General features: G+C 72.5%; 395 protein-coding genes, 4 tRNA genes, 6 pseudogenes and 3 riboswitches (2 of these 408 running past the window's edge). Of the genes and pseudogenes, 256 read left to right on the top strand and 149 right to left on the bottom strand.

The genetic code is table 11. The features are described from left to right. A protein-coding gene (locus J5Y05_RS18030; RefSeq protein WP_210873637.1) for a S9 family peptidase crosses the window boundary here: on the bottom strand, positions 1 to 788 show its 5' portion. 1,354 nt of this gene lie to the left of the window's left edge; the window shows 788 of its 2,142 coding nt (coding positions 1-788); its start codon is at positions 786 to 788; its stop codon lies off the left edge, out of view. 201 nt (positions 789 to 989) lie between these two features. Here J5Y05_RS18030 and J5Y05_RS18025 point away from each other — a divergent pair, with 201 nt between their 5' ends. The 4 genes from J5Y05_RS18025 (at position 990) to J5Y05_RS18010 (ending at position 4,889) form a co-directional block, all read left to right on the top strand. Further along, on the top strand, positions 990 to 1,184 hold the full coding sequence (locus J5Y05_RS18025) for a hypothetical protein (RefSeq protein ID WP_210873635.1): 195 nt from the start codon (positions 990 to 992) through the stop codon (positions 1,182 to 1,184). Between the two features lie 175 nt (positions 1,185 to 1,359). Beyond that, positions 1,360 to 2,262 (top strand): N-acetyl-1-D-myo-inositol-2-amino-2-deoxy-alpha-D-glucopyranoside deacetylase, encoded by a 903-nt coding sequence (mshB, locus tag J5Y05_RS18020; protein WP_210873633.1) that lies wholly within the window; start codon positions 1,360 to 1,362, stop codon positions 2,260 to 2,262. Beyond that, positions 2,259 to 2,687: a DUF6113 family protein gene (locus J5Y05_RS18015; RefSeq protein WP_210873631.1), complete on the top strand. Its 429-nt coding sequence runs from the start codon at positions 2,259 to 2,261 to the stop codon at positions 2,685 to 2,687. The genes mshB and J5Y05_RS18015 overlap by 4 nt, the downstream gene beginning before the upstream one ends. Positions 2,688 to 2,843: 156 nt before the next feature. Continuing rightward, positions 2,844 to 4,889 (top strand): hypothetical protein, encoded by a 2,046-nt coding sequence (locus J5Y05_RS18010; protein WP_210873629.1) that lies wholly within the window; start codon positions 2,844 to 2,846, stop codon positions 4,887 to 4,889. A 65-nt stretch (positions 4,890 to 4,954) separates the two neighbouring features. On the opposite strand, the gene J5Y05_RS18005 is transcribed toward J5Y05_RS18010, so the two are convergent. After that, positions 4,955 to 5,809, bottom strand: a complete 855-nt coding sequence (locus J5Y05_RS18005) for a transglutaminase family protein (protein ID WP_210873627.1) — start codon at positions 5,807 to 5,809, stop codon at positions 4,955 to 4,957. 26 nt (positions 5,810 to 5,835) lie between these two features. Next, complete coding sequence (locus tag J5Y05_RS18000; protein ID WP_210873624.1) at positions 5,836 to 6,849, bottom strand: GNAT family N-acetyltransferase; 1,014 nt, start codon at positions 6,847 to 6,849, stop codon at positions 5,836 to 5,838. A gap of 140 nt (positions 6,850 to 6,989) precedes the next feature. Here J5Y05_RS18000 and fdxA point away from each other — a divergent pair, with 140 nt between their 5' ends. Further along, the gene (fdxA, locus tag J5Y05_RS17995) at positions 6,990 to 7,307 is read left to right on the top strand and encodes a ferredoxin (protein WP_005480604.1); all 318 of its coding nucleotides are present in this window, start codon (positions 6,990 to 6,992) and stop codon (positions 7,305 to 7,307) included. Between the two features lie 124 nt (positions 7,308 to 7,431). Further along, positions 7,432 to 8,526: a bifunctional succinyldiaminopimelate transaminase/glutamate-prephenate aminotransferase gene (locus tag J5Y05_RS17990; RefSeq protein WP_210873622.1), complete on the top strand. Its 1,095-nt coding sequence runs from the start codon at positions 7,432 to 7,434 to the stop codon at positions 8,524 to 8,526. A gap of 156 nt (positions 8,527 to 8,682) precedes the next feature. Here the strand turns inward: J5Y05_RS17990 and J5Y05_RS17985 are convergent, their stop codons facing one another. Together J5Y05_RS17985 and J5Y05_RS17980 are read right to left on the bottom strand one after the other, a co-directional pair. Continuing rightward, positions 8,683 to 9,012, bottom strand: coding sequence for an ATP-binding protein (locus J5Y05_RS17985; RefSeq protein ID WP_210873614.1), 330 nt, complete (start codon positions 9,010 to 9,012; stop codon positions 8,683 to 8,685). Positions 9,013 to 9,367: 355 nt separating this feature from the next. Beyond that, complete coding sequence (locus J5Y05_RS17980; RefSeq protein ID WP_210873612.1) at positions 9,368 to 10,528, bottom strand: VldE C-terminal domain-containing protein; 1,161 nt, start codon at positions 10,526 to 10,528, stop codon at positions 9,368 to 9,370. A gap of 104 nt (positions 10,529 to 10,632) precedes the next feature. On the opposite strand from J5Y05_RS17980, the gene dapE reads away from it, so the two are divergent. Then, positions 10,633 to 11,712 (top strand): succinyl-diaminopimelate desuccinylase, encoded by a 1,080-nt coding sequence (gene dapE / locus J5Y05_RS17975; RefSeq protein ID WP_210873610.1) that lies wholly within the window; start codon positions 10,633 to 10,635, stop codon positions 11,710 to 11,712. Positions 11,713 to 11,821: 109 nt separating this feature from the next. Then, on the top strand, positions 11,822 to 12,580 hold the full coding sequence (locus tag J5Y05_RS17970) for an LOG family protein (RefSeq protein ID WP_210873608.1): 759 nt from the start codon (positions 11,822 to 11,824) through the stop codon (positions 12,578 to 12,580). A gap of 74 nt (positions 12,581 to 12,654) precedes the next feature. Here the strand turns inward: J5Y05_RS17970 and folP are convergent, their stop codons facing one another. Then, positions 12,655 to 13,515, bottom strand: a complete 861-nt coding sequence (gene folP / locus J5Y05_RS17965; RefSeq protein ID WP_210873606.1) for a dihydropteroate synthase — start codon at positions 13,513 to 13,515, stop codon at positions 12,655 to 12,657. A 199-nt stretch (positions 13,516 to 13,714) separates the two neighbouring features. On the opposite strand from folP, the gene J5Y05_RS17960 reads away from it, so the two are divergent. Continuing rightward, on the top strand, positions 13,715 to 14,083 hold the full coding sequence (locus tag J5Y05_RS17960) for a DivIVA domain-containing protein (RefSeq protein ID WP_210873802.1): 369 nt from the start codon (positions 13,715 to 13,717) through the stop codon (positions 14,081 to 14,083). Next, entirely contained in the window at positions 14,080 to 14,664 is a 585-nt protein-coding gene (locus tag J5Y05_RS17955) for a DNA-3-methyladenine glycosylase I (RefSeq protein ID WP_210873604.1), read from the top strand. Before J5Y05_RS17960 ends, J5Y05_RS17955 begins: the two co-directional genes overlap by 4 nt. 58 nt (positions 14,665 to 14,722) lie before the next feature. On the opposite strand, the gene chcB is transcribed toward J5Y05_RS17955, so the two are convergent. After that, on the bottom strand, positions 14,723 to 15,526 hold the full coding sequence (chcB, locus tag J5Y05_RS17950) for a 2-cyclohexenylcarbonyl CoA isomerase (protein WP_210873596.1): 804 nt from the start codon (positions 15,524 to 15,526) through the stop codon (positions 14,723 to 14,725). Between the two features lie 404 nt (positions 15,527 to 15,930). Here chcB and J5Y05_RS17945 point away from each other — a divergent pair, with 404 nt between their 5' ends. After that, the gene (locus tag J5Y05_RS17945) at positions 15,931 to 16,098 is read left to right on the top strand and encodes a DUF3117 domain-containing protein (protein WP_003966491.1); all 168 of its coding nucleotides are present in this window, start codon (positions 15,931 to 15,933) and stop codon (positions 16,096 to 16,098) included. Between the two features lie 146 nt (positions 16,099 to 16,244). On the opposite strand, the gene J5Y05_RS17940 is transcribed toward J5Y05_RS17945, so the two are convergent. After that, on the bottom strand, positions 16,245 to 16,919 hold the full coding sequence (locus J5Y05_RS17940; protein ID WP_210873800.1) for an O-methyltransferase: 675 nt from the start codon (positions 16,917 to 16,919) through the stop codon (positions 16,245 to 16,247). 311 nt (positions 16,920 to 17,230) lie between these two features. On the opposite strand from J5Y05_RS17940, the gene sigE reads away from it, so the two are divergent. From sigE to J5Y05_RS17915, 5 genes are all read left to right on the top strand, one after another. Continuing rightward, positions 17,231 to 17,902: an RNA polymerase sigma factor SigE gene (sigE, locus tag J5Y05_RS17935; protein WP_210873594.1), complete on the top strand. Its 672-nt coding sequence runs from the start codon at positions 17,231 to 17,233 to the stop codon at positions 17,900 to 17,902. After that, a complete protein-coding gene (locus J5Y05_RS17930) occupies positions 17,899 to 18,930 on the top strand; it encodes a zf-HC2 domain-containing protein (RefSeq protein ID WP_210873592.1) in 1,032 nt (343 codons plus the stop codon). Before sigE ends, J5Y05_RS17930 begins: the two co-directional genes overlap by 4 nt. A 96-nt stretch (positions 18,931 to 19,026) precedes the next feature. Beyond that, the gene (locus tag J5Y05_RS17925) at positions 19,027 to 21,027 is read left to right on the top strand and encodes a S1C family serine protease (RefSeq protein ID WP_210873590.1); all 2,001 of its coding nucleotides are present in this window, start codon (positions 19,027 to 19,029) and stop codon (positions 21,025 to 21,027) included. Between the two features lie 81 nt (positions 21,028 to 21,108). Beyond that, entirely contained in the window at positions 21,109 to 21,561 is a 453-nt protein-coding gene (locus J5Y05_RS17920; RefSeq protein ID WP_210873588.1) for a sec-independent translocase, read from the top strand. A 243-nt stretch (positions 21,562 to 21,804) separates the two neighbouring features. Further along, entirely contained in the window at positions 21,805 to 22,476 is a 672-nt protein-coding gene (locus J5Y05_RS17915; protein WP_210873585.1) for a hypothetical protein, read from the top strand. A gap of 108 nt (positions 22,477 to 22,584) precedes the next feature. On the opposite strand, the gene J5Y05_RS17910 is transcribed toward J5Y05_RS17915, so the two are convergent. Genes J5Y05_RS17910 through J5Y05_RS17900 form a run of 3 tightly spaced genes read right to left on the bottom strand, consistent with a single transcriptional unit; the run spans position 22,585 to position 25,634 of the window. Continuing rightward, a complete protein-coding gene (locus J5Y05_RS17910) occupies positions 22,585 to 23,718 on the bottom strand; it encodes an Mrp/NBP35 family ATP-binding protein (RefSeq protein ID WP_210873583.1) in 1,134 nt (377 codons plus the stop codon). 43 nt (positions 23,719 to 23,761) lie between these two features. Then, entirely contained in the window at positions 23,762 to 24,361 is a 600-nt protein-coding gene (locus J5Y05_RS17905; RefSeq protein WP_247614818.1) for a DUF1003 domain-containing protein, read from the bottom strand. Beyond that, positions 24,351 to 25,634, bottom strand: a complete 1,284-nt coding sequence (locus J5Y05_RS17900) for a magnesium transporter MgtE N-terminal domain-containing protein (RefSeq protein ID WP_210873576.1) — start codon at positions 25,632 to 25,634, stop codon at positions 24,351 to 24,353. The genes J5Y05_RS17905 and J5Y05_RS17900 overlap by 11 nt, the downstream gene beginning before the upstream one ends. Positions 25,635 to 25,832: 198 nt before the next feature. On the opposite strand from J5Y05_RS17900, the gene J5Y05_RS17895 reads away from it, so the two are divergent. After that, positions 25,833 to 26,570, top strand: coding sequence for a hypothetical protein (locus J5Y05_RS17895; protein ID WP_210873574.1), 738 nt, complete (start codon positions 25,833 to 25,835; stop codon positions 26,568 to 26,570). Between the two features lie 60 nt (positions 26,571 to 26,630). Here J5Y05_RS17895 and J5Y05_RS17890 read toward each other — a convergent pair whose 3' ends face one another. Beyond that, positions 26,631 to 27,143, bottom strand: coding sequence for a hypothetical protein (locus J5Y05_RS17890; RefSeq protein ID WP_210873573.1), 513 nt, complete (start codon positions 27,141 to 27,143; stop codon positions 26,631 to 26,633). A 47-nt stretch (positions 27,144 to 27,190) separates the two neighbouring features. Continuing rightward, positions 27,191 to 28,303, bottom strand: a complete 1,113-nt coding sequence (locus tag J5Y05_RS17885; protein WP_210873571.1) for a magnesium and cobalt transport protein CorA — start codon at positions 28,301 to 28,303, stop codon at positions 27,191 to 27,193. 505 nt (positions 28,304 to 28,808) lie between these two features. Here J5Y05_RS17885 and J5Y05_RS17880 point away from each other — a divergent pair. From J5Y05_RS17880 to J5Y05_RS17865, 4 genes are all read left to right on the top strand, one after another. After that, positions 28,809 to 29,405, top strand: coding sequence for a suppressor of fused domain protein (locus tag J5Y05_RS17880; RefSeq protein ID WP_210873569.1), 597 nt, complete (start codon positions 28,809 to 28,811; stop codon positions 29,403 to 29,405). Positions 29,406 to 29,656: 251 nt separating this feature from the next. Continuing rightward, positions 29,657 to 30,298: a DUF6758 family protein gene (locus J5Y05_RS17875; protein WP_210873567.1), complete on the top strand. Its 642-nt coding sequence runs from the start codon at positions 29,657 to 29,659 to the stop codon at positions 30,296 to 30,298. A 166-nt stretch (positions 30,299 to 30,464) separates the two neighbouring features. Next, complete coding sequence (locus J5Y05_RS17870; RefSeq protein WP_210873566.1) at positions 30,465 to 31,322, top strand: PHP domain-containing protein; 858 nt, start codon at positions 30,465 to 30,467, stop codon at positions 31,320 to 31,322. A 164-nt stretch (positions 31,323 to 31,486) separates the two neighbouring features. After that, positions 31,487 to 32,092 carry a MarC family protein gene (locus J5Y05_RS17865; RefSeq protein WP_210873564.1) on the top strand — a complete coding sequence of 202 codons (606 nt, stop codon included), beginning with the start codon at positions 31,487 to 31,489 and terminating at the stop codon, positions 32,090 to 32,092. A 146-nt stretch (positions 32,093 to 32,238) separates the two neighbouring features. Here the strand turns inward: J5Y05_RS17865 and J5Y05_RS32765 are convergent, their stop codons facing one another. Beyond that, positions 32,239 to 32,391, bottom strand: a complete 153-nt coding sequence (locus J5Y05_RS32765; protein WP_078855784.1) for a DUF8834 family protein — start codon at positions 32,389 to 32,391, stop codon at positions 32,239 to 32,241. A gap of 242 nt (positions 32,392 to 32,633) precedes the next feature. On the opposite strand from J5Y05_RS32765, the gene J5Y05_RS17855 reads away from it, so the two are divergent. Continuing rightward, complete coding sequence (locus J5Y05_RS17855; RefSeq protein ID WP_210873562.1) at positions 32,634 to 33,530, top strand: NYN domain-containing protein; 897 nt, start codon at positions 32,634 to 32,636, stop codon at positions 33,528 to 33,530. Between the two features lie 108 nt (positions 33,531 to 33,638). Here J5Y05_RS17855 and J5Y05_RS17850 read toward each other — a convergent pair whose 3' ends face one another. Continuing rightward, positions 33,639 to 34,535 (bottom strand): alpha/beta fold hydrolase, encoded by an 897-nt coding sequence (locus J5Y05_RS17850; RefSeq protein ID WP_210873560.1) that lies wholly within the window; start codon positions 34,533 to 34,535, stop codon positions 33,639 to 33,641. Between the two features lie 106 nt (positions 34,536 to 34,641). Next, the gene (locus tag J5Y05_RS17845) at positions 34,642 to 37,146 is read right to left on the bottom strand and encodes a DEAD/DEAH box helicase (RefSeq protein ID WP_247614923.1); all 2,505 of its coding nucleotides are present in this window, start codon (positions 37,144 to 37,146) and stop codon (positions 34,642 to 34,644) included. 491 nt (positions 37,147 to 37,637) lie between these two features. Here J5Y05_RS17845 and J5Y05_RS17840 point away from each other — a divergent pair, with 491 nt between their 5' ends. Next, the gene (locus J5Y05_RS17840; RefSeq protein ID WP_210873549.1) at positions 37,638 to 38,384 is read left to right on the top strand and encodes a ferritin-like fold-containing protein; all 747 of its coding nucleotides are present in this window, start codon (positions 37,638 to 37,640) and stop codon (positions 38,382 to 38,384) included. Positions 38,385 to 38,557: 173 nt separating this feature from the next. Here J5Y05_RS17840 and J5Y05_RS17835 read toward each other — a convergent pair whose 3' ends face one another. The 4 genes from J5Y05_RS17835 to J5Y05_RS17820 all read right to left on the bottom strand — a co-directional run bounded on the left by J5Y05_RS17835 (position 38,558) and on the right by J5Y05_RS17820 (position 40,484). After that, a complete protein-coding gene (locus J5Y05_RS17835) occupies positions 38,558 to 38,827 on the bottom strand; it encodes a hypothetical protein (RefSeq protein WP_210873548.1) in 270 nt (89 codons plus the stop codon). 166 nt (positions 38,828 to 38,993) lie between these two features. Further along, the gene (locus tag J5Y05_RS17830; protein WP_200263159.1) at positions 38,994 to 39,221 is read right to left on the bottom strand and encodes a DUF3107 domain-containing protein; all 228 of its coding nucleotides are present in this window, start codon (positions 39,219 to 39,221) and stop codon (positions 38,994 to 38,996) included. A 187-nt stretch (positions 39,222 to 39,408) separates the two neighbouring features. After that, the gene (locus J5Y05_RS17825; protein ID WP_030419101.1) at positions 39,409 to 40,050 is read right to left on the bottom strand and encodes a TetR/AcrR family transcriptional regulator; all 642 of its coding nucleotides are present in this window, start codon (positions 40,048 to 40,050) and stop codon (positions 39,409 to 39,411) included. Positions 40,051 to 40,259: 209 nt separating this feature from the next. Continuing rightward, positions 40,260 to 40,484 (bottom strand): hypothetical protein, encoded by a 225-nt coding sequence (locus J5Y05_RS17820; RefSeq protein ID WP_210873546.1) that lies wholly within the window; start codon positions 40,482 to 40,484, stop codon positions 40,260 to 40,262. A 259-nt stretch (positions 40,485 to 40,743) separates the two neighbouring features. Here J5Y05_RS17820 and J5Y05_RS17815 point away from each other — a divergent pair, with 259 nt between their 5' ends. The 7 genes from J5Y05_RS17815 to moeZ all read left to right on the top strand — a co-directional run bounded on the left by J5Y05_RS17815 (position 40,744) and on the right by moeZ (position 50,514). Next, positions 40,744 to 41,766, top strand: coding sequence for an alpha/beta fold hydrolase (locus J5Y05_RS17815; RefSeq protein WP_210873544.1), 1,023 nt, complete (start codon positions 40,744 to 40,746; stop codon positions 41,764 to 41,766). 353 nt (positions 41,767 to 42,119) lie between these two features. Next, positions 42,120 to 43,688: a DUF3152 domain-containing protein gene (locus J5Y05_RS17810; protein ID WP_247614816.1), complete on the top strand. Its 1,569-nt coding sequence runs from the start codon at positions 42,120 to 42,122 to the stop codon at positions 43,686 to 43,688. Positions 43,689 to 43,900: 212 nt separating this feature from the next. After that, positions 43,901 to 45,613, top strand: coding sequence for a DUF3492 domain-containing protein (locus tag J5Y05_RS17805; RefSeq protein WP_210873542.1), 1,713 nt, complete (start codon positions 43,901 to 43,903; stop codon positions 45,611 to 45,613). 719 nt (positions 45,614 to 46,332) lie between these two features. Further along, entirely contained in the window at positions 46,333 to 47,376 is a 1,044-nt protein-coding gene (locus J5Y05_RS17800; protein ID WP_210873540.1) for a hypothetical protein, read from the top strand. A 100-nt stretch (positions 47,377 to 47,476) separates the two neighbouring features. Beyond that, a complete protein-coding gene (locus J5Y05_RS17795; RefSeq protein ID WP_210873538.1) occupies positions 47,477 to 48,535 on the top strand; it encodes an SDR family oxidoreductase in 1,059 nt (352 codons plus the stop codon). Next, positions 48,523 to 49,272: a spherulation-specific family 4 protein gene (locus J5Y05_RS17790; RefSeq protein WP_210873536.1), complete on the top strand. Its 750-nt coding sequence runs from the start codon at positions 48,523 to 48,525 to the stop codon at positions 49,270 to 49,272. The genes J5Y05_RS17795 and J5Y05_RS17790 overlap by 13 nt, the downstream gene beginning before the upstream one ends. A gap of 63 nt (positions 49,273 to 49,335) precedes the next feature. After that, a complete protein-coding gene (gene moeZ, locus J5Y05_RS17785) occupies positions 49,336 to 50,514 on the top strand; it encodes an adenylyltransferase/sulfurtransferase MoeZ (RefSeq protein WP_210873534.1) in 1,179 nt (392 codons plus the stop codon). Between the two features lie 83 nt (positions 50,515 to 50,597). Here the strand turns inward: moeZ and J5Y05_RS17780 are convergent, their stop codons facing one another. From J5Y05_RS17780 to J5Y05_RS17770, 3 genes are all read right to left on the bottom strand, one after another. Continuing rightward, positions 50,598 to 52,136 (bottom strand): alpha/beta hydrolase, encoded by a 1,539-nt coding sequence (locus J5Y05_RS17780; RefSeq protein ID WP_210873533.1) that lies wholly within the window; start codon positions 52,134 to 52,136, stop codon positions 50,598 to 50,600. 127 nt (positions 52,137 to 52,263) lie between these two features. After that, positions 52,264 to 53,811 carry an alpha/beta hydrolase gene (locus tag J5Y05_RS17775; protein WP_210873531.1) on the bottom strand — a complete coding sequence of 516 codons (1,548 nt, stop codon included), beginning with the start codon at positions 53,809 to 53,811 and terminating at the stop codon, positions 52,264 to 52,266. Between the two features lie 151 nt (positions 53,812 to 53,962). After that, a complete protein-coding gene (locus J5Y05_RS17770; protein ID WP_210873529.1) occupies positions 53,963 to 56,791 on the bottom strand; it encodes a lysylphosphatidylglycerol synthase transmembrane domain-containing protein in 2,829 nt (942 codons plus the stop codon). 185 nt (positions 56,792 to 56,976) lie between these two features. Here J5Y05_RS17770 and J5Y05_RS17765 point away from each other — a divergent pair, with 185 nt between their 5' ends. From J5Y05_RS17765 to nudC, 5 genes are all read left to right on the top strand, one after another. Then, positions 56,977 to 57,348, top strand: a complete 372-nt coding sequence (locus J5Y05_RS17765) for an MGMT family protein (protein ID WP_307853967.1) — start codon at positions 56,977 to 56,979, stop codon at positions 57,346 to 57,348. A 266-nt stretch (positions 57,349 to 57,614) separates the two neighbouring features. After that, the gene (locus J5Y05_RS17760) at positions 57,615 to 61,361 is read left to right on the top strand and encodes an ATP-dependent helicase (protein WP_210873525.1); all 3,747 of its coding nucleotides are present in this window, start codon (positions 57,615 to 57,617) and stop codon (positions 61,359 to 61,361) included. A 179-nt stretch (positions 61,362 to 61,540) separates the two neighbouring features. After that, the gene (locus J5Y05_RS17755; protein WP_210873523.1) at positions 61,541 to 65,146 is read left to right on the top strand and encodes an ATP-dependent helicase; all 3,606 of its coding nucleotides are present in this window, start codon (positions 61,541 to 61,543) and stop codon (positions 65,144 to 65,146) included. Positions 65,147 to 65,156: 10 nt separating this feature from the next. Then, complete coding sequence (locus J5Y05_RS17750; RefSeq protein ID WP_210873521.1) at positions 65,157 to 66,560, top strand: dipeptidase; 1,404 nt, start codon at positions 65,157 to 65,159, stop codon at positions 66,558 to 66,560. A gap of 167 nt (positions 66,561 to 66,727) precedes the next feature. Then, positions 66,728 to 67,672 (top strand): NAD(+) diphosphatase, encoded by a 945-nt coding sequence (gene nudC, locus J5Y05_RS17745; RefSeq protein ID WP_210873519.1) that lies wholly within the window; start codon positions 66,728 to 66,730, stop codon positions 67,670 to 67,672. A gap of 95 nt (positions 67,673 to 67,767) precedes the next feature. Here nudC and J5Y05_RS17740 read toward each other — a convergent pair whose 3' ends face one another. Next, positions 67,768 to 68,025 (bottom strand): mycoredoxin, encoded by a 258-nt coding sequence (locus J5Y05_RS17740; protein ID WP_030419118.1) that lies wholly within the window; start codon positions 68,023 to 68,025, stop codon positions 67,768 to 67,770. 310 nt (positions 68,026 to 68,335) lie between these two features. On the opposite strand from J5Y05_RS17740, the gene J5Y05_RS17735 reads away from it, so the two are divergent. The 4 genes from J5Y05_RS17735 to J5Y05_RS17720 all read left to right on the top strand — a co-directional run bounded on the left by J5Y05_RS17735 (position 68,336) and on the right by J5Y05_RS17720 (position 71,870). Next, positions 68,336 to 70,537, top strand: coding sequence for an ATP-dependent DNA helicase UvrD2 (locus J5Y05_RS17735; protein ID WP_307853966.1), 2,202 nt, complete (start codon positions 68,336 to 68,338; stop codon positions 70,535 to 70,537). A 166-nt stretch (positions 70,538 to 70,703) separates the two neighbouring features. Continuing rightward, positions 70,704 to 71,015: a hypothetical protein gene (locus J5Y05_RS17730; protein WP_210873517.1), complete on the top strand. Its 312-nt coding sequence runs from the start codon at positions 70,704 to 70,706 to the stop codon at positions 71,013 to 71,015. A 166-nt stretch (positions 71,016 to 71,181) separates the two neighbouring features. After that, positions 71,182 to 71,550: a WhiB family transcriptional regulator gene (locus J5Y05_RS17725; protein ID WP_210873515.1), complete on the top strand. Its 369-nt coding sequence runs from the start codon at positions 71,182 to 71,184 to the stop codon at positions 71,548 to 71,550. Beyond that, complete coding sequence (locus J5Y05_RS17720; RefSeq protein ID WP_210873513.1) at positions 71,547 to 71,870, top strand: putative WhiB-interacting protein; 324 nt, start codon at positions 71,547 to 71,549, stop codon at positions 71,868 to 71,870. Before J5Y05_RS17725 ends, J5Y05_RS17720 begins: the two co-directional genes overlap by 4 nt. A 108-nt stretch (positions 71,871 to 71,978) precedes the next feature. On the opposite strand, the gene J5Y05_RS17715 is transcribed toward J5Y05_RS17720, so the two are convergent. After that, a complete protein-coding gene (locus tag J5Y05_RS17715) occupies positions 71,979 to 73,355 on the bottom strand; it encodes an ABC1 kinase family protein (RefSeq protein WP_210873511.1) in 1,377 nt (458 codons plus the stop codon). Continuing rightward, on the bottom strand, positions 73,348 to 74,664 hold the full coding sequence (locus J5Y05_RS17710) for a TOMM precursor leader peptide-binding protein (protein ID WP_210873509.1): 1,317 nt from the start codon (positions 74,662 to 74,664) through the stop codon (positions 73,348 to 73,350). The genes J5Y05_RS17715 and J5Y05_RS17710 overlap by 8 nt, the downstream gene beginning before the upstream one ends. 396 nt (positions 74,665 to 75,060) lie before the next feature. Between J5Y05_RS17710 and J5Y05_RS17705 the strand changes: the two genes are divergently transcribed. The 4 genes from J5Y05_RS17705 (at position 75,061) to J5Y05_RS17690 (ending at position 79,017) form a co-directional block, all read left to right on the top strand. Further along, positions 75,061 to 75,657 carry a M48 metallopeptidase family protein gene (locus tag J5Y05_RS17705; protein ID WP_210873507.1) on the top strand — a complete coding sequence of 199 codons (597 nt, stop codon included), beginning with the start codon at positions 75,061 to 75,063 and terminating at the stop codon, positions 75,655 to 75,657. A gap of 162 nt (positions 75,658 to 75,819) precedes the next feature. Continuing rightward, positions 75,820 to 77,550: a TerD family protein gene (locus J5Y05_RS17700; RefSeq protein WP_210873505.1), complete on the top strand. Its 1,731-nt coding sequence runs from the start codon at positions 75,820 to 75,822 to the stop codon at positions 77,548 to 77,550. A gap of 13 nt (positions 77,551 to 77,563) precedes the next feature. Next, positions 77,564 to 78,244, top strand: coding sequence for an AIM24 family protein (locus tag J5Y05_RS17695; RefSeq protein ID WP_210873503.1), 681 nt, complete (start codon positions 77,564 to 77,566; stop codon positions 78,242 to 78,244). Between the two features lie 17 nt (positions 78,245 to 78,261). Further along, positions 78,262 to 79,017, top strand: coding sequence for an AIM24 family protein (locus J5Y05_RS17690; protein WP_210873502.1), 756 nt, complete (start codon positions 78,262 to 78,264; stop codon positions 79,015 to 79,017). 174 nt (positions 79,018 to 79,191) lie between these two features. On the opposite strand, the gene J5Y05_RS17685 is transcribed toward J5Y05_RS17690, so the two are convergent. Both J5Y05_RS17685 and J5Y05_RS17680 read right to left on the bottom strand, forming a co-directional pair. Beyond that, on the bottom strand, positions 79,192 to 79,707 hold the full coding sequence (locus J5Y05_RS17685; RefSeq protein WP_210873500.1) for an NUDIX hydrolase: 516 nt from the start codon (positions 79,705 to 79,707) through the stop codon (positions 79,192 to 79,194). Further along, a complete protein-coding gene (locus tag J5Y05_RS17680; protein WP_210873498.1) occupies positions 79,704 to 81,170 on the bottom strand; it encodes a zinc-dependent metalloprotease in 1,467 nt (488 codons plus the stop codon). The genes J5Y05_RS17685 and J5Y05_RS17680 overlap by 4 nt, the downstream gene beginning before the upstream one ends. Before the next feature lie 192 nt (positions 81,171 to 81,362). On the opposite strand from J5Y05_RS17680, the gene J5Y05_RS17675 reads away from it, so the two are divergent. From J5Y05_RS17675 to J5Y05_RS17660, 4 genes are all read left to right on the top strand, one after another. Then, complete coding sequence (locus tag J5Y05_RS17675; RefSeq protein ID WP_210873496.1) at positions 81,363 to 82,484, top strand: SDR family oxidoreductase; 1,122 nt, start codon at positions 81,363 to 81,365, stop codon at positions 82,482 to 82,484. 277 nt (positions 82,485 to 82,761) lie between these two features. Further along, positions 82,762 to 83,199 (top strand): molybdenum cofactor biosynthesis protein MoaE, encoded by a 438-nt coding sequence (locus tag J5Y05_RS17670; RefSeq protein WP_210873494.1) that lies wholly within the window; start codon positions 82,762 to 82,764, stop codon positions 83,197 to 83,199. Positions 83,200 to 83,332: 133 nt separating this feature from the next. Then, positions 83,333 to 83,497, top strand: a complete 165-nt coding sequence (locus J5Y05_RS17665; protein WP_199825518.1) for a hypothetical protein — start codon at positions 83,333 to 83,335, stop codon at positions 83,495 to 83,497. A gap of 52 nt (positions 83,498 to 83,549) precedes the next feature. After that, complete coding sequence (locus J5Y05_RS17660; protein WP_210873492.1) at positions 83,550 to 84,644, top strand: YlbL family protein; 1,095 nt, start codon at positions 83,550 to 83,552, stop codon at positions 84,642 to 84,644. A gap of 23 nt (positions 84,645 to 84,667) precedes the next feature. Here the strand turns inward: J5Y05_RS17660 and J5Y05_RS17655 are convergent, their stop codons facing one another. Then, a complete protein-coding gene (locus J5Y05_RS17655) occupies positions 84,668 to 85,210 on the bottom strand; it encodes a PPA1309 family protein (protein WP_210873470.1) in 543 nt (180 codons plus the stop codon). A gap of 166 nt (positions 85,211 to 85,376) precedes the next feature. On the opposite strand from J5Y05_RS17655, the gene J5Y05_RS17650 reads away from it, so the two are divergent. The 4 genes from J5Y05_RS17650 (at position 85,377) to J5Y05_RS17635 (ending at position 90,777) form a co-directional block, all read left to right on the top strand. Continuing rightward, positions 85,377 to 88,379, top strand: coding sequence for a UPF0182 family membrane protein (locus J5Y05_RS17650; RefSeq protein WP_210873794.1), 3,003 nt, complete (start codon positions 85,377 to 85,379; stop codon positions 88,377 to 88,379). A 63-nt stretch (positions 88,380 to 88,442) separates the two neighbouring features. Beyond that, a tRNA-Met gene (locus J5Y05_RS17645) sits at positions 88,443 to 88,516 on the top strand. Positions 88,517 to 88,754: 238 nt separating this feature from the next. Then, a complete protein-coding gene (locus J5Y05_RS17640) occupies positions 88,755 to 90,602 on the top strand; it encodes a tetratricopeptide repeat protein (RefSeq protein ID WP_247614813.1) in 1,848 nt (615 codons plus the stop codon). 101 nt (positions 90,603 to 90,703) lie between these two features. Beyond that, a tRNA-Met gene (locus tag J5Y05_RS17635) sits at positions 90,704 to 90,777 on the top strand. 174 nt (positions 90,778 to 90,951) lie between these two features. On the opposite strand, the gene J5Y05_RS17630 is transcribed toward J5Y05_RS17635, so the two are convergent. Beyond that, the gene (locus J5Y05_RS17630) at positions 90,952 to 91,368 is read right to left on the bottom strand and encodes a Fur family transcriptional regulator (protein WP_210873466.1); all 417 of its coding nucleotides are present in this window, start codon (positions 91,366 to 91,368) and stop codon (positions 90,952 to 90,954) included. Positions 91,369 to 91,510: 142 nt separating this feature from the next. Here J5Y05_RS17630 and J5Y05_RS17625 point away from each other — a divergent pair, with 142 nt between their 5' ends. Next, positions 91,511 to 92,962: a catalase gene (locus J5Y05_RS17625; RefSeq protein ID WP_210873464.1), complete on the top strand. Its 1,452-nt coding sequence runs from the start codon at positions 91,511 to 91,513 to the stop codon at positions 92,960 to 92,962. A gap of 118 nt (positions 92,963 to 93,080) precedes the next feature. On the opposite strand, the gene J5Y05_RS17620 is transcribed toward J5Y05_RS17625, so the two are convergent. Both J5Y05_RS17620 and hisN read right to left on the bottom strand, forming a co-directional pair. Then, positions 93,081 to 93,488 (bottom strand): CBS domain-containing protein, encoded by a 408-nt coding sequence (locus tag J5Y05_RS17620; RefSeq protein ID WP_210873462.1) that lies wholly within the window; start codon positions 93,486 to 93,488, stop codon positions 93,081 to 93,083. A 134-nt stretch (positions 93,489 to 93,622) separates the two neighbouring features. Further along, the gene (gene hisN / locus J5Y05_RS17615; protein WP_210873461.1) at positions 93,623 to 94,423 is read right to left on the bottom strand and encodes a histidinol-phosphatase; all 801 of its coding nucleotides are present in this window, start codon (positions 94,421 to 94,423) and stop codon (positions 93,623 to 93,625) included. Between the two features lie 143 nt (positions 94,424 to 94,566). Between hisN and J5Y05_RS17610 the strand changes: the two genes are divergently transcribed. Further along, positions 94,567 to 95,172, top strand: coding sequence for a TetR/AcrR family transcriptional regulator (locus tag J5Y05_RS17610; RefSeq protein WP_210873459.1), 606 nt, complete (start codon positions 94,567 to 94,569; stop codon positions 95,170 to 95,172). Between the two features lie 12 nt (positions 95,173 to 95,184). Here the strand turns inward: J5Y05_RS17610 and J5Y05_RS17605 are convergent, their stop codons facing one another. From J5Y05_RS17605 to J5Y05_RS17590, 4 genes are all read right to left on the bottom strand, one after another. Then, the gene (locus J5Y05_RS17605; RefSeq protein WP_210873457.1) at positions 95,185 to 95,508 is read right to left on the bottom strand and encodes a DMT family transporter; all 324 of its coding nucleotides are present in this window, start codon (positions 95,506 to 95,508) and stop codon (positions 95,185 to 95,187) included. A gap of 117 nt (positions 95,509 to 95,625) precedes the next feature. Further along, complete coding sequence (rsgA, locus tag J5Y05_RS17600; protein ID WP_210873455.1) at positions 95,626 to 96,636, bottom strand: ribosome small subunit-dependent GTPase A; 1,011 nt, start codon at positions 96,634 to 96,636, stop codon at positions 95,626 to 95,628. Positions 96,637 to 96,648: 12 nt separating this feature from the next. Beyond that, on the bottom strand, positions 96,649 to 97,965 hold the full coding sequence (gene aroA, locus J5Y05_RS17595; protein ID WP_210873453.1) for a 3-phosphoshikimate 1-carboxyvinyltransferase: 1,317 nt from the start codon (positions 97,963 to 97,965) through the stop codon (positions 96,649 to 96,651). A 198-nt stretch (positions 97,966 to 98,163) separates the two neighbouring features. Continuing rightward, on the bottom strand, positions 98,164 to 98,886 hold the full coding sequence (locus J5Y05_RS17590; protein WP_210873451.1) for a M50 family metallopeptidase: 723 nt from the start codon (positions 98,884 to 98,886) through the stop codon (positions 98,164 to 98,166). A 102-nt stretch (positions 98,887 to 98,988) separates the two neighbouring features. Between J5Y05_RS17590 and J5Y05_RS17585 the strand changes: the two genes are divergently transcribed. From J5Y05_RS17585 to J5Y05_RS17540, 10 genes are all read left to right on the top strand, one after another. Then, positions 98,989 to 99,804: an SOS response-associated peptidase gene (locus J5Y05_RS17585; RefSeq protein WP_210873449.1), complete on the top strand. Its 816-nt coding sequence runs from the start codon at positions 98,989 to 98,991 to the stop codon at positions 99,802 to 99,804. A 1-nt stretch (position 99,805) separates the two neighbouring features. Next, positions 99,806 to 100,453 (top strand): alpha/beta hydrolase family protein, encoded by a 648-nt coding sequence (locus tag J5Y05_RS17580; RefSeq protein WP_210873447.1) that lies wholly within the window; start codon positions 99,806 to 99,808, stop codon positions 100,451 to 100,453. Positions 100,454 to 100,760: 307 nt separating this feature from the next. After that, complete coding sequence (sigR, locus tag J5Y05_RS17575) at positions 100,761 to 101,444, top strand: RNA polymerase sigma factor SigR (protein ID WP_210873445.1); 684 nt, start codon at positions 100,761 to 100,763, stop codon at positions 101,442 to 101,444. Further along, positions 101,441 to 101,752: a mycothiol system anti-sigma-R factor gene (gene rsrA, locus J5Y05_RS17570; RefSeq protein WP_210873443.1), complete on the top strand. Its 312-nt coding sequence runs from the start codon at positions 101,441 to 101,443 to the stop codon at positions 101,750 to 101,752. The genes sigR and rsrA overlap by 4 nt, the downstream gene beginning before the upstream one ends. Before the next feature lie 168 nt (positions 101,753 to 101,920). After that, entirely contained in the window at positions 101,921 to 103,288 is a 1,368-nt protein-coding gene (locus J5Y05_RS17565) for an HD-GYP domain-containing protein (RefSeq protein WP_210873442.1), read from the top strand. A 508-nt stretch (positions 103,289 to 103,796) separates the two neighbouring features. Beyond that, positions 103,797 to 105,041: an HD-GYP domain-containing protein gene (locus J5Y05_RS17560; RefSeq protein ID WP_210873440.1), complete on the top strand. Its 1,245-nt coding sequence runs from the start codon at positions 103,797 to 103,799 to the stop codon at positions 105,039 to 105,041. A 114-nt stretch (positions 105,042 to 105,155) separates the two neighbouring features. Further along, positions 105,156 to 106,136, top strand: a complete 981-nt coding sequence (locus J5Y05_RS17555; RefSeq protein WP_210873438.1) for a tetratricopeptide repeat protein — start codon at positions 105,156 to 105,158, stop codon at positions 106,134 to 106,136. A gap of 172 nt (positions 106,137 to 106,308) precedes the next feature. Further along, positions 106,309 to 106,959: a peptide deformylase gene (gene def, locus J5Y05_RS17550; protein WP_210873436.1), complete on the top strand. Its 651-nt coding sequence runs from the start codon at positions 106,309 to 106,311 to the stop codon at positions 106,957 to 106,959. 276 nt (positions 106,960 to 107,235) lie between these two features. Further along, the gene (gene cyc1, locus J5Y05_RS17545; RefSeq protein WP_210873434.1) at positions 107,236 to 108,315 is read left to right on the top strand and encodes an epi-isozizaene synthase; all 1,080 of its coding nucleotides are present in this window, start codon (positions 107,236 to 107,238) and stop codon (positions 108,313 to 108,315) included. Beyond that, positions 108,312 to 109,688 carry a bifunctional albaflavenone monooxygenase/terpene synthase gene (locus tag J5Y05_RS17540; RefSeq protein ID WP_210873432.1) on the top strand — a complete coding sequence of 459 codons (1,377 nt, stop codon included), beginning with the start codon at positions 108,312 to 108,314 and terminating at the stop codon, positions 109,686 to 109,688. Before cyc1 ends, J5Y05_RS17540 begins: the two co-directional genes overlap by 4 nt. A gap of 80 nt (positions 109,689 to 109,768) precedes the next feature. Here J5Y05_RS17540 and J5Y05_RS17535 read toward each other — a convergent pair whose 3' ends face one another. From J5Y05_RS17535 to J5Y05_RS17515, 5 genes are all read right to left on the bottom strand, one after another. Next, positions 109,769 to 110,782 carry a ribonucleotide-diphosphate reductase subunit beta gene (locus J5Y05_RS17535; protein WP_210873430.1) on the bottom strand — a complete coding sequence of 338 codons (1,014 nt, stop codon included), beginning with the start codon at positions 110,780 to 110,782 and terminating at the stop codon, positions 109,769 to 109,771. Then, positions 110,782 to 113,139 carry a ribonucleoside-diphosphate reductase subunit alpha gene (locus J5Y05_RS17530; protein WP_210873428.1) on the bottom strand — a complete coding sequence of 786 codons (2,358 nt, stop codon included), beginning with the start codon at positions 113,137 to 113,139 and terminating at the stop codon, positions 110,782 to 110,784. The genes J5Y05_RS17535 and J5Y05_RS17530 overlap by 1 nt, the downstream gene beginning before the upstream one ends. Before the next feature lie 124 nt (positions 113,140 to 113,263). Then, a riboswitch (cobalamin riboswitch) is annotated at positions 113,264 to 113,395 on the bottom strand. Between the two features lie 363 nt (positions 113,396 to 113,758). Continuing rightward, positions 113,759 to 115,387 (bottom strand): monocarboxylate uptake permease MctP, encoded by a 1,629-nt coding sequence (gene mctP, locus J5Y05_RS17525; RefSeq protein ID WP_210873426.1) that lies wholly within the window; start codon positions 115,385 to 115,387, stop codon positions 113,759 to 113,761. Beyond that, positions 115,384 to 115,650, bottom strand: coding sequence for a DUF3311 domain-containing protein (locus J5Y05_RS17520; RefSeq protein WP_210873425.1), 267 nt, complete (start codon positions 115,648 to 115,650; stop codon positions 115,384 to 115,386). The genes mctP and J5Y05_RS17520 overlap by 4 nt, the downstream gene beginning before the upstream one ends. A 147-nt stretch (positions 115,651 to 115,797) precedes the next feature. After that, positions 115,798 to 116,562: a GntR family transcriptional regulator gene (locus J5Y05_RS17515; RefSeq protein WP_210873423.1), complete on the bottom strand. Its 765-nt coding sequence runs from the start codon at positions 116,560 to 116,562 to the stop codon at positions 115,798 to 115,800. 454 nt (positions 116,563 to 117,016) lie between these two features. Here J5Y05_RS17515 and J5Y05_RS17510 point away from each other — a divergent pair, with 454 nt between their 5' ends. The 4 genes from J5Y05_RS17510 to J5Y05_RS17495 all read left to right on the top strand — a co-directional run bounded on the left by J5Y05_RS17510 (position 117,017) and on the right by J5Y05_RS17495 (position 121,818). Next, the gene (locus J5Y05_RS17510) at positions 117,017 to 118,318 is read left to right on the top strand and encodes a sugar ABC transporter substrate-binding protein (protein WP_210873422.1); all 1,302 of its coding nucleotides are present in this window, start codon (positions 117,017 to 117,019) and stop codon (positions 118,316 to 118,318) included. Positions 118,319 to 118,454: 136 nt separating this feature from the next. Then, entirely contained in the window at positions 118,455 to 119,447 is a 993-nt protein-coding gene (locus tag J5Y05_RS17505) for a carbohydrate ABC transporter permease (RefSeq protein ID WP_210873420.1), read from the top strand. Then, the gene (locus J5Y05_RS17500) at positions 119,444 to 120,319 is read left to right on the top strand and encodes a carbohydrate ABC transporter permease (RefSeq protein ID WP_210873418.1); all 876 of its coding nucleotides are present in this window, start codon (positions 119,444 to 119,446) and stop codon (positions 120,317 to 120,319) included. The genes J5Y05_RS17505 and J5Y05_RS17500 overlap by 4 nt, the downstream gene beginning before the upstream one ends. Positions 120,320 to 120,327: 8 nt before the next feature. Beyond that, entirely contained in the window at positions 120,328 to 121,818 is a 1,491-nt protein-coding gene (locus tag J5Y05_RS17495) for a glycoside hydrolase family 3 protein (protein ID WP_210873416.1), read from the top strand. An 88-nt stretch (positions 121,819 to 121,906) separates the two neighbouring features. On the opposite strand, the gene nagB is transcribed toward J5Y05_RS17495, so the two are convergent. Beyond that, positions 121,907 to 122,692, bottom strand: a complete 786-nt coding sequence (gene nagB, locus J5Y05_RS17490; RefSeq protein WP_210873414.1) for a glucosamine-6-phosphate deaminase — start codon at positions 122,690 to 122,692, stop codon at positions 121,907 to 121,909. 713 nt (positions 122,693 to 123,405) lie between these two features. Between nagB and J5Y05_RS17485 the strand changes: the two genes are divergently transcribed. Continuing rightward, entirely contained in the window at positions 123,406 to 124,872 is a 1,467-nt protein-coding gene (locus J5Y05_RS17485; protein WP_210873412.1) for a sensor histidine kinase, read from the top strand. Between the two features lie 357 nt (positions 124,873 to 125,229). On the opposite strand, the gene J5Y05_RS17480 is transcribed toward J5Y05_RS17485, so the two are convergent. Both J5Y05_RS17480 and J5Y05_RS17475 read right to left on the bottom strand, forming a co-directional pair. After that, positions 125,230 to 125,487 carry a WhiB family transcriptional regulator gene (locus J5Y05_RS17480; protein WP_029383210.1) on the bottom strand — a complete coding sequence of 86 codons (258 nt, stop codon included), beginning with the start codon at positions 125,485 to 125,487 and terminating at the stop codon, positions 125,230 to 125,232. Positions 125,488 to 125,807: 320 nt separating this feature from the next. Then, positions 125,808 to 126,776, bottom strand: coding sequence for a diacylglycerol/lipid kinase family protein (locus tag J5Y05_RS17475; protein ID WP_210873410.1), 969 nt, complete (start codon positions 126,774 to 126,776; stop codon positions 125,808 to 125,810). Between the two features lie 119 nt (positions 126,777 to 126,895). On the opposite strand from J5Y05_RS17475, the gene J5Y05_RS17470 reads away from it, so the two are divergent. Then, positions 126,896 to 127,363 (top strand): hypothetical protein, encoded by a 468-nt coding sequence (locus J5Y05_RS17470; protein WP_210873408.1) that lies wholly within the window; start codon positions 126,896 to 126,898, stop codon positions 127,361 to 127,363. Between the two features lie 62 nt (positions 127,364 to 127,425). On the opposite strand, the gene J5Y05_RS17465 is transcribed toward J5Y05_RS17470, so the two are convergent. The 3 genes from J5Y05_RS17465 to J5Y05_RS17455 form a co-directional block, all read right to left on the bottom strand. After that, on the bottom strand, positions 127,426 to 128,553 hold the full coding sequence (locus J5Y05_RS17465; RefSeq protein ID WP_210873406.1) for an RNA polymerase sigma factor SigF: 1,128 nt from the start codon (positions 128,551 to 128,553) through the stop codon (positions 127,426 to 127,428). Then, positions 128,550 to 128,963: an ATP-binding protein gene (locus J5Y05_RS17460; RefSeq protein ID WP_003973726.1), complete on the bottom strand. Its 414-nt coding sequence runs from the start codon at positions 128,961 to 128,963 to the stop codon at positions 128,550 to 128,552. Before J5Y05_RS17460 ends, J5Y05_RS17465 begins: the two co-directional genes overlap by 4 nt. 250 nt (positions 128,964 to 129,213) lie before the next feature. After that, positions 129,214 to 129,474 (bottom strand): UBP-type zinc finger domain-containing protein, encoded by a 261-nt coding sequence (locus J5Y05_RS17455; RefSeq protein ID WP_210873404.1) that lies wholly within the window; start codon positions 129,472 to 129,474, stop codon positions 129,214 to 129,216. 392 nt (positions 129,475 to 129,866) lie between these two features. Between J5Y05_RS17455 and J5Y05_RS17450 the strand changes: the two genes are divergently transcribed. Further along, positions 129,867 to 131,462, top strand: coding sequence for a Na+/H+ antiporter (locus tag J5Y05_RS17450; protein WP_210873402.1), 1,596 nt, complete (start codon positions 129,867 to 129,869; stop codon positions 131,460 to 131,462). A 62-nt stretch (positions 131,463 to 131,524) separates the two neighbouring features. On the opposite strand, the gene J5Y05_RS17445 is transcribed toward J5Y05_RS17450, so the two are convergent. Beyond that, the gene (locus J5Y05_RS17445) at positions 131,525 to 132,442 is read right to left on the bottom strand and encodes a 1-aminocyclopropane-1-carboxylate deaminase/D-cysteine desulfhydrase (RefSeq protein ID WP_210873792.1); all 918 of its coding nucleotides are present in this window, start codon (positions 132,440 to 132,442) and stop codon (positions 131,525 to 131,527) included. Positions 132,443 to 132,756: 314 nt separating this feature from the next. Here J5Y05_RS17445 and J5Y05_RS17440 point away from each other — a divergent pair, with 314 nt between their 5' ends. From J5Y05_RS17440 to J5Y05_RS17420, 5 genes are all read left to right on the top strand, one after another. Next, positions 132,757 to 134,163, top strand: a complete 1,407-nt coding sequence (locus tag J5Y05_RS17440; protein WP_210873400.1) for a family 2B encapsulin nanocompartment shell protein — start codon at positions 132,757 to 132,759, stop codon at positions 134,161 to 134,163. An 85-nt stretch (positions 134,164 to 134,248) separates the two neighbouring features. Beyond that, positions 134,249 to 135,424 carry a family 2 encapsulin nanocompartment cargo protein polyprenyl transferase gene (locus J5Y05_RS17435; protein WP_210873398.1) on the top strand — a complete coding sequence of 392 codons (1,176 nt, stop codon included), beginning with the start codon at positions 134,249 to 134,251 and terminating at the stop codon, positions 135,422 to 135,424. Positions 135,425 to 135,788: 364 nt separating this feature from the next. Beyond that, positions 135,789 to 136,448, top strand: a complete 660-nt coding sequence (locus J5Y05_RS17430) for a GNAT family N-acetyltransferase (protein ID WP_210873397.1) — start codon at positions 135,789 to 135,791, stop codon at positions 136,446 to 136,448. After that, positions 136,445 to 137,266: a class I SAM-dependent methyltransferase gene (locus J5Y05_RS17425; protein WP_210873395.1), complete on the top strand. Its 822-nt coding sequence runs from the start codon at positions 136,445 to 136,447 to the stop codon at positions 137,264 to 137,266. The genes J5Y05_RS17430 and J5Y05_RS17425 overlap by 4 nt, the downstream gene beginning before the upstream one ends. Before the next feature lie 689 nt (positions 137,267 to 137,955). Further along, the gene (locus J5Y05_RS17420; protein WP_247614809.1) at positions 137,956 to 138,645 is read left to right on the top strand and encodes a hypothetical protein; all 690 of its coding nucleotides are present in this window, start codon (positions 137,956 to 137,958) and stop codon (positions 138,643 to 138,645) included. A 151-nt stretch (positions 138,646 to 138,796) separates the two neighbouring features. Here J5Y05_RS17420 and sodN read toward each other — a convergent pair whose 3' ends face one another. Continuing rightward, positions 138,797 to 139,192 (bottom strand): superoxide dismutase, Ni, encoded by a 396-nt coding sequence (gene sodN / locus J5Y05_RS17415; protein WP_030421021.1) that lies wholly within the window; start codon positions 139,190 to 139,192, stop codon positions 138,797 to 138,799. Positions 139,193 to 139,338: 146 nt separating this feature from the next. Here sodN and sodX point away from each other — a divergent pair, with 146 nt between their 5' ends. Then, complete coding sequence (gene sodX / locus J5Y05_RS17410; protein WP_210873392.1) at positions 139,339 to 139,773, top strand: nickel-type superoxide dismutase maturation protease; 435 nt, start codon at positions 139,339 to 139,341, stop codon at positions 139,771 to 139,773. Here sodX and J5Y05_RS17405 read toward each other — a convergent pair. Continuing rightward, the gene (locus J5Y05_RS17405; RefSeq protein ID WP_210873390.1) at positions 139,677 to 140,306 is read right to left on the bottom strand and encodes a CGNR zinc finger domain-containing protein; all 630 of its coding nucleotides are present in this window, start codon (positions 140,304 to 140,306) and stop codon (positions 139,677 to 139,679) included. The genes sodX and J5Y05_RS17405 overlap by 97 nt on opposite strands. Positions 140,307 to 140,405: 99 nt before the next feature. Between J5Y05_RS17405 and J5Y05_RS17400 the strand changes: the two genes are divergently transcribed. Next, complete coding sequence (locus J5Y05_RS17400) at positions 140,406 to 141,176, top strand: class I SAM-dependent methyltransferase (protein WP_210873388.1); 771 nt, start codon at positions 140,406 to 140,408, stop codon at positions 141,174 to 141,176. 73 nt (positions 141,177 to 141,249) lie between these two features. On the opposite strand, the gene J5Y05_RS17395 is transcribed toward J5Y05_RS17400, so the two are convergent. Genes J5Y05_RS17395 through J5Y05_RS17385 form a run of 3 tightly spaced genes read right to left on the bottom strand, consistent with a single transcriptional unit; the run spans position 141,250 to position 143,960 of the window. Further along, entirely contained in the window at positions 141,250 to 142,023 is a 774-nt protein-coding gene (locus tag J5Y05_RS17395) for an amino acid ABC transporter ATP-binding protein (protein ID WP_281730751.1), read from the bottom strand. Further along, positions 142,020 to 142,958: an amino acid ABC transporter permease gene (locus tag J5Y05_RS17390; protein ID WP_210873386.1), complete on the bottom strand. Its 939-nt coding sequence runs from the start codon at positions 142,956 to 142,958 to the stop codon at positions 142,020 to 142,022. Before J5Y05_RS17390 ends, J5Y05_RS17395 begins: the two co-directional genes overlap by 4 nt. A 36-nt stretch (positions 142,959 to 142,994) precedes the next feature. Next, a complete protein-coding gene (locus J5Y05_RS17385) occupies positions 142,995 to 143,960 on the bottom strand; it encodes an ABC transporter substrate-binding protein (protein WP_210873384.1) in 966 nt (321 codons plus the stop codon). A 620-nt stretch (positions 143,961 to 144,580) separates the two neighbouring features. On the opposite strand from J5Y05_RS17385, the gene J5Y05_RS17380 reads away from it, so the two are divergent. From J5Y05_RS17380 to J5Y05_RS17365, 4 genes are all read left to right on the top strand, one after another. Further along, complete coding sequence (locus tag J5Y05_RS17380) at positions 144,581 to 145,810, top strand: NAD(P)-dependent malic enzyme (RefSeq protein WP_210873382.1); 1,230 nt, start codon at positions 144,581 to 144,583, stop codon at positions 145,808 to 145,810. A gap of 273 nt (positions 145,811 to 146,083) precedes the next feature. Next, a complete protein-coding gene (locus tag J5Y05_RS17375) occupies positions 146,084 to 147,049 on the top strand; it encodes a zinc-binding dehydrogenase (protein ID WP_210873380.1) in 966 nt (321 codons plus the stop codon). Positions 147,050 to 147,266: 217 nt separating this feature from the next. Beyond that, complete coding sequence (locus J5Y05_RS17370) at positions 147,267 to 147,476, top strand: helix-turn-helix domain-containing protein (RefSeq protein WP_210873378.1); 210 nt, start codon at positions 147,267 to 147,269, stop codon at positions 147,474 to 147,476. Continuing rightward, positions 147,476 to 148,039: a Clp protease N-terminal domain-containing protein gene (locus tag J5Y05_RS17365; RefSeq protein WP_210873376.1), complete on the top strand. Its 564-nt coding sequence runs from the start codon at positions 147,476 to 147,478 to the stop codon at positions 148,037 to 148,039. Before J5Y05_RS17370 ends, J5Y05_RS17365 begins: the two co-directional genes overlap by 1 nt. Before the next feature lie 103 nt (positions 148,040 to 148,142). On the opposite strand, the gene J5Y05_RS17360 is transcribed toward J5Y05_RS17365, so the two are convergent. After that, on the bottom strand, positions 148,143 to 149,180 hold the full coding sequence (locus J5Y05_RS17360) for a PadR family transcriptional regulator (RefSeq protein WP_210873374.1): 1,038 nt from the start codon (positions 149,178 to 149,180) through the stop codon (positions 148,143 to 148,145). Position 149,181: 1 nt separating this feature from the next. Next, the gene (locus J5Y05_RS17355; protein WP_210873372.1) at positions 149,182 to 150,078 is read right to left on the bottom strand and encodes a DUF4097 family beta strand repeat-containing protein; all 897 of its coding nucleotides are present in this window, start codon (positions 150,076 to 150,078) and stop codon (positions 149,182 to 149,184) included. Between the two features lie 136 nt (positions 150,079 to 150,214). Here J5Y05_RS17355 and J5Y05_RS17350 point away from each other — a divergent pair, with 136 nt between their 5' ends. Further along, positions 150,215 to 151,180: a hypothetical protein gene (locus J5Y05_RS17350; RefSeq protein WP_247614808.1), complete on the top strand. Its 966-nt coding sequence runs from the start codon at positions 150,215 to 150,217 to the stop codon at positions 151,178 to 151,180. A 67-nt stretch (positions 151,181 to 151,247) separates the two neighbouring features. Here J5Y05_RS17350 and J5Y05_RS17345 read toward each other — a convergent pair whose 3' ends face one another. Further along, positions 151,248 to 151,427 carry a DUF6104 family protein gene (locus J5Y05_RS17345; protein WP_003992906.1) on the bottom strand — a complete coding sequence of 60 codons (180 nt, stop codon included), beginning with the start codon at positions 151,425 to 151,427 and terminating at the stop codon, positions 151,248 to 151,250. 212 nt (positions 151,428 to 151,639) lie between these two features. Here J5Y05_RS17345 and J5Y05_RS31900 point away from each other — a divergent pair, with 212 nt between their 5' ends. Genes J5Y05_RS31900 through J5Y05_RS17300 form a run of 9 tightly spaced genes read left to right on the top strand, consistent with a single transcriptional unit; the run spans position 151,640 to position 162,562 of the window. Then, entirely contained in the window at positions 151,640 to 152,203 is a 564-nt protein-coding gene (locus tag J5Y05_RS31900; protein ID WP_307853964.1) for an acetyl-CoA carboxylase biotin carboxyl carrier protein, read from the top strand. Further along, a complete protein-coding gene (locus J5Y05_RS17335) occupies positions 152,200 to 153,552 on the top strand; it encodes an acetyl-CoA carboxylase biotin carboxylase subunit (protein ID WP_210873371.1) in 1,353 nt (450 codons plus the stop codon). The genes J5Y05_RS31900 and J5Y05_RS17335 overlap by 4 nt, the downstream gene beginning before the upstream one ends. Further along, a complete protein-coding gene (locus J5Y05_RS17330; RefSeq protein WP_210873369.1) occupies positions 153,549 to 155,015 on the top strand; it encodes a hydroxymethylglutaryl-CoA lyase-like TIM-barrel protein in 1,467 nt (488 codons plus the stop codon). The genes J5Y05_RS17335 and J5Y05_RS17330 overlap by 4 nt, the downstream gene beginning before the upstream one ends. Then, positions 155,012 to 155,869: an HAD-IIA family hydrolase gene (locus tag J5Y05_RS17325; protein ID WP_210873367.1), complete on the top strand. Its 858-nt coding sequence runs from the start codon at positions 155,012 to 155,014 to the stop codon at positions 155,867 to 155,869. Before J5Y05_RS17330 ends, J5Y05_RS17325 begins: the two co-directional genes overlap by 4 nt. Continuing rightward, the gene (locus J5Y05_RS17320; protein WP_210873365.1) at positions 155,866 to 157,695 is read left to right on the top strand and encodes a PEP-utilizing enzyme; all 1,830 of its coding nucleotides are present in this window, start codon (positions 155,866 to 155,868) and stop codon (positions 157,693 to 157,695) included. Before J5Y05_RS17325 ends, J5Y05_RS17320 begins: the two co-directional genes overlap by 4 nt. Then, positions 157,692 to 158,837, top strand: a complete 1,146-nt coding sequence (locus tag J5Y05_RS17315; protein ID WP_210873363.1) for a PEP/pyruvate-binding domain-containing protein — start codon at positions 157,692 to 157,694, stop codon at positions 158,835 to 158,837. Before J5Y05_RS17320 ends, J5Y05_RS17315 begins: the two co-directional genes overlap by 4 nt. Further along, the gene (locus J5Y05_RS17310; RefSeq protein WP_210873361.1) at positions 158,824 to 160,821 is read left to right on the top strand and encodes an acetoacetate--CoA ligase; all 1,998 of its coding nucleotides are present in this window, start codon (positions 158,824 to 158,826) and stop codon (positions 160,819 to 160,821) included. Before J5Y05_RS17315 ends, J5Y05_RS17310 begins: the two co-directional genes overlap by 14 nt. Positions 160,822 to 160,868: 47 nt before the next feature. Further along, complete coding sequence (locus J5Y05_RS17305; protein ID WP_210873782.1) at positions 160,869 to 161,714, top strand: amidohydrolase family protein; 846 nt, start codon at positions 160,869 to 160,871, stop codon at positions 161,712 to 161,714. After that, positions 161,711 to 162,562 carry an IclR family transcriptional regulator gene (locus J5Y05_RS17300; RefSeq protein WP_210873359.1) on the top strand — a complete coding sequence of 284 codons (852 nt, stop codon included), beginning with the start codon at positions 161,711 to 161,713 and terminating at the stop codon, positions 162,560 to 162,562. The genes J5Y05_RS17305 and J5Y05_RS17300 overlap by 4 nt, the downstream gene beginning before the upstream one ends. A gap of 130 nt (positions 162,563 to 162,692) precedes the next feature. Here J5Y05_RS17300 and J5Y05_RS17295 read toward each other — a convergent pair whose 3' ends face one another. The 4 genes from J5Y05_RS17295 to J5Y05_RS17280 form a co-directional block, all read right to left on the bottom strand. Beyond that, positions 162,693 to 166,508 (bottom strand): multifunctional oxoglutarate decarboxylase/oxoglutarate dehydrogenase thiamine pyrophosphate-binding subunit/dihydrolipoyllysine-residue succinyltransferase subunit, encoded by a 3,816-nt coding sequence (locus tag J5Y05_RS17295; protein ID WP_210873358.1) that lies wholly within the window; start codon positions 166,506 to 166,508, stop codon positions 162,693 to 162,695. Positions 166,509 to 166,788: 280 nt separating this feature from the next. Then, positions 166,789 to 167,898, bottom strand: coding sequence for a HAMP domain-containing sensor histidine kinase (locus tag J5Y05_RS17290; protein ID WP_210873356.1), 1,110 nt, complete (start codon positions 167,896 to 167,898; stop codon positions 166,789 to 166,791). Further along, positions 167,895 to 168,632 (bottom strand): response regulator transcription factor, encoded by a 738-nt coding sequence (locus J5Y05_RS17285; protein WP_030421008.1) that lies wholly within the window; start codon positions 168,630 to 168,632, stop codon positions 167,895 to 167,897. The genes J5Y05_RS17290 and J5Y05_RS17285 overlap by 4 nt, the downstream gene beginning before the upstream one ends. A 112-nt stretch (positions 168,633 to 168,744) precedes the next feature. Next, positions 168,745 to 169,431: a spermidine synthase family protein gene (locus tag J5Y05_RS17280; protein WP_210873354.1), complete on the bottom strand. Its 687-nt coding sequence runs from the start codon at positions 169,429 to 169,431 to the stop codon at positions 168,745 to 168,747. A 277-nt stretch (positions 169,432 to 169,708) separates the two neighbouring features. Between J5Y05_RS17280 and lon the strand changes: the two genes are divergently transcribed. Then, positions 169,709 to 172,132: an endopeptidase La gene (gene lon / locus J5Y05_RS17275; protein WP_210873352.1), complete on the top strand. Its 2,424-nt coding sequence runs from the start codon at positions 169,709 to 169,711 to the stop codon at positions 172,130 to 172,132. A 276-nt stretch (positions 172,133 to 172,408) separates the two neighbouring features. Continuing rightward, complete coding sequence (locus J5Y05_RS17270) at positions 172,409 to 172,903, top strand: MarR family winged helix-turn-helix transcriptional regulator (RefSeq protein WP_210873350.1); 495 nt, start codon at positions 172,409 to 172,411, stop codon at positions 172,901 to 172,903. A 40-nt stretch (positions 172,904 to 172,943) separates the two neighbouring features. On the opposite strand, the gene J5Y05_RS17265 is transcribed toward J5Y05_RS17270, so the two are convergent. Next, positions 172,944 to 173,729, bottom strand: coding sequence for a protein phosphatase 2C domain-containing protein (locus J5Y05_RS17265; protein ID WP_210873348.1), 786 nt, complete (start codon positions 173,727 to 173,729; stop codon positions 172,944 to 172,946). 441 nt (positions 173,730 to 174,170) lie between these two features. Between J5Y05_RS17265 and J5Y05_RS17260 the strand changes: the two genes are divergently transcribed. Genes J5Y05_RS17260 through J5Y05_RS17240 form a run of 5 tightly spaced genes read left to right on the top strand, consistent with a single transcriptional unit; the run spans position 174,171 to position 180,277 of the window. Beyond that, complete coding sequence (locus tag J5Y05_RS17260) at positions 174,171 to 177,419, top strand: sensor histidine kinase (protein ID WP_210873346.1); 3,249 nt, start codon at positions 174,171 to 174,173, stop codon at positions 177,417 to 177,419. After that, positions 177,416 to 177,919: a roadblock/LC7 domain-containing protein gene (locus J5Y05_RS17255; protein WP_210873344.1), complete on the top strand. Its 504-nt coding sequence runs from the start codon at positions 177,416 to 177,418 to the stop codon at positions 177,917 to 177,919. The genes J5Y05_RS17260 and J5Y05_RS17255 overlap by 4 nt, the downstream gene beginning before the upstream one ends. Continuing rightward, positions 177,916 to 178,377, top strand: a complete 462-nt coding sequence (locus J5Y05_RS17250) for a DUF742 domain-containing protein (protein WP_210873342.1) — start codon at positions 177,916 to 177,918, stop codon at positions 178,375 to 178,377. The genes J5Y05_RS17255 and J5Y05_RS17250 overlap by 4 nt, the downstream gene beginning before the upstream one ends. Continuing rightward, positions 178,358 to 178,999, top strand: a complete 642-nt coding sequence (locus J5Y05_RS17245; protein ID WP_210873340.1) for a GTP-binding protein — start codon at positions 178,358 to 178,360, stop codon at positions 178,997 to 178,999. Before J5Y05_RS17250 ends, J5Y05_RS17245 begins: the two co-directional genes overlap by 20 nt. Positions 179,000 to 179,014: 15 nt before the next feature. Beyond that, positions 179,015 to 180,277: a styrene monooxygenase/indole monooxygenase family protein gene (locus tag J5Y05_RS17240; RefSeq protein ID WP_210873338.1), complete on the top strand. Its 1,263-nt coding sequence runs from the start codon at positions 179,015 to 179,017 to the stop codon at positions 180,275 to 180,277. On the opposite strand, the gene J5Y05_RS17235 is transcribed toward J5Y05_RS17240, so the two are convergent. The 9 genes from J5Y05_RS17235 to ligD all read right to left on the bottom strand — a co-directional run bounded on the left by J5Y05_RS17235 (position 180,241) and on the right by ligD (position 189,277). Beyond that, positions 180,241 to 181,389, bottom strand: coding sequence for a C40 family peptidase (locus J5Y05_RS17235; RefSeq protein ID WP_210873336.1), 1,149 nt, complete (start codon positions 181,387 to 181,389; stop codon positions 180,241 to 180,243). The two genes, J5Y05_RS17240 and J5Y05_RS17235, sit on opposite strands and share 37 nt — an antisense overlap. Before the next feature lie 103 nt (positions 181,390 to 181,492). Next, positions 181,493 to 181,801: a DUF8847 domain-containing protein gene (locus J5Y05_RS17230; RefSeq protein WP_210873780.1), complete on the bottom strand. Its 309-nt coding sequence runs from the start codon at positions 181,799 to 181,801 to the stop codon at positions 181,493 to 181,495. Positions 181,802 to 181,811: 10 nt separating this feature from the next. Continuing rightward, positions 181,812 to 182,465 (bottom strand): TetR/AcrR family transcriptional regulator, encoded by a 654-nt coding sequence (locus J5Y05_RS17225; protein WP_210873334.1) that lies wholly within the window; start codon positions 182,463 to 182,465, stop codon positions 181,812 to 181,814. A gap of 38 nt (positions 182,466 to 182,503) precedes the next feature. Then, the gene (locus J5Y05_RS17220) at positions 182,504 to 183,442 is read right to left on the bottom strand and encodes an AurF N-oxygenase family protein (protein WP_210873332.1); all 939 of its coding nucleotides are present in this window, start codon (positions 183,440 to 183,442) and stop codon (positions 182,504 to 182,506) included. Positions 183,443 to 183,619: 177 nt separating this feature from the next. Further along, complete coding sequence (locus J5Y05_RS17215; protein WP_210873330.1) at positions 183,620 to 185,077, bottom strand: penicillin-binding transpeptidase domain-containing protein; 1,458 nt, start codon at positions 185,075 to 185,077, stop codon at positions 183,620 to 183,622. After that, entirely contained in the window at positions 185,074 to 186,453 is a 1,380-nt protein-coding gene (locus tag J5Y05_RS17210) for an FtsW/RodA/SpoVE family cell cycle protein (protein WP_210873328.1), read from the bottom strand. Before J5Y05_RS17210 ends, J5Y05_RS17215 begins: the two co-directional genes overlap by 4 nt. Before the next feature lie 287 nt (positions 186,454 to 186,740). Next, entirely contained in the window at positions 186,741 to 187,391 is a 651-nt protein-coding gene (locus tag J5Y05_RS17205; RefSeq protein ID WP_210873326.1) for a DUF4232 domain-containing protein, read from the bottom strand. Between the two features lie 341 nt (positions 187,392 to 187,732). Then, on the bottom strand, positions 187,733 to 188,164 hold the full coding sequence (locus J5Y05_RS17200) for a protein-tyrosine phosphatase family protein (protein WP_247614895.1): 432 nt from the start codon (positions 188,162 to 188,164) through the stop codon (positions 187,733 to 187,735). Positions 188,165 to 188,395: 231 nt separating this feature from the next. Then, entirely contained in the window at positions 188,396 to 189,277 is an 882-nt protein-coding gene (gene ligD / locus J5Y05_RS17195) for a non-homologous end-joining DNA ligase (RefSeq protein WP_210873322.1), read from the bottom strand. Between the two features lie 65 nt (positions 189,278 to 189,342). Between ligD and ku the strand changes: the two genes are divergently transcribed. Continuing rightward, entirely contained in the window at positions 189,343 to 190,479 is a 1,137-nt protein-coding gene (gene ku / locus J5Y05_RS17190) for a non-homologous end joining protein Ku (RefSeq protein WP_210873320.1), read from the top strand. Between the two features lie 227 nt (positions 190,480 to 190,706). Here the strand turns inward: ku and J5Y05_RS17185 are convergent. The 10 genes and pseudogenes from J5Y05_RS17185 to J5Y05_RS17140 form a co-directional block, all read right to left on the bottom strand. Continuing rightward, positions 190,707 to 191,450: pseudogene (locus tag J5Y05_RS17185) on the bottom strand (DUF4142 domain-containing protein); the annotation flags it as partial. Between the two features lie 122 nt (positions 191,451 to 191,572). Next, a complete protein-coding gene (locus tag J5Y05_RS17180; RefSeq protein ID WP_210873316.1) occupies positions 191,573 to 192,004 on the bottom strand; it encodes a PPOX class F420-dependent oxidoreductase in 432 nt (143 codons plus the stop codon). Positions 192,005 to 192,289: 285 nt separating this feature from the next. Then, on the bottom strand, positions 192,290 to 193,156 hold the full coding sequence (locus J5Y05_RS17175; RefSeq protein ID WP_210873314.1) for a DUF3152 domain-containing protein: 867 nt from the start codon (positions 193,154 to 193,156) through the stop codon (positions 192,290 to 192,292). A gap of 236 nt (positions 193,157 to 193,392) precedes the next feature. After that, a complete protein-coding gene (locus J5Y05_RS17170; protein ID WP_210873312.1) occupies positions 193,393 to 193,725 on the bottom strand; it encodes a TcmI family type II polyketide cyclase in 333 nt (110 codons plus the stop codon). Between the two features lie 35 nt (positions 193,726 to 193,760). Further along, positions 193,761 to 194,240, bottom strand: a complete 480-nt coding sequence (locus tag J5Y05_RS17165; protein WP_210873310.1) for an SRPBCC family protein — start codon at positions 194,238 to 194,240, stop codon at positions 193,761 to 193,763. Between the two features lies 1 nt (position 194,241). Beyond that, positions 194,242 to 194,511, bottom strand: coding sequence for an acyl carrier protein (locus tag J5Y05_RS17160; RefSeq protein ID WP_210873309.1), 270 nt, complete (start codon positions 194,509 to 194,511; stop codon positions 194,242 to 194,244). A gap of 102 nt (positions 194,512 to 194,613) precedes the next feature. Continuing rightward, positions 194,614 to 195,849: a ketosynthase chain-length factor gene (locus J5Y05_RS17155; RefSeq protein ID WP_210873307.1), complete on the bottom strand. Its 1,236-nt coding sequence runs from the start codon at positions 195,847 to 195,849 to the stop codon at positions 194,614 to 194,616. Beyond that, positions 195,846 to 197,117, bottom strand: coding sequence for a beta-ketoacyl-[acyl-carrier-protein] synthase family protein (locus J5Y05_RS17150; RefSeq protein ID WP_210873305.1), 1,272 nt, complete (start codon positions 197,115 to 197,117; stop codon positions 195,846 to 195,848). Before J5Y05_RS17150 ends, J5Y05_RS17155 begins: the two co-directional genes overlap by 4 nt. After that, the gene (locus J5Y05_RS17145) at positions 197,114 to 197,584 is read right to left on the bottom strand and encodes a cupin domain-containing protein (RefSeq protein WP_210873303.1); all 471 of its coding nucleotides are present in this window, start codon (positions 197,582 to 197,584) and stop codon (positions 197,114 to 197,116) included. Before J5Y05_RS17145 ends, J5Y05_RS17150 begins: the two co-directional genes overlap by 4 nt. A gap of 91 nt (positions 197,585 to 197,675) precedes the next feature. After that, a complete protein-coding gene (locus J5Y05_RS17140) occupies positions 197,676 to 198,782 on the bottom strand; it encodes a SchA/CurD-like domain-containing protein (protein WP_372450496.1) in 1,107 nt (368 codons plus the stop codon). 663 nt (positions 198,783 to 199,445) lie between these two features. Between J5Y05_RS17140 and J5Y05_RS17135 the strand changes: the two genes are divergently transcribed. The 4 genes from J5Y05_RS17135 (at position 199,446) to J5Y05_RS17120 (ending at position 202,916) form a co-directional block, all read left to right on the top strand. Then, on the top strand, positions 199,446 to 201,125 hold the full coding sequence (locus tag J5Y05_RS17135; RefSeq protein WP_210873300.1) for an FAD-dependent oxidoreductase: 1,680 nt from the start codon (positions 199,446 to 199,448) through the stop codon (positions 201,123 to 201,125). A gap of 98 nt (positions 201,126 to 201,223) precedes the next feature. Beyond that, positions 201,224 to 201,643 carry a helix-turn-helix domain-containing protein gene (locus J5Y05_RS17130; protein ID WP_307853960.1) on the top strand — a complete coding sequence of 140 codons (420 nt, stop codon included), beginning with the start codon at positions 201,224 to 201,226 and terminating at the stop codon, positions 201,641 to 201,643. 10 nt (positions 201,644 to 201,653) lie between these two features. Beyond that, complete coding sequence (locus tag J5Y05_RS17125; protein WP_210873297.1) at positions 201,654 to 202,070, top strand: VOC family protein; 417 nt, start codon at positions 201,654 to 201,656, stop codon at positions 202,068 to 202,070. Positions 202,071 to 202,679: 609 nt separating this feature from the next. Then, positions 202,680 to 202,916 (top strand): hypothetical protein, encoded by a 237-nt coding sequence (locus J5Y05_RS17120; RefSeq protein WP_210873295.1) that lies wholly within the window; start codon positions 202,680 to 202,682, stop codon positions 202,914 to 202,916. A gap of 166 nt (positions 202,917 to 203,082) precedes the next feature. Here the strand turns inward: J5Y05_RS17120 and J5Y05_RS17115 are convergent, their stop codons facing one another. From J5Y05_RS17115 to J5Y05_RS17095, 5 genes and pseudogenes are all read right to left on the bottom strand, one after another. After that, the gene (locus J5Y05_RS17115; protein ID WP_210873293.1) at positions 203,083 to 203,484 is read right to left on the bottom strand and encodes a DNA-binding protein; all 402 of its coding nucleotides are present in this window, start codon (positions 203,482 to 203,484) and stop codon (positions 203,083 to 203,085) included. Continuing rightward, positions 203,481 to 203,729 (bottom strand): type II toxin-antitoxin system CcdA family antitoxin, encoded by a 249-nt coding sequence (locus J5Y05_RS17110; protein WP_210873291.1) that lies wholly within the window; start codon positions 203,727 to 203,729, stop codon positions 203,481 to 203,483. The genes J5Y05_RS17115 and J5Y05_RS17110 overlap by 4 nt, the downstream gene beginning before the upstream one ends. Positions 203,730 to 204,184: 455 nt before the next feature. Beyond that, positions 204,185 to 204,478, bottom strand: a pseudogene (locus J5Y05_RS17105) (helix-turn-helix domain-containing protein); the annotation flags it as partial. A 98-nt stretch (positions 204,479 to 204,576) separates the two neighbouring features. Further along, positions 204,577 to 205,241, bottom strand: a pseudogene (locus tag J5Y05_RS17100) (hypothetical protein). Positions 205,242 to 205,488: 247 nt separating this feature from the next. Beyond that, a tRNA-Ser gene (locus tag J5Y05_RS17095) sits at positions 205,489 to 205,549 on the bottom strand. A gap of 119 nt (positions 205,550 to 205,668) precedes the next feature. Between J5Y05_RS17095 and J5Y05_RS17090 the strand changes: the two genes are divergently transcribed. Next, entirely contained in the window at positions 205,669 to 206,598 is a 930-nt protein-coding gene (locus J5Y05_RS17090) for an aminoglycoside phosphotransferase family protein (protein ID WP_210873289.1), read from the top strand. A gap of 49 nt (positions 206,599 to 206,647) precedes the next feature. Here J5Y05_RS17090 and J5Y05_RS17085 read toward each other — a convergent pair whose 3' ends face one another. Further along, positions 206,648 to 208,021: an NsdA family TPR-like regulatory protein gene (locus tag J5Y05_RS17085; protein WP_504740152.1), complete on the bottom strand. Its 1,374-nt coding sequence runs from the start codon at positions 208,019 to 208,021 to the stop codon at positions 206,648 to 206,650. Between the two features lie 246 nt (positions 208,022 to 208,267). On the opposite strand from J5Y05_RS17085, the gene J5Y05_RS17080 reads away from it, so the two are divergent. The 5 genes from J5Y05_RS17080 (at position 208,268) to J5Y05_RS17060 (ending at position 211,960) form a co-directional block, all read left to right on the top strand. Continuing rightward, positions 208,268 to 208,828: a bifunctional DNA primase/polymerase gene (locus tag J5Y05_RS17080; RefSeq protein WP_307853959.1), complete on the top strand. Its 561-nt coding sequence runs from the start codon at positions 208,268 to 208,270 to the stop codon at positions 208,826 to 208,828. Next, positions 208,818 to 209,138 (top strand): hypothetical protein, encoded by a 321-nt coding sequence (locus tag J5Y05_RS17075; RefSeq protein ID WP_210873286.1) that lies wholly within the window; start codon positions 208,818 to 208,820, stop codon positions 209,136 to 209,138. The genes J5Y05_RS17080 and J5Y05_RS17075 overlap by 11 nt, the downstream gene beginning before the upstream one ends. Before the next feature lie 4 nt (positions 209,139 to 209,142). Further along, on the top strand, positions 209,143 to 209,463 hold the full coding sequence (locus J5Y05_RS17070) for a hypothetical protein (RefSeq protein ID WP_210873284.1): 321 nt from the start codon (positions 209,143 to 209,145) through the stop codon (positions 209,461 to 209,463). Between the two features lie 740 nt (positions 209,464 to 210,203). After that, complete coding sequence (locus tag J5Y05_RS17065; RefSeq protein WP_210873282.1) at positions 210,204 to 211,307, top strand: DUF262 domain-containing protein; 1,104 nt, start codon at positions 210,204 to 210,206, stop codon at positions 211,305 to 211,307. Next, positions 211,304 to 211,960, top strand: coding sequence for an MAE_28990/MAE_18760 family HEPN-like nuclease (locus J5Y05_RS17060; RefSeq protein WP_210873280.1), 657 nt, complete (start codon positions 211,304 to 211,306; stop codon positions 211,958 to 211,960). Before J5Y05_RS17065 ends, J5Y05_RS17060 begins: the two co-directional genes overlap by 4 nt. A 251-nt stretch (positions 211,961 to 212,211) precedes the next feature. Here the strand turns inward: J5Y05_RS17060 and J5Y05_RS17055 are convergent, their stop codons facing one another. Then, positions 212,212 to 212,952: a GntR family transcriptional regulator gene (locus J5Y05_RS17055; RefSeq protein ID WP_210873278.1), complete on the bottom strand. Its 741-nt coding sequence runs from the start codon at positions 212,950 to 212,952 to the stop codon at positions 212,212 to 212,214. A gap of 214 nt (positions 212,953 to 213,166) precedes the next feature. On the opposite strand from J5Y05_RS17055, the gene J5Y05_RS17050 reads away from it, so the two are divergent. The 8 genes and pseudogenes from J5Y05_RS17050 (at position 213,167) to J5Y05_RS17015 (ending at position 218,690) form a co-directional block, all read left to right on the top strand. Continuing rightward, the gene (locus J5Y05_RS17050; RefSeq protein ID WP_210873277.1) at positions 213,167 to 213,517 is read left to right on the top strand and encodes an SCO3933 family regulatory protein; all 351 of its coding nucleotides are present in this window, start codon (positions 213,167 to 213,169) and stop codon (positions 213,515 to 213,517) included. Then, the gene (locus J5Y05_RS17045) at positions 213,517 to 214,833 is read left to right on the top strand and encodes an FtsK/SpoIIIE domain-containing protein (protein WP_210873275.1); all 1,317 of its coding nucleotides are present in this window, start codon (positions 213,517 to 213,519) and stop codon (positions 214,831 to 214,833) included. Before J5Y05_RS17050 ends, J5Y05_RS17045 begins: the two co-directional genes overlap by 1 nt. A gap of 12 nt (positions 214,834 to 214,845) precedes the next feature. Continuing rightward, the gene (locus J5Y05_RS17040) at positions 214,846 to 215,040 is read left to right on the top strand and encodes a hypothetical protein (protein ID WP_210873273.1); all 195 of its coding nucleotides are present in this window, start codon (positions 214,846 to 214,848) and stop codon (positions 215,038 to 215,040) included. Positions 215,041 to 215,074: 34 nt separating this feature from the next. Continuing rightward, positions 215,075 to 215,365, top strand: coding sequence for a hypothetical protein (locus J5Y05_RS17035; RefSeq protein WP_210873271.1), 291 nt, complete (start codon positions 215,075 to 215,077; stop codon positions 215,363 to 215,365). A gap of 104 nt (positions 215,366 to 215,469) precedes the next feature. Further along, positions 215,470 to 215,598: a hypothetical protein gene (locus J5Y05_RS32285; protein ID WP_281730750.1), complete on the top strand. Its 129-nt coding sequence runs from the start codon at positions 215,470 to 215,472 to the stop codon at positions 215,596 to 215,598. Between the two features lie 137 nt (positions 215,599 to 215,735). After that, a complete protein-coding gene (locus tag J5Y05_RS17025; RefSeq protein WP_210873269.1) occupies positions 215,736 to 217,106 on the top strand; it encodes a replication initiator in 1,371 nt (456 codons plus the stop codon). Next, positions 217,096 to 217,308, top strand: coding sequence for a helix-turn-helix transcriptional regulator (locus tag J5Y05_RS17020; RefSeq protein ID WP_210873267.1), 213 nt, complete (start codon positions 217,096 to 217,098; stop codon positions 217,306 to 217,308). The genes J5Y05_RS17025 and J5Y05_RS17020 overlap by 11 nt, the downstream gene beginning before the upstream one ends. Next, positions 217,305 to 218,690: pseudogene (locus J5Y05_RS17015) on the top strand (tyrosine-type recombinase/integrase). The gene J5Y05_RS17020 and the pseudogene J5Y05_RS17015 overlap by 4 nt, the downstream one beginning before the upstream one ends. 258 nt (positions 218,691 to 218,948) lie before the next feature. Here the strand turns inward: J5Y05_RS17015 and J5Y05_RS17010 are convergent. Next, a tRNA-Arg gene (locus tag J5Y05_RS17010) sits at positions 218,949 to 219,020 on the bottom strand. 182 nt (positions 219,021 to 219,202) lie between these two features. Between J5Y05_RS17010 and J5Y05_RS17005 the strand changes: the two genes are divergently transcribed. From J5Y05_RS17005 to J5Y05_RS16885, 25 genes are all read left to right on the top strand, one after another. Next, on the top strand, positions 219,203 to 219,694 hold the full coding sequence (locus tag J5Y05_RS17005) for a response regulator (protein ID WP_307853958.1): 492 nt from the start codon (positions 219,203 to 219,205) through the stop codon (positions 219,692 to 219,694). A gap of 278 nt (positions 219,695 to 219,972) precedes the next feature. Beyond that, positions 219,973 to 221,091, top strand: coding sequence for an ArgS-related anticodon-binding protein NrtL (gene nrtL / locus J5Y05_RS17000; RefSeq protein WP_210873265.1), 1,119 nt, complete (start codon positions 219,973 to 219,975; stop codon positions 221,089 to 221,091). A 17-nt stretch (positions 221,092 to 221,108) separates the two neighbouring features. Further along, on the top strand, positions 221,109 to 222,500 hold the full coding sequence (gene lysA / locus J5Y05_RS16995; protein WP_210873262.1) for a diaminopimelate decarboxylase: 1,392 nt from the start codon (positions 221,109 to 221,111) through the stop codon (positions 222,498 to 222,500). A 169-nt stretch (positions 222,501 to 222,669) separates the two neighbouring features. Further along, positions 222,670 to 223,962, top strand: a complete 1,293-nt coding sequence (locus J5Y05_RS16990) for a homoserine dehydrogenase (RefSeq protein WP_210873260.1) — start codon at positions 222,670 to 222,672, stop codon at positions 223,960 to 223,962. A 6-nt stretch (positions 223,963 to 223,968) separates the two neighbouring features. Beyond that, on the top strand, positions 223,969 to 225,027 hold the full coding sequence (gene thrC / locus J5Y05_RS16985; RefSeq protein ID WP_210873258.1) for a threonine synthase: 1,059 nt from the start codon (positions 223,969 to 223,971) through the stop codon (positions 225,025 to 225,027). A gap of 410 nt (positions 225,028 to 225,437) precedes the next feature. Further along, positions 225,438 to 226,355, top strand: a complete 918-nt coding sequence (gene thrB / locus J5Y05_RS16980) for a homoserine kinase (RefSeq protein ID WP_210873256.1) — start codon at positions 225,438 to 225,440, stop codon at positions 226,353 to 226,355. 408 nt (positions 226,356 to 226,763) lie between these two features. Then, positions 226,764 to 228,893 carry a transcription termination factor Rho gene (gene rho / locus J5Y05_RS16975; RefSeq protein WP_210873254.1) on the top strand — a complete coding sequence of 710 codons (2,130 nt, stop codon included), beginning with the start codon at positions 226,764 to 226,766 and terminating at the stop codon, positions 228,891 to 228,893. A 361-nt stretch (positions 228,894 to 229,254) separates the two neighbouring features. Continuing rightward, positions 229,255 to 230,391, top strand: a complete 1,137-nt coding sequence (locus tag J5Y05_RS16970) for an LCP family protein (protein ID WP_210873252.1) — start codon at positions 229,255 to 229,257, stop codon at positions 230,389 to 230,391. A gap of 334 nt (positions 230,392 to 230,725) precedes the next feature. Further along, the gene (gene rpmE, locus J5Y05_RS16965; protein ID WP_210873250.1) at positions 230,726 to 230,950 is read left to right on the top strand and encodes a 50S ribosomal protein L31; all 225 of its coding nucleotides are present in this window, start codon (positions 230,726 to 230,728) and stop codon (positions 230,948 to 230,950) included. Positions 230,951 to 231,059: 109 nt separating this feature from the next. Further along, positions 231,060 to 232,136 carry a peptide chain release factor 1 gene (gene prfA / locus J5Y05_RS16960; protein ID WP_210873248.1) on the top strand — a complete coding sequence of 359 codons (1,077 nt, stop codon included), beginning with the start codon at positions 231,060 to 231,062 and terminating at the stop codon, positions 232,134 to 232,136. Between the two features lie 42 nt (positions 232,137 to 232,178). After that, entirely contained in the window at positions 232,179 to 233,024 is an 846-nt protein-coding gene (gene prmC, locus J5Y05_RS16955; RefSeq protein ID WP_210873246.1) for a peptide chain release factor N(5)-glutamine methyltransferase, read from the top strand. A 50-nt stretch (positions 233,025 to 233,074) separates the two neighbouring features. Beyond that, positions 233,075 to 233,722 carry an L-threonylcarbamoyladenylate synthase gene (locus J5Y05_RS16950; RefSeq protein WP_210873774.1) on the top strand — a complete coding sequence of 216 codons (648 nt, stop codon included), beginning with the start codon at positions 233,075 to 233,077 and terminating at the stop codon, positions 233,720 to 233,722. Beyond that, positions 233,719 to 234,396 carry an arsenate reductase/protein-tyrosine-phosphatase family protein gene (locus J5Y05_RS16945; RefSeq protein ID WP_210873243.1) on the top strand — a complete coding sequence of 226 codons (678 nt, stop codon included), beginning with the start codon at positions 233,719 to 233,721 and terminating at the stop codon, positions 234,394 to 234,396. The genes J5Y05_RS16950 and J5Y05_RS16945 overlap by 4 nt, the downstream gene beginning before the upstream one ends. 111 nt (positions 234,397 to 234,507) lie before the next feature. After that, on the top strand, positions 234,508 to 235,752 hold the full coding sequence (gene glyA, locus J5Y05_RS16940; protein WP_210873241.1) for a serine hydroxymethyltransferase: 1,245 nt from the start codon (positions 234,508 to 234,510) through the stop codon (positions 235,750 to 235,752). A 130-nt stretch (positions 235,753 to 235,882) separates the two neighbouring features. Further along, positions 235,883 to 237,250 (top strand): MraY family glycosyltransferase, encoded by a 1,368-nt coding sequence (locus J5Y05_RS16935; protein WP_210873239.1) that lies wholly within the window; start codon positions 235,883 to 235,885, stop codon positions 237,248 to 237,250. Between the two features lie 316 nt (positions 237,251 to 237,566). Then, a complete protein-coding gene (locus tag J5Y05_RS16930; protein ID WP_210873237.1) occupies positions 237,567 to 238,004 on the top strand; it encodes a Cg1360 family ATP-synthase-associated protein in 438 nt (145 codons plus the stop codon). 222 nt (positions 238,005 to 238,226) lie between these two features. Next, positions 238,227 to 239,048, top strand: coding sequence for a F0F1 ATP synthase subunit A (gene atpB, locus J5Y05_RS16925; RefSeq protein WP_210873235.1), 822 nt, complete (start codon positions 238,227 to 238,229; stop codon positions 239,046 to 239,048). A 70-nt stretch (positions 239,049 to 239,118) separates the two neighbouring features. Further along, positions 239,119 to 239,349: an ATP synthase F0 subunit C gene (atpE, locus tag J5Y05_RS16920; RefSeq protein ID WP_030420957.1), complete on the top strand. Its 231-nt coding sequence runs from the start codon at positions 239,119 to 239,121 to the stop codon at positions 239,347 to 239,349. Positions 239,350 to 239,393: 44 nt separating this feature from the next. Continuing rightward, positions 239,394 to 239,939 carry a F0F1 ATP synthase subunit B gene (locus J5Y05_RS16915; RefSeq protein ID WP_030420956.1) on the top strand — a complete coding sequence of 182 codons (546 nt, stop codon included), beginning with the start codon at positions 239,394 to 239,396 and terminating at the stop codon, positions 239,937 to 239,939. Between the two features lie 2 nt (positions 239,940 to 239,941). Then, positions 239,942 to 240,757, top strand: coding sequence for a F0F1 ATP synthase subunit delta (locus J5Y05_RS16910; protein WP_210873772.1), 816 nt, complete (start codon positions 239,942 to 239,944; stop codon positions 240,755 to 240,757). Positions 240,758 to 240,896: 139 nt separating this feature from the next. Next, positions 240,897 to 242,486 carry a F0F1 ATP synthase subunit alpha gene (atpA, locus tag J5Y05_RS16905; protein WP_210873233.1) on the top strand — a complete coding sequence of 530 codons (1,590 nt, stop codon included), beginning with the start codon at positions 240,897 to 240,899 and terminating at the stop codon, positions 242,484 to 242,486. Between the two features lie 21 nt (positions 242,487 to 242,507). Continuing rightward, on the top strand, positions 242,508 to 243,425 hold the full coding sequence (locus tag J5Y05_RS16900) for a F0F1 ATP synthase subunit gamma (RefSeq protein WP_210873231.1): 918 nt from the start codon (positions 242,508 to 242,510) through the stop codon (positions 243,423 to 243,425). After that, positions 243,425 to 244,861, top strand: coding sequence for a F0F1 ATP synthase subunit beta (atpD, locus tag J5Y05_RS16895; protein WP_210873229.1), 1,437 nt, complete (start codon positions 243,425 to 243,427; stop codon positions 244,859 to 244,861). The genes J5Y05_RS16900 and atpD overlap by 1 nt, the downstream gene beginning before the upstream one ends. A gap of 111 nt (positions 244,862 to 244,972) precedes the next feature. Beyond that, on the top strand, positions 244,973 to 245,347 hold the full coding sequence (locus J5Y05_RS16890; protein ID WP_210873227.1) for a F0F1 ATP synthase subunit epsilon: 375 nt from the start codon (positions 244,973 to 244,975) through the stop codon (positions 245,345 to 245,347). A gap of 129 nt (positions 245,348 to 245,476) precedes the next feature. Beyond that, positions 245,477 to 245,923, top strand: coding sequence for a DUF2550 domain-containing protein (locus tag J5Y05_RS16885; protein WP_030420950.1), 447 nt, complete (start codon positions 245,477 to 245,479; stop codon positions 245,921 to 245,923). Positions 245,924 to 246,014: 91 nt separating this feature from the next. Here J5Y05_RS16885 and J5Y05_RS16880 read toward each other — a convergent pair whose 3' ends face one another. The 3 genes from J5Y05_RS16880 to J5Y05_RS16870 all read right to left on the bottom strand — a co-directional run bounded on the left by J5Y05_RS16880 (position 246,015) and on the right by J5Y05_RS16870 (position 249,909). Further along, a complete protein-coding gene (locus tag J5Y05_RS16880) occupies positions 246,015 to 247,838 on the bottom strand; it encodes a glycoside hydrolase family 18 chitinase (protein WP_210873225.1) in 1,824 nt (607 codons plus the stop codon). A gap of 230 nt (positions 247,839 to 248,068) precedes the next feature. After that, the gene (locus J5Y05_RS16875; protein ID WP_210873223.1) at positions 248,069 to 248,710 is read right to left on the bottom strand and encodes a response regulator; all 642 of its coding nucleotides are present in this window, start codon (positions 248,708 to 248,710) and stop codon (positions 248,069 to 248,071) included. Further along, positions 248,707 to 249,909 carry a sensor histidine kinase gene (locus J5Y05_RS16870; RefSeq protein WP_210873221.1) on the bottom strand — a complete coding sequence of 401 codons (1,203 nt, stop codon included), beginning with the start codon at positions 249,907 to 249,909 and terminating at the stop codon, positions 248,707 to 248,709. The genes J5Y05_RS16875 and J5Y05_RS16870 overlap by 4 nt, the downstream gene beginning before the upstream one ends. Positions 249,910 to 250,062: 153 nt before the next feature. On the opposite strand from J5Y05_RS16870, the gene J5Y05_RS16865 reads away from it, so the two are divergent. Then, positions 250,063 to 250,647 (top strand): hypothetical protein, encoded by a 585-nt coding sequence (locus J5Y05_RS16865; RefSeq protein WP_210873219.1) that lies wholly within the window; start codon positions 250,063 to 250,065, stop codon positions 250,645 to 250,647. Between the two features lie 27 nt (positions 250,648 to 250,674). Here the strand turns inward: J5Y05_RS16865 and J5Y05_RS16860 are convergent, their stop codons facing one another. Further along, complete coding sequence (locus J5Y05_RS16860; RefSeq protein WP_210873217.1) at positions 250,675 to 251,247, bottom strand: cob(I)yrinic acid a,c-diamide adenosyltransferase; 573 nt, start codon at positions 251,245 to 251,247, stop codon at positions 250,675 to 250,677. Positions 251,248 to 251,680: 433 nt separating this feature from the next. Between J5Y05_RS16860 and J5Y05_RS16855 the strand changes: the two genes are divergently transcribed. From J5Y05_RS16855 to J5Y05_RS16845, 3 genes are all read left to right on the top strand, one after another. Then, positions 251,681 to 252,529 (top strand): 3-hydroxyacyl-CoA dehydrogenase family protein, encoded by an 849-nt coding sequence (locus tag J5Y05_RS16855; protein ID WP_210873215.1) that lies wholly within the window; start codon positions 251,681 to 251,683, stop codon positions 252,527 to 252,529. A 184-nt stretch (positions 252,530 to 252,713) separates the two neighbouring features. After that, on the top strand, positions 252,714 to 253,037 hold the full coding sequence (locus tag J5Y05_RS16850; RefSeq protein ID WP_210873213.1) for an STAS domain-containing protein: 324 nt from the start codon (positions 252,714 to 252,716) through the stop codon (positions 253,035 to 253,037). A gap of 321 nt (positions 253,038 to 253,358) precedes the next feature. Next, positions 253,359 to 255,974 carry an ATP-binding protein gene (locus J5Y05_RS16845; protein ID WP_210873211.1) on the top strand — a complete coding sequence of 872 codons (2,616 nt, stop codon included), beginning with the start codon at positions 253,359 to 253,361 and terminating at the stop codon, positions 255,972 to 255,974. Between the two features lie 109 nt (positions 255,975 to 256,083). Here the strand turns inward: J5Y05_RS16845 and nucS are convergent, their stop codons facing one another. Next, positions 256,084 to 256,755, bottom strand: coding sequence for an endonuclease NucS (nucS, locus tag J5Y05_RS16840; RefSeq protein WP_210873208.1), 672 nt, complete (start codon positions 256,753 to 256,755; stop codon positions 256,084 to 256,086). Positions 256,756 to 257,035: 280 nt separating this feature from the next. On the opposite strand from nucS, the gene J5Y05_RS16835 reads away from it, so the two are divergent. Beyond that, on the top strand, positions 257,036 to 257,428 hold the full coding sequence (locus J5Y05_RS16835; protein ID WP_210873206.1) for an SCO5389 family protein: 393 nt from the start codon (positions 257,036 to 257,038) through the stop codon (positions 257,426 to 257,428). Positions 257,429 to 257,622: 194 nt separating this feature from the next. Here the strand turns inward: J5Y05_RS16835 and J5Y05_RS16830 are convergent, their stop codons facing one another. Further along, positions 257,623 to 258,651, bottom strand: a complete 1,029-nt coding sequence (locus J5Y05_RS16830; RefSeq protein WP_210873204.1) for an LLM class flavin-dependent oxidoreductase — start codon at positions 258,649 to 258,651, stop codon at positions 257,623 to 257,625. Positions 258,652 to 258,915: 264 nt separating this feature from the next. Between J5Y05_RS16830 and J5Y05_RS16825 the strand changes: the two genes are divergently transcribed. Continuing rightward, entirely contained in the window at positions 258,916 to 259,248 is a 333-nt protein-coding gene (locus tag J5Y05_RS16825) for an Rv1322 family protein (protein ID WP_210873202.1), read from the top strand. Positions 259,249 to 259,256: 8 nt separating this feature from the next. On the opposite strand, the gene J5Y05_RS16820 is transcribed toward J5Y05_RS16825, so the two are convergent. The 7 genes from J5Y05_RS16820 to mce all read right to left on the bottom strand — a co-directional run bounded on the left by J5Y05_RS16820 (position 259,257) and on the right by mce (position 269,132). Beyond that, on the bottom strand, positions 259,257 to 260,108 hold the full coding sequence (locus tag J5Y05_RS16820; RefSeq protein ID WP_210873200.1) for an ABC-2 transporter permease: 852 nt from the start codon (positions 260,106 to 260,108) through the stop codon (positions 259,257 to 259,259). Beyond that, the gene (locus J5Y05_RS16815; protein ID WP_210873198.1) at positions 260,105 to 261,322 is read right to left on the bottom strand and encodes an ABC transporter ATP-binding protein; all 1,218 of its coding nucleotides are present in this window, start codon (positions 261,320 to 261,322) and stop codon (positions 260,105 to 260,107) included. The genes J5Y05_RS16820 and J5Y05_RS16815 overlap by 4 nt, the downstream gene beginning before the upstream one ends. 283 nt (positions 261,323 to 261,605) lie before the next feature. After that, on the bottom strand, positions 261,606 to 262,382 hold the full coding sequence (locus J5Y05_RS16810; protein WP_210873196.1) for an ABC transporter permease: 777 nt from the start codon (positions 262,380 to 262,382) through the stop codon (positions 261,606 to 261,608). Further along, complete coding sequence (locus J5Y05_RS16805) at positions 262,379 to 263,386, bottom strand: ATP-binding cassette domain-containing protein (protein ID WP_210873194.1); 1,008 nt, start codon at positions 263,384 to 263,386, stop codon at positions 262,379 to 262,381. The genes J5Y05_RS16810 and J5Y05_RS16805 overlap by 4 nt, the downstream gene beginning before the upstream one ends. 96 nt (positions 263,387 to 263,482) lie before the next feature. After that, the gene (locus J5Y05_RS16800; protein WP_210873192.1) at positions 263,483 to 264,418 is read right to left on the bottom strand and encodes a coiled-coil domain-containing protein; all 936 of its coding nucleotides are present in this window, start codon (positions 264,416 to 264,418) and stop codon (positions 263,483 to 263,485) included. Between the two features lie 192 nt (positions 264,419 to 264,610). Then, positions 264,611 to 268,459 carry a polarized growth protein Scy gene (gene scy / locus J5Y05_RS16795; protein WP_210873190.1) on the bottom strand — a complete coding sequence of 1,283 codons (3,849 nt, stop codon included), beginning with the start codon at positions 268,457 to 268,459 and terminating at the stop codon, positions 264,611 to 264,613. 232 nt (positions 268,460 to 268,691) lie between these two features. Continuing rightward, entirely contained in the window at positions 268,692 to 269,132 is a 441-nt protein-coding gene (gene mce, locus J5Y05_RS16790; RefSeq protein WP_210873187.1) for a methylmalonyl-CoA epimerase, read from the bottom strand. 149 nt (positions 269,133 to 269,281) lie between these two features. Here mce and J5Y05_RS16785 point away from each other — a divergent pair, with 149 nt between their 5' ends. After that, positions 269,282 to 270,487 (top strand): acetyl-CoA C-acetyltransferase, encoded by a 1,206-nt coding sequence (locus J5Y05_RS16785; protein WP_210873185.1) that lies wholly within the window; start codon positions 269,282 to 269,284, stop codon positions 270,485 to 270,487. 85 nt (positions 270,488 to 270,572) lie between these two features. Then, positions 270,573 to 271,529 carry a methylmalonyl Co-A mutase-associated GTPase MeaB gene (meaB, locus tag J5Y05_RS16780; protein WP_210873182.1) on the top strand — a complete coding sequence of 319 codons (957 nt, stop codon included), beginning with the start codon at positions 270,573 to 270,575 and terminating at the stop codon, positions 271,527 to 271,529. Positions 271,530 to 271,641: 112 nt separating this feature from the next. On the opposite strand, the gene J5Y05_RS16775 is transcribed toward meaB, so the two are convergent. Further along, positions 271,642 to 272,265 carry a PepSY domain-containing protein gene (locus J5Y05_RS16775; RefSeq protein ID WP_210873180.1) on the bottom strand — a complete coding sequence of 208 codons (624 nt, stop codon included), beginning with the start codon at positions 272,263 to 272,265 and terminating at the stop codon, positions 271,642 to 271,644. Between the two features lie 116 nt (positions 272,266 to 272,381). Here J5Y05_RS16775 and J5Y05_RS16770 point away from each other — a divergent pair, with 116 nt between their 5' ends. Together J5Y05_RS16770 and J5Y05_RS16765 are read left to right on the top strand one after the other, a co-directional pair. Next, positions 272,382 to 273,101 carry a response regulator transcription factor gene (locus J5Y05_RS16770; RefSeq protein ID WP_210873178.1) on the top strand — a complete coding sequence of 240 codons (720 nt, stop codon included), beginning with the start codon at positions 272,382 to 272,384 and terminating at the stop codon, positions 273,099 to 273,101. Further along, a complete protein-coding gene (locus J5Y05_RS16765) occupies positions 273,098 to 274,645 on the top strand; it encodes a sensor histidine kinase (protein WP_210873176.1) in 1,548 nt (515 codons plus the stop codon). Before J5Y05_RS16770 ends, J5Y05_RS16765 begins: the two co-directional genes overlap by 4 nt. A gap of 10 nt (positions 274,646 to 274,655) precedes the next feature. On the opposite strand, the gene J5Y05_RS16760 is transcribed toward J5Y05_RS16765, so the two are convergent. The 4 genes from J5Y05_RS16760 to J5Y05_RS16745 form a co-directional block, all read right to left on the bottom strand. Then, a complete protein-coding gene (locus tag J5Y05_RS16760) occupies positions 274,656 to 275,132 on the bottom strand; it encodes a MarR family winged helix-turn-helix transcriptional regulator (RefSeq protein WP_210873174.1) in 477 nt (158 codons plus the stop codon). Positions 275,133 to 275,339: 207 nt separating this feature from the next. Then, positions 275,340 to 276,029 (bottom strand): AIM24 family protein, encoded by a 690-nt coding sequence (locus tag J5Y05_RS16755; RefSeq protein ID WP_210873770.1) that lies wholly within the window; start codon positions 276,027 to 276,029, stop codon positions 275,340 to 275,342. A gap of 2 nt (positions 276,030 to 276,031) precedes the next feature. Next, positions 276,032 to 276,682 (bottom strand): AIM24 family protein, encoded by a 651-nt coding sequence (locus tag J5Y05_RS16750; RefSeq protein WP_210873172.1) that lies wholly within the window; start codon positions 276,680 to 276,682, stop codon positions 276,032 to 276,034. Position 276,683: 1 nt separating this feature from the next. Continuing rightward, positions 276,684 to 277,316 (bottom strand): AIM24 family protein, encoded by a 633-nt coding sequence (locus J5Y05_RS16745; RefSeq protein WP_210873768.1) that lies wholly within the window; start codon positions 277,314 to 277,316, stop codon positions 276,684 to 276,686. A gap of 174 nt (positions 277,317 to 277,490) precedes the next feature. Here J5Y05_RS16745 and J5Y05_RS16740 point away from each other — a divergent pair, with 174 nt between their 5' ends. The 6 genes from J5Y05_RS16740 (at position 277,491) to icmA (ending at position 281,441) form a co-directional block, all read left to right on the top strand. Then, positions 277,491 to 277,835, top strand: a complete 345-nt coding sequence (locus J5Y05_RS16740; RefSeq protein ID WP_210873169.1) for a DUF3817 domain-containing protein — start codon at positions 277,491 to 277,493, stop codon at positions 277,833 to 277,835. Continuing rightward, positions 277,832 to 278,125, top strand: coding sequence for an MTH1187 family thiamine-binding protein (locus tag J5Y05_RS16735; RefSeq protein WP_210873167.1), 294 nt, complete (start codon positions 277,832 to 277,834; stop codon positions 278,123 to 278,125). The genes J5Y05_RS16740 and J5Y05_RS16735 overlap by 4 nt, the downstream gene beginning before the upstream one ends. Before the next feature lie 73 nt (positions 278,126 to 278,198). Further along, complete coding sequence (locus J5Y05_RS16730) at positions 278,199 to 278,708, top strand: MarR family winged helix-turn-helix transcriptional regulator (RefSeq protein ID WP_210873165.1); 510 nt, start codon at positions 278,199 to 278,201, stop codon at positions 278,706 to 278,708. Positions 278,709 to 278,748: 40 nt separating this feature from the next. Continuing rightward, positions 278,749 to 279,222 (top strand): hypothetical protein, encoded by a 474-nt coding sequence (locus tag J5Y05_RS16725; protein ID WP_210873163.1) that lies wholly within the window; start codon positions 278,749 to 278,751, stop codon positions 279,220 to 279,222. Between the two features lie 76 nt (positions 279,223 to 279,298). Further along, a complete protein-coding gene (locus tag J5Y05_RS16720; RefSeq protein ID WP_210873161.1) occupies positions 279,299 to 279,637 on the top strand; it encodes a DUF3817 domain-containing protein in 339 nt (112 codons plus the stop codon). A 103-nt stretch (positions 279,638 to 279,740) separates the two neighbouring features. Next, positions 279,741 to 281,441, top strand: a complete 1,701-nt coding sequence (gene icmA, locus J5Y05_RS16715; protein ID WP_210873159.1) for a coenzyme B12-dependent isobutyryl-CoA mutase large subunit — start codon at positions 279,741 to 279,743, stop codon at positions 281,439 to 281,441. Positions 281,442 to 281,559: 118 nt separating this feature from the next. Here icmA and J5Y05_RS16710 read toward each other — a convergent pair whose 3' ends face one another. After that, on the bottom strand, positions 281,560 to 282,174 hold the full coding sequence (locus J5Y05_RS16710; protein WP_210873158.1) for a TetR/AcrR family transcriptional regulator: 615 nt from the start codon (positions 282,172 to 282,174) through the stop codon (positions 281,560 to 281,562). Positions 282,175 to 282,422: 248 nt separating this feature from the next. On the opposite strand from J5Y05_RS16710, the gene J5Y05_RS16705 reads away from it, so the two are divergent. The 4 genes from J5Y05_RS16705 (at position 282,423) to J5Y05_RS16690 (ending at position 286,852) form a co-directional block, all read left to right on the top strand. Next, a complete protein-coding gene (locus J5Y05_RS16705) occupies positions 282,423 to 283,400 on the top strand; it encodes a tetratricopeptide repeat protein (RefSeq protein ID WP_210873156.1) in 978 nt (325 codons plus the stop codon). A 638-nt stretch (positions 283,401 to 284,038) separates the two neighbouring features. After that, entirely contained in the window at positions 284,039 to 284,671 is a 633-nt protein-coding gene (locus tag J5Y05_RS16700; RefSeq protein WP_030421374.1) for a DUF6230 family protein, read from the top strand. 116 nt (positions 284,672 to 284,787) lie between these two features. Beyond that, positions 284,788 to 285,393: a DUF6114 domain-containing protein gene (locus J5Y05_RS16695; RefSeq protein WP_210873154.1), complete on the top strand. Its 606-nt coding sequence runs from the start codon at positions 284,788 to 284,790 to the stop codon at positions 285,391 to 285,393. Beyond that, the gene (locus J5Y05_RS16690) at positions 285,383 to 286,852 is read left to right on the top strand and encodes a hypothetical protein (protein WP_210873152.1); all 1,470 of its coding nucleotides are present in this window, start codon (positions 285,383 to 285,385) and stop codon (positions 286,850 to 286,852) included. Before J5Y05_RS16695 ends, J5Y05_RS16690 begins: the two co-directional genes overlap by 11 nt. An 84-nt stretch (positions 286,853 to 286,936) precedes the next feature. Here the strand turns inward: J5Y05_RS16690 and pyk are convergent, their stop codons facing one another. The 3 genes from pyk to pta form a co-directional block, all read right to left on the bottom strand. Further along, complete coding sequence (gene pyk, locus J5Y05_RS16685; RefSeq protein WP_210873150.1) at positions 286,937 to 288,367, bottom strand: pyruvate kinase; 1,431 nt, start codon at positions 288,365 to 288,367, stop codon at positions 286,937 to 286,939. A gap of 110 nt (positions 288,368 to 288,477) precedes the next feature. Beyond that, a complete protein-coding gene (locus J5Y05_RS16680; protein WP_210873147.1) occupies positions 288,478 to 289,689 on the bottom strand; it encodes an acetate kinase in 1,212 nt (403 codons plus the stop codon). Beyond that, a complete protein-coding gene (pta, locus tag J5Y05_RS16675) occupies positions 289,686 to 291,779 on the bottom strand; it encodes a phosphate acetyltransferase (protein WP_210873146.1) in 2,094 nt (697 codons plus the stop codon). The genes J5Y05_RS16680 and pta overlap by 4 nt, the downstream gene beginning before the upstream one ends. A 230-nt stretch (positions 291,780 to 292,009) precedes the next feature. On the opposite strand from pta, the gene J5Y05_RS16670 reads away from it, so the two are divergent. Then, positions 292,010 to 293,035 (top strand): ATP-dependent 6-phosphofructokinase, encoded by a 1,026-nt coding sequence (locus J5Y05_RS16670; protein ID WP_210873144.1) that lies wholly within the window; start codon positions 292,010 to 292,012, stop codon positions 293,033 to 293,035. Positions 293,036 to 293,476: 441 nt separating this feature from the next. Here the strand turns inward: J5Y05_RS16670 and J5Y05_RS16665 are convergent, their stop codons facing one another. Beyond that, positions 293,477 to 294,094: a response regulator gene (locus tag J5Y05_RS16665; RefSeq protein ID WP_247614876.1), complete on the bottom strand. Its 618-nt coding sequence runs from the start codon at positions 294,092 to 294,094 to the stop codon at positions 293,477 to 293,479. Positions 294,095 to 294,159: 65 nt separating this feature from the next. Further along, on the bottom strand, positions 294,160 to 295,830 hold the full coding sequence (locus J5Y05_RS16660) for a sensor histidine kinase (RefSeq protein ID WP_210873140.1): 1,671 nt from the start codon (positions 295,828 to 295,830) through the stop codon (positions 294,160 to 294,162). A gap of 151 nt (positions 295,831 to 295,981) precedes the next feature. On the opposite strand from J5Y05_RS16660, the gene J5Y05_RS16655 reads away from it, so the two are divergent. Then, complete coding sequence (locus J5Y05_RS16655) at positions 295,982 to 297,430, top strand: cation:dicarboxylate symporter family transporter (RefSeq protein WP_210873138.1); 1,449 nt, start codon at positions 295,982 to 295,984, stop codon at positions 297,428 to 297,430. Between the two features lie 213 nt (positions 297,431 to 297,643). Continuing rightward, the gene (locus J5Y05_RS16650; RefSeq protein WP_372450499.1) at positions 297,644 to 299,917 is read left to right on the top strand and encodes a HelD family protein; all 2,274 of its coding nucleotides are present in this window, start codon (positions 297,644 to 297,646) and stop codon (positions 299,915 to 299,917) included. Between the two features lie 170 nt (positions 299,918 to 300,087). Here J5Y05_RS16650 and J5Y05_RS16645 read toward each other — a convergent pair whose 3' ends face one another. From J5Y05_RS16645 to J5Y05_RS16635, 3 genes and pseudogenes are all read right to left on the bottom strand, one after another. After that, positions 300,088 to 301,512 carry a maltokinase N-terminal cap-like domain-containing protein gene (locus J5Y05_RS16645; protein ID WP_210873136.1) on the bottom strand — a complete coding sequence of 475 codons (1,425 nt, stop codon included), beginning with the start codon at positions 301,510 to 301,512 and terminating at the stop codon, positions 300,088 to 300,090. Positions 301,513 to 301,620: 108 nt separating this feature from the next. Beyond that, positions 301,621 to 303,321 carry a maltose alpha-D-glucosyltransferase gene (treS, locus tag J5Y05_RS16640; protein ID WP_210873134.1) on the bottom strand — a complete coding sequence of 567 codons (1,701 nt, stop codon included), beginning with the start codon at positions 303,319 to 303,321 and terminating at the stop codon, positions 301,621 to 301,623. Further along, positions 303,318 to 303,629: pseudogene (locus J5Y05_RS16635) on the bottom strand (alpha-1,4-glucan--maltose-1-phosphate maltosyltransferase); the annotation flags it as partial. The pseudogene J5Y05_RS16635 and the gene treS, both read right to left, overlap by 4 nt. Before the next feature lie 506 nt (positions 303,630 to 304,135). Here J5Y05_RS16635 and J5Y05_RS16630 point away from each other — a divergent pair. Then, the gene (locus J5Y05_RS16630; protein WP_210873132.1) at positions 304,136 to 306,754 is read left to right on the top strand and encodes a glycosyltransferase family 1 protein; all 2,619 of its coding nucleotides are present in this window, start codon (positions 304,136 to 304,138) and stop codon (positions 306,752 to 306,754) included. 25 nt (positions 306,755 to 306,779) lie between these two features. Here the strand turns inward: J5Y05_RS16630 and J5Y05_RS16625 are convergent, their stop codons facing one another. The 3 genes from J5Y05_RS16625 to J5Y05_RS16615 all read right to left on the bottom strand — a co-directional run bounded on the left by J5Y05_RS16625 (position 306,780) and on the right by J5Y05_RS16615 (position 309,342). Then, positions 306,780 to 307,289: a DUF1990 domain-containing protein gene (locus J5Y05_RS16625; protein ID WP_210873130.1), complete on the bottom strand. Its 510-nt coding sequence runs from the start codon at positions 307,287 to 307,289 to the stop codon at positions 306,780 to 306,782. Positions 307,290 to 307,357: 68 nt separating this feature from the next. After that, entirely contained in the window at positions 307,358 to 308,314 is a 957-nt protein-coding gene (locus J5Y05_RS16620) for an MBL fold metallo-hydrolase (protein WP_210873127.1), read from the bottom strand. A 65-nt stretch (positions 308,315 to 308,379) separates the two neighbouring features. Next, entirely contained in the window at positions 308,380 to 309,342 is a 963-nt protein-coding gene (locus tag J5Y05_RS16615) for a PDR/VanB family oxidoreductase (RefSeq protein ID WP_372450495.1), read from the bottom strand. 260 nt (positions 309,343 to 309,602) lie between these two features. On the opposite strand from J5Y05_RS16615, the gene J5Y05_RS16610 reads away from it, so the two are divergent. From J5Y05_RS16610 to J5Y05_RS16600, 3 genes are all read left to right on the top strand, one after another. Further along, a complete protein-coding gene (locus J5Y05_RS16610) occupies positions 309,603 to 310,148 on the top strand; it encodes a TetR/AcrR family transcriptional regulator (protein WP_210873125.1) in 546 nt (181 codons plus the stop codon). Between the two features lie 129 nt (positions 310,149 to 310,277). Then, positions 310,278 to 311,816, top strand: a complete 1,539-nt coding sequence (locus J5Y05_RS16605) for an MFS transporter (RefSeq protein ID WP_210873124.1) — start codon at positions 310,278 to 310,280, stop codon at positions 311,814 to 311,816. Beyond that, positions 311,813 to 312,751, top strand: a complete 939-nt coding sequence (locus tag J5Y05_RS16600) for a M56 family metallopeptidase (protein ID WP_210873122.1) — start codon at positions 311,813 to 311,815, stop codon at positions 312,749 to 312,751. The genes J5Y05_RS16605 and J5Y05_RS16600 overlap by 4 nt, the downstream gene beginning before the upstream one ends. A gap of 129 nt (positions 312,752 to 312,880) precedes the next feature. Here the strand turns inward: J5Y05_RS16600 and J5Y05_RS16595 are convergent, their stop codons facing one another. Both J5Y05_RS16595 and J5Y05_RS16590 read right to left on the bottom strand, forming a co-directional pair. Beyond that, the gene (locus tag J5Y05_RS16595; RefSeq protein WP_210873121.1) at positions 312,881 to 314,530 is read right to left on the bottom strand and encodes a M4 family metallopeptidase; all 1,650 of its coding nucleotides are present in this window, start codon (positions 314,528 to 314,530) and stop codon (positions 312,881 to 312,883) included. A gap of 866 nt (positions 314,531 to 315,396) precedes the next feature. Then, complete coding sequence (locus J5Y05_RS16590; RefSeq protein ID WP_504740154.1) at positions 315,397 to 316,740, bottom strand: NsdA family TPR-like regulatory protein; 1,344 nt, start codon at positions 316,738 to 316,740, stop codon at positions 315,397 to 315,399. A 284-nt stretch (positions 316,741 to 317,024) separates the two neighbouring features. Here J5Y05_RS16590 and J5Y05_RS16585 point away from each other — a divergent pair, with 284 nt between their 5' ends. The 8 genes from J5Y05_RS16585 to J5Y05_RS16550 all read left to right on the top strand — a co-directional run bounded on the left by J5Y05_RS16585 (position 317,025) and on the right by J5Y05_RS16550 (position 325,049). Continuing rightward, positions 317,025 to 318,182, top strand: coding sequence for an aspartate aminotransferase family protein (locus J5Y05_RS16585; RefSeq protein WP_210873117.1), 1,158 nt, complete (start codon positions 317,025 to 317,027; stop codon positions 318,180 to 318,182). Positions 318,183 to 318,314: 132 nt separating this feature from the next. After that, positions 318,315 to 319,061 (top strand): class I SAM-dependent methyltransferase, encoded by a 747-nt coding sequence (locus tag J5Y05_RS16580; RefSeq protein WP_210873115.1) that lies wholly within the window; start codon positions 318,315 to 318,317, stop codon positions 319,059 to 319,061. Beyond that, positions 319,061 to 320,431 carry a nucleotidyltransferase family protein gene (locus J5Y05_RS16575; protein ID WP_210873113.1) on the top strand — a complete coding sequence of 457 codons (1,371 nt, stop codon included), beginning with the start codon at positions 319,061 to 319,063 and terminating at the stop codon, positions 320,429 to 320,431. Before J5Y05_RS16580 ends, J5Y05_RS16575 begins: the two co-directional genes overlap by 1 nt. Then, positions 320,428 to 321,990 carry a protein kinase family protein gene (locus J5Y05_RS16570; protein ID WP_210873112.1) on the top strand — a complete coding sequence of 521 codons (1,563 nt, stop codon included), beginning with the start codon at positions 320,428 to 320,430 and terminating at the stop codon, positions 321,988 to 321,990. Before J5Y05_RS16575 ends, J5Y05_RS16570 begins: the two co-directional genes overlap by 4 nt. Before the next feature lie 11 nt (positions 321,991 to 322,001). Next, positions 322,002 to 322,976, top strand: coding sequence for a hypothetical protein (locus J5Y05_RS16565; RefSeq protein ID WP_210873110.1), 975 nt, complete (start codon positions 322,002 to 322,004; stop codon positions 322,974 to 322,976). Next, entirely contained in the window at positions 322,973 to 324,013 is a 1,041-nt protein-coding gene (locus J5Y05_RS16560) for a Gfo/Idh/MocA family protein (protein WP_210873108.1), read from the top strand. Before J5Y05_RS16565 ends, J5Y05_RS16560 begins: the two co-directional genes overlap by 4 nt. Next, complete coding sequence (locus J5Y05_RS16555; RefSeq protein ID WP_210873106.1) at positions 324,010 to 324,495, top strand: adenylyltransferase/cytidyltransferase family protein; 486 nt, start codon at positions 324,010 to 324,012, stop codon at positions 324,493 to 324,495. The genes J5Y05_RS16560 and J5Y05_RS16555 overlap by 4 nt, the downstream gene beginning before the upstream one ends. After that, positions 324,492 to 325,049: an NUDIX hydrolase gene (locus J5Y05_RS16550; protein WP_247614798.1), complete on the top strand. Its 558-nt coding sequence runs from the start codon at positions 324,492 to 324,494 to the stop codon at positions 325,047 to 325,049. The genes J5Y05_RS16555 and J5Y05_RS16550 overlap by 4 nt, the downstream gene beginning before the upstream one ends. Before the next feature lie 53 nt (positions 325,050 to 325,102). On the opposite strand, the gene J5Y05_RS16545 is transcribed toward J5Y05_RS16550, so the two are convergent. The 5 genes from J5Y05_RS16545 to J5Y05_RS16525 form a co-directional block, all read right to left on the bottom strand. Beyond that, a complete protein-coding gene (locus J5Y05_RS16545) occupies positions 325,103 to 325,657 on the bottom strand; it encodes a nucleotidyltransferase domain-containing protein (RefSeq protein WP_307853952.1) in 555 nt (184 codons plus the stop codon). A gap of 277 nt (positions 325,658 to 325,934) precedes the next feature. Continuing rightward, positions 325,935 to 327,746: an ABC transporter ATP-binding protein gene (locus J5Y05_RS16540; RefSeq protein WP_210873104.1), complete on the bottom strand. Its 1,812-nt coding sequence runs from the start codon at positions 327,744 to 327,746 to the stop codon at positions 325,935 to 325,937. After that, positions 327,743 to 329,455, bottom strand: a complete 1,713-nt coding sequence (locus J5Y05_RS16535; RefSeq protein ID WP_210873759.1) for an ABC transporter transmembrane domain-containing protein — start codon at positions 329,453 to 329,455, stop codon at positions 327,743 to 327,745. The genes J5Y05_RS16540 and J5Y05_RS16535 overlap by 4 nt, the downstream gene beginning before the upstream one ends. A gap of 35 nt (positions 329,456 to 329,490) precedes the next feature. After that, positions 329,491 to 331,350 (bottom strand): ABC transporter ATP-binding protein, encoded by a 1,860-nt coding sequence (locus J5Y05_RS16530; protein ID WP_210873102.1) that lies wholly within the window; start codon positions 331,348 to 331,350, stop codon positions 329,491 to 329,493. After that, positions 331,347 to 333,218 carry an ABC transporter ATP-binding protein gene (locus J5Y05_RS16525; protein ID WP_210873100.1) on the bottom strand — a complete coding sequence of 624 codons (1,872 nt, stop codon included), beginning with the start codon at positions 333,216 to 333,218 and terminating at the stop codon, positions 331,347 to 331,349. Before J5Y05_RS16525 ends, J5Y05_RS16530 begins: the two co-directional genes overlap by 4 nt. A 235-nt stretch (positions 333,219 to 333,453) precedes the next feature. On the opposite strand from J5Y05_RS16525, the gene J5Y05_RS16520 reads away from it, so the two are divergent. From J5Y05_RS16520 to J5Y05_RS16500, 5 genes are all read left to right on the top strand, one after another. Further along, positions 333,454 to 334,680 carry a L,D-transpeptidase gene (locus tag J5Y05_RS16520; protein WP_210873098.1) on the top strand — a complete coding sequence of 409 codons (1,227 nt, stop codon included), beginning with the start codon at positions 333,454 to 333,456 and terminating at the stop codon, positions 334,678 to 334,680. A 235-nt stretch (positions 334,681 to 334,915) separates the two neighbouring features. Then, the gene (locus tag J5Y05_RS16515; RefSeq protein ID WP_307853950.1) at positions 334,916 to 336,151 is read left to right on the top strand and encodes a L,D-transpeptidase; all 1,236 of its coding nucleotides are present in this window, start codon (positions 334,916 to 334,918) and stop codon (positions 336,149 to 336,151) included. Positions 336,152 to 336,306: 155 nt separating this feature from the next. After that, complete coding sequence (locus tag J5Y05_RS16510) at positions 336,307 to 337,074, top strand: enoyl-CoA hydratase/isomerase family protein (protein WP_210873094.1); 768 nt, start codon at positions 336,307 to 336,309, stop codon at positions 337,072 to 337,074. Positions 337,075 to 337,336: 262 nt separating this feature from the next. Next, complete coding sequence (locus J5Y05_RS16505) at positions 337,337 to 337,840, top strand: ATP-binding protein (protein WP_247614797.1); 504 nt, start codon at positions 337,337 to 337,339, stop codon at positions 337,838 to 337,840. A gap of 112 nt (positions 337,841 to 337,952) precedes the next feature. Beyond that, positions 337,953 to 338,588, top strand: a complete 636-nt coding sequence (locus tag J5Y05_RS16500; RefSeq protein ID WP_210873090.1) for an ADP-ribosyltransferase — start codon at positions 337,953 to 337,955, stop codon at positions 338,586 to 338,588. A 5-nt stretch (positions 338,589 to 338,593) separates the two neighbouring features. Here J5Y05_RS16500 and J5Y05_RS16495 read toward each other — a convergent pair whose 3' ends face one another. Next, entirely contained in the window at positions 338,594 to 339,151 is a 558-nt protein-coding gene (locus J5Y05_RS16495) for a glycoside hydrolase family 25 protein (RefSeq protein WP_210873088.1), read from the bottom strand. Positions 339,152 to 339,836: 685 nt separating this feature from the next. On the opposite strand from J5Y05_RS16495, the gene J5Y05_RS16490 reads away from it, so the two are divergent. The 3 genes from J5Y05_RS16490 to J5Y05_RS16480 all read left to right on the top strand — a co-directional run bounded on the left by J5Y05_RS16490 (position 339,837) and on the right by J5Y05_RS16480 (position 341,102). Then, positions 339,837 to 339,980 carry a hypothetical protein gene (locus J5Y05_RS16490; protein WP_210873806.1) on the top strand — a complete coding sequence of 48 codons (144 nt, stop codon included), beginning with the start codon at positions 339,837 to 339,839 and terminating at the stop codon, positions 339,978 to 339,980. A 104-nt stretch (positions 339,981 to 340,084) separates the two neighbouring features. Continuing rightward, entirely contained in the window at positions 340,085 to 340,369 is a 285-nt protein-coding gene (locus tag J5Y05_RS16485; protein WP_247614796.1) for a response regulator transcription factor, read from the top strand. Between the two features lie 217 nt (positions 340,370 to 340,586). Next, complete coding sequence (locus J5Y05_RS16480; RefSeq protein WP_210873084.1) at positions 340,587 to 341,102, top strand: hypothetical protein; 516 nt, start codon at positions 340,587 to 340,589, stop codon at positions 341,100 to 341,102. A 29-nt stretch (positions 341,103 to 341,131) separates the two neighbouring features. Here the strand turns inward: J5Y05_RS16480 and J5Y05_RS16475 are convergent, their stop codons facing one another. Then, positions 341,132 to 342,184, bottom strand: a complete 1,053-nt coding sequence (locus J5Y05_RS16475; RefSeq protein ID WP_210873082.1) for a helix-turn-helix transcriptional regulator — start codon at positions 342,182 to 342,184, stop codon at positions 341,132 to 341,134. Between the two features lie 754 nt (positions 342,185 to 342,938). Here J5Y05_RS16475 and J5Y05_RS16470 point away from each other — a divergent pair. The 8 genes from J5Y05_RS16470 (at position 342,939) to J5Y05_RS16435 (ending at position 350,132) form a co-directional block, all read left to right on the top strand. Continuing rightward, positions 342,939 to 344,321 (top strand): helix-turn-helix domain-containing protein, encoded by a 1,383-nt coding sequence (locus J5Y05_RS16470; protein WP_307853948.1) that lies wholly within the window; start codon positions 342,939 to 342,941, stop codon positions 344,319 to 344,321. An 85-nt stretch (positions 344,322 to 344,406) separates the two neighbouring features. Further along, a complete protein-coding gene (locus J5Y05_RS16465) occupies positions 344,407 to 344,571 on the top strand; it encodes a lysine biosynthesis protein LysW (RefSeq protein WP_073720752.1) in 165 nt (54 codons plus the stop codon). Beyond that, positions 344,568 to 345,434, top strand: a complete 867-nt coding sequence (locus J5Y05_RS16460; protein WP_210873080.1) for a RimK family alpha-L-glutamate ligase — start codon at positions 344,568 to 344,570, stop codon at positions 345,432 to 345,434. The genes J5Y05_RS16465 and J5Y05_RS16460 overlap by 4 nt, the downstream gene beginning before the upstream one ends. After that, a complete protein-coding gene (argC, locus tag J5Y05_RS16455; protein WP_210873078.1) occupies positions 345,422 to 346,453 on the top strand; it encodes an N-acetyl-gamma-glutamyl-phosphate reductase in 1,032 nt (343 codons plus the stop codon). The genes J5Y05_RS16460 and argC overlap by 13 nt, the downstream gene beginning before the upstream one ends. Before the next feature lie 19 nt (positions 346,454 to 346,472). After that, a complete protein-coding gene (locus J5Y05_RS16450) occupies positions 346,473 to 347,294 on the top strand; it encodes a [LysW]-aminoadipate kinase (protein WP_210873076.1) in 822 nt (273 codons plus the stop codon). After that, positions 347,291 to 348,355, top strand: coding sequence for a M20/M25/M40 family metallo-hydrolase (locus tag J5Y05_RS16445; protein WP_210873074.1), 1,065 nt, complete (start codon positions 347,291 to 347,293; stop codon positions 348,353 to 348,355). The genes J5Y05_RS16450 and J5Y05_RS16445 overlap by 4 nt, the downstream gene beginning before the upstream one ends. Next, complete coding sequence (locus J5Y05_RS16440) at positions 348,352 to 349,179, top strand: transketolase (RefSeq protein WP_210873072.1); 828 nt, start codon at positions 348,352 to 348,354, stop codon at positions 349,177 to 349,179. Before J5Y05_RS16445 ends, J5Y05_RS16440 begins: the two co-directional genes overlap by 4 nt. Continuing rightward, the gene (locus J5Y05_RS16435; protein WP_210873071.1) at positions 349,167 to 350,132 is read left to right on the top strand and encodes a transketolase family protein; all 966 of its coding nucleotides are present in this window, start codon (positions 349,167 to 349,169) and stop codon (positions 350,130 to 350,132) included. Before J5Y05_RS16440 ends, J5Y05_RS16435 begins: the two co-directional genes overlap by 13 nt. A gap of 107 nt (positions 350,133 to 350,239) precedes the next feature. On the opposite strand, the gene J5Y05_RS16430 is transcribed toward J5Y05_RS16435, so the two are convergent. Beyond that, positions 350,240 to 351,631, bottom strand: coding sequence for a DegT/DnrJ/EryC1/StrS family aminotransferase (locus J5Y05_RS16430; protein ID WP_210873069.1), 1,392 nt, complete (start codon positions 351,629 to 351,631; stop codon positions 350,240 to 350,242). Positions 351,632 to 351,871: 240 nt separating this feature from the next. On the opposite strand from J5Y05_RS16430, the gene J5Y05_RS16425 reads away from it, so the two are divergent. From J5Y05_RS16425 to J5Y05_RS16350, 16 genes are all read left to right on the top strand, one after another. Beyond that, complete coding sequence (locus J5Y05_RS16425) at positions 351,872 to 353,623, top strand: condensation domain-containing protein (RefSeq protein ID WP_307853947.1); 1,752 nt, start codon at positions 351,872 to 351,874, stop codon at positions 353,621 to 353,623. A 17-nt stretch (positions 353,624 to 353,640) separates the two neighbouring features. Beyond that, positions 353,641 to 361,578: a non-ribosomal peptide synthetase gene (locus tag J5Y05_RS16420; protein WP_210873065.1), complete on the top strand. Its 7,938-nt coding sequence runs from the start codon at positions 353,641 to 353,643 to the stop codon at positions 361,576 to 361,578. A 39-nt stretch (positions 361,579 to 361,617) separates the two neighbouring features. Beyond that, a complete protein-coding gene (locus J5Y05_RS16415; RefSeq protein WP_210873062.1) occupies positions 361,618 to 362,598 on the top strand; it encodes a helix-turn-helix transcriptional regulator in 981 nt (326 codons plus the stop codon). A gap of 112 nt (positions 362,599 to 362,710) precedes the next feature. Further along, positions 362,711 to 362,983 carry an MbtH family protein gene (locus J5Y05_RS16410; RefSeq protein ID WP_210873060.1) on the top strand — a complete coding sequence of 91 codons (273 nt, stop codon included), beginning with the start codon at positions 362,711 to 362,713 and terminating at the stop codon, positions 362,981 to 362,983. Then, positions 362,980 to 363,750: a thioesterase II family protein gene (locus tag J5Y05_RS16405; protein WP_210873058.1), complete on the top strand. Its 771-nt coding sequence runs from the start codon at positions 362,980 to 362,982 to the stop codon at positions 363,748 to 363,750. The genes J5Y05_RS16410 and J5Y05_RS16405 overlap by 4 nt, the downstream gene beginning before the upstream one ends. A 9-nt stretch (positions 363,751 to 363,759) precedes the next feature. Next, positions 363,760 to 367,728 (top strand): non-ribosomal peptide synthetase, encoded by a 3,969-nt coding sequence (locus J5Y05_RS16400; RefSeq protein WP_210873057.1) that lies wholly within the window; start codon positions 363,760 to 363,762, stop codon positions 367,726 to 367,728. Next, positions 367,725 to 369,014, top strand: a complete 1,290-nt coding sequence (locus J5Y05_RS16395; protein ID WP_210873055.1) for an MFS transporter — start codon at positions 367,725 to 367,727, stop codon at positions 369,012 to 369,014. Before J5Y05_RS16400 ends, J5Y05_RS16395 begins: the two co-directional genes overlap by 4 nt. A gap of 66 nt (positions 369,015 to 369,080) precedes the next feature. Then, positions 369,081 to 370,124 (top strand): aspartyl/asparaginyl beta-hydroxylase domain-containing protein, encoded by a 1,044-nt coding sequence (locus J5Y05_RS16390; protein ID WP_307853945.1) that lies wholly within the window; start codon positions 369,081 to 369,083, stop codon positions 370,122 to 370,124. 58 nt (positions 370,125 to 370,182) lie between these two features. After that, a complete protein-coding gene (locus J5Y05_RS16385) occupies positions 370,183 to 370,959 on the top strand; it encodes a 2OG-Fe dioxygenase family protein (RefSeq protein ID WP_210873051.1) in 777 nt (258 codons plus the stop codon). A gap of 410 nt (positions 370,960 to 371,369) precedes the next feature. Continuing rightward, a complete protein-coding gene (locus tag J5Y05_RS16380) occupies positions 371,370 to 372,956 on the top strand; it encodes an amino acid adenylation domain-containing protein (RefSeq protein WP_210873049.1) in 1,587 nt (528 codons plus the stop codon). 14 nt (positions 372,957 to 372,970) lie between these two features. Beyond that, positions 372,971 to 373,225 (top strand): acyl carrier protein, encoded by a 255-nt coding sequence (locus J5Y05_RS16375; protein ID WP_307853943.1) that lies wholly within the window; start codon positions 372,971 to 372,973, stop codon positions 373,223 to 373,225. Between the two features lie 116 nt (positions 373,226 to 373,341). Beyond that, positions 373,342 to 374,142, top strand: coding sequence for a phytanoyl-CoA dioxygenase family protein (locus tag J5Y05_RS16370; protein WP_210873045.1), 801 nt, complete (start codon positions 373,342 to 373,344; stop codon positions 374,140 to 374,142). Next, positions 374,139 to 375,656: an AMP-binding protein gene (locus J5Y05_RS16365; RefSeq protein ID WP_210873043.1), complete on the top strand. Its 1,518-nt coding sequence runs from the start codon at positions 374,139 to 374,141 to the stop codon at positions 375,654 to 375,656. The genes J5Y05_RS16370 and J5Y05_RS16365 overlap by 4 nt, the downstream gene beginning before the upstream one ends. Before the next feature lie 464 nt (positions 375,657 to 376,120). Then, entirely contained in the window at positions 376,121 to 376,435 is a 315-nt protein-coding gene (locus J5Y05_RS16360) for a phosphopantetheine-binding protein (RefSeq protein WP_210873041.1), read from the top strand. Further along, positions 376,432 to 377,682 carry a cytochrome P450 gene (locus J5Y05_RS16355; protein WP_210873039.1) on the top strand — a complete coding sequence of 417 codons (1,251 nt, stop codon included), beginning with the start codon at positions 376,432 to 376,434 and terminating at the stop codon, positions 377,680 to 377,682. The genes J5Y05_RS16360 and J5Y05_RS16355 overlap by 4 nt, the downstream gene beginning before the upstream one ends. Continuing rightward, positions 377,679 to 378,413, top strand: a complete 735-nt coding sequence (locus J5Y05_RS16350) for a thioesterase II family protein (protein ID WP_210873037.1) — start codon at positions 377,679 to 377,681, stop codon at positions 378,411 to 378,413. The genes J5Y05_RS16355 and J5Y05_RS16350 overlap by 4 nt, the downstream gene beginning before the upstream one ends. A gap of 389 nt (positions 378,414 to 378,802) precedes the next feature. Here the strand turns inward: J5Y05_RS16350 and J5Y05_RS16345 are convergent, their stop codons facing one another. The 4 genes from J5Y05_RS16345 to gcvT form a co-directional block, all read right to left on the bottom strand. Beyond that, positions 378,803 to 380,170: an L-serine ammonia-lyase gene (locus J5Y05_RS16345; protein ID WP_210873035.1), complete on the bottom strand. Its 1,368-nt coding sequence runs from the start codon at positions 380,168 to 380,170 to the stop codon at positions 378,803 to 378,805. 113 nt (positions 380,171 to 380,283) lie between these two features. Further along, entirely contained in the window at positions 380,284 to 381,540 is a 1,257-nt protein-coding gene (gene glyA, locus J5Y05_RS16340; protein WP_210873033.1) for a serine hydroxymethyltransferase, read from the bottom strand. 15 nt (positions 381,541 to 381,555) lie between these two features. After that, entirely contained in the window at positions 381,556 to 381,933 is a 378-nt protein-coding gene (gcvH, locus tag J5Y05_RS16335) for a glycine cleavage system protein GcvH (RefSeq protein WP_210873030.1), read from the bottom strand. A 121-nt stretch (positions 381,934 to 382,054) separates the two neighbouring features. Further along, complete coding sequence (gene gcvT, locus J5Y05_RS16330; RefSeq protein WP_210873028.1) at positions 382,055 to 383,173, bottom strand: glycine cleavage system aminomethyltransferase GcvT; 1,119 nt, start codon at positions 383,171 to 383,173, stop codon at positions 382,055 to 382,057. A gap of 73 nt (positions 383,174 to 383,246) precedes the next feature. Further along, positions 383,247 to 383,365, bottom strand: a riboswitch (glycine riboswitch). Continuing rightward, positions 383,366 to 383,459: riboswitch (glycine riboswitch) on the bottom strand. It lies immediately after the preceding riboswitch. 177 nt (positions 383,460 to 383,636) lie between these two features. Between gcvT and J5Y05_RS16325 the strand changes: the two genes are divergently transcribed. The 10 genes from J5Y05_RS16325 to J5Y05_RS16280 all read left to right on the top strand — a co-directional run bounded on the left by J5Y05_RS16325 (position 383,637) and on the right by J5Y05_RS16280 (position 394,468). Then, the gene (locus J5Y05_RS16325; RefSeq protein WP_210873027.1) at positions 383,637 to 384,320 is read left to right on the top strand and encodes an AAA family ATPase; all 684 of its coding nucleotides are present in this window, start codon (positions 383,637 to 383,639) and stop codon (positions 384,318 to 384,320) included. 76 nt (positions 384,321 to 384,396) lie between these two features. Further along, on the top strand, positions 384,397 to 385,188 hold the full coding sequence (locus tag J5Y05_RS16320; protein WP_210873025.1) for an enhanced serine sensitivity protein SseB: 792 nt from the start codon (positions 384,397 to 384,399) through the stop codon (positions 385,186 to 385,188). A gap of 115 nt (positions 385,189 to 385,303) precedes the next feature. Continuing rightward, positions 385,304 to 386,101: an enhanced serine sensitivity protein SseB C-terminal domain-containing protein gene (locus J5Y05_RS16315; protein ID WP_210873023.1), complete on the top strand. Its 798-nt coding sequence runs from the start codon at positions 385,304 to 385,306 to the stop codon at positions 386,099 to 386,101. Between the two features lie 327 nt (positions 386,102 to 386,428). Further along, the gene (locus tag J5Y05_RS16310; RefSeq protein WP_210873021.1) at positions 386,429 to 387,436 is read left to right on the top strand and encodes an ABC transporter permease; all 1,008 of its coding nucleotides are present in this window, start codon (positions 386,429 to 386,431) and stop codon (positions 387,434 to 387,436) included. A gap of 70 nt (positions 387,437 to 387,506) precedes the next feature. After that, complete coding sequence (locus J5Y05_RS16305; RefSeq protein ID WP_210873019.1) at positions 387,507 to 389,309, top strand: ABC transporter substrate-binding protein; 1,803 nt, start codon at positions 387,507 to 387,509, stop codon at positions 389,307 to 389,309. A 147-nt stretch (positions 389,310 to 389,456) separates the two neighbouring features. Then, complete coding sequence (locus J5Y05_RS16300) at positions 389,457 to 390,455, top strand: ABC transporter permease (RefSeq protein WP_210873016.1); 999 nt, start codon at positions 389,457 to 389,459, stop codon at positions 390,453 to 390,455. Next, a complete protein-coding gene (locus J5Y05_RS16295) occupies positions 390,452 to 391,549 on the top strand; it encodes an ABC transporter ATP-binding protein (protein ID WP_210873014.1) in 1,098 nt (365 codons plus the stop codon). Before J5Y05_RS16300 ends, J5Y05_RS16295 begins: the two co-directional genes overlap by 4 nt. Beyond that, positions 391,546 to 392,781, top strand: a complete 1,236-nt coding sequence (locus tag J5Y05_RS16290; protein WP_210873012.1) for an ABC transporter ATP-binding protein — start codon at positions 391,546 to 391,548, stop codon at positions 392,779 to 392,781. The genes J5Y05_RS16295 and J5Y05_RS16290 overlap by 4 nt, the downstream gene beginning before the upstream one ends. 73 nt (positions 392,782 to 392,854) lie before the next feature. Next, on the top strand, positions 392,855 to 393,520 hold the full coding sequence (locus tag J5Y05_RS16285) for a trimeric intracellular cation channel family protein (RefSeq protein ID WP_210873010.1): 666 nt from the start codon (positions 392,855 to 392,857) through the stop codon (positions 393,518 to 393,520). Between the two features lie 87 nt (positions 393,521 to 393,607). Next, entirely contained in the window at positions 393,608 to 394,468 is an 861-nt protein-coding gene (locus J5Y05_RS16280) for a thioesterase family protein (RefSeq protein WP_210873009.1), read from the top strand. 310 nt (positions 394,469 to 394,778) lie between these two features. Here J5Y05_RS16280 and J5Y05_RS16275 read toward each other — a convergent pair. Then, positions 394,779 to 395,324, bottom strand: a pseudogene (locus J5Y05_RS16275) (TetR family transcriptional regulator); the annotation flags it as partial. A gap of 285 nt (positions 395,325 to 395,609) precedes the next feature. Between J5Y05_RS16275 and J5Y05_RS16270 the strand changes: the two are divergent. Next, a complete protein-coding gene (locus J5Y05_RS16270) occupies positions 395,610 to 396,779 on the top strand; it encodes a cysteine desulfurase family protein (protein ID WP_210873007.1) in 1,170 nt (389 codons plus the stop codon). Positions 396,780 to 396,808: 29 nt separating this feature from the next. Here the strand turns inward: J5Y05_RS16270 and J5Y05_RS16265 are convergent, their stop codons facing one another. Further along, complete coding sequence (locus tag J5Y05_RS16265; RefSeq protein WP_210873005.1) at positions 396,809 to 397,543, bottom strand: N-acetylmuramoyl-L-alanine amidase; 735 nt, start codon at positions 397,541 to 397,543, stop codon at positions 396,809 to 396,811. Between the two features lie 60 nt (positions 397,544 to 397,603). Between J5Y05_RS16265 and mnmA the strand changes: the two genes are divergently transcribed. Continuing rightward, positions 397,604 to 398,734 (top strand): tRNA 2-thiouridine(34) synthase MnmA, encoded by a 1,131-nt coding sequence (mnmA, locus tag J5Y05_RS16260; protein WP_210873003.1) that lies wholly within the window; start codon positions 397,604 to 397,606, stop codon positions 398,732 to 398,734. 125 nt (positions 398,735 to 398,859) lie between these two features. On the opposite strand, the gene J5Y05_RS16255 is transcribed toward mnmA, so the two are convergent. Both J5Y05_RS16255 and J5Y05_RS16250 read right to left on the bottom strand, forming a co-directional pair. Further along, positions 398,860 to 399,642, bottom strand: coding sequence for an alpha/beta fold hydrolase (locus J5Y05_RS16255; protein ID WP_210873001.1), 783 nt, complete (start codon positions 399,640 to 399,642; stop codon positions 398,860 to 398,862). A 38-nt stretch (positions 399,643 to 399,680) separates the two neighbouring features. Further along, complete coding sequence (locus tag J5Y05_RS16250; protein ID WP_210872998.1) at positions 399,681 to 400,004, bottom strand: DUF427 domain-containing protein; 324 nt, start codon at positions 400,002 to 400,004, stop codon at positions 399,681 to 399,683. A gap of 89 nt (positions 400,005 to 400,093) precedes the next feature. Here J5Y05_RS16250 and J5Y05_RS16245 point away from each other — a divergent pair, with 89 nt between their 5' ends. The 15 genes from J5Y05_RS16245 (at position 400,094) to J5Y05_RS16175 (ending at position 418,915) form a co-directional block, all read left to right on the top strand. Then, on the top strand, positions 400,094 to 400,633 hold the full coding sequence (locus tag J5Y05_RS16245) for an LOG family protein (RefSeq protein WP_210872996.1): 540 nt from the start codon (positions 400,094 to 400,096) through the stop codon (positions 400,631 to 400,633). 18 nt (positions 400,634 to 400,651) lie between these two features. After that, positions 400,652 to 401,350 (top strand): SDR family oxidoreductase, encoded by a 699-nt coding sequence (locus tag J5Y05_RS16240; protein ID WP_210872994.1) that lies wholly within the window; start codon positions 400,652 to 400,654, stop codon positions 401,348 to 401,350. A 200-nt stretch (positions 401,351 to 401,550) separates the two neighbouring features. Then, positions 401,551 to 402,552, top strand: coding sequence for a methionine synthase (locus J5Y05_RS16235; RefSeq protein ID WP_210872992.1), 1,002 nt, complete (start codon positions 401,551 to 401,553; stop codon positions 402,550 to 402,552). Positions 402,553 to 402,567: 15 nt separating this feature from the next. Further along, positions 402,568 to 404,763, top strand: coding sequence for an NAD-dependent DNA ligase LigA (gene ligA / locus J5Y05_RS16230; RefSeq protein WP_210872990.1), 2,196 nt, complete (start codon positions 402,568 to 402,570; stop codon positions 404,761 to 404,763). Positions 404,764 to 405,022: 259 nt separating this feature from the next. Beyond that, positions 405,023 to 407,302 carry a putative bifunctional diguanylate cyclase/phosphodiesterase gene (locus J5Y05_RS16225; protein WP_210872988.1) on the top strand — a complete coding sequence of 760 codons (2,280 nt, stop codon included), beginning with the start codon at positions 405,023 to 405,025 and terminating at the stop codon, positions 407,300 to 407,302. 239 nt (positions 407,303 to 407,541) lie between these two features. Beyond that, on the top strand, positions 407,542 to 407,838 hold the full coding sequence (gatC, locus tag J5Y05_RS16220) for an Asp-tRNA(Asn)/Glu-tRNA(Gln) amidotransferase subunit GatC (RefSeq protein ID WP_210872986.1): 297 nt from the start codon (positions 407,542 to 407,544) through the stop codon (positions 407,836 to 407,838). A gap of 5 nt (positions 407,839 to 407,843) precedes the next feature. After that, on the top strand, positions 407,844 to 409,340 hold the full coding sequence (gatA, locus tag J5Y05_RS16215) for an Asp-tRNA(Asn)/Glu-tRNA(Gln) amidotransferase subunit GatA (protein WP_210872984.1): 1,497 nt from the start codon (positions 407,844 to 407,846) through the stop codon (positions 409,338 to 409,340). Next, positions 409,337 to 409,576, top strand: a complete 240-nt coding sequence (locus tag J5Y05_RS16210) for a hypothetical protein (RefSeq protein WP_210872982.1) — start codon at positions 409,337 to 409,339, stop codon at positions 409,574 to 409,576. Before gatA ends, J5Y05_RS16210 begins: the two co-directional genes overlap by 4 nt. Positions 409,577 to 409,592: 16 nt before the next feature. Further along, positions 409,593 to 411,104 carry an Asp-tRNA(Asn)/Glu-tRNA(Gln) amidotransferase subunit GatB gene (gatB, locus tag J5Y05_RS16205; RefSeq protein WP_210872980.1) on the top strand — a complete coding sequence of 504 codons (1,512 nt, stop codon included), beginning with the start codon at positions 409,593 to 409,595 and terminating at the stop codon, positions 411,102 to 411,104. A 240-nt stretch (positions 411,105 to 411,344) separates the two neighbouring features. Next, positions 411,345 to 413,591: an MMPL family transporter gene (locus tag J5Y05_RS16200; RefSeq protein ID WP_210872978.1), complete on the top strand. Its 2,247-nt coding sequence runs from the start codon at positions 411,345 to 411,347 to the stop codon at positions 413,589 to 413,591. Further along, on the top strand, positions 413,569 to 414,135 hold the full coding sequence (locus J5Y05_RS16195) for a GNAT family N-acetyltransferase (RefSeq protein WP_210872976.1): 567 nt from the start codon (positions 413,569 to 413,571) through the stop codon (positions 414,133 to 414,135). The genes J5Y05_RS16200 and J5Y05_RS16195 overlap by 23 nt, the downstream gene beginning before the upstream one ends. A gap of 35 nt (positions 414,136 to 414,170) precedes the next feature. Further along, positions 414,171 to 414,824 carry a hypothetical protein gene (locus J5Y05_RS16190; RefSeq protein ID WP_210872975.1) on the top strand — a complete coding sequence of 218 codons (654 nt, stop codon included), beginning with the start codon at positions 414,171 to 414,173 and terminating at the stop codon, positions 414,822 to 414,824. 339 nt (positions 414,825 to 415,163) lie between these two features. After that, the gene (locus tag J5Y05_RS16185; RefSeq protein ID WP_210872973.1) at positions 415,164 to 415,442 is read left to right on the top strand and encodes a hypothetical protein; all 279 of its coding nucleotides are present in this window, start codon (positions 415,164 to 415,166) and stop codon (positions 415,440 to 415,442) included. An 86-nt stretch (positions 415,443 to 415,528) separates the two neighbouring features. Then, positions 415,529 to 418,624, top strand: a complete 3,096-nt coding sequence (locus J5Y05_RS32275; RefSeq protein ID WP_210873757.1) for a helix-turn-helix transcriptional regulator — start codon at positions 415,529 to 415,531, stop codon at positions 418,622 to 418,624. A gap of 78 nt (positions 418,625 to 418,702) precedes the next feature. Then, positions 418,703 to 418,915 carry a DUF6191 domain-containing protein gene (locus J5Y05_RS16175; RefSeq protein ID WP_210872971.1) on the top strand — a complete coding sequence of 71 codons (213 nt, stop codon included), beginning with the start codon at positions 418,703 to 418,705 and terminating at the stop codon, positions 418,913 to 418,915. On the opposite strand, the gene J5Y05_RS16170 is transcribed toward J5Y05_RS16175, so the two are convergent. Both J5Y05_RS16170 and J5Y05_RS16165 read right to left on the bottom strand, forming a co-directional pair. Continuing rightward, positions 418,912 to 420,081, bottom strand: coding sequence for a PQQ-dependent sugar dehydrogenase (locus tag J5Y05_RS16170; protein WP_210872969.1), 1,170 nt, complete (start codon positions 420,079 to 420,081; stop codon positions 418,912 to 418,914). The two genes, J5Y05_RS16175 and J5Y05_RS16170, sit on opposite strands and share 4 nt — an antisense overlap. A 96-nt stretch (positions 420,082 to 420,177) precedes the next feature. Continuing rightward, positions 420,178 to 421,176, bottom strand: a complete 999-nt coding sequence (locus J5Y05_RS16165) for an aldo/keto reductase (RefSeq protein ID WP_210872967.1) — start codon at positions 421,174 to 421,176, stop codon at positions 420,178 to 420,180. A gap of 75 nt (positions 421,177 to 421,251) precedes the next feature. On the opposite strand from J5Y05_RS16165, the gene J5Y05_RS16160 reads away from it, so the two are divergent. The 6 genes from J5Y05_RS16160 (at position 421,252) to serA (ending at position 431,253) form a co-directional block, all read left to right on the top strand. Then, entirely contained in the window at positions 421,252 to 422,193 is a 942-nt protein-coding gene (locus J5Y05_RS16160; RefSeq protein ID WP_210872966.1) for a 2-hydroxyacid dehydrogenase, read from the top strand. Positions 422,194 to 422,608: 415 nt separating this feature from the next. After that, positions 422,609 to 425,578: a putative bifunctional diguanylate cyclase/phosphodiesterase gene (locus tag J5Y05_RS16155; protein ID WP_210873754.1), complete on the top strand. Its 2,970-nt coding sequence runs from the start codon at positions 422,609 to 422,611 to the stop codon at positions 425,576 to 425,578. A 244-nt stretch (positions 425,579 to 425,822) separates the two neighbouring features. Further along, a complete protein-coding gene (locus tag J5Y05_RS16150; RefSeq protein WP_210872962.1) occupies positions 425,823 to 427,670 on the top strand; it encodes an acetolactate synthase large subunit in 1,848 nt (615 codons plus the stop codon). A gap of 21 nt (positions 427,671 to 427,691) precedes the next feature. Beyond that, on the top strand, positions 427,692 to 428,216 hold the full coding sequence (gene ilvN, locus J5Y05_RS16145; RefSeq protein WP_030421667.1) for an acetolactate synthase small subunit: 525 nt from the start codon (positions 427,692 to 427,694) through the stop codon (positions 428,214 to 428,216). A 116-nt stretch (positions 428,217 to 428,332) separates the two neighbouring features. Beyond that, entirely contained in the window at positions 428,333 to 429,331 is a 999-nt protein-coding gene (ilvC, locus tag J5Y05_RS16140; protein WP_030421668.1) for a ketol-acid reductoisomerase, read from the top strand. Positions 429,332 to 429,663: 332 nt separating this feature from the next. After that, positions 429,664 to 431,253, top strand: a complete 1,590-nt coding sequence (serA, locus tag J5Y05_RS16135; RefSeq protein WP_210872960.1) for a phosphoglycerate dehydrogenase — start codon at positions 429,664 to 429,666, stop codon at positions 431,251 to 431,253. Between the two features lie 56 nt (positions 431,254 to 431,309). Here the strand turns inward: serA and J5Y05_RS16130 are convergent, their stop codons facing one another. Further along, positions 431,310 to 432,857 carry an MFS transporter gene (locus tag J5Y05_RS16130; RefSeq protein WP_210872958.1) on the bottom strand — a complete coding sequence of 516 codons (1,548 nt, stop codon included), beginning with the start codon at positions 432,855 to 432,857 and terminating at the stop codon, positions 431,310 to 431,312. A 97-nt stretch (positions 432,858 to 432,954) separates the two neighbouring features. On the opposite strand from J5Y05_RS16130, the gene J5Y05_RS16125 reads away from it, so the two are divergent. Next, complete coding sequence (locus tag J5Y05_RS16125) at positions 432,955 to 433,572, top strand: TetR/AcrR family transcriptional regulator (RefSeq protein WP_210872956.1); 618 nt, start codon at positions 432,955 to 432,957, stop codon at positions 433,570 to 433,572. 115 nt (positions 433,573 to 433,687) lie between these two features. On the opposite strand, the gene J5Y05_RS16120 is transcribed toward J5Y05_RS16125, so the two are convergent. Then, on the bottom strand, positions 433,688 to 434,920 hold the full coding sequence (locus tag J5Y05_RS16120; RefSeq protein ID WP_210872954.1) for a PucR family transcriptional regulator: 1,233 nt from the start codon (positions 434,918 to 434,920) through the stop codon (positions 433,688 to 433,690). A gap of 144 nt (positions 434,921 to 435,064) precedes the next feature. Here J5Y05_RS16120 and J5Y05_RS16115 point away from each other — a divergent pair, with 144 nt between their 5' ends. From J5Y05_RS16115 to J5Y05_RS16090, 7 genes are all read left to right on the top strand, one after another. Next, on the top strand, positions 435,065 to 435,991 hold the full coding sequence (locus tag J5Y05_RS16115; RefSeq protein ID WP_210872952.1) for a proline dehydrogenase family protein: 927 nt from the start codon (positions 435,065 to 435,067) through the stop codon (positions 435,989 to 435,991). Positions 435,992 to 436,040: 49 nt separating this feature from the next. Then, entirely contained in the window at positions 436,041 to 437,672 is a 1,632-nt protein-coding gene (gene pruA, locus J5Y05_RS16110) for an L-glutamate gamma-semialdehyde dehydrogenase (protein WP_210872950.1), read from the top strand. Positions 437,673 to 438,095: 423 nt separating this feature from the next. Continuing rightward, positions 438,096 to 438,227 (top strand): hypothetical protein, encoded by a 132-nt coding sequence (locus J5Y05_RS32270; protein WP_281730749.1) that lies wholly within the window; start codon positions 438,096 to 438,098, stop codon positions 438,225 to 438,227. An 87-nt stretch (positions 438,228 to 438,314) separates the two neighbouring features. Continuing rightward, positions 438,315 to 439,367, top strand: coding sequence for a 3-isopropylmalate dehydrogenase (locus J5Y05_RS16105; protein WP_210872948.1), 1,053 nt, complete (start codon positions 438,315 to 438,317; stop codon positions 439,365 to 439,367). A gap of 256 nt (positions 439,368 to 439,623) precedes the next feature. Further along, positions 439,624 to 440,712: a branched-chain amino acid aminotransferase gene (locus J5Y05_RS16100; RefSeq protein WP_210872947.1), complete on the top strand. Its 1,089-nt coding sequence runs from the start codon at positions 439,624 to 439,626 to the stop codon at positions 440,710 to 440,712. Between the two features lie 428 nt (positions 440,713 to 441,140). Continuing rightward, positions 441,141 to 442,745: a citramalate synthase gene (gene cimA / locus J5Y05_RS16095; RefSeq protein ID WP_210872945.1), complete on the top strand. Its 1,605-nt coding sequence runs from the start codon at positions 441,141 to 441,143 to the stop codon at positions 442,743 to 442,745. Positions 442,746 to 442,822: 77 nt separating this feature from the next. After that, positions 442,823 to 444,172, top strand: a complete 1,350-nt coding sequence (locus tag J5Y05_RS16090; RefSeq protein ID WP_210872943.1) for a hypothetical protein — start codon at positions 442,823 to 442,825, stop codon at positions 444,170 to 444,172. A 176-nt stretch (positions 444,173 to 444,348) separates the two neighbouring features. Here the strand turns inward: J5Y05_RS16090 and J5Y05_RS16085 are convergent, their stop codons facing one another. Then, positions 444,349 to 444,954 (bottom strand): YceI family protein, encoded by a 606-nt coding sequence (locus tag J5Y05_RS16085; protein WP_210872941.1) that lies wholly within the window; start codon positions 444,952 to 444,954, stop codon positions 444,349 to 444,351. 409 nt (positions 444,955 to 445,363) lie between these two features. On the opposite strand from J5Y05_RS16085, the gene J5Y05_RS16080 reads away from it, so the two are divergent. Next, positions 445,364 to 446,947, top strand: coding sequence for an acyl-CoA carboxylase subunit beta (locus tag J5Y05_RS16080; RefSeq protein ID WP_210872939.1), 1,584 nt, complete (start codon positions 445,364 to 445,366; stop codon positions 446,945 to 446,947). Between the two features lie 45 nt (positions 446,948 to 446,992). Continuing rightward, on the top strand, positions 446,993 to 447,187 hold the full coding sequence (locus J5Y05_RS16075; protein ID WP_210872937.1) for an acyl-CoA carboxylase epsilon subunit: 195 nt from the start codon (positions 446,993 to 446,995) through the stop codon (positions 447,185 to 447,187). Between the two features lie 154 nt (positions 447,188 to 447,341). Here the strand turns inward: J5Y05_RS16075 and J5Y05_RS16070 are convergent, their stop codons facing one another. From J5Y05_RS16070 to J5Y05_RS16035, 8 genes are all read right to left on the bottom strand, one after another. After that, positions 447,342 to 447,923: a GTP-binding protein gene (locus J5Y05_RS16070; protein WP_210872935.1), complete on the bottom strand. Its 582-nt coding sequence runs from the start codon at positions 447,921 to 447,923 to the stop codon at positions 447,342 to 447,344. Continuing rightward, complete coding sequence (locus tag J5Y05_RS16065; protein WP_210872934.1) at positions 447,904 to 448,473, bottom strand: DUF742 domain-containing protein; 570 nt, start codon at positions 448,471 to 448,473, stop codon at positions 447,904 to 447,906. The genes J5Y05_RS16070 and J5Y05_RS16065 overlap by 20 nt, the downstream gene beginning before the upstream one ends. A 94-nt stretch (positions 448,474 to 448,567) precedes the next feature. Next, positions 448,568 to 448,981 carry a roadblock/LC7 domain-containing protein gene (locus J5Y05_RS16060; RefSeq protein ID WP_004983065.1) on the bottom strand — a complete coding sequence of 138 codons (414 nt, stop codon included), beginning with the start codon at positions 448,979 to 448,981 and terminating at the stop codon, positions 448,568 to 448,570. A 10-nt stretch (positions 448,982 to 448,991) separates the two neighbouring features. Next, entirely contained in the window at positions 448,992 to 452,237 is a 3,246-nt protein-coding gene (locus tag J5Y05_RS16055; RefSeq protein ID WP_210872932.1) for a sensor histidine kinase, read from the bottom strand. 405 nt (positions 452,238 to 452,642) lie between these two features. Beyond that, complete coding sequence (locus J5Y05_RS16050; RefSeq protein ID WP_210872930.1) at positions 452,643 to 453,218, bottom strand: GTP-binding protein; 576 nt, start codon at positions 453,216 to 453,218, stop codon at positions 452,643 to 452,645. Continuing rightward, positions 453,199 to 453,597: a DUF742 domain-containing protein gene (locus J5Y05_RS16045; RefSeq protein ID WP_003997626.1), complete on the bottom strand. Its 399-nt coding sequence runs from the start codon at positions 453,595 to 453,597 to the stop codon at positions 453,199 to 453,201. The genes J5Y05_RS16050 and J5Y05_RS16045 overlap by 20 nt, the downstream gene beginning before the upstream one ends. 111 nt (positions 453,598 to 453,708) lie before the next feature. Further along, the gene (locus tag J5Y05_RS16040; RefSeq protein ID WP_018544706.1) at positions 453,709 to 454,122 is read right to left on the bottom strand and encodes a roadblock/LC7 domain-containing protein; all 414 of its coding nucleotides are present in this window, start codon (positions 454,120 to 454,122) and stop codon (positions 453,709 to 453,711) included. A 9-nt stretch (positions 454,123 to 454,131) separates the two neighbouring features. Beyond that, positions 454,132 to 457,854 carry a sensor histidine kinase gene (locus J5Y05_RS16035; protein ID WP_210872928.1) on the bottom strand — a complete coding sequence of 1,241 codons (3,723 nt, stop codon included), beginning with the start codon at positions 457,852 to 457,854 and terminating at the stop codon, positions 454,132 to 454,134. Positions 457,855 to 458,456: 602 nt separating this feature from the next. Between J5Y05_RS16035 and J5Y05_RS16030 the strand changes: the two genes are divergently transcribed. From J5Y05_RS16030 to J5Y05_RS16015, 4 genes are all read left to right on the top strand, one after another. Then, positions 458,457 to 458,642: a hypothetical protein gene (locus J5Y05_RS16030; RefSeq protein WP_210872926.1), complete on the top strand. Its 186-nt coding sequence runs from the start codon at positions 458,457 to 458,459 to the stop codon at positions 458,640 to 458,642. A gap of 129 nt (positions 458,643 to 458,771) precedes the next feature. Then, complete coding sequence (locus tag J5Y05_RS16025; RefSeq protein ID WP_210872923.1) at positions 458,772 to 459,548, top strand: fumarylacetoacetate hydrolase family protein; 777 nt, start codon at positions 458,772 to 458,774, stop codon at positions 459,546 to 459,548. Next, the gene (gltX, locus tag J5Y05_RS16020; protein ID WP_210872921.1) at positions 459,541 to 461,025 is read left to right on the top strand and encodes a glutamate--tRNA ligase; all 1,485 of its coding nucleotides are present in this window, start codon (positions 459,541 to 459,543) and stop codon (positions 461,023 to 461,025) included. Before J5Y05_RS16025 ends, gltX begins: the two co-directional genes overlap by 8 nt. A 118-nt stretch (positions 461,026 to 461,143) precedes the next feature. Then, a protein-coding gene (locus tag J5Y05_RS16015) for an HAD family hydrolase (RefSeq protein WP_210872919.1) crosses the window boundary here: on the top strand, positions 461,144 to 461,373 show its start. Its footprint extends 502 nt past the window's final position; 230 of the gene's 732 nt are visible here — the first part of the coding sequence; it begins with the start codon at positions 461,144 to 461,146; the stop codon falls past the right edge of the window.

Here is a 461,373-nt window from a genome sequence, read left to right as displayed (position 1 = left end):
CGCGCCCGGTCCCACAGGACCTCCGTACGCTCCCCGTCCAGCCCGATGAGGAACAGCCGTACGTCCGCGTTGGGGGTGCCCGCCGCCGGGTACGCCACCTGCTGCGGAGCGCGGTCGGGACGGGCCGGGTCGGAGATCCACCACCGCTGGACGGGGGTGTCGTCCACCCTTGCCACCAGCAGCCGGTCCGACTCCGGGGACCACCAGAAGCCCCGGCTGCGGCTCATCTCCTCGGCCGCGACGAACTCGGCGAGCCCGAACGTGACGCCCTCGCCGTCCGGTTCGGCCAGCGCCCGGTCGTCCTCGCCCTCGGCGCCCACCACCCGCAGGGCGCCCCGGGCGACATAGGCGATGTGCCGTCCGTCGGGAGCGGGCCGGGGGTCGACCACGGGGGAGGGAGTGCGCAGCTCACGGGCGGTGCCGGCACGCAGCTCGGCCGTGAAGAGCCGCCCCGACAGCGCGAAGGCGGCCAGCTCCACGGACCCGTCGGTGGCATAGCCGACGATGCCCGCGCCGCCCTCGCGGCTGCGTTCGCGCCGGGCCCGCTCCTCCGGGGAGAGGCGCTCCGCGGCGCCGCGCAGCAGGGTCGCCGGATCGGCCGCGGGGCGCTCGGTGCCGTCCGCGACGTCGAGGACCCACAGGGCCTGCGAGCGGTCCGTACCGGAGCCGGAACGCAGGAAGGCGACCCGTGAACCGTCGGGCGCCACGGTGAACGCCCGGGGCGTTCCGAGTGTGAACCGCTGGGTGCGGGCGTGCTGTCGGGGGAAGGTGCCGGACTCGGTCGTCATGCCCCGACCATATTGGCCATGCGCCCCCTTGTGCGGCCGTGCGCCGAGCGATGCGCGCGTACGGAAAGTTATGATCACTAGCGCATAGTGGGTATCAACCAGATGCCCGCTGTGTGGATTTATCTGCCCCCATGGTTCCGACTGTTCGACCCGACCGCGTCCGACCCCCCATGTCCCTGGGTTCTTTGGAGGTGAACCGCCGTGGCACTCTCGATTTCGGCGGTGGTGCTGCTGGCGATCATCGTCTTCCTGCTGATCAAGAAATCAGGACTGAAGGCCGGGCACGCGGTCGTCTGCATGCTGCTCGGCTTCTACCTGGCCTCCTCGACCGTCGCGCCCACGATCAGTGAGCTGACGACGAACATCGCGGGGATGATCGGCAACCTCAAGTTCTGACACCGGACCCCGTACGGTCGTCCGGCCCCGAGCCGCGCGGGCACCGCCGCGCCCCCGCGGCCCGGGGAGAGGGCACGGCGTCCGCTCCTCCCCGCCCCGCACCCGCGTACCCCGCCCGGTGCGGAGCGAGGGGACGGGCCCTCGCCCGGGGCAGGCGCCTCGTAGGCTGGTGCCCATGACGGAACCGCCCTCCCCCGACGTCCGGCCGGGGGCAGCCCCGCCCCGCCGTGCCCGGCGGCTGCTGCTGGTGCACGCGCACCCGGACGACGAGTCGATCAACAACGGCGTCACCATGGCCCGTTACGCGGCCGAGGGCGCCCACGTGACCCTGGTGACCTGCACCCTGGGCGAGCGGGGCGAGGTCATCCCGCCCGAGCTGGCCCACCTCGGCGGCGCCGCCCTCGGCGAACACCGGCTCGGCGAGCTGACCGCCGCGATGCGCGCCCTCGGCGTCGACGACTTCCGCCTCCTGGGCGGGCCGGGCCGGTACGCCGACTCCGGGATGATGGGCCTGCCCGACAACGACGACCCCGGCTGCCTCTGGCAGGCCGACGTCGACCAGGCCGCCGGCCTCCTCCTCGACGTCGTCCGCGAGGTCCGCCCGCAGGTCCTCGTCACCTACGACCCCGACGGCGGCTACGGCCACCCCGACCACATCCAGGCCCACCGCATCGCCATGCGCGCCGCGGAACTCGCCGCCGCGGAAGGCCACCCGATCGCGAAGGTCTACTGGAACCGCGTCCCCCGCTCCACCGCCGAGTCCGCCTTCGCCCGCCTGCGCGAGGAGCTGCCGGGCCTCCCCTTCGCCGAGGCGGCGGGCGTCCGGGACGTGCCCGGCGTCGTCGACGACGAGCGGATCACCACCGAGATCCGCGGCGAGGGCACCGCCCCGGCCGCCAAGGCCGCCGCGATGCGCGCCCACGCCACCCAGATCGAGGTCGCCGGGGAGTTCTTCGCCCTCTCCAACGAGCTGGCCCAGCCCCTCTTCACCACCGAGTACTACGAACTGGTGCGCGGCGAGCGCACCGGCGCCGGCCGCGAGGACGACCTCTTCGCCGGGATCGGGGAGACACCGTGAGCGAGCGCGACCGCCGCCCCGCGCCCACCCCGGCACTCGCCCAGCCGCTGCGCCTGCCCTCCGCCGGGCGGGCCCTGATCCACTTTGGGCTCCTTCTCCTCGGCGCGGTCACCGGCGTCGCCGGGGCGCTGGTGCAGCCGGGCTGGTTCCCCGGCGGGCTGCTGCTCGCGCTGGCCGCCGAGGCCGGCCTCTGCCTCGGCGCGGGCCGGGCCACCGGCAGCCGGGCGGGGGCCGCGGTGCCCGCCGTGGGCTGGGCCGTCGCCGTCATCCTGCTCACCACCAGCCGCCCGGAAGGCGACTTCCTCTTCGCCGCCGGCGCCGCCTCCTACGTCTTCCTCCTGGGCGGCCTCGCGGTGGCTGTGATGTGCGCCACCCTGGCGCCGGTACGGCAACCGGACGGCGACTCCGCCCGACTTGGGAAGTGACGTACCGGTTCGCCGGGGCGCGGGCGTGGGAGTCGGGTGCGGGTTTCCCCAGCGGCCCGGCGAGAGGGGCCGGAAGCGGCCAGTATGGTGGTGCGCGCCGCCGAGCCGCCCGCTTTCAGGTGTGATGGGCGGCGGAGCCAATCGGGAGAACCTGCCTTGAGTCGAGAAACTGACAGTCCATCCTCCGGGCCCCACGGGCGTGGCGGAGCCGCGTACCCTTCGGGCACTCCGCCCTACGGGACACCCACGGCTCCCGACGCCGGTCAGGACGCGGGCCGTTCGGCCAAGCGTCCGGAGGACCGCAAGACGGAGACGACGCTGACGACCCGTATCCGGATCAACATCCCCGGATCGCGGCCCATTCCGCCGGTCGTCGTGCGCAAGACCGTCGCCGACGCCGACGCGGCGGGCGGCGAGCCGGAGCAGGCCGAGCGGACCGCGCCGAGTCTCCCGGCGCCGCCCGTCCCGCAGGCTCCCGCCGAACCCGCGCAACCGGCCCCGCCCGCCGAGGAGAAGCCGACCAGCGACTGGTTCGCGCCCCGCAAGTCGGCTCCCGGCAAGGGTCCTCAAGGCGGCGGCTCCGCCAACGGCGCAGGTCAGCAGGGTGGTTCGGGCGCTCCGGGGGCCACCGGTTCCGGCTCCGCGGGCGCGGGCGGCACCTTGGGCGGCACGCGGCCGGGCAGCGGGAGCAGCCGCCCCGCCGGCGTGGTCGGCGGCATGAGCGTGACCGGCGGCGGCGCGCGGACCGGCTCCCCGAGCGGACCCGGCCTGTCCGGCGCGACCGGCGGACCCGTGGCTCCCGGGCACGGCGGCGGCACCGGCTCCTTCGACGTCACCGAGGCGCTGGCCGGCCCCTCGGCGGGCGCCGCGCGTCCGGGTGCCCCGGGCACCGGCGAACCGCGCCGCGACGACCCGTACTTCCCCGAGAACGGCCACGACACCCGGGACGCCTTCGGCGCCCCGCCGCGGCCGGGCGGTGAGGGCCCCGGCACCGGTTCCGTGCCGCGCGTCCCCGGCGCCGGGCTCAGCGACGACACCGCCGTCCTCACCCCGCAGCATCAGGCGGCCTCCGCGCAGCCCGGCCCCTTCGGCAACCCGGGCAACGTCTCCGGCGACACCCTCACCAGCGGCGTCCCCTTCGTCCCCGGCGACAAGGGCGTCTCGTACCAGGACCTGTTCCCGGACGAGCCCGCCACCGGCGGGCCCCCGAGGCCGCCCGCGCAGGCGCAGCCCGCGCCCGGCCCCGCCAAGCCCGCCAAGAAGGGCCGCAGCAAGCTCGCCCTGCTCGGCGTCGGCGTGTTCCTGGTCGGCGGCATCGCCTACGGCGCGGGCCTGCTGATGAACCGCTCCGACGTGCCCAAGGGCACCACCGTGCTCGGCGTCGACATCGGCGGCGGCACCCGCGACGACGCCGTCGAGAAGCTCGACTCCGCCTTCGGGGACCGCACCGGCAAGCCGCTCAAGCTCATCGTGGACGGGCAGACCGTCTCGCTCAAGCCCGACCAGGCGGGGCTCCAGTTCGACACCCAGGCCACCGCCAGCGCCGCCGCCCGCAGCGACTACAACCCGGTCTCCGTGATCGGCTCCCTCTTCGGCAACCAGCGCGTCGTCGAACCGTCGATGCCCGTCGACGAGGAGAAGCTGCAAGCCGCCCTGACCAGCGCGGCCGGCGGCGCCGGCTCGATGACCGAGGGCTCGATCCGCTTCGAGTCCGGCAAGGTCGTCCCGGTCTACGGCAAGGCGGGCAAAGGCATCGACGTCGCCGGGTCCGCCCAGGCGATCGAGCGCGCCTACCGCGCCCAGGTCGAGAGCGGCGCCTCCGACCCGGTGAAGGTCCCGACCACCGCCCGGCAGCCCACGGTCTCCGACGCCGAGGTCGACCGGATGGTGAAGGAGTTCGCCCAGCCCGCGATGTCCGGCCTCGTCACCGTGCAGTCCGACGCCACGCACACGATCGCCTTCAGCCCCGCCAACTCGCTGTGGAAGTTCCTCGGCGTCAAGGCGCAGAACGGCAAGCTGGTCGAGTACTACGACCAGGCCGCCCTCAAGGAGCTGTACGGCGACACCTTCGACGGCGTCCTGGTCAACCGCGCCACCGGCGAGAAGACCCCGGTCACCGTCCAGGACGTGATCAGCGCCCTGCGCCCGGCGCTCAAGAGCACCGACAACCGCGTCGGCGTCATCGACACCGACCCGAGCTGACCCACCGCGCCGAAGGGGGCGCCCGGCACACACGCCGGGCGCCCCCTTCGCCGTACCCGCCCGGCTCAGTTGAGCAGCGCCCGCGCGGCGCGCGCCTCCGCCCGTACGCCCTCGGCGGCCTCCTCGTCGACGGCGGCGGCCACCTCCGCGTACTCCTCCAGCTCCGCCGCCCCGGCGGCGAACTCGCCGCGCAGCACCAGCAGCCGGGCCCGCTCGTGGCGCAGCCGCGCCGGATGGGCGGGCAGCGCCAGGGCCAGGTCGACCGCCCACAGCGCCACGTCGGAGCGCTCCGGACGCGCCGCCGCCCAGGCCCGGACGTTGTTCAGGACGCGGGCGACGACGTCCAGCGGCGCCGCCGGTTCGAGCATCGCGGCACGGAGCGGCCCGCCGGTCGCCCCGGCCACCAGCGCGTGCGCGTCCTTCCCCGAGAGCACCCGGCCCCCGGCGAACGGATCGGCCAGCACCGGTTCCTCGGCGAGGCCGAAGCCGACGACGAAGTGACCGGGCAGCGCCACCCCGTACACCGGGGCGCCCGCCCGCCGGGCCACCTCCAGCCACACCACCGACAGCAGGATCGGCAGCCCCCGCCGGCGCCGCACCACCTCGTGCAGCAGCGACGACTCCAGCCGCCCGTAGTCCGCGGGCACGCCACCGAAGCCGTACCGCCCGCCCAGCAGCTCGCGCAGGGCCGCCGCCCAGGCGTGCGGGCCGCCCGGCCGGTAGGGCAGCTCACCGGCGAGCCGGTCCAGCTCCACCTGCGCGGCGTCGAGCCCCGCCTCGTCCAGCGTCCCGTCCGCCACCGCGCCCACCAGCAGGCACAGCACCGACAGATCGGGCCGCTCGGAGCGGGCCTCCTCGGCGAACCGGCGCCGCAGCTCCCCGGAGCGTTCCGGGGGCGGCGGCTGGGGGTGGTGGCGCATGGGCCCTCGCTGTCCTTCCACGGCGCTCAGCGCCGCCCCGCCCCGGCGTCGCGGGGCTCGCGGTAATGGTGGTACGCGTGGTGCGCGGCGAAGCCCAGCCCGGCGTAGAGCGCCCGCGCCGCCTCGTTGTCCGTCTCCACCTGGAGCCACGCCGCCGACGCGCCCTCGTCGAGCGCCCGCCCGGCGAGCGCGGCCAGTACCTCGGTGGCGAGCCCGCGGCGGCGCAGGGCCGGGTCCACCTCGACCGCCGAGAAGGACGCCCAGCGGCCGTCCACGACACACCGGCCGATCGCGGCCGGCGCCGCGCCCTCGCCGGGCAGCGACGCGAACCACACCGACGGTCCGCTGCCGAGCACCCGCAGCGCCACCTCGCTCAGCCCCTTGCGCTGGTACCGCCCCAGCCAGGCCGCGTCCGCCGTCCGGGAGAGCGACACGCCGGAGCCGTCGGCCCGGTCGGCGACCGGGGCGAGCGCGCCGGTCCACAGCTCGGCCGTCACCTCCCGCGTCCAGCCGCGCCGCTCCAGCTCCGCCGCGAGCATCTCCTGCGTGCCCTCGGCGCCGGACGCGGTCTGGAGGTGGGCGGGGAGCCCGCGCGCGCCGTACCAGCGCCGTACGGCGGCCAGCGCCTCGTCGAGGGGGAGGCCCGGATCGCCCAGCGGAAGCACCGAGTTGGCCCGCCGGGTGAAGCCCGCCGCGGCCCGCAGCTCCCAGTCGCCGAGCCGTTCGGCCTCGACCGGCCGCCAGGCACGCGCGGAGACCCGCGCCAGCTCCTCGTACGAGGCGGCGGGGCCGCGTCTGCGGGCCGGGGCGGGGGGCACCACCTTGCCCGCGACCAGGGAGGATTCGGCGATATGGACGACCTCACCACTCTTCCGTGTGATCAGCAGCACGCCATCGTCCCATGATGTGAGAACACCGAGTGTGTCGGTGAACTTCCCCTCGGTGGCGCCGGGCTCGCTCAGACGTCGCACGGAGACGCGTTTCCCCACGTCAGCAGCGGTGATACGGACCTCCAGACGCCCGGCGGCGGATATTTCCACTGGTCGGTTCACCCCTCCTGTTCGGATCATGCCTCGGAACGGAGATACTAGGGGCGGGCATCGACGACGCCGCGCTCCCGCGCGCCAGGCGGCGGAGCCTGAGGAGGCCCGCCAGCGCCCAATCGAGGAGGAACGACAGCGTGACCTACGTCATCGCGCAGCCTTGTGTCGACGTGAAGGACAAGGCGTGCATCGAGGAGTGCCCGGTCGACTGCATCTACGAGGGCCAGCGGTCCTTGTACATCCACCCGGACGAATGCGTCGACTGTGGTGCCTGTGAGCCGGTCTGCCCGGTCGAGGCGATCTTCTACGAGGACGACACTCCCGAGGAGTGGAAGGACTACTACAAGGCGAACGTCGAGTTCTTCGACGAGCTCGGCTCGCCCGGCGGCGCCAGCAAGCTGGGACTGATCGAGCGCGACCACCCCTTCGTCGCCGCGCTGCCGCCGCAGGCGTAACCCCCGCGAGCCCGGCCGCACGTCCGCGCCGCCTCGGTCCCGTACGGCCCGATCGTCCGATCGCCGCACGGGACCGAGGCGTTTGCCGTCCGGCGGCGTGTCCGCAGCAGAAAGTGAGCTCCCCGTGTCCGCAGTCTCCGACCGACTCCCCGATTTCCCCTGGGACCGGCTCGCGCCGTACAAGGCGACGGCCGCCGCCCACCCGGACGGCATCGTCGACCTCTCCGTCGGCACCCCCGTCGACCCGGTGCCCGAACAGGTCCAGAAGGCGCTGATCGCCGCGGCCGACTCGCCGGGCTACCCGACGGTGTGGGGCACCCCCGAGCTGCGCGACGCGATCACCGGCTGGGTGGGCCGCAGGCTGGGCGCCCGGGGCATCACCCACCGCCACGTGCTGCCCGTCGTCGGCTCCAAGGAACTCGTCGCCTGGCTCCCGACCCAGCTCGGCCTCGGCCCCGGCGACCGGGTCGCCTTCCCGCGCCTGGCCTACCCCACCTACGAGGTCGGCGCCCGCCTCGCCCGCGCGGGCTACGAGGCGTACGACGACCCGACCGAGCTGGACCCGGACGGTCTCAAGCTGCTGTGGCTCAACTCCCCGTCCAACCCGACGGGCCGGGTCCTCTCCAAGCCGGAGCTGACCCGGATCGTCGCCTGGGCCCGCAAGCACGGCGTCCTGGTCGTCTCCGACGAGTGCTACCTGGAGCTGGGCTGGGAGGCCGACCCGGTCTCCGTGCTGCACCCGGACGTCAGCGGCGGCTCCTGCGAGGGACTCGTCGCCGTCCACTCCCTCTCCAAGCGGTCCAACCTCGCGGGCTACCGCGCGGCCTTCCTCGCCGGCGACCCGGAGGTGCTCGGCCCGCTGCTGGAGATCCGCAAGCACGGCGGCATGATGACCCCGGCGCCGACCCAGGCGGCCGTGGTGGCGGCCCTCGGCGACGACGAGCACGTCCGCGTCCAGCGAGAGCGCTACGCCGCCCGCCGCGCCGCCCTGCGCGAGGCGCTGCTCGGCCACGGCTTCCGTATCGAGCACAGCGAGGCGAGCCTCTACCTGTGGGCGACACGCGGGGAATCCTGCTGGGAGACGGTGTCCCATCTGGCCGAACACGGCATCCTGGTGGCGCCCGGCGACTTCTACGGGCCGGCCGGCGCGAACTTCGTACGGGTCGCCTTCACCGCGACCGACGAGCGGGTCCGGGCGGCCGTCGACCGGCTGCGCTGAGGCGCCGGGACGGGCCGGGAGGCCGCCGCGCCGAGGTGTCGGGACCGGCCGGTGGCCCGCCGCGCCGAGGGCGCGTCCCCCGGCCGCGCGGGACGGCCGCGCACAGCACGACGGGGCCCGGGAGACCCCGGACCCCGTCGTCGCGTCCCGGCCGGGTCAGCCGAGCGGCAGCCCGTCCACCGGCAGGACGCCGGCCGCCGGCAGCCCGCCCTTCGCCGCACCGCCGACCAGGTCCCCGGCCGCCGGCGCCGCGCTGTCGACCACCGTGCCGCCGGCCTGGCCCGCGACCCCGGTGACGTTCTGGGCGGTGTCCTCGACGGTGCCGCCGACGTTCGCCGTGTCCAGCGCGGTCAGCCCGCCGAGGGACGGGGTGGCCGGCAGAGCGGGAGCCGCGCCGGCGGAGCCGGCCGCACCGACCCCGGCGGCGGCTCCGGCGGCGACGAGCAGCGCGGCACGGGCGATCCGGCGGGTCAGGGGGAGGGACATGATGCTCCTTCGACGGAGTGAACGGTGAGTGTTCCGCCCGCTCCCGGCGCGAGATCGACCGGGGTCGGACGCCGTGACTACCGCTCGACGAGGCCGAAGGTTGCGGCGGCCCGAGGTAAAGAGTTGGCAATGCGTCGCATTATCGGGTGCGCTGACAAGCGGGTGGGGCGCCCCCTTTCAGGGGGCGCGTGACCCCATGAGAGCCCTGCGTACGCGCCGTTTTCGCGCCCCCCGGGGTGACGGCGCGGCAACGCGCCCGGCCCGCTCCACCCGTGGGGGTGAAGACAACTCCCGCGAGTGAGAGGCCGTACGGCTGCCCGAACGCCCGCCGTGGGGGCCCGAAGGCCCCCGCTGCTCAGCGGGGCGCGGAGGTGATGCGGACCGCCCCCGGTCCCGGCTCCGCGCCCTGGGCGCCGCCGCCCGCCGCGGCCCGCCACTTGCTGTCGGTGTTCCCCGCGGTCCACACCCGGCCCGCGTAGGAGACCTGCTCGATGTGGAGCGCCGAGGCGTTGGCCACCGCCCAGTGCGCGAACTGCCAGCCGCGCTGCTCCGGCCGGTCCTCGCCGTCCCCGCCCCGAGTGCCGGTGCCGGGCGCCACCGGCACCGTGACGGTCCGCCCGGAGGAGCCCTTGGCGGCCTCCTCGGTCAGGGCCTCGTCCAGCGGGACCGGCTCGGCGGAGGCGGCGGGCGCGGACGTGCCGGCCGGCTTCTCCCCGGGCGCGTCGGAGGCGTCGGGGACGGCGGGGACGCCCGCGCCGTCGGGGGCCTGCGGGGCCGGGGTGCCGTCCGCCGGGGCGGCGGCCGGGCCGGTCGCCGCGCCCGTGGGCGACGGAGCCGTGCCGGCCACCGCGTCCGCCGGCCGGAGCACCGCGCGCCCGAAGTCCCGCACCAGCGCGGCGCGGACCGCGTCCGGGCCCTTGGTCCGGGTCGGCGCGGGCTGCCCCTGGCAGGTCAGCGTCGCCGCGGACCGCCCGGTCAGCGCGGCGGCCAGCAGCGTGGCGTCCGGCTCGTGCTTGGCGTACGCCTGCGGGAAGCCGCTGCGCTGCACGCGCTGCGCCGCCACGGTCAGCGGCAGGCGCGTGTACCCGGGCACCTCGACCAGGTGGTCGTAGAACATGCCCGCCGAGTACGCCGGGTCCATGATCTCCTCCGGCGTGCCCCAGCCCTGCGAGGGCCGTTGCTGGAAGAGGCCGACCGAGTCGCGGTCGCCGTAGTCGATGTTGCGCAGGGCGGACTCCTGCAAGGCGGTCGCCAGCGCGATGGTCACCGCGCGCTCGGGCAGGTTGCGGGCGGTGCCGACGGCGGTGATGGTCGCCGCGTTCACCGCCTGCTCGGGGGTGAACACGTAGGTCGCCCCGTCGTCGTCGCCCGAGACGACCTTGCAGCCGGGAACGCCCGCGCCACCGGTGACGTACTGCACCGCCAGGTAGCCGGCGACCGCGAGCAGGACCATGAAGGATGACCCGAAACGGAGAAGACGGCCCCGGCGTTTGCGGGTTGAGGACGGCTGAAGCACGCGTCCAAGGTACTGGAGAGTCACGGGGCCCAAGTGACGGGTACGACCAACGGGGCACCGGGCGGAGGGACCTCCGCCGGTTTCGCCGGGTTAGGGTCGAGACCATGGCCGATACCCCGCTTGACCTCACTCTGGACGCCGCGGAGCTGACCGCGCGCCTCGTCGACTTCCCGTCCGAGAGCGGCAGCGAGAAGCCCCTCGCGGACGCGATCGAGGGCGCCCTCGCCGCCCTGCCGCACCTGAGGGTCGACCGGTACGGCAACAACGTCGTCGCCCGCACGGACCTCGGCCGCGCCGAGCGCGTGATCCTGGCCGGCCACATCGACACCGTCCCCATCGCCGGCAACGTCCCCTCCAGGCTGGACGAGGACGGCGTGCTGTGGGGGTGCGGCACCTGCGACATGAAGGCGGGCGTCGCCGTCCAACTGCGGATCGCCGCCACCGTCCCGGCGCCCAACCGCGACCTGACCTTCGTCTTCTACGACAACGAGGAGGTCGCCGCCGAGCTGAACGGCCTGAGGCACGTGGCGCGGGCCCACCCCGAGTGGCTGGCCGGCGACTTCGCGGTGCTCCTCGAACCCTCCGACGGCGAGGTCGAGGGCGGCTGCCAGGGCACGCTGCGGGTGCTGCTGAAGACGGCGGGGGAGCGGGCCCACTCCGCGCGCTCCTGGATGGGCTCCAACGCCATCCACGCCGCCGCCCCCATCCTCGCCCGCCTCGCCGCCTACGAACCGCGCAGCCCGGTCGTCGACGGGCTGGAGTACCGCGAGGGCCTGAACGCCGTCGGCATCTCGGGCGGGGTCGCGGGCAACGTCATCCCCGACGAGTGCGTGGTCACCGTCAACTTCCGCTACGCCCCCGACCGCACCGAGGAGGAGGCCCTGGACCACGTCCGCGAGGTCTTCGAGGGGTGCGGCGTGACGGAGTTCGTCGTCGACGACCACAGCGGGGCGGCCCGGCCCGGACTGAACCACCCGGCCGCCGCCGCCTTCGTCGAGGCCGTGGGCGGCACCCCGCGGCCCAAGTACGGCTGGACCGACGTGTCCCGCTTCTCCGCGCTCGGCGTCCCGGCCGTCAACTACGGTCCCGGCAACCCCCACCTGGCGCACAAGCGCGACGAACGCGTCGAGACCGCCAAGATCCTGGCCGGCGAGGAGCGCCTGCGCTCCTGGCTCACCGCCTGACCGGCCGGCGTGTTTACCCGGCTGCGCGGCGGACATGCTGAGGTCCCCCGTACGTAACCCGCGTGGATCTACGCTGACCTGGAACAACCCGCACACGGAGGGAGCGCATATGGCGACAGGCAACCCGGAGGGCAAGAAGCAGCCACCGGACGAACAGCGCCTGGGTCCCGTCCTGCGGCGGCGCGGCCAGGTGCAGCGCAGCACCACGGATCAGCGCCTGCTGGACGAGCGCGCGCCGACGGACTGGGTCCACACCGACCCCTGGCGCGTCCTGCGCATCCAGTCGGAGTTCATCGAGGGCTTCGGCACGCTCGCCGAACTCCCGCCCGCCATCAGCGTGTTCGGCTCCGCCCGGACCGCGGTGGACGCACCGGAGTACGAGACCGGGGTGCGGCTCGGCCGCGGCCTGGTGGAGGCCGGTTTCGCGGTCATCACCGGCGGCGGCCCCGGCGTCATGGAGGCGGCCAACAAGGGCGCCCTCGAAGCGAAGGGCGTCTCCGTCGGGCTCGGCATCGAGCTGCCCTTCGAGCAGGGGCTCAACCCCTACGTCGACATCGGGCTGAACTTCCGGTACTTCTTCGTCCGCAAGATGATGTTCGTCAAGTACGCGCAGGGCTTCGTGGTCCTGCCCGGCGGGCTCGGCACCCTGGACGAACTCTTCGAGGCGCTCACCCTGGTGCAGACCCAGAAGGTGACCCGCTTCCCCATCGTCCTCTTCGGCGAGCAGTACTGGGGCGGACTGGTCGACTGGCTCCGCGACACCCTGGTCGCCCAGGGCAAGGCGGCGGAGAAGGACCTGCTCCTGTTCCACCTCACCGACGACGTGGAAGAGGCGGTCGCCCTCGTCTCCAAGGAAGCGGGCCGCTAGGCAGGGAGCGGGAGCACCGGCAGCACCGCCCGGCGGGCCGGGGACGCCCGTACAGGCGCCCCCGGCCCGGGGTCCTAGGCGAGCCCCCGGCGGGCCACCGCCGGGGCGCGGTGGCCCGCGATGGACGCCACCATCTCCAGCACCTGCCGGGTCTCCGCCACCTCGTGCACCCGGTACACCCGCGCCCCCAGCCACGCCGACACCGCCGTCGTCGCCAGCGTGCCGAGGAGCCGTTCCTTCACCGGCCGGTCCAGCGTCTCCCCGACGAAGTCCTTGTTCGACAGCGACACCAGCACCGGCCACCCGGTCTCCGCCATCTCCCCGAGCCGCCGCGTCGCCTCCAGGCTGTGCCGGGTGTTCTTCCCGAAGTCGTGCCCCGGGTCGATCATCACCGACTCCCGCGGCACCCCCAGCGCCACCGCCCGCTCGGCCAGCCCCACCGTGACCCGCAGGATGTCGGCCATCACGTCCTCGTACGCCACCCGGTGCGGACGCGTGCGCGGCAGCGCGCCCCCGGTGTGGGTGCACACCAGCCCCGCCCCGTACCGCGCGGCGACCTCCGCCAGCTTCGGGTCGGCGCCGCCCCACGCGTCGTTCAGCACGTCCGCGCCCGCCTCGCACACGGCCTCGCCGACCTCGTGCCGCCAGGTGTCCACGCTGATCACGGCGTCCGGAAAACGCCGCCGCACCTCCGCGACGAAGCCCACGGTGCGCCGCGCCTCCTCGCGCGCCGACACCTCCTCGCCGGGACCGGCCTTCACCCCGCCGATGTCGATGATCCCCGCGCCCTCGGCCACCGCCCGCTCCACGCGGGCCAGCGCCGGCTCGTCGAGGAAGGTCGCCCCCTGGTCGTAGAAAGAGTCCGGGGTCCGGTTCACGATCGCCATGATCACCGGCTCGTGCGCCGCGAATTCGCGCCTGCCCAGTCTGAGCATCCCCTGTGACATCTCCTCGCCCTACCGTTCTCACGTCCCGCTTTTCGACCGCGCGCGGCCCGACTGTCAGACTCGCATGGCACGATCGGACCCGGTACAACCGACTCCGATCCAACCAGCCGATGCGATCCACCCGCCGGTGCGGTCCATCCCACCCACGCGTTCGCACGCGCCCGATCCGGCCATGGGGGCCCCAGCGATGGTCATGTTCCTCTTCCTCGTCGTCGCGCTCACGGTCGTGGTCGCCGCGGTGACCCTCGCCGTGGTGAGCGGCGGCGACAGCGGACCGTTGCCCGAGGCCGCCCCCGAGCGGCTGCACGACGCCCTGCCCCCGGACCGGCCGGTGGCCCGCGGCGACGTGGAGCGGCTGCGCTTCCCCCTCGTCGTCCGTGGGTACCGCATGACCGACGTCGACGACGCCCTCGGCCGGCTCGGCGCCGAACTGGCCGAGCGCGACGCCCGCATCGCCGACCTGGAGTCCGCCCTCGCCGGGGCCCGCGCCGCCGGCGTGCCCGAGCGGGACGACCGGTCCGGAGCGCCCGGCCCGAGCGGCGGGGAGGAGCGGTGAGCGGCGGCGAGGCCGTCACCGGCCCCGACGGGGTGCCGCGCTGCCCCTGGGCGCTGTCCACCGCGGAGTACGTGACCTACCACGACGAGGAGTGGGGCCGCCCCGTCCACGGCGACGACGCCCTCTTCGAACGGCTCAGCCTGGAGGCGTTCCAGTCCGGGCTCTCCTGGATCACGATCCTGCGCCGCCGCCCCGGCTTCCGCGCCGCCTTCGCCGGCTTCTCCATCGCCCGGGTGGCCGCCTTCGGCGACGAGGACCGCGAGCGCCTGCTCGCCGACGCGGGCATCATCCGCAACCGCGCCAAGATCGACGCGACCCTCGCCAACGCCCGCGAGCTGGCCGGCTGGGACCCGGGCGAGCTGGACGCGCTGATCTGGTCCCACGCCCCCGACCCGGCGACCCGTCCCGTCCCCAAGAGCCTCGCCGACGTGGCCGCCGTCACCCCGGAGTCGACGGCGCTGTCCAAGGCCCTCAAGCGGCGCGGCCTGCGCTTCGTCGGCCCGACCACGGCCCACGCGCTGATGCAGGCATGCGGCCTGGTCGACGACCACCTCGCCGGCTGCGCGGCGCGGCGGGCCTGACCCCGGGCCGCGCGGCGCGTCCGAGGTCAGGCCCCGGGCCGCGCGGTGCGGCCGGGGCTCAGCGCCCGAGGTAGACCGGCTTCTCCTTGCGCACGAAGGCCCGCACGGCGATCGCGTGGTCCTCGGAGGTGCCCGCCCGGGTCTGGAGCTCGTCCTCCTTCTCCAGCGTCTCGCCGAGCGAGTGCGCCATCCCGTAGGCGATCGACTCCTTGAGCGCCGCGTACGCCACCGTCGGCCCCTGCGCGAGCGCCCGCGCCGTCCGCTCCGCCTCGGCGCGCAGCTCGGCGGCCGGCACCACCCGGGTGGCGATGCCCAGCTCGTACGCCTCCCGGGCGTCGATGGCGCGCGGGAAGAGCAGCAGGTCGGTGGCGCGGCCGGGGCCGACCACGCGGGGCAGCGTCCAGGAGACGCCGGAGTCGGCGGTGAGGGCGACCCCCGCGAAGGACGTGGTGAACTTCGCCGTGTCCGCGACGATCCGGACGTCCGCCGCGAGCGCGAAGCCGAGGCCGGCCCCGGCCGCCACCCCGTTCACCGCGACGACCACCGGCTTCGGGGCCTCCACCAGCGCCCGGACGATCGGGTTGTAGTGCTCGCGCACCGTGCTCATGGTGTCGCCGGAGCCCCGCTCCCGGTCGGCGGTGAGCAGCTCGACGTGCTCCTTGAGGTCCTGGCCGACGCAGAACGCCCGGTCCCCGGCCGCGGTCAGCAGCACCGCCCGCACGGCGTCGTCCGCCGCCGCGGACCGTACCGCCTCCCGGAGCGCGACCTTGGTCTCGACGTCCATCGCGTTCATCGCCTCGGGGCGGTTCAGCGTGATCGTCGCGAGCCCGTCGCTCACCTCGTAGAGCACGGTGTCGGCCATGACTGTCCCTCCGCGTCGCGGTCAGTGGACGTGGCGGGGGGCGGACGGAACGGTGCGCCGTACCCGCCGGTACGTCCGGGTCTGCTGCACAGCATGACGGAGATCACGGCCGCCGGGCCCGCGCCGGGATGTGACCTGCGTCAAAGAACGCGGGTGTGCGGACATTCGGCGGGAGTGGGCGCGAGCGCGCAGTATCGCAGTCACATCGCCGAATTGAGTGGTTTTGCTCGCGTGCGTTGCGCAAGCGATGCCGACTGATGTTGGTCATCGGGTCCAGGGATGCGGGATAATGGCCGGGAAGCAATGTGTTCGATGCCGGTGTCGTGCGTCCTCGGTCGGACCGCGCGTGCCCTTCAGGGGCCGTCGGCTGTGACGGTGAGCTGGTATCAGGAAGGGGAACGAGCATGGCGGCCATGAAGCCGCGGACGGGTGATGGCCCGCTCGAGGTGACCAAGGAGGGGCGGGGCATCGTCATGCGCGTTCCGCTCGAAGGCGGCGGTCGACTCGTCGTCGAGCTGACCCCCGACGAGGCCGACGCGCTCGGCGACGCCCTCAAGAAGGTCGTCGGCTGACGCGGACGGCCCTGCCCGTCGAATCGCCCCGGTGCCGCCTCGGTGCCGGGGTGATGCCATTCCCGGCAGTACCTGCATTCCCGCGCCCCGCGTGCCCCTCCCGTTTCCCACGGGGGACCACCGCGGTTCCGGCGCCCGCCGGTCGGCTACCGCTTCACCGCGCAGAGCAGTCCGTCGCCCACCGGCAGCAGGGACGGCACCAGCTCCTGGCTCTCGCGGACCGCGCGCAGCAGTTCCCGCAGCCGCAGCACCTCGGTGGGCTGCGGTCCGGAGCCGACCGTGCGGCCGGCGCCGAACACCCCTTCGAAGGCGACCAGACCTCCGGGGCGCAGCAGCCGCAACGATTCGTCGAGGTAGTCCAGGTACTCCAGCCGGTCACCGTCGCAGAAGACCAGGTCATAGCCCGCGTCGGCGAGCCGGGGCAGCACGTCCAGGGCCCGGCCGGGGATGAAGCGGGCCCGGTTGCTGGCGAAGCCCGCGGCCCGGAACGCCTGGCGCGCGAACTGCTGGTGCTCCGGCTCCGGGTCGACGGTGGTCAGCACCCCGTCGGGACGCATGCCGTGCAGGAGGTGAATCCCCGACACACCGCAGCCGGTGCCGATCTCCGCGACCGCCTTGGCGTCCACGGTGGCGGCGAGCAGTCCCAGCGCGGCGCCCGTGCCGGGCGTCACCGAGCGCAGGCCCGCCTCACGGGCCCGCTCGCGCGCCCAGTGCAGCGCGTCGTCCTCGGCGACATAGGCGTCGGCGAACGCCCAGCTCGTCTGCCGGTTGCCGGTAATGACCCTCTCCTGTCCCTGTCGTTGCCTCGGGCGTGACTGTATCCGTTGGGGTCGGGAACTCGCAGATGGGACCGGCCGTTCAACGGGCGAGGGGAATCGAGCGCCGAACGGCCGGGACGAGGACGGGGGTATCCGTGGACCAGGGCACAGCCCGCGCGGCGACGCACCCGCACGACCCGGACCAGCGCAGATCAAATTCTCGTAAAACCGCTTATCCGGAGCTAACGGGCGAGGTGGCTATGGTAGGGGCTCCACTGGACACCACCAGAGCCGACAGGGGAGGTGCGGCCGTACCCGTGGATCGCGGAGGAGTGCTACGGCGCATCCTCGGGTCGGCGGGCAGGCCGAAATCCGTGAACGACACCGCTGCTGACCACAGCCACGCCGCCCGTCCCGCCACGGGGCGAGTCCAGACCGCGACCTTCGCCGGCGACGCGGACACACACGCGTGGACTCCGCCCACCTGGGAGGAGATCGTCAGCACCCACAGCGGCCGCGTCTACCGCCTCGCCTACCGCCTCACGGGCAACCAGCACGACGCCGAGGACCTCACCCAGGAGGTCTTCGTCCGTGTCTTCCGCTCCCTGTCGACCTACACGCCGGGCACCTTCGAGGGCTGGCTGCACCGCATCACGACCAACCTCTTCCTGGACATGGTCCGCCGCAAGCAGCGCATCCGCTTCGACGCGCTCGGCGACGACGCGGCCGAGCGGCTGCCCAGCAGGGAGCCCAACCCGCAGCAGGTCTTCCACGACGCCCACTTCGACGCGGACGTCCAGCAGGCGCTGGACACCCTCGCGCCCGAGTTCCGCGCCGCCGTCGTCCTCTGCGACATCGAGGGACTGTCGTACGAGGAGATCGCCGCGACCCTCGGCGTCAAGCTCGGCACCGTGCGGTCCCGCATCCACCGGGGCCGCTCCCAGCTCCGCAAGGCCCTCGCCCACCGTTCTCCCCAGGCCCGCGCCGAACGCCGGTCCTTCATGGCCGGCGTTCCCGCACTGGGAGGAGGGGGCACGAGCGCGTGAGCGGGACACGTCCGAAACGCGAGGGGCAACTCGCGGAACAGCATCTGGGAGACCGACTCTCCGCCCTGGTGGACGGAGAGCTCGGTCATGACGCGCGTGAGCGGGTGCTCGCGCACGTGGCGACCTGCCCGAAGTGCAAGACCGAGCTGGACGCCCAGCGGCGGCTGAAGAGCGTCTTCGCCGAGACGGCCCCGCCCGGCCCCTCCGAGAGCTTCCTCGCCCGCCTCCAGGGCCTGCCCGGGGGTGATCCCGACGCCGGCGGACCGCCGGGCGGCGGCACGGGCTTCGCCGGACTGCCCGGCCGCCTCGGACCCGGCTCCGGTTCCGGCGTCTTCGGCACCGGCGGCGAGCAGCGCTTCGAGTTCGACTACGTCCCCGCGCGGCCCCACCCCGCCGCGCTGCCCGCGCCCGTCGCGGACCGGGGCTTCCGCATCGCCGACGTGAGCCGGCACGACTCCGACCGGTCCGCCTCGCGCGGGCTGCGGTTCGCCTTCGCCGCCGCCGGCGCGGTCTCGCTCGCCGCCATCGCCCTCGGCGGCGTCACCGTCGGCACCCCCGACACCACCGCCGAGGCCCGCGGCGGCTCCGGCAGCGGCAGCAATGTGACGCCCCTGCGCACCCAGGGCACGGCCGCCGCCGCCACCCCGGAGAACCAGCGCCGCCGCTCCACCACCCCGCTGCTCGGCCAGTCCCAGGGCCACCTCGGCTTCGGGGACGCCCCCGCGGCCCCCGTCGCACCCGCCGTCCCCACCTCGGCCTCCGCGCCCCTGCTGCCCGGGGTGCCCGCCCCGTCGGCCGACCCGCGCGCGCAGGCCGTCCACGCGCTGACCACCCCGGTGATGGCCGGCGCCGCCGCCATGTCCCCGTTGATACGCCCGCTGCGCACCGTGCCCCCGCTCTCCCTCTCGCCCTGGCCGACGGTGCCCGACGTGCGCCCGCCCGGCCTGCTCGCCGCCCCGGCCGCCGAGGCGGAAGCGTCCTCGCCGCCTCCGGCGTCCCCGGGTGTGACCGCGCGGCCGGCTCCCTGACCGCGGTTCGCGCGCCCGCCTCGGGAAACCTGATTGAATCCGGGAGGGCGCCAGAGCCCTGGGAGCCGACGAGCACGGCCTGCTGTGGGGGAGAACATGACCGAGGGGAAGCCCGCGAGGGCGAAATGGTGGAGCCGCCCTCGCCCGTCCGACGACCTGTCCGACGGCGACTACGCGCTGGCGGGCCCCGGGACGCCCGGCGCTGACGAGGGTGACTACGCGCTGCCCCGGCCCGAGACCGCGCCCGTCGCCCCCGGAGCCGCCGCCGGCCTCACGGGCGTCACGGACGGCACCCCGCCCCCCGCGCCCGTGGCCGAGCGCCCCCGCCCCCTGCACGACCCGGACCCCTACAGCACCCCGCCCTACGGCGAACCGGGCCCCTGGGCCCCCGCCCCGCCCGTCCAGCACCCCGCGACCGCCCCGGCCCACCCCGCAACCGCCCCGGCCCACCCCGCAACCGCCCCGGCACCCCCGCAGGCGGCCCCCTTCGCGCCCCCGGCCCCGATGACGCCCACGGCACCGCTCCCGGCCCCCGCGACGCCGCCCACGGCACCGCTCCCGGCCGACCCGGGCGCCACCCCGCCCGCGGGGGTGCCCTTCGCGCCGCCCTCGGCAGCCCCCGCCGACCCGCCCACGGGCTCCGCAGCCGGGGACCGAGCCCAGGACGACCGGCCGTACGACGACCGGCCCTTCGGCGAGGGGCTCCGCGACGACCGGCGGTACGACGACCGGCCCCACGGCGAGCGGCCCCAGGACAACGGGCCGTACGACGACCGGCCCTTCGGCGACCGGCACCAGGACAACGGGCCGTACGGCGACCCGCCCCACGGCGAGCGGCCCTACGAAGACCACCCCCACCCCGCCGCCCCGGCCCCCGCGCCCGCCCCCGACCCCTGGCAGCGCTACGACCCCTGGGCGCCCCCGGTCGCCGCCGAGCCCCTCCAGCAGACCGGCGCCGCCGTCCCCACCCGGGACCAGAGCCGCCGGCGCACCCGGACCACGCTCATCGCCGCCGCCCTGGCCATCGCCGTGGTCTCCGGCGTCGCCGGCGGTGTCGTCGGCGTCCACCTGGAGCGCGACGGCGGCATCGGCGCCGTCGAGCTGCCCCAGGCCGGCCGGGAACCGGACGGCCGCCCCGCCGACAGCGTCGCCGGCATCGCCGCCCGCGCCCTGCCCAGCGTCGTCACGCTGCACGTGCGCGGCAGCGACGCCTCGGGCACCGGCACCGGCTTCGTCCTCGACGGCCGCGGCCACATCCTCACCAACAACCACGTCGTGGAACCCGCCGGCACCGGCGGCGAGATCACCGTCACCTTCAACAGCGGGGACACCGCCGAGGCCACCGTCGTCGGCCGCGACAGCGGGTACGACCTGGCCGTGGTCCGCGTCCGGGGCGTCAAGGGCATGACCCCGCTGCCCCTCGGCAACTCCGACAACGTCCGGGTCGGCGACCCCGTCGTCGCCATCGGCGCCCCCTTCGACCTGGCCGGCACCGTCACCTCCGGCATCATCAGCGCCCGCGAGCGGCCCATCACGGCCGGCGGCGACAAGGGCGACGGCAGCGACGTCTCCTACGTCGACGCGCTCCAGACCGACGCCCCCATCAACCCCGGCAACTCCGGCGGCCCCCTCCTGGACGCGCGGGGCCGGGCCATCGGCATCAACTCCGCCATCCGCTCGGCCGACGGGGGCGGCAGCGAGTCGGACACCGGCCGCGCCGGCTCGATAGGACTCGGCTTCGCCATCCCGATCAACCAGGGCAAGCGCGTCGCCGAGGAGCTGATCAACACCGGCCGGGCCACCCACCCGGTCATCGGCATCACCCTCGACATGAGCTACTCCGGCGACGGCGCCCGCGTCTCCGCCGAGGGCAGCGACGGCGGCTCCCCGGTCACGGCGGGCGGCCCCGGCGCCGCGGCCGGCATCCGGTCCGGTGACGTGATCACCGAGGTCGACGGCCAGCGGGTGCACTCTGGCGAGGAACTCATCGTCAAGATCCGCGCCCACCGCCCCGGCGACCGGCTGGAGCTGACCCTGCTGCGCGACGGCGGCGAGACGAAGGTCTCCCTCGTGCTCGGTTCCTCCGGCGGGAGCTGACGTGGCCGCGCCGGGACGGTACCGGCCGACCGGGGTCGGCGGGTACCGTGGTGGCGGCCCGGACATCGCAAGGAGCTACAGGTGTTCAATGACATAGGACCGCTTGAGCTGGTCACGCTCGTCGTCCTCGCCGTGCTCATCTTCGGTCCGGACAAGCTGCCCAAGGTCATCCAGGACGTCGCGCGCACCATCCGGAAGATCCGGGAGTTCTCCGACAGCGCCAAGCAGGACATCCGGCAGGAGCTTGGCCCGGAGTTCAAGGACTTCGAGTTCGAGGACCTCAACCCCAAGACGTTCCTGCGCAAGCAACTGGAGAACGAGGACCTGGGGCTCAAGGAGATCCGCAACGGCTTCGACCTCAAGAAGGAGATGTCCGAGGTCGCCGACGCCGTCCACAGCCGCGACGCGGACCCCGCGCCCGCCGCCGGCGCCGCCTCCGCCCCGGGCTCCTCCGGCGGCCGGGTGGACATGACCAAGAAGCCCGCGGCCCCCGCCCGCGACGATCACCCGCCCTACGACGCGGACGCCACCTGACCCCGAGTCCCACCGCTGTGCGCCCCCGGCGCACGCCCCGGGCGCACGGGGGGCGTTTTGTACTCCGGACCGGTGGTGCCGCCCCCCGTCGGCGGATTCCCTGTACTCCACGCGCCCGCCTGCGCTCGCGGCGGCCCGTGCGGGTGTGGCTATGCTGCCCGAGTCGTTGTGCGGACCGGAGGAGTGCGCCCGAAGGGGGGCGGGCCGTTTCCGGCCCGCCGAGATCGAGGAGGCTCCGGGCACATGGAGACGACGAGTCGGGCCGTCGCGCGAGCGTCGGCCGCGGAGGGCGGACAACCCGGCCCTTCCGCCTGGCGTACGGTCGACGGTTACCTGCGCGCACCCTTCCCGTGGTACGGCCTCGACGAGGCGTTCACGGGACGGCGCTGGCTGATGCAGGTCGGCACCGCGGCCGACGGGACGGTGGAACACGGGGCGATCGGCCACGGCGACGAACCGTCCGTACGCAACGAACACGTGGCCGGTGACGACCAGGACGCCAAGGAGAAGTTCGCGGTCGTGGTGACCGTGGCCGCCAGTCCCGACCGGCGCAGCGCCGACGGCACGGGCCTGCTGGAGGCCACCTCCGTCTCCTCGGCGGCGTGGCTCGCCGGGGTGGGGCTGCTCTCCTTCACCTGGCCCGGCCAGATGGACCACACCCTGCGCGACGACTGGCTGGAGCAGCAGACCGAGACCGCCTGGTCGCTCGCCGACGACCTCGACGCGGCGGAGTGGTCGACGCTGTCCCTGCCGGTGGACGGGGTGCCGACGACCTTCCACTACCGCGAGTCGGCCTACGGCTGGGTACTGGCCGGCTCGGCCGGCAAGAGCGTCCACCTGGGCGCGTACGGCAGGGGCATGAGCGCCTACGGGCTCGCCTTCTCCGTGGTCAAGGACATCGCCGCCCACGCCTGAGCGGGCCGCGCCCGCGACGCCCACGGGCGGGCGGGCGTACGCCACGGGGCGCCGTCCCACGGACAGCGCCCCCTGGTCGTACCGACGGCATCCCGGCCGCGCCGGCGGTCAGAACTTGTTGCGCGGCGTGATCCCCAGCGACAGCCCCGACAGGCCGCGCTCCCGGTTGCCCAGCTTGTCCGCGATCGAGCGCAGCGCCTCGCCGGCCGGGGAGTCCGGGTCGGAGAGGACCACGGGCTTGCCCTCGTCGCCGCCCTCGCGCAGCCGGACGTCGATCGGGATCGAGCCGAGCACCGGCACCGTCGCCCCCGTGGTGCGGGTCAGCCCGTCGGCGACCGCCCGGCCGCCGCCCGTACCGAAGACGTCGACCATCTCGCCGCAGTGCGGGCAGGGCAGACCGGACATGTTCTCCACGACGCCGACGATCTTCTGGTGGGTCTGCACCGCGATGGCGCCGGCCCGCTCGGCCACCTCGGCCGCCGCCTGCTGGGGCGTCGTCACCACCAGGATCTCGGCGTTCGGCACGAGCTGCGCCACCGAGATCGCGATGTCGCCGGTGCCCGGCGGCAGGTCGAGCAGGAGGACGTCCAGGTCGCCCCAGTACACGTCCGCCAGGAACTGCTGGAGCGCGCGGTGCAGCATCGGCCCGCGCCACACCACCGGGGCGTTGCCGGGCGTGAACATGCCGATGGAGATGACCTTCACGCCGTGCGCCGACGGCGGCATGATCATGTTCTCGACCTGGGTGGGACGCCCGTCCGCGCCGAGCATGCGGGGCACCGAGTGGCCGTAGATGTCGGCGTCGACGACCCCGACCTTCAGCCCGTCCGCCGCCATCGCCGCCGCCAGGTTCACCGTCACCGAGGACTTGCCGACGCCGCCCTTGCCGGAGGCGACCGCGTAGACCCGGGTCAGGTTGCCGGGCTTGGCGAAGGGCACCTCGCGCTCGGCCTGCCCGCCGCGCAGCGCCTCGGCCAGCTCCCGGCGTTGCGTGTCGCTCATCACGTCGAGTTCGACGTCGACCCGGGTGACGCCCTCGACCCGCGAGACCGCCTCCGTCACACGCTGGGTGATCGTGTCCCGCATCGGACAGCCGGAGACCGTCAGGTACACACCGACCGCGACCGCTCCGTCCGCGCCGATCTCCACCGACTTGACCATCCCCAGCTCGGTGATGGGACGGTTGATCTCGGGGTCGTTCACCGTCGCCAGCGCCTCGCGCACCGCGTCTTCCGTAGCCATGATGACGATGGTACGGCGCCCACCACGGGGGGTGGGAAGCCCGTCACCGGTCGGTTTGGTCACCCGTGCCCGGACCGTGGGCCGGCGGCGCCCCGGAACCGCCGCGCGGGCCCTCGTGGCGCTCCTCCAGTTCGCGCAGCGCGTCCTGGAGCTCGGAGCGGATCCAGTCCCGGGTGGCGACCTCGCCGAGCCCCACGCGCAGGGCCGCGATCTCCCGGGTCAGGTACTCGGTGTCGGCGATCGACCGCTCGTTCTGCTTGCGGTCCTGCTCCAGGTTGACCCGGTCCCGGTCGTCCTGCCGGTTCTGCGCGAGCAGGATCAGCGGGGCCGCGTAGGACGCCTGGAGGGACAGGGCCAGGGTCAGGAAGATGAACGGGTACTGGTCGAACCGCAGACCGCTCGGCGCGGTCACGTTCCACACCACCCACAGGATGATGACGACCGTCATCCAGACGATGAACCGCCCGGTGCCCAGGAACCGCGCGATGCGCTCGGAGAGCCGGCCGAAGGCGTCCGGGTCCCACTCCGGCACGATCCGGCGGCGCGGCGGGCGGGGCTGGTCCAGCCGGAAGCGCGGGCGGGTGGTGGCCGTCGCCCCCGAGACCACGCGCTCGCGGGCCGCCGGCTCGCGCTCAGGCCCCATCCGGGCCCACCCCCTCGTCCAGGTGGTACTCGGTCTCCCGCCAGTCCTCCGGCAGCATGTGGTCCAGGACGTCGTCGACGGTGATCGCGCCCAGCAGCGACCCGGAGTCGTCCACGACGGGCGCCGCGACCATGTCGTACGTGGCGAAGAACCCGGCGACCACCGGCAGCGCGGCGTCCGGCGCCAGCGGTTGCAGGTCGTCGTCGAGCATCGAGCCGACCAGCGTGTACGGCGGATCGCGCAGCAGCCGCTGGAAGTGGACGGTGCCCAGGTACTTGCCGGTCGGCGTCTCCTCCGGCGGGCGGCACACGTAGACCTGCGCCGCGTGCGCCGGGGACAGGTCGGGGTTGCGGATGCGGGCCAGCGCGTCGGCGACGGTGGCGTCGGGGCGCAGCACGAGCGGCTCGGTCGTCATCAGACCGCCCGCCGTGTGCTCCTCGTACGACATCAGGCGCCGCATGTCGGCCGCGTCGGAGGGCTGCATCAGGTTCAGCAGCCGTTCCTTGTCCTCCTCCGGCAGCTCGCCCAGCAGGTCGGCGGCGTCGTCCGGGTCCATCGCCTCCAGGACGTCCGCCGCCCGCTCCTCCTCCAGCTTGCCGAGGATCTCGATCTGGTCGTCCTCCGGCAGCTCCTCCAGCACGTCGGCGAGCCGCTCGTCGTCGAGGGCGGCGGCGACCTCGGCCCGCCGCTTGGGGGAGAGGTGGTGCAGGACGTTGGCGAGGTCGGCGGGGCGGAGCTGCTCGAAGGTGGCGAGCAGGTTCTCGGCGCCCTGCCCGTGCTCCTCCAGCGAGAAGCCGGTCACCGCGGACCACTCGACGGTCAGCGTCTCGCCCCGGTTGCGGCGGAAGGCGCCGCCCTTGCGGCCCTTGCGGACGAAGACCCGGTCGATCTGCCACTCCCGGCGGGAGGGCTGCTGCCGCACCGCCAGGTCGAGCACGGTGACCTCCTCGCCGGTGTCCACCAGCGTCACCCGCCGGTCCAGCAGTTCGCCGAAGACCAGCCGCTCGGTGGGCCGCTGCTCGAAGCGCCGCACATTGAGCACGCCGGTGGTGATCACCTGGCCGGAGTCGATGCCGGTGACCCGGGTCATGGGCAGGAAGATGCGGCGCCGGGTGGCGAGTTCGACGACGAGTCCGAGCACCCGCGGGGGTTTGCGGCCGACGCGGAGCATGACCACCAGATCGCGCACGCGCCCCACCTGGTCGCCGTTGGGATCGAAGACGGCGGCACCGGAGAGGTGGGAGACGAAGATCCGGGGGGCGCCCGCTGCCATGGCGGCGGCTCCTTTGCGTCTGGGCTGTTGCGTACGGTGTTCCATTTCCGACATGCCCGCTCGGACGGCCTTCAGGCTAGCCCGTCCCGAAGAGCCCTGCCCTGGCAACCGGGTCCGGACGGACCGGCGTCGGGCGCCGCCACGGCCCCGGTACGCTGCCGTACGCCGCATGGCCCCGTCAGAAAGGCAGCCCCACCTGTGACTGTGACTCCCCGGCGCCGAATCCGCAGGGCCGCTCTCCTGGGCGCGCTGTGCGCCCTGGCCGTGACGGGGGCCGGGCTGACGGGCTGCCGGGCCGAGGACCCGGACGCGGGCACCAACGGCGTGGGGAAGCTCCCGGCCGCCGCCATCCACAGCAAGGCCCTCGCCGTGGCCGGCTCCGCCGGGGCGGTCCGCCTGCACGGGACCGTGGAGGCCGGCGGCAGCACCTACACTCTCGACATGCGGCTCACGGCGGACGGGGGCACCGGGTCGGTCGCCGGCGGGGGCACGACGTTCGGGCTGCTGCGCGTGGGCGACCAGCTCTACCTCAAGGCCGACGCCGGTTTCTGGAGCCACGACGGCGGGGACAAGGCAGCCGCCGCCAAGCTGGCCGACAAGTACGTGAAGGTGCCGCAGGGCGATCCGGCGTACCAGAAGTTCAGCGGCTTCACCGACAAGGACGACCTGCTGGAGGGGCTGCTCACGCTGCACGGCACGCTCGCCACCGACGGCCGGCACCAGCAGGGCGGGGTCCGCACCATCCGGGTCAGCGGCGACGGCGGCTCCGGCGGCTCGCTGGACGTCTCCCTGGAGGGCACGCCGTACCCGGTACGCCTGGTGCGGGCGGGCAGCGCGGGCACGCTCAGCTTCTCCGACTGGGACAAGGACGTCCCGGTCGAGGAGCCGGAGGCGGACGAGACCCTCGACTACGGCAAGCAGCTCCCGACCTCCTGAACGGGAGCGGGACGCGGGGGCCGGGCGGGAGCGGCGGCGGGGCGGGTACAGGGCCGTCCGCTAGCGCCGACGGCGCCGCTTGAACAGCAGCCGGGGCAGGGCCGCCGGAGCCGGTTCCCGGGTGGTCGCCGGGCTCGCCGGGGCGGGCTCCGCCAGCGAGCCGTCGGGCAGCGGCGCGAGTTCCCCGGTCGGCTCCAGGCGCAGCACCCGGCACTCGCGGGCCCAGCGGTCGGGCATGGCCTCGCCGTCGGTCGCGTTCAGCCGCTTGCCCTTGAGGTCGGCGACGGCCGCCTGCCAGGCGTCGGAACCGGGCGCCAGCTCCACCACCCGCGCCGTCCAGGTGACCAGGCGGCCCCCCTTGTCCTTGCTGCGCACGGTGACCTCGGCCGTGGTCCCGTCCGTCAGGGCGCGCAGCGGCTGCTCGCCGGGTCCGTCGCCGACCACGCAGGCGGCGCCCTCGTGCCAGACGTGCCACAGGGGGCGGGCGGGCACGCCGGGCGCCCGGACCCAGACGAGGCCGGACTTCTTGGTGGCCTCCTCGACGAGGGCCTGGTCGAGCAGCTCGGGTGTCATGCGGTCAGCCTAGAGGCCGCCGGATGGGACCGGGCCGTAGTGGGCGTTCAGAGCCAGCCGTTGCGCTTGAGCATGCGGTGGATGCCGAGGCAGATGCCCACCGTGATGCCGAGGACCAGCGGGTAGCCGTAGCGCCACTCGACCTCCGGCATGTGCTCGAAGTTCATCCCGTAGACACCGCACACCATCGTCGGCACGGCGATGATCGCGGCCCAGGAGGTGATCTTGCGCATGTCCTCGTTCTGCGCGACGGACGCCTGGGCGAGGTTGGCCTGGAGGATCGAGTTCAGCAGTTCGTCGAAGCCGATCACCTGCTCCTGCACCCGGGCCACGTGGTCGGCGACGTCCCGGAAGTACTTCTGGATCTCCGGGTCGATCAGCAGCATGGGCCGCTCGCTGAGGAGCTGCATGGGGCGCAGCAGCGGCGCCACCGCCCGCTTGAACTCCAGCACCTCGCGCTTGAGTTGGTAGATCCGTCCGGCGTCGGTGCCGCGCGGGGTGCCCCGCCGGTCCGGGGAGAAGACCTCGGTCTCGACCTCGTCGATGTCGTCCTGCACCGCGTCGGCGACCGCCATGTAACCGTCGACTATGTGGTCGGCGATGGCGTGCAGCACCGCCGAGGGGCCCTTGACCAGCAGCTCGGGGTCGTCCTGGAGCCGGTGGCGCAGCGCGCGCAGCGAACCCTGGCCGCCGTGGCGGACGGTGATGAAGAAGTCCCGTCCGGTGAAGCACATGACCTCGCCGGTCTCGACCACCTCGCTGTTGGTGGAGAGCTTGTCGTGGTCGAGGTAGTGGATGGTCTTGAAGACGGTGAAGAGGGAGTCGTCGTAGCGCTCCAGCTTGGGCCGCTGGTGGGCCCGGACGGCGTCCTCCACTGCCAGCGGGTGGAGCCCGAACTCCCGCGCGATACCGGCGAATTCGTCCTCGTTGGGCTCATGCAGGCCGATCCAGGCGAAGCCGCCGTCGCGGCGCACCTGGCGCATCGCCTCCTGCGGGCCGAGCGGTCCGGCCTGCTCGATGCGCCGGCCGTCCCGGTAGACGGCGCAGTCGACGACGGCGGAGACGGCCTGGGGGCACGGCACGGGGGCGTAGCCCTCGTCCTTGCGGGGTGAGACGCGTGAGGGGCGGACCGCGGCGCGCAGGTCTCGGATCATCGACATGGCAGGCTCCTTCGCGACGGGCAGCGAAGGGCGTCGGCGAGGGGTGGAACCACCCGGAATGAGGACGTCCTGGCCATGTGCGTGAGGCGCGTCCACAAAGCGGGGGGCACCGCACCGTCGCGGTGATCGGCTTCGCTGCTGATTCGTCTGCCGGTGCAGACGGGCAGATCAGGCAAAACGAGACGCAGTGCTCTTCCGCGTGAAGACGCGCAGGTGAACGAGGGCCCGCAGCGTGCCGGGGCCGGAAAGCTGGATCAGCGGCGGGAAGAGCGAGTGGTACTGCACGGTCGACTTCGGTCCATGCCAGCCCCACCTCCTCCGGCCGGTCCCCCGTGAGGGACGATCCATCCCCTGTTTGAAGGGGTTCCCCGTAGGGGAGTGTTCACAGCGTCGGGACGTGATCGCCGCGCTTTCGCGTGCTGCCCGACCGCCGGCTCAGAGTACCAGTCGCCCCGCGTGTCAAGGCGCCGCTTTGCCGTGTGCTGGTGAGTTCTATGCTCGCCGCATGGCTGATGTTCTTCCCCTGGCCGAGGCCCGGTTGCGCGGTGCGCTGGGTGAGCCGGACGCGCGCGCGGCGGTCACCTTCCTCGGCGCCGACCGCATCGAGGTGCTGCGCTTCCCGGGCGGCGGTCCCGAGGGCGACATCGTCCGCTACGCCACTCTCGGCATGTCCGCCCAGCCCATGACCGACCCCTCGGCCCTCGTCGCCGACCCGGTCCAGGGGCCCCGCGCCGAGCTGGTGCTCTCCGTGCGCACGGGGCGGGCCGACACCGACAAGGTGCTCCGTCCGCTGGCCGTGCTCGCCGCGTCCCCGCAGGTCGAGGGCGTGATCGTGGCGCCGGGCGCCTCGCTGGACACCGGCGGCGCGCTGTGGCCCGGCGCCCCGTTCACCTCGGTGCTGGTGGCCGAGCCGGGCGGCCTGGTGGAGGACCTGGAACTGGACCCGCCGATGGACCCCGTACGGTTCCTGCCCCTGCTGCCCATGACGCCGAACGAGGCCGCCTGGAAGCGGGTGCACGGGGCGCAGGCGCTGCGTGAGCGCTGGCTCTCCCACGGGACGGACCTGAGGGACCCGCTGCGCGCCTCGGTCCGGCTGGACTGAACGGCCGGGTCCCGCCGCCCGACCCGGCCCGGCCACCCGGGGCGCCGGGTGACCGATCTCACCAACAGGCGGGATTCCACGGTCTGTTGGGCGGGGCCGGCGCCCGTCCACGCCGGGCTCGGGCGGGGCCGGCGGTCGTGCCGGGCGGCTGATCGGTGGGGCGTACATCCTGTTCCGCGGGGGTGGGCGTCCCGGTTCGCGGCGGTGATCGTCCTTGACGTGGCGGGGCCGGGGGAGGACCGTGGGGCCTTATGAGGGGTGAACCCAGTTGCCCGAAGTGCGGTGGCCGGGTGCGGGCTCCCGGCCTCTTCTCGGACACCTGGCAGTGCGCCGTGCACGGGATTGTGCATCCTCTGCAGCCCGTCCTCCCGCCCAGCGTCGAGGCGCTCGGCGTGATCGTCCGCCGCACCGAGGTGCCGGTGTGGATGCCGTGGCCGCTGCCGGTCGGCTGGCTCTTCACCGGCGTCGTCTGCGCGGGCGACGACCGCAGCGGCGGCCGTGCCACCGCCGTCGCCTGCACCGGACCCGGCCCCCTCGGCGGCATGGGCGAGCTGATCCTCGTCGCCGAGGAACTGGGCGTGGGCCTCGGCGCGCGGTTCGCCGGCCTCGACGCCCCCGACCCGGGACCGTACCTGGACGTCGGCAAGCCGCCCCAGGCCAAGGTGCTCGCCGCCGGCCGCCCGACCCCGCTGTGGCACGTCTCCGACGCCCCGGACGACCGGGCGGTCTTCGCCGGGGAGGCCCTCGGGGTGTGGCTGTGGGCCGTCGTCTTCCCCGAGCAGACCGGCCTGCTGATGCACGACGAGCTGGTGCTGACCGACCTCCGGGACGCGGGCGCCGAGATCGAACTCGTGCCGTGCGGGGCGCTGTCGCCCCTGCTGCTGCGTCCGTAGGAAAGCGCGCTCCGAGGAGGGGGTTCCCGGGAGTCCGTGCGTACGGTCGGGGGGCCGCCTGCGACGTAGGGGGCGCTCGGCGCTTTCGGGTGTGACATCGAAGGCTGGGACTCCGGTTATCCTGTGGGTGTCCCTTTCCGTCCCGTCACCGCCTGGGAGTCGCGTCGTGCGCATCGATCTGCACACCCACTCCACCGCGTCCGACGGCACGGACACCCCGGCCGAGCTGGTGCGCAAGGCCGCCGCGGCCGGACTGGACGTCGTCGCGCTGACCGACCACGACACCACCCGCGGCCACGCCGAGGCCCGCGCCGCGCTGCCCGCGGGGCTCACCCTGGTCACCGGCGCCGAACTCTCCTGCCGGATCGACGGAGTCGGCGTGCACATGCTCGCCTACCTCTTCGACCCGGAGGAGCCCGAGCTGCTCGCCGAACGGGAGCTGGTCCGCGACGACCGGGTGCCGCGCGCCCGCGCCATGGTCCGCAGGCTCAACGAGCTGGGCGTCCCCGTCACCTGGGAGCAGGTCGCGCGGATCGCCGGCGACGGATCGGTCGGCCGTCCGCACGTGGCCTCCGCCCTCGTCGAACTCGGTGTCGTCCCCACGGTCGGCGACGCCTTCACCCAGGAGTGGCTGGCCGACGGCGGCCGGGCCGCGGTGGAGAAGCACGAGACCGACCCCTTCGAGGCGATCCGCCTGGTCAAGGGCGCCGGCGGGGTCACGGTGTTCGCCCATCCGGCCGCCGCCAAGCGGGGCCGCACGGTGCCCGAGAGCCTGATCGCGGACCTGGCCGCCGCCGGCCTCGACGGCATCGAGGTCGACCACATGGACCACGACGAGCCCACGCGCGCCCACCTGCGGGGCCTCGCCTCGGAGCTGGGGCTGCTGGTCACCGGGTCCAGCGACTACCACGGGAGCCGGAAGACCTGCCGGCTCGGCGAGTACACGACGGACCCCGAGGTCTACGGGGAGATCACGCGCCGGTCCTTCGGGGCGTTCCCCGTGCCGGGCGCCGGCGGAGTCTGACCCCGCCCGGACCCCGGACCCGGACCCCGGACCCGGCCCGCGCGACACCGGCGGCCCGTGCCGTCCGTCGCCCGCCGCCGGTCGCCCTCCCGTCGTCTTCCTCTGTTCCGTCCGTCCGCGCGCCGCGCGGCCGGTCCCCGTCATCGCAAGGCTCTCTCACGCTCATGTTCGACCTCGCCGTCTTCGGTTCCCTCTTCCTGACCCTCTTCGTGATCATGGACCCGCCCGGGATCACGCCGATCTTCCTCGCGCTGACCTCCGGACGGCCCGCCAAGGTGCAGAAGCGGATGGCCTTCCAGGCCGTCTGCGTGGCCGGCGGTGTGATCACCGTGTTCGGGCTGCTCGGCAACCAGATCCTGGACTACCTGCACGTCTCGGTGCCCGCGCTGATGATCGCGGGTGGGCTGCTGCTCCTGCTGATCGCCCTCGACCTGCTCACCGGCAAGACGGACGAGCCCAAGCAGACCAAGGACGTCAACGTGGCGCTGGTCCCGCTCGGCATGCCCCTGCTGGCCGGACCCGGCGCCATCGTGTCGGTGATCCTCGCGGTGCAGAAGGCCGGCAGCGTGAGCGCGCAGGTGTCGGTGTGGACGGCGATCCTCGCCATCCACGTGGTGCTGTGGCTCGTGATGCGCTATTCGCTCCTGATCATCCGCGTCATCAAGGACGGCGGCGTGGTCCTGGTGACCCGCCTCGCGGGCATGATGCTCTCCGCGATCGCCGTGCAGCAGATCATCAACGGCGTCACCCAGGTGATCCAGGGCGCCTGAGGGCCCGACCCGGCCGGCGGCCCTCCCCGGCCGTCGGACCTCCGGCTCCGGCCGGCGCACCTCCCGGCCGGGGAATCGACAGAGCCCCCGCACGGCACCGGTCGGTGTCGTACGAGGGCTCGCACTCTCTTCACGCGCGCCGCGCGCTACGAGGCCGGACTCTCGGCCGGACGGATCCACAGGCGCTGCCCTATGGCGGCGGCCTGTTGCACGATGCGGTTCACGGAGGCGGCGTCCACGATGGTGGTGTCCACGGGGGTCCCGTCCACGTCGTCGAGTCGCATGACTTCAAAGCGCATGGCCTCTCCCTTGATCTGATCATCCTCCTGAGGAGAACTACTGAGGTGTCCAGGGTCATCGGTGCCCTGGGTTCCACAGAAAAGAACGAACTGCACCATGCAAACATTCCCTAGGCTAAGGAAAATTTTCGAGCAGCTAACGATTGGCGGGATGTCGCCGAATCGTCGATCGATAGATGTCCGATGCAAGACTGACCGGGACCGGTTGTGTTCGCAGCGTGACCGCCGGGACAATAGAGACGATGAACGACGACCCCGGGTCCCTGAATGCCCGCATCGATCAGACCAACGAGCTGTTGCGGCGGATGCTCGCCGAGGTGGCGAAGACGCCCTCCACCCACGCGATCTTCGTCGACGCCGGGTACCTGTACGCGGCAGCGGGTCGGCTCGTGGCCGGGACCGAGGACCGCCGGGCCTTCGACCTCGACGCCGAGGGGCTGATCGAGGCGCTCATCGACAAGGCTCGCACGATCTTCGCCGACAGCCGGCTGCTGCGGGTCTACTGGTACGACGGCGCCCGGCGCCGCATCCACACCCTGGAGCAGCAGTCCATCGCCGAGCTGCCGGACGTCAAGGTCCGCCTCGGCAACCTGAACGCGAACAACCAGCAGAAGGGCGTCGACTCCCTCATCCGCTCCGACCTGGAGTCCCTCGCCCGGCACCGCGCCATCAGCGACGCGGCCCTGCTCGGCGGCGACGAGGACCTGGTCTCCGCCGTCGAGGCGGCCCAGGGGTACGGCGCCCGCGTCCACCTGTGGGGCATCGAGGCCCCCGAGGGCCAGAACCAGGCCGAGCCGCTGCTCTGGGAGGTCGACAGCCAGCGCACCTTCGACCTGGAGTTCTTCAAGCCGTACGTCTCCCGGCGCACCGCCCCGCCCTACGAGACGGCGGGCGCGACCCGGCCGTCACGGGAGGACGTCCGCTTCGTCGGCGCGCAGATCGCCGCGAAGTGGCTCGGGGCGCGGGGCCGCGAGGCGCTGGTCGAGCTGCTCCCCGGCCACCCCTACCTCCCCGGCTCCGTCGACCAGGACCTCCTGGTGGAGGCCGAGGGACTGCTCCAGTACTCGCTACGCGGCCAGGCCGACCTGCGCCGGGCCCTGCGCGACGGCTTCTGGGAGCACTTGCAGGCGCAGTACTAGCGCGGCGTACCAGCGCGGCACCTGCCAGGCGGACCGGGCGGGCCCGGGGCGCGGCCCCGTACCGTCGGCGCCGGCCGGGGTGGGCCCCGGCCGGGGGCCGCGCCCGGATCAGATGCCGGGGAAGTCGTCCGGTCGTTCCCCCGGCACGGTGTCCCAGAAGTCGGCCAGGGCGCGGGCGGTGGGCAGCGGCCGGTCCGTGTTGGGGGAGTGCTCGGCCCCGGCGACGACCGTGCGGTGCGCGCTCAGACGCCGGGCCATGTCGTCCAGCAGCGGCACGGGCCAGGTGTCGTCGCTCTCCCCGGACAGCACGTGGAAGGGCAGCGGCAGGGCCGCCAGCTCGGGAATCCGGTCCGGCTCCTCACACAACTGCCTTCCGGTGACGCGGAGTTGGGCGGGCGTGGTGCCCAGCCAGCGGTCCCGCAGCCGCTCCTGGTCGGCGGGCCCCCGGGCGGCTCCCTCGGCCTCCTCGGGCGGGCCCATGGCCCGCATGACCTTCCAGACCTCCTCCATCGTCAGGGTGTCGAGGGCGTCCCGCAGGAGCCGCACCCGCTGCCGCTGGGAGTCGGAGATCCGCGCCGGGCCGGAGGACACGAGCGTCAGGGACAGGAAGGGCGCCGGGTCGAGCAGTGCGGCGGCACGGGCGATCTGGCCGCCGAGGGAGTGCCCGAGCAGGTGCACCGGCACCGCGAGCGCCGTGACCTGGGCGAGTACGTCCCGGGCCAGCTCCTCCTGTGCGTAGGGGGCCTCGTCGTGCTCCGGGCCGGGGGACTCGTACTGGCCCCGCCCGTCCACGGCGACCGTGCGGTACCCGCGTGCCGCGAGGGGGCCGTGCAGCAGCGTGAAGTCCTCCTTGCTGCCGGTGAACCCGGGCAGCATCAGCACGGTCCCCCTCGGTTCGGTGCCGTCGGCCACGGGGGAGTCCACGGCGGCGAACTCGCCGCGCGGGGTGCACAGGCGGTAGGTGCGGGCCCCGGAGGGCGGGGTGAAGGAGGCGTTGGTGCTCACGGGCAGAGGCTATCCGCCGGGGGAGGGGCCGGGGAGGCGGGAACGCCGCCGGCCCGGTTCCGCGCGGGTGGCGGGACCGGGCCGACGGGGTGACGGGCGGTGCGGATCAGCTCTCGGCAGGCTCCGCGGGCTGCGCGGCGGCCGTGGCCGCCTTGCGGGTGCGACGCGCCTTCGGCTTCGCCTCGGCGGCGCCCTCCGCCTCGACGGGGGCCTCGGCGGAGGCGACCGTCTTGCGGGTGCGGCGCTTCGGCGCGGCCTCGGGCTCCTGCGCGACCTGCGCGGGGATGCCCGCGGCCTCGGCGGCGTCGGTGACCTCGGTGACCTCGGCGCTCGCGGCCTTGCGGGTGCGGCGGCGGGGCTTGGCCTCGGCGGCCTCGGCACTGTCCACGGCGGCTTCGGCCCGGGGGGCCTCGGCCTCGGCGGGCTGCGCGGCGGTCTTCTTGGCGGCCGTCTTGCGGGTCCGGCGCGGCTTGGCCTCGGCGGCCTCCGCCTCCGGCGCCACCTCGGCGGCGTCGGTGCCCTCGGCGCTCGCGGCCTTGCGGGTGCGGCGGCGGGGCTTGGCGTCGGCGCCCTCGGCACTGTCCACGGCGGCCTCGGCCGGGGAGACCTCGGCCTCGGCGGCCTTCTGCGCGGCCGTCTTGCGGGTGCGGCGCGGCTTGGTCTCCGCGGCCTCCGCCTCCGGCGCCGACTGGGCCGGGATGCCCGAGGCGTCGGCGGTGGCCTCCGCCTCGACGGCCTTCTTCGCCGCGGTCTTGCGGGTGCGGCGCGGCTTGGTCTCGGCCGCTTCGGACGGCGCGGACGGCTCTGCCACGGGGGCCTCGACGGCTCCCTCGGCGGTGTCGAGCGCGGTCTCGGCGGCGTCGGCGGCGTCGGCCGACTTGCGGGTGCGGCGGCGCGGCTTCTCGGCGGGGGCCTCGGCGGCGGGCGCCTCGACGGCCTCCGGCTCGGTCACCGGCGCGGTCGCCACGGGGGCGGTCTCCACCGGCGCGGTCTCCGCCGACTTGCGGGTGCGGCGGCGGCGCGGCCTGGTCTCGGCCTGCTCGGCCGACTCCGTCGCGGGGGTCTCGGTGACCACGGGGGACGAGAGATCCGTGCCCTCGGCCGTCGCCACCGCGGTGTGCGCGGCGTCGGCGGTCTCGGTCGCGGGCGTCTCGGCCGTCACCTGCCCGCGGGCCGGCTCCCCGTTACGGGTGCGGCGCCGGCGGCGCAGCGTGCGCGGGCCCTTCGCGGCCTCCGCGTCCGTGTCGGTGTCGGTGCTTCCGGCCGCGGGCGCCTCGGCGGGGGCCGCCCCCGCGTCCACCGGCTCCCCGCCGCGCATCCGGCGACGGCGGCGCGGCGTACGGGAGGACTGCTCACGGTCGGCGGAACGGGACTCGTCCCGGCCCCGGGGGCCACGGCCACCGCGTCCACCGCGGCCACCCGGCTCGCCCAGGTCCTCCAGCTCCTCCGCCGCCAGCCCGGCACGGGTGCGCTCCGAGCGGGGCAGCACGCCCTTGGTGCCCTCGGGGATGCCGAGGTCGGCGTAGAGGTGGGGGGAGGTGGAGTACGTCTCCGGCGGGTCGTTGAAGTCCAGCACCAGTGCCTTGTTGATGAGCTGCCAGCGCGGGATGTCGTCCCAGTCGACCAGGGTGATCGCCGTACCCTTCGCGCCCGCGCGGCCGGTCCGGCCCACCCGGTGCAGGTACGTCTTCTCCTCTTCCGGCGACTGGTAGTTGACGACGTGGGTCACACCCTCGACGTCGATGCCGCGGGCGGCGACGTCGGTGCAGACCAGCACGTCCACCTTGCCGTTGCGGAAGGCGCGCAGCGCCTGCTCGCGGGCGCCCTGCCCGAGGTCGCCGTGGACCGCGCCGGCGGCGAAACCGCGGCGCTGGAGTTGCTCGGCGATGTCGGCGGCCGTGCGCTTGGTGCGGCAGAAGATCATCGCCAGTCCGCGGCCGTCGGCCTGGAGGATGCGGGAGACCATCTCCGGCTTGTCCATGGAGTGCGCGCGGTAGACGAACTGCTTGATGTTGGCGACCGTCGCGCCCTCGTCGTCCGGCGCGGTGGCGCGGATGTGCGTGGGCTGCGACATGTAGCGGCGGGCCAGTCCGATGACCGCGCCCGGCATGGTCGCCGAGAACAGCATGGTCTGGCGCTTGGCCGGAAGCATCGTGACGATCTTCTCGACGTCGGGCAGGAAGCCCAGGTCGAGCATCTCGTCGGCCTCGTCGAGGACCAGGCACCTGACGTGCTTGAGGTCCAGCTTGCGCTGGCCGGCCAGGTCCAGGAGGCGGCCGGGGGTGCCGACGACCACGTCGACGCCCTTCTTCAGCGCCTCGACCTGCGGCTCGTAGGCCCGGCCGCCGTAGATCGCGATCACCCGCACGTTGCGGGCCTTGCCGGCGGTCAGGAGGTCGTTGGTGACCTGCTGGCACAGCTCGCGCGTGGGGACGACGACGAGCGCCTGCGGGGCGTCGGTGAGCGATTCGGGGGCGGCGCGGCCCGCCTCCACGTCGGCGGGGACGGTCACCCGCTCCAGGAGGGGGAGGCCGAAGCCCAGCGTCTTGCCGGTGCCGGTCTTGGCCTGGCCGATGACATCCGTGCCCGAGAGGGCGACGGGGAGCGTCATCTCCTGGATGGGGAAGGGGTGGACGATGCCGACGGCCTCAAGGGCCTCGGCGGTCTCGGGGAGGATTCCGAGGGAACGGAACGTCGTAGTCAGGGTGCTGCCTCTTCTGTGTGCGCGGTGCGAGGCGAGCGCGGGGGTCGTGGGCGACCGTGCCGGGGACGTCGGCTGCCATACGGGCGGGCCGTAGGACACGGGACCTCTGCCGACGCTCTAGCGCTCGAACCGCTGAGGGTCTCCCTCCGGGTCCGTACGCACCAATGCGTACGACGGGGAGGGCTGTCGGGTCGGAGCCGATCGGGCCACCGACCGGGCATCCTCATGCGTGCGGCCCGTCGACTAGGTCACGTACCCGTACGTCACATACTCGGCAGGCGCATTACCACCATACCCCGGATTCGCGCACATGCGAGGGGGGATGTGCGGACGTAGCCGTCGTCACACTGATCGGGCGGGGCCCTGGAGGGGGTGGCGGGCGGACTATTGTGCGCTCCATGACGAGCTCTGACAAGCCTGGCAACGCCGCGGACGCCGCGACCGCACCCACCACCATCGCCGCCCGCGACTGGGCGGCGGCCTCCGCCGACCCGCAGTACCGCGCCGCCGTCGTGGATCTGCTCGGCGCGCTCGCCTACGGCGAGCTGGCGGCGTTCGAGCGGCTCGCGGAGGACGCCAAGCTGGCCCCGACGCTGGCCGACAAGGCGGAGCTGGCGAAGATGGCGTCGGCGGAGTTCCACCACTTCGAGCGGCTGCGCGACCGGCTCGCCGAGGTCGGTGAGGAGCCGACGGCGGCGATGGAGCCCTTCGTCGCCGCCTACGACGGCTTCCACCGTCAGACGGACCCCTCGGACTGGCTGGAGGGCCTGGTCAAGGCGTACGTGGGCGACTCCATCGCCAGCGACTTCTACCGCGAGGTCGCCGCCCGTCTCGACTCCGACACCCGCGCCCTGGTGTTGGCGGTGCTGGACGACACCGGGCACGCGAGCTTCGCGGTGGAGAAGGTGCGCGCCGCCATCGAGGCCGAGCCGCGCGTGGGCGGGCGGCTGGCCCTGTGGGCGCGGCGGCTGATGGGCGAGGCCCTGTCGCAGTCGCAGCGGGTGGTCGCCGAGCGGGACGCGCTGTCGACGATGCTCGTGGGCGGTGTCGCGGACGGCTTCGACCTCGCCGAGGTGGGCAGGATGTTCTCCCGGATCACCGAGGCCCACACCAAGCGGATGGCGGCGCTGGGCCTCGCCGCCTGAGGCCCACGGAGTGGACGGGCAGGCTCGGAACGCGGAGCCGTACGGAGCCGTACGGGGCCGGTGGCCCGGGTCTGCCGGGAACGCACCGGGTCTGCCCGGAACGCGGCACCGGCCCGGCCGGGTCGGCCGGGAGCACGCGTGGCGTGGGCCGGACCGGTGCGGGCGGCTGCCGCTCAGGCGGTGGCCGACCGGTGCCGGAGCGCCCCCGCGGGCCGCAGCAGCAGCGACAGCGAGGCCACCGAGAAGGTCACCGCGCCTATCAGGACCGGCACCAGTCCGCCCGCGTCCAGCGCGGTGTGCGTGACGAAGGCCCCGAAGAGCGCCCCGGCGACACCCGTCGGCAGGACCAGGACGGGGGCCGGCAGGCGGTGCGGCAGGCGGCGGACGGCGGCCCAGGCCAGGGCGAGGCCGAGGAGCGTGGCGCTGAGTGCTTGCAGCAGCATGTCGGGGGTCCCTCCCACACGGTCGGCGTGCCCGAAACGGTCGTAGCCGTACTACCCGTGGCCCATGCGGCGCAATCCACCCCCTGAGGGTGACCCGCGGAGGGAGCGAACGGGGAGGGCCCGGCGGTCACCTGCCGCCGGGCCCTCCCCGTTCGCCGTCCTGCCGTCAGAGCGTGCCGAAGCCCACCTTGCGCGGGGACGGCTCGCCGATCTCGACGTACGCCAGACGGTCGGCGGGCACCAGGACCTTGCGGCCGTGCTCGTCCACGAGGCTCAGGAGCTGTGCCTTGCCCGCCAGCGCCTCGGCCACCACGCGCTCGACTTCCTCGGCACTCTGACCGCTCTCCAGAACGATCTCGCGGGGCGCGTGCTGCACGCCGATCTTGACCTCCACGGCTATGTCCCTCCGACGGTCAGTGAAGTGCGCGATCTTTCCGCGCCGTACCCGCACACACTAGCCCGGTGCGGGGGACCCGTACGCCGTGTCCGGGAACGCCAGGAGCGAACAGCCGGCCCGAGCCGACGCGCGAGGGCCGCCGCGCGCGCCCCGCGGGGCACCGGGGCGGCGGCCCTCGCGGACGTCAGTGCTGCTCGGTGCCGTGCATCGGGAAGCCGGCGATGCCCCGCCAGGCCAGCGAGGTCAGCAACTGGACCGCCTGGTCGCGCGGCACGCTGCGGTCGCTGTGCAGCCAGGAGCGGGCCACCACCTGCGCGAGGCCGCCCAGGCCGGAGGCGAGCAGCATCGACTCGGCCCGCGAGAGGCCGGTGTCCTCGGCGATCACGTCGCAGATCGCCTCGGCGCACTCGTTGGTGACCTTGTCGACGCGCTCGCGCACGGCGGGCTCGTTGGTCAGGTCCGATTCGAAGACCAGCCGGAAGGCGCCCCCGTCGTCCTCCACGTACGCGAAGTAGGCGTCCATCGTCGCGCGGACACGCTGCTTGTTGTCGGTCGTCGACGCGAGCGCGTGCCGTACCGACTGGATCAGCGCCTCGCAGTGCTGGTCGAGCAGGGCGAGGTAGAGGTCGAGCTTGCCCGGGAAGTGCTGGTAGAGCACCGGCTTGCTGACGCCGGCCCGCTCGGCGATGTCGTCCATCGCGGCGGCGTGGTAGCCCTGTGCCACGAACACTTCCTGCGCGGCGCCCAGGAGCTGGTTCCGCCGGGCTCGGCGGGGAAGGCGTGTGCCCCGCGGGCGTACCGCCTCTGTCTGCTCGATGGCTGTCACGCCGCCTCCCAAAGTCGTCCACGTGCGGTGTGCGCCGCGTCGCCATCGTACTTTTCGGTAACCGTGGTGTGCGCGGTGCGAGCGCAGAATTTCACGGACCGGACGGCGGCGAAAGGTGTGCAAGAGGTTTCAAAAGATCTCAGGCCGGGCATAAATCGGCCTCTTTCCTGTCAGGCGGCACCTTCCGGCCCCCGCGCGGGGAGCCCGCGTCAGCGGTAGTCGTCCTCGTCGTGGTGGACGACCCGGGCCTGTTCGGCCAGGTCGCCCTCGCTGGCCCGGTCCGGTTCCACGCCGGTCAGCGAGTCGTCGTGCTCCGGGGTGACGTCGGCGTACTGCTCGGCCGCGTCGGCGTCGGGCTCCTCGACGCCGATCTCGCCGGGCTCCTCGCTCTCGTCGTCGTCGAAGGTCTCGGGGTCGGTCGGATCGACGGTCATGCCGGGCTCCCTTCCTCCGGGCGTCCCTGGTGTACAGGGACCACCATGCGGGTGCCCCGCCCCGAGCGTAGGAGACACCCGAGGCGCACGCCACGCGTCGCCGGGTGAAGCCCTACGGGGCTCCGGGTGGTGTCTCGGGGACTTCCGGGAGAGGCTCCGGGGCCTCCCGGGGGGCGCTCGGTCTCCTCGTGGGGATACCTTCCCCCCTTGTGATGGCGAACACGTCAACCGGTGCGTGATCGTCTCGTAACATTGCCGCATGTCCTCGACCGAGCCGCCGTCCGTGCCGCCCGCCACCGTCCTGCCGAAGGTGGCGGCCGTCAGGGGCACGGAAGGCGAACGGCTCCGGCAGGCCCACCTGCCCGGCATCACCCTGACGCTCCGCTCGCGGCCCCCCGCGCGCGAGGGACTGCCGCCCGCGCTCTACGTGCACGGCCTCGGCGGCTCCTCGCAGAACTGGTCGGCGCTGATGCTCCTGCTCGACGGCCTCGTCGACGGCGAGGCCGTCGACCTGCCCGGCTTCGGCGAGTCCCCGCCGCCGGACGACGGCGACTACTCGGTGACGGGCCACGCCCGCGCCGTCATCCGCCACCTCGACGCGAGCCGGCGCGGACCCGTGCACCTCTTCGGCAACTCGCTCGGCGGCGCGATCGCCACGCGCGTGGCCGCCGTCCGGCCCGACCTCGTGCGGACACTGACCCTCGTCTCGCCGGCCCTGCCCGAGATCCGCGTCCAGCGCAGCGCCGTGCCGACCGGGCTGATGGCCGTCCCCGGTGTCGTCCCCCTGTTCTCCCGGCTCACCCGGGAGTGGACGGCGGAGCAACGCGTCCGCGGGGTGACCGCGCTGTGTTACGGCGATCCCGCGAGGGTGACCCCCGAGGGCTTCCGCAACGCCGTCGAGGAGATGGAACGGCGACTCCAACTCCCTTATTTCTGGGACGCGATGACGCGCTCCGCGCGCGGTATCGTCAATGCGTACACCGTCGGCGGGCAGCACGGACTGTGGCGACAGGCCGAACGGGTCCTCGCACCCACGTTGCTGGTCTACGGTGGACGCGACCAACTCGTCGGCCACCGCATGGCCCAGCGGGCCGCCCGCGCCTTCCGCGACTCGCGGCTGCTGACGCTGCCCGACGCGGGGCACGTGGCGATGATGGAGTATCCGGAGACCGTCGCCACGGCATTCCGCGAACTCCTCGCGGACACCGGGGAGTCGGCGGTCGACGAGAGGACCGAGGGGGCCGTCGAGGACGAGCCCGCCAACCAGAGCACAGGAGGCTGAGGCGCGACGTGGGACGCCACAGCCGTCGCGGGCCCGCTCCCCGGAGCGACAGCGCGGACGCCACCGCCGCGGGGGAGGGCCTGACCCGACGACCGGGCCGACGGCGCATGCCCGAGACGCCGGCGGGGGAGCAGGCGGCCCCGGCCGGCCCGATGCCGGACGCCGCCACACGCGAGTCGTACGCCGGGCAGCCGGGAGCGGTGCCGGGCACGTCGTTTGACGGGCCGTCGGGTGCGTCCGGTGTGTCCGGTGCGTCGCAGGGTGGTCGGCCGGGTGTGCCGGGCGCGCCGGGTGCCTCGCAGGCGGGCCGGCCCGGAGGGTTCCCGGCCGGTGCCGGACGCGGGGGCCCGCCGATGGACGGCACGCCTCCCCACGGCTTCCCGGGGGTCGCGGGCGATCCGTCGGGGCGCGGCTACCGGGGCGGGGCCGACGGCGGTCCTCCTCGTACGCCGGACGGCGGTCTTCCGCGTACGTCCGACGGTGGTGCTCCGCGTACGTCCGACGGTGGTGCTCCTCGTACGTCCGACGGTGGATTTTCCCGTACGCCCGACGGCGGCTTCACCCGTACCGATGGCGGTCTTCCCGGTACCGGTGGCGGGGCGCCCTTGGCGGGCGGTCCCCGGTTCCCCGGCGACACGCCCGCGCACGGCGTGCCGCGCGTGCGCGGGGGACACCCCGAACACCACGAGGCGGGCGGCGGCTGGGGCCGGCTGGGCGAGGCGCCCGGCGCCGGGCACGACACGCCGACGGCGCCGCGGACCGGCACCCCGGCGGGGCCCGGCGTGTCGCTCCCACGGCAGCGGCAGTCGCCGCCCGGCGGGCCGTCCCGGCAGGCCCCGGACGGAGCGCCGCAGGAGCGCCCGGACGGGACGCCGCGCCGGGCGCGTGCGGAGGGCCCGCGCCAGGAGTACCTGGACGCCTTCGGCGACGGCGACGATGTTTTCGCCGCCCGGCCCCCGCGCGGCACTTTCGACTCCGGGCACGGCGGCGGCCCCTTCATCGGCGACTGGAGCGACGCTCCCGCGGGCGCGGACCCGGAGGGCGCCGGCGGCGGTGACGGCGGGGCGGACGTCTCCGGTCCGGCGTGGCCCGCCGAGGACCCCCAGCCCGCCAAGGGCGCCAAGGGGCGGACCTTCACCGGCATCGCCGCGGCGGCGGTCACCACCGTGCTGGCGGTCGTCGTCGCGGGCCAGGTCACCGACGGCCAGGACGGCGAGGGCGTCCGCTCGCAGGCCGCCGCCGACGGGGCGCGCGAGGCCCAGGGCGCCTCCGCGCGTACCGACGGACGGGCGCTCCCCGTCACCCCCGAGACGGCGCCCCCGAGCTACGAGCAGCAGATGAGCACCCTCTACCCGCTCAGCGCCGACCTGGAGGGACCCGGCACCTTCGACGCCGTCACCGGGATCGACAAGGCACCCGGGACGGGGCGGAAGTACACCTACCGCGTCGACATCGAGCGCGGACTCGGCCTTGACGGGACCCTGTTCGCCGAGGCGGTGCAGAAGACGCTCAACGACGACCGCAGTTGGGCGCACAACGGAGCGCGCACCTTCGAGCGCATCCACTCCGGGAACCCCGACTTCGTCATCACTCTCGCCAGTCCCGGAACCACCGCCTTCTGGTGCGCCAAATCCGGACTGGACACCACCGAGGACAACGTCTCCTGCGACTCCGCCGCCACCTCCCGCGTGATGATCAACGCGTACCGGTGGGCGCAGGGCTCGGAGACCTACGGCGACAAGCACATCCACGCCTACCGGCAGATGCTGATCAACCACGAGATCGGCCACCGCATCGGCTACAACCACGTCACCTGCGACAAGGACGGCGACCTCGCGCCCGTCATGCAGCAGCAGACCAAGTTCCTCGACCACGACGGCATCCGCTGCCGGCCCAACCCCTGGGCGTACCCGGGCGGTTGAGCCAGGCATGGCCGAGGCGTCACGCCGTGTAGCTGCATGATCCCTTAGCGCGATCAAACGCGCTCCGCGCACGAAAGTTACGACCGTTCACCCCTTTTGGTGGTGCGACGGACAACCGTCCAGCGCGCCCCCGCCTTGTCCGCTTACGTTCGTCCCGCTGCGAGCCGCCGGGTCAACGGCGGCTCCCGAAACGGGAGATCGGGGGTGCGCGCGTGCGCATCGGACTGCTTACGGAGGGCGGCTATCCGTATGCGAGCGGTGAGGCCGGACTCTGGTGCGACCGGCTCGTACGCGGGCTCGAACAGCACGAGTTCGACGTCTACGCGCTCAGCCGCGGTGCCCAGCAGGAGAGCGAGGGCTGGGTCCCGCTGCCGCCGCAGGTGAGCCGGGTGCGCACCGCCCCGCTGTGGGACACCGAGGACGACGGGGTCGTGTACGGACGGCGCGCGCGCCGGCGCTTCGCCGACTCCTACGCCGAACTCGCCACCGCCCTGTGCGCCACCGGCTTCCAGGACCCCTCGGGCGGTCCCGGAGAGGCGTCCGGCACTGAGGCGGACCGTTTCGCCAGCGCGCTGTACGGTCTCGCCGAACTCGCCCGGGACGAGGGCGGCCTGCCCGCCGCGCTCCGCTCCGAGACCGCCGTACGCGCCCTGGAACGCGCCTGTCGCGCGCCCGGCGCCCAGCGCTTTGCCCGCGAGGCCCGCGTCCCCGACCTGCTCGCCGTCGCCGCGCGCCTCGAACACGCCCTGCGCCCCCTCTCCCTTGACTGGTACGAGGCCGACGGACTCGGCGACGTCGACCTCTGCCACGCGGCCTCCGGCGGCGCGGCGGTGCTGCCCGGACTGCTCGCCGCGCACTTCCACGGCGTGCCCCTGCTGGTCACCGAGTACGGCGTCCGGCTGCGGACGCACTACCTGCGCGAACCGGACTCCCCGGCCGCCCCCCGCGCCCTGCTGGCCGCCTTCCAGGGCCGGCTGGCCACCGAGACCTACCGCAGGGCCGCCCTGATCACCCCCGGCAACACCCACGCCCGCCGCTGGCAGGAGCGCTGCGGCGCCGAACGCCACAAGGTCCGCACGGTCCACCCCGGGATGGACGCGGCGCCCTTCGCCGAGGCGGCCGAGGCGCCGGAGTGCGCCGACCCGCACACCCTCGTCTGGGTCGGCGCCGTCGAGCCCGCCAAGGACCTGGTCTCGCTGCTGCACGCCTTCGCCGAGGTCCGCCGCGAGGAACCCGGCGCCCGCCTCCGCATCGTCGGCACCCCCGCGGGCCCCGAGGGCGCCGCCTACCTCGCCCACTGCCAGGGGCTCGCCGCCCAGCTCTTCCCCGACGAGGCCGACGGCCCGCACGCGGTCGGCGACAACCCCGTCTCCTTCGAGCAGACCGGCGGGCCGGAGCTGCCCACCCGCGCCGACGCCTACGCCGCCGGAGCCGTCGTCGTCCTCTCCAGCGTCGTCGAGGGGTTCCCGGCCGGGCTGGTGGAGGCCATGTTCTGCGCTCGCGCCACGGTCTCCACCGACGTCGGCGCCGTGGTCGAGGCCATCGGCGGCACCGGACTGGTCGTACCGCCACGCAACCCCCGGGCGCTCGCCGAGGCGTGCGTGGCCCTGCTGCGCGACCCGGAGCGCCGGGAGCGCCTGGGGGCCGCCGCGCGCGCCCGCGCACTGGAGCTGTTCACCGTCGAGCAGAACGTCACGGCGTTTCACGGCATCTACCTGGAGATCCTTTCGAGGACCCCGGTCCGCCACCCCGTCCCGGACGACCCCGGGGTGCCACTGCCCTTCGCCGTCCCCGCCGAGGCCCACGTCCCCGGCCGCTGGACCGACACCACCGCCCCCGCCGCGCCCCGGGGCGGCCCCGGCTGGGCGAAGGGCGCCCCCGTCCGGGCCACCGCGCCCGCCTCCGTCGGGGAGGGAGCGCGATGAGCGGCCCGGACCGTCCTCGACGCCCGCTCCCGCAGGGCCCCTGGCAGACACGACCGGACCACGACGAAGGCGGGACCGACACCTCCATGACCACCCCCTGGGGCACGGACCGTGCCGCCACCGCGCCGGCCGATCCCGACACGCCCGACGTGCCGGGCCGGGGCCCGAGTGCGGAAAGCGGCGTGCCGGGCGGGGGCCCGAGTGCGGAAAGCGGCGTGCCGGGCGGGGGCCCGAGTGCGGGTAACGGCGTGTCGGGCGTCCGGCTGCGCGGCGCCGGCGGCCTGTCGGGGATAGCCCCGCGCACCGGCGCCACCGGGTACGGAGAGCCGGCCGGGGCATCGCAGACACCCGGCCTCGGCAGGGAACCCGCACCGGCCGGGGAAGGACACCGCCGACAGCCCGGCGGCGCACCCGCCGGGACGACCTCACCGGGCGCCCGGCCGACGGGTCACGGTGGGGCGGCTTCGGTCGGAGACGTCCGGCCCGCCGGATTTGGTGAGGGGGCTTCCACTGTGGGCGCCGGGTCCTCCGGTCGTGGCGGGGCGGCTTTCGTCGGAGACGCCCGGCCCGCCGGTTCTGGCGAGGGGGCTTCCGCCGGGCGCATCCGGTCGGCCGGTCGTGGTGAGGGGGCCTCCGTCGGGGGCGCTCGGGCCGTCGCCCGTGGGCCGTGGCCCGCGCGGGCCGCCGCCCGTACCGCCGCGGACCCCGTCAAGTCCCTGATGCACCGCCACCGCGCCCTGTGCGAACGGGCCGTGGACCCCCTGGAGATCGCCGCCGGCCTGGAGGCGCACGGCGTCACCGACCGCACCGCCGCGCGCTTCCGGCACCGCGACGTCTTCTCCCTCGCGGAGGAGATGTACGCCCGCGTCCCCCGCGACACCGACACGCCCGAACCCCTGGCGGAGGCGCCCGACACGCCGTCGGGCGCGCGCTGGATCGCCCTTGGACTGCTGCCCGGCGTGCTGTGCGCCGCCACCGTGGCCGCCCTGCGCCTCACCGGGGGACGCGCCCAGGTCATCGCCGCCGCCGTCGGCGTCCTCGCCGTGGCCGTGGCACTGAGCGTGGTCCTGCGCCGGGGGCCGCTGCGCGCCGAGGCGCACGCCCCCGTCGGGCGGACCTGCTGGCTCCTCGCGTACGCCGTCTTCGGCGACGGACTGCTCCGCGCCGCCCTCGGCGGAGGCCCCGACGGCCTGCCCGACGGCACCGTCGCGGGCCCCTGGGGGATCGCCACCGCCCCGCTCCTCGCGCTCGCGCTGGCCTGCGCGCCCGCCGTCTGGATCGCCCACGTCCTCGCCACACGCGCCCGGCACAAGCTGGCCACGAGCCGCGGCCTCGCCGACTTCACCACCGCCCTGCGCCCCCTGCTGCTCGGTCTGGTCGCCCTCTTCCTCGTCGTCCTGGCGGCGCTGCTCACCCTGACCGGCACGGTCCTCGGCGAACCCCACGGCCTGCCCGAGGGCCTCACCCTGGGCGCGCTGCTGCTGCTCGCCCGGCTCCTGACCGTCCACGGCTTCGCCCACGCCCCCTCGCTCGTCCTCACCGCCGTCGCCGCCGCCGAGGCGACCGCCCTGGCCACCCTCTTCGCCGGCCGGCTCCCCGGCTGGGACGTCCTGGCCGTGCCGGTGGAGAGCCTCGTCGAACTGTGGGGCCCGGCCGCCGTACCGACCAGTGCCTGCGGCCTCGGCGCCCTGGTCCTCCTCGTCCACGCGACCCGCCGGCTGACCCGGGCCTCGGCCCACGCCCCCGCGGACCGGCCGCGATGACCCCGTGCCCCGCGACCGCCCACCCCGCCACCCCCGCCTCGAAGGAGACCCCCCAGATGACCCTCTCCCGACCCGACAGCCCTGTCCCGGGGGCAGCCCGATGAGAGTCCTGCTGATCGGTTCCACCGGGTACATCGGCCGCTTCGTCGCCGAACGCCTCCTCGCCGACCCCGCCGTGCAGCTCACCGCCCTCGGCCGCGGCGACGACGCCGACGTGCGCTTCGACCTCGCCACCGGCAGCCCCGGCGCACTGACCCGCTTCTTCGACGCCGTGCACCCCGGAGTCGTCGTCAACTGCGCCGGCGCCACCCGGGGCGGCGCCCGCGACCTCACCCGCCACAACACCGTCGCCGTCGCCACCATCTGCGAGGCCCTGCGCCGCAGCCGCTGCGGAGCCCGCCTGGTGCAGATCGGCTGCGGTTCGGAGTACGGGCCCAGCCAGCCCGGCTCCTCCACCGCCGAGGACGCCGTGCCCCGGCCCGGCGGCCCCTACGGCGTCAGCAAGCTCGCCGCGACCGAGCTGGTCCTCGGCTCCGGCCTGGACGCCGTGGTCCTGCGCGTCTTCTCACCCGCCGGTCCCGGCACCCCCGCCGGCTCCCCGCTCGGCCGGCTCGCCGAGGCCATGCGCCGCGCCATGCAGTCCGGCGACGGCGAACTGCGGCTCGGCGGCCTCGCCGCCCAGCGCGACTTCGTCGACGTCCGCGACGTGGCCCGCGCCGTCCACGCCGCCTCCCTCTCCGCCGCCCAGGGCGTCATCAACATCGGCTCCGGCCGCGCCGTCCGCCTGCGTGACGCCGCCACCACCCTCGCCCGCGTGGCCGGCTACGGCGGCGCCCTGCACGAACTCGACGCGCCCCCCGGCACCATGCGCCCCCTCATCGGCCACCCCCGCTCCGAGTCCGTCGGGCACCGCGTCGACGGCCTGGGACACCACCGGCCCGACCCGCTCGGCCACCACCGCCCGGACCCCCTCGGGCACCGCGACCACCGGGGCGACCCGGACCACGCCGCCCCGGTCGCCTACCCCTACCCCGACGGCTGCGGCGGCTGGCAGCAGGCCGATGTGCGCACCGCGCGCGACCGGCTCGGCTGGCGACCCCGTATCCACCTCGAAGAGTCCCTCGCCGATATCTGGATGGAGGCGGCATGCCGTATCTGACCAGCACGACCACGGGCACCGCGAGCACCGACGTCGGCACCGGCCTCGCCGTACCGGGCCTGGCCCACCCCCTCCTCGCCCCCGCCGAATGGGCCGGCCTCGCCAGCCCGGGGGCCCCGCTGCACTGGGTCGTCCTCGACATCGCCGACGGCCCCGGCACCCAGCCCGACCCGCACTGCCTGGAAGCGGCCGGACGTCTGCGCAACGCGGGCGTCCGGGTCCTGGGCCGCCTCGACGGCGCGTACGGGCAGCGGCCCTCCGGCGGCCTGGTCCTGGACGCCCGCCGGTACGCCGACTGGTATCTGGTCGACGGCTTCCTCCTCGACCACTGCCCCGCCGACCGGTCCCGGCTGCCCGAGGTGCGGCGCACCGTCGCCACCCTCCGCACCCTGCGCGACGATGCCCACATCGTCCTCGGCCACGGCACCCACCCGTACCCGGGCTATGCCGAGAGCGCCGACCAGATGGTCACCTTCTCCGGCGCCTGGAGCCACTACCGCTGGTCGCGGGCGGCCGAGTGGAGCGCCGACTATCCGCCCGAGCGCTTCTGCCACCTCGTGCACGGCGTCCCCCGCGGCCATCTGGAGGAGGCGCTGCGCATCGCCCGCTGGCAGGGCGCCGCGACGATCTACTTCACCGACCGCACCGATCGGGGCGGGTGGGCCGACCCCTGGGAGACCATGCCCGGGTACTGGGACGATATTGTCTCGCGCCTCGGGATGGGTGTCTCGGAATGAAAGAGGCCGTGGCAGTGTTACGCGGAGAACAACCGTCATGATTGACCGACCAACGGAGTCCCCGTGTCGCTGCCACCCCTGGTCGAGCCGGCCCCCGAGCTCACCGTAGACGAGGTCCGCAGGTACTCCCGCCACCTGATCATCCCCGACGTCGGGATGGACGGGCAGAAGCGGCTGAAGAACGCCAAGGTGCTCTTTGTGGGCGCCGGTGGCCTGGGTTCGCCGGGGCTGATGTACATGGCCGCGGCGGGTGTGGGCACCCTCGGGATCGTGGAGTTCGACGAGGTCGACGAGTCGAACCTGCAGCGTCAGGTCATCCACAGCCAGGCCGACATCGGCCGGCCGAAGGCCGAGTCCGCGCGGGACACGATCCAGGGCATCAACCCCTACGTGAAGGTGGTCCTGCACCAGGAGCGGCTTGAGGCCGACAACGTGAAGGACATCTTCGCCCAGTACGACCTGATCGTCGACGGCACGGACAACTTCGCCACCCGCTACCTGGTCAACGACGCCTGTGTGCTGCTGAACAAGCCCTACGTGTGGGGCTCGATCTACCGCTTCGACGGCCAGGCATCCGTCTTCTGGTCCGAGCACGGCCCCTGCTACCGGTGCCTCTACCCGGAGCCCCCGCCGCCCGGCATGGTCCCCTCCTGCGCCGAGGGCGGCGTGCTCGGCGTGCTCTGCGCGTCCATCGGCTCCATCCAGGCCAACGAGGCGATCAAGCTCCTCGCCGGCATCGGTGAGCCGCTGGTCGGCCGCCTGATGGTGTACGACGCCCTGGAGATGCAGTACCGCCAGGTCAAGGTGCGCAAGGACCCCGACTGCGCGGTCTGCGGCGAGAACCCGACCGTCACCGAGCTGATCGACTACGAGGCGTTCTGCGGCGTCGTCTCCGACGAGGCCCAGGAGGCCGCGGCCGGCTCCACGATCACTCCGAAGCAGCTCAAGGAGTGGATCGACGACGGCGAGGAGCTCGAACTGATCGACGTCCGCGAGCCCAACGAGTTCGAGATCGTCTCCATCCCGGGCGCCCGCCTGATCCCGAAGAACGAGTTCCTGATGGGGTCCGCGCTGGAGAGCCTGCCGCAGGACAAGAAGATCGTCTTGAACTGCAAGACGGGTGTCCGCAGTGCGGAAGTCCTGGCGGTCCTCAAGTCCGCCGGCTTCTCGGACGCCGTCCACGTGGGCGGCGGCGTGATCGGCTGGGTCAACCAGATCGAACCGGAGAAGCCCGTCTACTGAGCCGCTCCCGGCCCGACTACGGGCCCCGTGCTCCGGATGGCGGGGGCTTCGCGTGCCACAGGTGGCCGAAGCCCCCGCCTCCGTCATGAGCAGACGGTGCCGTCCTCGGGCACCGTGCCCTTCAGCAGGTAGTCGTCGATCGCGGAGTCGACGCAGTCGCTGCCGCTCCCGTACGCCCCGTGCCCCTCGCCCTTCCAGGTGAGCATCACCCCGACGTCCTGGCCCAGTTCGTCCGCCATCTTGCGGGCGCCCTCGTAAGGGGTGGCCGGGTCGCCGGTGTTGCCGACCACCAGGATCGGGTCCGCGCCGGGCGCGCTCACCTCCGGCGTCTCGTGCTGTCCCGGCACCGGCCAGTCGTGGCACCAGCCGGCGGTGTCCCAGCCGAGGAAGGCGCCGAACACCGGCGAGATCTCCTCGAACCTCGGCAGCAGCTTCCTGGTCTCCTCCAGGGTCGGCCGCTGCTTGGCGTCCAGGCACGATATGACGCGCTGGGAATGGGTCGTCGTGCCGTAGCTCCCCGCGTCGTCGCGCTCGTTGTACCCGTCGGCGAGCGCGAGCAGTTGCGAACCGTCGCCCTTCTCGGCCGCCTCCAGGGCGCTGGTCAGCACGGGCCAGCCGGCCTTGCTGTAGAGGGGCAGCACGATCCCGGTCAGGGCGAGCGTCTGCGTCAGCTTCCGCCCCGGGGAGGACGTGGGCAGCGGCTCGGCGTCCAGCCGGTCCAGCAACGCGGCGATCTTCCGGCTGCCGGCCGCCGGTTCCTGTCCGGTGGACTTGAGATAGCCGTCCAGAGCGCGCTGGAAGCCCCGCGTCTGGTTCTCCGCGTGGCCGATCGTGTCGGCGGTCGGGTCCACCACCGCGTCGAGGATCATCCGGCCGACCCGCTGCGGGAACAGGTGGGCGTAGACGCCGCCGAGCTCGGTGCCGTAGGAGATGCCGAAGTAGTGCATCGACTCGTCGCCCAGCACGTGCCGCATCAGGTCCATGTCGCGGGCGGTGTCCGTCGTCGAGACGTGGGCCATCAGGGGACCGGCGGACTTCTCGCAGCCCTTGCCGAAGTCCGCGGCGTCCTCCAGGAACGCCTGCTCCTCGGCCGGGGTGTCCGGTGTGCCGTCCACGGACTCGGCGGCCTCGATCAGCTTGTCGTCGCGGCAGCGGATGCCGTGGCTGGCGGCGACGCCCCGCGGGTCCCAGCTCACCAGGTCGTACCGCTGGTGCAGTGCCGAGGTGGTGTCCGCGTAGGACGGCATCATGGAGACGCCCGAGCCGCCGGGTCCGCCGAAGTTGAACAGCAGGGACCCGATGCGTCCGCTGCCGCGGGCCTGGGAGCGGATCAGGGCCAGGCCGATCGTCTCCCCGTCCGGCTCGGACCAGTCGAGCGGCACCTTGAGCGTGGAGCACCGCCAGTCCCGGCCGGGTGCGGGGGCGTCGTCGGTGGCCTCGCACCGTCGCCAGTCGAGCTTCTGCGCGGTCAGGGCCCGCGGCACTCCGGACGGTGCCACCGAGGGCCTGCCGCCGCTCGTCCCCCCGTCGCCGGCTTCGTCGCCGGCCGAGCCGCCGGTGCAGCCCGCCGTCAGCAGTGCGGCGGCGGCCGTCAGGGCCGTCCACCGTACGAGTCGTGCCATGTCTTTCCCCCCTCGCAAGCCGTCCGCGCCGTGCGGCGGATGGCGTTCATGCCATGGTAGGCGGATCTGCGGCGGCCCACGGTGGCCTGTGGATAACGCTCTGACCTGCTGTTTCGATGGTTTTTGATCAGGTGCAGACGGTGCCGGCGGCCGGGGTCTCGCCCTCGAGCAGATAGCCGTGCACGGCGTCGCGCACGCACCGGTTCCCGCTGTCGTAGGCGCCGTGCCCCTGGCCCTTGTAGGTGAGTTCGACGCCGACGCCCCGGCCGAGCGCCTTCGCCATCTTCGCCGCGCCCTCGTACGGGGTGGCCGGGTCGCCCGTGTTGCCGATGACCAGGATCGGCGGCGCTCCGGGCGCGCTGACGTCGGGGTGGTCGGCGGCCCCCGCCACCGGCCAGTCGGTGCAGCCGAGCAGGCCCCAGGCCAGGTAGTCGCCGAACACCGGGGACGCCGCGCGGAACCGGGGCAGCAGCCGCTCCACGTCCGCCGTGTCGTACCGGGGTTTGTCGTCGGCGCAGTTGATGGAGATGTTGGCCGCGGTGGCGTTGCTGTACTCGCCGTTCTCGCCGCGTCCGTTCATGGCGTCGGACAGGGCCATGAGGATGCTGCCGTCGCCGTCGTACGCCTGCTCCAGGCCCTCGGTGAGGTACTGCCAGAAGTCCTTCGAGTAGAGGGACTGCGCGATGCCCCCGGTGGCGGCGGTCTGGGTCAGCTCCCGGGGCGGGATGCCCGGGAGGGGACGGGCGTCCAGGTCCTTGAGCAGCCGCACGATGCGGTCCTCGACGTCCTGGGCGCTGTCGCCGAGGGGGCAGTCCTCGGTGGTGGAGACGCAGTTCCGCGCGAACTGGCCGAGCGCGAGCTGGAAGCCGCGGGCCTGCCCGAGCGAGCCCTCCTCCTCGGTCTGCGCCGGATCGACGACCGCGTCGAAGACGGCGCGGCCGACCTTCGTGGGGAACAGGTGGGCGTAGACACCGCCGAGTTCGGTGCCGTAGGAGATGCCGAAGTAGTGGAGCCTGTCGTCGCCGAGGACCTGGCGCATCAGGTCCATGTCGCGGGCCGCGTCGGTGGTGGCCACGTTCGGCAGCATCCGGCCGGAGTTCTTCTCGCAGGCCGCGTTGAACCTCTTGGTGCTGTCCAGCAACGCGGTGCGCTCGGCGGCGTCGTCGGGGGTCGCGTCCTGCTGGAAGTAGGCGTCGAGCTGCCGGTCGTTCTCGCAGCGCACGGGCGCGCTGCGGCCGACCCCGCGCGGATCGAAGCTGACGAGGTCGTAGCGGGTGCGGAGCTGCTCGTAGTCGGCGCCGAAGGCGGGCAGGGTGGTGACACCCGAGCCGCCGGGGCCGCCGAAGTTGAAGACGAGGGAGCCGATGCGCCGGTCGGCGGGGCCGCTGGACCGGGCCCGGATCAGCGCGAGGCCGATGGTGTCGCCCCGGGGGTGGTCCCAGTCGAGCGGCGCCCTCATCGTGGCGCACTGCCAGGCGCCGCCGTCCGGCAGCGGGGAGGGCGCGGGGCCACCCCCTTCGGCCGGGGAGGGGGCCGGGCACGCCTTCCAGTCGAGCTTCTGGGCCGTCGGGTCGCCGTGGGCAGGCGGATCGTCGGCGCAGCCCGCGAGCGAGGAGGCCAGCAGGACGGCGCCGGCGGTGAGGGCGGCGGCGCGCAGCCGGGAGGGGATCGGCATGTCCCCATCGTGCGGTCGCGCGGACGGGCCCGCTCGGGGCGGGAGTCCGTACGGGGGAGGCCGTACGAGTGCGGTACGCGCGCGGGGCGGGGGCCGACGCGCGGGGCGGGGCGGGTACGCGCGCGGGGCACCGGTTCCGCCCGGCACCGGGCTACAGGGCCTGCTTGCGGGAGAGGTGGTTGAAGGCCAGCCAGCCCGGGAGCACCGGCAGCCACAGCGTGAGCAGCCGGAACAGCAGCACCGCCGGCGCCGCCACCTCCTTGGGCAGTCCGACCGCGATGAGACCCACCGTCAGCGTCGCCTCGACCGCGCCCACACCGCCCGGCGTCGGCGCGGCGGAACCGAGCGCGTTGCCCGCGAGGAAGACCACGGCGACGCTCGCCAGGCTGATCGACGACGACTCGTCGCCGAAGGCCCGGATCGAGGCGTCCAGGCACATCACGAAGCACGCGGTGAGCAGCAGCATGCCGCCGATGCCGGTGACCAGCTTCTGCGGACGCTGGAGCACGTCCAGCATGCGCGGCACGACCCCGGCGAAGAGCGACCGCACGCGCGTGACGACGAATTTCCGCAGGAAGGGCACCGACGTCACCACGAGGACGAGCACCGCCACCGTCAACAGCCCGGCGATGACCGTCCGGGAGGGTGACAGCGACGGCGTTTTCTCGGTGCCGGTCAGATAGCCGAAGGAGAGCAGCATCAGGATGTGGCAGCCCAGTCCGAAGAGCTGCGACGCGCCGACACTCGCCACCGCGAGCCCGGGACGCACCCCGGCGCGTTGCAGGAACCGTGTGTTCAGCGCGACCCCGCCGACCGCCGCCGGGGCGACGATCTTCACGAACGACCCGGCCACCTGCGCCGCCACCGTCCGCACGAACGGCACCCGCTCGGGAACGAACCCCAGGAGGGCCATCGCGGCGGCGAAATAGGTGGCCGCCGAGAAGAGCACGGCCGCCGCGACCCACCCCCACTGGGCGTTCTCGATCAGCGCGCCGAACTCGATGTGGGTGAGCTGCGTCAGCAGGAAGTACGCGCCGATCGCGCCCGCGATGAAGCTGATCAGCGTGCGCGGACGCACCCGTTCCAGCCGGGCCGGCTCCACGGGCGCCTGGGGCCGGATACGGAGCACCGCGTGCCGGATCTGCGTCAGCAGGTCTTCCTCGCGCGCCCCGTCCATCGCCTCGTCCAGCGCCCGCTTCTCGGCCCGCTGCTCGGCGCGGACGGCCTTCTTGTCCGGCTTCCCGGTCGCGGCGGCCTCGTCGCCGGCCGCCTCCGTGCGGGCCAGCTTGGCCTGCCGGGACGCCTCCAGCACGGCTTCCCGCTCGCGCTCGGAGCGCTCCCTGGCCAGTCGGCGCAGCGTCGCGCGGGTGGAGCGGCTGAGGGCGATCGGCTGGAGCATCGGCAGGCAGTCCGCGACCGCGTCCGGGCCGAGGACGCCCACCGCGGAGGCGACCGCGCGTTCGGCGCCGACCCGCAGCCCGAGCGTCACGAGGAGCTGCGAGATGTCCATGCGCAGCAGCAGATCGCCCGCCGCGATCTCGCCGATGCGCAGATCGGTGATGATCACCGTGCCGGAACGATCCACCAGGATCGCGTCCCCCACCAGCCTGCGGTGGGCGATGCGCCGGGACTGGAGGGCGCGGACCTGTTCCCAGGTGTCGCGCAGCAGACCGTCGGTGATCTCCTCGTCCGGCAGCGAGTCGAGGGTGCGCCCGCCGGTGTGCTCGTAGACCAGCATCACCGCGTCGGGGCCCAGTTCGGACGTGGCGATCAGCTTGGGCGCGTTGGCGCCGGCCGCGATGGCCGCGTAGGCGAGCAGCGCCTCCTGCTCCAGGGCCTGCCGCAGGGACGGCAGGCTGCTGCGGGTGGCGAAGCCGCGCAGCGTCAGGTTGCGCCACGCCCGGTAGAAGAAGCCCTGTGCCTGTTGTTCCCGGTCCACCACCGTGACGTCCAGGGGACGGCCGTCCTCCAGGGTGACGAAATACCGCCGGCCGCGGTCCCCGGTCTCGGTGCTGTCCGCGGGCATCTCCTCGCGGGCGGCGGTCACCGGGTGGAAGCCGACGGTGCGCAGGCCCGCCATCAGGGTGCGCCCGGTGGGGCGGATGTTGGGGGAGCCGACCGCGTACAGCGTCCCGTAGGCCACGGTCCAGCCGATGAGGATCGTCAGGATGATCGAGAACGGGGTGGTGTAGCCCGTGACCAGCATCGAGAAGGCGTCCAGGAGCAGCACGATCCACAGCACCGCGCGCCAGCGGGGTCTGCGGGACATGCCGACGGCCGTCATGTAGGCGATCACGGGCGCCAGATAGCCGTGGACGGGATCGGTGAGCGCGTGCATGTCGCCCGGGGAGGGCTGCGTCAGCGCCTCCTGGATGGAGCCCGGGGCCCCCTTGGCGACCCACAGGTCGGTGGCGAGCGTCACCCCGTGCGCGAGGACCGCCGCGAGGACGCCGTCGGCGATGCGCAGCCCGTCGCGTTTGATCAGCCGCTCGATGGCGAAGGCGACGGGCACCAGGAGGATCGCGATGCTGGAGGCCAGACCCGCGATCTTGATGAGCAGGTCGGGTGCCTGGCCGGTGCCCTTGTTGATGTCCTGTTCGAGCCCGGAGGTGGTGCCGTGCGCGAAGGCGGCGACGGCGAGGAGCACGCCGACGGCGAGCACGCCCACCAGGAGCCGCATCAGGTCGGAGGGACGGTGCACGCGCGCGGGGAGCAGCGGTTCGTCACCCTCGACCTCGTCGATGTGGGTCACGTCTTCCGGGTCGGCGGCGGTAGCCGAACGGTGCCCGGCCGCGGGTTCGCCGGATCTCCCGGCCTTCCCCGCCCTTCCCCGGGCGTTCGGGCCGTTCGCGCCGTCCTCGACGTGAGCGCCGCTCGTGCCGCTCCCGCCCCGCGTGGCATCCGGGCCGGCGGTGTCCGGGCGTGGCGAGGCGTCAGCGGTGCCGTCGGCTCCCTCGGAGTGCGCACCCTGCTGTTTCATCGCCTCTTCTTGCTCTCGTATCACCGGTCACCGCCCGCACGATGGTGGCATGCCGCCTCGGCGTCCGGGCGCATCAGGGTGCCCGCGCGGGCGGCACAGTCTGCCCGAAGCCCCGCGTCCGGGGGAGGGAGACGGGCCGCCGGGAGCACCCCGGGTTGTCGGTGGGGTGGGGCAGGATGGGCCGGGTGAGCGAGCAGAGCCTTCCGGACGACGCCCCCGCGCTGCCCGAGTACGCCGAGCGGGTGCTCGACGTCGCCGAGCTGATCCCGCCGGGCCGCGTCATGACCTACGGGGACGTCGCCGAGTGGCTTCAGGAGGGAGGCCCCCGGCAGGTCGGGCGCGTGATGTCCCTCTACGGGGGAGGCGTGCCGTGGTGGCGCGTGGTCCGCGCCGACGGTGTCCTGCTCGCCGGCCACGAACGCGACGCCCTCGCCCACTACCGGGCGGAGGGCACCCCCCTGAGGGAGGCCGGCCCGGCGACGCGGGCCCGCATGCCGCGTCTCGACCTGAGACGGGCGCGGTGGGACGGGGGCGAGCACGCGCAGGGTCACACCTGACAGCTTCCGCCATCCGGCGGGCCGTGGTGGGGCCGGTGATCCGTACGAGGGAAACGGGGCACATCGGGCACGTCCGTGGCATGACGTACGTTCGTGGGGCGAGAGGCACGTGCGCCCGGAGCGACCCGGGGGATGAAGGGGAAGCCCTGCTTCCGCCCGGTCCGTCGGCGTAGCGTCGGCCGCGCGCGTGCCGCTCATCCCCGGGCCACCGCCGCACCCTCGGGACGGACGGCCCACCAGCACACCCACCAGGACCGGCGAACCACGTGAGCTCCTCTTCCTCCACCCGACAGCCGTCGCACCCCCAGGCGCGACGGGGGAGCCGTGGCGCCTACCGACTGGTTCGTACCCCTCCGGAGCGCAGGGACCCCCCTCGTCTGGACGCGGCCCAGCGCGCCGTGGTTGACCACCGTGGCGGGCCGCTGCTCGTTCTCGCCGGGCCCGGCACCGGCAAGACGACCACCCTCGTCGAGTCCGTCGCCGACCGGATCGCCCGGGGCGGCGACCCCGAACGCGTCCTGGTGCTGACCTTCAGCCGCAAGGCGGCGGTGGAACTGCGCGACCGGATGGCGTTGCGCATCGGGGCCGCGCGCGCCCCCCGGGCGACCACTTTTCACTCCTTCGGCTACGCCCTCGTCCGTTCCCACCAGGACAGCGATCTGTTCGCCGAGCCGCTGCGGCTGCTCTCCGGACCCGAGCAGGACGTGACCGTGCGCGAGCTGCTGGCCGGCCAGCGCGACCTGGAACGGCTCGGCCTCGCGCACGTGCGCTGGCCCGACGACCTGCGCGCCTGCCTGACCACGCGCGGGTTCGCCGACGAGGTGCGCGCGGTCCTCGCCCGCAGTCGCGAGCTGGGCCTCGCGCCGGACGCGCTGGCGGCCTTCGCCCGGAGCATCGGCCGCCCCGACTGGCACGCCGCCGCCGCCTTCCTCGCCGAGTACCTGGACGTGCTCGACCTCCAGGGCGTGCTCGACTACGCCGAACTGGTCCACCGCGCGGTGCTCCTCGCCCGCCGTCCCGAGGTCGCAGCCCGGCTGGCCGCCTGCTACGACGCGGTCTACGTCGACGAGTACCAGGACACCGACCCGGCCCAGGTGCGGCTGCTGCGCGCCCTGGCCGGCGGCGGACGCACCCTGGTCGCCTTCGGCGACCCCGACCAGTCGATCTACGCGTTCCGGGGCGCGGACGTCAACGGCATCCTGGAGTTCCCGCACGCCTTCCCGCGCGCGGACGGCCGTCCGGCGCCCGTCGAGGTCCTGCGCACCGCCCGCCGCTCCGGGGCCGGACTGCTCACCGCCACCCGGCTGCTCACCCAGCGGATGCCGCTGAACCGGCTCCCCGCCGACAAGGCGCGGGCCCACCGCGAGCTGACCCCGGTACGGGACGGCGGGCGCGTCGAGGTGTACACGTACCCGACGCCCGGTACGGAGCTGGACAACATCGCCGACATCCTGCGCCGCGCCCACCTGGAGGACGGTGTGCCGTGGAGCCGCATGGCGGTGCTGGTGCGCGCCGGCGGCCGGTCCATCCCGGCCGTCCGCCGTGCCCTCACCGCGGCCGGGGTGCCCCTGGACATCGACGGCGACGATCTGCCCCTGCGCCACGAACCGGCGGTGGCACCGCTGCTGACGGCCCTGCGGGCGGTGGCCGCGGCCGAGGCGGCGCGTTCCGGGGGTGGGCCGGGGTCCCGGGCCGGGGGAGTGGAGGACGGCGACACGCGCGGGGCGGATTCCGGCGGCACCGGGGGCGACACGCCCGAGGGCGGGAACGGCGACACGGGGGACGCCGAGCCCCCGGCCGACGCGCGTGTCGACGGCGGGGAGCGGTCGGGGCGGTCCGGGCGCGTCGCGGACCTCACGCTGCCTGAGCGGACCGTGTCCGAGCAGCCCGTATGCGAGCAGTCTGAGTCTGAGCAGTCTGAGTCTGAGCGGCCCGCATCCCACGAGTCCCACGAGTCCCACGAGTCCTCCGAGTCCCCCGAGCCCTCCGAGCCCGGCGACGGGCCGGGACACCCGGGGGCCGACGACGGCGGACCCGCCGAGCACGAGGACGACCCCGAGCGGGCCGAGCCCCCCGGGCCGGGCAACGACGCCGAGCGGGCCGAGCCCGCCGGGCAGGCCGACTGCTGGCTCGGCACCGAGACCGCGCTCACCCTGCTCACCTCCCCGCTCGCCGGCATGGACGCCGCCGACCTGCGCCGACTGGGCCGCGCCCTGCGCGAGGAGGAGCGCGCCGCAGGCAACGCCTTCCCCCCGCCCTCCGACGTCCTGCTCGCCCGCGCCCTGGCCGAGCCCGAGCGGCTCGCCGTGCACGACCCGGCGTACGCGCGCGGCGCCCAGCGGCTCGGCGCACTCCTCCGCAAGGCCCGGGAGCGGCTGGCGGGCGGCGGCAGCGCCGAGGAGGCCCTGTGGGACCTGTGGGACGGCACGCCCTGGCCCGGACGCCTGGAGCGGGCCTCCCGCAGGGGAGGCGCGGCGGGCCGCAACGCCGACCGTGACCTCGACGCCGTCTGCGCCCTCTTCGCGACCGCCGCCCGCGCGGAGGAGCGCACCGGCGGCCGGGGCGCGCTGAACTTCCTGGCGGAGATCGACGCCGAGGACATCGCCGCCGACACGCTCACCCGGCGTGCCGTACGCCCGGAAGCGGTCCGCCTGATGACCGCGCACCGCGCGAAGGGCCTGGAGTGGAGCCTCGTCGTCGTCGCCGGCGTCCAAGAAGGGCTCTGGCCGGACCTGCGCCGCCGCGGCTCCCTGCTGGAGGCCGACCGGATCGGCCGCGACGGCCTCGCCGAACCCCTCACCCCGGGAGCGCTGCTAGCCGAGGAACGCCGCCTGTTCTACGTGGCCGCCACGCGCGCGCGAGAACGCCTCGTCGTGACCGCCGTGAAGGCCCCGGCCGACGACGGCGACCAGCCCTCCCGCTTCCTGACCGAACTCGGCGTCACCCCGCACGACGTGACCGGACGCCCCCGGCGGCCCCTCGCGGTCGCCGCGCTCGTCGCCGAACTGCGCGCCACCACGGTCGACCCGCGTGTCTCCGAACCGCTGCGGCAGGCCGCCGCCCACCGCCTGGCCCGCCTCGCCGCCGTCGCCGACGAGGACGGACGCCCCCTGGTGCCGGCGGCCCACCCCCACCGCTGGTGGGGCATGTGGGACCCGACCGAGAGCAGGGTGCCGCTGCGCGACCGCGACCGGCCCGTCGCCCTCTCCGGCAGCGCCCTCGACCAACTGGCCAACACCTGCGCCCTCCAGTGGTTCCTCGGCCGCGAGGTGAAGGCCGACGCGCCCGCCACCGCCGCCCAGGGCTTCGGCAACGTGGTGCACGTCCTCGCCGACGAGGTCGCCTCCGGGCACACCGCCGCCGACCTCGACGTCCTCATGGAGCGCCTGGACTCGGTGTGGAACGCGCTCGCCTTCGACGCGCCGTGGAAGTCGGCGCAGGAGAAGGCCAACGCGCGCGTGGCGCTCGAACGCTTCCTGCGCTGGCACGTGCTGGACCGGACCGGACGCACCCCGGTGGCGAGCGAGCACGACTTCGACGTGACCCTCGGCGCCGGAGAGTACGAGGTGCGCATCCGGGGCCAGATGGACCGGGTCGAGGCGGACGGCGACGGCCGCGCCTACGTCGTCGACTTCAAGACGGGCAAACAGGCCCCCACCGCCGCCGAGGTGGCCCGCCACCCCCAGCTCGCCGTCTACCAGCTCGCCGTCCGCGAGGGCGCCGTCGACGAGGTCTTCGACGGAGTACGCCCCGAGCCGGGCGGCGCGGAACTCGTCCAGCTCCGGCAGGGCGCGGCCCGCAAGGACGGCGGCGAGACGCTGCCCAAGGTGCAGGGACAGGAACCGCTCGACGCGAGCGGGGACGGGGACGGCTGGGTCGGCGACCTGCTGGCCACGGCGGCCGGCAAGGTCCTGGACGAGCGGTTCACCCCCACCGAGGGACAGCACTGCACGCACTGTTCCTTCCGAGCCTCGTGCAGCGCCCGCCCGGAGGGACGGCACGTCGTGGACTAGGTGTACCGACCACGGGCGCCACCGGGAGCTGCCGTGCGCGCCCGGCCGGCCCGGCGCGGGCCGCCGCGCATCGGGCGCCGAGCACCGGGCGTCGCGCACCGGGCCCCGCGCACCGGGCGCCCGGCGTCCGGCGACCGCCCGTCCCGTCGTTGTCGGTGCCCGCGGATAGCCTCTGTGACATGCCCGCCCCCATCACCGATCCCGAGCAGCTCAAGGAGTTGCTCGGCATCCCCTTCACCCCGGAGCAGATGGCCTGCGTCGTCGCGCCGCCCGCCCCGCAGGTGATCGTGGCCGGGGCCGGTTCGGGCAAGACGACGGTGATGGCCGCCCGCGTCGTGTGGCTGGTCGGCACCGGACAGGTCGCCCCGGAACAGGTGCTCGGACTCACCTTCACCAACAAGGCCGCCGGCGAACTCGCCGAACGCGTCCGCAAGGCGCTCGTCCGGGCCGGCGTCACCGACCCCGACGTGATCGACCCGGACCATCCACCGGGCGAGCCGGTCATCTCCACGTACCACGCCTTCGCGGGCCGCCTGCTCACCGACCACGGGCTGCGCCTCGGGCTCGAACCCAGCTCCCGCCTGCTCGCCGACGCCACCCGCTACCAGCTCGCCGCCCGGGTCCTGCGCGAGGCCCCCGGTCCGTACCCGGCCCTCACCCGCTCCTTCGCCGACCTCGTCGCCGACCTCCTCGCGCTCGACGCCGAACTCTCCGAACACCTGGTCCGCCCCGAGGACCTGCGCGACTGGGACGCCGTCCTCCTGGACACCCTCCGGGACACCAAGCTCACCAACGCCGACCTGCGCAAGGTCCCCGAGGCCGCCGCGGCCCGCCGGGAACTCGCCGACCTCGTCATCCGCTACCGGGACGCCAAACGCGAACGCGACCTCCTCGACTTCGGCGACCAGATCGCCCTGTCCGCGCGGCTCGCCGGACTCGCCGAGGTCGGCCGGGTGCTGCGCGAGGAGTTCCGGGTGGTGCTGCTCGACGAGTACCAGGACACCTCGGTCGCCCAGCGCATCCTGCTGGCGGGCCTGTTCGGCGGCGGCACCGGCCACCCCGTGACCGCCGTCGGCGACCCCTGCCAGGCGATCTACGGCTGGCGCGGCGCCTCCGTCGCCAACCTCGACGACTTCCCCGAGCACTTCGCCCACGCCGACGGCCGCCCCGCCACCCGCCAGGCGCTCAGCGAGAACCGCCGCAGCGGCGGGCGCCTCCTCGACCTCGCCAACGGCCTCGCCGCACCCCTGCGCGCCATGCACGCGGGCGTTGAGGCCCTCCGGCCCGCCCCCGGCGCCGAACGGGACGGCGTGGTCCGCTGCGCCCTCCTGCACACCCACGCCGAGGAGATCGACTGGATCGCGGACTCCGTCGCCCACCACGTCCGCACCGGCACCCCGCCGGGGGAGATCGCCGTCCTGTGCCGCACCGCGACCGACTTCGCCGAGATCCAGGGCGCCCTGGTCGCGCGCGACGTCCCCGTGGAGGTCGTCGGCCTCTCCGGGCTGCTGCACCTGCCCGAGGTGGCCGACCTCGTCGCCGTCTGCGAAGTCCTCCAGGACCCCGGTGCCAACGCCTCCCTGGTCCGGCTGCTCACCGGCCCGCGCTGGCGCATCGGCCCGCGCGACCTCGCCCTCCTGGGGCGGCGGGCCCGGTTCCTCGTGGCCCACGCGCGCGTGGACGGCGAGGACGACCCCGACCGCCGGCTCGCCGCGGCCGTCGAGGGCGTCGACCCGTCCGAGGTGATATCCCTCGCGGACGCCCTCGACACCTTCCTGGACACGCCGCTGGACGGCACCGGCGAGGACGGACTGCCCTTCTCGCCGGAGGCCCGCGTCCGGTTCGCCCGGCTCGCCGCCGAACTGCGCGATCTGCGCCGCGCGCTGGCCGACCCGCTGATGGACGTCCTGCACCGGGTCCTCGCCGTGACCGGCCTGGAGGTCGAGCTGTCCGCCTCCCCGCACGCGCTGGCCGCCCGCCGCCGCGAGACCCTGTCGAACTTCCTGGACGTCGCCGCCTCCTTCGCAGCGAGCGACGGGCAGGCCACCCTGCTCGCCTTCCTCGGCTTCCTGCGCACCGCCGCGCAGTACGAGAAGGGCCTCGACAACGCGCTGCCGGGCGGCGAGAACACCGTCAAGGTGCTCACCGCGCACAAGTCGAAGGGCCTGGAGTGGGACATCGTGGCCGTCCCCGGTCTGGTCAGCGGCACTTTCCCCAGCGGACAGGGCCGGGAGAAGTGGACCGCCCAGGGCAAGGTGCTGCCGCACGCGCTGCGCGGCGACGCCGACACGCTGCCGGACGTGGACGCCTTCGACGCCAAGGGGCTGAAGGGCTTCCACGCCGCGATGAAGGAGCACCAGCACACCGAGGAACTCCGCCTCGGCTACGTCACCTTCACCCGGCCCCGCTCCCTGCTGCTCGGCTCCGGCCACTGGTGGGGGCCCAGCCAGAAGAAGCCCCGCGGCCCCTCCGACTTCCTCCGGGCCCTGCACGACCACTGCGCCGCCGGGCACGGCGAGATCGAGGTGTGGGCGGACAAACCCGCCGAGGACGAGGAGAACCCGGCCCTGGGACGCACCGACGCCGACCAGGTCTGGCCGCTGCCCCTGGACGAGGCGGCCCTCGTCCGGCGCCGCGCCGCAGCCGGCACGGTCCTCGCCCACCTCGACGCCCTCGCCGCCGCCGAGACCGGCCGCCCGGCCGCCGTGCACGACCCCGACGCCCACGACACCCCGGACTGGCCCCCGCCCCCGGAGGACGAGGAGGAGGAAGAGGCCGAGGAACCGGCCCCACCGGCTCACGGCGAGTACGGCGAGTACGGCGATCACGGTGAGTACGACGATCGTGACGAGTACGGCGATCACGGCGAGTACGTCGACTACGAAGCACCCCGCGCCGAAGACGACCCCGCCGCCTGGGACTCCTGGAGCACCGCCCGCCCCGCCGCCCCGGCACCCGGCGACCGCCGCCCCACCGTCCCGCACCAGGCGACGGCCCCGCCGTCGGACGAGCCCCCCGAGGCTCCCCGCCCGGACGGGCCGGCCGACCCCCGGCTCACCCCGGAGGAGGCCCGCACCGTCGCCTCCTGGGACCGTGACCTCGACGCCCTCACCGGTGAGCTGCTGCGCGCCCGCCGCACGGTCACCGCCGTGCCCCTGCCCGCCTCCCTCACCGCCTCCGAGCTGCTGCGGCTGGCCGCCGACCCGGACGGCTTCGCCCAGGAGCTGGCCCGCCCCATGCCCCGCCCGCCCCAGCCCGCCGCCCGCCGAGGCACCCGCTTCCACGCCTGGATCGAGGCCCGCTTCGAGGCCCTGACCCTGCCCCTGCTGGAACCGGAGGACCTGCCCGGCAACGACGCCGAGATCGCCGACGAACAGGACCTGGCCTTCCTCAAGGACGCCTTCGAACGCACCGAGTACGCGCGCCGCACCCCCTACCGGGTCGAGGCGCCCTTCCAGCTCGCGCTCGCCGGACGGGTCGTGCGCGGCCGGATCGACGCCGTGTACAAGGAGGGCGACGGTCCCGGGGCGACGTACGAGATCGTCGACTGGAAGACCGGCCGCGAGGGCGGCGCGGACCCGCTCCAGCTCGCCGTCTACCGCCTCGCCTGGTCCGAGCAAGTGCGCGTCCCCCTGGAATCGGTCACGGCGGCCTTCCTCCACGTCCGCACCGGCGAGGTCGTACGCCCCGCCGCACTGCCCGACCGGCAGGCCCTGGAGGAGCTGCTGGCGCCCGAGCCGCCCGGTGACGAACCGCACGCCGGGGCCGCCCCCGGAGGCCGATAGGCTCGTGAGCATGAGCCAGACCCCGGACAGCGCCGTCCGCGCGTACATCGAAGAGCACCGTTCGCTCTTCCTCGACCGCCTCGCCGCATGGCTGCGCATCCCCTCCGTGTCGGCCCAGCCGCACCACGCGGGCGATGTACGCCGCAGCGCCGACTGGCTCGCCGCCGAGCTCCGGGACACCGGTTTCCCGGCCGTCGAGGTCTGGCCCACCGAGGGCGCCCCCGCCGTCTACGCCGAGTGGCCCTCCGACGACCCCGAGGCGCCCACCGTCCTCGTCTACGGCCACCACGACGTGCAGCCCGCCGCCCGCGAGGACGGCTGGAACAGCGAGCCCTTCGAGCCGGTCGTTCGCGGGAACCGCCTCTACGCGCGCGGGGCGGCCGACGACAAAGGACAGGTGTTCTTCCACACCCTCGGCGTCCGCGCCCACCTCGCCGCGACCGGCCGCACCGCCCCGGCCGTCAACCTCAAGCTGCTCGTCGAGGGCGAGGAGGAGTCCGGCTCGCCGCACTTCCGCGCGCTCGTCGAGCAGCGGGCCGAGCGGCTCGCCGCCGACGCCGTGATCGTCTCCGACACGGGCATGTGGTCCGAGGACACCCCCACGGTCTGCACCGGCATGCGCGGCCTCGCCGAGTGCGAGATCCGGCTGTACGGACCCGACCAGGACATCCACTCCGGCTCCTTCGGCGGCGCGGTCCCCAACCCCGCCACGGCCGCCGCCCGCCTCGTCGCCGCCCTGCACGACGAGCACGCGCGCGTGGCGGTCCCCGGCTTCTACGACGGCGTGATCGAGCTGACCGACCGCGAACGCGAACTCTTCGCCGAGCTGCCCTTCGACGAGGAGGAGTGGCTGCGCACCGCCGCGTCGCGCGCCACCCACGGCGAGGCCGACCACACCACCCTGGAACGCGTCTGGGCCCGCCCCACCGCCGAGGTCAACGGCATCGGAGGCGGCTACCAGGGGCCGGGCAACAAGACGATCATCCCCTCCTCCGCCCTGGTGAAGCTCTCCTTCCGGCTGGTCGCGGGCCAGGACCCCGACCACGTCGAGAAGGCCGTCCGCGACTGGGCCGCCGGGCAGGTGCCCGCCGGCATCCGCTGCGAGATCGACTTCGGGGCGGCCACAAGGCCCTGCCTGACCCCGCTGGATCACCCGGCGCTGCGCTCCGTCGTCCGCGCCATGGAGCGCGCCTTCGGCACCCCGGTCCGCTTCACCCGCGAGGGCGGCTCCGGACCCGCCGCCGACCTCCAGGACGTGCTCGGGGCGCCGGTGCTCTTCCTCGGGGTCTCCGTCCCGTCCGACGGCTGGCACGCCCCGGACGAGAAGGTCGAACTGGACCTGCTCCTCAAGGGCGCCGAGACCTCCGCCTATCTGTGGAGCGACCTGGCCGAGCACTGGCGGTCCGCGCCCTGAACGGCTCAGGCCGCCCACCGGGGCCGGGGTCCCCGGTGGCCCGCCCGCGCGGCACACTGGAGGGCGGCCCCGCCACCGCGCCCGCCCGGACCCGGTCCACCACCGCCGTACGACCGCCGAACCGCCTGCCGAACCCAACCGTTGCCCCGGGGGAGTTGGAAGCACCCGTGACCACCTGGACCGACCACACCGCCGACCGACCCATCTCGCTCACCGCCCCGAGCGGCATCGACCGCGCCGTGCACCACCGGCTCGACGAGGGGTGGCTCGCCGCGGCGTGGAGTCACCCCACGACCCGCTGCTTCGTGGTCTCCGGCGGCCAGGTCCTCATCGACGAGACGCCGGACGGCCGCACCGAACTCGTCATGACCCCGTCCTTCGAGGCGCCGCTCACCGAGGCCCACCGCTACTTCCTGGGCACGGACGAGGACGGTGTCAGGTACTTCGCCCTGCAGAAGGACTCCCTGCCCGGCCGCATGGACCAGTCCGCCCGCCCGGCGGGGCTGCGCGAGGCCGGGCTGCTGCTCTCCCCGCACGACGCGGGCCTGATGGTCCACGCGGTCGCCCTGGAGAACTGGCAGCGGCTGCACCGTTTCTGCTCCCGCTGCGGCGAGCGCACCGTCATCGCCGCGGCGGGGCACATCCGCCGCTGCCCCGCCTGCGGCGCCGAGCACTACCCGCGCACCGACCCCGCCGTGATCATGGCGGTCACCGACGAGGACGACCGCATCCTGCTCGGCCGCCAGGTGCACTGGCCCGAGGGGCGCTTCTCGACGCTCGCCGGTTTCGTCGAGCCCGGTGAGTCCGTCGAGCAGTCGGTGCGCCGCGAGGTGCACGAGGAGGTCGGCATCACCGTCGGCCCGGTCGAGTACGTCGCCAGCCAGCCCTGGCCCTTCCCGTCCAGCCTCATGCTGGGCTTCATGGCGCGTGCCGTCTCCGCCGAGATCGAGGTCGACGGGGACGAGATCCACGAGGCCCGCTGGTTCTCCCGCGACGACCTGAGCGCCGCCTTCGCGTCCGGCGAGGTGCTGCCGCCCTACGGCATCTCGATCGCCGCCCGCCTGATCGAGCTGTGGTACGGCAAGCCCCTGCCGACCCGCAGCTTCGTGTAGACGCCCCCGGACGCGGCCCGGCCGGGCCGGACGCCCCCGGAAACAGCGCGGCCCCCTCCGGTACGTGACCGGAGGGGGCGCCGCGCGCGGGAGCGTCAGATCGCCAGGGCCTGCTTCACCTGGGCGAGGCTCGGGTTGGTCATGACGACCTCGTCGCCACCCGTGGAGGGGACCACCCGGAGCGTCGGCACCGTCTGGTTGCCCCCGTTCGCCTTCTCGACGAACGCGGCGGACTCCGGGTCGTGCTCGATGTTGATCTCGGTGTAGGCGATGCCCTCCCGGTCCATCTGGCTCTTCAGCCGACGGCAGTAGCCACACCACGTGGTGCTGTACATCGTCACAGTGCCCGGCATGTCTCTCGTGCTCCTTCGTCGGGTCGGCGGTTGCGTGCTCGCAGAGAGTGAACGTACGGCACGGCGCCGCCATTCCCGCGAGCGGTACGGGCCCGGCGGGAGGGCGGAGGGGCCTCGCAGGCCGGTCCGTGGGAGAGGGCCGAGGGGGAAGGCCAGTGGGAAAGGGCCGCGGAGCAAGTGCTGCGGGACAGGGCCGAGGGGCAGGGGCCCGTGGGAAGGACGGCAGGTCGTGGCCCTGCCGGTACGACCATCGGACCGTGCCTGTGGACAACCGGCGCACCCGTCCCACCCGACCTGGCAGCATGGCCGTGTGACAGCAGCAACGCACTCCACCCTCTTCCCGCAGGCACCGGACTCTGCCGACGCGGTGCTCGAAGGGCTCGACCCCGAACAGCGCGCCGTCGCCACGTCGCTGCGCGGTCCGGTGTGCGTGCTGGCGGGCGCCGGCACCGGCAAGACCCGGGCGATCACCCACCGCATCGCCTACGGGGTGCGCGCCGGCATCCTCCAGCCCTCCAGCGTGCTCGCCGTCACCTTCACCAACCGGGCCGCCGGGGAGATGCGCGGCCGGCTGCGCCAGCTCGGCGCCGCCGGCGTCCAGGCCCGCACCTTCCACTCGGCGGCCCTGCGCCAGCTCCAGTACTTCTGGCCGAAGGCGATCGGCGGCTCCCTGCCCCGGCTCGTCGACCGCAAGATCCAGCTCGTCGCCGACGCCGCCGCGGCCTGCCGCATCCGCCTCGACCGCGGTGAGCTGCGCGACGCCACCGCCGAGATCGAATGGTCCAAGGTCACCCAGACCGTCCCCGCCGACTACGTCCTCGCGGCGGCCAAGGCCGGTCGCGTGACCCCCCGCGACCCGGCGGAGACCGCCCAGCTCTACGCGGCCTACGAGGAGCTCAAGCGCGGCCGGGGCGTCATCGACTTCGAGGACGTGCTGCTGCTGACCGTGGCCGTCCTCCAGGACCGGCACGACGTCGCCGAGCAGGTCCGCTCCCAGTACCAGCACTTCGTCGTCGACGAGTACCAGGACGTCAGCCCCCTCCAGCAGCGCCTGCTGGAGCTGTGGCTCGGCGACCGCGACGACCTGTGCGTGGTCGGCGACGCCAGCCAGACCATCTACTCCTTCACCGGAGCCACCCCGGACCACCTGCTCGACTTCCGCAGCCGCCACCCCGGCGCCACCGTCGTCAAACTGGTCCGCGACTACCGCTCCACCCCCCAGGTCGTCCACCTCGCCAACGGACTGCTCGCCCAGGCCCACGGACGGGCCGCCGACCACCGTCTGGAACTGGTCTCCCAGCGCCCCCCGGGCCCCGAGCCCGCCTTCACCGAGTACGCCGACGAGCCCGCCGAGGCCGAGGGCACCGCCCGCCGCATCCGCGAACTCGTCGACGCCGGGGTCGCGCCCGCCGAGATCGCGGTCCTCTTCCGCACCAACTCCCAGTCCGAGACCTACGAACAGGCCCTCGCCGACGCCGGCGTGCCCTACCAGCTCCGGGGCGCCGAGCGGTTCTTCGACCGGCCCGAGGTGCGCAAGGCGGGCATCGCCCTGCGCGGCGCGGCCCGCTTCGGCGGCAACGACTCCCTCCTCGACGACGCCGTCGACCTGCCCTCCCAGGTGCGCGCCGTGCTGTCGGGGGAGGGGTGGACGCCCGAGCCCCCCGCCGGGTCCGGCGCGGTCCGGGAACGCTGGGAGTCGCTGGCCGCCCTGGTCCACCTCGCCCGGGACTTCGCCGCCGCCCGGCCCGGCGCCACCCTGGGCGACCTCGTCGCCGAGCTGGACGAGCGGGCCGGCGCCCAGCACGCCCCCACCGTCCAGGGCGTCACCCTCGCCTCCCTGCACTCCGCCAAGGGACTGGAGTGGGACGTCGTCTTCCTCGTGGGCGTCGCCGAGGGCATGATGCCGATCAGCTACGCCAAGACGGACGAGCAGATCGAGGAGGAGCGCCGCCTCCTCTACGTCGGGGTCACCCGCGCCCGGCAGATACTGCATCTCTCCTGGGCGCTCGCCCGCTCGCCCGGCGGACGGGCGAGCCGCCGCCCGAGCCGGTTCCTCAAGGGACTGCGCCCCGGCACGGCCACGGCGGGCGACCGCACCCCGGCCGGCGGCGGCTCGGGCGGAGTGGAGCGCGGCCACCGGACGGGCACCGTGGCCGAGGTGCCACGGCGCAGACAGCGGACACCGGCCCGCTGCCGGGTCTGCGGGCGCTCGCTCACCGACGCCGGCGAGATGAAGCTGATGCGCTGCGAGGACTGCCCCACCGACATGGACGAGGGCGTCTACGAGCGGCTGCGCGCCTGGCGCCAGATCCAGGCGGAGCGCAGCGGCCAGCCGGCGTTCTGCGTCTTCACCGACAAGACGCTGATGGCGATCGCCGAGTCCGTCCCGGACGACGAACGCGACCTGGCCCGGATTCCCGGAGTCGGAGCCCGCAAGCTGCAGCGTTACGGCGCCGACGTGCTGTCGATCTGCGCGGGCCGTGAGGTCGCCGGAGCGGACGGAGAGGACTGAGTCCAACTCGACGCGAAAATAGTTTGCGCATGCCCCGGGAATCCCCATAGGTTCTTGGTCACGGAGAAACGGTGGCCTTCCCGGAGGCCCTGTGCCCGTGTTGTACTTGTGTATCCGCGGACTGCTTCACCCCAGTCCCCCGAGACGCCGAGAGGAGGCGAGCCCAGTGATCAGCATCAACACCAGCACCATCGCCAAAATGGCCGATTGCCAGGCCGTCTCCCTGCGCGTGAGCGACGTCTCCCACCGGGGCACCGGTCTGTCCGGCATCGCCGTGCGCCCGGTCTCCCCCGTCGTGCTTTCGGGCCTCCCTGTCCGCGAGCGTGACGAGCGACCGACCACGGCGCTGGAAGCGGCTGAGGTGGCACAGGCCCAGGTCTATGCCTTCGCGGCGACCGGTGCCGGATTCCGCAAGCAGACGACGAACCACCAGATGTGGGCCTTCCGTGGGCCAGACCCCTGGAGTGATCCAGCCTGATTCGATCAGGCCGGCGCCTTCAGGGCCGCGGAACCCCACCCGGGAACCGCGGCCCTTCTGTTTTCCCCGGACAAGGAGAGCAGCACGAAGGAGCCTCGGGACAACAGAACCCGGTACCCCGCCACCCGGCCGACCGGCCGGAACGACCAGACGAGGAAGACCGACCGTGCAACTCGAAGCGCACGCCCCGTCCGTACCGCCTTCCGAAGCGATCCCCAAGCCCGGCCTCTCTAAGGACCCCATCTTGACCCCGCTCACCGCGCTGACCGCGCTCGACGACGCCATCGAGAACCTCGGCGTGCCCGTGCCCTGCCGTTCCTATGACCCCGAGGTCTTCTTCGCGGAGTCCCCGGCGGACGTGGAGTACGCCAAGTCCCTCTGCCGCACCTGCCCGTTGGTCGAGGCATGCCTCGCCGGCGCCAAGGAGCGGCGCGAGCCGTGGGGCGTCTGGGGCGGCGAGCTGTTCGTCCAGGGAGTCGTCGTCGCCCGGAAGCGGCCTCGTGGCCGCCCGCGCAAGAACCCGGTCACGGCATGAACATCACCGGAACGATCGACCGTCCCCTCACGCACGACCCCAAGAAGCAGGCCCCGATGAAGCCGTCGACCCCCGATCCCGCAGGCCCCGCGACCGAAGACATCACGACCAGCGGTGCGAAGGACTCGCGCCAGAACAGGACCCGCGAGATGCAACTCATCCCAGAAGCCCTCGCACGCGCGCATATGGACACGCGCCTGCGGGACGCCGAGCGGGAACGCCGGGCGCTGCGCCTGGCGACCGCCCGGCGGATGCAGCGCCGGGCCGAGCGCGCCTCGCTGCGTGCCCGGCGCGCGCTCGCCATGGCGGTCATGCAGTAACCGTCCCACCCGAAGCCGGTGCCCTCCCCGTGGCGGGAGGCGAGGCTCATCTCCCGGGGGCCGGTCCGTCCGAACGGACCGGCCCCCGCGGCGTGTCCGGGCCGGGCCTCAGACCTTCGCCGCGGGCTGCTCCGCCTCGTCGTCCGGGTCTTCCTCCGGAGCGAACCCGGTCAGCCACTCCTCCAGTTCGTCGCGCAGCCGCACCGTCGCGCCCAACTGGCACAGCACGCCGATGGTGCTCAGGGTCACCCGGTGGATCAGCAGGTAGGAGGGGGGCAGGTTGAGCTGCTTGGCGAGCTGGTAGGCGGGGGAGCGGGGGTCGGCGATGCGGGTGGCCTGCCCGCGCATCCAGCCGCGGGTGAACGTGAACGCGTCGGCGCGGGCCGGCTCGATGATCGGCAGCAGGTATTCGAGGACGGCGTCGGGGTCCAGCTCGATGGACTCCTTGACGAAGCCCTCCGCGCAGAGCCGCTCGTAGACCGCCTCGGCCTCGCCGTCCAGGGTCATCCGCAGGGACTCGCCGATGGGGGCGGGCAGTCCGCCCGGGAGCCGGTCGACCGTGCCGAAGTCGAGGACGCCGAGCCGCCAGTCGTCCTCCCCGAGCGGACCGCCGGGCAGCAGCCGGAAGTTGCCCGGGTGGGGGTCGGCGTGGAGCAGGCCGGTGCGGGCGGGGCCGGAGAAGAGGAAGTGGGCCAGGAGCTGTCCGGCCCGGTCGCGCTGCTCCTGCGTGCCGTCCGTGATGATCTCCGACAGGGGGACGCCGTCGATCCACTCGGTGATCAGGACCTGCTCGCACTGGTGGACCACGTCCGGGACGACGATGTCCGGATCGTCCGCGAACTCCTCGGCGTGGGATCGCTGGGCCTCGGCCTCCAGGTCGTAGTCGAGTTCCTCGGCGACGCGGTCCTTCAACTCCGTGATCAGCGGCTTGACGTCCATGCCGGGCATCAGGGGGCCCAGGAGCCGGGCGAAGCGGCTGAGCTGGTTCAGGTCCGACAGCAGGGCCTCGCCGGCGCCCGGGTACTGGACCTTGACCGCCACCTCGCGGCCGTCGTGCCAGATCGCCCGGTGCACCTGGCCGATCGAGGCCGCGGCGGCGGGCTTGTCCTCGAACTCCAGGAAGAGCCCGCGCCAGTCCTCGCCGAGCCGTTCCCCGAGCACCTTGTGCACCGTGCGGGTCGGCATCGGCGGTGCCGCCTCCTGCAGTTTGGTCAGCGCCGCCCGGTAGGGGCCAGCGACCTCCTCGGGCAGCGCGGACTCGAAGACGGACAGGGCCTGGCCGAACTTCATCGCGCCGCCCTTCAGCTCCCCGAGCACCTTGAAGAGCTGCTCCGCCGTGCGCTGCTGCAACTGCTGACCGACGATCTCCGCGGATTCGCCCACGATCCGCTTGCCGAGTCCCCAGGTCGCCCGCCCGGCGAAGCCGAGCGGGAGCGCGGCGAGCTTGGCGGTCCGGGTGACCGCCTTCCGGGGAAGATCAGACATGCGCCCTCCAAGTCCCAGCCGGCCGCGCCGTCCGTGCCACACGGCGTACTCTCGCCGACGGCCAGTGCTCCGTCATTGTCTCGCGCTCACCCCCCTCTTCGGAGGTGTGTTCCCGCTTACCTTTCCCGACGGGGCCGCGGCCGTGTCCCGCGGCCCCGATGTCGAGCCCTTCGGCCGCGCGGAATTCCCCGGCGGCGGTGCCGCCTTCCCCCGTCGCGCGGCTTGCCCCGGCGGCTCCGCACGGGCACGCCGGATGTCCGGGGACCGGGCGCGTCTGCCACTCAAGACCGGGCAGCGCGACCTCCCAGCGGGCACCGGCGCCGGACGGCGTCCGGCCGTCGAGGAAGGCCAGCGCGTGGGCCGCCGCCAGGCCGGCGACCGCGGTGGCCAGGGCGAGGTCGCAGGCCCGCACCTGCTGCTGCCCGCCCGAACGCCACTGGGCGACGAGCCGCGGCCAGAGCGGGTCCCGCTCCGCCCGGTCGGCCTGGAGGCACCCGGCGCAGCCCGTCTCCCCGGGCAGGACCAGCGGGCCGACGACACCCGTGCCCTCCACGACCCCCGCGTACAGGTGCGGGGTGCCCGAGGCCATGAGGGACGTGGCGCCGAGGGGATCGGGGGCGTGCACCGCGAGGTCGTCGCGCGGGGCGAGGACCACCAGGGAGAAGCCCGGCCCGTCGTCCTCGGGCGGCGTCGCGGTGCTCCGGCGTGGCGGCCGGGCGGGAGCCGCCCGGCGTACCGCCCGGCGGGCCGCCTCGTCCCGGCGGTCGCCGACCGCCTCGGCGGGCAGTCCGCCGGGGGCGACGTCCCACGGCTCGACGCAGCCGCCGTCGCGCACGTCGACCTCGCCGACGCCCGCGCCCGCCAGCACCGAGGCCAGCAGCGTCCCGACCCGGCCGGCGCCCCGTACGCGGACCCGCAGCGACGCGCGGGCGGCCAGGCGGTCGATCGCGTCGCCCGGCTCGGTCGTGGTCAGCGAGAGGGAGGCCAGGTCGGGGCGGAGGCGGTCGAGGACCTCGCCGCGCTCGCGCAGGGCATCGGCGGCCGGTCCGCCGCCCCGGGCGTCGTCGAGGAGGCCGGCCCGGGTCAGCCGCTCCAGCAGCCGGTCGACATGGCCGTCCGGCAGATCCATCCGGCGGCCCTCCTCGCGGAGCAGATCCGTCCCCCGGGTGCCGTTGAGCAGGTCGAGGAAACTGCCGGTCGCCCCGTCCAGCGGGCCGAGGGCCAGTGCGTGCGCCGGCGTCATGCCGAACTGCGCGGTGCTGAGGTCACGCCAGCCGCGCCTGAGCGCGGGCTTCACCATCGGATGCACAGCCGGTCCCCCGTGATCGTCGTATCTCCCCGCACAGGCGTGTGCGGCGATGGACATGCAGTTACGTCTCTGTCTCCGTGCGTCCGGCAGCGGTCCGGTCGTGACCGTGCCGGCGCATGCCAGCATGCCCGGACACGGTCGGCGGCGCGGAGAGTTGTCCACAGGTGGTGGGTGATGGTCGTACAAACATCCCGGAACGCGTCCCCCGCCGCCCTCGCCCCCGCCTCGGCCCCGCCTCGCCCCCGCTCACGCTCCGCCCCCGCCTCGCCCACGTCCCAACCCCGCCTCACCCGCCCCACCCGCCCCACCTGCCCGTCCCCGGCCCACCGTGCCGGATCGGGGGCGAACCGTGTGCGGAGCCGGGACTTCCCCGGGTGCAGCGGGTAACGTCGGGGCGTGTCCGCCGACCCACTGCACCGTGCCGGAACCTCCCGGCGCGCGCCGACGAATCCACCGCCGACCGGCCCGGAACCGGACGCCGTCGAGATCCGCAGGAGCACGCGCCGCCGCCGTACGGTCTCCGCCTACCGCGAGCGCGACCGCACCGTCGTGCTGATCCCCGCCCGGATGTCCGAGGCCGAGGAACGCCGCTGGGTACGGGTCATGCTCGACAAGCTGGCCGCCCAGGAGAGCCGGCGCGTCCTCGGCGACGCGGAGCTGGCCGAGCGCGCCGAGCGCCTGTCGGACCAGTACCTGGACGGCCGGGCGCGGCCCGCCTCCGTGCGCTGGGTCACCAACCAGAACACGCGCTGGGGCTCGTGCACCCCCGCCGAGGGGAGCATCCGCCTCTCGCACCGCCTCCAGGGGATGCCCGAGTACGTCGTCGACTACGTCCTCCTGCACGAGCTGGCGCACCTGCTCGTCCCCGGCCACGGACCCGGTTTCTGGCGGCTGCTGGAGGCGTACCCGCGCACCGAGCGCGCCCGGGGCTACCTGGAGGGGGTGGTGGCGGCCGACCGGCTTCCGCACCTCTCCGGAACGCGGGACGCGTAACCCGCGCCCGCGCGCGAGGAGGGCTCCGCGCCCCCACCGCGGCCTGTGCGGAACGTCCGGTCAGGGCTGTGTACCGGGTCTGTACCGACTTCGTCCGGTGTCGGAGTTTGCCGTTAGCCTGACGCGACGCACTCGCATTCGGATGGGGGACGGTCGTTACGCATGGCCAGGGAATTCCAACGCGGCCACAAGGCCAGGGTCAGTGACCTCACCGCGGGCACGGATCTGTACGTGGGCGTGCAGATCTCCGGTCCCGGACTGAGCTTCGACATCAGTTGCTTCGGGCTCGACGCCGACGAACGGCTCTCGGACGACCGGTACTTCGTCTTCTACAACCAGCCGGAGTCCCCCGAGGAGTCCCTCCGGCTCCTGGGTGCGCAGGCCGGCGACACCGAGTCCTTCCGGGTCACGCTCGACCGGGTCCCGCAGCAGATCCAGAAGCTGTCCTTCACGGCCACGATCGACGGCGACGGGCAGATGTCGCAGGCCGGCCCCGGTTACCTCCGGATCGTCGCCGGCGGCGAGGAGGTGGCGCGCTACCCCTTCGACGGCTCGGAGTTCTCCACCGAGCGGGCCGTGATGCTGGGCGACTTCTACCGGAAGGACGGGTGGCGGTTCGCCGCCGTCGGGCAGGGTTTCGACGGCGGACTGGAGGCGCTGCTGAAGAACTTCGGCGGCGAGGTCGCCGAGGAGGAGGAGGAGCCGCCGCAGCCCGAGCCGCAGCAGCCGCAGGCCGCCGCCGTCCCGGGCTTCGCCCCGCCCGCCCAGGCCGCCGCGCCCCCGGCCTTCGCCGCCCCGGCCCAGGTCCCCGCGCCGCCCGCCCCCGCCCCGGCGCCCTTCCCGCCGGCCTCGCCCGCCCCGCGGGGCTTCACGCCGCCGCCCGGACCCACCCCGTCCGCCGTACCCGACGTGCACGCCGCGCAGACGATCATCGCGCCGCTGCACACCCCGCCCGGCGGCTCCCCGCCTCCTCCTCCGCCCCCGCCGCCCGGCCTGCCCGGACAGCCGCCGCCCTACGGCCACGTCCCCGGCCAGGTGCCCCCGCCGCCCGGCTACGGTCAGCCGCCGTACGCCCCCGGCCCGCCGCCCGGCTACGGTCAGCCCCCGCACGCCCCCGGCCCGCCCCCCGGCTACGGTCAGCCGCCCCACGCGCCCGCCCCGCCGCCCGGCTACGGCCGGCCCGCACCCTACGGTGTCCCGCCGACCCCGCCCCCCGGCGCCGCCCCGCAGGGCACCGGCGTGGCCGCCGCGCTCCAGCGGTTCCGGGAGACCGGGACCGGCCACCGCTGGACGCTCCAGAACAGCAAGCTGGTCCGCGTCGACCTCGGCACCGCCGACCAGCCGGTCCTGGCCCGCCAGGGCAGCATGGTGCTCTACCAGGGCAAGGTCGACTTCGCCTACAAGGGCGCCGGATTCGCCGGACGGATCGTGGGCAATGCCACCGGCCAGGAGATGCAGCTCATGCGCTGCACCGGCAAGGGACAGGTCTTCCTCGCCGAGGAGGCCGCCATGCTGCACCCCATCGAGTTGCAGGGCGACGCGGTGTGCGTCTCCGCCGAGAACGTGCTCGCCTTCGACGAGAGCCTCCAGTACGAGGTCCGCCGCATCGAGGGGCACGGCATCCCGGGCGGCGCGCTGTTCACCATGCAGTTCCAGGGCACCGGCACGCTCGTCGTCAAGACGCGCGGCGTCCCCGTGGTGCTGCCGGTCACGCCGACCACCTTCGCCGACTGCAACGCGGTCGTCGCCTGGTCGGCCGCCGCCCAGGTGATCGTCTCCAGCCAGGTCCGCATGCGGCGCAACGCCTACCCCGGCGACACCGGCGAGAGCGTGAACCTCCAGTTCAGGGCGGCGCCCGGCAGCTTCGTCGTCGTCCAGCCGTACGAGATCTGAGGGAGCGCCCGACATGAATCAGCCGCTCGCGGGCTACGCCCCCGCACCCGTCACCGCCCGCATGGAGAACCACGGCGACCACATGCTGAAGGTCGCCATGCAGACCGGGAACGACCTCTACGCGCGCGTGGGCTCGATGGTCGCCTACGAAGGGTTCGTCCAGTACGAGCCCAGCCCCTCGGCCGTGCGCCAGATCGCCAAGGACTGGGTCACCGGCGAGGGAGCCCCCCTCATGAAGTGCACCGGCGACGGACTGCTCTACCTCGCCGACTACGGCGCGAACGTGGTCGTCGTCAACCTCGACGGCGACGGCATCTCCGTCAACGCCACCAATCTGCTCGCCTTCGACGCGCACCTGAGCTGGGGCGTGGAGCGGGTCAAGGGGCTCGCCAAGTTCGCCGGGCAGGGCCTGTGGAACACCAGGATCTCCGGACAGGGGTGGGTCGCGCTCACCTCCCGGGGCACGCCGATCGTCGTCGACTGCGGCGGCGGCGAGGACGAGACCTATGTCGACCCCGACGCGCTCGTCGCCTGGTCCCCGAACCTCCGGGTGAAGGGCAAGCGCAGCTTCAAGGCGCAGTCGCTGATCGGCCGCGGCAGCGGCGAGGCGTACCAGATGGCCTTCTCCGGTCAGGGCGTCGTCGTCGTCCAGCCCAGCGAGGACAGCACCGACCGCCTCCGGATCAGGGGCTGAGGGGGAGCCAGAACACCATGCAGAGCCCGATTTTCGCCTACAACGACCAGCAGACCCAGGAACGCTGGAGTCTCCAGAACAAGCACATGCTCCGCGTCGTCCTGGAGGGCCACGACGACGTGCTCGCCCGCAAGGGCACGATGGTCGCCTACCAGGGCCTCGTCGAGTTCGACGCGGAGTACCAGAGCGGCGGACAGGCGCGCACGCGCGCGTACACCGGTGAGGGCCTCGACCTGATGCGCTGCCACGGGCAGGGCACGGTCTACTTCGCCAACCTCGCCCAGTACGTGCACGTGATGGAGGTGGAGCAGGAGGGGCTGACCGTCGACAGCGCCTACGTCCTGGCCATGGACTCCTCGCTGCACCACGAGGTGATCGCCGTGGACAGCCAGTACGGCATCGCCGGCTCCGGCAAGTACCAGCTCAACATCACCGGCCACGGCCGGGTCGCCCTGATGACCTCGGGCGCCCCGCTGCTGATGCGGGTCACGCCCGATCGGTACGTCAACTGCGACGCCGACGCGATCGTCGCCTGGTCGACCTCGCTGCGCGTGCAGATGCAGGCGCAGACGCACTCCTCCGGGGTGTGGCGGCGGCGTGGCAGTACGGGCGAGGGCTGGGAGCTGAGCTTCATGGGCGAGGGTTTCGCCCTGATCCAGCCCAGCGAGCTGCTGCCGCCGCAGGACGCCCAGGTCGGGCCGGGCCTGGCCGCGCAGTACGGCTTCGGCGGGCAGGGCGCCCGTGGTCACAACCAGGGCAACGTCTGGAGCTGAGCCCCGGGCGTGGGTAAGGGGCGACCGCCAGGCGATCGCCCCTTACGATCGCCCCTTGCCCATCGAGTGTGTCCGCCCGCCGTCACCGGCCGCCCGGTCCGTTCGGCCACGGGGCACCACCCACCCCGGCCGACCAGGCTCGCCCGGCCGGCCCGGTTCACCGGCTCCCGTGGCTCAGACCCGCTCGCGGGCCGCCGCCACCAGGCGCACGACCGACTCGTCGGCCACGTCCGCGACCTCCCCGTACCGGTACCAGCGCAGGTCCAGGGACTCCTCGCTGATCGATTCCACGGCGTCGAAGGGGGCCACCGCCGCGTACTGGACGTCCAGGTGCCAGGCGCACGGCGTGTGGTGCCGGTCCAGCCGGACCGGGCCGCCGGGCACCAGGGCCAGCCCCTCGATGCCCGACTCCTCCCGCGCCTCGCGCAGGGCGGCCTGTGCCAGCGACCGGTCGCCGGGCTCGCAGTGGCCGCCCATCTGGAGCCACATGCGCAGCTTCCGGTGCAGGGTGAGCAGCACCCGCCCGCGTGAGGGGTCGATCACCAGGGCGCTCGCCGTGATGTGCCCCTCCCCGCAGGACTTCCACATGCCGTCGGGGTGCGCCGCGAGGTGATCCAGGTAGATCCGGCGCAGCTCGTCCTGGCCCTGGTGACCCTTGACCACCAGGGCCGCGTCCTCGTGGAGGCTCACTCCTCGCCGTCGCCCTCGCCCTGGTCCTTGCCGTCGCCCCGCGGGGTGTCCGTGCCGTCCGCGGACGCCTCCCCGCCCTCCTTCTTGCGGAGGTCGGGCTTGCCGGCCGCCTCGCCGAGCATCCGGTCCAGCTCGGAGAAGTCGAGCTGCTCGCGGTGGACGAAGCCGTCCGGGTCGTCCAGGTCGGTCGCCGTCGGCAGCATGTCCGGGTGGGCCCACAGCCCGTCCCGGCCGTCGACCCCGCGCGCGTCCGTGAGGGACGCCCACAGCCGGGAGGCGTCGCGCAGCCGGCGCGGGCGCAGCTCCAGGCCGATCAGCGTGGCGAAGGTCTGCTCCGCCGGCCCGCCCGAGGCACGACGGCGGCGCAGCGTCTCGCGCAGCGCGTCGGCGGAGGTCAGGCGCGGCTTGGCCGCCGTGTGGACCACCGCGTCCACCCAGCCCTCGACCAGCGCGAGCGCCGTCTCCAGGCGGGCCAGCGCCGCCTTCTGCTCCGGCGTGTCCTCCGGCTGGAACATGCCCTGCTGAAGGGCTTCCTGCAACTGCTCCGGGTTCTGCGGGTCGAACTGGCCGACGACGTCCTCCAGCTTCGCCGTGTCGACCTTGATCCCGCGCGCGTACCCCTCGACCGCGCCGAACAGGTGCGAGCGCAGCCACGGCACGTGGGCGAAGAGCCGCTGGTGGGCGGCCTCCCGCAGGGCGAGATACAGCCGCACCTCGTCCTGGGCGACCCCCAGGTCCTTGCCGAACGCCTCGATGTTCACCGGCAGCAGCGCGGCCTTGCCGGCCGGGCCGAGCGGCAGGCCCACGTCGGTCGAGCCGACGACCTCGCCGGCGAGCACGCCGACTGCCTGCCCGATCTGGGTGCCGAACATGGCACCGCCCATGGAGCGCATCATGCCGATCAGCGGGCCGGCCATGGCCTGCATCTCCTCCGGCAGGACGTCGCCCATGGCGTTGCCGACGCGCTCGGCCACCGGGTCGACCAGCTCCTGCCACGCGGGCAGGGTCGCCTCGACCCACTCCGCGCGGCTCCAGGCGAGGGCCGAGCCCGCCCCGGAGGGCAGCGCGGTCGCGTCGTCGAGCCACAGGTCGGCCAGGCGGACGGCCTCCTGGACGGCCTTGCGCTCGCTCGGACCGACGCTGGCGTCCTTGGTGCCGTCCGGGGTGCCCTGGGCGACCGTCTGGCGGGCGATCTGCTTGGCCATGTCCCAGTTCACCGGGCCGCCCTCGTACGAGAGCATCTGGCCGAGCTGCTGGAACGCGGCGCCCAGGTCGGTGGGGTTCATGGAACCGAACATCGCGGCGAACGGATTGTCCGCGCCGGGGCCGCCGGCACCGGCCGCGCCGAAACCGAACGGGTCGGCCGGTCCCTGACCACCGCCGCTCTGCTGGTCCTTCTTCTTGCCGTCGCCGTCGTCCGGCTCCTCCGGCGGAAGGCCGAATCCGAATGGGGTGTCACTCACGGGGTTCCTCGGCTGGTAGGGCCACCGGTTCTCGCCGGCGGCACGGCTGCCCGACTTCACCACCCAGCGTAGACACCCCGGGCGGTTCGGGCCTCGGTGCTTCGCCGACTGACGGCCTGCGGCAGGATGGATGCCACCTGGTACGTACGCGTCGCTCGCGCCCGTACTGAAGACAACCGCTGGAGACGCCCGGTGAGTTCCCCAGATCCGCAGGTTCGCGCAGCGCGAAACCAGTCAACCAGTTCCGAGCGCCCCGGCGCGCGCGGACCCGTCGTCGCGGTCACCGGTGCCGCCTCCGGCATCGGCGCGCTGCTCACCGCCCGCCTCGCCGCCTCCGAGGAGATCCGGCAGGTCGTGGCCATCGACGAGCGGCGCGGCGAGTGCGCCGAGGCCCGCTGGCAGATCCTGGACGTGCGGGACCCGGCCATCGCGGAGCGGCTGCGCGGCGTGGACGTGGTGGTGCACCTGGCGCTCGACCTGGACCTGGAGACCGACGCCGCGGCCCGCACCGCGTACAACGTCCGGGGGACCCAGACCGTGCTGACCGCCGCGGCGGCGGCCGGGGTGCGCCGGGTCGTGCTGTGCACGTCCGCCATGGTCTACGGGGCCCTGCCGGACAACGAGCTGCCGCTGTCGGAGGACGCCGAGCTGCGGGCCACCGCCGAGGCCACGGCCGTCGGGGACCTGCTGGAGATCGAGCGGCTGGCGCGGCGGGCGCCGCGGGCGCACCCGGGGCTCAATGTGACCGTCGTCCGCCCCGCGGTCCTGGTCGGTGGCGTGGACACCGCGCTGACCAGGTACTTCGAGTCGCCGCGGCTGCTCGTGGTGGCCGGATCGCGGCCCGCCTGGCAGTTCTGCCACGTGGACGACCTGTGCGGCGCCCTGGAGTACGCGGTCCTGGAGAAGGCCGACGGGGAGCTGGCCGTGGGGTGCGACGGGTGGCTGGAGCAGGAGGAGGTGGAGGAGCTGAGCGGCATCCGGCGGATGGAGCTGCCGTCGGCGGTCGCGCTGGGCGCCGCCGCCCGCCTGCACCGCATCGGGCTCACCCCCTCCCCGGCCGGTGACCTGGCCTACACGATGTATCCGTGGGTGGTGAGCGGCAGCCGGCTGCACGACGCCGGGTGGCGGCCGAAGTACACCAACGAGGAGGTGCTCGCCGAGCTGCTGGACGAGGTGGCCGGACGGCACACCGTCGCCGGGCGGCGGCTCGGGCGCAAGGACGCCACGGCGGCGGGCGCCGCGGGCGCGACGGTCGCGCTGCTGGGCGCGGCGGCCGTGGTGCGCCGGGCGCGGAAGGCGCGGCGCCGGATCTGAGCGGGCCCGCGCCCCTCACCCGGACGGGTACGACACGCCGTGCCCCCGGCCTGCCGTGCCGTCCGGTGCCCTGACGGCGTGTCCCGGCTGCTGCGCCGCCGCCCCCTCACGACACACGACACCCCGCCCCCCCGTACGACACGCCGCCCCCCATCCGCCCCGCCATCCCGGCGCCGCCCCGGGCGGGTCGCGGGCCCCGCCGTCGTCCTTCGGCGACCGGTCCCCGCCCGCCCGCACCCCTGTTCCCCCGCCCCCGGCCGTGGGGCACGATGGACGCATGGCATCCACCAGCGATCACCCCGTCAAGCTGCTCGGCATCCGGGACACGCCGCTCTCCGTGGACGAGGTCTTCCGGGCCGTCGGGGACGACGCGGCCGGAGGCACGGCGCTCTTCGTGGGCACCGTGCGGGACCACGACGGGGGCGCGGCCGTCACCCGGCTCGCCTACTCCGCGCACCCCAGTGCCGAGGCCGAGCTGCGGCGGGTCGCCGAGAAGATCGCCGCCGACCACTCCGTCCGGGCGCTCGCCGCCGTCCACCGGGTGGGGGACCTGGAGATCGGGGACCTCGCCGTGGTCGTCGCCGTGTCCTGCCCGCACCGGGCCGAGGCGTTCGCCGCCTGCCGGAAGCTGATCGACGACCTCAAGCACGAGGTGCCGATCTGGAAGCACCAGACCTTCCTCGACGGCACCGAGGAGTGGGTCGGCGCCTGCTGAACGCCGCCCGGCCGGCGGAGTCGTACTGCTCCGTCCGGTTGCGTAACCGGCCCCCTGGCGTGAGCGTTGTCACTGCGGATGGTTAATCTGCTGATCAGTCAGTCGCGGACGCTCGTGGGGTTGGGAGGTCGGCATGGCAGCGCTTGCCTGGTTGCTGATTCCGTTTGTGGCGGCTGTCGTCGCGGGTCTCTGGGGGAGCTGGGCCAACCGCACCCGCAAGGCGCGGGGTGACGGGCCCGAACTCGACGGATACGCCCGTTTCCGTGAGGCCATGGAGCGGTCCCGCACCGGTGTCTGAACGGGCCCTGCCCTGACGGTCCTCCGACAGTCTCGTCCCGTACTGTCGTTCCATGCCACGCCGCACGGCGACGATGCTCGCCTCCACCCTCATGCTGATCGCACTCCTGTGCGCGGGTGTGTTCTTTCCCGTGCCGTACGCGGAGATGTCCCCGGGACCGACGGTGAACACCCTCGGCGATCACGACGGTGAGCCGGTACTGCAGATCTCCGGGCGGGACACGTACGAGACGAGCGGGCACCTCAACATGACCACCGTGCGGGTCACCAGCGCCGGCTACCGGATGAACCTGGTGGAGGCCGTCTACGGCTGGTTCGCGCATGACAGCCGCGTGGTGCCGCACGACACGCTGTACCCGGACGGCAAGACGGAGGAAGAGGCCACCCAGGAGAACGCCGAGGAGTTCAGCCAGTCCCAGGAGAGCGCCAAGGTCGCCGCCCTGAAGGCGCTGGACATCCCGGTCCGCTCCTGGGTCGTCGTCTCCACCGTCCTCAAGGGCTCCCCGGCCGAGGGCCGGCTGCACGCGGGCGACGTGATCAAGGAGGTCGACGGGAAGAGCATCCAGGAGCCCGCCGACGTCGCCGATCTGGTGACCAGACACCGGCCGGGCGAGGACGTGGTGTTCACCGTCGTGCCCGCCAAGGAGCAGGCCGCCGCGGAGAAGGAGCGGCGCAGCCCGAAGGTCACCGAAAAAGTGACGATCACCACAAAGGCCGCCGACGACGGCGGGGAGAAGCGCGCCATCGTCGGGATCTCCGCCGGGACCGACCACACCTTCCCGTTCTCCATCGACATCAAGCTCGCCGACGTCGGCGGGCCCAGCGCCGGGCTCATGTTCGCCCTCGGCATCTACGACAAGCTCACCCCGGACAGCCTCACCGGGGGCAAGTTCGTCGCCGGCACCGGCACCATCGACGACGAGGGGAACGTCGGCCCGATCGGCGGCATCGGCATGAAGACCATCGCCGCCCGCGACAAGGGCGCCCGGTACTTCCTGACGCCCGCCGACAACTGCGCCGCCGCCGCCGAGGACACCCCCGAGGGACTGACCCTCGTGAAGGTGAAGACCCTCGACGACGCGCTCGGCGCCCTCGGCGACATCCGCGCGGGGAAGACCGCCGACGTACCCACCTGCGCGGCCGGCTGACGGACCGCGCACCGCGCGGCGGGCTACTCCTCGAAGGTCGCCGTCAGCGCCTGGGCCAGCCCCGGCACCAGTTCCGAGCCGGTGAGGACGTCCGTGGCGGAGTCCTTCTCCCGCAGCCGCAGCGCCGACTCGCGGACTCCGTCGCGCAGCACCGCGACCGTCATGCGGACCTCCTGGCGGTCCGGGTGCTCGGCGACCCAGCGGGCGAGCCCGTCCTCGTCCAGGTCCTGCGGCACCTGCGCCTCGGCGGACGGCGGCAGCATCAGGCGCTCCACCGTGAGGGCGCAGCCGGCCACCGCGTCGGGCCAGGCGATGGTGCCGAGGAACTCGTCCAGCGGCTGCCGCGCCGGGATCTCCTCCTGCTCGATGGGGGTGAGGCCGTCGGCGGCCGGCGCGTCCGGCAGGCCGAGACGGTCCGCGAGCGAGGGCTGGTCGGCCCGCAGCCGGGCGGTGTCGACGAGGGCGAAGAGGCGTGCGGGCTGGTCCCAGCCGAAGCCGGAGACGTACTCGTCGATCTCCAGCACGGCCCGGGTGAGGGGACTGGCTGCCATGGGGGTGTTGGACATGGTCACAATCCTGCCTCGTTCCCGGCCCGAATCGGGAACCGAGTAAACGATGAGTAAGTTGACATAGGTGTGGGCCCACGTTTCCGAGGGCGCACGGGGGGCCCGCGAACCCCGGGGGCCTGACGAGACAACAGCGAACTTCGAGGTGCGCACCTTGGCTTTCCAGATGCCGGACCGCGGCGGAGGCCCGACAGGGCCCCGGATGAGAGTGGGCCGCCCGTCCCGGCGTGTCCGGACCCTGCTGATGACACTTGGTGTCCTCGCCGTGCTCGGCATGGCGTTCACCATGTTCGCCGGGTTCTGGACGGACTGGCTCTGGTACCGCTCCGTCCACTACTCGTCGGTCTTCACGACGACCCTCTGGACGAAGATCGGGCTCTTCTTCGTCTTCGGGCTGCTCATGGCGCTCGCCGTCAGCCTCAACATCTGGCTGGCCCACCGGCTCCGGCCGCCGCTGAGCGCGATGTCGATGGAGCAGCAGAACCTGGACCGCTACCGGATGGGCATCGCCCCGTTCAAGAAGTGGCTGCTGCTCGGCATCACCGCCCTGGTGGGCCTGATCGCCGGCGCCTCCGCGGCCGGCCAGTGGCGTACCTGGCTGATGTGGGTCAACGGGGTGCCGTTCGGGCAGAAGGACCCCCAGTTCAAGCTGGACGTCGCCTTCTACGCCTTCGACCTGCCGTGGTACCGGTTCCTGCTGGGCTTCGGCTTCGCCACGGTGATCCTCTCCCTGATCGCCGCCGCCCTCACCCACTACCTCTACGGCGGACTGCGGGTCACCAGCCCCGGCGCGCGGGCCACCGCCGCGGCCACCGGCCACCTCTCGGTGCTGCTCGGCGTCTTCGTCGCCCTCAAGGCCGTCGCCTACTGGCTCGACCGGTACGGACTGGCGGTGAAGTCGAGCGACTTCAAGGCCACCGACAACTGGACCGGCCTGCGGTACGTGGACGCCAACGCCTACCTGCCCGCCAAGACGATCCTGTTCTGCATCGCCGTCATCTGCGCGCTGCTCTTCTTCGCCACCCTGTGGCGGCGCACCTGGCAGCTCCCCGTCATCGGCTTCGGCCTGATGGTGCTGTCGGCGATCCTCATCGGCGGCCTGTACCCGGCCCTCGTGCAGAAATTCCAGGTCCAGCCGAACGAGCAGGCCAAGGAAGCCCCGTACGTCGAGAAGAACCTCAAGGCGACGCGTGACGCCTACGGCATCGCGGGCACCCAGGTCACCGAGTACTCGGGCCGGAGCAACACCGAGGACAAGACCAAGCTGCGCGACGACGCCGACACCTCGGCGTCCATCCGCATCATGGACCCGAACATCGTCTCGCCGACCTTCCAGCAGCTCCAGCAGATGCGGAACTACTACGCGTTCCCGACCAATCTGGACGTGGACCGCTACAGCAAGGACGGCAAGGACCAGGACACCGTCATCGGCCTGCGGGAACTGAACCTGGCCGGTATCCCGAAGAAGAACTGGATCAACAACCACTTCCGCTACACCCATGGCTTCGGCGTGGTCGCGGCCAAGGGCACGGAGGTCGACTCCGAGGGCCGTCCGGTCTTCACCGAGTCCGACCTGCCGTCCGTGGGCGACCTCGGCAAGTACGAGCAGCGGATCTACTACGGCGAGAAGACCACCACGTACTCGATCGTCGGCGGCCCCCAGAAGGAGGTCGACTACTCCGACGACGCCGGTGAGAAGACCACCAGCTACAAGGGCGACGGCGGCGTGGACCTGTCCAGCCCCCTCAACCGGGCCGCCTACGCGCTGGCCTTCAGCGAGCCGCAGATCCTCTACTCCGGCGCCATCGGCGACGGGTCGAAGATCCTCTACAACCGCACGCCGAAGGAGCGCGTCGAGGCGGTCGCCCCGTGGCTGACCATCGACGGCGACGCCTACCCGGCCGTGGTGAACAACCGCATCCAGTGGATCGTCGACGCCTACACGACGACCAACGGCTACCCGTACGCGTCCCGGACGACGCTCGGCGACACGACGGCCGACTCGCTGACCGCGAACAACAACTCGCGCGCGGTGGTCGCCCAGCAGAACCAGGTCAACTACATCCGCAACTCGGTGAAGGCGACGGTCGACGCCTACACCGGCGAGGTCAAGCTGTACGAGTGGGACACCAAGGACCCCGTCCTCAAGACGTGGATGAAGGCGTTCCCCGGTTCGGTGAAGGCCAAGAGCGAGATCTCCGCGGACCTGATGGCGCACCTGCGCTACCCGCAGGACCTCTTCAAGGTCCAGCGCGAGCTGCTGACCCGCTACCACGTCAAGGACGCCACCACCTTCCTCAGCGGCAGTGAGGTGTGGCAGGTGCCGGACGACCCGACCAACAAGTCGGGCAACGCGGTGCCGCCGTACTACCTCAGCATGAGGATGCCGGACCAGAAGGAACAGGCGTTCTCGCTGACGACCACGTTCACGCCCAACGGGCGCGACAACCTCAGCGCGTTCATGGCCGTCGACGCCGAGGCCGGCACCGACGACTACGGCAAGATCAGAATCCTGAAGCTGCCGACGAGCACCACGGTGCCCGGACCCAAGCAGGTGCAGAGCCAGTTCAACTCCGAACAGGACATCGCCGAGTCCATCCGTCTCCTCAGGGGCGGCGACTCGGAGGTCGAGTACGGAAACCTGCTGACCGTCCCGCTCGACGGCGGACTCATGTACGTCGAACCGGTCTACGTGCGAGGCGGCGGCCTCAAGTACCCGCTGCTGCGCAAGGTCCTGGTGAGCTACGGAGGCAACACGGCCTTCGAGAACACCCTCGACGCGGCCCTGAACAAGATCTTCGGGGCGGAGGGCACGGTCTCCGAGCCGCCGGGTGACGACGAGGACACCACCGAGACGCCGTCGAACCCGACCGTCCAGAAGGCGCTGAACGACGCCCAGAAGGCATTCGACGCGGGCCAGAAGGCCCTGGAGAAGGGCGACTGGGCCGCCTACGGCGAGGCGCAGAAGGACCTGGAGGAGGCGCTCAAGCAGGCCGAGGAGGCCCAGGCCGAGGCCGCCCGCGGCGGTGAGGGCCAGAGCGACGGCAAGAGTGGCGAGAAGGCCGGCGACGGCAAGAACGCCTCCGACAAGTCCCCCTCCGGCAAACCGTCCTCCGACACCTCCGGGGACGGTGGGTCGGCGGCAGACGAGGAGAAGGCCGGCGGCTGACCCCGCCCGTCGGAGCAGGTCATAGCCCCACCCCGCGCCGTGATACGGTTGTGAACACAACGGCGCGGGGTGGAGCAGCTCGGTAGCTCGCTGGGCTCATAACCCAGAGGTCGCAGGTTCAAATCCTGTCCCCGCTACTCGCATCGTGAGCCTCGGCTCATGAGGAGAAGGGCCCGGATTCCTTACGGAATCCGGGCCCTTTCTCGTGTGCGGAGGGCTACATCCGGGCGAGTGACGGCCGCGCCGCCGACGGGAGTTGGGCGATCTGTGTTTGACTTGTCTCCCTGTGGGCATGTCGACAAAACGCTGAAGTGACCTCACTGGCTTCGGTATACCAGGTGTACCCGGGTTGCGGGTGGTGCGACGATGGACGTTATGGGGGACATGGCAACTCTGTTCGAGACAGGCCGTTTTGCGCAGCCGTCCGGTCGGGAGGAGACCGGCGACGAGGCACAGGAAGCCGCCGACGAGGCCGCCGAGGAAGTGCGCCGGCGCATCGCCGCCGAGGCCGGCGACGTCGAGGCGATGAGCGTCCTCGGTGCCCTGCTGCTGCGCCGCGGCGATCTCGACGGAGCCGAGTCCCACCTGCGCGCCGCCACCGCCGCCGGTGACCGCGCCGCCGCCAACAACCTCGGCGTCCTGCTGCACCAGCGCGGGTACGCCGAGGAGGCCGCCGGCTGGTGGCGCATCGCCGCCGTCGCCGGTTCCGCCGCCGCCGCCCACGCCCTCGGGCGGCACTTCCGCGAACGCGGCGACGAGCCCGCCGCCGAGTACTGGCTGCGCCAGTCCGCCGAACAGGGACACGTGCTCGGCGCCTACGCCCTCGCCGACCTGCTGGAACACCGCGCCGACAAGGCCGGCGCCGAACGCTGGATGCGGGCCGCCGCCGAACGCGGGCACCGCGAGGCCGCGTACCGGCTCGCCCGGATGCTGGACCGGCGGGCCGGACGCGACGGCGACCGGGGCGCGGGCCCCTGCCTGATCGGCGGGGCCGGCCGCGCCCCGGACACCGAGGAGGACGGCGGCTGCGAGCAGTGGTACCGGCAGGCCGCCGCGCGCGGACACCGGCGGGCCGCGCTGCACCTCGGCACCATCCTGGAGCGGCGGGGCGAGCTGAAGGAGGCCGGCCGCTGGTACCTGATCTCCGCCAAGGACGGCGAGCCGCGCGCCGCCTGCGCCCTGGGCTTCCTGCTGCGGGACGCCGGGGACACCGAGAACGCCGCCATGTGGTGGCTGCGCGCTGCCCAGGAGGGCGACGGCAACGCGGCCAACGCGCTGGGCGCGCTGCACGCCGAGCGCGGCGAGCCGCAGACCGCCGAGCGCTGGTACCGGGCGGCGATGGACGCGGGGGACGACAACGGCGCGTACAACCTCGGGCTGCTCTGCGCCGAGCAGGGCCGCACCGTCCAGGCCGAGCAGTGGTACCGGCGGGCCGCCTACGCCGGGCACCGCGAGGCCGCCAACGCGCTCGCCATCCTGCTGCTGCGCAGTGGCGACGAGACCGGCGCCGAGCCCTGGTTCTCCCGGGCCGCCGAGGCGGGCAGCGTCGACGCCGCCTTCAACCTCGGCATCCTGCACGCCGGGCGGCGCGAGGACACGGCGGCGCTGCGCTGGTACGAGCGGGCCGCCGCGGCCGGGCACACCGAGGCCGCGCTCCAGGTGGGCATGGCCCGGCTGCGCCGGGGCGACGAGCGGGGGGCCGAGCGCTTCCTGCGCTGCGCCGCGGGGGGCGGCAGCGCGGAGGCGGCGTACCGGCTGGCCACCCTGCTCGACGCGCGCCGCCCGCCGGCGCCCGCGCACGAGCTGGGCGAGCCGGCCCACCAGAAGACCGAGTGCGAGGAGTGGTACGAGCGGGCGGCCTCCCAGGGGCACCGCCGGGCCCAGGTGCGGGTCGGGATGCTGGCCGCGGCGCGCGGGGACGTCAGGGAGGCGGCCCGCTGGTACCGGGAGGCGGCCGAGGCGGGCTCCCGCAACGGCGCCTTCAACCTGGGGCTGCTGCTGGCCCGCGAGGGCAGCGAGCCCGAGGCCGTGGTGTGGTGGCGCCGGGCGGCCGAGGCGGGACACGGGCGGGCCGCGCTGCGGCTCGCGCTGGTCTCCGCCCGGCGCGGCGAGCTGGACGAGGGCCAGCAGTGGGCCGACCTGGCGGCGTCGCTGGGCCCGCGGGAGGTCGGCGAGCGCGCGGCCCGGCTGCGGGACGCCCTGCGCCAGGAGCTGTCCGCTTAGGTCAGGCGCACGGTCCGGCAGACCGCCGCGCCTGGGGCCGCTGTGCCGGGAGAGGCGATTTGCTTCTCGGTGACGGCGTGCCGTAACGTTGTGTTCATCGCCGCGGGGTGGAGCAGCTCGGTAGCTCGCTGGGCTCATAACCCAGAGGTCGCAGGTTCAAATCCTGTCCCCGCTACTGATGGCCGAGGGCCGGAATCCGACAGGGTTCCGGCCCTCGGCGCGTTTCCGGCGCCATGGGCGACACGCGGTCTCCACGGAGCACGCACGACACGGAGCACGCACGACACGGAGCACGCACGACACGGAGCCCCGGCACCCCGAAGGGTGCCGGGGCTCCGGTGCGGGCGGGTCAGGCCGAGGCGCAGTTCGGGCAGGTGCCCCGGTAGGTCACCTCGACGTCCGACACGGTGAAGCCGAAGCGCTCCGAGTCGGGCAGGTCGGCCAGCGGGTTGCCGGTGGGGTGCACGTCCCGGATCGCGCCGCACCGCGCGCACACCAGGTGGTGGTGCGGCTGGTGTGCGTTCGGGTCGTACCGCTTGGCGCGTTTGTCGGTCGCCACTTCCAGTACCTCGCCGAGCGAGACCAGCTCACCGAGCGTGTTGTACACGGTCGCCCGGGAGATCTCGGGCAGCTTGGCGACAGCCCGCGCGTGCACCTCGTCGGCCGTCAGATGGACGTGTTCGCCGTCGAGGACCTCGGCCACGACGCGCCGCTGCGCGGTCATGCGCCATCCGCGTCCGCGCAGCCGTTCCAGTAGGTCACTCATGAAGACCAGCCTAACAGCAGGGGGGACCAGGTCCCGAACCAGTGTGACTTTGGAGTGTTGCTTGACTTAGACATTGTCCATTGTAGGATTGGCATCGGCAGAAGCCAAGGGACAGGTTCGTGGATTGGCGCAGGAGGCGTACGTGACTGTGGGACCGCTGACGACCGAGGCCGGAGCTCCGGTAGCCGACAACCAGCAGAGTGAGACCGCCGGTATCGGCGGCCCGGTGCTCGTCCAGGACCAGCACCTGCTGGAGAAACTGGCGCACTTCAACCGTGAGCGCATCCCGGAGCGCGTGGTGCACGCCCGCGGCGCCGGCGCGTACGGCACCTTCACGGTGACCGCCGACGTCACCCGGTACACGCGGGCCAAGTTCCTCTCCGAGGTCGGCAAGGAGACGGAGACCTTCCTCCGCTTCTCCACCGTGGCGGGCAACCTGGGTGCGCCGGACGCCGTCCGCGACCCGCGCGGTTTCGCGCTGAAGTTCTACACCGAAGAGGGCAACTACGACCTCGTCGGCAACAACACCCCGGTGTTCTTCGTCAAGGACGCCATCAAGTTCCCCGACTTCATCCACACCCAGAAGCGCGACCCGTACACCGGCTCGCAGGAGGCGGACAACGTCTGGGACTTCTGGGGCCTGTCGCCCGAGGCCACCCACCAGGTGACCTGGCTCTTCGGCGACCGCGGCATCCCGGCGTCCTACCGCCACATGGACGGCTTCGGCTCGCACACCTACCAGTGGAGCAACGAGGCGGGCGAGGCGTTCTGGGTCAAGTACCACTTCAAGACGGACCAGGGCATCAAGTGCCTCACCGCGGAGGAGGCCGCCAAGCTCGCCGGTGAGGACCCCGACTCCCACCAGCGCGACCTGCGCGAGGCCATCGAGCGCGGCGACTTCCCGAGCTGGACCGTCGGCGTGCAGATCATGCCCGTCGCGGACGCGGCGACCTACCGCTTCAACCCGTTCGACCTCACCAAGGTGTGGCCGCACGCGGACTACCCGGTCATCGAGTTCGGCAAGCTCGAACTCAACCGCAACCCGGAGAACATCTTCGCCGAGGTCGAGCAGTCGATCTTCTCCCCGGCGCACTTCGTGCCCGGTATCGGCCCGTCCCCGGACAAGATGCTCCAGGGCCGCCTCTTCGCCTACGGCGACGCCCACCGCTACCGCGTCGGCGTCAACGCCGACCACCTGCCGGTGAACCGTCCGCACGCCACCGAGGCGCGCACCCACTCCCGTGACGGCTACCTGTACGACGGCCGCCACAAGGGCGCGAAGAACTACGAGCCGAACAGCTTCGGCGGTCCCTTCCAGACCGACCGTCCGCTGTGGGAGCCGGTCGCGGTCTCCGGTGTCACCGGCGACCACGTGGCCCCCTCGCACGCCGAGGACAACGACTTCGTCCAGGCGGGCAACCTGTACCGGCTGATGTCGGAGGCCGAGAAGGAGCGCCTTGTCTCCAACCTGGCCGGCGCCATCTCCGGCGTCTCGCGCGAGGACATCGCCGAGCGCGCCATCGGCAACTTCCGCCAGGCCGACGCCGACTTCGGCAAGCGGCTGGAGGCCGCGGTCCAGGCCCTGCGCGGCTGACGTCCGGCACTGACCGCTTGCCGCCAAGGCGGGCCGGACCCCCGGGAACGGGGGTCCGGCCCGTTCGCGTTCCCACCGCCGTACGCGCGTGGACGTACGCCGGGCACCGGGGCCCGGGTCAGGCGGAGACGGCCGGGCTGGCGCGGTTCCCGCGGGCCGGCGCCCAGCAGCGGATGATGTCGCGGACCGAGACCACGCCGACGGGCTCGTCGCGGTCCAGGACGATCAGGTGGCGGAAACCGCCGTGCGCCATCGCCCGCGCCGCCTCCTCCACCGTCCAGGTCGGCGTGGCGAACACGACGTCGGTGGTGGTGTGCGCGTGCGCGTGCTCGCCGTCCGGGTCCTGGCCCCGGCCGACGGAGTCGAGGATGTCCCGTTCGGTGAGGATGCCGATGCCCCCGGCGTCCGGGTCGTACACCACCGCCGCGCCGACCCGGCGCGAGGACATCAGCGTGGCGGCCTGGCGCAGGGTGTGGGCGGGACCGATGGTGAGGACGACCTTGCTCATGGCGTCACGGACGAGCATGGGGTGAGCCACCTCCTGCCGGAGATCAGAATCCGCGGACACCCGGGATTCACGAGTTCACAAGTGGGGGTTCCCCAGAGTGGCAGGTAAAGAGGGGCCCAACAAGGGGGCGCGTAGGGGGACGAAAGGGGCGCTCAGGAGCGTCGGCCGACGTACCCCAGCAGTTCGTCGTGGAGCAGTCCGTTCGACGCCGCCGCGTTGCCGCCGTGCGGGCCGGGCCGGCCGTCGAGGCCCGTGAAGGCGCCGCCCGCCTCCGTGACGATGATCGCGTTGGCGGCCATGTCCCACAGCGACAACTCGGGCTCGGCGCACAGGTCGACCGAGCCCTCGGCGACCATCATGTACGGCCAGAAGTCGCCGTACGCGCGCGTGCGCCACACCGAGCGGGACAGGTCGAGGAAGCCCTCCAACTGCCCCCGCTCCTCCCAGCCGCTCAGCGAGGAGTACGCGAACGAGGCGTCGGAGAGCCGCGACACGCTGGAGACGTGCAGCCGGGACGCCGAGGTCAGGCTGCGCCCGGAGAAGGCGCCGTGGTCCAGCGCGGCCCACCAGCGGCGGCCGAGCGCCGGGGCGGAGACCACACCGACGACCGGCCGGTAACCGCCCTCGGCGGCCTCCATCAGGGAGATGAGGGTGGCCCAGACGGGCACCCCGCGCACGTAGTTCTTGGTGCCGTCGATCGGGTCGATCACCCAGCGGCGCGGGCCGGTGCCCTCCACGCCGTACTCCTCGCCGAGGACGGCGTCGCGCGGCCGGGCGCGCTGGAGGTGGCCGCGGATCAGCTCCTCGGCGGCCTTGTCGGCCTCGGTGACCGGCGTCATGTCCGGCTTGGTCTCGACCTTCAGATCGAGGGCCTTGAAGCGCTCCATCGTCGTGGCGTCGGCGGCGTCCGCGAGGACATGGGCGAGACGGAGATCGTCGAGGTAGTCCGGCATGCCGTCACGGTATCGGCCGGAGGAGGGGCGGGGCCACCAGGGTCGGCCGACGCGGCGTGGCACGGGGGCCGCGGGGAGCCTTGACAGGGGTCCCGGGCGCGTCAAACCTGGGCGCACAGCCGCTCGGCCCGTCGGAGGCGCTGATGCCCGGAGCCCGGGAGTCCCTGCTCGACGCCGCGTCCGGGGCGTTGACCCGACGCCCCTGGTCCGCCGTGCGGATGGTGGAGGTGGCGGCGTCGGCCGGCGTGTCCCGGCAGACGCTGTACAACGAGTTCGGCAGCAAGGACGGCATCGCCCGCGCTCTCGTGCGCCGGGAGGCGGACGCCTACCTGGCCGGCGTCGACCGCGCCCTGTCCGGCGCCGGCGACACCCGCGAGAGGCTCACCGCCACCGCCCAGTGGACCCTGACCGCGGCCCGGGGCAGCGCGCTGGTGCGGGCGCTGCTCACCGGCTGCTGGGACGCCCGGCTGCCCTGCGTGACCCTGCGCCCCGTGCCGTCCTCCGCCCTGATGCCGGCGCAGCGGCGGGCCGACGGTCCGCTGCCCTCGCCCGGCGACCTCGTGGCCCTGGTCCGCGACCGGGCCGTGGCCGCGCTGTCCGGGCCCGGCGCCTCCCGCGCGGAGGCCGTCGACCTAGCCCGCGCGGCGGAACTGACGGCGCGGCTCGCCCTGTCCTGCGTCGCGGCGCCGCCCGAGGGCGGTGTGACGGAGCTGCTGCGGACCGCCCTGCCGCGGAACCTGACGCGGTGAGGGCGCCCGAACTCAGTGCGTCGAGCCCGAGAGTTGCAGGCCCACCACGCCGATGATGACCAGGCTGATCGAGACGATCTTCAGCGTGGAGACCAGGTCGCCAAGGAACACCATCCCGTAGATGGCGGTGCCCGCCGCGCCGATACCCGTCCACACCGCGTACGCCGGACCCACGTCCAGCTTCTTCAGCGAAAGCGTCAACAGGCCGAAACTGCCCAGCGCGAAGGCGCAGAAGGCGACGGTCGGCCAGAGCCGGGTGAAGCCGTGTGAGAGCTTGAGGCACACGGCGAAGCCGGTTTCGAGCACCCCGGCCACGATGACCAGCAGCCACGCCATCTGTCGTCCTCCCGTAACCCCGTACCGTGACCGCTTCGTCAGGTTTTACTCGGGCTTGCATCCGGCTTGGTGCGATTATGCACTTACCGGTACCGGGGCACGGCAAACCACGCGAGGTCAGTCGCCTTCCGTCCGCTCCCGCGTCGCCAGCAGCCGCCGCAGCGAGTACAGCCGCGCCGGGTCGGCGTGTCCCTCGGCGACCCACGCGTCCAGCGCGCACTCCGGTTCGTCGTGGCCGCACGCGCGCGGGCAGTCCGCCGTGCCCGGCACCAGATCGGGGAAAGCCTGGACGACCCGGGACGGGTCGACGTGGGCCAGGCCGAACGACCGTACGCCCGGGGTGTCGACGACCCAGCCGCCCCCGTCCGGCAGCGGCAGCGCCAGCGCCGAGGTCGTGGTGTGCCGGCCGCGCCCGGTGACGGCGTTGACCTTGCCCGTGCTGCGCCGCCGTTCCTCGGCCACCAGCGCGTTGACGAGGGTCGTCTTGCCGACGCCCGAGTGCCCGACGAAGGCGGTGACCTTGCCGTCCAGATGCTCGCGGACCAGCTCGGCGGCCTCCCCGTCCGCCAGCCCCTCGCGGCTGGTGACCACGTAGGGGATGTCCAAGGCGCCGTACAGCTCCAGGAGTTGTTCCGGCGGGGCGAGGTCCGACTTGGTCATCACCAGCAGCGGCGTCAGCCCGCCGTCGAAGGCCGCGACCAGGCAGCGGTCGATGAGCCGGGGGCGCGGCTCGGGGTCGGCGAGGGCGGTGACGATGGCGAGCTGGTCGGCGTTGGCGACGACGACGCGCTCGTAGGGGTCGTCGTCGTCCGCGGTGCGGCGCAGCACCGAGGTGCGCTCCTCGATGCGCACGATCCGCGCGAGCGTGTCCTTCCGCCCGGACAGGTCGCCGACCAGCGCCACCCGGTCGCCCACGACCGCGGCCTTGCGGCCCAGTTCGCGGGCCTTCATCGCCATCACGACCCGGTCCCCGACGAGGCAGGTCAGCCGGCCCCGGTCCACGGTGAGCACGAGCCCCTCGGAGGCGTCCTCGTGCTTGGGCCGCAGGTGCGTGCGCGGCCGGTTGCCCCTGCGGCTGGGCCGGGTGCGGATGTCGTCCTCGTCGGTGTGCTTGCCGTAGCGGCGCATGGCGAACCGTCCCTACGCCCCGAGCATCCCGGTCCACAGGTCGGGGAAGTCGGGCAGTGTCTTCGCGGTCGTCGCCACGTTCTCGATCTCCACGCCCGCGACCGCGAGGCCGATGACCGTGCCGGCGGTGGCCATGCGGTGGTCCTCGTAGGTGTGGAAGACGCCGCCGCGCAGGGGGCGCGGGCGGATGCGCAGCCCGTCGGCGGTCTCGGTGACGTCGCCGCCCAGCGCGTTGATCTCCTTGGTCAGCGCGGCCAGGCGGTCCGTCTCGTGCAGGCGCAGGTGGGCCACGCCGCGCAGGGTCGAGGGGGAGTCCGCGAGGGCGGCGACGGCCGCGATGCCGGGGGTCAGCTCGCCGACCTCGCTCAGGTCGACGTCGATGCCGTGCACGGTGCCCGTGCCGGTGAAGACCAGGCCCTGGTCGGTCAGTTCGCAGGAGCCGCCCATCTCCGTGAAGATCTCGCGGAGCCGGTCGCCGGGCTGGGTGGTGCGCAGCGGCCAGTCCGGGACGACGACCCTGCCGCCGGTCACCAGGGCCGCCGCGAGGAAGGGCTGCGCGTTGGAGAGGTCCGGCTCGATGGTCAGGTCGCGGCCGAGCAGCGCGCCCGGCGTGACCCGCCAGACGTCGGGCTCGCCGCCGGCCTCCGGCGTGTCCACCTGGGCGCCGGCCGAGCGCAGCATGTCGACGGTCATCCGGATGTGCGGCATCGAGGGCAGTGCCGAGCCGGTGTGGCGGACCTCGACGCCCTGGTTGAAGCGCGGGCCGGAGAGCAGCAGGGCGCTCACGAACTGTGAGGAGGAGGACGCGTCGACCTCGACCGGGCCGCCCTCCAGGGCGCCGCCGCCGTGCACGGTCATCGGCAGGGCGCCGCGCCCGTCGTCGTCGATGCGGGCGCCGAGGGCGCGCAGCGCGTCGATCACGCCGTGCAGGGGGCGCTCGTAGGAGCGGGGGTCGCCGTCGAAGCGGACGGGGCCGTCGGCGAGCGTGGTCACCGGCGGCAGGAAGCGCATCACCGTGCCGGCGTTGCCGACGTCGACGGTGGCCGGTCCGCGCAGCCCGGCCGGGATGACCCGCCAGAACTCGCCGGTGCCGTCCGGGCCGACGCCCTCCTCGATCTCGATGCCCAGCGTGCGCAGCGCCTCGGCCATCAGCAGGGTGTCGCGCGAGCGCAGCGGGCGGCGCAGCCAGCCGGGCTCGGATGCGAGGGCGGCCAGCACCAGTGCGCGGTTGGTGACCGATTTCGATCCCGGCACATGAACGGTGGCGTCGACGGCGCCGCTCGCGTGGGGAGCGGGCCAGAGGGCGGACTGCGCGGAATTCACGGACATGGGCCCCACTTTAGTGGCTCCCCACGAACGGAGATCTTGATCGAAGTTGGCGGAACCCGACCGAACCGCGAACACCTGGGATGTACTGCGCGGATACGCGTGAGCGTTCCCCTCTTTCGAGTGTGCTCGCCACGGGACCGCCGCCGTCCACCGGACGGGTTCGCCGAGGCCCTCGCGCGGGCGCTTTCGTGAGGCGTCTCACAGCTCCAGCAGCCATCGCCCGCCGCCGAGCAGCGAGCACAGCGACACCACGTGGAAGAGGAGGAACCACACCGCCGCCGGGGCGTGGGTCAGCCGGGCGAGCTGGTCCGCGTCCGAGTCGCCCGCGCCGCCCCGGGACCGCGCGATCTGGAGCTCGAACGCCGGCCGCACCCCGCCGAGCAGCAGGAACCACACCACCGCGTACGCGAACGCCGCCTGCACCTGCGGACCGGTCAGCCACGACACCAGGACGAAGGTGCCCCCGCTCACCAGCACCGTCAGCACCCCGTACGGATTGCGCACCATCACCAGCAGGGCCAGCAGCAGCCCCGTGGCCAGCCACAGCAGCAGCGTGATCCGGCCCGAGGCCAGCAGCGCGGCGCCGCCCAGCCCCAGCAGCGGGGGAGCGGTGTACCCGGCCACCGCGGTGAGGATCATGCCGATCCCGTGCGGTTTGCCCCGGCTGACCGTGAGGCCGCTGGTGTCGGTGTGCAGCGTGATCCCGGTCAGGGTGCGCCCGGTGAGCAGCGCCACGAGGCCGTGGCCGCCCTCGTGCGCGATGGTGATCGCGTTGCGGGCCACGCGCCAGCTCCCGCGCCAGGCGACGACGGCGACCGCGGCGGCCAGCGTCGCGATCACCACCCACAGGTCGGGGCCGGGCTGGGTGCCGGAGACCTCGTCCCAGAGGGTGGCGAGCGAGGCGGATGCGAGGTGGTCCATGGGAGGTGGGGGCTCCTCGGGTGCGCGGACGGGCGGATGCGGTGCCGGGTGCCTGTCGGAGCCGGTGGCCGGGACAGGGACGGGCCTGGCAGTGTGGCACGTATGTGCGGACGGTATGCGGCCAGTCGCGGACCCGAGGATCTCGCGGGAGTCTTCGGGATCGAGACCTGGGAGCCCGAGGAGACCCTGGAACCCGACTACAACGTGGCCCCGACCAAGGAGGTCTACGCGGTCCTGGAACGCCCCCTGAAGGGCAGCCCCGACCCGCGGCCCGCCCGGCAGTTGCGCCGGCTGCGCTGGGGGCTGGTGCCCTCCTGGTCCAGGACGCCCGAGGGCGCCGCCCGGATGATCAACGCCCGCGCGGAGACCGTCCACGAGAAGCCGTCCTACCGCCAGGCGTTCGCCACCCGCCGCTGCCTGCTCCCCGCCGACGGCTACTACGAGTGGGTCACCGGCCGCCAGGAGCGGGAACTGGAGGTCGAGGGGCGCCGCAAACGGCCCCGCAAGCAGCCCTACTTCGTCACCCCGGCCGACGGCTCGGTCTTCGCCATGGCCGGGCTGTACGAGTTCTGGCGGGACCCCACGCTGCCGGACGGCCACCCCCGGGCCTGGTGGGTGACGTGCGCGGTGATCACCACCGAGGCGGAGGACACCCCCCTCGCCGCCGCCCCGGCCGACGGGCCCGGCTCCCTCGCCGAGATCCACCCCCGGATGCCGCTGATGCTGACGCCCGACCGGTGGGACGACTGGCTCGACCCGGCCCGCACCGACCCCGGCGACCTGGCCGGACTGCTGATCCCGCCGCCCCCCGGGCTGCTGCGCGCCCACCCGGTCCCCACGGCCGTCAGCAACGTCCGCAACAACGGGCCGGAACTGCTCAAGGAGCTGGAGGCGCCGGAAGAGGGCACACTCTTCTGACGTGACGAACGCGACAGGCCGGACCACGCAGACCCTGGAGACCGACGCGGGCACCGCCCGCCTCACCTGGCACCGGGCCGACCGGCCCCGCCTCCTGCTGGCCCTGGGCCACGGCGCGGGCAGCGGCGTCGAGGCGCGCGACCTGCGGGCGCTGGCCGAGGCGCTGCCCGCCCACGGCGTCACCGTCGCCCTGGTGGAACAGCCCTGGAGGGTGGCCGGAAGGAGACTGGCGCCCGCGCCGAAGACCCTGGACACCGGCTGGCGCGGCATCTGGCCCGCCCTGGCCGCGACCGGAGTGCCGGTGATCTCCGGCGGGCGCAGCGCCGGGGCCCGGGTCGCCTGCCGCACCGCCGCCGAACTGGGCGCCCGCGCCGTCCTCGCGCTCGCCTTCCCGCTGCACCCGCCGGGCCGGCCCGAACGCTCCCGGGCCGGGGAACTGCTCGGCACCGGCGTGCCCACCCTCGTCGTGCAGGGTGCCCGGGACCCCTTCGGCCGCCCGGAGGAGTTCCCGGACGGAGCGCACCGCCTGGTCGCCGTCCCCTCCGCCGACCACGGCCTCGCCGTCCCCAAACGGGCCGGAACCGGCCAGGACGAGGCCCTCGCCCTCGTCACCGACGCCGTCGCCGCGTGGACCCGGTCACTGGCGTGACGCCCCGGGAATGTCCGGCGCCCCGGCACTGTTGTGCCGAATGTACCGAGCTGATATCAGCGCCGACGCCGTAGGAGAGGAAGTCCGCCGCATGGGTTCGACCTTCTGCCCACCCGTCCCGCAGTCCCCGGTGGACGGGTCGCTCCCGGCGGGAACCGAGAAGGGCGGGAGCAGCCGCTCCGGCCTCGACTGGACGGTGCTCCACGCGGCCCGGACCGCCCCCGTTCGAGCGGCGGGCGGACCGGATCGTCGTCTATCCTCCGATTCGAGTGGGACCGGTTCCGGCTCCACGACATCACTGGAGGAGGTGGGTCCGGTCACTGGGACCGACGCAGGGACCGAACACGGCCAGGCGGAGCAGCCCGAGGGCCGGGGCACGGGCGCGGAGTCGGCCGCGGAGCGCAGCGCGCGCTTCGAGCGGGACGCGCTCGAATTCCTCGACCAGATGTACTCGGCCGCGCTGCGCATGACGCGTAACCCTGCCGACGCGGAGGACCTGGTGCAGGAGACCTACGCCAAGGCGTACGCGTCCTTCCACCAGTTCCGCGAGGGCACCAACCTCAAGGCGTGGCTGTACCGGATTCTCACCAACACCTTCATCAACTCGTACCGCAAGAAGCAGCGCGAACCCCAGCGCAGCGCGGCCGAGGACATCGAGGACTGGCAGCTCGCGCGGGCCGAGTCGCACATGTCGACGGGGCTGCGCTCCGCCGAGTCGCAGGCGCTCGACCACCTGCCCGACTCGGACGTGAAGGAGGCCCTCCAGGCGATCCCGGAGGAGTTCCGGATCGCCGTGTACCTGGCCGACGTGGAGGGCTTTGCGTACAAGGAGATCGCGGACATCATGGGGACACCCATCGGTACGGTGATGTCCCGTCTGCACCGGGGCCGCCGTCAGCTCCGCGGGATGCTGGAGGACTACGCCCGCGACCGCGGACTGGTCCCGGCCGGCGCCGGAGAGTCGAACGAAGCGAAAGGCTCGGGGTCATGAGCTGCGGAGAGCCGCACGAGACGGATTGCAGCGAAATCCTCGATCATCTCTATGAGTTCCTCGACCGCGAGATGCCGGATTCCGACTGCGCGAAGTTCGAGCACCACTTCGAGGAGTGCTCGCCCTGCCTGGAGAAGTACGGGCTGGAGCAGGCCGTCAAGAAGCTGGTCAAGCGGTGCTGCGGCCAGGACGACGTGCCGGGCGACCTGCGCGCCAAGGTCATGGGCCGCATCGACCTGATCCGCTCGGGCCAGTCCGTGCCCGAGCACGACGTCACCGCCGCGCCGCCGGCTCCCCAGGAGTCCTGAGCCGGACCCCGGCCCCGCCGCGCCCCTCGCCCCCGGTACCCCGGGGGCCCGCGCGTCGCCTCCGGCGGGCCCATCACTCGTCCGTGCTAATCCGAGGCTTATCGGCCCACGCCACCCCCCTGCCGTCCTAGGCTCCGAGCCTGACAGACATGGCCGGGGGAGGGGCACATGGACGTGGTACCGGCACGGGCACGTGTCTACGTCGCCGGTGCCGTCCTCGCCGCCCTGCTCTGCCTCTGCCCGCTGCCCCTGGCCCACCCCCACGGGTGGGCCGTGCTGCTGCTCGCCGGGCTCTACGCGGGCGGCGAGCGGATCGCCCGCTCCCGCGCCGTCGGCACCTGCTACCCCATCCTGCTCACCGGCGCCTTCCTGCTGCCGCCGCCCGCCGCCGCCTTCGTGGCGCTGCCCGGCGCGCTGCTCGCCCCGGCGGAGTCCCCGGCCGGGCGGGACTCCCGGCTGCGCCGCGTCTGGCGGGCCGCGCAACTCGTCCTCGCCGTCCGCGCCGCCGCCCGGACCCACGACCTGCTCGGCGGTCAGGACGCCGTCCTCGGCCCCCGCTTCCCGTACGCGCTGCTGCCGGCCGGTGCCGCCGTCCTCGCCTTCTGCCTGGTGCTGACGCTCCTCGACGGCGGCATCCTCGCGCTGGCCGAGCGGGTCCCTGCCCGGCGGGCCTGGCGGGGGCACTTCCTCCGCTCGCTCGCCCCGATCACCGTGCACGGGCTCGCCGCGCTGATGATGGCCGTCCTGTGGCACAGCCCGTACGGTCCCGTCGCCGCGCTGCTGGTGCTGCCGCCGATGTGGGTCTCGTGGTGGGCCTTCGCCCAGTACGACCGGGAGCGCGCCGCCCACCAGGCCACCATCCGCGCCCTGGTGCAGGCCGTCGACCTCAAGGACGGCTACACCCGCGGCCACAGCGAGCGGGTCGGCCGCGCCTCGATGATGATCGCCCGCGAACTGGGCATGGACGCCGAGCGGGTCGAGACGCTCCGCTTCGCCGGCATCCTGCACGACGTGGGCAAGCTCGGCGTGCCGACCCGGCTGCTGCGCAAGGAGGGGCCGCTGACGCCCGAGGAGCGGCGCGTGATCGAACTGCACCCCGAGTACGGCCACGAGATGGTGCGCGGCATCCGCTTCCTGGGCGAGGCGCGCGCCGCCGTCCTCCACCACCACGAGCGCCTCGACGGCAGCGGCTACCCCTACGGGCTGGCCGGCGGCCAGATCCCCGAGTCGGCCCGGGTGGTCGCCGTCGCCGACGCCTTCGACGCGATGACCTCCACCCGCTCCTACCGCCGGGCCCGCCCGGTCTCCGCCGCCGTCGAGGAGCTCCAGCGGTGCGCGGGCTCGCAGTTCGACCCGCGCATGGTCGGCGCCCTCGTCCGCGCCCTGGGCAGCCACGGCTGGCAGCCCGCGGTCACCTCCGACGCGGTCACGCCCGCCGCCCCCGCCTCGTCCGCTCCCGTCACCGCCGTGCCCTCGCCGGAGGCCGGACAGGAGGACCCCGCCGCCCGCGACAGCGTCGGACGGGGCACCCGGTGACGCGGCCAGCCGCGCGTCCGGGTCCGACGGCGGCCGGGGAGGACCGGCGTCCGCCGGAGACCGCCCTACCGGGGGCGCACACGGCACACGCGCGGGCGCGGGAGCCGCATGCCGCGCTCTCCGGCGGCGCCGTGCTTCCCGGCCTCGCCGCGGGGCGCGATGTGCGGGCCGGGGGCCCTGGTGCCGTGGTGAGGCCCGCTGCTCCCGCCCGGCGGGGCTTACGGACCGCGGGCCCCGGAGCCGCCGTGCCCCCTGGCTCCCGGGCGGGGCGGAGGGCGCGGCACGTGCGCCTCGGCGCCCCCGTGTCCCCCGGCCCCTGCGGCGGGTGGAGGCGGGGCGCCGCGGGCCCTGGCGCCGCCGCGCCTACGGCCCCCGCCTCGGTGTCTTTCGCCGCGGTGCGCCCCTCCGCCCCCGCGCCCTCCGCCCCCGCCGGCAGGCGGTACGCCCCGGTCGCGGGTGCGGGGCAGGCCGGGGCTGTCGTGCCCTCGTCCCGGTGGGGTGCCCGGTGATGGCGCCCCGGACCCCCGCCGTGCTGGTCCTCACCCGTGCCTGTGCCGGCCTCACCGCCACCGTCTGCCTCGCCCGCGTGCTGTGGACCGGGGTGGCCGACCGGCCCGTCGCCCTCGCCTTCGGCCTCCTCGTCGCCCTCGGCGAACTCACCCGCCGCACCGGCGCCGAGACCCGCGAGACCGCCCCCCTCGCCGCCGCCGGGGCGCTCGCCTACGCGCTGCTCGGGGAGATCGGCGAGCAGCCCGCCCGGCACGGCGTCGCCCAGACCGTCGCCGTCGTGCTCGCCGCCTCCCTGCTCGGCAGCGTGCCCTACATCGCGCGCGGCAGCGGTCCCCTGCTCGACCAGCTCACCCGCCGCGTCCTCACCGTCACCTTCGCCGCCGTCTGCTTCCAGCCCCTCTCCCACCAGGGCGCCTTCCGCGACTGGGGCGGCCCCGGCCACGCCCTGCTGCTCATCGCCCTGCTCGCCCTCACCGCGCTCTGCGACGCCGTCCTCGCCGCCGCCCCCGCCCGCGCCCGCACCGGCTGGCCCCTCGGCCCGCTGCTCCGCGAGGAACTGCGCGGCATGGCCGGCATCACCTCCGCGGTCTGCGCGACCGGCGCCGTGATGGCGCTCGCGGTGGCCGTCGCCGGCCTGTGGGCGCTGCCCGTCCTCTCCGTCCCGCTGCTGCTCACCCAGCTCTCCTACCGGCGCTACGCCGCCGTCCGCGCCACCTACCGGCAGACCATCGCCTCGCTCGCCCGCGCCACCGAGATCGCCGGGTACACCCCGGCCGGGCACGCCCGGCGCGTCGCCGAACTCAGCGGGGCCGTCGGCCGCGAGCTGGGCCTGTCCGGGCCCGAGCTGACCGTCCTGGAGTACGCCGCCCTCATGCACGACATCGGACAGCTCAGCCTCGTCGACCCGGTCCCGGCCGGCGCCACCGCCGCGCTGCCGCTCGCCGAACAGCGGCGGATCGCGCTCCTCGGCGGCGCCGTCGTCCGCCAGACCGGCGTCGACGCCGCCGTCGCCGTGGTCGTCGAGCGGCAGGCCGACCCCTGCCGGGACCAGCCCCTTGCCGCGCGGATCATACGGGCGGTCAACGCCTACGAGGAGAAGGCCCGGGACTCCGGACCCGGCGGCAGCCTCACCGCCCTCGAAGAGCTGCGCCTGGCCGCCGCGGGCGACTACGCTCCGGAAGTCGTGGAAGCGCTGGCCCGGGTGCTCTCCCGAGGCAGCCTCACCGTGCCCGCCGAGGGATAACCCATGGGTAATGAGCGCCCCCGCGGCCGTACATGGTTTGATGCGCAGGAGAGGGTGTCCGGGGGCACGGGAAGGCACGGCCAGCCCACCGTACGGAACTGGCAGGCGGGAATCGTGAGGATCTTCGGCAAGGGACGGAACCGGCCCTCCGCCTCCTGGCGGCAGGCCACCGACCGGGCGTTCACGCTGATCGGCGACGGTCGCTACGAGGACGCGGGCGCGCTGCTGACGCGGGCCGCCGACCTGGAACCCTGGCTGTCGGAGTCGTGGTTCAACCTGGCCCTGCTGCACAAGTTCCGGCACGACTGGGAGCAGGCCCGCGCCGCCGGGCTGCGGGCCGTCGCCCTGCTCGACCGGGACCTCGGCGCTCCCGACTGGTGGAACGTCGGCATCGCCGCCACCGCCCTCCAGGACTGGCCGCTGGCCCGCCGCGCCTGGCAGGCGTACGGGCTGCGCACCCCCGGCGACGCCACCGACGCCGGCGAGCCCCTCGGCATGGACCTCGGCAGCGCCGCCGTACGCCTCTCCCCCGAAGGGGAGGCCGAGGTGGTGTGGGGCCGGCGGCTGGACCCCGCCCGGATCGAGGTCCTCTCCATCCCGCTGCCCTCCTCCGGACGGCGCTGGGGCGAGGTCGTCCTGCACGACGGGGTGCCGCACGGCGAACGCACCACCGCCGCCGGACACGCCTACCCCGTCTTCGACGAGATCGAGCTGTGGGCGCCCTCGCCCGTGCCCACCTGGGTGGTGCTCCTGGAGGCCGCCACCGAGGCCGACCGGGACGCCCTGGAACAGCTCGCCGCCGACGCCGGTTTCGCCGCCGAGGACTGGTCGTCCTCGGTCCGGCTGCTGTGCCGGATGTGCTCCGAGTCCCGGATGCCCTCCGACGAGGGCGACGGCGAGCACCTCGACCCGCACGACCACAGCGAGCCGGGCCACCCCGGCCCGCTCGGCCACCGCACCGACGGCCAGCTCTGGGTGCCGGAGCGCGAGTGCGGGGTGGCCGCCCCGGCCGCGCTGGTGCGCGGGCTGCTGGACGGCTGGGTCGCCGACAGCCCCGACTCCCGGGACTGGCGCGACCTCGAAGAGGTCTGCTGAGCCCACGGCGCCCGCCCACGAGGGCCCGCCGCCTCGTCGTACCCCGACGGAGCCGCCGCCTCGTCGTACCCCGCCGGAGCCGTCGACCGGACCGTGCCCCCGCCGGGGCCCGGCCCCGTACCCTGTATCCAGCATCGAAAAGGGTCACAGTTCAGGAAGGCGTTCGTCGGTCATGGCGCAGCAGGACACCGATCAGCAGCACGCGGGCGTGCTCCCCGTGGACGACGACGGCTATGTCGTCGACACCGACGACTGCGAGGAGCGGGAGGCCGCCTGGTGCGAGCGCGGCACCTCGCGCCCGATCACCGTGGTCGGCCACCCGGCCCTGCACAAGGAGTGCCAGGACGTCACCGACTTCGGCGAGGAGCTCCAGCAGCTCGTCGCCGACATGTTCGCCAGCCAGCGCACCGCCGAGGGCGTGGGCCTGGCCGCCAACCAGATCGGCGTCGACCGCAAGGTCTTCGTCTACGACTGCCCCGACGACGAGGGCGTCCGCCACGTCGGCGTGGTCTGCAACCCGAAGCTCGTCGAACTCCCCGCCGACCGGCGCCGCCTGGACGACAACAACGAGGGCTGCCTCTCGGTGCCGACCGCCTACGCGCCGCTCGCCCGCCCCGACTACGCCGAGGTGACCGGGCAGGACGAGAAGGGCAACCCGGTCAAGGTGCGCGGCACCGGCTACTTCGCCCGCTGCCTCCAGCACGAGACCGACCACCTCTACGGCCACCTCTACATCGACCGGCTCTCCAAGCGCGAACGCAAGGACGCGCTGCGGCAGATGGCCGAGAACGAGCCGCGCTACCCCGTGGTCGCCAACGGCTGAGACACCCGGGGCCCGGCCCCGCGCACGGCGCCTGTTCGGTATCGACCGAACGGGCGCCGTTCTTTTCTCCATCACCTGTTCGAACCGTGCCTCCCGCCCGGATTCCGAAGCTGCCACACACCAGGAGAAGTCCGGCACCGGGGGGTGGTGAATGAAGCAAATCCGTTCCCAGGACGGTCAGTTGTGGTGCTGAATGGGAAGTGCGGGGATACGCAACGGCGCACGCCCCGCTCAGTGGGAGGGGTGCGCCACCGGCGGCTGAGAGGGGTTCAGTTCGTGCATGCTTTCTCACACGGCACCACAGCGACACCGACCGCGGTACCACCACGGCTCGCACTCCCGGTGATCGAGGCGGAATTCCCCCGCCGGCTCCACCCGTATTGGCCCAGACTCCAGGAGAAGACGCGCACCTGGCTGCTGGAAAAGCGGCTCATGCCCGCCGACAAGGTCGAGGAGTATGCCGACGGGCTGCGCTACACCGATCTCATGGCGGGCTACTACCTGGGCGCCCCCGACGCGGTCCTCCAGGCGATAGCGGACTACAGCGCCTGGTTCTTCGTCTGGGACGACCGGCACGACCGCGACATCGTGCACGACCGCCCCGCCGCCTGGCGCCGGCTGCGCCGGAACCTGCACACGGCACTCGACTCCCCCGCAGACCACCTGCACCACCGGGACACGCTGGTCGCCGGGTTCGCCGACAGCGTGCTGCGGCTGTACGCCTTCCTCCCGCGGACCTGGAACGCCCGCTTCGCCCGGCATTTCCACGAGGTGATCGAGGCGTACGACCGCGAATTCCACAACCGTACCCACCACATCGTGCCCGGCGTCGAGGAATACCTCGCCCTGCGCCGGCTCACCTTCGCCCACTGGATATGGACCGACCTCCTGGAGCCCAGCGCGGGACGCGAACTCCCGGATTCCGTGAGGAAACACCCCGCATACCGTCGGGCCGCACTGCTCAGCCAGGAATTCGCCGCCTGGTACAACGACCTCTGTTCGCTTCCCAAGGAACTCGCCGGAAACGAGGTCCACAATCTCGGCATCAGTCTCGTCACGCATGAGGGACTGACCCTGGACGAAGCGATCGGTGAAGTCCGGCGGCGGATCGAGGAATGCATCTCCGCATTCCTCGACGCGGAACAGGACGTGATACGGCTCGCCGACACGCTCGCCGACGGAACCGTTCACGGAAAGGAACTGAGCGGCGTCGTGCGGACCCATGTGGCCAATATGCGGAACTGGTTCAGCTCCGTCTACTGGTTCCACCACGAGTCCGGCCGCTACCGGGTCGAGAACTGGGACGACCGGTCCACGCCCCCGTACGTCAACAACGAAACGGCAGGTGACGCATGACCGTCGAGTCCGTCGACCCCGGCACCACCGGGAGCCCGGTGCCGGAACTGCGCGAGCCGCCGGTGGCGGGCGGCGGCGTGCCGCTGCTCGGCCACGGCTGGCGGATGGCCCGCGACCCGCTGGCCTTCATGGCCCAACTGCGCGACCACGGCGACGTCGTCCGCATCAGGATCGGCCCGAAGACCGTGTACGCGGTCACCACCCCCGCGCTCACCGGCGCCCTCGCCCTCAGCCCCGACTACCACATCGCCGGCCCGCTGTGGGAGTCGCTGGAGGGGCTGCTCGGCAAGGAGGGCGTGGCGACCGCCAACGGCCCCCTCCACCGGCGCCAGCGGCGTACCATCCAGCCCGCCTTCAAACTGGACGCCATCCCCGCCTACGGGCCGATCATGGAGGAGGAGGCGCACGCGCTCACCGAGCGCTGGGCCTCGGGCCGGACCGTCGACTGCACCTCCGAGTCCTTCCGCGTCGCCGTGCGCGTCGCCGCCCGCTGCCTGCTGCGCGGCCAGTACATGGACGAGCGGGCCGAGCGGCTGTGCGTCTCCCTCGCCACCGTCTTCCGCGGGATGTACCGCCGGATGGTGGTCCCGCTGGGGCCGCTGTACCGGCTGCCGCTCCCCGCCAACCGGGAGTTCAACAGCGCCCTGGCCGACCTGCACCTGCTGGTCGACGAGATCGTCGCCGAGCGCCGCGCCTCCGGACGGCGGCCGGACGATTTGCTGACGGCATTGCTGGAGGCGAAGGACGACAATGGCGATCCGATCGGGGAACAGGAGATCCACGACCAGGTCGTCGCGATCCTCACCCCGGGAAGCGAGACCATCGCCTCCACGATCATGTGGCTGTTGCAGGCGCTCGCCGCACACCCCGAACAAGGCGACCGTATCCGCGACGAAGTCCTGGCGGTGACCGGCGGACGCCCCGTCGCATTCGAGGATGTCCGCAAGCTCACCCACACCAACAATGTCATCGTCGAGGCGATGCGTTTGCGTCCGGCCGTATGGGTATTGACCCGGCGGGCCGTGGTCGACACCGAACTCGGTGGCTATCGCATTCCAGCCGGTTCGGACATCATCTACAGTCCGTACGCGATCCAGCGCGATCCGAAGTCCTACGCGCGGCACCTGGAGTTCGACCCCGACCGGTGGCTTCCGGAACGCGTGACGGAGCTGCCGAAATACGCCATGCGGCCCTTCAGCGTCGGCAATCGCAAGTGCCCGAGCGACCACTTCTCGATGGCGCAGCTCACGCTGATCACCGCGGCGCTCGCCACCGCGTTCCGCTTCGAGCAGGTGGCCGGCTCGAACGACGCCGTCCGGGTGGGGATCACCCTGCGCCCCAACGACCTGCGGGTGCGGCCCGTGGCGCGGTGACCCGCCACGGCGTCGGCCCCCGGACCCGTGAGGGTGCCGGGGGCCGACGGCCGTCGCGGGGCCGGGCGCGGACGGGAGCCTCAGAACTCCTCGTCCAGGTCGACGGTGCCCTCCACCGCCACCTGGTAGGCGGACGGGCGGCGCTCGAAGAAGTTGGTCAGCTCCTGCACGCCCTGCAACTCCATGAAGGAGAACGGGTTCTCGGAGCCGTAGACCGGGGCGAAGCCGAGGCGGGTCAGGCGCTGGTCGGCGACGCACTCCAGGTACTGCCGCATCGACTCGGTGTTCATGCCGGGCAGGCCGTCACCGCACAGGTCGCGCGCGAACTGCAACTCGGCCTCGACGGCCTCCGCCAGCATGGCGGTGACCTGGCGGCCCAGCTCCTCGTCGAACAGCTCCGGCTCCTCCTTGCGCACCGTGTCCACCACGTCGAAGGCGAAGGACATGTGCATCGTCTCGTCCCGGAACACCCAGTTGGTGCCGGTGGCGAGCCCGTGCAGCAGACCGCGGCTGCGGAACCAGTAGACGTAGGCGAAGGCGCCGTAGAAGAACAGGCCCTCGATGCAGGCGGCGAAGCAGATGAGGTTGAGCAGGAAGCGGCGGCGGTCGGCCTCGTTCTCCAGCCGGTCCAGCTTCTCCACCGAGTCCATCCACTTGAAGCAGAACTCGGCCTTCTCCCGGATCGAGGGGATGCTCTCCACCGCGGCGAACGCGGCGGCGCGGTCCTCGGGATCGGGCAGGTAGGTGTCGAGCAGCGTCAGGTAGAACTGGACGTGCACGGCCTCCTCGAAGAGCTGGCGGGACAGGTACAGCCGCGCCTCGGGGGAGTTGATGTGCTTGTACAGCGTCAGCACCAGGTTGTTCGCCACGATCGAGTCACCGGTGGCGAAGAAGGCCACCAGGCGGCCGATCAGGTGCTGCTCGGAGGGGCTGAGCTTGGCGAGGTCGGTGACGTCCGAGTGGAGGTCGACCTCCTCCACGGTCCAGGTGTTCTTGATGGCGTCCCGGTAGCGCTCGTAGAAGTCCGGGTAGCGCATCGGGCGCAGCGTCAGCTCGAAGCCGGGGTCGAGCAGGTTCTTGGTCTGGCTGGTCATTACTGGCAGGCCTCGCAGGACTCGGGGTTTTCCAGGGAGCAGGCGACCGCCTCGGGGTCGGGCGTCGCCTGGACGGGGACGGTGGCGCGAGCGGCCCGCGCGATCCGGGTCGCGGGACGGGAGCGCAGGTAGTACGTGGTCTTCAGCCCCTGCTTCCAGGCGTACGCGTACATCGAGGAGAGCTTTCCGATGGTCGGCGTCTCCAGGAACAGGTTCAGCGACTGCGACTGGTCGAGGTACGGGGTGCGGGCGGCGGCCATGTCGATCAGGCCGCGCTGCGGGATCTCCCAGGCGGTGCGGTACAGGGCGCGCACCTCGTCGGGGACCCACGCGAAGCCCTGCACGGAGCCGTTGGCCTCCCGCAGCGCCTCACGGGTGCGGGCGTCCCAGACGCCGAGCCGCTTGAGGTCGTCCACCAGGTACGAGTTGACCTGGAGGAACTCGCCGGAGAGCGTCTCGCGCTTGAACAGGTTCGACACCTGCGGCTCGATGCACTCGTACACGCCCGCGATGGAGGCGATGGTGGCGGTGGGCGCGATCGCCAGCAGCAGCGAGTTGCGCAGTCCGGTACGGGCGACGCGCTCGCGCAGCGCCTCCCACCGCTTCGGCCAGGTGTGCTCCACGCCGTAGTGGTCCGGGTGCAGCACGCCCCGCGCGGTACGGGTCTTCTCCCAGGCCGGCAGCGGGCCGTTGCGCTCGGCGAGGTCCGCGGAGGTCTCGTACGCCGTGAGCATGATCCGCTCGGCGATCCGGGTGGAGAGGGCCTTCGCCTCGGGGGAGTCGAAGGGCAGGCGGAGCTGGAAGAAGACGTCCTGGAGGCCCATGGCGCCCAGGCCCACCGGGCGCCAGCGGGAGTTGGAGGCCGCCGCCTGCTCGGTCGGGTAGAAGTTGATGTCGACGACCCGGTCGAGGAAGGTGACCGCGGTGCGGACGGTGGCGTCCAGCCGCTCCCAGTCGATGTCGTCGCCGCTCACGAAGGCGCCCAGGTTGACCGAGCCCAGGTTGCAGACCGCCGTCTCCCCGTCGCTGGTGACCTCCAGGATCTCCGTGCAGAGGTTGGAGGAGTGGATGACGTGGCCCGGTTCGGCGGTCTGGTTGGCGGTGCGGTTGGAGGTGTCCTTGAAGGTCATCCAGCCGTTGCCGGTCTGCGCGAGGGTGCGCATCATGCGGCCGTACAGCTCGCGGGCCGGCAGCGTCTTGCGGGCGAGTCCGGCGGCCTCGGCCTTGCGGTAGGCCGCGTCGAACTCCTCGCCGTACAGGTCGGTCAGCTCGGGCACGTCCGAGGGCGAGAACAGCGACCAGGTGCCGTCGGCGTCGACCCGGCGCATGAACTCGTCCGGGACCCAGTGCGCGAGGTTCAGGTTGTGGGTGCGGCGGGCGTCCTCGCCGGTGTTGTCCCGCAGCTCCAGGAACTCCTCGATGTCGGAGTGCCAGGTCTCCAGGTAGACCGCCGCCGCGCCCTTGCGCCGGCCGCCCTGGTTGACGGCGGCGACCGAGGCGTCGAGCGTCTTCAGGAAGGGGACGATGCCGTTGGAGTGCCCGTTGGTGCCGCGGATCAGCGAACCCCGGGAGCGGACGCGGGAGTAGGCGAGGCCGATGCCGCCGGCGTGCTTGGAGAGGCGGGCGACCTGGAGGTAGCGCTCGTAGATGGAGTCCAGCTCGTCCTTGGGGGCGTCCAGGAGGTAGCAGGACGACATCTGGGCGTGCCGGGTGCCGGAGTTGAAGAGGGTGGGGGAGGAGGGCAGGTAGTCCAGCCGGCTCATCAGCCGGTAGAGGTCGGCGACCTCCGCCACCGAGCGGTCCGAGTCGTCCTCGGCGAGACCGGCGGCGACGCGCAGCATGAAGTGCTGGGGCGTCTCGACGACCTTGCGGGTGATCGGGTGCCGCAGCAGGTAGCGGCTGTGCAGGGTGCGCAGGCCGAAGTAGCCGAAGCGGTCGTCGGCGGCCGGGTCGACCAGCGCGTCCAGGCGCTCCGCGTGCAGTCGGACGAAGGCGGCGGTGCGGTCCGCGACCAGCCCCTCGCGGTGACCCGTGGCGACCGACTCGGTGAAGGAGGTGACGCCCTGGGAGGCGGCCTCGGCGCGGATGCCGATGGTGAGCAGCCGGGCGGCCAGCCGCGAGTAGACCGGGTCCTCCGAGATCAGCCCGGCCGCCGCCTCCGTGGCGAGGTCCCGCAGCTCCGCCTCGTCGGCCCGCGCGGACCGGCCGCGCAGCGCGGCGGCGGCGACCCGGCCGGGGTCGGCGCCGGGGAGGTCGGCGGTCAGCGCGGTCAGAGTCCGCAGCAGCGCGGCACCGGGTCCGTCGGGTTCCTCGGTCACCGGGATCGCTGAGGCCGGATCGGCTGGCGCGATGGTCACGTGGGGCACTCCCTCGCTCGGCACGGGGCCTGCGGAGGGCAGGCGGCGGTTCACGAGCGCACGGGGGCGTCGCGTCCACCGGCCCATTCCACGAGGCCCGGACGTCATGGCACCCTGGCCGGACGGCCGGGGCGCGCTGTCGGCAGGTCCTCGGACTCAAGCCTGTGCGGGCCACGCGAACACGCACAAGTACACCGTTGCGGGACAGTTCCGGATTCGCACCGGATTCCCCTGCGGCGACAGCGAGCACGAGCATACATCTTGTGTCAGGCTCCGGGAGCACCCCCAGATGTTGTGTCGGGCCGGTATCGGACGGGCGACTCGGAGTGAGTAGAGTGAGCCCCGGACACCGCCCCCCGGGACACCCCCCGGCCCGCCGGTGATCAGGCTTCGGGGCCCGGCCGACAGGCTTCCCACAGGCGCCTGAGGCGCCCGCCCGTACGCCGTCGGGGACCCCTCCGGACACGCCCGGGAGGCGCTCGGACCCGCCACCCGGTGCCCCGACACGCCGCTCCCGGCCCGGGACACGCCGGCCCCGGCCTCCCGACACGCCGCCGGACACGCCGACGGGCCGCCGGACACGCCCGGCGGCCCGTCGGCCCCGCCTTCCGTCCCGCGGTCAGCGTGTCGGTTCCGCCGTGACCGGCGCCGGCTCCGCCTCGACGCCGGGATCGCCCGCGTCGGCCGTGTAGTCGCCGGGACGCGTCTCGTCGACGCCCTCGGGGGCGCCCGCGGCCTTGAACAGGACCGTCGCCACCACGGTCACGAGGGCGTTGAGCACGAACGCGGTGAGCCCGATGTAGCCGATCTCACCGATGCCCGGGATCTCCTTCGCCGAGCCGCCGAAGTGCTTCTGCGTCGGCGAGGCCACCCCGTACGCGGCGACCGTGCCGTAGACCATGCCGACCGCCCAGCCGGCGAGGAGCGCCCAGCGGTGGAACCAGCGCGTGAACAGGCCGCCGACCAGCGCCGGGAAGGTCTGGAGGATCCAGATGCCGCCCAGGAGCTGGAAGTTGATGGCGACCGTCTTGTCCATGCCCAGCACGAAGACCAGCGCGCCCACCTTCACCAGCAGCGACACCACCTTGGAGACCCGCGTCTCCTGGTGCGGCGTGGCGTCCGGCCGGATGAAGTCCCGGTAGATGTTGCGGGTGAAGAGGTTGGCCGCGGCGATGGACATGATGGCCGCCGGGACCAGCGCGCCGATGCCGATCGCCGCGAAGGCCACGCCCGCGAACCAGTCGGGGAACATGTCCTCGAAGAGCTGCGGGATCGCCAGTTGCCCGTTGCTCACCTCGACCCCGGCCGCGATCGCCATGAAACCGAGCAGGGCCAGCAGGCCGAGCATCAGCGAGTACAGCGGCAGGATCGTGGTGTTGCGGCGGATCACGTCACGGCTGCGAGAGGAGAGCGTCGCGGTGATCGAGTGCGGGTACATGAAGAGCGCGAGCGCCGAGCCCAGCGCCAGCGTGGCGTAGGTCCACTGGCCCGCCTGGCCGGGCGCCAGCGCGCCCCGCGGTTTCCCGGTGGCCGGGTTGGTCTGCTCGAACGCCGCGCCCGCCTTGGCGAAGATGGCGTCGAAGCCGCCCAGTTTGATGGGGATGTAGATGATGGCCACCGCGATCACGAGGTAGATCAGCGTGTCCTTGACGAACGCGATCAGCGCGGGCGCCCGCAGCCCCGACGAGTAGGTGTACGCCGCCAGCACGCCGAAGGCGATCAGCAGCGGCAGGTCCTTGACGAACCAGTGGGTGTCCTCGCCGCCCCCGACGCCCATCACGTCCAGCACCGCCTGGATGCCGACGAGCTGGAGCGCGATGTAGGGCATCGTCGCCAGGATGCCGGTCACGGCCACGGCCAGCGACAGGCCCTTGGAGCCGAACCGGCCGCGCACGAAGTCCGAGGTCGTCACGTAGCCGTGCCGGTGGGAGACCGACCAGAGCCGGGGCAGGAAGGTGAAGATCAGCGGGTAGACCAGGATCGTGTACGGCACCGCGAAGAAGCCCGCCGCGCCCGCCGCGTAGATCGCCGCCGGCACGGCCACGAAGGTGTAGGCCGTGTACAGGTCGCCGCCGAGCAGGAACCAGGTGACCCAGGTGCCGAACGACCGGCCGCCCAGCCCCCATTCGTCGAGGCTGTGCTCGTTCGCGGCCCGCCGCCAGCGCGCGGCCACGAAGCCGAGGACGGTGACGAGCGCGAAGAAAAGGACGAAGACGACGAGCGCGACGACGTTCACCCCGCCGTTCACCGCCTACCACCGCCCGTGCGGGCACCCCGCGCGCGCTGGTCGCGCTGCCAGAGCCGGTACGCCGTCGCCGTCAGCGCCGTCGACAGGAGCACCCACGCCATCTGGTACCAGTAGAAGAACGGGATGCCGATGAAGGCCGGGTCCACCCTCGCGTAGGAGCCGACCCAGAGCATGGCGACGAACGGTGCGAGCAGGCAGAGACCGATGACGACACGCAGCGGTGTCACCGTCGGCGCGCGGTCAACGTGCGGGGGTTGTGGCATGCGGTGGGCTCCGTCCCCTAGTGATCACCTGGTGCGGTGCGCACGAAAATGTAGGTGACGGCCCCGGGGCAGCGGAAGACCACGTTCGGGTATTGGTGCGGACGGGCCGCGGACCGGCCGACGACGCTGCCGACCGGTCGAACTCCCTTAGTCCTGGGGGCGCTTGAGGCGCGCGACGAACTTGTAGCGATCGCCCCGGTACACCGACCGCACCCACTCCACGGGACGGCCGGAGCGGTCCAGCGAGTGCCGGGAGAGCATCAGCATCGGCAGCCCGACGTCGGTGCCGAGCAGCCCCGCCTCGCGCGGGGTGGCCAGCGAGGTCTCGATGGTCTCCTCGGCCTCGGCGAGGTGGACGTCGTACACCTCGGCGAGCGCCGTGTAGAGGGAGGTGTACTTCGCCAGGGAGCGGCGCAGGGCGGGGAAGTGCTTGGCGGACAGGTGGGTGGTCTCGATGGCCATCGGCTCCCCGTTGGCCATGCGCAGCCGCTCGATGCGCAGCACCCGGCCGCCGGCCGTGATGTCCAGCAGCCCGGCGAGCCGGTCGTCGGCGGTGATGTAGCCGATGTCCAGCAACTGCGAGGTGGGTTCGAGGCCCTGCGCCCGCATGTCCTCGGTGTACGAGGTGAGCTGGAGCGCCTGGGAGACCTTGGGCTTGGCGACGAAGGTGCCCTTGCCCTGGATGCGCTCCAGGCGGCCTTCGACGACCAGTTCCTGGAGCGCCTGGCGCACGGTGGTGCGCGAGGTGTCGAACTCCGCGGCGAGGGTGCGCTCGGGCGGGACCGGGGTGCCCGGCGCCTGGGTCCGGACCATGTCGAGCAGGTGTTTCTTCAGTCGGTAGTACTTGGGCACGCGCGCGGTACGGACGGTCGCCCCACCCTCGTTCTCCGCACTGCTGACGTCGGTGCTCATGGTCTGCCTTCCCGGCTCCGGGTCCCGAAACGACCGACGTCCCTCATCGGCCACGGTGCACATCGTGGCACGGCGGCGCACCGGGACGGTCCGGCACGCTCCGTGATCCCCTCTGTATACCCGCGCGCCCCCCGTTGGTCTAGTCCATATCACCGGCTTCCGGCCGCGTCCCGGGCGGGTGGCGAAGGTGCCCGCGAACGGTCCGCCGCGGGGGCTGACACGTGACCCCGGTCTGTCCGAACTGCCCCTTGGGGAATGAAAGGTCCCTGCATATCTCGGTCGCATCACGGACGCCCGGAGCGCGCCTGATCACCCTTGACAGCCCTATTGGTCTGGGCCAAGCTCCCCGTGCTGGTCTACACCATTGGTCCAGTCCCGGCCCCAGGAGCGGTACGCGTTCACGCTCGACCGCAGGGAGGCAGGGGGGTTTGTGGCATCCCTGAGGAGGTTTGGCGTGAAGCGCAAGCTGATAGCCGCGATCGGTATCGCGGGCATGATGGCGTCCATCGCGGCGTGCGGGGGCTCCGACGACAACGCGTCCGGACAGGACCCCAAGGACCGCAAGGGCGACCTCACCGTCTGGCTGATGGTGGACGCCCAGAGCAGTTGGCCGGAGCTGGTCAAACAGACCAACACCGACTTCAACGCGAAGTACCCCGGGGTCAAGGTCAACGTCCAGTACCAGCAGTGGGGCGACAAGACCAAGAAGCTCGACGCCGCCCTGTCCGGCGACAAGTTCCCCGACGTGGTCGAGCTGGGCAACACCGAGACGATGACCTACATCCTCAACGGTGCCCTCGGCGAGATCGACGCCAAGAAGTACGACAACTCCGACACGTGGATCGAGGGCCTCAAGGACACCTGCTCCTACGAGGGCAAGCTCTACTGCGTCCCGTACTACGCCGGCGCCCGCGTCGCCATCTACAACAAGGACATGTTCAAGGAAGGCACCGGTTCCGACCAGCTGCCGACCACCGAGGACGAGCTGTTCAAGGCGCTCGACAAGGTCCAGGAGAAGAACAAGAAGGACAACGCCTTCTCCTCGCTGTACCTGCCCGGCCGCTACTGGTACGCCGCCATGTCCTACGTCGCCGGGTACGGCGGCCAGATCGCCACCTACGACGAGGGCAGCAAGGAGTGGAAGGGCGCCCTCTCCACGCCGGAGGCGCAGAAGGGCATCCAGCACTTCGTCGACCTGGTCAAGAAGTACAACCACGGCGACCAGACGAAGGACGAGCAGGACCACGCCAACGTCATGGCCAACGAGAAGGCGGCCCTGCTCTACGGCAACGGCTGGGAGGCCGGCAGCGTCGTCGACTCCGAGAACAGCGGCAACCCGGCGCTGAAGGACAAGATCGCCACCGCGGGCATGCCCGGCCCGAACGGCAAGACCCTGCCCTCCTTCATCGGCGGCTCCGACCTCGCCACCATCTCCAAGTCCAAGAACCAGGACCTGGCGCAGGAGTGGATCTCCCTCTTCACCAGCGAGAAGGCCCAGGCCGCCCTCGTCGAGAAGGACATCCTCCCCAACAACACCAAGCAGCTCGAACCGCTGAAGAGCAAGCCGGAGACCGCCCCGATCGCCAACGCGGTCCCCGACGCCTGGTTCACCCCGATCGCCCCCGGCTGGGCCGCGATCGAGAAGAAGGAAACGCTCGAGATCATGCTGCTCGACATCCTCAAGGGCAAGTCGGTCGCCGACGCCACCAAGGCGGCCGACGCGGAGATCGACTCGCTGATCAACGAGGTCTCCTGACCGAGGCGCACCACCCTCGCAGACCTCCGGTGCCCGGTCCGGCCCCCGGCCGGACCGGGCCGGTGAGGCGGCCGGCGGCCCTCGGGCCGCCGGCCGCCCGCCCGACGCAGAACCCTTCGAACGGAAGGCCCGCACAGTGAGTGCCGCCGACATCAAGACAGCCGGCCCGGAGGTGTCCGTACCGCGGGCGCCCGACGGCGACGGGCCGGCGCCGTCCGCACCCCGGAAGAGCGGGTGGACCAACGGTCCACTCCTGCCCTACCTGCTGATCGCCCCGGCGGTCGTGGCCATCGCCGCGGTGTTCGTCTGGCCACTGATCAAGACCGTGATCATGTCCTTCCAGGACGTCGGCCGGCGCGAACTGTGGACCGGAGAGGCCGCCGACTGGGTGGGCTTCGAGCAGTTCACCAACATCCTCGGCGACGGCGAGTTCTACGACGTCGTCTGGCGCACCGTCCTGTTCATGGTCATCTGCGTCGCCGCCACCCTGGCCGCCGGCCTCTTCCTCGCCCACTCCATGCAGCGCATGTCCAAGGCCGTGCGCCTGCTGCTGACCGGCGCGCTCATCGCCGCCTGGTCCCTGCCGCTGCTCGTCGCCACCTCGATCTTCCGCTGGTTCGCCGACTCCGACTACGGCGTCGCCAACATGGTGCTGACCAAGTACCTGGGCTTCGACTTCCAGGGCCACAACTGGTGGCTCGACCCCAAGCAGGGCTTCCTCATGATCGGCGCCGTGGTGGTGTGGGGCGCGATCCCGTTCGTCGCCGTCACCCTCTACGCCGCGCTCACCCAGGTCCCCTCCGAACTGGAGGAGGCCGCGAAGCTCGACGGCGCCGGCCGGCTCGGCGTCTTCCGCTACGTGACCTGGCCGGTCATCAAGCCCGTCTTCCAGATGGTCGCCACGCTCTCCGTCATCTGGGACTTCAACGTCTTCGGCCAGGTCTTCCTGATGCGCGGCAACAAGCCCGAGAAGGAGTACAACCTGCTCGGCCTCTACTCCTACGAGAAGGCGTTCGAGTCCAACTCCTTCAGCCAGGGTGCCGCCATCGCCCTCATCACGGTGCTGCTCCTGTCCGGCGTGGCCGTCTACTACCTGCGCCAGTTGCTCAAGATCGGAGAGGTCGAGTGAGCATCACGACCGCCCCGCGCGCCACGGCGCCCGGCTACCGCCCCGACCGCAAGAAGCGCAGTCGGCACCTGTACAACGCCGTCGGAGTCGTCGCCTTCCTGGTGATGGCCTTCCCGGTCTACTGGCTCGTCGTCAGCTCCCTGCGCCCCAACGCGGAGATCCGCTCCTACGACCAGAAGCTCTGGCCGACCTCCCTGACCTTCGACAACTTCCGCCGGGCGATCGACGCGCCGAACTTCGGCAGCGCCATCCAGTCCAGCCTCATCATCTGCGTGACCGCCGTGCTCGGCGCGATGGTGCTCTCCACGATCGCCGCCTTCGCCATCGGACGCTTCCGCTTCCGCGGCCGCAAGCTCTTCATGATCGTGCTGCTCGTGGTGCAGCTCCTGCCGCCCACGGCCATGCTCATCCCCCTCTACATCCAGCTCAACGACCTCGGCGCGGTCAACGAGTACTGGGGCGTCATCGTCATCTACCTCGTCTCGACGCTGCCGTTCGCCACCTGGATGATCCGCGGCTTCGTGGTGAACATCCCCCTGGAGCTCGAAGAGGCCGCCATGGTCGACGGCTGCACCCGGATGGGCGCCTTCTGGCGCGTGGTCTTCCCGCTGCTCGCCCCCGGCCTCGCCGCCGCCTCGATCTTCTCCCTGATCAACGCGTGGAACGAGTACCTGCTCGCCTACATCGTGTTGCAGGACAACGACAAGTACACGCTCAACGTCTGGCTCATGAACTTCACCACCTCGCGCGGCACCGACTACGGGGCGCTCATGGCCGCCTCGACGCTGATCGCGATCCCGGTCGTCGCGTTCTTCATGATCGTCCAGAAGAAGATGGCCGCTGGCCTCACCTCCGGCGCAGTGAAGGGATAACGCCACCGATGACGACGCTCGCCAGCGGTACCGACACGCTCACCCGCGATGCGCTGACCGTCCTCCAGCCCGGCTTCGACGGCACCACCGCCCCCGACTGGCTGCTGCGCCGGCTGGGCGAGGGACTGGCCTCCGTCGGCCTGTTCGGGCGGAACATCGCCTCGCCCGAGCAACTGGCCGCGCTCACCGCGCGACTGCGCGCCGAACGCGAGGACGTGCTGGTCGCCATCGACGAGGAGGGCGGTGACGTCACCCGCCTGGAGGTCCGCGACGGCTCCTCCTTCCCCGGCAACCACGCCCTGGGCGCGGTGGACGACGTGGTCCTCACCCGGGAGGTCGCCGCCGAACTGGGCCGCCGCCTCGCGGCCTGCGGGGTCAACCTCAACTGGGCCCCGTCCGCCGACGTCAACTCCAACCCCGACAACCCGGTGATCGGCGTGCGCTCCTTCGGCGCCGACACCGACCTGGCGGCCCGCCACACCGCCGCCTACGTCACCGGGCTGCAGTCGGCGGGAGTGGCCGCCTGCACCAAGCACTTCCCCGGCCACGGCGACACCGCCGTCGACTCCCACCACGCGCTGCCCCGTATCGACGTGGACGCCGCCGTCCTCGCCGAGCGCGACCTGAGGCCCTTCCGCGCGGCCATCGCCGCGGGCAGCCGGGCCGTGATGAGCGCGCACATCCTGGTGCCCGCGCTCGACGCGGAGCGTCCGGCAACGTTGTCCCGCCGCATCCTGCTCGACCTGCTCCGCGGCGAACTCGGCTTCGACGGCCTGATCGTCACCGACGGCATGGAGATGCGGGCCATCGCGGACGCCTACGGCATCGAGCGCGGCAGCGTCCTGGCCATCGCGGCCGGCGCCGACGCCATCTGCGTGGGCGGCGGCCTCGCCGACGAGGAGACCGTCCGGCGGCTGTGCGACGCCCTGGTCGCCGCCGTGCGCTCCGGCGAACTGCCCGAGGAACGGCTCGCCGACGCGGCCCGGCGCGTGCGCGACCTCGCCGACTGGACCGCGCGGGCCGCGGCCGGCCGGGCGGACGCGGACGCCGGCGACCCGGAGGTGGGCCTGCGCGCCGCCCGCCGCGCCCTGCGCGTCACCGGCGCCGAGGGCTTCACCCCGCTGGCCGGGGCGCCCTACGTGGCCGCCTTCACGCCGGTCGCCAACATCGCGGTCGGTCACGAGACGCCCTGGGGCATCGCGGCGGAGCTGGGCCGGCTGGTCCCGGGCACGGAGACCGGCAGCTTCGCCGGGCCGGACGCCGGTCGCGAGGCGCTGGCGGCGGCCGGATCGCGCCGAGTGGTCGCCGTCGTCCGCGACGAGCACCGGCACCCGTGGATGGCCGAGGCCCTCGACGCCCTCCTGGCGGCCCGCCCCGACACCGTCGTGGTCGAGATGGGCGTCCCCCGGGCGGAGCCCCGCGGCGCGCTGCACGTGGCCACCCACGGCGCGGCCCGGGTGTGCGGCAGGGCGGCGGCGGAGGTCATCGCGGGGGTGTGACCCCCGTACGCCCGCGGCACGGCACAAGGCGCCGGTCCCCTCCGAGAGGGGGCCGGCGCCTTGTGCCGTACCGGGCGCGGGGCTCCGGTCAGATGCCCTGCCAGTCGGGCTTGTGCGCGAAGGAGTACCGGAAGTAGCCGGCGTACGCCAGCTTGCTCGCGGCGGCCTCGTCGACGACGACCGTGGCGTGCGGGTGCAGTTGCAGCGCGGAGGCCGGGCAGACGGCCGCCAGCGGGCCCTCCACGCTCGCGGCGACCGCCTCGGCCTTGGAGGCGCCGGTGGCCAGCAGCACCACGTGCCGGGCCTCCAGGATGGTGCCGACGCCCTGCGTGATCACGTGGTGCGGGACCTGCTCGACGTCGCCGTCGAAGAAGCGCGCGTTGTCGGCGCGGGTCTGCTCGGTCAGCGTCTTGATCCGGGTGCGCGAGGACAGCGAGGAGCAGGGCTCGTTGAACCCGATGTGCCCGTCGGTGCCGATGCCCAGGAGCTGGAAGTCCACGCCGCCGGCGGCCGCCAGGGCCTTCTCGTAGGACGCGCAGGCGCCCACCACGTCCTCGTCGGAGCCGTCGGGGCCGAGGAACGCGTCGGCGCCGAGCCCGAGCGGGTCCAGCACCTCGCGCCGGAGCACCGAGCGGTACGACTCCGGGTGGTCCACGGGCAGCCCGACGTACTCGTCGAGCTGCGCGATCCGCGCCTCGGAGACGTCCACGGCGCCCGAGCGCACCCGCGCCGCCAGCGCCTCGTACACCGGCAGCGGGGTCGAGCCGGTGGCCACCCCCAGCAGGGCGTCGGGCTTGCGCCTGAGCAGCCGCACCATGGCCTCGGCCACGAGTTCGCCGCCTGCCTTGGCGTCCGGAACGATGACAACTTCCACGCTGGCCTGCCGTTTCAAGAGAGGGACCCATCCGCTGCCCGGCCCCGGCGGTGCGGGTGCGGACCACGGATTCCGATGCCGTGCGTCCCGAGAGTAAAGGGCGCGAAGCGCACAGCCCGGAGGCGGGGACCTGAGGACGATGTGGTTTAGACCAATCTAACAGAGGAGACCCCGGGAACACCGGGCTCCGACACCCCGCGCGCGGGCGCCGCGGACGTCCCGCGCGGTCCCGCCCGGCCCCCTTTCCGGGCCGGGCGGGTTAGGCTTCTGCCGGACGCCCGGCCGCTTCGGCACCGGGCCCGAAGGCGGCACGGACAAAGAGCGTCCGCCGCATGGACACCCGTAGTGGTCTAGTCCACAATGGCCACGACGGCACGCACGCACACACCGCACACCGCACGCACGCTGGACGCCGGACTTCCGCCTTCCCCGCACAGGAGGGCGGACCGAGGAACCGCGGCTCTCTGCCCTGACTGCCCCGGTTCCTCACCCCTCGGCCGAACGGGACCGCACACCCCCGGCCGATGGTGCTCCGGGCTGCGGTGCCGGGAGGGTCGAGGGTCCCTCCCAGGCGCCGCGGCCCGCGGCTGATCCCGCCCCCGGGCCGTCTCCGCACCCCGGGCCGCCTCCTCACTGCCTGGCCGGAAACGGCCGCCGACCGGCCGGTTCCCGTCGCCGTCCGCGCCGGCGGGTACGCTCGGCCCGTGCCCTCCATGAACGAACTCGTAACCCAGCACACGCTCCTCGACGAATCCGACCTGGAGTGGCTGCACCTGCTGGTCTCGGAGTGGCAGCTCCTCTCCGACCTCTCCTTCGCCGACCTCGTCCTGTGGGTCCCCACCCGCGACGGCACCCGGTACGTCTCCGTCGCCCAGATGCGGCCCAACACCGGCCCCACCTCGTACCAGGACGACATGATCGGCCACCTCGTGCCGCGCGGCCGGCGCCCGCTGCTGGACGTCGCCCTGGACGAGGGCCGGATCGTGCGCGAGGGCGACCCGGAGTGGCGCGAGGAGGTCCCGGTCCGCGTCGAGTCCATCCCCGTGCGCCGCCAGGGACGCGTCCTCGGCGTCATCGCCCGCAACACCAACCTGCTCACCGTGCGCACCCCGAGCCGGCTGGAGCTGACGTACCTCCAGAGCGCCTCCGACCTCGCCCAGATGATCGCGGCCGGCGCCTTCCCGTTCGAGAACCAGCAGGTCGACATGGACGCCTCGCCGCGCGTCGGCGACGGCCTGATCCGGCTCGACGCGGACGGCATCGTCCAGTACGCCTCGCCCAACGCCCTCTCCGCGTACCACCGCCTCGGACTCGCCGCCGACCTGGTCGGACACCACCTGGGCGAGACCACGGCGGAACTCGCCCCGTCCCGGGCCCCGGTGGACGAGGCGCTCGCCAAGCTGGCCAGCGGCTGGGCGCCGCGCGAGTTCGAGGTCGAGGCGCGCGGCGGGGTGATCCAGTTCCGCGCCATCCCGCTCAAGCCCAAGGGGACGCGCATCGGTTCCCTGGTCCTGCTGCGCGACGTCACGGAGCTGCGCCGCCGCGAACGCGAGCTGATCACCAAGGACGCCACCATCCGGGAGATCCACCACCGGGTGAAGAACAACCTCCAGACCGTCGCGGCGCTGCTGCGGCTCCAGGCCCGCCGTATCGAGTCCGAGCGGGGGCGCGCGGCGCTGGAGGAGGCGGTGCGCCGGGTCGGCTCGATCGCCATCGTGCACGAGACGCTGTCTCAGAACCTGGACGAGAGGGTGGAGTTCGACGAGATCGCCGACCGGGTGGTCGCCATGGTGGCGGAGATCTCGCCGGGCAAGGTCACCGGTCGGCGCTCGGGACGCTTCGGCATCCTGGACGCCGAGGTGGCCACCCCGCTGTCGATGGTGCTGACCGAGGTGTTGCAGAACGCGCTGGAGCACGGCTTCCGCGAGGGCGACACCGGCACCGTCGAGGTCACCGCGGTCCGGGGCGGCACGAGCCGGGAGGCGCGGCTCCTCGTCACGGTCCAGGACGACGGGGTGGGCCTGCCCGCGGACTTCGACCCGCACCGCTCGGGCAACCTGGGGCTCCAGATCGTCCGCACCCTGGTGGAGGGGGAGTTGGGCGGCTCCTTCGACATGGTCCCGGCGCCGGACCGCGGCACCCAGGTGATCCTCGACATCCCGGTGCCGCCGCGGAAGTAGCGAGGCGGTGGCGCGGGGCCGTTCGTGACGGCCCTGGTATTCGGGCCGGCGCCGGTATTCGGGACAGCTCTCGTATTCGTGACGGCTCTTGTGTCCGTGACGGCTCTTGTATGCGTGTATGCGTGACGGCTTTTGTGTTCGTGACAGCCCTCGCCTCGTGAGAGGGAAAGCCCTCCGAACGAGCGAAAGGCCCCGGACCGGTGACGGTCCGAGGCCAGTGCTCGTGCGTTGGTGTCCCCCCTGCTCGGTGAGTCGAGCTCGGGAGCATCGGGGATACTGCGCGCTGCGGCTCGGGGGCGGGAGTTGCGTACTCGCTGTACGCGCCGCCAAGCTCAGGCTGTCAGCAGGGGTGGTTGGTCAGGCGGATGCCTGACGAGCCCGGTTGCGGGCGGCACGGCGCTTCATCGCGCGGCGCTCGTCCTCGCTGAGACCACCCCAGACGCCGGAGTCCTGACCGGACTCGAGCGCCCACTGCAGACACTGCTCGATCACCGGGCAGCGACGGCAGACGGCCTTGGCTTCCTCGATCTGCAGCAGCGCGGGACCGGTGTTGCCGATGGGGAAGAAGAGCTCGGGGTCTTCCTCGCGGCAAACGGCGCGGTGACGCCAGTCCATGGCTGCTACCTCTCCTTGATATTACGTGCTGGGTGCTTGTGAATGTGAACGCTTTCACGAATCCCTCAACAAGTGAAGGGCCTACCGCCAGATTCCCTGGCGTAGTCCTGTGGTTTGAAGAGGGGTTCCGGTGATCTGTGGGGGCCGGTGTTGCGGGCCCGTCCCGATCGCCACGTAGAGACTCGCAAACCTCAGCGGCGGATACAACCCCTTCCGGAAAGTTTTTTTTGATTCTTCGGTGTCGACTAGGTCACAGCCGTACTTCCATGGGGTGGACCCTGGCCTAAACGTTCGAGTGAAAGGACTTTCGCCGCTTCTGCTCACACAATCACACGCAGTGCACGGCGTACGCCTGTGAACGTCACGCTGGTACGCAGCCCCAGGTGGTCACCGTCCATCTGGAGGGGCAGTGGCACCTTCGAATGCAAGGTGAACTCGGTCAGATCGTGCAGGGACACCGCATGCCTGCCCCGGGGGCCGCGCTCGGGGGACGAAGTGAGCAACTGGGTGCCATACCGGGCAACCGCGGCCGTCGACAGGCGGCTGAGGCCGAAGAGGTCGAGCCCGGTATCGAACGAGGCTTTAGGTGACGCGTAGATCGGGCGATTGCCGAGAAACGTCCAGGGGCACGTGTTGGAGACTATGGAGAGCACCAGATCGTCGACCGGCTCCGCGCCGGGCCGCTCCAGTGTGATCATCCCCTGGCGGCGGTGCGGCTCGCCGAAGAGCTGACGCACCACCTGGCGCACGTACAGGGCGTGGGTGGACTTCCGGCCCTGTTCCCGGTGCTGCTCCACCCGGCCGACCACCCCGGCGTCGAAACCGAGCCCCGCGTTGAAGGTGAACCAGCGGCCCGGCACCGCCTCGTCGTCGGTGCCCGGGGTGCCGGAGGCCAGTCCCAGTCCGACGGTGCGCTCCCGGCCCTCGCGCAGCGCGTCCAGCAGGGCGCCGGTGGCCTCCACGGCGTGGTTGGGCAGGCCGAGGGCGCGGGCGAAGACGTTGGTCGATCCGCCGGGGACCACGGCGAGGCCGGGCAGCCGGTCCGGATCGGGGCCGGCGTGCAGCAGCCCGTTGACGACCTCGTTGACGGTGCCGTCGCCGCCGAGGGCGACCACGAGGTCGATGTCCTCGCCGCGCGCCGCCTGCCGGGCGAGGTCGCGCGCGTGGCCGCGGTACTCGGTGGTGACCGCCTCCAGCTTCATCTCGCTGGCGAGCGCGTGGATCAGCACATCGCGCGTACGCGCGCTCGTGGTGGTTGCCGCCGGGTTGACCACGAGAAGTGCACGCATGGGGTGCAGGGTACCTACTGGGTGGTACCCCGGCCCAGTCCGAGGGAGGGACCGAAGGGCCGGTGGGAGCCGGACGCGGGGGGCGGGGCCCGCCGTGGGGCGGGGGCTACCCTTCAGGGGTGAGCAGTGAGCAGACCCCCACCCCCGAAGCCGCCCCGGACACCGCGGGGACCGCCACCGGGACGGACGCCCGGCCCGGCCGGCTGACCGCCGCGGCGGCGCTCGCCGCGCTGGAGGGGCTCGCCCTCGTCGCGGGCGGCGCCTGGATGCTCGTCGGCGGCCTCGTCGGCCACCCCGACGACCGCACCTCGGCCCTCACCGGCGGCGTCACCCTGATCGTCCTCGCCCTGCTGCCGCTGCTCGCCGCCCGGGGCCTGCTCGCCCGGCGCGGCTGGAGCCGCGGACCCGCCGTCATCACGCAGATCATGGCGCTGCCGGTGGCCTACAGCCTGCTCCAGGCCGACAGCGTGGCCATCCCGGCCGGTATCGCCCTCGCCGTGGTGTCCGTCACCTCGCTGGTCCTGCTGCTGAACCCGGCGACGACCAAGGCGCTCGGCATCCGGGGCCCCGGCAACGCGGACAAGTGAGCGCCGCGGCTTCCCGCACCGGGGCCGCGTACCGGCCCGGGGCCCGGGGGAGCCGCGTGGCGCTACTCCTCGACCAGCAGTTTCTCCCGTAGCTGCGCCAGCGTGCGGGCGAGCAGCCGCGACACGTGCATCTGGGAGATGCCGACCTCCTGCGCGATCTGCGACTGGGTCATGTTGCCGAAGAAGCGCAGCAGCAGGATGCGCTTCTCGCGCGGCGGCAGGTCCTCCAGGAGCGGCTTGAGCGACTCCCGGTACTCGACCCCCTCCAGCGCCTCGTCCTCCGCGCCGAGGGTGTCCGCGACCGCCGGCGACTCGTCGTCGGTGTCGGGCACGTCCAGGGAGAGCGTGGAGTACGCGTTGGCGGACTCCAGACCCTCCAGGACCTCCTCCTCCGAGATCGCCAGCCGCTCGGCCAGCTCGTGCACGGTGGGGGAGCGGCCGTGCAACTGGGACAGCTCCGCGGTCGCCGTCGTCAGCGACAGCCGCAGCTCCTGGAGCCGGCGCGGGACGCGCACCGCCCAGCCCTTGTCCCGGAAGTGCCGCTTGATCTCGCCGACGACCGTCGGGGTGGCGTAGGTGGAGAACTCCACCCCGCGCTCCGGGTCGAAGCGGTCGACCGACTTGATCAGTCCGATGGTGGCGACCTGGGTGAGGTCGTCCAGGGGCTCGCCCCGGTTGCGGAAGCGGCGCGCGAGGTGCTCGACGAGCGGCAGGTGCATGCGGACGAGCTGGTTGCGCAGTTCCGCGTAGGCGGGGCTGTCCTTCTCCAGCGTGCGCAGCTCGGCGAAGAGCGCCCGCGCCCCGCTGCGGTCCTGCGGATCGTGCCGCGTGCCGGAGGTGGTGCGCGCCGTCGGCGCCGCGTCCCCGGAATGCCTCTCGTGCTCGCTCATCGTCCCGCCCGTCGCCCTTTCCCGAGCCCCCGCCTCCGCTCGGACCGGCCGGACGGGGCCGCCCCCGTCGTGCCCGCCCGCGGGCGTGCTCGGCACGGCAGCGTCCCCCGCCGGCCGTCCGCCAGCCGCTCCGACGGCCTCCGCGGAGGTCTCGTCCTCGGGATGCGGCCGGGCCTGCTCGGGGATGCCGTCGATGCCCTCCCCCATGCGCCGGGCCTCGTCCGGAGGGCGTGCGCCCCCGGCCGGAACCCCCCGTGTGCCGCGCTCTTCGTCCCGCACCGGCCCGTCCCCGTTCCTCACGTCGGCCCGGGTCCGGCGCCGCGCTGTTTGTAGAGGCTGATCGACACGGTCTTGTCCTCGTCCACGGCGGAGGAGACCTTGCCGGCGAGGGCGGACAGGACGGTCCAGGCGAAGGTGTCCCGGGACGGGGCGTGACCGTCCGTGGTCGGCGCCGAGACGGTGACCTCCAGCGAGTCGTCGACGAGGCGGAAGACGCAACTGAGCACCGAGCCGGGCACGGCCTGCTGGAGCAGGATCGCGCAGGCCTCGTCGACCGCGATGCGCAAATCCTCGATCTCGTCGAGGGTGAAGTCCAAACGCGCCGCGAGACCGGCCGTCGCCGTACGCAGCACCGACAGGTAGGCACCCGCGGCCGGCAGCCGGACTTCGACGAAGTCCTGGGTCGCGGGCTCGCCTGCGATCTGGGACACCCTCACCTCCAAGGTGGAACAAGCGCTACGGAACCGAGGGCCGCCCCCCGGGGTAACGCGATACGTGGTTCAGCGGTGACGTTATCGCGCTCCGAACGATCCTGTCCGCGAGACCCCAACCCCGTGCCGTCACTCATGGTAAACACATGTACACGCACAGTGGCTAGGGGTGTGGCCGGCCCAAATCGGAAGAGCGCGCGCCGCATTGACGTACCCAGCCCTCAGACGGTCGAACCGTCCCCGCCGGAGGTCACACGAGCACGTGGTCGACGAAGCACCAGCGCCAGCTCTCCCCGGGTTCGTGGGTGCGCATGACCGGGTGCCCGGTCTCCTCGAAGTGCGCGGTCGCGTGCCGCTGCGGCGAGGAGTCGCAGCAGCCGACGTGACCGCAGACCAGGCACAGCCGCAACTGCACCGGGTCCGTTCCCTCGGCCAGGCATTCCGGGCACGTCTCGGTCCGCGGCGCGGGTTCCGGGCGCGGCAGCGTGTCCGCGTGCGTGCACTGTTTCATGTTGGCCAGGTTACGACGGGTCCACGGGTGACCGCGCGGAAGCGGGAGCCGCCTGGGGTCGGCCGGGGCCGCCAGGGGTCGGCCGGGGGTCGGCCGGGGGAGTCGGCGGGGGTGTCCGCCGGGGGTCGGCCGGGGCGGCACGGACCGCGGGGGGCCGCCGGGGACCGCCGGACGGGCGAGATCCGGTGGCCGGGACGGGACGGGCCGGGCGGGCGCACGGGGCGGGCGGGGTGCGGAGGGCAGGATCGGCGGGGCGGGCGGGACTGGCGGGACGGGCAGGCCGGTAGGGCCGGTGAGACCGGCGGGACCGGTGAGGCGGGCAGGACCGGCAGGACCGACGACACGGGCACGGCCGGTGAGACCGGTACGACGGGCGAGGAGGGGCGAGGGCGATGGACGTGATGCCGCTGCTGTTGCTGGTGGCGGGCAGCGCGGCGGTCGCCGCGGCCGGCCGGCGCATCCCGGTGCCGGTACCGCTGCTCCTGGTCGCGACCGGGCTCGCGGTCAGCTACCTGCCGGGCGTGCCCCGCTACACCCTCGACCCGCACATCGTGCTCCCGCTGCTGCTGCCCCCGCTGCTGTACACGGCCGCCACCGACAGCTCCTACCTGGACCTGAGATCCCAGTTCCGGCCGGTCGCGCTGCTCTCCGTGGGGTACGTCCTGTTCGCCACCTTCGTGGTCGGCTGGGCCGCCTACCTGATCGTGCCCGGCCTCCCGCTGACCGCGGCGCTGGTCTTCGGCGCGGTGGTGGCGCCGCCGGACGCCGTCGCCGCCACGGCGGTCGCCCGCAGGGTGGGGCTGCCCTCCCGGATCACCACGATCCTCCAGGGCGAGTCCCTGGTGAACGACGCGACCGCGATCACCGCCTTCCGGGTGGCCCTCGCCGCCGCCGTGGGGGAGGGCGCCACCTGGGCCGGTGGGATCGAGGAGTTCCTGCTCGCGGCGATCGGCGGCGTCGTCGTCGGACTGGTGCTGATGGTGCCGATCCACTGGCTGCGCACCCACGTCACGGAGGCGCTGCCGCAGAACACCCTCTCCCTGCTGATCCCCTTCGTCGCCTACGCCGTCGCCGAGCAGGTGCACGCCTCCGGGGTGCTCGCCGTGGTCGTCGTCGCCCTGTACCTCGGCCACCGCGCGTGGGAGGTCGATTTCGCCACCCGCCTCCAGGAGGAGGCCGTGTGGAAGATGGTCGCCTTCGTCCTGGAGTCGGCCGTCTTCGCCCTGATCGGGCTCCAGCTCCCGGTGGTCCTCAAGGGGCTCGGCACCTACCACGGACCCGACGCCGCCTGGTACGCCGTCGTCCTCTTCCTGATCGTCGCCGTGGCCCGGTTCGTCTGGGTGTTTCCGGCCACCCTGGTGCCGAGACTGCTCTCCTCCCGTATCCGCGAACGGGAGGAGGACCCCGGCTGGAAGGGGCCCTTCGTCATCGGCTGGGCCGGGATGCGGGGCGTGGTCTCGCTCGCCATCGCCTTCTCCATCCCGCTCACCGTGCAGGGCGGCGGTCCCTTTCCCGAACGCAACCTCATCCTCTTCCTGACCTTCACCACCGTCATCGGCACCCTGGTCGTCCAGGGCGTGTCCCTGCCACCGCTGATCCGCCTGCTGAACTTCCCCGGCCGCGACGTCCAGGCCGAGACGCTTGCGGAGGCGAACGCCCAGGCGCAGGCGTCCCGGGCCGCCGAGGAGCGCCTGGACGACCTCCTCACCGACGAGCGCAACACCCTTCCCGGCCCGCTCGCCGACCGGCTGCGCTCGGTCATGGAGCGGCGCCGCAACGCCGTCTGGGAGCGGCTCGGGCAGACCAATCCGGTCACCGGGGAGTCCGCCGACGACACCTACCGGCGGCTGGCCGGCGAGATGATCAGCGCCGAGCGGGACGTCTTCGTGCGCCTGCGGGACGCCCGCTACATCGACGACGAGATGCTCAGGACGCTCCTGCGCCGCCTCGACCTGGAGGAGGCGGCGGCGTACCGCGAGGCGGGGTGAGGGAGGGCGTCCCAGGGGGCCGGGTGAGGGAGGGCGTCCCGGGGCGCCGTGGCGATCGCCGCTCAGGGAAAGGGGCGGCCCGTGACGACCGCCGCGAGCGACGTCCCGCGCGGGAAGGCGCCCTCGCGGGCCAGGGTGAGCAGTCCGAGGAGCATCTTGGCGACGTAGACGCGCTCCAGGGGCACCCCGTGGCGCCGTTCGAAGTCGTCGGCGAAGGCGCCGAGCGCCGGGGTGGTACGCGCGTAGCCGCCGCAGTGGAAACGGTCGTCCAGGCTCCACACGCCGCGCGGCCCGCCGAAGGCGTCCTCCTGGAGCCGCCGCACCTCGTCCCCCAGGAAGCCGCCCCGGAGCACGGGCATGCCGATCACCCGACCCCCGGAGAGCCCCGCGGCGAGCCCCGCGAGGGTACCCCCGGTGCCGCAGGCGAGGGCGGTGACGTCGGCGTGGCCCGACAGTTCCTCGCCGAGAGCCCGGCAGCCGCGGACGGCTGCGGCGTTGCTGCCGCCCTCCGGGACGACGAGGGCGTCCTGGGCGCCGGCGGCCCGCACCAGCGCCGCCAGCGTCTTCGGCTCGGCCTTGCGCCGGTAGGCGGCGCGGTCGGCGAAGTGCAGCCGCATGCCGTCGGCCGCGCAGCGGGCCAGCGAGGGGTTGAGCGGGCGGCCGGCCAGCTCGTGCCCGCGCACGATGCCGACGGTGGGCAGGCCGAGCAGCCGTCCGGCGGCGGCCGTGGCGCGCAGGTGGTTGGAGTAGGCCCCGCCGAAGGTGACCACCGGGCGGCCGTCGGCGGCGGCGAGGTTCGGGGCGAGTTTGCGCCACTTGTTGCCCACCAGCTCCGGGTGGACCAGGTCGTCCCGCTTCAGCAGCAGCCGTACGCCGTACCGCTCGAAACGCTCGTCCACGACCTCCTCCAGGGGGGAGGGCAGGCGGGGGCGCAGGGCGGCGAGGGGGCTGGGGGCGGCGGGCCCGGCGGCCGGGCCGATGGGGCCGCTGGGGCCAATGGGGCCGATGGGGCCGGAGGGGGTGCCGGGGGCGGTGCTGGGGGCGGTGCTGGGGCCGGCGGGGCTGCCGGGGTCGGCGGTGGTCACCACGCCATTGTCCGTCCGGTCCGCGACCACGAGCCACAGGAGGTCCGGCGGGCGGCCCGGGGTGGGTCAAATCCCCATCCCTGCCCCGCTCTTGGGCAATCCATTCCCGCTCATTCGGGTAATGGCGCCGACACGTTACGTGAGGAAGGCTGGGCCTCGCACATTGATGCCGGGCGCAGGCGTCCGGCATGACGGGAGGGCAATTCCATATGTCGGTAGGCGAAGAGGTCCGCACCGAGCAGTCCAGGCCGCAGCAGAGTCTCGGCACGGCGGCCGCGCGGAACCTGGCCACCACGACCAAGTCCGTACCTCAGATGCAGGAGATCAGCTCCCGCTGGCTCCTGCGCACGCTTCCCTGGGTGGACGTCCAGGGCGGCACGTACCGGGTCAACCGGCGCCTGTCCTTCGCCGTGGGCGACGGCCGGGTGACGTTCGTCAAGACCGGTGACCGCGTCGAGGTCATCCCCGCCGAGCTGGGCGAGCTGCCGGCCCTGCGGTCGTACGAGGACGAGGAAGTCCTCTCGGAAATCGCCCAGCGCTGCGAGCAGCGGGAGTTCGCCCCGGGCGAGGTGATCGCGTCGTTCGGCAGCCCGGCCGACGAGGTCTACCTGCTCGCGCACGGCCGCGTAGAGAAGGTCGGCACCGGCCCCTACGGCGGCGACGCCGTCCTCGGGGTCCTCGCCGACGGCGCCTACTTCGGCGATCAGGCCCTGCTCTCCAGCGACGCCATCTGGGAGTACACCGCCCGCTCGGCCACCGCGTGCACCGTGCTCGTCCTGCCCCGCCAGGAGGTCGAGCGGGTCGCGGAGCGCTCCGACACCCTGCGCGAGCACCTGCGCGGACGCCGCTCGATCCCCGCGCAGCGCACCAACAAGCACGGTGAGAAGGAGATCGACCTCGCCGCGGGCCACAGCGGCGAGCCGGACATCCCGCACACCTTCGTCGACTACGAGGCCCGCCCCCGCGAGTACGAACTGAGCGTCGCCCAGACCGTGCTGCGCATCCACTCGCGCGTGGCCGACCTCTACAACCAGCCGATGAACCAGACCGAGCAGCAGCTCCGGCTGACGGTCGAGGCGCTCAAGGAGCGCCAGGAGCACGAGCTGATCAACCACCGCGAGTTCGGCCTCCTGCACAACTGCGAGTACGACCAGCGCATCCAGCCGCACGACGGCGTGCCCGGCCCGGACGACATGGACGAACTGCTCAGCCGGCGGCGCGGCACCAAGATGTTCCTCGCCCACCCGCGCGCGATCGCCGCCTTCGGCCGCGAACTCAACAAGCGCGGACTCGTCCCCGAGACGATCGACATCGGCGGCAACCGCATCCCCACCTGGCGCGGCGTCCCGATCTACCCGTGCAACAAGATCCCGGTCACCGAGGCGCGCACCTCGTCGATCATCGCGCTGCGTACCGGCGAGGAGGACCAGGGCGTCATCGGCCTGCGCGCCACCGGCATCCCGGACGAGATCGAGCCCAGCCTGTCGGTGCGCTTCATGGGCATCAACGAGCAGGCGATCATCAAGTACCTGGTCACCGCCTACTACTCGGCCGCCGTCCTCGTTCCCGACGCCCTCGGCGTCCTGGAGAACGTCGAGATCGGCCGCTGGCGGTGACGACCGCCGCGCACGCCGTGTCCCCGCCCGTCAGGGCGGGTACACCCCGGGGGTACGCCCACGATCACAGGGGGGATGCGAGCCGATGACGGAGACCCGGCACGGAGCCGTCGGGACCGGGGACCCCGCGGGGACCCTCGACACACCGCCCCTCATCGGCGCCCAGCGCGACACGGAGCCCGGGACGCCCCCCGGCGCCGCGTTACCGGCGGTGCCCGAGCCGGGGGCGGCCGAGGGACAGGAGGCACAGGCCCTCCTGCGGCGCTCGCGGGAGTCGGTCGATCCCGAACTGCGTTCCGCGCTCGGGTCACTGCCCCCGGCGATGCGCCGGGTCGCGCTGTACCACTTCGGCTGGCGGCACGCGGACGGCACCCCGGCCGCGGGGAACGCCGGCAAGGCGATCCGGCCCGCGCTGGTCCTCGCCTCGGCCGCCGCCCTCGGCGGACCCGAGGCCCGCGCCGCCGCCGTCCGGGCGGCGGCGGCGGTGGAACTGGTCCACAACTTCACGCTGCTCCACGACGACGTGATGGACCGGGACACCACCCGCCGTCACCGGCCCACCGCCTGGACCGTGTTCGGCGACGCCGACGCGATCCTCGCCGGGGACGCCCTCCAGGCGCTGGCCCTGCGGCTGATCGCCGCCGACCCGCACCCGGCGTCCGCGGCGGCGGCGGTCCGGCTCGCGGACTGCGTCGTGGAACTCTGCGAAGGACAGCACGCGGACACCGCCATGGAGCTCCGCGCGCCGCACGAGGTCACCCTCGACGAGACGCTCGCCATGGCCGAGGCCAAGACCGGCGCGCTCCTGGGCTGCGCCTGTGCCCTCGGCGCGCTGTACGCGGGCGCCCCGGACGAGGACGTCGAGGCCCTGGACGCCTTCGGACGCCAGGCCGGGCTGGCCTTCCAGCTCATCGACGACGTGATCGGCATATGGGGGGACCCGGGCCACACCGGGAAGCCGGCCGGCGCGGACCTGGCCGCCCGCAAGAAGTCGCTGCCGGTGGTCGCCGCCCTCGCCTCCGGCACCCCGGAGGGCGCCGCCCTCGCCGCGCTGTACGCGGTGCCCTACGAGGAGGACAGGGAGGACCTGGAGAGCACCGCCCTGGCCGTGGAGCGGGCCGGCGGCCGGGACTGGGCGCAGGCCCAGGCGGCCGACCGGATGGCACGGGCCGTGCAGGAACTGGCCCGCGCCGTGCCGGCCCCGGAGGCGGCGGGGGGTCTGCTGGCCCTCGCCGAGTTCGTGACCCGGCGCAGCACCTGAGACCGGCCCCGCCCCGCAGGACCCCGGAGCCCGCGCCGGGCCGTACGGACCTGACCGACGTACGGACCGTGCCGCGGGCTCCGGCTTGGTGGGCCCCGCACTTCCCCACGGTGTGCGGGGCCCGCCCCCCTTTCCCCACCCGCTAGGCTGCAACTGCCGTATGGCTATTGCCAGTTGAGTCGGCAATGACGCGGCGCTGCACCGATACCGCGACGCGGCGCTGCACCGATACGGCGTTACGGCGTTACGGCGATGCGGCGATGCGGCGATGCGGCGATCCGCCGAAGCGGTGACACGGCGACACGGTGACGCGGGAACGCCTCGCGGGACGCGGAAACTCAGGATGCGGAAGGGCGGGCGGGAGATGGGTGTGGCGATCCGCAGGGCGGGGGAGGGCGACCGGGAGCGGGTCGTCCGGCTGCTGGACGAGGCGTTCCAGGACGATCCGGTGAGCAGTTGGGTCTTCCCGGACACCGGGTACCGCCGCCGGACCCACCACCGGCTCATGGCCGCCTTCACCGACGCCGTGCTCGCCGAGGGCCGGATCGACCTCACCGAGGACGGCACGGCCTGCGCGCTCTGGCTCTCCGTCCCGGCGGAGCCCCCGGCCACCGACCCCGACGAGGGACGGGACGACGGATCGGCCGGCGGACCCGACGACGCCCGCCGGGTCCGCGAGTACGTCGACCCGGACAACGCGCGCGTCGAGCAGATAGCCCGGCTCACCGAGGGCATCCACCCCGTCGGCCGCGCCCACGCCTACCTGTGGATGATCGGCGTGGCCCCCGGCCGCCAGGGCGAGGGGCTGGGCACCGCGTTGCTGGCCGCCGCCCTCGACCACTGCGACCGTGAGGGCCTCCCGGCCTACCTGGAGGCGAGCAGCCCCCGCAGCCGCGGCCTGTACGAACGTCTCGGCTTCACCCTCACGGGCACGCCCCTGGACCTGCCCGACGGCCCCCGCATGTGGCCCATGTGGCGCGAGCCGTCGGCCGCCCCGCGGTCCCCGGACGGGCTGACGGCATGACCGGCCCGTCCGCCGCGCACGAGGCCGCCGTCACCGACCGGGCCCGCCTGGTGGGCAGCGCCTACGACGGGGACCGCGACCTCGCCGCCCGCCAGGCCCTCTACCGGTGGCAGTCGCCCCGGTACGACCTGCCCGGCCTCGTCGCCGGGCGACTGCACGGCGTCCGCGGCCGGGTGGTCGACATCGGCTGCGGCAACGGCCTGTTCCTCAGGCGCCTCCGCCACGACCGCCCGGACCTGGACGTCGTGCTCGGCCTCGACCTCTCGCCCGGCATGCTCGCCGAAGTCCCCGGCCCGGTCGCCGTCGCGGACGCCACGCGGCTGCCGCTGGCCGCAGGGAGCGCCGGCGCCGCCCTCGCGGTGCACATGCTGTACCACGTGCCCGACATCCCGCGGGCCGTCCGCGAACTGGCCCGCGTCGTGGTCCGCGACGGGCTGGTGATCGCCTCCACCAACAGCGAGCGCGACAAGCCCGAACTCGACGATCTGTGGCAGCGCGCCGCCGGAGACGTCCTCGGCACCGGCCGCGGCCCGGCGCGCATCGCGGTCAGCGCCCGTTTCTCCCTGGAGAAGGCCCCGTCCCTCCTGGGGGCGGAGTTCGGCCACGTGGACACCGTCGACCTGCCCGCCACCATCACCGTCCGTGACCCCGAGCCCGTCATCGCCCACCTCGCCTCCTACCGGGCCTGGGCGGACCGGCACGAGGTCCCCTTCGACGCGGCCGTCGACCGGGCCCGCGCCCTGGCGGCCGACCACATCGCGCGGCACGGCTCGTACGAGATCACCAGCCGCGCCGGGCTCCTCGTCTGCCGCCGATGAGGCGGTGGGCGCGAGTGTCGTAGGCGCCGGCTGGATTCACGCCATGAACGACACCGAAATCGCCACCCACCTCGCCGGCCGCGCCCGCCGCCCCTACCCGGGCACCTGGCAGGACGCCCCGGTGTCGAGGCGTTCACCGCCTTCACCCACGCCTACGGGAAGGCCGCCGAGGAGGCCGCCCCCCCCGGGGGCCCGGACGAGGACGAAGAGGCCGCCGACGCCCTCACCGACGCCCTGCCGGCACGCTTCGCGGCCCTCGACGCCCCCGCGCCGTGGCCGAGGAGAACTCCTTCTGGCACACAGCCGCCGAAGAACTCGGCCACGGCATGGACGCGTGACACCGGGAAGGGCGGCTCCACGGTCCGGACCAGCCACCGAGGGACGAGTGGGACGCGTGCGGAGACGGTGAGAACCGGTACGTCGTGAACAGCGTCTCCCTGGACGTCACCACGGCCGACTGACCATCTCCGTCCGTGTCACGTCATCGAGGCCGGGAGGTACCGCGCGGTGCCTCCCGGCCTGTCCTTGCCCCTGTCCTTGTCCCTGTCCCGAGAGCGGTGTCCTCTGTTGAACGTTCGAACCCGTCCGCGTACCGGCCCGGCGGAGTCGACCGCCCCCAGCCGGACCGGGAGCGTCCTCTTCCGCCGCTACGCCTCCGCCCTCCGCCCGGCTCAGGAGGCCCGGTAGACATGCGAACGATGGTTGCCGAACGCCTGCCGAGCCCCGTCGTCGCGGGCCTGGCCCTGGTGGGCGTCGCCGCCGCGGTCCTGGTCGGCCACGACGGTCTGGACACCGTGGTCGGCTGCGGAATCCCCAGCGACGGCTACGCCTCCCAGACGGCGGAGGACTGGGTCACCGGCGCCGACCACGTCGTCGTGGCCCGGCCCACAGCCGAACAGGACACCAACCGCCGCGACTTCACCAAGGGCGCGATCCAGTACCAGACCGACCGCAAGGTCACCTTCCACACGGACAAGGTCCTGTGGTCCTCGCAGCGCCCCCGGCACTCCCTGGGCGAGGGCTTCGACATGGTGGCCGCCGGCTGGAACGTCTACCGGGACGGCGGCAAGCGCACCAAGAGAACGACCGCGGCGGCTCCCCGTCTGGAGCCCGGCCACACCTACCTCCTCGCCCTCCGCTGGTCCGACGACCAGTGGGTGGTACTCGGGGAGGGCGCCGCCGTCCCCTTCGACGACGCCACCGTCGGCCGAGGAGAGTGGTGCGGACGCACCCTGAGCGAAGACGACGTCGCCCGCGGCGAGCGCTTCTCCCTCCCCGACGACCAAAGCCTCGAAAAAACAGCGAACGGCCAAGGCGAACAGACCATCACCCGACAACTGCAACAAGCAGCCACCCCAACACGCACAAAATCTCCCTGACCACGAACGGCACCATAGGGGCCGGGTGCGCAGACGCGAAGAAGACCGCACCCGGCCCCCCAGGGTGCCGTGGTTGGCGGGCTGGGGGGCCGGGTGCGGGTGGGAGGCCGGGGGGTCGGGTGGACCGCCGGTCAAAGGGCCTGGGGCAAGATCAGGCCTTCTTGGTCTCCCAGAAGATCTTGTCGATCTGGGCGATGTAGTCCAGTGCCTTCTGGCCGGTGGCCGGGTCGGTCGAGCCCTTGGCGGCCGAGAGGGCCTTCAGGGTGTCGTTGACCAACTGGTGCAGCTCCGGGTACTTCTCGAAGTGCGGGGGCTTGAAGTAGTCGCTCCACAGCACCGAGACGTGGTGCTTGGCCAGCTCGGCGCGCTGCTCCTTGATGTCCGTGGCGCGCATCTGGAAGTGCGGGTCGTCGTTGCCGGCCATCTTCTCCTGGACGGCCTTCACCGACTCCGCCTCGATGCGGGCCTGGGCCGGGTCGTACACGCCGCAGGGCAGGTCGCAGTGGGCGCTGACCGTGACCTTGGGGGCAAACAGGCGGGAAAGCATGAAGCAATCCTTCCTCGTGATCGTCTTCTCAGGGGGGACATTACTCCCTGGGAGGCCCGATGAGGCGGGTGCCCCCGTGGGCTTAGGACAAAAGTCCGGGGTGAAACTGACACTGGTGGAGGACAGAACAGGGGAGGTGCCGGGTGATGCCGGAGCCGTCGCAGGAGGCCGAGCGGGTGTCGGGGCCGCTGCCGTTCGGGCCCGCCGAGGTGAGCGGGCCGTCGATGGTGCCCACGCTGCACCACGGCGATCTGCTCGTGGTGCACTGGGGAGCGAGGGTCCGTGCGGGTGACGTGGTCGTGCTGCGCCACCCCTTCCAGCAGGACCTGCTGGTCGTCAAACGCGCCGTCGAGCGGCGCGGGACCGGCTGGTGGGTGCTCGGGGACAACCCCTTCGCCGGCGGCGACAGCACCGACTACGGGGTCGTCCCCGGGGAACTGGTCCTCGGCCGGGTGCGGCTGCGCTACCGGCGCCGGCGGGCGGATCAGCGCTCGGCGCTGGCCACGGTCGGCTGGGCGCTCTCCGCGCTGCGGCCGGTGGCGGCCGACCGGTCCGCCTCCAGGCGTTTGCGGGCCCGGTAGGCGGCCACGTTGGCGCGGGTGGCGCAGCGGTCGGAGCAGTAGCGCCGGGAGCGGTTGGTGGAGGTGTCCAGGTAGGCGTTGCGGCAGGGCGGCGCCTCGCACAGGCCGAGGCGGTCGACGCCGTACTCGGTGAGGTGGAAGGCGAGGCCCATCGCGGCGATCGCGGCGAAGCCGGCGGTCGCGTTGGAGGGGTGGTCCGCGAGGTGCATATGCCACAGGGGGCGGCCGTCGTCGTCCCGGTAGTCGTGGCCGGAGATCTGCGGGCTCACCGGGAACTCCAGCAGCAGCGAGTTCAGCAGGTCCACGGCGAGAGTCTCGTCGCCGCCGTCCGCCGCCTCGAAGACCGCGCGCAGCCGTCCCCGGACCGACCGGAAGCGGGTGACGTCCGCCTCGGTGGCGCGGCGTCCCGCGGACTGGTTGGCGCCGAAGAGTCCGCGGACGGCGTCCACCGACGTCAGCGAGTCCTGCCCCCGGGCCGGCTCCTCGGTGTTGACGAGGCGTACGGCGTAATCCGAGTAATAGGCCAGTTCCACTTGTAGTCCTTACGACGGGGCTCTAGGGTCGTGCCTGCGGTCGGGTAATGGCTGATCGTGCTTACAGGGTATTACGTATGCGATGCGAGGGAGCCCCCGATGACGGACGCGGACACCACCACCGCCGGTACCGACTGGAACGCCTGGCAGGAGAGCTGGGACCGGCAGCAGGAGTGGTACATGCCGGACCGCGAGGAACGTTTCCGGATCATGCTCGACATGGTCGAGGCCCTGGTCGGCCCCGCCCCGCGCGTGCTCGACCTCGCCTGCGGCACCGGCACCATCACCGCCCGCCTCCTCGCCCGCCTCCCCGGCGCCACCAGCACCGGCGTGGACCTCGACCCCGCGCTCCTCGCCATCGCCGAGGGCACCTTCGCCGACGACGAGCGGGTCACCCTGGTCACCGCCGACCTCAAGGACCCCGACTGGACGCGGCGGCTGCCGCACGACACGTACGACGCCGTCCTCACCGCCACCGCCCTGCACTGGCTCCACGCCGAACCCCTCGCCGCTCTCTACGGCCACCTCGCCGCACTCGTCCGCGACGGCGGCGTCTTCATGAACGCCGACCGCACGATCGACGAGTCGACGCCCCGGATCAACGCCGCCGAGCGCGCCCAGCGCCACGCCCGGATGGAGGAGGCCCGCCGGGGCGGCGCCCTCGACTGGGCCGACTGGTGGCGGCTGGCCGCCGAGGACCCGGTGCTCGCCGGACCCACCGCCCGGCGCTTCGAGATCTACGGCGAACACGCCGACGGCGAGACGCCCCCGGCGGAGTGGCACGCGCGCGTGCTGCGCGAGAAGGGCTTCGGCGAGGCCCGTCCCGTCTGGTGCTCGCCCTCCGACACGCTGGTGCTGGCGGTGAAGTAGCCCGGTACGCGCGAGAAGGGGCGGTACGGACCGTTCCGTACCGCCCCTCCGTTGCCGGCCGCTCGCGCGGGCGTCAGAGCACCTTGGACAGGAACGCCTTGGTCCGCTCCTCCTTCGGGTCGGTCAGCACCTCGCGCGGGTCGCCCGCCTCGACGACCACGCCGCCGTCCATGAAGACCAGGCTGTCGCCCACCTCGCGGGCGAAACCCATCTCATGGGTGACGACGACCATCGTCATGCCGCTGCGGGCGAGGTCGCGCATGACGTCGAGGACGTCGCCGACCAGCTCCGGGTCGAGCGCCGAGGTGGGCTCGTCGAACAGCATCAGCTTCGGGTCCATCGCCAGCGCGCGGGCGATCGCCACCCGCTGCTGCTGGCCGCCGGAGAGCTGCGAGGGGTAGTTCCCCGCCTTGTCGGCCAGCCCCACCCGCTCCAGGAGCTGCATCGCGCGCTGCCACGCCGCCTGCCGCGGCACGCCCCTGACCTGGACCGGCGCCTCCATCACGTTCTCCACCGCGGTCTTGTGGGGGAACAGGTTGAAGCGCTGGAAGACCATGCCGATGTCCCGCCGCTTGAGCGCGACCTCGGTGTCCTTCAGCTCGTGGAGCCGGTCGCCCCTCTGCCGGTAGCCGACCAGCTCGCCGTCGACGTACAGCCGCCCGGCGTTGATCTTCTCCAGGTGGTTGATACAGCGCAGGAACGTCGACTTGCCGGAGCCGGAGGGGCCGATGAGGCAGAAGACCTCGCCGGACCTGACCTCCAGGTCGATGCCCTTGAGGACCTGCACCGCGCCGAAGGACTTGTGGACGCCCTCGGCCTTGACCATGGCGGGGGAGGACTGGGTCATGCCGCCACTCCCTTCGGACGGCGGGCGGGCAGGACCGCGGCCGAGAACCGCTGCCACGGCGTCGGCGGCAGGGAACGGCTGGAGCCGCGCGCGTAGTACCGCTCGATGTAGTACTGGCCGACGCTGAGCAGCGAGGTCATGATCAGGTACCAGGTGGCGGCCAGGAAGTACATCTCGACCGTCGAGCCGGCGTTCTGGCCGATGTCCTGCGAGTGCTTGAAGAGGTCGTAGAACTGCACCGCCGAGACGAGCGAGGTCGTCTTCAGCATGTTGATGACCTCGTTGCCGGTGGGCGGCACGATCACCCGCATGGCCTGCGGGATGACGATCCGGCGGAGCGTCTTCGCCTGGCTCATGCCGAGCGCGTGCGACGCCTCGGTCTGGCCCTCGTCGACCGAGAGCAGGCCGGCCCGGCAGATCTCCGCCATGTACGCGGCCTCGTTGAGGCCCAGGCCGAGCAGCGCCGTCAGCAGCGGCGTCATGAAGGAGGACCAGTAGTCCTTGTAGATCGGCCCCAGGTTGATGTACTCGAAGACCAGGCCCAGGTTGAACCAGACGAAGAGCTGGACCAGGACCGGGGTGCCGCGGAAGAACCAGATGTAGAACCAGGCGATGGACGAGGTCACCGGGTTCTTCGACAGGCGCATCACGGCGAGCAGGATGCCGCCGATGATGCCGATGAGCATCGACATCACCGTGAGCAGCAGGGTCTTCCAGACGCCCTCCAGGATGCGGTCGTCGAAGAAGTACTCGGGGATCGCGGCCCAGTTGATGTCACCTTGGGCGAAGGCGTAGACGACCGAGCCCAGGAGGAAGAGCGCGACGGCGGCGGAGACGTAGCGCCACGGGTGCCGGACCGGAACGGCCTTGATGGCCTCCGGTCCGGCGGGCGGCGTCACGTCGGGGCCTGTCGTCTTGTCGATGTCGACAGTCACGGAGAAGCCTTTCGGACGGAGTCGAACGGTGCCGGGTCAGGAGCCGCCGTTGATCTTCGCCTCGGTGATGGCGCCCTCCTCGACGCCCCACTTCTCGATGATCTTCTGGTACTCGCCGCTGTCGATGACGGCCTGGACGGCCGCTTGCAGCGCGTCGCGGAGCTGCGTGTTGTTCTTGGCGACCGCGATGCCGTAAGGACCCGCCTCGACCTGGTCGCCGACGATCTCGAAGTACGCGCCGCCGCCGGACTTCTTCACCGAGTACGCGGCGATCGGGAAGTCGGCGGAGACGACGTTCGCGCCCTTGGACCGCATCCGGGTCTCGGCCTCGGGGTTGGTCCCGAAGTCCTCGACCTTGAGGGTCTTCTTGCCGTCCTTCACGCACTTCTTCGCCTGTTCCCGGGCGAGGTCGTGGGAGAAGGTGTTGCGCTGGACCGCCATGGTCTTGCCACAGAGGTCGTCCCAGGTCTTGATCCCCTGGTCGTCGCCCTTGTTGGTGTAGAGCGAGACGCCCGCGGTGAAGTAGTCGACGAAGTCGACGCCCGCGCCGACCTTCTTGCCGGTGTCGGCGTCGATGCCCTCCTGGCGGTCCTTGGTGTCGGTCATCGCCGACATGGCGATGTCGTACCGCTTGGAGGCCAGGCCGCCGATGAGGGTGTCGAACGTGCCGTTCTGGAACTCGAACTTCACGCCGAGCTGCTTGCCCAGGGCTTCGGCGAGATCCGGGTCGATACCGACCGTCTTGCCGGAGTCGTCCTTGAATTCGACGGGGGCGTACGCGATGTCGGAGCCGACCTTGATGACGCCCTTGTCGCGGATGGCCTGGGGCAGCTTGTCGGCCAGCGGGGCCGCCGCGTCCGACTTGGCGGCGCCGTCGGAGCCGCCCTTTTCGGTCTGGTCTCCGCAGCCGGTGAGCAGCAGGGCGCCGGCGACCGCGATCGCGCCGACCGCGGCTAGCCGGGACTGCGCCGGGGTGGGACGACGGGTGATGCGTGCGGTCATGGTGGTTCCTCCGGCGGATGAGGGAGTAGCCGATGGGACGCGGCGCCGGCCGGGTGACCCGCCGACGCCGTGGAGCCGAGGTGAGTACACGCCTTCGAGTGCCGTCACCTCGTGTGATGACGGCATCTTGCCATTCGGACTCCGCCGTTCAGGGGGCCCGCCATGTCAAAATCGGATAACGGGTCACCCCCCGAACCGGATCAGGTCGGTACATCACGACCCAACGCTTCCGGGAACGCCGCGTTCCGGCCGGAAGATCTCCGGCGAACTCCGGTAAACGAGCATGCTTCGCGCGTACGAACGTCGTTGCAACGTTCGTTTTCGAGATCTGTCAAGAGGATGTGCGAGGTTGCCCGGTAGTGACGTTATGAGCCATGTCACCGGTGTGCGGAAACCGGGGTCCGGCATGTGAGCTTGCGCTGAACGGACTCGTCTCGGGGGCCGTCCGTCGGGTAAGAAGGTTCATTACACCCCTCATCAGGGGCTCAGGGTGCGTGTGCGGCGCACCCGTCGCGCCGGGAACCGTGTGCATCAACGGCCAAGGTCCCGCGCGGTGCCCGCTCGCTCCTCACCCGGAGCGGACAACCCTCAAACCATGAACATTTAAGGGGTAACAACAAGTGGCAGCGGAGATCGTCAATCCTCCCAGCGACAGCGACGTGCCGACGGAGCAGAAGGCGGGGGCGGAGCCCCTTGACGCCTTCGAGCCCGCGTTCGCCCTGCACCGCGGTGGCAAGATGGCCGTCCAGGCCACCGTGCCGGTCCGCGACCGGGACGACCTGTCGCTGGCGTACACGCCCGGCGTCGCGAAGGTGTGCAGCGCGATCGCCGAGCAGCCGGACCTCGTCCACGACTACACGTGGAAGTCGTCCGTGGTGGCCGTCGTCACCGACGGCACGGCCGTGCTCGGCCTCGGCGACATCGGCCCCGAAGCCTCCCTCCCGGTGATGGAGGGCAAGGCCATCCTCTTCAAGCAGTTCGGCGGGGTCGACGCGGTGCCGATCGCGCTCGCCTGCACGGACGCCGACGAGATCGTCGACACCGTGGTCCGGCTCGCTCCCTCGTTCGGCGGCGTCAACCTGGAGGACATCTCCGCGCCGCGCTGCTTCGAGGTCGAGCGCAAGCTCCAGGAGCGGCTGGACATCCCGGTCTTCCACGACGACCAGCACGGCACGGCGATCGTGACCCTGGCGGCGCTGCGCAACGCGGCGCGGCTGAGCGGGCGCTCGCTGGGCGAGCTGCGCGCGGTGATCTCCGGCGCGGGCGCGGCCGGCGTGGCCATCGCCCGGATGCTGGTGGGCGCCGGCATCGGCGACGTCGCGGTCACCGACCGCAAGGGCGTCGTCTCGGCGGACCGGGACGACCTCACCGAGGTCAAGCGGGAACTCGCCTCGTTCACCAACAAGGCGGGGCTGTCCGGCTCCCTGGAGGCGGCGCTCGACGGTGCCGACGTCTTCATCGGCGTCTCCGGCGGTACGGTGCCCGAGCCGGCGGTGGCCTCGATGGCCGAGGGCGCGTTCGTGTTCGCCATGGCCAACCCGAACCCCGAGGTGCACCCCGAGATCGCCCGGAAGTACGCGGCGGTCGTCGCCACGGGCCGCTCCGACTTCCCCAACCAGATCAACAACGTGCTGGCGTTCCCGGGGATCTTCGCGGGCGCGCTCCAGGTGCGGGCCTCCCGGATCACCGAGGGCATGAAGCTCGCCGCCGCGGAGGCGCTGGCCGGTGTGGTCGGCGACGACCTCGCCGCGGACTACGTCATCCCGTCCCCGTTCGACGAGCGCGTCGCCCCGGCCGTCACGGCCGCGGTGGCCGCCGCCGCCCGTGCGGAGGGCGTCGCCCGCCGCTGACGGCCCCGCCCCTGGCCGGCCGACGGCCCCGTCCGTGGAGGACGGGGCCGTCGTCGTGTGGCTGGTGTCGTGTGGGCCGGGGGCGGTGTGCCGGGTGGTGGGGGCCCGGGTGCGGGTGCGGGTGTCGGCGTGCCGGCCGGGTTCGGGTGGCCCGGGTGTGGGTGCCGGCGTGCCGGCCGGGTTCGGGTGGCCGGGGTGGGGTCCTGGCAAGAGGGTGTGTGTCACAGGGACGCGTGGTGTCGGACGGCGGGCCGGGACCCTATCGTCAGGTCCATGTTCGCTGTCTACGCCGCCAGAACCGACCGTGACCGGCCGCTCGACGGCCTGGAGACCGGGGAACGACCCGCCCCCGACGCGCCGCCCGGCTGGAGTGTCGTCGACGTCCGGGCCGCCTCCCTCAACCACCACGACCTGTGGTCCCTGCGCGGGGTCGGCCTCCCCGAGGAGCGGCTGCCGATGATCCTCGGCTGCGACGCGGCCGGTGTCGACGCGGACGGCAACGAGGTCGTCCTGCACTCGGTGATCGGCCAGACCGGTCACGGGGTCGGCCCCCGGGAGCCCCGGTCCATCCTGACCGAGCGGTACCAGGGCACCTTCGCCGAGCGGGTGGCCGTGCCGACCTGGAACATCCTGCCCAAGCCGAAGGAGCTGTCCTTCGAGGAGGCCGCCTGCCTGCCCACGGCCTGGCTGACGGCGTACCGGATGCTCTTCACCAACGCCGGGGTGCGGCCCGGAGACTCCGTGCTCGTGCAGGGCGCCGGGGGCGGGGTCGCCACGGCCGCCATCGTGCTGGGCCGGGCGGCGGGGCTGCGCGTCTTCGCCACCAGCCGGGACGAGGCGAAGCGGCGGCGGGCTCTGGAGCTGGGCGCGGTGGAGGCCCTCGAACCGGGCGCGCGGCTGCCGCAGCGGGTCGACGCCGTCATCGAGACCGTGGGCGCCGCCACCTGGTCCCACTCGGTGAAGTCGCTGCGGCCCGGCGGCACGCTGGTCATCTCCGGGGCCACCAGCGGCGACCGGCCCTCCCACGCCGAGCTGACCCGGATCTTCTTCCTCGAACTGCGTGTTGTCGGCTCCACGATGGGCACCAAGGACGAGCTGGAGGACCTGCTCTCCTTCTGCGCGGCCACCGGGGTCCGTCCCGTCGTCGACGAGGTACTGCCGATGGACCGGGCCCGCGAGGGCTTCGCGCGGATGGAGTCCGGGGAACTGTTCGGGAAGATCGTCCTCCGCGCCTCCTGAGCCCTGTCCCGCCCGGCCCCGCGCTTCTTTCCCTTCCTCTCCTTCTCCCCTTTTCTCTCATTTCCTCTCACTTTTCTCTCCTTTTTCCTCTCCTTCTGCTCTCCTTCGCTGATCACGGCGGGTCCGGTGTTCCGGGCCCGCCGTTCGCGTTGGGGCTGGAGACCGGGATGCGTCAATCCAGGTTGACACCCGGCTCATGTCAACCTATGTTGACACCATGACCGAAGCAACGGATCTCGCCGCGCGGGCGGGTGACCGTGACCCCCGGGTGGGGCTGCGGGCCGTCGCCGCGCTGCGCAGGCTGCTGGAGCAGCTTGAGGCGGTACAGGTACGTGGCGCCCGCGCCCAGGGCTGGTCGTGGCAGGAGATCGCCACGGAACTCGGCGTGAGCAGGCAGGCCGTGCACAAGAAGTACGGGAGGCAGTGATGTTCGAGAGGTTCACCAAGGACGCCCGCGCCGTGGTGCGGGACGCGGTCGAGCACGCCGGTACGGCCGGGGCGTCGTCGGTCGACGCCACGCACCTGCTGCTCGCCCTGCTCGACCGGAAGGGCAGCCGGGCCTCCTTCGCGCTCACCGCACTGGTCGCCGACGGCGACCGGGAGTCGGTACGGCGGGACCTGGAGGCGGCGCGGCGGCGGGCCGGACTGTCGCGGGCCGATACCGACGCCCTCGCCGCCCTCGGTATCGACGTGCCGGGGATCGTCGCCCGGGTCGAGGAGGCCCACGGCGTCGGCGCGATGTCCGGTGAGCGCAAGGACGGGCGGCGGGGCGGGCGGCCCGGCTTCGGACGGGACGCCAAGGAGGTGCTGGAGGAGACCCTGCGCATCGCCCTCGCCCGGCGCGAACGGAACCTCGGCGACGAACACATCCTCCTCGCCCTGACCGCCCGCCCCGGCGTACCGGCCGAGGTGCTGGCCGACCACGGGGTGACCCACGCGTCGCTGACCCGCGTCCTCGGCGAGGGCGGCGGCGGGCAGGCTTGCGCCTGACGGGGCGGCGGGCGAGGAGTCCGCGGAAGTGGGGGCTCGGTGGCACCCGACGCCCCGGCACCCGGCGGCACCTCTGGGGGTGTCGCCGGGTGCTTCCCGTTCGTCAGCTCTTCGGTGTGCGCAGGAGTGCTCCGAGGTGGGCCGCCGCCGTCGACAGATGGCCCCGGGCCTCGCGGAGCTGCTCGGGCGTGACGCCGTGGTCGCGGGCCGCGTCGCGGATGTCGTCGCGGAAGCGGTCCAGCAGCCGGTCCAGGTCGCGCGCCGGGTCGTTGGTGGACTCGGCCGTGTCCTCGTGCGACCAGGCCGGGACGTACTCCGCGGGGAACTCCGTGGGGGAGTGGGTGTACTCGGGCCGGGGAGCGGCCGGGTCCGCGGAGGGGCGGCCGAAGCCCCACTCCCTGCCGACCTCCTTCCCGAAGTCCTTGCCGAACTCGCCGACCTCCTTGGCCAGTTCGCTCAGCCCCTCGCGCAGTCCGGTGGGCCAGTCGCCCCGCGAGAAGTGGTCCTGCACCTGTTCCTGGACGTGCTGGGCGATGCGCCGCACCTCCTCCTGCGCCTGCGCGGTGGCCCGCTCCTGGGCCTCCTTGGCCTGGCGCCGGGCACGCTGGGCCTCCTCGCGGGCGCGGCGGCTCTCGTCCTTGGCGCGGCGGGCCTGCTCCTTCCACTCCTGCTTGACGCGCCGCATCTCCTCCTTCGCCGTCCGCCACGCCTCCTTCTCGGCGGTGTCCGCACCGGCGTCGGCTCCGGGACCCCGGCGGGCCTCGCCGGCCGCGGCGCGCATCTCCCGGCGCAGATCGCCCGCCGCGCCGCGGACGTCGGCCCGGATCTCGGCGGCCAGCTCGGCGACCGACTCCCGGATCTCCAGCTCCAGATCGGCCAGCTCACCGCTGCGGTCGGCCAGTTCGGCGCGGCCGGCGTCGGTGATCGAGTACACCTTTCGGCCGCCCTCGGTGGTGTGGGTGACCAGGCCCTCGGCCTCCAGCTTGGCCAGGCGCGGGTAGACCGTGCCGGCCGAGGGCGCGTACAGGCCCTGGAAGCGTTCCTCCAGGAGCCGGATCACTTCGTAGCCGTGGCGGGGGGCCTCGTCCAGCAGCTTGAGCAGGTAGAGGCGGAGGCGGCCGTGGGCGAAGACGGGCGGCATGTCAGAGCACCTTCTTGTCGGTCGGGCCGTCGGCCGTGCCGCCGGCCGGGGTGCCGACGCGGTCGTCGGCCGGGACGCCGTCGGGGCCGTCGTCGGCGGGCGGGCGGCGCAGCAGGGCGATCGAACCGGAGACCGTCGTGGCCTTCAGCCGGCCGCTGCCCGTGCCGAGCCGCCCGGTGATCCGCTTGGCGCCCCACTGGCCGGCCACGCGGAGGTCCTCGAAGGCGTTGGAGACCGATCCGCTCGCCGTGTTCGCTTCGACGTGGGCGTCGGCGGGCTGCGGCAGCCGGATGGCGATCTCGCCGGAGACGCTGGTCAGTCCGATGTCGGTGGCCCCGCAGCCCGGATCGAGGTCGGCGATCATGGAGCCGCTGACCGACTCCGCGCGGACGGAGGAGCCGGCCTCGACCACGGTCAGGTCGCCGGAGACGGAGTGGAAGCGGAGGTCGCCGGTAAGTGCCTGGGCCTCCACGTTCCCCGAGACGGTGTCGGCGCGGACCGGGCCGGAGAGGCCCACCAGCGTCGTGTCCCCGCTGACGCCCCGGACCTCGGCGGGCCCCTCGATGCCGGAGACCGTGGCCGCCGCGCCGACCACCCCCACCTCCACGCGGGTGCCGCAGGGCACGGCGAGGGAGACCACGGCGCTGCGCCGCCGCCCCCTGGGGTCGAGCCGGCTCAGGAGGTCCTTCCAGGTCAGGTCCTCGTAGGCCACGCTGAGGGTGCCGTCCCGGTGGGTCACGACGAGTGGCGGACCCTCCAGCTCGGTGACCTCCAGGCGTGCGGGACCCTCGTCCGTGCCCACGACGTTCACCGTCCCGCCGACGACGCGGACCCGGAGCGTGCTCACGGGTGCGTCGAAGGCGAGCTTTCCGGGCTCCGTGACGGACCACTCGGGCATGACGCAGACCTCCTCCTTGAACGCGGCATATCGCGTCCATCCCTTCTCACGATATATCGCGGTCCCGGGAAGTCAAGACACCCGTTCTGGTGATCAACGCTCGGCCGGGTGTACGGGATTGGCCTAGCTTGTGAGCATGTCGACGGAAGAGCCCCGCCCCGGCCGCTCCACCGGCCGCTCCAGCCGCCCCACCGGCCGCTCCAGTCGCCCCACCGGTCACACGTCCGGCCACTCGTCCGCCTCCCCGGCCGACCGCGCCGCGGCGAAGCCGCCCAACGCCGCCAACGCCGCCGACGCCGCCGCCGACGACGACGCGGGCGCGCTGCTGCTGTGCCGGGCGGAGCCGGAGGCGGTCGCCGCCGTCGCCCCGCTGCTCGGCGAGCCGATGCCGCTGGCCGCGGCCGGCCCCGGGTGGAGTGTCCTCGTACCGGAGGGCGGCCCCTGGCGGATCGGCGGCGAACCCGTCGACCGGGTCCTCACCGGCTGGGCCGTCGCGCTCGGGGTCGGCGCCCCCTGGCCGGTGCTCGCCCTGTGGTGGGACGCCGACCGTGCCGGGTTCGTGCTCGCCTCCGGCTTCCGCCGGCCGGTCGGTTACGTGTGGCTCGCCAACGGCATCCCGGCCGGGGAGGACGAGGCGATGCGCACCTTCGCCGCCCGCCTGGGCCTCGATCCGGTCCTGGACGTACAGGCGCTGGACCGGCTGACCGCGCCGGACCCGGAGGCCGACGCCCCGGCCCGGCTGCGCGGGCTGCTGGCCGTCCTCGGCCGCGCGGGGATCGCGCTGCCCGCCGCGCTGGCCCCCGGGGAGCCCGCGGACCGGCTCCGGGCGGCGGCCAAGGCCCTCGCCGGGGCCCGGCGGACCGGGGCGGCCCGTCCCTACGCGGTCGCCGACGTCGGGCCGATCGCCCCGTGGATGCCCTGGGTGGGCGGCCCGGGGGCCCGCGCGCTGGCCCTCGCCCAGGTGGTGGCGGGGCTGCCGCTCACGGCCTGGGGCGTACGGCGGCGCGGTGGCGGCTGGATCGCCGCCGGCCTTCTGCTCACCGCCCACGGCGCACTCGGCCTGGCCTACGGTCTCGTACCCCGGCGGCCCCCGCGGTCCTGACCGCCCGCCTCACGCTCACCGGTCCGGGAGCCTGGCCCCGGCGCAAGTGCCGCGCCGCCGACCGCCGTTACTCGTCGTCCTCGTCGTCGAGCCGGGCGAGCCAGGTCGCCAGGCGCTCCACCGGGACCTCGAAGTCCGGGTTGAGGTCGACGAAGGTGCGCAACTGCTCGGCGAGCCACTCGAAGGTGACCTCCTCCTCGCCGCGCCGCTTTTCCAGCTCCTCGATGCCGCGGTCGGTGAAGTACACGGGGTGCTCCGCAGGGGGGTAGGTGGGGTGTTCACGAACGGCCCCAGGCTATCCGGCGCCCGGCTCCGCGCGGGCCTCCGCCTGTCATGACCAGGCCAGTTTGCGTCAGGCGGAAAGTTGGACCAATGCATTGCGCTCCCCGCAATGTGTCTCCACGATGGTCTGCACATCACACGCAGCGTGTGACGTGGAGCACGAAAGGCGCGCGATTCGTGGACATTGACCTCGAGGAGCTTGCGGCGATCATCGAGCTGCTCGACAACACCGAGTTCACCCAGTTCCGCTTCGAGAAGGGGGACCTGCGGATCGCGGTCAGCCGGGGTGGCCTGCCGATCGACCCCGCCGCCCACGCGACACCCGCGCCGCCGGAGGCCACGGCCGCCCCGTCGGCCGCCCAGGCGCCGGCGGCGCCACCCGCACCGCCCACCCCCGCGCAAGCGGCACCCCCCGCACCCCCCGCACCCCGCACCCTCACCCCCACCGCCCCCACCCCGGGCCCGGCGGCCTTCGACGAGAGCCGGCTCGCCGCCGACGAGGTCGTCGTGCGCGCCCCGCTGCTCGGCACCCTCTACCGCTCCCCGAAGCCGGGGGAGCCGCCCTTCGTCGAGGTCGGCGACAGGGTGGAAGCGGACTCGGCGCTGTGCATCGTCGAGGTGATGAAGCTGATGAACTCCGTGACCGCGGGCGTGGCCGGTGAGGTCTCCCGGATTCTCGTCCCCGACGCCGAGCTGGTCGAGTTCGACCAGCCGCTCTTCGTCGTCCGGCGGCTGCCGTGACCCACCGGATCTTCATCGCCAACCGCGGCGAGATCGCCGTACGCGTCATCGAGGCGTGCGACCGGCTCGGCTTCGAGACGGTGCTCGGCGTCTCGCGGGCCGACACGGCGACGCTGGGCGCCCGGCGCGCGACCCGGACCGTCGTCCTCGGCGGCCCGCAGTCCCGGGACAGCTACCTCTCGGTCGACAGCGTGGTCCACGCGGCGATCGCCACCGGGTGCACGGCGCTCCACCCCGGCTACGGCTTCCTCTCCGAGCGCGCCGACCTCGCCCGCGCCTGCGCCGGCGACGGCATCGTCTTCATCGGTCCCTCCCCCGAGGCGCTGGAGGCGCTGGGCGACAAGCTGAGCGCCCGCGCCATGGCGACCCGCCTCGGCGTCCCGGTCTCGCCGGGCGGCACCGCCTCCTGTCTGGAGGAGGTCGAGCGGCTCGGCGCCGAGGTCGGCTTCCCGGTCCTGGTCAAGGCGGCCCACGGCGGCGGCGGACGCGGGATGAAGCTGGTCACCACGCCCGAGGGCCTGGCGGAGGCGTGGTCGCTGGCCTCGTCCGAGGCCGAGACCGCCTTCGGCGACGGCACCGTCTTCCTGGAGCGCTACGTCGCCGACGCCAAGCACATCGAGGTCCAGGTCCTCGGCGACCGGCACGGCCGGCAGGTCCACCTGGGCGAGCGGGAGTGCTCGGTGCAGTACCGGTACCAGAAGGTCGTCGAGGAGTCGCCGTGCGCCGTCCTCGACCAGCCCACCCGCGACGTGCTCACCACCAGCGCCCTCGCCATCGCCCGCGAACTGGAGTACGTCGGCCTGGGCACCGTGGAGTTCCTGTACGACGTGGCACGCCGCGAGGTCGCCTTCCTGGAGGTCAACCCCCGCCTTCAGGTCGAGCACCCGGTCACGGAGCAGGTGACCGGCATCGACCTCGTCCGTGAGCAGATCCTCGTCGCCCTCGGCGAACCGCTCTCGTTCGCCCAGGAGGACGTCACGGTCACCGGCCACGCCATCGAATGCCGTATCACCGCCCAGGACCCCGCCCGCGGACTGCTGCCCAGCCCCGGCCCGGTCACGCGCTGGCGTCCGCCGGTGGGCGGCGGCATCCGCCTGGACTCCCACATCTACCAGGGCTACGACTTCCCGCCCTACTACGACGCCCTGATGGCGAAGCTGATCGCCTGGGGCCCCGACCGCGACGCGGCCCGGACGCGCATGGAACAGGCGCTGGCCGGCTTCGGGATCGACGGCCTCGTCACCTCCCGCGACCTGCTCGCCCGGATCGTCGCCCACCCCGACTTCGCCGACGACTCGGTCACCACGCACTGGCTCGCCGACACGATCCTCACCAGGGAGACCGCATGAGCGACGTGAGCCTCGTCGACGTCACCATCCGCGACGGCAACCAGAGCCTGTGGGGGGCGGTCGGCATCACCCGGCGCATGGTCGAGGCCATGGCCCCCGACCTCGACCGGGTCGGCTACCGGGCGATCGAGGTGGCCAGCAGCACACTGCTCGCCACCTCCGTGCGCTTCCACCGGGAGGACCCCTGGGAGACGCTGCGGGCCGCCAAGCGGCTGATGCCCCGCACGCCCCTGGCGTTCCTGACCACGGGGAAACGATTCATCACCTTCTACCGCACCCCCGAGGCCCTCTTCGAACTCGCCTTCACCCTCCTGGTCCGCAACGGCGTCAGCCGGCTGTGGGTGGTCGACCCCATGCACGACATGGAGGGCGCCAAGCGGATGGCCGAGATGGCCAAGCGCGTCGGGTTCACCGACGTGGTCGCCGGGATCTGCTACACGACCAGCCCGGTCCACACCGACGACTACTACGCCGCCAAGATCGCCGAACTCGACGCGTGCGCCGCGATCGACAGCGTCTACCTGAAGGACCCCGCCGGCCTGCTCACCCCCGAGCGGCTGCGGTCGCTCCTGCCCCGCCTGCGGTCGGCCCTGGGCAGGCTGCGCCTGGACGAGATCCACAGCCACGCCACCACGGGACTCGCGCCGCTGACCCTCCTGACCGCCGCCGACCTGGGCATGACCACCCTGCACTGCGCCCTGCCGCCGCTGGCCAACGGCACCTCCCACCCGGCCGGCCCCCAGTTGGCCGCCAACCTGCGGGCCCGCGGGCACCGGGTCGACGTCGACGTCGAGGCGATGCGGCGGGCCTCGGCGTACCTCGGGCGGCAGGCGAGGACCAAGCGCCTGCCGGCCGGCGTGCCGCTGGAGTACGACGAGGCGTACTACCGCCACACCATCCCCGGCGGCGTCCAGTCGACGCTCGCCCGCCAACTGCGCGAACTGGGCCGCCCGGAGCTGTTCGACGCCGTCATCGAGGAGTCGGTCGGCGTCCGCCGCGACCTGGGCTGGCCGATCGTGATGACCCCGTTCGCCCAGTACATCGTCACCCAGGCGACCCTGAACGTGATCACGGGCGAGCGGTACCGGCAGATCGGCGACGAGGTCGTCGATCTGCTGCGCGGCGACTTCGGACCGCTGCCGGGCGAGGTCGACCAGAACCTCCTGGACAAGGCCCTGTCGACCCGGCGGGGCCGGCTCCCCGCCTCCGACGGCCGGGAGGAGGTGACCGTCGCCGACCTGCGGCGCCGCTTCGGCCAGGGCCTCGGCGAGGAGGAGCTGCTGCTGCGGGCGGTCATGCCCGGCGAGCAGGTCGACGCGATGGTCGCCGCGCGGCGGGACTCGCCGGTCGCCGTCCTCAAGGGGCTGCTGCGGACCGCGGGCGAGCGCCCCGGCCTGAGCCTCGCGGTCAGCAGCGGCACCACGAAGTTCACCCTCGAAAGAGCATCGGAGGCGGCCTCGTGACCTCACTGGAGCCGATACGCGGCTGGGTCCTGGACGTCGACGGCTGCCTGGTCCGCACCACCCGGGCCGGCGGGCGCGGCGGCACCGCGATCCCCGGGGCGGCGGAGCTGCTGAGGGCGGTCAAGGCCGCCGGACACCGCGTGATCGTGTGCACCAACGCCTCGGAGAAGGCCCCCGGCACCTACGCCGACCACCTGCGCGCGATCGGACTGCCGGTCGAGACCGACGCGTTCGTCACCGCCGGCAGCGCGACCGTCGAGCACATCCACGCCCACCACCCGGGCGCCCGCGTCCTCGCCGTCGGCGACGAGGGGATCACCGTGCCCCTGCGCGACCTCGGCATCACGGCGGCCTCGGCCGACGACCCCGTGCCCGCCGACGTGGTCGTGGTCGGCGCGGCCCCCTCGTACACCGCCGCCGGCCTCAGCGCCGCCGCCCTCGCGGTCGACGCGGGCGCGGCGTTCTACACCACCGTCGAGACCCCTTGGTTCCACGGCGGGCTCGGCCGGTCGCTGGCCGTCTCCGGAGCGATCGCGGCGAGCATCACCTGGGCCACCGGGAGCCGCCCGACGGTGGGCGGCAAGCCGTCCGCGGTCCTGGCCGGGTCACTGCTGCGGCGACTGGGGCTGCCGCCCGAGCAGGTCGCGGTCGTCGGCGACTCGCCGGCCGAGACCGGCCTCGCCCGCCACATGGGAGCACTGTCGGTGATGGTGCTCAGCGGCGCCGTCACCCCCGCCGGTCTCGCCGGCATGACCGGAGACGAACGGCCCGACCTCGTCTTCGACGACGTCGGGGAACTCCACCGCCACCTCGGGCTTTCCCACCACGAGTCACAGCAAGGAGTCGTGTCATGAGCGGAGAGGTTTCGCGCTTCCCCTTCTTCCACGAGACCCCGGCACCGGAGGGCGCCGAGGGCTGGGAGTCGATGTACCCCTACTACCTGCTCCCCCGCGAGGAGACCCGTGACTGGGAGGACTCCCGGCTCTGGTTCGCCGACACGATGCACTGGTCGCGCGGCGTCCACCCGTTCGACAGCATCGGCGCCGAGGCGGTCTACCTCGGCGCCGGCCAGAACAGCACCCGCATCTTCGTGCTGCCCACCTCGCTCGGCCTCGACGTCCGCGTCCAGAACGGCTACGTCTACATCGCCGGCATCCCGGTCACCGACCCCGCCGAGATCGAGCGGCGCGCGGCGCTCTTCCAGGAGCGGGCCGGCCACTACTACGCCAACTGGGACGAGCTGTATGCCCGGTGGAAGACCAAGGTGACCGAGGCGGTCGCCCGCATGAAGACGATCAGCTTCCCGCCGCTGGGCGAACTGGACCCGCCCGAGGTCGTCACCGAGGCCCGGGGCCGCTCGACCTCGTGGGACATCATCACCAACTACCACCGGCTCATCGACGAGTTCTTCCTCGTCTGGCAGTACCACTTCGAGTTCCTCAACCTCGGCTACGGCGGCTACATCGTCTTCTTCCAGTTCTGCAGACAGGCATTCCCGCAGATCACCGAGCAGGAGGTCGCCCGCCTGGTCGCCGGCATCGACGTCCTCGCCTTCCGGCCCGACGACGAACTGCGAGGGCTGGCCCGGCTCGCCGTCGACCTCGGACTCGTCGGCCTCCTGGCCGGCCCCGGCACGGCCGACGAGACGTTCGCCGCCCTCGCCGGGCACGAGAACGGACCGGAGTGGCTCCAGGCGTACGAGGCCGCCCGGGACCCGTGGTTCGACTACTTCGCGGAGTACGGCTTCACCCACGACCAGGACACCTGGAACTCCAACCCCGCCATCCCGCTCCAGGGCATCGCCCGGTACGCCGTCCGCATCCAGGCCGGCGAGGACATCACCCGCCCCGTCGAGCGGCTCGCCCGTGAACGCGACGAGATCGTCGCCGAGTACCGCGATCTGCTCAGCCCCGCGGAGCGGACCCAGTTCGACGAACTGCTCGGCCTGGCCCGCAAGGTGTTCCCCTTCATCGAGGAGCACAACATCTACGTGGAGCACTGGACCCACACCGTCTTCTGGCAGAAGGCGTGGGAACTGGGCGACTTCCTCGTCTCCGCCGGTTTCGCCGACGCGCGCGACGACGTCTTCTACCTCAACCGCTTCGAACTCGACCAGGTCCTCGCCGACATCGTGCAGTCCTGGGCGATCGGGGTGGAGATCCGCGGCAGGAAGAAGTGGGCCGACGTCATCGCCCGGCGCCGCCCGATCGTCGCCGCCCTCCAGGCCCGGACCGCCCCGCCCGCCTACGGCATCCCGCCGGAGGAGGTCACCGACCCCTTCGCGGTCATGAACTACGGCGTGACCACCGACCGGATCAAGGAGTGGCTGGGTGCCTCGGACGGCACCGCCTCGACGCTCACCGGCATCCCCGGCGGCCCCGGCGTCGCCGAGGGCCCCGTCCGGGTGCTGCGCACCGAGAAGGACCTCGCGCTGCTCCGGCCCGGCGAGATCCTGGTCGCCCCGATCACCGCCCCGTCCTGGGCCGCCGCCTTCTCGTCGGTCTCCGGGGTCGTCACCGACATCGGCGGCATGATGAGCCACGCCGCCATCGTGTGCCGCGAGTACGGCGTCCCGGCCGTGGTCGGCACGGGCTTCGCCACCGCCAACCTCAAGACCGGCCAGCGCGTCCGCGTCGACGGCGACACCGGCACCGTGACCGTACTGGAGGACCCCCGGTGAGCGCGCCCGTGATGACCCGCACCACCTTCACCCTGCCCTTCTCCGACCCGGGCTGCCTCGACGCCCGCGAGGTCGGCGGCAAGGGCAAGGGCCTGGCGGAGATGACCCAGGCGGGGCTGCCGGTCCCGCCGGGGTTCACGGTCTCCGCCGGCGCCTACCGGGAGTTCCTCGCCGCCGGGGACCTGCGTAAGAGACTCGCCGGGCTGCTCGCCCGGGTCGACCTCGGCGACGCCGGCTCGGTGGAGCGGGTCTCCGCCGAACTGGCGGAGCTGCTCGCCGCGCAGCCGCTGCCCGAGCACCTCGTGGACGAGATCTCGGCGGCCTACCGCGCCCTCTGCGGCCACCTCGGCGTGCCCGACCTCGCGGTCGCCGTACGGTCCAGCGCCACCGCCGAGGACTCCGCCGCCGACAGCTTCGCCGGCGAGTTCGAGACCTGGGTCGACATCACCGGCGTCGACGACGTCCTGATCCACGTCCACCGCTGCTACACCAGCGTGTTCGCGGGCCGCGTGCTGCGCTACGCCCTCGAACGCGGCATCGACCTGGCCGGCGTGGAGATGGCCGTGGTCGTCCAGAAGGTGGTCCGTGCCCGCGCCGCCGGCGTCATGTTCACCCTCGACCCGATCACCGGCGACCGCTCCCGCATCGTGCTGGAGTCCAGTTGGGGCCTCGGCCTGGCCGTCGTCGGCGGCGAGGTCACCCCCGACCGCTTCATCGTCGGCAAGGTCGGCCTCAGCCTGCGGGAGAAGGTGCTCGGCGCCAAGCGCGTCGAATACCGCGACGGCACCGGCGCGGTCCCGGTGGAGGAGCCGCGCCTGCGGGAGTTCTGCCTGAGCGACGAGGAGGCCCTCGCCCTCGCGGCGCTGGCCAAGACCGTCGAGAAGCGGCACCACGCCCCGCAGGACATCGAGTTCGCCGTCGACGAGGACCTCCCCGACGGAGAGAACCTGCTGCTCCTGCAATGCCGTCCCGAGACGGTGTGGAGCGGCAGACACCGCGCCCCGAAGTTCGAGCAGGGAGCGGGACTGATGTCCTGGATCACCGGCGGCATCCGTTCGGCCGCCGCCGCCGCCACCGACGCCGCCGGCCCCGAGACCGCGCCGGGACACACGCACGGGGAGGCGGGCCATGACCACGGCTGAGGATGCCACCATCACCCGCCCGGACCCGCCCCGCCTGCTCACCGAGCCGTCCGCCGACATCCGCGAGCACTCCCGGATCGGCCGCTATCTCGACTGGCTGGAACGGGAGCGAGGGCTCGTCTTCCCGACCTACGACGCCCTGTGGGAGTGGTCGGTGACCGACCTGGAGGCGTTCTGGGGCAGCATCTGGGAGTACTTCGAGGTCACCTCGTCCACCCCGTACGAACGGGTGCTCTCCTCCCGGGAGATGCCGGGGGCCACCTGGTTCGAGGGCGCCACCCTCAACCTGGCCGAGCACATGCTGCGCCACCACGACCTCGACGACGAGACGGCCGTCGTCGCCGTCTCCCAGACCCGCGCCGACGTGGAGCTGACCTTCGGCCAGGTGCGCGAGCGGGTACGGCGGGCCCAGGCCGGCCTGAAGGCGCTCGGCGTCGGGCGGGGCGACCGGGTCGCGGCGTACCTGCCCAACATCCCGGAGACGATGATCGCCTACCTGGCCACCGTCAGCCTCGGCGCGGTCTGGGCCAGTTGCGCCCCCGAGTTCGGCGCCACCGGGGTGCTGGACCGGTTCGGGCAGATCGAGCCGAAGGTGCTCCTCGTCGTCGACGGCTACGTGTACGGCGACAAGCGCGTCGACCGGGTCGCCGAGGTACGGGCGATCCGTGCCGGGCTGCCCTCGGTCGAGCACCTCGTGCACGTGCCCTACCTGGACCAGGCGATCGAGGAGGCGGTGACCTGGGAGGAACTGCTCGACCGGCCCCTCGACCCGGCGGAGCCGATGGCCTTCGAGGCGGTCCCCTTCGACCACCCCGTCTCGGTGCTGTTCACCTCCGGGACGACCGGCCGGCCCAAGCCCATCGTGCACGGCCACGGCGGCCTGCTGCTGGAGCACCTGAAGAACCACGCCCTGCACTGGGACCTCGGCACCGGCGACCGGCTGCTCTGGTTCACGACGACCGCGTGGATGATGTGGAACGCGCTCGTCTCGACCCTGCTGGTGCGCGCGAGCATCGTGATGATCGACGGCGACATCGCCCACCCCGACGTGGCCACGCAGTGGCGGCTGGCCGAACGGACGCGGCCGACCGTGATGGGCGTCAGCGCCGGCCTGCTCATGCGGTGCCGCCGGGAGGGACGGCGGCCGGCCGAGGAGTTCGACCTCGGCACGCTCCACCAGCTCGGCGTCGTCGGCAGCCCGCTGCCGCCGGAGGGGTACCGGTACGTGCACGAGCAGTTCGGCGACCGCGTCCTGCTCAACGTCGGCAGCGGCGGCACCGACGTCTGCTCCGGGATCGTGCAGGGCAGCCCGCTCCAGCCGGTCTGGCTCGGCGAGATGTCGGGCCGCAGCCTCGGGGTGGAGGCGTACGCCTTCGACGAGGACGGCAAGCCCGTCGTGGGCGAGCTGGGCGAACTGGTCATCACCGCGCCGATGCCGTCCATGCCGGTCGGCCTCTGGGGCGACGCCGACGGCAGCGGCTACCGTGCCGCGTACTTCGACGTCTACCCCGGCGTGTGGCGCCACGGCGACTGGGTCCGCTTCAGCGAGACCGGGAGCTGCGTCATCACCGGCCGCTCCGACGCGACCCTGAACCGCGGGGGAGTGCGCCTCGGCACCGCCGAGTACTACCGGGTCGTGGAGGCGATGCCCGAGATCGCCGACAGCCTCGTCGTCCACCTGGAAGGACCCGACGGCGGTCCGGGCCGACTGCTCCTCTTCGTCACCCTCGTCCCCGGGGCCGTCCTCGACGACGCGCTCCTCGGACGCGTCCGCGGCGCCATCCGCACCCAGCTCTCGCCGCGGCACACGCCCGACGAGATCGTGGCGGCCCCCGCCATCCCGCACACCCGCACCGGCAAGAAGCTGGAGCTGCCCATCAAGCGCATCCTGAGCGGCAGACCCGCCGAGGCGGTGCTCGATCCCGACGCCGTCGACGACGCCGGCGCGCTGGCCTTCTTCGCCACGAGGGGAGCGGGACGGTGACCCGGTACGAACCGCGCGTCGACGTCGACGCCATCACGGCGCTCGACATGCACGCCCACATCGAGACCGACGGCCACGGCCACTTCGCCCTCGACCAGGAACTGCTGGACGCCTCCGCCCAGTACTTCCGCGGCGACCAGGAACGCACCCCCACCCTGGAGCGGATCGCGGCCGTCTACCGCGAACTCCGCATGGCCGCCGTCGTCTTCACCGTCGACGCCACCACGTTCCTCGGCCGGCCCGCCCTGTCCAGCGAGGAGATCGCCGAGCGCTGCGCCGACCACGCCGACGTGCTCATCCCCTTCGGCTCCGTCGACCCCCACCACGGGCGGGAGGCGGTGAAACGGGCCCGGAACCTCGTCGAGGCGTACGGCGTACGGGGGTTCAAGTTCCACCCCAGTCTCCAGGCGTTCGACCCGTCCGACCGGGCCCACTACCCCCTGTGGGAGGCGCTGGAGGAACTCGGCGTCATCGCCCTCTTCCACACCGGGCAGACCGGCATCGGCGCCGGACTGCCCGGGGGGCGGGGCATCAAGCTCCGGTACTCCGACCCGATGCTGGTCGACGACGTCGCCGCCGACTTCCCGCGCCTGGACATCGTGCTCGCGCACCCGTCGGTCCCCTGGGTCGACTCGTCCCTCTCGATGGCCACCCACAAGGCCAACGTCCACCTCGACCTGTCGGGCTGGTCGCCGAAGTACTTCCCGCCCCAACTGGTCCGGCAGGCGAGGACGCTGCTCCAGGACAAGGTGCTCTTCGGCTCCGACCTGCCGGTGCTCATGCCCGGCCGGTGGCTCTCCGACTTCGGGAAGCTGGAGATCCCCGAGCCGGTCCGGCACAAGATCCTCAAGGGGAACGCCGTACGGCTCCTCGGCCTCGGGAGGACCCGATGAGCGAACCGCCCGCCCTGCCGCCGATCGAGTCGGTCGACCGCGCGCTGCGGTTGCTGACCATCCTCCACGACGGCACCGAGCTGAGCGCCACCGACGCCGCCCAGCGGCTGGGCGTCGTCGTGTCCACCGCCTACCGCCTGCTCTCGTCCCTGGTGTACCGGGGCTACGCGGTCCAGGGGCGCGACCGCCGCTACCGCCTCGGACCCGCCCTCGTCCCCGCGTCGGCGCGGCCCCTGACGGTCGGCTCCGTACGGGCCCTGGCGCACTCGTCCCTGGAGACCCTGCACGAGCGGACGAGCGAGACCGTCCAGCTCATGGTGCTCGAACGGCGCAGCATCCGCTTCGTCGACGGGATCGAGAGCGAGCACCCGCTGCGGGTCGGCGTCCGGACCGGCGAGAAGATGCCCGCCCACTGCTCGGCCGGCGGCAAGGCCCTCCTCGCCGCGATGAGCAACGCCGCCCTCGACCGCCTCTACCAGACGGGGCTGCCCCCGTGGCCCACCGCCAGGGTGAACGACCTGGCCACCCTGAAACGGCAGTTGGTCCGGGTACGGCAGCAGGGCTACGGCCGCAACGACGAGGAGACGGAACAGGGGGTGAGCGGCGTCGGGATGGCCGTCGGCGACATGCTCGGCCAGCCCGTCGCCGCGCTCACCGTCGCCGTCCCCTCCGCCCGCTTCACCCGCGACCACATCGACACCTGCCTCGCCGCGCTCGCCGACGTGGTGGCCGAGACCACCGAGCGCCTGCGCCGTACCGCCCCGCCCCCGTCACCGCGGACCGACCCCGGCACCGGCCCGACGGCGCCCGGCACCCCCTCCGCGGACGGCGGTCTCCCGACCCTGTAGCCACCGCGGGCGCGGGTGCCGTACGCCGGCGCGGCCCGCGTCCGTGGGGCCGCCCGCCCGGAAACGGCCGGGGCCCCGTTCCGGGCGGGTGGCTCGGAACGGGGCCCCGGCGGGCACTGGGCTCAGCGGCTCACGCCTCGAACACCTCGCGCACGAGCTGCTCCTGCTCGGCCTGGTGCCGCTTGGCGGAACCGACGGCCGGGGACGAGCCGTGCGGACGCGAGATGCGACGCAGGCGCTCGCCGTGCGGGACGTCGGCGCCGACCGCCAGGTCCAGGTGGTCGATCAGGTTGAGCGCGATGAACGGCCAGGCACCCTGGTTCGCCGGCTCCTCCTGGGCCCACAGGTACTTCTCGGCGTTCGGGTACTTGGCGATCTCCGCCTGGAGCTCGGCACCCGGCAGCGGGTACAGGCGCTCGATGCGGATGATCGCCGTGTCCGTCACGCCGCGCTTCTTCCGCTCGGCGTCGAGGTCGTAGTAGACCTTGCCGGCGGTGAAGACGACCTTGCGGACCGCGGCCGGGTCCACCGACTCGTCGCCGATGACCGGGCGGAACTGACCCGTCGTGAACTCCTCCGCCTTCGAGGCCGCCGCCTTCAGGCGCAGCATCGACTTCGGGGTGAAGACCACCAGCGGCTTGTGGTGCGGGTTGTGCACCTGCCAGCGCAGGAGGTGGAAGTAGTTCGACGGCAGGGTCGGCATGGCGACCGTCATGTTGTTCTGCGCGCAGAGCTGGAGGAAGCGCTCCGGGCGGGCGGACGAGTGGTCCGGGCCCTGGCCCTCGTAGCCGTGCGGCAGCAGCAGCACGACGCCGCTGGTCTGGTTCCACTTCTGCTCGGCCGAGGAGACGAACTCGTCCACGACGGTCTGCGCGCCGTTGACGAAGTCGCCGAACTGGGCCTCCCACATGACGAGCGCGTCCGGGCGGGCCAGCGAGTAGCCGTACTCGAAGCCCATCGCCGCGTACTCGGAGAGCAGCGAGTTGTAGACGTTCAGGCGGGCCTGGTCCTCGGACAGGTACAGCAGCGGCGTGTGGTCCTGGCCGGTGTTGCGGTCGATGATGACCGCGTGCCGCTGGCCGAAGGTGCCGCGCTGGGAGTCCTGGCCGGCCAGGCGGACCGGCACGCCCTCCAGCAGCAGGGAGCCGATGGCGAGGGTCTCGCCCATGCCCCAGTCGATGGTGCCGTCCTCGACCATCGCCGCCCGGCGCTGGAGCTGCGGGAGCAGCCGCGGGTGGACGGTGATGTGGTCGGGGACGTTGACCTGCGACTCGGCGATCCGCTTGACGACCTCGCTGCTGACCGCGGTGGTCACGGCGACCGGGAACTCGGCCTGCGGGTCGGTGGACTCCACCGAGGAGGGCTGCGAGGTGGCCTCGCGGACCTCGGTGAAGACCTTCTCCAGTTGCCCCTGGTAGTCCTGGAGCGCCTGCTCGGCCTCCTCCAGGGTGATGTCGCCGCGACCGATGAGGGACTCGGTGTACAGCTTGCGCACCGAGCGCTTCTTGTCGATCAGGTCGTACATCAGCGGCTGGGTGAAGGCCGGGTTGTCCGACTCGTTGTGACCGCGGCGGCGGTAGCAGATGAGGTCGATCACCACGTCCTTGTTGAACGCCTGGCGGAACTCGAAGGCGAGCCGCGCGACGCGCACGACGGCCTCCGGGTCGTCGCCGTTCACGTGGAAGATCGGGGCCTCGATCATCCGGGCCACGTCCGTCGCGTACATGGAGGAGCGCGAGGACTCGGGCGCGGCGGTGAAGCCGACCTGGTTGTTGATGACGATGTGGACGGTGCCGCCGGTGCGGTAGCCGCGGAGCTGGGACATGTTCAGGGTCTCGGCCACCACGCCCTGGCCCGCGAAGGCCGCGTCGCCGTGGATCGCCACCGGCAGGACGGTGAAGTCCGTGCCGCCCTTGTTGATGATGTCCTGCTTGGCGCGCGCGACGCCCTCCAGGACCGGGTCCACCGCCTCCAGGTGCGAGGGGTTGGCCACCAGCGAGACGCTGATCTGGTCGCCGTCCAGGCCGGTGAAGGTGCCCTCGGCGCCCAGGTGGTACTTGACGTCGCCGGAGCCGTGCATCGACTTCGGGTCGAGGTTGCCCTCGAACTCGCGGAAGATCTGCGCGTACGACTTGCCGACCACGTTGGCCAGCACGTTGAGCCGGCCGCGGTGGGCCATGCCGATGACGACCTCGTCCAGCCGGGACTCGGCGGCCGAGTCCAGCACGGCGTCCAGCAGCGGGATGACGGACTCGCCGCCCTCCAGGGAGAAACGCTTCTGGCCGACGTACTTGGTCTGGAGGAAGGTCTCGAACGCCTCGGCCGCGTTGAGGCGGCGCAGGATGCGGAGCTGCTCCTCGCGCTCCAGGCTGGAGTGCGAGCGCTCCACGCGGTCCTGGATCCACTTGCGCTGCTTCGGGTCCTGGATGTGCATGAACTCGATGCCGGTGGTGCGGCAGTACGAGTCGCGCAGCACGCCGAGGATGTCGCGCAGCTTCATCATCACCTTGCCGGCGAAACCGCCGACGGCGAACTCGCGCTCCAGGTCCCACAGGGTGAGGCCGTGTTCGGTGATGTCCAGGTCGGGGTGCTTGCGCTGCTGGTACTCCAGCGGGTCGGTGTCGGCCATGACGTGGCCGCGGACCCGGTAGGAGTGGATCAGCTCGAAGACGCGGGCGGCCTTGGTGACGTCGTCGTCGTGGCTGGCGTCGATGTCCTTGAGCCAGCGGACCGGCTCGTAGGGGATGCGCAGCGCCTCGAAGATCTCGTCGTAGAAGCCGTTCTCGCCGAGCAGGAGGTTGGCGACCTGGCGCAGGAACTCGCCGGAGGCGGCGCCCTGGATGACCCGGTGGTCGTAGGTCGACGTCAGGGTCATGACCTTCGAGATGCCGAGCTTGTTCAGGGTGTCCTGGCTGGTGCCCTGGAACTCCGCCGGGTAGTCCATGGAGCCGACGCCCATGATGACGGACTGGCCGGGCATCAGGCGCGGCACGGAGTGGACGGTGCCGAGGCCGCCGGGGTTGGTCAGGGAGACCGTGACGCCGGTGAAGTCGTCCATCGTCAGCTTGCCGTCGCGGGCGCGGCGGACGATGTCCTCGTAGGCCTGCCAGAACTCGAAGAAGTTCAGCGTCTCGGCCTTCTTGATGGCCGCGACGACGAGCTGGCGGTCGCCGTTGGGCTTGACGAGGTCGATGGCGAGGCCGAGGTTGACGTGCGCCGGCTTGACCAGCGTCGGCTTGCCGTCCTTCTCGCCGAAGGAGTGGTTCATCGCCGGCATGGCCTTGATGGCCTGCACCATCGCGTAGCCGATCAGGTGCGTGAAGGAGATCTTCCCGCCCCGGGCGCGCTTGAGGTGGTTGTTGATGACGATGCGGTTGTCGAAGAGCAGCTTCACCGGGACCGCGCGCACGGACGTGGCCGTGGGCAGCTCCAGCGAGGCGTTCATGTTCTTCACGACCGCGGCGGACGGACCGCGCAGCGTCACGAACTCGGGGCCCTCGGGCGCCGTGGCGGGCTCGGCCTTCGCCGGCGCCTTGGCGGCGGGCTTGGGGGCCGGCTTCGCGGCGGGCGCGGCGGGCGGTGCCGCCGGAGCGGCGGGTGCCGCGGGGGCGGGCTGCGCCGGCTTCACGGGGGCGGGCCGCGGCGGGGCCGCGGGTGCCGCGGCGGCCGGGGCGGGAGCCTGCGCCGGGGTGGCCGGCGCGGCCTGCCGTGCGCCGTCGGCGCCGGCGGTGGCGACGCCCGACGCGGCCTGGGCGGCTGCCGCCCCCGGCTTGTAGTCGGCGAAGAAGTCCCACCAGGCACGATCCACGGAGTTCGGGTCCTGGAGGTACTGCTGATAGATCTCGTCGACGAGCCACTCGTTGGCACCGAAAGCCGCCGCGGGGTTCTTCCCCGCTTGGTCGGTTTCGGTGGAGATGCTCGAGTTACTGGGGGACTGTGGCGACACGGCGAGAACCGCCCTCTTCCGCTTCACAAGATGGTGGACAGCGGAAATCAAGGCTACGCCTCCCCGGCCCCGAAGGTCAGGCCAGGCCGTTCATCGTCGCGTAAGTCACACCTCAGACCGCGTTTCGGTGCGGGAAATGGCGGGAAACAAGCGTGGTTCCCTTGCGCGGGGGAAGGCGAAAGCGCGGCCCGGCGCCCCGACGGCGCGGGCCTGGACCTGATCACACGTGTCCGCCAGCGCGAATGTTCGTGGATCTTGATGTTCCGCTGCGAACCCTACGTCAACCTGTTGAGGACGAGACTCCCGGAAGAGTGATGAGAATCCGGCAGCCCCGTTCGGATTCGGCCACACCGATCCGGCCGCCGTGCAGATCCACCGCCCAGCGCGCGATCGCCAGGCCCAGCCCGGTGCCGCCGTCGCTGCCCGGACCGTGCGGCCGGGATACCGACCCCCGGTTGAACCGCTCGAAGACCCGGCGCCACTCCGAGCGCGGGATGCCCGGACCCTCGTCCATGACCTCCAGTTCGAGCGACTCGGGCTGGGCCCCGCGCCGGGCCCGGACGGTCACCCGGCCGTGCGGCGGGCTGTGCTTCACGGCGTTGTCGATGAGGTTGGCCACCACCTGGTGGATGCGCTCGGGGTCCGCGTGCGCCGTCAGGTCGGAGGGGAAGACGTCCAGGGCCAGGTGCACGTCGGTGCGGGTGTGGCTGCCGGAACCGGAGGCGATGGCGGCGCGCGCCGAGGCCACCATGTTGGCCTCCTTCAGCACGCCCGACAGATAGGGCCACACCTCGAAGCGCCGCTTGCGCAGCGGGACGACGCCGTTGTCCAGCCGGGAGAGGTCGAGCAGCGTCTCCACCAGCCGGCCGAGCCGCTCCGTCTGGCGCAGCGCCGTCCGCATGGTCTCCGGATCGGCCTCCGTGACCCCGTCGACGATGTTCTCCAGCACCGCGCGCAGGCCCGCGATGGGCGTGCGCAGTTCGTGCGAGACGTTCGCCACCAGCTCCTTGCGCTGGAGGTCCTCGGCCTCCAGGTCGTCCGCCATCCGGTTGATGGTGACGGCGAGGTCGCCCAGTTCGTCACGGCGGTTCTCGTGCACCCGGCGGGTGTAGTCGCCGTGCGAGATGGACCGGGCCACCGCGTTCATCTCGTCCAGCGGCGCGGTCAGCGAGTGCGCCACGAACTGCGTGATCAGCAGCGTGGCGATCATCGAGAAGACCGTGATGAAGCGCAGCTCCGTCTTGGTGTGCACGGCGATCACCGAGAGACCGGTGGTGATCAGCACCGACGTGACGACCAGAGCGCCCAGCTTGGTCTTGATCGAGAACGGGCGTACGCCGCCCCAGGGTTCCCCGGGGCTCCTCCGTGCGGCCTCCCGCCCCCGGCTCATGGCGCCGGCGTCTCCAGGGCGTAGCCCACGCCGTGCACGGTACGGATGCGCTCGGCGCCGATCTTGCGGCGCAGCGCCTTGATGTGGCTGTCCACGGTGCGGGTGCCCGAGGCGTCCGCCCAGTCCCACACCTCGGCCAGCAACTGCTCCCGGGAGAGCACGGCACGCGGGGTGTTGGCCAGGCACACCAGCAGGTCGAACTCGGTCGGCGTCAGGTGGACGTCCTCGCCGCGCACCCGCACCCGGCGCTGGGCGTGGTCGATCTCCAGCTCGCCCAGGCGCAGGATGCCGCTGCGCGGCGTCGTCGCGGCCAGCGCCGCCCGCTCCACGCGGCGCAGCAGGACGTGGACCCGGGCCGCCAGCTCGCGCATGGAGAAGGGCTTGGTCATGTAGTCGTCGGCGCCGACGCCGAGCCCGACCAGCATGTCCGTCTCGTCGTCACGGGCCGTGAGCATCAGCACCGGCACCGGGCGCTGGGCCTGCACCCGACGGCACACCTCCAGGCCGTCGAAACCGGGCAGCATGATGTCGAGGATCAGCAGGTCGGGCTGCCACGCCTCGGCCGTGTCGACGGCGGACGGACCGTCACCCGCCGTTTGCACCAGGAAACCCTCGGCGCGCAGACGGGTCGCGATGGCGTCCACGATCGTCTGGTCGTCCTCGACCACGAGCACCCGGCGCTGAGCGCCCTGAGCCGTCGCCGTGCCGTTGTGGGAGGTGTGTGTCTGCTCCATCGCCCGCCCCTGAGGTGTGCTTTCCGGAATCCGTGGGGTGATCCCATGACTGCGTCCGACGCGGTCGAAGCCGCGCCAGGGAAGCAGCGTACGGGGAGTCACCGCGGCTTTTCTATCCAGGCCCGACGGCGAGGTGGACGACGTCCGGAACGCCCCGGGCAACGGGGATCTCTTCGGTACGCACCTGCCGGAACCCGGCATTACGCAAGGTTTCTTCGAAATCCGGGGAGGGTCGCGCCGACCATACGGCGAGCACCCCGCCCGGCCTCAACACCCGGGCGCAGTCGGCCAGTCCGGCCGGCGTGTACAGCCCGTCGTTGCCCTCCGTGACGGTCCAGTCGGGGCCGTTGTCGATATCGAGGCAGAGCGCGTCGTACGTGGCGCACGTCTCACGCAGGTGGTCCACCAGATCGGCCTCGACGATCTCCGCGCGCGGGTCGGCGAGGGCGGCCTCGGAGACGGCGGAGAGGGGTCCGCCGTGGTGCCAGTCGACGATGGCCCGCTCGCGCTCGACCACCGCGATGCGGCCCCAGCGGGGGTCGGCGGCGGCGTGTGCGAGCGAGAATCCGACACCGAGCCCGCCGATGAGCAGATGCGGCGCGCTCCTCGCGCCGAGCGCCTCGGCCGCCGCGTCGACGAGCCGCCGCTCCGAGCGTCCGTCGGAGGTGTCCATCAGGAAGCAGCCGTTGGCGATGATCTGGAGCAGTGCCCCGTGGCGGCGCAGGACGACCTCGCCGTGCGGGCCCTCACGGCGGTCCAGTACTTCGGGAGGCTCGTAGGAGTCGGAGGTGAAGGGCATCGCTCCATCCTGGCAGGGAATGGACGCCCCTCCACCGGTGCTCCTCATAGTCATACGGAATGGTCATACGGATTTGCCGGTCGGGTGGAGCGACTGATAGAGGCACCTCCACTTGGGGGGATCGGGAGGAACTCGGACCAAAGGCCCCGTAACGGGTTCCCGTGGGGTCCGGGCGGCCCGTGATCGCTGCCGGCGAACACCCTCCGGGCCCGGGAACAATCACCGCCTCTCGTGCATTGAGTCGGCATAACTCAACTTGACTGCCGAAGGGGAGATCATGGCTGCTGAGTCCACTGCCTTCACACCGCTCACCCTGCCCGTGCTGCCGGTCGACGACGACGTCGTGCTGCCCGGGATGGTCGTCCCCCTGGACCTGAGCGACGCCGAGGTGCGCGCCGCGGTGGAGGCCGCCCAGGCCGCCGCCCGGTCCGAGCCCGGGAAGCCCCGCGTCCTGCTGGTGCCGAGGGTCGACGGGACCTACGCCCACACCGGCGTCCTCGGCACGGTCGAGCAGGTGGGCCGCCTCGCCGACGGAGACCCGGGCGCCCTGGTCCGCGGCCGGCACCGGGTGCGCATCGGCGCCGGCACCACCGGCCCCGGCGCCGCCCTGTGGGTCGAGTCCACCCGGGTGGAGGAGGAACTGCCCGACCCCCTGCCCGGACACGCCGCCGAACTCGTCACCGAGTACAAGGCGCTCGCCACCGCCTGGCTGCGCAAGCGCGGCGCCTGGCAGGTGGTGGACCGCGTGCAGGCCATCGACGACGTCTCCGCGCTCGCCGACAACTCCGGCTACTCGCCCTTCCTCACCACCGGGCAGAAGATCGAACTGCTGGAGACCGCCGACCCGGTGGCCCGGCTGCGGCTCGCCACCCGGCACCTGCGCGACCACCTCGCCGAACAGGACGTCGCCGAGACCATCGCCAAGGACGTCCAGGAGGGCGTCGACAAGCAGCAGCGCGAGTTCCTGCTTCGCCGCCAGCTCGAAGCGGTCCGCAAGGAACTGCGCGAACTCGACGGCGACCCGGGCGGCGAGGAGTCCGACGACTACCGCACCCGCGTCGAGGCCGCCGACCTGCCCGAGACGGTCCGCGAGGCCGCGCTCAAGGAGGTCGACAAGCTGGAGCGCTCCTCCGACCAGTCCCCGGAGGGCTCCTGGATCAGGACCTGGCTCGACACCGTCCTGGAGATGCCGTGGAACGAGCGGACCGAGGACGCCTACGACATCCGCGGCGCCCGCGCGGTCCTCGACGCCGAGCACTTCGGGCTGGACGACGTCAAGGAGCGGATCACCGAGTACCTGGCCGTGCGCAAGCGGCGCGGCGACCGGGGCCTCGGCGTCGTCGGCGGGCGGCGCGGGGGCGCCGTCCTCGCCCTGGTCGGACCGCCCGGCGTCGGCAAGACCAGCCTCGGCGAGTCCGTGGCCCACGCCATGGGCCGTTCCTTCGTACGGGTCGCCCTCGGCGGCGTCCGCGACGAGGCGGAGATCCGCGGCCACCGGCGCACCTACGTCGGCGCCCTGCCCGGCCGGATCGTCCGGGCGGTCAAGGAGGCCGGCTCGATGAACCCGGTCGTCCTGCTCGACGAGATCGACAAGGTCGGCTCCGACTTCCGCGGCGACCCGGCCGCGGCCCTGCTCGAAGTCCTCGACCCGGCCCAGAACCACACGTTCCGGGACCACTACCTGGAGGTCGAGCTGGACCTCTCCGACGTGGTCTTCCTGGCCACCGCCAACGTCCTCGAAGCGATCCCGGAGGCCCTGCTCGACCGGATGGAGCTGGTCCGCCTGGACGGCTACACCGAGGACGAGAAGGTCGTCATCGCCCGCGACCACCTGCTCCCGCGCCAACTGGAGCGGGCCGGGCTGGCGGCCGACGAGGTGCGCATCGAGGAGGAGGCGCTGCGCAGGCTGGCGGGCGAGTACACGCGCGAGGCCGGCGTGCGCAACCTGGAGCGGTCCATCGCACGGCTGCTGCGCAAGGTGGCGGCCCAGCACGAACTGGGCGAGCGGGAGCTGCCGTTCACCGTCGCCGAGGGCGAGCTGCGCGCTCTGATCGGCCGGCCGCACCACGTGCCCGAGTCCGCCCAGGACCCGGCCGAGCGGCGCACCTCCGTGCCGGGCGTGGCCACCGGCCTCGCCGTCACCGGCGCCGGCGGCGACGTGCTCTTCGTGGAGGCGTCCCTCGCCGACCCGGAGACCGGGGCCGCGGGGCTGACGCTCACCGGTCAGCTCGGCGACGTGATGAAGGAGTCGGCGCAGATCGCGCTGAGCTTCCTGCGCAGCCACGGCGCCGAACTGGAGCTGCCGGTGGCCGACCTGAAGGACCGGGGCGCGCACATCCACTTCCCGGCGGGCGCGGTGCCCAAGGACGGTCCGAGCGCGGGCATCACCATGACCACCGCCCTCGCCTCGCTGCTCTCGGGCCGGCTGGTCCGCACCGACGTGGCGATGACCGGCGAGGTCTCGCTGACCGGGCGGGTGCTGCCGGTCGGCGGGGTGAAGCAGAAGCTGCTCGCGGCGCACCGGGCGGGCGTCACCACGGTGATCATCCCCAAGCGCAACGAGCCCGACCTGGACGACGTCCCCGCCGAGGTGCTGGACACCCTCGACGTGCACGCCGTCACGGACGTCCGCCAGGTCCTGGAGCTGGCGCTGGCGCCGGCCACGGACGGCGCGGTGCCGGAGGTTCCGGTCGCGGCGTGACGGACGCGGCCGGAAGGAGGCGAGGGCCCGGCCCCCGGAAGAGGGTACGGGCCCTCGTCGTACGGGCCCTCGTCGTACGGGCCGCCGCAGGCGGGGGCGCCCGGCGTCGGGGCGTACCGGGAGATCCACAGGGGGCCGCCGGGGCGAGCCGGCGGGGCCGCCGGCGGGTGCTCGCGGCTGCCGATGGCCCGAGCCTGCGAAATACTTGCCGAGCTGCGGCGATGGCCGCCGATGGCGGAGAGTTTCCGCCCCGGGAAAACGAGGCAAGGGACTGACGTGCGCGAAGTGGGGAACTGCGAGGGCCGCGAGGCCGGGTCCGAGGAGCCCGCCAACGGTGTGGACCAGCCCGGGTTCCTGGCGCTGGAACGGGAGTTGACGCTCCTGCTGCGCCGGGCGCGGGCCAGCCAGGGCGAGATGGCCCGGGAGGTCCACCCCGACCTGGAACCCTCGGCCTACGGGCTGCTGGTCCGGCTCGGCGAGTGCGGCGGCCAGCGCGCCACCGAGCTGGCCGCGTACATCGGCGTCGGCAAGGCGACGATGTCCCGTCAGCTCCGGGCCCTGGAGGAGCTGGGGCTCGTCGCCCGCGAACCCGACCCCGCCGACGGCCGCGCCTGGCTGGTCACGCTCACCCCGGAGGGCCGGGACCGGGTCGGCAGGGTGCGCGAGGCCCGCCGCGCCCGCTACGCCCGCCGGCTCGCCGACTGGGACCCGCGCGAGGTGACGGAACTGGCCCGCCTGCTCCACGAACTCAACCGCAGCGTGGGCCGCTGACCGGGCGTCCCGGCCGGGCGGTCCGCCGCCCGGCGCGCGCTCACAGCTCCGTGTAGACGACCGTCGCGTCGTCGTGCCGCTTGGCGCGGCCGAGGAACCTGCGGCCGGTGTCGGCGCGTTCGAGCCAGCGGACCCGGTCGACCAGGGCCCGCGCGCCTTCCTCGCGCACCACCGCGAGGCAGTCCGGCCAGTCGCCCTCCCGGAAGGTCTCCACCCAGCGCGTCGCCCCGTCCGTCAGCGCCGCCAGCGCCCGCACCTCCGACCGGCGCAGCACCCCCGCCACCGCCCGCCGGGCGACCGCCGGGTCGGCCGCGGCCGTGAAGAAGCCGCCCTCCTTGTTGCGATAGGTGCCGTCCACCACCGCCTCCGAGGCCAGCGCGCCGCGCGGCAGCTTCTCCAGCCGGTCGTCGAGCAGCGCCGTGACGGTGCCGTCCGGCGCCTCGACCAGCAGCGCGGAGTCCGAGAGCACCAGGTATTCGACCGCCGCCGGCGACCAGCGGGCCAGGACCACGGTGGCCTGCGGGGTCCGTGGGTGAGAAAGGTCACAGGTTTCCGCGTGGGCCGCGGAGGTACGGGCGAGGGCACGGGACAGGATGCCGGCGAGGGGAACATCCGGGAGTGAAACGGTCAGTTCGGTCAGCGCGCCACCGAGGCGCGCGGTGAACCAGGGCACGGAATGCAGACACCCCGTCCCGGTTCGCGGCGGTGTCACGCCGTCCAGCACGACGAGCGCGCCGCCCTGTCCCGAGGCCGGTAGCCCGACACTGGCGAAGTCCTCGTTGGGGCGGTCGGGGAGGCCGGGTTCGGAGACGATTTCCGTGCGCATCCGGCCAGTCTGCACGACCCCTTCACAGAGTCCGCAAAAGGTCGGCATCCGCCCCGCGATCGGCCCGGCCACCCGTGCGGGGCGCCGGATTTGGGACGGATTGCCGCGCTCCACGGACCGGTGGCGGCACATAGTGCCACCGCCCGCCGCAGACGTCCAACCGGCTCACGGAGCGGTACGGTCGCACGAGCCACCGGGAACTTGCTCACCAACTCCCCTCCGGGGTTCACTCCTTCGGGTGGCGGGTCAGGTGATGCGCGCCCACCGCCCACCCTCACTGGGAGGGTCGGGAACCGGTGGGGGGCCTGCCCTGCTCACGCGGTCTCCCCGCCCGACGCTCGGTCGGCGGCGGGGGAGCGGCCCGGAGCTGGGGAAAGGGTGCACGCGCCGGCCGGCCAGTTGACGGAGCGCCACCCGGGCCCACGGGTACACGAGTCAGGAATGCGAGCACCGGTGCAGAAGACGCGGCCTCGTCGTACAGGCAAGCAGACGGCTCCCGCGGGGAACGCGGAGCCGGCCCCCGGCACCACCGCCCCGGCGGCCCCCGTCGGCAAGGGCCGCCCCACCCGGGTACGCAACCGCCTCATCGTCGCCGTGGCGGTCGTCGCCGCGGCCGTCGCCGGCGCGGGGGCCCCCTCGGTGATCGCCGCCTCGGCGCAACTGCACGACACCCAGGAGCTGGTGACGCTCGCCGAGCGGACCCAGAACGCGCTGGCCCTCGCCCACGCCCTGGCCGACGAGCGCGACGAGGTCACCCCCTACATCGCGGCCGGCCGCCCCCGGTCCAAGGCCCCCTCCGAGCAGCGCGGCGCCCGCGTCGACCGGCAGGTCGAGGAGTTGCGCGCCGACAGCGGCACGCCCGCCTCCCTGCGCGAGGACCTGGACGCCATCGCCTCGCTGCGCCGCTCCGCCCTCACCGGCAAGAGCACCGCGCTGGAGGCGCACGAGGCGTACACCGAGGCGATCGGCGAACTCCACGCCCTCGCCGAGGAACTGGCCGAGCAGTCGCCGCCCCGCGCGGGCTCCGGCGCGTACGCCCTCGCCGAACTGGACACCGCCGTCCAGCAGGCCGCCGCCACCCGGGGTCTGCTCCTCGCCGCCTTCGGCGTGCCCAGCACCACCCAGACCGTCATCGACCCGATCACCGGCCTGCCCACCCAGTCCGTCGGCTCCACCGCCGAGGACACCGAGCGGCGCGACGCGCTCACCGCCGCCGCCCAGCAGGCCCGGGTCCGCTCCGACGCCGCGCTCGCCGGTTTCCGCGAGCGGGCCGCCGAGCCGGCCCGGCAGAGCTACGACACCACGGTCTCCGGACCCGAGGTCAACGCCGCCGAGAAGTACCTCGCGGCCCTCACCGACGAGCCGTCCCTCTCCGACGAGGACCTCGCCACCAGCGTCAAGAAGCTGGACGCCGCGCTCTCCGCCCGTATCGACGCCATGCGCGGCGCCGAGTCCGCCCTCTACGAGCGGCGCACCACCGCTCTGGAGACCCTGCGCGACGACGACGTCACCGCGCTGGAGATCCGCATCGCCGCCCTCGGCGCCGTCGTGCTGCTCGCGGTCGGCATCACCACCGCGCTGGCCCGCTCCCTCACCCGGCCGCTGTCGGTGCTGCGCCGAGGCTCGGCCCGGCTCGCCCAGGCGGAGGACCCGGCCGCCCAGGAGCCCATCGCCTTCACCGGCCGCAACGACGAGTTCGCCCAGGCCGTCCGCTCCGTCAACGCCCTGCACGCGCAGGCCGTCGCCCTCGCCGAGCGGGTCACCACCCTGGAGGCCGACCGCAAGCACCTGGTCGGCCAGCGCCAGAAGATGGCCGACGCCCGCGAGGAGCTGCGCACCGAACTCGCCGACTCCGCCGCCCGGCTGGACGTCGTGCGCAAGAGCATCGGCGGCACCTTCGTCAACCTCGCCCTGCGCACCCTCGGCCTGGTGGAGCGTCAGCTCGCCGTCATCGAGTCCCTGGAGGAGCGCGAGCAGGACCCGGACCGGCTCGCCACCCTCTTCAAGCTCGACCACTTCGCCACGGTCATGCGCCGGCACAGCGAGAACCTGCTCGTGCTGGCCGGCACCGAGCACGTCCAGCACAGCGCCGGACCGGTGCCGCTGGTCGACGTCGTCCGCGCCGCCGTCAGCGAGATCGAGCGGTACGAGCGGGTCCGCATCGCCGCGCTGCCGCCCCACGCGCACGTGGCCGGCTTCGCCGCCGACGACCTCTCGCACCTGCTCGCCGAGCTGATGGAGAACGCCACCTCCTTCTCCCCGCCGGACCTGCCCGTCGAGGTCTCCGGCTGGCTGCTGGAGAACGGCGAGGTGATGCTCTCCGTCCAGGACGAGGGCATCGGCATGACCACCGAGCGGCTCCAGCGCCTCAACGGCCGCCTCACCGACTTCGACCCGGAGGCGCCGTACGACCAGGAGGGCGAGGACGGTCTCGGCCTCGGCCTGTACGTGGTGGCCCGGCTCGCCCACCGGCACGGTGCGCGGGTACGGCTGCGGGAGCAGAAGCAGGGCGGTGTCGCCTCCGTCGTGGTCCTGCCGGAGGCGCTGCTCGCGCCCTCGCCCCCCGCCGCCGTCGCCCCCGCCGCCGCGCCCCCGGCCGACGGTGCCACCGTCGTGCTGCCCGGCGCCGACGCCGAGGCCAACTCCAACGTCCTGCACGGCCGTACCGAGTCCGACGCCGACCCGCTGGTCGCCTCGGCGGAGCGGGCCGTACGCCGGGAGGAGGCGGAGTCCGCCGACACCGCGACGGACGCCGACGCCGACGCCGACGCGGGCACCGACGCCGGGAGCGACGAGACGGCCGCCACCCCGGCCGCCCGCCCCGCCGACGAGTCCCCGGAGCCCGAGGCGCCCGCCGCCGAGGCCCCGGCCCCCGCCGCCGAGGCCCCCGCCCCGGCAAAGGCCCCCGCCCCGGCAAAGGCCCCCCGGCCCCCCGCCGCCCGGGACCTCCCCGACGACACGACGATGGCCCTCCTGCTCCCCGCGCCCTCCCCGGCACCGGACGACGAGCCGGCCCCGGCCGCGCGGACCCCCCGGGACGCGACCGCCCCCGAGGGCGACGCCCCCACGAGCGACGCCGCCCAGGCCGGCGCCCCGACGGCCGGCGCCCCCGACGCGGGCGGCGAACCGGCCCGCGAGCACGACCCGGAGCGCTCCCCGGCCACCGCCACCACCGTCACCGCGCCCGCGCCCGCACCCGACGGGACCGCGCCCGCCGAGGACGGCGCCCGCACCCGCACCGAGGCACCGGCCCCCGCCCGCGTGCCCGCCCAGGCGCAGGCCCCGGCGCCCGAGACCGAGACCACCACCCGGGAGACCACCGCGGCGGCCTCCGCCCCCGAGTCCCGCGGCTCCCGGCCCGACGGCCCCTACGCCATCGGCCCCGACGCCCACGAACGCACCCCGGACGAGGGCGCGGAACCGGACGACGATCCCGTCACCGACAAGGGACTGCCCAAGCGGACTCCGAAGATCAGCGCGCCCGCGGCGGCTCCCACGCCCCGCACGGGCTCCCTGGACGCCGAGTCGCTCCGCCGCCGTCTGGGCGGCTTCCGCCGGGGGGCGGAGGCCGGGCGGCGCGACGTCGAGGCGGAGATCGCCGACGAAACGGCCCAGAACCGGGCGCCGGACGCCGAGGCCGGCACGACCGAAGAAGCCATGGGGGGCACTGTCGAGGAGGCAAGCAGTTGACCGCTCCCAGTACCTTCGGACTGAGCAGTGAGGCCCGCAATCTCCACTGGCTGCTGACCAACCTGGTGGAGGAGGTGCCCGGCATCGTCTCGGTGGCGGTGGTCTCCTCCGACGGCCTGCTGCTGCTCTCCTCCGACCCGGACCGCAACGAGGAGGCCCGGACCAAAGAGACCGGAAAGCCCAGCGGACCGCGCGGCTCCGCGGCCGACCTCGCCACCGTCGTCTCCGGCGTGGGCAGCCTGACCGTCGGCGCGGCCCGGCTCATGGAGTACGGCAACGTCAAGCACACCATGGTCGCCATGGACGAGGGCAGCCTGTTCGTCATGTCCATCAGCGACGGCTCGCTGCTCGGCGTGCACGGCGCTGCGGACTGCGACATGAGCGTCATCGCGTACCACATGGCCCTCTTCGTCGGACGCGCCGGGCACGTCCTGACTCCCGAACTCCGCAGCGAGCTGCGCCAGTCCCTGGAGTCCGAGCCCACCGGGAGTGGCCGATGAGCAAGGGACCGAAAGACCGCAAACAGCTCCCCACCCGGGGCGCGGACCGCAAGCCCGCCCGCGTCCGCCCCTACTCGCTCACCGGCGGACGCACCCGCTTCGGCCACGTCCTGCTCGTCGAGACCTTCGTCGGCGCCACCGCGGGCACCGCGGCGCTCGAAGCCGCCGAGGAGCGCAAGGAACTGACCGGGGGAGACCCCGCCGCGCTCGGCGCCGGCCGGCTCAGCTCCCGGGTCATGCCCGAGATGCGGGCCATCGTCGAACTCTGCCGCCGGATGCGAACGGTGGCCGAGATCGCCGCGCTGCTGAAGATGCCGCTCGGCGTGGTCCGCGTGCTCATCAGCGATCTGGCGGACCAGGGAAAGATCCGTGTGTACGGCACGGGCACCGGACACGGCACCGGCCGTCCGGACCGCGCTCTGCTCGAAAGGGTGCTCAGTGGACTCCGTCGTCTCTGACGTCGCCGGCTCCGGCGGCTCCTCGTTCGTCGAGCCCGACGAGCCCGTGCGGCCCTGGCAGACCGACCGCACCCGGGCCCCGATCGCCACCAAGATCGTGGTCGCGGGCGGGTTCGGCGTCGGCAAGACCACGCTGGTCACCGCCGTCTCGGAGATCACGCCCCTGCAGACCGAGGCGCTGATGACCCAGGCGAGCGAGGAGACCGACGACCTCACCGCCACGCCGGGCAAGACCACCACCACCGTGGCCATGGACTTCGGCCGCATCACGCTCGACGACGACCTGGTGCTCTACCTGTTCGGCACCCCGGGCCAGCAGCGCTTCTGGTTCATGTGGGACGACCTGGTGCGCGGCGCCATCGGCGCCGTCGTCATGGCCGACACCCGCCGCCTGAAGGACTGCTTCCCCGCGCTCGACTACTTCGAGAGCTGCGGACTGCCGTACGTCGTCGCGGTCAACCACTTCGACGGGAGCGAGGTGTACGAGGTGGAGGACGTCCGCGAGGCCCTGACGATCCCGGCGCACATCCCAGTCATGATCATGGACGCGCGCCGCCGGATCTCGGCCATCGAGACCCTCCTGTCCCTCGTGGGCCACGCGCTCGACGAAACACCCGAGTAGGAGACGTAACCCCGCATGCGGAAGATACTCGTCGTCGGAGCCGGACAGTCCGGCCTCCAGCTCGCCCTCGGCCTCCAGTCGCACGGGTACGAGGTCACCCTGATGTCGAACCGGACGGCGGACGAGATCCGCACCGGCCGGGTCATGTCGACGCAGTGCATGTTCCACACCGCCCTCCAGCACGAGCGCGACCTCCAGCTCGACTTCTGGGAGTCCCAGGCCCCGAAGATCCGCGGACTCGGCATCTCGGTGGCGGTGCCCGGCTCCCACGACCCGGGCCCCTCGCAGCGCGCCATCGACTGGCTGGGCCGGCTCGACGGCTTCGCCCAGTCGGTCGACCAGCGGGTCAAGATGGCCGGCTGGATGGAGACCTTCGCCCAGCGCGGCGGCCAACTGGTCATCCACGGCGTGGCCGTCGGCGACCTGGACTACTTCTCCCGCGCCTACGACCTCGTCCTGATCGCCGCCGGCAAGGGCGAACTGGTCCAGATGTTCGGCCGGGACGCCTCCCGCTCCCCGTACTCCGCGCCGCAGCGCGCCCTCTCCGTCGCCTACGTGCACGGGATGGCGCCGCGCCCGGAGCACCCGGACACCGAGGCCGTCCGCTGCAACCTGGTGCCCGGTGTCGGCGAGATGTTCATCATGCCGACCGTCACCACCTCCGGCCGCGCCGACATCCTGTTCTGGGAGGGGATACCCGGCGGCCCGCTCGACGCCTTCAAGGACGTCAAGGACCCGGCGGAACACCTCTCCCTGACCCTGGAACTCATGGAGCGGTTCCTCCCCTGGGAGTACGCGCGGGCCACCAAGGTCGAGCTGACCGACGCCGGCGGCACCCTCGCCGGCCGCTACGCCCCCACCGTGCGCCGGCCGGTCGGCCGGCTGCCCGGCGGCGGAGCCGTCCTCGGCGTCGCCGACGTGGTCGTCGCCAACGACCCGATCACCGGCCAGGGCTCCAACTCCGCCTCCAAGTGCGCCGCCTCCTACCTCGCCTCCATCCTGGAACACGGCGACCGGCCGTTCGACGAGGCGTGGATGCAGCAGACCTTCGACCGCTACTGGGAGACGGCCCGGCACGTCACCAAGTGGACGAACACCATGCTGGCCCCGCCGCCCCCGCACCTCCTCGAACTCCTCGGCGCGGCCGGGCGGCACCAGCGGATCGCGGACCGCTTCGCCAACTGCTTCGACGACCCGTCCGACCTGGAGAACTTCTTCTTCGACCCGGACCGCAACGCGGCCTACCTCAAGGAGGTCGCCGAGGCCGCCGGCGCCTGAGCGGAGCCGTACCCCGCGTCGGAGCCGTCCGCCGCACCGGCGGGCAGCTCCGGCGGCGCGTACGCCCCGAGCGGCCGGGCGCCCGGATCGGGCCGTACGGCGCCCAGCACCGGGTTGGCCGCGATCGGCGACACCTTCACCCGGGCGCCCGGCCGCGGGGCCTGCACCACCAGCCCGTCGCCGAGGTAGAGCGCCACGTGGGTGGCCTCGGGGAAGTAGACGACGAGGTCGCCGGGGCGCAGCTCGCCGAGCGGGACGCGCTCCAGGCGGGCCCACTGCTCCTGGCTGGTCCGCGGGATCGGCGTGCCCGCCCGCTGCCACGCCCGCGCGGTCAGGCCCGAGCAGTCGTAGGACGCCGGGCCCTCCGCGCCCCACTCGTAGGGCTTGCCGAGCTGGTCCACCGCGAAGCGCACCGCCCGTTCGCCCTCGGCGGAGGGCGTGCCGCCGGTGCCGATCGCGCCGGAGGCGAGGAAGCGTTCCTGCGAGGCCCGCTCGCCCTCGCCCTCCAGGGCGGACAGGGCGGCGATCTGGTCGGGGCTGAGGGAGGCGAGGAGTTCCTCGACGGCGCCGAGCCGCCGCCGTACGCCGTCGCGCTGCTCCTTCTGCCGTTCGGCGAGGGCGGCCTCGGCGGCCAGCGCCTCGTGCGCCCGGCGGGCGAGCCCGTCGGCCCTGCGTTCCGCCCCGGTGACCCGGCCCACCGCCGTGGCCCGCTGCGCCGCCAGCCGGCCGATGACGTGTCCCTGGTCGAGGGCGCGGCGGGCGTCGGGGGCGAGCAGCAGCCCGAGGTAGGGGGAGAGTCCGGTGCCGCTCTCCCGGTACTGCGCGCGGGCGAGGCGTCCGGCCGCGCCGCGGCTGTCGCTCAGGGTACGGCGGCTGCGGGCGAGTTCGCCGTCGAGGCGCCGTACCTCGGCCTGGCGGCGGCGCAGCAGCTCGCGGGTGCCGTTGTACTCCTCGGTGGCCTTCTCGGCGTCCCGGTACAGCCGCTGAAGGTCCGTCAGCAGCTCGGCCGCGGAGCGCGCGGGCGCGGGCTCGGCCGCGGCGGGCAGGGGCGCGAGGGCGGCGCCGGCGGCCACCGCCGCGGCGCAGACCAGGCGCAGCAGTCTTCCTGACACGTCATCACCTCCCGTACGGGGCGGCCGGTCCGCTCCGCAGGGCGAGCATGGGGCGTGTCCGCGCGGTCCGCGCGCGGGGTGTGCGCGGTTCGGCGCAACCTCGTCACCCGTGGGTGGCGTCCGGCTTGCCGCCCGGCGCGGCGCCACCGCCGCCGCCCGGTTTCGACCAGGGCCACCTCGGGCGGGAGCGCGGGCCGCCCTCGGGGTCGTGGACGTACTTCCAGCGGGCGAAGCCGAGCCGGGGGCCGGTGCGCGGCTCGCGCCGGTAGACCAGCACCGTCGGGGGGCCGCCGTCCGGGTCGGGCACGGGGATGCGGTAGGTCTTCGGCGGGTGCCCGGTCATGCCGGTCAGCACGGGCAGCACCCGGCCGTCCATGGGGCCGCCCTCGAAGGGGGTGTCCTGGCTCTTCACCCGACCAGTGTCAGGCATCCGCCGCGAGCGTCCCGACCAGCGTGGCGGTCTGCGGGTCGCGGCGGGCGGTGACGGAGAGCACGGCGAGGAACTGCTCGACGAGCCAGTCCCGCAACTCGTCCACCGGCGGCTGCTTGCCCTCGTCGAGCCAGATCAGGGAGGCCGCCTCCACCGCGGTGATCCACATCCGGACGGTCATCCGCAGCCGGGGCCCGGGGTCGGCGACGTCCAGGTGGCGCATGATGTGGTCGGCGGCGGCCCGCCGCACGCCGTCCACGATCGCGGTGGTACGGGAGGTCTCGGCGACGCTGCCGCCGCGCAGCAGGGCGCTGAAGCCGGTGTCGTGCCCGTCGACGAAGGCGAGGTAGCGGTCGAGCGCCCGGGAGAGCCGGGTGAGCAGCGGGCCCTCGCGCGGTTCGTCGAAGCAGAGGCGCAGCTCGTCGGCGGCCGAGCGGAGCGCGGCCTCGTAGAGCTGCTGCTTGCCGCCGGGGAAGTAGCGGTAGACCAGCGGGCGGGAGACGCCTGCCTGCTCGGCCACGTCGTCGAGGGTGACCTCCTCGGGCGCCCGGTGGGCGAAGAGGGCGAGGGCGGCGTCGAGGAGCTGGTTGCGGCGCTCCTCGACGCCGAGCCGTCGGTAGGCGGGGGTGGCGGCCTGCGGGGTCATGCCCCGCAGGGTATCCGGTGCCCTTCGAGCCGCCCGGTCTAGGCCAGCAGCCCCGACGACTTCCACAGCCGGCGCCCGACGCCCCGCAGGACGCCGATGTCGTCGAGGAAGTCGGTGAGGCGCTTCGCCCCGGTCTGCATCACCTCGCGGCGGTGGCCGCTGGCCCTGGCCTGCGCCGTCGCCTCCCGCTTGTCCAGGCCGACGTTGGTGTAGACCTCGGGGTTGACGAAGGCGACGGAGAAGACGCGGGCGAACTCGCCGGAGGTGACCCGGGTGAACTCCCGGGACCACTTCGGGGCCGTCAGCATCTGGCGGCGCAGCTCCTCGCGGGCGTAGCGGACGTGGCGGGCCTCCTCCACCACGTGGATGCGCGTGACGCCCCGGATCAGCGGCTGGACCCGCTCGTCGGGGAAGGCCAGGCGCTGCATCCAGTCCAGCACCTCCTCGCCGAGGAGCGTGGCGGTGAAGGAGCCGGGGGTGGTGGAGACCGTCTTGAAGAGGCGCCCGAGCTGCTGGTGGAGCGGGCTCACCGGGTACCAGGGGGTGTCGCCGCGGGTGATCAGCCGGGCGAACATCTTCGAGTGGCGGCACTCGTCCTCGATCTCGGTGAGCGCGTAGCGCACGTGGGCGCTGGTCGCCGACTTGTCGTAGACGTGCCGCAGCAGGAGCTGCATGAGGATCAGCTCGAACCAGATGCCGAGCGAGGCGAGCGCGGCGGCCTCGTGCCGGGAGAGCAGGATGCGCTGCTCCTCGCCCATCCGCTTCCACAGGGGCGTGTCGTAGAGCGACACCAGCTCCGGCGGCCAGAACCACTTGCCCTCCTCGAAGGGCGCGTCCCAGTCCAGTTCCTTGTCGGGGTCGAACGAGTGCTTGGCGGAAGAGTCGAGCAGCCGTTCGGCCACCTGCTCCCGGTCCTTGAGCAGGCCGAGCGCGTCGCGCAGGCCGCCGAGCGCGTCGGCTTCCGTCAGGGTCGTCATGGCTGTCCCACCTCGTGTACGGCGGCGTCCGGAGCGGTGTCCGGATCGCGTCGGGTTACCCGCGGTCACTCACTGGTCTTATGAGACTGCCTGTCAGCAAGACCGTCAATCCCCCGCGCACGACTTGTCGACCGCGAGCGACCCCGGGCCGCGCCCCGCCGCCTCCGCCGCCCCCGCTCAGGAGCCGAGCACCGCCGCCATCACCGCCCGCGCGACCGGCGCCGCCAGCCCGCCCCCGCTGATCTCCCCCCGGTCCGCCGCCCTGCCCTCCACCACCACCGCCACGGCGACCCGCGGCTCCGCGTCCTGCCCGCCCCGCGCCCACGAGACGAACCAGGCGTACGGCGTACCGGAGTTGCCCACCCCGTGCTGCGCGGTCCCGGTCTTGCCGCCGACGACCGCGCCCGGGATCGCCGCGTTGGCGCCCGTGCCGTTCTCCACCACGCCCCGCATCAGCTCCGCCAGCCGCGCCGCGGTCGCCGGGCTCATCACCTCCCGCGCCGGGCTCGAACCGGACGTCGCCACCACCGCGCCGCCCGCCCGCACCGTCCGCTCCACCAGGTACGGCGTCCGCGCCTGCCCCCCGTTCGCCACCGCCGCCGCCACCATCGCCATCTGGAGCGGCGTGGCCCGCGTGTTGTACTGCCCGATCGACGACAGCCCGAGCTGCGCCCGGTCCACCGAGGTGTCGAAGGTGCTCCGCGCCACCGAGAACGGCACCCGCAGCCCGTCGTCGTTGAAGCCGAACGCCTCCGCCGTGGCCGCCATGTCCGCCACCCCCACGTCCACGCCGAGCTTGGCGAAGACCGTGTTGCAGGACCACTCGAACGCCTCCCGCAGCGAGGCGTCGCGGCACCCCTCCGACTCGTTGGTCAGCCGGGTCCGCGTCCCCGGCAGCGTGTACGGGTCCGGGGAGACGGTCGGCGCGTCCAGGTCGGAGACGACCCCCGCGTCCAGCGCCGCCGCCGCGGTCACCACCTTGAACGTCGACCCCGGCGGATAGGTCTGGCGCACCGCCCGGTTGAGCATCGGCTTGTCCGGATCGCCGGTCAGCCGCTCCCAGGCCCGCTTCACGGCGGCCCCGTTGCCGGACAGGTGCTGCGGGTCGTAGGACGGGGTGGACACCAGCGCGAGGACGCGGCCGGTCGCGGGCTCGATCGCCGCCACCGCCCCCTTGTGGCCGCCGAGCCCCTCGAACGCGGCCCGCTGCGCCCCGGCGTGGATCGTCGTCTCCACGCTGCCGCCGGCGTTGCCGAAGCCCGTCACGTCGTTCCACAGGGGAATCGGCGCGAGCGCCGGGTCGGCGCCGGAGAGCAGCCCGTCCTCCGCGTGCTCCAGCAGCGTGGTCCCGTACGCCTGCGAGGCGAAGCCGGTGACCGGCGCGTACAACGGCCCTTCGGTGTACGTCCGTTCGTACCGCAGGTGCTCCCCGGTGTCCCGGGAGCCGGTGACCGGCTCGCCGCCGACCCGGATGTCGCCGCGCGGCTGCCCGTAGCGGGCGATGTCCGGCCGTCGGTTGGCCGGGTTCCCGTCGAACTCGGGGCCCCGGACGAGCTGCACCCGGGCGGCGTTCACCACCAGCGCCACCAGCAGCAGGGCGCAGAAGACCGCCGCGTGCCGGATGTTGCGGGTCACGGCCGCGGCCCCTGGGGCGATGCGCCCTGGACGCGGGCCGCGTGGCTGATCCGGATCAGCAGGGCCACGATCGCCCAGTTGGTGACGACCGAGGAGCCGCCCTGGGCCAGGAACGGCATCGCCATGCCGGTCAGCGGGATCAGCCCCATCACCCCGCCCGCGATGACGAACACCTGGAGCGCCACCAGCGAGGACAGGCCGACCGCGAGCAGCCGGCCGAAGGGGTCGCGCACGGCGAGGCCCGCCCGCAGACCGCGCTCCACCAGCAGCCCGTAGAGCAGGAAGAGGGCGGTCAGGCCGAGGAAGCCCAGCTCCTCGCCGGCCGTGGCGAGGATGAAGTCGGACTTGGTGGCGAAGCCGATGAGCACCGAGTGGCCGAGGCCGAGCCCCGTCCCGGTCACCCCGCCCGCCGCGAAGGCGAACAGCGACTGGGCGAGCTGGTTGGGGCCGCGGCCGGCCTCGATGGAGGCGAAGGGGTGCAGCCAGTCCTCGACCCGGCTGTGCACGTGCGGTTCCAGCCACCCCACGGCGACCGCGCCCAGCGCGGCGAGCAGCAGGCCCACCGCGATCCAGCCGGTGCGGCCGGTGGCGACGTAGAGCAGGACGACGAAGAGGCCGAAGAAGAGCAGCGAGGTGCCGAGGTCGCGCTCCAGCACCAGGACGCCGACGCTGACCAGCCACACGGCGACGATCGGGCCGAGCACCCGCCCGGTCGGCACCTTCAGCCGCCACACCCGGCGCCCCGCGTACGCCAGCGCGCCGCGGTTCGCGGCCAGGTACGCGGCGAAGAAGACGGCGAGGAGCACCTTGGCGAACTCGCCGGGCTGGATGGAGAAGCCCGCGATCCGCAGCCAGATCCGGGCGCCGTTGACCGCCGGGAACAGGATCGGCAGCGTGAGCAGCACGAGGGCGGCGGCGACCGAGACGTACGCGTAGCGCTGGAGCACCCGGTGGTCGCGCAGCAGCAGCACGACGACGGTGAACAGCCCGACGCCCAGCGTCGACCACACCAGTTGGGTCGGGGCCGCGGCGTCGCGCGGGGTCTCCAGGTCGAGCCGGTAGATGAGCACCAGGCCGAGCCCGTTGAGCAGTACGCCGATCGGCAGCAGCAGCGGATCGGCGTACGGGGCGCGCAGCCGCACCGCCGCGTGGGCGAGCAGCGCCAGCACGCCGAGCCCGGCGCCGTACCCGGCGGCGCCCGGCGGCACGGAGCCCCGCACGGCGAGGCCGACGTTGCAGTAGCCGAAGACCGAGAGCAGGACGGCGAGGACGATGAGGGCGAGTTCGACACCGCGGCGCCGGGGGAGACGGGCGGCGGGCGGGGGCGCGTCGGCCGCCGCCACGGTGATCCCGGGTCCGGGACCGGTCTTGTTCATGCCCGGGACGCGGCCGTGGGACGGGGTCCCCCGTCCCTCACCACCGGCGCCCTCGCGGCCCCGGACCGCCGTACCGGGCGCCCCCGGCCACGCCGAGGACCCGGCCGGGCGCCCGCGGCGGGGCGGCGGGACGCGAGAGCAGCAGCGGCATGGGGACCTCCCGGGGGCCGGACGCCGGGCAGGCGGCCTGCCGGACACGACTGAGCGCCACCCTAAGAGCGCCCGCCCCGCCCCGCCCGCCCCACTGCTCCGTCCGGGGGAGGCCCGCTCGTCCTGGCCGAAGCGCCCTAGCTGAAGGGGACGGCGTCGGCCGGGACGGTGTGCCAGTTGGTGACGATGGGCTTGTCGACGGTGATGGTGCCGACCTTGAGGGAGACCGGGTTCGGGTCGTCCTGGCCGACGGCGACGATGATGTGCTCCAGTTCCTTGCCGTAGTCGTTGTTGGTGGTCTTCGGGTTCACCCCGGCGTAGGCGGTGGTGTTGCCGCTCAGCTTGATCTGGTCGCCGACGGACTGCTCGGCGGGGCCGGCCTCGGTGCCGTCGGAGCCGAAGGCCACGACCGGGAGTCCGGCGGGCAGGTAGCAGGTGATCCCGGACTTGGCCTTCGCCATGACGAGGATGTAGCCGCCGGCCTGGGTCTCGGAGCGGGTGCTCCAGGAGATGTCGTTGGCGCCGCAGACCTGCTCGACCGGCGCCCGCCCGCCGTCACCGGTGTCGGCACCCGAACCGGCCCCCTCACCCGTCCCCCCGGTCCCGTCGGTGTCCTTGGCGCCCTCGTCCTTCGCGCCGGAGCCCTTGCCGTCGCTCTGGCCGGAGGGGGCGGTCGACGAGGAGTCCTGCGCCGCGCCGGTGTCGCCGTCCTCGCAGGCGGTCATCAGCAGGGCGCCGCTGAGGACGGCGGCGGAGACGAGGAGGGCCTTGCGGCGGATGCTGGACATGAAATCCCCTTAGGTGACCGGTAGTTGAGACCGAAGCCGAGCGGCTTTCCGTAGGTCGCTCGACCACTATGACGGGGTCCGGACCCCCAGGGGTGCCCGCGTCGACGCACCCGGACAACGCTGTCACGGACCGGTGACACGGCGACAGGAGATGAGAGATCCCCCTCCGCTTCGCGCGGAGAAAACCGGGACAAAAGCCGGGACGAAAGCTGGGGCAGAAGCCGGGAGAAAAGCTGGAAGGAAAGCTGGAAGGAAAGCCCGGAGGGGGCCGGGAGGGGGCCGGGAGGGTCCCGTCCGTCGCGGACGCCCCTCGCGCCCGTGGGGTCGCGTCCGGCGCCGGGCTACTCGGCCAGTTCCTCCAGCAGCCGGGCGGTGGCCAGCCCGGCCCGCAGGTAGGCGGCGAACAGCTCGTTGTGCAGCGCCCAGGGCGAGCGGCGGGACCGGATCAGCCGGATCGCGTCCTCGGCGCTGCCGCCCCGGCGGATCAGCACCTGGGCGACGACCAGGCCGGAGCGGTTGTAGCCGTGGTAGCAGCGGACCAGCACCCGGCGCCCCTCCTCCAGGGCCTCGTCGGCGGCCTGCGCCAGCCGGATCACACCCGCGAGCTGGGTGCCGTCCAGCGGCCCGTCCGGGATCGGCCACACCTGGTGCCCCACGCCCGGGGCGGGACCGTGTCCGGGCAGCCGCAGCAGGCTCTGCACCAGGTCGAACTCGTCCCGCACCACGGCGAACTCCAGCCGCCCGGCCCGCCGCCGGAACTCGTGCCCGCCCATCCACAGCCCCGGCACGATCTCGCTCCAGGGGCTGCCCGGGGCCGGGACATCAGGACTCCTGCCAGGGGTACGCACCGGCACCTCCGCATCCGTGTCCGCCCGGCACCCGCCCGGCGGCCCACCTCGCGCACCGACGCCCAACTCCGTTCCACCGTAGCCCGGTTCCCGCCTCCGCAGCACCCCGTACGACCGGCCACAGGCCGGGGTCCCGGCGTCCTGCGACACCCCCGCTCAGGGCAGGGCGGCGGCCCGCTCCCGGTCCAGCAGCGGGGCCAGCAGGTCCCCGTGGTCCCGCACCCGGGCCAGGACGTCCTCCGTCCGGAAGACCAGTTCCCCGGGGCTCCGGCACGCCGCCACCTCCGCCCAGGTCACCGGCGTGGAGACGGCCGGCTCGGCGCGGGCCCGCACGGTGTAGGGGGCGGCCGTCGTCTTGCGGGCCGCGTTCTGGGACCAGTCGACGAAGACCTTCCCCGGCCGCAGGCTCCGGGTCATCCGGTGCACCACCCGCTCCGGAAGGGCCCGCTCCGCCGCCACGGCCAGCTCCTTCGCGTACTCGGTGACCCGCTGCGGCGACGACCCGCGCACCCCGGCCAGCAGGTGCAGCCCCTTCGCGCCGGAGGTCTTGGCGTACGCCTCGACGCCGTCCGCCGCCAGCCGCTCCCGCAGCCACAGCGCCACCTCGCAGCACTCCACGACGGTGGCCGGCGGGCCGGGGTCGAGGTCGAAGACGAGCCGGTCCGCCTCGTCGGGGGTGTCCGCGAGCCACTGGTGGGTGTGGAACTCGGTCACCAGGTTCGCCGCCCACATCAGGCTGGCCAGGTCCTGCACCAGCACCATCCGCGCCGGGCCCTCCGAACGGGCGACCCGCGTCGTGGTGACCCAGCCGGGCGTACCGGGCGGCACGTTCTTGGTGAAGAACAGCTCGCCGTCCGGCCCGTCCGGGTAGCGCAGGAAGGAGAGCGGGCGGTCGCGCAGGTGCGGCAGGAGCACCCCGGCGGCCGTCGCGTGGTAATGCAGCAGCTCGCCCTTGGTGAGGCCGGTCGCGGGGTACAGCACCTTGTCCAGATTGCTGAGGGCCACCCGCCGCCCCTCCACCTCCGTGATAGGCGCCATACCATGAGAATCTCACGGAACCGGGACAAAACGCCCTGTGGTGCGGGAAGGGAAAGGTGCTCCACGTGCGATCGATCTGGAACGGCGCCATCTCGTTCGGCCTGGTCAGCATCCCGATCAAGCTGGTCAACGCGACCGAGAGCCACACGATCTCCTTCCGCCAGATCCACACGGAGGACGGTGGCCGCATCCGGTACCGCAAGGTCTGCGAACTGGAGGACCGCGAGGTCACCCAGAGCGAGATCGGCAAGGCGTACGAGGACGCCGACGGCACCATGGTGCCCATCACCGACGAGGACCTCACCCACCTGCCCCTCCCCACGGCCCGGACCATCGAGATCGTCGCCTTCGTGCCGGGCGACCGCATCGACCCGCTCCAGATGGGCTCCGCGTACTACCTCGCCGCGAGCGGCGCCCCGGCCGCCAAGCCGTACACGCTGCTGCGCGAGGCGCTCAAACGGAGCAACCGCGTCGCCATCGCCAAGTTCGCCCTGCGCGGCCGGGAGCGCCTCGGCATGCTGCGGGTGGTCGGGGACGCCATCGCCATGCACGGGCTGCTCTGGCCGGACGAGGTCCGCGCGCCCGAGGGCGTCGCCCCGGAGACCGACGTCACCGTCCGCGACCAGGAGCTGGACCTCGCGGACGCCCTGATGGACACCCTCGGGGAGATCGACCTCGACGACCTGCACGACGAGTACCGGGAGGCGCTGGAGGAGGTCATCGCCGCCAAGGCGGCCGGCGAGGCACCCCCCGAGGCGCCCGAGCAGGCCCGGTCCGGCAAGGTGCTGGACCTGATGGCGGCCCTGGAGAACAGCGTCCGCGCGGCCCGCGAGTCCCGGGGCGAGGAGGGCGCGGGCGACGCCGAGGTGCACGCCCTGCCCGAGCGCGAGGAGCCCTCCGGGCGGGGGACCGGCGCGAAGAAGGCGTCCGGCGGCGGGAAGGTGGCGGCGAAGAAGACCGGGCCGGGCAAGGCGGAGCAGGGGAAGACCGGGCAGGGGAAGGCGGAGCCGAAGAAGCGGGCCGCGAAGAAGACCGCCGCCAAGTCCGCCACCGCCCAGTCGTCCACCCAGTCGTCCACCGCCAAGTCCGGCGCCGGCAAGGGCGGCGGCGGACGCAAGGCCGCGGCCGGGGGGACCGCGGCCAAGGAGTCCGGCACCAAGGCGCCCGCGAAGAAGACCGCCTCCCGGCGGCGCAGCGCCTGACGCCCGGGGGCGCGGTCAGGGCCAGGTCGGGGCCAGGTCCGGGCGCGGTCAGGGCCAGGTCCGGGCCGGTTCGGGGCGAGGTCAGGCCGTGGTCAAGGCGAGGTGACCGGCGCGGCGGGGTCGACGGGCGCCGCCGGGTCGACGGCGTCGACGGGGCCGGTGCCGGGGACGGCGGGGTCGAGCGGTGCTCCCACGGCCTCGGGCGCCTCGGCGGCGTCCGGCGCCTGCGGGGCCGAGGGGGCCGGCGAGGGGGTGGGCGCCGCGGTGTTGACGTTGAGGTCGGGCCGCTGCTTGAGCACGAGGGTCTGCTCGCCCGGCTGCGGCGGGGGCGGGGTCACCCGGTCCCGGGGGAGCTTGGCCGGGCCGGTCTGCCGGAAGGTGACCTCGTCGTAGCGGACCAGGCCGGTCTGCTCCAGGACGGTGATGTGGTCCAGGACGGTGTCGTTGGCGAGGTCGGCGAGCTGCCGCACCAGCGTGTTCTTGGTGCTGGCCCGGATCTTGGCGATCACCGAGAAGATCTGCCCGTGGGTGACGCGCATGATGTTGACGGCGGTCTCGTCGAACTCGGCGCCGCGCTTGGAGCTGATCGTCTTCACGAAGCCCTCCTGCTGCGGCGAGGCCCTGTTGGGCAGGGTGACGCCCAGTTCGGGGGCGATCTCCAGGCACATCGCGTCGAGTCCGGCGTGCCCGACGACCAGATGCCGGCCGGCCGTCTTCATCTCCTTCGTGGTGCCCCGTTCGATCGCCAGCTCCCCGAGCGGGTACTCCCAGAGCCCGGCGGCCCGCACCTTGACCACGAAGTCGCGGTCCGCCTCGGTGAGCGGCCCGTACTTGGTGCTGGCGATGACCCGGTCCTGGTCGCCGTCGGGCTGCTCGACACCGACGAGGGCCGGGAAGGCCAGCGCGGAGAGGGTCAGGGTCATCACCCCGAACAGGACGATGACTCCGATCCTGCTGCGGGACAGCCGCATGATGCCTCCAGGGGCGACGTGAGAGATCTCGTGCACGTACTCGTGCTCGGGGGAGTACGGAAACGGAGGCCGGATCGATCACCGTTTCCGTGTGATTCTCACGACGCCGGGGAAGCGGCCCCTCAGCCGATCGCCGAGCCGTACACGTGTTCGATGGTCAGGGTGAGCAGCACCCGGCGCTCGGAGACCATCGCCGCCCGGTACGCGTCCCAGTCGGGGTGCTCCCCGGCGGCGGCGCGGTAGTACGCCACCAGCGCCTCCACCTCCGGACCGTGCGGGTCGGTGCCCGGCCCGGTGAGGGTGACGGTGCCCTCGGCGGTGGCCCAGGAGCGGCCGTCCGGGGCGGTGACCTCCAGCGAGGCGCGCGGGTCCCGGCGCAGGTTGGCGGTCTTGGCCAGCCCCTCGCGGGTGGAGACGCGCAGCACGCCGGCGCCTTCGTCGTAGGCGGGCATGACGGGGGAGAGCTGCGGGCGGCCGTCGGACTTGATCGTCGCCAGTACGCCGAGGCGGGCGCCGGCCAGCAGGGAGCGGGGGTCGAAGCGGGGTGTCGTCATGCCGGGATCATCGCGCCGCGCCCGCCGGATGTCCCGGGGGCGGGCCGCGCGGGCCCGGATTTCACGCGCCGGGCGGCTCGACGGCGCGGCCGGTCCGGGGGCTCGGCGGGGGCCCGTCCGGCGGCTCGGCGGAGCGTGGGACCGGGGCCGCGGGTCCGGGGCGGGTGGCCGCCGTCGTACGGGTGCGCGGGTCCGGGGCGTGGATGGCCGCCGTCGTACGGGTGCGCCGGTCCGGGCGTGGGGTCGCCGCCGTCGTACGGGCGCACCGGTCCGGGGAGCGCCGGTTCACGGGACCGAGGGGCCGCCCAGGTACCGTCCGTCACGGTCGTACGGCCAGGCGTTGGCGACGCACCCCTGGAGCCCCTTGATCTGCTGCATCATCGCCGGGGCGGGCAGGCCCGGCCCCGGGCAGGTCTCGTGGCCGCGGCCGATGCGGTGGCCGACCTCGTGGTTGACGATCAGCGCCCGGTACTCGCCGATCGGGCCGTCGAACTCCGGGGAGCCCAGCACCCAGCGCTTGAGGTTCACCACGACGTCCTTGCCGACGCTGCAGTTCACCTCGCCCCGGGTGTTCAGCCCGGCCGCGCCGCAGATCTCGTCGACGGTGCCCGGCGTGGCGATCCGCACCACGAAGTCGTGCGGCCCCGAGCCGACCAGCCGGAACGCCTCGGTGCCGCCCCGCGTCCAGCCGCGCGGGTCGGCGAGGACGGCGGACACCTCGGCGGCGGCCTCCTCGGCCGGGATGTCGATGCCCTCCTCCACCAGCACCATGTACCGCCGCACCCGGGTCCCCGTACCCACGCTCGCGCCGTCGGCGTCCGCGGTGGTGAAGGTGCCGGGCCCGGTCTCGGGCACCGCGACGACCGGGGGAGAGGGCGAGGGGGAGGGCGGCGGCGGGGCCGTCGAGGGGGCCTTCGCGTCGGACGCCTTCGGACCCGCCGCCTCCGCGGCGCCCGCCGCCCCGCCGCCCGGGTCCCCGGCGCGCGTCTGCCGCCAGTACCCGGCGGCGGCGCCGGCCGCGACCAGCACGGCGCCGAGCGCCAGCCCGGCCAGGGCCGTACGCGCCGGCCGGCGCCTGCGGGCGGCGCGGGCCCGGCGTCCGCCGCCCGGCACGGCGCTCCGACGTGATCGGCGGGCTGGGGGTCGGCCCACGAGGCGCGTCCTCTCCGTTGGTCGGCGGGCGCGTGGGAGGACGGGGCCCGGCCGCCGCGGGCACGGCCCCACCCGCGCGCCGGTCTACCCCAAGATCCAACCCGAAGCCGAGGGCAAACCATGACCGTACGTCATGTGCCGCTTGTCACAAGCGAGTTGAGGCATCAGCCGGACGCGCGCCGGGGTCGCCCGGCAGCAGCCGTGCGACCCCGACGCGGTACGGGAGGCGGACGCCGTCAGCCGGCGGCGGACCGCTCCCAGCGGTAGAAGCGGCGGGCCATCGCGTCCTGTGGACTGCGCCAGGTCGCCGGGTCGTACGCCGAGACGTACGGCTCCAGCCGCTCGCTGACCTCACGGAACTCCGGATGGCCGGTCAGCCGGGCGATACGCGGCGCCGGGTCGTCCTCGCTCTCGATGAGATGCATGTACACATCACCGAAGGAGAAGAGGCTGCGCCCGGTCACCCCCACCAGGTCGGGCAGCTCACCGCGGTCGGACTCGGCGAACACCTTGGCGATGTCCGGCGCCGCACCGGGTGCCATCCGGGCGACGATCAGGGTGTGGTGCATGAGGAGGCCCTTCGTCGGAGTCGGTCGGCCCGCCGTCAGTCGGCGAACGCCGGGGCGGTCCGCCGCTCGCCCGCCGCCTGCTCGATCCGGTCCCGGATCAGCGCCATCTGCGTACGGGAGTTGCGGTTGATGTTCTCCGTCATCCCCGCGTCGTCCACGGGCGCGTCCCGCTTCATCGCGAAGTCCTGGACCCAGCGCATCCGGGTCCCCTGCGGGGTCTCGGCGTACTCCCAGACGATGTTCATGTACTGGAAGGGGCCGGTCTCGACCCGGTGGGCGCGCACGGTGCGGCTCGCGCGGTCGGCGGTGCGCTCGGAGACCCAGCTCCACACCCGGTCCTGTTCGTCCGGGTGCATGGTGAGCCGGAAGGTGACGCGGTCGCCGTCGCGCTCCAGCACGTCCACCGAGGCGTACTCGCTGAACAGCCGGGGCCAGTTGTCGACGTCGTTGGTCATCTCCCAGACCAGGTCCATCGGCGCGGCGATGGTGATCTCGTTGTCGGTGTGCCCTGCCATGTCACACTCCCGTCTTCAGGGCGCCGTTGACCAGCGCGAGGAAATCGGCGGGCGTCTTGCAGCGCTCGGCCTGCTCGGGCAGGCCCAGCCCGTACTGCTTCTCCAGCTCGGCCACGATGCCCAGCAGGCCGAGGGAGTCCAGGCCGAAGCTCTCGAATCCGGCGTCGGACTGCTGTCGCAGCGCGGCCGGGTCGACCTGCACCCCGGCGGTGCGCTTCATCAGCGCGGCCAGTTCCTCGACGCTCACCTGATAGTCCTTTGGGTTGCTCATGCGAGGCTGCTCCTTGGCTCGTTCGGTCGGCGCGCGCCGGCGGCGGCGCCTGGGGAGGACGCGCGGGGCGGCCGGCGTGGCCGCCCCGCGCGGTGGGGAAGGTCAGGCGCCCTTGCGCAGCACGAGCGCCGAGTTGCCGCCCATCAGGCCCCGGGAGAGGACCAGGGCGGTGCGCGGCTCGACGGCGCGGGCCCGGCCGGCCACCACGTCCAGGTCGTGGCAGAGGTCGAACACGTGCGGGGTCGGCGGGATCAGCCCGTGCTCCATGGAGAGCACCGCCGTCGCCACGTCCAGCACCGGCGCCGCGCAGTAGGCCCGCCCGGTCCCGGTCTTGGGCGCGGTGACCGGCACCCGCCGGGCGTGCGCCCCCAGCGCGTCGGTGAGCGCGAGCGCCTCGGCCCGGTCCGCCTCCGGCACCCCGAGGGCGTCCGCGAAGACCACGTCGATCTCCTCGGGCCGGCAGCCCGCCTCCGCCAGAGCGCCCTGGATCGCCCGCGCCAGCCCCGCCCGGGACTGTTCCCAGCGGGAGGCGCCGGTGAAGGTCGCCGCGTGCCCGGCCACCGTCGCCCGCGGCTCGGCCCCACGCTCCCGGGCCGCCGTCTCCTCCTCCACCACGAGCATCGCCCCGCCCTCGGCGGGCGCGAACCCGCAGGCGGCGGCGGTGAACGGACGGTAGGCGCGGTCCGGTTCGTCCGCCCGGCTCAGCTCCGGATACCCGAGCTGGCAGACGACCGAGTACGGGGCGAGCGGCGCCTCCGTCGCCCCGCAGACGACCCGCTCGGTGCCGCCGCGCACGGTCAGCGCCGCGTGCGCCAGCGCGTCCAGCCCGCCCGCCTCGTCGGCGGCCACGACTCCGCAGGGCCCCTTGAAGTCGTTGCGGATGGAGATCTGGCCGGTGCTGGCCGCGTAGAACCAGGCGATCGACTGGTACGGGCCCACGTACCGCGAGCCATGGCCCCACAGGTTCTGCAACTCCCGCTGCCCGAACTCGCCGCCCCCGGACCCGGCCGCGGTCACCACGCCCACGGAGTACGGCGACGCGATGTCGGCACGGCCGAACCGGGCGTCCTCCATGGCCAGTTGGGCGGCGGCCAGCGCGAAGTGCGTGAACCGGTCGGTCTGGACGAGGAACCGCTCCTCGATGGTCTCCACCGCGTCGAAGCCGCGCACCTCGCCCGCGACCCGCAGCGGCAGATGGCCGCAGCCCTCCCGGGTGACCGGACCGAGACTGCTGGTGCCGTCCGCGACCGCCTTCCAGAAGGTCTCGGCACCGACGCCGTGCGGGGACACCACGCCGAGACCGGTGACCACCGCACGGGGCCGACGTCCTGCGCTCATCGCCGTCCTCCTTCGCACCCGCTCAGCACGACCGCCGACTGGAAGCCGCCGAAACCGCTGCCCACCGACAGCACGTGCCGCAGCGCCCGCTCGCGTGCCTGGCGCGGCACGTAGTCGAGGTCGCACTCCGGGTCGGGCGTCTCGTAGTTGGCCGTCGGCGGCACCACCTGACGGTCCAACGCCAGGACGCACGCGGCCAGTTCGATGGAGCCGATGGCCCCCAGCGAATGGCCCACCATGGACTTGATCGAACTCATCGGGGTCGCGTACGCGTGCTCGCCCAGCGACCGTTTGACGGCCGCCGTCTCGTGCCGGTCGTTCTGCACCGTGCCCGAGCCGTGGGCGTTGACGTAGTCGACGGCGGTGCCGTCCAGGCGGGCCATGCCGAGCGCCGTGTCGATCGCCCGCGCCATCTCCAGGCCCTCCTTGGTGAGCCCGGTCATGTGGTAGGCGTTGCCGAAGGTCGCGTACCCGCTGATCTCGCAGTACACCTCGGCGCCGCGGGCCCGCGCGTGCTCCAGGTCCTCCAGGACCAGCACCGCCGCGCCCTCGCCCATGACGAAGCCGTTGCGGTCGGCGTCGAAGGGACGGGAGGCGTGCGCGGGGTCGTCGTTGTTCGGCGAGGTCGCCTTGATCGCGTCGAAGCAGGCCATGGTGATCGGCGAGATCGGCGAGTCGGAGGCGCCCGCGAGGCAGACGTCGACGCGGCCCTCGGCTATCGCGTGGAAGGCGTAACCCACCGCGTCCAGACCCGAGGTGCACCCCGTCGACACGGTCTGCACCGGCCCGTGCACCCCGAACTCCTCGGCCACCGCCGAGGCGAGCGTGGCGGGGGTGAAGGCCCGCTGGAGATGCGGTTCGGCCTGCCGGTCGTCGACGTCCCAGCGCGCGCCGCGCTCACTGACCAGCACGTAGTCGTGTTCCAGCCGGGTGGTGCCGCCGACCGCCGTGCCCAGCGTGGCGCCGGCCCGCCACGGGTCCAGCCGCGCCAGGTCCAGCTCCGCGTCGCGCACCGCCTGCGCGGCGGCCACCAGCGCGAACTGCACGTACCGGTCGCTGCGTTGGACCGTGGCGAGGTCCAGCCCGTGGTCGGACGGATCGAAGTCGCACTCGGCGGCGATCTGCGAACGCAGCCCGTCCGGGTCGAAGAGGGAGATCCGGCGCGTCGCCGTACGGCCCTCGGACAGCAGGCCCCAGAACTGCGGCACGCCGATCCCGCCCGGGGCGACGACGCCTATGCCGGTGACGGCGACCCGGCGCCGGTTCATGACACCGCCTCGGCCGCGGTGGCGGGCCGGCCGTCACCGGGGTGGGCGCACCCGTCGTGGTCGTGGACGAGACTGTTGCCCTGCGCGTCCTCCGTGTCGACGTGCCCCAGTTCGGGCCGCGGGGCCAGCGGGCCCAGGTGGAAGACCATCCGGGCCTCGACGTCACCGACGTTGCGGAAGCGGTGGCGCATGTCCTGCGGGATCAGCAGGCCCTGCCCGGCGGCCAGGGGGTGGGCCACGCCGTCCAGGTCCACTTCCAGCGCTCCGTCGGTGACGTACACGAACTCCTCGGAGTACGGGTGGTAGTGCTCGGCGATGCGCTCGCCGGGCTGCATGAGGGCCACGCCCATGAAACCGCTGGTCGACCCCGCGGTGGTGGGCGTCAGGAGGGCGCGGAGGTCGCCGCCGCGGCGGCGGTTGGGCGCGATGTCGCCGAGGGAGACGATGCGAACCTGCTGGTCTGTCATGTCGGTCACTCCGGGGGAGGCAGGGGGGACGGGGAGGGGCGTCTGCGGCGGACCGGCGGGCACGTCGGCGGGCCGGGCCGCGCCGCAGCGATCAGGAGCCGGCCGATCGCCGGTCGGTCAGGGGCGTCATCCGGGCGTACGCGAGCAGCCGGGCCGGCGCGTCCGCGTCGGTCAGCGGCCCGTCCACACCGGCGGCGGCCGTCTCCAGCAGCCGTCCGGCCTCGGGGACGCCGGCCAGGTCGTGCAGGCCCAGCACCGCCGCGGGCGCCGCGTCCGGGTCGCCGTCCACGTCGACGAGGCGGACGACCAGGTCGTCGCGGTGGAAGACGGTGGCCGCCAGCACCGGTCCGCGCGCGTCCCGCACGGCGGCGGCGTCCTGGCGGGCCAGCAGCCGGGCCAGCTCCGGACCGGCGCCGGGCCGGACCGGGTAGAGCAGCGCGCACCGCCGGGTCCGGTCGTCCACCGGGGCGCCCGACGCCACGTGGTGCACGGCCGGCATCGCCGCCAGCGTGAAGAACCGCCGCGCGGAGTGCGGGTCGTCCAGGTCGCGGCTCTGCTCCAGATACGGGTCGAGCGCCCGCTCGACCGCCCGCACCCCGGGCTGCCGGGCGACGTGGCGCAGCGCGGTCTGCAACTCGCCGCGCACCTCCACCGCCCGCACCACCCGGTTGCCGTGCAGGAACAGGGAGGTGCGCAGCAGCCGGGTGGAGTCGTCGACGTGCGCCTCGGGGGAGACGTAGTTCGACAGCAGCTCGGCCACCTTCGCCTCGCTGCCCGGCCGGACCGTGAAGGTCAGGGCGTGCCGGACGAGGTTGCCGCCGATCCGGGGGGAGCCGTTCGGCACCTCCAGGGTCGCCGGCTCGTCGGCGGGGCCGTCGCCCGAGGTCTCGCGCAGCACGCTGTACCGCAGCGAGCGGGTGTCGCGGACACAGTCCTGGAGCGGCTCGACCGTCTCCAGGTGCTCGGCGCTGTTCACCCAGGCGAGGAAGGGCGCCGCGCTCTCCCACTCGCTGGTCAGCAGCCACTGCGTCGGGTTCTCCAGGGACTGGCACAACTGGTCGCTGACGTGCCCCGCGACGGCGGCGACCCGGCCGCGGATGCGCTCGTAGGCGTTCAGGAACTCCTGCTGCATGCCGTCGTGGACGTCCAGCATCAGTACGACCCGCACGCGGGAGCCGTCGAAGGCGGACGTCGTCACACCGGACGCCGCGGCCTTCCCGGACGCCGGCGGGGAGCCCGCCGGCCCGGTATCCGCCGGGCCCGCGTCCCGGGAGCCCGGTTCCGCCGAAGCGCCCCGGACCGGGCGGGCGTCCGGCCCGGAGTCCGTCGGCGCGGTGTCCGTCGATACGACGGGAGAGACCGTCATCCGGCCCACCTCTTCTCAGGGGAAATCCTCGTGGACTGGGAGAGAGAACGGCCGTCGGGGCGCTCTCCACGCGGAGCGGGGGCGCCTCGGCCGCACAAGGACGATCGTGCGGCGTGCCCGCGGGCACCGCGAACCAGGCGTGTTAAGTGGGTGAAGCCTGAGCCGCCGTGGGCCTCACGGGGCATGAATGAGTTCTCGGCAGCAACCCGTCCCGGGACCGGCGCACTCCCACCGAACCGACGCCGCACCGGCACCGGTTCCGACGGACCCGGGCCACGGGACCCGGTCACGGGACCTGGGCACCCGGAAACCGGAGGGCGCCACCACCAGGCCCGGTCCGCCCTCCCCCCCCACCCCACGAAGACCTTTGAAGCCCCCGAAGCCCCCCGAAGCCCCCCGAAAACCCCCGAAGGTCCGCGCAGGCCCACAGAAGCCCGCACAACGGAGGCACGAGATGTACCAGACGCACGAGCCGCACGAGATGAGGGACGAACAATGAACGAAAGCGCCGCCCGACCGGAAACCGGGGTGCACCGCGTCCCCGTGCTCGTCGTCGGAGGTTCCCTGGTCGGGCTGTCGACCTCGGTGTTCCTGGGCCGCCTGGGCGTCCGCCACACCCTGGTGGAACGGCACACCGGCACCTCCATCCACCCCCGCGGACGCGGCAACAACGTCCGTACGATGGAGCTGTTCCGCGTCTCCGGCACCGAACCCGAGATCCGCCGGGCCGCCGCCACCCTCGCCGGCAACCACGGCATCCTCCAGACGCCCACCCTGGTCGGCGACGCGGGGGAGTGGCTGTTCCGCCAGATCGACGCGGGCGGCGCCATGGCCCGCCTCAGCCCGAGCAACTGGTGCCTGTGCAGCCAGAACGACCTGGAGCCCCAACTCCTGCGGCACGCGGACGAACTCGGCGGCGACCTGCGCTTCGCCACCGAACTACTCTCCTTCGAGGCCGACCCCGACGGCGTCACCGCCCTCGTCAAGAGCCGCGACACCGGCGAACACACCACGATCCGCGCCGACTACCTGGTCGCCGCCGACGGCCCCCGCAGCCCCGTCCGCGAACAACTCGGCATCGGCCAGAGCGGTCCCGGCGACCTCTTCCACAACATCAGCGTCACCTTCCGCTCCCGCCGCCTCGCCGACGTCGTCGGAGACCGCCGCTTCATCGTCTGCTACCTGACCACCCCCGACGCCGACGGCGCCCTGCTGCCCGTCGACAACCGGGAGAACTGGGTCTTCCACGCCCCCTGGCACCCCGAACAGGGCGAGACCCTGGAGGACTTCACCGACGAGCGGTGCGCCGACCACATCCGCCGCGCCGTCGGAGACGACGGTCTCGACATCGAGATCACCGGCCGCGCCCCCTGGCACGCCGCCCAGCGCGTCGCCCGCACCTACCGTTCCGGCCGGGTCTTCCTCGCCGGCGACTCGGCCCACGAGATGTCGCCCACCGGGGCGTTCGGCTCCAACACCGGCATCCAGGACGCCCACAACCTCGCCTGGAAACTCGCCGCCGTCCTCGACGGCTGGGCCGGCGACGGCCTCCTCGACAGCTACGACGCCGAACGCCGCCCGGTGGCCGAGGCGACCAGCGCCCGCGCCGCCGCCCGCTCGGCCGAACACAGCCACCCCGGCTTTGCCCCGCCCCCCACCCCGGGCGGCGGCGGCCCGCAGCGCGGCATCCTCAACGTCGCCCTCGGCTACCGCTACCCCCGGGGTGCCGTGGTCGGCGCCGACCCGGCCACGCCCGTCGTCCCCGAGGACCTCCGGCTCGGCGGCGCCCCCGGCAGCCGCGCACCCCACCTGTGGCTGCGCCGCGCCGATGCCCGCCTGTCCACCCTCGACCTGTACGAACGCTCCCTCGTCCTGCTCAGCGACGCCGCCGAGCCCTCCGGCTGGCACGAGGCGGCGACGCGCCTGGCCGAGGAGACGGGCGTGCCGCTGACGCCGTACCGCGTCGGCGCCGACGGCGCCCCGGAGGCCGACCTCACCGTGGAGGACGACGGCACGGGCACCGCCCAGGACTGGGCACGGGCGCACGGCGTCTCGCGCGGCGGCGCGGTGCTGGTCCGCCCCGACGGCTTCGTCGCCTGGCGCTCCCCGGGCCCGGCACCGGACCCGGAGCCGGTGCTGCGCCGGGTACTGGGGGAGGTGCTGTCCCACAGGTGAGACGTCGGCGCCGCTCCGGCAGGGGGCGGCGGGGTGACCGTATGCCCGCCGCTCCCGCCGCCGCCCCGCCGCTCCCGCCGGCGTGCGAAGGTGGAGGGGTGACCCTGGAGGACCTCGTCCGGCTGCGCCGGGCCCGCGACGCGATGGACCGCGACTACGCCGAGCCGCTCGACGTACCGGCGCTGGCCCGGATCGCCCTCATGTCCCCGGGCCACTTCTCCCGCAGCTTCCGCGCCGCCTTCGGGGAGACGCCGTACGGCTACCTCCTGACCCGGCGCATCGAACGGGCCAAGGCCCTGCTCAGACGGGGCGACCTCACGGTGACGGAGGTCTGTCACGCGGTCGGCTGCACCTCGCTCGGCTCCTTCAGCTCACGCTTCACCGAGCTGGTCGGGGAGAGCCCGAGCGCGTACCGGGCCCGAGGTCACGAGGCCGCCGCCGTCGTGCCGCCCTGCTACGCCAAGATCTACTCCCGACCGGTCAGGAACGGAGAAGCGAAAGCGGGCCGGCGTCCGTAGCGTGAACGCCATGGACATCAAATTCTCGCAGTGCTTCATCGCCGTCGACGACCACGACAAGGCTCTCGCCTTCTACCGGGACATCCTCGGCCTGGAGGTACGCAACGACGTCGGCTTCGAGAACATGCGCTGGGTGACGGTCGGCCCGCCGTCCCAGCCCGACGTGAACATCGTCCTGGAGCCCCCGCTGGCCGACCCGAACGCCTCGCCCGCCGACAAGCAGGCCATGGCGGAACTCCTCGCCAAGGGCCTGCTGCGCGGCGTCATCTTCACCACCGACGACTGCGACGCCACCTTCGAGCACATCCGCGCCGCGGGCGGCGACGTCCTCCAGGAACCCATGGACCAGCACTACGGCGTCCGCGACTGCGCCTTCCGCGACCCCGCAGGCAACATGATCCGCTTCAACCAGCCCCGCAAGCCCTGAGCCACCAGCCCACCAGACGACCAGCCCCGGCCATCGAAGACGAGAACCGTGACGGCGCCGGACGCGCCCTCGACGACACCGATCACCTCATGGATACCGCCCAGAGGGACGATCATCCGCGGCCTGGTCGTCACCTTCTGGTGCTCCCCTACGGGAGGGCCCACGGGGATGCCAGCATCGGGAACATCCTTCGTCACCGGGACGGTCACGCCGTCCTCATCGACCTCGACGGGATCCGCCCTCGCTCCCCGCGAGTGGGACCTGATCCAGACGGCGCCGTATAAGGACGGCTGTCGCCTTCGGCGTGGCCGGTACGGTAGCCCTGGCGCGGCCTTACCGCCCCGCAGGAACCCACAACCTGCTCTCGCCGGCCTACTCCGCAAGGTCACGCGCCGCGCTGCTCTGGCCGGAGGCGGGCGGCCGGCAGGCCGTGTGACGATAGCTCTGGGTCCAGCATGAACGGCCGTGCACGGGTCGGAAACTGAGACGGACAGAGGCAACATGCCTCGACCGGGTGACGTGCAGCAGGTTCGGCCTCAGTGACCGTCCAAGCGCCTCTATGGTGCGTTTCGCTCTTGCACACTCAGCTCAACGAGGAGTCGACGCAGCATGGCGACACCGCCTGATCAGCAGCCTGTACAGCCGTACGGACAGCCTCCGACAATCATCATCAACAACAACAACTCCGCTGCGGCATCTGCCGCAGCGGTCATCGGCGGGGTGGGGCTGAGGCGTCGACGTCAGTCGCTGTGGGCCCACTTTTGGCTGCTCATGCTCACCGCGGGCATCGGCAACGTCTTCTATGCGGTGCACGTGAGCCGCTGGAACCGCGATCGAGGTCTCTGACAGCCGGCAGGGCCCCTCCCGACGCGCCACTGCCGGGAAGAGCCCTGCCATGGCCTCTGGGAGCTGTACCCGACCGCTGTTGTTCGCTCTGCTGGGCACGGATGGGGCACGAGGGTAGCGGTGCAGCGGACTCTGCCAGGAAGTGTGCTCGGGGTAGGCCGGCGCGTCAGAGAGGGACGATGTGGACCTGGTTTCCGCAGAGTTTGGTCATGTCGTCCCTGTCTGAGGTCAGGAGGGCGACGGGTTTCGGCTGACGCAGGGCGACCTCGGCGACCGTGGCGTCGATGGCGTACTCGTGTCCGTGCAGCCCGGCGCCCTTGAGGAGTTCCGTTGCTGCTTTCGCCGCCTGTTCGGTGACCGGCTCCACCTTGACGCGGGACAGAGCCCAGTTCAGGCGAGACATGTTGGTACGGGAGTGGCTGACTTCCACGATGGTGTTCGCACCGATCACCAGGTCGGCTCCCATATCGTGGAAGACCTGCAGCATCGCGAGGAGCTTACGGTCCTGCGCGATCCAGGCGGAGAGCCCTTCCGAGTCCAGAACGACGGTTTCGACTCGCTCGCTCACGCGGCGTCCGCGCCCTTGGAGGTGCCGACGGAGCCGAAGATCTTCGCGCGGGCCTCGGCGAGCTCCTCGTCGCTGAAAGATCCGTGCTCCTCCTCGTGGCGGCGGAGATCGTCGCCCAGGAGCTGGTGCCGGATCTGGCGGGCTACGGCTTCCGCCACGTAGCCGGAGACGTTGTCCGTGAGCTTGCGGAGCTCCGCCACCTGATCGCTGGGAAGCGTGACGGTGATACGAGTCGTTGAGGACATACAGCAAGCATACTGGAGTATGCGAGATATCGCTGTGCGGCGCTTTGTGCTCGCGGGTGCAAGCGTCGGCTTCCTGATGCGTAAGCGAAAGGGCTGTGGTAGCTACCTCGAAGACACGACTTCGGCCCCGTGGGACAGGGAGGGACGTGTATCGATCCCGAGTCGACGCAGCGCGACGGTCCTTGTGCGTGACGGGTGGAGACGCGGAGGAAGCACTCGCGCTGTACCGGAGAGAGGCCGACGGGACGCGGTAGCGGACGCATGATGCCGCCCTGCACAAGCACCTGGGGAGACCGTCGGAGGCCCCCGCCCCGATGCGCCGCACCATGCACACGCACCACATCGGTTGCTCCTCGCACGCTCTTTCCGCTCGAATCCGGGCCTGATTCCCTGGTCGAGAAGGCACTTGGACTCGACCACGAGGTGGGGTATGGAGCGCGCGACCCAGAGGGCAGCAGTAGCGTCCCGTCCAGCAGTACGAACGCCTTTGTCGATGCCGTCCGGGCCGCATCGGCAAAGGCTCGGGGCGAGGGTGGCCGGGATCTCGATGGCCTCGGTGATGTACCGGTAGGCGGTGGTGGTTCCTGTGCCGAATCCGGCCGCGAGCTGGGCATACGGGTCGCCCTTGCACAGATGGGCGAGCGTGAGCAGGGCCTGCCGGCCGGGGCTCAGGCGTCGCCATCGAGTGCCGAGCTTCCGCCGGTGTTGGCGGAGCTGGACACGTTGATGCCCGACGGGTAGAAAAGCACACGAAGCCTCTGGTGGAGACGGATTTCTCGGTCGAAAACCCGTCCACCGGGAGGTTGGAAACGCTTATTGCGTCGGGGGCTTGTTATTGCTCTACGGCTCATCCCATCGAATAGCCGATCTTCGCAAGGTCTTCTGCGAGGTCAGCCAAGACGATTTCTGAGTTCAACGCGCGGACCACTTCTTCGGTCAGAGGACGCGAAGAGAAGACGTGACGAACGGCCTCCAGATCGACCGGGATCTCGTAGTGGTCCTCGGCCCACCGTTGGAACGCTTCCGGCGAGCGATCCACCAACAGTTGGAAGAGGTACCCGGCGCCGTCTGGATGTTCCGGTTCCTCGTCAGCGAAGTCGATCGCCCCTGTTTTCCAGCCGTCGTTGCCCCTCTCTCGCCACATACAAGCAGTGACCAGCGGTATCCCGTCCTCATCCGAGAACGCCGACTCTTCGACATACGGCCGGAAGACCTCAGGAACTCCATCGAGCACTCCGGGCAATGGCCCGTCCTCTGCATAGGACTCATAGGCGATTCGTGATCGAATCCCCGGACGTAGGCGCCAGCGGGCGAGAAAACGATCGAGTACTCGTTGCCCGATCCGTCACGCATCGAGGCCATTGACTCCTTCTCGGACCAGTGGTCGTCGAAGGAGTGGTAGCGGTCCTCCCACTCAGGGCTCAGGACTGCCTCCAGGATGGCCAGGGAGCGGCAGTGTTCACGGAGGACTGTCATCTCGGGCAGTTGCCGAGCAACGTCATGAACGGTCACTCGCTCATCCAAGCGCACGCCTCCGACACAGACGCGTCAGGCTCCTGCCCGGCGGGTGACTGTCGGACCAAACCTGAGAACTGCGGAAAGTGCGACTCACCTGCGGCAACGCTCCAAGATCCCGTCCACGTCTCGTCCGCAGACCCCGACATAGAGCCGCTTCGGGCGGCATACGCCTGCGCATACGCGAAGACCCCGGCCTCAGCGTTTTCGCTGGTGACGGGGTCTTGGGCACACTTACACGGTGTGCCCCCGGCAGGATTCGAACCTGCGCACACGGCTCCGGAGGCCGGGGGAGTGCGAGGGGCGCCGGGCGCGCTGACCTGCGGGGGAACGGTGCAGGAAAGCCGCTCCGCTCAAGATCATTACGTCCCTATTACGTGGGTGCCCTGTCGGGGGGGTGCGGCTGCGCCGTATCGTCGGAGGCATGATCTCGGGCAGTAGCGGGGGACCGTTCGGCGGCGGTACGGAGTTCACGGCGGAGGGCGTGGCCGTCGTCCTGCGCGAGGCGTGCGAGGCGGCCGGACTGGACGCGGTCGGGGCGGAGTTGCTGCGGCTGGGATCCAACGCGGTCTACCGACTGGCCTCCTTACCGATCATCGTCCGTATCGCCCGCGATCCCGCCGTCCTGCCGGAGATGGAACGGGCCGTGGCCGTGGCGCGCTGGTTGGAAACGGTCGACTTCCCCGCCACCCGAGTACCGTCCGATATCGCTCAACCCATCGTCGTCCGCGGCCTGGTCGTCACCTTCTGGGAGAGCGTCCAAGAGCGCGAGGAGTACGCGACGGTCGGCGAGCTGGCCGACCTGCTCCGCCGGCTGCACTGGCTGGAGGAACCCGAGTCGCTGGGCCTCCCGTACTTCGACCCCATGGCCAAGCTGTCCGCCTCGCTGAACGGCCTGGATGCCGTCTCCGAAGAAGACCGCTCCTTCCTGGAGGAACGGGCGGCGAGGCTCGGCAAGGAGTACGACCGGCTGGACTTCGTGCTCCCCTACGGGATGATCCACGGCGATGCCAGCATCGGGAACATCCTCCGTCACCGGGACGGTCACGCCGTCCTCATCGACCTCGACGGATTCGCCCTCGCTCCACGCGAGTGGGACCTGATCCAGACTCCGCTCTTCTACGACCGGTACGGCTGGCACACGGCAGCGGAGTACGCCGACTTCGTGTACCGGTACGGCTTCGACCTCATGAACTGGCCCGGCTACGAGACCTTGGCCGACCTCCGGGAACTGATGATGGTGGCGTGGCTCGGTCACCAAGTCGGCGTGAGTGAGCGCTCTGCGGCCGAGTTCACCCGACGGGTCCGGTCTCTGCGGACGGGAGAGGGGCGCAAGGAGTGGGGCCCCTTCTGAGGAGCGGCTGTCACTCCTGGCGTGACCGGTAGCTCTGGTGCGGCGCGACCTACCGCCCCGCAGCAACCCACAACCTGTTCTCGCCGGCCTGCTCCGCAAGGTTACGCGCTGCGCTGCTCTGGCCCGCTGCGCTCAGGTTCCGGCGGAACTCGGCAAGGTAGCTGACGCATCGCGCCGACTTGAGCTGCTCCCCGAGATCCAAAGCATCGAGTGCCACCCGGCACGCCTCCTCGACGTCCCCGGCCCGCAGATGGGCATCCGCCAAGACCATGGTCGCGAAGAAGTCGCTCCGTACGTGGCTGCCGCTCATGGCGTTCTCTGCGTGGACGACGGCTCGGCGGGCGCTGTTGACGTCCCGGAAGCAGTGGGCGGCCTCAGCGGCAAGCTCGGCGTCGTCAAAGTAGCTAATCCACTCCGGCTCGTCCTCGTTGTTCCGGCTTTCGAGGGCCTTGGTCGCCGCGCTCAGGGCGGCCTCGCAGGCAGCGACGTCACCAGTACGCGCGAGCGCGCGAGCCTCCATCGCGTGGAACTGCGCACGCAACGTCGGCGTGGCTACCGGAGAGATCCCCATGAGGGCGGCACGGGCGAGGGTGGCGGCCTGGGTGTACCGCCCCAGGAAGGTCGCCTGGTGGCTCATCGCGGAGAGGATGCTTCCCGCGAGCCGGCGGTCGTTGGCGTCCTGGGCGAGACGGAGGGCCTGGAGGAAATACCGCGGGGCGAGCCCGTGGTGACAGGCGTCGTAGGACATCCAACCGGCAAGGAGGGTCGCTTCCGCCACGGTGGAGAACAGGGCCCTGCCCACTTGCTCGGTGTACCGGCCTCGTAGAAGTGGGGCCACGTCGTTGCTGAGGTACTGGATCACCGCATGACGCGCGTGGTCTCCGCCGAACTGGTCGTCGAGCTGGGCGAACATGTCCGCCGTGGTCTTTATGGCTGCCACGTCGCCGAGACTGACTCGGGTGCCTTCGGTCCGCTGCCGGGGGACGCCGGGCTCGGGTGCGACCAGCCACCGCAGGGATGCCTCACTCCACGCCGGTTCGGAGGGCTCCGCCGTGAGCAACGGGTCGTACTGGTTGAGGTCGGCACGCCACAGTTGGCGCACCGTCTGGATGGCGTCGTCCGGGCTGGCGGGATACGCGGCATCAAGTAGGGCGCTGTCCTGAGGCTGGCTGTGGCTCAAGCCGAGTGCGGCGGCACTGGTGGTGAACGCGTCGCACAACAAAGGGCCGTAGAAGTCGTCCGGGGTGCTGTGGTCGTTCTCCCAACTCGCGATACGCCGCTTCACACTGGCGTCCGACGGAAGTTGGTGACCACGCTGGGCGGCAGCCTGACGTAACTCCCTGACCAACCGCGGCTGACTCCAGCCCCGGCCCGTGCGAGCTTCGCGTAAGCGGACACTGGTCGGCTTCAAGGCGGCCTTCACTCCTCGGGTGATGCCGGTGTGACGACTCGGGATTCCGTCACTGACTGTACGTGCTGGCCATCGCTTCGTGCAGGCAGTAACAGGGAACGTCTGCGAGGAACGGGGAGGACAGGGGGTGACGCGTCATGCCCGCCTGCGTCATCCCCCGTCACCTCTCGTCATCTGCCCAGGTCAAGGGTTGGTCCACGAATCTGGACGCACAGCGGCACCAGGGCCGCACCGTAGTCCTACTGAGGGTGAGACGACGTGCAGAGGATGACCAGGCGGGGCATCGAGTGGCTGTCTGCGGCGGCGGATGATCCGGCGGCGTGCCGGGAGATGTGGGCGGACGACCCGCGAACGCCCTGCCTGCTGGCAACCGGCCGCTTCTTCGACGTGGTGAGCGTGGAACAGCGCCTCGGACTCGAGATGTTCGACCGGCTCTCGCGCAGCGGCCTGCCGTTCGGACCCTCGGTCATCGACCGCAAGGCGCAGCGCGTCGGCTTCTTCCTCGGCTCGAAGAGCCGCGAGCCGTTCACGCACTACCTCGCACGAGAGACCTCCTCCCCGCCGGCCTACCGGTACCTCGGCCAAGGGTGTGCCGTCGTCGTGCCCGGCCTGATCTCGTTGTCCGGTGACCGCTACCAGTGGCTCCGCGCACCGATGCGCCGACCGGAGGCCAACCCGTTGCGACCGGTCGCCATGGCGACTGCGCTGGTGGCTTCCGCGGAACTCCTGGCGAGGCTCGACCGCTTCGACGAGCAGTACCCGACTCCGTACGCGGCAGTCGCTGCGCTCTCCGAGGAGCCGACCACCCATGCAGGGTGAGCCGACCAGCGGGCACGACGCTGCCACTTGGTCGCCCCTCGACAGCGACGGATGGTACGCGGCCCGCAACGCGACCACTGCACTACGAGACGCCCTCGTCCGCGCGGGCCTGGAGAAGGACTTCCCCTACCTGCGGGCGGACCTGAACGCCTTCGGACACGGTCTCGTCGAGCTGGGTCGAGTGTCCCCCGACACGGCTGAACGCCTCGCGGAACTCCTGCGCCTGGCGCTCGCAAGCGGCTTCCGGGTGAACCGTGAGGACCTTGGGCACACGCCGGCTGCTACCAACGAACACGAGGAAAGGGACTGACGTCATGACCGACCGGCGAGGAGTGGTGGCCCGGCGCGCGGAAGATCTCTCACCCGGTGTGCCGTACGTCCGCGGCTGGAACCGCGCCCGACGAAGCGCCGGCACTCTGGCCGATGAGCTGGTGCTACTCGGACTGGACACCGACTTCCCCGGTCTGGTCGCCGACGTGAACGTCTTCGGTGACGGCCTGGTACAACTCGGTACCGTTCGCCCTGAGGCAGCGGGACTACTGGCAAAGCTGATCACGGTAGGACTGGAAGCTGAGCGACGTGACACGGCAGCCGAACCCTCTACGACCACCCGGCGGGAAGCACCTGCGGCCTGAGCCGCTCCTCGGACGTATGTAGGCGCGATCCGAACGCAGCCCCGCGATCAGACGATCTGGCCCCTTGCGGCACTGTGCCCTGGCACTGCCTCAAGGGGCTCGTCGCAGTCCTGGCGCCCTTTGATACGTCCCTCGGCCTGCCGCTCGGCCGGGACCGGCGCCCCAGCGCCGCAGCCCGGACGAACGGCAGGCCGCAGGTATGCGTGACTACCGCATTAGGAGAGAGGCTGGGTGATCTGCGAGCTGAGCTGCGGCTTCGCCGGTCGAGGAAGCGAGGAGCTACTCGACCGCCCGGCACTGGTGTTGACCGTGACTGCCCCCTGCATCTGGCACGGTTGTGGCACGGACCTCAGCCGACGACAGTCAGCCACGACGGCGGGTGCGCCACCCGACCACGCGCGCGTATGCCTCGCTGCACCCCCACCGGTCTCAGCCGCGCTATCGGTTTGTCTCGTCGATCAGAGCCAGACGCGACGGCCGGCCCGATGAGAGTTAGGTGTTGGAGGCTCGCGGGCTAGCTAGGCAAGGTCAGTGGCGCCTTTTTCCTGGCATCGAGCGCTGTATGTGCGCCGCCCGACGACTGGAGCTGACGCCGACCCCCAGCCCCCGTCGGCCGCCCAGACCGCTCGCCTGAACACTCAGCAAGGGAGGGCATACCCCTTGACGGTGCTGGTGTTGGACGCGAAGGGGAACTTTGGTCATTCATGTCTGCGAGGCCAGCCCAATGCTAACATCGACGAATGACACTGGAATCTGAGCTCGCAGTCTATCGGCAGAGGATTACCACCGATTCTTATCCGATGTCGATCAGTGAAATCGCCAACCTCTACAAGGATGGCGAGATCGATATCCATCCGGAATTTCAGAGGATTTTTCGGTGGTCCGACCTTCAGCGCACTCAGCTAATCGAAAGCATCCTTCTGGGGATTCCACTTCCTAGTATATTTGTGGCCCAGAGTGAGAATGGCATCTGGGATGTGGTTGATGGCGTCCAGCGACTCTCCACCATCTTCCAGTTCATGGGAATCCTTCGAGACGAAGAAGACGATCTCGTGCCGCCGCTCGTATGCGGATCTGCTCCCTTTTTGTCCAGCCTGGAGGGAATGACGTATGAGCCGACGGAGGGGGCTAAAGGGGCATTGACCCGCCCGCAACAGCTTGATTTCAAGCGCTCACGCGTTGACATTAAAATCATCAAGCGGGAGAGTGATAAGCGCGCGAAGTACGACTTGTTCCAACGTCTGAACTCGTTGGGTAGCATTGCGACGCCGCAGGAGCTACGCAACTGTTTGCTGGTGAGCCTGAGTAGAACCCATTTCGATTGGCTTCAGGATATCGCATCCTCTGATGCTTTCCAGAGGGTGTTGAACCTTCCTGGCAGGCTGATTGACGAGCAGTATCATCTTGAATTGGCTCTCAGGTTCGTCACGCTGCGAAGGCTCCCTGAGCGGAGAATCTCATCCATTGGGAATATTGGTGACTTCCTCTCGGGGGAGATTCTTCCTTTCACTGAGAAGTCTTATTCCGAACTCCGCGGTGAACAAGAGGCATTTGAGTCTTGTTTCACCTTGCTAAACGCTGCGCTGGGGCCGGATGCAATGCGTAAGTGGAACCCTGATCGCGACCGTACCGAAGGCGCCTTCTCCTCTACAGCCTTCGAGGTTCTGGCTCTCGGGCTCGGCTTCTACTTGCCGCAAGGTGATTTCACGGTTGACCAGGTACGTGATGCTCGGCGAAGTTTGTGGAGTGACGCTCAGTTCTCTCCAGGTTTCGCCACTGGTATGAGGGCTGATCAGCGAATGAAGAAGACAATTCCTTATGGGCGTCAACTCTTCTCTGCGTGAGTGGGGCGGCCGCCTTGGATTCGTCAAAATTCGTCGAAGCAATCGATCGACAGTTGGCTCACAGGAAGGTGGAGCTGTCGAACCTGCTCCTTATGGTCAGAGAGGAGAATCCCGACCCTGCTCGGCTTAGCTGCTTTGCTCGGTCCGCCATCGTGCTCACCTATGCCCATTGGGAGGGATTTGTTAAGCAGGGCAGTGGTGCGTACGTCAAGTATATTAATGGTGCCAAAATAAAAGTCTCCGACTTGAAGTTTCCATTCCAGGCTGCCTATGTCTCTTCCGCCTTCAAGCGTGCTACCCAAAGCGGCAAGTCCCGCCATCTTGGTGAACTCTTGGAGGAGATCGATCGGCGGCGAGGGGAAATCTTCTCCATATCTCCCGATAGATGCGTGGACACAGAGAGTAATCTCTCATCCAAAGTGTTCATGGAGATCGTTCAAGGGGTCGGGCTGGACGTACTTCCACTGTACGAAATGCGCAGTGCCTTCATTGATCAACGGCTCGTTTACGCTCGAAATCAAGTGGCTCACGGGGAACTCGTAAGTTTTGACGCCTTGGATGTCGAGGATCGGGTCAAGGGTGCTCTTAAGCTCATCGACACCTATGCGGATCAGTTGAAGACCGCTGTGGTAGACGGAGCATTCATGCAGTAGCCCGTTTACCGTTTCGGCCCCGCAAATTAGGGCACGCAGTGCGGGTCAAAGGCCGGGTCCTCCACGGCTATCTCCTCGCCCTCACGTCAGGCCCAGGGGCGGCGTGCAGTCGTTATGCGGCGCCGTCCGGAGCGTGCGTCGGAGTGGGGCGGAGACAGGAGCGCAGGCCCGGCCGGGGGCCGGGCCTGCGCTCGGGGAGCGGAGCGAGCCGCCTTGATGACGTAGAGAAAATCTGAGCCAACTCGGCTGTGCTACAGCCGGAACGACAGTTCCAGCTCGTCGCCCGGAAGGTGGAACTCCTCTAGGGCGAGGGGCCTGTCAGGCTCTGTGAGGGTCACGCGGATGACGTGCAGCAGCGGAACTCCATCCGCGAGACGGAGGGCCTGGGCCTGGTCCGGGAGGGGCATGCGGGTGCGGACGTACTCCGTGAAGTGGAGTTCGTGGCCCAGGTCGGCAAGCGCTGCGTAGAGGTCCGGGGCCGGCGGCGGGGCCTCGTCCTCGTACTTGGTGTCGATCAGTACTGAGAACGGGATGTACGTCCGGTGGAGCTGGCGGAGGTGGCCGTGGTCTGCCGTCTGCAATGCGTCGTACGTGAACATGGGCTCGCCTGGCGGGATGCGGAGTAGGTCCGCGAGGGCAAGCGGGGCGTCGGTGCGGGTGGCTACCGGTGGCTCGGCGTCGGTCCAGCGGATGCCGTCGGCCTCGATGTACCGGCCGTCAGGTGCTCGGCGTACGCCCCGCGGGCGCGTGTGACTGGGCCGGCTGTGCGGAGAGCGGGCGAAGGTTCCGCGGCCCATGATGGCCTCGACGAGACCGGAAGCCCGTAGCTCACTCAAGCCCTGGCGGACCGTGGGGCGCGTCACGCCGAACTGTTTCGCCAACGCCTCCTCGGAGGGCAGGGGTTGGCCGGAGGGGAAGGTGCCGTCAAGGATGCCTTCGCGCAGGTAGTCGGCGATTTGCCGGTACTTCGGCTGCATGTTCTTCCGCGGCATGCGGGCCCTCCGTGGCCGTTCCTTCTGCTGCTGGCCGTCCGCGTGGATGGCTTGTCCACGTTCGTGGACGTGGACGCACAGCCTCTCTCATCACAAGGCGGTTGACAACCCGTACTACGGGTGGGCAGCCTTGTCTGGGTTACCCGTAGTACGGGTGGTCTAGCAATCCGAAGGATATCCTTTCGGGTGCCCAAGTGATGAGGAGAACCGAACTGTGGCAAGCCTTCCGATCGACACCGCGAAGTACACGGGGATCATCTGCGCAGTCCCCCCGGCGCCGCGGGTTGCCAACCGTGAGACCGGTCAGCTTCGCGTCGACCGTGAGACCGGCAAGACGGTGTACCAGGTCGGTCTCTGCCTGATGGCGGGGACATCGGCTGACGTCGTGAACGTGAGCGTGGCCGGTGAGCCGGCCGGTGTGCAGCTCGGCATGCCCGTGGCCGTGCGGGACCTGGTCGCCATGCCGTGGGAGAACGACGGGCGGCACGGGATCGCGTTCCGCGCGGCGGAGATCCGGCCCCTGAGCGCTCCCGTCACCTCGGCGAGCAAGGGGGCCGGGCAGTGATGAAACTGGCCTCCGCTACTTCGGTCGACGTGACGTGGCCGAGTTGGGTTCTGGTGGTGGCAGCCGTGCTGGTGCCGGGTCTGCTTCTGGCGGGCCCGGCCCTGCGCCGCCGCTATCCCGGTGCCTGGTGGTTGTTATGCGGCTTCCCGGCCGTGGCCCTCCGGGTCGTGCAGACCTGGCGGCCCCTGATGGCGGGCTGCGGGCTCGCCGTGAGCCGTCGGCCGGCGTTGACCGTGGTGTCCGGGCTCGTCGGCAAGGGGGCGCCTCCGCCTCAGCCGCGGGTGCCTCGCCGGGGGCTCATACGCCCGACCTCCGGCGGCTTCGTCCTGCTCGTGAGGCTGCTGCCGGGTCAAGTGCCAGAGCACTTCGTCAAAGCGGCCCCTGCCATGGCGGAGAGCTGGCAGGTGCACGCGGTGCGGGTGACCTCCTGGAAACCGGGGGTCGTACGAATCGTCGCGTCGGCGGTCGACCCGCTGGCCGACCCGCAGGTGCCGAAGCAGCGAGGGCCTGGCCATCTGTTCCGGGTGACCGTGGGTGCCCTGGAGACCGGGGCCGCGTGGGTGGTCGACCTGCGGCGCGTCCCTCACTGGCTGATCGTCGGGGCCACGCGCTCGGGAAAGTCGACGCTGATCAACGCCCTCGTGGCGGGCCTCGCGCCGCAGCCCGTCGCCCTGGTCGGCATCGACTGCAAGGGCGGCATGGAACTGTCCCTCTACGAGCCTCGGCTGTCCGCCCTCGCGACGAACCGAGAGCAAGCAGTGCGGCTGCTGACTGCCCTCGTTGACCTGACCCTCGACCGGATGTCCCTCTGCCGGGCGGCCCGCGTCCGGAACATCTGGGGTCTGCCCGACAAGGAACGCCCGGTCCCCGTCGTCGTGATCGTCGACGAGATCGCGGAACTCTTCCTCGTGGCCAGCCGGAACGAGAAGGACGAAGCGCACGCGGCCGGTACGGCGCTGATCCGGCTTGCCCAACTCGGTGCGGCGCTCGGGGTGTTCCTCGTCGTGGCCGGCCAACGTGTCGGCTCCGACCTCGGGCCCGGTGTCACGGCTCTGCGGGCGCAACTGGGCGGCCGGGTGTGCCACCGCGTGGCCGACCCCGGTACCGCAGAGATGGCGCTCGGCGACCTCAATCCCGACGCGCTGAAAGCGGCGCAGGCCATCGCTCCGGAGCAGGCCGGTACCGCCGTCCTCGCCTCCGGCGACGGCTGGGAGCGCGCCCGGTCCCACCTGATCACGGAAGCGGACGCGGAAACCGTGGCCGCCGAGTACGCGCACCTGACTCCCGTCCTGACCGAACTGCACGTCGAACCGTGAGAGGGGCTTGCCGTGCTGGTGTCCATGTCGGCCGTTCTGCTGCTCGGCCTGCCGATCTGGTTCCTCCTGCGCATCCGGTACCTCAGGTGGGCCGACGCGCTGCTCTGCGGAGCCTTCGGCTTCCTGCTCGCCCGGACCGTGGCAGCGCCCGTGGTTCAGGCCCTCCTCGACGGAGTGAACGGCTTCCTCGGCCAACTCCGCTTCTGACCACCCCACCAAACGACCGACAAGGGGACTCCCTGTGTCCAACCACGTCATCCGCTCCGGTGACCGAGCCGCCTTCCTGGCCGGCCTGCGGGAGCTGATCGACTTCCTGACCGCCCATCCGGACGTGGTCGTACCGCGTCACGCGTCCCTCGTCGTCCTGGTCGACGCCACCGACTCCGCAGCGCGCCTCGACGGCGTGCAGTCCGTCGCCGCTCCGCTCAGTGTGCCGGCGGAGGACATCGGCCGGGGCTACTTCGGCGCCCGCCGCGACTTCGGACCGATCTCGTACGGCGTCGTCGGGGTTCCTCCCGAGGAGCGGCAATGACCGCCCGTACGACGGGCTCCCGACGGGGCGCGAAGTCGCCAAACCCGACCCCGTCAGGAACCCACTCCATCCGCCACGTGAGCAGTGAAAGGAGCACTCACACTTTGTCCACCGCGCATCGTCCGCGCAAATCCCCGCCGCTCGCCTGCGACCTCAGGCAGCGTGACGCGCAGGTCCCGACCTGCGCCGGACGGGAACAGATCGTCCTCGTCGAACTCGACGGAACCGAGTAGTGGCTGTGCCCCGCGCACGCCGCCGCCCTCTGGCTCACTGACCCGACGCTACGCTTCAGCGCCAAGACACGGCCGGAGGGCATCTCGGCCGTGATGGGGCAGGCGTTCGGCGACGGCGGCAAAGGAAGTGGTCAGCGATGACCACAGCTCTTCCGCGGAGTGTCTCGGCGCTTGTCGCCAGAGCCTCGGACCCGGGTTTCGCCGCCTGGCGCCGGAACATCGTCCGCCTCGGCGGCTGCACCAACCCGATTCACCTGGTCGGCGCGGCCACCGTCTACGACACGACGACCGGTGCTGCTCTGCTCTCCTACGGATCGGATGCCTACGGCGGTCGCCTGCTCACCGCGTGCGGCAACCGGCGGGCGACGGTCTGCCCGACCTGCTCGGCCCTGTACCGGGCGGACACGTACCAACTCGTCCGGGCCGGGCTCGTCGGGGGCAAGAGCGTTCCCGAGGCGGTGAGCGGTCACCCGCGGGTGTTCGCCACGCTCACCGCCCCCTGCTTCGGATCGGTTCACACGCGCCGCGAGCGTGACGGGCGCGTGCCGCCCTGCCGGCCTCGGAGGGTGGATGACCACTGCCCGCACGGGACACCGGCCGGATGCCGGGAACGGCACCCGGCAGATGACCCCCGTCTCGGCGAACCACTCTGCCCGCGCTGCTACGACTACGTGGGGGCCGTCCTCTGGCATGCGTTCGCCGGTCGGCTCTGGCACCGGTTCGGTCTGGAGCTGAGGCGTGAGGTCGCCCGGCGGGCCGGCCTGACGCGTACGGAGTTCGGGGAGGTCGCCCGGCTCTCGTACGCGAAGGTCGCCGAGTATCAGCGGCGGGGCCTGGTCCACTTCCATGCAGTGATCCGCCTCGACGGCCCGGACGGACCCGACTCGCACCCGCCCGGCTGGGCCAAGGTGCCGCTCCTCGTCGACTCCGTGCGGGCTGTGGTCGGGAGGGTGCGGCTGACCGCTCCCGGCTCGGAGGTCGTCGGGCCGAGGGTCCTGTGCTTCGGCACGCAGGTTGACGTACGGCCGGTCACCTTGAACGGGCGGACAGCGGGGGAGCGGCCTGCCTCCGCGGCGGCCGTGGCGGGTTACATCGCCAAGTACGCCACCAAGGGTGCGGAGTCCGCCGGCGCCGTGGACGGCCGGATCCACCACGCACGGGACATGGTCATGCTTCCGGTACGCGCTCACGTGCTGCGCATGATCAGTACGTGTTGGTGGCTCGGCGGCCTGCCGGAGTTCGCCCCGCTCGGACTGCGGCGCTGGGCCCACATGCTCGGGTACGGCGGCCACTTCTCCACCAAGTCGTGCCGCTACTCGACCACGCTGACCGCCCTCCGGCAGGCCCGTGCCGACCATCGCGCGGAGCAGCAGCGGGACGCCTTCGGTCTGCCGGAGCGCTCCACGGTCACGGTCGGTCAGTGGCGTTACGCGGGGCGGGGCTACTCACCGGAAGCGGCGCTCCTGGCGGCCTCGGTACGGGAGAGCGGTGGTCGCCATGGCGCGTGACACCCGTACGAAGGCAACCGAACTGCTCACCGTGCGGCAGGTGCTCGACGAACTGGGCGGCATTTCCCGGCGCACCTTCTATCGCTGGCGGGAACTGCGGATCGCCCCGGCCTGTATCCGCCTTCCGAACGGCGAGCTGCGGGTCCGGCGTGACGTGCTCGACGAGTGGTTGGAGGAACGGGCGGAAGGGGCGGCGCCGTGAAGTCCTACAAGGCTTCCGTGTGGAAGCTCTAGGTCAACAAGACCACCAAGAAACCGACCTACCTGGTGCGCTGGGTGGTCGACGGCCAGCCCTTCAGCGAGTCGCACAAGACCAAGGCGCTGGCGGACCGCTTCCGCGCGAAGCTCGACCGGGCGCTAGACAAGGGCGAGCCGTTCGACACCGTGACCGGGCTGCCCGACTCCCTGCGGGGCGGTAAGGCGGCGCTGTCCTTCCTGGACCTGGCGATCAAGTACGTCGATGCTCGGTGGGCGGAGGCGTCTGCCAAGCAGCGGGACAGCATGACGGACGCCTTGGCGACGGTCGTTCCCGTCCTGGTCAAACCGGGACGGGGGCGGCCCGCTCCAGAGGTGCTGCGGCGGGCGCTGCGCTCGTACGTTCTGCCCGTGCCGCGCAGGGAGAGGGAGCGGCCGGAGGAGATCGCCTCTGCCGTGCGGTGGATCGAAAGGGCGTCGCTTCCGGTCGGAGAGCTGCAAGAGATCACCTGCGTACACGAGCTGATCGACGGATTGAGCCGGAGGCTGGACGGCAAGCCCGCGGCGACGCAGACCTACCGGCGTCGGCGGGCTGTCGTCTTCAACGCCCTGGAGTTCGCGGTGGAGCTGGAACACCTCACCTCCAACCCACTGAGCCGCGTCCGGCGCAAGCGGGGCAAGCGGGCGGTGCAGGAGGTCGACCGCCGGGTGGTGGTCAACCCGCGGCAGGCTCGGGAGCTGCTGACCGCGCTCACCTACGTGGGTGGCTACGAACGGGCCAGTGGCCGGCGGCTGCGGGCCTTCTTCGGGTGCCTGTACTACGCGGCCATACGGCCGGGGGAGGCATTTGGGCTTCGTCGCTCCGACTGCACACTTCCGGCACAGGGCTGGGGCCGTATCGAGCTGGCGGAGACCCGCCCCACGGCCGGGAAGGCGTGGACCGACTCCGGTGAGGCGCACGACCGGCGGGGTCTGAAGCAACGGGCCCAGGGAGAGGTACGCACCGTGCCGATTCCGCCCCCGCTCGTGAGGCTGCTCCGTGAGCACCTGGACGAGTTCGGCACGGCGGAGGACGGTCGGCTGTTCTCCAGCGAGCGGGGCAACGTGATCGCCGCGTCGTCGTACTCCCGCGCTTGGAAGCAGGCTCGGGAACTGGCGCTCGTCCCCGATCAGGTGTCCTCGGTCCTCGCGTTCCGGCCGTACGACCTCCGGCACGCGGGTGTCTCCCAGTGGCTCAACTCGGGTGTGCCCGCCCCGGAGGTCGCCGCGCGGGCCGGCCACTCCGTGGACGTGCTCCTGAAGATCTACGCCAAGTGCATCGACGGCCAGGAACAGGAGATGAACGACCGGATCATGCAAGGGCTGGGGGAGGACGACACCGAGAACTGAAGACAGCCCCACGACCGACGGGCCGGAAGTCCCGGAGAGATCCGGGGCTTCCGGCCCGTCCACGCATAGTCCACAGAGCTACGCTGAGGGTCTTCGGAACCCGTGCTGACCTGCTGCGGAGCCACTCAAGATCAACACGCTGTTGCAACGTGATCACTGGCTAACGGCTGCTTCCGGCGGTGTCCGACTGCGCATACGCGAAGACCCCGGCCTCAGCGTTTTCGCTGGTGACGGGGTCTTTGGGCACCTTGTGCAAGGTGCCCCCGGCAGGATTCGAACCTGCGCACACGGCTCCGGAGGCCGTTGCTCTATCCCCTGAGCTACGGGGGCGTGTCGGTCGCGGTGGTGTTGCTCGCGGCGACGGGTAGAACACTACCAGCTTCGCCGGGGTGGTCATGAACGGGTTTCCGTGCGTCGACGGGGGCGTCAGCGTCCTGGTTCGATGTCCCCCGCACGGGGTGGAAGTGGGGAAAACCCGGACGCGGTGGCCGGTGTCGACCTACTCTCGAGTTGTGCCAAGGGCGTCTGGCCGGATTCTCGTTGTGGACGACAACAAGGTCATCCGGCAGTTGATCAGGGTCAACCTCGAGCTTGAGGGCTTCGAGGTCGTGACCGCGGCCGATGGTGCCGAGTGTCTGGAAGTCGTCCATCAGGTGTGCCCCGATGCCGTGACGCTGGATGTCGTCATGCCCCGGCTCGACGGGATCGGTACCGCTGCCCGGCTCCGGGCCGACCCGCGCACCCGTGAGCTTCCGCTCGCCATCGTCAGTGCCTGTACCCAGTGTGAGGTGGACGCCGGTTTCGCCGCCGGCGCCGACGCCTTCCTGCCCAAGCCGTTCGAGCCCGCCGAACTGGTCGGTCTCGTACGGCAGTTGGTCGCGTGGAAGTCCCGCGGCGGGCGGAGGCCGACCGAAGGGGGTGGGGGAGCCGTGCGATATCGCCACGGTGGGTTCGGTGGGGTGGGGGAGAGTGGGTCCACCGCGCACGCCGAGCCCGCCGGTTGATCATCGGTGGTCAGTGGTGGTCAGTGGTGGTCAGTGGTGGTCAGTGGTGGTCAGTGGTGGTCAGGGGTGGTCAGGGGTGGCTAGCGGGGGCCATGGGTGGCTCTCGGTACGCCATGTGGTCATCCCGTGGTCGTCCCGTGGTGGTCGGGTGGTTCCGGTCGGGTCGGGGGGCTCGGTTTCGGGTGCGGGATGGGGGGCGTGAGGTTGTCGCGTCCACATCTCGGGATGTCTTCAAACCCGTTCGCCTACCCACCCCCCTCCTCGCCTACGCTTGAGCCGTGACCCCTGTCGAGCTCTCCCGCACCGTCCTCCACGCGGTGCGGCGTGCCGTCGACGCGGGGCAGCTCGCGGTGGGCGTTCCCGAGCGGGCCGTCGTCGCCCCGCCGGGCCCCGGGGGGTGTGGCGACTACGCCACCACCATCGCGCTCCAGCTCGCGCGGCCCGCCGGGCGCACTCCCCGGTACGTCGCCGAAGTGCTCCGGCCCTATCTCCTCGACGCCGATCACGTCGCCGACGTCGTCCTCACCGGGCCCGGGTTCCTCAACATCAGCCTCCACCGCACCGCCCCCGCCGACCTCGTCCGGCAGATCCTGGCCCTCGGCCCGCGCTACGGCCACCGCGACCACGACCCCACCGCCGGTCACGCCCCCACCCCGCGCCTGCACTGCGCCCCCGAGCCCCGCGCCCTCGTCGTCCTGGACGCCACCGCCCGCCTCCTGCGTTCCCAGGGCGCCGTCGTCCGCACGAGCTGCGACGCCCCGCCCGAGGCCGGCTGGAGCCAGGTGCTCGGCGTTCACGTGGACGCGGTCGGCCCGCCGCCCGAAGGCCCCGACGTCACCCTCGTCCGGCCCGTGCCGGCGGCCTCCGACGACCCCGCCCGCCTCAGCGGCCTCACCGGCCTCGGCCGTACCGCGGGGCGCTGGGCCCTGCTCCACCCCGCCCCCCACGACCGGCCCCACCTCGACGAAGAGCAGCGCCGCGAGCACCTCGTCCAGCACGAGCGCAACCCCCTCTTCCGGGTCCGTTACACCCACGCCCGCACCCGCGCCCTCGCCCGCAACGCCGCCGACCTGGGCTTCACCGCCGACCCGGACGCCCTCACCGCTCCGGCCCCCGGCCACAACACCAGCCCCATCAGCCCCACCCTCCTCACCCCCCTCGCCGACCACCCCCGTCTGCTCGCCGCAGCCGCCGCGCAGCGGGCGCCCGACCGGCTCGCCCGGCATCTCGTCACCGTCGCCGACGTCACGCTGCCGTTCCTGGCGACGGTGCTCCCGCGCGGCGCGGAGAAACCCTCGGCCGCCCACCGGACCCGGCTCGCGCTCGCCGAAGCCGCCGGGACGGTGCTGGCCGGCGGCCTGTCCCTGCTCGGCATCGACGCACCCGACCACCTCTGAAGAGAGCCACCGCAGCAATGAGCCGTTCCGCACACCCCGCCGGGCCCCGCCACGCCGACGTCCTGCCCGAGGGCCGCTCCGCCTTCCCGCCCGCCGACCTGAACGCCCTCGACCCCAAGGTCTGGGCGCAGACCGTCGGCCGGGACGAGGACGGCGCGGTCACCGTCGGCGGCATCCCCGTGACCCGGCTCGCCGAGGAGCACGGCACCCCCGCCTACGTGCTCGACGAGGCCGACTTCCGGGCCCGCGCCCGCGCCTGGCGGACCGCCTTCGGGCCCGACGCCGACGTGTTCTACGCGGGGAAGGCGTTCCTGTCCCGGGCGGTCGTGCGCTGGCTGGACGAGGAGGGGCTCAACCTCGACGTGTGCTCCGGCGGGGAACTCGCCACCGCGCTCTCCGCCGGGATGCCCGCCGAGCGCATCGCCCTGCACGGCAACAACAAGTCGCCCGAGGAGATCCGCCGGGCGGTCGAGGCCGGGGTCGGGCGGATCGTGCTCGACTCCTTCCAGGAGATCGTCCGTGTCGCCCACATCGCGCGGGAGCTGGGTGTGCGCCAGCGGGTCCAGATCCGCGTCACCGTCGGCGTCGAGGCCCACACCCACGAGTTCATCGCCACCGCCCACGAGGACCAGAAGTTCGGCATCCCGCTGGCCGGCGGGCAGGCCGCCGAGGCGGTGCGGCGCGCGCTCCAGCTCGACGGCATCGAGCTGATCGGCATCCACTCCCACATCGGCTCGCAGATCTTCGACATGTCCGGCTTCGAGGTCGCCGCCCACCGGGTCGTCGGCCTGCTCAAGGACGTCCGCGACGAGCACGGCGTCGAACTGCCCGAGATCGACCTCGGCGGCGGCCTCGGCATCGCGTACACCAGCGACGACGACCCGCGCGAGCCGCACGAGATCGCCAAGGCGCTCACCGAGATCGTCACCCGCGAGTGCGAGTCGGCCCGGCTGCGCGCGCCGCGGATCTCGGTCGAGCCCGGCCGCGCCATCGCCGGCCCCACCGCCTTCACGCTCTACGAGGTCGGCACCGTCAAGCCCCTCGACGGGCTGCGCACCTACGTCTCCGTCGACGGCGGCATGTCGGACAACATCCGCACCGCGCTCTACGACGCCGAGTACAGCGTCGCGCTGGCCTCCCGGGTCTCCGACGCCGAGCCGATGCTCGTGCGCGTGGTCGGCAAGCACTGCGAGAGCGGCGACATCGTGGTCAAGGACGCCTTCCTGCCGGCCGATCTGGCGCCGGGCGACCTCATCGCCGTACCCGCCACGGGGGCGTACTGCCGCTCCATGGCGAGCAACTACAACCACGTGCCGCGCCCGCCGGTCGTCGCGGTGCGCGACGGCGAGGCGCGGGTGATCGTCCGCCGCGAGACGGAGGAGGACCTCCTGCGCCTCGACGTCGGGTGAGCCGCGCGACGGGCGGCCCGGTGCGCGAGCGCCGGGCCGCTCCGCGCAGGATCTCCGCCCCCACCCCGGGAAATGAAATAAATGTCTCACGATCCGGACGAAAGGCCGAAAATCCCGTCCGTTGAGTGAGACTGGTCCAACCGCAGACGGTATGAGGAAACGAGGTCGGATGATGCGTACGCGTCCGCTGAAGGTGGCGCTGCTGGGCTGTGGAGTGGTCGGCTCAGAGGTGGCGCGCATCATGACGACGCACGCCGACGACCTCGCCGCCCGGATCGGCGCCCCCGTCGAGCTGGTCGGCGTCGCCGTGCGCAGGCCGGACAAGGTCCGCGAGGGCATCGACCCGGACCTCGTCACCACCGACGCCACCGCCCTGGTCAAGCGCGGCGACCTCGACGTCGTCGTCGAGGTCATCGGCGGCATCGAGCCCGCCCGCGCCCTCATCACCACCGCCTTCGAGCACGGTGCCTCCGTCGTCTCGGCCAACAAGGCGCTCATCGCCCAGGACGGCGCCGCCCTGCACGCGGCGGCCGACGAGCACGGCCGGGACCTCTACTACGAGGCCGCCGTGGCCGGCGCCATCCCGCTGATCCGCCCGCTGCGCGAGTCGCTCGCCGGCGACAAGGTCAACCGGGTGCTCGGCATCGTCAACGGCACCACCAACTTCATCCTCGACAAGATGGACTCCACCGGCGCCGGCTACCAGGAGGCGCTGGACGAGGCCACCGCGCTCGGGTACGCGGAGGCCGACCCGACCGCCGACGTCGAGGGCTTCGACGCCGCCGCCAAGGCCGCGATCCTCGCCGGGATCGCCTTCCACACCCGGGTCCGCCTCGACGACGTGCACCGCGAGGGCATGACCGAGGTCACCGCGGCGGACTTCGCCTCCGCCAAGGAGATGGGCTGCACCATCAAACTGCTCGCCATCTGCGAGCGGGCCGCGGACGGCGCCTCCGTCACCGCGCGCGTGCACCCGGCGATGATCCCGCTCGGCCACCCGCTGGCGGGCGTCCGCGGCGCCTACAACGCGGTGTTCGTCGAGTCCGACGCGGCCGGCCAGCTCATGTTCTACGGTCCCGGCGCCGGCGGCGCCCCGACCGCCTCCGCGGTCCTCGGCGACATCGTCGCCGTCTGCCGTAACCGGCTCAGCGGCGCGCGGGGCCCCGGCGAGTCCGCCTACGCGGCCCTGCCCGTCTCGCCGATGGGCGAGGTCGTCACGCGCTACCACATCAGCCTCGACGTCGCCGACAAGCCGGGCGTGCTCGCCCAGGTGGCGACCGTGTTCGCGGAGCACGGGGTCTCCATCGACACCGTCCGCCAGCAGGGCAAGGACGGCGAGGCATCCCTCGTCGTCATCACGCACCGCGCGTCCGACGCCGCCCTCGGCGGTACCGTCGAGGCGCTGCGCAAGCTCGACACCGTGCGGGGTGTCGCCAGCATCATGCGGGTTGAAGGAGAGTAACCAGCAATGACCCACCAGTGGCGCGGAATCATCGAGGAGTACCGGGACAGGCTGCCGGTCTCCGACAGCACGCCGGTCGTGACGCTCCGCGAGGGCGGCACGCCGCTCGTGCCCGCGCAGGTGCTCTCCGAGCGCACGGGCTGCGAGGTCCACCTCAAGGTGGAGGGCGCGAACCCGACCGGTTCCTTCAAGGACCGCGGGATGACCATGGCCATCAGCAAGGCCAAGGAGGAGGGCGCGCAGGCCGTCATCTGCGCCTCCACCGGCAACACCTCGGCCTCGGCCGCCGCGTACGGGGTGCGGGCCGGGATGGTCTCCGCCGTCCTGGTGCCCCAGGGCAAGATCGCGCTCGGCAAGATGGGCCAGGCCCTCGTGCACGGCGCGAAGATCCTCCAGGTCGACGGCAACTTCGACGACTGCCTCACGCTGGCCCGCGCGCTCAGCGACAACTACCCCGTGGCGCTGGTCAATTCGGTCAACCCGGTACGGATCGAGGGCCAGAAGACGGCCGCCTTCGAGATCGTGGACATGCTCGGCGACGCCCCCGACATCCACGTCCTGCCGGTGGGCAACGCGGGCAACATCACCGCGTACTGGAAGGGTTACAAGGAGTACGCCGCCGACGGGGTCTCCTCCAGGACGCCCCGCATGTGGGGCTTCCAGGCATCCGGCAGCGCCCCGATCGTGCGCGGCGAGGTGGTGAAGGACCCGTCGACCATCGCCACCGCCATCCGCATCGGCAACCCGGCCTCCTGGCAGTACGCGCTGGCCGCCCGGGACGAGTCCGGTGGCGCCATCGACGAGGTGACGGACCGTGAGATCCTGCGCGCCTACCGGCTGTTGGCCTCGCAGGAGGGCGTCTTCGTCGAGCCCGCCTCCGCCGCCTCGGTGGCCGGTCTGCTGAAGGCGGCCGAGCAGGGCAAGGTCGACCCGGGGCAGCGGATCGTGTGCACCGTCACCGGCAACGGGCTCAAGGACCCCGACTGGGCCGTCGCCGGCGCCCCGCAGCCGGTCACCGTGCCGGTCGACGCGGCTGCCGCCGCCGAGCGCCTCGGTCTCGGCTGAGCACCGGCCGCCCGCCCGTGGGGCGGCGCGCGCCCGCTCCCGGAGCGACGGCGGCGCCGTCCCACCGGCGTAAACGGTGCGATCGCGGCGCCGTCCCACCGGCGTAAACGGGCGTAAGTGCCGCTCACCCGGGAATGACCTTCACAGGGGGTGCACAGGGGGCTTGCGACACGCATCGTGCGCCTCCTGTGCGCCCTATGTCGCCACAGAACCTTCCTTCGATAGGCTGTACCGAACCCGCCCGCCGCATATGCCGCGGTACCGCGTCGTCTCCGCGGTCGCACAGCACGTGCGGGTGGCCCGGGAGGCCGCCCGTTCGGCAGGCAGCGGCGGCGCCCCCGGTTCTGTACGTCATCCCCTGTCATTCGACGATTTCGACCATCACGCAGCTCAAGGAGAGTCATCGAGAGATGGCCGGTCCAGCGTTCCGCGCCGCCGCCGTCCGGGTGCGCGTCCCCGCCACCAGCGCCAACCTCGGTCCGGGCTTCGACGCCCTCGGCCTGGCACTGGGCTTGTACGACGACGTGGTCGTCCGGGTGGCCGACTCCGGGCTGCACATCGACATCGCCGGTGAGGGCGGCGAGACACTGCCGCGCGACGAGAAACACCTGCTCGTCCGCACCCTGCGCACCGCCTTCGACCTGCTGGGCGGACAGCCGCGCGGACTGGAGATCGTCTGCGCCAACCGCATCCCGCACGGCCGCGGGCTGGGCTCCTCCTCCGCCGCCATCTGCGCCGGCATCGTCGCCGCGCGGGCGGTGACCATAGGCGCCGAGTCCCGCCTCGACGACGCCGCGATGCTGGACCTCGCCACCGAGATCGAGGGCCACCCGGACAACGTCGCGGCCTGTCTGCTGGGCGGGTTCACCGTCTCGTGGATGGATTCCGGCGCGGCGCGCGCGATCAGGATGGAGCCCGCCGATTCCATCGTTCCGGTGGTTTTCGTACCGGGGAAGCCGGTTCTGACGGAGACGGCGCGCGGTCTGCTGCCGCGCACCGTGCCGCACGTCGACGCCGCCGCCAACGCGGGCCGGGCCGCACTGCTCGTCGAGGCGCTGACCAGGCGCCCCGAACTGCTGCTGCCGGCCACCGAGGACCGTCTCCACCAGGAGTACCGGGCCCCGGCGATGCCGGAGAGCGCGGCGCTGGTGGAGCGGCTGCGCGCGGACGGCGTACCCGCGGTCATCTCGGGCGCCGGGCCGACGGTGATGGCACTGGCCGACGCCGACACGGCCGACAAGGTCGAGGCGCTGGCCGGCGAGGACTGGGCCGCGAACCGGCTGAGCCTGGACCAGCGCGGGGCCAGCGTGCTCCCGCTCGGGACCTGACACACGGTTGCCGGATGAGGAGAGGGGGAATGTTTGCTGTATCCGGTAGTGTTAACCTCAAGTCTGCACCCGACCCCACCATGGCGAGGTGCCTCGTGTCCCCGTCCGGGACAGACATTCTTCCGGAAGCCCCCCCGGCCGCCTCGTGCGGTGAACGCCGTACGCCACCAGTACGGCCGCCACGGACACCGAGCGGTTCCACGGGCACGCTTCGGAACCGGTGCGACCACGCCGCGTGACACCGATCCTGGGTGCCACGGCACGAGGTAGCGCCATCACCAGATATCTCTTCCGCCGTTCAGGCGGACCACCGCCCCGGCACGGTTCACACAGCAAGGACCGAAGCCGGACAGCACAACCGGTCGCCGAGCCAGACAGGCCGACGTCCGCTCCAGGGAAGGACCCTTCGTGAGCGACACCACCGATCTGATGGGCGCACGTGTCGAGGAGACCGCTGCCGCGCCCGCCACGGACGCTTCCGCGCCTGCCACCGGTGCCGGCTCCCGGCGGCGCCGCGGTACCGGCCTTGAGGGCATGGTGCTGGCCGAGCTGCAACAGGTCGCATCCGGCCTCGGTATCAGGGGCACCGCGCGTATGCGCAAGAGCCAGTTGATCGAGGTCATCAAGGAGGCGCAGGCCGCGGGGGGTGCCCCCGCCAAGGCGGCGCCCGCCGCCGACGAGGCCGGCGAGACCAAGCCGAAGCGTCGCACCACCTCCCGCACCCGTACGGGCGACGAGACGCCCGCCGCCGAGAAGGCCGACAAGGCCGAGAAGGCCGCCGACAAGCCGGCCAAGGCCGACGGTGCGGAGAAGGCCGCGAAGGCCGAGAAGAAGACCGACGACGCCGGCCGGCCGGCCGCGCAGCAGCAGATCGACATCCCCGGCCAGCCCTCGCCGAAGGCCACGGCCGCCGAGCAGCCGGCCGGCGACGACGCCCCGGCCGAGCGCCGCCGGCGCCGTGCCACCGCCGACGCGGGCAGCCCCTCCACCGCCACCGAGACGGCGGTCGCCGAGACCCGGACGGAGCCGAAGACGGAGACGTCCGGCCAGCAGCACTCCCAGCAGTCCCCGAGCCACCACGGCGACGCGGACGGCGGCGAGGGCCGCCGGCGCGACCGCGGCCGGGACCGTGGACGCGAGCGCGACCGCGACCGCCGCGGCAAGGGCGACGACCAGCAGCAGAGCCAGAGCGGCGGACCGCAGCGCCAGCAGCAGCAGGGCGGCGGTGGCCGTCAGGACCGCCAGGAGCGCCAGGACCGCCAGGAGCGTCAGGACCGTCAGCAGCACGACGACGGCTACGACGACGACGGCGGGCGCCGCGGGCGCCGCGGGCGCTACCGCGACCGCCGGGGCCGCCGCGGGCGCGACGAGGTCCAGGAGCCGCAGATCACCGAGGACGACGTCCTGATCCCGGTCGCGGGCATCCTCGACATCCTCGACAACTACGCCTTCATCCGCACCTCGGGCTACCTGCCCGGCCCGAACGACGTGTACGTCTCCCTCGCCCAGGTCCGCAAGAACGGCCTGCGCAAGGGCGACCACCTCACCGGAGCCGTGCGCCAGCCGAAGGAGGGCGAGCGCCGCGAGAAGTTCAACGCGCTGGTGCGCCTGGACTCCGTCAACGGCATGGCCCCCGAACACGGCCGCGGACGCCCGGAGTTCAACAAGCTGACGCCGCTGTACCCGCAGGACCGCCTCCGCCTGGAGACGGACCCGGGCGTGCTGACCACCCGGATCATCGACCTGGTCTCGCCCATCGGCAAGGGCCAGCGCGGTCTGATCGTGGCCCCGCCGAAGACCGGCAAGACCATGATCATGCAGGCGGTCGCCAACGCGATCACCCACAACAACCCCGAGTGCCACCTGATGGTCGTCCTCGTCGACGAGCGTCCGGAAGAGGTCACCGACATGCAGCGGTCGGTGAAGGGCGAGGTCATCTCCTCGACCTTCGACCGTCCCGCCGAGGACCACACCACGGTCGCCGAGCTCGCCATCGAGCGCGCCAAGCGGCTGGTGGAGCTGGGCCACGACGTCGTCGTGCTGCTCGACTCGATCACGCGTCTGGGCCGTGCGTACAACCTCGCCGCCCCGGCCTCCGGCCGCATCCTGTCCGGTGGTGTCGACTCGACCGCCCTGTACCCGCCGAAGCGCTTCTTCGGCGCGGCCCGCAACATCGAGGACGGCGGTTCGCTGACCATCCTCGCCACCGCCCTGGTGGACACCGGGTCCCGCATGGACGAGGTGATCTTCGAGGAGTTCAAGGGCACCGGCAACATGGAGCTCAAGCTCGACCGGAAGCTCGCCGACAAGCGCATCTTCCCGGCGGTGGACGTGGACGCGTCCGGCACCCGCAAGGAGGAGATCCTGCTCGGCAACGAGGAGCTGGCCGTCGTCTGGAAGCTGCGCCGGGTGCTGCACGCCCTCGACCAGCAGCAGGCGATCGAACTGCTCCTCGACAAGATGAAGCAGACCAAGTCGAACGTCGAGTTCCTGATGCAGATCCAGAAGACGACCCCGACGCCGGGCAACGGCGACTGAGTCCGGTCTTCCACGGCGAAAGGGCCGCTCCCGCAAGGGGGCGGCCCTTCGCGTCTCCCCGTACGGGCCTGTCTCCCTGTACGAGCCTGTCTCCCCGTACGGGCCCGCGTCACGGAGCGCGAACCCGCTGACACCTTCGGGTGAAGCGGGAGGGCGGCGCCGGGCCGTGCGCGGTCCCCGCGCCGTCACGCTCCGTGCCGGAGGGGCGGGCGAGGGTGACCGTCGGGTCCGGGCCGGCCCCCTTCCGCTTTCTCCGTCCGGCCGGTCGGGGGACGATAGGGCGAAACCGGTCGGAATCCGGCCGGACCGCGGCCGGCTCCGAGCGCAGGAGGCGGCCGACCGGACCAGAACCGAGGAGCGCATGTCCGCCGAGAGCACGCCACCGGAGCCCGGCATACCCCGCGACCCCCGCCCCGGCGGGCCGCGCCGACGCCGCGGCCCGCGACGCAAGGCGCTGCTCGTCACGGCCTGGATCGCGGCCGGCGTCCTGCTCCTCGGCGGCACCGGCGCGACGGTCCTGTACCTCAAGCTCAACGGCAACCTGCGCAGCGTCGACATCGACGCCATCCTCGGCGGCGACCGGCCGGAGAAGGGCGCCGGCGGCTCCCGGAACCTCCTCGTCCTCGGCTCCGACAGCCGCTCCGGCGGCAACCGCGAGCTGGGCGGCGGCCGGGACGACGGCACCTCCCGCTCCGACACGGCGATGGTCGTGCACCTCTACCGGGACCACCGCAGGGCCGCCGTGGTCTCCATCCCGCGCGACACCCTCGTCGACCGCCCCGAGTGCACCGGCCCCGACGGCCGCGACCACCCCGCCGCCACCGACGTGATGTTCAACTCCGCGTACGCCACCGGGGGCGCCGCCTGCGCCGTCAAGACCGTCGAGTCCCTGTCCGGGCTGCGCATGGACCACTACCTGGAGATCGACTTCAGCGGTTTCCAGCGGCTCGTCGACGCCCTCGGCGGCGTCCGGGTCACCACCGCCCGGGACATCCGGGACCCCGAGAGCCACCTCGACCTCACGGCCGGCACCCACACCCTCGACGGCCGGCAGGCCCTCGGCCTGGTCCGCACCCGGCACGGCGTCGGCGACGGCAGCGACCTCGGCCGCATCCAGCTCCAGCAGTCCTTCGTCAAGGCCCTGGCGGCCCAGGTCCAGGACGTCGGCCTGCTCGGCAACCCCAAGAAGCTCTACGACCTCGCCGACACCGCCACCAAGAGCGTGACCACCGACTCGGGCCTGGGCTCGGTCAACTCCCTGATGTCCTTCGCCGCCGGCCTCAGGGACGTCGACGCGGCCAGGCTGCGGATGGTCACCATGCCCGTCGTCTACGACCCCGCCGACGGCAACCGGGTCCTGGTCGAGAAGGCCAAGGCCCGGCAGGTGTGGGACGCGCTGAAGGACGACCGGGCCGTCCCGCCCGGCGCCGTCGAGGGCACCGCCGACGGCGAGGCCGACGGCGTGGTCGGCGGCCCGGAGGCCGGCACCGCCCCTTGACGAGGCCCACGCGGCCCCCTGACGAGGCCGGCACCGCCCCTTGACGCCCCTTGGCGGCCCCTGACGGCCGCCTCAGGCGCCCGCGAGGCCGCCGGGCGCCCGGGAAGCGCCACGGACCACGCCGGGGCGCCGCACGCCGGGCCGGAGCGCCGCACGCCGCGCGCGGGCGCCGTGCCCGCCCGCCACCGAAGCGCCGGCGCCCCGCGGAATACCGGGCCCCACCCCCCGGTTTTGGGAGAGGGCCCCAGTCCTGGCAGACTGGTCCGTCGGCTCCGGTTCACGCCTCCGCATCCCGCGGCAGCGACCCGGCGCCCTCTTGATCCAAGGAGACACCGTGAAGCGTGACATCCACCCCGAGTACGTCGAGACGCAGGTGAGCTGCACCTGTGGCGCGTCGTTCACGACCCGGAGCACCATCCCGTCCGGCACCGTGCGCGCCGAGGTCTGCTCCGAGTGCCACCCGTTCTACACGGGCAAGCAGAAGATCCTCGACACCGGTGGCCGCGTCGCCCGCTTCGAGGCCCGCTTCGGCAAGGCGTCCGCCGGCTCCAAGAAGTAGCGAGCCTCCAACCGCCGGTCCACGGCCGCGTCCCCCAGCCGGGGGGCCGCCGGGACCGGCGTTTTTGGTCGCCCGCCCTTCACCTTCGTACGCACCGCAGGAGCCCAAGATGTTCGAGGCCGTCGAGGAACTCGTCGCCGAACACGCCGACCTGGAGAAACGGCTCGCCGATCCGTCGGTCCACGCCGACCAGGCCAACGCGCGCAAGCTGAACAAGCGCTACGCCGAGCTGACCCCGATCGTCGCCACGTACCGCTCCTGGAGGCAGACGGGCGACGACCTCGGGACCGCACGCGAACTGGCCGCCGACGACCCGGACTTCGCCGCCGAGGTCAAGGAGCTGGAGCAGAGCGGCGAGGAGCTGACGGAGAAGCTCCGCCTGCTGCTCGTCCCCCGCGACCCCAGCGACGACAAGGACGTCATCCTGGAGATCAAGGCCGGGGCGGGCGGCGACGAATCCGCCCTCTTCGCCGGCGACCTGCTGCGCATGTACCTGCGCTACGCCGAGCGGGTCGGCTGGAAGACCGAGATCATCGACGCCACCGAGTCCGAGCTGGGCGGCTACAAGGACGTCCAGGTCGCCGTGAAGACCAAGGGCGGCCAGGGCGCCACCGAGCCCGGACAGGGCGTGTGGGCGCGGCTGAAGTACGAGGGCGGCGTGCACCGGGTGCAGCGCGTGCCCGCGACCGAGTCCCAGGGCCGCATCCACACCTCCGCCGCCGGTGTGCTGGTCACGCCCGAGGCCGAGGAGATCGACGTCGAGATCAACCCCAACGATCTGCGCATCGACGTCTACCGCTCCTCCGGACCCGGCGGCCAGTCCGTCAACACCACCGACTCCGCCGTGCGCATCACGCACCTGCCCACCGGGGTCGTCGCCTCCTGCCAGAACGAGAAGAGCCAGCTCCAGAACAAGGAGCAGGCGCTGCGCATCCTGCGTTCGAGGCTGCTCGCCGCGGCGCAGGAGGAGGCGGAGAGCAAGGCCGCCGACGCCCGCCGCAGCCAGGTCCGCACCGTCGACCGGTCCGAGAAGATCCGCACGTACAACTACCCGGAGAACCGGATCTCCGACCACCGCGTCGGCTTCAAGGCGTACAACCTGGACCAGGTCCTGGACGGCGATCTCGACGCCGTGATCCAGGCGTGCGTCGACGCGGACTCGGCGGCCAAGCTGGCAGCCGCATAACCTGCCCAGCACCGGAACACCGCTCAGCCCCGGAGGACCAGCGTGAACCTGCTGCTCGCGGAGGTGGCCCAGGCCACCCAGCGGCTGGCCGACGCAGGCGTGCCCTCGCCGCGCACCGACGCGGAGGAGCTCGCCGCGTATCTGCACGGCGTCAAGCGGGGTGAGCTGCACACCGTGCCGGACGCCGACTTCGACGCCCGGTACTGGGAGGTCGTCGCCCGCCGCGAGGCGCGCGAGCCGCTCCAGCACATCACCGGCCGCGCCTACTTCCGCTACCTGGAGCTCCAGGTCGGCCCCGGCGTCTTCGTCCCCCGTCCCGAGACCGAGTCCGTGGTCGGCTGGGCCATAGACGCGGTACGGGCCATGGACGTCGTCGAGCCCTGCATCGTCGACCTGTGCACCGGCTCGGGCGCCATCGCGCTCGCGCTCGCCCAGGAGGTCCCGCGCTCGCGGGTGCACGCCGTGGAGCTGTCCGAGGACGCCCTCGTGTGGACCCGCAAGAACATGGAGGGCTCCCGCGTCGACCTGCGCCAGGGCGACGCCCTGGCCGCCTTCCCGGACCTCGACGGCCAGGTCGACCTGGTGATCTCCAACCCGCCGTACATCCCGCTCACCGAGTGGGAGTACGTCGCCCCGGAGGCCCGGGACCACGATCCGCAGCTCGCGCTCTTCTCCGGCGAGGACGGCCTCGACCTCATCCGGGGCCTGGAACGCACCGCCCACCGCCTGCTGCGCCCCGGCGGGGTCGTCGTCGTCGAGCACGCCGACACCCAGGGCGGCCAGGTGCCGTGGATCTTCACCGAGGAGCGGGGGTGGGCCGACGCGGCCGACCACCCCGACCTCAACAACCGCCCGCGGTTCGCCACCGCCCGCAAGGCGCTGCCGTGAGCCCGCCCCAGACTTCGATCCCGCAGAACGTGTACGAGGAGGCCCGCCCGATGGCACGGCGATACGACACCAACGACGCGACCGACCGCCAGACCGGTCTGCGCGAGGCCGCGTCCGCCGTCCGCCGTGGCGAGCTGGTGGTCCTGCCGACGGACACCGTGTACGGCATCGGGGCCGACGCCTTCACCGGCGAGGCCGTCGCCGACCTGCTGGAGGCCAAGGGCCGGGGCCGCAACATGCCCACCCCCGTGCTCATCGGCTCCCCGAACACCCTGCACGGGCTGGTCACGGACTTCTCCGAGAAGGCGTGGGAGCTGGTCGACGCCTTCTGGCCGGGCGCGCTCACCCTCGTCGCCCGCCACCAGCCCTCCCTGCAGTGGGACCTCGGCGACACCCGCGGCACGGTCGCCGTACGGATGCCGCTGCACCCGGTCGCCATCGAACTGCTCACCGAGGTCGGCCCGATGGCCGTCTCCTCCGCCAACCTGACCGGGCACCCGGCGCCGGAGGACTGCGACGCCGCCCAGCGCATGCTCGGCGACGCCGTCTCCGTCTACCTCGACGGCGGCCCCACCCCCGGCAACGTGCCCTCCTCCATCGTCGACGTCTCGCGCGAGGTGCCGGTGCTGCTGCGCGCGGGCGCCCTGTCGGCGGAGGAGCTGCGCAAGGTGGTACCCGACCTCGAGGTGGCGAATTGACGGCCCCTGCGACGGGGCGTGGCATAGGCAACGGGGTACGTGTCGCGGAGGAGACGACGACGTTCGGCTTTCCGCGCGACAGCTTCCGCATCCTCCACGTCAGCACCGGCAACGTCTGCCGCTCGCCCATCACCGAGCGGCTGACCCGGCACTTCGTGGCGGAGCGGCTGGGCATCCTGGGCGGCGGGCTCATCGTGGAGAGCGCCGGCACCTGGGGCCACGAGGGCGCCCGCATGGAGGCCCACGCCGAGACCGTGCTCGCCGACTTCGGCGCGGACGCCGACGGCTTCACCGGGCGCGAGCTGCTGGACGAGCACGTGATCCGCGCCGACCTGGTGCTGACCGCGACCCGCGACCACCGCGCCCAGGTGATCTCCATGGGGCACTCGGCGGGACTGCGCACCTTCACCCTCAAAGAGTTCACCCGCCTGGTGAACGCCATCGACCCGGCCACCCTGCCGCCGCTGGACGACGGGCTGGTCACCCGCTCCCGCGCCCTGGTGCGCGCCGCCGCCGCCCTGCGCGGCTGGCTGCTGGCGCCCACGGCCGAGGCCGACGAGGTCCACGACCCCTACGGCGCCCCCCTGACCTTCTTCCGGTCCATCGGGGACGAGATACACCAGGCCCTGGACCCCGTGGTCACGGCGCTGACCGGCGTCCCCGCACACTCCTGAGCGCGCCCCCCCGCGCCGGGCGGCGGACGGCCGCGGCCGGTTCCCGGGCGCCCCGGGCCCGCCGGGCCTACGCTGGTCGTACGTCACCGTCGACGCAGCCCGGAGCGCACCATGCCGGTCACCCACACCCTCGCGGCCGATGCCGGCCTCCTGCGCCGGCAGGACCCCGAACTCGCCGACGTCCTGCTCGCCGAGGAACACCGGCAGTCGACGACCCTCCAGCTCACCGCCGCGGAGAACTTCGCCTCCCCGGCGGTGCTGGCCGCGCTCGGCTCCCCGCTCGCCAACAAGTACGCCGAGGGCTACCCCGGCGCCCGGCACCACGGCGGCTGCGAGATCGTCGACGCCGCCGAGCGGCTGGCGACGGACCGGGCCCGGGAGCTGTTCGGCGCCGAGCACGTCAACGTGCAGCCGCACTCCGGGTCCTCGGCCGTGCTGGCCGCCTACGCCGCCCTGCTGCGCCCCGGGGACACCGTCCTCGCCCTCTCCCTCGCCCACGGCGGCCACCTCACCCACGGCTCCCCGGCCAACTTCTCCGGCCGCTGGTTCGACTTCGTCGGCTACGGCGTCGACGCGGAGAGCGGCCTCGTCGACCACGACCAGGTGCGCGCCCTGGCCCGCGCCCACCGGCCCAAGGCGATCGTGTGCGGCTCCATCGCCTACCCGCGCCACCTCGACCACGCCTTCTTCCGCGAGGTCGCCGACGAGACGGGCGCCTACCTGATCGCGGACGCCGCCCACCCCATCGGGCTGGTCGCGGGCGGGGCGGCGCCCAGTCCGGTGCCGTACGCCGACGTGGTGTGCGCCACCACGCACAAGGTGCTGCGCGGACCGCGCGGCGGCATGATCCTGTGCGGGCGGGAACTGGCCGAGCGGGTGGACCGGGCCGTCTTCCCCTTCACCCAGGGCGGCGCGCAGATGCACACCATCGCCGCCAAGGCGGTCGCCTTCGGCGAGGCCCGCACGCCCGCCTTCGCCGTCTACGCCCACCGGGTCGTCGCCAACGCCCGCGTCCTCGCCGACCACCTCGCCGACGAGGGGCTGATCGTCACCACCGGGGGCACCGACACCCACCTGATCACCGCCGACCCGGGGCCGCTCGGCGTGGACGGGCGCACGGGCCGCCGGCTGCTGGCGGCGGCCGGGATGGTGCTGGACTGCTGTCCGCTGCCCCACGGGGAGGCCCGCGGGCTGCGGCTGGGCACCGCGGCGCTGACCACACAGGGCATGGGGGAGCAGGAGATGCGCACGGTGGGCGCGCTGCTCGCCGGGGTGCTGCGGGGCACCTCGGATGCGGCCGGGGCGCGCGAGGCGGTACGGGAACTGGCGGAGGTCCACCCGCCGTATCCGGGCTGACACGGGGCAGACGGAACCGGGTGGCCCGCCGTTCGTGCAACCATCGTCGCTACCCGGAAGTCCTCACACATATGCGTGCCTCGCTAGGGTGTGGGGCTGGGAATGGCCAGCGAGACCTGTGGGGAAGCCCGTGCGTGAATACCTGCTGACGCTCTGCGTCACGGCCGCGGTGACGTATCTGCTGACAGGGCCGGTACGGAAGTTCGCGATCGTGGCGGGGGCGATGCCGGAGATCCGGGCACGTGACGTGCACCGGGAACCCACTCCGCGGCTCGGCGGGATCGCGATGTTCATCGGGCTCTGCGCCGGGCTGCTGGTCGCCGACCACCTGCCCAACCTCAACGAGGTCTTCGAGAAGTCCAACGAGCCGCGGGCGCTGCTCTCCGGCGCCGCCCTGATCTGGCTGATCGGCGTGCTGGACGACAAGTTCGAGATCGACGCCCTGATCAAGCTGGGCGGGCAGATGATCGCGGCCGGCGTGATGGTGGTCCAGGGCCTGACCATCCTGTGGATTCCGGTGCCGGGCGTCGGCACGGTGGCGCTCACCCAGTGGCAGAGCACCCTGCTCACGGTGGCGCTGGTGGTGATCACCATCAACGCGGTCAACTTCGTGGACGGCCTCGACGGGCTGGCGTCCGGCATGGTGTGCATCGCGGCGGCGGCGTTCTTCATGTACGCCTACCGGGTCTGGTACTCGTACGGCATCGAGGCGGCGGCCCCGGCCTCGCTGTTCGCGGCGATCCTCATGGGCATGTGCCTCGGGTTCCTGCCGCACAACATGCACCCGGCGCGGATCTTCATGGGCGACTCCGGGTCGATGCTGATCGGGCTGGTGCTGGCGGCGGGCGCGATCTCGGTCACCGGCCAGGTCGACCCGGACGTGATGAACCTGTTCTCCGGTTCCGAGCGCAACACCGTGCACCAGATGGTGCCGGTCTACATCCCGCTGCTGATGCCGCTGACCATCATCGCCATCCCGGCCGCCGACCTGATCCTGGCGATCGTGCGGCGCACCTGGCGCGGGCAGTCGCCGTTCGCCGCCGACCGGGGGCATCTGCACCACCGGCTGCTGGAGGTCGGGCACTCGCACAGCCGCGCGGTGCTGATCATGTATTTCTGGGCGGCGTTGATCGCTTTCGGCGCCCTCGCCTACTCGGTCAACTCGGCGTCCATGTGGATCGTGCTGGGCGTGGTCTTCCTCAGCGCGGTCGGCCTGGTGCTGCTCCTGCTGCCGCGCTTCACGCCGCGCGCCCCGCGCTGGGCCGAGCGGTTCGTGCCGCCGCGCTACCGGCGCCGCAGGACCGCCGCCGTCGGGCAGGCCGCCGCCCTCGCGGGTGCCCCGGCGCCGGCCGTGGCGGAGGCCCTGGGCGCCTCAGGAGCCCCCCAGGAGGCGTCCGCCGCCCCCGTCCGGGCGGGTGCCGCCCAGGCCAACGGAGCGACCGCCCTGGGGGCCCGTACGCGCCTGCTGGACGAACGGCGGGCGGGCTCGTCGCGTTGACGGACGAACGGCCGAAGCCAAAGGGAGCATCCGGCCGCTGTGTTGTTCGATCATTGCCCCGTGAATACCGCCAATAACGGACATAATTCGCGGAATTACCCTCGGAATAGTGAATGGCCGTCAGGTGTGAGCGTGCGCACACCCGATGGGTAAAGACCTCATCAAATAGTTTGTGATACCGTTCACGAGTATCCCCGGACAGAGTCAAAGAGCCTGAAGACCACGGCCCTTTGGGGCCGAGGTTCCTCTCTCGACGCCGGGTCTACGCTCGTCCAGTGACGACACCCTGCCCCCAGTTATTTGCGGAGTTGCCGCCATGCCCTCCAGTGACGCCCGGATCCTCATCCAGGCTGCCGCGCCCACCGCTGCCGTAGGCGCGGTCGCCGTCGGAATCGGCGGCGCCCTCGAAGGCGGCCAGGGGGCGATCGGGGCGGGTATCGCAACCCTGCTCGTGCTCCTGCTCATGGGAGTCGGGCTGTATGCCCTCCAGCAGAGCGCCAAGGCCCTGCCCCACCTGTTCCAGGCGATGGGGCTGATGATGTACCTGGCCCAGATCCTGCTGATGTTCACCTTCCTCGCGCTGTTCAAGAACACGACGCTGTTCCACCCGCAGGTCTTCGCGCTGGCGCTCCTCGCCTCCACCCTGACCTGGGTCGGCGCACAGGCGCGCGCCACCGTGAAGGCCAAGATCCCTTACGTGGAGCCCGATTCGACGACGGGCGAGAAGAAGGAGACGCAGGGGCTCACGTCGTGAGGCGTAGGGCCGGGATAAGGGCGTGCGAGAGATCCTGCTATCGTCCGGTGCCAACTGCGGCATCGCGGGCGCGGGCATCCGATTCGAGGTCCGCCACCTCACGAGGCATGCCCCACTGTCGCCCCCACATCCGTAACACCAGTCCCGTGCCGATCCGTGGCTCCGTGCCGCGCCGACACCACGAGGTTGCCGAATCCATGCGTCACGCCGAAGGAGCCCGCGGTGAGTGCTGACCCGACGCGGGTGCTTGCCTTCGAGACCGACTGCCACATCTTCGCGGACTGTGGCTTCCCGTCTCCCGGGCTGCACTCGTTCCTGTTCGAGCCCCTCTGGGGCGATGGCGACAGCAACATCTACTTCAACAAGCCGATGCTGCTGGCCCTTCTCGGCTCGATCATCGTGGTCGGCTTCTTCTGGGCGGCCTTCGGACGGCCCAAGGTCGTCCCCGGCAAGCTGCAGATGGTCGCCGAGGCCGGCTACGACTTCATCCGCCGCGGCATCGTCTACGAGACCATGGGCAAGCGCGAGGGAGAGAAGTACGTCCCCCTGGTCGTCGCCCTGTTCTTCTTCGTCTGGATGATGAACATCTGGTCGATCGTCCCGGTCGCCCAGTTCCCCGTGACGTCGATCATCGCGTACCCGATGGTGCTCGCGCTGATCGTCTACGTCGTATGGGTCTCGCTGACCTTCAAGCGGCAGGGTTTCGTCGGCGCCTTCAAGAACTTCACCGGCTACGACAAGTCGCTCGGCGGGGCCCTGCCGGTCGTCATGCTGATCGAGGCCTTCTCGAACCTGCTGGTCCGCCCGTTCACCCACGCCGTCCGGCTCTTCGCCAACATGTTCGCGGGCCACATCCTGCTGGTGCTCTTCACCATCGCCAGTTGGTACCTGCTGAACGGCATCGGGATCGCCTACGCCGGCGTCTCGTTCATCATGGCCATCGTGATGACCGCCTTCGAGCTGTTCATCCAGGCCCTGCAGGCTTACGTCTTCGTCCTGCTGACCTGCACCTACATCCAGGGCGCGCTCTCCGAGCAGCACTGAGCAGCCCGCACCCGCCCCAGTCGTCCGGTGGCCCACCCCCACCGGCTCGTGAAGAAAAGGAAGAACTGGCATGTCCCAGACCCTCGCCGCCGTCACCGGCTCGATCGCTTCCATCGGCTACGGCATCGCCGCCTTCGGTCCCGGCATCGGCGTCGGCATCATCTTCGGTAAGGGCACCGAAGCCATCGCCCGCCAGCCCGAGGCGGCCGGCCTGATCCGCGCCAACCAGATCCTCGGCTTCGCCTTCTGTGAGGCGCTCGCGCTGATCGGTCTGGTCATGCCGTTCGTCTACGGCAAGTGATCAACTGATCCGCGACCGGCTCACTGGACGAAAGGCACCCTGACATGAGCCAACTGCTCAATCTCGCGGCCGAGGAGGCGCAGAACCCCCTCCTCCCGCCGGTTCCCGAGATCGTCGTCGGCCTGCTCGCCTTCGTCATCGTCTTCGGCTTCCTCGCCAAGAAGCTCCTCCCGAACATCAACAAGGTTCTGGAGGAGCGCCGGGAGGCGATCGAAGGCGGGATCGAAAAGGCCGAGGCCGCACAGACCGAGGCCCAGAGCGTGCTTGAGCAGTACAAGGCTCAGCTCGCCGAGGCCCGTCACGAGGCCGCGCGCCTGCGCCAGGAGGCACAGGAGCAGGGCGCCGCGCTCATCGCCGAGATGCGCGCGGAAGGCCAGCGGCAGCGTGAGGAGATCATCGCCGCCGGTCACACGCAGGTCGAGGCCGACCGCAAGGCCGCCTCGGCGGCGCTGCGCCAGGACATCGGCCGGCTCGCCACCGACCTGGCGGGCAAGCTCGTCGGCGAGTCCCTTGAGGACCACGCCCGGCAGAGCCGTGTGATCGACCGCTTCCTCGACGAGCTCGAGGAGAAGGCCGAGGCGGCTCGATGACCATGCACGGAGCGAGCCGCGAGGCTCTGGCCGCTGCGCGTGAGCGCCTGGACGCGCTGACGGACTCCACCTCCGTGGACGCCGCCGCACTCGCCGAGGAGCTGGCGGCCGTCACGGCGCTGCTCCAGCGCGAGGTCGGACTGCGCCGGGTCCTCACCGACCCGGCGCAGGCCGGCGAGGCCAAGGCCACGCTGGTGCAGCGCCTGCTCGGCGGCCAGGTCGGCGGCACCACGGCGGACCTGGTGTCCGGCATGGTGCGCTCCCGCTGGTCGCAGCCCCGCGACCTGGTGGACGGCCTGGAGGAGCTGGCGAACACCGCCGACCTCACCGCGGCGCAGCGGGCCGGCGCGCTCGACGGCGTCGAGGACGAGCTGTTCCGCTTCGGGCGGATCGTCGCCTCCGACACCGCACTGCGCGCGGCCCTGACCGACCAGGCCGCGACCACGTCGGCCAAGACGGAGCTGCTGCGCCGCCTGCTGGGCGGCCGGGCAGAGGCGGTCACGGAGCGTCTGGTGACGCGACTGGTGACCGCTCCGCGGGGACGTAGTCTTGAAGCGGGACTGGAATCCCTCGGCAAGCTCGCCGCGGACCGGCGCAACCGCATGGTCGCCGTCGTCACCTCGGCGGTGCCGCTGAGCGACGGCCAGAAGCAGCGCCTCGGCGCCGCTCTCGCCACGCTCTACGGCCGGCCGATGCACCTCAACCTGGACGTGGACCCCGGCGTCGTCGGAGGCATCCGGGTGCAGGTCGGGGACGAGGTCATCAACGGCTCTCTGGCCGACCGGCTCGACGACGCCGCCCGCCGCATGACGAGCTAGCAGTACAGCAACAGAAGACGTATACGACGGCCCTGGTTGGGCCGTGCAAGAGGATTCACCTCTCATTGGGGGGAGTCCCGACTCGTGGAATACCCCCCAAGTGAAACTTCGGGCCCAACAAGGAGAGCAGGGAACTCAGATGGCGGAGCTCACGATCCGGCCGGAGGAGATCCGGGATGCGCTGGAGAACTTCGTCCAGTCGTACAAGCCGGACGCGGCCTCGCGCGAGGAGGTCGGTACGGTCACCCTTGCCGGCGACGGCATCGCCAAGGTCGAGGGCCTGCCCTCGGCCATGGCCAACGAGCTGCTGAAGTTCGAGGACGGCACCCTCGGCCTCGCCCTCAACCTCGAGGAGCGCGAGATCGGTGCCATCGTCCTCGGTGAGTTCAGCGGCATCGAGGAGGGCCAGCCGGTGCAGCGCACCGGAGAGGTCCTGTCGGTCGCCGTGGGCGAGGGCTACCTCGGCCGCGTCGTCGACCCCCTCGGCAACCCGATCGACGGCCTCGGCGAGATCGAGACCGAGGGCCGCCGCGCCCTCGAACTGCAGGCCCCCACGGTCATGCAGCGCAAGTCGGTGCACGAGCCGATGGAGACGGGTTACAAGGCCGTCGACGCCATGACCCCGATCGGCCGCGGCCAGCGCCAGCTCATCATCGGCGACCGCCAGACGGGCAAGACCGCCCTGGCCGTCGACACGATCATCAACCAGCGTGACAACTGGCGCACCGGCGACCCGAGCAAGCAGGTCCGCTGCATCTACGTCGCCATCGGCCAGAAGGGCTCCACCATCGCGTCGGTCCGCCGCGCGCTGGAGGAGAACGGCGCGCTGGAGTACACGACCATCGTGGCCGCCCCGGCGTCCGACCCGGCCGGCTTCAAGTACCTGGCGCCGTACACCGGCTCGGCCATCGGCCAGCAGTGGATGTACAACGGCAAGCACGTCCTGATCATCTTCGACGACCTGTCGAAGCAGGCCGACGCCTACCGCGCCGTGTCGCTGCTGCTGCGTCGCCCGCCGGGCCGCGAGGCGTACCCGGGTGACGTCTTCTACCTGCACTCCCGTCTGCTGGAGCGCTGCGCCAAGCTCTCCGACGAGATGGGCGCCGGTTCGATGACCGGTCTGCCGATCGTCGAGACCAAGGCCAACGACGTCTCGGCGTTCATCCCGACCAACGTCATCTCCATCACCGACGGCCAGTGCTTCCTGGAGTCCGACCTGTTCAACGCCGGCCAGCGCCCGGCCCTGAACGTCGGTATCTCGGTCTCCCGCGTCGGTGGCTCCGCCCAGCACAAGGCCATGAAGCAGGTCTCCGGCCGGCTCCGCGTGGACCTGGCCCAGTTCCGCGAGCTGGAGGCGTTCGCCGCCTTCGGTTCCGACCTGGACGCCGCCTCGAAGGCCCAGCTCGAGCGCGGTCAGCGCATGGTCGAACTGCTGAAGCAGGACCAGTACCAGCCGATGGCCACCGAGGACCAGGTCGTCTCCGTCTGGGCCGGCACCACCGGCCGCATGGACGACGTCCCGGTCGCCGACGTCCGCCGCTTCGAGAAGGAGCTGCTGGAGTACCTGCACCGCAAGGAGCAGGGCCTCATGACCTCCATCAAGGAGGGCGGCAAGATGTCCGACGACACCCTCCAGGCCGCCGGCGAGGCGATCGCCGAGTTCAAGAAGCAGTTCGAGACGGGCGACGGCAAGCTGCTCGGCGAGGACGCTCCGGCCACCGCCAAGTGACGTAAGGAAGGGACCTGACTCATGGGAGCTCAGCTCCGGGTCTACAAGCGTCGCATCCGATCCGTCACCGCGACCAAGAAGATCACCAAGGCGATGGAGATGATCGCCGCCTCGCGCGTCGTCAAGGCGATGCGCAAGGTGTCGGCCTCCACGCCGTACGCGCAGGAGCTGACCCGCGCGGTCACGGCGGTCGGTTCCGGGTCCGACGTCAAGCACCCGCTGACGACGGAGGCGGAGAACCCGTCCCGCGCCGCGGTCCTGCTGCTCACCAGCGACCGCGGCCTGGCCGGCGCCTTCAACGCCAACGCGATCAAGGCGGCGGAGCAGCTCACCGCGCGCCTTGAGGCGGACGGCCGGGAGATCGACGTGTACGTCGTCGGCCGGCGCGGGCTCGCCCACTACAACTTCCGCGAGCGCACTGTCGCGGAGTCGTGGACCGGCTTCACCGACGAGCCGTCGTACGCCGACGCCAAGACGGTCGCCGGTCCGCTGATCGAGGCGCTGGAGAAGGACACCGAGGACGGCGGCGTGGACGAACTCCACATCGTCTACACGGAGTTCGTCTCGATGATGACGCAGACGGCGGTCGGTTCCCGGCTGCTGCCGCTGCGCCTCGACGAGGTGGCGAAGGAGGAGCAGCCGAAGGACGAGGTCCTTCCGCTGTACGACTTCGAGCCGTCGGCGGAGGACGTCCTCGACGCCCTCCTGCCGCGCTACGTGGAGAGCCGCATCTACAACGCGCTCCTCCAGTCGGCCGCTTCCAAGCACGCCGCCACGCGGCGCGCAATGAAGTCGGCCACCGACAACGCGGGTGAGCTGATCAACACGCTCTCCCGGCTTGCCAACGCGGCCCGCCAGGCCGAAATCACCCAGGAAATCAGCGAGATCGTCGGTGGCGCCAGCGCTCTGGCCGACGCGAACGCGGGGAGTGACAACTGATGACCACCACTGTTGAGACCGCGACGGCCACGGGCCGCGTCGCCCGGGTCATCGGCCCGGTCGTCGACGTGGAGTTCCCCGTCGACGCCATGCCGGAGATCTACAACGCCCTGCACGTCGAGGTCGCCGACCCGGCCAAGGAGGGTGAGCTGAAGACGCTGACCCTGGAGGTCGCCCAGCACCTCGGCGGCGGCCTGGTCCGCACCATCTCGATGCAGCCCACCGACGGTCTGGTCCGCCAGGCCGCGGTGGTCGACACGGGCTCGGCCATCTCGGTGCCGGTCGGCGACTTCACCAAGGGCAAGGTGTTCAACACCCTCGGTGAGGTGCTGAACGTCGACGCCGAGTACGACGGCGAGCGCTGGCCGATCCACCGCAAGGCGCCCAACTTCGACGAGCTCGAGTCGAAGACCGAGATGTTCGAGACCGGCGTCAAGGTCATCGACCTGCTGACCCCGTACGTCAAGGGCGGCAAGATCGGTCTGTTCGGCGGTGCCGGTGTCGGCAAGACGGTGCTCATCCAGGAGATGATCTACCGCGTCGCCAACAACCACGACGGTGTCTCCGTGTTCGCCGGTGTCGGCGAGCGCACCCGTGAGGGCAACGACCTCATCGACGAGATGAGCGAGTCCGGCGTCATCGACAAGACGGCGCTGGTCTTCGGCCAGATGGACGAGCCCCCGGGTACCCGTCTGCGCGTCGCGCTGGCCGGCCTGACCATGGCCGAGTACTTCCGCGACGTCCAGAAGCAGGACGTGCTGTTCTTCATCGACAACATCTTCCGCTTCACCCAGGCCGGTTCCGAGGTGTCGACCCTGCTCGGCCGCATGCCCTCCGCGGTGGGCTACCAGCCGAACCTGGCCGACGAGATGGGTCTCCTCCAGGAGCGCATCACCTCGACCCGCGGTCACTCGATCACCTCGATGCAGGCGATCTACGTCCCCGCGGACGACCTGACCGACCCGGCCCCGGCCACCACCTTCGCCCACCTCGACGCGACGACGGTGCTCTCCCGTCCGATCTCGGAGAAGGGCATCTACCCGGCCGTGGACCCGCTGGACTCCACGTCCCGCATCCTTGACCCGCGGTACATCGCGCTGGACCACTACAACGCGGCCATGCGCGTGAAGAACATCCTGCAGAAGTACAAGGACCTCCAGGACATCATCGCGATCCTCGGTATCGACGAGCTGGGCGAGGAGGACAAGCTCGTCGTCCACCGTGCCCGTCGCGTGGAGCGCTTCCTGTCCCAGAACACCCACGTCGCCAAGCAGTTCACCGGCGTGGACGGTTCGGACGTACCGCTGGAGGAGTCGATCGCGGCGTTCAACGCGATCTGCGACGGCGAGTACGACCACTTCCCGGAGCAGGCGTTCTTCATGTGCGGTGGTATCGAGGACCTGAAGAAGAACGCGAAGGAGCTGGGCGTCTCCTGAGCCACGCGCTCACCCGAGGGGGCGGGTGCGGTCCCGCCCCCTCGGTCACGCCCCTTAGAATCGACCCCAACACCCGGCAGTCCCGCCGGGTGGTGACCCGAGGAGCCACCCTTGGCTGCTGAGCTGCACGTCGAGCTCGTCGCCGCCGACCGCCAGGTCTGGTCCGGCGAGGCCACCCTGGTCGTCGCGCGCACCACGTCCGGCGACATCGGCGTCATGCCCGGTCACCAGCCGCTGCTCGGTGTGCTGGAATCGGGCCCCGTGACCATCCGTACGAGTGAAGGTGAGACGGTCGTCGCCGCGGTGCACGGCGGTTTCATCTCCTTCGCGGACAACAAGCTGTCGCTGCTGGCGGAGACCGCCGAACTCGCCGACGAGATCGACGCCAAGCGGATCGAGCAGGAATTGCAGCGCGCCAAGGCGGAGGGCGACGTGCACGCCGCCCGCCGCGCGGAGGTGCGACTGCGCACGGTGACGGCGAGCTGATCCAGCCGGCCGTGCGATGACGTCACTCAGCCGCGGCCGGTACCGGAGCAATCCGGTACCGGCCGCGGCTGAGGTGAATGCGGGTGTTTTTTCCGTTCCGTTACCTAGGAGACGAGGAGGTCGGTGCCGATGGTCCTCGCTCTGACCGTGTGCGGAATCGTCGTCGCCCTGGTGGTGACGGGGCTGTTCGTCTTCGGTCTGCGCCGCCGGCTGATCCAGCGCTCGGGGGGCACCTTCGACTGTTCCCTGCGCTGGGAGGCCCCCGAGGAGGGCGACGCCGGCGGCAAGGGCTGGGCCTACGGTGTGGCCCGCTACAACGGCGACCGGGTCGAGTGGTACCGCGTCTTCTCGTACTCCTTCCGGCCGCGCCGGGTGCTGGAGCGGTCCGCGATCGAGGTGGCGGGCCGCCGGGTACCCGACGGGGAGGAGGAGCTGGCGCTGCTCTCCGACGCGGTGATCCTCGCCTGTCTGCACCGGGGCGTCCGGCTCGAACTGGCGATGAGCGAGGACGCGCTGACCGGCTTCCTCGCCTGGCTGGAGGCAGCCCCTCCGGGCCAGCGGGTGAACGTGGCGTAGCGCGCCCGTGCGTGAAGGTCCCCCCGGACCGGAGTCCGGGGGGACCGGCTTACTTCCGTTCGCTTACTTCCGTTCGCTTACTTCCGTTCGCTTACTTCAGGCCGCTGTCGATGGCGCCGACCAGCTCGCCGCTCGCGGTGTCACCGCTGAACTCCCAGAAGAACGCGCCGCCCAGGCCCTGCTGCTTGGACCAGGCCATCTTGGACTTCACGGTGGCGGGGGTGTCGTAGGACCACCAGTTGGTGCCGCAGTGGGCGTAGGCCGTGCCGGCGATGGTGCCGGTGGCCGGGCAGGTGTTCTTGAGGACCTTGTAGTCCTCGATACCGGACTCGTAGGTGCCGGTCGCCGGGCCGGTCGCGGTGCCGCCCGGGGCGGCCTGGGTCACGCCGGTCCAGCCGCGGCCGTAGAAGCCGATGCCGAGCAGGAGCTTCTTGGCGGGCACGCCCTTGGACGTGAACTTGGCGATCGCGTCGGCCGAGGTGAAGCCGGACTGCGGGATGCCGGAGTACGAGGTCAGCGGCGAGTGGGGAGCGGTCGGGCCGTTCTTCTCCCAGGCGCCGAAGAAGTCGTACGTCATCACGTTGTACCAGTCGAGGTACTGGGCGGCGCCGCCGTAGTCGGCCGCGTCGATCTTGCCGCCGCTGGAGCCGTCCGCCGTGACGGCGGCGGTGACCAGGTCGTTGCCGAACTCGGCGCGCATGGCCTTCATCATCGCGGTGATGGTGTTCGGGCCGCTGGTGTCACAGGTCAGGCCGCAGGCGTTGGGGTACTCCCAGTCCAGGTCGATGCCGTCGAAGACGTCGGCCCAGCGCGGGTCCTCGACCAGGTCGCGGCAGGACTTGGCGAAGGCCGCCGGGTTCTTCACCGCGTCGGGGAAGCCACCGGACCAGGTCCAGCCGCCGAAGGAGTACAGCACCTTGATGTGCGGGTACTTGGCCTTGAGCTTGCGGAGCTGGTTGAAGTTGCCGCGCAGCGGCTGGTCCCAGGTGTCGGCGACGCCGTCGACGGACTGGTCGGCGGTGTACGCCTTCTCGTAGTCGGCGTAGGAGTCGCCGATGGTGCACTTGCCGCCCTGGACGTTGCCGAAGGCGTAGTTGATGTGCGTGATCTTCTCGGCGGAGCCGGAGGTGACCAGGTTCTTCACGTGGTAGTCGCGCCCGTAGACGCCCCAGTTGGTGAAGTAGCCGAGCTTGACCTTGCCGCCGCCGCCCGGGTTGCCGCCGTCGTCGCCGCCGGTGGTGCGCACGGAGACGGCGCCGCTGACCGGGCCGGTCTGGTCGGCGGTGTCGCGGGCCTGGACGGCGTAGGAGTAGTCGGTGCCCTTGGCCAGGCCGGTGTCGGTGTACGTGGTGCCGGTCACGGTGGCGACCTTGGCACCGTCGCGCAGCACGTCGTAGTTCTTGACGCCCTTGTCGTCGGTGGCGGCCGACCAGGTGAGCTTCACCGAGGTGTCGGTGATGTTCGAGGCGACCGGGGTGCCGGGGGCGGAGGGGGCCTCGTCGCCAGGGACGGAACCGCCGTCGCAGCTACCGCCGTTGATTTTGCAGCCGGAGGGGGAGCCGGGGCCGCTGCCGTTGAAGCCGAAGGAGACGGTGGCCCCGGGGGCCAGGGTGCCGTTCCAGCCGACGTTCTTGGCGGTCCAGTGGTCACCGGAGTTGGTGACCGTGGCGTCCCAGGCGGAGGTGACCTTGGTGCCCGAGGGGAAGTCCCACTCGACGGTCCAGGAGTCGATCGTGGTGGTGCCGGTGTTCTTCACCGTCCAGCTCGCGCCGAAGCCGGTGCCCCAGTCGGAGCTCTTGGTGAAGGTCGCCGTCGCGCTCGTCGCGGCCTGGGCGGGGCTGGCGAGCCCGACCAGACCGGCCAGGGGAAGGGCCAGGGTCGCGGCCAGCGCCGCGGCTCTGTGTCTGAAGCGCATCCTGCGCCTCCTCTTCGTCTGCGCCGCAGGGAGCTGCCGGCCGGCGCGAGAGCCGCGACCCCGCTCAGCCCTCCGGGCCCAGCGCGTTCGCGGTCTCGCCACCGTCGCGTCCCTCCGGCTGTGGGGATGTTGCTGTGGACATGACTGAGCCGCATGCCCGCAGTGCCGCGAGGATAGAAAGGTCTGGACCAGAGGTCAAGAGGTCTGGACCAGTGCGGGACGGAGGGTGACTAGACGTCCAACTCCCTGGCGAGCACGGCCGCTTGGACCCGGCTGCGCAGTCCCAGCTTGGCCAGCAGACGGCTGACGTGCGTCTTCACCGTGGCCTCCGCCATGTCCAGGCGCCCGCCGATCGCCGCGTTGGACAGTCCCTCGCCGAGGCAGGACAGCACCTCGCGCTCACGCCGCGTCAGCTCCCGCAGCACCGCGGGATCGGCGGCCGGACCCGGCGCCGGGCGCGCGGCGAACTCGGCGATCAGCCGCCGGGTGACGGCCGGGGCGACGACGCCCTCACCGGCCGCCACCGTGCGTACGGCGTCGATCAGCGCCGCGGCCTCGGTGTTCTTCAGCAGGAACCCGGCGGCCCCCGCCCGCAGCGCCCCGAACACGTACTCGTCCAGGTCGAAGGTGGTCAGCACCAGGACGTCCGCCAGCCCCTCGCCGACGACCAGCCGGGTCGCCGACACCCCGTCCAGCCGGGGCATCCGCACGTCCATCAGCACCACGTCCGGCCGCAGTTCGCGGGCGAGCGCCACCGCCCGCTCGCCGTCCGCGGCCTCCGCGACGACCTCGATGTCGGGGGCGCTGTCCAGGATGAGCACCAGTCCGGCGCGGACGGCCGACTGGTCCTCGACGACCAGGACGCGGATCACGGGAGGTCTCCTTCGGTGAGGGGGAGCACGGCGCGCACGGACCAGAGGGTGCCGCCCGGCGCCGGGAGAGGTCCGGCCGCGAAGGTGCCGTGCAGCAGCCCGGCCCGCTCCCGCATCCCGGTCAGTCCGGCCCCGGAACCGGGGGCGCGCGGGGCGCCGTCACCGGCGTAGGGGCTGGTCACCTCGACGCGCAGCGCGCCGTCCCGGCGGCGCAGCACCACCTCCACCCGGCCCGGCGAGGCGTGCTTGAGCGCGTTGGTGAGCGACTCCTGCACGATCCGGTACGCGGCCAGTCCGACCGGCGCCGGCAGTCCCTCGCCGTGGTCCGCCGTCAGGGCGACGTCCAGCCCGTTGGCGCGGGCGGCGCCGACCAGCGCGCCGAGCCCGTCCAGGGTGGGGGCGACCGGGTCCGCCTCGGGGGCCGCCGGTCCGGCGCCGCCGGGTTCGCGCAGGATGCCGATGAGCCGGCGCATCTCGGCCAGTCCCGCCACGCTGTTCTCCCGGATGACGCCGAGCGCCCGCCGGGTGGTCGCGGGTTCCTCGATGGAGAGGGCGGCGGTGGAGTGGATGGCGATCGCGGAGAGGTGGTTGGCGACCAGGTCGTGCAACTCGCGGGCCATCCGGGAGCGTTCCGCGGTCACCGCCTGGACCCGGTCCATCTCCGCGAGCAGCGCGGTCTGTTCGGCGCGCAGCGAGGCGGCCTCGGCGGCCTCCCGGTGGTTGCGCACGATCAGTCCGGTGGAGGCGGGCGTGAACGAGACGACGCCGACGAGGACGCCCACCAGGAGCGCCTCGGGCACCCGCCACACGGCGTACGGCACGACCGTCGCGGCCACCGTCAGCAGGGCGGTGATCCACGGGAGGCGGCGGGCCGGGCCGGGCGGGCCGTAGAGGACCGCGGAGTACATCAGGTCGGTGTACATCACCACCGTGGCCAGGCTGCCCTGGGTCGTCGTGTCCGCGGCGAGCGCCGCGGTGCCGACCAGCAGTCCGGTGCGCGGGGCGGTGCGGCGCAGCAGCTCGCAGCCGGCCGTCACGGCGAGCGGGACCAGCAGCGGCCAGGTGCCGGGGAGGAGCACGAGCGGCTCCGTGGAGCGCCGTACGCCCAGCCCGAGGGCGGCCAGGAGCAGGCCGCCGAGCAGTCCGGCGACCGCGGCGCACACGTCGAAGCGGTGCGGGCGGGGGAGTCGTACGGCCATGGCTTCCATCCAACACGGCCCCCGGGCGGTCCGCCTGCTGCCCCGGGAGGGTCGCGGGGTGCGACTTTCGATGTACCGGAAGGTCGTCACCGGCGACGACGTCCGGGCCCGGACGGCACGGGAGGCTGGAGGGGTGACCGAGGGGAGCCAACCGTGATCGTCGCGCTGATCATCGCCTGTGAGACCGGCTTCTGGGTGCTGCTGGCGGCCGGGCTGGCCTGCCGCTACCTGCTGCGGATGCCCCGCACGGGCCTGGCGCTGCTGCTGTGCGAGCCGCTGCTGGAGGTCGTGCTCCTGGTGGCCACCGCGCTGGACCTGCGCGCGGGTGCCGCACCGGACTGGGCGCACGGCCTCGCGGCGCTCTACATCGGCTACACCGTCGGCCACGGTCACCGCACCGTGCGCTGGCTCGACGGCCACGCCGCCCACCGGCTGGGCGGGCGGCCGAAGCCGGCCGGTCCGCCCCGTCACGGCCTGCCCCGCGCGCGCCACGAGGGCGTGGTCTGGCTCGGCACCCTGCTCGGCGCGGTCACGGCGACCGTGCTGCTGCGGGCCGCGATGTGGTACGTGGGCGATCCCGCCCGAACCGGCCCGCTGGAGAGCTGGCAGGCGATGGCCTGGAGGGTCACCCTGATCCACGGCCTGATCGCGCTGACCTACCTGGTCTTTCCGAAGAAGGCCCCCGCCGGGACGGCCCCGGCAGCCCGGGGCGGGGACGGTGAGGGCGCCCGCCGGTGACGGCCTCCGGGCCGGGCGGCGTCTGCCTCAGCGCTCCCCGCCGGGCACCCACAGCACGTCCCCGACCTCCTTGTTGGCGGTGCGGGCGAGGATGAAGAGCAGGTCCGACAGGCGGTTGAGGTACGTCGCCGTCAGCGGGTTCATCGTCTCGCCGTGCGCCTCCAGCGCCGCCCAGGTGGAGCGCTCCGCGCGCCGGACCACCGTGCACGCCTGGTGCAGCAGCGCCGCGCCCGGGGTGCCGCCGGGCAGGATGAAGGAGCGCAGCTTCTCCAGCTCGGCCAGGAAGCGGTCGCAGTCGGCCTCCAGCCTGTCGACGTAGAACTGCTCGACCCGCAGCGGCGGGTACGGCGGGTTCTCCGCCACCGGCGTGGACAGGTCCGCGCCCACGTCGAACAGGTCGTTCTGGACGCGGACGAGGACCTCGACGACCTCCTCGGGCAGCGCGCCGAGGGCGACGGCCGTGCCGATGACCGCGTTGGCCTCGTTGGCGTCGGCGTACGCGGAGATCCTGAGGTCGGTCTTCGGGACCCGGCTCATGTCCCCGAGGGCGGTGGTGCCCTGGTCGCCGGTCCGGGTGTAGATGCGCGTCAGCTTGACCATGGCCCCAGCGTAGTGGGCCCGCCCTCACCCCCTCACGGCGCCGAAGGCCCGCCCGCCGACGGTCACGGGGCCGTTCCTCGAACGCGGCTTCGACGCCGTGACCCTCGCGGAGGTCGCCGGAAGGTGCTCAACTACGCCGTACGCGGCGTGGAATGACACTCGCCGGTGTGATGTCCGTCATGTGAGACGTGACGCGCGTTACTAACCGGTCACACAGGGCCTCCCGCCCGCTAATGTCCGGCCGAGAGAGTAGATCCCTCCGCCGCCTCCCGTCCGCACGCCCACCGCGCCGCCCCGGTGTGCGCGGCCGTGCCGCGAAGGCGTTCCGGGCCCCGCCACCGCACGGGCCGGGCGCCGCCGGGAGCCGCGGTGCCGGCGTACGGAGCACGGGCGGCGACGGGGTCTCGGGAGCGCGCATCAGGGGAGTCGCACAGTGGCACGGAAGCTCGCCGTCATCGGAGCCGGTCTCATGGGGTCCGGCATCGCCCAGGTCTCCGCGCAGGCGGGCTGGGAGGTCGTCCTGCGGGACGTCACCGACGAGGCGCTCAGGCGCGGCACCGACGGCATCCGGGCCTCGTACGACAAGTTCGTCGCCAAGGGGAGGATGGAGGCCGCCGACGCCGAGGCCGCCCTCGCCCGCATCACCGCGACCACCGAGCTGGAGGCCGCCGCCGACGCGGACGTCGTCGTCGAGGCGGTCTTCGAGAAGCTGGAGGTCAAGCACGAGATCTTCCGCGCCCTCGACAAACTGGTGAAGGACGGGGCGATCCTCGCGTCCAACACCTCCGCCATCCCGATCACCAAGATCGCGGCCGTGACGGAGCGCCCGGAGGCGGTCGTCGGCACCCACTTCTTCTCGCCGGTGCCCATGATGGGCCTGTGCGAGCTGGTGCGCGGTTACAAGACCGGTGACGAAACCCTCGCCACCGCACGGGAGTTCGCCGAGTCGACCGGCAAGACCTGCATCGTCGTCAACCGCGACGTCGCCGGCTTCGTGACCACCCGTCTGATCTCGGCCCTCGTGGTCGAGGCCGCCAGGCTCTACGAGTCGGGCGTCGCCAGCGCCGAGGACATCGACCTCGCCTGCAAGCTGGGCTTCGGCCACGCCATGGGGCCGCTGGCCACCGCCGACCTGACGGGCGTGGACATCCTGCTGCACGCCACGAGCAACATCTACACCGAGTCCCAGGACGAGAAGTTCGCCCCGCCGGAGCTGATGCGCCGGATGGTGGACGCCGGTGACATCGGCCGCAAGAGCGGGCAGGGCTTCTACACCCACTGAGGCTCCCTTCGCCCCGGGGGACATCACACGGCGGGGTGAATTCGGTATCGGTTCGCTTACAGGCGGCAACCCTCGGTCGTTTCGGCCAGTCAGAGGGGGCGTCACCTGATATCGCCGAGAGAGCACCTCCAGCACCTCTCACTGACCACATCACGGAGCACGAAACGCACGCCGGGGAGCGCATATGCATATCAGGGGCGACCACGTCGAGCTGGTCGTCGGGGGCCGCCTCGACGTCCGCAGCGCGGCGGACGCCCGTACGGTCCTGCACACGGCCGTCGACGACGGAGTCGGCGACCTCGTGCTCGACCTGTCAGAACTGGACTCCTGGGACGCCACCGGACTCGGTGTGATCATGGGGGCCCACCGGCGGGCCGGCCGCTGCGGCCGGCGCCTGGTGCTGCGCGGCGTCCCGCCGCAGATGCAGCGCCTGCTGGTGGCCACCCGGCTCCACCGCATCCTGGCCATCGAGGGCGGCCTCGGCGTGGAGAGCCTGCCCCGAGTGTGACCCCCGCTCCGGTCGGCGCCACCGCGCCGAGGCCGGGGCGCCGCGGGCCGCGAGGGCGGGGCCGCGGGCCGGACGGATACGGACACCCTTCGGCGAAACGCCCCGACGCACGCAATCCCCACGAGACCATGACGTTGCGGTCCGGTCGGCACCCCGGGCTGTCGAAGACACCGAGCGACGGTTTAGGGTCTGGCTGCCCGCCGCCTTGCGAAACCCACTGGGCGGGCCCGGACCAGAGGCGACAGCGCGGAGTGCGGCACGGCCGGGAGGGTGGTCCCGACCGGGGGAACCGGCACACGACGCTTTTGGGGGCTTGGACCTATGGACCCGATCGACCGGGGACCCGAGGAGTACGGCCAGGGCGGCGACGGCCACACGCCGCGCCCCCGCCCGCCCAGGGACCCCCTCACCTCCGATTTCGGACAGCCGCCGGCGCTCGCCCGCACCGCGCGGCTGGTCTCCGGCGACCTCCTGCTCACCGTCAACCCCGTCGACGGCAGCGAGATCGAGGTCTGCCCGCCGGCCGACCTGCCGGTGGGCCCCGCCAAGCGCACCGCGGCCGAACGCGCCGCCGCCGCCCAGGCCGCCCGGCCGCCCGCCCCGCCGGGCCCCTCCCGGCCCGCGCTCTCCCTCCTGGCCCGCCAGGACGAACGCGAGCGCCTGGTACGGCTGCTCGCCCGAGGCCGCTCCGTCCGCCTCACCGGCCCGGCCGGCTCGGGCCGCACCAGCCTCCTCGACCTCGTCGCCGAGGACTGCGCCGACCTCGCCCCCGACGGCGTGGTCCGGCTCAGCGGCTTCCACCGCACCGCCGACGAACTGCTGTACGACCTCTTCCACGCCGTCCACCGCGCCCCGGACCACCGCCCCGGCCGGGACGAACTCCTCGGCCGGCTGCGGGAGACCGGCGCCGTCGTCGTCCTGGACGACGCCGAGATCGGCGGCACCGCCCTCGACGAACTGCTGGACGCCACCCCCGAGTGCGCCTTCCTCGTCGCCGCCACCCCCGACGTGCCCGGCCCCTCCGCCGACTCCGCCGTCGAGGAGGTCTTCCTCACCGGACTGGACCGCTCCGACAGCGTGGAACTGCTGGAGCGCGCCGCCGGACGCTCCCTGACCGAGGCCGAGTCCAACTGGGCCGGCGACCTCTGGTTCGAGTCCGAGGGACTGCCGCTGCGCTTCGTGCAGGCCGGTGCCCTGCTGCGCCGGCGCGACCGGCTGCGGGCCGACGCCGAGGCCGTCGACGAGTTCGGCGTCTTCGCCGACGCCCGGCCCGAGGCCCGCGCCGACGCCCTCACCGGACCCGGCGCCAGGCCCGACGAGGAGCCGGCCGGCGAGCCCGCCGAGGCCGACGAGACGCCGCTGCCCTCGCTCGGCGAGGCCGCCGCCCCCGCCCCGCTGCTCGCCTCCCGGCTCAGCGCCTCGGCCCGCGCCACGCTGGAGTTCGCCGTCGCGCTCGGCGGCGAGGTGCCCCACCAGGCCCACCTGCCCGCCCTGGTCGGCGACACCCACGCCGACGCCGCCCTCGGCGAGCTGGCCGACTGCGGACTGGTCTCGCCGGTCGGTCCCCGCTACCGCCTGGCCGCCGGTGTCCTCGCCCAACTGGAGAACGCCGGATACGCCGACGACCTCACGGCCCGCGCGCTGACCGCCGCCCGGCACTACGCCTGGTGGGCCGCGCACCCCTCGGTCACCCCGGAACGCGTCGCGGCCGAGGCCGACGCCGTGCTCGCCGCCCTCACCCCGCTGGTGCCGGAGACGGTGCCGCCCGCCGAGGGCGAGGAGAGCCCCGCCGTCCGGCTGGCCCGCGCCGCGGCGCCCGCCTTCGCCGCCGGACAGCACTGGGGCGCCTGGGAACGGGCGCTGCGCTCCGGCGCCGAGGCCGCCCGCCTCGCCGGAGACGTCGCCGAACAGGCGTACTTCCACCACGAACTGGGCGTCCTCGCGCTGTGCGAGGGACACCTCGACCGGGCCCGCGCCGAGCTGGAGGCGTCCATCGGGCTGCGCGGCGCCCTCTCCGACAAGCGCGGCGCCGTCGCGGGCCGCCGTGCCCTCGCCCTGGTCGCCGACCGCTCCGGGGACACCCCGGGCGCCGGCACCGGCACCGCCGTCCTCGGCGCCGCAGCCTTCCCGGGCTCGGCGGCGGACGAGGCGGTGACGCTGGCGCAGGAGCCGGTGCCGGCGCCGCCGGGCACGGCCGCGCCCTTCCCGCCGCTGCGGCCCTCCCCGTACTCCCCGGCGCTCGTCAGCCGCCAGGAGGGTGCCGAGGGGCCCGGCCACAAGACGCCGGGCGGCGGCATCAAGGGCTTCGCCCGCCGCAACCTGGTCGCCGCCGGGGCGGGCGCGCTGCTCGTCGCGGTCCTCGGCACCGTGGTGACCCTGGGCGCCACCTCCGACAACGACGTCGACCCGTCCGATCAGGTCGGCGTCAACCCGTCGGCCAGCCAGGGCATCGACGACGACCCGCTCGGCGCCGACCGGCCGGCCGAGGACGGCGACGGCGACCCCGGCGCCGGTCGCGCGAGCGGCGGTCCGTCCGAACCGGGCGCCGACGCCACCCTCACCTCCGGCGACCCCTCGCCGAGCGAGTCGGCCGAGCCCTCCGGCGAGGAGACCACCCCCGGCACCGGGGGAGAGGACGACGACGGGACCCCCGGCAGCACGCCGTCCCGGCCCTCCGGCAAGCCGTCCTCGTCCGCGCCGTCGTCGCCGAAGCCCACCCGGAGCGAGCCCTCCGACCCGGGCACGACGCCCACCGAGAGCGAGCCGCCCGGCCCCGGCACGCCCACCGAGACCGAGACGGAGCCGCCGCCGGAGACGTCGACGAGCGCGAGCGGCCCCGCCCCGAGCGGCGTGCCCGAGAGCGCGGGCGCCTCCGCCTCGCAGAGCGCCACCGCGAGCGAGGGCCCGCAGGACCCGGCCCCGGATCAGGTCATCTGAGGCACCGGGCACACCGGCGCCACGCGGGCTCCGCGGAGCCCGGGGACGGCGCGAGGGCCGGGTCCGCCGTACGGACCCGGCCCTCGCGCCGTGCGATCCCCGCGGTGTGTCAGAACAGCCGCAGCTTGTCGTCCTCGATGCCCCGCAGGGCGTCGTAGTCCAGCACCTGGCAGCCGATGCCGCGGTCGGTGGCGAGCACGCGGGCCTGCGGCTTGATCTCCTGCGCGGCGAAGACCCCGCGCACCGGGGCGAGATGGGGGTCGCGGTTGAGCAGGTCGAGGTAGCGCGTGAGCTGTTCCACGCCGTCGATCTCACCGCGCCGCTTGATCTCCACGGCGACGGTCCGCCCCTCGGCGTCCCGGCACAGGATGTCGACCGGCCCGATGGCGGTCGGGTACTCGCGCCGGATCAGCGTGTAGCCCTCGCCGAGGGTGTCGATGCGGTCGGCGAGCAGCTCCTGGAGGTGTGCTTCCACGCCGTCCTTGATCAGGCCCGGATCGACGCCGAGTTCGTGCGAGGAGTCGTGCAGAACCTCCTCCATCGTGATGATGAGCTTCTCGCCCGCCTTGTTGACGACGGTCCAGACGCCCGCTTCGTCCCCCGCGCCCTCCTTCAACGTGCACGGCGGCGACATCCAGTTGAGGGGCTTGTACGCCCGGTCGTCGGCATGGATCGAGACGCTGCCGTCCGCCTTGACCAGGATCAGCCGGGGTGCCGAGGGCAGATGTGCGGTGAGCCGCCCGGCGTAGTCGACGGAGCAGCGGGCAATGACGAGACGCATGGTCGGCAACGCTACTGGACACCCCCGCCCCGGCGCGATCCGCCTCCGCCGGGACCGGTTCCGGCGGCGTCCCACTTCTCCCATTGGCCCCATGATGCCCACTGGCCGATTGTGTGCCTACCCGATGGTCCCCATCTAGGCAATCTCCTGGTGCGGTTACGTTCGGCTGCTTACGGTAGTGAACGGGAGGTCGCGATACGTGTACGCAGCGTGTTCGACATCGCGCGCTCCCTTCACTGTCCGGCAACCCCTGCTGGTCGGGGGTGCGAGAGGAGAACTCATGTCGCTCGACGTCTCACCGGCCCTACTCGAACAGGCCGAGCGAGGCGAGGTCGACGAAGCAGACTTCGTCGACTGCGTCCGGACCTCCCTGCCCTTCGCGTGGGAGATGATTAGTTCCCTGGTGGCGCAGCTGAAGGTGGACGGCGGACAGTTCGCCGACAACCAGACGCCCCCGCCGGACGAGCACGCGCGCGGCCAACTGCTGCGCGCCCTGGCGAGTGACGCCATTCGCGGCGCGCTGCAACGGCACTTCGGTGTGCGGCTGGCCTTCCAGAACTGCCACCGGGTGGCGGTGTTCCCGTTGGACTCCTCCGTCGACGAGACGCTGGCCCGCTTCACCTCGGTGCGCAACCAGTTGCTGAACCAGTCGCCGGAGCTGCGGGACTGCTGACGCCCACGATCGCCCGCCCGCCGCTCGGTACGCCCAAGGCGCGACGCGTACCGGAGCGGCGGGCTCTCCGCCCCGGCCGCCCCCTCCGCCCGGTCCGCCCGGTCCGCACGGTCCGCCCCGTCCCTCCGGTCCGCCCGGTCCGCCCGGTTTCCCCGGTCCGGCGGGCCCGGTGGGCGGGTCCCGCCGGGGGCCGCTCAGCGCAGGTGAGGGAGGACCTCGGTGCCGAGCCGCCGGACGTTCTCCTCCGTGGCCGCGAGGTCCCCGGAGCCCTCGACGAGCAGGGCGAAGCGGGAGATGCCGGTGCGTTCACTGGTCGCGGCGAGCCGGTCGGCGCAGAGCCGGGGGGTGCCCACCGGGTGCAGCCCGCAGAGCAGTTCGGTGTACGCGTACGGGTCGCGCATCCGCCGGGCGCGGCCGTCCACCGTGACGTGGGCGCCCAGGCCCTGGCGCAGCCAGCCCGGCATCGCTTTGAGCAGCGTCTCGGCGGCGTCCGCGCGCCGGTCGGCGATCTGGCAGACGCCGGCCGAGACATGGGCCGCGCCGTCGATCTCCTCGCCGGGGCGTCCGGCCGCCCGCGCGTGGCGCCGCCACTCGGCGATCATCTCGGTCTTCTCCTCGTCCCCGACGTGCATGCCGAGCAGCATCGGCAGGCCCCGCTCGGCGGCCAGGCGCACGCTCGCCGGGGAGGTGCAGGCGACGACGACCTCGGGCCCCGCGGTCTCCGTCAGCGACTGGGAGGGGCGCGGCACGACCGGCACCTCGCGGAACCGGAAGCGGTCGCCCGCGGAGCCGACGGCCGGCTCGCGCAGCCAGCGCAGCAGCAGGTCGAGGGAGTCCGGGAACCCCTCCTCGTACGCCGCGAGGCCGGTGCCGAACACCTCCAGGTCGATCCAGGGGCCGCCCCGGCCCACGCCCAGCGAGAACCGGCCGCCGCTGGTGACGTGGAGCAGCGCCGCCTGCTCGCCGAGGGCGACGGGGTGGACGGTGGGCAGCACGCTCACCGCCGTGCCGACCCGGATGCGGCGGGTGCGGCCCAGCAGCAGCGCGGCCAGGGTGACGGCCGACGGACAGGTGCCGTACGGCACGAAGTGGTGCTCGGCCAGCCAGACCGTGTCGAGACCCGACTCCTCGGCGACCTCGGCCGAGCGGACCGCGCGGTGCAGCGCCTCTCCCTGGCCCTGGCCCGGGAACTGGGCGCCCAACACGAAACTTCCAACGCGCATTGCTCTTCCTGCTTCCTCGGCTCCGACACGGAGCTCCCCCGCCAGGCATAACCGTCTGACACGTGCCGAGGACACGGGGCGGCGAAGAGATTTGCCGATTGTCTGTTGAATGCGCGTCCGGCGGGCCCCCGGACGCCCCGACAGGGCCCGGCGCGGGGGGTGTTGTGGCGGCGGGCGATGTCCGCGTTGTCCGCGGACCCCGGTGCGCGCCGCGTACGCTGGACGCGGCCCGTTCCGTCCCCCAGAGCTTCCGTGAGGTGTCCCGTGTCCCCGCGCCGTAACCGACCCAAGGGACCCCGCTCGGCCGCCCGCGGCGACGCGGACGAGGACGCGGGCCGCTACGGGGGCTGGCAGACCTCGGCCGGCTGGCGCGGCGAGGAGTGGAGCGTGCGGCACGTGGCCGGCGCCAGCTCCCGCGGCAAGTCCTACCGCTGCCCCGGCTGCGACCAGGCGATCCCGGACGGTGTCCCGCACGTGGTGGCCTGGCCGGAGCACTCCGGCGTGGACGACCGCCGGCACTGGCACACCGCCTGCTGGAACGCGCGGGACCGCCGCACCACGCGGGTGCGGCGGTCCCGTAACGCGCCCAGGTTCTGAGGAACCGGTCAGACGTCCCGCTTCTCCAGCAGGGCGAAGGCTCCCGCGAAGACGGCGACCGTCACCCCGAGCATGATCCACAGCGGGTCCCAGCCGGACGGGCCGGTCTCGGAGAGGGAGTTCGCGTAGAAGATGCTCATCTGGTTCGGGATCGAGTACTCGAACAGGGCCATCCGCACGTCCTCCAGGGACTCCGCGAACATGAAGAGCGCGACCACCAGCGGGGCCAGCACGGCGCCGATCATGATGGTGATGGCGCCCGCCGAGTGCCGGACCACCGAGCCGACGGCGAGCGAGAGCAGCCCGAGCAGCGCCACGTAGAGCGAGACGCCGACGGTGCCCTTCAGCCACTCCGCGCCGGTCGGGTCCACCGCGCCGTTGTCCCGCGTCATCGCCACGTGTGCGAGCGCGATGAGGGTGGTGGAGACCAGCGTCACCGCGAACGCCACCAGGAAGAAGACGATCCCCTTCGCCGCGAGCACCCGGCCGCGGGTGGGGCAGGCGGTCATGGTGGTGCGCACCATGCCGGTGCCGTACTCCGAGGCGGTGGTCATGACGCCCAGCGTGATCAGGCACATGCTGCCCAGCAGCAGGCCGAAGAAGCCGAGGCCGAGGGCGTTCTCCCCGTTCAGGCTCGACGAGGAGGCGGAGACCACGACGCCGGTCAGCATGCCGATGCCGACGACGAGCAGGATGAAGACGCCCAGCGTCCACACGGTCGAGCGCACCGAACGGATCTTGGTCCACTCGGAGGCGACGGCATGCCCGAGGTGGGTGCGCACCACCGGGATCGGCGAGGTGTAGACGGGGTACGGCTGACCGGGCGCGGCCTGTGCCGCCGGGGGCTGGGGCGTGCTCATCGGGCGTCCTCGGGCGTGGTCGGGTCGGTGGTGGGCGCGGGGGCCGCGGGGGCGGGGCCGGAGGACGGCGGGGCCGGTGCGGCGGGGGCGGCGGCAGGCGGGGCCTGGGGGGCCGCCGGGGCGCTCGGGGCGGCGTACGGGTTCTGCGGTACCGGAGCGGGGGCCGGGGCCGCGTGGCCGTTGTGCCCGGGGTGCGGCGGCGGCGGGGCGTACCAGTTGGGCTGGCCCTGGCCGGGCACCGGCATCGGCGGCTGCGCGCCGGGCGGCAGCGGCTGCCGGAGGCCGGCCTTCTCGTCGATCGTCGAGCGGTAGTCCACGGCGCCCTGCGTCATCCGCATGTACGCCTCCTCCAGCGACGCCTGGTGCGGGGAGAGCTCCCACAGCCGTACGCCGGTCTCGTGCGCCACGTCGCTGATGCGGGGGAGCGGCAGCCCGGTCACGCGCAGCGCGCCGTCCTGCTCGGGCAGTACGTGGCCGCCGGCCCCGGTCAGCGCGGCGGTCAGCTTCTCGCGCAGTTGCGGTTCGTCGTCGGGGGTGCGGACCCGGGCGAAGTCGGCGGAGTTCGCCGAGATGAACTCGGTCACGCTCATGTCGGAGAGCAGCCGGCCGCGGCCGATGACGATCAGGTGGTCGGCGGTGAGCGCCATCTCGCTCATCAGGTGGGAGGAGACGAAGACCGTCCGCCCCTCCGCCGCGAGCGCCTTCATCAGGTTGCGCACCCAGAGGATGCCCTCGGGGTCGAGGCCGTTGACCGGCTCGTCGAAGAGGAGCACCTGGGGGTCGCCGAGCAGGGCGGCGGCGATGCCGAGCCGCTGGCCCATGCCGAGGGAGAAGCCCTTGGAGCGGCGCCGGGCCACGTGCTGGAGGCCGACCACGCCGAGCACCTCGTCGACCCGGCGGTCGGGGATGCCGGAGAGCTGGGCGAGGCTCAGCAGGTGGTTGCGGGCGGTGCGCCCGCCGTGCACGGCCTTGGCGTCGAGGAGGGCGCCGACCTGGCGGGGGGCGTTGGGCAGCTTGCGGTACGGGAAGCCGCCGATCGTCACGTGACCCGCGGTGGGGTTGTCCAGGCCGAGGATCATCCGCATCGTGGTGGACTTGCCCGAGCCGTTCGGGCCCAGGAAGCCGGTGACGGCGCCGGGCCGCACCTGGAAGGACAGCTCGTCCACAGCGGTCTTGTCGCCGTAGCGCTTGGTCAGGCCGACTGCTTCGATCATGCTCCGCACCCATCGGAAGGTTCAGGACAGCGGGGCACACGCCCCCCGTAAGGGTTAGGAGCTTATCGAGCGGCTGACGGTTCCGTTCAAGTGCGAGCAAAATCCCGCCGTGTCCGAAGCGGTCCGGAAGCGACATCGGAGCGGTCGGGGTGAGTCCGGACGAGTCCGCGGAAGTCCGGCGGGAGACTTCCGGATCGATCGCGGACCGGTTCTGATCAGTTCGTCACGGTCCCCCGGGCGGCTCCCGCCCCGCCCGGGGGACCCGTCCGCGGCCGGGCGCGGGCTACGCGTCCCGCTGCCGGAGGACGAGGTAGCCGCCGGCCAGCGCCGCGAGCACCCACAGCGCCATGATGCCGAGGCCGCCCCAGGGCCCGTACGGCGTGTCGTCCCCGACCGGCGTGACCACCTGCATGATCTTGCTGCCCGCCTGGTCCGGCAGGAACCGGCCGACCTTCTTCGTCGCCGAGACGGCGCCCAGGATGCCGGAGATCAGGAAGAAGAACGGCATCAGGATGCCGAGCGAGAGCATCGGCGAGCGCAGCATCGCGGCCACGCCCATGGAGAACATGGCGATGAGGGTCATGTACAGACCCCCGCCGAAGACCGCGCGCAGCACGCCCGGGTCGCCGATCGACGCCCGCAGGTCGCCCAGCATCGCCTGGCCCAGGAAGAAGGTCACGAAGCTGGTCGCCATCCCGACCACCAGCGCGAGCGCCGTCGCCACCGCGACCTTGCTGAACAGGAAGGTCGCCCGCTGCGGCACGGCCGCCAGCGAGGTGCGGATCATGCCCGAGCTGTACTCGTTGGCGACCACCAGCACCCCGAACACGATCATCGCCAACTGGCCGAGGCTCATCCCGGCGAAGCTGATGTACGTCGGGTCGAAGGAGAGCCGGTCACGCGCGCTCAGATTGCCGAACTCGCTCTTGGAGAGCGCCGAGATCAGCATGCCGAGGGCGACCGTGACGACCACGGCGAGGGAGAGCGTCCACACCGTGGACGCCACCGAACGGATCTTGGTCCACTCGGACCGGACGACCTGCGCCGGCGCCGTGCTCATCGCTGCCTCCACTCGCTGCCCCACTGCTGCTGTGCCGCACCGTCCCCGGGCGGACCCGGGATCACCGCGGCCTGTTCCGGCCCCGGTCCCGCCGGTGGCTGCCCGCCGTGGGCGTGGTACTCGACCGACTCCGCCGTCAGTCCCATGAACGCCTCCTCCAGCGAGGCCCGCTGCGGGCTCAGCTCGTGGAGCACGATGCCCTTGCGCGCGGCCAGTTCGCCGACCGACTCCGAGGCGTCCCCCTCGACCTCCAGCACCTCGCCCGCCTCGACGGCGGTCAGCCCCGCCTCGTGCAGCGCGTCGCGCAGCCGCTCCCGCTCCGGGGTGCGGACCCGGACGTAGCTGCGCGAGTTGCGCGCGATGAAGTCGGCCATGGACGTGTCCGCCAGCAGCCGGCCCTGGCCGATGACCACCAGGTGGTCGGCGGTGAGCGCCATCTCGCTCATCAGGTGGGAGGAGACGAAGACCGTCCGGCCCTGGCCGGCCAGCGTCTTCATCAGGTTGCGGATCCAGTGGATGCCCTCCGGGTCCAGTCCGTTGACCGGCTCGTCGAACATCAGGATGCGCGGATCACCGAGCAGCGCGCCGGCGATGCCGAGCCGCTGCCCCATGCCCAGGGAGAACCCCTTGGCCTTCTTCTTCGCCACCGGCGTCAGACCCACCGTGTCCAGCACCTCGCCCACCCGGCGGGACGGAATCCCGTTGGCCTGCGCCAGGCACAGCAGATGGTTGTACGCGCTGCGCCCGCCGTGCACCGCCTTGGCGTCCAGCAGGGCTCCGACGACGGTGAGCGGGTCCTTCAACTGGTCATAGCGCCTGCCGTCGATCCGGACGTCACCCGCGGTGGGCCGGTCCAGTCCGAGCACCATCCGCATGGTGGTCGACTTGCCCGCGCCGTTGGGCCCGAGGAAGCCGGTGATGATCCCCGGGCGCACGGTGAACGTCAGGTTGTTCACCGCCATCTTCTCGCCGTACCGCTTCGTCAGCCCCTCGATCTCGATCATGCCGTCCACGCTAGAACGCGACGAAGTCCTCTGCCACCCCAGTGACAGAGGACTTCGTCCTTGTTCCGGCGTTGTTCGGCCGATGTACGTCGCGCGTCAGCGCGACTGCTGGGCCGGGACCCCGCGGGTGGCCGACTCGTCGTCGGCCGGAGCGCCGGCCGCGGCCACCGCGGCGCCCGTGAGGGTCGCCAGCATCTCGCGCACGTTGGTGAGCTGCGCGTTGATGGAGTCGCGGCGGTTGGTGAGCGCCGCCAGCTCGCGCTCCGACTCCGAACGGACCCGGTCCGCCTTGGCGTTGGCGTCGGCGACGATGTCCTCGGCCTGGCGCTGCGCGGTCTCCACGGTCTGGCGGGCGCGGCGGTCCGCGTCGGTGCGCAGCTTCTCCGCCTCCAGGCGGAGCTGCTCGGCGCGGTGCTCGATCTCCGCGAGGCGCTTCTCGGCCTTGGCCTGACGCGAGGCGAGGTCGCGCTCGGACTGCTCACGGCGCTTGGCGAGGTTCGTCTCGAAGTCGGCGGCGGCCTGGGCGGCCTTGGCGCGGGTCTCCTCGAAGAGCGCGTCCGCCTCCTCCCGCTTGGACTGCGCGTCCTTCTGGGCCTCGGCGCGCAACTGCGACGCGTCGCTCTTGGCCTTCTCCACGATCCGGACGCCTTCGTCCTCGGCCTTGGCCTTGCGGTCCGTGGCGTAGGACTCGGCGTCGTTGCGCACCTGCTGGGCCGCGGACTCGGCCAGCTCACGGTGCTGCTCGGCGGCGCGGCGGGCCTCCTCGCGCAGGTCCTTGGCCTCCTCCTCGGCGAGGCGCAGGATCTTCTCGACCCGCGCTCCGAGACCGGCGTACGACGGCTCGGCGTCGCTGACCTGGGCCTGGGCGTTCTGAGTCTCGAGGTGGAGCTCCTCGATGCGCTTCTCCAGGGCGGTGATGCGGGAGAGAGCGCTGTCACGGTCGGAGACGAGCTTGGAGATACGTTCGTCCACCTGAGCGCGGTCGTACCCACGCCGCACAAGCTCGAAGCCGTAGGGGGAAGTGTCGCTCATGGGGTTCCTGTCCGAAAGAGACCGGTGAGGTAGTGAGGTGATAGGGGGAATCCTAGGCGCCAATGCGGTGTGTCATCGAGCGGATGCACGTTTGATCTGGAGAATGACACCCCTTTTGGGTGGCGGACCCGCGCACGGCTTGCCAAGGAACGGGCCAAAGGTCACAAGAAGACACGTAACTGGCCCCCAAGGCTACCCGTCTGACGTTTTGCCACCCGAACGTGGGGCCCCCACCGTTGCGCCCGCCTTGACCCCGTTGTCCTTGCCGCCCGTCGGGGCCTCGAAGGACTCCAGTGCCTCCAGCACGTCCTGCACCCGGGAGATCTCGGCGTTGATGTCCTCGCGGCGCCGCACCAGGATCTCCAGTTCCCGCTTGCCCTCCTCGACCGAGCGCCGGGCCTCCCGGATCGCCTCGGCCTTCAGCTCCTCGGCCTCCTTGATGAGCTTGGCCTTCTTCTGCTCGGCCTCCTTCAGCAGCCCCTCGGCCTTCTTGACCGCGGCGATGCGCACCTTGCCCGCCTCGGAGTTGGCCTCCGAGACGATCTCCTTCGACTTCGCCTGCGCCTTGGCGAGCTGCTCCTCGGCCGCCTTCACCAGCGCGTCACAGCGGTCGCCGGCCGACTTCATGGTCTCGGCGGCCTCCCGGCGGGCCCGCTCGTGCAACTCCTCGATCTCCGAGGTCAGCCGGTCGCGCAGCTCCTCCGCCCGCTCCCTTATGGCGGTCGCGTCCCGGCGCGCGCCGACCAGCAGCTCGTCCGCGTCGGTCCGGGCCTTCTCCACCCGGGCGTTGCCCTCGACCGTCGCCTCGGACACGATCCGGTCGGCCTCGCTGCGGGCCGCGCCCACCATCGAGTCCGCCTGCGCCTCGGCGTCCGCGGTCGTCTTCAGCGCCTGCTGCTGCGCCTCGGTGAGCAGCTTGTCCGCCTCCGACGCGGTCTCGTTGATCAGCGTGTCGACCTGCTCGGCCGCCTCCGAACGCCGCTTGTTGGCGTCCTTGCGCGCCTCGTCGAGGGTCTGCTCGGCCTCCTCGCGCGCCGCCGTGGTGACCCGCTCGGCCTCCCGCTCTGCCTCGGACCGCAGCCGCTCGGACTCGGTGCGGACCCGCTCGGCGTGCTGCCGCGCCGAACCGACCGTCTCGGCGGCCTCGGCCCGCAGCCGCTCCGCCTCCCCGGCCGCCTCCGACACCAGCCGCTCGGCCTCGGCGGCCGTCTCCGTGCGCAGCCGCTCCGTCTCGGCGGCCGTCTCGGTCGTCAGCCGCTCGGCCTCGGACCGCGCCTCGGTGATCAGGGTGTCGGCCTGCGTCGCCGCGTCGGACCGGATGCGGTTGGCGTCCTCGCGGGCGTCCGCCCGGGTCCGGGAGGCGTTCTGCTCGGCCTCGGCGATGGCGTCGGCCGCCTCGGTCCGCACCCGCTGGGCGTGCTCGGAGGCTTCCGTACGTACCCGGTCCGCCTCGGTGATCGCCTCGGAGACGGTCCGCTCGGCCAGCGACGTGGCCGCCTCGGTCTCCTCGCGGGCCTCGCGGCGCAGCCGTCCGGCGTCCTCGCTCGCCCGCTCCCGCTCCGCGTAGGCGTCGGCGCGGACCCGGTCCGCCTCCTCCCCGGCCTCGCGGCGGGTGCGCTCCGCGGCGTGCTCGGCGGCGCTGCGCAGCCCGGCGATCTCCTCCTGGGCCTGCTCGTGCAGCCCGGCGACGGACTCCCGTACCTGCTGGGCGTGGTGCTCGGCGGCGGAGACCATCTCGGTCGCGCGCCGGTCGGCCTCCTCGACCAGCCGCACCGCCTCGGCCTGTGCCTCCTCGACGCGGGTCCGCGCGGAGGCGAGCAGTTCCTCGCTCTGCTCGCGGGCCCGCTCGCGCTCCTGGCCGGCCTCCTCACGGGCGGAGCCGAGCACCTCCTCGGCCTCGCGGCGGCGCCGGGCGGCCTCCTCCTGGGCGGCGGCCAGCGCCTCGGACGCCTCGGCGGCGATGCGCTCGGCGGCGGTCTGCGCCTCGGCCCGGACCCGGTCCGCGCTCTCCTGCGCCTCCGTCTTCAGCCGCTCCGCCTCGCTCGCGGCCTCCGACCGCAGGCGTACGGCGACGGCCTCGCCCTCGGCGCGGGAGGCGGACGCGTCGGCGGCGGCCTCGGTACGCAGCCGCTCGGCCTCCGTCTCGGCCTGCTTCTGGAGCGTACGGACACGCTCGGCGGCCTCGGTGCGCAGCCGCTCGGCCTCCTCGCCGGCCTCCCGGCGGATGCGCTCGGCCTCCTCGCGGGCCTCGGCCAGCGCCTGCTCGGCGGCGGTACGGCGCTCCTCGGCCTCCGACTGGAGCCGCGTCAGCTCCCCGGCGGCCTCCGCCTTCCGGGCCTCCACGGCCCGCTCGGCGTCCTCGCGCAGCTCGCGGGCGGCCTTCTCGGCCTCCTCCTGGAGCGCCTCGGCCCGCTCACTCGCCTCCACGCGCTGCCGCTCGGCCTCGGCGCGGGTGCGCTCCAGCGTCTCCTCGGCCTGCCGGCGCAGGGCCGTCGCCCGCTCGATGGCCTCGGTGCGGACCTTCTCGCTGTCGGTGGTCGCGGTCTGGCGCAGCTCGTCGGCGTCGGCCTTGGCCTTGGCGAGCAGCTCCTCCGCGGTCCGGGCGGCCTCCTCGATCTGCGCCACGGCCTCCTTGCGGGCCTCGGCGCGGATCTTCTCGCCCTCGGCGACCGCGTCGGCGCGCAACTGCTCGGCCTCGCCGCGCAGCCGCCGGGCCTCCTCCTGGAGCTCGACGGTCTTGGCGCGGTACTCCTTGGTGTCGTCCTTCGCCGCGCCCTTGAGCTGCGCGGCGATGTCGTGCGCCTCGGCCCGCAGCCGGTCGGCCTCCGCCTCGGCCTCGCCGCGGATGCGCTCGGCCTCCTCAGCGGCGGCCCGGGTGGTCCGCTTCGCCTCCTCGGACGCCTTGTCGAGCACGTCCTCGGCGGTCTTGGCCGCCTTGGAGAGCTGGGTCGCGGACTCCTCCGCGGTGAGCGTACGGGCCTTCTCGGCGGCCTCGGTGACGATCTTCTCGGCCTCGGCGCGGGCGTCCGCGACCAGCTGCTCGGCCTCGGCCTTGGTGGTCTCGGCGTCCTTGGTGGCCTCGCTGACCAGCCGGGCGACCTGCTCCTTGGCGGTGCGGGTGCGCTGCTCGTTGGCCGACTCGGCGCCGGCGAGCGCCTTGGCGGCGGACTCCTCGGCCTCGACGACCAGCTTCTCGGCCTCGGTCCGGGCCTTGCGCAGCGCCTCGTCGGCCTCGGCCATGCGCTGCTCGGCGGCCCGGCTCAGCTCCTGGGCCTGGCGGCGGGCGGACTCCGACTCGCTCGCGGTGGAGGTGCGCAGCCGCTCGGCGTGGTCGGTGGCCTCCTGGGCCTGGCTGGAGGCGGCGTTCAGCAGGCGCTCGGCGTCCGCGCGGGCCCGGCGCAGGAGCTGCTCGGCCTCGGCGCGGGCGCTCTCCGCGTCGCTCTGGAGCCGGCGGCGGGCCTCGGCGGTCAGCCGCTCGGCCTCCGCGCGGGCGGCGGCCATGGCCTGCTCGGCCTCGGCGCGGGACTCGTCCAGGAGCCGCCGGGCCTGCTGCTCGGTGCGGGCGCGCAACTGCTCGGCCCAGGCCACGTTCTCGTTGACGTGCGACTCGACGGTCTGCCGGCGCTCGGCCAGCTCCTGGTCGAGCTGCTGGCGCCGGGTCACCGCCTCCTGGTGCAGTTCGGCCTGGAGCCGCGCGGCCTGCTCGGCGTGCTCCTGGAGGATGCGCTGCGTCTGCGCCCGCGCCTGGCTCAGCTCCCGCTCGGCGTCGGCGCGCAACTGGTCGGCCTGCATCTGCGCGTTGCGCATCAACTGCTCGGCCTGGTACCCGAGATCGCCGCCGTCGAAGGCGGGCCGGGACATGATGGTGCGCCGCGCCTCGTGCAGCTTGGCGCGCAGCACCTCGACCTGGTAGCCGAGGTCCTCGGCGTGCTGGATCGCCTTTTCCCGGTCGGTCTTCAGCCGCTTCATCTCGGCCTCGAACCGAGAGAGGTGGTCGACGTCAGCCGCCGGCTCTCGCTCCTGGCTCTCGTAGCCCCGCACTGCGCGGTCCCATCCGTCCCCTGGTCGCAAACAACTCCGAACGAGCCCCGTCCGCCCACCCGACGGTGCCCCCGGGAATGGTGTCAGATCAACGGCGGAGCATGGGCTGCCGCCCCGTCGCCCGCCCCCCGAAACACGACCCCGGCGGTCCCGGCGCCGACGACGACAGGACCGGGTCACCCCGGACTGAGCGGCGACCGCACCCAACCCTACCGGCCCTTATGTACGGAGGTCAGTGCTCAGGTGACTCAACGGCCGCCGAAGTGACCAGTTCTGTCAGTACGCCATGGCAGTCCTTGGGGTGCAGGAAGGTGATCCGCGACCCCATGGAACCCCGCCGGGGCTCGTCGTACAGAACGCGTACCCCGCGTTCCCGGATGTCCGCCGCGTCGGCGTCCACATCCCCCGTACCGAAGGCGATGTGGTGGACGCCCTCGCCGTTCTTGGCGAGCCACTTCGCCACGGTGGAGTCCTCGCGGACCGGTTCGAGGAGCTGGAGGTAGGTCGAACCGCCGTCCGACGTATCGTTGATCTTGAGCATGGCCTCGCGCACGCCCTGTTCCTCGTTGACCTCCGTGTGGAACACCTCGAAGCCGTAGGTGGCACGGTAGAAGGCGACGGTCGCGTCCAGGTCGTGGCAGGCGATTCCGATGTGGTCGATTCGGGTCAGCATGGTTTCAGTGCAGCGCTCCGGAGGTGGTTACGCAACGTGCGCGCGATCACACCGACGGCACGATGACGGGCGGGGTACCGCTCAGTACATTCGAGTAAACCCTCGTTCACTCCTCGGCCTGTGCGGGCCGGAAAAGGGGATCGCACCTCATGTCTTCTGCAACGAACGGCACGACCTCCGTCATCGTCGCGGGTGCCCGCACCCCGATGGGGCGGCTGCTCGGCTCGCTGAAGTCCTTCTCCGGCGCCGACCTCGGCGGTTTCGCCATCAAGGCGGCCCTGGACCGGGCGGGGATCGGCGGCGACCAGGTCCAGTACGTGATCATGGGGCAGGTGCTCCAGGCCGGCGCGGGCCAGATCCCCGCCCGGCAGGCCGCCGTGAAGGCCGGCATCCCCATGAACGTCCCGGCGCTCACGATCAACAAGGTGTGCCTGTCCGGGCTGGACGCCATCGCTCTGGCCGACCAGCTCATTCGCGCCGGTGAATTCGACATCGTCGTCGCCGGCGGCCAGGAGTCCATGACCAACGCGCCCCACCTGCTGCCCAAGTCCCGCGAGGGCTACAAGTACGGCGCCGTCGAGATGCTGGACGCGATGGCCCACGACGGCCTGACCGACTCCTTCGAGGGCATCGCCATGGGCGAGTCGACCGAGAAGCACAACGCGCGGCTCGGCATCGCCCGCCCGGCGCAGGACGAGATCGCCGCCCTCTCGCACCAGCGGGCCGCCGCCGCCCAGAAGAACGGTCTCTTCGAGGCCGAGATCACCCCGGTCGAGGTGCCGCAGCGCAAGGGCGACCCGGTGCTGTTCAGCAAGGACGAGGGCATCCGCGGCGACACCACCGCCGAGTCGCTGGGCCGGCTGCGCCCGGCCTTCGCCAAGGACGGCACGATCACCGCGGGCACCTCCTCGCAGATCTCCGACGGCGCGGCGGCCGTGGTCGTCATGAGCAGGGCCAAGGCCGAGGAGCTGGGCCTCGCCTGGATCGCGGAGATCGGCGCCCACGGCAACGTGGCCGGTCCGGACAACTCTTTGCAGTCGCAGCCCTCCCACGCCATCCGGCACGCCCTCGGCAAGGAGGGCCTCGACGTCGCGGACCTGGACCTGATCGAGATCAACGAGGCGTTCGCCGCGGTCGCCGTCCAGTCCATGAAGGATCTCGGCGTGTCCACCGAAAAGGTGAACGTCAACGGGGGTGCCATCGCCCTCGGCCACCCCATCGGCATGTCGGGCGCCCGGCTCGTGCTCCACCTGGCGCTGGAGCTGAAGCGGCGCGGCGGCGGGGTCGGCGCGGCGGCCCTGTGCGGCGGCGGTGGCCAGGGCGACGCGCTGATCGTGCGCGTGCCGAAGTCCTGACGCGCCCGCGCCTCCTCCCGTCCGCGCCTCCTCCCGTCCGCCCCTACGACGACGTGACCCCCGCTCTCCCCGGAACGGAGCTGTGATGCAGGACGTCTCCTCACTGGTCGCCCAGGCCAGGGAAGGCCGGCCCCGGGCCGTGGCCCGGCTGATCTCCCTGGTGGAGGGGGCGTCCGCCCAGCTCAGGGAGGTGATGGCGGCCCTGGCTCCGCTGACCGGCGGGGCGTACGTGGTCGGCCTCACCGGTTCGCCGGGCGTGGGCAAGTCGACGTCCACGTCGGCGCTGGTCACGGCCTACCGCAAGCAGGGCCGGCGGGTCGGCGTGCTGGCCGTCGACCCCTCGTCGCCGTTCTCCGGCGGGGCCCTGCTCGGGGACCGGGTCCGGATGTCCGAGCACGCCTCCGACCCGGGCGTCTACATCCGCTCGATGGCCACCCGAGGCCACCTCGGCGGCCTCGCCTGGGCGGCGCCGCAGGCGATCCGGGTGCTGGACGCGGCGGGGTGCGAGGTGATCCTCGTGGAGACGGTCGGCGTGGGGCAGTCGGAGGTGGACATCGCCTCCCAGGCGGACACCTCCGTCGTCCTCCTCGCCCCGGGCATGGGCGACGGCATCCAGGCCGCCAAGGCGGGCATCCTGGAGATCGGCGACGTCTACGTGGTCAACAAGGCCGACCGGGACGGCGCGGACGCGACGGCCCGGGAGCTGAACCACATGCTGGGCCTGGGCGAGGCCCGCGCACCCGGCGACTGGCGCCCGCCGATCGTGAAGACGGTCGCCTCGCGCGGCGAGGGCGTCGACGAGGTCGTCGAGGCGCTGGAGAAGCACCGCGCCTGGATGGAGGAGCGGGGCGTGCTCGCGGAACGGCGCCGGGTGCGGGCCGCCCGCGAGGTGGAGGCCATCGCGGTCACCGCCCTGCGCGAACGCATCGGCGACCTGCGCGGCGACCGCCGCCTCGGCGCCCTCGCGGAGCGCATCGTCGCCGGCGAACTGGACCCGTACCGCGCCGCCGACGAACTGGTGGCGGGCCTCACGAAGAGCTGAGGCCCGCCGGGCGGGTCGTACGGTCGTACGGTCATACGGTTGTCCGGTCACCCGGGGGGCGGCTCGGCCGCCCCCCGGGCCCGGCCTCGAAGCCCCGGCCCCCGCCACCGCGTCAGTCGTCGTCGCCGTCGTCGTCCGAGTGGTCGCGGGTCACCTCGCCCGTGCGGAGGTCGACGCGCCAGTCGTGGTCGTCGTCGTGGCCCGAGGCGCGGGTCTCGACCTCCCAGGCGGGTACGCGGCCGTCCTCGTCCAGTTCGACCGAGGTCACCGTGCCCTTGCCGGCCGCCGCCCGCGCCGCGCCGGCCGCGTCGACGGAGGTGCCCTTCAGGGCGGAGCGCACCTCGGCCGTGTCGTCCTCGTGCTCCCGGTGCGAGCCGAGCACCCGGCCGTCCGCCGGGTCGACCAGGACCTGACGCCACTCTCCGCCGCCGGTCAGCACGTCGACCTCCCAGACCAGCCGGCCGCCCGCGTCGTCGGCGTCGTCCAGCTCGGCCGAGACGGCCGTGCCCGGCGTGTGGCGCAGCGCCGCGGCGATGGCCTCGGCCGCGTCCACCCGCGCGGAGCCGCCCCCGCGGTCCTCCGGCGCGCGGTCGGCGCTCACCCGGGCGTCCGCGGCCCGCACCTCCGCCCGGTGCGCGGCGGACCCGTCCTCGCCCCCGGTCGCCAGGGCCGTCGCGGCACCGCCTCCGATCACGACGGCGGCGGCCACGGCGGCGATCACGATGTTGCGCTTCATGCCTGTTTCTCCCCGAGTCGGTCGAATTCCTGTGATCTCACTGTCGCCGACCGACGCTGAGGAGAACCTGAAGCCCCCTGAAGGGTTCTTCAGGTCGGCTTTGCCACCCTTTACCCATGCGCCCACCCGCCAGCCACCACCACCCCGCCCCCGGCGCCCCGCGCCGCCCGCCGCGCCTGCTGATCGTCGAGGACGAGCGGCGCCTCGCCGTCTCCCTCGCCCGGGGCCTGACCGCCGAGGGGTACGCCGTGGACGTCGTCCACGACGGGCACGAGGGGCTGCGGCGGGCCTCGGAGGGCGCGTACGACCTCGTGCTCCTCGACATCATGCTGCCCGGCCTCAACGGCTACCGGGTCTGCGCCGCCCTGCGCGCCGCCGGCCACGCCGTGCCGATCCTCATGCTCACCGCCAAGGACGGCGAGTACGACGAGGCCGAGGGCCTCGACACCGGCGCCGACGACTACCTGACGAAACCCTTCTCCTACGTCGTCCTCGTCGCCCGCGTGAAGGCGCTGCTGCGGCGCGGGGAGGCGTCCGGCCTCCGCGCGGTCCACGTCCTCGGCGACCTGCGGGTCGACACCTCGGCCCGCCGCGTCCTCCTGGACGGCTCCGAGGTCGCCCTCACCGCCAAGGAGTTCGCCGTCCTGGAGGAACTGGTGCTGCGCGCCGGGCAGGTGGTGTCCAAGGCGGAGATCCTGGAGCAGGTCTGGGACTTCGCCTACGAGGGCGACCCCAACATCGTCGAGGTGTACGTCAGCGCCCTGCGGCGCAAGCTGCGCCCCGGGCTGATCCGCACCGTGCGCGGCGCCGGGTACCGGCTGGAGGCCGGGGGATGAGCCGGCTCCTCGGTTCGGTCCGTGCGCGGGCCACGCTCGGCGCCACCCTCGTGGTCGCCCTCGCCCTGCTCGCCGCCGGGGCCGCCGTACTGCTCTCCCTGCGGGCCAACCTGCTCGGCGAGGCGGGCGTCCGGGCGGAGCGCACCGCCCGGGAGATCGCGGCCGAACTCGCGGTCGGGACGGCGTACGACCGGCTGTCGCTGGACGCGGACGACCGGCCGGTGCAGGTGGTCGACGAGGACGGCCGGCTGGTCGCCGCCAGCGAGGACCTGGAGGCGGTCCGGGGCACCGGCATCGCCCAGGTCCGCCCGCACCCGTCCGCCACCGCCACCGCCACCGCCGGCTCCGGCTCCCGCGACGGCGCGTCCGGCGGCCGGGACGACGATGACGACCGCGACGACGACCGCGATGACGACGGCCGCGGCGACGACCGCGACGACCGCGACGACCATGACGATGACGACGACCGCGACGACGATGACGACGACCGCGCCGCCGCCCGGCAGCCGCTCGCCCCCGGGGAGATCGGCGCGCGCACCGACGTCCGGGACGGCCGGGCGACCGTCGACGGGGAGACGGAGGACTACCGGTTCGTCGCCGTCCCCGTCGAGACCGAGGACCGGGGCCGCCTCACCGTCCACGCGGGCGCCCCCCTCGCCGCCGAGCAGGGCGCCGTACGCACCGCGCTGACCGTCATGCTGATCGGCTTCCCGCTGCTGCTCGCCGTCGTCGCGGGCGTGACCTGGCTGGTCACCCGGCGCGCGCTGCGCCCGGTGGAGGGCATCCGCCGGGAGATGGCGGCGATCACCGCCTCCGAGGACCTGACCCGCCGGGTCCCCGTGCCCGCCACCCACGACGAGGTGGCCCGGCTCGCCCTGACCACCAACGAGACGCTGGCCGCCCTGGAGACCTCGGTGGAGCGCCAGCGGCGTTTCGTCGCCGACGCCTCCCACGAACTGCGCAGCCCGATCGCCTCGCTCCGCACCCAGTTGGAGGTCGGCGCCGCCCACCCCGGCCTGCTCGACCTGGACGGCGCGGTGGAGGACACGGTACGGCTCCAGCGGCTCGCCGCCGACCTGCTGCTGCTCGCCCGGCTCGACGCGGGGGAGCGGCCCGCCGGTGCCCGGGTCGATCTCCTCGCCCTGGCCCGCGAGGAGGCCCGGGGCCGGGCCGGGGTCACCGTGCGCGGCGAGGAGGCGGTGGCGGTGTCCGGCTCGCGCGGGCAGCTCGGGCGGGTGCTGGCCAACCTGCTCGACAACGCGGCCCGGCACGCCCGTACGACGGTGGAGGTGTCGGTGCGCCGGGAGGGCGGCACGGCGGTGGTCGGCGTCGCGGACGACGGGGCGGGGGTGCCGGCGGCCGACCGGGAGCGGATCTTCGCGCGCTTCGTCCGGCTCGACGAGGCCCGCGGCCGGGACGAGGGAGGGGCCGGGCTGGGGCTCGCCATCGCCCGCGACGTGGCCGTCCGGCACGGCGGCACGCTCACGGTGGGGGACGCCCCGGCAGGCGGAGCCCTCTTCGCACTCCGCCTGCCGCTCGCCTAGCCGGCGGCGCTCAGGGGCGTCCGCGCTGCCCGAGCAGGTGCTCGGCGATGGGCTTGAGGGCCTTGTCCAGCTCGGTCAGGGCCTCGGGGTCCAGCAGGTCGATGAAGTGCCTGCGGACCGAGGCGACATGGTGGGGGGCCACCTTCCGCATGGTCTCCCGGCCGTGCTCGGTGAGGACGGCGTACAGCCCCCGGCGGTCGGACTCGCAGTTCTCCCGGCGGACCAGGTTCGCGTTCTCCATGCGGGTGATCTGGTGGGAGAGGCGGCTCTTGGACTGGAGGGTGGCGGAGGCGAGGTCGCTCATCCGCATCCGGTCGTCCTCCGACTCGGAGAGGTTCACCAGGATCTCGTAGTCGTTCATCGTCAGGCCGAACGGCTGCAGATCCTTTTCGAGCTGGTACGTCAACAGCCTGTTGACATCCAGGTGGGTGCGCCACGCACACTGCTCGGTGTCGGTCAGCCAGCGGGTGGCCGTCTCGGTCTCCATGAATGAAGTCTACCTAAAAGGTTGAATGGCGAACTAGTGAGGTTGGTCCGTGACGCGGACGGTGCGCACGCGTTCGAGGTCACACTCCGCAGATTACCGCTCACAGCCCGCAGCGGCGGCGGCGATCTCCCGGCTGTCCGGGAAGGTCCGGTACCTTGTCCCGCCCTGGCGGGCGTGGTGGGGGTACCCCCTTCGAGTATGCCCGCGCTACTCCGGGGCGCCCCCCACCGGACGTTCCGGCAGCAGTTCCTCGCTCGACTGCAACAGGACCGTCCCCGCCCCCGTGAACTCCAGTTGGTGCTCCTCGCCGGAGGCCCCGCCGAGGCCCGTCAGCGCACGTAGACCGCCCAGTACGCCGCTGAGGTACCCGTGGTCGTAGTGGTGGCACGGCGACGGGCAGTCGGCCCAGCCGACCAGTGCCCGCGGGTCCACCCGGAGCGGCGGCTCCATGAACACCACGGGGCCGTTCGAGGCGGCCACGAACCGCCCCGTTCCGAGCAGTGTCAGAAATCCCGGCACGATCGACTGTTTGAGCGTGAGACTTGGCTGAAAAGCAAGCAGATTGCCCGAGCGAATGGTCAGGTTGCCCTCGTCCAGGTCGTACGAGTTCACGTCGAAGGCCCGGTCGGCGAGGAGCATCTTGCCCGAGCCCTCGGCCACCACCCAGTCGCTCGCGTGCAGAGGCGAATGGAACGAACCGCGCACCAGGGGCTCCAGCGGGCCGTGCCCGATCCCGTTGAACGCCACCGTCCCGTAGTACGCGATCATCTTGCCCTTCTGGAGGAACCACGGGTTCCCCTTGAGTTCCACGCAGAAGGTGTACTCGTCGACGTTGTCGTCGCCCGGCAGGGTGAGCGGGTCGTGGACGACGGGACCGGCGCCCGGGTTCGCGGGGATGGTCACAGCTTCTCCTCCGACGCCTGGACGTAGACCGTGCCGCTGCCCTCGAAGGCGAGCTGGAACGCCTCCCCGGAGCCGCGCCCCACCATGTCCCGCCAGCCCAGCGCGGTGGTCAGCCGGTCCCGGACGTCCCCGTGGTGGGCGACGTACGCCCGCGGGTCCACGTGCACCGGCCGCCCCGGCGTGACCGGGACCTCCAGGACGCCCCCGTGGGCCAGCACCGCGAGCGAGCCGTGGCCGGTGAGCGTGGTGGTGAACAGCCCCTGCCCGCCGACCTGGCCGCGGACCACGCCCCGCAGCCCGTCCCGCGAGCCGAGGAACACCGTGCCCCGCTCCAGCGTCTCCTCGTGGACGAGGAGACGGTCGGCCTCCACGAAGAGGGTGTCGCCGGAGAGGTGGATCACCTGGACGTGGTGGCCGCCGTGCCCGAAGAACACGGTGCCGCTGCCCTCCACCGCCATCAGCGGCACGTCCTCGCCGGCCAGCCTGCGCCCGACCACCGGCATCACCCGGTTCCCGCCGTCGCGCACCAGCGGGGTGAAGGACACCTCGCCCCGGTAGGCGAGCATCGCGCCGCGCCGGGCGAGCAGCCGCCGGCCGGGGGAGACGGAGACCCGGATCATCCGGGGGTTGATCTCCTCGAAGGCCATCTCAGAGGTCCCCCGCGATCGTCCGCCGCTCGCTGGGCTGGACGTACACCAGCCCGTCGCCCTCGAAGCGGATCTGGAACGCCTCCCCGCCGCCCTCGCCGAGGAAGGTCCGGTACGTCACGCCCGACTGGAAGGTCTGCCGCAGATCGCCCTGGTGGGCGACGTAGGCGCCCGGGTCGACGGTGAGCGGGTACCGGTCGCTGACCCGCAGCACCACCGCCGGGCCGTCCGACAGGATCGCCGCCTGCCCGTGCCCCTCCAGGGTCGTGGTGAACAGGCCGTTGCCCTGCGCCGCCCCGCGCACCCCGGTGAAGTCGGTGCCGGTGCGCAGCCCCGCCTCGGCGGCGAGGAAGTTCTCCGACTCCACCCGGAGCCGGTCGCCGTGCAGCCGTACGAGGTTGATCTCGGCGGCGCGGTCCGCGAACCAGCAGGTGCCCTGCCCGCGCACCTCCATCACGGTCATCCGCTCGCCGGTCAGCCGCCGGCTCACCACCCCCCGCAGCCCCTCGCCCCCGCCCGTCAGCCTCTTGAAGGCCATCTCCCCGTCGTACGCCACCATCGACCCGTTCTTCGCCTTCACGGCGTCCCCGGTCAGGTCGACGGCGAGCACCTTGCTGCCCTGGAGTCGGAACATCGCCACGGGGCGACGGTATCCGCCGCACGGACCCCCGGGGAATGGCGCCGGGCGACCCCCGGCGCCGGACGCGGCGGGGGTTTGCCACAATGGGGGAGCTTGTGCGCGCGTTCACAAAGCGCCGCCGCACCGGCGCCCTCCCGATCCGCCCCGTCTCTCCACCGAAGGTGACCCGTGGACCTCAAGACCGCCACCGCCCTCCGCCGCCTCCGCCTGGTCTCGGGCCCCGAGGCGATCTCCTTCCTGCTGCTGCTCGTCTGCTCCGTGCTGAAGCGGACCACGGACTTCAACGCGGTGCCGGCCATGGGCATGATCCACGGCATCCTCTTCGTGCTCTACGTCGTCTTCTGGGCGGACGCCTGGAACCGCGCCAAGTGGTCCGTGGGCACCGCCGGCCTCTACTTCGCCCTCTCCGTGCTGCCGGGCGGCGGCTTCTACGCCGAGCGCCGCCTCAAGCGCGAGGCCGAGAGCGCGGTCATCGCCTCCCGCGCCCGCCAGGAAGGGGTCGTCGGCGCATGATCGTCGCCTTCTCCGTGACGCCGCTGGGCGTCGGCGAGGACGTCGGTGAGTACGTGGCCGACGCGGTCCGGGTGGTGCGCGAGTCGGGGCTGCCGAACCGTACCGACGCGATGTTCACCTCCGTCGAGGGCGAGTGGGACGAGGTCATGGACGTCGTCCGGCGGGCGGTCGCCGCGGTCGAACGCCGGGCGCCCCGGGTCTCCCTCGTCCTCAAGGCGGACCTGCGCCCCGGGGTGACGGACGGGCTCACCTCGAAGGTCGAGACGGTCGAACGCCACCTCGCGCCGTGACCGGCGCGGGCGCCGGTACCGAAAGGCGAGACGGGGCTCCCCGGCATATGACCGGCCGGTAAGGTCTGGTGCCGTGCCGAAGCCGCTCAGTCTCTCCTTCGATCCGATCGCCCGCGCCGACGAACTGTGGAAGCAGCGCTGGGGCGGCGTCCCGTCCATGGCCGCGATCACCTCGATCATGCGGGCACATCAGATCCTGCTGGCCGAGGTCGACGCCGTGGTCAAGCCGTACGGGCTGACCTTCGCGCGCTACGAGGCGCTGGTGCTGCTCACCTTCTCCAAATCGGGCGAGCTGCCGATGTCCAAGATCGGCGAACGGCTCATGGTGCATCCCACCTCCGTGACGAACACCGTGGACCGCCTGGTCCGCTCCGGCCTCGTGGCCAAGCGCCCCAACCCCAACGACGGCCGCGGCACCCTCGCCACCATCACCGACAAGGGCCGCGAGGTCGTCGAGTCCGCCACCCGCGACCTCATGGCCATGGACTTCGGCCTGAGCGCCTACGACGCCCAGGAATGCACCGACATCTTCACCATGCTCCGCCCCCTGCGCGTCGCGGCGGGAGACTTCGAGACCGACTGACCCCGCACGCCACCGGCCGTCTGTCGTGAGGAGAGCGGATATGCGGATGGGGATCACCGGGCATCGGGGGCTCGGTGGGGATGTGGAGGGGTGGGTGCGGGAGAGGCTCGGGGTGGTCGTGCGGGCGTGTGACGCCGCCGGGCTGGTCGGGGTCTCGTGCCTCGCGGACGGGCCCGACGCCTGGTTCGCCGAAGCCGTGCTGGCGCACGGCGGGCGTCTGGAGGTGGTCATTCCGGCGGCCGGGTACCGCGAGGCCCTTCCGGAGTGGCACCACGCCACCTACGACGCCCTGCTGGAGCGGGCCTCCGAGTGCCACCGGACCGGTTGGCGGGAGTCGACGTCCGAGGCGCACATGGCGGGCTCGGAGATCCTCGTGGGCCTGTCCGACGTGCTCCTCGCGGTGTGGGACGGCGAGCCCGCCCGGGGCTTCGGCGGCACCGCCGACGTGGTCGCGTACGCGGAGCGCAGCGGTGTCCCCGTACGGGTCCTGTGGCCGGAGGGCGCCACCCGCTGACCAGGTCCGGGACGGGCGGGGTGACTTACCGCTCCCCGCCGTCGCCGGGGTTTTCCGGGCGGTTACGCTCGTGTCCATGAAGCGAAGCGTGTTGACCCGCTACCGGATCATGGCCTACGTGACCGGTGTCCTGCTCGTCGCGCTGACCATCGGCATGATCGGCAAGTACGCGCTCAAGATGGACGGCGCGGCCGACTTCACGCAGGTCGTCAGCATCGCCCACGGCTGGCTGTACGTCGTGTACCTGATCTTCGCCTTCGACCTCGGCTCCAAGCTGAAGTGGCCGGTCAAGAAGCAGATCTGGGTGCTGCTGGCCGGCACCGTCCCCACGGCCGCCTTCTTCGTGGAGCGCCGGATCACCCGTGAGCTGGACGCCGCGGCCGACGCCGGGACGCCCGCCGTGGCCAAGGCATAGCGGTTCTTTCCCGCTGCGAACCCACCGCGGCACCGCCGCATGGAGCAGCGCGCGGCGCTCACCGATCGGCGCATATCGGGGCATCCCTAGTAAATTCGACACCATGGACGCTGACGCCGTGGAGGAAGGCCGCCGTCGCTGGCAGGCCCGGTACGACGCCGCGCGCAAGCGGGAGGCCGACTTCGGCACGCTCTCCGGCGATCCGGTGGAGCCGGTCTACGGGCCCCGGCCGGGGGACCGGTACGAGGGGTTCGAGCGGATCGGGTGGCCGGGGGAGTACCCCTTCACCCGGGGGCTGTACGCGACCGGGTACCGGGGGCGTGCCTGGACCATCCGCCAGTTCGCCGGGTTCGGCACCGCACGGCAGACCAACGAGCGGTACCGGACCATCCTGCGCAACGGCGGCGGCGGGCTCTCCGTCGCCTTCGACATGCCGACGCTGATGGGCCGCGACTCCGACGACCCGCGCTCGCTCGGCGAGGTCGGCCACTGCGGGGTCGCCGTCGACTCGGCGGCCGACATGGAGGCGCTGTTCGACTCCATCCCGCTCGGGGACGTCACCACCTCCATGACGATCAGCGGGCCCGCCGTCCCCGTCTTCTGCCTGTACCTCGTCGCCGCCGAACGCCAGGGCGTCGACCCCGCCGCGCTCGACGGCACCCTCCAGACGGACATCTTCAAGGAGTACATCGCCCAGAAGGAGTGGCTCTTCCCGCCCGAGCCCCACCTGCGGCTCATCGGCGACCTCATGGAGTACTGCGCGGAGAACATCCCCGCCTACAAGCCGCTCTCCGTCTCCGGCTACCACATCCGCGAGGCCGGGGCGACGGCCGCGCAGGAGCTGGCGTACACCCTCGCGGACGGCTTCGGGTACGTGGAGCTGGGGCTCAGCCGCGGACTGGACGTGGACGTCTTCGCGCCGGGCCTGTCCTTCTTCTTCGACGCGCACGTCGACTTCTTCGAGGAGATCGCCAAGTTCCGCGCCGCCCGACGCATCTGGGCCCGCCGGCTGCGCGACGTCTACGGGGCGCGGACCGAGCGGGCGCAGTGGCTGCGCTTCCACACCCAGACCGCCGGCGTCTCGCTCACCGCCCAGCAGCCGTACAACAACGTGGTGCGCACCGCCGTGGAGGCGCTGGCCGCGGTCCTCGGCGGCACCAACTCCCTGCACACCAACGCCCTGGACGAGACCCTGGCGCTCCCCGGCGAGCAGGCCGCCGAGATCGCCCTGCGCACCCAGCAGGTGCTGATGGAGGAGACCGGCGTCGCCAACGTCGCCGACCCGCTCGGCGGCTCCTGGTACGTCGAGCAGCTCACGGACCGGATCGAGGCCGAGGCCGAGCGGACCTTCGAGCGCATCCTGGAGCGCGGCCGGCGGGCCCGCCCCGACGGACGGCACCCCATCGGTCCCGTCACCTCCGGCATCCTGCGCGGGATCGAGGAGGGCTGGTTCACCGGCGAGATCGCCGAGTCCGCCTTCCGCCACCAGCGGGCCCTGGAGAAGGGCGAGAAGAAGGTCGTCGGCGTCAACGTCCACACCGGGTCCGTCACCGGCGACCTGGAGATCCTCCGGGTCGGCCACGAGGTCGAGCGCGAGCAGGTGCGCGCGCTCGGCGCCCGCCGGGCCGCCCGCGACGGGCGGGCGGTACGGGCCGCCCTGGACGCCCTGACCGGCGCCGTCCGCTCCGGCGCCGGCACGATCGGGCCGATGCTCGACGCGGCCCGCGCGGAGGCGACCCTCGGCGAGATCTGCGGGGTGCTGCGCGCGGAGTGGGGCGAGTACACCGAGCCCGCGGTCTTCTGACGGCCCGGCGCGGGGCGGGCCCCGTACCCGGGCACCCCCGGCGGGCCCCGTACCGGAGGCCCTCACCGGGCCCCCGTACCGGGAACCCCCACCGGCCCCCGTACCGGGCACCCCCGCCTCACGCCTCCCGCAGTCCTCCCAACAACAGCCGGGTGAAGCCGCGTATCCACGTGTCGTCCGCCGGCTCCGCGCTGACCAGGGTGCGGTGCACCACCGCGCCCGCCACCACGTCGAAGACCAGGTCGGCGGTGCGTCCCTCCTCGGCCGGATCGGTCTGCGGCGGCAGTTCGCCGCGTGCCCGCGCGCGGGACTTGCCCTCCACCACCAGCCGTTTCTGCCGCTCCACGATGGAGGACCGGATGCGCTCGCGCAGCGCCTCGTCCCGGGTCGACTCGGCCACCACCGCCATCAGCCCGCTGCGCGCCTCCGGCCGGGCCAGGATCGCCGCGAACTGCGAGACGACCCCCTCGACGTCGGCGGCGAGGCTGCCCCGGTCCGGCAGCCGCAGTTCGTCGAAGAGTTCGGCGACCGCGTCCACGACCAGCTCGTTCTTCCCCGGCCAGCGGCGGTAGAGCGTCGTCTTGGCGACCCCCGCCCGCGCCGCCACGTCCCCCAGGGTCAGCTTCGACCAGCCCAGCTCCACCAGGGCCGCCCGGGTCGCGGCCAGGATCGCGGTGTCGGCCGCGGCACTGCGCGGACGCCCGGCGCTCCTCCCCCGCGTGCTGCTCTGCATCCACGGACCTTATCCGGCCGACCCCGCACCACCCGTGAGGGAGATCACCGGGGGCGGTCTCCCCGGCGGGCCGCGGTGCCATTACGCTACGACCCGTAGCGAAAGCGCGGGCGGGCCCGCGCCCGAGCGACGACCACCGGCGCGGGTGGGGACCCGGCGCCACGCGACGCACCGCCGAACGGCACACATCCGGGCGGCCTTTCACGCCGCTTTTCACACCTGCGCGGGGGACGGGGGAGGATGGACCCATGCAGCCACGGAACATGTCCATGAGCGGGGTCGTCGACCTCGCCGCGGTGAAGGCGGCCCAGGAGGCCAAGGCGAAGGCGGAGCAGGCGCGCGCCGAAGCGGCCCGGAACGGCGGCGCGGGGGCCGTCTCCCCGGCCGACCTCGTCATCGACGTCGACGAGGCGGGCTTCGAGAGCGACGTCCTCCAGCGGTCCACCGAGGTCCCGGTCGTCATCGACTTCTGGGCCGAGTGGTGCGAGCCCTGCAAGCAGCTCAGCCCGGTCCTGGAACGCCTCGCCGTCGAGTACGACGGCCGCTTCCTCCTCGCCAAGATCGACGTCGACGCCAACCAGATGCTGATGCAGCAGTTCGGCGTCCAGGGCATCCCGGCGGTGTTCGCGGTGGTCGCCGGACAGGCGCTGCCGCTCTTCCAGGGCGCCGCCGGCGAGGCCCAGATCCGCCAGACCCTGGACCAGTTGGTGCAGGTCGCCGAGGAGCGCTTCGGCCTGACCGGTCTGGTCGTCGACCCCGAGGCGGACCCGGGCGCCGAGCGCCCCGCCGCCCCCGAGCGCCCCGCCGGACCGCACGACGCCGCACTGGAGGCCGCCGTCCGCGCGCTGGACGCGGGCGACCTGGCCGGCGCCGTCCAGGCGTACAAGAACGTGCTGGCCGAGGAGCCGGCCAACACGGAGGCCAAGCTGGGCCTCGCCCAGGCCGAACTGCTCCAGCGGGTGCAGGACGCCGACCCGCAGCGGGTGCGCCAGGAGGCCGCCGAGCGTCCGGGTGACGCCCAGGCGCAGATCGCCGCGGCCGACCTGGACCTGGTCGGCGGTCACGTCGAGGACGCCTTCTCGCGCCTCGTCGACACCGTACGGGTGACCGCCGGCGAGGAGCGGGACGCGGTGCGGGTGCGGCTGCTGGAGCTGTTCGAGGTCGTCGGCGCCGAGGACCCCCGGGTGGCCGCGGCGCGCAGGGCCCTCGCCCGCGCGCTGTACTGAGGAACCGGACGGGCCCCGGCCGGTCGCCGACCGGAGGGGCCCGTGGGAAAGAGCCGGCGAAGAGACACCCATGCGGCCGCGCTTTACCAAATCTTGGTAATCGCGGCCGCTGTTACTGTCGGTAAGTCACCCTCGTCGGTCTGTCGGTTTCCGTCCGGCGATGCGCCCCTTTGTTCCGGCCCTGTGAGGCACCCAGCGTCGCCGTCCGGCGGCGGCGTGTCGTGCCGCGGACATATGGCCGTTACCAGCGAGTAACGAACCCCCTTGTGCGGGCGGCGAGAATGCACCACGATCGGCGACGCTCGGTCCATTCCCCGCAGCCCGAGAGCCAGTCGGGCGGCGGGGCTCCCTGGGTCCCCACCGAGCGGTTCCGGCGGCAGGTGCGCCGGTTCCTGGGCAGGGGGGTCTTCGCCCACCCGGTGAAGCCTGCCCAGCAGGGTTGTGCGTGATGTGCGTCAGGCGCGACCAGTGGTTGTCGCTCGGGGGTGAACGCCGGTGATTCGGGCGCGTCTTCGCGTGCCGCCGAGCGCGGGCGCTCTCCTTCCCGAGGACGTAGCACTTCTCCCATCCCTGCCCGGCCGAGCCGCCGAACCGGGGCGAGCCGAGGCCAGGGGATGTACGTCCGAGAAGGAGGAAATATGGAGTCCCAGGTGCGTGGCGGGACCAGATGGAAGCGGTTCGCCGTGGTCATGGTGCCCAGCGTGGCCGCCACGGCCGCGATAGGCGTCGCGCTGGCACAGGGCGCGCTCGCCGCCTCGTTCAGCGTCTCCGGCCAGTCGTTCAAGGTGACGGCGGACCGGCTGGAGGGCACGGGCTTCTCCCAGTACGGCGCCATCGACTCGGGTTACACGCTGGACGGCAAGCAGACGGCACACCCCGTCGCCGTGTCGGCGTTCCAGTCCGCGACGATCAAGGGCATGTGCCAGTCCGTGGTCACCCCGGACATCCCGCTGCTCGGCTCGGTCAGCCTCATGCTGACGGCCGGCGGGGGCAAGAACCCGGTCGAGGCCAAGAACCTGTACATCGACGTCGAGGACCTTCAGGCCGACGCCACGTTCCACGGCATCGACATCGGTGTCGCGGCGAAGGACGCGAACAAGGGTCCCGGCATCAAGAAGGGCGACACCGCGAACCCGTACGGATTCGCGCAGCAGGCCGACTCGGCCACGCTGACCGACGTGAAGCAGACGGCGTGGGCGACCACCGCCGGAACCTTCAAGCTCAGCGGACTGAAGATGTCCCTGTCCACGGGTGTCAAGGAGTGCTACTAGGCACTCGCTGACGGGCGGGGGAGCCGAGGGCGCCCCCGCCCGTCACCTCTCCGGCCGCGCCCTGGCGCGCGGCCGTATCTCCACCAGAGCAACGCCGTACCAGGGAGCTGTTTTCCATGAGCGCCGAGACCCCTGCCGCCTCCGGTCAGTTCGTCCGCCGAAGGCAGCAGTTCCGCGCCTGGCGGGGCACGCGGCCGTTCTGGGCCGGACTGTTCGTCGCGCTCGCCGGACTCCCCATCGCCTACTTCCCCTACGCCCACCTCCAGATCGGCCATCTGACGCTGGCGATGGCCACCACCGCGGGCGCCGGGTCCCTGATCATCGGCGTGCTGCTGGTCGTCCTGGGCATCAGCCTCTGGTTCCAGAAGCACGTCCAGGTCTTCGCGGGCGTGGCGGCGATCCTGCTGGCGCTCGTCTCCCTCCCCGTCTCCAACCTCGGCGGCTTCCTCTTCGGCTTCCTGCTGGCGCTCATCGGCGGCGCGATGGCCGTCTCGTGGGCGCCGGGCGACCCGTCGCGGGAGACGGGCCGGGACGCCGGGGGAGAGGGGCACGCCCCGCAGGGCGCGCTGCCGGCGCCCGCCGCCGTGCGGGACCCGGTACCGCCGGCGGAGGACGGGACGGACGGCGGAGGTCCCTCCCGGGCCGTCGAGGCGCCGGAGGACAACGATCTGTCAGGAACGAGCCCGGCCAACGGGGCGAACGGGAGGCACAGTGCCGGCTGACGAGGAGACCCGCGGGAGTGACGCGGGCGCGTCCCGTGCGAGAAACGGGCCGCGCCACGCGGCACCCAGAAAGCCGTTGTTCACCAGGTTCCACATGCCGGCCGGGAAGGCGATAGCCCTGGCGGCGATGCCCACCGCGGTCCTCATGGGCATGGGGTTCACGCCGACGCTGGCCCTCGCCGACGGCAACGACGCGAGCCCGGCGGCCAAGAGCCTGACCGCCGACGAGTACAAGGAGTGCGTGGCCGCCCTGGAAGGGGCGGAGCAGGACGGCTCCCCGTCCCCGACGCCCTCCGCGAGCGCCGGGGCGGAGCAGGAGGACGAGGCCGGCCGGGACGACGACGGTGGCGGCGACGACGGCCCCGAGGGCGGGCCCACCGACACGGGCGGAGAGGTCGGCCAGGGCGCCGAGGACGCCGGTGACGTCGGCAACAGCGCGGGTACGGACGGGAGTTCGCCCTCGACGCCGGATTCGGGTTCGGGTGACGAGGCCGGCACCGCACCCTCGGCCCGGCAGGCGAAGGAGAAGACCGGCGGCGCCGAGGCGCCGGCCCCGGCGCCCTCCGCCTCGGAGAGCCGCGGCGGGCTGCTGAAGGACATCGGCGACGCGCTGGAGGACCTGCTCACCGGCGGCGCCAAGGCCGGCGAGACCCCGGCCCCCGGCGCCTCCGCCTCCGGCGGCCCCTCCCAGGACGCCTCCGCCCCGGCCGAGGACGCCGGGAAGGACGGCGGCAAGGAGTCCGGCAAGGACGGCGCCGAGGCCCCGGGTACGGACGGCGGCGCGGGGACCGGGAAGGAGACGGCCGGGAAGGACACGGCCGGGAAGGACACGGCCGGGAAGACCGGCGGGGGCTCCACCGGCCCCGCCGAGGAGCCCGCCGCCGAGGAACCGGCCGCCCAGGAGCCGGCCGAGGAGCCCGCCGAGGAGGCCACCCCCTCGCCCACCCCGACCCCCACCGCCACCGAGACCCCGGGCAAGGACCTCGACGGCTGCCCCCTCGCCACGGACGCGCGCGGCGGCGTCGACAACACCGTCCCGCTGCCGGACGGCCCCTGGTACCTCAACGCCAGTTCCCTGCTGCTGAAGGGCGCCTCCTACCAGGGGATCGTCGAGGTGCGCACGGCCAACGGCACCACCAAGAAGGTGCTCAAGTACGTCATCTCCCAGGGCACCGACATCGGCGACCTGCACCAGACGGTCAAGGACGACCAGTCCGGCCGCACCTACCACGTGCAGGCGGCCAAGGGCTCGACGTCCACGATCCGCGACGGCCGGACGGTGATGTACACGGAGAGCATCTCGGGCAACCTGCTCGGGCTGATCCCGGTCACCTTCGACCCGGAGCACCCGCCCCCGCTGGACATCCCGCTGATCTACTTCACCAAGGTGACGGTCGTCCAGGCCGGCCAGTTCGGCGGCACGCTGCACATCCCCGGGCTGCACCAGTACACGACCTGAGCGGGCACCCCCGCGAACGGCCGGAGGGCGCCCCCCGCCCGTGCGGGGAGCGCCCTCCGGCGCCGCTGCGGTCCCGGTCGCGCGTCAGGCGCGGCGGGTCTCGCCCAGGTGGTGCACCCGGACCATGTTGGTGGTGCCGGGCACGCCGGGGGGCGAACCGGCGGTGATCACGACGATGTCCCCGTCGTCGAAGCGGCTCAGCCGCACGGTCTCCTGGTCGACCAGGTCCACCATCTCGTCCGTGCTGTTGACGAACGGCACCACGTGCGGCTCCACGCCCCAGCTCAGCGTGAGCTGGTTGCGGGTGGCCTCGTCGGTGGTGAAGGCGAGGATCGGCTGCGTGGCGCGGTAGCGCGAGAGACGGCGCGCGGTGTCGCCGGACTGGGTGAAGGCCACCAGGCCCTTGGCGCCCAGGAAGTCGGCGATCTCGGCGGCGGCACGGGCCACCGAACCGCCCTGCGTACGCGGCTTCTTGCCCGGCACCAGCGGCTGGAGGCCCTTGGAGAGCAGCTCCTGCTCGGCCGCCCGGACGATCTTCGACATGGTCTTGACCGTCTCGACGGGGTACGCGCCCACGCTCGACTCGGCGGAGAGCATCACCGCGTCGGCGCCGTCCAGGATGGCGTTGGCGACGTCGGACGCCTCGGCGCGGGTCGGGCGCGAGTTGGTGATCATCGACTCCATCATCTGGGTCGCCACGATCACCGGCTTGGCGTTGCGGCGGCACAGCTCGATCAGGCGCTTCTGCACCATCGGGACCTTTTCGAGCGGGTACTCGACGGCCAGGTCACCGCGGGCGACCATCACGCCGTCGAAGGCCATGACGACGTCCGCCATGTTCTCCACCGCCTGCGGCTTCTCCACCTTGGCGATGACGGGCACCCGGCGGCCCTCCTCGTCCATCACCCGGTGCACGTCGGCGACGTCCGCCGCGTCCCGGACGAAGGAGAGGGCGACCAGGTCGCAGCCCATGCGCAGGGCGAACCGCAGGTCCTCGACGTCCTTCTCGGACAGCGCGGGGACGTTCACCGCGGCGCCGGGCAGGTTGATGCCCTTGTGGTCGGAGATGACCCCGCCCTCGATGACCATGGTCCGCACCCGGGGGCCGTCGACCTCGGTGACCCGCAGCTCGACGTTGCCGTCGTTGATGAGCACCTGGTCGCCCTTGGCGACGTCGGCGGGCAGGCCCTTGTAGGTGGTGCCGCAGATCGTCCGGTCGCCCGGCACGTCCTCGGTGGTGATGGTGAACTCGTCGCCGCGCACCAGCTCGACGGGGCCCTCGGCGAAGGTCTCCAGACGGATCTTGGGCCCCTGGAGGTCGGCCAGGACGCCGATCGCCCGGCCCGTCTCCTTGGCCGCGGCCCGGACGCGGTCGTACCGCCCCTGGTGCTCGGCGTGGGTGCCGTGGCTGAAATTGAAGCGGGCCACGTTCATGCCCGCCTCGATCAGCGCGACGAGCTGCTCGTGGGAGTCGACCGCGGGGCCGAGAGTACAGACGATTTTCGAACGGCGCATGGGGCGATCCTATCTGTTTGTTTCGCTGCGGAATATTCCGTCTGGCGGAAGGTACAGATGGGCGCCGGGGCGCTCACTCGTGAATTCCTCCTCCGGGCCCCGGCGCTTCCTCAGACGTCCTTTCCGACCAGCTCGTAGGTCTGCGTGGCGATCTCCAATTCCTCGTCCGTCGGGACCACGGCGACCGCCACGCGGGCGTGCGCGGGCGAGATGAACCGCGCCGCGTCGCCGGGTGCGGTGTTCAGCCCGCCGTCCACCTCCAGGCCCAGGGATTCCAGGCCGGCGAGGGCAGCCTCGCGCACCGGTGCGGAGTTCTCGCCGACCCCGGCGGTGAAGGCGACCGCGTCCACCCGTCCGAGGACGGCGTAATAGGCCCCGATGTACTTCTTCAGCCGGTGAACGTAGATGTCGAAGGCGAGCCGCGCCCGTTCGTCACCCGCCTCCACGCGGCGGCGGATCTCCCGCATGTCGTTGTCACCGCAGAGCCCGATGAGACCGCTCTTCTTGTTGAGGAGTTCGTCGATCTCGTCGGCGGACATTCCGCCGACCCGCATCAAATGGAAGATGACCGCCGGGTCCACGTCTCCCGAGCGCGTACCCATCACCAGCCCCTCCAAAGGCGTCAGCCCCATGGAGGTGTCCACGCACCGGCCGCCGCGCACCGCGGAGGCCGAGGCCCCGTTGCCCAGGTGGAGCACGATCACGTTGACGTCCTCGGGCTCCTTGCCCAGCAGGCGCGCGGTGGCCCGGGAGACGTAGGCGTGCGAGGTGCCGTGGAAGCCGTAGCGGCGGACGCGGTGCCGGTCGGCGGTCTCGGTGTCGATCGCGTAGCGGGCGGCCGACTCCGGCATCGTGGTGTGGAACGAGGTGTCGAAGACGGCGACCTGCGGCAGGTCCGGGCGCAGCCCCCGGGCGACGCGGATGCCGGTGAGGTTGGCCGGGTTGTGCAGCGGGGCGACCGGGATGAGGCGTTCGATCTCGGCGAGCACGGCGTCGTCCACGACGGTCGGCTCGGTGAAGCGCCGGCCGCCGTGCACCACCCGGTGCCCGATCGCGGCCAGCTCCGGCGAGTCGATGCCGAGCCCGTCCTTGGCCAGCTCCTCTGCCACCGCCTCCAGGGCGGCGTCGTGGTCGGCGACGGCGCCCTCGCGCTCCCGGTCCTCGCCGCCCGCCCACAGCGGCCGGTGCCGCAGCCGGGAGGTCTCCTCGCCGATCCGCTCGACCAGGCCCACCGCCAGCCGGCTGTGGTCGCGCATGTCGAGCAACTGGTACTTCACCGACGAGGAGCCGGAGTTGAGGACCAGGACACGGGTGGGGCTCACGGGGCGGACGCCTCCTCGGCGGGGGACTGCTGGGCCTGGATCGCCGTGATGGCGACGGTGTTGACGATGTCCTGGACGAGGGCGCCCCGGGACAGGTCGTTGACCGGCTTGCGCAGCCCCTGGAGGACCGGGCCCACGGCGATGGCCCCGGCCGAGCGCTGCACGGCCTTGTAGGTGTTGTTGCCGGTGTTGAGGTCGGGGAAGATCAGCACGCTCGCCTGTCCGGCGACCTCGGAGCCGGGCAGCTTGGTCGCGGCGACCGACGGCTCGACCGCGGCGTCGTACTGGATCGGGCCCTCGATCTTCAGGTCCGGGCGGCGCTCGCGCACCAGCTCGGTCGCCCGGCGCACCTTGTCCACGTCGGCGCCGGAGCCCGAGGTGCCGGTCGAGTACGAGAGCATCGCGATCCTCGGCTCCACCCCGAAGCGCGCGGCCGTCTCGGCCGACTGCACGGCGATGTCGGCGAGCTGCTCGGCGTCCGGGGCCGGGTTGACCGCGCAGTCGCCGTAGACGAGGACCTTGTCGGCCAGGCACATGAAGAAGACCGAGGAGACGATCGACGCCCCCGGCGTGGTCTTGATGATCTCGAAGGCCGGGCGGATCGTCGCCGCCGTCGAGTGCGCCGAACCGGACACCATGCCGTCGGCCAGCCCCTCCTGGACCATCAGCGTGCCGAAGTAGTTCACGTCGGAGACCACGTCGTACGCCAGCTCCACGGTGACGCCCCGGTGGGCGCGGAGCGCCGCGTACTTCTCGGCGAAGGAGTCGCGCAGTTCGCTGGTGGCCGGGTCGATCAGCGTGGAGTCGCCCAGGTCGATGCCGAGGTCGGCGGCCTTCTTGCGGATCTGCTCGATGGGCCCGAGCAGGATCAGCTCGCACACGCCCCGGCGCAGCAGCACCTCGGCGGCGTGCAGCACGCGCTCCTCGGTGCCCTCGGGCAGGACGACCCGGCGCAGACGGCCGCGGGCCTGCTCCAGGAGCTGGTGCTCGAACATCATCGGCGTGACCCGGTCGCCGCTGGGCGCGGAGACGCGGCTGCTGAGGGCGGTGGTGTCGACGTACCGCTCGAAGAGGCCGAGGGCGGTCTCCGCCTTGCGGGGCGTGGCCGCGTTGAGCTTGCCCTCCAGGGAGAAGAGCCGCTCGGCGGTGGGGAAGCTGTTGGCCGGCACCGAGAGCACCGGGGTGCCGGGGGCGAGGCGGGCGGCGAGGGTGAGGATGGCCTCGCCGGGGACCTCGTCGAGGGTGAGCAGCACACCGGCGATCGGCGGGGTGCCGGCGCTGTGCGCGGCGAGGGCGCCGATCACCAGGTCGGCGCGGTCCCCGGGGGTGACCACCAGGCAGCCGGGGGTCAGCGCGGCGAGCAGGTTGGGCAGCATGGCCCCGCCGAAGACGAAGTCCATGGTGTCGCGGGCGAGGCCGGAGTCGTCGCCGAGGACCACCTTCGCGCCGAGCGCGTGCACGATCTGGGAGACGGTCGGCGCGGAGAGGGCGGGCTCGTCGGGCACCACCCAGCACGGCACCGGCAGCCGGTCGGCGAGCCGGGCGGCGATCTCGTCCCGGTCCTCGCGGGCCACCCGGTTGGTGACCATGGCGAGCACGTCGCAGCCGAGGCCGTCGTAGGCGCGGAAGGCGTTGCGGGTCTCGGCGAGCACCGACTCGGCGGACTGCTTGCGGCCGCCGACCACGGGGATGACGGCGGCGCCGAACTCGTTGGCCAGGCGCGCGTTGAGCGCCAGTTCGTCCGGGAACTGGGTCTCCGCGTAGTCGGTGCCGAGCACCAGCACCACGTCGTAGTCGCGGGCGACCCGGTGGAAGCGGTCGACCAGGGCGGAGACCAGCTCGTCGGTGCCCTGCTCGGCCTGGAGCGCGGACGCCTCCTCGTACCCCAGGCCGTAGACGGTGGCCGGGTCCTGCGCGAGGCGGTAGCGGGCGCGCAGCAGCTCGAAGAGCCGGTCGGGCCCGTCGTGGACCAGGGGGCGGAAGACGCCGACGCGGTCGACCTGCCGGGTCAGGAGTTCCATGACCCCCAGTTCGACGATCTGCCGGCCGTCGCCGCGGTCGATGCCGGTCACGTACACGCTGCGCGTCACGCGGGCTCTCCGTTTCGTCTGAGGCGGCGGGCCCCGCGCCCAGAATTCACCCGTGAAGGTGAGCGGAACCCTCTTGACAGTACCTTCTCCTACGGATAGGACGCCCCTGCGTCAGGGGGGCCGACCGGGCCACTTCCAAGGGGCCGGAAGGGGTCGGGCGGCCACTTGGGGGACGTGAAAGAATCGAATCTGGCTCACCGGCGTCAACAGCGAGCAGGAGACACAGCACGATGCGTATCGGAGTTCTCACCGCAGGCGGCGACTGCCCCGGCCTGAACGCAGTGATCCGGTCGGTCGTGCACCGAGCGGTCGACAACTACGGCGACGAGGTCATCGGCTTCGAGGACGGATACGCCGGTCTGCTGGAGGGCCGCTACCGCGGTCTCGACCTGAACGGGGTCAGCGGCATCCTGGCCCGCGGCGGCACCATCCTCGGCTCCTCCCGCCTGGAGCGCGACCGGCTGCGCGAGGCGTGCGAGAACGCGGCGGACATCGCCCGCGACTTCGGCATCGACGCGCTGATCCCGATCGGCGGCGAGGGCACGCTCACCGCGGCCCGGATGCTCTCCGACGCGGGCCTGCCGGTGGTCGGCGTGCCCAAGACGATCGACAACGACATCTCGTCCACCGACCGCACCTTCGGCTTCGACACCGCGGTCGGCGTGGCGACGGAGGCGATGGACCGCCTCAAGACCACCGCCGAGTCGCACCAGCGGGTCATGGTCGTCGAGGTCATGGGCCGGCACGCGGGGTGGATCGCCCTGGAGTCCGGCATGGCGGCCGGTGCCCACGGCATCTGCCTGCCCGAGCGGCCCTTCGACCCGGGCGACCTGGTCAAGATGGTCGAGGAGCGCTTCGCCCGCGGCAAGAAGTTCGCCGTGGTCTGCGTCGCCGAGGGCGCCCACCCCGTCGAGGGCACCATGGACTACGGCAAGGGCGAGATCGACCTGTACGGCCACGAGCGCTTCCAGGGCATCGGCACCGCCCTCGCCCACGAGCTGGAGCGCCGGCTCGGCAAGGAGGCCAAGCCGGTCATCCTCGGCCACGTCCAGCGCGGCGGCACGCCGACCGCGTACGACCGGGTCCTCGCCACCCGCTTCGGCTGGCACGCGGTGGAGGCCGCGCACCGGGGCGAGTTCGGCCGGATGACGGCGCTGCGCGGCACCGACGTGGTCATGGTGCCGCTGGCCGAGGCCGTGACCGAGCTGAAGACGGTGCCGAAGTACCGGATGGACGAGGCCGAGTCGGTCTTCTAGCCCCCGGCCGGAGCCCGTCGTCCGGCGACCCCGCGCCGCCGGGCCGGGCCCGCGGGACTTGCCGTGCTGCCGGGTCGGGTTCACGGGGTCTCTCGTGCTGCCGGGTCGGGTTTACGGGACTTCTCGTGCTGCCGGGCCGGGCCTGCGGGACCTCCCGTGCTGCCGGGTCGGGCCCGCGGGACCTCCCGTGCTGCCGGGTCCGGTCCACGGGGTCTCCCGTGCCGCCGGGCCGGGCTCACGGGGCTTGCCGTGCTGCCGGGCCGGGCCTGCGGGACTTGCCGTGCTGCCGGGCCGGGTCCACGGGATCTCCCGTGCCGCCAGGTCGGGCCCGCGGGACTTCCCGTGCCGCCGGGTCGGGTCCACCGGACTCCCGCGCTGCCGGCCGGGCCCACCGGACTCCCGCGCCGCCGGCCGGGTCCACCGGACCTCCCGCGGGCCCGGTCAGCGGGTGGGGAGCCAGCGGTAGACCAGTTCCGGCCGTCCCACCTGGCCGTAGAGCGGGCTGCGCACCGCCCGTCCGCTCTCCACCAGGTGCTCCAGATAGCGCCGGGCGGTGATCCGCGAGATGCCGACGGTCTCGCCCACCCGCGCGGCCGTCAGCCCCTCGGCCTCCTCGCGCAGCGCGCCCGTCACCCGCTCCAGGGTCGGCCCGCTCAGCCCCTTCGGCAGGTCCGCCGGGCCCGGCGCCCGCAGTGTGGCGATCGCCCGGTCCACCTCGGCCTGTCCGCTCGCCTCCCCGGCGGCGCCCCGGAACTCCGCGTACCGCACCAGCCGGTCCCGCAGCGTCCCGAAGGTGAACGGTTTCAGCACGTACTGGACCACGCCCAGGGAGACGCCCTCGCGCACCACCGCCAGATCCCGCGCCGAGGTCACCGCGATCACGTCGGCCTGGTGCCCGGCCGCCCGCAGCGAACGCGCCAGCCGCAGCCCGTGCACGTCCGGCAGGTGCAGGTCGAGCAGGAGCAGGTCGACCCGCACGCGCTCCAGCGTCCGCCGCGCCTCCGCGCCCGAGTGGGCCGTGCCCACGCAGGTGAACCCCGGCACCCGGCCGACGTACATCGCGTGCGCGTCCGCGGCGACCGGGTCGTCCTCGACGACCAGGACCCGGATCGGCTGCCCGGCGCTCACGCCCCGCCTCCGGTCACGGCCCGGCCGGCCGCAGCCGGGGGCGCCTCGCCGCCGGACGCCGCCAGCGGCAGCCGCGCCTCGAAGCGGGCCCCGCCGCCCTCGGCCCGCGTCACCGTCAGCGTGCCCCCGTGCCGCCGCACGGCCTGCCGGGCCAGCGCCAGCCCGAGGCCCCGCCCGCCGGGCCCGGCCGGTTTGGTCGAGAAGCCCCGTTCGAAGACCCGGTCGGCGTGGGCCGGGTCGACGCCCTCACCGGTGTCGGAGACCCGCAGCACCAGCTCCGGGGCGGCGCCGACGGTGTCGGCGTGGGCGGTGTAGGCGGCCACCGTCACCCGCGAGGGCGTACCGCGCTGGGCCGCGTCGACCGCGTTGTCGATCAGATTGCCCAGGATCGTCACCAGATCCCGGGCGGGCAGGGACGGCGGCAGCAGACCGTCGTCCAGCCGGTTCTCCCGTGACACCACCAGCTCCACCCCCCGTTCGTTGGCCTGGGCCGTCTTGCCCAGCAACAGCGCCGCCAGCACCGGTTCGCCCACCGCCGCCACCACCTGGTCGGTGAGGGCCTGCGCCAGCTCCAGTTCGGCCGTGGCGAACTCCACCGCCTCCTGCGCGCGGCCCAGTTCGATCAGCGAGACCACCGTGTGCAGCCGGTTGGCGGCCTCGTGCGCCTGTGAGCGCAGCGCCTGGGTGAAACCCCGCTCGGAGTCCAGTTCGCCCATGAGCGAGCGCAGCTCCGTGACGTCGCGCAGGGTCACCACCGTGCCGCGCCGCTCCCCGCCGGAGACCGGCGAGGTGTTCACCACCAGCACCCGGTCCGCCGCCAGGTGCACCTCGTCCATCCGCGGTTCCGAGGCGAGCAGCGCCCCGGTCAGCGGCGCGGGCAGTCCGAGGCTCGCCACCGGCGTGCCCACCACGTCGCCGTCGAGGCCGAGCAGTTCCCGGCCGCCGTCGTTGATCAGCGCGACCCGGTACCGCCCGTCCAGCATCAGCAGCCCTTCCCGCACCGCGTGCAGCGCCGCCTGATGGTAGTCGTGCATCCGGCTCAGCTCGTCGGCGTTCATGCCGTGGGTGTGGCGGCGCAGCCGGGCGTTGATGACGTAGGTGCCGACCGCGCCGAGCAGCAGCGCGCCGCCGGCGACCAGGAGCAGCGCGGCCACCTGCTCCTGGACCTGCTTGCTGATCTCCTCGACCCGGATGCCGGCGCTGACCAGGCCGACCACCCGCTCGCCGTCGAGGACCGGGGTGACCGCGCGCACCGAGGGGCCGAGGGTGCCGGTGTAGGTCTCGGTGAAGGTCTCGCCGTGCTGGGCGCGCTCGATGTGCCCCTGGAAGGAGTGGCCGATCTGGAGCGGGTCGGGGTGGGTCCAGCGGATGCCGTCCGGATTCATGATCGTCACGAAGTCGACCCGGGCGTCCCGCATGACCCGCACCGCGTACGGCTGGAGCCGGGCGGTCGGGTCCGGGGTGCCGATGGCCTCCGTCACGGACGGCGAATCGGCGATGGTCAGCGCCACCGACCTGGCCTGACGGCCCGCCGCGGCCTCCGCCTGCTGCCGGTCGCCGACGTAGGTGAACAGCGAGTATCCGGCGACGACGACCGCGATCAGCACGGCCTGCATGGCGAAGAGCTGGCCGGCCAGGCTGCGGGGTCTCGGGACGCGGAAGGGCATGCCTGCCAGTCTCCCTCGTGGCTGATTGTGAACTAAATGAACGCAAGGGTGACCGCGCTCACAGCTTTGGAGATAGTCGCCCCGTTCCCCTGAATCCGGACGTGAGCCGCACGCCGGTGACAACCGACGACGACGTCAAAGGAGGGCCGCCGTGACCACCCCTGCCGATACGGCACCTGCCGCACCCCGAGCCAAGCGGGACCGCACGCACTACCTGTACATAGCGGTGATCATCGCGGTGGCCCTCGGTATCGCCGTCGGGCTCGCCGCGCCCGACTTCGCCATGGAGCTGAAGCCGATCGGGACCGGCTTCGTCAACCTGATCAAGATGATGATCTCGCCGATCATCTTCTGCACGATCGTGCTCGGCATCGGCTCGGTGCGCAAGGCCGCGAAGGTCGGCGCGGTGGGCGGCATCGCCCTCGCCTACTTCCTCGTCATGTCGCTGGTGGCGCTCTCCATCGGCCTGCTGGTCGGCAACATCCTCGACCCGGGCACGGGCCTCGCGGTCACGGACGCCGTCAAGGAGACCGGACAGGCGCAGGTCGACGCCGAGGCGAAGGACACCACCACCTTCCTGCTGGGCATCATCCCCACCACGATCGTCTCCGCCTTCACCCAGGGCGAGGTCCTCCAGACCCTGCTGATCGCGCTGTTGTGCGGCTTCGCGCTCCAGGCCATGGGCTCCGCCGGCACGCCGGTGCTGCGCGGCATCGAGCACATCCAGCGGCTCGTCTTCCGCGTGCTGGCGATGATCATGTGGGCCGCCCCGATCGGCGCCTTCGGCGCGATGGCCGCCGTCACCGGATCGGCCGGACTGGAGGCGCTCAAGAGCCTCGCCGTGCTGATGCTCGGCTTCTACATCACCTGTTTCCTCTTCGTCTTCCTGGTGCTCGGCGCGCTGCTGCGCGTGATCTCCGGGGTGAACGTCCTCTCGCTCTTCAAGTACCTGGGCCGCGAGTTCCTGCTGATCCTGTCCACCTCGTCCTCCGAGTCGGCGCTGCCGCGTCTGATCGCCAAGATGGAGCACCTGGGCGTCAGCAAGCCGGTGGTCGGCATCACCGTCCCGACCGGCTACTCCTTCAACCTCGACGGCACCATGATCTACATGACCATGGCCTCGCTGTTCATCGCCGACGCCATGGGCACCCCGATGTCGATCGGCGAGCAGGTGCCGCTGCTGCTCTTCCTGCTGGTCGCCTCGAAGGGCGCGGCGGGCGTCACCGGCGCCGGTCTGGCGACGCTGGCCGGCGGACTCCAGTCGCACAAGCCGGCCCTGGTGGACGGCATCGGCCTGATCGTCGGCATCGACCGCTTCATGAGCGAGGCCCGCGCCCTGACGAACTTCGCGGGCAACGCCATCGCCACGGTCCTGGTCGGCACCTGGACCAAGGAGATCGACAAGGCCCGCGTGGAGGAGGTGCTGGCCGGCCGGGCGCCGTTCGACGAGACGACGCTGCTGGACGACGGCCACGGCGGCGCGGACGACAGCGCCGACGGCGGCGAGAAGGAGCCGGCCGCGGCGCCCGGCACCGGCGGCGAGAAGGAGCCGGCCGCGGCGCCCGGCACCGGCGGCGAGAAGGAGCTGGCCCGGACCTGATCCGGCCGCTTCGCCAGAAACCCCGGGCGGCTGAGGTGCTCCCCCCTCGCTCAGCCGCCCGGTCCGGCCGCCGGTCCCGCCGCTCGGGCCGGCCGGTCGACACAAAGAAGAAATCCCCCGGACGCAATTGCGTCCGGGGGATTTCCCTGCGTATATTGAATGGTTCACGACTTCCGGAAAAGAGGCCGTGAAGAAGTCCACTGATCTCAGTATATCCGCGCGGGAGCAGAATTGTCAAACGTGCCTCACACCGAATTGCCGGACGAGGAATTGCGGTACGAGCAGGAATTCGTCGACGGCTTGTACGCCCGGGTGGACGCGCTGCGCGGCGACACCGAGGGCTCGCTCACCGACGCGCTCGCCCAGGGCGACACCCCCATGCAGGCCCGGCTGGAACGGGACATCCTGGTCGCCGAGCGCTCCGGGCTGCTCGCCGCGCTCAACTCCGTGGACGGCTCCCTCTGCTTCGGCCGGATCGACCTCGCCGACGGCGGCAGCCACCACATCGGCCGTATCGGGCTGCGCGCCGAGGACGCCGACCGCACCCCGCTCCTCATCGACTGGCGGGCCGACGTCGCCCGCCCCTTCTACCTGGCCACCGGCCACACCCCGATGGGCCTGCGCCGCCGCCGGCACATCGCCAGTGAGGGCCGCCGGGTCACCGCCCTGCACGACGAGATCCTCGACCTCGGCGACGAGACCCGCACCGGCCACGAGGACCCCTCCGGCGACGCCGTGCTGCTCGCCGCGGTGAACTCGGCGCGCACCGGCCGCATGGGCGACATCGTGCAGACCATCCAGGCCGACCAGGACCGCGTCATCCGCGCCCCGCACCGCGGCGTGCTGGTCGTCGAGGGCGGCCCCGGCACCGGCAAGACCGCCGTCGCCCTGCACCGCGCCGCCTACCTGCTCTACGAGCACCGCGACCTGCTCGCCAAGCGCGCCGTCCTCATCGTCGGCCCCAACCCGGCCTTCCTCGGCTACATCGGCGAGGTGCTGCCCTCCCTGGGCGAGACCGGCGTCCTCCTCTCCACCGTCGGCGAGCTGTTCCCCGGCGTACGGGCCACGGCGGCCGACACCCCCGAGGCGGCGGCGGTCAAGGGCCGGGCGGAGATGGCCGACGTCCTCGCCCAGGCCGTACGGGCCCGGCAGTCGCTGCCCGACCCGGTCATCGCGATCGAGCACGACCGGGAGGTCCTGCTCCTCGACGACGACCTGGCGAGGGTCGCCCGGGACCGCACCCGTGCCGTCGGGCTGCCGCACAACGCGGCCCGCGAGCACTTCGAGGGCCATCTGCTCAACACGCTCACCGACATGGTCGCCGAGCGCATCGGCACCGACCCCTACGACGGCTCGAACCTGCTCGACCCGAGCGACATCACCCAGATCCGCGACGAACTCGCCGAGAACCCGGAGGTCTGGGCGGCCATCGACCGGCTCTGGCCGCGCCTGACCCCCCGGCGTCTGGTCGCCGGCCTCCTCGCCGCGCCGGAGGAGTTCCTGTCCGCCGAGGACGCCGCCGCGATCCGCCGCCCGGTCACCCGGCGCTGGACCGTGGGGGACGTGCCGCTGCTGGACGAGGCCGCCGAACTCCTCGGCGAGGACGACCGGGTGGCCCGTTCCCGCGCCGAACGGGAGCGGGCGGAGCAGGTCGCCTACGCGCAGGGCGTGCTGGACGTCTCCTACGCCTCGCGCACCTACGAGTTCGAGGGCCTGGACGACGAGGACGCGGAGGTGCTGTCCGCGCACGACGTCATCGACGCCGAGCGGTTCGCCGAACGGCAGGAGGAGGACGACCACCGCAGCGCCGCCGAGCGCGCGGCGGCCGACCGGAGCTGGGCCTTCGGGCACATCATCGTCGACGAGGCGCAGGAGCTGTCCCCGATGGCGTGGCGGCTGCTGATGCGGCGCTGCCCGACCCGGTCGATGACCCTGGTCGGCGACCCCGCGCAGACCGCGGAGCCGGCCGGCGTCGGCTCCTGGTCGAAGATCCTCGCCCCGTACGTCGAGGACCGCTGGGTCCACACCCGGCTCGGCGTCAACTACCGCACCCCGGCCGAGATCATGGAGCTGGCGGCGGACGTGGTGCGGGCCGCGGACCCCTCCTTCGTACCGCCGAGTTCGGTCCGCTCGACGGGGACCGCGCCCTGGGTACGGGCCACCGCCGACCTGCCGGCCGCCGTGGCCGAGGCGGTGCGGGAGCTGACCCCCGAGGAGGGCCGGCTCGCGGTGATCGCCCCGCGCGAGCTGCACCGCGCCCTCGCCGCCGGGCTGGACGGCGTCACCGAGGGCGCCGAGCCCGACCTCACCCGGGACGTCGTCCTGCTCGACCCGCGCCAGGCCAAGGGGCTGGAGTTCGACTCGGTGCTGGTCGTCGAGCCCGGCCGGTACGGCACGAGCGACCTGTACGTGGCCCTCACCCGGGCCACCCAGCGGCTCGGCGTGCTGCACACCGGGCCGCTGCCCCACGGGTTCGCCGCCGCCTAGGAGGGGTCCGGGCCGGGCCCGCCGGAGCCTCGCAAGGGAGGCGGGGCCGGCCGGATGCCCGCCGGCCGGCCGTGCCGCGCCTGCCGCCCGGCCGGCAGCGGGCCCGGGGCGCGCACCCCGGGCCGGCCGAGGCCGAACTCCGCGGTGCCCAGGGGCCGGCCCGGCGCGGGTCAGGGCATCAGGCGGGCCGGTCCCGGGGCGGCCAGGCGGCGGACCGCGGCCAGCGGCACCGGCAGCCAGTCGGGGCGGTGGCGGGACTCGTACACCACCTCGTAGACCGCCTTGTCCGTCTCGAAGGCGCGCAGCAGCACGGGATCGGTGCGCGGGTCGTGGCCGGCGACCCGGGCGTACCCGGAGCAGTACGCGGCCCGGCAGGTCTCGGCCCAGCCGGGTACCGGGGTGTCCGCGGACCGCGCCGCGTAGTCGAAGGAGCGCAGCATCCCCGCGACGTCGCGCACCGCCGGCTGCGGCATCCGGCGCTCCTCGGGCGGCCGGTCCGGCTCGCCCTCGAAGTCGATCAGCGACCACTCTCCGTCCGGCGACCGCAGGCACTGGCCGAGGTGGAGGTCGCCGTGGACGCGCTGCGCGGTCCAGGTGCGGCCCTGCCCGGCCAGATCGCCGAGGGCGGTGAACGCCGAGCGCAGTCCGGGCGCGTACGGCAGCAGCGCGGGCACCGTCCGGACCGCCTCGGCCAGCCGCCCGGACATGCCGTCGGCGATCCGGGCCATGGCACGGTGTCCCAGGGTGACCGTCGGCAGGGCGCGGGCCAGCGCGGTGTGCACCTCGGCCGTGGCCCGGCCCAGCGCCCGCGCCTCGGCGGCGAAGTCCTCGCCCTTGGACAGTTCGCGCAGGGCCAGCTCCCAGCCGTCGACCGCACCCTGCACGTACGGCTGGAGGACCCCCAACAGCCAGGAATCTCCCGAGAGTTCGGCGGTCATCCAGCCGACGGGCGCGGGCACCCGGGCGCACCCGGCGCGGGCCAGGGCGAGCGGGAGTTCCAGATCGGGGTGGGTGCCGGGGCCGATCCGGCGCAGCACCTTGAGGACCAGACGGTCGCCGTAGACCACGGACGAGTTGGACTGCTCGGCCGTCATCCGCCGCGGCACCAGGCCGGTACGGATCTCGTGGCCCGGGTCCCGGTCGAAGCGGAGCGGGCCGACCCGGGCCCCGCAGCGCACCGCCTCCAGCAGGACGCCGGCGGGCCGGGGGTCGTCCAGGGCGTCGTAGACGACGTGCCCGGCGAGCGGCCCCCGGGTGACGTGCCCGATCAGCCCCGGGGCCGGCCGCGTCGGCGGCACCTCGCGGACGCCGATGACCAACTGGTAGCAGTCGCCGGGCCGTTCGGGCGATCCCGGCGCGGGCGGCTGGTGGACGCGGACCAGCAGGTGGTACAGGCCGGTCAGCGCCCCGGGGGCGCCGTCCGAGTCCGGTGCGGGGGAGGGCAGTTCGGTGACGGCGACCGGGGTGAGGCCCGTGATGGGGCGGCCCTTGCCCGCGAACCAGCGGCGGCGCGGCAGCCACTGCCGTAACAGCGGATCGAGGGACGCGAGCAGGGCGGTGGGGCTCGGGGCGGTGCGGATGACGGCTTCCGGCATGGTCGCGTCCTTTCCCCGGGGTTTCGCGGGGTGTGATGGTTGCGTGCCCGGGGCGGGACGGGGAAAACCGCCCCGCCCCGCGCCCGGCGCTATCCGGCCGGACCGGGCCTACGCGGTGTCCGCGCGCAGCCGGAACCAGTAGAAGCCGTGGCCCCCGAGGGTCAGCGGATACGGCGGCCGGCCGACGGCCGGGAAACGGACCCCGCCGAACAGCTCCACAGGGTACCGGCCTTCGAAGCCGCGCAGATCGACTTCGGTCGGCTGGGCGAAGCGGGAGAAGTTGTGGACGCAGAGCACGAGGTCGTCCTCGTGTTCACGGAGGAAGGCGAGGACGGCCGGGTTGGAGGAGGGCAGTTCGGTGTAGGTGCCGAGGCCGAAGGCAGGGTTCTGCTTGCGGATCTCAATCATCCGCCGCGTCCAGTGGAGTAAGGAGGACGGGGAGGCCATGGCCGCCTCGACGTTGGTGACCTGGTAGCCGTGGACCGGGTCCATGATCGTCGGGAGGAAGAGCCGTCCCGGATCGCAGGAGGAGAAGCCGGCGTTGCGGTCAGGGGTCCACTGCATGGGGGTGCGGACGGCGTCGCGGTCGCCGAGCCAGATGTTGTCGCCCATGCCGATCTCGTCGCCGTAGTAGAGGATCGGCGAGCCGGGCAGGGACAGGAGCAGCGCGGTGAACAGCTCGATCTGGTCGCGGTCGTTGTCGAGGAGCGGGGCGAGGCGGCGGCGGATGCCGATGTTGGCCCGCATCCGCGGGTCCTTCGCGTACTCGGCCCACATGTAGTCGCGTTCCTCGTCGGTGACCATCTCCAGGGTCAGTTCGTCGTGGTTGCGCAGGAAGATCCCCCACTGGCAGCCCGCGGGGATCGCGGGCGTCTTCGCCAGGATCTCGGAGACCGGGTGGCGGGACTCACGCCGCACCGCCATGAAGATGCGGGGCATGACCGGGAAGTGGAACGCCATGTGGCACTCGTCGCCGCCCGACGCGTAGTCGCCGAAGTAGTCCACCACGTCCTCGGGCCACTGGTTCGCCTCGGCGAGCAGCACCGTGTCCGGGAACTGCGCGTCGATCTCCTCGCGCACCCGCCTGAGGAAGGCGTGCGTGGCGGGCAGGTTCTCGCAGTTCGTCCCCTCGCGCTGGTAGAGGTACGGGACCGCGTCGAGGCGGAATCCGTCGATGCCGAGGTCGAGCCAGAACTTGAGGGCGGCGAGGATCTCCTCCTGGACGGCGGGGTTCTCGTAGTTGAGGTCGGGCTGGTGGGAGAAGAAGCGGTGCCAGTAGTACTGGCGGCGGACGGGGTCGTAGCTCCAGTTGGAGGCTTCGGTGTCGACGAAGATGATGCGGGCGTCGGGGTAGCGGGTGTCGTCGTCGGCCCAGACGTAGTAGTCGCCGTAGGGGCCCTCGGGGTTGCTGCGGGATTCCTGGAACCACGGGTGCTGGTCGCTGGTGTGGTTCATGACGAAGTCGATGATGACGCGCATGCCGCGCTGGTGGGCGGCGTCGGTGAACTCGACGAAGTCGGCGAGGTCGCCGAATTCGGGCAGGACGGCGGTGTAGTCGGAGACGTCGTAACCGCCGTCTTTGAGGGGGGACTTGAAGAAGGGGGGCAGCCAGAGGCAGTCGACGCCGAGCCACTGGAGGTAGTCCAGTTTGGCGGTGAGGCCCTTCAGGTCGCCGACGCCGTCGCCGTTGCTGTCGTGGAAGGAGCGGACGAGGACCTCGTAGAAGACGGCTCGTTTGAACCAGTCCGGGTCGCGGTCCCTGGCCGGCGTGTCCTCGAAGGTGTCCGGTACGGGCTCGTTGACGGTCATGGTGTGGGTGACCCTCCGGTCTGCTGGGTGGACGGTCGCTGAGTCGTGCGGACGTGCGCGGGCGTGCGGCCCGGCCGGAGGCGGACGGGTGCGGAGCCGCCCCGGTGATACGTCTCGCCGGTGAGCGCATGGCGCACCGGCACCGACTCGCGCCAGTCCAGGCCGAGTTGCGGCATGTCCAACGACACCGTCGCCTCCTGGGTGTGGTGCGGGCCGAGGTTCACGACCACCACGACCGCGGTCGTCCCGCTCCGCTTCGGGTACGCGATCACCGCCTCCCCGTCCACGGGGCGGAAGCGCAGGTCGCGCCCGCGCGGGCGGGCGTGGTGCACGCCGGCGGCGGCGAAGAGGCTGCGCCGCATGGAGGAGGTGGCGTCCGCCGCCAGTGCGGTGAGGCACTCCGCCGGACGGCCGGGTGCGTGTGGCGGCCGTCCCCGCGGAAGGTGCGCACGCCCCGGGCGGCGTCTCCCCCCCTGGGCCCGCGCCGGGCGCGTCCGGCACGCCGACCGCGGTCGGCGTGTGCCGCGGCGCCCCGGACGTCCTCCCCACGGCCGTCCCGGCGCACCCGGCGCCGCGCGACAGGAGCAGCCTTCCGTGCCGGAGGGGCCGGACACAAGACGGCACCGGGGGAGGGAACCGGCCATACCGGTCGCCCGGGGGGGTTAGCCCGTACGGTCCCCGGTGACGGGTCCGTTCAGGCCGACACGGACATCCACGGACGATGTGCCCCATCCGGCCCCGCCCCGCCGGTACCGTCGCACCCGGCGAGGTGACGCCCACCCCGTCCAATCGAGCGAACGCGCTGAGGTGGAGTGTGAAGGCGATCCGTCGACTGACCGTCCGTCCCGTTCTCCCCGACCCCCTCCGGCCGCTCAGCGATCTGGCACGCAACCTGCGCTGGTCCTGGCACACGGAGACCCGCGAACTCTTCCGGTCCGTCGACCCCGAGTGCTGGTCCGCGTGCGGCGGCGACCCCGTACGGCTGCTCGGCACCGTCTCGCCCGCCCGGCTCGCCGAGCTGGCCGCGGACCCCGGCTTCCTGGAGCGGCTGACGGCGGCGGCCGACGACCTCGCCCACTACACGGGCGGCGAGCGCTGGTACCAGGAGCGGCCCGGCCGGCTGCCCGCCGCCGTCGCCTACTTCTCCCCCGAGTTCGGCATCACCGCCGCCCTGCCCCAGTACTCCGGCGGCCTCGGCATCCTCGCCGGCGACCACCTCAAGTCCGCCAGCGACCTCGGGGTGCCGCTCGTCGGCGTCGGCCTGCTCTACCGGCACGGCTACTTCCGGCAGAGTCTGTCCCGCGACGGCTGGCAGCAGGAGACCTACCCCGTCCTCGACCCCCACGAGCTGCCGCTCACCCTCCTCAAGGAGGCCGACGGCACCCCCGCCCGGGTCGCCCTCGCCCTGCCCGGCGGCCGGGAACTGCGCGCCCGGATCTGGCTCGCCCAGGTCGGCCGCGTCCCGCTGCTGCTCCTCGACTCCGACGTGGAGGAGAACGGCCCCGGCGAACGCGGTGTCACCGACCGGCTCTACGGCGGCGGCAGCGAGCACCGGCTCCACCAGGAGATGCTGCTCGGCATGGGCGGTGTCCGGGCGGTGCGCGCGTACTGCCGGCTCAGCGGGCACCCGGCGCCCGAGGTGTTCCACACCAACGAGGGCCACGCCGGTTTCCTCGGCCTGGAGCGCATCGCCGAACTCTGCGACGAGGGGCTGGAGTTCGACTCCGCGCTGGAGGCGGTGCGGGCCGGCACCGTCTTCACCACGCACACCCCCGTGCCGGCCGGCATCGACCGCTTCGACCGCGCCCTGGTCGCCCGCCACTTCGGGCCCGGCGCCGAACTCCCGCGCATCGACGTCGAACGCGTCCTGCTCCTCGGCACCGAGACCTACCCGGGCGGCGAGCCCCAGCTCTTCAACATGGCCGTGATGGGGCTGCGCCTGGCCCAGCGCGCCAACGGCGTCTCCCTGCTGCACGGCCAGGTCAGCCGCGAGATGTTCCAGGGGCTGTGGCCGGGGTTCAACGCCGCCGAGGTGCCGATCACCTCCGTCACCAACGGGGTGCACGCGCCGACCTGGGTCGCCCCCGAGGTGCTGCGGCTCGGCGCCCGCCACAGTGGCCGGCGGCGGGCCGAGGAGGCGCTCGCCGTCGGCGGCTCCGACCGCTGGGACTCGCTCGCGGATCTGCCCGCCGGGGAGGTGTGGGAGCTGCGGCGCACCCTGCGCGAGCAGTTGGTGACCGAGGTGCGCGAACGGCTGCGGGCCTCCTGGCGGCAGCGCGGCGCCGGCACCGCCGAACTGGGCTGGATCGACGGGGCCCTCGACCCGGACGTCCTCACCATCGGCTTCGCCCGCCGCGTCCCCTCGTACAAGCGGCTCACGCTGATGCTGCACGACCGGGAGCGGCTGACCGGCCTGCTGCTGCACCCGGAGCGGCCGGTGCAGATCGTGGTCGCCGGCAAGGCGCACCCGGCCGACGACGGCGGCAAGCGGCTCATCCAGGACCTGGTGCGCTTCGCCGACGACGCGCGGGTGCGGCACCGGATCGTCTTCCTGCCGGACTACGGCATGGCGATGGCGCAGAAGCTCTACCCGGGGTGCGACATCTGGCTCAACAACCCGCTGCGGCCGCTGGAGGCGTGCGGCACCAGCGGGATGAAGGCCGCGCTCAACGGCTGCCTCAACCTGTCGGTGCTGGACGGCTGGTGGGACGAGTGGTTCCGGCCCGACTTCGGCTGGGCGATCCCCACCGCCGACGGTCCCGGCACCGACCCCGACCACCGGGACGCGATGGAGGCCGCCGCCCTCTACGACCTGCTGGAGCAGCGGGTGACCCCGCGCTTCTACGAGCGCGGCGAGAGCGGGCTGCCCGACCGCTGGATCGAGATGGTCCGCCGCACCCTGAGCCTGCTCGGGCCCAAGGTGCTGGCCGGGCGGATGGTCCGCGAGTACGTGGAGCGGCTCTACACCCCGGCCGCCGAGGCGCACCGGGCGATGGACGCGGACGCCGCCCGTGAACTGGCCGGGTGGAAGGCCCGGGTGCGGGCGGCCTGGCCCGCGGTGGGCGTCGAGCACGTGGAGACGTCCGCGGCGACGGCCACGGCGGAACTGGGCACCACGCTCGGGCTGCGGGTGCGCGTCGGGCTCGGCGACCTCGTCCCCGACGACGTCGAGGTGCAGGCGGTCTTGGGCCGGGTCGACTCCGAGGACGGCATCACCGACGCGGCGTGCGTGCCGCTGAAGCCGGCGGGCGGCCCCGACCTGGACGGACGCTGGGTCTACGAGGGCCCCCTCGCCCTGGACCGGACCGGGCCCTTCGGCTACACGGTCCGCATCCTGCCCGCCCACCGGCTGCTGGCCTCCGGCGCCGAACCGGGGCTCGTCGCGCTGCCCGCCGGCGAGCAGGGGGAGGCGGCCGGGATGCTGATGCGGTGAAGGCCCCCGGCCCCGGCGGGGGACCTCAGTCCTCGGCGACCTCGTCGCACATGCGGCGCAGGACGGTGCCGCAGCGGCGGGCGTAGGCGTGCTGGAAACCCCGGGCCGCCGGCCCGCCCGCACGGGCGAACCAGGTCGCCGGGCGGCTGAAGGAGCGGACCGTCAGCCAGACCGTGCCGTCGCCGGTGCGGTCCACGACGAACGCCTCCTCGCCCGACTCGGGGTGACCGGGCAGCGTGCCGTAGGCCCAGCCGGCCCGGCGGTGCTCCTCCAGCGTCCACACCACCCGGCACGGTGCCTTGATCATCCCGGCCAGGGTGACGGTGACGTCCGTGCCGGGCTCCGCCCGCTCGGTGCTCGCCTCGAAGCCGATGCCGAGGGCCCGGTGCATCTCCCAGGCGAAGACGGCCTCGACCGCCCGGCGGAACACCACCTCGCCCTCCCCGAGGCGGGCGCGGACGTGCAACGGGCGGAATCCGGGCGGGCAGGGGCCCTCGTCACGGGTGGCGCCGACGTCGTCGTAGGTGAAGGACATGGGGCCCTAGCCTAGCCAGGCCGCCGGTCTCGCGGACTCCCCCGGCCCGGCTCGGGCCCCATGGCCGGTCAGTAGCGGACGGCGCCGTAGTCGATGGGCTCGGCGGGGTAGGCCGCCGCGCGTCGGGCCAGGCCCCGCATCCGCTCGCGCATCTCGTCGGCGGGCAGGCGGTGGAAGTCGCCGTGGCCCGGCAGCACCCACTCGAAGGTCAGCTCCTCCGCTCCGCGGGCCACCGAGTCGGCGAGGGTCCGGATCGAGTCGTAGACGACGCTGTGGGCCACTTCCAGGGTCTGCTGGGAGTGGGACCAGAAGAAGGCGTCTCCGGTGAAGCAGAACGTGTCGTCCGCGATGAACAGGGTGCTGCCGGCGGTGTGGCCGGGGAAGGGGTGGGCGACGACGCCGGGGCCGATCTCGACGGGTTCGGTGCCGCGGATGACGTGGTCGGCGTCGGGCAGGGCGTGCAGGTCTCCCTCGTGGACCCAGAGCCGCGCCTGGAACGCGTCGGCGTACTCGCGGGCGTGCGCCACGTGGTCGAGGTGCGTGATCAGGACGTCGGTGACCTTGCCGGCCCTCTCCTCGTAGCGGCGGGCGAGCGCGGGCCGCCACCGGGGGGTGTCGATCATCATCGCCGTACCGTCCGGGCGGCGCAGCAGGTACGAGGTGGCGCCGTAGGTCCGCGGCGAGGCGTGCCCGCAGAGGTGGACGACGCCCTCGTCGTCCAGGGCCCGGGGGTAGGGGTCCGAGTCGGGGGAGAGCGCGCCGGTGGGGGGCCGGACCGACCGGGTCGGGCAGGCGTGGGCGGCCAGGTACATCTTCTCCTCGTCCCCCTCCGTCTCCGGCTGGCGGATGACCTGCGACAGGCCGCCGTACCGGCCGCCCTCCGCGAAGGCGATCATGCCGGGGGCGTAGGCCCTGGCGATGTTGCAGTTCATGCAGCGGTCGTCGACGTGCCACCCCTTCTCCGTCGTGTTCTCCGTCGTGTTCTCCGTCGTGCGGGTGTCCTGCTGGTCCGGTGTGGTGCTCATGGGTTCCGCTCTCGTGTGAAGGGATGCCCGCGGGGCGGGCGGCCGGGGATCGGGTGACGCCGCCGTCACAGGTCGAGGACCAGACGCGGGCCGCGGGCGCGGGAGACGCAGATCATGAGCGTTTCGCCCGACTCCCGTTCCCCGGGGCCGAGGACGGAGTCCCGGTGGTCGGGCTCGCCCTCCAGCACCCCCGTCTCGCACGTCCCGCAGATGCCCTCCGCGCACGAGCTGAGCACCGGGGCCCCGGCCGCGCGGGCCACCTCCAGAATGCTGCGCCCCGGCGGCACCCGCAGGGTGAGATCCGAGCGGGCGAGCACCACGTCGAACGCCGACTCCGTGGCGGGGGAGGGGAGTTCGGCGGCGTGGAACCGTTCGGCCCGGAGAGTCCCGGGGGGCCACGCCCGGCAGCGGTCCTCCACGGCGGTGAGCATCGCCTCGGGGCCGCAGCAGTAGACGAGCGTCCCCTTCTCCGGCGTGCCGAGGTGTCCGTCGAGGTCGGGCAGCCCGCACCGGTCCTGGGGAACGACACGCACCGCGTCCCCGTAGACGGCCAGTTCGTCCAGGAAGGCCATCGAGGCGAGGCTCCGCCCGCCGTACAGCAGGCGCCACCGCACCCCGGCCGCTTCGGCCGCCGCGACCATCGGCAGCAGCGGGGTGATCCCGATCCCGCCGGCCACGAACAGGCAGCGGCCGGCGGGCCGGAAGGCGAAGTTCTCACGCGGCCCGCGGACCCGTACCGGCACACCGGCGTGCAGCTTGTCGTGCACGTACGCCGAGCCACCGCGGCTCCCGGGGGCGCGCAGTACGGCGATCCTCCAGGCCGAGCGGTCGGCGGTGTCGCCGCACAGCGAGTAGTGCCGGACCAGGCCGTCGCCGAGCAGCAACTCGACGTGCGCGCCGGGCCGCCATGACGGCAGCGGCCCGCCGTCCGGACGGGCGAGCGTCAGGGCGAGTACCGCGTCGGCGGCCTCGGCCCGCCGCGTGACGGTCAGGCACATCTCACCGACGGGGGAGTGGGGGGTGCTCACAGAGGATTCCCGCTTTCACAGGAGACGGAGCGGCACCCGCGCCGAAGGGAGAAAGCCGACGCGGCTGACGCTGGGGACGAGTCAGGTCATGGAGCGCGCGACGGAAGGCAGGCGACGGAAGGCGTTGTCCGGGGGGAACCCTAACCGGTACACACCCTAGTGCGTTATCGGTTCGTTATGGGGAGAGGCGGGGTGGCGGTCGTATCCGGCCATGCGTGACGGTCAAGTAACTGTACCTTCTGGATGGTACAGTTACGGCTATGCGACCCAGCTCGAAGAACCTGATCCTGGATGCCGCGGTCCGCGTGACCGAGCGCGAGGGCATCACCGGACTGACCCTGGAATCGGCGGCCGAGGAGGCCGGCGTCACCAAGGGCGGACTCATGTACCACTTCCGCACCAGGGACGACCTGCTGCTCGCGATCCAGCGCCATCTGACCGCGGCGTGGGAGGAGCGGCTGGTGGCCGAGGTCGGAAAGCCGCTCCAGGACGCCGCGCCGCGCGAACTGACCGCCGCCTACGCCCGGGTCGGTACGGAACTCGGCGCCAGCAAGGCGGAACTCGCCTTCATGATCGAGTCCGTGAACCACCCGGAACTGGCGCGAGTCTGGACCGACCTCATGGGGCACCTGGACGCGCCGACGCGGTCCAGCGACCCCCAGGACGTCGACCTGCTCCTGGCGCGGCTGGCCATCGACGGCCTCTGGCTCTACGAAGCCACCGGCGGCGCCCCCCTTCCCGGACCGGTCCGGGAGGCCGTACGGCGAAGGCTCCTCGCGCTGACCGAGAGCGCGACCGCCGACTGAGCGCCGGGCCCGCCTCGCGACCGCCGACTGAGCCCCGTGGCCGCCTCGCGACCGCCTCCGACGGCCGGGCGCTCCTCGCGCCCGGCGCACCCGACCGATCCCGACAACGGACGAAAGACGAGTGAAAGCATGGCCAGTTCCCGACGCTGGTGGCTGCTGGGGACCGTGGCAGTGGGTCTGCTGCTGATCTCGGTCGACATGACCGTCCTCTACACGGCGTTGCCGACGCTCACCGAGGAGCTGCGCGCGGACCCGTCGCAGAAGCTGTGGATCATCAACGCCTACCCGCTGGTCATGGCCGGACTGCTGCTCGGAGCGGGCACGCTCGGCGACCGCATCGGGCACAAGAAAATGTTCCTGACCGGTCTCGTCCTCTTCGGTCTCGCCTCGACGGTGGCGGCGTTCGCTCCCTCGCCCTCCGTGCTGATCGGAGCGCGGGCGTTCCTCGCGGTCGGCGCGGCGGCGATGATGCCGGCCACCCTGTCGCTGATCCGCACCACCTTCGAGGACGAGCACGAGCGGAACATCGCGATCGGGGTGTGGGGCACGATGTCCGTGGTCGGCATCGCGATCGGCCCCGTCCTCGGCGGCTTCCTGCTGGAGCACTTCTGGTGGGGCTCCGTCTTCCTGATCAACGTGCCCGTGGTCATCCTCGCGCTGGCCGCCGGGACCGTCCTCGCCCCCGGCGGCTCCGGGCGCGCGGACCGGCCCTGGGACTTCCTCGGCTCCGTGCAGGTCATGGCGGGACTCGTCGGCCTGGTGTACGCCGTCAAGGAAGCCACCCGGCCCGGCAGCGAACCGCTCGCCGTCGCGGTCGCCCTCCTCGTCGCGGCTGCCGGGTTCACGCTGTTCGTACGGCGTCAGCGCCGCCAGAGCCATCCGCTGATCGACTTCGCCCTGCTGCGCGACCCCCGGCTCCGGTCCGGCATGGTGGCCGCCGCCCTGGCGATGTTCGCCGCCGCGGGCGTCCAGCTCGTGCTCACCCAGCGCCTCCAACTGGTCATGGGCCTCACCCCCCTGCGCGCGGGGCTCCTGGTCGCCGCCTTCGCGGTCGGCTGCCTGCCCTCCGGCATCGTCGCGGGCTCACTCGTCCACCGCACCGGGCCCCGCCCCCTGATCGCCGGCGGCCTCCTCACCGGCGCCGCCGGAGTCCTGCTCACCCTGCTCCTGACCCCCGGAGTGGTCGGGTTCCTCGACGTCCACCCCGACCACCCCCTGTGGATCACCCCCGGCCTGGTCGCCGCCGGGGCCGGGACGGGCCTGGCGATGACGGCCGCCTCCGCCGCCATCATGAGCAACGCACCCGCCCACCGGGCGGGTATGGCCGCCTCGGTCGAGGAAGTCTCCTACGAACTCGGCAGCCTCTTCGGCGTCGCCGTCCTCGGCGGCGTCCTCGGCTCCCTCTACGCCTCCACCGTCCGTCTGCCCCCGGGCTCACCCGACGCCGCGGCACAGAGCCCGGACGCCGCCCGTGCCGCCGCCGCCGAACTGCCCGCCAAACACGCGGGCCCCCTGCTGGACGCGGCGCGCTCCGCCTTCGACAACGGCTACACCCTCACCCTGCTGATCACCGTCGCGGTCCTCGCCGCCGGAAGCGTCCTCACCGCCCGCCTCCTCTCCCGCCCCGCCCCGGCGCCGGCACCGGCGGAGAAGGAGCCCGCGGCGTGAGCGTCTGCCTGCTTCCGCCGGCAGCCCTCGCCCTGGCCGCCACCCTCTGGGCACCCAGCGCCCTCTCCCGGTCGCGATGGCCCGCACGAGAGCCGGTCCTCGGCCTCTGGGCATGGCAGTGCCTGACCGCCACCGCTCTCCTCAGCTACCTCTGCGCACTGCTGATCAGCGCCGCACCCGTCGTCGAGGCCACCCGGGCCGGCCCCGCGGGCCCCGGCTCCCCGGTACTCACCGCCGCCCGCGACCTCGCCGTCACCCGCCCCTGGGCCGCCGCGCTCACCCTGCTCCTGGCCTCCGGGGCGGGGTGGACCGCGGCCTGCCTCGCCAGGGAGCTGGTCCACGCCTGGCGGCACCGCGGCGCGCGCCGGACACACCTGCGCGAACGGGCGCCCGACCTGCCCACGACCCTGCCCGCCGCCCGGGGGCCGGTGCTCGTCCTGGAGGACGAGTACCCCGACGCCTGGCTCACCCCCAGCTTCCCGCCCCAACTCGCCGTCACCACCGGGGCGTTACGCAAGCTCACCGAGCGGCAGCTCGAAGCCGTCCTCACCCACGAACTCGTCCACGCCCGCGCCCGCCACAACTGGCTGCTGCACCTGTCCACGGCACTCGCCACCGGCTTCCCCCGCGTCCCCCTCTTCGCCCACTTCTGCGACCAGACGCACCGCCTGGTCGAGCTCGCCGCCGACGACACCGCCGCACGCCGCTGCGGTCACCGGACGACAGCCCTCGCCCTCATCGAACTCAACCGACACCGCGGGGTACCCACCCGCGCCGTCAGCCGCCCCCTGCTCAGCCAACGGCTCGAACGCCTGCTGCATCCCCCCGATCGCCTGCCCCTTCGCCGCCGGGCGGCAACCTCACTGGCCGTGGGCCTGGCCCCACTTCTCTTCTTGTCCATCGCCCTGACCCTCATGACGGCCGGCCCGGGGTGAACCAGGGGCCCCACCGGGCCCTCGGCCGGGTGGGCCCCTGGTCCCCCGGGCCCTCGGACGGCCACGGGCCGCGGTGCGGATCTCGGCGGGGTGATCCGGCCCGATCCGCACCGCGGCCCGCTCTCACGGTCAGGTGACGTTGATCGCCGTCCAGGCCGCGGCCACCGTCTGGTACTCGGTGCTGGAGGCGCCGTAGAGGGCGGACGCCGCGTTCAGGGTCGCGGTGCGGGCGCCCTTGTAGTTGGTGGTGGACGTCATGTACGTGGTCAGCGCCTTGTACCAGATCTGGAGCGCCTTGGCGCGGCCGATGCCGGTGACGGTGGAGCCGTCGTAGGTCGGGGAGTTGTAGCTCACCCCGTTGACCGTCTTCGCGCCGCTGCCCTCGGCGAGCAGGTAGAAGAAGTGGTTGGCCGGGCCGGACGAGTAGTGCACGTCGACGCCGCCGAGGCCGGAGGACCAGTAGTCCTTGGACGCGCCGTCCTTGCTCGGCTTGTCCATGTAGCGCAGCGGGGTGCCGTTGCCGTTGATGTCGATCTTCTCGCCGATGAGGTAGTCGCCCGGGTCGGAGGCGTTGTTGGCGTAGAACTCGGCGCCGGTGCCGAAGATGTCGCTGGTCGCCTCGTTGAGGCCGCCGGACTCGCCGCTGTAGACGAGGCCCGCGGTGTTCGAGGTGACGCCGTGGCTCATCTCGTGCCCGGCGACGTCCAGCGAGGTCAGCGGGCGGACGTTGCCGGCGCCGTCGCCGTAGGTCATGCAGAAGCAACTGTCGGACCAGAAGGCGTTGATGTACTGGTTCCCGTAGTGGACGCGGGAGTAGGCCGCCTTGCCGTCGTTGCGGATGCCGTTGCGGCCGAAGGTGTTCTTGTAGAAGTCCCAGGTGACCTGGGCGCCGTAGGCGGCGTCGACGGCGGCCGTCTGGTCGGTGGCGGAGCTGGAGGCGGTGCCGGTGCCCCAGACGTCGTCGGCGTCGGTGAACAGGGTGCCGGTGCCGGAGGTGCCGCGGGCCAGGTTGTACGTCTTGTGGCCGCCGCGCGAGGCGTCGGTGAGCTGGTACGTCGAGCCCGACAGGGTGGTGCCGAGGGTGACCGTGCCGGAGTACAGGCTCTTGCCGGTGCCGGTCTCGATGGCCTGGTACTCGTAGAGCTTGGCGCCGGTGGCCGCGTCGGTGATGACGTGCAGCTCGTTGGGGGTGCCGTCCTCCTGGAAGCCGCCGACCACCGTCTCGTAGGCCAGGACCGGGGTGCCGTTCGCCGCCCAGACCACCTTGCGCGGGGCCGCGTCGGCCTCGGCCTCGCCGGCGCCGGCCGCCTCGGCGGCGGACAGCGCCTGCCGCTCGGCGGTGGCCGCGGCGACCTTCGGCGTCACGGTGGCCACCTTGATGGCGGTGTTCGTCGCTCTGGTCACGCCCTGGGTGGCACCGGCGGCGCTGCGGTGGACGACGAGGTCGCCGCCGAGGACGGGCAGCCCGTCGTAGGTGCGCTCGTAGCGGGTGTGCACGGTGCCGTCGGCGTCCTTGACGACGTCCTTGACGACCAGCTTCTCCATGGCGCCGAGGCCGATCTCGCCGGCGGTGCGGGCCGCGTCGCCCTGCCGCTCCTGGATGAGCGCGGCACGGGCGGTGTCCGACATCAGGACCGGCGCGGCGGCCAGGACGGGCTGTGCGCCGGCGTCGGCGGTGGCGCTGCCGGCGGTCAGGCCGGTGGTGAGCAGGGCGCCGGCGGCCACCGCGGTGGCGAGGGCCAGCGTGGTGCGCTTGTGGCGCGTGAAGAGGGGGGTCACACGAACTCCTTCGGTGGGGAGTCCGGTCGGCGTGGGGTGCTCCGGCCGGAGGGACTGCGAAGTTGTGCGGCGGGTGAGGGAAGGGTGGCACCGCTGCCGCGTACATGTCAGGAGGGTGTGGCGGGGTTGACCGAAAACCGTCGTCCGGATGACAGGCGCGTGCCGCCGGACGCCTCTGACCTCGGCAAAGCCGCAACAAGGCGAGCGCAATCGCTCGGCAAAGAGCGGCGGGCCGGTGACGTCGTCCGGGGCGGGTGTCGCCGGGAGGCGCGGGGGCGTCGGACGGTGTCGGGGGAGGCGCCGGGCGGATGCGGTCCCGTATGGGCGCCGTGGGGGTGGTGGGCCGCCCTGGCGGGGGCGGGGGAGCGGTTCACGCCAGGTGGACGCCGGTAAGTTGGCCGGAAACCGTTCGGTGTTCGGGAGGGCGCGTCCGCTATGCGGGGCCCCCGAGGGTCCCGTGGCGAAGCACGGTGTGGAGCATGTCGTCAGTGATGACGGGCGACCGGCCGCCGTACTTTCCCTTGCGGGCCGCGTGCCGAGCCCTTCGACGGTGGATTCGCGGATGTTCTCCCGCTCGGTCTCTGCCATCGCGGCGAAGAACGCGAACAGCAGCTTGCCGGGGCCGCTGGGTCGTACATCCCCGGCAGTGGGCCGGCGAGCATCTCCAGCACCAGGCCGTGCGCGGTCAGATGGCCCGCGAGGGCGGTCGGCTCTGCTGCATCCCGTCCCAGCCGTTTCCTCTTGTACACGGTGAAGATCACGTGGCAGTGCGGGGCCTGCGCCTTGATCTCCCGCCTGGTCTTCAGAGCCTGCTCGAAGGCGGGGCGTATGCGGATGCGGGCAGCGGCAGGGGCGCGATTGAGCCTCTACATGACGTGCATGAGATCACGGACTCCTGGACGGTCCTTGTACGGGTGCAGTGCCGCGGCCACCTCTCGGAGCCTGGACTGCGCACGGGCCGACTCGACGCCCGTGAGGTGGGCGGCCTGCAGGGCCAGTGCGGTGCAGGCGCCGATGTCGCCCGAGACACGATATGTGTCGGCCAGGTCAAGAGCCGCCAGCATGTAGTCGCGGGGGTAGGCGGGGCCGGTCACGGCCAAGCGCTGCTTGAGGTAGGGCGTTGCCTCCTCCGGCTTGCTCGCGGCGAGCCAGGCGCGGCCGGTCGCTGCGTCGAGCGCGTGTGGAGTGAGCCACTGTGACCACCAGGGCCCGTCTGGGCCGGCGTCCTGGAGGAGTTCGTGGCCGCGGTCGCGTGCGCTGCTGAGCGCGTCGCTGTCGCCGCGGCGTCCTGCGGCGAAGATTTCCCGGTCGGCGATGACCGCGCGCACGCGGGGTGGGAGATCGCCGTGGGAGGCGACGTCGAGGAGCGTCTTGGCTTCCTGGTGCTGCCCGAGCCAGGATGCCTGATAGGCGGCCGAGGCCAGGAGGTTGTGCGCCGCGAAGCGGGCGGGACCGGCCGGTGCGACCTCGCGGGCCAGGCGTAGTCCGGTCTGGTAGACGCGTTGTGCCTGCGCGTGGCGGTCCGCGTCGAACAGCATCCACCCGTACTGCTCACAGACCTCGATGAAGGCTGTGTGCAGGCGGTCGGCCTCAGCATTGCGGTAGCGGGCGTTGAGGACCACACGGGCGACGCTCTGCCACAGTCCGTGCGCCCAGTCGAGATTGCTGGAGCTGCCTTCGGTGTCGTCCAGGGCGCGTAGCTCTTGGACACCGTTTTCGATGCTGGTGACCAGGCGGAGGGAGAGGCGGTCGCCGCTTTGTGCGGCTCCCAGCGCTCCGCCGGACATGAGGAGTGCCAGGCCGGGCGCTGTGACAGCGGCACCGCTGAGGAGGGTACGGCGGTCCATGGAGTCGGGGTCTCCCTTGCTGATCTCGTAGAGCAGGTCGGGCAGGACGGCGTCGCCGGGGGTGTCCAGGCATGGGCGGACGGGGCTGTGCCGGCGGCGTCGTGGCCCGTCCCAGTCCAGTTCCTGGGCTGTCACGCGGCGTCCGGCTCGGAAGCTGAGCACGGCGAGTGCGTCCGCCTGATTGGCCTTGTCGGGTCGGACTGGCACCGGGCGGAGCCACGGGTACGCGCTCTTGAGGTGCAGCGGCGGTAACCCGCGGCGGGCACGCAGTTCGTTGATGCGCGCGGCCAACTGTTCGGGTTTCATTCCGAGCTGCGTCAGGAGAGTGGCAAGCGGCGCTGGACCATCCGGCTGCGGCTCCACCACGGCACTCCTTCCGGGCACACAACGCGTCTGCCGACGCTAGCGCGAAGCGCTCCGAACCGGCACCTGGCGCGGATGAAACCCGGTGTACGTACACCGAGTTGCGTGCGTACACCCCGTCCACCCCGTACACCGCGTGGACGGCTGTTCCCCCGGGCCCTGGTTGCGGTTCTCTGTCGTGCAGCGAACGAGGAGCAAGGAGGAGGAGAGTGGAGCAATCACCCGACGACCGATGGCACGCCCAGAGTGCTCGTACGGATGCGCGAACGGCCACCAGAGGTGACGTGGTCGGACCGTGCACGAGCGGACAGACCCGCTATCCGCGCTACTTCAGTCGTGCTGCCGGGCCCTACCTGTGGGATCTGGAGGGGAAGCGGTACGTCGACCTCAACCTCGGGTACGGGCCCGTCGTCCTCGGACACGCCGACGGACGGGTGACCGAGGCGGTGCTCTGCGAACTGCGCAACGGCAACTGCATCGCTCCGCTGTGGAGCCGCCGCCAGAGCGAGCTCACCGACCTGCTGGTCTCGGTGGTGCCCGGAGCGGAGATGGCGTACCTGCTCAAGACCGGGTCCGACGCGACGAGTACAGCGGTACGGCTGTCCCGGATCTTCACCGGGCGCTCCAAGGTGATCCGCTGGGGCTACAACGGCTGGCACGACTGGGCAGCAGGTATCCCGGCCGGTGTTCCGGAAGCGACCCGCTCCGACACGCTGTTGTTCGACTACAGCGATCTCGGCACGTTGCGTGATGCGTTCGCCCGTCATCCCGGGCAGGTGGCGTGCGTGCTGATGATGCCGTTCGGCGACGAGACGGCCCCCGAGGGCCACCTGCAGAAGATCCGCGACATCGCGCATGAGCACGGGGCGCTGTTCGTCCTCGACGAGATGCGCTCGGGTTTCCGGCTGGGCCTGTCCGGTGCTCAGGGACTCCTGGGCGTCCAGGCGGACGTCAGCACGTTCAGCAAGGCCATGGCGAACGGGCATCCCATCTCCGCCGTCGTCGGGCGGGCCGACGTGCTGTCGGCGTTGGCCCGTACCCGGATCTCGTCGACGTTCTACGCGGACCCCGCACCGATGGCCGCGGCGCTCACCACGATCCGGGTCCTGCGGGACACCGATGCGTTGGAGCGGATCCGGAAGGCCGGCTCCGCCTTCCAGGACGGCCTGTCGGCGCTCGTCGACCGGCATCGTGTGCCGGCCCGGGTGGTCGGCTACCCGCCGATGCCGTTCCTTCAGTTCACTCACCCCGATCCGGTCATTCGCGAGCGGATGAGCACGGCCTTCGCCGCCGGGGCGGCGCAGCGCGGGGTGCTGCTGCATCCGAGCCACCAGTGGTTCCTGTCCGCCGCACACACCAGCGAGGACGTCGAGTTCGCGCTGGACGGCTGTGACCGGGCGCTGGCCGCGCTCGAACCGGTGCTCGCGACGCGACCCGCCTGATCAACGCCGGGGTGCCTCCCCTCGGGGTGCGTCCCGGTGCCGTCTGTCCGTAGGCGGTGGCCCGCCGTCGAAGGCACGGATTCATTCGCAGCTCGCCGACGAGTTCGGCTGAAGCAATAGAGGAGACCACGAGTGACGACAACCCGCCTCATCGCACCCTCCGACACGGAACAGGCGGCCAGAAACCGGCTCATGGAGCTGTTCGCCGAGCGGCCGATCCCCGATGACGCGCTGCTCGACCACCTCGAAGTCTTCATGCGCCCGCAGCGCATCAACGAGATCCTCACACTCGAACAGCTCTACCGGCACATCCTCGGCGTCCACGGGATCATCGTCGAGTTCGGTGTCCGCTGGGGCCGCCACCTGTCCGTGTTCAACGCGTTGCGTGCCCGCCACGAGCCGACCAACATGTACCGGAAGATCGTCGGGTTCGACACCTTCACCGGTTTCCTCGACCCGTCCCCCCAGGACGGCGACTCCGACCGGGTCTTCATGGGCAGCATGAGCGTCACACCCGGCTACGAGAGCTACCTGGACCAGGTCCTGCGCCTGCACGAGGCCGAGGCGCCGATGGCGCACATCCAGCGGTTCGAACTGTGCAAGGGCGACGCCCCGGAGCAGCTGGCCGCGTACCTGGAACGCAACCCGCAGACGATCGTGGCACTCGCCTACTTCGACATGGACCTGCACGATCCGACCCGTGCGTGCCTGGAGTTGCTGCGCCCGCACATGCCCGCTGGTGGTGTGCTGGCCTTCGACGAACTGACGCACCCGGACTTTCCCGGGGAGACCGTGGCACTGAAGAACGCGGTCGACCTCGCCGGCCACCGCGTCCAGCGGTTCCCGCAGTCGCCGTACCCCGCGTTCGTGGTGCTGTGATGGGTGCCCTCACGCAGGTCCTGCGGTGGGCCGCCGGTGCGCACGAGATCCCCGAGGACCAGGATTTCGACGACCGCGTACTGCTCGATCTGATGGGACAGCACGCGCTCAGCGGCCGTCTGCAGCGTCGCCTGCCCGCCGGGCCGCAGTGGCTGCGCCACCGGATCGGCGGGCCCGTGGCGGCGATGCATTCCGACACCCTGGCGCTTGCCGAGGCCCATATCCGCGCGGTCGACCGCATCGTGGCCGACCTGGGTGAGCAGACGCCACCGGTGGTGGTGAAGGGCATCGCCACGGGGTTGCTCACCGGCGAGAGGCACCTGCTGCGGTGCGGGGACATCGACCTGGTCTGTGCCGACGGCGGGCCGCTGATCGAGACCCTGACGAGGCTCGGTTACGAGCGCACCCGGGCACCGTTCCTTCACGAGCTCGGCGAGTTCACCCGTGAGGGTGTGGAGATCGACGTGCACGCCTACCTTCCAGTGCCTGGGTACGGTGCGGTGCGGCACGCGGACCTCACACCCCCCGAACCTCCGAAGACCTGGTACCAGCCGCGCCGTGTTCCCTCGATGAACCCGATCCGGCACGGCCGGCTGGTGGACGGCGGCACCGTCACGGTGGGCCGGGTGAGTGTTCCCGACCCCTGCCTGCTGGCCATCGTGCTCTGCGGCCATGCCTTCTTGAACTTCACCAACATGTGGTCGCTGTCCCATCGCGCCAAGCCGTACGTCAAGCTGGCGGAGCTGGCCGACCTGCGCGCCCTGGTCCGCCACGAGGCGTTCGACACCAAGCGGTTCCTCAAGCTGGTCGCAGATCTCGACGCGTGGGACGCAGTGGGATGGGCCGGCTGGGCATCGACCGTGCTCCTCGGAAGGAATCCGCTGCCCGTGCCGGCCGGCACCGGGCCGTTCCCCCGCTGTCTGTGGTGGGACTTCTGGGCGCGGCTTCCGGTCGACGAGGAGACACTGCTCCTGCCCTACTGGTTCAACCCCGCCACTGTAATCCCCCTGCTGCCGAGCCGGATCGAGCTGGACACCGGCCGCCCGACGCCGCCCTGGACGGTTGAGATCCGCCACGACGGCGGCCAGGCCACCGTCGTCGTCGGCCTGCCGGAACGCACCCGTGCGGCGACCGAACGTGGCCGGGTCGACTTCGGTACGGGCGGAACGGAGTGGACCCTGTCCGATGGCCGGCTGACCGCTGTCGGCAGCCACGTGGCCTGTGACCTGCTGGCCGGACGTCGCATCCGGCTGCGCTACCGCGTCCCGGGCGGCGAGATGCTGGTCGGCGTGGCCGAGCAGGACGCGTCCGGAGCGCTGCTGTCGGCGCTGCTGCTTCCCGTCACGGCGAACCCGGGGGACGTGCGGTGAGCAGCGCCACCCGGCTCCCCGGATACTCCTGGGACACCACCGGCCGAATCGAGGCCGGCGTCCAAGCCCTGATCGGCGAACGGCTGGCGGCACTGCCGCAGCGCTCCGCCACGGTGGCGAACCGGCTGCGCGGAGTCACCGGGGACTGTCGTCTCGCCGCGCTCTACCTGCGGCCGGACATGCCCGACGCCGTCGTCCGGCTGTGTGAACGCCTCGCGGCCACCCACAACGCGCAGGAGCGCGCCCGACTGCACCACGAGATCGGGCGGGCCCGGTTCGCCCGCCCCGGCACCGCGCAGGTACGCCTCACGGACGACCTGGAACACGTGCTGACGGCGACTACGGCGGCCGACGCCCCCACGCGGGCGTACGTCCCTGATCCCGGGCACCGGGGCATGATCGCCGCCCTGCTGGACGGCTTCGGCACGGGGTTCGGGGACTTCGTGGAGAGCCGGCACGAGGTGCCCGGACCCAACGCGCGCCTGCGCCAAGGCATCGTCAAGTCGTGGCATCTGCCTGACGGCACCCGCGTGATCAGCAAGCGCGCCAACCCGGCCAAGCCTGGCAGGTTCGCTCAGGAACAGGTCGCCTACCGCGCCATCGCCGCCCGGCTCGCCGGTGAGATCACCTTCGGCCGTGACCGGCGCCTTCGGCTCGCACCCCTGCTCGCGACCATCCACGACGGCACATCCGGCCACGTCTACGCCCTCTGGCAGTGGGCTCCCGGGAAGACCGCCGAGTCGATGCTGCTGGCACCGGGCGAGCACACCTCGCTGCTGCGCGACTACCGGGACCTGATGGACGCCCTACTGGAGCGCGGCATCCTCTGGGGCGACCTGAGTCCCCGAAACGTCCTCGTCCACGGCCGGACGCACCATCTCGTCGACTTCGAGAAGACACAGGTCCCCCGAGAGACCCCTGTACCGCACGGGGACCGGGGCGACTACTGCCGCGGTCAGGTCGGAGTCGAAGAGCTCGGGGTCCTGTGCCCCGAGGAGCAGGTCCGCGCATGTCTGCACGGCTATCTGGATCCCGACGTCTGGGACTTCGACGCGCCGGGCCCGGTGCCGTTCTCGCCGCGCCCGGAGGTGACGGCGGTACTCGCCGGACGCGGCATCACCGATCCGGACCTCGGCACCTACAACCGGACCGACCGGCAGATCTGGCAGGTCCGGTCACCAGACCGTGAGCCTGCCACCGGGCAGCCCCGCTATCCGGGCCTGGTCAACTTCCGTGTCGAGCACTACCTGAGCTGCGCGGGCCGCACCGACGCGGACGACTACGACCGCAAGACCACCGAAATCCTGATCGCGGGCCGTCGGCTCGGATGCTTCGACGCTGCCGTGCAGGCCGTCGCCGACGCGGCGGACGAGGCGGAACGGCAATTCGTTGTCGCCGAGGCCGCCGAGCTCCTCGCCGGCAACGACACCGGCCCCGTCCCCGCGCCGCGCGCGGCAATCCGAGCCCTGGTGGACTGCATCGACGTCCTGGATGCCGCCCGGCAGGACCCCGATCGCTTCCGGTCCACCTGCACGGCCTTGAGAAGGGACGGACGATGACACGAACACCGTTGCCTGGACCCGTCCGCCTACGCACCGACCAAGTTGTCCGCATCGGCCCGCTCAGCGCGCGCATCGCCAGCGACGTTCCCGGCTTCCCCGCACTGCACTATTTCAGCCGAGCCGCCCAAGTGCCCCACAACACCGTGCCCGACGTGGAACTGTGGTGCCTGTCGCACGCCGCTCCCGGCCTGCCCGCCGACACCACGGCACGCGCCCGCAACCTCGCCTCCGGCTACTACGTGACCGACCACTTCGGCCCCCCGGTGCTCATGTCCAGCTCGGGCAACCGGATCGTGCTCGTGGGGGACCGCCTGGAACGGCTGGTCTGGCCGTATGTCGTGAAGTACCTGCTTCTGCGGCACACCACCACCGCCGGTGGACTCTTCCTCAAAGCGGCCGCCCTCGCCACCGAAGACGGCGCGACGCTGATCGTCGGCCGAGGCGGGGCCGGCAAGTCCGTCCTGCTCACCGGACTCTGCCGAAACGGCGCAACGTTCATCACCAACTCACACGTGGTCCTCACCGACGACTTGGTCCAGGGAGTCGCGAGCACCATGCGGATGCGGCCCGGCCCCTGGCTGGACCCGGCGGCCACCACCGCGGCCCTCGACCCGCGCGAGCGTCTCGTCGACCCCTACGAAGCGTTCCCCCACCACACGGACGCCGCAGTACCGCTGCGCGCCGTATGGATCGCTGACTTCCGTACACCCGACGAGCACGAGGTGCGGCAACTGCCCCCCGAGGAGGCGGTCACCATCGCCGAGCAGTTCGCCTTCGGACTCAACGTCTACCGGCTCGAAGAGGACCTGCTGGACCTGTGCGGCGGCGACTACCGAGCCTTCGCCGCGCACTACGGACGGATGCGGGCACAACTGCACGCGGCGGTCACCAGCTGCCCCACCTACCGCGTGCACTCGAACGTCCAGCTCACTGCACACCGCGACCGGCTTCTCCAACTGCTCTGTGACGGAGGTACCTCATGAACGGCGCCATCATCGGCTACGGCACCATCGCGGCCGGTCACGTTATCGGATACCGCCAGACCGAAGGCATCGACGTGACCGCCGTCGTCGACCCCACCCCCGCACGCGCACAGGCCGCCCGCAGCACCGGGCTCCGCGCGTACGCCACCTACGAGGAGATGGTCGACAACGAGAATCCGGACTTCATCGACATCTGCACGCCGCCCAACAGCCACGCCTGCTACATCGAGCTCGGGCTGCGCGACGGGCTGCACGTGCTGTGCGAAAAGCCCGTGCTGATGCCGTACGAGGGACGCTACGACCGCCTGCTCGGCCAGATCGCCGCCTCGAACAAGGTGTTCTACCCCTGCCACAACTACAAGTTCGCCCCCATTCTGGCGACCATGCAGCAGGTCGTGCGCAGCCCCGGCTTCGGCGACGTCCTCAGCGCCCGCTTCCGCACCCTGCGCCAGGGCCACGCCGTCGGCGTCGCCGATTGGAACCCCCACTGGCGGCGCGATCCGCTCATCGCCGGCGGCGGGATCCTCCGAGACCACGGCCCTCACAGCGTGTACCTGGCGACCCACCTGACCGGACGCACGCCGCTGGCCGTGTCCTGCCTGAGCGGTGCCATGCGCCACGACGGCCACACCGGCACGGAGGACACCGCGATGCTGATGATCCGGTGCGACGACGACGTCCAGATCGAACTGGACGTGACCTGGTCGGCCGGCTACCGCAACAGCTACTACTCGATCACCGGCACCGGCGGCACCGTCGCCGTGGAGAACGACGACGTCCGCTACAGCCTGGACGGCCGGCTGCACCGCACGACCCTGCCCTCCAACTTCGACGACCCCCAGCACAGCGACTGGTTCGCCGCGATGTTCACGGACTTCCTGACCAAGACACGGCACCCGGAACAGGCGGCACCACTGCTGGCCGATTCGTTGACGACCTCCCTGGTGATCGACGGCGCCTACGCCTCGGCGGCCGACAACGGCCGGTGGGTCGAGCTGACGCCGGCACAGGACCTGCTCATCGGCGCCGCGCGATGACACCGCCAGACCTGGGCGCCGGCCCGCAGGCACTCAACGAAATCCGGGACTGGCTCAGCAGTCGGCCCGGCGACCGGGCCGTGCTCGCCACCGGCTGCTTCGACCTTCTGCACGCGGGCCATCTGTGCTTCTTGGAACAGGCGAGAGAGCTCGGTGACCTCCTGGTCGTCGGCGTGAACAGCGACCTGTCCGTCCGGCACCTCAAAGGCCCGAGTAGGCCCATCGTCGGTGAACACGAACGCGCCACGCTCGTGGGCGCTCTCAAGTGCGTCGACCTGGTCTTCCTCTACGACGAGCCCACCGCCGACCGCCAGATCCGCTTCCTGCGCCCGCAGGTCTTCGCCACCGCGCGCGCAAGTATCTCCGCCTACCCCAGCGAAGTGGCGTCCGCCGCCGCGGTCGCGGCCCAAGTGCACGCGGTCGAGCGGATCGCGCCGTACTCGACGACCAGGCTGGTCGACACCCTGCGAGCGCACCCATGACGCAGGAGGTCATCACCACCGGCACCGCTCCGTGGGTCCCGGTGCCACACCTGATGGAGGTGGTCCGTGCGCACTCCTACCCGCCACAGCACCTGACCACCGCCGCCTTCGGCCTCGTATGCGAGGCTCAAGGCCACGTGCTGCTGACGCACGTCAACCTCCCCGGACGGGGCTGGGACGTGCCCGGCGGCCACATCGACCCGGGCGAGGACGCCCGGCAGGCCGCAGCGAGAGAGATCAGCGAAGAGACCGGGCTCCTCGTGCCCGCACAGGCGCTGACACTGCTCGGCTGGCAACGCTTCACCCTGCACGAGAGACCGCAGGCCGGCTACCCGTACCCGTTCCCCATGTCGTACACGCTCATGTTCACCGCGCGGATCGGCCTCGCCGATCCGCCGGTGCACCCACCTCGGGATTCGGAGTGCGGGCCGGCCGGATGGTTCACTCCTGAGCAGGTCCGGCATCGGTGCGCGACCTGCACATGGCTGCCCTTCCTCGCTCTGCTCCGCGAAGTCCGTTCCCCTCCCGGCGTCTCACCGAACCGAGAAGCCTGAGCCTCCCGCGTCGGGCACGAGGAGGCACCGACCGAGAAGAGTCACCCGCATCTCTATGCCGGGCCGCTTGGGGAACGCTCCTCAAGCGGCCCGAAGCCCTCGGGCAGGGGAATCCCGAACCGCCGGCACAGCAAGGGCACGTCGTGGCGATCGACATCACGAGCCGGATACCCGGTGTGCCAGCGCACCGCCCACTCGGCCGACTCGCACCGCACCGCAGTCCCGGCAATCGAACCATGTCCGGCGAGTGCTTCAGCCGGGAAAGGACCACCATCCACCACGGACCCGTAGTGCAGTGATCCGTCAGCGAGCGGCTCGTAGAGATGCAAGTCGACCCGCAACCGAACGCCGTCGTGCAAGACGAAGTTCCACGGCCTGTCACCAGGCCACGGGAAGATCCGGTCGACACCAGCCTCCGCGAACGCGACGAACAACTGCTCAAGATGTGCGGCCGGCGCCCATACGTCAAGGTCGGAATGTTCTCGCGTCTGCTCCCCGAGCAGCGCATCCACACCCCAGCCGCCCCCGATACACGCATCTACGCCGTGGGCGTCGAGCCGCTCCACAAGCGCAACGACATCCTTGGCTGACATCGAATAATCGCTCACCACGTCAGGGTAGAGGCCGGCCCGGCCCCACATCTGGTGATTACTACGGCTTCGCCGGACCCAGGGCAGCCGGTCCCTGGCCCTAGTCCCGACCACTCCACGGCGCGGACAACGTCACCGTGCCATCACCGGACATCTCCACGAGGCCCGCATCAGGCATCCATTTCGCCCGTGCCAGCGTCATCCCCGCAGGCTGACCGCCCAGCGTGTGCGCTCCCTTTGCCCCGGTGCCGTCCTTACCCGCGAGAACTACTGGGACCCCATGCGGATGCGTACCTCACGGGTGCGTCCGCTCGGCCGTCCCGCCGGGTGCTCGGTCGGCCGGCGGGGTGGAGGGGGACCGTCCGTGCCAGGAGGACCACAGGGCCGCGTACGCCCCGCCCGCCGTCACCAGCTCCTCGTGCGTGCCGAGTTCGGTCAGCCGGCCCTCCTCCATCACCGCCACCCGGTCCGCGTCGTGCGCGGTGTGCAGCCGGTGCGCGATGGCGATCACCGTCCGCCCGGCCAGCACCGCCGCCAGGGCCCGTTCGGTGTGCCGGGCCGTCGCCGGGTCCAGCAGGGCGGTGGCCTCGTCCAGGATCAGCGTGTGCGGATCGGCCAGCACCACCCGGGCCAGCGCGAGCTGCTGCGCCTGGGAGCCGTCCGGCCGGACCCCGTCCCCGCCCAGCGCCGTGCCGAGGCCGTCCGGCAGCTCCCGTACCCACCCCGCCGCGCCGACCGCCTCCAGCGCGTCCCACAACTCCCCGTCCGAGGCGGCCGGTTCGGCGATGAGGAGGTTGTCCCGGACGGTGCCGAGGAAGACGTGGTGCTCCTGGGTGACCAGCACCACCTGCCGCCGCAGCCGCTCCGGGCCCAGGCCGGCCACCGGCACCCCTCCCACCGTCACCGACCCCCCGGTCGGCGCGTCCACCCCCGCGAGCAGCCGGCTCAGCGTCGTCTTCCCGGCCCCCGACGGGCCCACCACGGCCAGCCGCTCACCCGGACGGACCGTCAGGTCCACCCCGCGCAGCACCTCGCCGCCCCGGTCGTAGGCGTACCGCGCCCCCGCCACGTCGATCCGGTCGTCCGCCGGCACCCCGGCGCCGGACCCGCCCGCCGCCGGCACCCCGGCCAGCCCCTCCACCCGGGCGAAGGAGGCGCCGCCGCTCTGCAACCGCTCCACGTGCATCAGCACCGAGTCCAGCGGCCCGACCAGTTGCTGGAGGTACACGGCCCCCGCCACCACCACGCCCACGCTCACCGCGCCACGGGTGTGCAGCACCCCGCCCACCAGCAGCACGCCCGCCACCGGCACGACGTACGACAGCTCCACCACCGGGAAGAAGACGCAGCGCAGGAAGAGCGTGCGCATCCGGGTGCGCCGCGAGACCTCCAGCGCCTCCCGGCTCGCCGCGATCCGCCGCCCGGCCAGCCGGAACGCCTCGACGGTCCGCGCCCCGTCCGCCGTCGCCGCGAGCACCTCCGCCACCTGTGAGGTGGCCGCCCCCTCGGCGAGGTACGCCTCCCGCGCGCTGCGCAGGTACCAGCGCAGCGCCCACCAGACCGGCATGAGCCCCAGCACCGCGACCGCCCCGAACAGCGGGTCGAGCGCGAACACCGCGCCCGCCAGGAACAGCGCCTGCACCCCGCAGATCAACAGGTCCGGCCCGACGTCGCGCACCGTGGCGCCCACCGCGGTCACGTCCGCCGTGCCCCGCGTCGTCAGGTCCCCGGTGCCCGCCCGCTCCACCACCGCCGCCGGCAGCGCCAGCGCCCGGTCCACGAACCGCTCCCGCACCCGGGCCAGGGCGCGTTCGCCGAGGCGGTGCCCCGCGTACCGCGCCCAGCGGGCCAGCAGCAACTGCGCCGCCGAACAGACCAGGATGCCCAGCGCCATCCGGTCCACCGCGCCGGCCCCGCCCCCGGCGCGCACCTCGTCCACGATCCGCCCCAGCAGCCACGGCCCGGCCAGCCCCGTCAGCGCCGCCAGCGCGTTGAGCAGCAGCACCCCGGCGAAGGCCCGCCCGTCGGCGCGGACCAGCCCGGCCGCCGCCCGCCGCACCTCGGCCCGCCCCGCCACGGGCAGCGCGCCCGCCGTCCCGGCCGTCATCGCACGCCCTCCGGTTCCCCCGCGTCCCGCGCGACCAGGGCCCGGTACCCCGGCTCGTCGGCCAGCAGCTCCCGGTGCCGGCCCTCCGCCACCACCTTGCCGTCGACCAGGTGGCAGACCCGGTCCGCCCGGTCCAGGACCAGCGGGGACGTACTGCACACCACGGTCGTCCGGCCCGCCCGCGCCGCCTTCAGCCGGTCCGCGACCAGCGCCTCGGTGTGCGCGTCCAGCGCCGAGGTCGGCTCCACGGCGATCAGCACCTCCGGATCGGCCAGCAACGCCCGTGCCAGCCGCACCCGTTGGCGCTGCCCGCCGGAGAGGCTGCGGCCCTGCGCGGTGACGGCCGTGTCCAGTCCCTCGGGCAGCCCCCGCACGACGTCCTCGGCGGCGGCGGCGCGCACCGCGCCGGACAGCGCCGCCTCCGCGCCCTCCCTCCGGCCGGCGAGCAGCGCGCGCAGCGGACCGGCGAACAGGTCGGCCTCCGCCTCGGCGACGAGGACGCGCTCGCGCACCTGGGCGAGCGGCACCTCCTCCAGCGGCACCCCGCCCCAGGTCGCCTCCGTGGGCGCGTACCGGCCCAGCCGGTCGGCGACGGCCGCCGCGTCGGCGGGCCGCGCCCCCGCCAGCACCGTCAGCCGGCCCGGCGTGATCCGCACCCCGGAGGCCGGGTCGTACAGCACCGACGGCTCGGCCGGGGCCTCGCGGGTGCCGTCGTCCGGCGCCGGCTCCAGCCGCAGGAAGTCCACCACGCGCCGGGCCGCCACCACCGCCCGGCTGATCTGGTGACCGCCCTCGATGAGGAACGCCACCGGCCAGGTCAGCGCCACCACGTAGCCGTACACCGCCACCAGCTCGCCCACGCTGATCCGGCCCTGCGCGGCCTGCCGGGCCGCCAGCCAGGTCACCAGGGCGAGGAACAGGGTCGGCAGCCCCACGCCGAGCGCCTGAATCCAGCTCGTCACCGCGCCGACCCGGTACCCCTGGCCGCGCAGTCGCGCCGAGTCCCGGCGGAAGGCGTCCGCCACCAGGCCCTTGCCGCCGAGTCCGCCCAGCACCTGCAGCCCGCCCGCCAGGTCCCCGATCCGCGCCGTCAGCAGCGACTGGCCCTCCCGGTACTCCGCCTCCCGGCCCCGCAGCCGTCCCACCAGCGGGCCGACCAGCAGCCCGAGCACCGGCACCCCGAGCAGCACCACCAGGGCCAGGTGGACGGAGACCGACAGCATCAGCCCGGCGACCACCGCGCACGCCACGAGGGCACCCACCCCGGGCCCCAGCACCGTGAGCGAGGTGCCGATGGTCTGCACATCGCCGACCCCGATGGTGACGATCTCGCCGGTGCCGGTCTGCCGCCGCAGCGCCGCCCCCAGCCTCACCGCGTGCCCGACGACCACCTTGACCGTACGGAAGTTGGCGTCCATCCGCACCAGCGTCATCGTGCGGTGGCGCAGCATGCCGAGCCAGGCGTTGAGCGCGCCCGCCGCCACCAGGGCACCCGTCCAGAGCGCCAGCGCCCCGAGGTCGCCCCGCTCCAGCCCCTCGTCGACGGCGCGCGCCGTCAGGTACGGGGTCGCCGCCAGCAGCACCATCCAGGCGCTGGAGAGCACCGCCCCCCGGGCGCAGCGCCGCCACTGCCGCCGGGCCAGCCACCACAGGTAGCGCACGGGGCCCCGCTGGTCGGGGGTGCCCGGGTCCTCGTAGGCGTCGATCACCACGGCCGCGCCCGCCCGCTCCCGCCTTCGCGCGCTCACGCCAGACTGTCCCGCCAGGTGCGGTGCAGCTCGGCGAACCGGCCCCGCCCGGCGACGAGTTCGGCGGGGGTGCCGTCCTCCACGATCCGCCCGTGCTCCATCACCAGCACCCGGTCGGCGATCTCCACCGTGGACAGCCGGTGCGCGATCACCACCGCCGTACGGCCCCTCAGCACCGTCGCCATGGCCCGCTGCACGTCCCGCTCGCCGGGGATGTCCAGCGAACTCGTCGCCTCGTCCAGGATCAGCACCGCCGGATCGGCCAGCAACGCCCGCGCGAACGCGACGAGTTGCCGCTGCCCGGCCGAGATGCGCCCGCCGCGGCGGCGGACGTCGGTGTCGTAGCCGTCGGGCAGCGCGGCGATGAAGTCGTGGGCGCCGAGCGCCTTCGCGGCCCGCTCGATCTCCTCGCGGGAGGCGTCGGGCCGGCCGATGGCGATGTTCTCGGCCACCGTCCCGGAGAACAGGAACGCCTCCTGCGTCACCATCACCACCCCGCGCCGCAGTTCGGGCACGGCGAGGTCGCGCAGGTCGGTGCCGTCCAGCAGCACCCGGCCGCCGGAGGGGTCGTAGAAGCGGGCGAGCAGCTTGGCCAGGGTCGACTTGCCCGCGCCGGTCGAGCCGACCACCGCGACGGTCTGCCCGGCCGGGATGGTCAGGCCGAAGCGGGGCAGCACCTCGCCGCCGGTGCGGTAGCCGAAGCGCACGTCCTCGAAGACGACCTCCCGGCCCGGGTGTTCGCCCTCAAGGGCCGGCAGCTCCCTCGGCCGGGCCGGCTCGGGCACCGACGGGGTCTGGGCGAGCAGACCGGCGATCTTCTGGAGCGAGGCCGCCGCCGACTCGTAGGAGTTGAGGAACATGCCGAGCCGGTCGATCGGGTCGTACAGGCGGCGCAGGTAGAGCACGGCCGCCGCCAGCACGCCCAGCGCCAGCGTGCCGTCGGCGACCCGGTAGCCGCCCCACAGCACGATCCCGGCGACCGCCGTGTTGGCGACCAGCCGGGAGCCGGTCACGTAACGGGCCATCTCCAGCAGGGCGTCGCCGTTGACGCGCTCGTGCCGCCCGTTGAGGACGGCGAACCCGGCGTCGTTGGCGGCCTCGCGGCGGAAGGCGCGCACCGGCCGGATGCCGTTCAGCGTCTCCACGAACTTCACGATGACCGCCGCGATCGTCGTCGACCGCTTCGCGTACACCCGCCGCGCGCGCCGCCGGTAGCTCCGGATCAGCGCGTACAGCGGCACGAAGGAGGCCACGGCGACGGCCCCGAGGCCCAGGTCCAGCCAGAGCAGCATCGCCGAGATCCACACGAAGGAGAGCAGGACCGTGATCAGCTCCTGGAGCCCCTCGCTGAGCAGTTCGCGCAGCGACTCCACGTCCGTGGTGGAGCGGGAGATGAGCCGGCCCGAGGTGTAGCGCTCGTGGAAGTCGACGCTCAGCGCCTGCGCGTGCCGGAAGATCCGGCCGCGCAGGTCCAGCAGCACGTCCTGGTTGACCCGGGCCGAGAGCGCGATGAAGGCGTACTGGAGGCCGCCCGCGGCCAGCGCGCAGAGCAGGTAGCCGGTGGCGACCGCGACCAGCGGGCCGGTGTCGTGGGCGCGGAGCGCGGGCACGGCCCGGTCGATGGCGTACGCCACCAGCAGCGGGCCGGCCTGCACGGCCGCCTGCTGGAGCAGCAGGACCAGCGCCGCGCACCCGACCCGGGCCCGCATCGGGGCGAGCAGGGAGCGCAGCAGGGCGGCGGTGGCCCCCGGCGGGCTGGGCAGGACGTCCCGGTCGAACCCGTCGTCCGCGGGTGCGTCCGGCGGTGCGTCCCCGGCCGGTTTCCCCTCCGGTGCGGTGGTCGCGGGCGCCGTCATCGGCGGGTCCCCTCCTCGTGGTCCCCGGGCTCTTCGCGCCCGGACATCAGGTGGGCGTACTCGGCGTGGGTGCGCAGCAGTTCGTGGTGGGTGCCGACGGCGGCGATCCGGCCGCCGGAGAGCAGGGCCACCCGGTCGGCGAGCAGCACCGTGGACGGGCGGTGGGCCACGATCAGGGCGGTGGTGTCGGCGAGCACCTCACGCAGCGCGGCCTCGACGGCGGCCTCGGTGTGCACGTCCAGCGCGGAGAGCGGGTCGTCGAGGACGAGGAAGCGGGGCCGGCCGACCACGGCGCGGGCGAGCGCGAGCCGCTGCCGCTGGCCGCCGGAGAGGCTGAGCCCCTGCTCGCCGACCTGGGTGGCGGTGCCCTCGGGCAGCTCGTGCACGAAACCGGCGTGCGCCACCGACAGGGCGCGGTCCAGCGCGTCCGGGCTCGCCTCGTCCCCGGCGCCCATCAGCACGTTCTCGCCGACGCTCGCGGAGAAGAGGGTGGGCTCCTCGAAGGCGACGGCGACCAGGGCGCGCAGCTCCGCGCGGGGCAGGGCGGTGATGTCCCGGCCGTCCAGGGTGATGCGCCCGGCGGTGACCTCGTGCAGCCGGGGGACGAGCGCGGTCAGCGTGGTCTTGCCGCTGCCGGTGGCGCCGACCAGGGCGAGGGACTCGCCGGGGCGGACGTGCAGGTCGACGTGGTCGAGGAGGGGCGGGGAGCCGGGCGGCGCGTCGGGGAAGCGGAAACGGACGGCCTCGAAGCGGAGTCCGGCCCCGGGTGGCGCGGGCCCGGAGGGGGGCTTGGCCGCACCCCCAGTCCCCGCCGTCCCCGCCGCACCCGCCGTCCCCGCCGTCCCCGCCGCACCCGCCGTCCCCGCCGTCTCCTCCTCCGGCCGGGCGTCCATCACCTCGAAGTACCGGTCCGTGGCCGTCGCCGCCTCCTGGCTCAGCGCCAGCAGGAAGCCGATCGACTCCACCGGCCACCGCAGCGCCAGCGCCGTCGACAGGAAGGCGACCAGCGTCCCCGCCGACAGCGTCCCGTCCGCCACCCGCACCGCGCCGGCCACCAGCGCCGCCCCCACGGCCAGTTCCGGCAGCGTCACGATCACCGCCCAGATCGCCGCCAGCAGCCGCGCCTTGCGCAGCTCCGTGCCGCGCAGCGTCCCCGCCAGCTTCCGGAACGCCCGCGCCTGACTGCGGTGCCGCCCGAAGCCCTTGACGATCCGGATGCCGAGGACGCTCTCCTCCACCACCGTCGTCAGGTCCCCGACCTGGTCCTGGGCGAGCCGCGCCACCTCGGCGTACTTCCGCTCGAAGACCATGCAGGTGACCATCACCGGGAGGGCGGCCCCGAGGACCACCAGCCCGAGGACCCAGTCCTGCACCAGCATGATCACCACGCCCACGAGGATGGTGACCCCGTTGACCAGCAGAAAGGTCATCGGGAAGGCGAAGAAGATGCGCAACAGCATCAGGTCGGTCGTGCCGCGCGAGAGCAACTGGCCCGAGGCCCACCGGTCGTGGAAGGCGACCGGCAGCCGCTGGAGGTGCCCGTACAGCTCCGCGCGCATCCGCGCCTCGACGTGCGACAGGGGCCGCGCCACCAGCCACCGCCGCAGCCCGAAGAGCAGCGCCTCCGCCACCCCGAGGAGGAGCAGGAAGAGCGCGCCGAGCCACACCCCCGCCGGGTCCCGGCCCGCCACCGGACCGTCGACCATCCACTTCAGCACCAGCGGGATCACCAGACCCACCAGGGAGGCCGCTATGGCCACGGACGCCGCGGTCGCCAGCCGGGCCCGCACCGGCCGGACGTAGGGCCACAGCCGGAGCAGGGAACGCACGGTGGAACGGTCCTGGGCGGGCGCGGGTGTCGTGGGCATCGTCAGGAGCCTACGGTCCCGCACCCGGCCTGCCCAGCGAGTTTCCGCCCGGCCGGGGGGTCGTACGGAGGCACCCCGCGCGCCGCGGGTGCGCTGCCGAGCGCCGCGTCCGGACACCGCCCGCCCCGGGCGTCGTCGACCGGGGCGCCGTGCGCGTCCCTTGCCCTGCCGACTGCGCCCACCGCACGGCGCGCACGCGCGTTTCCCCGGGGCGCACCGGTCGTTACGGGTGACTATGAGGCACGTACACGGGCGCGCACGGCGCGCGGGGGCCGCGCTGGCCGCGGCGATGACATGGGCGCTGCTCCTCGCCGGCGCGGCCGGCTGCACCGCGGGCGGCTCCGGCTTCGGCGGGATGTTCGGCAGGCCGGCCGGCCCGGACGACGTCATCCGGATCACCCCGGACGACGCCCGCGAGAACGTGCGCCCCGACCAGGAGCTGTCGGTGCGGGTGCCGGACGGGCACCTGGAGTCGGTGCGGGTCGTCCGCTCCCAGGACGCGCGGGAGACCCCGGTGCCCGGCCGGATCTCCGCCGACGGGCGGCGCTGGAAGCCCGCCGAGGAGCGGCTCGCGCTCGCCGCGAAGTACACCGTGGACGTGGTCGCCCTCGACGGGGACGGCCACCGCGTCGCCCGCCGCACCACCTTCACCACGTACGTCCCGGAGGAGCGCTTCATCGCCTACGTGGCCCCCGAGAACCGCTCGGTGGTCGGCACCGGCATGATCGTCTCCCTGAAGTTCAACCGGGAGATCACCGACCGCGCCGCCGTCGAACGCGCCGTCTCCGTCACCGCCCGGCCCGCCGCCGAGATCCGCCCGCACTGGTTCGGCACCGACCGCCTCGACTTCCGCCCCGAGCACTACTGGAAGCCCGGCACCGAGGTCACCGTCGCGCTGGAGTTCCAGGACGTGGAGGGGGCGCCCGGCGTCTACGGGCTCCAGGACAAGACGTTCGCCTTCACCGTCGGCCGCAGCCAGGTCTCCGTCGTCGACGCCGCCGCCCGCACGCTGCGGGTGACCCGCGACGGCACGCCGCTGGCCATCGTGCCGATCACCGCGGGGGCCCGGAAGACGCCCACCTACAACGGCAAGATGGTCATCACGGAGCTGCTGGAGATCACCCGCATGAACAGTCGCACGGTGGGGTTCGGCGGCGAGTACGACATCCCCGACGTGCCGCACGCCGTCCGCCTGACCGACTCCGGCACCTTCCTGCACGGCAACTACTGGTCGCCCGCCGACACCTTCGGCCGCGAGAACGTCAGCCACGGCTGCGTGGGGCTGCGCGACGTCAAGGGCGGCGGGGCCGAGACCCCGGCGGGCTGGTTCTTCGACCGCAGCCTGGTCGGGGACGTGGTCGAGGTGGTCGGCAGCGACGACGCCGAGGTGGCCCCGGACAACGGTCTCGGCGGCTGGAACATGGGCTGGGAGCGGTGGCGGGCGGGCAGCGCGCTGCGGTGAGCCGGGGACAGGGGCCCGGTTCCCGGCCCGTGCTGACGGAGTGTCCGTCCCCGGGGAGCGCTCCGTGACCGTCCCCGCCGCCCCGCGCGACCGGAACACGCCGCTCCGGTAACTCGGTACGGAACGGTGACAATCTCCCCGTCCCCGACCCCCCTGGCCTGCGGTTACGATGCGGCCGAGCGCCTTGTGGCGCCGCGGGGAGCGGGCCCCCTCGGGCCCGGCGAGGGGAGACAACGTGAACGTGCGTCCGATATCCGGGCCATCGACGTCCGGTATACGGGGCGGGCGCGGAAGGCGACTGCAAGCACTGGCGCTGGGGGCGCTGCTGCTGACCGTGACCGCGTGCGGAGGGGGCGGCGCCGGGAGCGGCGGCAAGGAGAAGGCGGACGCCACCGCCGCCCAGAGCGCGCAGTCCGAGGCGGTCGTGACCATCGCGCCCGAGGACGGCGCCAAGGCCGTCGACACCAGCGGCGTGCTGCGGGTCGGCGCCGCCAAGGGCAAGCTGACCGAGGTCGTCGTCGAGGACGGCGACGGCAAGCGCGTCGAGGGCGCGATATCCGGGGACGGCGCCACCTGGACGCCCTCCACCCACCTGGCCGCCAAGACGGCCTACACGGTCCGCGCCGCCGCCAAGGACTCCGCCGGCCGCACCGCCACCGAGACGTCCCGCTTCACCACCCTGACGCCCAAGGCCACCTTCCTCGGCACCTTCACCCCCGAGGACGGCACCACCGTCGGCGTCGGGATGCCGTTCTCGATCCGCTTCGACCGGGGCATCACCGACCCCGCCGCCGTCGAGAAGGCCATCACCGTCACCACCGAACCGGCCGTCGAGGTCGCGGGCCACTGGTTCGGCAACGACCGCCTCGACTTCCGTCCCGAGAAGTACTGGAAGGCCGGCACCAAGGTCACCGTCGGCCTCGACCTCGACGGCGTCGAGGGCCGCGAGGGCGTCTACGGCAAGCAGTCCAGGACCGTCTCCTTCACCATCGGCCGCGACCAGGTCTCCGTCGTCGACGCGCGCGAGCACACCATGAAGGTCACCCGGGAGGGGAAGGTCGTCCGCACCATCCCGATCACCGCGGGCGCCCCCGGCACCGCCACCTGGAACGGCCAGATGGTCATCAGCGAGAAGTTCAAGGTGACCCGGATGAACGGCGAGACGGTCGGCTTCGGCGACGACTACGACATCCACGACGTGCCGCACGCCATGCGCCTGTCCACCTCCGGCACCTTCATCCACGGCAACTACTGGGGCGGCGACGCCTTCGGCAACCGCAACGCCAGCCACGGCTGCGTCGGCCTGCGCGACGTGCGCGGCGGCTGGGACAAGAAGACGCCGGCCGCCTGGTTCTTCGAGAACTCGATGCTGGGCGACGTGGTCGTCGTCAAGAACTCCAAGGACGCCACCATCGCCCCGGACAACGGCCTCAACGGCTGGAACATGTCCTGGGAGAAGTGGAAGTCCTGACCCGCCGGCCGGCCCGGGGCGGCACCCGGCGCCGGCCCGCCCGATCTCGCACCCGCCCGGGAACCACCCCGGGCGGGTGTTCGCTTACCGGGGCAATCCCCCCGCGGGGCCGCCGCGCCGGGGCCGGGCGCGTTAGCCGCCGTTAACCTGCTGGCATGACCGTACATCTCGAAGTCGCGGACGGCGTCGGCACGCTGCGCCTGGACCGTCCGCCCATGAACGCGCTGGACGCCGCCACGCAGGACCGGCTCAAGGAACTCGCCGAGGAGATCACGCGCCGCGAGGACGTGCGCGCCGTCGTGATCCACGGCGGGGAGAAGGTGTTCGCCGCGGGCGCGGACATCAAGGAGATGCGGGCGATGGACCACGCGGCGATGGTCGTGCGCGCCCGCTCGCTCCAGGACTCCTTCACCGCGGTGGCCCGCATCCCCAAGCCGGTCGTCGCCGCCGTCACCGGCTACGCGCTCGGCGGCGGCTGCGAACTCGCCCTCTGCGCCGACTACCGCATCGCCGGGGAGAACGCCAAGCTGGGCCAGCCCGAGATCCTGCTCGGCCTGATCCCCGGCGCCGGCGGCACCCAGCGACTGTCCCGGCTGATCGGCCCCTCCAAGGCCAAGGACCTCATCTTCACCGGCCGCCAGGTCAAGGCCGACGAGGCCCTCGCCCTCGGCCTGGTGGACCGGGTCGTCGCGCCCGGCGAGGTCTACGAGCAGGCCCACGCCTGGGCGGCCCGGCTCGCCAAGGGCCCCGCGATCGCGCTGCGCGCGGCGAAGGAGGCCGTCGACGCCGGACTGGAGACCGACCTCGACACCGGACTCGCCCTGGAGCGGAACTGGTTCGCGGGGCTCTTCGCCACCGAGGACCGCGAGCGGGGCATGCGCAGCTTCGTCGAGGAGGGCCCCGGAAAGGCCAAGTTCCTCTGACCCCCTTGCAATTGACGTGATGTCTCATCCGGGCCCCTCGGCGGCGGCGTTTGTGGCAGCCTTGACGGACCACTGAGCGCGTCCTGTCGAGGGAGTCCGTCGATTGTCTCCGGCCGAGCCGTCCGCGCAGGTCAACGGGGCCGTTTGCGGTCCTGAAGTGCCCATGGCACATGCCAGACACCCTTCGCGGGGCACGGGCTTTGCGGGGGCGCATTCCCCGGGAACCGCCCCGGAGCCCCGCCGGGGCGGTCATGATGGGGCGATGGCGGGGCTGGAGGGTACGGGTCAGCCGCGGGGGGCCGGCCGTGCGATCACGGCGCGCTGGACGCCCGCGGTCGAGGACGAGCACGGGCTCAGGGCACTGGAGACCTTCGGCAGCCCGGCCGACCGCGAGGTGCGCCTGCCCTCGATCCCGGGGGCCGCCGCCACCGCCCGGCGCCTGGTCCAGGTGGTGGCCCTGCGACAGTGGAAGGTCGGCCCCAAGGTGACCGAGGACGCCGTCCTCCTCGCCTCCGAACTCGTCGGCAACGCCGTGCGGCACACCGGCGCCCGCGCCTTCGGCCTCCACATGCGCCGCCGCCCCGGCCGCATCCGCGTCGAGGTCCGCGACCCCTCCCGGGGGCTGCCCTGCCTGATGCCCGTGCGGGAGACGGACCTCAGCGGGCGCGGGCTCTTCCTCGTCGACAAGCTCTCCGACCGCTGGGGGGCCGACCTGGCGCCGCGCGGGAAGACCACCTGGTTCGAGATCCGCGTCCTGGACCGCTGACCGGCCCTCGCCGGGTCGGCCATCGCCCGTCGGTGGCAAGGGCGTTCACCCAACACGCCGCCTACGGGTGACGTTGCGCGGCGGGGCGCCGGGCAGCCGGGATCGTACCCGCATGACCATCACTCGTCTGCGGCGCCGGATCGCCGCCGCCGTCCTGTCGCTCTCCGCCGTCCTCGCCACCACGGCCGCCACCTCACCCCAGAGCGCCGCCGCGTCGGTGCCCGCGAGCACCTCCGTGACGTCGGCCCCGCGCGCCGCCGCGCCGAGCTGCCCCCAGTTCGAGGACAAGCTCAAGGCCGCCGCCGACCATGGGGTCGCCGTCGGCCGTATCACGCCCGACCCGGTCTGGCGCACCGCCTGCGGCACGCTCTACCGCAGCGACAGCCGCGGCCCCGCGATCGTCTTCGAGGAGGGCTTCCACGCCAAGGACGTGCTGACCGGCCAGTACGACATCGAGCAGTACGTACTCGTCAACCAGCCCTCTCCGTACGTCTCGACCACCTACGACCACGACCTCTACAAGACCTGGTACAAGTCCGGCTTCAACTACTACATCGACGCGCCCGGCGGCATCGACGTCAACAAGACGATCGGTGACACCCACAAGTGGGCCGACCAGGTCGAGGTGGCCTTCCCCGGCGGCATCCAGCGCCAGTTCATCATCGGCGTCTGCCCGGTCGACAAGCAGACCAAGACCGAGATCATGAGCGAGTGCGAGGACAACCCGCACTACCGCCCCTGGCACTGAGCCGGTCAGCCGCCGCCGGCCCACGTCCGCAGGGCGTCCCCGGACGGGAAGTCCGCCACGTTGGTGTCCACCGGGTCGTCGGTGTACTGGTGCAAGCGCCACTTCGCCTTGATACGGGGCTTGCCCGCCGTCACGTAGTCCGCGATCCAGAGCCCGTCACCCGCGTACGAGGTGGTGTCGACGTCGAGCCAGAAGGACCGGTTGCAGTAGAGCAGCACCCGGTGGTGCGGGCGCAGTTCCTTCACCTCGCGGAGGAAGCGGTCCTTCTCGGCGGTGCTCGCGTGGGTGCCCTCGCCGGTCGTCTCCCAGTCGACGGCGAGCAGGTCGCCGGAGCGCTCGGGGGCCTTGGAGACGAAGTACTCGGCCTGGGCGGCGAGGTCGCCGGGCCACAGGAAGTGGTAGAAGCCGACGACGAGTCCGGCGTCGCGGCCCCGCTTCGTCTGGTCGGCCAGGCGGGGGTTGACGTACGAGGTGCCCTCGGTCGCCTTCACGAAGACGAAGGAATGACCGTCGGTGGCGTAGTCGGCGGGCTGGTAGGCGCTGACGTCGATACCGCGCAGCATGGGGCCTCCTGACGTGCCGTGGGGGGATGGAGACAAGGGGTATTCCCCGCCGCGGCACGGGCGATCCGCCACGGAAGGGGGAACCAGGAGCACGTCTTCCCCCGGCGCGCTCCCGCAACCGCCGTCCCAAGCGGGCGCGAACCCGACGCGCCTCCCCTCACCGGGGCGGAGGCGACCGGGGCGGGACCGGTCGGGGCGGGACCGGCCGGAGGACCTCGCGGAAATGCTCCTTCGAGCATGCCGCCCGTATTCCGGCCCGAAGTACAGCGCCGGCTCCGCGGCGAGGTGACCGCCCGCTGACTTTTCACAGGCAACCGCCGTGCCCGACGGGTCCAGCCGAGGAGCCTCCATCGCACCGACGAGGCCAGGGCGTCCGGCGCGAGAAACGGCAACGGCCGCATGCCGGGGCCGTCGATGACCCGAACGAGCCGCCCTCACGCTGGAGTGGCGAAGCCGAAAACACTCGGCAATCAACATCGGGTCTGCCCGTATTTCTTACCTCATGGGTGTTTTGTTCACCCCCCGCTTTGATGCCAGGAAACTTGGTGAATGGTGCCGTCTGTGGATTACGGGACGGGTGCCCACCATTCTGGAACTGCGGAAGGGGGCGGCCGGAAGGCGTCCGCCGAAACCTTTCGAGTATTCCTCACTCTGATTTCTGGGAGCAATGATGAAGTCTGCCCGTGTGTTCGTGGTCGCTGTTCTCTGTGCGCTGGTGGTCGGCACCGTCGCCGGTGCCGCTGCCGTCGAGACCGGCGGTGCCGACACTCTGGCGTTTTCCTCCATCGTGCCGAACGACGACAGCGGTTGGGGTTCTGTCCCGCGATGATCTGTGTGTACGCGGGGACCACCCGGTCCGCGGGGAGTTCCGGAGACGGTGGTACAGCGGATTCCGGAATGCAGGAATCATGCGGAGAAAGAACGCCCGACTGTTTGATCGACAGACTGCGGGAAGTTGTCCGTATCGTCAGTGGCCGGGAAAGGGAAGTGCTCGGACATATCGCGCGCGGAGCCACCTACAGGGAGATCGCCCGGCGCATGGACGTCAGTCCGCATACCGTCGACACCTACATGCGCCGGATACGCGCGAAAACCGGAGCCCGGAACCGCATGCACCTGTTGCTGCTGGCTCTGTCGGTCGAGGGCTCCCTCGTGAACGCCATCGAAGACATGGGGCTGTCGCCCACGCCGAAGTCCCCCGGCCGGTCCCGGGTCTGACCGAACTCGGGCCCGACTGCCCGATCGTGGCCACCGGCCGAATGACACGTGAACACGTGACTGTCGGGACCGATCTCCGTGCGGCAGTATTTCGGGGCGGCCTCAGCGCCGCTCAGGTGTTTCCTCTCCCTTTCCCGCAGTGTGTCCAGGCATCGTGGTGCCCTGGCACACCTCATTCATTTGGCATCGCCCTGACGTGTGGCGAGATCGGAGGACTGTGCCTGGACGGCGAGCTCTGAGCCGGCCGCTGCGGTCCTTCGTCGAAGAGCTGGTCCTGTGCGTGGCGGCCAACGGAGACCGGGGGCCCGCCCTGTCGTGGCCCGAGGACCCGATGACCTTGCCGGCCTTGCTGGAGCTTCCCCGCCCGGCCCGTCCGACGCCGGGCGTCGACTCGACCGTGCCGGGCGGACCGGGCACGGAGGAACTGGCGGCCGAGCTGGGCCGCAGGCTGCAACTGCGGGTGCGCCCCTTCTTCCGCTTCCTGTCGCCGGACTCTCCCGTCGTGGAGAGCGCGCCGAACGGTGCCGAGTCCACGGGTACGGTCCTGGAAGGAGCCTGCCGCTGCGTCCTGTCGCGCGTCGGTGAGGACCCGGCACCGGTGCCCTCGCACCCACTCGGCATGCGGCTGCGTTCCGGCGGCACTCTCTTCGTGCCCCAGGGTCATACCTACCGGCTGTCGGAGATCCACGTCCCGACCACGCTGCTCAGGCTCGACCTGGAGGGTCCGGGCTGACGGAGTACGCCCCCGGGGCGTACGCGGGATCAGGCCAGGGCCGTCGTGGGTGCCGCGTCCGGCTCTCCGTCGTCGTTCAGCAGCCCCTTCGCGGACGCCGCGACGCCGGCCTGGAAACGGCTCTCGGCGCCGAGGGCCTGCATCATGTCGGCTATGTGCTTGCGGGTGGTACGCAAGGACATCCCGAGCCGCCGCGCGATCGTCTCGTCCTTCAGTCCTGACGACAACAGTCGCAGGATGGTGCGGTCCAGATCCTTGGCGACCGCTTCCAGGCCGTCGGTGGCCGCATCGGAGAACGGCTGGGCCTGCGACCACAGTTGCTCGAACAGCTCGTACAGGAAGTGCACGACCGACGGCTCCCGGACCACCACCGCGCCCAGCCGGTCGTTGCGCCTGGTCATGAACGCGAGCTCCCGGTCGAAGATGATCATCCGGCCGACGAGCTGGTGGGCCGTCCGGTACTCGCCGCCCAGCGCACTCGCCGTGGCGACGTACGCCTGGCTGGGGCTGTTGAACCGGGCGGTGTGGTGGTACACGGTCCGCATCCGCACACCCCGGGCGAGCATCTGGCTGTCCCGGAGCAGTGCGTCCTGGAGTACCTCGGGAGGGCGGGTGCCGCCGGGCTGTACGGTGACCATGTCCTCGCGGCACTGCTCGGCCGCCCGGTTCAACGCGGCCCGCACATGGGTGAGCCCGGGAATGGTCTCCAGGTCCGTGGAGGCGCTGTGTCTCCCCTCGTTGTAGTCGACGGCCAACTGGGCGAACTGGTCCTGGAAGAGGCGCAGTCGCGCCTGCTGTTCCTCGATGGCCCGCTCCACCGGTGCGGTGGCCACGGCCGCGACGAGGTGAGGGTCGACAGCCCGGAGGCGGTCGTCGCCCTCCTCGCCCCTGTGCACCAGGCCGATTCGGACGAGGCGGTCCACCGCGCCGCTCACGGCTGTCGCGTCGACCCCTGTCTCCTTGGCCATCGAAACAGGGTCTAACCGACCGTGCAGAGCCAGCCAGCGGTAGACGGCCACTTCCTCGGCGCGGAGCGTGTCCCCCACGGTGAAAACGTTGTCCTCGCTCTGCTGTTCCACCATCAGTCCTTCGCTCTTGACACCCGTATGGGCACGCGCCCACCCTCATCGAACTCAAACGTCTCCCGCCTGCCATGTACGGGCCGCCGACCGGTTGGCCCGCATGTGCTGCGGATCGCATCGATTAGGACGGGCAACCGTGGGAGCGGGTTCACCGCTCGGAATCTAGTGGCTGGAAGACGCCAGGTCGACCGGTACCCGCGGGGTGAGGGGGCGGCCGCCCCGGCGGATGACCTTTTCGCTGCGGGCCGGCGAGCGCGGTGGGGCGGGTGGTGACCGTCTGGATGACGAAACCCCGTCCGTATTGTCGCTCATTGTGGCTGCATATGCTTTTCGTCCACCCCCCGCTTTGGGGCGGGAGAACTTGGTGAATGGTTCCGCCTGTGGCTTCCGGGACGGGTGCCCGTCAGTCTGGAACAGCGGAAGGGGAACGGCCGTAAAACGCCGGCCGGGACTTGTCAAGCATTCCTCATTCTGATTTCTGGGAGAAATCACGAAGTCCGTCCGTGTGTTCGTGGTCGCTGTTCTCTGTGCGCTGGTGATCGGTGCCGTCGCCGGTACCGCTGCCGCCGAGAGCGGCAGCGTCCGGCGTCCTGGTGGCGTCCTCGGCCGGGCCCGGCGACGGCAGCGGTTGGGGCCGCGTCGCCGGATGACCTGCGGGTGAGCGCGGGGGAGGTCGACCCGTGGTCAGTTCCGGAGCCTGTGGTCCCACAGGTGTCGGAACTCGGCAATCAGATAGAGAAAGGCGCCCGAATCTGTGAGCAAGAGACTACGGAAAGCCGCGGCAACCGGACTTTCACTACGCGAACGCGCAGTGGGCGGCCCGCGTTGGCGGTCGCTGCCGACACCGCCGGAGGGGCCCCGCGAAACAGCCTCCTTCGCCGAGTTGCTGAAGAGACATCGGGGCCGCTTCGGGCTGACCCAGCAACAACTGGCGGACTTCGCGACGTTGAGCGTCCGGGCGATCCGGGATCTGGAGAGCGGACGGGTCCGACGGCCCCGGCGGGAGAGTGTGGGGCTTCTGGCCGACGCTTTGCGGCTGAGCGAGCCCGAGCGACAGCAACTGCACGCCGCCGGTGGAAGCCCGGCGGATCTGCGGGACGCACTGCTCGCACCGCCCGCCCTGCCCGAACCGCCCGCTCCGCCAGGCACACTGGTGGGCCGGGAAGCGGAACTGCAGGTGTTGCTCGATCAGGTGACCGTCTACGGTCACCGCCTGGTGAGCGTGGTCGGCATCAGCGGCATCGGGAAGACGCATCTGGTGCTCGAGGCGGCCCGAGTGCTGCGGGCCAGGGGCTGGCGGGTCGGGTGGCATGCGTCGGCCGAAGGTACCCATTGCTGCGGTGCGCTTCCTGCGGCCGGCCCCGGCCCCGGCGGGCCGCAGCCGGGCACCGCTGACCCGACCGCCGACCTCGTCGCGGCGATCGGTGAGAGGCATGGCCTGTTGGTGATCGATAGCGGCGACGCTTCGGGTCCCGGCGGGGTGGACGTGGGTGAGTTGCTTCGGCGTTGTCCGGGGCTGCACGTCGTGGTGACCGGTTTGACATCGCAATACCTGCCGGGTGAGCGCGTACTGCCGCTCACCGCGATGGCCGTGCCGGAGGAGGCGCTGGACTACGACCACGTCCGGTTGAGCGAGGTCGAGTCCGTGGCGTTGTTCCTGTCCCACATGCGCCGCTCACAGCCGGGGTTCCGGCTTCGGGAGGACAACGCGCAAGCGGTGGTGCGGTTGTGCCGCTGGCTCGACGGTGTACCCAGGGCACTTGAGTACGCGGCGGGCTGGTGCCTGGTGTATCCGCCCGAGCTCCTGCTGGCCCGAGCCGGCCGGGACTTCTCCCTCCTTTCCTCCCCGGCGGGCTGCGGCTGCCAGGACCTGTTGCGATCCGTGGCACGCAGTGTCGACATCGTGGCCGAGTGCCATCGCCTGGTGCTGGCCGAGGTCGCCGACCGTCCGCACTGGACGGTCGGCGACCTCGATCACCTGGTGCCGGAGCCGGCTGCCGCCCTGCACGCGCTGCTGGTCCACGGCCTGGTGCGGCCGGCGGGCGCCCACCTGCCGGAGCGGTTCACGGCGCTGCAACTGGTACGGCTCCTGCACGTGCGGGACCGGACTCCGGCGGGGGCGGTCCGGGCCGGCTGAGACTGCCGCTGATTCTGCCTACCGGTGCCCACAGCGGCCATTACGTTTACCCGTGCCTTGCAGCGGTCAACGAAAGGGCCTGACCATGGTTACCTGTCCTGAATGCGAGAACTCGGTGGTTCCCGCCGGAACACCGGTGATCGGCGAGATAGTGGAATGCGGTGAATGCGCCAGTGAACTGGAGATTCTCACGCTCGATCCGATACGGGCCGCGCTCGCGCCGGAGATCGAGGAGGACTGGGGCGAGTGAGCCGCGCGGAGCCGTTCGTGGTTCTCGCGTCCCGCGTGCGGGCCAGTGAGAAGAGAATCCTCGAAGTCCTCTCTCGCAGGGGGATCGCCCACCGGCACATCGACAGCCGTGCTTGGTGGCACCCCCTCGGTGACCGCGGCGCGCACCCGATCGTGCTGAACCGGGAGATCGGGCTCGCCAGGGCGACGTACGCGGCCGAGGCCCTGGAGGCGGCGGGTGCGATCGTGGTCAACTCCGCGCGTGCGACCGCGCTGTGCGGGGACAAGTGGCGCACGTCCGCGGCGCTCGTCGCAGCGGGACTCCCGACACCGCGGACGGCCATCGGGCTGACCCCGGAAGCGGCGCTGACGGCTCTGGAGAGCATCGGCTATCCGGCCGTGGTGAAGCCCCTGCAGGGCTCGTGGGGCCGTCTGGTCTCCGCCCTGCCGGACCGGCAGACCGCGGAGACCGTACTGGAGTACGTCGCCGCGTTGCCCTCACCGCAGGCGCGGATCGTCTACCTGCAGGAATGGATAGCCAAACCGGGCCGGGACATCCGGGTGATCGTGGTGGGCGGCGAGGCGCTGGCCGCGACCTACCGGCGCAGCGAGCACTGGCGGACCAACGTGGCGCGGGGTGCGGTGAGTGAACTGTGCCCCATGACACCCGACATCGCGAAACTCGCGGTCATGGCCGCGCAGGCCGTGGAGGCCGAGATCGCAGGCGTCGACCTGATCGAGGACGGGACGGGAGAGCTGCTGGTCCTGGAGGTCAACCACGGTGTCGAGTTCTCCGGCCTCCAGCAGGCTCTCGGCGACGCGCTCTCCGTCGCCGACCGAATCGTCGACCATCTCGTGGAGAAGTCACGCTCATGCTGCGAGTAGCCATCGTCGGGGCATCCGGCTACATCGGCGGCGAACTGCTTCGTCTCCTGCACGGTCATCCACGGGTCACGGTCGTGGCCGCGACCTCCGACCGCCTCGCCGGGCGCCGGGTCGACGGCCCTCATCCCAACCTGCGCGGCCACACGGACCTGTGCTTCGTCGGCCACGACACCCTGGAGAACACCGAATTCGACGTGCTCTTCCTGGCCGCTCCGCATCGGGAAACCATGGGAAGGATGGCCGAATTCCTGAAACTGGCCAGGACCGTCATCGACCTGTCCGGCGATTTCCGCCTACGGGACCCTGAGGTCTACGCGTCCTATTACGGAGTCGCGCACGCCGCCCCGCATCTGATACCCGAATTCACCGCCGGGCTGCCCGAGTGGCATCGCGCCCGACTGACCACGAGCGACCGGATCGCGGTTCCCGGGTGTATGGCTACCGCGGGCATTCTCGCGGTCCGGCCGCTGGCCCTGGAGGGTCTGATCGAGGGCACGGTCCGGGTGGACGCCCGAACGGGTTCCAGCGGATCGGGTGTTTCCGGCGGAGCCGCCGGCGCCCATGCGGAACGCAGCGGTGCCCTTCGTGTGTTCGCTCCCTCCGGGCATCGGCACGAGGCCGAGATCGCACAGGCCACGGACCGCACGGTGCGGATGACCGCCACCGGCGTCGAGGCGGTCCGCGGTGTGCAGGTGCTGTGCCAGGTGAAGCTGGCGTCCGGGGTGTCGGAGAAAGAGGTCCGGTCCGCGTTCCGCGCGGCGTACGGGAACGAGCCGTTCGTCCGGGTCATCGCCCAACGACAGGGCCTGTACCGGCTCCCGGAACCGAAGATCCTGACCGGGTCGAACTTCTGTGACGTCGGGTTCGCGGTGTCCGCGGACGACGGCACCGCGGTCCTCATCGGCGCACTGGACAACCTGGTCAAGGGCGGCGCGGGCGGCGCTGTGCAATGCATGAACGTCCGCTTCGGCTGGCCGGAGCGCACAGGGCTGGAATTCTTCGGACTGCATCCGAACTGACGTGAGGCTGATGAAGCGCATGCGGGACATACTTGTTGTCAAATGCGGCGGGAACGCCGCTGTGCGGTCGCAGGCGATCTGTGCGGACGTCGCCGCCGTGCACCACGGCGGCAGACCTGTGCTCCTCGCCCACGGCGGTTCGGCCGACATCGACGGGCTCGCCGCACGCCTCGGAGTGCCTACCCGTCGGCTCGTCGCCCCGGACGGGGTGTCGACCCGGTACACCGACGAGCGAACGCTCGAAGTGGTGCAACTGGCGCTGGCCGGCTCCGTCAAACCCCGTCTGCTGGCCGCCCTGCGCGCCTGCGGGGTGGGTGCGGTCGGGCTGACCGGCCTGGACGCCGGACTCCTCGTGGCCGCCCGCAAGTCGGCGCACCGGGCAGTCGTCGACGGACGCCGGGTCGTGGTCAGGGACGACCACAGTGGACGGATCACCGCGGTCAACGGCGACCTGGTGTCCACGCTGCTCGCGTCGGGGCTGCTTCCCGTGGTGTCGCCGCCGGCCGTGGCCGAGGACGGCCGGGTGGTCAACACGGACGCGGACCGCGCCGCCGCGGCCGTCGCGGGCGCCGTCGGGGCGGGCACGCTGCTGATGCTCACCGGGGCGAGGGGGGTGCTGGCCGACCGGCACGACGAACGGTCGGTGCTCCCCGTCTGCCGGGTTCCCCGCCGAGGGACGCCTCCGGTGGTCACCGGCGGCATGGGGATCAAGCTGATCGCGGCCCGGGAGGGACTGCTGTCCGGTGTGCGGCGCGTCCTGATCGCGGACGGCCGTCGGCCGCGCCCGGTCCAGGAGGCCCTGGCGGGCTCGTGCACCGAAGTGCTGCTGGAGGAAGAGTGACGACCTTTTCGGACACGGCCGCGATCGAACTGCTCCACGGCATGCTGAAGATCCCCTCGCCGTCCTTTGCGGAGGCGGAGCTGGCCGCCCACGTGGTGGACGCCATGCGCGGAGCCGGTCTCACCGCGCGGATCGACGGGGCGGGCAACGCGGTCGGAGAGATCCGGCGCGGACCGGGGCCGACGGTGATGCTGCTCGGGCACATGGACACCGTGCCGGGGGGCATCCCGGTGCGGGTGGACGGCGACCGTCTGTACGGCAGGGGCTCGGTCGACGCCAAGGGGCCGCTCGCCACGATGATCTGTGCGGCCGCCGGCAGCACGGGGTTCCGCGGCCGGGTCGTGGTCGTGGGCGCTGTGGAGGAGGAGACCACGATGTCCCGGGGCGCGGTGGAGATCCGCCGTACGCACGAGCCGCCGGACGCGCTGATCATCGGCGAGCCCAGTGGCTGCGACACGGTCGTCCTCGGGTACAAGGGAAAGCTCGACCTCCGCTACCACGTACGGTGCGAGGCGACCCATCCCAGCAACGTCGTGCCCAAGGCCTCCGAACTCGCGGCGCGGGCCTGGACGGAGCTGCTGGACCTGCTCGGCCCGGAGGCGAGCCACGCCCGATTCGACAGTCCTGGGCCGACCTTGACATCGATCAGCGGTGGACTGATGTCCGCCACCGCGGAGTTCAGTGTCCGGATTCCCCCGGGCTTCGACGCCCAGGGACTGGTGGCCGCGTTGTCCGAGCGGCTGGGCCCGGACACGCTGCAGGTCGTCAACACGGTGCGCGCCTGCCGTGTCGGCCGCAACGACCCGGTGGTGCGGGCGCTGTCGGTCGCGATCCGCGCCGAGGGCGGCAGCCCGAGGGCGAAGGTGAAGACCGGTACCTCCGACATGAACACCCTGGCGGAGCGGTGGACCGTGCCGATGGCCACCTACGGGCCGGGGGACAGCAGCCTGGACCACTGCGACCGGGAACACATCAAACTGTCCGAGTACCTGTTCGGCATCCGGGTGCTGACCCGTGCCCTGGCCGAACTGGGCGAGCACCTCACCGGAGAGAACCGATGAGCGACGACCACGCGCGTACGGCACGGGAACTCATCGTGCGGATGTGTGCCAACCCGGAAGGCGGACACCTCGGCGGGTCGATGTCCATGGTCGAGATCCTGGTGACGCTCTACCGCCACGTGCTGAGGATCGACCCGCGGAGGCCGCAGGCGCCGGACCGGGACATCCTGCTGCTGAGCAAGGGACACGGCGCGATCGGACTGTACGCGGTCCTGGCGGAGCGGGGCTTCTTCCCCGTGGAGCTGCTGGCGAGCTATGGCACTCCGGACAGCATGTTCACCGCACACCCGAATCCGGCCGTCCCCGGGGTCGAGATGCCGACCGGGTCGCTCGGACACGGGCTGCCGCTCGGTGTCGGATTCGCGCTCGCCGCCCGGCTGGACGGGAGCGACCGGCGCTGCTTCGTCGTACTCGGCGACGGCGAACTGCAGGAGGGCTCGGTCTGGGAGGCCGCGATGGCTGCCGGCGCGCAGGGACTGGACCGGCTGGTGGCGATTGTGGACCGCAACGGGCTGCAGATCAGCGGTGACACGGAAGAGACCCTGGGCCTCGAGCCGCTCGGGGACCGTTGGCGCAGTTTCGGGTGGACGGTCCTGGAGGTCGACGGGCACGAGCCGGACCGGTTGCGGACGGCTCTGTCGCGTATCCCGTACACCCCCGGCAGACCGACCGTGCTGCTGGCCCGCACGGTCAAGGGCAAAGGACTGCCCTATATCGAGGGCCAGGCCCGCAGCCACTACGTCCGGCTCACCGAGCGCGGGCACCGGCGTGCCCGTGCCGCGCTGATGCGCGGCGAACGAACGGAGACGACATGTCCGTCGTGACAGCCGAACCCCCTGTGCCGGACGAGGCGCGCGCGGCCCGGGAGGTGTACCGGGACGTCCTGGTCGAGTTGCTCGGCGAGGACGAACGCTACGTCTGCCTGGACAGCGACACCGGTCTGTTCTCCGCCACCTCGTGGGGCGAGGGGGCGCGGCGCTACCTCAACCTCGGTATCGCGGAACAGAACCTCATGGGCGTGGCGGCGGGACTGGCCAGATCCGGCAGGATCCCCTTCGTCAACACCATGGCGACCTTCGCCGCCACCCGTGCACTGGAAGCGGTGAAGCTCGACATCGCCTGGAACGACCTGCCGGTGCGGATCGTCGCCACCCACGGGGGGCTCTCCGCCGGCCACCTCGGTTCCACCCACCATGCGCTGGAAGACCTCGCCGTCATGCGGATGCTGCCGAACATGACCGTGCTGGTGCCCGCGGACGGCCCCGCCACCGAGAGCCTGGTCCGAGCCGGCGCTGAGCGGCCGGGACCGGTGTACCTGCGCCTCGGACGCGGCGCGACGCCGAGCCTTGCGCCAGGGGCGGAGCCACTGCGGATCGGGGTCGCCCAGTCCCTGCGCCGGGGATCGGACGTGACGCTGATCGCCACCGGACCGCATCCCGTGCTCACCGCGGTCGAGACCGCCGAGGAACTGGCCCGCGACGGGATCGACGTGGCCGTGCTCAACATGCACACCGTCAAACCGCTCGACCGGGAGGCGATCGTCGCGGCCGCCACCGGCACGCGCGGAATCGTCACTGTCGAAGAGCACTGGGCCGCCGGGGGCCTCGGGTCCGCCGTGGCCGAGGTGGTGGCAGACCTCGGTGCCGCCTGCCCCGTACGGCGGGTGGCGGTCGCCGACCGGTTCGCCGCCGGTACCGGGGGACACCGGCATCTGCTGGCGCGCAACGGGATCTCCGGCGCGACGGTGACCGAGCACGTGCGGCGGCTGCTGGCCTGACCCCCCGGCGCCAAGGCGACCGCGGCGACGCGAACCGTCCCGCACGCCACTCCGCCCCGTGATCCTGGCCCAGGATCACGGGGCGGAGTCGGTGCGGCGGGCGGAGGTCATGGGGCTTCGAACGCCCCCGCCCATTCGGTGTCGGCGATCTCCGAGGCGCGTTCCCAGCGCGGGGTGTAGTCCGTCGCCGCGGCGATGGCGGCCAGTGCCTCGCGGTTCAGCCAGACCTTCTCGAACGCGTCGGCGTACCGGTCGAGCAACGGTCCCGAGTCCGGATGCAGATGTGCCTTCTGGATCGTGAAGGAGTCGTCGAGGACCCGCAGGGTCGCCGGGAAGTCGCCGGGACGGTAAGGGCGGTCCACGACGCCGGGCAGCGCCCACGGGTAGGCGCCGAACCCGCGCCGGCCGGTGAAGACCCGTTGCGCGGGAAGCGGCTGTAGCTGGTAGGACATGGCGGGCACCCCTTCGGCACGCAGGGCCCGCTGCAGGACGGAGCGCAGCGGGCCGGCCAACTCGTCGGCCAGTCCGAAGGCGGCGGGCTCCACCCGGATGCGAAGGATGTGCCAGGCATGGGTGCGGTCCTGTGGGACCTCGGGCACCAGGAAGCCGGGATACGCGGCCAGTCGCCCCAGCAGCCGGCCGACGTTCTCCTCGCGGACGGCCATCTCGGCGGGGAGTCGCGTCAGCCGGCTACGGGTGAAGGCCGCCTGTATCGAGTTCGGCTTGCAGTTCCAGCCCAGCAGATGCGCCACGTAGCTGCGCTCGCCGCGTGCCGGAACGAGTTCACCGAACTGCCGCAGCATGGTCGCCCTCGTCGCCACGTTCGCGTCATCCGTGGTGATCAGGCCGCCCTCACCGCAGGTGGCGAGATTCTTGCTGACATTGAGGCTGAAGGTGTTCACCGCACCGATCGAGCCCACCGACCGGCCCCGGTACCGGGCGCCGTGCGCCTGCGCGGCGTCCTCCACCACGGTGATCCCGTGCCGGGCGGCGATCTCGGTGATCCGGTCCAGATCGGCGGGCAGACCGTGCAGGTGGACCACGACGATCGCCTTGGTCCGGCTGGTGATCGCGGCCTCCAGCGCCCCGGGGTCCAGGTTGAACGTGACCGGGTCGATGTCCACGAACACCGGTACGGCCATGAGATGGAGCGGAGCGGTGGCGCTGCCGATGAAGCTGAGGGCGGGCACGATGACCTCGTCGCCGGGCTCCACGCCCGCGGCGACCAGCGCGACCGACAGCGCCGCGGTTCCGTTGCTCACCGCAACACAGTGCTCCGTGCCGACATACTGCGCCCACTCCCGCTCCAGGCCGGCGATCTCCTGCTCCCCCGACGATGCGGAGGTGAACCGGCCGGACCTCAGTACCCGGTGGACCGCCTGCTCGTCCTGATCGGTCACCATCGGCCAGGGCTTGATCCCGAGTTCCCTGGGAACGGCCCGGTCACCACCGAACATCGCCAGGTCGACCGCCTGCCGGGCCGGTTGCTGGATTGTCACGGCTGAACCTCTTCTCCATGTGATTCCGTCCGAACGTCGCGCATGTCATCGTCCGCGCGCGCCGTCGCGACCGGCGGCAATCACACCGGCAATTCCGGTGTGCTCCCTCGCGGCTCTCCCTCGAATTGCCGCTCCGACTGCCGCCGACGGCGAGCGCCGCTGGCTAACTTCGTTCCCATTCCAGACCGGACCGGAATGAGGGAATACGTGGACAGCCCTGTTGATGAAGCGAGTTCGCGTGTGGCCGGAAGAGCCCCGGTCACCCCGCACCAGCGTGTCCTGTGCCAACTCGTCGCCGAAGTCCTCGGGGTGAGCGGCGTCGGGATCGACGAGGGGTTCGTGGCGCTCGGCGGAGACAGCATCATCGCCATGCAACTCGTCAGCCGGGCACGGAAAGCCGGTCTGCGGATCACCGTCGGCGATGTGCTGACGCGGCGGGACATGGAAGCACTGGCACAGACGGCGACTCCGCTGGACCAGGAGCAGGCGCCCGTCGCGGACAGCGGCGTGGGACCGGTCGTCACCACGCCGATCATGCACTGGTTCCGGGAACGCGGTGGCGTGGTCGACACCTACAACCAGTTCGCGGTCCTGCGTACGCCTTCAGGGCTGACGGAACCCCGTCTGATGTCGATGGTGCAGGCCCTGCTCGACCACCACGACGTCCTGCGCCTGCGGCTGTCCGTGCCGGGCGACGAGGCGGACTGGGAGCTGGAGACCCTGCGGGTGGGCGCCGTGGACGCGGCCTCGGCCGTCCGGCGGATCGACGTGGCCGGGCACCCCGAACAGGACTGGGCCGGGCTGGTGCGACAGGAGTCGGACGCGGCGCGCGACAGGCTGCGCCCCCGGGAGGGCAACGTCCTCCAGGCCGTGTGGTTCGACGCCGGACCGGATCGCCGGGGCGTGCTCGCCCTGGTCGTCCATCACCTGGCCGTCGACTCGCTCTCCTGGCGCATCCTGGCCGCCGATCTCGCGAGCGCCTGGCAGGCGGTCGAGCAGGGTACGGCGATCACTCTCGATCCGGTGCCGACCTCGTTCCGCCGCTGGTCCCACATCCTCGCCGAGCAGGCGCACACGCAGGCCGCCATGGCCGAACTCCCCGGCTGGCTCCATCGGTTGCGCCCCGGCGCCGACCGGTTCGGCGACCGGGTGAGGGTGCCGGGGCAGGACGTGGAGAGCCGGGACCGGAGTTTCACCGAGTCCCTGCCGGCCGAGTTCACGCAGGCGCTGCTGACCACGGTGCCGTCGCTGTTCAACGCCGGCATCAACGACGTACTCCTCGCCGGTCTCGCACTGGCGCTGGGCGACTGGCACCGCGGACGCGGCACGGTCGGCGACGGCACCGCACTGCTGCACCTGGAGGGACACGGCAGGGAGGACGCACTCGCGGAGGTGGACCTCTGCCGGACCGTCGGCTGGTTCACCAGCCTGTTCCCGATCAGGCTCGACCTGGGTGAACCGGACCGGACGGATGCGCACGCGACCGGGACTGCGGTGGGGAACGCGGTGAAGCGCGTCAAGGAGCAGGTGCGCGACGTTCCCGACAAGGGAGTCCGGTACAGCCTCCTTCGCTATCTGAATCCGGAGACGGGCGAGCTGCTGGAGAAGGCGGCCCAGCCGGAATTCGTCTTCAACTACCTGGGTCGTTTCGAGGTCTCGGACGACGCCGACTGGTCGGTCGTAGCGGAGTACGGGACCGGACTGGACGACACGGGATCAGGGATGCCGATGGCCCACAGCATCGAGGTCAACGTGGCCACCGTGGACGGGGCGGAAGGCCCGGTGCTGCGGGCCACCTGGACCTGGGCCGACAGCGTCGTTTCCGAGGCGGACACCCGCGAGCTTGCGGACGGGTGGTTCCGGATGCTCCGGGCCCTGGTCGCGCACGCCCGCGAACCCGGAGCGGGCGGACTCACCCCGTCCGACCTGACCCTGAGCTCACTCAGCCAGCACGAAATCGAAGAGATCGAATCCGAACTGCGGGCCTCCTGAGGAAGTTGACACTGAAGATGAACCAATCGGCGGTCGAGGACATCCTTCCCCTGTCACCCTTGCAGGAGGGCCTTCTCTTTCACGCGCTGTTCGACCGGGAAAAGCACAGCCCCTACCTCGCGCAATTCGCCGTGGACCTTGACGGGCCGGTGGATTCCGCGCTGCTGAGGGCGGCCGCGGAGACCGTGATGCGGCGCCATGCCACCTTGCGGTCCGGATTCCGGTACCGAAAGACAGGGGAACCGATACGGGTGGTCCGCCGTGATGTCCCGCTGGACTGGCGGGAGATCGAGACCGGTCAGGACGACACACCGGAACGGATCGCCGAACTGACCCAGCAGGACTGGGACCGGGGCATCGACGTCGGCGGATCGTCGTTGATCAGGTTCACCCTCGTCCGGCGGACCGACCGCCACCACCGGCTGCTCGTGACGGCCCACCATCTCCTCCTGGACGGCTGGTCCTTCGCTTTGCTGTTCCAGGAGCTGTTCGCGGTGTACTCCCGGGCGGGCGGCACCGCCGGCCTGCCGCCGGTGCGTCCGTACCGGGACTACCTGGCATGGTTGGCGCGACAGGACCGGGTCGGCGCGGAGCGGCACTGGGCGGCGGCCCTGGAGGGGGTCGCCGAGCCCACGTTCGTCGCGTCCGCCGATTCCCGGAGCGGTCCGCCGCCCGAGGAGGTCGCGGTGCTGCTCCCGAAGGAGACGACGGCGCTGGTGACCGCGTACGCCCGCAGGAACCACGTCCTGCTCAACACGGTGTGCCAAGGGGTCTGGGCCCTCCTGGTCGGTTCGCTCACCGGACGCGACGACGTGGTGTTCGGCTCGACGGTCAGCGGCCGTCCGGCAGAGTTGACCGGCGCGGACTCGATGATCGGCATGCTCATCAACACCGTTCCGGTACGGGTACGGCTGGACCCGGCGGCCTCGGTGAGCGCGCTGTTCGAGCAGATCCAGGCGGGACGCGCCGCATCGCTCGACCACGATCACCTCGGCCTGACCGAGATCCAGCGCCTGACCGGGCTCCCCACCGCGCTCTTCGACACCAACGTGGTCTTCGACAACTTCCCGATGCACGACTACAAGGTCGACTCACCCGATGGTGAACTGGAAGTGGGCGTCACCTTCCGGGACAGCGCGCACTATCCGCTGACCCTCGCCGTCGAACCGGGCGAGCGGCTCGCGCTGCGCCTGCACTACCGCCCGGACCTGTTCACCGCGGACCGGGCGGCCGAGCTGGCCGACCGGCTGGTGCTGCTCCTCGAACAGGTGGCGGAGAACCCCGACCGACCGCTCTCCGCGCTGACCATGCTGTCGCCCGAGCAGCGCGACCAGGTCGTACACACGTGGAACGACACCGCGGTCGAGCTGCCCGGGGTGACGCTCGCCGAATTATGGTCGGAGCAGGTCCGGCGCACTCCGGAGGCGACGGCGCTGCTGGCGCCCGACGAGCGACTGAGCTACGCCGAGCTGGACCGACGCGTGGAGCTGCTGGCGGCGCAGCTCGCCCACCGAGGCGCGGGCCCCGACCGGGTCGTGGCCGTGGCACTGCCTCGCTCGGTCGAACTGGTGGTCGCGATCCTCGCTGTCGTCAGAGCGGGCGCGGCCTACCTTCCGGTGGATCCGGACCACCCCACCGGGCGGATCGCCGCGATGGTCGCGGACGCCGGGCCGATACTCGCGCTGACCGACTCCGAGAACGCCGGAGCCCTTCCCGGCCCCACGCCGAAGCTGTTGCTCGACGAGCGGATCGCCCCGGTCTCCGTCCGGCCGGTGCCACCGCTCCCGGCGCACTCCGCCTATGTCATCTTCACCTCCGGATCGACCGGACGGCCCAAGGGGGTCGTGGTCCCGCACGCCGCCATCGTCAACCGTCTGCTGTGGATGCAGGCGGAGTACCGGCTCACCGGCGCCGACCGGGTCCTGCAGAAGACCCCGGCCGGTTTCGACGTATCGGTGTGGGAGTTCTTCTGGCCGCTGATCTCCGGGGCGACCCTGGTGCTGGCGAAGCCCGGCGGACACCGCGATCCCGCCTACCTCGCCGAGCTGATCCAGCGTGAATCGGTGACCGTCACGCATTTCGTGCCCTCGATGCTGCAGGCGTTCCTCCGGGAGCCCGGCGCGGCCGGCTGCACGGGCCTGCGCCGGATCATCTGCAGCGGTGAGGCCCTGACCGCACAGACACGGCGCGCACTCTTCGACACGCTCGGCTCCTGCGAACTGCACAACCTCTACGGACCGACCGAGGCCGCTGTCGACGTGACCTCCTGGCAGTGCCGGCGCGGCGACGAGGGAAGTACGGTGCCGATCGGCCGGCCGCTGGCCAATGTGTCGGCATACGTGCTGGACGGCGGGCTGCGGCCGGTGCCGCCGGGAGTGGTGGGCGAGCTGTACCTGGGCGGGGTCCAGCTCGCCCGGGGATACACCGGGCGTCCCGCCTTGACCGCCGAGAGGTTCGTGGCCTGCCCGTTCTCGGCGGGGGAGCGCATGTACCGGACGGGTGACCTGGCCCGGTGGACCGCGGACGGGGAACTGGAGTACGTCGGCCGCGTTGACGCGCAGGTGAAGATCCGTGGCTTCCGCGTGGAACTCGGCGAGATCGAGGCGGTGCTGGCCGGCCACCCCGCGTTGGTGCAAGCGGCGGTCGCCCTCAGGGAGGACCGGCCGGGCGACCAGCGCCTGGTGGCGTATGCCGTGCCCCGGGCACCGGGCCTCACGGACCGGGAACTGCGCCGGTTCCTGTCGGACAGCCTGCCCGACTACATGGTCCCCGCCACGGTGGTCCTGGTCGAGGCCATGCCGACGACGATGAACGGGAAGCTCGACCGGGCCGCGCTGCCGGAGCCGGACCGGGCCGCGCACACCGTGCGGGAGCCGCGGAGTCCGCGGGAGGAGATCCTGTGCGAACTCTTCGCGGAAGTACTCGGGGTGCCCCGTGTGGGGATCGACGACCATTTCTTCGACCTGGGAGGGCACTCCCTCCTGGCGCTGCGGCTGCTCTCCCGCATCCGGTCGGTCCTCGGGGAGGGGTTCGAGATCCGGGACCTGTTCGCCGAACCCACGGTGGCGGGACTGGCCCGGCTGACCGGAGCCGCGCGCCCCGCGCTGACCGCGCGGAGGGGAGCGGAGCCCGTACCGCTGTCGTACGCCCAGCGGCGTCTGTGGTTCCTGAACTGGATGGAGCGCGACGAAGGAACGTACAACGTGCCCGTGGCGCTCCGTCTCACCGGCGTCTTGGACAGGGGCGCCCTGGAGGAGGCGCTCGCCGACGTGGCGCGGCGGCACGAGAGCCTGCGCACGATCTTCCCCGAGGAAGGCGGCGAGCCGCACCCGGTCACCCTGGACTCGGTTCCCGGGATCGAGGTCGTCGAGGTGGCGCCGCCGGACCTCGCCGACGCCATGGCGGAGCGGGTGCGCCACCGGTTCGACCTCACCGCGCATGTGCCCGTCCGGGTCACACTGTTCGTGCCGGCCCCGGAGGAGCACGTGCTGCTGCTGGTCGTTCAGCACATCGCGGCCGACGGCTGGTCCCTGCGTCCGCTGCTGAGGGACCTCGCCCTGGCGTACACCGCCCGACGCGCCGGGAGCGCACCGGACTGGCCGCCCCAGCCCGTGCGCTACGCCGACTACACACTGTGGCAGCGAGAGCTGCTCGGCGACCCCGAGGACACCAATAGCCTGATGTCCCGTCAGCTCGACTACTGGCGGCACCATTTGGACGAGCTGCCGGCGGAGCTGACCCTGCCGGTCGACCGGCCGCGCCCCGCGGTGGCGGCGCAGTCCGGCGGGACCGTGGCCGTCCGCTGGGAGCCGGAGCTGCACAGCAGGCTGCTCGATCTCGCCAGGTCCGCGGGCTGCACGCTGTTCATGGTGTTGCAGGCGGGGTTCGCGGCGCTGCTGACCCGGATGGGCGCGGGCACCGACATCCCCTTCGGCACCCCGGTGGCCGGCCGGTCGGACAGCGCGCTCGACGACCTGGTCGGGTTCTTCGTCAACACGCTGGTGCTGCGCACCGACACCGCCGGCGATCCCGGGTTCACCGAACTGCTGCGACGGGTCCGGGACACCGACCTGGAGGCGTTCGCCCACCAGGACGTCCCCTTCGAGCGGGTCGTCGAAGTCCTGCGGCCCGAGCGGTCGCTGTCCCAGAACCCCCTGTTCCAGGTCATGATCCAGGTTCAGCCCGCCGACACCGCCACCCCGGACTTTGCCGGACTGGAGGCCGAGCAGGCCCCGGTGAGCTGGGACGTCGCCAAGTTCGACCTCAGTCTTGAACTGGTGGACGGACGCGACGACCGGGGCGCGCCGGCCGGGCTGACCGGCTATCTGGAGTACGCCGAGGAACTGTTCGACCGGACCACCGCCGAACAGCTCGTGACGCGGCTGCGACGGCTGCTGGAACAGGTGCTCGCCGACCCGGAACGGCCTGTCGGAGCCGTCGACGTGCTCTCGGACGGGGAGCGCCGGCGCTTTCTCGCCGCGCGTCCCGTGCCCGCGCTCGCACCGCGCCCCGTGTTCCTGCCCGACGCGTTCCGGGAGCAGGTCGCCCGCACGCCGGACGCGAGGGCGCTGGTCTTCGAGGACACCGCGCTGACCTACGCCGAACTCGACGCCCGTGCCACCCGGCTCGCCCGCCACCTCGTGCGTCGGGGGGCCGGCCCGGACCGAGTGGTGGCGGTGGCCCTGCCCAGGTCCACGGATCTGGTGGTCGCGCTCCTGGCGGTGCTGAAAGCGGGCGCCGCGTTCCTCTTCGTCGACATGGCGTACCCGGCTCGGCGGATCGCCCACCTGCTGGAGGACTCCGCCGCCGCCCTGGTCGTCACCGACCAGGAGTCCGCCGGGTCGCTGCCCGTGCGCGAACCGGTGCTCGTCGACAGCCCCGCCCTCGACGGCGAATTGCCCGAGGACCTAGAGGTCGCGCTCGCCGCCGATCATCCGGCATACGTCGTGTACACCTCGGGGTCGACCGGCGTGCCCAAGGGGGTGATGGTGACGCACGGCGGGCTGGCCAATCTGCTGGCCTTCTATCGCGAGGAGGTCATCGCCACCGCCGAGCGGACCCGCGGCCCGCGGCGCTGCCGGATGGCTCTGACCGCGTCCCTCTCCTTCGACACCTCGGTCGTCGGTCTGCTGTGGCAGGCCGTCGGCCAAGAACTCCACCTGATCGGCGACGACACCCGCCGCGACCCCGCCGCCATGGCCCAGTACGTGCAGCGGTGCGGCATCGACGCTCTCGACGTGATGCCCAGCTACGCCGAAGAGCTGATCCAGCAGGGCATGCTCGACCCCGCCGGAACACCGCCGGCGGTGCTGATGACCGGTGCGGAAACGGTGGGCGAGGAGCTGTGGACACGGATCCGGGAGGCCGAGGGGATCACCGTCTACAACATCTACGGACAGACCGAGACCACGGTGGACTCCCTCTTCTGGACGTCGGACGAGAGCGACCGCCCCCTTGTCGGCCGTCCGATCCCCGGAGTGGACGTCTTTGTCCTCGACCAGGACCTGCGTCTCGTCCCCCCGAAGGTGATCGGTGAACTGTACGTCGCGGGAGCTCAGTTGGCGCGGTGCTATGTGAACCGTCCCGGCCTGACCGCGGAGCGGTTCGTGGCGAACCCGTTCAGGGCGGGACAGCGCATGTACCGCACGGGCGACCTGGTCCGGTGGACCGACGACGGCGCGCTGGAATTCCTCGGCCGGGCCGACGACCAGGTGAAGATCCGGGGTTTCCGTGTCGAACTCGGCGAGGTCGAGGCGGCACTGGCCCGCCACGAGGGCGTCGCGCACGCGGTGGCGGTCCTGCGCGAGGACCGGCCGGGCGACAGCCGGCTCGTCGGATACGTGCTCGCCCGGAACACGGAACTCGACGTGCGACGGCTGCGCGAGTACGCACGGCAGAACCTGCCGGACCACATGGTGCCCGCCGCGATCGTGGTGATCGACGAACTGCCGCTGACACCGAACGGAAAACTCGACAGCGCCGCGCTGCCCAAACCGGTCTACCCGACCGACGCCCGGCGCGCACCGCGCAACCTCCGCGAGGAGCTTCTGTGCGGGCTGTTCGCGGCAGTGCTCGGCCGTGACACGGTGGGCATCGACGACAGCTTCTTCGACCTCGGCGGCCACTCCCTGCTGGCCGTGCGGCTGAGCAGCAGAGCACGCTCCGCGCTGGGCGTGGAACTGCCCGCCCGTCTGCTGTTCAGCACGCCGACCGTGGCCGGGCTGGCGGACAGCCTCGGCGACGTGCATCCCGGCAGGCCGCCGCTCCGCGCGGGAAGGCGCCCGGACGTCCTGCCGCTGTCCTACGCCCAGCAGCGGCTCTGGTTCCTCGACCAGTGGGAGGAAACGGGCACCAGCTACAACCTCCCCGTCGCTCTGCGCCTGACCGGCCCGCTGGACCGGGACGCTCTCGAACAGGCGTGGTCCGATGTCACGGACCGGCACGAGAGTCTGCGGACGGTCTTCGTCGACCGTGACGGCCTCCCGGCGCAGTCGGTGTCGGCGCCGGGAGAGATCCGGCCGGAACTGGTCCACCGCGAGGTGCCCGAGGCCCAGGTCGAGGCGGCGATCCGGGTGGCCGCGGACCATCCCTTCGATCTGGCCGCACAGCCTCCCGCGATCGCCCACCTGTTCACGACGGGCCAGGAGGATCACGTCCTGCTGTTGGTGTTCCACCACATCATCTGCGACGGCTGGTCGCTCGGACCGCTCATGCGCGACCTTTCCGCCGCCTACGCCGCCCGCGTGCTGGGCGACGCCCCGCAGTGGGACGAACTGCCGGTGCACTACGCCGACTACGCGTTGTGGCAGCGGGATCTGCTGGGCGCCGAGCAGGACGAGGGCAGCCTGCTGGCCTGCCAGTTGGTCTATTGGCGAGCCCAGTTGGCCGACCTGCCGTTGGAACTGACCCTACCGGCGGAGCGGCCCCGGCCCGGGACCAGCGACTACGCCGGGGGCACCGCGGACATCGCGTGGGGTCCTGAACTCCATCGAAGCCTGCTCGCGGTCGCCAAGGAGTACGGCTGCACGCTGTTCATGGTGCTCCAGGCCGGATTCGCCGCCCTGCTCAGCAGGCTGGGCGCGGGCACGGACATTCCGATCGGCACCCCGGTCGCCGGCCGGACGGACGACGCGGTCGACGACGTCGTCGGGTTCTTCGTCAACACGGTGGTCCTGCGGACCGACGTCTCGGCGAACCCGAGTTTCGCGGAGCTGCTCCGTCGCGTCCGGGCCACCGACCTCGGGGCCTACGAGCACCAGGACGTCCCGTTCGAGCGGCTGGTCGAAGAGATGAATCCACCACGCTCGCCCGGCCGCCACCCGCTCTTCCAAGTCATGGTCCAGCTCCAGCACGCGGCGGCCGGTCCGCGATTCCCCGGACTGCGGGCCGCCGAATGCCACATTCCGTCGGCCACCGCGAAGTTCGACTTGGTCCTCGATGTGGAGGAGCGGCTCGACCAGGACGGAGCACCGGCCGGACTGACCGGGGCCCTGACGTACGCGACCGCGCTCTTCGACGCCTCGACGGGTGAGCGGCTCGCCGAGGGCCTGCGCCGGGTGCTGACGCAGGTGGCCCGAGACCCGGAACGGACGGTCGCCGACCTCGACGTACCACCCGTCCAGGACCGGCGGTCCGGCGGCGCCGCCGCAGGCCCGGCTTCGGCGCCGAGCGCGGCGCCGACCGCCACTGCCCCGCGTACGGCGAACGAGGAGGTGCTCACCGAGCTGTTCGCCCAGGTGCTCGGCCGGGACTCGGTCGGTCTCGACGACAACTTCTTTGCCCTGGGCGGCCACTCGCTGCTGGCGATCCGGCTGATCTCCCGGGTGCGTTCGGCCCTGGGGCTGGAGCTGCCGGTCCGCGAACTCTTCCGGGCCCCGACCGTCGCCGGAACCGCCGCGTACCTGGCGAAGGCCCGGCCCGCCAGGCCGGCGCTGCAACCCTCCGATTCCCACTGACCGTGGGGCGTTCACCGACACACCTGGGAGACGGACCTGATGCTCACCACGTTCGGACTGGATCTGATGGAGGAAGCGGTGTACCGGGAGCTGAGCGCGTCGCCGCCGCCGGCCGCCGAGGAGATCGCCGACCGGCTGGCGACCGCTCCGGACCTGGTCCGTGGCTGCCTCGACCGGCTGCTCGAACTCGGCCTGGTCCGGCCTTCCTTGGAGGTGTCCGGCGGATTCGCGGTGGTGGACCCGATCCTGAGCCTGCGGGAGTCGCTGGCCGGCCAGCACGAGGAGCTGATGCGCCGGCAGCGGCGCGTCGCCGAGACACACGCCGAGGTCGTCCGGCTGCTCGTGTCCGACGGCTCCGGCCGGCCGGGCAGGGGCGAGCAGGTCGAGCGGCTCATGGGGATGGACGAGGTGCAGCGCCGGGTCGACCGGCTGGCGGGAGAGGCCGTCCGCGAGGTGCTGGCGTTCGTGCCCGGCGGCGCGCGGTCGACGCCGCAACTCTCGGCGGCGCGCCGCAATGACGCGGTGCTGCTGAGCCGCTCGGTGTCGATCCGGGCCGTCGGCACGGACACCGACTCCTACGACGCCGCGACCCTGGCGCACGTGCAGTGGCTGACCGGCAACGGGGGCCAGTTCCGCGGCTGCGCGGCGCCGCTGCCGGGGATGATCCTCTTCGACGGCTCGGTGGCGCTGGTACCCCTCGATCCGCGGAACACGGCGGCGGGCGCGCTCCAGGTCGCCGCCCCCGGCCTCGTCGCCCCGCTTGTCGCTCTGTTCGAACAGACCTGGTCGTCGGCCGCACCGCTGGACGCCGGGCGGCTGACGACGGACGACATCCTGAACGGCAAGGAACTGGCGCTGCTCAGGCTGGTCGCCGAGGGGTGCACCGACGCGGCGGCTGCGGGTCGGCTGCATGTCTCGCACCGGACCGCGCGGCGCATGATGGCGGTCCTGATGGAGCGCCTCGGCGCCCGCAGCCGTTTCGAGGCCGGGGTCAAGGCCGCCCGGCGCGGCTGGCTCTGACCACCGGCGGGCCCGCTCCGCACTCGTCTCCGACACCACGTCACTCCCGCTCGGCCGATCTCCGCGGCCCGGCTCGATCACCCTGACCTGACCACCTCGAAAGGACAATTCCGTGAACAATCCGTTCGACGACGAAGACGGCTCCTATCTCGTCCTGGCCAATGCGGAGCGGCAGCACTCCCTGTGGCCCGCGGCCATCGACGTGCCCGCCGGCTGGTCCACCGTCTTCGGAGCGGACACGCGGTCCGCGTGCCTGGCCCATGTCGAGAAGAACTGGACGGACATGCGGCCGGCCAGTCTGGCGGCCACGATGGACGGGCACCGGCAGCCGGCCGCGAAGGAGACCGCCGACAGCGGGCCGGCGTTCAGCGGGACGTCACGGTGAGCGGTCCACGGGACACCACGCTGGTACCCCTGCACCGGACGCCGCACGCCCGGCGGACCCTGGTCGGCCTGAGCTTCTTCGGCGGTGGTACGGCCGCGTACCAGCCGTGGACCGGGCACATGCCCGCGGAGACGGACCTGGTCGTGGTCTGCTACCCTGGCAGGGAGGGCCGGTTCGCCGAGGACTTCGCCCGTGACTGGGACGAACTGGCCACCGACGTCGCACGATCACTGCGCGAAGCCGATCTCGGCCCGTACATCCTCTTCGGGCACAGCATGAGCGGCTGGATGGCCTTCGACGTGGCCGCCCGGCTCGACGGCGACGAGGTGCTGAGGCCCCAGGCACTGGTCCTGTCCTCCTGCAACGCCCCGGACCGCGGTCTGACCGACAGCGAACTCCTTCCCACACCCCAGGACCCGGACGAGCGACTCCTGGAGTGGCTCGAGACCCACGGCCTGCTGCCCCGGCACGTGCGTGAACACGCGGGCCTGACCGAGGTGGCGCTGGAGCTGATACGGGCCGACGTCGACGTCCGCAACACCTTCGTCTACGGCGGCGCCGAGGTGAGCGTGCCGCTCCAGGTGTTCTTCGGTGCCGACGATCCGTTGATCAGCACCGACGCGGCCGCTCGATGGAGCGCCCTGACCTCCGGCGCGTACCGGTACGACGTGCTCGGCGGCGGCCACTCCTACACCCCGGAGATCTGGCAGTCCCTCCCGAGCCGGATCGCTTCGACCGCTTTCGCCCCAACCGGCTCTGCCTCCTGAGGAGTTTCCGTGGCCCCCGTGTCCTACGCCCAGCGAAGGCTGTGGTTCCTGAACCGCGTGAACGGCGGTTCGGGGGTCTACAACTGCCCGCTCGTCGTCCGGATGAGAGGCGACCTGGACCGCGCCGCCCTGGCCGTGGCGCTCGTCGACCTGGCGGACCGGCACGAAGTGCTGCGCACGGTGTACCCCGCTGTGGAGGGTGAACCCGTGCAGCGCGTGGCCGCCCGGCCGCCCGAGCTGGAGGTGGTCGTGTGCGAGGGGGACGGGCTCCCCGCCATGTTGTCCGCCGCCGTCGACCGCGGCTTCGACCTCACGGCCGATCTCCCGGTCCGGGCCACGTTGTTCGCGCCGGCCTCGCGGGAACACGTGCTGGCGCTGGTGCTCCACCACATCGCCTGCGACGAGGGGTCCTGGCAGCCCCTGCTCACCGACCTGGCCACGGCGTACCGTGCCAGGGCCGCGGGCGGGTCACCCCAGTGGCCGCCGGTTCCGGTGAGCTACCGGGACTACGCCGTATGGCAGCGTGACCTGCTGGGGGAGGAGGGCGACCCGGCGAGCCTGCTCTCGGCACAGCTCGCCTTCTGGAGGGAGCGGCTGGCCGGGCTGCCCGCCGAACTGGACCTGCCGTTCGACCGGCCGCGCCCCGCGATCGCCGACCACCGCGGCGACTGTGTACCGCTGAAGCTCGACGGCGATCTGCATCGCCGGGTGCTCGCGGTCGCCGCCGACCACGGGTGCACCACCTTCATGGTGCTCCAGGCCGGGCTCGCGGTGCTGCTGTCCCGGCTGGGGGCCGGTACGGACATTCCCATCGGCACCGCAGTGGCGGGGCGTCTGGACGACGCGCTGGAAGGCGTAGTCGGATTCTTCGTGAACACCCTGGTCCTGCGCAGCGACGTGTCCGGTGATCCGACGTTCAGCGAGCTGCTGCACCGGGTACGGGACGCCGATGTCGCCGCCCTGGACCACCAGGACGTACCTTTCGAGCGGCTGGTCGAGGACCTGAACCCGCAACGGTCACTGGCACGGCATCCCCTCTTCCAGGTCATGCTCACCCTGTCCGCGGGAGAGGCGGAGACGTTCTCGCTGCCGGGCCTGACCTGTACCGATGAGCCATTGGACTGGGAGGTGGCGAAGTTCGACCTGTCCTTCGACTTCCGGGAGCATCGCACGCCGGACGGGGAAGCAGCCGGCATCGACGGTTCCCTCGAATTCGCGACCGGCCTGTTCGACCGGGCCACGGTCGACCACATCGCCGACGCCCTGCCCAGACTGATGCGGCAACTCGTGTCGGCCCCACGACGCCCCGTCGGCGACGCCGACCCTCTCTCCGCCGAGCACCGGCACCAGACCCTCGTCGCGTGGAACGACACCGCCCGGCCCGTGCCGCGGGCCACCGTGCCGGAGCTGTTCGAGGCGCAGGCCGCGCGAACACCGCGAGCGACCGCGGTGGTGTGCGGGAGCACGAGGCTCACGTTCGCCGAACTCAACGCCCGTGCCAACGTGCTCGCACGCCGTCTGCGCGCTAGGGGGGCCGGGGTGGAGCGACTGGTCGCCCTGGCCCTGCCCCGGTCGGCCGAGTCCGTCGTCGCGATGCTGGCGGTACTGAAGACGGGGGCGGCCTACCTGCACGTCGACCTCGAATACCCACCGGACCGCATCGAGCACATGCTGCGCGACGCCGCACCGGTCGCCGTCGTCACGGACACCGCGACCGCGGCGGCGCACGGGTTCGGCGAGCTGCCCGCGGTGTTCGCCGACCGGATCGGGACTCCGTCCGGCCCCGTGCCCGACCTGAAGTGCCGCGTACTGCCGGACAGCGCCGCGTACGTCATCTACACCTCCGGATCCACCGGCCGGCCCAAGGGTGTGGTGACGCCGCACTCGGCCCTCAGCAATCTGTACGCCTTCCACCGTGCGGGCCTGATCGCGCGCACCGAGGCCGCGGCGGGACGGCGGCTGAGGTCCGCCGTCACCGCCTCGCTGTCGTTCGACACCTCGTGGGAGGCGCTGTTCTGGATGCTGGCGGGGCATGAACTCCATGTCGTCCGCGACGACGTCCGGCGCGACGCCGTCGCGTTGACCGCCTACGTCAGGGCCGTCGGGGTCGACGTCCTCGACGTCACCCCCACCTACGCGGAGCACCTGCTCGACGAGGGCCTGCTGTCCGGGACACGGGCGCCGCTGGTGCTGTTGCTCGGTGGGGAAGCCGCCGGGCAGTCGCTGTGGACGCGTATCCGGGAGGCGTCGGGCACGCTCTGCCACAACCTCTACGGTCCCACGGAATGCACCCTGGACGCGCTGTGGTGGGACGCCGCGGACAGCCCGCACCCGCTGATCGGCAGGCCGATCGGGAACACCAGGGTCTTCGTGCTCGACGAACGGTTGCGACCCGTCGCGCCCGGTGTGCCGGGCGAGTTGTACGTGACCGGCCCCGGTGTGGCCCGCGGTTATCTGAACCGCCCGGCCGCGACCGCCGAACGGTTCGTGGCGTGCCCCTTCGTGGCGGAGGGGGAGACGGGCGGCCGTATGTACCGCACCGGTGACCTGGTCCGGTGGGACCGCCAGGGCCGGCTGGACTATCTGGGCCGCGTCGACGACCAGGTCAAGGTGAGGGGCTTCCGGATCGAACTCGGCGAGGTGGAGGCCGCGTTGGCCGACTGCCCCGGGGTGGCGCAGGCCGCCGTGGCCGTACGCGAGGACGCGGCGGGCGGCAAGCGGCTCGTGGGCTACGTACAGTCGGCCACGGACCACGGGTTCGACCCGCGCGAGCTGCGCAACCGGCTGGCCTCGATCCTGCCCGACCACATGATCCCGTCGTTCTTCCAGCCGATGGACCGGCTGCCGATGACGCCCAACGGGAAGCTCGACCGGGACGCGCTGTCGCCGCCGGACTTCGCGCACCGTCCGGCCTCGCGTGGTCCGCGCGGACCCTACGAGGAGGTGCTCTGCGACCTGTTCGCGCAGGTGCTCGGGCTCAGCCGGGTCGGAGCCGAGGAGAGCTTCTTCGAACTGGGCGGACACTCACTGCTGGCCGTCAGGCTGCTCTCCCGGGTACGAGCGGTGCTCGGTGGCCGGCTCACCCTCGTGGACCTGTTCCAGGCGCCCACCGCCGCCGACCTGGCGGACCGGCTGGGCGCGGGCGCGCGGCACGACCCGCTGGCGCCCCTGCTCCCCCTGCGGACAGGAGGCGACCGGCCCGCACTGTTCTGTCTGCACCCGGCCGCCGGGATCAGCTGGGGTTACGCGGGCCTGCTCGGCCACATCGACGCCGGCTATCCGGTGTACGGCCTGCAGGCCAGGGGCCTCACCGACGCGAAGGCATGCGGCGGAACCTGGCGCGGGATGGTCGAGGACCACATGGAGCAGATCCGGTCCGTCCAGCCCCAAGGGCCCTACCGGCTGATCGGATGGTCCTTCGGCGCCGTGCTCGCCCACCTCGTGGCCACCGGCCTCCAGGCTGACGGAGACGAGGTCGACCTGCTCGTACTGCTGGACGGCTACCCGCCCGACTCGGTGCCCGGCTACCGACCGCTCGAAGACGGCAGTCCGGAGACGTTCACCGAACTCCTCGACTCCTTGGGATACGACCTTCCCGCATGCGGCGGGGAACCGCTCGGCTTCGACGACTACGAGCGGACGGTCCGCCGGCCCGGCAGCACGCTCGAATGGCTGACGCGTGAGGAAGCCGCCGCACTGTCCCGGGTGTTCGTGGACAACGACCGGATCTACGGGGAACTCCGGCCCCGGACGTACCGGGGGGACATGGTGTTCATGTCCGCAACGGAGGGGAGGCCGGCGGACGCCCGCGCACCGGAATCCTGGCGCGATCACGTGACCGGAACGCTCGAGGTGCACGACATCGACTGCGCCCACGGTGAGATAGCCCGGGTGGAGCCGATGGCACGGATCGGCGCCGTCGTCGCCCGGAAGCTCGCCCTGCTGGACACCCCTCGGCCCACGGCGGCGGGGCGGTGAGCGGCGAGGCCGGCCAAGGCACGGTGCGAGGGCGAGAGTTCCGGTTGTTCTGGTTCGGGGAGAGCGTGAGTCTGCTCGGCAACGGGATCGCCGTGGTGGCGCTGCCGTTCGTCGCCGTCCTGACCCTGCACGCGGGCACCTTCGTCGTCGGACTGCTGACATCCGTCGCCTATCTGCCGTGGTTGCTGCTCGGTCTGCCCGCGGGCGCCTGGGTGGACCGCCTTCCCCGCCGTCCGGTGATGCTGGTCTCCGACGCTGTTTCCTTCGCCGCCTTCGTCAGCGTTCCGATAGCGGCCTGGGCAGACGTACTCACCATTCCGCATCTGCTCGCGGCCGCCTTCATCTGCGGCTGCGCCAGCGTCTTCTTCACCACCGCACAACGTGCCTATCTGCCGACACTGCTCTCCGACACGGAACTGCTGGCCGGCAACGCGCGGTTGCAGGGCAGTGAGTCGACGGCCGAGGTCATCGGCCCCGGCCTGGCCGGGATGCTGGTCCAGGCTTTCGGCGCCGTCGCCGGACTGCTGGCCAACGCGCTGAGTTTCCTGGTGTCCTGGGTCAGTCTGCGGGCGATCCGGATCACCGAGCCGCCCCCGTCGCCGCCCCCGGAGGTCCGGCGGCGCCGATTGCGCACCGAAGTCCGCGACGGTCTGAGATTCCTTTTCCGGGATCGCATTCTGCGCACACTCGCGGTATTCAGCGCGGTGTCCAACATCGCGTTGACCGGCATGAGCTCGATCGAAGTGGCTTTCCTGGTACGGACGGTCGGGGCCCGCGAGGCCGTGGTCGGCGCGGTGCTGACGTTGTGCGGCCTCGGCGGCGTCCTCGGTGTGCTGGTGTCGCACCACGTGTCCCGGCGGTACGGCAGCGCGCGGGCCGTGCTGATCTGCCTGGGCAGTGCCGCGCCCTTCACCTTCCTCTTTCCGCTCACCGGTCCGGGGACCGGCCTCGCGTTCTTCGTCGTCGGCGGTGTCGGTGCCGGCGCGGGTGTGGTCGCGGCGAACATCATCACCGACACCTTCCGCCAGCGGTATTGCCCACCCGACCTGATCGGGCGCATCAGTGCCAGCGCGGCCGTGATCAGCTTCGGCGCCATCGCCGTCGGAGGACTGCTCGGCGGCATCCTCGGCGAGTTGTCGGGTGTCCGGGAAACGATGTGGATGATGACCGGCCTGTACACACTGGCAACAACCATTCTGTTGTGCAGCCCGATACGGAAACTGCGTGAATTCCCCGAATCCGTTGGTTCCCTTCTTGCGGCCGAGACGGAAAAGGCTGTGTCCTAAAGCGTCCTGGCCGCTCCTGACCCCCGGCAGACACTTTTTCTGACGCGATCGAGAAGTAAGATTTCCATGCCAAGAAAAAGCGAAGAAAAGCTCATCGAAGCTCATCCAAGCGAGGACTTCATGCAAGAGATAAGCTCCTTGAAAAACCTTCCGGCCACGGTGATGCTACGGGACGACCTCGATATCGATCGGTTGGAGGCGGATCTCGCGGCGCTCAGCGGTTCCGAATTCTGGGCATTGCAGCGTTCCTTCGAGGACGGCGCCGTCGGAGAGGAATCCGACGTGGACTGGAAGGTCCTCTCCCTGCGTGCTCCGGGCGGAGACGTCCAGCGGACCGACCCCGGTGGCCCGGGACGTGACGGGTTCGCCGACACGCCCCTGATGGCGAAGGCGCCCTACCTCAGTCAGATCCTGTCCGAACTGGGCACCGAACTGCGCAGCGTCCGCCTGATGGCCCTGGCCCCCGGTGTGTCTGTCGAGGAGCACTCGGACACTCCGCTCGGGCTCCCCTACGGCTACGTACGGCTGCACATCCCGCTGGTCACCAACCCCGGGGCGGTCATGGTGCTGGACGGGGTCGAGCAGCGCTGGCAGCCGGGCACGCTCTGGTACGCCGATTTCGAACGACCGCATGCCCTGCGGAACGCCGGGGACCGCACCCGGATCCACCTGGTCGCGGACTGCGCCACCAACGACGAGCTGCTGGCTCTGTTCCCGGACAGTTTCCGAGCGGACCTGCCCACCAGCGACATCGCCTACTACCGCCCCGTGCTGCCGCTCACGTCGCGTGAACTCGCGGAGTTCGGCTGCGGCTTCGCGGTGCCGTTCTCCTTCATGGAGTGGGGAGAACCCGTCGTCGACGACCACGAGAGCGACCTCGCCGCCGAAGTGACCGCCGAGGACGGCGGCCTGGTCCTGCGCGTCGAAGGGCGCGCGCCCGTGGAACTGCTGCACCTGGGCGCCGGCGAGTTCCGGCTGCTCGGCTGGAGCGAGGAACGCCTGCTCCGCCTCGACCTCTTCGACGACGACCCGCGCGTGGAGCTCTCCACCCGGCGCGGGCGCCGGCGCCGGGTGGTTCGCCGCCCGGCGCACCGGCCCGCCACGGTCTGACGGCCCGGACCGCCGGCCACCACCACCCACCCACCACGACCACCGCCTGGGGACAGCCATGCAGACACTGACCGAGACGCCCGCCCTCGTCGAGAACGGATACGCCCGCTGGGACCTCGCCGAGGAGTTCGGGATAGCCGAGACCGACGCGTCCTTCCAGAGCCTCCGCGCCGAGTTCGTCGACCTGCCACCGGACCCCTACGCGACGGAGGAAGGGCGCAACCGCCGCTACGCCCGCGGAATCTTCCTCCCCTGGTCGCGGGAGTTCAGCTGGATACCTGACACGCACCTCGGTGAGAGCGGCTGGATGAACGGCTACTGGCAGGCCGACCACAACCCCGACTACGTCGGCGTGCTCCGCAAGCTGCCCGCCATGACCGAGACGGCCCGGAACAACCCGATCATCCGCGAGATCCTGTTCTTCGACTTCGCCCAGACGCGATGGTCGCGGAGCGACGCGGCGTTCCCGCTGCACGTCGGGGTGCATCTGATCAAGCTGGCGGTGGACGACTCCGGGAGCGAGGCCATCTCCTCGCCCAACGAGCTCCACCAGGACGGCGAACCGTTCGTCTTCGCGCACCTGGTCCATCGCACCAACGTCGTCGGCGGCTCGAACGTGATCGCGCCGCCGAAGTACCGGGGCAAGCTGCCCGAGGACGTCCCCGAGGGGGAGACGCTGGCCGAGTTCGAACTGACCAAGCCGCTGGAGTCCTACGGCGTCACCGACGAGAAGGTAAGCCACTACGTCTCCCCCATCAGGCGGGGGGACGGCCCGGAGACGGGCGAGCGTGCCGTGATCCTGGTCGACTTCACCCCGATGCGGCAGCACATCTGAGACCGCCGGGAGCCTGGAGCACGTCGGGACCAACCGGACCGACCTGCGCCACGGGAGCGTGCGCGAGGCCGCGCGGCGGACCGACTGCCGCTCCCGTACCGGCCTGACGCCCTCTCAGGCCGGGCGAGGCCCCGCATCGGGCCCCCGCGGTGCCCGGCCCGCCCGCCGGCCGCTCCCAGCGGACACGAGCGTCCCGGACGGCTCGGGCGGCTCGGCCCGGCTCGACGACGACGGCGGCCACCGCCCGGTTCCTCGGCGCGTCACGGTGCGGAAGCCGGGGCTGCCCTTCCCGCGGGACCTCGCCGGGGGCACGGGAACAGACCGGAGTCCGGTGTGCCCGGGGCGACCTCTCCACCCCCGCTGCCGCGATGGTCCGTCCCACCGAACACCTCGTACATCGGAGTCAGCTGATGAGCCTTCAGGGAAAACGGGTGGCCCTCCCGCCCTCGCCCGTCGTCCACCGCCGCTTCGAGGAGCACGTGCGGGCCACCCCCGACGCCGTCGCCGTCGTGTGGTCCGGCCGGCAGGTGACGTACGCCGAACTCGAAGCGCGGGCCAACCGGTTCGCGCACCTTCTCACCGCTCGGGGCCACGGCCGGGGCGCGAAGGTCGGCATCTGCCTCGACTACTCGATCGACATGATCGTCGCCATCCTCGGCACACTGAAGGCCGGCGCGGCCTACGTGCCCTTCGACCCCGCCTACCCCGCGGCCCGCCTGCGGCTGTTGCTCGCGCAGGCGCCGGGCCTCGCCCTGATCGTGGCCTCCTCGACGACGGCCGCGATGGTCGAGTCCGGGGGCGCCGAGGTCATCGACCTCGAACAGCTCGCAGACCACCTCGCGACCCTCCCGGCGACCGTCCCCGACGTCCACATCACCGGGGACGACCTCTGCTACGCGGTGTTCACCTCAGGCTCGACCGGCACCCCCAAGCTGACCGCGGTGCGCCACGAGGGCTGGTTCAACCTGATGAACTGGCTGCAGCGGGAGTACGGCCTGCACCGCGGTTCCCACCACCTGGTCGTCTCCGCCTTCGGCTTCGACCTGTCCCAGCGTGCCCTGATGACGCCACTGTTCTGCGGTGCCACCCAGCACCTGATGGCCAGCCGCAACTTCGACGCCATGCTGGCCTACCGCATGCTCACCCAGTACGACATCCGCGTCGTGCACTGCGCCTCCAGCACCCTGTACCTCCTGATCGACTGGGAGAGCGCGCGCGGCGGCGACGCCCTCGCCCGGCTCGACTACATCCTGTTCGGCGGGGAGGCGCTGAAGAGCGAACGCCTCGCCCGCTTCGCGCGCCGCCCGGATACCACCTGCACCCTGCTGCACCAGTACGGCGTCGCCGAGTGCACGGACGTCGCCACCTCCTACGACCTGGCCCACTACCGGCCCGGCGAGCACGACATCGCCCCGGTCGGCCGGCCCGCCCACAACACCGCCATCCACGTCCTGGACGCCGAACTGCGCGAGGTCGAGGCCGGCCAGTATGGCGAGATCTGCATTTCCGGGGCGGGCGTCGGCGCGGGCTACCTGGGCGCAGGCGGCCCCGAGAACGCCAGGTTCACCACCATCGACATGGACGGGACACCGGTGCGCCTGTACCGCACGGGGGACCGCGGCCGGATCGACGACAGCGGTGAACTCGTCGTCGCCGGGCGGTTGGACGCCCAGGTCAAGGTGCGGGGCATGCGGATCGATCCCACCGACGTCGAACGTGCTCTGGGGAGGCTGGCCGGCGTCCGCGAGGCGGCCGTGGTGGCCGTCCGCGACGACGGAGGCGATGTCGAACTGAACGCGTTCGTCGTCCCCTCGGGCAAGGACCTCGCCGAGGACGATCTGCGCACCCGTCTGCTGCGGACGCTGCCGCGAAACATGCTGCCGTCCCGGTTCACGAACATCCTGCGCATTCCGCTGAGCCCGCACGGAAAAGTGGACCGCGCAGCCCTGGCGGACATCTGCCGCCCCCGGAGCGCCGACAGCGATTCCGCGGGATGACCAGGCCCTTGGCCGTGACGACGAACGAGAGGAACGCAGTGACCGCCGACCGCGTTCGCGCCATCTGGCGCCGGGAACTCCAGCGCGACGACATCATGCCGGACGACGATTTCTTCGCTCTGGGCGGTGATTCCCTGATCATGGTCAGGATTCAGGGCGCATTCATCGAGGAACTGGGCGCCGAGGTCCCCATGGACCAGCTTTTCCTCAATCCGACCGTGGGGTCGATCGCCGCCTACATCGACTCCCGGGCCGCCCCGGCCCCGTAATTCTGCCGCAGACGACGGCCGAGAAGTCTCTGCCCGGACAGGAATCCTTTTTCCGAACAGGTCTGCGTAAACGATTTGCATCATCCCGGAGAATCAAGGAGAAAGGTCATCGCATTATGCTCACCGAAAGCCAGATAGCGGAATACCGGTCCGAGGGATTCCTGCTCCTCGAAGACGTCTTCGACGCCGGCGACATCGCCGCTCTGCGACGTGAGGTGACCGATCTCTACGGGACCGAACACCTCGGGCGGATTTTCGAGGAGGACGGGACCACGGTGCGGGGCATCCACGGCTGCCACACCACGGGCGCGCTGTTCTCCAGGCTGGTGCGGCTGCCCGAGCTGCTGACCGCGGCGGAGCAGTTGCTGAGCAGCAAGGTGCATGTGTTCCAGTGCAAGGTCAACGCCAAGAAGGCGCTTCGCGGAGAAGTGTGGCAATGGCACCAGGACTACAGCGTCTGGGGGCCCAAGGACGGTATGCCGGAGCCGCGGGCGGTCAACGTCGCGCTGTTGCTGGATGACGCGACCGAGCACAACGGCCCGCTGCTGGTCGTTCCCGGTTCGCATCGAAACGGGGCGATGGCCCCGTGGAGTCCCGAGCCCGAAGGCACGTCGCAGTGGGAGGCCGACCTCTCGGCGAAGCTGAAGTTCGCGCTGGACGCCGAACAGATGGCCGAGGTGACCGCGGAGTCGGAGATCCGGTCCGTTGTCGGACGTGCCGGAAGCCTGCTGTTCTTCCACCCCTGCATCGTGCACGGCTCCGGTGCGAACATGGCGCCGACGGACCGGACCATGGCATTCGTCAGCTACAACAGTGTCGACAACGAGTTGCGCGAAGTGCCCTGCCCGCGCCCGGAGTTCGTCGCGTCGCGTGACTACCGGCCGCTGGAACTCGTCGACGGAGGTCTGATCGCATGAGCGACCTCGATGCCTCACTGATCCGGATGCTGATCGACTCCATCGCCCGGCACCGGGACGCGGTCGCGGTCATCGACGACGGCGTTGCCCATACCTACGCCGAACTCGACGAGGTGTCGGCCGAGATCGCCGGCGGCCTCGCCGCACACGGCATCGGACCCGGGGACGTCGTCGACGTGCATGCGACTCGTTCGTGGTCCCGTTGCGCGGCGGTGCTGGGTGTGTGGCGCGTCGGAGCCGGCGTCCTGTCCATCGACCCGGCCATGCCACCCGCCTGGACCGGCAAGCTGGTGAGCGGCGCCGGCTGCGCCATGGTCCTTCGGGCCGAGGAATGCGCACCGGTCGGGGCGGGTGTCGTGGAGCACACCTTCCGATCGATTCGGGGAACGCGACGGGACGAGGTCGCGACCGGACCGCTCTGCTACGTCATTCCTACCTCCGGGTCGACAGGCGAACCCAAGGCTGTCGCGGTGCCGCCGGTCGTTCTCGCGGACCTGGGCAACTGGCATGTCCGGCGGTGGAGCCATGACCGGCCGCCGAACACCCTGCACATGTCGTCCATCGGGTTCGACATGGTGTACGAGGACACGGTGGCGACCTGGCTGGCCGGTGCCAGCCTGATCGTGGTGAACGATCAGGACAGGCTGGACCCCTTCACGTTGGTCGACATCATTCGCGAGCACGATGTCGCCCGGCTCTTCCAGCCGGTGATCGGACTGCACGGACTGGCCGCCGCCGCGTGTGTCGCCGGCGTGAGAACCCCGAGTCTGCGGGAGATCTCGGTGGCCGGTGAACAACTGGTGATCAACGAGGAGGTGCGGAAGTTCTGTGCCGACGGCGGCCTGACGCTGGTGAACCAGTACGGGCCGAGCGAGACGCATGTGGTCACTCAGTACCGCCTGACGGGCGACGTCGCCGAGTGGCCCGACCGGCCGCCCATCGGCACCGCCGTCGTCGACGCGGAGCTGCTGTGCCTGGTGGACGGACGGCTGCGCCCGTTCACGGTCGGTGAGACCCGGGAGCTGGTCATCGCCGGGAACTGCGTCGGGGTCGGGTACGCCGGTGACGACGTGCTCACCGCGAAGAAGTTCAGGGAGGTCGAAGACCGGGACGGCCGCAAGCGGCGCTGCTATTTCAGCGGAGACCTGGTCACATTCGACGGCGCCGACTTCCACTTCGTCTCCCGGCTCGACGACCAGCTCAAGGTGAACGGCTACCGGGTGGAGCCGGGGGAGGTGGAGTCCGTGATCGCCCAGGTCGCCGGTGTCCGCCGGGCCGCGGTCGTCGGGGTCAAGGTCGCCGCGTCCACGCAACTGGCGGCGTACTACACGCGCGCGTCCGGCGCGGAGGTCTGTCGGGACGACCTGATCCGTTCGTGTGCCTCCGGTCTGCCCCGGTTCATGGTCCCCCGGCACTTTGTCGAACTGGAGGAGCTCCCGTCGACGCGGAACGGGAAGATCGACCGGGCGAAACTCCGGGAGATGTTCCAGGAGCCCTCGGTGAGCCGGGGTTGACACGTACGCGTCAGGGCTGTCGGACGCGGGGGGTACGCCTCCGGCCCCGCGCCGCCGGCCCCCGCGGCGGCAGGGCCCCGGACCACCCTGACCGTCCGTATGGTGATCTTTGTGGTCCCGTGGCCGTTTCGTTCACCCCCCGGGGTGCCGCGTCGTCGTCGCGGGGTCGGCCTCCCGCACAGCCCGCGCGGTTCCGGCCGGCGGCTACGGCGGTCCCGCGCGGGCCGGCGGGTCCGTGCGGGCGTCGCAGGCGTCCTGCCTCGGGCGGGCACGGCCCGGTGACGGGGCTGCCGACGGATGCCGAACGACGCGCGAGTACCCGCCGAGGGCGTACCTCGTTCTGTGCCGTGGGGCCCGGACGCGGACCAATCCCCGGCTGTCACACCAGAAATGACTCCCCATCGCCTCTGTCTGCACGGAACCGAGCCGGAGCCCCCGTTCGGCGGAGAAAGGAAGCACTGACCATGGAATCGGCGCCGCAGGTGATCCACCCGCGAGGTGGACAGGACGAGACCGCACGACGCGATGACGCGCCATCGGGCGGCCCGGTGCCGCTGGTGGACGAGATCGCCGCGCTGTGGGCGGAACTCCTCAACCGCCCCGAGGTCGGGGCAGAAGACGACTTCTTCGCCCTCGGCGGCAACTCTCTGACCGGCATCGAGATCATCGAACGGGTGGCACGCGATCACGGCGTCCGGCTCTCCGTCCGCGACTTCTACCTGGCACAGACCCCGGCTCGCGTCGCCGGGCTGATCGAGCGGGAAAGGTCCGGCACATGAGACTGACGCCGGGCCCCGCGCGCGACATCGACCTCGACACCGTCGACCTCTTCGACCTCGACCTCTACGGCACGGGCGACCCGCACCCCGTCTGGGACGTGATGCGCGCCGAGGCGCCCTTGCACCACCAGGTCCTGCCCGACGGACGCGAGTTCTGGTCGGTCACCCGCTACGAGGACGTGTGCCGCGTCCTGGGCGACCACCGCGAGTTCACCTCCGAACGCGGCACCGTGCCCACCCACCTCGGCCAGGACGACGTCGCCGCCGGTGTGCTGCTCACCTCCACCGACCCGCCCCGGCACACCGAGGTCCGCAGGCCGCTGGGTTCCAGGCTCACCGCCCGCGCGGTCGGGTCCTGGGAGGATTCCATCCGCCGGTCGGTGACCCGCTTCCTGGAGCCGGCCCTGGACGGCGAGGTGTTTGACCTGGCCGAGAAGGCCCTGCTCCTCCCGGCGATCGTCACCGGCCCGCTGCTGGGCATCCCCGAGAAGGACTGGGAGGAACTCGTCCGGCTCACCGCCATGGTGGCGGCCCCCTCCGACCCGCACTTCCAGCTCGGCAGCGAAGCCGCCACCCTGGCGATCTCCCACCACGAACTCGTCGGATACGTCACCGAGTGGGTCAAGGACCGCCGCCACTCCGGAGCCGAGGACGACAGCCTGCTCCATCACCTGATGAGCGTGCGCCCCGGCGGGGCACCGCTGAGCGACCAGGAGATCGCCCTCGACGGCTACAGCCTCCTGCTGGGCGCCAACGTGACGACCCCGCACACCGTCTCCGGCACTGTGCAGGCCCTCATCGAGCGGCCCGAACAATACGGCAAGGCCCAGGCCGACCCGGACCTGATCCCCAACCTGGTCGAGGAAGGGCTGCGCTGGACCTCGGCCGCCTGCAACTTCATGCGCTACGCCGTGACGGACGTCCCCGTCGCGGGCGGCGTCGTCCCGGCCGGTGCGGCGGTCGTCGCGTGGATCGGCTCGGCCAACCGGGACGCCGCCCTGTTCGCCGCCCCGCACACCTTCGACATCACCCGCCCCAACGCCAAGCGGCAGATCGCCTTCGGATTCGGCCCGCACTTCTGCATCGGCGCCCCGCTGGCCCGGCTGACCCTGCGCGTCTTCTTCGAGGAACTCCTTCACCGGTGCGACTCCCTCGACCTGGCCGGCGAACCGGACCACCTGCGCTCCTACTTCATCGCCGGCATGACCCACCTGCCCATCACCGCCCAGAAACGGCACACCCCATGACGTCCGGACCCGCCCTCGCCTCGCCGTGGTTCGTCCGGCCGCCCGCCGCCGGTGCGTCCGCCCGCCTGTTCTGCTTCCCCTTCTCCGGCTCCGGCGCCTCCGCGTTCGGCGCCTGGCCCGCCACGGCAGGCGACGCCGAGATCTGCCCGGTGCAGTTCCCCGGCCGCGAGAACCGCCTCGCCCACCCCCACTACGCCAGTTACGAGAACCTCGCCGAGCAGATCGTCGAGGCACTCACCCCGCTCCTGGACACGCCGTTCGCGTTCTTCGGGCACTGCGCGGGCGCCCTGCCCGCCTACGAGAGCGTGCTGAGGCTGGCCGCCGCCGGCCTGCCCATCCCCCAACGCCTCTTCGTGTCCGGCCAACCCGCCCCGCACGAGGCCGCCCGAGACCGGATGCTTACCCTGGGCGAGGACGAACTGCGCGCCGAACTCGTCACGTTCCTGCTCAGCCGGGACATCGATCCCCGCCCCGACATGATCGACATGGGCATGTTCGTACTGCTCCGCGACCACGCCGCCGCCGGCGCCTACCGGCGCACCGAACCCGCCCGTATCGACTGCCCGATCACCGTCCTGCACTGGAGCGAGGACACCGATGTGAGCCTGGCGGACCTCCAGGGCTGGCGCCGCTACGCCGACTCGGTCGAGATCCGCGTCGTCGAGGGCGGCCACTACGACTTCATGGACGCGCCTGCCCAGCTCCTCACGACCCTCGCCGCCGGTCGATGAGCTGGTCTCCCGCGACGACCGGTCCGGGAAGCCGAAGACGGGCCGAGCACGTCGGCGCTCGACGCGAGCGACGGGCGGAAGGGCGACACCGATCAACCGGCCCCGGTGGCGACCAGGGTCGCACCAGCCAGCCACGACAGCACCGCCGCCCGGCGGGCATTCCAGGTGTTGACCGCCGCGGTGCCCCACAGCAGTGGGCCGCTTCATGCGCGGTCCGCCCACCAGGGCCGACATCGGCCTGGCGCACGATCTGACACGGATGTTCCCCAACCCCCGGATCGCCCGCAGACGCTTTTGAGCAGGGACATCCCAGGGACTTTCCGTCGCGTGAGCAGGCAAGGCCCTGACAGCGCCGAAAGGCACGAAGACGCCGGTCAGGGCCTATCCGGCTAGCACTCGATGATGTTCACCGCCAGCCCGCCCCGTGCCGTCTCCTTGTACTTGACCGACATGTCCGCGCCGGTCTCCTTCATCGTTTTGATGACCTTGTCCAGGGAGACCTTGTGCGAGCCGTCGCCGCGCAGGGCCATCCGTGCCGCGGTGACGGCCTTGACCGCCGCCATGCCGTTGCGCTCGATGCACGGGATCTGGACCAGGCCGCCGACCGGGTCGCAGGTCAGGCCGAGGTTGTGCTCCATACCGATCTCGGCCGCGTTCTCCACCTGCTCCGGCGATCCGCCCATCACCTCGGCCAGCGCGCCCGCCGCCATCGAGCAGGCCGAGCCGACCTCGCCCTGGCAGCCGACCTCGGCGCCGGAGATCGAGGCGTTCTCCTTGAAGAGCATGCCGATCGCGCCCGCGGCGAGCAGGAAGCGGACCACGCCCTCCTCGTCGGCGCCGGGCACGAAGTTCACGTAGTAGTGCAGGACCGCCGGGATGATGCCGGCCGCGCCGTTGGTCGGGGCCGTCACGACCCGGCCGCCGGCCGCGTTCTCCTCGTTGACGGCCATCGCGTAGAGGGTGATCCACTCCATCGCCAGGGCCTTCGCGTCGCCCTCCGAGCGCAGCTTGCGCGCGGTGGTGGCGGCCCGGCGCCGGACCTTGAGCCCGCCCGGCAGGATGCCCTCGCGGGACATGCCGCGGTCGACGCAGGCCCGCATCACCTGCCAGATCTCCAGCAGACCCGTGCGGACCTCGTCCTCCCCGCGCCAGGCCCGCTCGTTCTCCAGCATCAGCGCGGAGATCGACAGACCGGTCTCCCGGGTCAGCCGCAGCAGCTCGTCACCGGTGCGGAACGGGTACTTCAGCACCGTGTCGTCGAGCTTGATGCGGTCCGCGCCCACCGCCTCCTCGTCGACGACGAAACCGCCGCCCACCGAGTAGTACGTCTTCGTCAGCAGCTCCGCGCCCGCCGCGTCACGGGCCGCCAGGGTCATCCCGTTGGCGTGGTAGGGGAGCGCCTCGCGGCGGTGCAGGACCATGTCCTCGTCGAAGGAGAAGGCGATCTCGTGCTCGCCGAGCAGCCGCAGCCGCCCCGAGGAGCGGATCTCCCCGACCCGCTCGTCCGCCTTCTCCACGTCCACCGTGCGCGGCGAGTCGCCCTCCAGGCCGAGCAGCACCGCCTTCGGCGTGCCGTGGCCGTGGCCGGTCGCGCCGAGCGAGCCGTACAGCTCGGCCCGGACCGAGGCGGTCCGCTCCAGCAGCCCGTCGTGGCCGAGGCGCCGGGCGAACATGCGGGCCGCCCGCATCGGGCCGACCGTGTGGGAACTCGACGGGCCGATGCCGATCGAGAACAGGTCGAAGACCGAGATGGCCACGGAGACTCCTCAGAACGGGGGTGGTGCAGAGGGTGAGGCACCGTGCCCGTTCGTGGCGGGCACGGTGCCGTCGGGGTACCGCGGGTCACTTGGTCAGACCCGGGTACCGGGGGTCACTTGGTCAGACCCGGGTACAGGGGGTGCTTGTCGGCCAGGGCCTTCACCCGGGTCCGCAGCGCCTCGGCGTCGTACGACGGCTTCAGCGCCTCGGCGATCACGTCGGCGACCTCGGCGAAGTCCTCCGCCGTGAAGCCGCGGGTGGCCAGCGCCGGGGTGCCGATGCGCAGACCGGAGGTCACCATCGGCGGGCGCGGGTCGTTCGGCACGGCGTTGCGGTTCACCGTGATGCCGATCTCGTGCAGGCGGTCCTCGGCCTGCTGTCCGTCCAGCTCGGAGTCGCGCAGGTCGACCAGGACCAGGTGCACGTCCGTGCCGCCGGAGAGCACCGAGACGCCCGCCGCCTTCGCGTCGTCCCGGACCAGGCGCTCGGCCAGGGCACGGGCGCCCTCCAGCGTACGGCGCTGGCGCTCCTTGAACTCCTCGGAGGCGGCGACCTTGAAGGCGACGGCCTTCGCGGCGACCACGTGCTCCAGCGGACCGCCCTGCTGACCGGGGAAGACCGCCGAGTTGATCTTCTTGGCGAGGTCGGCCGTGGAGAGGATCACCCCGCCGCGCGGACCGCCGAGGGTCTTGTGCGTGGTGGTCGTCACCACGTGCGCGTGCGGCACCGGGTTCGGGTGCAGCCCCGCCGCGACGAGACCGGCGAAGTGCGCCATGTCGACCATGAGATAGGCGCCGACCTCGTCGGCGACCTTGCGGAACGCGGCGAAGTCGAGCTGCCGGGGGTAGGCCGACCAGCCCGCCACGATCAGCTTGGGCCGGCTCTCCCGGGCCAGCCGCTCCACCTCGGCCATGTCGACCCGGCCGTCGTCGCCCACGTGGTAGGCGACCACGTCGTACAGCTTGCCGGAGAAGTTGATCTTCATGCCGTGGGTCAGGTGCCCGCCGTGGGCGAGGTTGAGACCCATGATCGTGTCGCCGGGCTTGAGCAGCGCGAACATCGCGGCGGCGTTGGCCTGGGCGCCCGAGTGCGGCTGCACGTTGGCGTGCTCGGCGCCGAAGAGCGCCTTGACCCGGTCGATGGCGATCTGCTCGACCACGTCGACGTGCTCGCAGCCGCCGTAGTAGCGGCGGCCGGGGTAGCCCTCGGCGTACTTGTTGGTCAGGACGGAGCCCTGGGCCTCCATGACCGCGACCGGGGCGAAGTTCTCCGACGCGATCATCTCGAGGGTGGACTGCTGGCGGTGCAGCTCGGCGTCGAGCGCGGCGGCGACGTCCGGGTCGAGCTGGTGCAGGGGCGTGTTCAGCATGCGGTCGGTGCCTCCTCAGCCGGCGGTGAACTGGGCGTACTCGTCGGCGGAGAGCAGGTCGTCCGGCTCGCCGGTGACCCGCACCTTGAAGAGCCAGCCGCCCTCGAAGGGGGCGGAGTTGACCAGCGACGGGTCGCTGACGACGTCCTCGTTGACCTCGGTGACCTCGCCGGTGACGGGGGAGTAGAGGTCGGAGACGGACTTGGTCGACTCCAGCTCACCGCAGGTCTCGCCCGCCGTCACGGTGGAACCGGTCTCCGGAAGCTGCACGAAGACGACGTCGCCGAGCGCGTTGGCCGCGTGCTCGGTGATGCCGATCACCGACACGCCGTCCTCGGCGGCCGACAGCCACTCGTGCTCCTTGCTGTAACGCAGGTTCTGGGGGTTGCTCATGGCCTGGATTCTCCTGTATGCGGGGGAGTGCTGACGAAGGGGAGCGCCGCCGCACCGCCGGCGGGCGGCGGGACGGGGCGCGGGGACCGCGCCGCTGTGCGCGCGGGCGGGGAGGGCGGCGCTACTTCGCGCGCGTGTAGAACGGCAGCGCGACGACCTCGTACGGCTCGTGGGAGCCCCGGATGTCGACGCCGACCCCGGGCGTGCCCGGCGCCGCGAACGCCGGGTCCACGTAGGCCATGGCGATCGGCTTGCCCAGCGTCGGGGAGGGCGCCCCGGAGGTGACCTCGCCGACCACCTCGCCGCCGCTGACCACCGCGTACCCGGCGCGCGGGACACGGCGGCCCTCGGCGACCAGGCCGACCAGGACCCGCGGCGGCGTGCTCTCGGCCCGGGACGCGGCCTCGGCCAGCGCCTCGCGGCCCACGAAGTCGCCCTCCTTCTCGAACTTCACCACCCGGCCGAAGCCGGCGTCGAAGGGCGTCAGCTCCGCCGACAGCTCGTTGCCGTAGAGCGGCATGCCCGCCTCCAGGCGGAGCGTGTCCCGGCAGGACAGCCCGCACGGGACCAGCCCGGCGTCCGCGCCCGCCGCGAGCAGCGCCCGCCACAGCTCCACCGCGTGCTCCGGCCGCACGAACAACTCGAAGCCGTCCTCGCCGGTGTACCCGGTGCGCGCGATCAGCGCCGGCGCCCCGGCCACCGTCCCGGTCAGACCGGCGTAGTAGCGCAGCCCGTCCAGGTCGGCGTCGGTGAGCGGGGCGAGGATGCCGGCCGCCGCCGGGCCCTGCACGGCGAGCAGCGCGTAGGCGTCCCGGTCGTCGCGGACCTCGGCGTCGAAGCCGGCCGAGCGCTCCACCAGCGCGTCCAGCACCGCCTGGGCGTTGGAGGCGTTGGCGACGACCAGGTACTCCCGCTCGCCGAGCCGGTAGACGATCAGGTCGTCCAGGATGCCGCCGTCGGCACGGCAGATCATGGTGTAGCGGGCGCGGCCCTCCTTGACCGTGGAGACGTTGCCCACCACGGCGTGGTCGAGGAGGCGCACCGCGTCGGGGCCGGTGACCGTGATCTCGCCCATGTGGGAGAGGTCGAAGAGGCCCGCGCGGGTGCGCACGGCCAGGTGCTCGTCCCGCTCGGAGGCGTAGCGCAGCGGCATGTCCCAGCCGGCGAAGTCGGTCATCGTCGCACCCAGCGCGCGGTGCTCGGCATCGAGCGCGGTGCGGCGCGGTTCGGTACTGCTCATCGGTCGGTCGTCTCCCAGGGCGAGGGTCCACGGGCACGGCACGGGGCCGGACACCGGGGCAGGACGGGGCACATCCTCCCCATCTGTCATCGGAACCTGAGAGGTTCGCCCTGAGCACCGCGCGGCGGCGGTGCGGAGCTTGCACCTTGGGTGGGGCGCCCGGACGCCGGGCGGCCCGCTTTTCAGATGTGCCTCGCCCGCGCGGTAACGGTGCCTGAGAGATTCAAGGGAGGGACTTGCTCCTTCGGCGCCCCGGCGCGGCCGGGGACTCTCCCGCGCGGATTCAAACGGCCGGTATGCAGTTGGCGCCGCCATCATCGCATGCCCGGCCCGCTCGCGGCAGACCGTGATCTGTAACCGGCTTGTGGCACTGAGCGCACGAAATCACGAGACCGCGGCATTACCTTCTCTTTACACTCGGTGGGGAGGACCTCGCCGACGCCCCCAGGGGAGGACGAACACGGTGGACAGGACCACGGCGTACGCGGCGGCCCCCGGCCTCGCGGTGCCCCCGCAGACCGCGGCCCCGGCCGCCCGTTCCCGCGCCCGGCGCGCTCCCCTGCCCGTGTCCGCGCCCGTCGTCCACGACCTGCGCGGCCGGCCCGGCCGCGGCCCGGCCGCCCTGCTCTTCGCCCGCCGTGACCTGGTGGTCGTCACCGGACTGCCCGGCGGCGGCAAGTCCACCCTCATGCGCCGCACCGTGCCCGGCGCGCGCGTCGACTCCCAGGACACCCGCGACCGCTGGGAGCGCCGCGTGCCCCGCCTCCTGCCGTACGCCCTCTACCGCCCCCTCGTCCGCCTCTCCCACTACGCCGGGCTGCGCCGCGCGCTCGCCGGCGGCGAGGGAGTGGTCGTGCACGACTGCGGCACCCAGACCTGGGTGCGCCGCTGGCTCGCCCGCGAGGCCCGGCGCCGCGGCGCCGCCCTGCACCTGATCCTCCTCGACGTCCCCACCGGCGAGGCCCTGGCCGGCCAGCGCCGGCGCGGACGGGGCGTCAGCCGGTACGCCTTCGCGCGCCACCGCGCCGCCACCGGCCGGCTGCTGGCCGCGGTGGCCGCCGGGAAGCCGCCGGCCGGCTGCGGCTCGGCCGTCCTCCTCGACCGCGCCGCCGCCCGCGCCTTACAGCGGATCGCGTTCGTTCGCTGACGGACCGTGTGGTCCGGGGCCCGAACGGGTTAGCCTTTCCAGCCAGGCAGCGGTACCAGGCAGGCGGTAGGCACAGATGGACATCCCGGCGGACCACTCCGCTCACTTCCCGGCGCAGGCACACCCCCACCCCCACGGCGGGTGGCCCGGCAACGAACTGGAGGAGGCGCTGTCCGCCTCCCTCGGCGTCCCCGGCGCCGGCGCGCGCATCGTCGAGGTCCTCGGCCGCAGCCTCGTATGGGTCCCGCTGCCCAACGGCGGCGGCCCCGGCACCGGCCCCCTCGACCTGCCCGCCGTGGAACTCGACGGGCAGGCGTACGTGCCGGTCTTCAGCTCCGAGGAGCAGTTCCGCCGGGTCGTCGGCGCGCACATGGCGTACACCGTCGCGCCCGCCGTGGAGTTCGCCCGGGGACTGCCCCCGCAGATCGGCATCGCCCTCAACCCGGACGGTGTCGTCGGCGCCCCGCTCCCGCCGGCCGCCGTGGCCGAGCTGTGCCGCGCCGCCGGCTCCCCCCTGGCCGGCGAGGCGGGCGGCGGCCGGGTCCGCCTCTACGAACCCGACTGGCAGCACGACCCGGTGGACTTCCTCGCCGCCGCCTCGGCCGAGTTCGCCGCCGACGGCACCGTCCGCACCGCCCGCCGCTGCCTGGCCGCCATCGAGACCGCCGACCCCGTCATGTTCGTCGGCGTCGAACTGGCCCACTGGGAGGGCGACGCCCGCGCCCGCCCGCTGGACGCCCTCGGCCGCGCCCTCGCCGCCGCCCCGTCCCCCTGGCCGGTCAACCTCGTCCTGCTGGAGGCGGCCCAGGACCCGGTCTGCGACTGGCTGCGCGAGAACGTCCGGCCCTTCTACACCCGGGACGCCTGAAGCCGCTGCGCGGAGCCCGCCCGGCGAGGGGCCCCGCGCACCGGGGCCACCGCTGTCCGGGTGGCCGCCTAAGCTGGTTTCATATCCGGGGCGACTTCTCGAAGGGGCGATACAGGTGAGCGCCAGCGGCACCGCGACCGGGCAGGTCGAGCACATGCTGCGCCAGGTGACCCCGGGGCGCTACGACGCCTACGAGGCACTTCTGCGCGCCCTCGCCATCCCCACCTCCGGCCAGGTCTGGATGTTCCTGTGGCACGGCCAGGCCGGCTCCCCGGACGCCCAGTACGGGAACATGGAGGTCGACGGCTTCGGGTACGCGCCCTGTGTGACCTCCGCCCAGGAGCTGTCCGCCAGTGGCTGGAACCGGTCGTACGAGGTGGTCGACGCCCTGGAGGCCGCCCGCGCCCTCTACCCCGACCACTACGGCCTCTGGCTCAACCCGCACGCCCCCGGCGGCGGCCTCGGCATCCCCTGGCTCGACCTGCGCCGCATCGCCTCCGGCCTGGACCGCCAGCCCGCCGGCCCGCTCAGGCTGTCCGAGCCGGCCATCGAGGTCCCCCAGTTCTACGCCCTGCTCGCGCAGAACGCCCACCGCACCCCCGCGGTCCGCGCCCTGCGCCGCGCCTGGGTGCAGCCGGCCCTCGGGGCGCCCTACCTCGCCATCGGCCTGGACGTCTACGACACCTCCCCGGCGGCCGTCGACGCGGTGCGCGCGATGATGCAGCAGTCGGTCGGCGCGGTGCCCGAGGGGCTGCCGGTCTCGACCGTCGCCATGACCGACGCCCACGACCCGGTCGCCATGTGGCTGCGCGCCAACGCCCGCCCGTTCTACGACCGCGAGGCCCACGCCGCCGCCCCCGCGCAGGCGCCCGCCGGCGGTTACGGCTACCCCCCGGCCGGGGGCCGGTTCTGATCTCGTAGAGTCCCTCGCGTCGGCCACGGAGTCCCCGAAGCCGCGAGGAGGGGAATCTTCGCGCGTAGAGGGGGGTGCAACGCCCTGCTATGCCCCCAATGTTCGGTTTGGATACGTCCGGCCCCCGTTACCCACTGTCCGGATAACGGAACACCTCAAACAGCATCACGTTTGCGCATCCATTCACCGTCAAGGCTGGCAACAGATCGGCGAAGCGTTGAAGACTCCCGCAGCAGGGGTGTTCGCCCCTGTGTACGACGGACTGATCACGCCGCCACAGCGGCAAGTGCGGGCCGGCTACCGCCGGTTGAGAGGGGTCCCTGCCAGATGACGGCACCATTGCACGAGCCGACCGCGGAAGCGGCCCCGAGTGCTGCCGAGGAAGCGGCCGTTGCCGGCGCCGAGACCAAGGCGGTGCAGGGGCGTTCCCTGGGCCGGATCGCCTGGGAGCGCCTGAAACGGGACAAGCTCGCCCTCACCGGCGGCATCGTGGTGCTCTTCCTGATCGTGGTCGCGGTGCTCGCGCCGCTGATCACGTCCCTGTACGGGCAGGACCCCGACGTCTACAACGAGAGCATGATCGACCCGCTCTTCGGCACCCCCAAGGGGGCGCTGGGCGGCATCGGCGGCGACCACTGGCTCGGTGTCGAGCCGGTCAACGGCCGCGACATCTTCGCCCGCATCGTCCACGGCGCCCGGATCTCGCTGCTCGTCGGCTTCCTGTCCGCGCTGGTGGCGGTCGTCCTCGGCACCATCCTGGGCGTGCTCGCGGGCTTCTTCGGCGGCTGGGTCGACGCCGTCGTCAGCCGCGTCATGGACGGCCTGCTGGCCTTCCCGCAGCTCCTCTTCATCATCGCCCTGGTCTCCGTCATGCCGGACAGCATGCTGGGACTGAGCGGCACGGGCGTCCGCCTGCTCATGATGATCCTGGTCATCGGCTTCTTCGGCTGGCCCTACATCGGCCGCGTCGTGCGCGGCCAGACGCTCTCCATGCGTGAGCGGGAGTACGTCGAGGCGGCCCGCTCGCTGGGCGCCGGGCGGTTCTACATCCTCTTCAAGGAGCTGCTGCCCAACCTGGTGGCGCCGATCATCGTCTACACGACGATGATGATCCCCACCAACATCCTCACCGAGGCCGCACTGAGCTTCCTCGGCGTGGGCGTCAAGCCGCCCACGTCGTCCTGGGGGCAGATGCTGTCGAGCGCGATCGACTACTACAAGTCGGACCCCATGTACATGGTGATCCCGGGTGTGGCGATCTTCATCACCGTTCTTGCCTTCAATCTCTTCGGTGACGGCGTACGCGACGCGCTGGACCCGAAGGGCTCCCGCTGACCTGCCGTACCGGCATGCGACCCGTGGCACCTGCACGGGATCTCTCATCTAATCCGGAGGAACCGAGATCGTGACTACCCAACGCACCTCAGGGCGGCGCAAGCAGGCAGCAGCCGCTGCCGCAGTGGTCGCCGCGCTGCTGACCACGGCGGCGTGCGGCGGCGGCGGAGACGACAGCAGCGGCGGTGGCTCGAAGAGCAGCGCGGCGGCCGGCTTCGACGCGGCCAACAACAAGGTCGCCCAGGCCTCCGAGGCCAAGAAGGGCGGCACGCTGAAGTTCGCCAGCTCGCAGGACGCCGACTCGTGGGACACCACGCGCGGTTACTACGGCTTCATGTGGAACTTCTCGCGCTACTACAGCCGCCAGCTCGTCACCAACAAGGTCGAGCCGGGTGCGACGGGCGCCGAGGTCACCCCGGACCTCGCCACCGGCCTCGCCGAGGTCTCCGACGACGGCAAGACCTACACGTACACCCTGCGTGACGACGTCACCTGGGAGGACGGCAAGCCGATCACCTCCAAGGACGTCAAGTACGGCATCGAGCGGGTCTGGGCCCAGGACGTGCTGTCGGGCGGTCCGACGTACCTGAAGGAGGTGCTCGACCCCAAGGGCGAGTACCAGGGTCCGTACAAGGACAAGGACAAGGACAAGCTCGGCCTGAAGGTCATCGAGACCCCGGACGACAAGACCATCGTCTTCAAGCTGCCGCAGGCCAACTCGGACTTCGAGTCGATGCTGGCGCTCACCTCGGCGTCTCCGGTCCGCCAGGACAAGGACACCAAGTCCAAGTACGGCCTGCGTCCGTTCTCCTCGGGCCCGTACAAGTTCGAGTCCTACAGCCCCGGCAAGGACCTCGTCCTGGTCCGGAACACGGAGTGGAAGCAGGACTCCGACCCGGTCCGCAAGGCGTACCCGGACAAGATCACGATCAAGTTCTTCTCCAACGCCAACGACCTGGACGCCCGCCTGATCGCCGGCGACTACGACATGGACCTGGCCCAGACGGGCATGTCCCCGCAGGGCCGCACCACCGCGCTGCAGGAGCACAAGGGCAACCTGGACAACCCGATCTCGGGTTACATCCGGTACGCGTCCTTCCCGCAGAACGTCAAGCCGTTCGACAACATCCACTGCCGCAAGGCCGTGATCTACGGCGCCGACCACGTCTCGCTGCAGACCGCGCGCGGCGGCCCGGTCGCCGGTGGCGACATCGGCACCAACATGCTGCCGCCGGCCGTCCCGGGCTCCGAGGGCCAGAAGTACGACCCGTACGACATCGCCGGTGCCAACAAGAACGGCAACGTCGAGAAGGCCAAGGAAGAGCTGAAGGCCTGCGGCAAGCCGAACGGCTTCAAGACCACGATCGCGGTCCGCAACAACAAGCCGGTCGAGGTCGCCACCGCCGAGTCGATGCAGGCGTCGCTGAAGAAGGTCGGCATCGACGTCGAGATCTCGCAGTACGACGGCGCGCAGTACGCCAGCGTCATCGGCAGCCCCTCCAACGTGGAGAAGAAGGGCTACGGCATCATCATCATGGGCTGGGGCCCGGACTTCCCGTCCGTCCAGGGCTACGGTCTGCCGCTGTGGCACAGCGACTACATCCTCGACAGCGCCAACAACAACTTCGCGCTGATCAAGGACAAGAAGATCGACGGTCTCTTCGCCGACTACGTCAACACCCTGGACGACGAGGGCAAGGCCAAGATCGCCACGGAGATCAACCACAAGGTCATGGAGGGCGGTTACTACCTGCCCTTCGTCTTCGAGAAGTTCCTCAACTGGCGCGGCAGCCGTCTGGCGAACGTGTACACGACCGACGCTTACAGCGGTATGTACGACTTCGTCAACCTCGGTCTGAAGTCCACGAAGTAACCGGTCCACCCGCCGTACGGCACGAAAGGCAGGTGAAGGCCGGCGCGGCGTGATGGCGGGCCGCCGGAAGACCAGTCCCCCCACCGCTCACAAGGCGTGGGGGGCACTCCCCTCCGGCGGCCCGCGGTCCGCAGCGGGCCGTTAGCTGTGCTCGCTTACCTCATCAGGCGGCTGTTCGCCGCCACAGTGATGCTCGTGGTCATCATTCTGGTGGTCTTCGGCATCTTCTTCCTCGTCCCCAAGTGGGCGGGCGTCGACATCGCCACGAGCTTCGTGGGCAAGCAGGCCGACCCCGCGGCCGTCGAGGGCGTACGGCAGAAGCTGGGTCTGAGCGACCCGGTCTTCGTGCAGGCCTGGGAGTTCTTCAAGGGGATCTTCCTCGGCCGCACGTACGCCGCCGGAGGCGACGTCACCGAGTGTGCCGCGCCTTGCTTCGGCTACTCCTTCCGTACCGAGCAGGCCGTCTGGCCGGTGCTGACCGAGCGTTTCCCGGTGACCCTGGGTCTCGCGCTCGGCGCCGCCGTGCTGTGGCTGATCTTCGGCCTCGCCGCGGGCGTGCTCTCCGCGCTCAAGCGGGGCAGCCTGTGGGACCGGGGTGCCATGGTCGTCGCCCTGGCGGGTGTCTCCCTCCCCATCTACTTCACCGGTCTGCTGAGCCTGGCGATCTTCTCCTACGGACTGGGCTGGCTCAACGGCGAGTTCGTGCCGCTGGAGGACAGCCTCACCGGCTGGCTCGGCGGCATGATCCTGCCCTGGATCACCCTGGCCTTCCTGTACGCGGCGATGTACGCCCGGATCACCCGGGCCACGATGATGGAGATCCTCGGCGAGGACTACATCCGCACCGCCCGTGCCAAGGGCCTCCGCGAGCAGGTCGTCATCCGCAAGCACGCCATGCGTTCCACGCTGACGCCGCTGCTGACGATGCTCGGCATGGACCTCGGCGCCCTCATGGGCGGCGCGATCCTGACCGAGACCACGTTCAGCCTCCCCGGCCTCGGCCAGAAGGTGCTGGACGCGATCAAGAACCAGGACCTGCCCTTCATCCTGGGCGTCGTCCTGATCACTTCCCTCGCGGTGCTCATCGCCAACCTCGTGGTGGACGTCCTGTACGCCGTGATCGACCCCCGAGTGAGGCTCGCATGACCGAACTCAGCAAGAGCCGGGCGGCGGTGGCGGAACCCGCCGGCACCTCGCCCGCGCCGAGTGCCTTCCTGGAAGTCCGCGACCTGAAGGTGCACTTCCCGACCGACGACGGAATGGTCAAGTCCGTCGACGGGCTCACCTTCAAGCTGGAGAAGGGCAAGACCCTCGGCATCGTCGGCGAGTCCGGCTCCGGCAAGTCGGTGACCTCGCTCGGCATCATGGGCCTGCACACCGCCGGCCAGTACGGCAAGCGCAAGGCCCGGATATCCGGTGAGATCTGGCTGGACGGCACCGAGCTGCTCTCCGCCGACCCCGACCACGTGCGCAAGCTGCGCGGCCGGCAGATGGCGATGATCTTCCAGGACCCGCTCTCCGCGCTGCACCCGTACTACACGATCGGCCAGCAGATCGTGGAGGCGTACCGCATCCACCACCCCGTGGACAAGAAGACCGCCCGGCGCCGGGCCGTGGAGATGCTCGACCGGGTCGGCATCCCGCAGCCGGACAAGCGGGTGGACAACTACCCGCACGAGTTCTCCGGCGGTATGCGCCAGCGCGCGATGATCGCCATGTCGCTGGTCAACAACCCCGAACTGCTCATCGCGGACGAGCCGACGACCGCCCTGGACGTGACCGTCCAGGCGCAGATCCTCGACCTCATCCGCGACCTTCAGAAGGAGTTCGGCTCCGCGGTCATCGTCATCACCCACGACCTGGGCGTCGTCGCCGAACTCGCCGACGACCTCCTGGTGATGTACGGCGGGCGCTGCGTCGAGCGGGGACCGTCCGAGAAGGTGTTCTACCAGCCCCGCCACCCCTACACCTGGGGCCTGCTGGGCTCGATGCCGCGTCTCGACCGCGACCAGCAGGAACGCCTGATCCCGGTCAAGGGCTCCCCGCCCTCCCTGATCAACCTGCCGTCCGGCTGCGCCTTCAACCCGCGATGCCCGTACGCCGACGTGCCGAAGGACGACATCACCCGCACGGTCCGCCCGGAGCTGTCCGAGGTCGGCAGCAACCACTGGGCCGCCTGCCACATGTCGCAGGAGCAGCGGGAGCGTATCTGGACCGAAGAGATTGCGCCGAAGCTGTGAGTGACAAGGCAGAGGACCAAGCGGTGACCACCCCCGCCAAGAGCGGCGCCACCCTGACCAAGGACGCCGCCCCCGGCGAGATCCTGCTGAAGGTGACCGGGCTGCAGAAGCACTTCCCCATCAAGAAGGGGCTGTTGCAGCGGCAGGTCGGCGCGGTGCGCGCGGTCGACGGCATCGACTTCGAGGTCAGGGCCGGCGAGACCCTCGGCGTCGTGGGCGAGTCGGGCTGTGGCAAGTCGACCATGGGCCGGCTGATCACCCGGCTGCTGGAGCCGACCGCGGGCAAGGTCGAGTTCGAGGGCAAGGACATCACGCACCTCGGGGTGGGCCAGATGCGCCCGCTGCGCCGCGATGTGCAGATGATCTTCCAGGACCCGTACTCGTCGCTGAACCCGCGCCACACCATCGGCACCATCGTCAGCGCCCCCTTCAAGCTCCAGGGCGTCGAGCCCGAGGGCGGGGTCAAGAAGGAGGTGCAGCGGCTGCTGTCGGTGGTCGGGCTCAACCCCGAGCACTACAACCGCTACCCGCACGAGTTCTCCGGCGGACAGCGCCAGCGCATCGGCATCGCCCGCGCGCTCGCGCTCAACCCGAAGCTGGTCGTGGCCGACGAGCCGGTCTCCGCGCTGGACGTGTCGATCCAGGCCCAGGTGGTCAACCTGCTCGACGACCTCCAGGCGGAACTGGGCCTGACGTACGTGATCATCGCGCACGACCTGTCCGTGGTGCGGCACGTCTCGGACCGGATCGCGGTGATGTACCTCGGCAAGATCATGGAGCTGGCCGACCGCGACCAGCTCTACAAGTCGCCGATGCACCCGTACACCAAGGCGCTGCTCTCCGCGGTGCCGGTCCCGGACCCCTCGCGCAAGTCGGCCAAGAGCGAGCGCATCCTGCTCAAGGGCGACGTGCCCTCGCCGATCTCGCCGCCGAGCGGGTGCCGCTTCCACACCCGGTGCTGGAAGGCGACGCAGATCTGCACCACCACCGAGCCGCCGCTCAAGGAGCTGCGGCCCGGCCAGCGGGTGGCCTGCCACCACCCGGAGAACTTCGCCGACCAGGCACCGCAGGACGTGGTGCTGCTCTCCGCCGCCAAGGAGGCGGCCGAGGGCGTGGCCGACGCGGTGCTGGCCGAGTCGGCGGCCACCTCGGCGGCGGTCGCCGCGGAGGTCGAGGCCACCGCCGCCGCCTCCGCCGACGGCGCGAAGGACGGCGCTGCCGAGCAGAAGTGAGCGACCTCTCACCGTCGAACCCCCGGCCGTAGCACAGACGGCCGGGGGTTCGCCGTCGAGTGAGAATGTCCCGGTGTACGAGCAACTCTTCAGCCCCACCGTCCAGCACACGCTCGACCTGATCGGCATCTTCGTCTTCGCCATCTCCGGCGCGCTGCTGGCGGTCCGCAAGAACTTCGACGTCTTCGGCATCGCCGTCCTCGCCGAGGTCACCGCGCTGGGCGGCGGGCTGTTCCGGGACCTGGTCATCGGGGCGGTGCCGCCCGCCGCCTTCACCGACCTCGGGTACTTCCTCACCCCGCTCCTCGCCACCCTGCTGGTCTTCTTCCTCCATCCGCACGTGGAGCGCATCCAGACCGGCGTGAACGTCTTCGACGCGGCCGGCCTCGGCCTCTTCTGCGTCGCCGGCACTACCAAGGCGTACGACTACGGGCTCGGCCTGACCGCCTCCGCCTGCCTGGGCCTGGCCACCGCGGTCGGCGGCGGCGTGCTGCGCGACGTGCTCGCCAACGAGGTGCCCTCGCTGCTGCGCTGGGACCGCGACCTGTACGCGGTTCCGGCCATCGTCGGCGCCGCCATGGTCGCCGTGTGCATCCGCTTCGAGGCGCTGAACCCGCTGACCAGCGGCCTCGCCGTGATCACCGCCTTCGCCCTGCGGCTGCTCGCGCTGCGCTACCACTGGCGGGCGCCCCGCGCCTGGAACCGCCGGTCGACGGCGGTCGAGGGCGACGGCGAGTGAGCCGCGGGGGCCGTGCCCGGGGGCCCCGGGACCGGCCTCCAACCAGCAAAGCTACCGCTTAGTATTTTCCTGTTGTACGGTGCACCCATGCCAGAAGCAGTCTCCGCACCGGACGTGCGGGCCACCATCGGCGCCAGCGAGTTCGACCGCGACACCGCCGTCGTCCGACGGGCCCCCGGCGTCTACGACACCGACCTCTCCGCCGGCTGGACCATCATCAACGCCGTCAACGGCGGCTACCTGCTGGCCGTCCTGGGCCGCGCCCTCGCGGACGCCCTGCCGCACCCCGACCCCTTCACCGTCTCCGCGCACTACCTCACCGCGTCCCGGCCCGGACCCGCCGTGGTGCGCACCGAGACCGTGCGCACCGGCCGCACCCTCTCCACGGGACAGGCGTCCCTCGTCCAGTACGACGACGACGGCGAGGAGGTCGAGCGCATCCGCGTCCTGGCCTCCTACGGCGATCTGGCCGGCCTCCCCGACGACGTCCGCACCGCCGCCAAGCCGCCGGAGCTGCCGCCCCTGGAACACTGCCTGGGCCCCGACGACGGACCCGCCCCCATCGAGGGCGGCTCGGCCATCACCGACCGGCTCCTGCTCAAGCTGGACCCCGCCACGCTGGGCTGGGCGCTCGGACAGCCCTCCGGCAAGGGCGAGATGCGGGCCTGGTTCGGGCTGGCCGACGGCCGGGACGCCGACCCGCTCTCGCTCCTCCTCGCGGTGGACGCGCTGCCGCCGACCGCCTTCGAGCTGGGGCTCTCCGGCTGGGTGCCGACGGTCGAGCTGACCGTGCACGTCCGCTGCCGTCCGGCGCCGGGTCCGCTGCGCGTCGCCATCACCACCCGCAACCTCGCCGGGGGCTTCCTGGAGGAGGACGCCGAGGTCTGGGACAGCGCCGACCGGCTGGTGGCCCAGTCCCGCCAGCTCGCCCGGGTCCGGCTCGGCTGAGCCGGGGGCGCCGGGCGGCGCCCGCTCAGTCCAGCCAATGGCGGCGGCCGATGCCGATCAGCCGCATCCGGCGGGCCGCCGTCTCGGAGGCCCGCCGGTACCGCTCTTCACGGCCGGCGGGGGATGCTGTCGGCGTTCCGGGCGGGGTGTTCGGTGACCCCGCCGTCTCGGCCGTCTCGCGGGTGTCCCGGGTGTCCCGGGTGTCCCGGGCGTCCGGTGACCCCGCCGCCTCGGCCTGCTCCGGGGTGTCAGGGGTGTCCGGGCCGACCGGGGTATCCGGTGACCCCGGGCCGTCCGGGGCGTCCGGGCCGTCCTCCGCCTCCCGGGCCTCCAGGAAGAGGGAGGCGATGGCCAGCATCTGGTCCACGTAGAGGCCCGCCAGCATCGCCAGGTCCTCCCCGCTCCACCCCGCCGACTCCGCGTCCCGGGCCAGCTCGGCCCCCACCTCCCCGGCGAAGCGGGCCAGTTGCTCCCGGATCGCCTCCCGCACCGGCCGTACCCCGCCGTGCCGCTCCCGGGCCACGAACCGCACGTGCGCCGGATGCGCCGCCACATGACGGGCCACCAGCGCTACCGCCCGCGAGATCCGCTCCTCCTCGTCGGCGGCCGGCGAGAGCGTGGAGCGGATCAGCGGACGCAGACCGCCCAGCGCCTCCTCCACCAGGGCCACGCCGAGGTCGGCCGTGGAGGGGAAGTGCCGGTAGAAGGCGGTCGGCGCGATGCCCGCCGCCCGGGTGACCTCCCGCAGGCCCAGGCTGCTCAGGCTCTGCTCCTCCAGCAGCGCGAGCGCCGCCTCCAGGAGCGCCTCGCGGGTCCGCTGCTTCCGGGCCTGCCGGGTACCGGGCGTGTGGCTCATGCCATGCAGTCAACAACCGTTCTCCGGAAGGGGAAAGTCGTCGGCGCGTTGGACTGGTCAGTCAGTGCACAGGTGTCACCGAAGCCGTTCACGGCCGCTCACCGGAAAGGGGGACCCGCGCCGTGCCGTTCCTCGTCGGCCCCGACCCGGGCGCCGCCGGCCTGCTGGTGCTCGCCGCCGTCACGGTGGCGGACCCCACCCTGTCGTGGAGCGCGTGAACCGACGGCCGAGAGTGCGCCCTCGCCCCGAGGCCATGGCGGTGGGCCCCGTAGAATCGGGCCCACCATGGCTTACCTCGACCACGCCGCGACCACACCGATGCTTCCCGAGGCCGTCGAGGCACTCACCGCGCAGGTGGGCGTCACCGGCAACGCCTCCTCCCTCCACGCGTCCGGCCGCCGTGCCCGGCGCACCGTCGAGGAGGCCCGCGAGACCCTCGCCGAGGCCCTCGGCGCCCGCCCCAGCGAGGTCGTCCTGACCTCCGGCGGCACCGAGGCCGACAACCTCGCCGTCAAGGGCCTGTACTGGTCCCGCCGCGACGCCGACCCGGCCCGCACCCGCGTGCTGGCCAGCCCCGTCGAGCACCACGCCGTGCTGGACGCGGTGGACTGGCTCGGCGAGCACGAGGGCGCCACCGTCGAGTACCTGCCCGTCGACGCGTACGGCCGGGTCCACCCCGAGGCGCTGCGCGAGGCCATCGCCCGTGACCCCGGCGATGTCGCCCTCGCCACCGTCATGTGGGCCAACAACGAGATCGGCACCCTCATGCCGGTGCGCGAACTCGCCGAGGTGGCCGCCGAGTTCGGGGTGCCGCTGCACGCCGACGCGGTCCAGGCGGTCGGCCAGGTCCCGGTCGACTTCGCCACCTCCGGGCTCGCCGCCATGACCGTCTCCGGCCACAAGATCGGCGGCCCCTACGGCATCGGCGCCCTGCTGCTCGGCCGCGCCCACGCCCCCGTCCCCGTCCTGCACGGCGGCGGCCAGGAGCGCCACGTCCGCTCCGGCACCCTGGACGTCCCCGCCGTCGCCTCCTTCGCGGTCGCCGCCCGCCTCGCCACCGAGCGGCGCGCGTGGTTCGCCCGCGAGATCGGTGCCCTCCGTGACGAGCTGGCCGAGGCGGTGCGCACGGCGGTGCCCGACGCGATCCTCGGCGGCGATCCGGCGCCGGAGGGACGGCTGCCCGCCAACGCCCACTTCACCTTCCCCGGCTGCGAGGGCGACTCCCTGCTGCTCCTGCTCGACGCCCAGGGCATCGAGTGCTCCACCGGCTCCGCCTGCACGGCGGGCGTCGCCCAGCCCAGCCACGTCCTGCTGGCCACCGGCACCGATCCGGCGCTGGCCCGCGGCACCCTGCGCTTCTCGCTGGGCCACACCTCGACCGCGGCCGACGTCGAGGCGGTCGCCAAGGCCATCGGCCCGGCCGTGGAACGGGCCCGCGCGGCGGGGCTCACGTAGCGGCGACGGCAAGATCCGGAAGAACGTCCCTAGACCCCCGTGCCGCTCGGCGTGGCGCCGGGGGCGGTGGGCGAGGGGCCGCCGCTCGGGCCGGTGGAGGGGGCGCTCGTGGCCGCCCGCCGGACCAGCTCCATGTACCGGTCCCAGTCCCAGTGCGGGCCCGGGTCGGTGTGGTCGGTGCCCGGCACCTCCACGTGGCCGATCACGTGCTCGCGGTCGACGGGTATCCCGTATCGCGCGCAGATGCCCGCGGTCAGCCGCGCCGAGGCCGTGTACATCGCGTCGGTGAAGTCCTGCGGCCGGTCCACGAACCCCTCGTGCTCGATGCCGACACTGCGCTCGTTGTACGCGCGGTTGCCCGCGTGGAAGGCCACGTCCAGCTCACGGATCATCTGCGTGACCCTGCCGTCCTGGCCGACTATGTAGTGCGCGGCGGCCTGGTGCGAGGGGTCCTGGAAGGCCCGCACCGCGCTCTTGAAACTGCCCTGCGTGACATGGACGATCACCATGTCGATGCGGTAGTCGTCGGGCCGGTCCGCGCGCCGCCAGTTGGCCTCCGAGGCGGCCACCCAGTGCGCGCCCCCGTAGTCGACGGCGCCCTCCTCCCGGGGTTTGGAGATGCCCGGCACGCGCCACCACAGCCGGCCGAGCCGGTCGCGCGCGAGCACGGCCGTGCCCACCACCGCCGCCGTCCCGCCGACGAGCAGCGCGCGCCGTCCCATGCCTCGGTCCGTGTCCCCGGATGCGCTCTTGTCGGCCCCCATGCGTCGTGAACGGATACGCGCGCGCCCCGGTTCCCGCGCCCCCCTTACTCTTGAAGGGCTATGACTGACATCCCGCAGCGCACCCGTCCCCTGCGCGTCCTCGCCGCCATGTCGGGCGGGGTCGACTCCGCCGTCGCCGCCGCCCGTGCCGCCGAGGCCGGACACGACGTGACCGGTGTCCACCTCGCGCTCTCCGCCAACCCGCAGTCCTTCCGCACCGGAGCGCGCGGCTGCTGCACCATCGAGGACTCGCGGGACGCCCGCCGCGCCGCGGACGTCATCGGCATCCCGTTCTACGTGTGGGACCTCGCCGACCGCTTCCGCGAGGACGTCGTCGAGGACTTCGTCGCCGAGTACGAGGCCGGCCGCACCCCCAACCCGTGCCTGCGCTGCAACGAGAAGATCAAGTTCGCCGCGCTGCTCGACAAGGCCCTCGCCCTCGGCTTCGACGCCGTCTGCACCGGCCACTACGCGAAGGTCCTCGTCCGCCCCGACGGCACCCGCGAACTGCACCGCGCCTCCGACCTCGCCAAGGACCAGTCCTACGTCCTCGGAGTGCTCGACGACCGGCAGCTCGCCCACGCGCTCTTCCCGCTCGGCGACACGCTCACCACCAAGGACGAGATCCGCGCCGAGGCCGAGCGGCGGGGCCTCGCCGTCGCCAAGAAGCCCGACTCGCACGACATCTGCTTCATCGCCGACGGCGACACGCAGGGCTTCCTCGCCGACCGCCTGGGCAAGGCCGAGGGCGCCATCGTCGACGAGTCCGGCGCGCGGGTCGGCACCCACGAGGGCGCGTACGGCTTCACCATCGGCCAGCGCAAGGGCCTGCGCATCGGCACCCCCGCCCCCGACGGCAAGCCGCGCTACGTCCTCGACATCTCCCCGGTCACCAACACGGTGACGGTCGGACCGGCCGCCTCCCTCGACGTCGGCGGGCTGCGCGCGGTCAGGCCCCGCTGGTGCGGCACCGCCCCCTCGGGCCCCGGCACCTACACCGCCCAGCTCCGCGCCCACGGCGGGGAGAGCGAGGTCCGCGCCGAACTGGTCGACGGCACCCTGGAGGTGACCTTCGCCGAGCCGGTCCGCGGCGTCGCCCCGGGCCAGGCGATCGTCCTGTACGACGGCACGCGCGTGGTCGGCTCGGCGACGATCGCCTCGACGGTACGGGCGACGGCCGGGGTGTCCTGAGAGTCCTGAGCCCGGCCGCGGCGGGGTGAGGCGCGGCGGCCCGCGCCGCCTCACCCCGCGCCGCTTCACCCCCCGTCGCCTCACCCCCCGTCGCCTCACCTTGCGCCGCCTCACCCCGCGCCGCCTCACCCCGCCGTGAAGAACTCCGCCAGCACCGGTGCCAGCACGTCCGGCTCCGCCTGGTGGGTCTGGCCCGCCAGCACGCGGTACGCGCCGTCCGGCACCGACTCCGCGACCGCCCGCGCCGCCTCGCGCAGCCACGCCGGGCTCGTGTCGCCCGCGACCGACAGCACCGGCACCCGCACCGAGGCCAGCAGCGCGCGCGGGACGCTCCCGTCGCCCATCACCGCGTCGTCGTAGGCGAGGCTCGCGGCGAGGGACTCCATGCCGGGCCACAGCGGCGACTGCCGGGCGCCCTCGATCATCGCCTCGCCGAGGCCGGTCAGCCGCAGGAACAGCTCCACCGCGTCCCCGCGCCGGCCCTCCGCCAGCGCCCCGGTCAGCCGCGCCGTGTACTCCGCGCGGCCCCGCAGCGCCTCCTCGGCGAGCGCGTACGGCACCTCGTAGACGGCGGCCCGGCGCACCGGCAGCCCGGCCGCCGCCGCGCGCAGCACCAGCGCGCCGCCCGAGGAGACGCCGTACAGGCACGCCTCGCCGCCCACCCCCGCGACGACCGCCGCCAGGTCCTCGATCTCGCGCTCCACCGCGTACGGCGGCGTGTCGCCGCTCGCGCCACGGCCCCGGCGGTCGTACACCGTGACCTCGAAGCGCTCCGCCAGCGCCGCGGCCAGGGAGGCCGCCGTGGCCCCCGTCGACATCGCTCCGCTGACCAGGACGAGGGCGGGGCCCCGGCCGGTGCGCTCCAGGGCGAGGGGCGTCCCGTCGCGTGAAAGCGTCATGGTGTCCATGGCTGTGCAGACTGCCCTACGGTGCCCGGTTCATCCCCTCACGACACCTCCGGCTCGTAGAAGCAGAGGCGGTCGCGGATCTCCGCCACGCCCGGCTTCGGTTCCGGGTACGCCCAGACCAGGTCCGGCGTGTCGGGCAGCGACCAGTAGGACGCGGTCCCCTTGAACGGGCAGTACGTGTGCGTGCCGGACGGTGCCAGCAGATCGAGCCGGACGTCCCCGGGCGGCAGGTAGTACCGGTCCGGGCACCCCGTCTCCCGCAGCACCAGCGCGTCGTCGCTCTCCGCCAGCAGCAGATCGCCGTGGCGCACGCGCACGTGGCGCCCGCTCGGCCCGACCGTGATGCGGTGTCCCTCGGTCATGATCGTCCTCCTCGGACCGTGGTGCCGGTCACTCCAGCGTGCCCGCGGACGGGCTTCTTCCGCCAGGGGTGGCCCCTTACCGTTGAGCCATGAACATCTGCGTCTTCCTCTCCGCCGCCGACCTCGACGCGCGCTACACCCGCCCGGCGAAGGAGTTCGCCACCCTGATCGGCAAGGGCGGCCACACGCTCGTGTGGGGCGGTTCGGACACCGGCCTGATGAAGGTGGTGGCCGACGGGGTGCAGGAGGCCGGCGGACGGATCGTCGGGGTCTCCGTGGACTTCCTCGCCGCCAAGGCCCGCGCGGGCGCCGACGAGATGGTGATCGCCACCGGCCTCGCCGAGCGCAAGCGGCTGCTCCTGGAGAAGGCCGACGCCGTCGTCATCATGGTGGGCGGCGCCGGCACCCTGGACGAGGCGACCGAGATCCTGGAACTGAAGAAGCACGGCCACACCGACAAGCCGGTCGTCCTGCTCAACACGGAGGGCTTCTACGACGGGCTGCGCACCCAGTTCCGCCGGATGGAGGACGAGGGCTTCCTGCCGCGCCCCCTCGCCGAGCTGGTGTTCTTCGCCGAGGAGCCGGTCGGCGCCCTCGCCTACCTGGAGGAGAGCCGCGGCGTGGTCTGAGCCCGCCGGGGTGCGAGCATGGCGGGCATGGCTACACATGTGATCACCGGAGCGGGCTCCGGCATCGGCGCGGCCGTCGCCCGCCGCCTGCACGCGCGTGGCGACGAGATCGTGCTGCACGCGCGGGACGCGGGCCGCGCGAAGGAACTGGCGGCCGGCTTCCCGGGCGCGCGGACGCTGGTCGGGGACCTGGCCGAGCCGGACCGGCTCTCCTGGGCCCTCTCCCACCAGTCGCCGCCCGACCGGGTGGACTCGCTGCTGCACGTCGCCGGGGTCCTCGACCTCGGCCCGGTGGGGGAGCTGACCCCGAAGACCTGGCACCACCAGCTCGACGTCAACCTCGTCGCCCCCGCCGAGCTGACCCGGCTCCTGCTGCCCCAGGTGCGCGCCGCCCGGGGGCACGTGGTCTTCGTCAACTCCGGCTCCGGACTGCGCGCCCACGCCGACTGGGCCGCGTACGCCGCCTCCAAGCACGGGCTGAAGGCCCTCGCCGACGCACTGCGCCACGAGGAGCACGCCAACGGGGTCCGCGTCACCTCCGTCTACCCCGGCCGCACCGCGAGCCCCATGCAGGCCAAGGTGCACCGCCACGAGGGCGAGGAGTACGACCCCGCGCGGTGGATCGACCCCGAGTCGGTCGCCACGACCATCCTCATGGCCCTCGACCTGCCGAGGGACGCGGAGGTCACCGACCTGACGGTACGCCCGGGACGGTGACGGCACCCCTGCCGGGGCGCGGGCGGGACCGGGAGGAGGCCGGCCCTGTCCGGGCCCCGGCGGGGCAGGAGGCGGGTACGGCGGCCCGGCGGGAGCGGCGGTGGGGTGCGGGCCTTGGCGGCGGCCGGGGCGAGGGTCGGGGGACGGGGGTGCCCCGTGCTTCGTGTCCCGGTGCGGCGGCACCCCCGTACGCTTCCCCCGTGAACGACACCCTTCGTCTCGGCCCCGCCACCGGCGTCGGCTCCCTGCCCGGGGACGACGCGCGCGAGGCCGCCAAGACCTCCACCGGCACCTTCGAGGACTTCCCCTTCCTGCCCGAACTGCCCGCCCGGGGCCCCGGCGCCGACATGATCGGCCGCACCGCCGGGATGCTCGTCGAGCTGTACGCGCGCGTGGAGCCCAGCGGCTGGCGCCTGGGCGACCGGCCCGGCCGGGACACCCGCCGCGCGCGGGCCTGGCTCGGCGAGGACCTCGACGCGCTGGAGGAGTTCACCCAGGGCTACGAGGGCCCGCTCAAGGTCCAGGCCGTCGGCCCCTGGACGCTCGCCGCCGCCCTGGAGCTGCGCAGCGGCCAGGCCGTCCTCTCCGACGCGGGCGCCTGCCGCGACCTCGCCGCCTCCCTCGCCGAGGGGCTGCGCCTGCATCTCGCCGAGGTCGCCCGGCGCATCCCCGGCGCCCGGCTCGTGCTCCAGCTCGACGAGCCCTCCCTCACCGCCGTGCTGCGCGGAGAGGTCCGTACCGCCAGCGGCTACCGCACCCACCGCGCCGTCGACCGGCAGGTCGCCGAGGCCACCCTGCGGGAGGTGGCCGGCGCCCACGGCGGCGGGCCCGTCGTGGTCCACTCCTGCGCCCCCGACGTGCCCTTCGCGCTGCTGCGCCGGGCCGGCGCGGCGGGCGTCTCCTTCGACCTCTCCCTGCTCACCGAGCGTGACGACGAACGGATCGGGGAGGCCGTCGAGGGCGGCACCAGGCTCTTCGCCGGTGTCGTGCCCGGCACCGACGGCCCATTGTCGGACCCTGCCGGTAGCGTCATGGGGGTCAGGACGCTGTGGCGCAGGCTGGGGCTGTCTCCGGGGCTTCTCGCGGAGGCGGTCACCGTCACCCCGGCGTGCGGACTCGCGGGCGCGTCCCCCGAGTACGCGCGGCGGGCCCTCGCCCACTGCGTCCGGGCGGCGAGATCACTCGCGGACGACCCAGAGTAACGGGAGGACGACACGGTGGCCGGCGACAAGCAGGCGGAGACGACGAGCGTGCCCGCACAGGCACGGGAGAAGCACGGACATCTCTCCGAGCAGATCGAGGAACACCGCTTCCGGTACTACGTGAAGGACGCCCCCGTCGTCAGCGACGCGGACTTCGACCGGTTGCTGCGCTCCCTGGAGGAGCTGGAGGAGGAGTATCCGGAGCTGCGCACCCCGGACTCCCCGACCCAGAAGGTGGCCGGCTCCTACGAGACGGAGTTCACCGCCGTCGAGCACCGCTCGCGCATGCTCTCCCTGGACAACACGTTCAACGACGACGAGCTGGCCGCCTGGTTCGACCGCGTCCACCGGGAACTGGGCGAGCAGGAGTACCACTTCCTGTGCGAGCTGAAGGTCGACGGACTCGCCGTCAACCTCACCTACGAGCACGGCCGCCTCACCCGCGCCGCCACCCGCGGCGACGGCCGCACCGGCGAGGAGATCACGCCCAACGTCCGCACCATCGCCGGCATCCCCGACCGCCTGCGCGGCGACGAGATCCCGGAGCTGGTCGAGATCCGCGGGGAGGTCTTCTTCCCGATGGAGCGCTTCCAGGAGCTGAACGCCCGTCTGGTCGCCGCCGGCGACAAGCCGTTCGCCAACCCGCGCAACGCCGCGGCCGGTTCGCTGCGCCAGAAGGACCCGCGGGTCACCGCCTCCCGGCCGCTGCACATGGTGGTCCACGGCATCGGCGCCCTGGAGGGCTTCACCGGCATGACCCGGCTCTCCCAGGCGTACGACCTGCTGCGGACCTGGGGCCTGCCCACCTCCCCGCACAACCGGGTCGTCGACGGCCTCGCGGAGGCCCGCGAGTTCATCGCCCACTACGGCGAGAACCGCCACTCCGTGGAGCACGAGATCGACGGCGTCGTCGTCAAGCTCGACGAGATCCGCCTCCAGGGACGGCTCGGCTCCACCGCCCGCGCCCCCCGCTGGGCCATCGCCTACAAGTACGCGCCGGAGGAGGTCAACAGCAAGCTCCTCGACATCAAGGTCGGCGTCGGCCGCACCGGCCGCGTCACCCCGTACGCGCAGGTCGAGCCGGTCACCGTGGCCGGCAGCGAGGTCGAGTTCGCCACCCTGCACAACCAGGAGGTGGTCAAGGCCAAGGGCGTCCTCATCGGGGACACGGTGGTGCTGCGCAAGGCCGGCGACGTGATCCCGGAGATCCTCGGTCCGGTCGCCGACCTCCGCGACGGCAGCGAACGCGAGTTCGTGATGCCCTCGCGGTGCCCCGAGTGCGGGACCCCGCTGCGCCCCATGAAGGAGGGCGACATCGACCTGCGCTGCCCCAACGCCCGCACCTGCCCCGCCCAGTTGCGCGAGCGCGTCTCCTACCTGGCCGGCCGCGAGTGCCTGGACATCGAGCACTTCGGCGAGGTCGTCGCCGCCGCCCTCACCCGGCCGCTGGAGCCCGCCGACCCGCCGCTGGCCGACGAGGGCGACCTCTTCGACCTCACCGTCGAGAAGCTGCTGCCGATCCGGGCGTACGTCCTCGATCCCAACAGCGGACTGCCCAAGCGGGACCCCAAGACCGGTGAGGAGAAGGTCGTCACGGTCTTCGCCAACAAGGAGGGCGAGCCGAAGAAGAACACCCTCGCCCTGCTGCGGAACATCGAGGAGGCCAAGGCCCGCCCGCTCGCCCGCTTCCTCAACGGGCTCTCCATCCGGCACGTGGGCCCGGTCGCCGCGCAGGCCCTCGCCCGCGAGTTCCGCTCCGTCGACCGCATCGAGCAGGCGAGCGAGGAGGAGCTGTCGGCCACCGAGGGCGTCGGCGCCATCATCGCCGCCTCCCTCAAGGAGTGGTTCGCCGAGGAGTGGCACCGCGAGATCGTCCGCAAGTGGAAGGCGGCCGGCGTCCCGCTGGAGGAGGAGTCGGCCGGCGAGGACGAGGGACCGCGTCCGCTCGCGGGGCTCACCGTCGTCGTCACCGGCACCCTGGAGAACTTCACCCGGGACGGCGCCAAGGAGGCCCTCCAGACCCGGGGCGCGAAGGTGACCGGGTCGGTGTCCAAGAAGACGTCGTTCGTGGTCGTCGGTGACAACCCGGGATCGAAGTACGACAAGGCGATGCAACTGAAGGTTCCGGTCCTGGACGAGGACGGTTTCACCGTCCTGCTCGAACAGGGCCCGGAGGCCGCGGCCGACGCCGCGCTTTCGGCCGAGGAATAGCGGTTGAACACCCGCCGAACGGCGCATATCAGATGCATAAGGGTGGCAGGGGCGCATTCGGGCAACCGTCGACGACTGCTGCCCCTGGACGCCCTCGGCGGCCTACTGTTGAGGTGTGCGCCTGCCGTGCCCCGCCGCGGTCGGGGCATCCCCCTGCTCCCGGGGAGCCGGGGGAAAGGTGCTCCAACGCGGAGCCGTTGAGGTTTGCCGGGCGTCGGACCGCGTGGCGTGGGCACCGCCGGCTGTGAGAGGGACGGGAATGGAACCGACCGAGAGCGCCACCGCGGGCTCACGGCTGCGCCTGAGTCGCCTGATGAGCGCGTGGCACCCGAGCCGGCGGGCCCCGGGGTCCGCCCGAGGCGGCGGCGCCGCGGCCGAGGGAGCCGTACGGCGCCCGGCGGCCGGCTTCCGCGGCGGCGCACCGCCGGTATCCGGCCACCCGCCCCATCTGTCGCGTCTGTCGCGTCTGTCGCATCTGCCCGGCACCGAACGACCGGCACCCCGCCCCGTGTTGCCCGTCGCCGTCCTCGTGGCGGCCGGGTGCGTGCTCGCCGCGGGCTTCCACCGGGCCTTCGCCGGGGGGCACGCCCTCTTCCCGGCCGGCACCACCGGCTGGGCCCTCGCCGTGCTCACCGGCATCGTCGTCGGCCACCTCGTCATGCTCGGCCGCTCCCGCTGGTGGGGCGGGACCGGTTCCGGCGTCACCCTCACCCTCTCCGTCCTGCTCCTCTACGGCTGGGTCCCGGCCGGCATGGTCAGCCTCACCGTCGTCGTCCTGGTCGGCGTCGCCCGCCGGGGCCGCTGGCGTCAGGGCCTCGTGCACGGCGCGGTGGACATCCTGGGCATCGCCGCCGGCGCCCTCCTGCTCGGCGCCTGCGGCTCCGTGCCCTCCGTCGAACACCCCTGGGACCCGGACACCTGGACGGTGTACGCGGCGCCCAAGGTGGTGCTGACCGCCCTCGCCTACCTCGGCGTCACCCGCGCGCTGCTGTGGTTCCTGCACGCCCCGCGCGCCGGGCTGCCCTCCGTCGCCCGCACCGCCCTGGTCAGACACGGGCTGGTGGCCGTCGCCCTGCTCGGCATCGCGCCGCTGGTCTGCGTGGTGGCCGTCGCCAAACCCCTGCTGCTGCCGCTCTTCTCCGTCCCGCTGATCGCCCTCGACGCCGCCCTGTGGATCGCCCGCGCCCGCGCCGAGGAGCAACTGCGCGACCCGCTCACCGGACTGCCCAACCGGCAGTGGCTGCTGGAGCGGACCTGGACCGCGCTGGACGACGCCGAACGGGCCGGGGCCCGCGCCGTCCTCATGCTGATCGACCTCGACCGTTTCCGGTCGGTCAACGACACACTCGGTCATCGGGCCGGTGACCGGCTGCTGTTGCAGACCGCCGACCGGCTGCGGCAGGCGCTGCCGCGCGGGGCGGAGGCCGCGCGGCTGGGCGGCGACGAGTTCGCCGTGCTCCTGCCCGTCGCCGACTCCACCACGTCGGCCGCCCGGATCGCCCGCGGCCTGGTCGGCGCGCTCAGCTCGCCGCTCGACCTGGACGGGCTCACCCTCGTCCTGGAGGCCAGCGCGGGCGTCGCCGTCTTCCCCGACCACGCGCTCGACGCCGAAGGGCTGCTGCGCCGCGCGGACGTGGCGATGTACCAGGCCAAGCGCGACCGCACCGCCGTCGAGGTCTACGAGTCCAAGCGGGACTCCAACACCCCCGACCGCCTCGGCCTCCTCGCCGACCTGCGCCGCGCCCTGGACGCCCGCGAGGTCCAGCTCCACTACCAGCCCAAGGTCCGCTTCGACGGACAGGTCGCCGGACTGGAGGCCCTGGTCCGCTGGGTCCACCCCGAGCGCGGCAAGGTGCCGCCCGACGAGTTCATAGCGATCGCCGAGTCCTCCGGGCTGATGCCGCACCTGACGGAGTACGTGCTGGAGACCGCGCTCGCCCAGGTCGCCCGCTGGCGTGCCCAGGGCCTCTTCGTACCGGTCGCCGTCAACGTCTCCCCGCGCGACGTGCACACCCCCGGCTTCGCCGGCTCGGTCGCCGCCCGGCTGGCCCGGCACGGCGTCCCGGCGGGCGCCCTCCAACTGGAGATCACCGAACACGTCCTCCTGGAGGACCCCCAGCGCGCCGCCGACAGCCTCAACGCGCTGACCGGGCACGGCGTGAAGATGTCCCTGGACGACTTCGGCACCGGCTACTCCTCGCTGGTCCACCTGCGCCGGCTCCCGGTCAGCGAGCTGAAGATCGACCGCTCCTTCGTGGCCCGGCTCGCCGTCGACACCGAGGACGCCGAGATCGTGCGCTGCACGGTCGACCTCGCCCACTCCCTCGGCCTGCTGGTCGTCGCCGAGGGCGTCGAGGACGACGAGACCTGGGAACGCCTGCGCGACCTCGGCTGCGACGCCGTCCAGGGGTGGCTGGTGGCCGCCGCGATGCCGCCGGAGGAGACCACCGCCTGGCTGCGGGCCCGCGGTTCGCGCGGCTGGCAGCGCCCCGCGGCGGCGCTCCCGGCCGCCGCCGACGACCAGGGCCGCGTCGGCTGACACTCCGGTACGAGCCCGTGCCGGGGCCCTTGTACGAGCCCGTGCCGACGCCCGTACGGACCCGTGCCGGGCCTCCGTACGAGCGGTGCCGGGCCCCCGTACGAGCCGTGCCGGCCAGGCGCGCGACGGTGTTTTGCGGTGCCCCGCCGGGTGGCTGGGGGAAACCGTTTCACGGGTATGCCCTCCGGCCCCATAGGATTGGCCCCAAACCACACACACTCACCCCAGAGGAACGCTGCATGCCTGGCATCACGCGCGAGGAGGTCGCCCACCTCGCCCGGCTGGCGCGTCTGGAGCTGAAGCCCGAAGAGCTCGATCACTTCGCGGGACAGCTCGACGACATCATCGGCGCGGTCGCCCGCGTCAGCGAGGTCGCCGACCAAGACGTACCGCCGACCTCGCACCCGCTCCCGCTGACCAATGTCATGCGGGCGGACGAGGTCCGTCCGTCGCTCACGCCCGAGCAGGCGCTCTACGGCGCCCCGGCCCAGGAGCAGCAGCGTTTCAAGGTGCCGCAGATCCTGGGGGAGGAGTAGTCGCCATGAGCGAACCCATCATCAAGCTCACCGCGGCCGAGATCGCCGCGAGGATCGCCTCCGGCGAGCTGACGGCCGTCGAGGTCACCGAGGCCCACCTGGCCCGCATCGAGGCCGTGGACGAGAAGGTCCACGCCTTCCTGCACGTCGACCGCGAGGGCGCCCTCGCGCAGGCCCGCGCCGTCGACGAGAAGCGCGCCCGCGGCGAGAAGCTCGGCCCGCTGGCCGGCGTCCCGCTCGCGCTCAAGGACATCTTCACCACCGAGGGCGTGCCCACGACCGTCGGCTCGAAGATGCTGGAGGGCTGGGTCCCGCCGTACGACGCGACGGTCACCAAGCGGCTCAAGGACGCCGGTGTCGTCATCCTCGGCAAGACCAACATGGACGAGTTCGCCATGGGCTCCTCCACCGAGAACAGCGCCTACGGCCCCACCGGCAACCCCTGGGACCTGACGAAGATCCCCGGCGGTTCCGGCGGCGGCTCCTCGGCCGCCCTCGCCGCTTTCCAGGCGCCGCTGGCCATCGGCACCGACACCGGCGGCTCCATCCGCCAGCCCGCCGCCGTCACCGGCACCGTCGGCGTCAAGCCCACCTACGGCGCGGTCTCCCGCTACGGCATGGTGGCCTTCTCGTCCTCCCTGGACCAGGGCGGCCCCTGTGCCCGCACGGTGCTCGACGCGGCCCTGCTGCACGAGGTGATCGCCGGGCACGACCCGATGGACTCCACCTCCATCGACGCCCCGGTCCCCGACGTCGTCGAGGCCGCCCGCAACGGCAGCGTCGCGGGCATGCGCGTCGGCGTCGTCAAGCAGTTCCGCGGCGAGGGCTACCAGGCCGGCGTCATCCAGCGCTTCGACGAGTCCGTCGCCCTGCTGAAGGAACTGGGCGCCGAGATCGTCGAGCTGGACTGCCCCTCCTTCGACCTGGCGCTGTCGGCGTACTACCTGATCGCCCCGTCCGAGTGCTCCTCCAACCTCGCCCGCTTCGACGGCCTGCGCTACGGCCTGCGCAGCGGCGACGACGGCACGCACTCCGCCGAGGAGGTCACCTCCCTGACCCGCGCGGCCGGCTTCGGCCCCGAGGTCAAGCGCCGGGTCATGCTCGGCACCTACGCGCTGTCCAGCGGCTACTACGACGCGTACTACGGCAGCGCCCAGAAGGTCCGCACCCTCATCACGCGGGACTTCGAGCGGGCCTTCGAGCAGGTCGACGTGATCGTCTCCCCGACGACCCCGACCACCGCCTTCGGGATCGGCGAGCGCGCCGACGACCCGATGGCGATGTACCTGGCCGACCTGTGCACCATCCCCACCAACCTGGCGGGCAACGCGGCCATGTCGCTGCCCTGCGGCCTCGCGCCGGAGGACGGCCTGCCGGTGGGCCTGCAGATCATCGCCCCCGCCCTGAAGGACGACCGGCTCTACAAGGTCGGTGCCGCCGTCGAGGCCGCCTTCGTGGAAAAGTGGGGGCACCCGCTGCTTGAGGAGGCTCCGTCGCTGTGAGTGCACTGTCCAAGGCCAAGGGTTTCCAGAAGTCCAAGTCCGGGACGTACCTGTCCATGGCCACCACCGCGTTCGGCGCCGTCGGCGTCGTCAAGCAGATCAGGAAGGCGCGCGCCGAGAGCGACACGCTCCGCCTGATCGACGCGGGCGTGTCCGCCGTCGCCATCGTCACCGGGCTCGCCCTCCTCTACCGCGAGCTGAAGCGGCTGGGCGACGACGACGTCCTGCTGGGCTGAGAGGGAAGTTTTCACCGTGACCACCACGACCGACCTGGTGTCGTACGAGGACGCGCTGGCGTCGTACGACCCCGTCATGGGCCTTGAGGTCCATGTCGAACTCGGCACCCGCACCAAGATGTTCTGCGGCTGCTCGACCGCGCTCGGCGCCGGTCCGAACACCCAGACCTGCCCCGTCTGCCTCGGCATGCCCGGCGCGCTCCCGGTCGTCAACGCGACCGGCGTCGAGTCGGCGATCACGATCGGTCTCGCGCTCAACTGCGAGATCGCCGAGTGGTGCCGCTTCGCCCGGAAGAACTACTTCTATCCGGACATGCCGAAGAACTTCCAGACCTCCCAGTACGACGAGCCGATCGCCTTCGACGGCTACCTCGACGTGCAACTGGAGGACGGCGAGACCTTCCGGGTGCAGATCGAGCGCGCCCACATGGAGGAGGACACCGGCAAGTCGACGCACGTCGGCGGTGCCACCGGCCGCATCCACGGCGCCTCGCACTCCCTGCTCGACTACAACCGGGCCGGCATCCCGCTCATCGAGATCGTCACCAAGCCGATCACCGGCGCCGGCGAGCGCGCCCCCGAGGTCGCCCGCGCCTACGTCCGCGAGCTGCGCGAACTCATCCGGGCGCTCGGCGTGTCCGACGCCCGGATGGAGATGGGCCAGATGCGCTGCGACGTCAACCTGTCGCTGATGCCGAAGGGCACCGAGACCTTCGGCACCCGCTCGGAGACGAAGAACGTCAACTCGCTGCGGTCCGTGGAGCGCGCGGCCCGCTTCGAGATCCAGCGGCACGCGGCCGTGCTGAACGGCGGCGGCACCATCGTCCAGGAGACCCGCCACTTCCACGAGGACACCGGGTCCACCACCTCGGGGCGCGTGAAGGAGGAGGCCGAGGACTACCGGTACTTCCCGGAGCCCGACCTCGTCCCGGTGGCTCCCTCCCGCGAGTGGGTCGAGGAGCTGCGCGCCGCCCTGCCCGAACTCCCGCTGGTCCGCCGCAGCCGGCTCCGCGAGGAGTGGGGGATCTCCGGCACCGAGATGCAGGCGATCCTCAACGCGGGAGCGCTGGACCCGATCGTCGCCACGATCGACGCCGGCGCCGACGCGGCCTCCGCCCGCAAGTGGTGGATGGGCGAGCTGGCCCGCAGCGCCAACGAGTCCGGCACCGCGCTGGACGAGCTGGCGATCACCCCGGAGCAGGTGGCCCGGGTCACCGAGCTGGTCACGAAGGGCGACCTCAACGACAAGCTGGCCCGCCAGGTCATCGAGGGCGTCCTTGCGGGCGAGGGCACCCCGGACGAGGTCGTGGACAAGCGCGGCCTCAAGGTCGTCTCCGACGAGGGCGCGCTGACCACCGCCGTCGACGAGGCGATCGCCGGCAACCCGGCCATCGCGGACAAGATCCGCGGCGGCAAGGTGGCCGCGGCCGGGGCGCTGGTCGGCGCGGTCATGAAGGCGACCCGCGGCCAGGCCGACGCGGCCCGCGTGAAGGAACTGATCCTGGAGAGGCTCGGCGTCGAGGGCTGACCCCCGCCGCCCGGCATCCGCAACACCCCGAGGGGGACGCGCCCACCACGGCGCGTCCCCCTCAGGCATGTCCACGTCCGCCCGCCGTCCCGTCGCTGTGAATAAGCCCACGAAATACGCAATCGATCTTTTTCGGCTGCGAGAGTGGCAACGCATCGCTCGTGCGTTCTTTGCGGGCCGTTCACCCGGACGACAGTTCCCGATCAAAGATCCACACAGACACCCCCTGGGAGCACGTTCGTGGCAGCCCTCGCGCGCTGGTGTGTCCGACGCCGTCTCGTCACCGTCCTGCTGTGGCTCCTCGCCTTCGGCGGGGTCGCCGCGGGCGCCGGTATCGCGGGCTCCGCGTACTCCAACGACTACGGCATCTCCGGCACCGACGCCGACCGGGCCTACCGGCTGATGGAACGCGGGTTCCCCGGCCTCAACGGCGACAGCGACACGATCGTGTGGCACACGGCGTCCGGCACCGTCCGCGCCGCCGACGTCGAACAGACCATGAGCCGCACCCTGGACCGTGTCGCCGAGCTGCCCGGCGTGGCCTCGGTGACCAACCCGTACGACGATCCCGACACCGGCCTGATCAGCGAGGACGCCCGCACGGCGTACGCCGCGGTCACCTTCGGCCAGTCCTCCGCCGACATGGACCCGGCGACCGCCCAGGCCGTCGTCGACGCCGCCAAGGCCGCCGAGAGCGACGGACTGGAGGTCGAGCTGGGCGGCAGCGCCGTCTCGCTCACCCAGGGCGGCGGCGGACACCTCGCCGAGGCCGTCGGCGTGGCCGTCGCCGCCGTCGTGCTCTTCCTCGCCTTCGGCTCCCTCGCCGCCTCCCTGCTGCCCATCGCCACCGCGCTGGTCTCCGTCGGCACCGCCTACGCGGGCATCACCCTGCTCGGCCACGCCATGACCGTCGCCGACTTCGCGCCCATGCTGGGCACCCTCATCGGGCTCGGCGTCGGCATCGACTACGCGCTGTTCATCGTCACCAGACACCGGCGCGGGCTCAAACGGGGCCTGGACGTCACCGAGGCCGCCGCGCAGGCCGTCGCCACCACGGGACGCGCGGTCGTCTTCGCCGGGGCCACCGTGTGCATCGCCCTGCTCGGCATGCTCATCCTCCGCCTGAACTTCCTCAACGGCGTCGCCGTCGCCGCCTCGCTGACCGTCGTCCTCACCGTCGCCGCCTCGATCACGCTGCTGCCGGCCCTGCTCTCCTTCATCGGCCCCCGCGCCCTGAGCCGGCGCGAGCGGCGCCGCCTCGCCGAGAACGGGCCCCAGCCGGAGCTGCCCACCGGCTTCGCCGCCCGCTGGTCGGCCTTCGTCGAGCGCCACCCCCGGCTGCTCGGCGCCCTCGCCCTGGTCGTCGTCACCGTCCTCGCCCTGCCCACCCTGGGCCTGCGCCTGGGCACCTCGGACCAGGGCAACGACCCCCAGCGCACCACCACCCGGCAGGCGTACGACCTGCTCGCCGACGGCTTCGGGCCCGGCGTCAACGGCCCCCTCACCCTGGTCACCGAGGTCCACGGCGCCGAGGACCGGCTCGCCCTGGACAACCTCGGCCCCTCCCTGCGCGCCACCGACGGCGTCGCCTCCGTGACGCCGGTCACCTACAACGCCGCCGGCGACACCGCCCACCTCGCCGTCGTGCCCACCTCCGCGCCCCAGTCCGAGGCCACCAGCGACCTCGTCGACCGGCTCCGCGCCGACGTGCTGCCGCGCGCCGAGACCGGCACCTCCCTGGACGTGCACGTCGGCGGCGTGACCGCCGGATACGACGACTTCGCCGACGTCATCGTCGGCAAGCTGCCCCTCTTCGTCGGCGTCGTCGTCGGCCTGGGCTGCGTGCTGCTCCTGCTCGCCTTCCGGTCCATCGGCATACCCCTCAAGGCCGCCGCGATGAACGTGGCCGCCGTCGCCGCCGCCTTCGGGGTGGTCGTGGCGATCTTCCAATGGGGCTGGGGGAGCGAACTGCTCGGGCTCGGCAGCGCCGGCCCCATAGAACCCTTCCTGCCCGTGATCATGGTGTCGGTCCTCTTCGGGCTCTCCATGGACTACCAGGTCTTCCTGGTCAGCCGCATGTACGAGGAGTGGCTGGAGACCGGGGACAACCGCCGGGCCGTCCGCGTCGGCCTCGCCGAGACCAGCCGTGTCATCAACTCCGCCGCGGTCATCATGATCTCCGTCTTCCTCGCCTTCGTGCTCACCGGCGACCGGGTGATCGCCATGTTCGGCATCGCGCTGGCCGCCGCCGTCGCCCTGGACGCCTTCGTGCTCCGCACGCTCCTGGTCCCGGCCCTGATGCACATGCTCGGCGGCGCCAACTGGTGGCTGCCGCGCCGCCTGGACGCCTGGCTGCCCCGCATCAGCATCGAGCCGCCCGAGTGCCGCGCCGCCCATGAGAGGCTGGCCGCCGCGACGGACGCCGTGGTGGCGGACGTCCTGGCGGAGAAGGACGGACAGCGGGATGTACGCGATACGACTGGGTGACGACGGCGCCGAACTGCGCCCCCTGGAGACCTGGCACGCCGAGGAGTTCCTCGCCCACCTGGAACGCGGCCGGGACTTCATCACCCGCCACATCTCCTTCGGGAGCCAGGTCACCGACGTGGCCTCCGCGAAGGCGCTGATCCAGTCCTACACCGACCGGCACGCCGCCGACAGCGGCTTCCTGCACGGGCTGTGGCTCGACGGCACCCTCGTCGGCGGGCTGCTCTTCCGGATCTTCGACGCCGCCACCGGGGTCTGCGAGATCGGCTGCTGGCTGGAGCCGGCCGGCACCGGACGCGGCCTGGTCGCCCGCGGTGCCCGGGTCCTGATCGACTGGGCCTTCGACGAGCGCGGCATGCACCGCGTGGAGTGGCACGCGTCCTCCGCCAACGCGCCGAGCGTCGAGGCCGCGCGCCGGCTCGGCCTCACCAAGGAGGGCGTGCTGCGCGAGAGCTTCCCCTACCGGGGGGTCCGCCACGACATGGAGGTGTGGGCCGTGCTCGCCCCCGAGTGGCGTGCCGCCCGCGCGCACAGCGGGCGTTAAGGGACCTCTCAGAGAGCGTCCGTACCGTGCGGGGCATGGGTACGAAGACAGCGGACGAGAACGGCACGAAGACCGGCGACGACACACCCGGCACAGCGGGAACGGGCCCGGCGGCCGACACGCCGGGTACGGAGGAAGCGCCGGGCACGGGCGACACGTCCGGCCAGGGGGAAGCGGGACAGACGCCGGGCCCGGGTGACACGCCCGGCGCGGAGGAGACCGCGCACACCGACGACACGCCGCAGGACGAGACCCCGGACGAGGAGGACGACGCCCCCCTGGCGAAGGAGGCCCCCTCGGGCGTCGGCCAGGGCGCGGGCGCCGTCGTCTCCGCCGGGCTCGGCATCGTCTCGCTCACCGGGAGCTGGGCCGGCACGGTGGCCTCCGCCCGCCAGTCGCTGATCGGCCAGTTGGAGACGTCCTCGTCCTCCTCCGTCGCCACGATGATCGAGAAGGGGTACGGCGACGCCTGGCAGGCCACGGCCCTGTGGGGCGGAATGTTCGCCCTGCTCGCGCTGGTCGTCGGCGTGGCCGTCCTGGCCCGCCCCGCCTTCGGCGCACCCGCCGCGCCGCAGGCCCCGTGGATCAAGTCGGTCGCCTGGGCGGGCATCGCCCTCGGCGTCCTGGGCCTGCTCCTCGCCGTCCTGAAGTACACCGACCTCCTCCTCGCCCTCCCCACGAGCACCTGACCCCCACGCCCCCCACACCCCGGGCCCGGGACCGCCTACCCACGGCGCTCCCGGGCCCTCGCCCGTACGGGGCCGCTCCGGGGCGGGGCGGTGTCGTACGCCCGCCGGGGCCGCTTCCGGGCGGTGCGGTGTCGTACATCCGCCGAAGCCGCTCCCCACCGGTCCGGGCGTCTAAGTCCCCTCACCCCATGCCTAAGCCCCCTCCGCCCGTTCTGAGGCCCCTACCGGCCCCGCGAGATGCGGAAGTCGCCCGATGTGCCGGGGGCGGCCCGGGGAGGAGGGTCGGGGTGTCGCCGCCGCGCGACGCCCCGCACCCTTCGCGTACCGAGGAGACACGCCGTGCTCACCGACCCGCACGCACTCCGGCACTTCCGACACGCCGAGCTGGTCCGCCAGGCCGACGAGGCCCGCCTCGCCCGCGAGGCCATCCGCGCCCGCCGGGCCGCCGCCCGCGCCCGCCGCGAGGCCGCCCGCGCCCGCCGGGCCGCCGCCCGCGAGTCCCGTACCGCCGCCCGCGCGGCCCGTACCGCCCCCGCCGGAACCCCGGCCGCCGACGAGCCCCGGCGCCGGACCGGGACGGAACCCCCGGCCCGGCCCCGCGCCCCCCGCCCCGCGTGAGCGCCCACCGGCCCCCGGCCGTCCTCCGGCCCGCCCCGGCCCCGCCCGCCCCGGCCACGCCCCCGCCCGCCCCGGCGCCCCGTGCGATGCTCGGTGCCGTGCAGACCACCACCGTCAGCCCCGTGTTCGTCGGCCGCGACCGCGAACTCGGCACGCTCCGCGACGCCCTCGCCCGCGCCGGAGCCGGCGCCGGCGCCGACGGCGGGGGAGCGCCGCAGACCCTGCTGCTGGCCGGCGAGGCGGGCGTCGGCAAGACCCGCCTCGTGGAGGAGTTCGCCGGCCGGGCCCGCCGGGACGGTGCCGTCGTCGCCGTCGGCGGCTGCGTCGAGACCGGCGCCGACGGACTGCCCTTCGCCGCCTTCTCCACCGCCCTGCGCGCCCTGCGCCGCGCCCTGCCCGGGGAACTCGCCGCCGCCGCTGCCGGACAGGAGGAGGAACTCGCCCGGCTCCTGCCCGAACTCGGCGAGGGCGTCACCGCCACCGGACCGGCCCGGCCCGACGAGGAGGGCACCGCCCGCCTCTTCGACCTCACCGCCCGCCTCCTGGAACGCCTCGCCGCCGACCGCCCCCTCGTCCTCGTCCTGGAGGACCTGCACTGGGCCGACGCCTCCACCCGGCACCTCGTCGGCTACCTGCTGCGCACCCTGCGCACCGGCCGCCTCGTCGTCCTCGCCACCTACCGCAGCGACGACCTCCACCGCCGCCACCCACTGCGCCCCCTCCTCGCCGAACTCGACCGGCTGCGCACCGTCCGCCGCATCGACCTCGCCCCCTTCACCCGGGAGGAGGTGGCCCGCCAGATCGCCGGCATCCTCGACCGCGACCCCGACCCGCACCAGGTCGACGAGATCCACGCCCGCTCCGACGGCAACGCCTTCTTCGTCGAGGAACTCGCCGCCGCCGCCCGCGCCGGCTCCCGCACCGCGATCACCGACTCCCTGCGCGACCTGCTCCTCGTCCGCCTCGAAGCCCTCCCCGAGAACGCCCAGCAGGCCGCCCGGATCGTCGCCGAGGGCGGCCCCACCGTCGGCCACCGGCTGCTCGCCGCCGTCGCCCGGCTCCCCGAGGACGACCTCATCGCCGCCCTGCGCGCCGCCGTCCACGCCGGGGTCCTGCTCCCCGAGCCCGAGGGCGACGGCTACCGCTTCCGCCACTCCCTGGTCCGCGAGGCCGTCGCCGACGACCTGCTGCCCGGCGAACGCTCCCGCCTCCACCGCCGCTGCGCCGAGGCCCTGGAGGCCGACCCGTCCCTGGTCCCCGCCGACGAGCGCGTGATGCGCCTGGCCGGCCACTGGTACCACGCGCGCGACACCGCCCGCGCCCTGCCCGCCGTCCTGGACGCCTCCGTCGAGGCCCGCCGCCGGCACGCCCACGCCGAACAGCTCCGGCTGCTGGAGCGGGCCCTGGAGCTGTGGGACGCGGCCCCCGACGAGGTGCGGTCCGCCCTGCGCCCCGCCGACTGGGCCGAGGTGACCCCGTCCGGCGGGCGCGGACCCGGCACCGGGCCGCTCGGCCGGCTCGACGTGATGGCCGAGGCGGTCGTCGCCGGCCGGCTCTGCGGGGAACGCGAGCGCGCCCTGCGGCTCACCCGGCGGGCGCTGCGCCTGCTGGAGGACCCCGCCGTGCCCGGCGGCCCCCGCACATCCGACCCGCCGCGCGCCGCCTGGTTCTGGACGCAGCGCTCCGTCCTGGTCCAGGCGCAGGGCCGCGGCGACGGCCGCCGCGAACTGGGCATCGCCGAGGAACTGGTCCGGGGCCTGCCCCCGTCCGAGGTGCACGCCGAGGTACTGGCGATGGCCGCCAACTGGTCGATGCTGCACAGCCCCGGCCCCGCCGCCGTCACCGCCGCCGAACGGGCCGTCGAGTACGCGCGCATGGTCGGCGCCGAGGACATCGAACTCAACGCCCGGCTCACCCTCGGCGGGCTGATGGTGGACGCCGGGCACATCGAGGCGGGGCTCGCCGAGATGTACCGGGTCAAGGACGCGGTGGTGGCCCGGGGCCGGGCCGCCGTGGTGGCCCGCAGCCACGTCAACCTGCCCTCGGTGCTGGAGAGCGTCGGCCGCTCCGAGGAGGCCCTCGGCATCCTGCGCGAGGGCGTCGAGCTGACTCGGCGCATGGGCCTGCTCGACTCCGAGGCGTATGTGTGGGGCAACCTCGCCGAGTCGCTGATCTCGCTCGGCCGCTGGGACGAGGCGGTCCGGGCGGCGGTCACCTCCGGCGCCCCCGGGCGCGACGCCGGCCCCCGCGGCGGGGCCGCGCTCCAACGGGGCACCGTCGCCCTCGCCCGCGGCGCGGCCGAGGAGGCCGCCCGCCTGCTCGACGAGGCCCGCGCCGCCTTCGGCCGGCCCGCCCCCGTACCGCAGTACGGACTGCCGCTGGCCACCCTCGCCGTCGGTGTCGCCGCCGCCGAGGGGCGCCTCGACCGGGTCCGTACCGAACTCCGCGCCGCAGTGGAGGCCGGGTTCCCGCCCGGCACCCAGCGCTACGGCTGGCCCCTGCTGCGCTCCGCCGCCGCGGCCGAGGCCGACGCGCGGGGGCTGCCGGCCGCCGGGGAGGGACGCGGCGAGGCCCTGGCGTGCCTCGCCGGGGCGGTCGCCTCGCTCACCACGGGCGCCCCCGTGTGGCTCGCCCACGACGCCTGGGTCCGTGCCGAACTGCGCCGCGCCGAGGGCCGGGACACCCCGGGGGTCTGGGAGGAGGCCGTCACCGCCTTCGAGCGCCTGGAGCGGCCCTACGACCTCGCCCGGGTCCGTTTCCGGCTGGCCGGCGCCCTGCTGGCCGCCGGGGACGAGGACGAACGGGCCCGCGCCACCGAGCTGCTGCGCCTCGCGCACACCGTCGCCGGACACCTCGGCGCCCGCCCGCTCGGCGACGCCGTCGCCCGCCTCGCCCGGCGGGCCCGCCTCACCGTCGGCCACGGCGCGGGGGAGCGGGGCGCCGGCCCGGCCGGGGCGCTGGGCCTCACCGGCCGGGAACGGGAGGTGCTGCGCCTGGTGGCCGAGGGGCACACCAACCGCCGGATCGCCGAGGAACTGTTCATCTCGCCGAAGACGGCCAGCGTCCACGTCTCGAACATCCTGGCCAAGCTCGGGGTCTCGGGGCGCGGCGAGGCGGCGGCGGTGGCGCACCGGCTGGCCCTCTTCCCGGGCCGTACGGGCGGACCCGGCGCCGCGGACTGACCCCGGGCCGTGGTCCCGTCCGGGGCCGTTCGCGCCGGGCGGGCCTACGCTGGAGGGACGGCGAGCGAGGGAGGCGGCATGTTCGACGCTCTCGCGGAGCTGTTCGCTCCCGGCCGCAAGCACACCCGCGACGAACGCCACCGGCTGGAGCTGACCCGGCAGGACGTCGGCGACGCCGGCCCCGGCCACGGCCCGGTGGACCTCGACTCCGGCACGGTCGTCGTCCGTACGCCCGCCCGCCGGCCCCCGCCACCGGACGAGGGCCGCGTCGCACAGCCTCCGAGCGCCTAGCTGACCCGCAACTCCAGCACCCGGTCGTCGCCCTTCTTCGGCTTGCCCCGCCCGTCCGTGTTGCTGGTGACCAGCCACAGCTTGTCGCCGCCGGCCGAGACGACGGTGCGCAGCCGCCCGTACTCGCCCTCCAGGAACGCCTGCGGCGGCGCCGACTCCTCGGTGCCCTTCAGCGGGATGCGCCACAGCCGCTGCCCGCGCAGCCCCGCCATCCAGACGGAGCCCTCGGCGTACGCGATGCCGCTCGGCGACGCCTGGTCCGTGGGCCACTGGGCGACCGGGTCCTGGAAACCGGCCTTGCCGGCCCGGCCCTCCACCGTCGGCCAGCCGTAGTCGGCGCCCGGCCGGATCGCGTTCAGCTCGTCCCAGGTGTCCTGGCCGAACTCCGAGGCGAAGAGCCGCTGCTTGTCGTCCCAGGCCAGGCCCTGCACATTGCGGTGGCCCAGCGAGTAGACGGGGGAGTCGGGGAACGGGTTGCCCGGCGCGGGCTCGCCCTCCGGGGTCAGGCGCAGGATCTTGCCGCCGAGCGACTCCTTGTCCTGCGACAGGCCCGTGTCGCCGCTCTCGCCGGTGCCGGCGTACAGCATCTTGTCCGGGCCGAAGGCGATCCGGCCGCCGTTGTGGACGAAGCCCTTGGGGATGCCCTTGAAGACCGTGTCGGGGGAGCCCAGTTGGCGGCCCGCGGGCTTCTTCGGGTCGTACAGCATCCGCACGATCCGGTTGTCGGAGGCGGAGGTGAAGTACGCGTAGACCATCCGGTCCGAGGCGTAGTCGGGGGAGAGGGCGATGCCGAGGAGGCCGCCCTCGCCGGCCGCCTCGACGCCGGGGACCTTGCCCAGTTCGGTCTTGGCGCCGCTGCTCTCGTCGATCCGGGTGATGGTCGCCTCGTCGCGGGAGGAGACCAGCAGGCCCCCGCCGCCCGGCAGCGGGGCCAGCCCCCACGGGCTGTTCAGGCCGGTGGCGACCGTGCGGAGCACCTTCACGGAGCCCTTCGCCGGAGGGGTCGCCTCGGCGGTCTGCTCCGGGGCCGGTGCGGAGGCCGCCGGAGCGCTCGCGGAGGCGCTCGCTCCGCCCTCCGGCGGCCATGTGCCGTCCGAGGAGCAGCCGGCCGTCAGCAGGAGGGCGGCGGCCAACACGGCCGTCGCGGCTCGACGTTCCACGATCATGGTCCCTTCCACGGGGCGGGTCCTCCTGTCATACACCGCCCGGCCGCGCCGCGCCCGCGCCTCGCGGCGTTCCGGGCCCCGGACGGCCGGGCCGGGTCACTCCCACGATCCCTGCGCCGGGGGCAGGGCGCGCACCTCCGCCAGATCCCGTGCGGTCAGCCGCAGCCCGGCCGCCCCCGCGTTCTGCGTCACCCACCGCTCCCGCTTCGCGCCGGGCACCGGCACCACCCACGGGCCCTGCGCCAGCACCCAGGCCAGCGCCACCTGCGCCGGGGTGACCCGCTCCCCGTGCCGGGCCGCGATCCGGCGCAGCCCGGCCACGATCGGTTGGTTGGCGGCCATCATCTCGGCGGTGAACCGGGGGTGCCGGGCCCGCAGGTCCCGGGGCTCGAAGCCCTGTCCGGGCGTCAGCGTGCCGGTCAGGAAACCGCTGCCCAGCGGCATCGCGGCGAGGAAGCCGACACCGCGCGACGCGCACCAGGGCAGCAGGGCGTCCAGCGCCTCCCGCGACCACACCGACAGCTCCGCCTCCACCGCCGCCACCGGGAACACCTGCTGGAGCCGCCGGAGTTGCGCGATCGTCGTGTCGTGGGGTCCGGCCCGCGCCCGCCGGGCCGCCCGCGCGCCGAGCGCGCAGAAGCCGAGGGCCCGCACCTTCCCGGCCCGGACCAGTTCCGCCATGGCGCCCCAGGTCTCCTCGACCGGGACCTCGGGGTCCGGGCGGTGGAGCTGGTACAGGTCGATGACGTCCGTCTGGAGCCGGCGCAGCGAGGCGTCGCAGGCCCGCCGGACGTAGGCGGGACGGCCGTTGGCCACGACGTGCTGGTCGCCGACGAGGAGGCCGACCTTGGTCGACACGAAGGCGTCCTCGCGCCGCTGCCTCAACACCCGTCCGAGCAGCAGCTCGTTGGTGAACGGGCCGTACATGTCGGCCGTGTCCAGCAGGGAGGAGCCCAGGTCCAGGGCCCGGTGCACGGTCCTGAGCGACTCGTCGCCGCGTTGCCGCGACGCGCTGTACGCCCAGTTCATCGGCATGCACCCCAGCCCGACGGCACCCACCGAGAGTGCCGACGAGCCGATCGCCCTGCGCTCCACCTGCTCGTGACCTCCCTCGTCCGGCCACCCAACCTAACCTCTGCCGCCGCGCGGCCCTGACATAGCCTCCTGGCCATGACTGCTGACGTGTGGCTGCCCCTTGACCCGGACGAGATCGACGGGCTCCCCGAGGGTTTCGTCTACCGCTTCTGGGACGGAGCCGAGGAGTTCCCCGCGGACCCCGCCGACTGCGTCTACTACGTCGTCCCCTACATGAAGCCCGCCGGCGTCGGCCTCCGCCCGCTGCCCCGGATGACGTCCGTCCGGGTCGTGCAGACCCTCTCCGCCGGCATCGACCACGTCGAGCCCGGACTGCGCCACCTGCCCGCGGGCGTCCACCTGTGCAACGCGCGCGGCGTGCACGAGGCCAGCACCGCCGAACTCACCCTCGCCCTGATCCTCGCCTCGCTGCGCGGCATCCCCGACTTCGTGCGGGCGCAGGAGAAGGGGGAGTGGCTCGGCGGTTTCCGCCCCGCCCTGGCCGACCGCACCGTGCTGGTCGTCGGCTACGGATCGATCGGCTCCGCCATCGAGGACCGGCTCACGCCGTTCGAGGTCGCGCGGGTGGTGCGCGTCGCGCGCTCCCCGCGCACTACGGCGCGCGGTCCCGTGCACCCCTTCACCGAACTCCCGTCCCTGCTGCCCCAGGCGGACGTCGTCGTCCTCTCCACCCCGCTCGACGAGGGCACCCGCGGACTGGCGGACGCCGGCTTCCTGGCCCGGATGAAGGACGGCGCCCTGCTCGTCAACGTCGCCCGCGGCCCGGTCGTCGACACGGAAGCCCTGCTCGCGGAGGTGTCCACCGGGCGCCTGACCGCCGCGCTCGACGTCACCGACCCCGAGCCGCTGCCGGCGGACCACCCGCTCTGGCACGCTCCGGGGGTCCTCGTCAGCCCGCACGCCGGAGGGCCGACGTCCGCCTTCCTGCCGCGCGCGAAGCGGCTGCTGACGGACCAGTTGGGCCGTTTCGTGAACCGGGAGCCGCTGCGCAACGTGATCCTGACGACGGGCTCCTGATCCGTTCCGGGTACCCTCCGCAGTCCCGCGGGCGCGGTGGGTGCCCGCATTCCCGCTGGTCGTCACGGAGAGTAGAGAACGTATATCCCTGAGTGACGAGACTGGTGTATCGTCCGACAGGGGACGCGCCGCGCACCGCCGGCGCCGGGGATGGACATTGCAGACTGTGAGGGGGGCGACGGGCGATGCACGGCCTATGGACGAACGACCCGACGCGGCGGACGAGCCGCGGGCGGCCCTGGCGCACGGCCATGCGCAGACGGGGCAGCCAGGGCCCGCACTGCCACCACCGGCCCGGCCCGGACCGGCGGGTGGACAGCGGTCACCGCAGGCAGGTCCACCCCGCACACCGGGGGCTCAGGGACGCGGGAGCACGGACCGGGAGGCCGCGGTGAGCCTCCCGTCTCCCGTTCCGATGCTGGACGGAGCCCCCGCGACCCAGGCCCCGCCCGAGCCGCCTCCCGCCCGGCCGCCGGCCGCCCGCGGCGGATCGGCCTTCCTCCGCCAACTCGTCCTGGCCCTGGTCTGCGCGGGGTACGCCGTCGGCGCCGGGCTCGGCTGGGGCTCCGGCTTCCTCGCCAAGATCATGGGCGACTTCGGGCTGAGCGCCGCCGCGGGCACCGCCGCCGTCTCCTGCCTCCTCTACGCCCGCAGCCCCCGGGTCCGCTTCCGGCCCGCCTGGCTGCTCTTCGCCCTCTCCTCGGCGATGGCCTCCCTGGGCAATCTGGTCTGGGGGTGGTACGAGGTCGTCCTGCAACGGCCGATGCCCAGCCCCAGCTACGCCGACCTGTTCTTCCTGTGCTTCGCGCCGCCCGCCATCGTCGGCCTGCTGGTCCTCGCCAAACGGCCGGTGACCAAGGCGGGGTGGATCTGCCTCGGCCTGGACGCCTGGCTCATCGGGGGCTCGCTGCTCACCCTGGCGTGGAGCCTGGCACTCGCCCAGGCCGCCAAGGCCGACGGCTCCAGCGTCGCCCACACCGCGCTCTCGGTGGCGTACCCGCTGCTCGACATCGCCCTGGTCAGCATGGTGCTCGCGCTGCACTTCCGGCGCTCGCCGGTGTGCCGCTCCGCGGTCAACACCGCCATCGGCGCCCTCGCCCTGACCGTCATGTGCGACGCCCTGTTCACCTCACCGCTGCTCCACAACGGGTACCGCTCCGGGCAGTTGCTCGACGCCGGCTGGTTCGCCGGCTCCCTGCTCCTCGCCTACGCGCCCTGGGTGGCCTCCCGGCACGGCGCTCCGCCCGGGGAGCCCGCGCCGCGCGCCGCGGGGCTCCCGGCCGGCGCCCCCGGCGAACGCCTGCGCTATCCGTCCGCCCGGCCCCTCGGCGGATCGCTGGCCGCGCTCACGCCCTACCTCGCCGCGGCCGTCTGCACCCTGGGCATCCTCTACAACGTCCTCAACGGCCGCAGCGTCGACCGCGTGGTCCTGCTGACCGGTGGCACGGTGGTGCTCGCGCTCGTCGTCCGCCAGGGCATCATGCTGCTCGACAACATCACCCTCACCCACGAACTGGCCCAGAAGGAGAACCACTTCCGCTCCCTGGTCCAGGGCTCCAGCGACGTCATCATGATCGCCGCCCCCAGCGGCATCCTGCGCTACGTCTCCCCGGCCGCCGCCGGGGTCTACGGACGCCCCGCCGAGGAACTCGTCGGCAGCGAGTTGGCGGGCCTGATCCACCCCGAGGACCTCGGCTGCGTCGTCCACGAGGTGCGCCGCTTCCTCGCCGCCCACCCGGCCGAGGAACCCACCACCCGCATCGAATGCCGCTTCCGCTCCGGCGACGGCGGCTGGCTCAACGTCGAGTCCACCGTCAACCGCCACCACGGCGGCCTCATCTTCAACAGCCGGGACGTCACCGAGCGGGTGCGCCTCCAGGCCCAGCTCCAGCACAACGCCGAACACGACCCGCTCACCGACCTGCCCAACCGCGCCCTGTTCACCCGGCGCGTCCAGCAGGCCCTCTCCGGCCGCCGCGCCCTGGACCGGGGCGCCGCCCTGCGCGGCACCGCCGTGCTCTTCATCGACCTGGACGGCTTCAAGGCGGTCAACGACACCATCGGCCACCAGGCCGGCGACGAGCTGCTCGTCCAGGCCGCCCGCAGACTCCACGAGGCCGTCCGCGCGGGGGACACCGCCTCCCGGCTCGGCGGCGACGAGTTCGCGGCCCTGATCGTCGGGGACGGCACCCGGGACCGGGCCGCCCGCGAGAGGCACATCCTGGAGCTGGCCGACCGCCTCAGGACGACCCTCTCGCAGCCCTACCCCATCGACGGCAACGATGTCCGCGTCAACGCCTCCATCGGCGTCGCCTTCGCCGAACCGGGCCTCGGCGCGGGGGAGTTGCTGCGCAACGCCGACCTGGCGATGTACCGGGCCAAGGCGTGCGGCAAAGGCCGCGTCGAGCTGTACCGGCCGCAGATGCAGCAGGACGTGGTCCGCAAGGCCGAACTGGCCACCCGGCTGCGGGCCGCGCTGCACGAGGGGCAGTTCGCGCTGCTCCACCAGCCGGTGGTCTCCCTCGCCGACGGCCGCATCACCTCCGTCTGCGCCCAGGCGCGCTGGCGCTCCTCGCAGGGCGTGCTCTTCACCCCCGCCGAGTTCCTGCGGGTGGCCGAGGACGGCGACAAGACCGCCGAACTGGACCGCTGGGTGCTCTGCGAGGCCGTCGAGCAGGCCGCCGACCGCGCGGCGGCCGGACTCCCCTCGACGGTGGCCGTCCGCATGGGCGCCCGCCGCCTGCTGGACCGCTCCATGCCGCTCGCCTCCGTGGAGGCCCTCCTCACCCGGCACGGGCTGCCTCCCGGCGCCCTCATCGTCGAACTGGCCGACACCACCGACCCCCGCGCCGGCCTGGACGAGCTGGAGCGCCGGCTCAACGCGCTGCGCCGGGTCGGCGTCCGCATCGCCCTGGACGCCTTCGGCAACGGCCACGCGGCCATCACCGCCCTCAGGCGGCTCCCCATCGACATCCTCCGGCTCGACCGGAGCCTGGTCGAGGGCGTCGTCGAGTCCGCCCGCCTCCACAAGATCACCAGCGGGCTGCTGCGGATCACCACCGACCTCGGGATGAAGTCCGTGGCCGACGGGGTCGACCTGCCCGAGCAGATCGTCGCCCTGCGGGCCATGGGCTGCACCCACGGTCAGGGCATGGCCTTCTCCGGTGCGCTCGACGAGTACCGGCTGCGCCGGGCGCTCGCCACCGGGCGCTATCCGGTGCCGCACGGACCGGCAGAGCCGGTCTTCGCGGGCAGCGCGGGGGTGTACACCAAGAGCCTCAGCCAGGGCGTCGGCAACGCCGCGACCAGCGGCGTCACCTCCACGCTCCTCGGTGGTGGCACAGCCCTGCGTTCACATGATGAGACTCCCGTCCCACCCACTTGACAGTGAGTGCGTGCCGGGGGGAGGGTCAGTGCCATGCGCACCCGAATTCTCGTACTTGGACAGCGCGTCGGCTGACGCTGGTGATGTCCGGACACAACACCCGGCCCCCAGCGACCTCCACCCGGCGCGCTCCCCTCGCTTGCCTTATGGCACGAGGGGTTTTTTGTTGCACCGGCACCTGCCGGGCGACAGTCACAGACCGCCCGAACTCGCACAAACCCTCAGCATCGAGAAGAGAATGCCGATGACCGAGCAGGCCACCGGGGCCCACCACCCGCAGCCGCGGCCCCGATCCGGAGGACAGCACTCCGCCCCCGAGCACGTCACGGGTGCGCAGTCCCTCATCCGCTCTCTCGAGGAGGTCGGCGCCGACACGGTATTCGGCATTCCCGGCGGGACGATCCTTCCGGCGTACGACCCGCTGATGGACTCCACCAGGGTGCGCCACGTCCTGGTCCGCCACGAGCAGGGCGCCGGCCACGCGGCCACCGGCTACGCGCAGGCCACCGGCAAGGTCGGCGTCTGCATGGCGACCTCGGGACCCGGCGCCACCAACCTGGTCACCCCGATCGCCGACGCCAACATGGACTCCGTGCCGCTGGTGGCGATCACCGGCCAGGTGGTGTCCTCCGCGATCGGCACGGACGCCTTCCAGGAGGCGGACATCGTCGGCATCAGCATGCCGATCACCAAGCACAGCTTCCTGGTCACCAAGGCCGAGGACATCCCCCGGGTGATCGCGCAGGCGTTCCACATCGCCTCCACCGGCCGCCCCGGACCGGTCCTGGTCGACATCCCCAAGGACATCCTCCAGAAGAAGACCACCTTCACCTGGCCGCCGGTCATGGACCTGCCCGGCTACCGCCCGGTCACCAAGCCGCACGCCAAGCAGATCCGCGAGGCGGCCAAGCTCATCACCGCCGCGAAGCGCCCCGTGCTCTACGTCGGCGGCGGCGTCCTCAAGGCCGGGGCCACCGCCGAGCTGAAGGTCCTCGCCGAACTCACCGGAGCGCCCGTCACCACCACCCTGATGGCGCTCGGCGCGTTCCCCGACAGCCACCCGCTGCACGTGGGAATGCCGGGCATGCACGGTGCGGTCACCGCCGTCACCGCGCTGCAGAAGGCCGACCTGATCGTCGCCCTCGGAGCCCGCTTCGACGACCGCGTCACCGGCAAGCTGGACAGCTTCGCCCCGTACGCCAAGATCGTCCACGCCGACATCGACCCGGCCGAGATCGGCAAGAACCGGGCCGCCGACGTGCCGATCGTCGGCGACGCCCGCGAGGTCATCGCCGACCTGGTCCAGGCGGTCCAGAAGGAGCACGCCGACGGCCACCGCGGCGACTACACCGCCTGGTGGCGGGATCTGAACCGCTGGCGCGACACCTACCCGCTCGGCTACGACCAGCCCGAGGACGGCTCGCTCTCCCCGCAGCAGGTCATCGAGCGCATCGGCCGGCTCGCCCCCGAGGGCACGATCTTCGCGGCGGGCGTCGGCCAGCACCAGATGTGGGCCGCCCACTTCATCGAGTACGAGCAGCCCGCGACCTGGCTCAACTCCGGCGGCGCCGGGACCATGGGGTACGCGGTGCCGGCCGCGATGGGCGCCAAGGCCGGGGCCCCCGACCGCGCCGTCTGGGCGATCGACGGCGACGGCTGCTTCCAGATGACCAACCAGGAACTGACCACCTGCGCCCTGAACAACATCCCGATCAAGGTCGCCATCATCAACAACGGCGCCCTCGGGATGGTCCGCCAGTGGCAGACCCTCTTCTACAACCAGCGGTACTCCAACACGGTGCTGCACTCCGGCCCCGACGACGTCAACCCGGAGGCCCGCGGCACCCGCGTCCCCGACTTCGTCAAGCTGTCGGAGGCCATGGGCTGCCACGCGATCCGCTGCGAGGACCCGGCCGACCTCGACAAGGTCATCGAGGAGGCGAACTCGATCAACGACCGCCCGGTCGTCGTCGACTTCGTCGTCCACGAGGACGCCATGGTCTGGCCGATGGTCGCCGCCGGCACCTCCAACGACGAGATCATGGCCGCCCGGGACGTGCGCCCCGACTTCGGCGACAACGAAGACGACTGAGCGAGAGAGAGCAAAGAGATCATGTCCAAGCACACGCTCTCGGTCCTGGTGGAGAACACGCCCGGCATCCTCGCCCGGATCGCCGCCCTGTTCTCCCGCCGCGGCTTCAACATCGACTCCCTCGCCGTCGGCGTCACCGAGCACCCCGACATCTCCCGCATCACCATCGTGGTGAGCGTCGAGGAGTTCCCGCTGGAGCAGGTGACCAAGCAGCTCAACAAGCTGGTCAACGTGCTCAAGATCGTCGAGCTGGAGCCGTCCCACGCGGTGCAGCGCGAACTCGTCCTGGTGAAGGTGCGCTCCGACAACGAGACGCGCTCCCAGATCGTCGAGATCGTCCAGCTCTTCCGCGCGAAGACGGTCGACGTCTCCCCGGAGGCCGTCACCATCGAGGCCACCGGCAGCAGCGACAAGCTGTCCGCCATGCTCAAGATGCTGGAACCGTACGGCATCAAGGAACTGGTCCAGTCCGGCACCATCGCGATCGGCCGCGGGGCCCGTTCGATCACCGACCGCTCACTGCGCGCACTCGACCGGTCGGCATGACACGGAGACGGGCGGCCCCGAGCGACACCGGCCGCCCGTATTCCGAGACTGTGAAACTTCCCCTCCCCTCACCGGCATACGGTGGGACGCAACACCGCACACAAGGAGATAACCCAGTGGCCGAGCTGTTCTACGACGCCGACGCCGACCTGTCCATCATCCAGGGCCGCAAGGTCGCGGTCATCGGGTACGGCAGCCAGGGCCACGCCCACGCCCTGTCCCTGCGCGACTCGGGCGTCGACGTGCGCGTCGGTCTGCACGAGGGCTCCCAGTCCAAGGCCAAGGCCGAGGAGCAGGGCCTGCGCGTGGTCAGCCCCGCCGAGGCCGCGGCCGAGGCCGACGTCATCATGATCCTCGTCCCGGACCCCATCCAGGCCCAGGTCTACGAGGAGCACATCGCCGGCAACCTGAAGGACGGCGACGCCCTGTTCTTCGGCCACGGCCTGAACATCCGCTACGGCTTCATCAAGCCGCCGGCCGGCGTCGACGTCTGCATGGTCGCCCCCAAGGGCCCGGGTCACCTGGTCCGCCGCCAGTACGAGGAAGGCCGCGGCGTGCCCTGCATCGCCGCCGTCGAGCAGGACGCCACCGGCAACGCCTTCGCGCTGGCCCTGTCGTACGCCAAGGGCATCGGCGGCACCCGCGCCGGCGTCATCAAGACGACCTTCACCGAGGAGACCGAGACCGACCTCTTCGGCGAGCAGGCCGTGCTGTGCGGCGGCACCGCCGCCCTGGTCAAGGCCGGCTTCGAGACCTTGGTCGAGGCGGGCTACCAGCCCGAGATCGCCTACTTCGAGTGCCTGCACGAGCTGAAGCTGATCGTGGACCTCATGTACGAGGGCGGCCTGGAGAAGATGCGCTGGTCCATCTCCGAGACCGCCGAGTGGGGCGACTACGTCACCGGCCCGCGGATCATCACCGACGCCACCAAGGCCGAGATGAAGAAGGTCCTCGCCGAGATCCAGGACGGCACCTTCGCCAAGAACTGGATGGACGAGTACCACGGCGGTCTGAAGAAGTACAACGAGTACAAGAAGCAGGACTCCGAGCACCTGCTGGAGACCACCGGCAAGGAGCTGCGCAAGCTCATGAGCTGGGTCGACGAGGACGCGTAAGGCCACCCGGCCGGAGGGGCCGGAGCACCCGTGCTCCGGCCCCTCCGGCTCCCCAGGGGTAGCGTCGGAGGTACGGCGTTGTCCATCCCGTCCGGCCCCGGACGGGTGATCCTTCCGAAGCGGCGTAAGACGACGCCCTCGGCGCTACTACACTGCTGCACTACATACGCGTCAGGCCCACAGCGTCGTGCGTCTTCCACGCGGCTAAGCGACTCCGAGGAACGGCCGGCACCCCCCGGCGCGGGGAGCGTCCCGCGGTTCCCCGGCGCCGCTCCCCTCCACCGCCAGCGGCCGTCGGGACGGCCGTCCGCACTGGACATGTGAGGACTCACGTGAGCTCGAAACCCGTCGTACTCATCGCCGAAGAACTGTCGCCCGCGACCGTGGACGCGCTCGGCCCCGACTTCGAGATCCGCCACTGCAACGGCGCGGACCGCGCCGAACTGCTGCCCGCGATCGCCGACGTGGACGCGATCCTGGTGCGCTCGGCCACCAAGGTCGACGCCGAGGCCATCGCCGCCGCGGGCCGGCTGCGGGTCGTCGCCCGCGCCGGTGTCGGCCTCGACAACGTCGACGTCTCCGCCGCCACCAAGGCCGGCGTGATGGTCGTCAACGCCCCCACGTCGAACATCGTGACCGCCGCCGAGCTGGCCTGCGGTCTGGTCGTCGCCACCGCCCGCAACATCCCGCAGGCCAACGCCGCGCTGAAGAACGGCGAGTGGAAGCGGAGCAAGTACACCGGCGTCGAGCTGGCCGAGAAGACCCTCGGCGTCGTCGGCCTCGGCCGCATCGGCGCCCTGGTCGCCCAGCGCATGTCCGCCTTCGGCATGAAGATCGTCGCCTACGACCCCTACGTGCAGCCCGCGCGGGCCGCGCAGATGGGCGTCAAGGTGCTCTCGCTGGACGAGCTGCTGGAGGTCTCCGACTTCATCACCGTCCACCTGCCGAAGACGCCCGAGACCCTCGGCCTGATCGGCGAGGAGGCGCTGCGCAAGGTCAAGCCCACCGTGCGCATCGTCAACGCCGCGCGCGGCGGCATCGTCGACGAGGAGGCGCTGTACTCGGCGCTCAAGGAGGGCCGCGTCGCCGGCGCCGGCCTCGACGTGTACGCCAAGGAGCCGTGCACCGACTCGCCGCTCTTCGAGTTCGACCAGGTCGTCTGCACCCCGCACCTGGGCGCCTCGACCGACGAGGCGCAGGAGAAGGCCGGCATCGCCGTCGCCCGCTCGGTCCGCCTCGCCCTCGCCGGCGAACTCGTCCCGGACGCGGTCAACGTCCAGGGCGGCGTGATCGCCGAGGACGTCAAGCCGGGCCTGCCGCTCGCCGAGCGCCTGGGCCGCATCTTCACCGCGCTCGCCGGCGAGGTCGCCGTCCGCCTCGACGTCGAGGTCTACGGCGAGATCACCCAGCACGACGTGAAGGTGCTGGAGCTCTCCGCCCTCAAGGGCGTCTTCGAGGACGTCGTCGACGAGACGGTCTCCTACGTCAACGCGCCGCTCTTCGCCCAGGAGCGCGGCGTCGAGGTGCGGCTGACGACCAGCTCGGAGTCGCCCGAGCACCGCAACGTCGTCACCGTGCGCGGCACCCTCACCGACGGCGAGGAGGTGTCGGTCTCCGGCACCCTGGCCGGCCCCAAGCACCTCCAGAAGATCGTCGCCGTCGGCGAGTACGACGTCGACCTGGCGCTCGCCGACCACATGATCGTGCTGCGCTACGAGGACCGCCCCGGCGTCGTCGGCACCGTCGGCCGCGTCATCGGCGAGGCGGGCCTCAACATCGCCGGGATGCAGGTGGCCCGTGCGACGGTCGGCGGCGAGGCCCTCGCCGTGCTGACCGTCGACGACACCGTGCCCGCCGGCGTGCTGGCGGAGGTCGCCTCGGAGATCGGCGCCACCTCGGCCCGCTCGGTCAACCTGGTCTGACCGTCCGTTCCGGGGCCGCGCGCGCGGCCCCGGAAGCCCCTTCGGGCACTCCTCGCTCATACGCCGGACGCGCCGGCCTCCTCGGCCCGTCCGGCGCTCTGCGTGGGGCCCTCCTCCCGCGCCCGCACCCGCCGCAGCGTCACCGACGCCGCCACCGCGGCCCCGGCGAGCACCACCGCTGCGGCGATCGCCGCCCCGTGCATGCCCCGGGTGAACGCCTCCCGGGCCGACGCCGCCAGGGCGTCCCCCGCGCGCCCCGGCAGCCGGCCGGCGATCGCCATCGCGCCGCCGAGGGTCTCGTGGGCGGCGGCCGGCGCCGAGTCCGGGATGCCGTGCCGGTAGAGGGCCGTGCCGAGGGAACCGAGGAACGCCATGCCGAGCGCCCCGCCGAACTCCGTGCCGGTCTCCATCAGCGAGGACGCGGAACCCGCCCGCTCCGGCGACACGCTCCCCAGCGCCAGGTCCGTCATCTGGGACATCACCATGACGACCCCGGAGGCGAGCACACCGCACGCCACCAGCAGCAGCCACAGCGAGTCCGTGCCGGTCGGCACCAGCAGTCCGTAGCCGGCCGCGGTGATGGCGAAGCCGGCGGTGACGACGTGGACCCGGGGCACGCCCCGCTGCACCAGGGCGGTCGCCAGCGGGGCGGCCAGGCCGATCGGCACGGAGGGCAGCAGCGCCCACAACGCGGCCTCCATCGCGCTCTTGCCCAGCACCGACTGGAGGTACTGCGTGGTGAAGAACACCGAGCCCATCATCCCGAACGCGCAGACCAGGCTGAGGGCGACGGCGGGGGCGAAGCCGCGTCCGCGGAACAGCGCCGGGGAGATCATCGGCGAGGCGGTGGTCCGCTGCCGGTGCACGAAGAGGGCGGCGAAGAGCAGTCCGACGGTCACCGCGACGACGTAGCGGACGTTCCAGCCCTGCGACGGGATCTCCTTCAGGCCGTAGACCACGGGGAGCACCGCGGCCATCGACAGGGGGACGCTCGGCCAGTCGAAGCGGCCCGGCGAGGGGTCCTTCGACTCGGGCAGCAGGAACGGGCCGAGGACCAGCAGCAGCGCCATCGCCGGCAGGTTGACCAGGAAGACCGAGCCCCACCAGAAGAACTCGACCAGCACCCCGCTGAGCACGGAGCCCAGCGCGACGCCGGCCGTCAGCACGCCGGACCACACCGCGATCGCCTTCGCGCGCTGCGCCGGGTGGACGAAGAGCGTGCGGACCATGGCGAGTGTCGACGGCATCAGCGTGGCGCCGCCGATGCCGAGCACGGCGCGGGCCGCGATCAGGGTGGCGGCGCTGTCGGCGTACGCGGCCACCAGGGAGGCGGCGCCGAAGGCCGCGGCGCCCGCGAGGAGCAGCCGGCGCCGGCCCACGCGGTCGCCGAGCGACCCCATCGTCATCAGCAGGCCCGCCAGGACGAAGGCGTAGATGTCGAAGATCCAGAGCTGCTGGGTGCCGCTCGGTTCCAGGTCGGCGCTGATCGCGGGGATGGCGAAGTAGAGGACCGAGGCGTCCATCGAGACCAGGAGGAGCGGGAGCATCAGGACGGCCAGCGCCGTCCACTCACGGCGCCCGGCAGGGGGCGGATTCGGTGTCATGCCGAGGACTGTACGCGCGTCTTACACGCTTGTATAGAACGACCGTGTAAGACGTATGTGTGGGACGTCTGTATGAATCGAGCGGTAGGGTCACGCCATGGGACACCGTGAGGATCTGCTCGAAGGCGCCAAGCGCTGCCTGCTGGAGAAGGGGTTCGCGCGCACCACCGCGCGGGACGTCGTCAGGGAGTCGGGGACCAACCTGGCGTCCATCGGCTACCACTACGGATCGAAGGACGCGCTCCTCGCGCGGGCCTACGTGGCGCTGGTGGAGGACGTGGGAGCGTCCTTCCTCGGGGACGGGACCGCCCCGGGCGACACCGCCCCGGGCTCCGTCGAGCGGTTCCGGGAGGTCTGGTCCCACATCGTCGACACCATGCGCGAGCCCGGCTCACCCTGGCGCCTGACCATGGAGATCGTGGTGATGGGCGACCGGATGCCCGAGCTGCGCGATCATCTCGCGCTGGCGCAGCGGGAGGCCGGGCGCGCGCTGGTCGCCCTGCTCATGGGCGGGGCGGAGGAGGAGGTGCCGGGCGAGACGGCGGACACCGTGGGGCTGTTCTACGTGACGCTGATGACCGGCCTGATCGCGCAGTGGTCCTTCGACCCGGCCGGCGGGCCCGAGGCCGGCCCGCTGGCCGAGGGGCTGCGCCGGGTGATCGAGGCCGCCACCGGCCGGGGCCCCGCGGCCGGCGGCCCGGAGCGCGACGGCTGAGCCGACCGGGGGACCGGTGCGGCCCGGCGGCGCCCGTCCCCACAGCCGCCGCGGTACGGCCCCGGCCGCGCCCGCCCCTACAGCCGCCGCGGTACGGCCCCGGCCGCGCCCGCCCCTACAGCCGCCGCGCCTTGAGGGCCATGTGCAGGAGCAGGCGGTCCTCGCCGTCGTCCAGGTCCAGGCCGGTGAGCTGCTCGACCCGGGAGAGCCGGTAGTACAGCGTCTGCCGGTGGATGCCCAGCTCCGCCGCCGTACGGCCCGCCTGGCCGGCCCGGTCCAGATAGACCTCGGCGGTCCGGGCCAGCTCCCGGTGGACGGGGAAGAGCAGCGCCCGTACCGCGGGGTCCGGGGCCGCCCCCGGCGACAGCGCCGTCAGCAGCCGGAACGGGCCGATCGACGCCCACTCGGCGACCGGGCCGAGCCGCGGCTCCGCCGCCGCCGCGCGCGCCGCCGCCGACGCCTCGCCCCACGCCGCCGCCAGCTCCGCCAGCCCGGTCCGCGGCGCGGCCACCCCGGCCACCGCCTCGCCCGCGGCCCCGGCGCCCGCCGTGCCCCGCGCCCGCTCCAGCAGCTTCCCCGCCGCCGACACCGCCGGGGCCGGCACCTGAGCCGACCGCAGCCGCACCAGCAGCGCCAGCGAGCGGCCCGCCGCGCCCGACGCCAGTGTGCACAGCGCCGCCGCGCCCGGCACCGTCCGTACCGACGGGGCGTCGTCCGGGCCCGCCGAGGGCCACGGAGCCACGCACACCACCGCGTGCGGGCCGTCCGCGCGGGCGCCGAGGGCGCTGCGCAGCTCGGCCACGGCCATCTCCCGCTGCCACTCCCGCTCGGCGGTCAGCACCGCCCGCAGCTCCCGGCTGAGGTCGGCGCCGTGCCGCGCCTCGTCGGCGAGGAGCGCGCCGATCCGTCCGGTGACCTCCATGGCCGCGGCGAGCTGCGCCTCGGTCGGCCCCGGGTCGGTGTCCAGCAGCCAGACGTAGCCGAGGACCACCCCGCCGTGGCGCACCGGCAGACAGGTCCGGCCCCGGTAGACGCCCGCCTCGGGGGTCGGCGGGATGCGGACCGGACCGGTGGCCCGGGTGATGCCGAACCCCTCGAACCAGGCGCGGACGGCGTCGGTCGAGCGCCGGGTGAGGATCGAGCGGGTGCGCACCGGGTCCAGCGCCGACGGGTCGAGGTCGCCCTCGCTGTCGTAGGCACCGAAGGCGATCAGCTCGAAGTCGCGGCTCTCCAGCGTCGCCGGTGCCCCCAGCAGCTCCGAGATCTCGTCGACCAGCTCCTGGTAGTCACCCGTGGAATCCGACGTCACCCGGGCATTCTCCCCTATTCGGCCCCGCGCTTCATACATCTGTCTGAGATCCGCGGCACGGATGCGTGACAGGTGTCGATGGCCGAGGATCGAGACGGTCCCTAGATTTCACGGTGGTTCTCCGTGCCGTTCCCCGAAGCCTCGGGCCGCGGCCATGTGTTGTGTGTCAGTTGGAGGTGCCCCGTGCTGGGTCCCGTGATTCTCGCCGCGTCGCGCAGCGACCGCATGCGCCGCCTGGTCTCGGCCGCGCCCGTGACCAAGCCGGTCGTCGACCGCTTCATCCCCGGCGAGAACGTCGGCCAGGTGCTCCCGGTCATCGAGGAGCTGGCCGGACGGGGCCTGGAGCTGACGATGGACGTCGTCGGCGAGGACATCACCAGCCCGGCGCAGGCCGAGGCGGCCCGCGACGCCTACCTGGAGCTGATCGACCGGCTGAAGCCGCTCGGCCTCGGCGCCCGCGCCGAGATGTCCGTGAAGCTGTCGATGTTCGGCCAGGCGCTCGACGGGGGCCACGAGCTGGCCCTGAGGAACGTCCGCCCGGTCGTCGAGGCCGCCGCCGAGATCGGCACCACGGTCACCCTCGACGCCGAGGACCACACCACCCTCGACTCGATGTTCGCCATCCACGAGGAGCTGCGCAGGGACGTCCCGCAGACGGGCTGCGTCATCCAGGCGTACCTCTTCCGCACCGAGGCCGACGCGCGTCGGCTCGCCGCGAGCGGCAGTCGCGTACGGTTGGTGAAGGGCGCCTACAAGGAGCCCGCCGAGGTCGCCTACCAGCAGAAGCACGAGATCGACAAGGCGTACGTACGCATCCTGCGCACCCTGATGGAGGGCGAGGGGTACCCGATGATCGGGTCCCACGATCCCCGCCTGATCTCCATCGGCCAGGAGATGGCCCGGCTCGCCGGGCGCAAGCTCGACGAGTACGAGTTCCAGATGCTGTACGGCATCCGTGGCGACGAGCAGCGGCGGCTGGCCGACGAGGGCCACCGCGTACGCGTCTACACCGCCTACGGCACCGACTGGTACGGCTACTTCATGCGCCGTCTGGCGGAGAAGCCCGCGAACCTGCGCTTCTTCGTCCGGTCGATGGTCACCAAGGGCTGAGCCCGCACCACCGCTCGACACCCGCTCAAGTCAAGGAGTCCCGGAACCCATGGACGCTGTGACCCAGGTCCCCACCCCCGTCAACGAGCCGGTGCACGGCTACGCCCCCGGCTCGCCCGAGCGCGCCCGGCTGGAGGCCAGGCTCAAGGAGCTGGCCGACAACCCCGTCGAGCTGCCCTGCACCATCGGCGGCGAGAAGCGGATGGGCGGCGGCGAGCGCTTCGACGTGGTGCAGCCGCACAACCACAAGGCCCGCCTGGGCACCTACGCCAACGCCACCCGGCAGGACGCCCAGGACGCGGTCGACGCCGCCCTGGCCGCCGCCCCCGCCTGGCGCGCGATGTCCTTCGACGACCGCGCGGCGATCATCCTGCGCGCCGCCGAACTGCTGGCCGGCCCCTGGCGCGAGACCATCGCCGCCTCCACCATGCTCGGCCAGTCCAAGACCGCGCAGCAGGCCGAGATCGACAGCCCCTGCGAGCTGGTCGACTTCTGGCGCTTCAACGTCCACTACGCCCGCGGCATCCTGGCCGAGCAGCCCCCGGCCAACTCGCCCGGCGTGTGGAACCGCCTGGACCACCGCCCGCTGGAGGGCTTCGTCTACGCGATCACGCCCTTCAACTTCACGGCGATCGCGGCCAACCTGCCCACCGCCCCGGCCCTGATGGGCAACGTGGTGGTCTGGAAGCCGTCCCCGACGCAGACCCACGCCGCCGTGCTCCTGATGGAGCTGCTGGAGGAGGCCGGGCTGCCCAAGGGCGTCATCAACCTGGTCACCGGCGACGGCATCGAGGTCTCCGAGGTCACCCTCCACCACCGCGACCTGGCCGGCATCCACTTCACCGGCTCGACCAAGACCTTCCAGCACCTGTGGAAGACGGTCGGCAACAACATCGAGAAGTACCGCGCCTACCCGCGCCTGGTCGGCGAGACCGGCGGCAAGGACTTCCTGGTCGCCCACCCGAGCGCCGACCGCGCGGTGCTGAAGACCGCCCTGACCCGCGGTGCCTTCGAGTACCAGGGCCAGAAGTGCAGCGCCACCTCGCGCGCGTACATCCCGGCGTCGATCTGGAACGACGGCTTCAAGGAGGAGTTCGCCGCCGAGGTCGACTACCTCACCATGGGCGACGTCACCGACCTGGCCAACTTCATGGGCGCCGTCATCGACGAGCGTTCCTTCGCCAAGAACAAGGCCGCGATCGACCGCGCCAAGCAGGACCCGGCCTGCACGATCGTCGCCGGCGGCGGCTACGACGACTCGGTGGGCTACTTCGTCCGCCCGACCGTCATCGAGTGCTCCGACCCGGACAACGAGGTCTTCACCACCGAGTACTTCGGCCCGATCCTCGCCGTGCACGTCTACGAGGACGAGCGCTACGACGAGATGCTGACCCAGATGGAGTCGGCCTCCGACTACGCGCTGACCGGCTCGGTCGTCTCCGCCGACCGCGCGGCGACCGCGTACACGATGGAGAAGCTGCGCTTCGCGGCCGGCAACTTCTACATCAACGACAAGTCGACCGGCGCCGTCGTCGGCCAGCAGCCCTTCGGCGGTGGCCGCGCCTCGGGCACCAACGACAAGGCCGGCGCCCCGCAGAACCTGATGCGCTGGACGCTGACCCGCGCCATCAAGGAGACGCTGGTCGCGCCGACCGACTACACCTACCCGCACATGGGCTGAGCACGGCCATCGCCGACGGGCCGGGCCCCCCTCTCCGGGGACCCGGCCCGTCGGCTTTCCCGCGGCGGGCCGGGGGCCGGAGTCAGGGGCTCCGGGCCGTATCGGACGGCCATACGGCTCGGGAACTGTTCTTCGACTGACGGCACGGTGCGGTGCTCGAAGGTATCGGCGCAGGTCAGAGCGGTGTGAGGGGGGTCACCGTCTCAGATAGTAGGAAGTCCGAGTAATGATGCAGACAGACGCCCCTCGCTCCCTTAGCTTGGAATGAGCCGAACGTCTCGCCCGATCGGGCGAGGGCGGTCGTGAGCCGGGCCCCGTGCAGGCAATCCCTGCGGCCTCGTGCTCCCCGCCCCTTTCCGGTGTCTCGTCAACCGCTGTCTGTGCCAGCTCTGGCGCTCCCGTGCGCCGAAGGAGTCGATCCCCATGGCCGAGACCACCGTCCGCCGCCGCGTCCGCCACACCTCCCGTACCGCCGACTCGGACCGCAAGAACGCCGCCGCCGCCCTCCAGCGCGCCCTCGACCGCCGTGACAACGGCGGCGCGACCGGCCACTGAGGCCCCGCGCCGCCGGTCCCGCCGACGCGGTGTCCGCATCGCGGACGCCGCATGTCATCCCGTGGGACGAGCGGTAGGGTGCAGCCCATGTCGGCAAGCTCTCGCATCCTCAATCTCGCAGTGATCCCCGGTGACGGCATCGGCCAGGAGGTCGTGGCCGAGGGGCTCAAGGTCCTCTCCGCCGCCCTCCCGCAGGATGTGAAGCTGGAGACCAAGGAGTACGACTTCGGCGCCCGGCGCTACCACGCCACCGGTGAGACCCTCACCGACGCCGACCTCGACGCCCTCAAGGCCCACGACGCCATCCTGCTCGGCGCCATCGGCGACCCCTCGGTCCCCTCCGGCGTGCTGGAGCGCGGCTTCCTGCTGAAGCTCCGCTTCGCCTTCGACCACCACGTCAACCTGCGCCCGAGCAAGCTCCTGCCCGGCGTCGCCACCCCGCTCGCCGGCCAGCCCGAGATCGACTTCGTCGTCGTCCGCGAGGGCACCGAGGGCCCCTACACGGGCAACGGCGGCACCATCCGCCAGGGCACCGAGCACGAGGTCGCCACCGAGGTCTCCGTCAACACGGCCTTCGGTGTCGAGCGCGTCGTCCGCGACGCCTTCGCCCGCGCCCAGGCCCGGCCCCGCAAGAAGCTGACGCTGGTCCACAAGAACAACGTGCTGACCTTCGCCGGCCACCTGTGGACGAACACCTTCGAGAAGGTGGCCGCCGAGTTCCCCGAGGTCACCACCGACTACCTGCACGTCGACGCCGCGACCATCTTCCTGGTCACCCAGCCCGAGCGCTTCGACGTCATCGTCACCGACAACCTCTTCGGTGACATCATCACCGACCTCGCCGCGGCCGTCTCCGGCGGCATCGGCGTCGCCGCGAGCGGGAACATCAACCCGGCCCGCACCTTCCCGTCCATGTTCGAGCCCGTCCACGGCTCGGCCCCGGACATCGCCGGTCAGGGCAAGGCCGACCCCACGGCCACCGTCCTGTCCGTCGCCCTCCTGCTGCGCCACCTCGGCCACGAGGCCGAGGCGACCCGCATCGAGGACGCCGTCGCCGCCGACCTCGGCGAGCGCGTCGGCCGCCCCGAGCGCAGCACCTCCGAGATCGGCGACGCGCTCGCCGTACGGGTAGCCGGCTGACCCGCGCCGCTCGACACCCACCTCTCGAAGCCGCCGGGTCCGCCACAAGGCACCCGGCGGCTTTCGCCTGTCCCCGCCGGGTGCGACCATCGACCCCTGGGCCGCATTCACCCCGTTTCCTCCGGCGCCGCCCCGCGCGATAATCGAACGCGGAGTAGTCGCCGCACGAGGGAATGCTCGGACGTCCTACCACCGGCCGCCGCCGGTACGGGCGTGAACCGCGGCCCGTCACGACAACCGGTGAAGGACAACATCCATGACGACGCCCACGATCGAGCTCAAGCCCTCCGCCAACCCGCTCTCCGCCGCCGAGCGGGAGGCGATCCTGGCCAGCCCCGGGTTCGGCCGCCACTTCACCGACCACATGGTGACCGTCCGGTGGACCGAGGGCCGGGGCTGGCACGACGGCCGGCTCGTCCCGTACGCGCCGCTCTCCCTCGACCCGGCCACCATGGTCCTGCACTACGCGCAGGAGATCTTCGAGGGCCTGAAGGCGTACCGCCGCCCCGACGGCTCGGTGGCCACCTTCCGCCCGGAGAAGAACGCCCAGCGCTTCCAGGCGTCCGCCCGCCGGCTCGGCATGCCCGAACTGCCGGTGGAGACCTTCGTCGAGGCGTGCGACGCGCTGGTCCGCCAGGACCAGGGCTGGGTCCCGGCGCACGGCGGCGAGGAATCCCTCTACCTGCGCCCGTTCATGATCGCCACCGAGGTCGGCCTCGGCGTCAAGCCGGCCAACGAGTACCTCTTCCTGGTCATCGCCTCCCCGGCCGGCGCCTACTTCCCCGGCGGGGTGAAGCCGGTCTCCATCTGGGTCTCCGAGGACCGCGTCCGCGCCGTCCCCGGCGGCATGGGCGACGCCAAGACCGGCGGCAACTACGCCGCCTCCCTGCTCGCCCAGGCCGAAGCCGCCGCCAAGGGCTGCGACCAGGTCTGCTACCTCGACGCGGTCGAGCACCGCTGGGTCGAGGAGCTGGGCGGCATGAACCTGTACTTCGTCTACGGCGACCGGATCGTCACCCCCTCCCTCACCGGCTCCATCCTGGAGGGCGTCACCCGCGACTCCCTGCTGACCGTCGCCCGTGACCTCGGCTACCAGGCGGAAGAGGGCCGGATCTCGGTCGAGCAGTGGCAGCGCGACGCGGAGAACGGCACCCTGACCGAGGTCTTCGCCTGCGGCACCGCGGCCGTGATCACCCCGGTCGGCACCGTCAAGCGGGCCGGCGCCGAGTGGCAGCAGGGCGGCGGTGAGCCCGGCGAGGTCACCCGGCGACTGCGCCGGAGCCTGCTCGACATCCAGCGCGGCACCGCCCCGGACACCCACGGCTGGATGCACACGCTGGCCTGATCGCCCCGGCCCGACCCCTGTCCGCCCGCCGGTGCCACTCCGGCGGGCGGAGGGCCGGTCCGTACCGGGGTGGTGGAGCGCCCGGACCGGCCGGGCACTCCGGTCACCCGGGCCCCGTCCGCGCCCGCCCGCCCCCGTGCCCGCATTTTGAGACGGCGGTGAGACGGCGGGCGGATTGTGCCAAACTGCCCTCGTGCTCTCGTTCGCCATGATTATTGGCAGCAGGCGCGCCGGTCCGCAGTGACCGTCTCGTACGACCAGGTACGGGCGGACACCGTCGTCCTCGACCCGCGCGCAGACCTCTCGCACCCGCGAGAGGTTTTTCGTTTTCCCGGCCCACCTCAAGCCGGGAGGGGAGCGCGAGGGATCATAGGGACGGTGGAACCGGTCATTCCGGTAGACCGAGATCCAACACAGGAGCCTGAGACATGACCGCATCCAACGAGCTCGACGACTCGTTCCACGTCTTCGACACCACCCTGCGCGACGGCGCGCAGCGGGAGGGCATCAACCTCACCGTCGCGGACAAGCTGGCCATCGCACGGCACCTGGACGATTTCGGCGTCGGATTCATCGAGGGCGGCTGGCCGGGCGCCAACCCCCGGGACACCGAGTTCTTCGCCCGCGCCCAGCAGGAGATCGACTTCCGGCACGCGCGGCTCGTCGCCTTCGGCGCCACCCGCCGGGCCGGCGGGACCGCCTCCGAGGACCCGCAGGTCAAGGCGCTCCTGGCGTCCGGCGCCCAGGTCATCACCCTGGTCGCCAAGTCTCACGACCGGCACGTCGAGCTGGCCCTGCGCACCACCCTCGACGAGAACCTGGAGATGGTCCGCGACACCGTCGCCTTCCTGACCTCACAGGGCCGCCGGGTCTTCGTCGACTGCGAGCACTTCTTCGACGGCTACCGCGCCAACCCCGAGTACGCCAAGGCCGTCGTCCGCACCGCCTCCGAGGCCGGCGCCGACGTGGTCATCCTCTGCGACACCAACGGCGGCATGCTCCCCGCGCAGATCCAGGCCGTCGTCGCCACCGTCCTCGCCGACACCGGCGCCCGGCTCGGCGTCCACGCCCAGGACGACACCGGCTGCGCCGTGGCCAACACCCTGGCCGCCGTCGACGCGGGCGCCACCCACGTCCAGTGCACCGCCAACGGCTACGGCGAGCGCGTCGGCAACGCCAACCTGTTCCCGGTGGTCGCCGCCCTGGAGCTGAAGTACGGCAGGAAGGTCCTCCCGGAGGGCCGGCTGCGCGAGATGACCCGCATCTCGCACGCCATCGCCGAGGTGGTCAACCTCGCCCCCTCCACCCACCAGCCCTACGTCGGCCTCTCCGCCTTCGCGCACAAGGCCGGACTCCACGCCTCCGCCATCAAGGTCGACCCCGACCTGTACCAGCACATCGACCCCGAAGAGGTCGGCAACACCATGCGGATGCTGGTCTCCGACATGGCCGGCCGCGCCTCGATCGAGCTGAAGGGCAAGGAACTCGGCATCGACCTCGGCGGCGACCGCGAGCTGGTCGGCCGGGTCGTCGAGCGCGTCAAGGAACGCGAACTCCAGGGCTACACCTACGAGGCCGCCGACGCCTCCTTCGAACTGCTGCTGCGCGCCGAGGTCGAGGGCGGCCCGCTGAAGTACTTCGACGTGGAGTCCTGGCGCGCGATCGCCGAGGACCGCCCCGACGGCACCCACGCCAACGAGGCCACGGTGAAGCTCTGGGCCAAGGGGGAGCGGATCGTCGCCACCGCCGAGGGCAACGGCCCGGTCAACGCGCTGGACCGCGCGCTGCGGGTGGCGCTGGAGAAGATCTACCCCGAGCTGGCCAAGCTGGGCCTGGTGGACTACAAGGTCCGCATCCTGGAGGGCAAGCACGGCACCCACTCCACGACCCGGGTGCTCATCTCCACGGCCGACGGGACGGGGGAGTGGTCCACGGTCGGCGTCGCCGACAACGTCATCGCCGCCTCCTGGCAGGCCCTGGAGGACGCCTACACCTACGGCCTGCTCCGCGCCGGGGTCGCGCCGGCCCGCTGAGCGCCGCCCCGCTCCCTCCCCTGCGCCGGGCCCCGCCGGAGTCTCGGCGCAGGGGAAATTCGGGTACGTTCGAACGTATGAAGGGCGCCCGTACGCAATTCCTCGTACGCCTGCTGATCGTGCCCGTCGTCGCCGCCCTCGCGGTGCTGACGGCCGGCACGCCCGGAGCGCAGGCGGTCACCGACACCCCGACCATCGCCCAGGCCCTGCGTGATCGCCCCGTCTACGTCGACCCGGACGCCTCGCACCTGCTCTCCAAGGCCGACGCCGACGCGCTCTCCGACAAGATCAAGGACGCCGACAAACCGGTGCTCGTCGTGGTGCTCCCGGCCGGCTACCCCACGCAGGACCTCTTCCAGCACCTGCGCACGCAGGCCGGGCTCACCGGCCTGTACGGCATCCGGCTCGGCGACCGCTTCGACGCGCGCGCCGACGGCAGTGTGCTCAGCCGGCAGGGCGTCTCCAACCTGGTCGGCTCGGTGCGGGGCACGGCCGATCCCAAGGCCCAGCTCAACGACTTCGTGGACGCGGCGCTGCGCAGCGTGCACGGCTCGGCGCCCTCGACGTGGGCCTCCGGCGGCTCGGTGTCGACGACCACCCTGCTCACCGCGGGGGCGGTCGTGGTGGTGGCCGGCGCGGGCGGCTACGCCCTGGTGCGCCGCAGCCGGCGCCGCCGCGAGGAGGAGCAGCGGGCGGCGCTGGAGCGGCTGCGGGTGGTGGTCGACGAGGACATCACGGCGTTCGGCGAGGAGCTGGACCGCCTCGACTTCCACCCCTCCGAGCCCGGCGCCGACGACGCGATGCGCGCCGACTACGAACGGGCGCTGGACGCCTACGAGCAGGCGAAGACGGCCATGGCCGACGCCCGGCGGCCGGAGGACGTGCGTCCGGTGACCGAGTCGCTGGAGGACGGCCGCTTCGCGCTGGCGCAGCTCGCCGCCCGCCGGGAGGGCCGGCCGCTGCCCGAGCGTCGCCCGCCCTGTTTCTTCGACCCGCGCCACGGCCCCTCGGTCGTCGACGCGGCCTGGACGCCGCCGGGCGGCGCCACCCGCGAGGTGCCGGTCTGCGCCGCGGACCAGGCCCGGCTCGCCGACGGCCTGGACCCGATGGTCCGCGAGGTCGACACCGAGCTGGGCCGCCGCCCGTACTGGGACGCGGGCCCGGCGTACGGCCCCTGGGCCGGCGGCTACTTCGGCGGGGGCATCCTGCCCGGACTGCTGGTCGGCACGGTGCTCGGCGGCATGATGGCCGGTCCGTCCTACGCGGCCGGGTACGGCGGCGGGTACGGCGACTTCGGCGGCCACCAGGGCGGCGACGTCTCGGGCGCGGACTTCGACCCCGGCGATTTCGGGGGCGGCTTCGGCGGCGGGGACGGCGGCGGGGGCGGAGATTTCGGCGGCGGAGGGGACTTCGGCGGCGGCTTCTGAGCCGGGCGGACCGGGGCGGGCGGGCCCCGAGAGGCCGACCGCGAGAGGCCGACCGCGAGAGGCGGGCCCCGAAAGCGGGCCGTCCGGAGGCGGCAGGACATGCGGAGGCGGCAGGACATGCGGAGGCGGGGCCGGCGCGGTGTGCGCCGGCCCCGCCGTCCGTGCGGCAGCGGGCCTCAGCCCTGCTTGATCGCGGAGATGTCGAAGTTCAGCTTGATCTTGTCGGAGACCAGCACGCCACCCGTCTCCAGGGCCGCGTTCCAGGTCACGCCCCACTCGGAGCGCAGGATCTCGGTCTTGCCCTCGAAGCCGACGCGCTCGTTGCCGAAGGGGTCGGTGGCCGCGCCGTTGAACTCCAGGTCGATGGTGACCGGCTTGGTGGTGCCGAGGATGGTGAGGTCACCGGTGATGCGGTAGTCGTCGCCGCCCAGGGCCTCCGCCTTGGTCGAGCGGAAGGTCATCTGGGGGAACTCCTCCGTCTTGAAGAAGTCCGCGCTCTTGAGGTGGCCGTCGCGGTCCGCCGAGCCGGTGTCGATGCTCTCCATCGTGATGTCCAGGGCGGCGGTGGAGCGGGAGGGGTCGGCACCGTCCAGGTGGAGGGTCCCGCTGAACTCGTTGAACTTGCCCTTGACGTTGGTGACCATCGCGTGCCGGGCGACGAAGCCGAGCGTGGTGTGGGCCGGGTCGATGGTGTACTCGCCGGTCAGAGCGGCCAGGTCGGGGTTGACCGGGGCGGCGGAGTCGGCGGAGTCGGCGGACTTGCTGCGGTTGAAGATGCCCATGACGTGCTCCTGAAGGGGACGGGGACGTGACGCCGTGCGGCGTACGACCGATGAAGTTGAATGTTCAATCAGTTCAACGCTCTCGACTGTAGACGCATTCCGTTCAATATTCAACGTTATGGCGGTCGCCCCGGATGTGTCCACGCGCCACGCGGCAGGATGGCCGAAGACCGCCCGTCCGCCGATGCCGGACGCGCGGGCGTCACTCGGGAGGAGGTACGGGCCGCGGGCGATGTGAGGCGGCTCTCCACCGGAGTGATTTGTGTGACCCCTACAAGCCCGGGACCCTCCCGGCAGTCGAAAAGGCTGCCGTGGACCGGGGTTCTGTTCAGGGGCGCCAGGAAAACGCCACGGAGACTGTACGGAGTCGACGGGCCGGTTTCCTTGGTGTGCTCCGTAAGGTCGCTACATGACCGTTTTGGATGAGGCGCCGGGCGAGCCGACGGACGCGCGCGGGCGAGTGGCCGAGCTGCACGACATCCGTGCGCAGGCCGTGGCCGGGCCGGGTGAGAAGGCGACGGCGGCGCAGCACGCCAAGGGCAAGCTGACGGCGCGTGAGCGGATCGAGCTGTTGCTGGACCCGGGTTCCTTCCAGGAGGTCGAGCAGCTCCGCCGGCACCGGGCGAGTGGTTTCGGTCTGGAGGCGAAGCGGCCGTACACGGACGGTGTGGTCACCGGCTGGGGCACGGTCGAGGGCCGGACGGTCTTCGTCTACGCGCACGATTTCCGGATCTTCGGCGGGGCGCTGGGCGAGGCCCACGCCACCAAGATCCACAAGATCATGGACATGGCCATCGCGGCGGGGGCTCCGCTGGTCTCGCTGAACGACGGTGCGGGCGCCCGTATCCAGGAGGGTGTCTCGGCGCTCGCCGGGTACGGCGGCATCTTCCAGCGCAACACCAGGGCGTCCGGTGTCATCCCGCAGATCAGCGTGATGCTCGGCCCGTGCGCGGGCGGCGCGGCCTACAGTCCGGCGCTGACGGACTTCGTCTTCATGGTCCGCGAGACCTCGCAGATGTTCATCACCGGTCCGGACGTGGTCAAGGCCGTCACCGGCGAGGAGATCACCCAGAACGGCCTGGGCGGCGCCGACGTGCACGCCGAGACCAGCGGCGTGTGCCACTTCGCCTACGACGACGAGGAGACGTGCATCGCCGAGGTGCGCTACCTCCTCTCCCTGCTGCCGCAGAACAACCGGGAGAACCCGCCGCGCACCGAGTGCGCCGACCCGGCGGACCGCCGCGGCGACGCCCTCCTGGACCTGGTCCCGGTCGACGGCAACCGCCCGTACGACATGACCAAGGTCATCGAGGAGATCGTCGACGACGGCGAGTACCTGGAGGTCCACGAGCGCTGGGCGCGCAACATCATCTGCGCCCTGGCCCGCCTGGACGGACAGGTCGTCGGCATCGTGGCCAACCAGCCGCAGGCCCTCGCCGGTGTGCTGGACATCGAGGCGAGCGAGAAGGCGGCGCGCTTCGTCCAGATGTGCGACGCGTTCAACATCCCGATCGTCACGCTGCTGGACGTCCCCGGCTTCCTGCCCGGCGTCGACCAGGAACACGGCGGCATCATCCGCCACGGCGCCAAGCTCCTCTACGCGTACTGCAACGCCACCGTCCCGCGGATCTCGCTCATCCTGCGCAAGGCGTACGGCGGCGCCTACATCGTCATGGACAGCCAGTCCATCGGCGCCGACCTCACCTACGCCTGGCCCACCAACGAGATCGCCGTGATGGGCGCCGAGGGCGCCGCCAACGTCATCTTCCGCCGCCAGATCGCGGGTGCCGAGGACCCCGAGGCCATGCGGGCCCGCATGGTCAAGGAGTACAAGGCCGAGCTGATGCACCCGTACTACGCGGCCGAGCGCGGCCTCGTCGACGACGTCATCGACCCCGCCGAGACCCGCGAGGTCCTGGTCAGGTCCCTGGCGATGCTCCAGACCAAGCACGCCGACCTGCCGTCCCGCAAGCACGGCAACCCGCCCCAGTAACCCGGCGGACACCCCGCGGACCCCTCACCCAGAAAGACTCACACCATGAGCACTGCCGACATCCGCGTCGAGAAGGGCCACGCCGAGCCCGAGGAGGTCGCCGCCATCACGGCCCTCCTGCTGGCCCGCGCCGCCGCCCGCCCCGCCGAGATCGCCCCCGGCCACCACGGTCGGGTCCGGGCCGGCTGGCGCCGCCTGGAGCGCGAGCCCGGCTTCCGCGCCCCGCACAGTTGGCGCTGAGCGCCCGCGTACGCCTCGCACGGCCGTAGGGGCCCCACCCGTCACGGGTGGGGCCCCTACGGCGTTCCCGGGGGCGGAGGGAGGCGAGGAGAACGACTTGGGGGGTGCCTCTCCGCAGAGAGAGGCACCCCCCAAGTCGTTCCGCGCGGTCCCGTTACCGCAGCCGCGCCATGAGCGCGTGCTCCACCAGGGTGATCAGCGTCGACTTGGCGTCGGCACGGTGCCGGGCGTCCGTCGTCATGATCGGGGTGTCCGGACCGATCTGGAGGGCCTCGCGCACCTCGTCCGGGTTGTACGGCTGCTGGCCGTCGAAGCCGTTGAGCGCGATGACGAACGGCAGACCGGAGTTCTCGAAGTAGTCGACGGCCGGGAAGCAGTCGGCGAGCCTCCTCGTGTCGACCAGGACCACGGCGCCGATGGCGCCGCGGACCAGGTCGTCCCACATGAACCAGAAGCGGTCCTGGCCCGGGGTGCCGAAGAGGTACAGGATCAGGTCCTGGTCGAGCGTGATGCGGCCGAAGTCCATGGCGACCGTGGTGGTCGTCTTGTCCCCCGTGTGGGTGAGGTCGTCGATGCCCGCCGAAGCGGAAGTCATCACGGCCTCTGTGCGCAGCGGGTTGATCTCCGAGACGGCGCCGACGAACGTGGTTTTGCCCACGCCGAAGCCGCCCGCCACCACGATCTTCGCGGAGGTGGTGGAGCGGGAAGGACCGCCGCTAGAGCTTGCGAAGTCCACTGAGCACCCTTTCGAGCAGTGTCACGTCTGGCTGGCCGCCGGCGTTCTCGTCGCCGCCGGGCTGATGAATGGCGACCAGTCCCGCCTCCGCCAAGTCGGCGACGAGGATTCTGGCCACGCCGAGGGGAATCGTGAGCAGGGCCGAGATCTCGGCCACCGACTTGATCTCCCGGCAGAGGTTGCAGATGCGCTGATGCTCGGGCAGTTGGCCCTGCATCTGGTGCGGCTGCGCGGTGGTGTGCACCAGCGCCTCGATGGCGAGCTGGTACCGCGGCCTGGTGCGTCCGCCCGTCATGGCGTACGGGCGCACCAGGGGGTTGTGGGCCGCCGCGGGCGCCGGCTCGGGGGCACGGCGCTGCGGCTGCACCGGCTGGATGCGCGGCGCGTGCGGCTGGTCGTACGGCGAAGGGCCGGGGCCCTGTGGCGCGTACGGCTGCCGGTGGTCCGGGGGGGAGGGGAAGTCGTACGGGCTCGCCGAACCGTCTCCCTGGCCCTGGGCAGGGCCGTAGGACCAGTTGCCCGACGCAGGACCGCCTGGGGGTGTTGCCACTGTCTCCTCCTCCGACTGTGCCTGGCGCCCATCGCTGTGGAGCCGCGTCCCGAAACCTTACGGCCCCGGGACGCCAATACGCACCGTCCGTCCTTCAGTTGAGAAGGCTCCCCTGGAGTTCCGCGCGCAGGTCCGGTGTCAGGACCGTACCGGCGCGGTCGACCAGAAGGGCCATCTCGTACCCGATGAGGCCGATGTCCGCCTCCGGGTGGGCGAGAACCGCGAGCGACGAACCGTCGGAAATGGACATGATGAAGAGGAATCCCCGCTCCATCTCCACAACCGTCTGGTTCACGCTGCCGCCCTCGAAGATGCGCGAGGCACCGGCGGTCAGCGAGGTCAGACCGGAGGCGACAGCCGCGAGCTGGTCGGCCCGGTCGCGCGGGAAACCTTCGGACATCGCCAGAAGGAGTCCGTCGGCGGAGACCACCACCGTGTGGGACACCCCCGGGGTGTTGTCCACGAAGTTGGTGATCAACCAGTTCAGGTTCTGTGCCGCCTGGCTCATCGGGCTCACACTAACGCTCCTGGTCGTAGGTGCTGTCAGGACCACGGTGTTCATTCCTTGTGTCCTGGCCGTTCGTTTCACTGCCCGCGTTGCGGCGGCCCCGTTGGACACCGCGCCGCAGGTTGCTCAGCCTGCCCCGGACGTCCTCCGGGGCGCGGGAGACCTGGGGGCCTCCCTGGGGGGTGGTCTGGGCGGCTCCCTCGACCAGGTTGGCCTTGGGGACCCGCCGCGGCAGGCCGGAGGAGGTGACCCCGCCCGCCTTCGGCTTGCGAAGCTGTGAAGCCTGCTGCCAGCGCTCGTCGTTGGCCGAGCGCCAGTCGTCGCCTGCCCCGGGCGGGCCGGCCGGTTCCGCCTGGCCCGCGTGCCGTGCCTCCTGGCCCGCGTGCCGTGCCTCGCCGGTGCCGCTCGCGGCGGAACCGCGGCGGGGAAGCCCCGCGTCGGTCAGCTCGTGGGCCGCGGAGGCGGCCGGTCCCGGACGGTCGAAGCCTACGCGGTCCGCCTTGTTCGCGTCAGCGACCTCGGTGGATTCCGCTTCCGGTGCACCCGCAGGGTACTGGCTCGGATAGCCGTTCTGGTAGCCGTCCTGCTGGGGCCAGTCGTCCTGGTGACGCTGGTGTCCGAAGGCCGCGTAGTCGTCCGGGCCGCCGGCGGCGGGGGACTGGTGCGCGTCCTGGCCGGACTCCGCATACGGCGTCTCGGGGTAGCCGTCGGGGGACGAGAAGCCGTCGTTCTGGGGCAGGCCGCCGTTGGGCGCGTAGTACTGCTCGTCGTACGCCGGCTGCTGGGGCTCCTCGTACGCCGTCTGCTGGGGTTCGGCGTACGTCTGCTGGTCGTAGCCGCCCTGCTGCTCGGGGTAGGCGCTCTGGCCGGTGAACGGGTCCTGGTAGCCGGTCGTCTCGCCGCCCCCGGGGCCGGGCCGGCCGTCGTCGGGGTGGGCCTGGGACTCCAGGGCCGCGCGGCGCTCCCCGCGCATCAGCGAGCGGCCGACCGGGTCGAGGTCGCGGAGGTCGTCGGGGACCTCGGTGTAGCGGCTGTCGTCGAAGCCGAGTTCGGCCGCGGTGCGCATCGGCTGGGCGAAGTTCTCACCCGGGATGTGCTGGTCGGGCATGATCTGCGAGACGGTGAACTCGTCGCGCTGGGCCTGCTGTTCGCCGCCGCCACCGTGGGTGATGGCATCCGGCAGCATGACCAGCGAGGTGGTGCCCGCCTGCTCGCCCGAGGGGCGGAGCTGGACCCGCACGCCGTGCCGGTCGGCGAGCCGGCCGACCACGAACAGGCCCATGCGCTGCGAGATCGCGGCGTCCACCGTCGGCGGGTTGGCCAGCTTGTGGTTGATGTCCGCGAAGTCCTCGGCGGTCAGGCCGATGCCCTTGTCGTGGATCTCGATCATCACGCGGCCGTCGGGCAGCCGGGTCGCGGTGACGCGGACCTTGGTCTGCGGGGAGGAGAAGGTGGTGGCGTTCTCCAGCAGCTCGGCGAGGAGGTGCACGAGGTCGGTCACGGCACGGCCGTGGATCTCGGCCTCCGGCACGCCGGACAGCTCGACGCGCTCGTACTGCTCCACCTCGGAGGCGGCGGCGCGGAGCACGTCGACCAGCGGGACCGGCTGGTCCCAGCGGCGGCCGGGCTCCTCGCCGGCGAGGACGAGGAGGTTCTCGCCGTTGCGGCGCATGCGGGTGGCCAGGTGGTCCAGGCGGAAGAGGTTCTCCAACTGGTCCGGGTCGGCCTCGTTGTTCTCCAGGTCGGTGATGAGGGTGAGCTGGCCCTCGATCAGCGACTGGTTGCGCCGCGACAGGTTGGTGAAGATCGCGTTGATGTTGCCGCGGAGCAGGGCCTGCTCGGAGGCGAGCCGGACGGCCTCGCGGTGCACCTGGTCGAAGGCGCGGGCGACTTCGCCGATCTCGTCGGTCGAGGTGATCGGGATCGGCGCCACCCGGGTGTCGACCCGGCCGGGGTCGGTACGGGAGAGCTGGTCGACCAGCATCGGCAGGCGCTGCTCGGCGATGCCGAAGGCGGCGTTGCGCAGACGGCGCATGGCGCGGCTCATCTGGCGGGCCACCATGCCGGCCAGGATGAAGGCGGCGAGCAGGGCGATGACGACCGCGGCACCGGTGATGAAGGCGTCGCGCCGGGCGTCGTCGGCGATGCTGGACGCCTCGGCCACCGCCCGGTCGGCCATGTCCGACTCCAGCGCGCGGTAGGCGTCGTACTTGAGGGTGTTGACCGCCCACCAGTTGTCCGGGGTGATGCCCTGCTGGGCGAGGGCCGCGCGGGCGGCGGGGTCGGTGGTGTCCAGCCGGGCCAGCTCCGAGACCATCGTGGTCGGGTTGGCGGGCGGCGGCACGTAGTCGGGGTCGGCCTCCTTGGCCTCCTTGGCCAGGGCGGCGCCGTCCTCCTTGAGCTTCTTCTCGGCGTCCTGGAGCTTCTTGGCGTCCTCCTCGGTACCGCCGCCGATGTACTCCTCGATGGCGATGCCCTCCAGGTAGGCGTAGGAGGAGAGGGCGACGCGCTGGCTGGCCAGGTGACCCGGGTCCGGACCCGGCTTGACCAGCATGTGCATGCCGATCGAGCGTTCCAGCGAGAGGGCGGCCTTGGTCAGGGAGATCGCGTAGACGGCGCGGCCGTAGGAGGTGATGTTGCCGGTGCCCAGGCCGAGTTCGTTGGCGAACTCCATCAGCGGGTGGGCGATGCCGACGTACCCCTCCTCCGTCTCCACACCCTTCAGCTTGGGGGTGTAGGCGGCGGCGCGCAGCGCGGAGAGCTTGGGCTCCTGCTCGCGGAAGAGCTTGAGCCGGCGCTGGAGGCCGGGCTTGTCCGGCATGCTCTGGGCGGCCTCGTCGAAGCCGTCGGCCGCCCTGTCGGTGGCCTGGCGGGCCTTGGCCACGGAGCTGTCGTTCTGGCCCTTGCCCTGGAGCAGCGGGGCGGCGCTGACGTCGCGCTCGTAGTAGAGGGCGTCGGCGTAGCTGAGGGACGCCTGCACGAGGCGGGCGGTGTTCTTCGCGTCCTCGGCGTCCTGCCAGGTGTCGATCGAGCCCTTGACCTGGAAGCCGCCCATGACGAGGCCGACCAGCACGGGTATGAGCAGGATCGCGTTGAGGCGGGTCGCCACATGCCAGTTGCGCGGGGTGAGACGGCCTCCGCTGGGTGCGGGCGGCGCCACGGGTTCGGGCTCGGACGCGGGGGCGGACGCCGCTGTGCGCGGCGGGGTGAAGTTGCCCCGGGCCGATGGCTCGGGACTGCTCTTGCTTCGCCTCACTCGACCAACAACCTCTCGGCGGTCGGCACCTGTGTCGTGCCGCAGTGTCTCAGAGCCCAGTCCGTCATCAGTACGTGCTACTGGTGAGTACGTCTTTGACCATCGGGCAGTTCTGGCATTCCAGCACGACGACCAGCGCTCTTCCAAACAGCGGAACGAGACGATTTCACGTGAGGTAAACCGCAGATAAATCGGTCATAAAGAGCGAGGGACGGCAAAAGACGGGGCCGGTGTGAGCGCAGCGGCACCGGTCGACCGCGACGCGTGTCGGTACCACTCGATTCCTCTGCCGAAACGTTATGAACAGCGGAGCCGACCGTGTCAAAGGACACAGTCGGCTCCGGTTCTGCTACGACAACTGCCGTATGGCTACCCTGACTTGCTTACCGGCGGCGGGCGGTGCGACTACCGCAGCCGGGCCATGAGCGCGTGCTCCACCAGGGTGATCAGCGCACTCTTCGCGTCGGCCCGGTGGCGGGCGTCGGTGGTGATGATCGGGGTGTCGGGGCCGATCTGGAGTGCCTCGCGCACCTCGTCCGGCTGGTACGGCTGCTGGCCGTCGAAGCCGTTGAGGGCGACCACGAAGGGCAGACCGGAGTTCTCGAAGTAGTCGACCGCGGGGAAGCAGTCGGCGAGCCTCCTCGTGTCGACCAGGACCACGGCGCCGATGGCGCCGCGGACCAGGTCGTCCCACATGAACCAGAAGCGGTCCTGGCCCGGGGTGCCGAAGAGGTACAGGATCAGGTCCTGGTCGAGCGTGATGCGGCCGAAGTCCATGGCGACCGTGGTGGTCGTCTTGTCACCGGCGTGTGTGAGGTCGTCGATCCCCGCGCTGGCGGAGGTCATCACGGCCTCCGTACGCAGCGGGTTGATCTCGGAGACGGCGCCCACGAACGTGGTTTTGCCCACGCCGAAACCACCGGCCACCACGATCTTCGCGGAGGTCGTCGCCCGACCCCCGTCAGAGCTTGCGAAGTCCACTGAGCACCCTTTCGAGCAGTGTCACGTCCGGCGCACCGCCGTTGTTCTCGTCGCCGCCCGGCTGGTGGATGGCGACGAGCCCGGCCTCCGCGAGGTCCGCGACGAGGATCCGGGCCACACCGAGAGGCATCGACAGGAGTGCCGACACCTCGGCCACCGACTTCACCTCACGGCACAGGTGGCAGATGCGCTGGTGCTCGGGGAGCAGCCCCATGAGCGCTGCCGGATCGGCCGTCGTGCTGATCAGCGCCTCGATGGCGAGCTGATAGCGCGGCCGCGTCCGGCCACCGGTCATCGCGTACGGACGGACCAGTGGTTGGTCGCCCTCATCCTCGTACGGCTCCGCGTACGGATCATGAGAGGCGGTGGGCGGGGTCATGAATCCTCCGGGCGGGACAGCAAGTCGGTCGGTCAAGCCGTCTGACGAGGCCGGTGGGGGGATTGTGGCGGCCGGACGGTGATTTGGTGAGACGGGTGGTGCCGGGGCCGATCAGTGGAGCAGACTGCCCTGTAGTTCGGCGCGCAGGTCGGGGGTGAGGACCGCGCCGGCACGGTCGACCAGAAGCGCCATCTCGTAGCCGACCAGGCCGATGTCGCACTCGGGGTGGGCGAGCACGGCCAGGGACGAGCCGTCCGAGACGGACATGAGGAAGAGGAACCCCCGCTCCATCTCCACGACCGTCTGCGAGACGCTGCCGCCTTCGAAGATCCGGGAAGCCCCCGCGGTCAGCGAGGTGAGTCCCGAGGCGACCGCCGCGAGCTGATCGGCGCGGTCGCGTGGAAACCCTTCCGACATCGCCAGAAGGAGTCCGTCGGCCGACACGACGACGGTGTGGGACACCCCCGGGGTGTTGTCCACGAAATTCGTGATCAACCAGTTGAGGTTCTGTGCCGCCTGGCTCATCTGGCTCAACTAACGCTCCTGCTGGTGAGTGGGCCGCGGGTGGCTGCCGGTCTGGTTGGTACCGGCCTGGCGGCCCTGTGCGATTCCCCGACGGAGATTGGTCAGCCGGCCGCGCACCTCGTCGGGCGAGCGCGAGACCTGAGGACCACTCTGGTGGGACTGCTGCTGCGCCGTGCCCGGGACGAGGTTGGCCCGGGGTACCCGGCGAGGCAGACCGGAGGTGGTGACACCGCCCGCGGCCGGCTGCCGGACGCGCTCCGCCTGCCGTACGAGATCGTCGTTCGGCGAGCTGCGCCACGTGGAGGCGGCGGGCTGCTGAGGCGCCGCCGGGGTCTGGGGCTGGGCCGGCGGTTCGGCGGGGGCGGCGGGCTGGGCGTCCTGCGCGCGCGCCCGGCGCTCCCCGTGGAACCAGTTGGTCTCCAGCGTGTCGTAGAGCGGGGTGCGTCCGTCGCCGGGGCCGGGGGCGGGGGGCAGGGCCCACCCGTCCGCGGGCCGCTGCGGGGCGGGCCCGGCCGGCTCCTGGGGCGCGGGCCGCTGCGGCGCGGGGCCCTGGCCGCCGCCGGCCTGCGGACGGGGGAACCCGCCGCCGGCCGAGGGGTCCTGGCGGGCCGGCAGGCCGTGGCGCGGGCCCGAGCCGTTGCCGTAGGCCGACGGGCCGCCGAACGGGCCGGTCGCGGCCGGGTCCGGGGAGGCCGCCGGGGCGGAGGGCCCGCCGAAGACGTCCGGGCGGACGAACGAGCCGGTGTTCTGCGGCGCGGCCTCGCCCCGCGTGAACTGGTCCTCGCGCGGCCCGTTTCCGCCGTGCCGGCCGTACGGGTCCGCGCCCGGCTGGGCGTACTGGCCCGTGTGCTGCGGGGCGCCGGGGGCCGGGGCGTCGAAGTCGGGGCGGGCGAACTCGGCCGTGGCGGCCGGTCCCTGGTTGTCGCCGAAGCCGGAGACGGCCGGCATCTGCGCCGTCGCGTCCGGACCCTGCCGGTTGTCGTAGTGCGGGGCGCGGGCGCCCGGCTCCTCGTGGCCGCGCGGGGCGTCCAGCGAGGCACGTCCCACCGGCGGCTGCGCGTTCTCGTCGCTCCAGCTCGGCACGCGGGGCTGCGGGGTGCCGCCGGGCAGCTCGGCCCGGGGTCCGCCGCGCGGCGGGAGCTGGGGCCGGCGTCCCTGGCCGGTGTCGGCGGGGCCGCCGTCCTGGCGGGTGCCGCGCTGCGGGGGCACCGCGCCGCGGCTGGCGCCGAACAGGTCCTGGCCGCCCTGGGGGGCGTTCGGACCGCCCTGCGGGGCGCCCGCACCCGCGGGGGCCGGACGGCCCTGCTGCGGTGCCGGCGGGGACTGGGGTCCGCCGCGCATCCCGCCCGGGGCGCCGGGCCGTCCGCCCGCGTCCCGTCCGGGCAGCGCGGCGCGCGGGCCCTGGCCGGTGCCGAGGGGACCGCCGCCGAAGCCGCCGCCACCGCCACCGCCGCCGAGGGCGCCGCCGCCCTGGCCGCCACCGCCGCGACGAGCCGCCGCGGCGCCGGCCGCCGCCTGCGCGGCGGCCGGACCGCCGCCGCCCATGGCGGGCTGGCCCTGCTTGGGCTGGGGCTTGCGGCCACCCTGGGCCACGTCGACGGGGAGCATGACCAGCGCGGTCGTGCCGCCGGAGTCGGAGGGGCGGAGCTGGATGCGGATGCCGTGGCGCTGCGAGAGGCGGCCGACCACGAAGAGGCCCATGCGGCGCGAGACGGAGACGTCCACGGTGGGCGGCGCCGCGAGGCGCTCGTTGATCGCGGCCAGGTCCTCGGGGGAGAGGCCGATGCCGGTGTCGTGGATCTCGATCAGCACCCGGCCGTCGGGCAGGGCGTGACCGGTGACCTTGACCTTGGTCTGCGGGGAGGAGAACGAGGTCGCGTTCTCCAGCAGCTCGGCGAGGAGGTGCACGAGGTCGTTGACGACCCGGCCGGCCACCTCGGTGGTGGGCACCGCGGTCAGTTCGATGCGCTCGTACTGCTCCACCTCGGAGGCGGCGGCGCGGAGCACGTCGACCAGCGGGACCGGGCGGGTCCAGCGGCGGCCGGGCTCCTCGCCGGCGAGGACGAGGAGGTTCTCGCCGTTACGGCGCATGCGGGTGGCGAGGTGGTCGAGCTTGAAGAGCGAGGAGAGCTGGTCCGGGTCGGCCTCGCGCGACTCCAGTTCGGAGATGAGCGAGAGCTGACGCTGGATGAGGCCCTGGGAGCGGCGCGAGAGGTTGGTGAACATCGCGTTGACGTTGCCCCGCAGCAGGGCCTGCTCGGCGGCGAGGCGGACCGCCTCGCGGTGCACGTCGTCGAAGGCCGCGGCCACCCGGCCGATCTCGTCCCGGGAGTGCACGCCGACGGACTCCACGGAGGTGTCCACGTCCTGCGGGTCGGTCTCCGAGAGCTGCTTGACCAGCTCGGGCAGACGGTCCTGGGCGACCTTGGTCGCGGTCTCCTCCAGGCGGCGCAGCGAGCGGATCATGGAGCGGGCCACCACGAAGGCGCCGACCAGCGAGACGCCGAGCACGATGAGGATCACCGCACCGGAGAGGATGGCCTCGCGCTCGGAGGCGCTGCGCAGCTCGCGGGCCTTCTGCTCCATGTCCTCGAGCAGCGTGTGCTCGATGTTCTTCATCTGCTGGATCTTGGTGGAGCTGTCGTCCAGCCAGTCCTGGTACGAGCGCTTGTCCAGGCCGGACAGTCCGTCGGCGCTGCCGAGCGCGCGGCCCGCGTAGGTGTCGCTGGCCTCGATGGTCGGGTTGCCCTGCGAGATGGGCTTGAGGAGTTCCTCGGCGCCTTCGCCGTAGATGCTGGTGAAGGTGCGGATCTCGGACTTCTGGCTCTGCAGCGCGGACTCGGCGTACAGGCGGTCGTTCTCGACCAGCTTGCCGCGGGTGGTGTTGCTGGCCGGCAGCGCCGCCGCGATGACCGCCCGCTGCACCGAGGCGTACTCCTTGGCCGAGGAGAAGGCCGACAGGGCGCGGGTGCGCTGGATCATCTCGGGGTTGCTGGTGGCCTCCGCCATGTCCTGCGAGAGGTCCAGCAGGTGGGTGATCAGGCGGTGGTACGCCTCGACGGTCTGGGTCGAGTTGTCCTTGGCCTGGTAGGCGGTGCCGCGGATCTTGTTGAGGTCGTTCAGGTCGCTGGCGAGGCCGACGAGGCTGTCGCGGACGCCGACCAGGTTGCCGTCCTTGGAGGCGGCGTCGATGTCCTCGGAGCTGTCGAGGAAGTTCTTCAGCGCCCGGTCGGTCTTCTCCCGGTCGCCCTTCACCGAGATCGCGCTGGCGGTCGAGCCGTGCGCGAGCGGACCGGCGGACTGGTCGCGCTCCTCCTGGAGCGCGGCGGCCAGTTCGGTGGCCTGCTTGGTCATCTCGGTCAGCAGCTTCATGTTGTCGAGCTGCTGGATGTCGTCCATGGACTGGCTGATGCGCAGTCCGCCCAGTGTGGTCGCGGCGACCACGGGCAGCGCGAGCAGCGAGACCAGGCGGGTCGAGATGCGCCAGTTGCGCAGGGCTATCCGCGGTCCGGGGCCCGGTGGGGCCTTGGGTATCTCGCCGCCCGCCGTCGAGCCGGGGGAGGACGGACCCGTCTTGCCGGGCCGGCCTGGCCGGTCCCCGCCGTCGCCGGACTGTCCCTGGCCCTGGTTCTGGGCGTGCTGGGGCGAGGAGCTGACGGCCTTGGGGCCAGTCCCGCCGTGCGGCTCCGGCTCCGCCGAAGCGCTGCCATCCCTCTTGAAACGTCCCTGCACTAGCGTCGCAACCTCTGGACCAGGCGCCCCTCCGCGTGAACGGCACGGGCACGGTGTCGGCGTCTTGGGAGCGCCCTGAATACGCCCCCGTGGTGGTCGTCAGTGACCGGCGCTGGTTCCCCCTCGGGCCGCCGCGTGGCGCTGTGGTGCGCCCCCTGTGCGCCGGCTCGATACCTGCGGCGGTCCGACGAATTCCAGCACAGTGCAGGATCTCCAACAAGGCCCGCGGTCCAGGGTGTGGAATACGTGACACCACGTGAGGGACGGATCACCGCGGGTAGAAAGTGATCGGCGGCAAAACGGATGTATGTGCGCAAGTCCGCGAGGTGCGGGCCGTGTCCCAGTCGCCATGATCAGGAGCGGAATGATGGGTTCAGATGCATCATGTCCGTTTCGTCGGCATGGGGGTCCGGTCGGGAATGACCGTTTTGAGTGCTGATAAGTGAGGAAACTCACACGGTGATCACAGCCTCTCCCCGGGTTCGGCGGGAATTGCATGTTTAGCCTGACGATTTACAGAGAAGGCAAAACCGACAACCCGCGTCCCCCCAAGGGTCCTTGCACCCTCCCGGGCGCCGTACACGACAGGGTCACGTACAACCGTGAAGACGACGATGATGTTCCCCAAGACCGCCAACCCGCGGCGCACCACGCTGGCGCACCTGACCGACGCCGGCGAGCTGCGTCTCCCGGAGCCCGCGGAGCACACCGCCGAGCTGCCGGCCCAGACCGCCAACCCGCGGCGCACGGTCCTCATGGAGATCCCCGTCTCCGCCTTCGCGGAGTAGTACGGCCACCGGCCGCCCCCCGTTCAGGCGGCCGTCTCCGCCGCCCCTGCCTGAGCCGCCGGACGCACCGGCCGCGTTAGCCTGGAGCGTCAGACTTCAGCCCAGCTCAGCCAAGGGGTCACACCACCCGTGCGCATCGCCAGGTTCTCCATCGACGGGAACGTCGCCTTCGGCGCGGTCGAGGGCGACCAGCCGGACGAGCTCGTGCTCGACATCATCAAGGGCATCCCCTTCGCGGACTTCGAGCTCTCCGGCACCAAGGTGCCGCTGAGCAAGGTGCGCCTGCTGCCCCCGGTCCTGCCCAACAAGGTCGTGGCCTTCGGCCGCAACTACGCCGAGCACGCCCGCGAACTCGGCAACGAGGTGCCCGACACCCCGTTCGCCTTCTTCAAGCCCTCCACCTCGGTCGTCGGCCCCGGCGACGAGATCAGGTACCCCTCCTTCTCCGAGGAACTCCACCACGAGGCCGAGCTGGCCGTCGTGATCGGCCGCATGTGCCGCGAGGTCCCGCGCGAGCGCGTCCGGGACGTGATCCTCGGCTACACCTGCGCCAACGACGTCACCGCCCGGGACGTCCAGCGGCGCGAGAAGCAGTGGGCCCGCGCCAAGGGCTTCGACACCGCCTGCCCGCTCGGCCCCTGGGTGGAGACCGACCTCGACCCCTTCGACCTGACGATCCAGCTCACCGTCAACGGCGAGCAGCGCCAGCTCGGCCGCACCAGCGAGATGATCCACTCCGTCGAGGACCTGATCGTCAACATCTCCGAGGCGATGACGCTGCTGCCCGGCGACGTGATCCTCACGGGCACCCCGGCCGGCGTCGGCCCCCTCCACGTCGGCGACGAAGTCGCCGTCACCATCGAAGGCATCGGCACTCTCACCAACAAGGTTGTCAAGCGTGGCTAGCGCATCCGGCTCCTCCGTCCGCGTCCGTTTCTGTCCGTCGCCCACCGGCAACCCCCACGTGGGCCTGGTCCGCACCGCCCTGTTCAACTGGGCGTTCGCCAAGCACCACCAGGGCACCCTGGTCTTCCGCATCGAGGACACCGACGCGGCCCGCGACTCCGAGGAGTCCTACGGCCAGCTCCTCGACGCGATGCGCTGGCTCGGCTTCGACTGGGACGAGGGCCCCGAGACCGGCGGCCCCCACCCGCCCTACCGCCAGTCGCAGCGCATGGACATCTACGCCGACGTCGCGCGCCGGCTCCTGGACTCCGGCCACGCCTACCACTGCTACTGCTCCCAGGAGGAGCTGGACAGCCGCCGCGAGGCCGCCCGCGCCGCCGGCCGCCCCTCCGGCTACGACGGCCACTGCCGCGACCTGAGCGCGGCGCAGGTGGAGGAGTACGTGGCGCAGGGCCGTGAGCCCATCGTCCGCTTCCGGATGCCGGACGAGACGATCACCTTCACCGACCTGGTCCGCGGCGAGCTGACCTTCACCCCGGAGAACGTCCCGGACTACGGCATCGTCCGCGCCAACGGCGCACCGCTGTACACCCTGGTCAACCCGGTCGACGACGCGCTGATGGAGATCACCCACGTCCTGCGCGGCGAGGACCTGCTCTCCTCCACCCCGCGGCAGATCGCCCTCTACCGGGCGCTGACCGAGCTGGGCATCGCCAAGGAGACCCCCGCCTTCGGCCACCTGCCCTACGTGATGGGCGAGGGCAACAAGAAGCTCTCCAAGCGCGACCCGCAGTCGAGCCTGAACCTCTACCGGGAGCGCGGCTTCCTCCCCGAGGGCCTGCTCAACTACCTCTCCCTGCTCGGCTGGTCGCTCTCGGCCGACCGGGACGTCTTCACCATGGACGAGATGGTCGCCGCCTTCGACATCTCCGACGTCAACCCCAACCCGGCCCGCTTCGACCTCAAGAAGTGCGAGGCGATCAACGCCGACCACATCCGGCTGCTCGGCGCGGAGGACTTCACCGAGCGCTGCCGCCCGTGGCTGACGGCCCCCGCCGCCCCCTGGGCGCCCGAGGACTTCGACGAGGCGAAGTGGCAGGCGATCGCGCCGCACGCGCAGACCCGCCTCAAGGTGCTCTCCGAGATCACCGACAACGTCGACTTCCTCTTCCTCGCCGAGCCGGTCTTCGACGAGGCGTCCTGGAACAAGGCGATGAAGGAGGGCTCGGACGCCCTGCTGCGCACCGCGCGGGAGAAGCTGGAGGCCGCCGACTGGACCTCCCCCGAGTCCCTGAAGGAGGCCGTCCTCGCGGCCGGCGAGGCGCACGGCCTCAAGCTCGGCAAGGCCCAGGCCCCGGTCCGCGTCGCGGTCACGGGCCGTACGGTCGGCCTGCCGCTCTTCGAGTCCCTGGAGGTCCTGGGCAAGGAGAAGGCGCTGGCCCGCGTGGACGCGGCACTGGCCCGCCTCGCGGCCTGAGCCACCCCGCGTGACGGCGCGGACACGCACCGGTGCGGACAGGTGTGACGAGGGGGCGGCACCCGGCGACGGGGCCGCCCCCTCGTGCGTCGCCGCACCGGCGGGTTACGGTCGAGGCATGGGGATCACAGCCGTCGTCTGGGACGTCGACGACACGCTCTTCGACTACACCACCGCCGACCGCGAGGGACTCGGCGCCCACCTGGTGGCCGAGGGCGTCCTCGGCCGGTACGGATCGGCCGGCGAGGCCCTCGCGCGCTGGCGGGAGATCACCGACCGCCAGTGGGCCCGCTTCGCCGCCGGCGAGGCCGACTTCGAGACCCAGCGCCGCGACCGCGTCCGCGTCTT

Origin of the sequence: Streptomyces tagetis, assembly GCF_018069565.1 — a bacterium.
In the GTDB taxonomy this organism is placed as follows: Bacteria; Actinomycetota; Actinomycetes; order Streptomycetales; family Streptomycetaceae; genus Streptomyces; species Streptomyces tagetis.
Note: the sequence above shows the minus strand (reverse complement) of the source record. Positions and strands in the feature narration are given on the sequence as shown.

Coding starts and splice junctions, on each gene's coding strand:
- J5Y05_RS16560 (WP_210873108.1), top strand. CDS start 322,973: ATGAACGGCGCCATCATCGGCTACGGCACCATCGCGGCCGGTCACGTT.
- J5Y05_RS16540 (WP_210873104.1), bottom strand. CDS start 327,746: ATGACGGCCGGGACGGCGGGCGCGCTGCCCGTGGCGGGGCGGGCCGAG.
- J5Y05_RS17260 (WP_210873346.1), top strand. CDS start 174,171: ATGCGAGCACCGGTGCAGAAGACGCGGCCTCGTCGTACAGGCAAGCAG.
- J5Y05_RS16695 (WP_210873154.1), top strand. CDS start 284,788: ATGAGCGCCGAGACCCCTGCCGCCTCCGGTCAGTTCGTCCGCCGAAGG.
- J5Y05_RS17075 (WP_210873286.1), top strand. CDS start 208,818: ATGCAGGGTGAGCCGACCAGCGGGCACGACGCTGCCACTTGGTCGCCC.
- J5Y05_RS16225 (WP_210872988.1), top strand. CDS start 405,023: ATGGAACCGACCGAGAGCGCCACCGCGGGCTCACGGCTGCGCCTGAGT.
- J5Y05_RS16880 (WP_210873225.1), bottom strand. CDS start 247,838: ATGCGCTTCAGACACAGAGCCGCGGCGCTGGCCGCGACCCTGGCCCTT.
- pruA (WP_210872950.1), top strand. CDS start 436,041: ATGGACGCTGTGACCCAGGTCCCCACCCCCGTCAACGAGCCGGTGCAC.
- J5Y05_RS16520 (WP_210873098.1), top strand. CDS start 333,454: ATGAGGCACGTACACGGGCGCGCACGGCGCGCGGGGGCCGCGCTGGCC.
- J5Y05_RS17770 (WP_210873529.1), bottom strand. CDS start 56,791: ATGAAACAGCAGGGTGCGCACTCCGAGGGAGCCGACGGCACCGCTGAC.
- J5Y05_RS17250 (WP_210873342.1), top strand. CDS start 177,916: ATGAGCAAGGGACCGAAAGACCGCAAACAGCTCCCCACCCGGGGCGCG.
- J5Y05_RS17440 (WP_210873400.1), top strand. CDS start 132,757: ATGTCGGTAGGCGAAGAGGTCCGCACCGAGCAGTCCAGGCCGCAGCAG.
- J5Y05_RS17800 (WP_210873540.1), top strand. CDS start 46,333: ATGCACCGCCACCGCGCCCTGTGCGAACGGGCCGTGGACCCCCTGGAG.
- J5Y05_RS17925 (WP_210873590.1), top strand. CDS start 19,027: ATGACCGAGGGGAAGCCCGCGAGGGCGAAATGGTGGAGCCGCCCTCGC.
- J5Y05_RS16725 (WP_210873163.1), top strand. CDS start 278,749: ATGCGGATGGGGATCACCGGGCATCGGGGGCTCGGTGGGGATGTGGAG.
- J5Y05_RS17430 (WP_210873397.1), top strand. CDS start 135,789: ATGGGTGTGGCGATCCGCAGGGCGGGGGAGGGCGACCGGGAGCGGGTC.
- prfA (WP_210873248.1), top strand. CDS start 231,060: ATGTTCGAGGCCGTCGAGGAACTCGTCGCCGAACACGCCGACCTGGAG.
- gatA (WP_210872984.1), top strand. CDS start 407,844: ATGAGCGAACCCATCATCAAGCTCACCGCGGCCGAGATCGCCGCGAGG.
- J5Y05_RS16900 (WP_210873231.1), top strand. CDS start 242,508: ATGGGAGCTCAGCTCCGGGTCTACAAGCGTCGCATCCGATCCGTCACC.
- rsrA (WP_210873443.1), top strand. CDS start 101,441: ATGAGCTGCGGAGAGCCGCACGAGACGGATTGCAGCGAAATCCTCGAT.
- J5Y05_RS16090 (WP_210872943.1), top strand. CDS start 442,823: ATGAAGGGCGCCCGTACGCAATTCCTCGTACGCCTGCTGATCGTGCCC.
- mnmA (WP_210873003.1), top strand. CDS start 397,604: ATGACTGACATCCCGCAGCGCACCCGTCCCCTGCGCGTCCTCGCCGCC.
- J5Y05_RS17650 (WP_210873794.1), top strand. CDS start 85,377: ATGCCGGACCGCGGCGGAGGCCCGACAGGGCCCCGGATGAGAGTGGGC.
- J5Y05_RS17630 (WP_210873466.1), bottom strand. CDS start 91,368: ATGAGTGACCTACTGGAACGGCTGCGCGGACGCGGATGGCGCATGACC.
- J5Y05_RS16705 (WP_210873156.1), top strand. CDS start 282,423: ATGCAGCCACGGAACATGTCCATGAGCGGGGTCGTCGACCTCGCCGCG.
- J5Y05_RS16320 (WP_210873025.1), top strand. CDS start 384,397: ATGGACATCCCGGCGGACCACTCCGCTCACTTCCCGGCGCAGGCACAC.
- thrB (WP_210873256.1), top strand. CDS start 225,438: ATGGCCGGTCCAGCGTTCCGCGCCGCCGCCGTCCGGGTGCGCGTCCCC.
- J5Y05_RS18005 (WP_210873627.1), bottom strand. CDS start 5,809: ATGCGCCACCACCCCCAGCCGCCGCCCCCGGAACGCTCCGGGGAGCTG.
- J5Y05_RS16665 (WP_247614876.1), bottom strand. CDS start 294,094: ATGTACGTCGGCCGGGTGCCGGGGTTCACCTGCGTGGGCACGGCCCAC.
- J5Y05_RS16245 (WP_210872996.1), top strand. CDS start 400,094: ATGAACATCTGCGTCTTCCTCTCCGCCGCCGACCTCGACGCGCGCTAC.
- argC (WP_210873078.1), top strand. CDS start 345,422: ATGCTGCGAGTAGCCATCGTCGGGGCATCCGGCTACATCGGCGGCGAA.
- cimA (WP_210872945.1), top strand. CDS start 441,141: ATGACCGCATCCAACGAGCTCGACGACTCGTTCCACGTCTTCGACACC.
- atpA (WP_210873233.1), top strand. CDS start 240,897: ATGGCGGAGCTCACGATCCGGCCGGAGGAGATCCGGGATGCGCTGGAG.
- J5Y05_RS17775 (WP_210873531.1), bottom strand. CDS start 53,811: ATGCCGATCCCCTCCCGGCTGCGCGCCGCCGCCCTCACCGCCGGCGCC.
- J5Y05_RS17610 (WP_210873459.1), top strand. CDS start 94,567: ATGCCCGGAGCCCGGGAGTCCCTGCTCGACGCCGCGTCCGGGGCGTTG.
- J5Y05_RS17655 (WP_210873470.1), bottom strand. CDS start 85,210: ATGTCCAACACCCCCATGGCAGCCAGTCCCCTCACCCGGGCCGTGCTG.
- icmA (WP_210873159.1), top strand. CDS start 279,741: ATGGACGCTGACGCCGTGGAGGAAGGCCGCCGTCGCTGGCAGGCCCGG.
- J5Y05_RS17535 (WP_210873430.1), bottom strand. CDS start 110,782: ATGACCAGCCAGACCAAGAACCTGCTCGACCCCGGCTTCGAGCTGACG.
- aroA (WP_210873453.1), bottom strand. CDS start 97,965: ATGTCCGTGAATTCCGCGCAGTCCGCCCTCTGGCCCGCTCCCCACGCG.
- J5Y05_RS16385 (WP_210873051.1), top strand. CDS start 370,183: ATGCAGACACTGACCGAGACGCCCGCCCTCGTCGAGAACGGATACGCC.
- J5Y05_RS16190 (WP_210872975.1), top strand. CDS start 414,171: ATGGGTACGAAGACAGCGGACGAGAACGGCACGAAGACCGGCGACGAC.
- J5Y05_RS17495 (WP_210873416.1), top strand. CDS start 120,328: ATGACGACGCTCGCCAGCGGTACCGACACGCTCACCCGCGATGCGCTG.
- J5Y05_RS16060 (WP_004983065.1), bottom strand. CDS start 448,981: ATGAGCCAGGCGGCACAGAACCTGAACTGGTTGATCACCAACTTCGTG.
- J5Y05_RS16360 (WP_210873041.1), top strand. CDS start 376,121: ATGGAATCGGCGCCGCAGGTGATCCACCCGCGAGGTGGACAGGACGAG.
- J5Y05_RS16990 (WP_210873260.1), top strand. CDS start 222,670: ATGATGCGTACGCGTCCGCTGAAGGTGGCGCTGCTGGGCTGTGGAGTG.
- J5Y05_RS16195 (WP_210872976.1), top strand. CDS start 413,569: ATGTACGCGATACGACTGGGTGACGACGGCGCCGAACTGCGCCCCCTG.
- J5Y05_RS17795 (WP_210873538.1), top strand. CDS start 47,477: ATGAGAGTCCTGCTGATCGGTTCCACCGGGTACATCGGCCGCTTCGTC.
- J5Y05_RS17670 (WP_210873494.1), top strand. CDS start 82,762: ATGGCATCCACCAGCGATCACCCCGTCAAGCTGCTCGGCATCCGGGAC.
- atpE (WP_030420957.1), top strand. CDS start 239,119: ATGTCCCAGACCCTCGCCGCCGTCACCGGCTCGATCGCTTCCATCGGC.
- J5Y05_RS16160 (WP_210872966.1), top strand. CDS start 421,252: ATGACTGCTGACGTGTGGCTGCCCCTTGACCCGGACGAGATCGACGGG.
- J5Y05_RS16750 (WP_210873172.1), bottom strand. CDS start 276,682: ATGGCCTTCGAGGAGATCAACCCCCGGATGATCCGGGTCTCCGTCTCC.
- J5Y05_RS16365 (WP_210873043.1), top strand. CDS start 374,139: ATGAGCGACCTCGATGCCTCACTGATCCGGATGCTGATCGACTCCATC.
- J5Y05_RS16800 (WP_210873192.1), bottom strand. CDS start 264,418: ATGAGCGACACTTCCCCCTACGGCTTCGAGCTTGTGCGGCGTGGGTAC.
- J5Y05_RS17840 (WP_210873549.1), top strand. CDS start 37,638: ATGACGAGCTCTGACAAGCCTGGCAACGCCGCGGACGCCGCGACCGCA.
- J5Y05_RS17385 (WP_210873384.1), bottom strand. CDS start 143,960: ATGACCGCACGCATCACCCGTCGTCCCACCCCGGCGCAGTCCCGGCTA.
- mshB (WP_210873633.1), top strand. CDS start 1,360: ATGACGGAACCGCCCTCCCCCGACGTCCGGCCGGGGGCAGCCCCGCCC.
- J5Y05_RS16475 (WP_210873082.1), bottom strand. CDS start 342,184: ATGGTGGAACAGCAGAGCGAGGACAACGTTTTCACCGTGGGGGACACG.
- J5Y05_RS16250 (WP_210872998.1), bottom strand. CDS start 400,004: ATGACCGAGGGACACCGCATCACGGTCGGGCCGAGCGGGCGCCACGTG.
- J5Y05_RS17320 (WP_210873365.1), top strand. CDS start 155,866: ATGAGCGGAGAGGTTTCGCGCTTCCCCTTCTTCCACGAGACCCCGGCA.
- J5Y05_RS16415 (WP_210873062.1), top strand. CDS start 361,618: ATGCTCACCACGTTCGGACTGGATCTGATGGAGGAAGCGGTGTACCGG.
- glyA (WP_210873241.1), top strand. CDS start 234,508: ATGCCGGTCACCCACACCCTCGCGGCCGATGCCGGCCTCCTGCGCCGG.
- J5Y05_RS17910 (WP_210873583.1), bottom strand. CDS start 23,718: ATGGCTACGGAAGACGCGGTGCGCGAGGCGCTGGCGACGGTGAACGAC.
- J5Y05_RS16970 (WP_210873252.1), top strand. CDS start 229,255: ATGTCCGCCGAGAGCACGCCACCGGAGCCCGGCATACCCCGCGACCCC.
- J5Y05_RS16885 (WP_030420950.1), top strand. CDS start 245,477: ATGGTCCTCGCTCTGACCGTGTGCGGAATCGTCGTCGCCCTGGTGGTG.
- J5Y05_RS17820 (WP_210873546.1), bottom strand. CDS start 40,484: ATGACCGTCGATCCGACCGACCCCGAGACCTTCGACGACGACGAGAGC.
- J5Y05_RS16870 (WP_210873221.1), bottom strand. CDS start 249,909: ATGGCCGTACGACTCCCCCGCCCGCACCGCTTCGACGTGTGCGCCGCG.
- J5Y05_RS16510 (WP_210873094.1), top strand. CDS start 336,307: ATGACCGTACATCTCGAAGTCGCGGACGGCGTCGGCACGCTGCGCCTG.
- treS (WP_210873134.1), bottom strand. CDS start 303,321: ATGACCGTCAACGAGCCCGTACCGGACACCTTCGAGGACACGCCGGCC.
- J5Y05_RS17455 (WP_210873404.1), bottom strand. CDS start 129,474: ATGAAACAGTGCACGCACGCGGACACGCTGCCGCGCCCGGAACCCGCG.
- J5Y05_RS16785 (WP_210873185.1), top strand. CDS start 269,282: ATGTCTTCTGCAACGAACGGCACGACCTCCGTCATCGTCGCGGGTGCC.
- J5Y05_RS16775 (WP_210873180.1), bottom strand. CDS start 272,265: ATGAAGCGCAACATCGTGATCGCCGCCGTGGCCGCCGCCGTCGTGATC.
- J5Y05_RS16860 (WP_210873217.1), bottom strand. CDS start 251,247: ATGGTCAAGCTGACGCGCATCTACACCCGGACCGGCGACCAGGGCACC.
- J5Y05_RS16355 (WP_210873039.1), top strand. CDS start 376,432: ATGAGACTGACGCCGGGCCCCGCGCGCGACATCGACCTCGACACCGTC.
- J5Y05_RS16765 (WP_210873176.1), top strand. CDS start 273,098: ATGAGCCGGCTCCTCGGTTCGGTCCGTGCGCGGGCCACGCTCGGCGCC.
- J5Y05_RS17750 (WP_210873521.1), top strand. CDS start 65,157: ATGAGCCAGACCCCGGACAGCGCCGTCCGCGCGTACATCGAAGAGCAC.
- J5Y05_RS17425 (WP_210873395.1), top strand. CDS start 136,445: ATGACCGGCCCGTCCGCCGCGCACGAGGCCGCCGTCACCGACCGGGCC.
- J5Y05_RS17365 (WP_210873376.1), top strand. CDS start 147,476: ATGTTCGAGAGGTTCACCAAGGACGCCCGCGCCGTGGTGCGGGACGCG.
- J5Y05_RS17120 (WP_210873295.1), top strand. CDS start 202,680: ATGGCGACACCGCCTGATCAGCAGCCTGTACAGCCGTACGGACAGCCT.
- J5Y05_RS17475 (WP_210873410.1), bottom strand. CDS start 126,776: ATGCGTGCACTTCTCGTGGTCAACCCGGCGGCAACCACCACGAGCGCG.
- J5Y05_RS17285 (WP_030421008.1), bottom strand. CDS start 168,632: ATGGAGCAGACACACACCTCCCACAACGGCACGGCGACGGCTCAGGGC.
- J5Y05_RS17520 (WP_210873425.1), bottom strand. CDS start 115,650: ATGCCACAACCCCCGCACGTTGACCGCGCGCCGACGGTGACACCGCTG.
- J5Y05_RS17310 (WP_210873361.1), top strand. CDS start 158,824: ATGACCACGGCTGAGGATGCCACCATCACCCGCCCGGACCCGCCCCGC.
- J5Y05_RS16130 (WP_210872958.1), bottom strand. CDS start 432,857: ATGACACCGAATCCGCCCCCTGCCGGGCGCCGTGAGTGGACGGCGCTG.
- J5Y05_RS32765 (WP_078855784.1), bottom strand. CDS start 32,391: ATGCGCTTTGAAGTCATGCGACTCGACGACGTGGACGGGACCCCCGTG.
- J5Y05_RS16950 (WP_210873774.1), top strand. CDS start 233,075: ATGGCACGGCGATACGACACCAACGACGCGACCGACCGCCAGACCGGT.
- J5Y05_RS17290 (WP_210873356.1), bottom strand. CDS start 167,898: ATGAGCCGGGGGCGGGAGGCCGCACGGAGGAGCCCCGGGGAACCCTGG.
- J5Y05_RS17620 (WP_210873462.1), bottom strand. CDS start 93,488: ATGCTCGTCCGTGACGCCATGAGCAAGGTCGTCCTCACCATCGGTCCC.
- J5Y05_RS17845 (WP_247614923.1), bottom strand. CDS start 37,146: ATGACGCTCCCCGTCGCCCTCTCGGGCACGGATGTCATCGGCCAGGCC.
- J5Y05_RS16255 (WP_210873001.1), bottom strand. CDS start 399,642: ATGGACACCATGACGCTTTCACGCGACGGGACGCCCCTCGCCCTGGAG.
- J5Y05_RS17865 (WP_210873564.1), top strand. CDS start 31,487: ATGTTCGACCTCGCCGTCTTCGGTTCCCTCTTCCTGACCCTCTTCGTG.
- J5Y05_RS16530 (WP_210873102.1), bottom strand. CDS start 331,350: ATGACGGCGCCCGCGACCACCGCACCGGAGGGGAAACCGGCCGGGGAC.
- def (WP_210873436.1), top strand. CDS start 106,309: ATGGCGCAGCAGGACACCGATCAGCAGCACGCGGGCGTGCTCCCCGTG.
- J5Y05_RS17695 (WP_210873503.1), top strand. CDS start 77,564: ATGAATCAGCCGCTCGCGGGCTACGCCCCCGCACCCGTCACCGCCCGC.
- J5Y05_RS17400 (WP_210873388.1), top strand. CDS start 140,406: ATGACGGACGCGGACACCACCACCGCCGGTACCGACTGGAACGCCTGG.
- J5Y05_RS17330 (WP_210873369.1), top strand. CDS start 153,549: ATGAGCGACGTGAGCCTCGTCGACGTCACCATCCGCGACGGCAACCAG.
- J5Y05_RS16645 (WP_210873136.1), bottom strand. CDS start 301,512: ATGCCGGAAGCCGTCATCCGCACCGCCCCGAGCCCCACCGCCCTGCTC.
- J5Y05_RS17435 (WP_210873398.1), top strand. CDS start 134,249: ATGACGGAGACCCGGCACGGAGCCGTCGGGACCGGGGACCCCGCGGGG.
- J5Y05_RS17810 (WP_247614816.1), top strand. CDS start 42,120: ATGGACGGCACGCCTCCCCACGGCTTCCCGGGGGTCGCGGGCGATCCG.
- J5Y05_RS16605 (WP_210873124.1), top strand. CDS start 310,278: ATGGCCAGTTCCCGACGCTGGTGGCTGCTGGGGACCGTGGCAGTGGGT.
- J5Y05_RS16465 (WP_073720752.1), top strand. CDS start 344,407: ATGGTTACCTGTCCTGAATGCGAGAACTCGGTGGTTCCCGCCGGAACA.
- J5Y05_RS17780 (WP_210873533.1), bottom strand. CDS start 52,136: ATGGCACGACTCGTACGGTGGACGGCCCTGACGGCCGCCGCCGCACTG.
- J5Y05_RS17880 (WP_210873569.1), top strand. CDS start 28,809: ATGGCTGATGTTCTTCCCCTGGCCGAGGCCCGGTTGCGCGGTGCGCTG.
- J5Y05_RS17485 (WP_210873412.1), top strand. CDS start 123,406: ATGAACGAACTCGTAACCCAGCACACGCTCCTCGACGAATCCGACCTG.
- J5Y05_RS16170 (WP_210872969.1), bottom strand. CDS start 420,081: ATGATCGTGGAACGTCGAGCCGCGACGGCCGTGTTGGCCGCCGCCCTC.
- J5Y05_RS16085 (WP_210872941.1), bottom strand. CDS start 444,954: ATGGGCATCTTCAACCGCAGCAAGTCCGCCGACTCCGCCGACTCCGCC.
- J5Y05_RS17585 (WP_210873449.1), top strand. CDS start 98,989: ATGTGCGGACGGTATGCGGCCAGTCGCGGACCCGAGGATCTCGCGGGA.
- J5Y05_RS16625 (WP_210873130.1), bottom strand. CDS start 307,289: ATGTCCTTCACCTACGACGACGTCGGCGCCACCCGTGACGAGGGCCCC.
- J5Y05_RS17305 (WP_210873782.1), top strand. CDS start 160,869: ATGCACGCCCACATCGAGACCGACGGCCACGGCCACTTCGCCCTCGAC.
- J5Y05_RS16550 (WP_247614798.1), top strand. CDS start 324,492: ATGACGCAGGAGGTCATCACCACCGGCACCGCTCCGTGGGTCCCGGTG.
- J5Y05_RS16105 (WP_210872948.1), top strand. CDS start 438,315: ATGTCGGCAAGCTCTCGCATCCTCAATCTCGCAGTGATCCCCGGTGAC.
- J5Y05_RS16620 (WP_210873127.1), bottom strand. CDS start 308,314: ATGAGCACCACACCGGACCAGCAGGACACCCGCACGACGGAGAACACG.
- J5Y05_RS17565 (WP_210873442.1), top strand. CDS start 101,921: ATGGACGTGGTACCGGCACGGGCACGTGTCTACGTCGCCGGTGCCGTC.
- J5Y05_RS17090 (WP_210873289.1), top strand. CDS start 205,669: ATGATCTCGGGCAGTAGCGGGGGACCGTTCGGCGGCGGTACGGAGTTC.
- J5Y05_RS17915 (WP_210873585.1), top strand. CDS start 21,805: ATGGAGACGACGAGTCGGGCCGTCGCGCGAGCGTCGGCCGCGGAGGGC.
- dapE (WP_210873610.1), top strand. CDS start 10,633: ATGGCCGATACCCCGCTTGACCTCACTCTGGACGCCGCGGAGCTGACC.
- J5Y05_RS16770 (WP_210873178.1), top strand. CDS start 272,382: ATGCGCCCACCCGCCAGCCACCACCACCCCGCCCCCGGCGCCCCGCGC.
- J5Y05_RS17480 (WP_029383210.1), bottom strand. CDS start 125,487: ATGGACTGGCGTCACCGCGCCGTTTGCCGCGAGGAAGACCCCGAGCTC.
- J5Y05_RS17045 (WP_210873275.1), top strand. CDS start 213,517: ATGAAACTGGCCTCCGCTACTTCGGTCGACGTGACGTGGCCGAGTTGG.
- J5Y05_RS17945 (WP_003966491.1), top strand. CDS start 15,931: ATGGCGGCCATGAAGCCGCGGACGGGTGATGGCCCGCTCGAGGTGACC.
- gatC (WP_210872986.1), top strand. CDS start 407,542: ATGCCTGGCATCACGCGCGAGGAGGTCGCCCACCTCGCCCGGCTGGCG.
- J5Y05_RS17855 (WP_210873562.1), top strand. CDS start 32,634: ATGAACGACGACCCCGGGTCCCTGAATGCCCGCATCGATCAGACCAAC.
- J5Y05_RS17450 (WP_210873402.1), top strand. CDS start 129,867: ATGGACGTGATGCCGCTGCTGTTGCTGGTGGCGGGCAGCGCGGCGGTC.
- J5Y05_RS16700 (WP_030421374.1), top strand. CDS start 284,039: ATGGAGTCCCAGGTGCGTGGCGGGACCAGATGGAAGCGGTTCGCCGTG.
- J5Y05_RS16270 (WP_210873007.1), top strand. CDS start 395,610: ATGGCTTACCTCGACCACGCCGCGACCACACCGATGCTTCCCGAGGCC.
- J5Y05_RS16125 (WP_210872956.1), top strand. CDS start 432,955: ATGGGACACCGTGAGGATCTGCTCGAAGGCGCCAAGCGCTGCCTGCTG.
- J5Y05_RS17020 (WP_210873267.1), top strand. CDS start 217,096: ATGGCGCGTGACACCCGTACGAAGGCAACCGAACTGCTCACCGTGCGG.
- J5Y05_RS16380 (WP_210873049.1), top strand. CDS start 371,370: ATGAGCCTTCAGGGAAAACGGGTGGCCCTCCCGCCCTCGCCCGTCGTC.
- sodN (WP_030421021.1), bottom strand. CDS start 139,192: ATGCTTTCCCGCCTGTTTGCCCCCAAGGTCACGGTCAGCGCCCACTGC.
- J5Y05_RS17055 (WP_210873278.1), bottom strand. CDS start 212,952: ATGCCGCGGAAGAACATGCAGCCGAAGTACCGGCAAATCGCCGACTAC.
- nucS (WP_210873208.1), bottom strand. CDS start 256,755: ATGCGTCTCGTCATTGCCCGCTGCTCCGTCGACTACGCCGGGCGGCTC.
- J5Y05_RS17960 (WP_210873802.1), top strand. CDS start 13,715: ATGGTCATGTTCCTCTTCCTCGTCGTCGCGCTCACGGTCGTGGTCGCC.
- J5Y05_RS17265 (WP_210873348.1), bottom strand. CDS start 173,729: ATGCGCACGGAAATCGTCTCCGAACCCGGCCTCCCCGACCGCCCCAAC.
- J5Y05_RS16295 (WP_210873014.1), top strand. CDS start 390,452: ATGACCGAACTCAGCAAGAGCCGGGCGGCGGTGGCGGAACCCGCCGGC.
- J5Y05_RS16830 (WP_210873204.1), bottom strand. CDS start 258,651: ATGCGCGTTGGAAGTTTCGTGTTGGGCGCCCAGTTCCCGGGCCAGGGC.
- J5Y05_RS16240 (WP_210872994.1), top strand. CDS start 400,652: ATGGCGGGCATGGCTACACATGTGATCACCGGAGCGGGCTCCGGCATC.
- J5Y05_RS16845 (WP_210873211.1), top strand. CDS start 253,359: ATGGACCCGATCGACCGGGGACCCGAGGAGTACGGCCAGGGCGGCGAC.
- J5Y05_RS17065 (WP_210873282.1), top strand. CDS start 210,204: ATGACACTGGAATCTGAGCTCGCAGTCTATCGGCAGAGGATTACCACC.
- rsgA (WP_210873455.1), bottom strand. CDS start 96,636: ATGCGCCGCTACGGCAAGCACACCGACGAGGACGACATCCGCACCCGG.
- gcvH (WP_210873030.1), bottom strand. CDS start 381,933: ATGAGCAACCCCCAGAACCTGCGTTACAGCAAGGAGCACGAGTGGCTG.
- J5Y05_RS17540 (WP_210873432.1), top strand. CDS start 108,312: ATGACCGTCGAGTCCGTCGACCCCGGCACCACCGGGAGCCCGGTGCCG.
- J5Y05_RS17720 (WP_210873513.1), top strand. CDS start 71,547: ATGAACATCACCGGAACGATCGACCGTCCCCTCACGCACGACCCCAAG.
- J5Y05_RS17135 (WP_210873300.1), top strand. CDS start 199,446: ATGAACGAAAGCGCCGCCCGACCGGAAACCGGGGTGCACCGCGTCCCC.
- J5Y05_RS16450 (WP_210873076.1), top strand. CDS start 346,473: ATGCGGGACATACTTGTTGTCAAATGCGGCGGGAACGCCGCTGTGCGG.
- J5Y05_RS16915 (WP_030420956.1), top strand. CDS start 239,394: ATGAGCCAACTGCTCAATCTCGCGGCCGAGGAGGCGCAGAACCCCCTC.
- J5Y05_RS17560 (WP_210873440.1), top strand. CDS start 103,797: ATGGCGCCCCGGACCCCCGCCGTGCTGGTCCTCACCCGTGCCTGTGCC.
- J5Y05_RS16760 (WP_210873174.1), bottom strand. CDS start 275,132: ATGGAGACCGAGACGGCCACCCGCTGGCTGACCGACACCGAGCAGTGT.
- thrC (WP_210873258.1), top strand. CDS start 223,969: ATGACCCACCAGTGGCGCGGAATCATCGAGGAGTACCGGGACAGGCTG.
- lon (WP_210873352.1), top strand. CDS start 169,709: ATGGCTGCTGAGTCCACTGCCTTCACACCGCTCACCCTGCCCGTGCTG.
- J5Y05_RS17370 (WP_210873378.1), top strand. CDS start 147,267: ATGACCGAAGCAACGGATCTCGCCGCGCGGGCGGGTGACCGTGACCCC.
- J5Y05_RS17985 (WP_210873614.1), bottom strand. CDS start 9,012: ATGTCCCTCCCCCTGACCCGCCGGATCGCCCGTGCCGCGCTGCTCGTC.
- J5Y05_RS16420 (WP_210873065.1), top strand. CDS start 353,641: ATGAACCAATCGGCGGTCGAGGACATCCTTCCCCTGTCACCCTTGCAG.
- J5Y05_RS16500 (WP_210873090.1), top strand. CDS start 337,953: ATGACCATCACTCGTCTGCGGCGCCGGATCGCCGCCGCCGTCCTGTCG.
- J5Y05_RS17665 (WP_199825518.1), top strand. CDS start 83,333: ATGGCAGCGCTTGCCTGGTTGCTGATTCCGTTTGTGGCGGCTGTCGTC.
- J5Y05_RS16820 (WP_210873200.1), bottom strand. CDS start 260,108: ATGAGCACGCCCCAGCCCCCGGCGGCACAGGCCGCGCCCGGTCAGCCG.
- J5Y05_RS16835 (WP_210873206.1), top strand. CDS start 257,036: ATGTCGCTCGACGTCTCACCGGCCCTACTCGAACAGGCCGAGCGAGGC.
- J5Y05_RS17640 (WP_247614813.1), top strand. CDS start 88,755: ATGGGGGACATGGCAACTCTGTTCGAGACAGGCCGTTTTGCGCAGCCG.
- J5Y05_RS16265 (WP_210873005.1), bottom strand. CDS start 397,543: ATGGGGGCCGACAAGAGCGCATCCGGGGACACGGACCGAGGCATGGGA.
- mce (WP_210873187.1), bottom strand. CDS start 269,132: ATGCTGACCCGAATCGACCACATCGGAATCGCCTGCCACGACCTGGAC.
- J5Y05_RS17605 (WP_210873457.1), bottom strand. CDS start 95,508: ATGGCGTGGCTGCTGGTCATCGTGGCCGGGGTGCTCGAAACCGGCTTC.
- J5Y05_RS16805 (WP_210873194.1), bottom strand. CDS start 263,386: ATGATCGAGATCGAGGGGCTGACGAAGCGGTACGGCGAGAAGATGGCG.
- J5Y05_RS16100 (WP_210872947.1), top strand. CDS start 439,624: ATGACGACGCCCACGATCGAGCTCAAGCCCTCCGCCAACCCGCTCTCC.
- folP (WP_210873606.1), bottom strand. CDS start 13,515: ATGCTCAGACTGGGCAGGCGCGAATTCGCGGCGCACGAGCCGGTGATC.
- J5Y05_RS17690 (WP_210873502.1), top strand. CDS start 78,262: ATGCAGAGCCCGATTTTCGCCTACAACGACCAGCAGACCCAGGAACGC.
- hisN (WP_210873461.1), bottom strand. CDS start 94,423: ATGCCGGACTACCTCGACGATCTCCGTCTCGCCCATGTCCTCGCGGAC.
- J5Y05_RS17360 (WP_210873374.1), bottom strand. CDS start 149,180: ATGCCGCCCGTCTTCGCCCACGGCCGCCTCCGCCTCTACCTGCTCAAG.
- J5Y05_RS17905 (WP_247614818.1), bottom strand. CDS start 24,361: ATGGGGCCTGAGCGCGAGCCGGCGGCCCGCGAGCGCGTGGTCTCGGGG.
- J5Y05_RS16495 (WP_210873088.1), bottom strand. CDS start 339,151: ATGCTGCGCGGTATCGACGTCAGCGCCTACCAGCCCGCCGACTACGCC.
- J5Y05_RS16610 (WP_210873125.1), top strand. CDS start 309,603: ATGCGACCCAGCTCGAAGAACCTGATCCTGGATGCCGCGGTCCGCGTG.
- J5Y05_RS16075 (WP_210872937.1), top strand. CDS start 446,993: ATGAGCACTGCCGACATCCGCGTCGAGAAGGGCCACGCCGAGCCCGAG.
- J5Y05_RS17890 (WP_210873573.1), bottom strand. CDS start 27,143: ATGACACCCGAGCTGCTCGACCAGGCCCTCGTCGAGGAGGCCACCAAG.
- J5Y05_RS17740 (WP_030419118.1), bottom strand. CDS start 68,025: ATGCCGGGCACTGTGACGATGTACAGCACCACGTGGTGTGGCTACTGC.
- sodX (WP_210873392.1), top strand. CDS start 139,339: ATGCCGGAGCCGTCGCAGGAGGCCGAGCGGGTGTCGGGGCCGCTGCCG.
- J5Y05_RS16670 (WP_210873144.1), top strand. CDS start 292,010: ATGCGTATCGGAGTTCTCACCGCAGGCGGCGACTGCCCCGGCCTGAAC.
- J5Y05_RS17240 (WP_210873338.1), top strand. CDS start 179,015: ATGCGGAAGATACTCGTCGTCGGAGCCGGACAGTCCGGCCTCCAGCTC.
- J5Y05_RS16810 (WP_210873196.1), bottom strand. CDS start 262,382: ATGAGCACGGCGCCGGCGCAGGTCGTCCGGTCCGAGTGGACCAAGATC.
- ilvN (WP_030421667.1), top strand. CDS start 427,692: ATGTCCAAGCACACGCTCTCGGTCCTGGTGGAGAACACGCCCGGCATC.
- J5Y05_RS16440 (WP_210873072.1), top strand. CDS start 348,352: ATGAGCGACGACCACGCGCGTACGGCACGGGAACTCATCGTGCGGATG.
- J5Y05_RS17375 (WP_210873380.1), top strand. CDS start 146,084: ATGTTCGCTGTCTACGCCGCCAGAACCGACCGTGACCGGCCGCTCGAC.
- J5Y05_RS32270 (WP_281730749.1), top strand. CDS start 438,096: ATGGCCGAGACCACCGTCCGCCGCCGCGTCCGCCACACCTCCCGTACC.
- J5Y05_RS16710 (WP_210873158.1), bottom strand. CDS start 282,174: ATGCAGAGCAGCACGCGGGGGAGGAGCGCCGGGCGTCCGCGCAGTGCC.
- J5Y05_RS16815 (WP_210873198.1), bottom strand. CDS start 261,322: ATGATCGAAGCAGTCGGCCTGACCAAGCGCTACGGCGACAAGACCGCT.
- J5Y05_RS17210 (WP_210873328.1), bottom strand. CDS start 186,453: ATGAACAAGACCGGTCCCGGACCCGGGATCACCGTGGCGGCGGCCGAC.
- chcB (WP_210873596.1), bottom strand. CDS start 15,526: ATGGCCGACACCGTGCTCTACGAGGTGAGCGACGGGCTCGCGACGATC.
- J5Y05_RS16745 (WP_210873768.1), bottom strand. CDS start 277,316: ATGTTCCGACTCCAGGGCAGCAAGGTGCTCGCCGTCGACCTGACCGGG.
- J5Y05_RS16660 (WP_210873140.1), bottom strand. CDS start 295,830: ATGCCCTTCCGCGTCCCGAGACCCCGCAGCCTGGCCGGCCAGCTCTTC.
- J5Y05_RS16280 (WP_210873009.1), top strand. CDS start 393,608: ATGCCAGAAGCAGTCTCCGCACCGGACGTGCGGGCCACCATCGGCGCC.
- J5Y05_RS17755 (WP_210873523.1), top strand. CDS start 61,541: ATGCCCGCCCCCATCACCGATCCCGAGCAGCTCAAGGAGTTGCTCGGC.
- J5Y05_RS17225 (WP_210873334.1), bottom strand. CDS start 182,465: ATGACCCCGCAGGCCGCCACCCCCGCCTACCGACGGCTCGGCGTCGAG.
- glyA (WP_210873033.1), bottom strand. CDS start 381,540: ATGCTGAACACGCCCCTGCACCAGCTCGACCCGGACGTCGCCGCCGCG.
- J5Y05_RS17155 (WP_210873307.1), bottom strand. CDS start 195,849: ATGAGCGCAGGACGTCGGCCCCGTGCGGTGGTCACCGGTCTCGGCGTG.
- J5Y05_RS32275 (WP_210873757.1), top strand. CDS start 415,529: ATGCTCGGTGCCGTGCAGACCACCACCGTCAGCCCCGTGTTCGTCGGC.
- J5Y05_RS17165 (WP_210873310.1), bottom strand. CDS start 194,240: ATGGCAGGGCACACCGACAACGAGATCACCATCGCCGCGCCGATGGAC.
- J5Y05_RS17515 (WP_210873423.1), bottom strand. CDS start 116,562: ATGAGCACCGACGTCAGCAGTGCGGAGAACGAGGGTGGGGCGACCGTC.
- J5Y05_RS17875 (WP_210873567.1), top strand. CDS start 29,657: ATGAGGGGTGAACCCAGTTGCCCGAAGTGCGGTGGCCGGGTGCGGGCT.
- J5Y05_RS17395 (WP_281730751.1), bottom strand. CDS start 142,023: ATGACCCAGTCCTCCCCCGCCATGGTCAAGGCCGAGGGCGTCCACAAG.
- J5Y05_RS17125 (WP_210873297.1), top strand. CDS start 201,654: ATGGACATCAAATTCTCGCAGTGCTTCATCGCCGTCGACGACCACGAC.
- J5Y05_RS17160 (WP_210873309.1), bottom strand. CDS start 194,511: ATGAGCAACCCAAAGGACTATCAGGTGAGCGTCGAGGAACTGGCCGCG.
- J5Y05_RS17715 (WP_210873511.1), bottom strand. CDS start 73,355: ATGTCTGATCTTCCCCGGAAGGCGGTCACCCGGACCGCCAAGCTCGCC.
- J5Y05_RS16040 (WP_018544706.1), bottom strand. CDS start 454,122: ATGAGCCAGGCGGCACAGAACCTCAACTGGTTGATCACGAATTTCGTG.
- J5Y05_RS16080 (WP_210872939.1), top strand. CDS start 445,364: ATGACCGTTTTGGATGAGGCGCCGGGCGAGCCGACGGACGCGCGCGGG.
- J5Y05_RS16155 (WP_210873754.1), top strand. CDS start 422,609: ATGCTGGACGGAGCCCCCGCGACCCAGGCCCCGCCCGAGCCGCCTCCC.
- J5Y05_RS16850 (WP_210873213.1), top strand. CDS start 252,714: ATGCATATCAGGGGCGACCACGTCGAGCTGGTCGTCGGGGGCCGCCTC.
- J5Y05_RS17790 (WP_210873536.1), top strand. CDS start 48,523: ATGCCGTATCTGACCAGCACGACCACGGGCACCGCGAGCACCGACGTC.
- J5Y05_RS16525 (WP_210873100.1), bottom strand. CDS start 333,218: ATGCCCACGACACCCGCGCCCGCCCAGGACCGTTCCACCGTGCGTTCC.
- J5Y05_RS16555 (WP_210873106.1), top strand. CDS start 324,010: ATGACACCGCCAGACCTGGGCGCCGGCCCGCAGGCACTCAACGAAATC.
- J5Y05_RS16045 (WP_003997626.1), bottom strand. CDS start 453,597: ATGACCCCGCCCACCGCCTCTCATGATCCGTACGCGGAGCCGTACGAG.
- J5Y05_RS17900 (WP_210873576.1), bottom strand. CDS start 25,634: ATGGCAGCGGGCGCCCCCCGGATCTTCGTCTCCCACCTCTCCGGTGCC.
- J5Y05_RS17280 (WP_210873354.1), bottom strand. CDS start 169,431: ATGCCCTTCACCTCCGACTCCTACGAGCCTCCCGAAGTACTGGACCGC.
- J5Y05_RS16120 (WP_210872954.1), bottom strand. CDS start 434,920: ATGTATGAAGCGCGGGGCCGAATAGGGGAGAATGCCCGGGTGACGTCG.
- J5Y05_RS16150 (WP_210872962.1), top strand. CDS start 425,823: ATGACCGAGCAGGCCACCGGGGCCCACCACCCGCAGCCGCGGCCCCGA.
- J5Y05_RS17145 (WP_210873303.1), bottom strand. CDS start 197,584: ATGACAGACCAGCAGGTTCGCATCGTCTCCCTCGGCGACATCGCGCCC.
- J5Y05_RS17815 (WP_210873544.1), top strand. CDS start 40,744: ATGTCCTCGACCGAGCCGCCGTCCGTGCCGCCCGCCACCGTCCTGCCG.
- pyk (WP_210873150.1), bottom strand. CDS start 288,367: ATGCGCCGTTCGAAAATCGTCTGTACTCTCGGCCCCGCGGTCGACTCC.
- J5Y05_RS16930 (WP_210873237.1), top strand. CDS start 237,567: ATGCCCTCCAGTGACGCCCGGATCCTCATCCAGGCTGCCGCGCCCACC.
- meaB (WP_210873182.1), top strand. CDS start 270,573: ATGCAGGACGTCTCCTCACTGGTCGCCCAGGCCAGGGAAGGCCGGCCC.
- J5Y05_RS17300 (WP_210873359.1), top strand. CDS start 161,711: ATGAGCGAACCGCCCGCCCTGCCGCCGATCGAGTCGGTCGACCGCGCG.
- J5Y05_RS16390 (WP_307853945.1), top strand. CDS start 369,081: ATGCCAAGAAAAAGCGAAGAAAAGCTCATCGAAGCTCATCCAAGCGAG.
- J5Y05_RS17150 (WP_210873305.1), bottom strand. CDS start 197,117: ATGAACCGGCGCCGGGTCGCCGTCACCGGCATAGGCGTCGTCGCCCCG.
- J5Y05_RS17110 (WP_210873291.1), bottom strand. CDS start 203,729: ATGTCCTCAACGACTCGTATCACCGTCACGCTTCCCAGCGATCAGGTG.
- J5Y05_RS17200 (WP_247614895.1), bottom strand. CDS start 188,164: ATGGGCGGGCACGAGTTCCGGCGGCGGGCCGGGCGGCTGGAGTTCGCC.
- J5Y05_RS17835 (WP_210873548.1), bottom strand. CDS start 38,827: ATGCTGCTGCAAGCACTCAGCGCCACGCTCCTCGGCCTCGCCCTGGCC.
- J5Y05_RS17180 (WP_210873316.1), bottom strand. CDS start 192,004: ATGACGACACCCCGCTTCGACCCCCGCTCCCTGCTGGCCGGCGCCCGC.
- J5Y05_RS17070 (WP_210873284.1), top strand. CDS start 209,143: ATGACCGACCGGCGAGGAGTGGTGGCCCGGCGCGCGGAAGATCTCTCA.
- J5Y05_RS17590 (WP_210873451.1), bottom strand. CDS start 98,886: ATGGACCACCTCGCATCCGCCTCGCTCGCCACCCTCTGGGACGAGGTC.
- J5Y05_RS17350 (WP_247614808.1), top strand. CDS start 150,215: ATGTCGACGGAAGAGCCCCGCCCCGGCCGCTCCACCGGCCGCTCCAGC.
- J5Y05_RS16735 (WP_210873167.1), top strand. CDS start 277,832: ATGATCGTCGCCTTCTCCGTGACGCCGCTGGGCGTCGGCGAGGACGTC.
- J5Y05_RS17660 (WP_210873492.1), top strand. CDS start 83,550: ATGCCACGCCGCACGGCGACGATGCTCGCCTCCACCCTCATGCTGATC.
- J5Y05_RS16310 (WP_210873021.1), top strand. CDS start 386,429: ATGACGGCACCATTGCACGAGCCGACCGCGGAAGCGGCCCCGAGTGCT.
- J5Y05_RS17170 (WP_210873312.1), bottom strand. CDS start 193,725: ATGCACCACACCCTGATCGTCGCCCGGATGGCACCCGGTGCGGCGCCG.
- J5Y05_RS17700 (WP_210873505.1), top strand. CDS start 75,820: ATGGCCAGGGAATTCCAACGCGGCCACAAGGCCAGGGTCAGTGACCTC.
- J5Y05_RS17205 (WP_210873326.1), bottom strand. CDS start 187,391: ATGTCCAGCATCCGCCGCAAGGCCCTCCTCGTCTCCGCCGCCGTCCTC.
- gcvT (WP_210873028.1), bottom strand. CDS start 383,173: ATGAGCAGTACCGAACCGCGCCGCACCGCGCTCGATGCCGAGCACCGC.
- J5Y05_RS16175 (WP_210872971.1), top strand. CDS start 418,703: ATGTTCGACGCTCTCGCGGAGCTGTTCGCTCCCGGCCGCAAGCACACC.
- J5Y05_RS17970 (WP_210873608.1), top strand. CDS start 11,822: ATGGCGACAGGCAACCCGGAGGGCAAGAAGCAGCCACCGGACGAACAG.
- J5Y05_RS17885 (WP_210873571.1), bottom strand. CDS start 28,303: ATGTCGATGATCCGAGACCTGCGCGCCGCGGTCCGCCCCTCACGCGTC.
- atpD (WP_210873229.1), top strand. CDS start 243,425: ATGACCACCACTGTTGAGACCGCGACGGCCACGGGCCGCGTCGCCCGG.
- J5Y05_RS16370 (WP_210873045.1), top strand. CDS start 373,342: ATGCTCACCGAAAGCCAGATAGCGGAATACCGGTCCGAGGGATTCCTG.
- lysA (WP_210873262.1), top strand. CDS start 221,109: ATGAGCCGTTCCGCACACCCCGCCGGGCCCCGCCACGCCGACGTCCTG.
- J5Y05_RS16350 (WP_210873037.1), top strand. CDS start 377,679: ATGACGTCCGGACCCGCCCTCGCCTCGCCGTGGTTCGTCCGGCCGCCC.
- J5Y05_RS17025 (WP_210873269.1), top strand. CDS start 215,736: ATGACCACAGCTCTTCCGCGGAGTGTCTCGGCGCTTGTCGCCAGAGCC.
- J5Y05_RS16505 (WP_247614797.1), top strand. CDS start 337,337: ATGGCGGGGCTGGAGGGTACGGGTCAGCCGCGGGGGGCCGGCCGTGCG.
- J5Y05_RS17355 (WP_210873372.1), bottom strand. CDS start 150,078: ATGCCCGAGTGGTCCGTCACGGAGCCCGGAAAGCTCGCCTTCGACGCA.
- J5Y05_RS16575 (WP_210873113.1), top strand. CDS start 319,061: ATGGGTGCCCTCACGCAGGTCCTGCGGTGGGCCGCCGGTGCGCACGAG.
- J5Y05_RS16435 (WP_210873071.1), top strand. CDS start 349,167: ATGTCCGTCGTGACAGCCGAACCCCCTGTGCCGGACGAGGCGCGCGCG.
- J5Y05_RS16910 (WP_210873772.1), top strand. CDS start 239,942: ATGCACGGAGCGAGCCGCGAGGCTCTGGCCGCTGCGCGTGAGCGCCTG.
- J5Y05_RS17220 (WP_210873332.1), bottom strand. CDS start 183,442: ATGACGACCCTGACGGAAGCCGACGCGCTCGGCGGCCTGCGCGACGCG.
- ligD (WP_210873322.1), bottom strand. CDS start 189,277: ATGGCGCCTATCACGGAGGTGGAGGGGCGGCGGGTGGCCCTCAGCAAT.
- J5Y05_RS17420 (WP_247614809.1), top strand. CDS start 137,956: ATGCGAACGATGGTTGCCGAACGCCTGCCGAGCCCCGTCGTCGCGGGC.
- J5Y05_RS16720 (WP_210873161.1), top strand. CDS start 279,299: ATGAAGCGAAGCGTGTTGACCCGCTACCGGATCATGGCCTACGTGACC.